We start from the raw sequence: 461,373 nt of genomic DNA, 5'->3' as shown, positions 1-461,373 counted from the left end.
AGGGGCAGGCCGCCCGGCGAAGGATCGCGAGCTTTCCGGCGGCGTGATGGCCGATGGTGTGGCCACTTCATTGGCAGCGGTTTTCAATACCCTGCCCAACACCGCTTACGCTCAAAATGTTGGTTTGATTACCCTCACCGGCGTGGTGAGTCGCCATGTGGTTACCATCGGTGGGTTGCTATTAATTGCCATGGGCCTATTTCCCAAGCTGGGAGGACTGGTGGCCGCCATGCCGCCTGCGGTTCTTGGCGGTGCGGGCGTCGTCATGTTCGGCATGATCGCATCGGCGGGTCTTAAAATTATCAAAGAGTGCGAGCTGGATCAGCGCAACATGCTGATAATTGCTGTCTCGCTAAGCCTGGGTATCGGTCTACCAGCCGTCGAGGCAATTTCAGAAACCATGCCGGGGCAGCTAGGGCTGCTGCTTAAGTCGGGCTTAGTGCCTGCCGCCCTCGCCGCTTTATTACTAGACGCCATTTTACCGGGCAAACCTGACAGGCGTGCCAAACTGGCCAAGGCCGAAGCGGAGTATCAAAACCGTTAATCATGCGGTGATAAGCGGGTGCAAATAAAAAACGCCGCACCCTCGGGGCGCGGCGTTTTAAAGCGGTGGTACAGTTAAATTACTGCTTGGCGGTCTCTACCGCTTTCTTAGTGGTCTCTTCTGCCATTTTTTGGCTGTCTTGAGCGAAGCTTTGGCCGATGGAAGTTACTTTTTCCGTGTCGCCCTTCACTCGTTCCATAAATTCGCCAGCCGTTTTTTGCTGGGTTTCCATGGCTTTTTTGAAGCTGTCGGGGTCTTTGACATCAAGCCAAGTGCGCGCTTGCGCAATCGCCATGTCCGAGTAGGCACGGGCTGCATCTAACTGTGCACTCACCAGCTGATCATAGTAATCGAGCGCTGTCAGCGTGTAAGAACGCATCGGTGAAACAAAAACGGACTCAAACTGCTGCGTGGTTTTCTCAGTCGCTTTGTTCATAATAGTACCTCCAAGAGTGAGCTAGCACATAAACACGCCTTGATTAGGCGGTTCTTAGCCAGGCTTTTGCCTCTGCTGTCCTTAAAGCTAGCAGTGCTTTTTGTGCAGCGCAACATGATTTTTCCTCATGCTGCGCCTGCTCACTCACAAATAGTTAGAACGGCTGACAGCAGCCTGCTACTAGCGGTTACCGAACAAGTGCTTACGCGCCTGCTCATCCATTTCCACGCCAGCTTGGGGATTGACGTCTTCGACCAATGCATAAGCTCGACGTACGGCCGGGCGTGCTTTGATCATGTCAAACCAGCGCTCCAAGTCGGGAAACTCGTCCAGGGTTTGACGCTGTTTTTCCCAGGGAACAATCCAGGGATAGATCGCCATGTCAGCAATCGAGTAGTCATCGCCACCGACATAAGTGTGATGCGCCAAGCGTTGGTCTAGCACGCTATAAAGCCGATTGGTTTCGCGCACGTAGCGCTCAATGGCGTAATCGATCTTTTGCGGCGCATAGTGGCAAAAGTGATGGTTTTGGCCTGCCATGGGCCCTAGCCCACCCATTTGCCAGTGCAACCACTGCAATACGATATAGCGCTCGCGGCCTGCAGAGGGTAAGAAGAGGCCACTCTTATCGGCCAGGTACTCGAGGATAGCGCCCGACTCAAACATCGATAGCGGCTGGCCACCATCCTGCGGGGAGTGATCGACAATGGCAGGAATTCGGTTATTGGGGGCGATAGTGAGAAATTCAGGATCAAACTGCTCGCCTCGGCCAATGTTAATCGGCTTCACTCGGTACGCCAGATTGGCTTCTTCGAGCATGATGGAGATTTTATGGCCGTTAGGTGTTGTCCAATAATACAGGTCAATCATTGCCATCTCCTTGATGAAAACCTTGATTCACTCGCAATGAGCCACCAAGATTTCAAAATTTATCGAGCGGTACTTTAGCGTACCGCCCTGTTAGCCATATCGCGCCGTTGGCGTTATATATCGCGTACGGTCAGGGCATTACTGGCAGCCCCATTGTGCACGTTGAGCATACGCTTGAACCACTCATCCACCGGGTCGCTAGGCTCTACTACCGCCTGTGTCGATACAACGTGAGCCCACATCATGCTGCCAAACAGCAGGTAATCTGAGCCGCTAGGTGCGTCACCGTCTAAAAAGGCGCTCTCCCGCAGCAGGTCACGCACCGGTGCCAGCGCCTGCTTGAGCTGCTGCTTACCCTGCTCGGGCTGATGGAACTCTTCCAGCGTGCAACCAAACCGCGCTTCGCGTGTTTCGCGGAAATAGCTACGGTCGTCTGGGTGGACGGCTGCAAATAAATCCATGGCGATAATGCGGAATAGCGCAGGGTTTATGCTGCGCTCAACAAAGTATTTGAACAGTAATACCCGCTGATAGCTGACGCCCTCACCCAACACGGGTGCCTCGGGATACGCCTTATCCAGGTAGCGCATAATCTCGAAACTGTCGGTAACGACCTGATCATCGTCGCAGAGCACCGGCACTTTGTCGTAGTCGGCAAACGCCAGCGCTTTCTTATCGAGGAATCGCCACGCTACGAAGGTGAACTCCAGCCCTTTGTGGGCGAGTGCCATACGTACGCGCCAGCAGTAAGGTGAGAAGCGGAGCCGTTCGTCCCGGCCGCACAGATCATAAAGAGTCATTGCCACTGCCATAACCTCCGTGTGGTTGATCATAGTGAGTACACAGCATTTCAGCCGATAACAATGAGCGTAAGACAACTACGACGCAACTAGCGAGTTCTGTACTCATCCTTTCGCTGGCAACTGTACTGTCTATTAGTCTAATGACTCAGCGCCTTTAGACTTACCCCCGACTACCAAAAAACCATTTAAAAACATATATATAAGAAAATAAAAGCCGTGCAAAACCAGCTATCAAACAAGCACTTAAGTGGTAAGACCAATTTTCCAATGTAGTCATATGATTAGCCTAATCGTATCTTTCACCTACACCCGACTGGCGGTACGACTGCCAGACGGTTATTGCGGAGCATACCAAATCAATAACAAGGGGCAGTTCCTTCCATGAATGAAACGATACTTGCACTTCTGGCCTTCCTGCCGCTGTTGCTGGCCGGTATTTTGCTCATAGGGTTTAAAATACCTGCCAAGATAGCGATGCCGATTGTTTTCCTGACCGCGGCCATCATTGGCTTAACCGCTTGGGATATGTCCTTTAGCCGCGTGGCGGCGTCGACCATTCAAGGCCTGATTCAAACTGCGGGTCTCCTATGGATCATCTTTGGCGCCATACTGCTGCTTAATACGCTTAAGCACTCCGGCGGTATTACGGCTATCCGTAATGGTTTTTCAGGCATTAGCCCTGACCGCCGCGTACAGGCGTTGATTGTTGCCTGGCTGTTCGGCTGCTTTATCGAAGGGGCTTCGGGCTTCGGTACGCCCGCCGCGGTAGCTGCACCGCTAATGGTCGCTCTTGGCTTCCCGGCGCTTGCTGCTGTGGTCGTGGGTATGATGATTCAATCAACGCCGGTCTCGTTTGGCGCGGTGGGCACGCCTATTGTGGTCGGCGTGGGCAGCGGCCTGGATCGTGCAGGTATTAGCGCCGAACTCGACTCGGTAGGCTCCAGCTGGGATGTGTTCTTCCAGCTAGTCACCAGCGAAGTGGCGATTACTCACGGTATCGTGGGCATTTTGATGCCGCTAATTCTCGTCACGGTGATGGTGCGCTTCTTCGGTGCCAACCGCTCCTGGAAAGAGGGGCTATCGATTACTCCTTTCGCCATCTTTACCGGCGTTTGCTTCGTGGTACCTTACATGCTGGTAGGCGTACTACTGGGCCCAGAGTTCCCGTCAATGATCGGCGCCATGGTCGGCTTGGCGATTGTGGTACCTGCCGCCAAACGTGGTTTCCTGTTGCCTAAAGACACCTGGGACTTCCCCGAGTCTTCATCTTGGCCAGACGAGTGGATCGGCAACCTGCAGATCAAGCTTGACGACGTTGTCGGCAGAGCGCCGATGTCCACCTTTAAAGGCTGGGTACCCTATGTGCTGCTCGCACTGTTTTTGGTGGCCTCTCGCATTATTGAGCCCCTCAAAACAGCACTTACCTCTATTAACCTCAGTTGGAACAATATTCTTGGTGAAGCGGGCATCAGCGGTGGGGTTCAGCCGCTCTACTTGCCCGGCGGTATTATAATTGCCGTGGTCATTGTGACCTATTTCCTGCACCGCATGAATCCGCAAAAGATTAGCGCTGCGGTGTCTGAATCTACCAAAACGATTTTTGGGGCGGGTTTCGTTTTGATCTTTACCGTGCCGATGGTGCGCATCTTGATCAACTCCGGCGTTAATGGCGCAGACCTTGTTTCAATGCCGGTAATGATGGCCCAGGCAGTGGCAAGTAGCGTAGGCGGCATTTATCCCTTCTTTGCCCCAGCGGTAGGGGCGCTGGGCGCCTTTATTGCAGGTTCCAACACGGTATCCAATCTAATGCTGGCGGAGTTCCAGTTTAGTGTTGCTGAAACCCTGGGCCTCTCTACGGCCATGATGGTAGCGCTGCAGGCCGTGGGTGCGGCGGCAGGTAATATGATTGCCATCCATAACGTGGTTGCGGCGTCAGCAACGGTCGGGCTGTTAGGCCGTGAAGGCGCCACGCTGCGTAAGACGATTCTGCCCACCATCTACTACCTCATCTTTGCCGGTACCATCGCACTGATTGCGTTCTACGTTATTGGCGTCACGGACCCATTGATGTGATGTAGTGGTCGTATACGCTACGCTAGAAACACAAACCCCCAGGCCTAAACCTGGGGGTTTTGTCGTTTTGGTGAGATCAATCTAGCCAGCTAGCGTCAGTCTATTCGCTTTAGCTCCTGGCTGTGGCGTTTACCGCGCTCGACATAGCCCTGGGCATTCTTTTTCATACCCGCAACGGCCTCATCAGAAAGCTCCCGCACCACCCTGGCAGGCGAGCCAACGATTAACGAGTTAGGCGGAAACACCGCGCCCTCCTTAATAAAGGCACCGGCACCCACCAGGCTATTCTCACCAATCACCGCGCCATTGAGTACTACCGCCTGTATACCGATTAAGCAGCCATCGCCTACAGTGCAGCCATGCAGCATAGCCTGATGCCCGACCGTCACCCCTTTGCCTACTTTAAGCGGAAAGCCTGGGTCAGCATGGAGAACCGCACCATCCTGAACATTGCTCTCTTCGCCTATCTCCAGATGGTCACTGTCGCCGCGCAATACGGCCTGATACCAGACGCTTGAATGTGCCTTTAAGGTCACTTGGCCGATAACATCGGCGGTTTCCGCAACATATACGTCGTCCTGAATATCAGGCCGATACTCACCGTATTGATAAATGGCCACATTGATCTCCTGGGTTGTTGTTGATGTATTAATGATTGAACTACTGCCAATCTTCAAGTCGCATGGAGGAGCGTTCTAGCCGTTCGTGCTCCTCTTCTAAATCACGCAGCAGTTGGCTAATGCTGGAGAGGTGCTCTAGCGCCACCTGTTCTGCCTGCTCCGCCTCGCCGTTGACTACGGCCTCATGCAACTGCGCATGCTGCTGATTGATCATCGTCCTGGGGGCTGGCAAGTGATAAAGGTGCTTGACCGAGGCAAACACCGAGCTGAGCAGTAAATCGGTCAGGCTCTGCAGTGTATGCACCAACACCGGGTTGTGGGACGCCTGGGAGACCGCCAGGTGAAAGGCGTGATCAAGTCGCGCTAGACGCTCGACATCAATGCTTTCTGCACTTTCCGCGTAGTCGGCCATTTCGCGATAGCGCCGAGTGATCAGCACCCGATCGGCGGATGTGCCGCGGCTCGCGGCTAACCGCGCCGACTCCCCTTCCAGCAGGGCGCGCACTTCTAACAGATCAAACAGCGTGCGCGGGTGATCTTTAAACAGATGCATCAATGGGCTTTGGTTACCCACTGGTAAAAGTGTGGCGACCGTAGAGCCATGGCCCTGGCGGGTATCGATAATTCCTTTACTGCGCAGAATTCTCAACCCCTCACGCAGCGAAGCACGTGAGACGCCCAGCCGATCACACAGCCGCCTCTCAGAAGGAAGCAGTTGGCCGGGCCGAAAAACGCCATCAAGAATTAAACGCTCAAGCCGGGTAGCCACCTGATCCGGCATTCGCAGCCCGGGTGACAAGGCTTGATTCTCCTCTGGCATGTTAGCTCTCCTGATGGGCTTTATGTCCAGCTTGCCAGTACTTAACCCAGTACTAAACAAAGAAGACAACACAGTCGACTAATTACTGGTCAGACCAATGCACCACAGCCTAGACAGGCGGGTAAAAAAAGCCCAAATTGAGGCCATGTTATCTACAGACCGTTTTAGCATTTACCTTTAACGATAATAAGCATGGGATGTCTTAATGAATATCCTCTTTGATGAGCGCCTGGACGGTGCACTGGTTCGGCGCGATAAAAGCGAAGTCTTAACCGACCTGCAGCAAGCCGTTCCTGATATGACGCTGCTGCATCGCGAAGAAGACCTGCGCCCCTTTGAGTGCGATGGGCTGGCGGCCTATCGCGTGCTGCCGATGCTGGTGGCGCTGCCTGAAACCTTTGATCAGGTGAAAGAGCTGCTCAAGCGCTGCCATGCGCTTGGCGTGCCTGTGGTCACTCGTGGCGCGGGTACTGGACTTTCCGGCGGTGCGCTGCCGCTGGAACAGGGCGTACTTTTAGTAATGTCGCGTTTTAACCAAATTCTCAAAGTCGACCCTGAGGCCCGCTTGGCGCGAGTTCAACCCGGTGTGCGCAACTTGGCGATTTCCGAAGCAGCTGCGCCTTATGGCCTTTACTACGCGCCGGATCCCTCCTCACAAATTGCCTGCTCTATCGGTGGTAACGTGGCCGAAAACGCCGGCGGCGTACACTGCTTAAAATATGGCCTAACGGTGCATAACGTGATGCGCGTCGATGTGCTCACGATCGAGGGCGAGCACATGACGCTGGGCGCTGAGTCTTTTGATGCGCCAGGCTTTGACCTACTGGCATTGATGAACGGCTCTGAGGGCATGCTCGGCGTGGTCACCGAAATTACCGTCAAGCTACTGCCCAAGCCGGAAACCGCCAAAGTACTGATGGCAAGCTTCGACGATGTCGAGAAAGCCGGTCGCGCCGTCGGCGATATCATTGCCGCAGGCATTATTCCTGGTGGCCTGGAGATGATGGACAAACTCGCCATCAAAGCCGCCGAGGATTTTGTCAAAGCTGGCTACCCCCTCGATGCCGAGGCGATTCTACTCTGCGAACTGGATGGCGTTGAAGCCGACGTGGACGACGACTGCGACACCGTTCGCCGCGTACTGGAAGCCGCCGGGGCCACCAATATCCAACAGGCCCGGGATGAAGCCGAGCGCGCCAAGTTCTGGGCTGGGCGTAAGAATGCCTTCCCTGCAGTGGGCCGTATGTCACCTGATTACTACTGCATGGATGGCACCATCCCCCGCCGAGAGCTCCCCCGCGTGCTGAAAGGCATTGCCGCACTTTCAGAAGAGAGTGGCCTGGCGGTGGCCAACGTGTTCCACGCCGGCGATGGCAATATGCACCCGCTGATCCTGTTTGATGCCAATAAAGAAGGCCAGTTGGCGCTTGCCGAAGAGGTGGGCGGCAAGATTCTTGAGCTATGCGTGGCCGCGGGCGGTTCGATCACTGGCGAACATGGCGTTGGGCGCGAAAAGATCAATCAAATGTGCAGCCAATTCCAGGCGGATGAAATCAGCGTTTTTCATGCCTTGAAGGCTGCCTTTGATCCACAGCGACTGCTTAACCCCGGCAAGAATATTCCGACGCTGGCCCGCTGCGCCGAGTTTGGTGCTATGCATGTGCATAACAACGAACTACCGCATCCGGAGCTACCGCGCTTCTAGCAGCGAGACAAGCCGAAGCTAAGACAATAATTAGCCAAAACGAATAATGGAAAAGACCAATAGTGGGAAAGACCATGACCGAACGAGCGATTGCTGACCGCGATATCGCTGATGCCCTGTGTGAACAGGTACGCAGCGCCTATGACGCACGCACACCGCTTCGCATTGTAGGCGGAGATACCCGCGCCTTTTATGGCCGACCGGTGGAAGGCCAAGCACTGCAGATGGCCGAACATAGTGGCATTGTGAGCTATGACCCAGTGGAACTGGTAGTGACCGTGCGCGCTGGCACTCGGCTTAGCGACCTGCAGGAAGTACTGGCAGAGAAACACCAAATGCTGGGCTTTGAGCCGCCCATGTTTGGTGAAGCGTCTACCATTGGTGGTGCCGTGGCCACCGGCCTCTCTGGCCCACGCCGTCCCTGGGCAGGCGCAGCCCGTGACTTTGTGCTGGGCACGCGAATAATCACCCAAGAGGGTAAACTCCTCCGCTTTGGCGGCGAAGTGATGAAAAATGTCGCCGGTTACGACCTGTCGCGCCTGATGGCAGGCGCTCAGGGCACGCTCGGCGTATTGACCGACATCTCCTTTAAAGTGCTGCCTATTCCCACCGCGACTCACAGCCTGCGCTTAACCATTGGGCTGGGAGAGGCGCTTAAAAAACTCGCCGAGCTGGGCCGAAAACCGCTACCGATTACCGCCGCCGCTTGGCATCACGGCGAGCTGTTTTTGCGCTTGGAAGGCGGCAAAAGCTCTGTGGCCGCAACCCAGGCAAGTCTAGGTGGCGAGCCACTTGATGCTGGCTTCTGGCAAGAGTTGCGCGACCATACTCACGCATTTTTCACCTGTAGCGCTGACCAATCGCTGTGGCGGCTGTCACTACCGCCCAACACCGCGCCGCTGGCGCTGGATATTCCCGAGGCCGACATTTTTTACGACTGGGCGGGCAGCCAGCGCTGGCTGAAAACCACCCTGGATGCCAGCACCCTGCGCGATGCCTGTCGCGCAGTAGGTGGCCACGCCACTTGCTACACACCTCAGCTCCAGGGCGGCGCCGCAGATCCATTCACACCGCTCAATGCAGTGGTGGAGAAATATCATCGCAATCTAAAGGCGGAGCTGGATGCCCATGGCATTTTTAACCCCGGTCGTCTTTATGCGGCGTTTTAATCAGGAGAGCTGACATGCAGACGCACTTTACCGATGCCGACCTTCAGAAGCCGCATATTCAAGAAGCAGATCGCATACTGCGCACCTGCGTGCACTGCGGTTTTTGTAACGCCACCTGCCCGACGTACCAGTTGTTAGGCGATGAGCGCGATGGCCCTCGTGGGCGTATCTATCTAATGAAAGAGCTGCTGGAGAGCCGCGACGATGACGATCAGGTAACCGATGAGACGCGCCTTCATCTTGATCGCTGCCTTACCTGTCTTAACTGTGAAACCACCTGCCCTTCCGGCGTGGAGTACCACAAGCTGCTCAACATTGGCCGTGCCGAAATTGAGCGGCGCGTTCCTCGCCCGGCAGGTGAGCGGGCCCAGCGCTATGCGCTGCGAAAAATGATGGTCGAGCCCAAACGTTTCCAAGCGCTGCTAAAGCTGGGGCAAACCTTTAAACCACTGGTGCCTAGCAAGCTGCGTAATAAAATGCCCGCAGCGCCGATAGATGCAGGCGCACGCCCGGATGCCAACCGCCATACCCGGCGGGTATTGATACTGGAAGGCTGCGTTCAGCCGGGGCTATCACCCAATACCAATGCTGCCACCACGCGGATTCTTGATCGGCTTGGTATAAGCGTAACGCCGGTGGCTGAAGCGGGCTGCTGTGGCGCCGTTGATTTCCACCTTAATGCCCAGGACGATGGCCGTGCACGCATGCGCGCCAATATTGATGCCTGGTGGCCGTACATTGAGCAAGGCACCGAAGCCATCGTTCAAACCGCCAGTGGCTGCGGCGCCTTTGTCAAAGAGTATGGTTACATGCTCAAGGATGACCCTGACTACGCCGTTAAAGCGCAAAAGGTGAGCACTCTAGCCAAAGATATTGTAGAAATCCTACGCGATGAGCCGCTGGACGCCTTGAACGTTAACGCATCGCAACGACTGGCGTTCCACTGCCCCTGTACGCTGCAGCATGCCCAAAAACTTAACGGTGCGGTCGAAGGCGTGCTGGGCAAGCTTGGCTTCGCGCTAACTCCGGTGCAGGATGCGCATCTTTGCTGCGGTTCGGCGGGTACCTATTCAATCACCCAACCCGAACTGGCCACCCAACTGCGCGACAATAAGCTCAATGCGCTGGAGGCCGGAGACCCAGAGATGATCGTGACGGCTAATATCGGTTGCCAAACCCACTTAGCGGGCGCCAATCGCACTCCGGTACGCCACTGGGTTGAGATCGTCGATGCAGCGCTCACTTAACGCTTCACCACTAACCCTTAACCCCAAGCCGCGCAGGTTTTAACAGCGCGGCTATTTTCACTCCTCCCTTAACAAGGATTTAAACATGCAAACAAAAGCCATTCTCGCTCAGAGCAATGTGATCAACGTACTCGACGCCGCTCAGAAAGAGGCTGACAGCAACAGCTGGCCGGTGACCATCGCTGTAACCGACGACGGCGGCCACCTGTTAGCGCTGCGGCGTTTGGATGGCGCAGCCCCTTTCAGCGCCGAAGTCGCTACGCAAAAAGCGCGCAGTGCGGCGTTAGGTCGTAAAGAGACCCAGGTGTTTGAAGAGATGATTAATGGCGGCCGCACTGCGTTCGTCACCGCACCGCTGCAAGGCCTGCTTTCAGGTGGGGTGCCGATTACTGTTGACGGTCATGTGGTAGGTGCCGTGGGCATTTCCGGCGTAAAACCCGACCAGGATGTGCAGGTTGCCAAAGCAGGCGTTGCCGCAATTACAGGCTAAAAAACTACAAATTAACACTCAGAAATGCAAAAAGCCCGGATCAATGATTCGGGCTTTTTTTGAATTCGTTCGGCAGATGCCGATAGGTTGCTAACAACACAAATGGCTAACAACAAAATGCTTAATGGCGGACCGGACGAGACTCGAACTCGCGACCTCCGGCGTGACAGGCCGGCATTCTAACCGACTGAACTACCGGTCCACGTTAAAGCACTTTTAAAACAACCATCGAAGCTAACATTTATAAGCGGTTCAGAGGCGCTTCCAAAGGGTAGACGATGGTGGGTGGTACTGGGTTCGAACCAGTGACCCCCAGCTTGTAAGGCTGGTGCTCTCCCAACTGAGCTAACCACCCAATCCATTGGTAAGTAATTGCTGTGCTTACCAACTTAGCTTAGCAGTTATCGTGGCGGACCGGACGAGACTCGAACTCGCGACCTCCGGCGTGACAGGCCGGCATTCTAACCGACTGAACTACCGGTCCGAATTGCGATAACAACTATTAGCAGACGTTGATTTGATGATGGCGGACCGGACGAGACTCGAACTCGCGACCTCCGGCGTGACAGGCCGGCATTCTAACCGACTGAACTACCGGTCCGTTATGCACATCAAATACAGGTCGTACTAGGTACTACTTTCACACTTCCAGACCATCTTTCAAAAACTTAAGATGGTGGGTGGTACTGGGTTCGAACCAGTGACCCCCAGCTTGTAAGGCTGGTGCTCTCCCAACTGAGCTAACCACCCGCTGGTCACGTGGCGCTGCATTCTACAGAAGGCTTACCGAATGTCAACATGCCGCGTTTAAAAATCGTATTCTAAACCAGCGCGTTACTCTCTTGCGTAAGGCCTGTGCCATGAGCGCGGACGAAGGATGCCGCAACTTGGGTAGCCTCGTCAATCAAAACCGTTTGGGTCAGGCCAGAAAATCGCCGCGGCTTAAAGTCATGGTCGCCATCCGTCAGCCAAGCAAGCTGCGCGTTTGGCGGCAGTGTATAGCCGGCTACCTCGTATCGAGTACCGAAAGGATCACGCTCACCCTGTAAAATCAGCATGGGGCAGGCAATCTTGGGCCAGTGATCCAAACGAAGCTTGTCAGGCGCTTTAGTAGGATGAAATGGGTAACCTGCTATCACTACACCCGGCGCAGTGCCCTTGCATGGCTGTTCACTGGCAAATAGGGTCGCCACTCGGCCGCCCATCGATTTGCCTCCAATCCATAGCGGTTCGTCAAATAGGTCAGCAAGTAGCGCATACCATTGGGCAAACTGATCAAGGGTCTGGGCGATAGGCGGCGGCGGTCGACGTTTGCCGGTTTCCTGCATCTGCTGCATATAGGGGAAATCAATACATAAAACCTGAACACCCTGAGCCGCCAGCGAGGTGACAAATTGACGCATGAAGGGTGACTGCTGACCAGCCCCTGCGCCATGGGCAAACAGCAACCGACCTAGCTTGGCGTGACCATGAACAGTTAACGGCCCCATGCCCTGCACCAGAAAGGCGCCATTTGGCTGGCGCTTAAGCGCCTCTTTTAACCCCTCGGGAGGCACCTCGATATACCCAGACAAAACGTAATGTGACACCTATCGCTCCTGATAATTCAGTCTTTAACCAATTGGTGTGTTCAGGTTAAGCCCTGGCTGCGCTAGAATCTTGGTCGGATCTTGACCTGCATCATCAAGCGGGTGGTCGCACCCGTGCAAAATGCCACGGGTTACCCCCTAACCGCGTTCGATGGGAACATGACATGAGCACAGCATTTGAACACCCGACCTACAACTACAAGGTGGTTCGGCAGTTCGCGATTATGACCGTTGTGTGGGGCATTGTGGGAATGACAGTGGGTGTCATCCTCGCCTCGCAACTGGTTTGGCCGCAACTGAACCTTGGCCTACCTTGGACTAGCTTTGGGCGCCTGCGTCCGTTACACACTAACGCCGTAATTTTCGCCTTTGGCGGTTCGGCGCTCTTTGCCACGTCGTACTACGTTGTCCAGCGTACCTGTCAGACACGGCTTTTCTCTGACAAGTTAGCGGCCTTTACCTTTTGGGGCTGGCAAGCGGTCATTATCTCAGCGATAGTGTCCCTGCCCATGGGCTACACCACGACCAAGGAGTACGCTGAGCTTGAGTGGCCGATCAATATTTTGATCGCGGTCGTATGGATCAGCTACGCCATTGTGTTCCTAATGACGATCAAAAAACGCACCACGTCGCACATTTATGTGGCGAACTGGTTCTTCGCGGCGTTTATTTTGACCGTTGCGGTGCTGCATATCGTCAACAACGCGGCCATCCCAGTGACCCCCATGTACTCCACCTCGATCTATGCCGGAGCAGTGGATGCGATGGTGCAGTGGTGGTATGGACACAATGCGGTAGGCTTCTTCCTGACTGCAGGCTTCCTGGGCATGATGTACTACTTCGTGCCGAAGCAGGCTGAGCGTCCGATCTACTCCTACCGCCTTTCAATCGTCCACTTTTGGGCATTGATCATGATCTACATGTGGGCAGGCCCTCACCACCTGCACTACACAGCGCTGCCGAACTGGGCACAGTCGCTGGGTATGATTATGTCGATCATCCTGTTGGCTCCCTCCTGGGGTGGCATGATCAACGGCATGATGACCCTATCAGGGGCTTGGCATAAGCTGCGCACGGATCCCACGCTACGCTTCTTGGTGGTTGCTCTGTCGTTCTACGGCATGTCTACCTTTGAAGGCCCGATGATGGCGATTAAGACCGTCAACGCGCTTTCGCACTACACTGATTGGACCATTGGTCACGTTCACTCCGGCGCGCTTGGCTGGGTAGCGATGATCACCATCGGCTCAATGTATCACCTGATTCCGCGCGTCTTTGGTCGCACTGAAATGTACTCGGTCAACCTGATCGCCGTGCACTTCTGGCTGGCCACGATCGGCACCGTGCTATACATCGCCTCCATGTGGGTTAACGGTATTCTGCAAGGCTTGATGTGGCGGGCGATCAACCCTGACGGCACCTTGATGTACACCTTTGTTGAAGCCGTTGAAGCCAGCGCGCCGGGCTACTTTGTTCGCTTAATCGGCGGCCTCTTCTGGGTCACCGGCATGCTGATCATGGCGTTCAACGTTTACATGACCGTTAAGCGTCGTGAGGCCATCAGCCATTCAGCGCCACAAGCTGCTTAAACCGGGGAAGTTGAGACCAATGAAACACGAGATTGTCGAAAAGAACGTTGGCCTGCTTGCCGTGTTGATCCTTGTCGTGATCAGTTTCGGCGGCTTGGCTGAGGTGGTTCCACTGTTTTTCCAGAAGCAGACCACCGAGCCGGTTGAAGGCCTGGAGCCGCTGTCAGCCCTGGAGCTGGAAGGCCGTGACATCTATCGCCGCGAAGGTTGTGTGGGCTGTCACTCGCAAATGGTGCGCCCGTTCCGTGCGGAAACCGAGCGCTATGGTCACTACAATGTGGCGGGCGAGCAGGTGTATGAGCACAACTTCCTATGGGGCTCCAAGCGCACCGGGCCAGACCTAGCGCGTGTTGGCGGCCGCTATAGCGACGACTGGCACCGCGCTCACCTCTACAACCCCCGGGATGTAGTCCCTGAATCGGTAATGCCGGCTTACCCCTGGCTGTTTGAAAACACCCTCGATGGTGATGCCACTCCCCAAAAGATGCGTACGCTGCGTCAACTGGGCGTGCCCTATACCGACGAAGATATCGCCAACGCTACTGACGACGTACGCGGCACCCAGGAAATCACGGCCCTGGTCGCGTACTTACAGCAGCTCGGAACCGTGCTCGAGGGCACTCGCTAAGTTATGGATACGGGAACTTTTCGCGGTCTCATCACGCTGATCTTGATTTTCGCGTTTATCGGCATTGCCCTCTGGGCGTACTCCAAGCGACGCAAGCCAGATTTCGACGAAGCGGCTAATTTGCCCTTTGCAGACGACGATGAGCAACCGACCAGTGACAAGCACGCTTCGCGTGAACGCGACAGCGAAGCGCATTCCCGCGACGACAGGGGAGATAAGAATATATGAGTAATCTATGGGGTGACTCCCTATCCGGCTTCTGGAGCGCCTGGATCATTATCATTACGCTGGGCACGATTGCGTTGAGCGTATGGATACTGCTGGCCAACCGCCGTACCGATAAAACGCCTGACGCGGACGGGAACGTTGAAACCACCGGCCACGCCGCCGATGGCATCGAAGAGTATGACAACCCGCTGCCAAAGTGGTGGTTCCAGCTATTCGTTTTAACGGTGGTCTTTGCACTGGGTTACTTGGTGCTTTATCCCGGCCTGGGCAACTACGCGGGGATATTGGGCTGGTCGCAAGAGGGGCAGTGGGAAGAGGAAGTGGCTCAAGCCGAAGAGCGCTTCACGCCGATTTTTGCCCAGTATCAGGAGGTGCCCATTCCTGAGCTTGCCGAAGATCCGGAGGCGATGCAGGTCGCTGAACGTATCTACCAAAACAACTGCGCAGTGTGTCACGGGTCAAACGCTCAGGGTGGCTACGGCTTCCCTAACCTGACCGACGACGATTGGCTATACGGTGGTGAGCCAGAAAATATTTTGGCCACTCTCAATAATGGCCGTAACGGCCTAATGCCCTCCTGGCAGCAACTGGGGCAGGAGAATATTGAGAACCTGACGCAATACGTACTTTCGCTGTCTAATGAAGAGCATGACGAGGCGCAGGCTGAACAGGGCGAAAGCACCTTTATGGCGGTGTGTGCTGCCTGCCACGGCCCCAGCGGCACGGGTAACACGGCTCTCGGCGCACCCAACCTGACCGATAACACTTGGCTTTATCTGGCACCCGGCCAGGAAGTCGGTGACTCTATCCGTCAAACGCTGCGTAACGGTCGTAACGGTCATATGCCTGCGCAAGCGGCCTATATTGGTGAAGAGCGTGTTCACCTGGTTGCCGCCTATGTGTATAGCCTGCGCTTAGCGGACTGATTGACCGCTGACAGATAGCAGTTACCGTCAGCAACGCTAGCCAAGCAAGGGTGCGGCCCCAAACCGCACCCTTTCTTTATACCCAACCCGATACAATATTAACGAAACACCTAGACCGCGACTAAGCATCATATTTAACAAAGCACATGATTTAACTGAGCATTTCGTTTAGTTGAAGAAAGGTGCCACCTCTCCTGCCTTCTGAGCCGGGAATATCGCCATGGAAAAGATACCAAGCCAAGACGTCACGCCGAATCCGGTGGGACATCACGTTCCCTCTGAAACGGTTACCCAAGAAATGTACGCCAAGCGGCGACACATTTACGTGCGCGAAATTAAAGGCGTTTTCCAAAAGCTACGGCGCAGTGCCAACTGGGCGTTAATGCTGGCATTTTTTCTTTTACCGTGGATTAACATTGGTGGTCGGCCGTTAATTCTATTCGACCTGCCTAACCGTGAATTCCATATTTTTAGCGCCACGTTTTACCCGCAGGAGTTCATCCTGCTGTCATGGCTGCTGATTATCTGCGCCTTTGGGCTATTTTTTATTACCGTTTTTGCGGGTCGGGTCTGGTGTGGCTACACCTGTCCGCAAAGCGTTTGGACATTTCTATTCATTTGGCTTGAACACCGTATCGAGGGCTCGCGCAATCGGCGCATCAAACTCGATAACCAACCGATGACCGCCGACAAAGCTTGGCGCAAGGGGGCTAAACACACGGCCTGGCTGCTCATTGCCCTCGCCACCGGCATTACCTTTGTGGGTTACTTCACGCCGATTCGTGATTTAGTGACAGAGCTCCCCACCCTTGAAGCTCACGGCTGGTCCTACTTCTGGGTTGGTTTTTTCCTGGTATTTACTTACCTCAACGCGGGCTGGCTGCGCGAACAGGTGTGCATCTACATGTGCCCCTATGCGCGTTTCCAATCGGTCATGTTTGACCGCGACACATTGATCGTCTCCTACGATGAATCACGTGGCGAACCCCGTGGTCATCGCAAAAAAAACCTAAGCCATTTAGAAGCCCGCGAGGCAGGCTATGGCGACTGTATCGATTGTGACCTTTGCGTGCAGGTCTGTCCTACCGGCATCGATATCCGCGATGGACTGCAGTACGAGTGTATTACCTGCGCCGCCTGTATCGATGCCTGCGATAGCGTGATGGATAAAATGGGCTACCCGCGGGGCTTGGTGCGCTACACCACCGAAAATGCTCTGGAAGGCAAAAAGAGCCATATCATGCGCCCGCGCCTGCTCGGCTACTTCGCCGCTCTGGTGCTGATGGTGGGCACCTTTGCCTGGGCCATTAACGACCGCATGCCGCTCAATTTTGACGCTGAACGCGAGCGTACCCAGCTCTACCAAATGACCCGCGACGGTCAGATTAGCAATGTATTTAGCCTGACCATTCGCAACCTGGATGATCAAGACCACACCTACCAGCTAAGCGTTGCTGGATTGCCCAGCCTCACTCTAGACAGCAGTACTATTAGCGTACCCGCGGGGGAGTCGCGCTTCGAAGCCGTCACCGTGACCGCCGATCCCGACGATTTACAGCAACCCAGCCACCCCATTGTATTCACGCTGCAGGCTAAACAGGATGCGGATATTCGTATCGAGCGCGAAACCAGCTTCCTGGGCAATATTAGGAGATAAGCAACTATGTCATCCCTACCCTCTGGCGATAAGGTGACGCCTTGGTATAAGCAGTTTTGGCCGTGGTTTTTAATCGGCATTCTGCTCTCATCCATTATGTTTAGTATTACCTTTGCCGTTATGTCGGTTAAAAGCTTCGATGGCATGGTTGTTCAGGAGGATTATTACAAGCATGGCAAAGCCATCAATATGGTGCTTGCCAAGCAAGACCGTGCCAGAGAGTTAAACCTAAGCGCAGATTTACGCCTTGATCCGCTTACCAGCGATATTGTGATTGATTTAAGCGGCGATGCGCGTCCCGACAAACTCTATTTGGATTTTATCTTCCCTACCGAAGATGATCGTGATCAATCCTTCGTACTTGAGCATGTCCGTGACGGCCGCTATATCACACAAGGCCCTGACAACCTGCGTTACCGCTGGTATCTGCAGATTCAGCCCGCGCTGGAAAATGCCGATTGGCGCCTTACCGGTGAAGCCACATTCCCCGATGAAGACAGCGTCACACTACTGCCGGGAGGACGCAAAGCAAGCGAATGAGCGACGTAACGACTGCCGCGCCCTGCTACCACTGTGGTAACCCGGTGCCCGCTGGGGCGCCCTGGTCGATTACCCTTGATGATCATGCCCATCCGCTCTGCTGCCCTGGCTGCGAAGCGGTGGCCCATGCCATCGTCGATGGGGGCCTTGAAAGCTACTACCGCTACCGTACCGAACTGCCCGAACGCCCTGATGAGCACCAGGCTGCCAAAGCCGATACCTGGTCGGTGTTTGACGACCCCGGACTTCAGGCACAGTTTGTTCACCCCGACGGCGATGAGGGCAACGTCAAAGCGACCCTCGCCATCGAAGGCATTACCTGTGCTGCCTGCGCCTGGCTGATCGAGCACCGCCTGAATGCCTTAACGGGAATTGCCACCAGCGCCGTGAACTTAACTCACCACCGCCTGCGGGTGAGCTGGGATCCTCAGCAGCTGAAGCTCTCGCAACTGCTGGCCGAACTGGCCGCGATTGGCTACGAGGCCCAGCCCTACGAGCCAGACCAGGCCCAGGCGCGCCTGCAGCATGAAGAGCGCATGAACGTACGTCGGCTGATTATTGCCGCCGTCGGCATGATGCAGGTGATGATGTTCTCGATCCCGATCTATGTCTCCGGCTCCGGTGAAATCAGCGAAGACTTCTACGCACTGTTCCACTGGCTCTCCTTTGCCCTGGCCACGCCAGTGGTGTTTTTCTCCGCCCAGCCGTTTTTCCGCAACGCCCTGCGCGACCTGCGCACCGGCGTACTGGGCATGGATGTGCCGGTGTCACTGGCAATCGGCGGGGCGTATCTTGCCAGCAGCTATGCGGTGCTGTTTGACGTGGGCGAGGTCTATTTTGACTCGGTGACCATGTTCACCTTCTTTTTGCTGTTTGGCCGCTACGTGGAGAGTCGCGCCAGGCGCCGCAGCGGGCATAGCGGCAATGCGCTGAGCGGCGTGCTGCCGATTTCGGCCACACGGCTGGACAGTGACGGCAGCGAGCGCATTTTGCCCGCCAGCGAACTCACTCCCGGCGATCGCGTATTGATCAAGCCCGGCCATGGCGTGCCTGCCGATGGCATCATCGAGGAGGGTGAATCGAGCCTGGACGAATCAATGCTGACCGGCGAATACCTACCAGTAACCCGCCGAGTGGGCGACCGCATTACCGGCGGTAGCCAAAACATGGAAAACCCGCTGGTGATAAGGGTTACCCACACAGGGCGCGATGCCCGTGTAGCGGGTATCGTCGATCTGACCGACCGTGCCTTTGCCAGCCGCCCACGGCTGGCCCAGATGGCTGCGCGCATGGCACACCTATTCGTGCTGCGCCTGCTGGTAGTAACGGCTTGCGTGACCCTCGCCTGGTGGTTTATCGACCCTTCACGGATGCTCTGGGTACTACTTTCGGTGCTAGTGGTGACCTGCCCCTGTGCCTTGGCGCTGGCCACTCCCGCGGCACTGGCAGCTGGTCATGGCCAACTGCGAAAGCGCGGCGTCTTGATCACCCGCGCCGATGCCATGGAGACGCTCTCTAACGTTACCCGGGTGATTTTTGATAAAACCGGCACCCTAACCCGCGGCGAAATGCACCTTACCCAAACCCAGCCCTTTGGTGAATTAACCGCCGAGCATGCACGGGCCATTGCCGCCGCCCTTGAAGCCCACTCGGAACACCCGATCGCCCGCGCCTTTCGGCCGTTCCGAGAGGCTACCCTGCAAGCCAAAGATATTCACAGCCACACCGGGCAAGGGCTCGAAGGGACCCTAAACGGCGCTCGTTGGCGGTTGGGCAAGCCCAGGTTTGCAATAAATGGCGCAATGGCTAGCTCAATAGATAGCGCCGTGGATAACGTCATGGCGGCGCCTGCCAAAGGCCAATGGCTGCTGCTTAGTGAAAACGGTGCACCCCGCGCCTGGTTTGGCCTGCACGATGGCGTTCGCGACGACGCTGCCGCCACGATCAAAGCCCTCCAGGCTCTGGGCTTAAGCGTGGAGCTGCTATCTGGTGACACCGAGGATGCAGTGGAAAGCCTGGCCGATCAGCTCAATATTGCCATCTGGCATGCGGGCACCAGCCCAGAAGGCAAGCTGGCCCGGATGAAAGAGCTTCAAGCCGCAGGCGAAACCGTGGCGATGATTGGTGACGGCATTAACGACGTGCCGGTGTTAGCCGGTGCCGATGTGGCGATTGCCATGAATGGCGCAACGGATCTAGCCCGCACCCGCGCCGACGCAGTGCTGCTCAGCCCACGTCTGATGCGGATTTTTGAGGCCATCGAGATTTCCCGCGCCACCCGGCGTATCATGCGCCAGAACATGATTTGGTCAGTGTGCTACAACGTTTCGGCGCTGCCGCTGGCGGCAATGGGTCTGGTGCCGCCCTGGCTAGCCGCAATTGGAATGTCGCTTAGCTCGCTAGTAGTGGTGGGTAATGCCCTGCGACTGTCGCGCTGGCGACCTCAGCCCGCGCCAACGCTAGACACTTCAACACCGGTGGCCGCATGACGATTCTTTATCTGCTGATCCCGCTTTCCCTGATTTTGCTGGGCCTCGCCGTCTGGGCGTTTTTCTGGGCGGTGAAAAATGATCAGTTCGATGACCTAGAAGGCCCAGCGCACCGCATTCTATTTGATGAGGATGAAAACGATCTTAGCCCTGAGCAGCGCCGCCAGCATCAGCAGGCAAAGCAAAAATCTTCCGAACCATCAGCGGCAGACACACCCGACGACCAAGAGCCTCGGCCATGAATCCAACGGGGCTTGATCTGCCGCCGCTAATGGCGGCGTTTGTGTTTGGCTTGATGGGCGGCGCCCACTGCATTGGTATGTGTGGCGGCATTATGAGCGCGCTCACCTTTGCAGTTCCCCCCAGCATGCGTCATCCGGCGCGCATGGGAGGCCTGCTGCTCAGCTACAACACAGGCCGCATTGTTAGCTATATGAGCGCAGGCGCGCTGGTGGCACTGCTAGGCACGCTGTTTTCGCTTTCCGCCACGGCACGAATGCTGCTTCAGGTGTTTGCCGCGCTGATGCTGATCCTGATGGCACTGTATATCGCCAACTGGTGGAAAGGGCTGCTCAAAGTGGAGGCGGTTGGCCGCCGTCTATGGCGCTTTATCGAGCCTGTGGGGCGGCGCTTAATGCCGGTGGTGTATATCCCTCAAGCCTTCGCGCTGGGCGCACTTTGGGGCTGGCTACCCTGTGGGCTGGTCTACTCCATGCTGGCCTGGAGCTTGGCGATTGCCGACCCGTTCCAGGGCGCGCTGCTAATGGGCGCATTTGGGCTAGGCACCCTGCCGGCGCTGCTCGCCACTGGCCTCGCTGCGCGCCAGCTAAACCACTTGATTCGCCACCCGGCGACGCGCAGCGTGGCGGCACTAACGATTATCGCGTTTGCGCTGTGGCAGCTCTGGACTCTTACGGCACACAACCTCTAATAGCATGACGTGGCTCAACATTTACCTCCTCACCACGGGTTAGGCTAGCGGCATATCCTAACGTCGGAGCGCCCCTTCATGCCCGTTCATACCCCTGCTGCCTTGCCTCTTGCACCCGCTGCTGCCGCAGCCCCTATGCAGCCGGTGTGGGACGAAGCGTTACTGCGTCGCTACGACACCAACGGCCCACGCTACACCTCCTACCCAACAGCGCTATCGTTTCACGACCAATTTACCCCTGGCGACCTGACCCAGGCGCTGGAGCGTAGCAATGCCAGTAAGCGTCCGCTCTCGCTGTACGTTCATGTGCCCTTCTGCCGCAAGATCTGCTTCTACTGCGCGTGTAATAAAATCGCTACCAAAAACACTGCCCTTGCCGAGCCCTATATAGCCCGGCTTGACCGTGAAATGGTGCTGACCGCACGCCATTTGGATACATCACGACCGGTGGAGCAGTTGCATTGGGGCGGCGGCACGCCGACATTTCTCAGTTTGAACCAAATGGGCGACCTGATTGATCGGCTGGATGCACGTTTTGGTCTTTCATCGTCTGCTGATCGCGATTACGCAATTGAAATAGATCCTCGCGAAGCGGATGTGTTTACGCTGCGCCATCTCGAATCCCTCGGCTTTAATCGCATCAGCTTGGGCGTTCAGGATTTAAGTCCACTGGTGCAAAAAGCGATTAATCGTATCCAGCCTCGGGTACTTACCGAAACGCTGATGGATGAGGCGCATCGCCTGGGCTTTCGCTCGCTCAATCTCGACCTAATTTATGGCTTGCCATTTCAGACTGAAAAGAGCTTTGCCAACACCCTACGCCAGGTGATTGAGCTCAACCCGGCGCGCCTTTCTGTGTTTAATTACGCGCATATGCCCGAGCGTTTTGCCCCGCAGCGGCGCATTAATGTCGATGACTTGCCAGGCGGAGAAGAGAAGCTAGCGATTCTGCGCACCACCATCGAAATGCTCACCGCAGCTGGCTATGTGCATATCGGTATGGATCACTTTGCCCGCCCTGACGATAGCCTGGCTATTGCCCAGCGCGAAGGCTCGCTGCAGCGCAACTTCCAGGGCTACTCCAGCCATGCTCAGTGCGACTTAATCGGGCTTGGCGTATCGGCGATTTCCCGTATTGATGACGTCTATGCGCAGAATCCTAGCGATCTGGCCCGCTACGAAGCGGCGCTGGATCAGGGGCAGCTTGCCACCGTGCGTGGCATACGCTTAAGTGATGACGACCTGATCCGCCGGGATGTAATTGAGCGGCTGATGTGCGATATGGGCATTGACCTGGCCGCCGTTAGTCAACGCTGGAACATCGATGCCCCCCGCTACTTTGCGCCAGCGCTTGAGCGCCTGCAGAGCGCCGAACAGGATGGCCTGCTGACCCGCAGCGCTGATCAGCTTAACGCCACGCCGATGGGGCGGCTGCTGATTCGCCATATAGCGATGGCGTTTGATACCCACCTTTCCGGGCAAACGGGACAACGGTATTCTAAGATTGTTTAATCACCTTATTGCAGGCATGCTAAAGCGACTATAATAAGTAAGGATTTTCTAATTGATAAGTGTGACCCACTCAAGGAGCAACGCATGTTGGAACCCATGAGCCGTCGTCGCTCACTACTCCACGAAACTCGCTGCCAAACCTGCAGCTTGAGTTCTCTGTGCTTGCCGCTTGCCCTTGAGCTGGACGATATGGGGCAGTTCGACGCTATTATTCGTCGCCGTGCACCACTCAAAAAAGGCGAGCCGCTGTTTCGTCAGGGCGACACCTTTACCAGCGTTTACGCAGTCCGTTCGGGCAGTTTGAAACAGGTCACCGCCGAAGGTAACGGCAGCGAGCAGCTAACCAATTTCTACCTGCCCAGTGAATTGGTGGGGTTGGATGGCATTGACGAAGAGCATTACCCCGGTAGCGTTATCGCCCTGGAAACGACCACCGTCTGCGAGATTCCTTTTGACCGCCTGGACTTACTCTCGGAGGAGCTACCCGAACTGCGTGGCCAGCTTTATCGTAGCATGAGCAAAGAGTTGCGCGATGACCGGCGTATGATGCGGCTACTTTCGCGTAAAACCGCCGATCAGCGGCTGGCAAGTTTTTTGATTACCCTCTCGGATCGTTTTCGTCGCCGGGGCTACTCGCCTTACAGCTTTCGCCTCTCAATGCCCAGGGCTGATATCGGCAACTACCTGGGCTTAGCGGTGGAAACGGTCAGCCGCATACTAAGCCGCTTTCAGCAGCAGAGTGTGGTGGCGGTCTCCGGGCGAGAGGTCAACATTCTCGATATGCCGCGCTTGATTACCCTCGCCGAAGAGGAAGAGCAAACAGTTAGCTGACGTTAAAGGCTTGGATACGCCCCGCCAGTAGCTCTGCTTGCTTGGCCTCAAGGCCTTCAAAATCGAACAGGCTGCGGTCGGCCAACTGGGAAGGGGCAATGTTGGTGACAGCCTTGAACATGCTCTCCAGGCGGCCAGGAAACTTTTTGTCCCACTCGGCGAGCATCTCTTTGACCACCTGACGCTGCATATTAGGCTGTGAACCGCACAGGTTGCAGGGAATAATCGGAAACGCCATCAGCCGCGAAAACTCGGCGATATCAGCCTCTTTGCAGTAGGCCAACGGCCGAATAACGATATTCTTCCCATCATCGGATAGCAGCTTTGGCGGCATCGCTTTCAGGTTGCCGCCAAAGAACATATTGAGAAACAGTGTTTCGAGAATATCTTCCCGGTGATGGCCCAGGGCTATCTTATTGGCGCCAATCTCTTCGGCAAAGCCATACAACGAGCCGCGCCGCAGCCGTGAACAAAGCGTGCAGGTGGTTTTACCTTCCGGGGTTTTCTCTTTTACCACCGAGTAAGTATCGCGCTCGACAATGTGGTACTCCACGCCCTGCTTATCCAGATACGCAGGCAATACGTGCTCGGGAAAACCCGGCTGTTTTTGATCCAGATTGACCGCTACCAGCGAAAAATTGACCGGCGCATTGCGCTGCAAATTGCGCAAAATCTCCAGCATCGTGTAGCTGTCCTTTCCACCGGAGAGGCAGACCATTACGCGATCACCTTCATTGATCATTTGATAATCAATGATCGCATTGCCCACTTCTCGGCGCAGACGCTTTTGCAGCTTGTTAAATTCACGCTTCTGCTTCGCATCAGCCAGCTCAGGCTGGTCGTGCTCAGCGTCAGCTGGGGTGGCTCCAACCGTATCAAGGTGAGCAGGATCAAAGTGATCAAGAGTTTGCATGGTATAAGCACTGCCGAGGGTAGAAGGCGTGAGAGAAAAAAGTAATAACTATTCTAACAACACTCACCGCCTGACCCAACTAATCAGACGTAGCCACACAAGATATCGCAATTGGAAGTGACTATTTTGACCGCTGCACCATACCTCGGTGCGAGGGCAGCTTGGAGCGAGGGTCTTTTGTCATGGATGACAAAAGTAGCGCCCAGGGAGGGGTTCACAGCGCCCTCGCGGAAAGCTGTCCTCGCCACGACGAAAGAGACTACTATGCCACCTGCGCCATAATACGCTGCAGGCGCATATACAGCAGTGCGCTGGCGGTGGCCTCTCCAAGCACACTCTGCATGCCCATGACGGGTACTTGCCAGCATGCCAACGCCTGGGCGAAGCTGCTGGGCGCTTCGACCTCCGGGTGCAAACGGCGCAGTTGGCGCTGATGCAGTTTTGCCACATCGACCTGGGCGTTGGGCAGGGCAAAATTCAGCCGCTTACTGAGTAGTGCATTCAATGCTCCAATGCGCCTCTCTAACTGCCAGCCAACGATGGGCCGATTGCCGATAAATTCTACTAGCGCGCTCAAGTTATCACTATTTGGTGGCAGTATCTCCCCCGCCTCGCACAGCAAGTGATGACGGCGCAGCGTTGCGCTCTCGGGCTGCTTTGCGCTACCAAGGGTGATCACAAAAGCACGACTGGTATGCACCTGCTGATGGCTCAGCACCACTGCCGCCACGCTGATCACAGGTGATGATTGCGTGGGCGTTGCTGTGCAGGCGAGCGCCACCAGCTCTTCGCCCATATAGGGCTGAAACAGCCAGGCATAGGGGGAGTCTGCACAACGACGCCGGTCACTTTCACGCCTTAACAAGGTGCGCAGCGAGCCGCTAAATAGCGTCACATGTCGATCTAACAGCCGCATTCCGCTCACGAATACTCCAAATGGTAACGGTGGGAAAGCCGCTGCTTAAAGTCTTTGACAATATGCATCGCTTCGCGCAGTAGGTCGCGCTCCAGGGAAGAGAGGTTCTGCACCACGACACGGTTAGCGCGTCTGCTGCTTTGGGCGTTAGTTTCTTTCGCATCCGCAGAAGTTTCCAGCGTACTTAGCTGCTGCTTGAGGCGCAGCTCAGAAAAGAGCGCCAACGCTTCGCCCAGGTCATCGGCAAAACGGCGATCCAACCGGCCGTCAGTAACCAGGGCATCCAAGCGATCAAACGTCGAGGTGGCTTTGATGCGCCGCTCAAGCGCCATGGTGCGGACACCGTGCACGATAGGGAAAATACCGCCTTTCTTGATATCGATACCGTGCTGAGGCTTTTTCAGCGAACCAAACAGCGTCAGCGGCGTCGAAAAGCGCAGCGCCGTGCGGGCAAAATAGGAAAGCAGCAGCTCATCGCCCGAGCAGCGTTCAAACAGCTCATCGCGCACGCTCTCAAGCAAGCTCGGGTTGCCCGCCACGCCATGAGCATCGAGCATAATGGCCAGCTTCATCAGGCTATCGCCATCACGCTCCCTGGCCCACTTGGCAATATTACCTTTCCATTGGGATACCGTGGCCACCCACTCGGGGTTAGACACCATAATGTTGCCGGGGCACGGCGGGTAACCAAGCTGAATCAGGGTATCGGTGAGCGTTTGCATATGGCTGGCAAGATCAGGCCACTGGGTTTCATCGGCAAGAATCAAGCCGTTATCCTGATCCGTTTTTAGAATCTGCTCACCGCGCCCTTCGCTGCCCATCACCATCATGCAGCTCTGCTCGTGATAGCGCTTATCGACAGTGAACTCCCAGGCCTTGCTAATAATACGGCCGTTTAGTGCCGCAAGCAGATCCATCGCAAAGCGCAGCTTAACGCCCTGGGCCATCAGCGCTTTGACCAGCTCCGGGGTGCGCTGACTGGCAGCTGAAAGCGACTCTAAGTTGGTCGCCTGCTCGATCTGCAGGCTCACCACATAGCTGCGGCTTGAGAAGTAGCTAAGCACGTCGGTGAGCTCTACAACGCCTTTCAAGACGTTTTGCTCCATCACTACCACCCGCGCCACTTTATGGCGGGTCATCAGCACCAATACTTCAAATAAGTACTGATCCGGTGCGACGGTCACCAAGTTAAAATGGGCGATCTTATCCACCGATGATGTTACCGCGCTGCCCTTTAGCACTAAGGCGTTGAGCAGATCGGTTTTGGTCACCATGCCGAGGGTGTCGTCCTGGGTCGACACCAGCAGGCTGTCGGCGTGACTTTCGTTGAGCTGTTTTACAGCGCTAGCGATATCGGTCGTCGCTGCCATCAGCAGTGGCGCACGCATGCACTCGCTTACCTTGGCCAGCATAAAGCCTGCCATGGTGACGCCACCTTCGGCGCGCTTTTCGGTCATCAGGCGCGCCTTATGGGTCAGCGATTGGCGAAAAAAACTGCTGAAATCAGGATAGTGGCGACACAGCTGCTGAAACAGTGCTTTAGGCATTAGGTAACACAGGCACTCCTGTTCAGCCTTAAAGCGGTAGCGGCTTTTACCGTTGAGAATACTGATCGCGCCAAACAGGTCCCCTGCCGTGTAGTGACCAATACGCGCGGTAGATGAGGGCAATGTAGGATCGATTTCCGCCACTTCGCCTTTATGGATCAGATAAACGAACTCACCCGCTTGGCCAGTCTCTAAAATGATTTCGTCACGATCAAAATAGGCCAGGTCAATGCCACGACGAATGTGGTCACGCCCCTCATCGTCAAGAAGCGTAAACGGCAGTTGGGATAGATCCACATCGACCATGGGGTATAACCTCATTAAACGGGCTGCGACTAACCGGGTTGTGTCTTAAGGCGCGCTAGCAGACATAAGCAAAAATAAATAAACGTCGTGACTCGATACTGGCCCACATAAATTGGCCCACACCAGCGCTTCAAAAAAAATGTTATCGATTATTATATGAAGGTGGCTGTACGGGTATAAAGGATTCACTTCCCAAGTAGCAAGTATAACCTTGTTATACCTTTAGCTATCACGCTAAAGTCGAAGCGACTTTTGATACACGACCAAAGTATCGACACTTACTAACCGTGCTTCCGGCAAAACCCAGGACATGTATTTAAAGTAGCCAATAACTGCTTTTATTTGCTCACTAGACTATCGTCCTATAGCTCTTCAAACGCCTACAAAATTCGCTTAAACAGCCTCTAAAAACTCGTATTTTCAATAACATGCATCTTACCAAAAGCCAATTCGTCGTTTATTGATACCAAAGTCTGGGATTTATTTTTTGACGTTTATTGCCCAGTATTAACAATGAGTCATGCAGGGTAATCGCACGTCACTAACTAACTCGACATTTCATATCGAATAATAAGGTGATGTACTAACAGAAGCTGACTCACCACTCCTATCGATAGGGTGGCTTTAGACGTGCGATTGCCCTGATGGGTCACACGCTATTCCTCGTGAACTTTCCCAACCTTAAAAATCACAAGTGGAGAGCAACACAATGGCAGATGACAAAACCAACGCTGCTGAATACTGGAAAGCAAACGTCCGCTTAATTTTCGGATGCTTGGCTGTTTGGGCATTTGTTTCTTACGGATGCGCTATCCTTTTTCGCCCGCTGCTCGCCGGTATTCCGGTTGGCGGTACCGATCTTGGCTTCTGGTTTGCACAACAGGGCTCAATCCTAACGTTTATCGTGCTGATCTTCTTCTATGCCTGGAAGATGAACAAGCTCGATCAAAAATTTGGCCTTGGGGAGTAAGCCGGTATGAGCCAGTTTGCAATTAACTTACTGTTCGTCGGCGCCTCTTTTGCCTTGTATATAGGCATTGCGATTTGGGCGCGCGCCGGCTCAACGAAAGACTTCTATGTCGCGGGGGGCGGGGTTCACCCGATCACCAATGGCATGGCCACCGCAGCGGACTGGATGTCAGCTGCATCGTTCATTTCCATGGCGGGCCTGCTAGCCTCAGGCGGCTACGCCAACTCTACTTTCCTGATGGGCTGGACTGGTGGCTACGTTATCCTCGCGATGCTGCTAGCACCTTACCTGCGTAAGTTTGGTAAGTTCACCGTGCCTGACTTTATCGGCGACCGCTTCTACAGCAACACCGCTCGCTTAGTGGCTATCGTCTGCTTGATTGTGGCGTCGGTTACCTACGTTATCGGTCAAATGACCGGTGCGGGCGTAGCGTTCTCTCGCTTCCTTGAAGTCAGCAACACCTGGGGTATTTGGTTAGCCGCGCTGATCGTTTTCCTCTACGCCGTATTTGGTGGTATGAAAGGCATTACCTATACCCAGGTAGCCCAGTACATCGTTCTAATCATCGCTTACACCATTCCTGCGGTGTTTATTGCCTTCCAACTAACCGGCAACCCGATTCCGATGTTCGGTATGTTCAGCACGCATACTGAATCCGGCATTCCGCTGCTGGCTAAATTGGATGACGTGGTTAGCGCACTTGGCTTCCGCGACTACACCGCCGATGTGGACAACAAACTCAACATGGTGCTGTTTACCCTGTCGCTGATGGTCGGTACTGCCGGTCTACCCCACGTTATCATTCGCTTCTTCACCGTCCCGAAAGTAGCCGATGCTCGCTGGTCTGCTGGCTGGGCGCTGGTGTTCATTGCCCTGCTTTACCTCACGGCTCCTGCGGTCGGTTCAATGGCACGTCTGAATCTGGCGACCACCGTGTACCCAGAGATGGCGGGGCAGGTTGAAAACTACGAAGAGGCTGCGCAAAACCCGATTCTGTACGAAGAACGCCCTGATTGGGTTCGTACATGGGAAGAAACAGGCCTTATCACCTTCAACGATCTCAACAATGACGGCCGTATCCAAATGTATAATGATGCTGCCGACTACTCTGATCGTGGCTGGGAAGGCAACGAGCTAACCGTCAATAATGACATACTGGTACTCGCCAACCCGGAAATTGCCAATCTTCCCGGCTGGGTTATTGGTTTGATTGCAGCGGGTGGTATCGCCGCAGCACTCTCGACAGCTGCAGGCTTGCTGCTGGCGATCTCGTCGGCGATCAGCCACGACTTGATCAAGACCATGATCAATCCCAAGATCACCGAGAAAGGCGAGATGTTGGCAGCGCGAATCTCCATGGGTGGTGCCATCCTGTTGGCCACTTACCTGGGGCTTAATCCGCCGGGGTTTGCAGCACAAACGGTGGCATTAGCCTTTGGTATCGCCGGTGCATCACTGTTCCCCGCGCTGATGATGGGTATCTTCTCCACGCGGATGAACAGCTCAGGCGCGGTCGCCGGTATGCTGGCGGGCTTGATTTGCACCCTGCTTTACATCTTTACCTACCTGGGCTGGTTCTTCGTGCCGGATACCAATATGCTGGCAAACACGCCGGATAACTGGATCTTTGGCATCTCGCCGCTCTCCTTCGGTGCCGTAGGCGCGATGATCAACTTCGCCGTTGCCTTTGCGGTTTCCAGAGTGACAGCTGCACCGCCGCAGGAAATTCAGGATCTGGTGGAAAGCGTTCGCTATCCGAAAGGTGCTGGCATGGCGATAGACCACTAAGTCATACTCCTTCCTGATGCGTTATCGCCATACGGCGATAACGCTTTGGAATCGACCTCATCATCGGGCTTCCTTAGGGAGGCCCGATGGCTTTTATAGATAGCTTTTATAGACGGCTTTTTGAAAGGATAAATTATGATTTGGCACTTGATCGCCGCCGTTTTTGCAGGCCTTGCGGCAGCCGGGATTGGCCTGATACTGCGCAATTTGAGCGGCAAACGTTTACCCAAATGGATAGTCCCGGTGTGTGGCGGACTGGGTATGCTGGGTTATCAAGTTCAGGTGGAGTACAGCTGGTTTGACCACAAGCAGGCACAACTGCCCGAGACCGCCACGGTCATTTCAACCGAAAGCAGCACGGCGGTATGGCGCCCATGGACTTTTGCCATTCCGATGATCACCAAATTCAGCATGGTGGATAGCGAGAACATCCGTATTACCGAGCAGGATGACACCCGTTTAGCGGAATTTATCCTTTATCAGTTTGAGCGCCATCACACCGATATTTTGATCACCCAGCCCTATCTACTCAACTGCGAGAGCCGTGAGCTAGTGCCCCTGGATAAAGACTCCCGCGACCCTATCCTCGAAGAGATACGCACGCTGCGCGAAACATCACCGCTACTCAACAACGTATGCGCCTAGACAAATAAACAGCCCGTGGTACAAACGGTCGTACACGACCCGTTGTTTCGCCTAGAATGAAGCCTTTTGACTGGCGCACGTTAAACACTCTGGCGGGGAGAAAGGCATGTTTCACGGCGGGCTACTGGTAGCGGTTTCGTTACTCTACATTGCCGTTCTATTTGGCATCGCTTGGTACGGTGATCGCCGCGCGCGTACCCACGGCGCCACCCGTCGGCGTCCGATCATCTATAGCTTGGCACTGGCCATTTACTGCACCTCGTGGACGTTTTACGGCGCGGTTGGCCAGGCAGCCACCGCGGGATGGTCGTTTGCGAGCATCTTCGTCGGACCGATTTTAACGTTTTTACTCTTCTGGCCGGTGCTGGCCAAAATGATCCGCGTTGCCAAACATCAAAACGTCACCTCGATTGCCGATTTTATTGCCTCCCGTTACGGCAAAACCCAGTCGCTGGCCGCCTTTGCCAGTCTGGTTGCCCTGGTCGGTACCCTGCCCTACATTGCCCTGCAGCTAAAAGCAGTTTCCACTACTTTTAGCGTGCTTACCGATGCCACCGATGTGACCCATACGCCGTTGTTTGGCGACACGGCCTTCTATGTGGCCATTGTGATGGCAATTTTCGCGATTCTATTCGGCACCCGCCACACCGATGCCACCGAACACCACGAAGGCTTAATCCACGCCGTGGCATTCGAATCGCTGGTCAAGCTGCTCGCCTTCGTGGTGCTTGGCGCCTTTGTTACCTGGGGTATGTTTGATGGCCTGGGTGAGCTGATGGGGCATGCCGAAAGCCAGCTCGAACTCCAGCGCCAGCTGGCCAACCAGGATTTTGGCCAAAGTTTCTGGGCCCAAACGCTGCTCGCGATGCTGGCGATTCTGTGTCTTCCCCGCCAGTTCCATGTGGCAGTGGTGGAAAACATTCACCCTGACGACGCCACGAAAGCGCGCTGGCTGTTTCCACTTTACCTGTTGGCCATTGCCTTTTTTGTGGTGCCCTTAGCCGCCGCTGGTCTGCTGCTGTTTTCCGAAAGCGGCGTAGAGCCCGATACCTACGTACTGGCTCTATCCATGGCCTCGGGCCACCAATGGTTAACGCTACTCACCTTTATCGGCGGTTTCTCGGCGGCCACGGGCATGGTAATTGTCGCCGCCGTGGCCGTGTCGATCATGATCTCCAACGAAATCGTTATCCCGGCGCTGTTCCGGCTGCGCTGGTTTGATACCAAGGCACGGGATTATGGGCGCTTGGTGCTACGTGCGCGGCGTTTAACCATTGTTGCCGTACTGGCCATGGCCTACGGCTTCTACCAGCTGATTGCCGAATTTACCTCGCTGGCCTCGATTGGCATGCTCTCGTTTGCCGCTGCCTCGCAATTTGCCCCAGCGCTGATTGGCGGCCTCTACTGGAAGCGCGGCAACCGGCTTGGGGTGATTGTCGGTATGAATGCGGGCTTCGCCATCTGGGCCTATAGCCTGCTTATGCCCGCGATGATCAATGCTGGTGTGCTGCCGACTGGCTGGCTTGACGGCGGCCCGTTGGGGCTCAATTGGCTATCGCCCACGACGCTATTCGGCCTCAACTTAGGTGACAGCTTTACCCACGGAGTGATGCTGTCACTCGGGGTAAACCTGTTCTGCTACATTTTCGTTTCCCAAGTTACCTCACAGCGAGTGGTCGAGCGTATTCAGGCCTCACTGTTCGTGGATAGCGTGGAAACACGCCAGACCTCGGTCAACCGCCCCTGGACCGGGGCGACCACCGTGGGCGATTTAAAAGTTCTGTGTGAACGTTTTCTAGGCGCGGGCCAGGTCGATCGCGCCTTTGAAGACTACGCCCGCCGGGTGGGTAAACCGCTGGACGACGGCACTCGCGCCTCAATCGATATTATTCAGTTCACTGAACGCTTTCTGGCTTCAGTGCTTGGCGCTTCATCGGCACGCATCGTGGTCAACTCGGCACTTCAGGGGCGCGGTATCGGCATCTCGGATGTGATTTCGATTGTCGATGAAGCCTCCCAAGTGCTGGAGTTCAACCGGGCGCTGCTCCAGGCCACCATTGAAAACATTAACCAGGGCATCAGCGTGGTCGATCAGAACCTTCGCCTGGTGGTGTGGAACCAGCGCTATCTTGAGCTTTTCCGCTTCCCTGACCACCTGATTCGCGTTGGCGCCCCCATAGACCGTATCTTTCGCTATAACGCCCACAACGGCGAGTATGGTCCGGGTGACCCGGAAGAGCACGTGCAGCTACTGCTCGACAATATTCGCGAAGGCCAACCCCACCGCTATGTGCGCTACCGCCAGGACGGCAGCGTGCTGGAAGTGCAGGGCAACCCAATGCCTGGCGGCGGTTTTGTGTATACCTACCAGGATATTACCCAACAAAAGCGCATCGAAGAGGCTTTGATTCGCTCGGAAAACAATATCCGTATCTATACCGATAACGTGCCCGCGTTGATTGCCTACTTCGACAAAGAGTGCCGCTACCTATTTACTAACCGAGCCTACGAGCAGGCGTTCAATATTGACCGCAACGCGGTCATTGGTCGCCGCTTTGAAGACGTGCTGCCAATTAAGCAGGCGGAGGAGCGCGCGCCATGGGTCGCACGCGCCTTGAACGGCGAACGGGTCAGCTTTGAAGTCTCGCTGCGGGTGAATGAGGCCATGCGCTATATGCTGGTCACTTACACGCCGCACTTTGGTGACAGCCAGGCGATCCTGGGCTTCTTTGCGCTCTATCAGGATATTACCGAACGCCGTCAGGCTGAAATTGCCCTTAAAGAGACCAATGAAACCCTGGAAGAGCGCGTGCGTGAGCGTACCCAGGCGCTCTCTGAAGCCAACGCGGCGTTGCGCCAGGAGAACCGGGTACGCGCCGAGGCAGAGCTCGCCCTGCGCCAGGCTAAGCAGCTCGCAGAAGATGCCAACGCTTCCAAAACGCGCTTTTTGGCCGCGGCCAGCCACGACTTGCTGCAGCCGCTTAACGCGGCACGGCTATTTACCTCTGCGCTGATGCAGAACGTGACCACTACCGACACCCAGCGCATCGTTGGCCATATCGATAACTCGCTGCAGGCCGCCGAGGAACTGCTAAGCACCCTGCTGGATATCTCCAAGCTGGACGCAGGCGCCCTAACGCCCCGCCGCAGTCACTTTGCCCTAGCGGATATCTTCCGCCCGTTACGCGCCGAATTTGAGGTGATGGCGGACGATCGCGGATTAGATTTGGAAGTCGTGCCTACCCAGCTTTGGGTGGACTCAGATCCTCAAATGCTGCGCCGTATCGTACAAAACTTCTTATCCAATGCGATTCGCTACACTCAAGAGGGGCGCGTGCTGTTGGGCTGCCGTCGCCAAAACGGTTGGCTCTCTATTGAAGTTTGGGACAGCGGCCCTGGCATTCCCGAGTCTAAATTGAGCGAAATTTTTCAGGAATTCCGCCGATTGGATCAGGTCTCCCGCCACAAAGAGAGCGAGAAAGGGCTGGGGCTAGGGCTCTCCATTGCCGACCGTATGAGCCGGGTGCTGGATCATCCTATCAAGGTACGCTCGACGGTAGGCAAAGGCGCGGTTTTCTCGGTTAGCGTACCGATTGTCACCGCCCACGAGTCAACCAGCACCGAGCTTGAGCCGCATGCACGGCGCGGCAGCCATAAGCTGAGCGGTACGCGGATTGTATGCATCGACAACGAGACGCTGATTCTGGAAGGCATGACCGCCATGCTTAGCGGCTGGGGCTGCGAGGTGTTTACCGCCACCAGTATCGGCGGGGCCAAATCGATCCTACGCAATATGGATGGCGACCCTGACGCTATTCTGGCGGACTACCACCTGGATAACGAAGTCACCGGCTTAATGGCGCTGGAAGCACTCAGCGAACGTTTTGAGGGGGCGGTACCGGGGATTGTGATTACCGCTGACCGTACCGAAGCGGTAGCTGAAGAGATCAAGCGGGCGGGCTATCAACTGCTGCTGAAGCCCGTTAAACCGGCGGCACTACGGGCGCTACTAACGCGCACGCTGCAGGCCAATCGTGCGGCGCGCTAAGCGCGCCGCGGTTAACACAGTCGTTGTTTGCTACTTGCTTAGGAAACGACTTTCGGCGGCTCGACTTCAAGCTTCTGAGCCGCGATAACCGCCTGGGTACGTGAGTGTACGCCCAGCTTGCGTAGAATCGCAGTCACGTGGGCTTTGATCGTGGCTTCAGAGACGCTCAGTTCATAAGCGATCTGTTTATTCAGCAGGCCTTCGGTCAGCATATTCAAGACGCGGAATTGCTGGGGCGTTAGCGAAGCAATCGCCTCGGCAAAACGCGACTCCTCTTCGCTGGTCTCTTCCAGCACGTTGGCCAACGCCTCAGGTAACCACACCTCGCCCTGCAGAATTTCGCCGACGGCTTCAGCAATTAGTTGTAGAGACGATGATTTAGGGATAAAACCCGACGCGCCGTAGTCAATAGCACGACGAACCACGTAGGGTTCATCACTACCAGACACTACCGCAACGGGGATATCAGGCATTTGACCACGCAGTTGGATCAAACCAGAGAAGCCATGGGCTCCCGGCATATGCAGATCCAGCAGAATCAAATCGGCATCTGGGTGGCGATTCACCACGTCAGTGGTGGCTTCCATGGTGTCCGCTTCGACAATTTCCGCCTGGGGGGCCAACTGGCGTAACGCTTGGGTCAGCGCTGCACGAAACAGCGGGTGATCGTCAGCGACGATAAACTTATGAGCTACTGCCATGGATATTCCTCCGGTTCCTCGAGCAGCGGGGTTGTCTGCCGCCGCGACGCTAGGCTCTTACGGTTGTGAAGCATGGTACCCCATGGGCTTCATCATGCCCAAGCATCACATGCACAATTTATAATAGATCGTTCACACAAGCGAAACATGTGTCTATAAACGCTTATCTATAAACGCGCCTCTATAAACACAACCGTGCCGACCTACTCAGGTCGGCACGGCTTTGAGTCGGCAAACAAGCTCTATTGGGCTAAACAGCCTATCGCGTTGTCGCCATTATTGGTTGGCGCGATGCTCAATCAGCTCATCGACCACCGACGGGTCGGCCAGCGTACTGGTATCACCCAAACCATCACACTCATTGGCGGCAATCTTGCGCAAAATGCGGCGCATGATTTTACCCGAGCGGGTTTTCGGCAAACCTGGCGCCCACTGGATGACATCCGGCGAAGCAATCGGGCCAATATCTTTGCGCACCCACTGGGTCAGCTCTTTTTTGAGTTCGTCTGTCGCCTCGATACCGTCACTCAGGGTGACATAGATATAGATGCCTTGTCCCTTAATATCGTGCGGGAAACCAACAACGGCTGCTTCTGCAACGGCGCTGTGCGCTACCAGAGAGGACTCTATCTCGGCGGTGCCCATGCGGTGACCCGAAACGTTCAGCACGTCGTCCACACGCCCGGTGATCCAGTAGTAGCCATCCTCATCGCGGCGACAGCCGTCACCCGTGAAGTACATACCGTCGTAGGTCGAGAAATAAGTCTGAACATAGCGCTCGTGGTCACCCCAAATAGAGCGCGCCTGTCCCGGCCAGGCGTCAAGGATCACCAGGTTGCCTTCAGTGGCGCCTTCCAGTTGATTGCCTTCGTTATCGACCAGCGCGGGCTTCACACCGAAGAACGGTACGGTCGCAGAGCCAGGTTTAAGCGGCGTAGCGCCCGGCAGCGGCGCAATCATGATGCCGCCGGTTTCGGTTTGCCACCAGGTATCCACAATCGGGCATTTTTCGTTGCCGATAACGCGGTAGAACCACTCCCAGGCTTCCGGGTTAATCGGTTCGCCCACGGAGCCCAACAGCCGCAGGCTATCGCGCTTGCTGGAGTCCATGACGTTTTCGCCATGGGCCATCAGAGCACGCACCGCGGTGGGCGCAGTATAGAGAATATTAACGTTGTGCTTATCAACGATATCACCCATACGGCCATGGGTGGGATAGCTGGGAACACCCTCAAACATCAGGGTAGTCGCACCGTTGGCCAAGGGGCCATAAACGATATAGCTGTGCCCGGTAACCCAGCCAACGTCCGCGGTGCACCAGTAGATTTCACCCTCTTGATAGTCAAACACGTACTGGTGGGTCATGGCGGCGTAGGTCAGGTAGCCGCCGGTGGTGTGCTTCAAGCCTTTAGGCGCACCGGTAGAACCCGAGGTGTAGAGAATGAATAGCGGGTCTTCGGCGCCCATGGCTTCCGGTTCACACTCGTTGGACTGCTTGTCGACCAGCTCGTCCAACCAGACATCGCGACCCTCTTTCCACTCGATCTCACCGCCGGTGCGCTTCACCACCAGGACGTTTTTGCACACATCAGTGCCGTCACGGGTCAGCGCGGCGTCCACGTTCTCTTTCAGCGGTACGTGCTTACCACCGCGCACCGACTCATCAGCGGTAATCACCAGCTTGGAGTCGGCGCCAATAACCCGCTGGGCAACGGCGTCCGGCGAGAAGCCACCAAAGACAACCGAGTGAACGGCCCCGATGCGCGAACAGGCCAACATAGCCATGGCGGCTTCGGGAATCATCGGCATATACAGCGTAACGGTATCGCCTTTACCGATACCCAGCTCTTTCAGCGCGTTGGCTAGCTGGTTCGTGCGTGCATAGAGTTCGCGATAAGTAATGTGTTTGGACTCATCGGGGTTGTCGCCTTCCCAAATGATCGCTGTCTGGTCACCGCGCTTATCCAGATGGCGGTCAAGGCAGTTGGCGCTGACGTTAAGCAGGCCATCCTCAAACCAACGAATATCGACATTGTCACGCGCAAAGGAGGTGTTTTTGATTTTGCTGGGCGCTTTAATCCAGTCGAGGCGTTTGGCTTGCTCAGCCCAGAAGCCTTCCGGGTCGTCTATCGACTGCTGATACATGGCCTCATATTTGGCTTTATCGGCCCAGGCATTGGCGGCGAAATCGTCGCGCACCGGATAGACCTTCTGTTGATCGCTCATAAAATTGCCTCTGTCCGTGAAAATGCACTCTCTAAGAAACTGTAGTCGATACGATTATTTATGGGCTTATTGACCATTATCGGGCGTATCGGCTGCCATTAATGTTCCCCTAGCATAAACCTCCTCGCGCAGGCTTCCCTTTAGACATTGGTATTATCATTTTTTATTTAAAAAACAAACATTTATAAACAAATCACGAGACGACTTCCGGCCTGTAGACCAAGGTCTTAGCGCAGTGTCGGCAACGATAATGACGCCCGTTTACCACTAAAGCATGACGTCTTGGGGTAAATTGATGAAAGCGGCAATCGCATTGGTAACGATAAGGTGCGGACTGCGCCTGCTTAATATCAAACCGATGGGTAACACTGGGAACTAAACCAAAAAGGTCGCGCATGACCGTTTTCCACTCGCGGCCGTGGGGTTTTAAACGCGGGCCGTTGTCCAAATGAAACACCAGCCAGTGAGCCATTTCGTGGGGAATCACCTCATCAAAAAACGCCGTGCGGTTCTCTCTCAGTAACACCGGGTTCAAGCGTAACCCGCCGTGGCCAAGATGCGCCTGGCCGGCCGAAGCGCCGCGCAGGTTAAACCACACATTTGGGGCTGGCAGCGCTGGGCACACTTCACAGCAGCGCTGCCACGCTTGTTCGACGCGAACTCGCGCGGCCTGATGCAACTCTGTTTCCGACATAGCCGCCAATTCAGTGGCAGGCCAAGGAGGCAGTGGTGACGTCTTCATTAGTGATAAACTAGCCGTTATAGGTAACCATTGATGAACGTTTGTATTAACGAGGCTTTACTCATGGCAGAGCGCAGCGATACGCCTGAAACGAACACGCCACCGCAGCCACTGCTCGAGGATGAGCAGTTGGATAGACTGGACGATTTCCTCGACTCGGATCAAGTCGATGAAGACGCCCTGGATCTTATTTCCGCCCATGGCTTTTTAGTGGCCCTTGCCGTGGCACCCAGCGAAGTACCGGCGACCCAGTGGCTGACTGAGCTGTTTCAGGGTGAGCCTCGCTACGCCGATGACGCCGAGCGTGATGAGATTATTACCCTGCTCACACTGTTACGCGACAACGCGGTGGCGATACTCGAGCAAGGCGGCTTACCGGAACTGCCGTTTGAGCTAACCCTGGGAGGAGAACCCGCCGAGGAAACCCCCATAGGCGACTGGTGTGCGGGCTTTATGGAAGGCGTCTTCAGCGACGAGAGCGCTTGGTTCCAGGACGATGAAGAGGCCGCCGCCGCCCTGCTGCTACCGTTTATGCTGCTCTCTGGACTGTTCGACGATGAGCCGGACTTGGCCGAGCTGGCTAAAGATCAAGAACGCCAGGAGTCGCTGGTAGTGCAGTTGCCGGAACTGGTTTTGGATCTTTACCTGCATTACCGCGTGCCACCGGAAACGCCCAAACCCAAACCGCGTAAAAAAACGCCTGCAAAAGGTAAAAAGCGCTAGGTGCTTAGGCTAAATACTTAGCGTAGACACTATTTAAGCCGCGTTACCATGGCATCCAGCACGCCATAGATCCACTCACGGGCGCGCTGCCTCCAGGGGCGCGCCGCCCAAGCCGCGGCGTCTACCTCCTGGCTGGCGGCAAAGTTTCGCTCGAACAGTTCGCGCACGTCCGCCGCGAGCTTCGGATCCATTGCTTCCTGGTTTGCCTCTAGGTTCCAGTGCAGATTCCAGTGGTCAAAGTTACACGAACCAATGCTCACCCACTCATCGGCGAGCACAAATTTGGCGTGGATAAAGGTCGGCTGAAACTCAAAAATGCGCACCCCAGCCTTGAGCATGGTGTGATAAAAGCGCTGACCGGCAAAGCGAACGCTGGGATGATCATGCTTTGCCCCCGGTAGCAGTAAGCGTACGTCTATCCCTCTGCGAGCCGCCCGAACCAAACGCCGACGCAAGGCAAAGGTGGGCACAAAATAGGGTGTGCATAACCAGAGTCGTTCATTTACCTGGCTGACCCGATAATGCAATGAGTGGCGAATCGCTTGATAACGATAGCCACGCGCCGACATCGCCCGCCCAGGCACGCCATTGGCAAGCGCCTGAGGCTCACGACGCTCAGGGAGAGCCGCCGCGCGTCTATCGCCCTTCTCGACGCGGGTCAGCCGCGAATGCCATAGGCGCCGAAACAGCAGTTCCCAATCGGCCACCACCGGCCCTTCAATACGCAGGGCAATTTCGTACCAGGCATTCAAAAACTCATCCACCGCGCCAAAGCCACCGGTGAACGCCAGCTCGCCGTCAATAACCATTATTTTGCGATGGTCACGGCTCAGGTTCAGCGCTAAAGAGTGGAAACCGATGGGGTTAAAAAAGCGCAGCTGAACATCGCCCTGCTTCAGGCGCTGGCGATCACTCCCGGAGAGGCCCATCGAGCCATAGCCATCCAGCAGTAAACAGACGCGAACACCGCGCTGCGCTGCATCAGTCAATACCTCAATAACTTGATCTGCAAGCTCCCCTGATTCCATCAAGTAGAGCTCTACCAGCACATAGTGCCGCGCATTATGCACCGCTTCAAACATAGCGGGCAGAAAGCGTGAGGCCTCCGGCAGCAGCGTAAATCGATTACCTTCTCGCCACGCGTTCTGCATGGGTGCTCCTTGCTTAGCCACTGATAAGTACACTAACGAGCTACCGTGCTAATGAGCGATGTACATACAGATCGTAGCGGCTGGTTTTACCCTCAAGGGTATGTTGCGGCACTGGCCCCGCAATAGGCGGCGCCTTACGGGGGCGCTTAACCACCACGCGATGAGTGGCCACATCCAACGCCGCTTCTAGTAATCGCGGGGCATCGTTATCATCACCAGCCAACTCGCGGAACAGACGCATCTCTTTTTTCACCAACGCTGATTTCTCACGATGGGGAAACATCGGATCCAGGTGTATCACCTGCGGTGAAAAGTGAGCACTGGCAACCAATTCAGCCAGGGATTGAGCCGCATCCCCATGACGCAGTGTCATGCGGGCAACAATATCCACTGTATCGCTATGCCTGGAGGCACGTTTCAGGCCATCCTCCAGCAGCGCTGCAATCGCTGCAACCCGCTCAATTAACAACACCTGGGCACCTAGGCTGGCCAATACAAACGCATCCCGCCCCAACCCTGCCGTAGCATCAACGATGCAGGGCGTCACGCCCTTGGAAAGCCCACAGGCCTTTGCGACCAGCTGACCACGCCCACCACCAAAGCGGCGCCGATGGGCCGCTTTGCCCGCCACAAAATCAACCCTGAGCGGCTTGCCGTAGCGTTTTTCATCACCGACCAGCGCCAACCCCTCATCGCCCTGCACCAAGCGCAGGCCGTCAGGCAGAACGATGCTCTCAACATCGGCCTCAACATCGCTCATGCGGGCTTTTTCCAGGCAACGTCGTTGCGCAGATAAACCGGCTGAACCAAGTGCGCGGCCTGCCCCAACCCAGCGGCAAAATCACGCGCCGCCAGCCACGCCATCTCTTCGGCGCGGGGCTCTAAATCATCCAAATGTTGGGGCATGCTGAGCTGTACATCGACAGTGAAGCGCTCCCACAGCGTAAAGCCGCTGCCTACACCTACCCAGTCGGTTTCGTCGCCTGGCAGGCGAAGTGCTTCAGGGGCCAGCACCGCCTCGGCGCTCATCGGTGTGATGGTATCTTTAAGGCAGTGCCACGTCGCGGCGTATACCTCGCCCATGCGGGCATCTAAGGCAGTCACCATGTGGCGGAGGTGATAGCGACGATGGGCCTGAAGGGCCAGCGCCTCCAAAGTAGACACCCCCAGCAACGGGCAATCCAAACCAAACGCCAACCCCTGGGCTGCCCCCGCCGCGATACGCAGTCCGGTAAACGAACCCGGCCCTCGGCCAAACGCTACGGCATCAAGCTGGGAAGGGGTTACCTGCGCTTCGGCAAGCACTTCGTCCACCATAGGTAACAACCGACGGGTATGGGCGCGAGGCGTCATCTCGAAGCGCGCCAGGCACTCAGTGCCCGAATCACCCTGGCGCAGTAAGGCTGCAGAGCAGGCGCTTGAAGAGGCGTCCAGGGCAAGCAGATGTAACGGCATAGCAAGTGGCCACTCGAAAGAAAGGTTGCGGCATTATACCTTTGTCACACCAATACGACGATGACCCGCATTAGGCGGGCCATCGGCAAAGGCGTAAAATCAGCTAAGGATTATTATCAGTTGGGGGCTCTTATCAGCTAAGGGCTTCTTTAACCTGGCGGGTAATATCCGTCACACTGCCAACGCCTTCAATGCGATGGTACTGGGGCGCGCTCTGGGGATCCTGTTTGGCCCACTGCTGATAGTAATCGACCAGCGGGGCCGTTTGATCGTGGTAAACGGATAGGCGATTACGCACCGTGGACTCTTGATCGTCTTCACGCTGAATAAGCGTTTCACCGGTCACATCATCTTTGCCTGGTTCTTTGGGCGGATTGTGCTCAACGTGATAAACCCGGCCCGATGCCTGATGCACACGGCGTCCCGCCAAGCGACTAACGATCTCTTCATCGGGTACGGCAATTTCCACCACGTGATCCAGCTTAACGCCGCCCTCTTTCATGGCGTCGGCCTGGGGGATCGTGCGTGGGAAACCATCGAACAGAAAGCCGTTCTCGCAGTCGGGCTGACTGATGCGCTCTTTGACCAAGTCAATGATGATGTCATCAGACACCAGGCCACCACTGTTCATGATCTCTTTTACTTTCAAGCCCAGCTCTGTGCCATCTTTAATGGCCGTGCGCAGCATATCCCCGGTGGAAATCTGAGGAATCTTAAATTGCTCACAAATAAACTGAGCTTGAGTCCCCTTCCCCGCGCCGGGGGCACCCAACAGGATTAAACGCATGGCACTGCTCCTTGAAGTTCTTGGTATGAAAAAAGAGTTCGAAAAATGAGTATGTGAATTCTGTTAACTGACAATAACCGCGCCTCTCAAGCGACACAACTCCCCAAAAGCCTGAGAAACCCGCTTTTATTTCAATTTTTTTAAATTAAAACAGCCAAATGCCCTAAATCTACCACTTTGGTCGCCCTGCTAGAGGTTTAGGCAGCATTTACGTTTAGGAAACCTCTGATTAACTAGAGCGCTCGACCATACGGCGTTAAAAATCGCCTCGTGCGCGAGTCCGATCAAAATGCTCATTTACACCCCGTAAATTCGCGCGCGAATCCGATCCTTTTTTCGTTGATTTTTGCCTTGCCTGACCTTCGCTCATTACGTTAATCAGAGGCTCCTAGTAAACACAAGCGGCGCCCCTAGGGGCGCCGCTTGTGAAAGCACATCGCTACCAATTACAGCAGTAAGCGACGAATGTCGGTCAGCACATCGGCCAGGAAGGCAGTAAAGCGTGCCGCATCAGCGCCGTTGATCGCACGGTGATCGTAGGAGAGCGACAGCGGCATCATCAGGCGCGGCTGGAAGGCGCTGCCATCCCAAACCGGCTTCATCTGCGCTTTGGACACGCCCAGAATAGCCACTTCCGGCGCGTTAACGATCGGTGTAAACGCCGTGCCACCAATCGAACCGAGGCTCGAAATGGTGAAGCAGCCACCGGTCATCTCGTCGCGCTTGAGCTTTTTGGTCTGGGCTTTCTTGCCTAGCTCCGCCATCTCCTTGGCAATCTCGATCAAGGATTTGTTATCGGCGTTGCGCACTACTGGCACCATCAGACCGTCAGGCGTATCCACGGCAATACCGATATGGACGTAGTTCTTCCATACCAGGGTTTCACCGTCACCCTTCAGACTGACATTGAACTGCGGGAATTTACGCAGCGCAAAGGCACAGGCTTTGACCATAAACGGCAGCGGCGTTAGCTTGGCGCCCTGGGCTTCCGCTTCCGCCTTCATCGCCTTGCGGAAAGCTTCCAGCTCGGTGATGTCCGCTTCGTCGAATTGCGTAACGTGGGGCACATTGAGCCAGCTACGATGCAGGTTGGTCGCGCCCATCTTGAGCAGACGCCCCATCGGCTTCTCTTCCACTTCACCAAACTGGCTGAAGTCGACTTCCGGAATGGGCGGAATACCCGCGCCGCCAGTAGCCGCGGCTGCCGCACCTGGCTGGGCTTTACCCTGATTGGCAATCGCCTGCTTCACGTAGGACTGTACGTCCTCTTTGAGCACGCGATCTTTCGGGCCGCTGGGTTTAACGAGTCCCAAGTCGACGCCTAGTTCACGAGCCAGCATGCGTACCGCAGGGCCGGCGTGCACCAGCTTGCCATCCCGGGGCTTATGGGCAGCCATCTGTGCTTCCGGGCTGGGGGTACCGGCCGGAGATTCAGACGGTTTAGCGCTGTCCTTGCTGTCACTGCTCTGCGAGGCTTTTTCTGGTGCGGCCTTTTTCGGTGCCGCTTTTTTGGCACCCGCCACTTCCATATAGCCGATCACATCGCCTTCAGAGACGGTGTCGCCCTCTTTAACGGTCAGCTCAAGAAGCTTGCCTTTGTAGGGGCTGGGCACGTCCATAGAGGCTTTATCAGACTCTAGGGTGATCAACGGGTCTTCTTCGTTGACTTCGTCACCTGCCGCTACGCCGATCTCGATAATCGGCACATCAGAGGAGCCAGAAAGATCCGGTACGCGAATTTCTTTGCGCTCCGGCTCGCCGCTAGCGGCCTCTTCCTGATCATCTTCAGCCGTTTCTTCCGGCTCGCTACTGGCTTGGCTAGAGGACGGTTCTGGAGAAGAGCTCTCTTCCGATGCGTCTTCGCTGTCGCCGCCTTCGCCGACGATCTCCATCTGACCGATCACATCGCCTTCCGAGACCGTGTCGCCCTCTTTCACGGTAAAACTGACGATCTTACCGCTGTGGGGGCTGGGCACGTCCATGGAGGCTTTGTCAGACTCCAACGTGATCAAGGTGTCTTCGGCCTCAACCTCATCGCCTTCGCTGACCGCGACTTCGATAATTTCGACGCTGTCCGAGCCGCCGAGATCGGGCACTTTGATATCCACCGTCTGCTTACCGCCGGCTGACTTTTTAGCCGCGGGCGTCTGCTCTTGAGACGGCTCTTTGGGTTTCTCTTGCTTCGCTGGGGCCTCTTCAGGCTGGCTGTCAGACGAGCTCTCTTGCTTCTTCTCTTGCTGCTCGTCGCCACCACCTTCGACTTCCAGCTCAACGATATCGTCCCCTTCCGAGACGCTATCGCCTTCTTTGACCAGCACTTTGAGTACCTTGCCGCCTTTCGGGGCCGGTACGTCCATGCTGGCTTTGTCGGATTCCAGCGTGATTAGGGTGTCTTCCGCTTCAATGACATCGCCTTCTGACACCGCAATCTCGATGATTTCGACATCGGTATCGCCACCGATATCGGGAACTTTGATGATTTCGCTACTCAAGGTCGCGCTCCTTCCAAATCGGATCGAGCCGGTGGGCCACCGCCCACCGGTCAGCGGTTTAGCTAGTCAGCGGGTTAGGCTTATGGGCATCAATGCCGTACTTCTTAAGCGCTTCACCAACCTGCTTGCGATCAATCTCGCCACGCTCAGCCAGCGCACGTAGCGCCGCCACGGTCACGAAGTAGCGATCTACTTCGAAGAAGTAGCGCAGCTTCTCGCGGGTGTCTGAACGGCCAAAGCCATCGGTACCCAGTACAGTGTAGTCACCCGGTACCCAGGCGCGCACTTGATCGGCATACAGCTTCATGTAGTCGGTCGACGCGATTACAGGGCCGTCGCGCCCTTCCAGGCACTGTGTGACGTGAGGCTTGTTGGCCTCGGCGTCTGGGTTCAGGAAGGCTTCACGATCCAGCAGCAGCGCTTCACGACGCAGCTCGTTAAAGCTGGTCACGCTCCAGATGTCGGCGCCGATGCCCCAATCGTTCTCAAGCAACTCAGCGGCAGCTTCCACTTCGCGCAGAATGGTGCCAGAGCCCAGCAGTTGAACGCGGCCCTTGTCACCCTTGGTTTCGCGCAGTAGGTACATGCCTTTAACGATATCGTCGGCGGGCACGTTTTCCAGCGCAGGGTGCTCGTAGTTCTCGTTCATCACCGTCAGGTAGTAGAAGCAGTTCTCCTTGTCGGTGAACATGCGCTTCAGGCCATCCTGCAGAATCACGGCGACTTCATGGGCGTAGGTCGGGTCGTAGCTGCGGCAGTTGGGGATGGTGGAGGCCTGAATCAGGCTGTGGCCATCCTGGTGCTGCAGGCCTTCGCCGTTGAGCGTGGTGCGCCCGGCGGTGCCGCCGACCATAAAGCCACGGGCTTGCAGGTCACCCGCCGCCCAGGCCAGATCGCCGATACGCTGGAAGCCAAACATCGAGTAGTAGATGTAGAACGGCAGCAGCGTGACGTTGTTGTTGCTGTAGGAGGTCGCCGCGGCGATCCAGGCCGACATGGCGCCTGCTTCGGTAATGCCCTCTTCGAGAATCTGACCTTTCTGATCCTCGCGGTAGAACATGATCTGGCCTTTATCCACCGGCTCGTACTTCTGACCTTCCGAGGTGTAGATACCCAACTGACGGAACATGCCTTCCATACCGAAGGTACGTGCTTCGTCAGGGATAATCGGCACCACCTTCTTGCCCAGCGTCTTATCTTTGACCAGGCCGTTAAGCACCCGCACAAACGCCATGGTGGTCGAGACTTCACGCCCTTTCGAGCCGCCCATTTGCGAGGCAAAGGTCTTGTCTTCGAGGCTGGGGATTTCCAGCGCCTCGAAGTCGCTTTGACGGCTGGGTAGGTAGCCGCCCAGACGCTCGCGCTGCAGGTGCATGTACTTGAGCTCGGGAGAGTCGTCTTCCGGCTTGTAGTACGGCACGTCTTTGAGCTGCTCGTCGGTTAACGGAATACCGAAGCGGTCGCGGAAGGTCTTGAGCGCTTCATACTCCATGCTCTTGACCTGGTGCGCTTCGTTGGCCGCTTCGCCATCACCGCTACCCATACCGTAACCTTTAACGGTGTGCGCCAGGATGACCGTGGGCTTGCCGTTGGAGGTGTTAACCGCCTCGTTATACGCCGCGTAAACCTTGAACGGATCGTGGCCACCGCGGTTGAGCTTCCAGATATCTTCGTCGGAGAGGTCTTTGACCATCGCCTCGGTTTCTGGATATTTGCCAAAGAAGTGCTCACGGGTGTAAGCGCCGCCGTTGGCTTTGTAGTTCTGGTACTCGCCGTCGACCGCTTCGTCCATGCGTTTCTGAAGGATGCCTTTCTTATCCTTCTCGAACAGCGGATCCCAGTGACGCCCCCAGACGACCTTGATCACGTTCCAGCCCGCACCACGGAAGACGCCTTCGAACTCGTCCATCACCCGCGAGTTGCCGCGCACAGGGCCGTCAAGGCGCTGCAGGTTACAGTTGATGACGAAGATCAGGTTGTCGAGGTTTTCGCGACCAGCCAGTGAAATGGCGCCCAGGGATTCCGGCTCGTCACACTCGCCGTCGCCCATGAAGCACCAGATCTTGCGGTCATACATATCCTTCAGCTCACGGTGATGCAGGTACTTCATCACGTGCGCTTGATAGATAGCCTGAATCGGGCCCAGCCCCATGGAGACCGTGGGGAACTGCCAGTAGTCCGGCATTAACCACGGGTGCGGGTAGGACGAGAGACCATCGCCATCGACTTCCTGGCGGAACCTGTCCATCTGCTCTTCCGATAGACGCCCTTCCAAATAGGAACGTGCGTAGATGCCCGGTGCTACGTGGCCCTGAATATAAATCAGGTCACCGGCAAAATCGCCCTGAGGCGCGCGGAAGAAGTGGTTAAAGCCCACGTCATACAGGGTAGCCGAGGACATAAAACTAGCAATGTGGCCACCCAGGCCCGGCTTGGCGCGGTTATTACGAATCACCTGGGCAATGGCGTTGTAACGGATCAAGGAGCGGATACGGCGCTCCATGAACAGGTCACCAGGCATCGGTGCTTCGCGGTGAACCGGGATCGTATTACGGTGCGGGGTCGTCACCGAGAAGGGCACCTTCATGCCGTCCCGGCGCAGGCGATCCGCCAGGCGGGTCATCAGGTAGCGGGCACGATCTTCGCCCTCACGATCCAATACCGATTCCAGGGAATCAATCCATTCCGTGGTTTCGATCGGATCGAGATCTTCTCTTGTCTCCAGACTCATAGAGGTCTCTCCGAATGACGATAAATGACAAAAATCCCCGCTACCCTGAAGGGCCTGGGGCGGCGGCGTGGCACTACACCACGCGCCAACATTCAGCCGGTGATTAAACGCCGGATAGGGGTTTTAGCTCTACATTCAACAAGCTACGTAACTATTGATGTAGTAAAGCTACACAATTCTCTTAGAAGTTAGCCTTTTGTATAGGCGAAGATACCTCAAAGTCGCCACGCTGCCAATTCCGTCGCAGCGGAAAAGCCTATCGAAAACAAACTATTGCACTGCAACATAAGCAATTCATAGAGCATTTGCCATTGCGACCAAATAGTCATCCGATGTAATTAAACTACCGTTTTATTGCGTTATTAGTGAAATACTTAGCACACGGGGGAAAACGTAATCGAACCGCTAACGCTCAACACGCGATGTCAGCAGTTGCTGGAAATACGCCCAATCAAACGCCGGACCAGGATCCGTTTTGCGCAGCGGCGCCACATGGGCATGGCTGGTAATACGACTGCTATCTAGCTGAGGGTTGCGCGCCATTAGCCACACCACTGCTTCCACCAGAGTGTCATACTGTGCTTTGCGATAGGGGGTAACGTCATCCCCTTCAAGTTCAATCCCCACCGAGAAATCGTTGAGCGCCTTTCGCCAGCTTAGCTGGCGAGCATCCCACCAGTTGGAGCGCCCAGCATGCCAAGCACGCTGATCTGTATCAACAAACTGCACGCACTCACCATCGCGACGGATAAGCAGGTGTGCGGAGACTCTTAAGTGGGCAATTTCGGCGAAAAATGGATGTTCGTCTACCGCCAATTGATTGGTAAATAGCGCTTCAATAGCATTACCACTAAACTGACCAGGCGGAAGACTGATCGCATGAATCACTAGCAACGACACCTCACCGGTGGGCCGAGGGTCACAGTTCGGTGAAACGACTTTACGCGCGCTTTCCCACCACCCGTCAAGGGGTTGTTTATTTTCCACTGGCAAGGGCTCCTTTACGTTAGCGCTTTCTTTCTCTGTTCTCTTTCACCTTCACCGCTGTTTTTCACTACAATGCCCGTCATCGAAGACGACGTTCAGGGAATCCACGGCCATGCATTATCAATCCGCTCTTGCTGAAGAAATCCGCGCCAGCGCCGCCCGCTTGCTGTCAGAAGACGTTGGCCCAGGTGATATTACCGCGCAATTGATCCCTGAACACCAGTGGGCCTGCGCCGACGTAATTACCCGTGAAACCGCAGTGCTGTGTGGCGCACCCTGGGTAGATGAGCTGTTTCGCCGCCTGGATAGTCGGGTAAGCCTGACCTGGCACGCCGCTGACGGCGATAAGCTAGAGGCTGAACAGTGTTTCTTAACCCTGGAGGGCCCCGCCCGTGTCCTGCTTACCGGCGAGCGGGCGGCGCTTAACGTATTGCAAACGCTGTCTGCCACCGCCACCGCCACCCGCGCATATGTCGACCTGATTGAAGACACCGGCGTTCGCCTGCTTGATACGCGTAAAACGCTGCCCGGCATGCGCTTGGCGCAGAAATATGCGGTCACCTGCGGCGGCGGCCACAACCACCGCATTGGCCTATGGGACGCGTTTTTGATCAAAGAGAACCATATTGCCGCCTGTGGAGGCATTCAAGCGGCGGTTGCGCAAGCGCGCAAGTTAGCCAACGACCTGCCCGTGGAAGTCGAGGTAGAAACCTTTGAAGAGCTGGATCAGGCATTGGCCGCGGGAGCTGATATTGTCATGCTCGACAATTTCGCCATCGAAGACCTGCACGTTGCCGTGGAAATTAACGGCGGCCGAGCCACCCTGGAAGCTTCAGGCAATGTGGATGCTGCCACCCTGCGGGCAATTGCCGATACCGGTGTTGACTGTATATCGAGCGGCGCACTGACCAAGGACATCGCCTCGATCGATCTTTCCATGCGCATTACCCGCAGCTATAGCGTTTGATGATTAGGTTTCGACAGCATTAAGCGATTTGGAAAGTTTATAACGCAGCAGTCGCTCCCCGCTTCGCTCGACCCACTCCTTGCCGTGGTTTTTCCAACCACGGCGCAGCAGGCGCTCATAGAGCATTGAACTCGCCTCTATCTCGATTTGCCCCTTTCCCTGCTCAAGCAGCAGCCGTTCGGCATGTACCAGCAGCGTGGTACCGATACCGCGACCGGCTAATGAGGGCCATACGTAGAGTGTTTCAACCCGCCCAGCGACTAAATCCAACTCCAGGAACCCCACGCAGCGACCATCACAGGTAGCCACTAGGGTTGTGTAGAGCGCTTGGCGCACTCCCCATGCACTGCCTTCGCGGGGCAACGCATTGGCCCACGCACGCCGCTCATCCAGCGTGTAATGCGTGGCCGCTCCCTGCATAACAGCGTGATAAAACACTTCCGCTTGGTCGGCGGCATCCCGTGCTAGCGCCGCGCGATAGGTTATTCGCGTACTGGTTGGCGCTTGCTGCTCCTCGGTATTGGTCATGCGTCACCTCTGAGCTGTTCAGCTATCATTTGATCAAGACACATTCGATCACGCCCCATTTGGTCACGCTTAAGCCATTGGCCTGCTTTATACTACTTGGATCAATTCTACGCGAATCAACCCCAGCAGAAGGCAGTGTGATGGACGATGCCCCTAACAGCGAGCACTTTACGCTGACGCCCATTGGTCATGTGGTTAGCGACTACCCCGATAAATTCGGTATTCCCCGCCAGCCGGGGCTCGCCCCCGCGGCCGATGCCCGGCTTGTACTCACTGCGCCCTACAACGACCCACTCGCGGTGCGCGGTTTGGAAGACTTCAGCCACCTGTGGCTGAGCTTTATTTTTCATCAAAGCCCTGAGCGCTGGTCGCCGCTGGTAAGGCCGCCGCGCTTGGGGGGCAATAAAAAGGTGGGGGTTTTTGCCAGTCGCAGCACCCACCGCCCTAACCGCCTGGGGCTCTCACTGGTGAGATTAGTCGGTATCGACACCCAGCACGGCGTTACGCTGCAGCTCCAGGGCTGCGATTTAGTCAGCGGCACCCCAGTGATTGATATCAAACCCTACCTGCCCTGGGCCGAATCCGAGCCTAACGCACTGGCCGGTTTCGCCCCTGAAACACCGCCACTCATGGACGTCACCTTTCATCAAGCGGCACTGGATACGCTTGCTCAGCGCCAGGACAGCGCCACACTGCTGGCATTAATTGAGCAGGTACTCAGCCAAGACCCCAGGCCCGCCTATAAACAAAAGGACAGGGATTCTGAGCGTCTTTACGGCGTACGCCTGCGCGACGTGGACGTTAAGTTTTGCCCTCGCCAAAATGGCGAAGCCACCACCTTGGAGGTGATGGCTATCGAACCTTACGCCGAGCAATAAATCTGACGCGCCGGCTTAAGCAGGAAAGGTAATGCCCAAACGGCGGCCAACTTCCTCATACGCTTCAATCACACCGCCCAACCCCTGACGGAAGCGGTCTTTATCGAGCTTCTCACGGGTGTTGGCGTCCCAAAGACGGCAACCATCCGGAGAGAACTCATCCCCCAGCACCACCTCGCCTTTGAATACACCAAACTCAAGTTTGTAATCCACCAGTAGCATATCGCCCTCAGCAAACAGCGCTTTGAGGATATGGTTAACCTTGAAGGTCAGCACCTTCATCTTGGCTAACTGCTCAGGCGTTGCCCAACCGAAAGTCTCCGCCAGCGACTCATTGATCATCGGGTCGCCCTTCTCGTCGTTCTTCAGAAACAACTCGAAGGTGGGTGGCGTCAGCGCAATCCCCTCTTCAACGCCGAGACGTTTTACCAACCCACCCGCAGCGATATTGCGCACCACACACTCCACCGGGATCATCTGCATCTTTTTGACCAGACTCTCAGTGTTGGAGAGCTGTTTTTCAAAGTGGGTGGGGATGCCCGCTTCCTGCAGCCGCTCCATAATGAAGGCGTTAAAGATGTTATTGACCATTCCCTTGCGGGCCAGCGACTCGACTTTTTTGCCATCGAAGGCGCTGGTGTCATCACGAAAATTGAGCACCAACAAATCCGGATCGTCGGTGGTGTACACAGATTTCGCCTTACCGGCGTAGAGTTCTTGGCGCTTTTCCATGGGGGCTCCGTAAGGGGTCAAGGATCAACAAATTAACGTAAATAGCCGGAGACACGCTCAAGCAGCTCGCGCTGATCATCGGCGCTGAATGCCCGCTCGCTGGCATTGATGGCACGCAGAATCGTCTGGTCGCCGTTAGGCTGCAGGGCAAGACGAATCTGCTGGGACATTTTGCGCACATCCGGGCTGAAGACGATTTGCAACGGGTTGCGGTTGCGCTCGGTTTCAGTCATGTACTCAACCATAAACTCATGACTGGCAGGGTCGACGGCCAGCAAATCACGCTGACCTTCCTGAGCAAAATCCAGCTCAAGATAGTGGTTCAACTCTGCCCATACCCGATCGACCGGCTGCGGGATCACCACTTCCCACTCGTCGTCCTGCTGGCGGATTTGCAGCGTTTGCTCACCGGTGAGGCGCTGAGCGGTCCAGGAAGAAGAGACACTGGCAGATGCACTGCGCGCGCTTAAATGGCTCTCTAACGCATCGAGGCAGCTCGCCATGGTTTGCCCGCCGCGTTCGCAGCGAACTTCGCTACTGCCTGCGCGTAGTGCACTTTGCAGGCGAATTTCCGCCTGGGGCGTGACGATAACGCCCTGAGAAGCACTGCTCTGCAGCACCTCCAACTGACGACTACGTACAAACTCTTCCAACTGCGGCCAGACCGTACCGGTGTCGGCGGCCACTACTAGCCAGGTTTGATCGCCCACTTCGCGACGCTCGACATACTCAGGTTCCATCCCACTGCCAATCGCCAATGACTGTGGCGGGCGAATCTCTGCTGCTTCGTCAAGCCGTGCACCTTGGGTGGCGGCTTGAGGAACCGGCAGCGCATCGCGATAGCGCTGGGTGTTGCGGGTCTCTGGCAGCACCAAAGGCGGCGCCGGAGCGGCCTCGGTGTAGTCCAAATTACGGTCGTGGTAAAAACCATCCCGCGCACAACCAGAGAGCGCGACAGCCGCTGCGAGTGCCAGCGGAACCCATTTAAGCGCACGTATTTCAAGCACAGAGCTCATCAAGCCACCTTAAGTCAACAATTCGGGTACCCAGCTCAACGGTAAGCGAGCTGGGTAGCAAAGAGTATTGCGTCGGACTACTCCTCTACGACACCCGCCAACTGCAGCGCTTCGCTCACCGTGGCGTGGTACTTTTCCGACAGCCAGGTTAGCGGTAAGCGAATACCCGCATCCGCGTACCCCATACGGTTCAGCGCCCACTTCACTGGAATAGGGTTCGACTCTATACCCAGGTTGGTATGCAGCGGCATCAAAAGCGTATTAATCTGATGCGCCTTATCGGAGTCGCCGGCCACCGCTGCCGAGCAAAGCTCATGCATCGCCCGGGGGGCAACGTTGGCGGTGACGGAGATATCCCCATGACCACCCATCAACATAAAGTCGCAGGCGGTCGCATCATCACCGGAGTAGAGCATAAAACCACTGCCCTTCAGGCGAGTGATTAGATCTTCCGCACGCTCCAGGTTCCCCGTGGCGTCTTTTAAACCGATAATATTATCGACTTCGGCCAGGCGTAATACGGTCTCGTTGTAGATATCCGAGCAGGTGCGACCGGGCACATTGTAAAGAATAACCGGCAGGTCGCTGGCCTCGGCTGTGGCCTTGAAGTGCTGAAACAGGCCTTCCTGAGTAGGCTTGTTGTAGTAGGGAGCCACCGTCAGACAGTAATCTGCACCCACCTCTTTCGCGTAGCGGGTCAACTCCACTGCTTCGGTGGTGTTGTTCGAGCCGGTACCGGCTATGACCGGTATACGGCCATTGACCTCTTCCACCACGCTGCGAATCACGTCAAAGTGCTCCGCAAACGACATGGTAGTCGGTTCGCCCGTGGTGCCAGCGGCGACAATGGCATCGGTGCCATTTTCGAGATGGAAGTTCACCAGACGACGAAGCGCCTCCCAGTCGATGTCGCCATTGACCTTCATAGGCGTCGCCAGGGCGACGATGCTGCCTGTGATCATCCGTTTATTCCTCACCAGCCAAATTGTGATATCAACTATCTGTGTTTTTGAATACGAGAGTTTTTTTCAAAACCGAGCGCGATCACGCTATTTTGCATCAAGCGCCGACACCGCACAGAGGCCAAATGGTACTCAGGCGATTCGAGCCTGTACAGCGTAAAGCGGTGTGAGTTTGTCGTCACCCTGTTTTGAGCTTTGACAACGGCCGCTGGCTTACGTGTAATCACGCGTAACAAGCAATATTAACACCCACCCTTAAAAGGATGCCTTATGCCTGTTGAAATTGGTCAACCCGTTGCTGACTTCTCCGCCACTGCCACGGGTGATACCACCGTGACACTGTCGGAAATGCGTGGCAAACAAGTGGTCATATACTTTTATCCCAAAGCCAGTACACCTGGCTGCACCACCGAGGGCGGTGACTTCCGTGACCGCAAACCCGCCTTCGATGCCGCTAATACGGTCATTCTTGGTGTTTCTCGAGATGGCTTGCGCGCCCAGGAGAATTTTAAGGCCAAACAGGATTTTAATTTCGACCTTATTTCAGATAAGGACGAAAACATCTGCACGCTATTTGATGTTATCAAGCTCAAGAAAATGTACGGCAAGGAGCACCTGGGCATCGAACGCAGCACCTTCCTGATTGATAAGGAGGGCAAGCTAGCCAACGAATGGCGCGGCGTTAAAGTACCTGGCCACGCGGAAGAAGTACTTGCTGCGGCTGAAAAGCTGAACGCTTCCAACTAACTCAACCAGAGCTCTATCTCAACCAGGGCTCTATTTCAGTTCAGCCCACTGCCCGTACTGATTCACTTGCGCGGGCAGTGGGTGAGCGCTATTCGGCTTCCTGGCTAGCCGTGGCTGGTATACTCCGACGCTCCTCCCGCTCATGCATGCTACGTGGCCAGGCGTAAATCAATGCCTTGAGCAGTGTTGCCAAGGGAATCGCAAAGAAGATCCCCCAGAAGCCCCAAATCCCACCGAAGAACAGTACCGCCACAATAATCGAAACCGGATGAATATTATTGGTCTCAGAGAACAATACCGGTGCCAATACGTTGCCATCCAGGGCTTGAATCACGCCATAAGCCACCAGCACATAGACAAAATCTTCACTAAGACCAAAATAGAACCCCGCTACCGCGGCGACCGGTAGTGTAGCCACCGCAGCGCCGATATAAGGCACTAACACAGAAAGGCCGACCAACACCGCTAGCAGCGCTGTATACGGTAAGCCAAAGAACGCAAAGGTAAAGAACGCCACGGTGCCAACGATGATGATTTCAATAAATTTGCCGCGGATATAGTTGGCAATCTGATCGTCCATTTCGCGCCAAATACGCGATAGCAGCGTACGCTTTTGGGGCAGCAGCGAAAGCATAAAACCGACCAACACGTCGCGATCCTTGAGCATAAAGAACACCAGAATCGGCACCAGTACCAGGTAGATAATCAGCGACATAATATTGCCGAGCGAAGCCAGCGAAAGCGTTAAGGCGCGCTGGCCTAGCTGGCTAATCTCACGGCTCGCCACGCCTATCCAGCTTTGCATCTGATCCGGCGTAATAATATTCGGGTAGCGCGCCTGCAGTTCATCCAACCAGCCCTGGCCACTGGCGAACATCCGCGGTGTCTCTTGCACCAGCCCCACTAGCTGATTCCAGATCAACGGCATCAGAATAAACGCCAGAGTGAGCAGCACGCTGATAAAGGCCAAAAAGACCAGGATGACCGCTAGTAGGTGCGGTACCCCTCGCCGGGTAAACGCACTCACTACGCCTTGCAAAAGAAACGCAATCACCAGTGCAGTAAAAAACGGCGCCAGCATGCGTCCAAACCAGATAATCGCGGCAAAGCCCGCCACCAGCACTATCAGCAGGATGAGCGCCTCCTCATCCGAGAAATAGCGTTCAACCCAGCTTTTTAAAATCGTGCGCAGGGTCATGAGTGCGCATCCCCAGCTTTTCTAATCCAATAAACATACACCTCGTCGCGCTGCTCACGACCTTCCAGCGTATGTGCACTTTGGTCGGTAAACGACGCCATATCACGCCACGAACCCGCATCGGTGGAACGCACTTCCAGTAACTGACCAGCCGCCAAACCTGCCAAGGCCTGCTTAGCCTTCAGCAAAGGCAGCGGGCAATGCAGCCCGCAAGCGTCAAGCACCGTGTCGGGTTGAAAGCCCTCGGATTGCTCAGACATATACACTCCCTCAAAATGACCTACATACTCACGGCATTGTTACATAAACTATCTTTTTAGCGATTGATTTCACTAGGCAGTCGATTTAACGGCACTTCCCTGTGTTTATCAATGTCACACTCTTCACCAATGCCATACCCTGACCACTGTACTTATTCATTATTTATGAGGATGCCATGCCAACCCTTCGTATCGCTTACCCAGGCTGGATATGTGCGTTTGCTTGTGCCTGTGGCAGCCTACTGTTTAGCCCACCAAGCATTGCCTCCAGCGATTACGGCTTGCCGAGCTTAGGGGCGGCGTCTACCTCTGTCAGCAACGAAGAGTACCGCTTGGGCCGCGCCTGGTTGCGCCAGTTTCGTGCCCAAGCCCCCCAGTGGCAAGACCCCATAACCAATGATTATTTGCAAAGCCTGATTGCCCGGCTGGCCCCGCATAGTGATATTAACGGTCTGCGCACGATCACCGTCATGGTCGATAACGCTTCATTGAACGCCTTTGCCGTCCCTGGCGGCGTAGTAGGGATCAATTCAGGACTTTTCGCGTTTGCCGAAGATGAAGGCGCTTTTGTCTCGGTGCTAGCTCACGAACTGGGCCACCTCTCTCAACGCCACTATGCCCGAGGCAGTGCCCGCGCGGCTCAGACCCAACTGCCCGCCATGGCAGCCATGCTGGCGGGTATGCTGATTGCCGCCAGTGGCGGCGGCGACGCTGGAATGGCGGCCGCCATGGGCTCACAGGCGGCGCTGATCCAGGATCAGCTCAGCTACTCACGGCTGTTTGAACAGGAAGCCGATAACATCGGCCTTCAGGCCATGGCCGATGCAGGCTATGACCCCGAGGCAATGGTGCGCATGTTCTCAGCCATGCAGCGTATGGCGCGCCTTCAGGGCGATACCCCACCCGAGTTCCTGCTGACCCACCCGGTCACCGACAATCGTTTAAGCGCCGCACAAGCCCGCGCTGCCCAGCTCAATGTTGCCGATGCATATACCAGCGACACCCTCTACGACATGATGCGCGCCCGGGCGCTGCTAAGCATTTACACTAATACGCCGCAGCAAGCTGCTTCGCGCCTTGCTCAGGAAGGCGCCGAACAAGCCGCTCAGGACTACTTAGCGGCACTGATCGATGCTCGCAACGGCCAAACCGATAGCGCCCTGGAGCAACTGGATAGGCTTGCCAACGAGCATCCCGACTTTGCCATGCTGCCCGCCTCTTCGGCTAGCGTCGCCCTGGAAGCTGGCCGCTACGATCAGGCCATTCAGCGCAGTCAGCAATTGCTACGTTTTATGCCCAACTACCTACCTGCCCAACTGATCTTGGCCGAAGCACAGCTGCAGCGCGACCCGCAGGCGGCCTATGACCTGCTGCGCGACATCACTTCCCAAAACCTGGAAAACCCGCAGGTCTTTAACCTGCTGGCCGAAGCCGCCGGGCGCAGTGGGCATGATAGCTGGGGGCACTTAGCCCGCGCAGAGTATCTTCAACTGACCGGCCGCGTCGATCGCGGCATTCGCCAACTTTCTATCGCTCGGGATGCCGCTGAGCGGGAAAATGATCAGCAGGCGCTGGCAAGAATCGAGCAGCGCCGCGAGGACTTCATTGAGTATCGCGAAGCGCTGGATGATTTTAACTAAACCTGTGTCATTGCGAGGAGCGCAGCGACGCGGCAATCTCAGCCAGCGGTGGCAGTAACCCCGAGATTACTTCACTTCGTTCGCAATGACACACCACATGTCATTGCTAGGAGCGCAGCGACGCGGCAATCTCAACCTGCGGTGGCAGTACCCCCGAGATTGCTTCACTTCGTTCGCAATGACACACCACATGTCATTGCGAGGAGCGCAGCGACGCGGCAATCTCAGCCAGCGGTGGCAGTACCCCCGAGATTGCTTCACTTCGTTCGCAATGACACACCACATGTCATTGCGAGGAGCGCAGCGACGCGGCAATCTTAACCAGCGGTGGCAGTCACCCCGAGATTGCTTCACTTTGTTCGCAATGACATTCGGTTAATCTTTTCTCGCTAAGCATTGAAGTTAAGCATGCGCTCAAGGGGCTTTAAAGCCTGCAGACGCAGCGCTTCATCCACCTGAATTTCTCCACTTCCCTCACGCAACGCACCGGCTAGATTATCCAGCGCGTTCATGGCCATCCAGGGGCAGTGTGCACAGCTACGACAAGTGGCGCCGTTGCCTGCCGTCGGCGCTTCAAACAGCGTTTTATCCGGCACTGCCTGCTGCATCTTGAAGAAGATGCCACGATCAGTTGCCACGATCAGCTTATCGTTGGGCAGCTCTTTCGCGGCCTTGATCAACTGCGAGGTGGAGCCTGCCACGTCCGCCAGCTTCACTACTGGCTCAGGCGATTCGGGATGCACCAGTACTGCGGCATCTGGATAGATGCGCTTCAGATCTTCAACGCCCTTGGCCTTAAACTCTTCATGAACGATACAGGCGCCGTCCCACATCAGCATATCGGCGCCGGTTTTGTTCTGGATATAGCCGCCCAAATGCTTATCGGGCGCCCAGAGAATTTTCTCGCCTTTGGCCTGCAGGTGCTCAATCACCTCGACTGCAATCGACGAAGTCACCACCCAGTCTGCCCGCGCCTTAACGGCTGCAGAGGTGTTGGCATACACCACTACGGTGCGGTCAGGATGGGCATCACAGAAGGCGCTGAACTCATCGGCGGGGCAGCCAATATCCAGCGAGCAGGTGGCTTCCAAGGTGGGCATCAGCACGCGTTTTTCAGGCGAAAGGATCTTGGCGGTTTCGCCCATAAAGCGGACACCGGCGACGACCAGCGTGGTGGCTTCGTGGCGAGCACCAAAGCGTGCCATCTCCAGCGAGTCAGCGACACAGCCACCGGTCTCTTCCGCCAGTTGCTGAATGGCATCATCGGTGTAGTAGTGTGCGACCAAAACGGCGTTATGGGCCTTCAACAGTCGTTTGATCTCTTCAACCCGTGCCTGATCTTCCGCCGGAATGCGGGTCGGGCAGTAGGCTGTGGGTAGCGGGGCCTCAAGCTTCGCTTGAGTAGTCATAATAGTCATTGTGTCTACCACTGTGACGAACAGGGAATCCCCCTGTTAAACACTGGGCTACGGCGCAGTGCGTCTTGCACATGCACCGCTCGTTGGAGCGATGAGCCGCTGCGTCTCTCGCGATGGCCATCGCTTAAAATCTATTCTAGACAGATTTATTCTAAACCATTTTGGCGGGAAATAGCGTTTGACTGCAAACAGATTGTCACACATAGAGTTCTTTCTAGACACATAGCAAAACGCCCCTGGCAGCTAAACTGCCAGGGGCGTTGAATTTGGTGGGTCGTGCAGGATTCGAACCTGCGACCAATTGATTAAAAGTCAACTGCTCTACCAACTGAGCTAACGACCCAAACTTGCTGTGCTGATCACTTTCCAGCGTTACTACACATACTGTTACTACACATACTTTAAACGTTCACCACTGCATTCAAACTGACTTTATTCAAACTGATCAGTCGTTTGAATGGTGGGTCGTGCAGGATTCGAACCTGCGACCAATTGATTAAAAGTCAACTGCTCTACCAACTGAGCTAACGACCCGCCTGAACGGATGCATATCCTACGCTTACACCTTATTGATAGCAAGCGTTTTTTCGCTTTCACTCTACAATAATGAACCATTTGCGTGCCCGCTGGCGTCACTCAATGCTGACAGGCACGCTTATCAGCCTAACCGCTAACGACTGAGCACCAAGAGGTTCAACGGGCTCTGCAAGCCGCGCTTAGCGAGCCTTGCTTTTCGGTTTGCGCAGTGCCTGTACCGGCTTACGCTTGTGCTTATCGCGGTTCCAGCGATTCTTCTCATCCGGTGTCAACGCGGGCACTTTACGTGTTTCCAAGTTAGCCAGCGTGGCTAAGTCATCCACCTCATCCTGGGTAAGTTCGACCCATTCGCCGGCTTTCGCCCGCTTATCGAGGAAGATATTGCCGTAGCGCACGCGTTTAAGACGACTAACCGTCAGCGCCTGGGATTCCCAAAGACGACGCACTTCACGGTTGCGCCCTTCGAGAATCACCACGTGGAACCAGGTGTTGATGCCTTCGCCACCAAACTCCTGAACATCGGTAAAGCGCGCCGGGCCATCTTCAAGCATGACCCCATCGACCATGGCCAGGATATGCTCGCGCTTCACTTCACCCATCACGCGAACCGCGTACTCGCGCTCCACCTGGGTAGAGGGGTGCATCAAACGGTTGGCCAGCTCACCGTCGGTAGTGAACAGCAGCAAACCACTGGTGTTGATATCCAGGCGACCGATCGCAATCCAACGTTCGCCTTTCAGGCGCGGCAAGCGGTCAAACACCGTGCGGCGACCTTCTGGATCCTTACGGGTGCATAGCTCGCCTTCCGGCTTGTTATACATAATCACCCGGCGTGGCACTTCTTCTTCTGGGCGCAATGCCACCGGACGGTCATCAAAACTGACTTTATCCCGCGCTTCAACGCGGTCGCCCAGCTTAGCCACCTGGCTATTCACTTTAACACGGCCGGCGGAAATCGCCGTTTCCATCTCACGACGCGAGCCAAGGCCTGCACGGGCCAAGACTTTTTGCAGCTTTTCGCTGGTGGGGGGCGTGGTGTTATTACTCTGACTCATGGTCGTCTGACCTCACATCGGTAGTCTCCGTGCTTTCGCGCTCATCTTGTTGGCGCTTGGCACGTGCCGCGAGCCGAGCCTGTAGGTCGGCAAAACTCAGCGGCTGGGTTAACGCCGTCTCGGCGTGCGTGTCGGCTATCTCAGCCGAGGTTATCTGTTCTTTCTGAGGTGGCGCATCCTGCACCGTTTTGATCGTTTCGTCCAGTGCTTCATGGTCTGTACCGGGGCCATTTTCTTCCTGAATGTCAGTATCCATCGTCATCCCCGGTTCTTCAGATATCTCGTTTTCATCCCAGCTTGCCAGGGTGTGCATGGGCGGCAATGCATCGAGGGTTTTTAACCCAAAATCGTCTAAAAAGCTGCGTGTGGTGGCGTATACCGCTGGTCGGCCAGGCACATCACGATGACCGACCACCCGAATCCAGCCGCGCTCAGCCAAGGTGCGCATAATGGAACTACTCACGCTGACACCGCGCACTTCCTCAATGTCCCCACGAGTAACCGGCTGCCGATAGGCAATTAATGCCAGTGTCTCCAGCAGCGCCCGCGAGTAGCGCTGGGGGCGTTCATCCCATAACCGCGACACCCACTGGGAAAGCCGCGGACGAATGCGCAGTTGGTAGCCTGAGACCGTTTCCAGGAGCTCCAGTGCACCGCCAGAATGTCGCTGCTGCAAACGTTCCAGGACGTCACGAAGCTCTTTGCGCGGGGGGCATTCGCCCTCAAGAAAGAGTGTCTCCAACCGCTCAAGGGGCAAGGGTTCGCCAGCGGCCAGCAGTGCGGCTTCAACAATATCATCTAAAACAATGTCATCTAACGCGGTGACGGTGTTACTCATGGCGTCTCCTCGTCAGGTTCAAAAGCGGACTCGCCATAGGCATCATCTTCTATCTCGCCCTCATCAAAAGCGCTCTCCTCGCCGTCAGCAAGGGCAGCGCGTCGCGCGCGCACGTGAATTGGCGACAGCGGCGCATTTTGGACAATTTCAATCATGGCTTCTTTGGCCAGCTCAAGAATCGCCATAAACGTGACCACCACGCCTGCGCGCCCCTCCTCTAAAGTAAATAGCGCTTCAAAGGGGGTATAGCGCTGATGGGCGTCGTCGTAACTTAGCTGCTCCATGATCTTGAGCATGCGCTCGCGGGTAGAGAGAACCTCGCGGCTGATCTGGTGGGCCTGCACCAGCTCGGCACGCTTGAGGATATCGGAGAGCGCGCTGAGCAATTCATCCAATTCCACCTCGGGGTGAATCACACGGGATTCCAGTGGCGGTAAGCCCGCCTGCACGCTGAACCAGTCACGCCCCATACGCGGTAATGTGTCCAGCGTCTCTGCTGCCTCTTTAAGGCGTTCGTACTCTTGCAGACGGCGGATAAGCTCAGCGCGGGGATCCTCCTCGTCATCGCCCTCAGCCTTCGGCGGGCGGGGCAACAAGGTGCGCGACTTGATCTCAGCCAGCATAGCGGCCATCAACAGGTATTCCCCCGCCAGCTCGATCTCCATGGCCTTCATCAGCTCCACGTACTCGATGTACTGGTGGGTGATGGTCGCCACGTTGATGGTCAGAATATCCAGGTTTTGGCGGCGAATCAGATAGAGCAGCAGATCCAGCGGGCCTTCAAAGGTCTCTAAAAAGACACGCAGTGCTTCCGGGGGAATATACAAATCCTCCGGCATTTGCGTAATCGGCTCATTAAACAGACGCCCAAGCGAAGCTGCCACTGGCTCGGTGGGTTCGGAATCAGGGCTTGCTAAATCAACAGTAACGCTTGGCGTCTCGCTCACGCGGGTCGGCTCTCTTGGAAAATGGAAATCGGCACAAGCGAACAGTTTAGCAAAGTCGTTAGCATTCGCGTTGCTCTATTAGAGAGTAAGCACAAGCGTACTACCCCGCCTCCACCGCTTTGCGGTAGCGGCCAGTATAGTCAAACAGCTTGTCACTGATTTGGAAATGGCGCCTCACTTTGCGGCCTACGACAAAATCCGGGTGGCGTAGGCGGCGCTGTTCGGCGACGACGTCCTCGGCGCTTAGCGGCTGCCATTTACCTCCCGGTGCGCGCAGATGGTAGCGCAGAAAGGCGGCATAAAAAGCGCGCCGTTGAGCGGGGGTTTCCAGCGCGTACCACTCGGAAAGATGGGTGCCATCTTCGTCATGATAGGTGACTTTTAAGCGCGGCAGGCCACGGCCGTTAGTGGTCGCTTCCAGCTGCATACCGCTTACCCGCAATACCTTGGCGTCTTTCAGCTTTAGGGCGTCCTTGAGTTTATCATCCGCGTCCACCAGTAGTTTTTCGCAGCCGTGGCAGCGGCGGGCGGCAATATCATTCTCGGCGCCACACTCCTCGCAAACTTTAAAACGGAACCGAAACTCACACTGGCGCCGCTTTCCTTCATCATCTTCAATTAGCCCCTGACAGCGGCGGCCAAAGTGCTCAATCACTAAATCACCGTCGCGCTTACCCCAGTAAAGATTGGCATGACCGCAGTCGGGGCACTCTATCTGAACCGGTTCGCTGTCACTATCGGGCTTCGGCTTCCCCACTTCCGGCGCGAAGATATCCCAGGGGTTGCCGGCATAATCCAGAATCAGGCAGTCGCTCTTGCCCGGCGACAGGCGCAGCCCTCTGCCCACCATCTGCTGGTAGAGGCTCACCGATTCGGTAGGCCGCAAAATAGCGATCAAATCCACGTGGGGAGCATCGAAACCGGTGGTCAGCACCGCGACGTTCACCAGGTATTTTAGTTTCCGCGCTTTAAAAGCATCGATCAGCGCAGTGCGCTCTTGGGAAGGTGTTGCACCGGTAATTAAAGCCGCCTCTGCTCGAGGTAAATAACCGATAATTTCTTCAGCGTGGGCCACGGTGGCGGCAAAAATCATCACGCCCTGGCGATCAACCGCACGTTCGACGATTTGCCCGATAATGCCCGGCGTCGCTCGACTGCCCGCCACCACGCGATTCAGCTCTTCCTCTTGGAACAGACCGTTTGAAGAGGGTTTGAGTGCGGAGAAGTCATAGCCCTCAATCGCCATATCCAGGCGCTTGGGCGCAGCCAGATAGCCCTGCTTCACCATCAGACGCAGCGGCTGCTCGAAGACGCAGTCACGAAAAAAACTCTCTTCACTGCCCCGCACCATGCCGTGATGGTGGCGGTAATAAATAAACCCCTGCCCCAAACGGTACGGCGTCGCGGTGAGGCCGAGTATTTTAAGCTGTGGATTGTGCTGGCGCAGGTGCTCAATCACCTGACGATAGCTAGCGTCTTCGTTGAGTGATACACGATGGCTCTCGTCGATGACCAGCAAGGTAAAATTAGCGTCGTTAAAGCTCTCCAGGTTACGCACCACCGACTGCACCGAGCCAAATACCACTTGGCGACTCGCCTCTTTGCGCTTTAAACCGGCGCTAAAAATATCCGCCTCAAGTCCATAAGCCTGGTACTTGGCATGGTTCTGCTCCACCAGCTCACGCACATGGGCCAGCACCAATACCCGCCCACGGGCCAAGCGCGCTAGCTCAGCTATCACCAGGGATTTACCACTGCCCGTGGGCAGCACCACCAGCGCAGGCTCGCTTGAGGCTCGGAAATGGCCCACCACGCGCTTGACCGCTTCCTGCTGATAGGGGCGAAGCTGGGGCGTTGGTGAGTTAGCTAGTGAGGAGCTAGGTATCGACAAATTAATTAGCCCGCTATTGAACTATTACGACTTTCGTCGCGTCGTAGTAGTGATGGTTTAAATAATCCCAGAAATCGCAACGTTTATCAGCGAGAAGATACTAGTGAGGTGAGCAATGACAACCAACCATTTCAGCCCAGAGTGCCCGGAATGCGGCAGTCGTTTAAAACGCCTTCCCGCCACGCGGCGTGGTAAAGCCCATGTGTTCTGCATGGATTGCGGACATGATTTTGGGCGCTTCGAATACCTCGTTGAGCGCTACCGGTTAGAGCTTGAAACGCTGGAGGCCAAACTAGGATTGCCACCCGAAGGGGCTGATAAAACACCGGCTAGCGCTCCCGAGCGGCACTCTTAATAACTGTTGTCACGACTCGCGTAACTGTTAACGGCGGAAAAAAATCCGCCGTTAACATGGGCGCTATGCCCAACGCACTATCTGGAGCATTACTGGAATCAGTTGAGCCAAACCCGAGCGTTGCGGAATAGTCGCAGCCAGGCGCCATCTTCAGTCCACTCTGCCGGGCGCCAGGAGTTGGTAACCGCCCGAGCAACGCGCTCAGGGTGGGGCATCATAATGGTCACCCGGCCATCCGGCGTGGTCAGACCGGTAATGCCCGCCGGTGAGCCGTTGGGATTTGCCGGGTAGCGCGTGGTCGCCTGGCCGTAGTTATCGATATAGCGCAGAGCAATTTGGTTGCTCGATTGCATGCTGCGCAGATGAGCGCTGTCTCGGAACTCCGCCTGCCCTTCACCATGAGCAACGGCGATGGGCAGTTTTGAGCCCTCCATACCGGCGAGCAGAATCGAGGGGCTCTTTTCAACCCGCACCATGGAAACGCGGGCCTCAAATTGCTCGGACTCATTGCGCACAAAGGTCGGCCAGTTTTCAGCGCCAGGAATCAGCGATTTCAACTGCGAGAGCATTTGGCAACCGTTACATACGCCCAGCGAGAAACTATCGTCGCGGGCGAAGAACGCCGCAAACTGCTCCTGGGCGCGCTCATTAAACAGCACCGACTTGGCCCAGCCACCGCCAGCACCAAGCACGTCGCCGTAGGAGAAGCCACCGCAGGCCACAAGCCCTTTGAACTCTTCCAGCGAAACACGCCCCGCCAGGATGTCGCTCATATGCACATCCACCGCCTCAAACCCGGCCTTATCGAAAGCCCAGGCCATTTCTACCTGGCCATTGACGCCCTGTTCACGCAGCACCGCCATGGCAGGCTTAGCTGTGTTGACATAAGGCGCGCTGATATCTTCATTAATATCAAAGGTGGGCGTGGCAGATAGCCCCGGGTCGCGGCCATCGAGCAGATTGTCGTATTCGTTCTTGGCGCATTCGGGGTTGTCGCGCAGCGCCTGCATACGGTAACTGGTTTCTGTCCAGGTACGCTGGGTAAGCTGACGAGTGGTTTCCAGCAAAGGCTCTTCAAACAGCGTGACGCGCACCTGGTCATCGTAACGCGGGCGGGCGATGACGCCACAGGTTTCGATACCCGCCACGGCAAACTGCGCCAGCACTTCTTCAGTGTGTTCACGATTGACCTGAATCACGGCACCCAGCTCTTCCGAGAACAGCGCGTTCAACGCCTCCACTGGCTCGTCGATCATCCAGTCGAGCTTGATCTCAAGCCCGGCATGGGCAGCAAAAGCCATTTCCAGCAGTGTGACCAGCAGACCACCATCGCTACGATCGTGATATGCCAGCAGCTTGCCGTCGCGGTTCAGGCCTTGAATCACTTCGAAGAACGCTTTGATATCTTCCGGGTCGTCCACATCGGGGCAGTCATTGCCCACCTGGCCATACACCTGCGCCAAAGCGGAGCCGCCCAACCGATTCTGACCGTTGCCCAGGTCGACCAAAATCAAATCCGACTCGTCTTGATCCAGATTGATCTGCGGCGTGAGCGTCGCCAGGGCGTTGGTCACCGGAGCAAAACCGGTCACCACCAGTGAAAGGGGCGACGTCACGCTCTTATCTTCGTATTCGCCCTGCTCGTTCTCATCCTGCCAGGCGGTACGCATCGACATCGAGTCTTTGCCCACCGGAATCGCAATGCCCAGCGCCGGGCACATTTCCATACCTACCGCATAAACCGCATCGTAAAGCGCCTGATTTTCACCTGGGTGATCCGCCGCGCTCATCCAGTTAGCGGAGAGCTTGATATCGCTCAGTTTGGCAATCGGTGCTGCCGCCAAATTGGTAATCGCTTCGGCCACCGCTAAGCGAGCACTAGCGGCAGGGTTGATTAGCGCCACCGGCGGACGCTCCCCCATGGCCATGGCTTCACCGGTGAGGGTATCAAAGCTTGCCGTGGTCACCGCTACATCGGCCACCGGCACTTGCCAGGGGCCGACCATCTGGTCGCGAGCCACCTGGCCGGTGATCGAGCGGTCACCAATGGTGATCAGGAAGCTTTTGGAGGCCACGGTAGGTAAGCGCAGTACGCGATCAAGTGCTTCGCGCAGGTCAAGATTATCCAGCATCATGCCGGAGAGCTCCGGATTGCGACGCTCAAATTCGCGCTGCATCTTGGGTGCTTTGCCGAATAGCACGCTCATCGGTAGGTCAACCGGCTTACTCTCAAAATGGCCGTCGCGCACTTCAAGATGGTGCTCTTCCAAGGCTTCGCCGACTACCGCATAGGGGCAGCGCTCGCGCTTGCACAGGGCATCAAATGTATCCAAATCCTCTGGTGCAACCGCAAGCACGTAACGCTCCTGGGCTTCATTACACCAAATCTCCAGCGGGCTCATACCCGGCTCGGCGTTGGGCACCGCGCGCAGATCAAAGCGGCCACCACGGTTGCCATCTTTTACCAGCTCGGGCAACGCATTGGAGAGCCCACCCGCGCCAACATCGTGGATAAAGCGAATCGGGTTGTGCTCCCCCAGCGCCCAGCAGCGGTCGATCACCTCTTGAGCACGGCGTTCAATCTCAGGGTTTTCACGCTGCACCGAAGCGAAATCCAAATCGGCGCTGGAAGTGCCGGAAGCCATGCTGGAGGCTGCGCCGCCACCCAGGCCAATCAACATCGCCGGGCCACCCATCACAATCAGCTTGCCGCCGACAGGGATATCACCCTTCTGAACATGGTGGGCACGGATATTGCCATAACCACCGGCGAGCATAATCGGCTTATGGAAACCGCGCCGCTCGATACCGCCGTCGTTAAGTGACTCCTGCTCGTAGGTGCGGAAATAGCCGGTTAGATTGGGGCGGCCAAATTCATTGTTGAACGCGGCGCCCCCAATGGGGCCCTCGAGCATAATGTTGAGCGCCGACTCCATACGCCCTGGCTTGCCGTAATCAAAGGCTTCCCAGGGCTGTACGAATTCTGGAATACGCAGGTTGGAAACCGTAAAACCTGAAAGCCCCGCTTTGGGCTTGCCACCAATGCCGGTAGCACCTTCGTCACGGATTTCTCCACCGGAGCCGGTCGCCGCGCCTGGGAAAGGGGCAATCGCGGTGGGGTGGTTATGGGTCTCTACCTTCATCAGGATATGAATGGGTTCCTGATGAGTGGCGTAGAGTGCGCGCTCGTCGTCAACGCCTGTCAGCGGCGTGGCAAAGAAGCGTCCAGCCTGACTGCCCTTGATCACAGCGGCATTGTCGCTGTAAGCCGAGAGAACATTGTCCGGCGACGACGCAAAGGTATTCTTGATCATCTTAAACAGCGAGTGGCTCTGCAGCTCGCCGTCGATCATCCAATCGGCGTTGAAGATTTTGTGACGGCAGTGCTCAGAGTTGGCCTGAGCAAACATCATCAGCTCAACGTCGCTGGGGTTACGCCCCAACTCATTGAAAGCATCGACAAGATAGTCGATTTCATCTTCTGCCAGCGCCAGCCCCAGCGCCTGGTTGGCCGTTGCCAACGCATCCCGGCCACCCTCAAGAATATCCACACTGCCCAGCGGTGCCGGGTCGTGTTGAGCAAACAGCTTAGCGGCGTCCGAGGCATCGGCTAGCACGGTTTCGGTCATACGGTCGTGTAGCAGTGCCGCCAGCGCGCTCAAACTCTCTTCGTCCGGCATCGCGGTGAAGCTGACCCGGTAATCGATGCCGCGCTCGATGCGGCTAATTTGGCGCAAGCCGCAGTTGTGGGCGATATCAGTCGCCTTGGATGACCAGGGCGACTGGGTGCCTAGGCGCGGCACCACCAAAAAGCGCTGGGCGCGCTCAGGAACCTCTACGCTCGAGTGAGTACCGTAATCAAGTAACTGCACCAAACGTTCGCGGGCAGCGTCATCCAGTTCCTCGCGGCGCTCATGGGAGTGAACATCGATAAAATGAACATAGTGGGCAGACAGCGCTTCCACCTCGGGAACACGTTCACGCAGCACCGTTAACAGCCGAGCATGACGGAAGGCAGAAAGGGCGGGCGCGCCTCGCAGTTCGAGCATATCCTGAAGCCTCTAGAGCAGGGAAATTCGAGCAGGGAAATCACCGGGCCGCTAGGCGGCCGTGCTTTTATGGTGCCGGAAAACACAGATAATGTGGTACCGGAAAACGCCTATGATACTGGAAACCAGCCGTCACACGAAATCAACAAGGTGACAGCCTGCCCCTGGCTGGGTATCGTGGCAGCTTGTTTCATGCCGACAAGACGCCATGCTGACGTTGATTTGCCGACATTTTGTAGCCCGTGCCAGCGCTTATTATGCGCTAATAGCGATTACGCTTCTGACTCTGGTGCCCACCCTCTCCCTGGTTCCTCCCGGCGAGCATCTGACTCAGATCACTGCAAAAGATTTTATTACCGTTCACACCCGTAATACACCCACCACTTATTACCAAGGTCGCCAGGGCCCTACCGGCTTTGAGTACGAGCTAATGCACCGCTTTGCCGACTATCTAGGGGTGAGTCTTAACCTTAACGCCCGCCATCACCCTGAAAGCGTGCTGCCGGCGGTACGTGAGAGCGGCGACCTGGGCGCGGCAGCGCTACCCCTGCTGCCTAATCCCTCTGGTGTTTACTACACCCGTCCGATTATCAAGATGCAGCCGCTGGTAGTATACCGGCGCGGGCTTAATGGTATTAGTGAACCAAGCGACCTTGTCGGCCTGGAGCTTGGTACGCTTAGCGAAGCGGGTACCAGCGAAGCACTGCGCGATCTCCAGAAACGCCACCCCACCCTAAGCTGGAAAGAGTCCCATGAGTTGGAGGTCGCCGAACTGCTGGCCCGGGTTGAAAACGGCACCCTGGACGCAGCGGTTATTTTTGAGCATCAATTTCGGTTAAACCGGCTGTTTTTCCCCAACGTTGAGCGTGGCTTTATCCTCGGCGACCCGCTCTCCATGGCATGGGCAGTGCCCAGCGGTCGCGGTTTGGGGTTACTCGAAGCTGCTAATCGCTTCCTCCAAGACCTGCAGGAGAGCGGCACGCTAGATCAGCTAGTCAGCCGCTACTTCGGTCATGACGACTACTTGGAGTATGTCGGTACCCGCACCTTTCTTGACCATCTGGATGCACGCCTGCCTCGCTATACTGAATTATTCCAGCAATCCGCCCAGGAAACAGGTTTTGATTGGAAGCTACTCGCGGCCGTGGGCTACCAGGAGTCGCACTGGGATCCAGATGCGGTCTCGCCGACCGGGGTGCGTGGTTTAATGATGCTAACCAACCCCACTGCCAGCGAGATGGGCATCAGCGACCGCACCGACCCGGCCCAAAGCATTGATGGCGGTGCCCGTTATTTGCGCAGCATCAAAGACCGCCTACCGGAAAGCATTACCGGTGATGACCGGCTTTTTATGGCCATGGCTGCCTATAATGTGGGGCTAGGGCATTTATACGACGCCCGTAAGATTGCCGAGATGCGAGGCGGTGACCCCGACAGCTGGACGGATGTACGCGCCGCACTGCCCCTGCTACAGCAGCGTGAATGGCACAGCCAAACGCGGCATGGCTACGCCCGTGGTGGCGAGCCAGTAATATACGTACGCAATATCCGTCGCTACTACGAAATGATTGAGTATGTTGAACGTAGCCGCCAGCAGTTTTTCCAACTAGAACAAACGTCAGTCAACGATGATCCACTGCTATTGTTCGAACTTGTGCCGCCGCTTGATTAACACTTCTTAACTATTTCTGGCTAAGTTGATCGCGTCGCGCGGTGAAAAAACGCTTCAGTAATTTTTGCGAGGGTGCTGCTAATACACCGCCAGTCACCGCGACCTGATGGTTGAACCACGGCTGCGCCAGTAGGTTAGCCTTTGATTCAACCATGCCAGCCCGAGGCTCAGCAGCACCGTAAACCAAACGGGCTAGGCGAGCATGTATCATCGCCCCTGCGCACATCATGCACGGCTCTAAGGTGACAAACAGCGTGCAGCCCTCAAGCCGATAGTTCCCCTGCTGCTGCCCCGCCTCGCGCAGCGCACGAACTTCCGCATGGCCGCTGGGGTCGCAACTGGCTACCGGGGCGTTGCAGCCAGCGCCTATGATCTCCCCCTGCGCATCGACGACAACCGCCCCCACGGGCACCTCACCTGCCGCAGCGGCCAAGTGTGCTTGGTCAAGCGCCCGGTGCATGTAAAATTCATCGCTGCGCATAAACGTAAACTCCGCTAAGGTAGCTAAACGATCGTATGAAAGGGTTGTCCCCCGTCGTAGCAACTCACTTTCATCGACAGCATTCGATTGAGACAGCCGCAAGGATACCGAGAATGACAGACGCGCTGAACAAACTGGTAGCGTTACTGGAGCTAGAAACGCTGGAAGAGACGCTATATCGTGGCCAGAGTCAGGATCTAGGCTTTCCTCAGCTCTATGGTGGTCAGGTACTCGGCCAAGCGCTTGCAGCCGCTGCGCGCACAGTGCCCATTGAGCGCCGCCCGCACTCTCAGCACGGCTACTTTCTGCGTCCTGGTGACCCACATCGCCCCGTTGTCTACCAAGTGGATACCATCCGCGATGGCGGCAGCTTCACGACCCGTCGTGTCACTGCCATTCAAAAAGGCCGGCCAATCTTCTTCTGCAGCGCCTCCTTTCAAAGCGCTGAGGCGAGCTTTAGCCATCAGCGCACCATGCCGGATGTGCCGACACCCGAAGCGTTAATCGAGAACGGCGAGGCCAAGCATGACCGCTTTCCCGGTCACCCGATTGAGTTTGTGCATCTACCCGGCAACCCCGACAACGGTACACCTGCTGGCCAATGCTTATGGTTTCGTCTTTCCGGCACGCTGCCAGACGACCCGGCGTTGCACCGCCACTTGCTCTCTTACGCCTCTGACTTCAATCTGCTGACCACCAGCCTGATTCCCCATGGCATTGAGTACCGAGACCCCAAGCTACGCATTGCCAGCCTTGACCATGCCCTGTGGCTCCACCAGGACACCCGCCTTGACGATTGGCTGTTATACGTCATCGACTCACCCTGGACAGGCGGCGCTCGCGGGCTGGCGCGGGGGCATATTTACAGCCGCGATGGCCGCTTAGTGGCCTCCACCGCTCAGGAAGGGTTAACACGCTATTCTCAAAGCTAAATAAATAATCTCTCAAAACATTTACGCCCGCTAAGCAGCGGGCGTAAATCGACTAACCAGGGCGCAGTGCCTTAGCCGCCATAAACATCATTAATTGACTGCAGCGGGTAGTGCGCCGGGAAAGGCTTACGGGCGACACCAGAATCAACCGCAGCTTGCGCCACCGCCGAGGAAACCCGCGCCAGCAGGCGAATATCGACCGGCGTGGGAATGATGTACTCGCGGCCAAAACTCATCTCGGTGCGCTCGTAGGCGTCCAGCACTTCCTGAGGAACCGGCTCGCGGGCCAAGTCTTTCAAGGCATGCACCGCGGCCAGCTTCATCTCTTCATTAATGCGCGTGGCGCGAACATCCAAAGCGCCGCGGAAGATAAACGGGAAGCCCAGCACGTTGTTGACCTGGTTCGGGAAGTCCGAACGGCCGGTGGCCATGATCACATCCGGGCGCGCTTCCCGGGCAACGTCAGGATGGATCTCCGGATCCGGATTGGTGCAGGCAAAAATCACCGGATCTGGCGCCATTTTCTTCACCTGATCAGCGGACAGCAGCCCCGGGCCTGACAGGCCGATAAAGACGTCAGCATTGTCGATGGCATCGTCCAAGGTGCGCATCTCGGTATCACGGGCGAATTCAGCCTTATATTCGTTGATACCTTCGCGATCAGTATGAATAACGCCACGCCGATCCAGCATTACCAAGTTCTCTTTACTCGCACCACAGGAGACCAGCAACCGCATGCAGGCAATCGCCGCCGCCCCTGCGCCCATGCAAACGATCTTGACGTTCTCAATTTTTTTGCCCGCGATATCCAAGGCATTAAGCATACCGGCCGCTGTCACAATTGCGGTGCCGTGCTGGTCATCGTGGAAGACCGGGATGCTGCAGCGCTCAACCAGTGCTTTCTCAATTTCAAAACACTCCGGCGCCTTGATGTCTTCAAGGTTAATCCCGCCCCAGGTATCGGCAATGCGCGCGACGGTATCGATAAACGCCTGGGGGCTTTCCGCATCCACTTCGATATCCACCGAATTGATGCCTGCAAAGCACTTAAACAGCACGCCCTTGCCTTCCATCACTGGCTTGCTCGCCAGCGGGCCCAGATTACCCAAACCCAGAATAGCGCTGCCATCGGTAATCACGGCGACCAGATTGCCCTTGCCGGTATAGCGGTAGGCATTTTCCGCATCCCGGGCAATTTCAAGTACTGGCTCAGCCACGCCTGGACTATACGCCAGTGCCAAATCCCGTGCTGTCGCGGTGGGTTTGGTCAACTCCACCGAAAGCTTACCGGGAATCGGTTTCGCGTGATAATCCAAAGCAGCCTGCTTATTTGCATCCGTCATGGTCAGAGTCCAGTTAACATAAAGTAGATAAGTCGTTTCAGAATATAGAAAAAACCATAGCGCCTCAAGCGCGCCGTCAACTTACGACAAAACGCTCGTTTAACCGAATTTTATCTTCACATTCGTCACTTTTAGCCACTATTTGCAGAAACTTATGCAAACAGGCTTTACTCATAATGCTTTACTTATTGCTGCATAACAGAATTTATGGAAATTTTTTTCACATAAAATTCATGCAGCAAGCATATCCAGCTCACAAAAAACCCACGCCGAGGCGTGGGTTTTGCGCGAGCATAGCCTTATAGGAATAGCCTGATATGAACAGGCATGCTGGCGATATGGCTATCCGACTGGGATTAGCCGCGCTTAACAGCAGCGCCGAAACGCTTGTTGAAACGCTCTACGCGGCCACCAGTGGTCGCTTGCTTCTGCTTACCAGTGTAGAACGGGTGGCAGTTAGAGCACACATCCAAGGAGAAGTCCTGACCAGAGGTCGTACCTACCTGGAAAGTGGCGCCGCAAGAACAGCTGGCGGTGACCGTGTTGTAATTCGGGTGAATACCTTGTCTCATTTCGAGCCTCACGAAGCTATATGCCGCCACCTGATCTCGTGCCAGGTACCGCATACGGGTTTGGAAAAAACGACTAACCGGTTAGCCGCTCTGTCGTTACGATAGGTCTTTACAAATAGATCGATAAAGATCGTTAGGATTCAGAGCGGTCGCATATTCTAGCAAAACTAACGCCGGAGGCCAATTGGCTGACTCTTTTTCTTCGCAGGCATATTCTCAAGGGCAGTCTCAAAGACCGTCCCAAAGATCTTCCCAAGCACTCGATCAAGTGCTCAAGGTAGCGCTGCCTTCGCCGCTGCGCCGCCTGTTCGACTACCTGCCTTCCAGGGAAACGCCTCCCTGCGGCTGGCAGCCGGGGCTGCGAGTGCGAGTGCCCTTTGGGCGCCGCGAAGTCGTCGGCGTGGTCGTCGAATTGGCTGACCACAGCGACCTTCCGCGCAGCCAACTGCGTAGCATCAGCGAAGCGCTGGATGATGCCCCGTTGCCGGAGGATTGGCTATGGCTATGCCGTTTTGCCGCCCGTTATTATCAGCACAGCCTAGGCGACACCCTGCACCACGCCATGCCTGCACGGCTACGCCAGGGGCACCCCATGGCTGGGCGCACCCAGACTCTCTGGCTTGCCCAAGGCGAAGGCGCAGAAGAAATACTCAGCCGAGCGCCCAAGCAAGCCGAGCTGCATGCGCTGCTGCGCCAACACCCTCATGGGTTGCCTGGCCGTGCGGTTAGCGCCCACGGCTTTGCCCGCGACCAGCTATTAGCGCTGGAGAAGAAAGGCCTCGCATCCAGCCAGGAACACATCCTCACTGCCCCAACGCCACCCAGCGGCAACTTACTGGCAACACCGGCCCTGCCGCTTAACCGTGAACAGGCGACGGCGCTAGCCACACTGCATGAAAAACTCGATGGCTATCACCCCTGCTTACTCGAGGGTGTCACCGGCAGCGGCAAAACAGAAGTCTACCTGCAGCTTATTGAAGCCGTCGCCGCCAAGGGGAAACAGTCGCTGGTACTGGTACCGGAAATTGGCTTAACCCCACAGACACTCGCCCGCTTTAGAAGCCGCTTTCGGGTACCCGTGGTGGCGCTGCATTCAGGCCTCACCGACCCCGAACGGCTAGATGTGTGGGAAGCCGCCGCCAGCGGCCGGGCGCTCATTATCATCGGTACCCGCTCGGCGATTTTCACCCCGCTGGCCAACCCCGGCGCGATTATTGTCGATGAAGAGCACGACGGCTCCTACAAGCAGCACGACGGTTTGCGCTACCACGCCCGCGACTTAGCCGTGGCTCGGGCCCACTACCATAAAATCCCGCTGCTGATGGGCAGTGCCACACCCTCCCTGGAGAGTCTGCACCAAGCACTTAGCGGCACCTACCGCCACCTACGCCTGACCCAGCGCCCCAGCCAGCACCCGCCAGCCAAGCTGGAGCTGATTGATCTACGCCACCAGCGCCGCCAGGGCGGCCTGCTGCCCGGTGCCATCAAAGCGATTAAAAGCACCTTGAGCACTGGCAAGCAGGTGCTGATTTTTATCAACCGGCGCGGCTTTGCACCAACACTTGCCTGCCACGCCTGCGGCTGGATGGCCGATTGCCACCAGTGCGATGCGCGCATGACGCTACACCGCCAGCCCCCCCTACTGGCTTGCCACCACTGCGATAGCCGCCGCGCCCTGCCGGACGCCTGCCCCGAGTGTGGCAGCGGCGACCTGCGCGCCTTGGGTAGCGGCACAGAACGCACTGAAGAAACGCTGCAAACGCTGTTCCCGAAAACCACTATCCACCGCATCGATCGCGACAGTACTAGGCGCAGGGACAGTTTTGAACAGGTACTAAAAGAGATTCAGCGCGGCGAACCCTGCGTGTTGGTCGGTACTCAAATGCTCGCCAAAGGGCACCACCTACCCCACGTCACACTTGTCGTGGTCGTCAATGCCGACGGCGGCCTCTACGCCGCTGATTTTCGCGCTCTGGAGCACAGCGCCCAACTACTTGAACAAGTAGCGGGCCGTGCCGGTCGCGCCGCCCACCCAGGCCGAGTGCTGGTGCAAACCCTCCACCCCGACGACCCACACTTGGGCCAATTGGCTGAACATGGCTACGGGGCCCTTGCGCGCAATATGTTGGAAGAAAGGCGCATTTCCCAGCTGCCCCCGTTCTGTTTTATGGCACTGCTACGCATCGAAAGCCCCAAAGAGGAGGCCGCTTTGGCCATGGCGCAACAGGCCGCTCAAGCCCTGCGCCAATGGTTAAAAGAGACCGGCGTAGCCACCCGCTGCCTGGGGCCTGTGCCCGCGCCGATGGAAAGACGCCAGAACCGCTACCATTTACACGTTATGCTGGCAGCCGATAAACGCAGCCAACTACACCCGGCCGTTAGCTGGCTGGTGCAGTGGCTTGAAGCCAATCGAGAGGCCCGCAAGGTACGCTGGTCGATTGATATCGACCCACAAACCCTCGCTTAGTACTTGTATATAACAGTTAAAACAGCGATTTACATAACTGGTGTCAGGGCAGGTTGTAGTGAGGGTCTTTTTCCATGGACGGAAAAAGTAGCGCCCAGGGAGGGGTCAACAGCGCCCTCGCGGAAACCTGTCCTCGACACCAATACATATACAGAACCGTTTGTTTAGCAACACGCCTTTGAAACTGCGGCTCAATTGCCGATAATAGCCGCTTTGCCGACGCACCTTTACTGCTGCGCGTTAGCACACGCCGCCACAGACGTAACCGGATACCCACATGAAAGATACGATAGTTTCTCTGCTCGAAGGCGCGATCACCGCGCTCAAGCACCAAGGCGTGCTGCCAAACGACCTTCAGCCCACCATCAAAGTGGATCCTACCAAAGACAAGGCCCACGGCGATTACGCCACCAACTTGGCGCTGATGTTAGCCAAGCCGGCAGGCAAAAATCCGCGTGAATTAGCCAACGCGCTGGTTGCAGCGCTACCCGAAAGCGACGCTATCCAAAAAACCGAGATTGCGGGCCCCGGCTTTATCAACTTTTTCGCCGCCGCCGATGCCGCAGCGCAAATCGTTGCCCAGGTACTCGACTGCGGCGACACCTTTGGCCGCAGCATGGTCGGCAAAGGCGAGAAAGTGCAGGTCGAGTTCGTTTCCGCCAACCCCACCGGCCCGCTGCACGTAGGTCACGGTCGGGGCGCAGCGATTGGCGACTGCCTATGCCGCCTTCTCGAAGCCACCGGTTTTGATGTCACCCGCGAGTTCTACTACAACGACGCTGGCGCCCAGATCGCCAACTTGGCGCGTTCGGTACAAGCGCGGGTGAAAGGCTTAGGCCCTGACGACGATAGCTGGCCCGAAGACGGCTATCGCGGCGAGTATATCGTCGATGTGGCCAACGACTACCTGGCAGGCAAAACGGTCAGTGCCGATGACCGCGAAGTCACTGCCAAAAAAGACCCGGATGATTTAGACGCCATTCAAGAGTTTGCCGTGGCGTGGCTGCGTCGCGAACAGGATCTGGATCTAAAAGCCTTCGGTGTGGAGTTTGACGTCTATTTCCTAGAGTCCTCACTCTATGAAGATGGCAAGGTGGACGCCACTGTTGAAAAACTGGTGAGCGCAGGCCACACCTATGAAGAAGATGGTGCCATGTGGCTACGCACCACCGACTTCGGTGATGACAAAGACCGCGTGATGCGCAAACGCGAGGGTGGCTACACCTACTTCCTGCCTGATGTGGCCTACCACCTGGACAAGTGGCAGCGCGGTTTCAAAACCGTGATCAACGAGCAGGGTGCCGACCACCACTCCACCGTCACCCGCGTACGCGCCGGTTTACAGGCACTGGAAGTAGGCATTCCCAAAGGCTGGCCCGACTACGTGCTCCACCAGATGGTCATGGTTACCCGCTCAGGCGTCGAGGTAAAACTCTCCAAGCGCGCCGGCAGCTATGTCACTGTGCGCGACTTGATCGACGAAGTGGGCCGCGACGCCACGCGCTTCTTCCTCGCCGCCCGCCGCGCCGACTCGCAGCTCACCTTTGATATCGACCTGGCCCGCTCCCAGTCGAATGACAACCCGGTCTACTACATCCAGTACGCCCACGCCCGGGTCTGCAGCATGCTGCGCAAAGCCCAGGATGCCGACCAGCCGTTTGATCACGCCTTGGCACTGGCCAACCTAGCGCTGCTGGACAGCGACCAGGAGAAAGCCGTACTTAACCGGCTAGCGCGCTTCCCTGAAGTAGTGGAAACCGCCGCCAGAAACCGCGAGCCACAGCAGGTTGCCCAGTATTTGCTCGACCTTTCCGGCGATTTCCACACCTGCTACAACGCCGTCAAAGTAATGGTCGAAGACGACACCCTGCGCAATACGCGCCTGGCACTAGGCCTCGCCACCCGTCAAGTGCTGCGCAACGGGCTTGACTTAATGGGGGTTAGCGCCCCAGAGGAGATGTAAGCAATGGCTAGCCCGCGCAAAAAGCCCGCCCCCCGCCGCGGAGCCACATCGCAGCGCAATTCCAAACGCAGCTCAGGCGGCGGCTTCCGCCTACCCGGCTGGCTGTGGGGCCTTGCCGGTATGGCGGCGGGCTTCTTTTTGGCTCAGCACCAGCACGGCACCGCCCCCTGGCAAGAGCAGAACGAAGCGCCTCAAGCCACGGTACTGCCCAAGCCCTCGGGTAGCGAAGAGCGCGCCGCCGCTCGGGAAACCGAGGAAGCCGCTGAACCGTCGATGCCGACGTTTGAATTTTATACCCTGCTGCCGGAAACCGAGGTCATTGCCCCCGGCGTCTCTCTGCCTTCAAGCGTTGTGCGCCCGGAGGCTCCCGAACCGACAGCCGATAGTGCTGCGGCCTCTGGCGCTGCAGGCGACGACCCCATCGCCCAGGTGATTGCCGCCAACACCCGACCTGAAGATCAGGTATCGGCGGCTCAGGAGAATGAAGCGGCCACCAATACCCCAGGGCGCTATATGCTTCAGGCGGCCTCGTTTCGTGAAGCCAGCGACGCCGAACAGTTGCGTGGCCGACTGCGCAATTTAAGCCTGCTGGCGGAAATCAGCGAAGTAAAGGCGGATGGCAATACCTGGCACCGGGTACAAGTGGGACCTTACGAGGACACCCGTGAGTTGAACCGGGCCCAGGATTTAATGAATACCCAAGGAATTGAGCCGCTGCTTATCCAACTGCAAAACTAATAATCCCTCCTGGATTACCCTGCGGGCGGTTGATTTTTTATCAGCCGCCCGCATTTTGTTGTGAACGCTTAAACAATGGTCGCTTATTGAGTGGCCTGCCAGTCATCGGGAGCTCGCCTCCCCCAAGGAGTTATCTCCATGACCACTATTGTCTCCGTTCGTCGTGGTAATCAGGTCGCCCTCGCTGGCGACGGCCAAGTATCGCTGGGCAATACCGTAATGAAAGGTAACGCCAGCAAAGTACGCCGCCTCTACCGCGGTAAGGTACTGGCCGGGTTTGCAGGTGGCACGGCGGATGCGTTCACGCTGTTTGAGCGCTTTGAAGCGCAGTTGGAAAAGTACCAGGGCCATTTGACCAAGGCAGCGGTTGAGCTTGCCAAAGATTGGCGCACTGACCGGGCGCTGCGCCGCCTGGAAGCGCTGCTCGCCGTTGCGGATCACAGCGCCTCGCTCATCATTACCGGTAACGGTGATGTAGTCGAACCCGAGCGCGGCATTATTGCCATTGGCTCTGGCGGCAACTTCGCCCAAGCCAGCGCCCGAGCGCTACTGGAAAATACCGAGCTGTCGGCGCGTGAAATCACCGAGAAGTCGCTTTCGATCGCTGGTGATATCTGTGTATTCACCAACCACCACGTGACCCTCGAAGAGCTGTCGATTGACGATCGCTAATCAACTCACGCGATCCCCAAGCGCCGCTCACTGCACACTAAGGTTACTTATATGACTCAGATGACACCCCGCGAAATTGTTCACGCTCTAGACCAGTACATTATTGGCCAGCAGGATGCCAAACGCGCCGTGGCAATTGCTTTGCGTAACCGCTGGCGCCGTATGCAGCTCGATGACGACCTGCGCCCAGAAGTCACTCCTAAAAATATTTTGATGATCGGCCCCACGGGTGTGGGTAAAACCGAGATTGCCCGCCGCCTGGCCAAACTGGCTAAAGCGCCGTTTATTAAAGTCGAGGCGACCAAGTTTACTGAAGTTGGTTATGTAGGCCGTGATGTAGAGTCGATTATCCGCGACTTAATGGAAGCGGCGATCAAGATGGTGCGCGAACAGGCCAAAGAAGAAGTTAGCCACCGCGCCGAAGATGCTGCAGAAGACCGCGTACTGGATGCCCTTCTGCCGCCGCCTCGAGGTCAGGAAGATAAACCCCGTGAAGACAGCGGCACCCGCCAGACCTTCCGCAAGAAGCTTCGCGAAGGGCAGTTGGACGATAAAGAGATCGATATCGAAATCTCTTCCCAGGGCCAAGGCATCGATATCATGACGCCACCAGGTATGGAAGAGATGACCAGCCAGCTGCAGAGCATGTTCTCCAACATGGGCCAGCAGAAGCGTGAAAACCGCCGCGTAACAGTCAAAGAGGCGCTGGTACTGCTGCGCGATGAAGAAGCGGGCAAGCTGGTCAACGAGGAAGAGATCAAATCCCGCGCGGTCTACTCGGTCGAGCAACACGGCATCGTATTCCTGGATGAGATCGATAAAGTCGCCAAGGGTAGCGGCCAGTCCAGCGGTGGCGAAGTCTCCCGTGAGGGCGTCCAACGAGACCTGCTGCCGCTGATAGAGGGTTCCACCGTCTCGACCAAGTACGGCATGGTTAAAACCGATCACATCCTGTTTATCGCCTCCGGTGCTTTCCACCTGTCGCGCCCATCGGATCTGATCCCTGAACTACAGGGCCGCTTGCCGATCCGGGTTGAGCTTGACGCGCTAACGCCCAACGACTTTAAGCGCATTCTCACCGAGCCCTCCGCCTCGCTGACCAAGCAGTACCAAGCGCTGCTGGCCACCGAAGGGCTGGACGTAGAGTTTACTCCCGACGGTATCGAGCGCATCGCTCAGATCTCCTGGCAGGTCAACGAAGGCACTGAAAATATCGGCGCCCGCCGCCTACACACAGTGATGGAGCGGCTATTGGAAGAAGCCTCTTTCCGAGGCGGCGATATGGAGAGCCCGCTGGTAATTGACGGCGACTATGTCAATGCTCAGCTTGGCGAACTGGCGGTCGACGAAGACCTGTCGCGGTATATTTTGTAAGCTGCGTCTGCTGTTATCATCAGCATTGGTATCGTCAGCAACAGCAAGCCCGCTCTTTGCGGGCTTGCTGCTATGTTCATAAGCCATGGACACTTAGCGATGAGGTTTCATCATGAATGCGCCCCCCCCCACTAGGGTTCACTACCATAAACAGGCCCGCGAGCTGGAGCTTGGCTACGCCAATGGGGAGAGTTTTCACCTCCCGGTTGAGTTTTTACGCGTCTATTCGCCTTCCGCCGAAGTGCGTGGCCACGGCGGCGACACCGCGGTACTGCAAGTGGGTAAAAAAGATGTCGGCCTGCAAAATATTACTCAGGCGGGCAACTATGCACTGAAACTGCACTTCGATGATGGCCATGACAGCGGGCTATTTAGCTGGAACTACCTGTATGACCTCGCGACCCACCAAGAAGCCTACTGGAACAACTACTTGCAGCGTTTAAAAGAGGCCGGTGCCTCGCGAGAGCCCGCCAGCATTCAATTCAAGCAACTGTGACTACCTGACTCATATCCTATACAAGAAGCCAGGCAGACAAGCCAGGGTGGACAAGGCTACAATGGCGTTAACTTTTAATCGCGTCGATCTCAGGGTCAAAAGACCTAAGGTCGATTTGCCATCGCCTCGAATTCGGGAGCTACTGCCCAATGAGCCCCACAGAAAAACGCACCACTGACTTTGGTTTTCAGGAAGTCCCAGTTGATGAAAAAGCTTCACGAGTGGCCGATGTTTTCCACTCCGTGGCTGCCCGCTACGATGTGATGAACGACCTGATGTCCATGGGCATCCACCGAGTCTGGAAGCGTCTTACCATTGAACGCGCAGGGGTTCGGCCTGGTCACCACGTGCTGGATATCGCGGGCGGCACAGGGGATTTAACGCTTAAGTTCTCCCGTTTGGTTGGCCCCCGGGGCAAAGTCGTACTTGCCGACATCAACGCCTCCATGCTCAAAGTGGGCCGCGACAAACTGATGGATAACGGTGTAGGCGGCAACGTCGAGTATGTTCAAGCCAATGCCGAAAGTCTGCCGTTTCCCGACAACAGCTTCGACTGCATCACCATTGCCTTTGGCCTACGTAACGTCACCGACAAAGACGCCGCGCTGCGCTCCATGGCCCGTGTGCTCAAGCCCGGTGGCCGTCTTTTGGTGCTGGAGTTCTCCAAACCCAACAACCCGCTGCTCTCCAAGGCCTACGATGAGTACTCTTTTCGCCTGCTGCCCAAAATGGGTGAACTGGTGGCGGGGGACGGCGACAGCTACCGCTACCTGGCGGAGTCGATTCGCATGCACCCAGATCAGGAAACGCTTAAAGCCATGATGGAAGAGGCGGGACTTGAGCGGGTTGAGTACACCAACCTGACCGGTGGTATCGTTGCGCTGCACCGCGGCATTAAGTTATGACATTTCAAAGCAGTACGACATTGCAAAACAGCATGACGTCCAAAAGCCAGACAACGTCCCTGCGGCCGATGACGCTATCTACCAAGAGGTCAGCATGCTGGTAACCCCGACCCTGCTGCTGGCCGGTTGTGAACGCACGCTCAACGCCCTGCTCGCCCGTGACCCGGCGGCCCCCGCACGGCTAGCGGCACTGGCGGGCAGCCGTCTACTGGTGCGCCTTGAGCAGCCTCACTTAGCGTTGGTCATTCACTACCATCACGCCGGGCTCGACCTGATGCGCGGCGATGACGTTGATGAAACCGACGTAGACGCAGTGGTAGAGCTCACTCCGGAAACGTTTTCCGAGTGGATCAGCGGCGCCTCGATTGAACGCCTTATGTTTGACGGCAAGCTGGCGGTGCGCGGGCGTATCCATCTGCTTGAAGCCACTCGAGACCTGCTCTTCGACCTGGACATCGACTGGGAGAGCGAGCTGGCCCGCTGGCTGGGCGATATGCCCGCCCACTCCCTGGCCGAGGGACTGCGCCGCGCTGCCCGCTGGGGGCTGCGTGCCAAAGACGAGCTGATGCAGGATGTTTCTGAATATGTCTTTGAAGAGGCACGCCTGCTGCCAGGGCGGCAGCAGCGTAGCCTACTGCGCGAGCATCTGACCGAGTTAGAGGTGGCGACCGATCGCCTGGAAGCGCGACTAAACCGCTTACAGCGACGTCTAGAACAGCTACAGCCTGCGCCACAGGAGTCGCGCCCATGAGCCTGCGTCTGCTGCGGATAAGCTGGGTGATCAGCCGCCACCGGCTTGACACACTGCTGCCGCTAGAGCGGCTGCCCTGGTGGCTCCGGGCACTGCTATGGTTTTCTCCGCTACGTTTGATCCCCGTTGGCAATCGCTCACGGGGCGAACGTCTGCGCTTGTCGCTGGAAGCACTGGGGCCGATTTTTATTAAGTTCGGCCAAATGCTCTCGACCCGTCGCGACCTGCTGCCAGCGGATATCGCCGATGAGCTGAAACGCCTGCAGGATCAAGTGCCGCCTTTTCCAGGTGATCAAGCCGCCGACCGGGTCGAGAAAGCGCTGGAAATGTCGTTGGAAGAGGCCTTTGCTGAGTTTGACCGAGTGCCATTGGCCTCGGCGTCGATTGCCCAGGTGCACGCGGCAAGACTGCACGGCGGTGAAGACGTGGTGGTGAAAATTATTCGCCCCGGCATTGATCGCGTGATGCGTCAGGATATGGCGCTGATGTACCAAGTCGCCAAGCTATTCTCCAAAATCCCCGAGGCGCGTCGCCTGCGTCCGGTGGAAGTCATTCGCGACTACGAAGCCACGCTGTTTGACGAGCTGGATCTCTACAAAGAGGCCGCCAACACCTCGCAGCTCAAGCGCAACTTCAAAGACTCACCGCTGCTGTTTGTGCCCACCATCTACTGGCCCTTCACTCGCCGCCATGTGATGGTACAGGAGCGCATTCGCGGCATTCCGGTCGCCGATTTAGATACCCTGGTTGCTCGTGGCACTAATTTGAAGAAGCTTGCAGAGCGCGGCGTCGAGCTGTTCTTTACTCAGGTATTCCGTGACAACTTCTTTCACGCGGATATGCACCCAGGCAATATTTTCGTCAACTGTGACAACCCCGAAGATCCCCAATACATTGCCATCGATTGCGGCATTGTCGGCAGCCTGACCCGGGAAGATCAGGACTACTTAGCGCGTAACCTACTGGCGTTTTTCCACCAGGACTATTATGAAGTCGCTGCGCTGCACATCGAATCCGGCTGGGTGGGCGAAAACACCCGCGCTAACGAATTCGCAGCGGCGATTCGCACCGTTTGTGAGCCCATTTTAGAGAAGCCGTTGAAAGATATCTCCTTCGGCCAGGTGCTATTGGGGCTGTTTCAAACCGCGCGGCGCTTTAATATGGAAGTACAGCCGCAGCTGGTACTGTTGCAGAAAACGCTGCTCAATATTGAAGGCCTGGGGCGCCAACTCTATCCGGATCTAGATCTGTGGAGTACCGCCAAGCCCTATTTAGAGCAGTGGATGAAAGAGCGTGCCGGGGTCAGCGGTTTATGGGAGTCGCTGAAGCGCCAGGCGCCGGAGCTTTCGCACCAGTTGCCCGAACTGCCCGTACTGGCTCACCAGGCGCTAAGCCGTATGGAGCACGAGCATCGCCAGCGCCACCAGCAAGTCGAATCGATCAACGACATGCGGGTGCAGATGGCGCGCCAGGGCAAACGCCTCTACCGCCTTCGGCTTGGCTTGATTCTGCTGGCGCTGGCACTGGCGTGGCAGCCATTAAGCGGTTGGATTGCACTTCAGGAGTGGCCGATACTAGCGGCCGCCGCCATTGGCCTACTGCTGCTGGTATGGCAATAGAGTGACGCACTAAACGTTTACGAGGATTCCCATGGACAGCAACGCATTATCGCCTAACAATTCGACTACCCATACTGATGTGCTGGATACGCTCAATGAGGTGCTAAAGCAGCGACGCCATGCAGCGGCAGAAGAATCTTATGTTGCCTCCTTGCATCATAAGGGTTTGAACAAGATACTCGAAAAGGTAGGCGAGGAAGCAACAGAAACAGTGCTTGCGGCAAAAGATGCCGAGCATGGTAGCGAGGCTGAACGCCAAGCATTGATTTCTGAAACCGCCGACCTGTGGTTTCATAGCCTGGTGATGCTGTCACACCTGGGGATGGATCATCAGGCCGTTTTAGACGAACTGGCACGGCGTTTCGGCATTTCCGGACACGAGGAAAAAGCCGCCCGCCAGCCATAGTTGCCACATAGGGCTGTCGCATAGTGGTAACGCGCGTACTGTAGTACTGCTCCTAGCCATAGGGCTCGTATTCATTGGCTCAGTGGTAAAAGAGATAGCGCTAAAATAGGTAGCACTCACTAAAATAGATAGCACTCAATCGATAGTTAACCTGCTCGCAAGAGGACACGCATATGTTAGGTGGTATTAGTATTTGGCAGTTGCTGATTGTGCTGGGCATCATCATTCTGGTTTTCGGCACCAAAAAACTGCGTAACGTGGGCACCGACCTAGGCGGGGCGGTCAAGGGCTTCAAGAAAGCCATGCACGACGAGGAGAAAAATAAAGAGGCGGACAAAGAGGACGCCGACCAACCCCATGCCAAAGTGAGCCATGAAGAGCCGGGCAACACTTACGACGTTCAAGCCGAAGAGAAACAGGCCGCCCACGACCGCAACGAAGAGCGCAAATAAACCATGCTGGATATCGGCTTTCTTGAACTGATGCTGATTGGCGTCGTCGGGCTGTTGGTGCTTGGCCCGGAGCGGCTGCCCCGCGCCGCCCGTACGACGGGCATGTGGATTGGTAAAATCAAGCGTACGGTATCCGGTATGCAGCGTGAAATCAGCGCCCAACTGGAAGCAGAAGAGCTGCGCCAAAAGCTCAATGAACAGCAAAAGAAGCTCGATGACAGCTTGAAGAAAGCGAAGCTGGACGTAGAGAGCATTGCCGATAGCCCGTCAGACGCTGCACCAGCGCAGCAGAGTGACACTGAGCAGCGCGTTGCCCAGGCCAGCTCTCGATTGGATGACGCCCTGCAAACGGTGCGAGAGGAAACGGTGCGTGAAGAAACACCTCCGTCATCATCTGCCTCGGCTGCGCCCACCCGCGAGGCCGAACCTGAAACGCCTAACCCTGAGTCGGCTGCACTTAATAAGGATCGTAATCACCAATGAGCATGTCTGGCGATTCAAAGGAGCCGCGGGAAGAGCAGAGCCAAGCCCCCCTGATTGAGCACCTGATCGAGCTGCGCTCACGGCTAATGCGCGCCGTGATCGTTATCCTGGTGGTCTTTTTGGGCCTCTACTCCTTTGCCAATGATATCTACACCTTTGTTGCCGAGCCGTTGATGGCGCTGCTGCCCGAAGGCTCGCAGATGATCGCTACGGAAGTCGCTTCGCCATTCTTAGCGCCGTTCAAGCTCACTCTGGTAGTCGCGGTATTTATCGCTATTCCGTTTGTGCTACACCAAGCCTGGGCGTTTATCGCCCCGGGGCTTTACGACAATGAGAAAGCGCTGGCGATTCCGATTCTGGTTTCGAGCATTGCGCTTTTCTACGGCGGCGCGGCGTTTGCCTATTACGTTGTTTTTCCGCTGCTGTTTGAGTTTTTCACCCAAACCGGGCCGGAAAACGTCGCCGTGATGACCGACATTAACCAATATCTGAACTTCGTTCTTAAGCTGTTCTTTGCCTTCGGTGTAGCGTTTGAGATTCCTATTGCGACCTTTTTGCTTATCTTATCTGGCGCTACGTCGGTGGAAAGCTTGTCTAAAAAGCGCCCGTATATCCTACTAGGCTGCTTTGTTGTCGGCATGCTGCTAACGCCCCCGGATGTGATTTCACAGAGCCTACTGGCGGTACCGATGTATCTGCTTTATGAAGTCGGGCTGTTGTTTGGTCGCCTGGTGCGCAAGCGCAAAGAGGAGAAAGAGACTGCCGAAGAGCAAGAAGCAGACCTCTAAGCACTGGGATCAACGTCCAGATATTTAAAAGCCGCCGCCATGATCAATGGCGGCGGCTTTTGTATCAGCACAGTGGCGAGCTTAATCCATCATTTCTGCAATGCGATCCACCAGTTTAAAAATACCAGTTGCGGCTTCGCTGATCCGCGTTGCCAGCATATAAGCGGGTGTGGTGACCACCCGGTGCTCAAAATCCACCACGATATCTTCTACGCTACAGGTGCGGTGTAGCCCACCCATGGCGCTTATCGCCCCGGAAACCGCCGGGTCATTGCCCACCGTTACCGCAATGCCCTCATCCAATAGGCGTGGCACAAGTACGGGGGAAATACACATCAAACCAATCGGCTTGGCCTCTTGGTGAAAGCCCGTCAGCGCCTCTTTTAGCGCTTCTAACACCTGCATATTGTCGCTGGCACTGGCAAAGTCCGAAAGGTTCTTGGCAACGCCAAAACCACCGGGCACAATCACTGCGTCAAAATCATTAGCCACTAATTCACTCAGTGGGCTGATCTCCCCTCGCGCCAAGCGAGCGGACTCCAGCAACACGTTACGCTGCTCGCCCTCCACTACTTCTTGGGTGAGGTGGTTAACCACATGGTGCTGCTCAATATCGGGGGCAAAACAGCGGTATCCAATGCCCAACTGATCCAAGCGCAGCAGGGTTAGCGTGGTCTCATATATTTCCGAGCCATCGTAAACGCCGCAGCCAGCTAAAATCACTGCCACCTGTTTGGTCATGCCTATCTCCTTATCCCAGGGTCTGCCGAACGCAATACAGCAAAGCTGTCGCTCACTTTAGTCAGTCTGCCGTGTCGCCACAAGACGGCTTTCGCCGCAGGGCATGGCTGATATACTGATTCCAGGCCTTCGGGCATGTTGATTTGCGATCCTTAATGTTCACGATCACTGATTTTTACGACCTCTAATGGAGAGCCCTCTTGAGTACACCCACTGCCCGCCACTTTCCCGCCACGCGCATGCGCCGTATGCGCCGCGACGATTTCTCACGCCGATTGATGCAGGAAAACAGCCTGAGTCCATCCGACCTGATTCTGCCCGTTTTTGTGTTGGAAGGTATCAATCAGCGCGAAGCCGTCGCCTCCATGCCCGGCGTTGAACGGCTGTCTATTGATCTGCTGATCGAGCAAGCTCGCGAAGCGTATGAACTGGGCATTCCAGCACTGGCACTCTTTCCTGTGGTTGGCTCCGAGCACAAGAGTGAGTTTGCTGAAGAGGCCTATAGCGCTAGCGGTTTAGTTCAGCGCAGCGTGCGTGCCCTTAAAGAAGCGCTACCCGAATTAGGCATTATCACGGACGTGGCGCTGGATCCTTATACCAGCCACGGTCAAGACGGCATTCTTGACGAACACGGCTATGTCCAGAATGACCGCACAGTGGATACCCTGCTCAAGCAGGCGCTCTCCCATGCCGAAGCGGGGGCCGATGTGGTCGCCCCTTCCGATATGATGGATGGCCGGATTGGTGCGATTCGCCAGGTGTTGGAGCAGGAACATTTACATAATGTGCGTATTATGGCCTACAGCGCCAAGTACGCCTCGCACTACTACGGGCCTTTTCGCGATGCGGTCGGTTCGGCTGCTAACTTGGGCAAAGCGGACAAGCGCACCTATCAAATGGATCCCGCTAACAGCGATGAAGCGCTCCACGAAGTGGCCATGGATATCGCCGAGGGCGCCGACATGGTGATGGTCAAGCCCGGCATGCCCTACCTAGATATCGTGCGGCGGGTAAAAAGCGAACTACAGGTACCCACCTTCGCCTACCAAGTCAGCGGCGAGTACGCCATGCACCGCGCGGCCTTCGACAACGGCTGGTTAGAAGCGGAGCCGGTAATACTGGAGTCGTTGATGTGTTTCAAACGGGCAGGCGCAGATGGCATTCTGACCTACTTCGCCCTAGATGCAGCGCGGTTACTTCAGCAACGCTAAGATGACAACCTGGTGACACCTTTTTGTCATCTTCTCCCCGCATACTGCACTGATATACAAGTATCAGGCTATGATACCTTCGAGCTATCAACGCGGGGAGATCCACTATGGACGAGCAAGCTTCAGATTCCTTACCACTGTCGTCTACCGATCACACCAGCAGCGACGGCGATACGCCGCTACGGATTAACCGTACCCCAACCGGCGTCCAGGCACGTGAAGCACAGCCTGAAACCGACCTCGACGATACCCAGCTCTACTTCAACCGCGAGCTGTCGCATCTACAGTTCAATATCCGCGTCTTGGAGCAGGCTTTAGATGACGCCCACCCACTGCTCAATCGGCTAATGTTCCTGCTGATCTTCTCCTCCAACATGGATGAGTTTTTCGAGATTCGAGTGGCGGGTTTGAAGCATCAAATTGCCCTGGGCGACGACACCACCGCCGCCGATGGCCGCCTGCCCAAAGCGGTGTTGGCGGAGATCTCGCAGCTTGCCCACGCGCAAATTGATCGCCAGTATCAGATACTCAACGACACTTTGTTACCCGCGCTGGAAACCCATGGGCTGCGTTTTCGTCGCCGCGATCAGTGGACTGATGAGCAGAAAGCCTGGGTTAAGGCGTTTTTCGATAATGAAATTATGCCGGTCATTAGCCCAATTGGGCTCGATCCCTCGCACCCCTTCCCGCGGTTAGTGAATAAAAGCCTCAACTTTATCGTTGAGCTGGAAGGCAAAGATGCGTTTGGTCGCGCCGGGGGGATGGCGATTCTTCCCGCGCCGCGCTCGCTACCGCGTCTGATGGCACTGCCCAAGGAGCTCTGCGAGGAGGGATTCTCGGAATATGTTTTCCTCTCTTCGATGATTCATGCCCATGCCGAGGAGCTGTTTCCTGGCATGAGCGTATGCGGCTGCTATCAATTCCGGCTGACCCGCAACGCGGATATGAGCGTTGACCCAGAGGAGGTTTCGGATCTCGCCTCTGCGCTGCGCGGTGAGCTGCTGGCACGCCGCTACGGCAGCGGTGTGCGCCTGGAAGTTGCCGACAGTTGCCCTGATGACTTGACCAACTTTTTACTGCGCCAGTTTGAACTGGAAAGTGACGACTTATATCGCGTCAAAGGGCCGGTTAATTTAACCCGTATGATGTCGGTACTGGGGGACGTGGATCGCCCCGAACTACTCTATCGGCCGTTTACCCCCAGCATTCCCAAAGCGCTCAAAGCGGGTAGCCTGTTTGAAGCCATCGCCAAGAACGACATTCTACTCCATCACCCTTTCCAGTCGTTTACGCCGATTGAAGACCTGCTGCGCGAAGCCGCCCGGGATCCAAATGTACTGGCAGTGAAGCAGACCCTTTACCGTACCGGCGCAGACTCGGCCATTGTTAACGCACTGGTGGAAGCGGCCAGCCAAGGCAAAGAAGTCACTGTGGTCATTGAACTGCGCGCGCGCTTTGATGAGGCCGACAACCTACAGCTGGCTTCACGCTTGCAAGAAGCGGGGGCAATCGTTGTCTACGGCATTATGGCGTACAAAACCCACGCCAAAATGCTGCACATCGTTCGTCGCGAAAAAGGTGAACTTTGCTACTACGCGCACCTGGGCACCGGTAACTATCACTCTAAAACCGCCAAGCTATATACCGACTACAGCCTGCTGACTGCCAACAAAGCGTTGTGTGCCGATGTTCATAAAGTGTTCCAACAGTTGTCTGGAATGGGCCGCGCACGCAAAATCGACACGCTGTTGCACGCGCCATTTACGCTGCATGAACGGTTGGTGGCAATGATCGATCGGGAAGCGCAGATAGCGCGTAAGGGTAAGCGCGGGCACATCATTATTAAGTGCAACTCGTTAACCGAGCCCAAGCTTATCAAAGCGCTCTACCGGGCCTCACAGGCGGGGGTAGAGTGCGATTTGATTATTCGCGGTATGTGCTGTTTGAAGCCAGGAGTACCGGGCGTTTCCGACAACATTCGCGTGCGCTCGATTATTGGCCGTCTGCTGGAGCATACCCGGGTATTCCACTTCCACAATGACGGCAAGTCGGAGACCTGGTGCTCAAGCGCGGACTTTATGGCGCGCAATATGTTCCACCGTGTAGAGACTTGCTTCCCGCTGCTGGATAAGAAGCTCGCCACCCGGGTACGCAAAGATCTGGAGACCTACCTGGTGGATAACTGCCAGAGCTGGCTGCTCCAGACCGACGGCAGCTACCTACTCCAGAATCCGGGCGACAGCGATGCCATTAGTGCCCAGGAAACCCTGCTCTACGCCTATGCATCAAAAAGCTAGGCATCGAAAAGTCAGCACTCCCCCGCTGCTTAGGGCAGCGGGAGGGATTCTGCCCTCTGCCCGTTTACGCATAGCGTTGGCGTAACACCTTAGCTGCTTCCACCATATTGGCCAGCGCTGGCTCTACTTCCGCCCAACCACGGGTTTTTAAGCCGCAGTCCGGGTTTACCCACAGCCGTTCGGCGGGGATTTTTTCCAGGGCTTTCTCCATCAAATCGACCATCCAGCTCACCTCGGGAATATTGGGGGTGTGGATATCGTAAACCCCTGGGCCGATTTCATTGGGATAAGCGAAGTCCTGGAAGGCATCCAGCAGGTGCATATCCGAACGCGACGTTTCAATGGTGATGACATCGGCATCAAGTGCTGCAATCGCGCCAATGATGTCGTTGAATTCCGAGTAGCACATATGGGTATGAATCTGGGTGGTGTTGGCCACACCTGCAGCGCTTAGCTGGAAGCTCTCTACCGCCCAATCAAGGTATGATTGCCACTCATCTTGGCGCAGCGGTAACCCTTCGCGTAGCGCTGGCTCATCGATTTGAATAATTTTGATCCCGGCTTTTTCCAGATCCAACACCTCATCGCGCAGTGCCAAAGCAATCTGGCGGCAGGTGGTTTCCCGCGGCTGGTCATCACGCACAAACGACCACTGTAAAATCGTCACCGGCCCTGTCAACATGCCCTTCATGGGCTTATCGGTCAGGGTTTGGGCGTACTCGCTCCAGCGCACCGTCATCGGGGCGGGGCGCGATACGTCACCGAAGATCACCGGCGGCTTCACGCAGCGTGAACCGTAACTTTGTACCCAGCCAAAACGGGTAAACGCAAAGCCTTCCAACTGCTCGCCGAAGTACTCCACCATATCGTTACGTTCGGCTTCGCCATGCACTGGCACATCGATCCCCAGCGCCTGCTGGCGTTCAACGGCGTAGGCAATTTCAACCTGCATACGGGCTTCGTAGTCGGCCAACGCCAGCTCACCAGCCTTAAAAGCGCGCCGGGCGGCACGAATCGCATCGGTTTGCGGGAAAGAACCAATCGTCGTGGTGGGGAATAGCGGCAGCTTAAGCGCGCGACGCTGAGCCTCAGAACGCACTCCATAAAGCGCCCGGCGCTGGCTATCGACGGGGCTAACCGCCGCCAAACGCTCACTGACCTCAGCTTGGTGGATACGCGTTGATTCACGCCGGGCATCCAGCGCCCGTGTGGCCTGATCCAGTCGCTGCTCATCGGCAGGCGTGGCGCGGTTATCGATCAAGCGCGCCAAGGTGACCACCTCGTCAAGTTTCTGCCGCGCGAAAGCCAGCCAGCTGATCAGCTCATCACCAAGCTCCGTCTCCTGGGCCAAATCCACCGGCACATGCAGCAGCGAGCAGCTGGGTGCCAACCAAAGCCGCTGCCCCAGGCGCACTTTCAACGGCAGCAGGCGTTCTCGCAAGGCAGCCAAATCGGCCCGCCAGATATTGCGACCATCGACAAACCCCACCGATAGCACCTGATGGGGGCCAAGGCGGTCAATCACACCCTCGACTTGCTGGGGGGCGCGCACGGCATCAATGTGCAACCCTGCCACGGGCAAACGGGTCGCCAATGATAGGTTATCGCCCAAGCCGCCGAAGTAAGTGGCTAGCAATAGTTTTAGCGGCGCAGACTGAAGGCGATGATAGGCACGCTCATAGGCCTGCTGCCATGCCAGCGGCAGATCCTGCACCAGCGCAGGCTCATCCAGTTGCACCCACTCAATGCCTTGGGTGGCAAGCCGCGCTAATATTTCGCTATACACGTCGAGTGCGCTGTCGAGCAGCGTCAGGCGGTCAAAATCACCGCCCTTGGTTTTGCCAAGCCATAGCCAAGTCAGCGGCCCCGTCAGCGTTACTTTCGGGGTAAAACCCGCACGTAACGCTTCATCCACTTCGTCAAACAGCCGGTTGGATGCCAGAGTAAAGGTTTGCCCTTCGTGCAGTTCGGGGACGAGGTAGTGGTAGTTGGTATCGAAGTATTTGGTCATTTCACAGGCTGCGGCGGGCTCACCGCTGGGGGCTCTACCGCGGGCCATACGAAAGGTGGTGTCGAGATCGATATCGCCACCTGCCACTTCATTATTGGCGTTAAAGCGGGCAGGCACCGCTCCCAGCGCCACTGAAACGTTCAACACTTGGTCGTAAAATGCGAAATCGCCCACGCTAACGAAATCCAAACCCACGTCCTGCTGCGCCTGCCAGTGACGTAAGCGCAACGCACGGCCGGTGCTTTCCAGCTCGCTACGCGTACACTCGCCTCTCCAGTATGCTTCAGTGGCTTTTTTTAGCTCGCGCTGAGCGCCGATGCGGGGATAGCCGAGAATATGAGAAACTGTCATGATGAACCCTACCAACGTGAAATAATTCACACAGTCTGGGCACCAGCCCTTGATGAATCAAACTAAAGTTTCTAATAGCAAAGATGAAAAACACTCACGATGATTGAGCCACTACATGATTGAGTTACGACACCTACGCACGCTGCTGGCTCTGCGCGAAACCGGCTCCCTGGTCGATGCTGCCGATCGCGTGCATTTGACCCAATCGGCGCTTTCGCACCAGCTTAAAGATCTTGAGAGCCGCGTGGACAGCGCGCTTTTTGTGCGTAAAACCCGCCCGGTGGAATTCACCCGCGCGGGGCTGCGGCTGCTCGCCCTAGCCGACCAGGTACTGCCTGAAGTACGCAAGGCGGAGCGTGATTTGGCGCGCCTGGCAGGCACCGAGCAGGGGCGTTTGCATATGGCCATTGAGTGCCACAGCTGCTTTCAGTGGCTAATGCCCACAGTGGACTATTTTCGCGATCACTGGCCGGAAGTGGAAATCGACATTCCCAGTGGACACCACTTTGACCCGCTTCCGGCGCTTGCCCGAGAGCAGCTGGATCTGGTGATCACCGCTGACCCCCAGCCCCTTGAGGGCATTCACTACGCCCCGCTGTTTCGCTATGAAGGGTTACTGGCCGTCGCCCGCCAGCACCCTTTTGCTGGCCGGGGGTTTATAGAGCCCCAGGCACTGGCTGAGGAAACGTTGATTACCTACCCCGTTGAGCAGTCGCGATTGGATATTTTCACCCAGTTTTTGCAACCGGCGAACGTGCGTCCTCAGGAGATTCGTACCGCCGAATTGACGATTATGATGATGCAGCTGGTGGCCAGCGGGCGTGGCGTGTGTGCACTACCCAACTGGGCACTCACCGAGTATTTAGAGCGCGATTACGTTAGCGCGGTGAAGCTAGGCGAGCATGGGGTATGGAGCACGCTGTATGCGGCGATTCGCGAAGAGACCCGCGAAGCGCCATGGATGCAGGATTTTTTACGCACGGCGCGGGAGACCTCCTTTGCAGTGCTATCCGGGGTCAAGCCTGCGGATCGCGACGCGGAACCAGCAGCGTAAAGCGCGCGCCGCCCAAAGAGGGACTGGTATCGATGGTCACGCTACCACCGTGCCCGGCCATGATTTTCTGCACAATCGAAAGCCCTAACCCGTAGCCACCAGAGCTGCGAGCACGGCTATCGTCCAGACGGGCAAACGGCTTGAAAATATCCGCCCGCGCTTCCGGCGGAATGCCGGGGCCGTCGTCTTCAACGTCAATACGCACCAGATTGGGTTCATCCCAGAGGTGAATCATCACCTGGGACTTAGCATGGCGGCAGGCGTTGCCGACTAAATTCTGCACCGCACGCTGAAGATAGCGCGGCTCCGCCAGCAGCTCGATTTCAGGACCAGGCGCAAGCGCCAACGCTAAGCCCCTATGCAGCGGCGACAGCGTATCAATCACCCGTTCCGCCATGGCCCGACACTCTACCAGCGCCGTTTCAAGCTCAGCGCCATTAACCGTTTCTCCACCCAGTCGTGCATAGGTGAGAATTTCATCAACTAACTCATCGAGCTCGGCAATGTCCGCATCGATCCCCTGAAGCTGGCGGCGAATGGCGGGTTGGTCGGTCATATCCTCGACCATCTGCACGGCAAAGCGAATACGCGCGACCGGGGTGCGCAGCTCGTGGGAAACCGCCCGAATCATCTCCTGTTGACCGCGCAGCAGGCTCTGCACCTGATTGGCCATGCCATTAAAGGCCATCCCCAGGCGGCCTAAAAAATCACCGCTCTCTACCTTTACCCGGGTTTCCAGGCGGCCACTGGCAATCCGCGTGGCAGCCAGCTCCAGCCGCGCCATGCGGGCTTCGATACTGCGCATAATCAAATAAATAATCAGGCTGAGAACGATCATCAGCCCCATCAAAAGGGGTAAGTGCAAATTCAGCGGTAAGGTGTCGCCGCGGGAAATAGGCCCCGCTTGCAGCCATTGTGACTCGCCTGGCAACTGATAGAGCAGTGTAATTGAAAGCTTATCAGAAACGAGTTGGGTGATGACGTTGCCCCTGGCCAGCTGAGCCTGCTGCGCCGCCGTTAGTCCCGCAGGCAACGAAGGCAAAAGCTGCAACGGCCAACTCCCTGGGCGCAATTGGGCAATGCGGCCATCACGCTCTTCCGCGGGCGCTGCCGCGAGCCACCCACCAAGCAACTCAATGCTGCCATGCCACTGGTGCTCACTCCAGTCATCGAGTCGTGCTTGCAGCAGCCAGGTGTCGCCGGGCAAACGCTGTTGCAGTAGCCAGGGGCTTTCAGCGACCAGTATTTTGCCCTGCTCCAGGCGCGACCGTTCGAAAAATCCCAAATCCGCATCGCCGATAGGCTGCAGGGTCAGCTGTAAATCAAGCTGTTCCGAAAAATGCTCAAGCAGAGCATTTCGCTGTTCAACCGGTGCGTCGGCGAGCTGTTGCGTCATCAACGACATAGGCAGCGCGGCGAGCTGCTCACGATAGTCTTCACGGCGCACCTGTTCGATAAAGGAGCGCCCCGCTAAGGCGATCACAAAAACCACTAATAGCGCGATGCCCAACAGCAAATAGAAGCGTAAAAACGAGCCGTTACTGAGCACCCGCCGCATGATGCCATCCCTCTGAATGATCAACTGTCTTTGACGAAAAGATAACCTTTGCTGCGCACGGTTTTGATCCGGTGAGGCTGATTCGGATCATCGCCAATTTTGGGTCGAATGCGCGATACGCGTACATCAATCGAGCGGTCTTGGCCGTCGTACTTAATGCCCCGTAAGTCGCTGAATATCTCTTCGCGGGTGAGTACTCGGCCAGCGTTACGGCCCAGTAACCAAAGTAGGTCAAACTCAGCGCTGGTTAAGTCAATTCGCTCGCCTGAAAGCCAGGCTTCACGAGTGGCGTTATCGATCTCCAGGTTTTCAAAACGCAGCCGCATTTCGCCGTCTGGTGCCGGCCCGTCGGCACGGCGCAGCAGCGCGCGCATACGCGCCAATAGCACCCGCGGTTGAACCGGCTTCGGCACGTAGTCGTCGGCGCCCATTTCGAGCCCCAAGACCTGATCAAGATCATCGGTGCGAGCGGTCAGCATCATGATCGGGCCGGCAAAATTGGGTCTAACACGACGACAAATCGCCAGGCCGTCCTCCCCCGGCAGCATTAAGTCTAAAATCACCAGATCGGGCTGTAGGGTTAAAATACGGTCGACCCCTTTCGCACCGTCAGCTTCCAGCGTTACTTGGAAGCCGTTCGCTTCCAAGTAATCACGGGTCAGCTCGGCTAAACGCTGGTCATCCTCAATGATCAGGACATGATCTTGATCAGGATAGTCAGGCATTACAGACTCTTGCGACTCAAGCGCCTGAAATTGCTGTTCCAAATGATCTACCATCCTCTTTATGCACTCCGCTTAGGCTGTTTATTTTTTCACCCGCTCACCCAATACCAACGCAGGCGCCCTATGATTGGCACTCAGGATAACTCAAAACTATCAAAACACCCGCTTCTGTCGTTACAATCATGCGCATTGATCGGTAGACAAGGCCCGATACTTGATTCTCGCACCTGCGGAAGCTACTGTTAAGGCGCGAACTGTCGACAATTTGACAGGAGGAACCTGCCATGGGAAGTAGCAAAACGAAAAGTGTCATTAAGCGTGTTTACGTTCCAGCCCAAGTGCGCGACCTGCCCAATGGGGAGAAGTTAAAAATCCCAGGGCATTACAAGGCGCCGCCAGGGGAAGAAAACGACACCATTGAGTAATGTTTGGTTAAGTACATCTATTGCTAAAGCATACTTAAAAAGGCAGACCACCAGTGGCCTGCCTTTTTTTACTTAGCTACTTTTTTACAACTACTTTTTTCGACTACACATTTTGACGCAATTGCACGAGGCGGGCTTTTCAACAACTTTGCTTTTCAGCGGCTACCCTTTGGGCCCAAACAGAAACCATGCAATTAAGCCGACTAACGGGAAAAACAGCAGCACCAGGATCCATATCAGCTTAGCAAGACCACCCGCGCCGCTTTTGGCTACTTTCACAATGGCCCAGATCACAATGATGAGCCAAATTAGCCCTAATAAACCACCTACTTCAATGCCCATAGCAACTCCTTAGCATGTTGGCACTCGTATTAATTTAGACAATCATATCAGTGGCACATTCACAAGCCGAACTCACTGCTCGGGAAGGCTCAACACCATCTCACCCGACTGTATTTCAATCGACAATAAATTTAAAAAGCTCATGCCGAGTAGAACGGTGTCACGCTCCATGCCGGGGCTGATAGACCCCTGCACATTCTGCACTTTTAGACCGCCCAGAGAAACCTCATCGAGTTCGGTTAAAGTACCTTCAACTCGACCATTGGCGGTATTGAACCAAGCGCGGCGTCCCGGTTTTAGGCCTAACTCGCTAGCCAAATCGACCGGTATGGCGACATAGGTGGCGCCAGTATCGAGCAAAAAGGTCACCGGCGTGCCGTTGATGCGTCCCGGCGCTTCAAAGTGCCCTGCCCGGTTACGTTTTAAGGTAACCGGCTCACCTGCAGGTAGCGTATGCACAATATTCGCGTTCGGGCGCATCATCTCTTCGAGACCACCGTGAATCCACCAAGTGCCCACCGCCATTAACAGCACCCAAAACAGCAGCATCATAACGATACCACCGCGTTGCGCTGTTTGACCTGCCAGGTGCGTTGCCATGCTCCACCTCACCGAGGTAAGGATGCCTCGTTAGCGTTATTAGTGTTGCTATAGCTGTTGGCTTCCCAGGCGAGCGCCGCCTCCCGACCACGGCGCTCGTTGACCCTGGCGCAAATCAGCATCGCGATAACGAACAGGGCAACACATAATAGAATAGACGCTTGCAAACCAACCAGCGTCTGCAACACCCCCAGCATGACGATCCCCAACACCCCTGCCAACTTATTCGCCAGCCCCCAGAAGCCGAAGAACTCGGCTGATTTCTCCAAGGGTGAAAATAGCCCCACCAGAGCCCTGCTGGCAGATTGGCTGGAACCCAGGCTAAGCCCCGCCAGGCAGCCGACTATCAAAAATACGTACTGTGCCTGCCACTGCAGGTCAAACTGCCCGTTTACCCACTGCGTCATCTCCGGCGTTGCCCAGATAGCAATAATCGCCAACACCCATAGCGCCAGGGTCATTTGGTACGTTCGCTTGGCACCTAGCTGATCCTGTATCCAGCCAAACCCCAGAGCCCCTGCTGCAGCGGTCACTTGGACAATAATAAACATGATATTACGTACGCTTTCATCCCAGCCGATCACTTGAGCACCATAAATAAAGGCGAACGCGATGATGATGTAGACGCCGGCCATCGAGAACAGCAGTGAAATCAAAAATACCGTCAGATCTTTAAAATAGCGCAGCTCGTGAAGGGTGGTGGTGACGCGGTTCAGGGCAATATGCCGATAAGAGACGCCACGGGGCTGAGGGGTGCCTCGCTCTTTTAGCCATAAAAACGTAGGAATAGCGGTAATCAGAAAAAAGCCGGCCGCAAAGGGCCCCACCCAGCGTATGCGCTCAAAGTTTTCCGCGCTGGCCTCGCCTAGCACCACCAGGGTAAAACCTGCCGCAAACAGTCCACCGATGTAGCCGAGCGCCCAACCAAAGCCAGAAATTTTGCCCAGCGACTGCGGCGGCCCAAGTTCAGGTAAAAATGCAGCAATAAATGACTCCCCCATGGAGTACGCGTAGTTAGACAGCACGATCAATAACAAGCCGATAACGACATAGCCCGGCTCAACGAAGTAGAGCATGCCCGTAGTGACCACGGTGGCGAGATAACTAATCAGCAGAAAGCGTTTTTTCTCCGCCCGGTAATCCATCACCGCTCCGCACAACGGCGCGGTAATCACCACCATTAGATAACTAATCGCCAGGGCCAGGCTCCACAAAAAGTTGGCCAACCGGAAATTATCGCCCCGATCCCCCACAATGACTGTGGTGAAAAGCTCGCCAAATACCACGGTAATAATCAAAAGCGTGTAGGCCTGGTTGGCAAAATCAAACATCGCCCAGCCGAAAATTTCTCGACGCGATGCGTAGCCATCCGTCGCCTTAGCAGTGTTAGCAGGCAGCATTAGTTTTCTCTCACAGGGGAAGCCGTAAGGCTAGCAGATAGAACCGCCAAGGCGCCACGGCTTGCGTTGGCAGATTAGAGATGACAGCCGACCAGCGTTGCTCTAAGTTTGATTGATTGATCAGTAATACGGATAGAACTGCGATGGGATTAGCCCAGCCATCTCTACGGCCAGTGTACCGACAACCCTTAACCAGGTTGATGGCCACGCTATGCCTCTGGCTGGCAATCGTCGCAAGCGGACAGGCTGATGAGCCCGACACCTTGGCGGCATTAACCTTTATTACTGAAGAGTACCCGCCCTATAACTATATCGATAATCAGCAATTAACCGGGATATCGATTGATTTGTTGGAGGCTATTTTTGCAGCGACAGAAACACCATTAAGCCGTAATGACGTCCGTCACTACCCTTGGATTCGCGGCTATGAGCTGGCGCGCAGCCAACCTAATACGGTGCTATTTTCCACTACGCGTACGCCCTCAAGAGAGGTCAATTTCCACTGGGTGGGGCCGATTGCTCAAGACCGGGTCGTACTGCTAGCCCACCGCGACGCACCGATTGTGGTTGATTCTTTGGCTCAAGCGATTGATCGCGGCCTGACCGTAGCGGTCATTCGGGAAGATATCGGTGCCCAGGCACTGTTGGAAGCTGGCTATCCTGAGCACTTACTCGTATCCGCTATTGATAACCGAAGCGCACTCAATATGCTAACCCGCGGGCGAGTTGACCTATGGGCTTACAGTCAGAATGTGGCTGGCTGGATAGCGGAGTCAGAAGGTTATCCTAAAGATATTTTAACCCCCACACACACCCTCAGCGAATCTTCGCTATACTTTGCCATCAACAAAGCCACGGATCCACGTCTGGTAGCGCTGATGCAGCAGGCCTTAAACAGGGTGCAAGCGGGACGAGTCGAGAGGTAGTTGACGATGGCTAACGACCTAACTCGCCGATGGCAATACTGCATGGGCGTTGCCCTGATCACCGTTATCGGTAGCTGCAGTCTGCCACTTCATGCGATGCCGCTGACGATCAATACCGAAGAGTATCCACCGTTCAATTATTCGGACGACCAAGGGCAAATAATCGGTAGTGCGACGCGACTGCTACGTGATGCGCTTCGCCAAGCTGACATAGAGGCTAATTTTCGGCTGCTGCCTTGGGCACGCGCTTACACCGAAGCACGCTTAAGGGAGAACCATTGCGTCTACTCCACCACCCGCACCCTTGAGCGTGAAGCGCTGTTTCACTGGGTGGGGCCACTGGTCGACAATGAATGGGCAGCGTTCAGTTTAGCCGAGCGTGGGCTCAATGTTGATTCACTTTCCGGGCTGAACGCTTGGCGAGTGGGCAGTTTTAGGGAAGATGCCATAGGCGATTACGTCGCTGATAGCGGCATTAATGTGCTACTTGCTCCTTCGGAGCGAGAAAATATCGCGCGTTTAAAGGCGGGGCTACTAGATGTGATTGTGACAGGCAAAGCAACCGGTGAATTTATGGCACATGAACAGGACATCGCGCTAGCGCATTTATTTACTTTTTATCGCGCACCGCTTTATCTCGCCTGCCACCTCAACGTTTCGAAAGCACTGCTGGAGCGACTGCAAGCCCAGCTGGATGCCCTGCAGGGGGAGAGCCAGTGATAAGTCCCCGCCCTCGCTTTCCTATGTTGACCACTGGCGTCGCGCCTAAAAAAGGCAGCCTGACCACTAAGCAAGCGCTACTCACCCTGCTCATTGCTATGCTGATTAGTGGTGTAGCAGGAAGTATTGAACTTCTCAGCCACGCTACCAATATGCGCCAGGAAACCGAGCAACGCATTACTCAACAGTTGGCGGTCGTTAACGGCGCCGCAGCAGAGGCCGCTTTCCAGCTTAACCCCGACCTCGCCCACCAAATCGCCTATGGGCTATTTAATGCTGACGAGGTCGCATGGGTGTCGATTCGTGACGATTTTGGGCGCGCTCTGGCTGAATTTGAGAGGCCAAAACAGGCTGATTCGACTTGGCTCAGCCAATATTTATTTGGCGATATACTGCACCACCAAACCGACCTCGCCTACTACATGGGCAGCGACATGCCGGAAGCGGTCGTCGGCGAGATTGAGCTGATGCTGGCAGAAGGCTACTTAACCCAGCAGTTCCTCGCGCGTATTTACACGGTGGTCGGGGTGAGTATTTTAGAGGCGTTTATTTTAAGCCTAGTGGTGATCGCTTTTTTTCATCTATTTATTACTCGCCCATTGCTCAAGGTACACGCAGCTATTGCCCAAACCGATCCCAATCGTCCCGGCCAGTGGCCCAAGCCAATGTTGCGAGGACATCAGCATGATGAGTTAGGGCATCTGGTGGATAGTTTGGATCATTTGTTAAACGCGTTTCAGCAAGGCTTGGAGCAGCGCGACCAGCTCCATCATCTCTCTAATATGGATGGCTTGACGGGCGTGGCGAACCGACGCCACTTCGATGAGTTTTATCAACAACACTGGCACTTGGCGCAGCAAACCCAGCAGCCGCTATCGGTGATTTTTATCGATATCGATAACTTTAAGGAGTTTAACGATCATTATGGGCACGCCATGGGCGACGACACCCTGCGCGCCGTAGCAAAAGCGCTCAATCAGTGCATTGCCCCCGCCAGGGATTTACTCGCCCGCTACGGCGGCGAAGAATTTGTCTGTGTACTGCCAGGTCAGGATCATGACGACGCTGTGGGCGTTGCCAACTGCTTGCGCGAAGCAGTGCTGTCACTGGCCATTCCTCATGCTTTTTCAAGCACCCATTCAGAGCTTACCGTTAGCATGGGTGTTGCCAGCATGTCGCCCGGCTTATCAATTAGTGCTGAAGCGCTGATTGAGCGTGCCGACCAGCACCTTTACCACGCCAAACGGCTGGGCCGAAACCGGGTCGAAACACGCAAACGCCCGGCATAAAGCCGGGCGTTAAGCCGGGCGTTAAGCACACATATTGCACAGAGCTGGTACTTTAAAGCAGCCAGTGAGCGGCCACAGCAGCCAGACCAATGATCATCGCCGTTAGCACCGCTACTGTGACTACCCTATCTAGCCAGCGATCGAAAGCAACTCCTTTAGCCTGCCGTCGTGTCGCTCCATGGCGCCCTTGCCGCGCCATCAGCATTTTCGCTTCATGTGTCGCTGCTCCCCAACTACCTTGCCCCGCAATCGAAAGCTTGGTTACTTTTTATTAGTGCTGATGACTGATGCTAACTATTAATGCGCCGATTGACCACACTCGGTGCACGGCGCAAGCGCTCTTCTTCACCTAACAGCTCGGCTTCAAAGGCGTCCGCACCCACCGGCGTTTCGCCATGGCGGCGATAAAGCTGCGTTAGCATCGCCTTGCGGTCGGCGCGTAGTTCCTGAACTAATACGAACACCATCATATACAAGATAAAGGTGAACGGCAGTGCCGACAGCACCGAAGCCGATTGCAGCCCCGTTAAGCCACCTGAGGCAATTAACGTCAGGCAAATAGCGGCGATCAGCACACCCCAAATGACGCGCTTATAGAGCGGCGGATTGATCGAACCATTATCGGTCATTTGCGCCACGATATACGAGGCCGAGTCAGCGGAGGTGACCAGGAAAATAAAGATCAGCAGCATCGCAACGACCGACAGCACGCCGGTAAAGGGCATCAACTCAAACATCTCGAACAGTGCGACGGTTATATTATCCTGGGTTGCGGCAGCAAGACCGATATCGGTACCGTTCAACTCCATGTGCAGCGCCGCGCCACCGAATACGCCAATCCATAAACAGGCCAGCAGCGGCGGTACGAACAGCACCCCAAACACATACTCTTTGATGGTACGACCCCTTGATACCCGGGCAATAAAGGTACCTACAAACGGCGACCAGGCAATCACCCAGGCCCAATAGAAAATCGTCCAGTTGCTTGCCCACTCATTATCACCATAGGGAGAAATGCGCAGGCTCATGCCGATAAAATTCTGCAGATAATCGCCAATCCCCACCGTGATGGTCTCTAATATCGCCACGGTGGGGCCAGTGAACAGCACATACAGCATCAACCCGATACATAAAATCATATTAAGGTTAGAGAGGCGTTTAATGCCTTTATCCAAACCCGACCAGGTAGAAGCCATATAGGCGCAGAACATCACGAAAAGAATCACAAACTGCCAGAAACCGTTCTCCGGCAGGCCAAACACAGCGTTTAAACCGCCATTCATCTGCAGCACGCCTAACCCTAACGAGGTAGCCACCCCCATTACGGTGGCGACCACGGCAAATACATCCAGCCAGGAAGCGTAAGGACGAATTTTAGGATTCTTAGCCGTTATCGATGACAGTACGGACGACACCAGTCCTGCCTGCCCTTTTCGGAACTGAAAATAGGCAATGATCAAACCGACAATCGAGAAAGCTGCCCACTGGTGTATCCCCCAGTTAAAGTAGCTGTATTGAATAGCGTAGCGGGCGGCCGCTTCGGTTTCGGCGGTTCTGTCGCCATAGGGCGGCTCAATGAAGTGAAACATGGGTTCCGCCATGCCATAGAAGACCAGTCCGACACCAAAGCCTGCGGCCAGCAGCATGCTGATCCACGAAAAGAATGTATAGTTGGGTCGACTGTCCTGGGGGCCTAAGCGCACCTTGCCATACTTGCTTAGCGCCAGACCAAACAGAAAAATGACAAAACCAAAAACCGAAAATAGATAAAACCACCCGAATAGCCCGGTAACAGTAGTCAGTGCGCCCTCTGCAACGTTGGCAAATCCTTCAGGAAATGACGCCCCCACAACTACCAAGCCAAAAATAATCACCACCGATGCGATGAATACCGACTTGCCTCCATGATTCGCCATATAACCGTCCTGTTAAATGAGCTCTGTTTAGGTAAGCACTGCGTATTAAGCGCATGCTTGTACAACTAAACTTGCCTTGTACAGCTTAATGGTAACAGTTGAAAAATCTAATCGCACTGTGGCCAAGCAGTGAACTTGCTAGAGCTACTGTGTTCCAATGGGTGCGAATAACCGATGGAGGCTCTCATGCCACAGATGAATCGCGACCAACGCAACGCTGCATGGCAAGCGGCTAACCAATGGCGCGCCCGTGCTGCGCAAACTCAACCCAGCGGAGTGGCGGGCAGCTTGAAGCTGCTGCTCACGTGGCTGGCGTTTGGCGCGTTAATGATAGTCGGCGTGGTACTCGGCCTGTTTTTCCTGCTGATTGGCTGGGCAATGATGCCGTTTATGCGCCATAAAATGAAAAAGCGTATGGAGCAGATGCGCGCCCAGCAGGCACAGGATATAGGTGGGGGATATTCTCAAGGGCATTCTCACGGACATGCTTCCCCGCATACGTCTGCGCAAAACCGTCCTGGTCATCAGGATGTCTTGGAAGGCAGCTATGAAGTTAAAGATGATCGTTAATTAACCCGTTAGTCACTTTTTCGCGCCACCTAGTGCCGTATACTTTGTTACAGCGGCGCGTAAACCCAGGTAAATGCCGCGGCCAAGGTCAGCGGCATAACGACCAGACTGCCCAGGTTACCAATCAGCACCAGCGAAGCCACTTTTTGTGGCGCCAGCTTATACTGCTCTGCGACCAAGTAATTCAACACCGCAGGCGGCAGTGCCGCAAATACCAGCAGCACCGCCGCCTGAAGCGCATTTAGTGGCAGTAGCCACATCAACGGCAAAGCAATTACTAATCCGGAAAGCGGACACAGCACCGCCCCCAGTATCCCCATACGCCAATCGCTAAAGTCGATCTCCAAGAGCCGCACCCCTAACGCAAACAGCATTAGCGGAATACATACCCCGCCTAGCATATGCATCGCCTCCAGCAGCCAGCCAGGCAGCGGCAGGCCACTGATATTCACCGCTAAACCCGCCAGACTCGCGAGTACAATTGGCATGCGCAGCATTCGCCATAGCGAAGTGCGCGGGTTAAGCATGTAAAGCCCCACCGAAAAGTGCAGCAGCATTTCAACGATAAACACCACCACCGCCGCAGGAAGCGCCTCAGCACCAAATGCCAACACCAGCAGCGGTACGCCCATATTGCCCGCATTGTTGAACATCATCGGCGGAAGGAAGATTTTGCTATCCAGCTTTAGCCACTTTGCCAGCGGCCAAAGTACAAGCCCCGACCCCAGCACTACTGCTATCGCTGCCGTGGCCAGCCAGGCGTACTCAGCTAACGGCGCTTGCCGGTCAGCCAGCACGGCGAACACCAATAGCGGAACGAACAGCTCCATGTTGAGGGTATTGAGACTGCGAATATCCGGTGTACGGTAGCGCCCATAGGCTGCGCCACAGCCAGCGATTAAAAATACTGGCAATAGCGTGGCCAGAATATGTCCAATCATACGGACCGCCCAGCCCTATTCCTTGTTATCACTGTTGCGTCCTGGTTACCGTCTGACTAGCGGTTATCGGCGGTGGAAGGTTCAAGAAAGCGCTGCCAGAGCGCGGTGACTATATCGCGATGCGCACGGAATTCCTCACCATCGCTGAGTGCTTTCTGACCGGTGAGCGCCGCTCGGTGCGTAGCGCTGCGATAAGCCAGATAAGCCTCGCGAAGACGCTCTGCCTCTTCAGCTGGTAAGTGCCCACTCTCGGTCAGGCTCTCTAGAATGCGGATATTATCGCTGTAGGTAAGTAACGCAGGCGTTTGGTGAGCAAGCGCTAACACCGCGTATTGGCAGAGAAACTCGATATCCACCATACCGCCCGCATCGTGTTTGACGTTAAAGGTATTGCTGGTGGTTTTACTGCCCAGATGGTCGCGCATTTTCTGACGCATCTTGACCACCTCTTCGCGCAGTGCAGCTTTATCTCGCTCACCACCTAGAATATCGCCCCGTAACTGACTGAATTTCTCGGCCAGCGAATCGCTACCCGCCACCACCCGGGCGCGCACCAATGCCTGGTGCTCCCAGGTCCAGGCATTCTGACGCTGATACTCGGCAAAGGCTTTAAGCGATGTCACCAATAGTCCTGAATTACCCGAAGGCCGCAGGCGCATATCCACTTCATACAGCGTGCCGGTGGGCGTTACCGCGGTGAGCAGGTGAATAATACGCTGTCCCAGACGGGTAAAAAACACTGGCGTATCAATGGGTCGTGGACCATCAGTTGTGCCCTGACCATCGCTATCGTGAAGGAAAACAAGATCTAAATCGGAGCTGTAGCCCAGCTCAATGCCGCCCAGTTTGCCGTAACCAACGATCAGAAAAGCCGCTTCCCCGGCATTCAGCCCCTCAGGAACACCGTGCTTGCGGGTAATATGCTTCCACGCCATCGCCAACACGGCATCGAGAATGACTTCGGCGATATAGGTTAAGTAATCGCTTACTTTCATTAGATGCCGAGTACCCACGATATCCGACGCCGCTACGTGCAGGGTTTGAGCGTGTTTAAAAACGCGCAATGCCTCTAGCTGGGCCTCTTCATCATCCTCTGGCAAACGATTCAGCGTTTGGCGCAGCTCATCGGCAAGGCGCGCTTTATCGGCGGGGGTATACAGCGTTTCTGGCGTCAGCAGCTCGTCGAGCAGAATGGGATAACGCGACAGCTGTTCAGCTATCCAGGGGCTCGCGGCGCACAAGCGCATCAGGTGTTCGAGCGCCTGGGGGTTTTCGCGCAGCAGCGCAAGGTAAGCTGTACGCCGCAGTACGGCCTCAATCAGCGGCTGTACCCGTTCAAGCGCGGTATCCGGTGCTTCATTGCCCGCCACCGCATCCAACAGCAGCGGCATTAACGCATCCAAGCGCTCGAAGCCAATCCGCTGCATGCTTTGCACTTGCCGAGAATGATAAAGGCTATGCAGCCGCTTCAAGGCTTTTTCTGGCTCGTTAAAACCCGCCTCGGCCAGGTACGCGCTGGCCTCCTGCACTTCTAACTCGCCGCGCCAAATAAGCCGCCACTGAGCCAAGCCAAGCTGGCTATCATCGTTGGCCTCATCGACATCCTCTTCGGGGTCGGCAATCACGGCATCAAAGTGTTGGCGCACCCGCTCGCGCACTTCGTCAAGCTGGGCTATCAACCCCGGCCAATCTTCATGCCCCATGGCGAAGGCTACCCGTTCACGATCAGCATCATCGCTGGGCAAGGTCTGTGTCTGACGGTCTTCCAGTGCTTGGAGAGCGTGTTCGACATCGCGCAGAAAAGCATAATCAGGCAGCAGCTCATCGACCACTTCCTGCGGCAACAGGCCCAGCTCGGGCAAACGATTGAGCGCCGTTTTTAGCGATGTCACCTGCAGCTCCGTATCGCGGCCGCCGCGAATCAGTTGGAACGCCTGCACGACGAACTCAACCTCACGAATGCCGCCGGAGCCAAGTTTGATATTGCTCTGCATGCCTTTGCGCTTCACTTCGCGGTTGATCATCGCTTTCAGTTCACGCAGCGACTCAATGGCGCCAAAATCCAGGTATTTGCGATACACAAAGGGGCGCAGCCCGGCCAACAGCTCATCGCCCGCGTCCAGATCCCCCGCGACCGGGCGCGCCTTGAGCATGGCGTAACGCTCCCATTCGCGGCCTTGATCCTGGTAGTAGCTAGAGAGCATGGCAAAACAGCCCACCAGCGGCCCGCCGTCGCCCAAAGGCCGCAAGCGCATATCGACACGGAAGGCGAAGCCATCGGCGGTCATGGCATCCAGGGCGGCAATCAGCTTTTGCCCCAGCTTGGTAAAGTATTCCTGGTGCTCTAACGGTTTGCGCCCACCTTGCGTCTCACCTTTTTCAGGGAAGGCAAAGATCAGATCGATATCGGAAGAGAGGTTCAGCTCCCCAGCACCTAGTTTGCCCATACCCAGAATCACCAGACGCTGGGGCGTGCCGTCTTTACGTGGGGCAGGTAAGCCCCAACGCGGCGCGTAAAAACGTTCAAGCCAGGTTAATGCCGCTTCCAAGCATATTTCGGCAAGCTCAGACACCGCCGTGGCGGTACTCCACATGCTATGGCCAGAGGCACGGTTAAGGTCACGCCAGATAATCCCCAGCATACGCTTGCGACGAAAACGGCGGATTACCCGCTGCATCGCCTCTTCGTCTTCGGCACTCTCAAGTGACTCACTCAGCCAGCTAGCCAGCTCATCTCGACCTGGGTTTACGTCCAACTCACCGGCAATATCCAACTCGGCCAACCACTGGGGGTAGCGAACCAAGGTATCCAGCGCGAAGGTCGAGATGGTCAATACTTTAGCAAGCGCCTCGCGACGCTGCTCCGAAAGCCCTTGCCAATTACTGGAAGGCAATTCCTGCTTGGTCATCTCGGCGACATTATCGGCTTGAGCAAGCGCCTCGCGTAGCCGCTTCCAGGCGGATTGGGTGGCGGTATGTAACGACGCTGGCAGCGTCGACAACGGTAAGAAATCGTCGTTCACTTGCATAACTACCTCGCTGACAGCGCGTCAAAAACGTTCGCTTTCAATTACCTGCTTAGCTAAAGAATTTTTCCCAGCCCAATAGCCCCCAGGTAAGCCCGGCCATGATCAGCGACAGCATCACCGCCGCCGAACCAATATCCTTGGCCCGCCCTGAAAGCTCATGGTGCTCGGTACCAATCCGATCCACCACGTTCTCAATCGCACTATTAAGCAGCTCCACTATCAGTACAAAAAACAGACTACCCACTAGCAGTAGCCAACTGATAGGTCCTTCACCGATCCACCAGGCAAGCGGCAGCAGTACTACCGTAATGCCGACCTCTTGACGGAAAGCCGCCTCGTTTCTGAACGCCGCTTTCAGGCCTTTCCACGAATAGCGTGTGGAGTGAACCAAATGTGTTAAACCGGTATGCCCAGGTTTCATGCAGATCGCCTCACCTTGTGAGCGTAGAGTTTGTTCAATTCGCTAACATCATTGCTTCTAGATCCTGTGACAACGGATCCAGCACTTCAGTCCAGCTTAAATAAGGCGTACTGCCGTTACCATTGACCATGACACTAAACACCCCCCAGCGCCCTTGCGCAGTGCGAAAATAGCCCGCCGCGGCGCGTACTGCAAAAGGTTGGTTAAGCGTGCCGGTTTTGATCATGACATTGTTTTGAAACGTGGAGGAACCTCGCCGAATGAAGCGCATTACCCCGTTAGCGGGTGACTGAAAGGCCGCCACAAAGCTGGGAAACAGGCTACTTTGACGAAACATGTCCTCCAGCATTACGTTAACGCCCTGGGCCGATGTGCGGTTTTCAGTGGTCAGTCCGCTACCACTATACAATGTTAACGGCCCGTGCCCGGGCAGGCTGTGGGCGTAAGTTTCAATCGCCTGGCCCGCCTGGCGTAGCTGTGCCTGGGGTGTCTCGACGAGATCCAGCGCCAGCACATCGGCCATATAGTTATTGGAGTAGTTCATGATGCGCAGCAATAGCTCTTGCAGTGGCTGGCTGTCCACCGCCGCCAGACGCTGGGCGCTGCTAGGCGGCTGAGACGAGCTAACGCGCCACGCTTCGCGCACCTGTATACCCGCCTGGTTCAACATGCCCATTAGGACTTGCGCGGTTGTTTCGGCGGCATCCCCTGCGCCACGGTAGACATCGCGTGCAGTGGCATTGGTGGAGATCTGCCCCGTCAAGCGCATCACGTCGCCACGCTCATCGGTAATTCGTTCAGCGCTAATCTCAGTACCGCTATTGGCGGGGCGGGTGATTACTTGGTTATCAATGGTGATCAGCGACGTCTGGCTATCGCATAGCCCCACTTGGGCGGGCTCACCCGCGTTCGTCGCTGGTGCGACATTAACGCACCAGCTACCAAAGTTAACGCCAGCTGAGGAGAGCGGCGCGCTATAGGCATTGGCAACCCGAGTCAGGGCATTACAGCGATCCGTGGTAATACAGTCCACTGACCCAAAGCGCCACTGGCTGACCACCAACGCCCCCTCTACCTCACGCACCCCGGCTAAGTGCAAACGCTGCACCAAGCGCCAAAGGTTCTCAGTGGTTAGGCCCGGGTCCCCGCCGCCCTCAAACACCAAGTCACCGCGTAACACCCCATTTTCAATGCTAGCGGAGCTGACCAGTTGGCTGGTAAAGCGGTGCTGGGGGCCAAAACGGTTTAGCGCCGCCGCCGACAAGTAGGCTTTAGTGACCGAAGCGGGCGACAGCTGTCGATCCGGGGTGATGCTGCCCAACAACGCATTGGCGCCTGCATCGGCATCCAAAAGGCGTGCTTCCGCGCTAATCGAAAAGCCTTTGCTCTGCAGTTGGCCCAGGCGATTGAAATCGGCGAACAGACTGGTGCTGGCACACAGCGCCAGTGTGGCTACACCTGTCACCAGCGACCAGCGCTGCATGCGCTTAACAGCAAAAAAACACCCCATTACAGCTCCTCAATGCACATTCATTTTTGAAAACATTTGCAGCATGACCACGCCTGCTACTATCAAACTAATTCCTATCACCGCCGGCAAATCAGGCTTTTCACCGAATACCACTATGCCGACCAAGGTGACCAGCACAATGCCCAGGCCTGCCCAAATCGCATAGGCAACCCCTACCGGCAGCGTGCGCAGCACCAGGCTGAGCAAATAAAAAGCTAACCCGTAACCCACTACCACCACCACGCTGGGTAGCGGGCGCGTGAAGCCCATGGAGGCTTTTAAGGCGCTCGTGGCGATCACTTCGGCCACAATCGCCAACACCAAATAGACAAACGTCATGTTCGCTCCAACTCAACGCATAAACGCCACAGAACCTGGCCACTCTGAGCATACTTAGCTTCGAAAGGGGTTAAATAGTCCCCTTTAGGCGCAATTTCAGTCACCGCTGCTTGTTTGCCGGTTACCTGTGCCACTGCCAAAGCAAACTCTTCAACGTAGAGGGACCAGTTGGAGCGCAACTCAAGATACCCGCCAAGCGCCAACAGTGTGGGTAAAACCGCATGGCCATGCCAGCGCATTTTTAGGTGCCCCGCCTTGGGATAAGGGTTCGGATAAAGGAGAAAGTGATACTCTGGCGCCCAGCCAGCCTGATAGGCCAAGCGCCAAAAGTCGACCAGATCCGCTCTTACCAGCAGCGCATTGTCAGGCAACTGGCCGTGGTCGCGCCCCAAACGATCCTCGCTGCGATCCACGCCGATTACCGCATGGGCAGGGAACTGCACCGCCAGTTGGCGGGTCGATATCCCCACGCCACAGCCCGAATCGAGTATCAACGGTGCCTGACGGCCCACGAACCACTCTGCCGCCAGGGCGAAACTGCGCTGCGTGTGTTCGGCGATTGGTTTACGTAGCGGATGCGTTAACGCTCGGCTCACTCGTCGGGCGAGATCCTGATGTGGGCCTGGCTGATTAGAAACCACTGGTCGAGAAGTATGCTGCATGCCATTACTCGGCTGAAAAGCGTGATTCTATCAGTCTCGAACGCTCGCGGCATGACGCCGTTGCTCAGCCGGTGCTATGATCACGCATAACGTGCTTCTTAGCGTACTTATTAAGCGCATGGTACTAGGCATCATATACCGAGTACTTTTGCCGATAATTGTTATTACCACCACCGCACCACGAGGAACCCGGCTTGTCACACTTACCGGTGATTGTCGGCATGGGCGGCATCAATCCCGCTGGCAGAACCTCTGGCCATCAGGCCTTCCGCCGCACCGTGCTTGATGCCCTTCCTGCTGACCAGCAACGCCAGACACTGGAAGGCTTGGCCGCGCTTATGCGTCTAGTCGAGCACTCCGAAGAGGGGTGGCACGATAGTCAAGGTCAGCCCGTAGAGGCCCCAGCGCAGTCGCTGCGCGATCAGGTGCTGAACCACACCCTGATCCGACGCAACGAAGACCCACGCTTTCTCGACCCTGGCATGCCGTCAAACCGGCAAGCCAGTATGCAGTTGGCCGAGCCGCTACGCTTTACCCTGCGCCGCCGCCAGTTACCCGAACACCTGCCGGAGGATTGGCAGGTGCGCGACATTGATGTCCGCGAGGTAGAGGTGAGCGTACCTGCAGGGGTGTTAGAGGTACTGCTTCCCGACGCGCAGTTACCCAAGGTACGCGCGGCGGCCCAGCTACCCAGCGGCTTTGACCCCGCAAACCTCTACCGCAGCGTGCACCACCCCCGCGGGCTATCGCTGGCGGTATTTGGTGCCAGCGACTGCCTGGGCGCCAGCGGTCTTTCTTGGGAGACGCTGCGCCAACAGTTAAATCCGGATCATATTGCCGTGTACGCCGGGAACTCCATTGGACAGCTAGACGATCAAGGCTGGGGCGGCTTACTGAAAAGCCTGGTGAGTGGTCAACGCGCCACCTCCAAGCAAATGCCTCTGGGCTATGGTCAGATGCCCGCCGACTTTTTGAATGCCTATGTACTGGGTAGCGTAGGTGGCACAGGCGCAGCGTTAGGCGCCTGTGCCAGCTTTCTCTATAACCTGCGCCTGGGTATTGATGACATTCGCGCCGGACGCCGTCGTGTGGTGATGGTGGGTACTGCAGACGCTCCCATCACCCCGGAAATCATCGAGGGTTTCCGGGCCATGGGTGCGCTAGCTGACGACGCTGGTCTGAAAGCCCTGGATGCTCTGGAGCTGCTCACCGACAGCGATTATCAGCGCGCCTGCCGTCCGTTTGCGCGCAACTGTGGCTTTACCATGGCGGAAGCCAGCCAGTTCGTGCTGCTGATGGACGATGCCCTAGCGTTGGAAGTCGGCGCGGATATTCTCGGAGCGGTGCCTGATGTGTTCGTTAATGCCGATGGCTACAAGCGCTCGATTTCGGCGCCGGGCATCGGCAACTACATCACCCTCGGCAAAGCGACTGCGTTGGTGCGCGATATGCTGGGAGAAAAATCCCTTAAAGAGCGCAGCTTTTTGCACGCTCACGGCACCAGCACACCCAAAAACCGCATTACCGAATCCCATGTGTTCGACGAAATTGCCCGCGCCAACGGCATTAGCGACTGGCCCGTAGTGGCGATTAAAGCCTTTATTGGCCACTCACAAGGCTCCGCGGCGGGCGACCAGTTGGCGAGCGCACTGGGTAGTTTTGCCCACGACTTGCTGCCGGGCATTCCCACGCTGGATACGGTGGCTGACGATGTCTATGCTGAGCGGCTGCGCTTTTCTCAAACGGCACAAACTTTTCGCGCGGACGCTGCTTTTATTAACGCCAAGGGCTTCGGCGGCAACAACGCCACCGGCGTGGTGCTTTCACCTGCGGTGACCGAACGCCTGCTGACGCAGCGCCACGGCGCGGCGGCGGTGAACTCCTGGAAAACCCGTCGCGAAACCACCCGCGAAGCGGCAGCGGCCTACTTGGCCCAGGCAGACCGTGGCCACTACGCTCCACGCTATCAGTTTGGTGAAGCGGTGCTGGAGGGCCCAGAGCTGGATATTCACGCTGACCGGATTCATATCCCCGGTTACGACCACGCCGTCTCCTTAACCAGCGATAACCCGTTTGGCTGCCTGGACGAGGAGAGCGAGGAATGACCACGCGCAAACTGAATATCGCCGTCTACCCCGGCACCTTCGACCCTATCACCAATGGCCATTTTGACCTGATCGAGCGCGGCGCACGGATGTTCGACAAAGTGGTCATCGCGGTGGCGGCAAGCCCTGGCAAAAGCCCCCACCTCGACTTGGAAACGCGCATGAGCTTAGTGAAAGCGGTCTGCGCGCCGCTGCCCAACGTTGAGGTGATCGGCTTCTCGACCCTGCTCACAACCATGATGCACGAACAGGGTGCGACAATCATTCTGCGCGGCCTGCGCGCGGTCTCTGACTTTGAGTACGAGCTGCAGTTGGCCAATATGAACCGCGCACAAAACCCGGAGCTGGAGAGCGTGTTTTTAACCCCCGCGGTAGAAAATTCGTATATCTCTTCAACCATCGTGCGCGAAATTGCCAAGCTTGGCGGCGATATTTCCCCCCTGGTGCATCCTCAGGTCGCCGAAGCGCTGCGTAACCACTACACTAGCTAACCAACGCCATTGTTGAGTAAAACACTCAGGTATTGCTATTGATACCTTAGGGGTTTGTACGAAAAGTCGCTGAGCGAAGGCCAGACTAGGCAAAAATCGGCGAAAAAACGGAGTTTACAGGGTGTAAATGAGTATTTTGAGCCGATTTTTAACAACGTATGGACGAGCGCAAGCAGTTTTCGTGCAAAGCCCGAGTGTTAATGCCATCTGCGAGGTATGCCCATGGCCCTGATGATTACCGACGAGTGCATTAACTGCGACGTCTGCGAGCCCGAATGCCCCAATGATGCGATCTCCCCCGGTGAGGAGATCTACGTCATTGACCCTAACCTATGCACCGAGTGCGTGGGTCACTATGACGAACCTCAATGCCAACAGGTCTGCCCGGTGGACTGCATTCCACTTGACCCTGAACGCCACGAAAGCCAAGAACAGTTGATGAAGAAGTACCGCATCATCACTGCCGCCTAAACCCAATGCGGATTTGGGCCCTTGCTTGGCCAATCATCCTCTCCAATATCACCGTCCCACTGCTCGGGTTGGTGGATACCGCTGTTGTCGGGCACTTGCCCGACTCCCGCTACTTAGCCGGCGTTACCCTCGGCGCCACACTGTTTAGCTTCCTCTATTGGGGGTTTGGCTTTTTGCGCATGGGTACTACGGGGCTAGTCGCCCAAGCCATGGGGCGCGAGAGCGATACAGACGTGCGCAACCTGCTGGGGCAGTCGCTGATCATGGCGCTGGTGATTGGTAGCCTGCTGATTGTGTTTGCCTCGCCGCTGATTACGCTCGGTTTATGGCTCTTAGATGGTAGTGAAGTAGCGACCGATTTAGCCCGCGAGTACGCCCATATACGCCTCTGGTCTGCACCGGCGGTGCTCGCCAACTACGCCATTCTGGGCTGGTTTTTGGGCCAACAGAACTCCCGCGTTACGCTAATGATTCTACTGCTCACCAACAGCGTTAATATCGTGCTGGATTTATGGTTTGTGGTGGGTCTGGGAATGACCAGCAACGGCGTGGCCTGGGCGAGCGTAATCGCTGACTACAGTGCCCTAGCGTTTGGCAGCTACCTGGTGCTTCGCCAGCTAACCCGACTGGATGGCCATTTTTTGCGCGAGCGTCTGCTGGCACTCGCAGCTTACACAGCCCTGTTTAACGTCAACGCCAACCTATTTGTGCGCACCCTCGGCCTGCTGTTTGCCATGGCGTTCTTTACCGCTCAAGGCGCTCGCCAGGGCGACACAGTGCTTGCTGCCAACGCTGTGCTGCTACAATTTATCATGCTCACCAGCTACGCCCTGGACGGCTTTGCCCACGCTGCCGAATCACTGATTGGGCGCGCCTATGGCCGTCAGGATTGGCAGGAATTTGCCGCCACTGTGCGCGCCGCCGCGCGATTTTCATTATGGACGGCTGGCGCTGCCGCCCTGCTGTTCGCGCTGGGCGGCAATGCGCTCATAGCGCTGCTCACCGGCCTTGAAGAGGTGCGTGCAACTGCGGCGCAGTACTTGCCCTGGATGGTCGTCATGCCGCTGATTGCGGTATGGAGCTACCTCCTTGATGGGGTGTTTATTGGCACCACTGCGGTACGTGAAATGCGTAACAGTATCTTTATTGGCCTAGCCGCCTACCTGCCCATTTGGTGGTTAACCCAGGGATTGGGCAATCATGGGCTCTGGCTGGCGTTTATGCTGTTCACGCTGGTGCGCTCGGCGGTGCTGATCGTCTACTACTATTTTCACTACCATCGCCCCTACCGGTTAAACCATTAGCGTTAAAACAGGCGCAATTAACCTCAACTACGCTAACGTAAGATTAAGCGGGCAGCTTCAACGTGAAAATTTCCGTACTCACCCGTATATTAGCTATGCCGTTACACTTCCAAGACCTTGCTTAGCCACTTCCTAATAATGAATAAAGAGAGCATCCCATGCTTAAAATGATCTCAAAACCGGCGGTAAAGCTGGTGGAGCGCTATCTCCCCGACCCGTATATTTTCGTACTATTGCTGACGTTAATTGCCTCGGCCGCCGCAATCGCCATTGAGCGGCAAACACCGCTGGCAGTACTGCGCTTCTGGGGTGATGGCTTCTGGGGCTTGCTGACGTTCTCTATGCAGATGCTGCTGGTGCTGGTCACCGGTTTTATGCTGGCAAGCTCACCGCCAGTAAAACGCATTCTGCAGAAAATAGCCGGTACTGCTAAATCCCCTGGCGGTGCAATCATCCTAGTGACGCTGGTCTCATTGGCGGCCAGCTGGATTAACTGGGGGTTTGGCCTTGTGGTCGGCGCGCTATTTGCCAAAGAGCTGGCTCGGCTGATCCGCGTTGACTATCGGCTATTAGTGGCCAGTGCTTACTCAGGCTTTGTGGTGTGGCACGGCGGTTTGGCAGGCTCAATACCGCTAACCATCGCTACCGAAGGGCATTTTTCCGCCGATCAAATTGGAGTGATTGGTACCGGCTCTACGATTTTCGCCTTCTTCAACCTCGCTATTGTGGCCTGCCTATTTATTGCCATCCCACTGGTAAACCGCATGATGCTGCCGGATGAGAAGGATAGTGTCTATGTCGACCCAAATGTTCTGAATGAAGAGCCAGAGCCGGTTGGCCGCATTACTCGTCCTGCTGAACGCCTGGAAAATAGCTTTACCCTCGCCCTGCTGGTCGGTGTGCCGGGGCTGCTGTTCTTGCTTGATCACTTCCTGCTAAGGGGTGGTGGCTTAAACCTTAACGTCGTTAACTTTATGTTTCTGTTCCTAGCCATTGTGTTGCACCGCACGCCGCGTAATCTGCTCAATAGCCTGCACGAAGCGATTAAAGGCGGCGCAGGGATTGTCATCCAATTCCCATTTTACGCTGGCATCATGGCCATTATGGTGCAGTCCGGGCTAGCAGAGAGCATGTCCGAGTGGCTGGTCTCCTTTGCCACCACCAATACACTGCCGTTCTGGTCGTTTATCAGCGCGGGTATTGTCAACCTATTCGTCCCTTCCGGCGGCGGCCAGTGGGCAGTTCAGGCACCGGTGATGCTACCGGCTGCTCAGGCCTTAGGAGCTGATATTCCGCGGGTTGCCATGGCGGTGGCTTGGGGCGATGCCTGGACTAACCTGCTACAGCCCTTCTGGGCACTCCCGGTGCTCGCCATTGCGGGCCTAAAGGCGAAAGATATTATGGGCTTCTGCCTGATTCAGCTTTTTATCACCGGCATTATTATTTCCGTCGGTCTGGTATGGTTTTAAACAACCGCCAATGACTGCCCGTCGCTCAGTTTGCCAAGCATATGAGTAACGGGCAGCCGTTATTGGTCTCACGTAGGAGCAGGAGCACCGAATGACAGACGCCGAAATCAGCGCTAACGCTGCCCTGCCTGGGCAGCATGAACTCTCCATGACCGTATTGATGACGCCCGATATGGCGAATTTCAGCGGCAAAGTCCATGGTGGTGCAATTCTTAAAAAGCTCGATGAAGTCGCTTTTGCTTGCGCCAGCCGCTATTCGGGCCACTATGTGGTGACGCTGTCAGTGGATCAGGTGTTGTTTAAGCAGCCGATTCATGTCGGTGAGCTGGTCACCTTTCTAGCCAGCGTTAATCATGTTGGTCGCTCGTCGATGGAAGTGGGCATCAAGGTCGTGGCTGAAGATATTCGTAATAAGCTGATCCGTCATACCAACAGTTGCTACCTCACCATGGTAGCAGTGGACGCTGATGGTAAACCCGCTAGCGTACCGCCGCTCAAGTTGGCCACACCGCTCCAGGAACTGCGTTTTGAAAAGGCGGCACTGCGCAAAAAATTACGCAAACAGGCAGAAAAAGAGGAACTGCTGACCCAGCAGCATTACCAGTCCCAGGCCCATTAAAGACCCAACGACAAGGAGTTCGTATGCCCGCCAGGGAACGCTATCCACACCTGCCTAAAGCGGTTGAATACGCCCATATTGGTTGGGATTTTTTTATCCTGACGCTAGTGGTGATTAATCTATCGCTACTGCTGTTTGATTCGCTGTTTCTGCTTGACCCTATTAACCAGGGCATCGCCAACCTCGCCCCCGGTTTTCACACCTTCTACGATGACGTGATTCATAGCCGTTTTATCACCATCGACCTGGTATTTGTCAGCTTTTTTATCGCCGACGTACTGCTGGGCTGGTCAATCGCGATTGCCGAGCGGCGCTACCACCGCTGGTTTTTCTACCCCTTCGTGCACTGGTACGATGTGCTGGGCTGCATTCCCCTCGCGGGCTTTCGACTACTGCGTATTTTACGCGTTATATCGTTAATCAATCGGCTGCATCGCCTCGGCCTTATTGATGTTACCCACTGGTACATCTATCAATTTGTGGCCAAGTATTACGACATTCTGCTTGAGGAGCTTTCCGACCGCATCGCCCTGCGTCTATTGGGCAATGTACAGCAGCAGATACGCGCCAGCGATTCGCTGACCGAGCGCGTGATTGAACGTGTGATCATGCCCCGCAAAGCTCAGCTGATTCATGAGATCGCTCAGCGGCTGGAGAGCACTATCGGCAAAGCCTACCAGCACAACCGCCAATCCATTATGGCGGCAATCAGTGATTTAGTTAGCCGCACGCTACGGGAAAGCCCCGAGATTCAGCGCCTTAATCGCCTGCCCATGGGGCAGCAGGCCACCAGCGCGATGGAAGCATCACTCAGCGGCGTTGCTCAACGGCTAGTCGATGAGCTGCTGCTAGGCATGCATTCGGATGAGTTTAGGCAGTTAGTGGAGCGCACCGCCGACAGCGGCTTCGACACCTGGCTGACGGTTGACGAAGGCAGCAATCGGGTCACCGAGCAGGTGCTGTACGACGTCCTCGAAATGCTTAAAGACCAGGTGCGCCACCAGGGCTGGAAAGACCGCTACGAGTAATTCACAAAGTGACAGGGGCTAATGGGCGCTCGGTTAAACAGGCGGCGACGATACTCAATGCCTGAATCAGTTCACTGCGATCCGCCGCGGCCCCAACACACAGCCGAATCGCTTGGGGCGCTGGCGTGCTCCCGACACAAAAGGGCTCTGCGCTGCTGACCTTAACGCCCCGCTGCAGTAGCCGTTCACACAGCTCTACGGCCCGGCTCCCCTCTGGCAGCGCAAGCCATACATTGCTGCTGTGCGAACGCCCGCTTAAGGAAAAATCTTTTAGCCATTCGGCAGCCAACTGCTGACGCTCCGCGAGCTCTTGAGTTTGCCAGGTAAGTAATTTTTCCGCCGCGGGCTGATTAATCCAATGGCAAACCACATCGACCATTAGCGGTGGCACCATCCAACTCTGAGCGCGAAGGCCTGTCGCTAACCGCTCGTGCAAGCTTTTAGGCGCACGCAGTACGCCAATTCGTAGCCCCCCCGCCAGCACTTTAGCGGTACTAAACACAAACAGCGTGCGCTCCGGCGCAAGCCTGTAAAGGGGTGTACCGCGCTGCTCAGCGGGTAGATACTGCACGCCATCTTCAATCAGCCAGATATCGTAGCGCCGTGCCAACGTTACCAGTCGCTCGCGGCGCGATTCGCTTAAACACGCGCCGGTGGGGTTGTTCTGTTCCGGCGTTAGATAAATCGCTCTAGGTGGCTGCCGGGCACACTGCGCCTCAAGCAGATCCATGCGCATCCCTTCACTGTCTTGACCAATGCCTACCAACTTTAGATGCCCCTGCTGCGCAGCGCTGATGGCACCGGGATAGGTCAAGGCATCAGCGGCCAACAGCTCGCCCGGCCTTAGCAAGGTGCTGAGCGCCAAACTAAGGCCATGCTGCCCACCCTGGGTAATGAGCAGCTCATCGGCCATCAGCGGCATACCCAAAGTATTTAACCAGCGAGCGAGTACTTCACGATGCTCATGACGCCCCTGGGCCTGTTGGTAAGTAACACCACGTGCTAATGCTGCCCCGGATTGACTTAAAGCGACCAGCGCTTCGCTCAACAGCGTCTGCCGCAACGGGTGGGGCGGTGGCAGGCTAAGGCTTAAATCGATCACACCGGCCGTTTCGTCAGCGGGAAACGTCAGGCTAAAAGCATTGTTTTGGTCTTGGCTCTTCACATAGGTGCCGCTACCCACCCGTGCCGACACCCAGCCATTGCGTTCAGCCTCAGCGTACCCCCGGGTTACCGTGCCAATGGTCACACCTAGCGCATCCGCCAAGCGGCGCTGGGGCGGCAATCGCTCCCCTGGCAGTAGTGTTCCCGCCTGGATAGCGGCTTCAATGGCACTGGCAATAGCGCGGTAACGTGAACCAGAAAATTCAGCTAGCGAAGGCACCCACATTGTCATGGTGACAATAAAACCTTTGACGTCAATTTAAACCCCATTATGCTAGCAAAAGCGGCAACAAAACAACCCTTATCACCAAATTGTATGGATACAATAAATGAATAGCGAATGGGTAATCCTCGGTCCGGCCGCGCTCTATATGATGTCGATGACGCTTACCCCAGGGCCGAACAACGTTATGCTTACCGCCTCTGGCGCTAACTTCGGCTTTAGGCGTACGCTGCCGCATATGTGGGGGATTTTAGGCGGCTGCTTTTTGTTGTTTGCAGGTATAGCACTGGGCTTGGGCGTGCTGTTTGAACGCTACCCGGCGATTCAAACGGCACTGCGCTGGATAGGCAGCGCGTATTTGCTCTATTTGGCTTGGAAAATTGCCAGCGCCCCGCCGCCCAATCTTAAGGCGCAGACCCATAGCGTACCCTTTACATTTTGGCAGGCAGCGGCGTTTCAGTTTGCCAATCCTAAAGCGTGGGTAATGGGGCTGGCGCTGATGGCGGGTTTTCTGCCCGAAAGCGGTCAGCCGATAGTCAACGCGCTAGTGCTGGCGGGCTTTGCTGAACTAGTGGGACTACCGTGCATCGCTTTGTGGGCCGCCTTTGGCACGGCGATTGGGCAGTGGATCAAAACGGAGGCCGCGTGGCGGGCGTTCAATATCACCATGGGGGCATTGACCGCCGCCTGCGTCGTGCTGATTTTAGGTTAGCCTGAAAACGAGCTGTGCTCGGCTACCGTTAGCCGCAGCGCAGCGCTTCAATGCCGTCTTGATCATCAAGATGGATATTTAAGCGATCCGGACGGTGATCCATGGTGGCCATACTACCAGGGCGCAGCACGCGTACTTGCCGAGCGCCGCTATCGCTTTGTAACTGCGCAACGTTAGCCTCGTCGAAGGGCTCACCGATAGCGGATTGGATAGCGTCTAGATCACAGCTGGCAGCCTGCTCACCACTGGAACCGTTCGGCGCTACCGTTGGCGGCGGTGGCGCTGCGTCTACGTCGTCGTTGGCAGGGGAAATCGGCATTTGGGAACTAACGCAGGCCGTTAACAACAGTGCACAAGCGCTAACAGCAGCGAACTTAGCCAGAGTAATACGGGGTTTCATCCTTGAATCTCCAAAAATAGGGGCATGGAAACCGGTTATAAAAACCAACGGGCCGGGCGTTAGCCTAGCCCGTAGGATACCACTTGCTTTAAAACACAGTCTTACTTAATTATTCAGCGGCATCTTGGACGGCTTTACCGCCCTCTTGCACATCCTGACCAGCGCCAGAGATGGTGTTACAACCAGTTAGAACACCCGCTGTCATCAGCAGCAAAAAGCTCATGGCCAATAATTTTTTCATTTTCCGTTCTCCTTAACGAGTCATTCAACATCGGGAAACTCCACTGGCAACGTCATTTGCCTCTTGGGAGTTTTTTCAGGGTAACAGCGTTTTGGCAATCGCGCTCGCTTTCCCTACGTCGCTTCGAGGCGACTATACTAGCAATTACCTAAACCCTTGCCCGGAGCCTATCCTTTGATCAAATTCGAGCTGGATGAACGCCTTGCCGCCGACACCTTCCCCATCGCAGACCTTCCGCTAAGCCGCGTGCTATTAATGAATGACGCACGCTATCCCTGGGTGATTCTAGTACCGCGCCACGCCTCTATTAGCGAAGTATTTGAGCTTCCTGCTGACGACCAGCAGCAGCTGTGGCGGGAAGCCACTCAGCTAGGTGAAGCAATGAAAACAGCGCTTGAGGGGGACAAAATCAATATTGCCTCGCTAGGCAATGTGGTTAGCCAACTGCATGTACACGTTGTGCTTAGACGGCACAGCGATGCGACCTGGCCGGCACCGGTATGGGGCAATGGCAGCCCCGAACCCTACGACCTGGATGGCCAGGCGCAGTTACGGGATCAGTTACTGGCACTTATCGACGGGCTTGATATATAGACGACTTTTACCCCGTTAATGGGTGGCCTTGACGAGCAGGTGGCTCATTGAGGAGCGGCCCACTGGCAGGCTGTGCGACGCCCGCAACACTAAGCGAAATCCCTAGTACTACTATCAGCGCACCACCGGCCAAGGCCACCCAGCCGGAGGCTTTTTGTACGCTGCGCTGGCTGTACTGCTGCTTGGATAAGCGCCGCTGCGCCCAGCCACGGGCAAAAATGCTCGCCAGGGCAAGCGCTGATACGGTTATCCCAGTGCCGATCGACATGGCCACTACCGATGCTACCCCCACCTCAAACTGACCCAGCAAGCTGGCTGCCCCCAGCATTAATACCGCCCCACTACAGGGACGCATACCAATGGCGCCGACCGTCATCATCGCCGTACGCCAATCTAACGTCTGATGCGGTTCAATATGGTGAGCACCACCGCAACAGTGGCTGTGGTCATGACCATGGCTATGTTCGTGGTTTGGATTATGTTCATGGTCTTGATTATGTTCATGGCCTGGGCTGTGCGAATGAGCCGCTCGCTCCGGCTGATAGGCTCGCCGCAACTGCTTGACGGCCCGCCAGCATAGCCACGCCCCTAACGCCGCCACCAGCAGAAAACTAGCCTGCTCGACCCAGGCAACGCTACCCATGGCCTGCCGGGTTATCCAGCCTAGGCCGTAAACCAGCACAACGACCAGCGCAATGGCGGTCACGCCTTGCAGTAAGGAGGCAGCAAAAGAGAGCCCCAAGGCGCGCTTTACCGCACCGCCGTGGGAGGCTAAGTAGGTCGCCAAGACGGCTTTACCGTGCCCCGGCCCGGCGGCATGAAAGACGCCATAAGCGAAGCTAATGCCTAGCAGGCTCACCCAGGTCGCCATGGTGGGGGTGCGCGACAGTTCGGTAATCGCCAGCGTTAGCGAACGGTGCAGATCACGCTGCCAACCAAGTAGCTGATAGCTCACGCTCTGAAACCCGCCTTGCCAAACGATGATGAGCACTGCTGCGGCTAGCAGCAGACCCAGCATTAACCCTAATTGACGTGTAAAGGGCCGTGTTAAAAACATTTAACCGCTCCACCGAAAAAGCTGTTATAAAGTAACAAGGCCATAAAATAGCACGGCTCTGCCTGTTTTCGAACAGCGCCTAGCGACAATCAACTTGGCCGGTTTCGGCAAAATAGCGCCCCAAGCCGGGCTCACCACTCTCATCTTTATCGAGCAGCGCTGCTTGCATCACCAACTCAGGGTCGGGATCAGCGGGGAGAATAGACAACTCACAGACAGGCTCACCGTGAAGTATCAGTGCATCATCCCGTGGCTGGCCACCCTCCTCCTCGTGCACCACTTCGATGTAGTAGGTGGGGTCAAACACTTGGTAGCTAAGCATGGCATCTGTCAGCGGTTGGGGCGCTTCCAGCGGCAGGATAAACATAAAGGTAAGCCGCCCATCCCGCTCCATGGCGGTATATTCGCTTACCTCACCCAACGCCTGGCGTTCACCATTAATACTCACTTCGGTTAAATAGTGCTGCGCGGCGAGATTATCGCGAATCTCTTTGCCAAGCTGATCCAGCCCCTCCTCTAGACTGGCGTTTTCCAACTGCTGTAGTTCTTCAAAAACGACCAGGCTGTAGAAGGGATCCATCCGCCAGGTTTGATGCAGGCCACTCACCATGCCTTGATCATCGGTGATGACCCGCACACTCAGGTCGATCCAGCCGTGAGGGTGGGCACGGGCATCGGGGCTGACCACAAAGCTACTCATACCCAAGCAAACGGCTACTGCGGTACCCGCCCACTTCATGGCGCGACACCTAATTTATGTTGCAAGGCGACAAGCCAAGGGTCGAGCAAATAGGGCGGCAAGGGCTGACTTCCCTTCAGCGCCGAAACACGTACGCGGCTGCCCCTGCCCTCTTCGCTTACCTGCAGTTGCAGGCGATACTCCGGCCAGCGGGCAAGGGATGCCTCGGCGCGCCCCAACGACAGATCCGCATGGCGTACCACATAGCCCTGCTCCACCATCAATTCCACGGCTTCGCGGAAGGTTTCCTCTGAAGAGGTAGCGTAAACCAGTTCACGGGGTTCCAAAGGCGTTGTCGTCGCGCAGCCAACCAATCCCCCCAGTAGCCCGATTAACAACCAGTGGCGCATTTTCATAACGGCCTCCCGGTCGCAGGGGCGGTTTGCGTAAAACTGGTTTGAAAGCGCTGACAGAAATCGTCGTTGCTAGCACTGTAGGATTCACGCAGATCACCCCAGTGATCGAAGCGGCGAATATCTCGGGATATACGTATATGCGCGTCATCCACCAGTAGCGACACACGCTCCACCTCCACCGGCTGCTGGCCCACGCCACCGCCATAACCAATCCCTCCGATGCCAAAACCGACACCGGAACCACCGCGCCCTATGCCCACACCACCAAACAGGCGCATTCCACGCCCATAGCTGTAGGCATCATCGTAAGGATCATAATAGCCGTGCAGTGGCCGTTCGCGGCTGGCGCTGATCAAGCCCAGGGAAGTATCGGTAGAGTTCAGGGTAAACCCCCACTCGGTGAGCACCTCAACGCTGGTTTCCAGCGCCTGCTCATGGATGGCGGGGAAATAGCACGAAGCCGCTGGCGCTGGTTCCGCTTGGGGCAGACGGTCAGGAACCACTTGGCAGCCAGCAAGTACCAGCAGACAGGTTAAGCTTATGGGTATCGACTTCATATTAGTCCCTCTAAATGGGCGAGGCCGCTGGTTTGGCGCAGGCTAGCGCGCTAAGCTCGCCAAAGGTGGTCATACTTAACTGACATTGTAGGGTAATGAAGACACCGTATTGAAGACACCGTTTTGCGGAGATCGTGCTAATGAATGTTTTGCTTTGCCCCGACAGCTTCAAAGATGCACTAAGCGCCCAAGACGCCGCAACTGCCATGGCGCGGGGCGTGCAGCGCGCTGCACCTGAGGCGCACATTCAAGTCTGCCCTTTAGCGGACGGCGGCGAAGGCAGTCTAGACGCACTCATCGCCGCGACTGGTGCCGAGCGGCGCCAGCTAAACGTTCAAGATGCCCTGGGTCGCCCTCGTCAAGCAGCCTGGGGATGGCTGAGCGACCAGCGTACCGCGTTTATTGAGCTGGCTGAAGCCAGCGGATTACAGCACTTAGCGGCCGACGAGCGTAATGCGCTACACACCTCTACCTTTGGGGTGGGTGAACTACTGCTGGCGGCACTGGATCAAGGTGCAGAAAAAGCGCTGCTGCTGCTTGGCGGCAGCGCCACCAATGACGGCGGCGCAGGCATGCTGCAGGCACTGGGCGCGCGCTTTTTAGATCAACACGGCGAACCGCTTCCCCCCGGCGGCGCGGCGCTTAACCAATTGGCTAGCTTAGAACTCGATGGGCTAGACCCGCGGTTAGCCAAGTTTAGCCTGGAAGCCGCCGTTGATGTGGACAACCCGCTGCTAGGCGAACGTGGTGCCAGCGCGGTATTTGGCCCGCAAAAAGGTGCATCACCTGAAGAAGTCGAGCAGTTGGATCGTGCGCTGGGTCACTTCGGCGATATCAGCGCTCATGCATTAGGCGATGATTATCGAACGCTGCCGGGTGCAGGGGCCGCGGGCGGCATGGGGTTTGCGGCCAAGGCTTTTTTAAATGCCACACTAAAGCCCGGCATTGAGATGATTATGCAGCAGGCCGACATGGCGATGCTCTTGGCCAAAGCAGATCTAGTGATTACCGGCGAAGGCCGTTTGGATGGGCAGAGCCTGGCGGGAAAAACGCCCATTGGCGTTTCCCGTGCCGCCAAACGTCTCCACAAACCCGTTATCGTGCTGGCGGGCAGCCTAGGCGATGGTTGGCAAGCCTGTTTTGATGAAGGCGTCACCGCCGCTTTCGCGTTAGCCGATGGCCCCATGACGTTAGCTGACGCACTACCGCGCACCGCTGAACTACTGGAAGCGCGCTGTGAAAGCCTGCTTCGGCTGTGGGCGCACAGACCTTGAAATGTATGTAGACCTTGAAAAAAGCGCTCAACGCCAGCATCTAATAAATCAGCAAAGGGTAACGGCAGTGGCTTAATGTCGAAGCATCAATGACAAAGCGCTAATTTCAAAGATCTAATGCCCAAGCTCTATGGCAGCGATGCAAAAAACTTGTTTTGCACCGCCCCAAAGACACCCTATTCTGGAAGCACGCATCAACCGCCGCCTACTGTGGCATAAAGAGGAAGCAGGATATGACTGACACCAACAGCATTGGCCTACACGAAGGTAGCGCTAGTCAACTCGCCGAAAAGCTAAACCACCTGCTGGCCAACTACCAAATTTTCTATATGAACGTGCGCGGCTACCACTGGAATGTTCGTGGTAACGATTTTTTTGAACTGCACGCCAAGTTTGAAGAGTTTTACACCGACCTGCTGACCAAAGTGGACGAGGTTGCCGAGCGCATCCTGACCCTGGGTCACAAGCCGGTACACGCCTACAGCGACTACGTAACGCTGTCGCGCATTCAGGAAGATAAAGACGTTCACGATGGCACCACCTGCGTCAAAGGTGTGCTGAAAGGCTACCAGACCATCATTGAGCTTCAGCGTGAACTGCTGGCACTCGCCTCTGACGCCGACGATGAAGGCACCGCGGCGCAAGCCGGTGACTACATTCGCGAGCAGGAAAAAACCATCTGGATGCTCAACGCCTATTTAAGCAAGTAAGCGTCATCTTTTGATGTAAGAACGGCACCGTCTATGAACTGCACCCCAAAAGTTGGACACTCATCCAACGATTGGGGTGTTTTTCATGACGAAACATAATGAAGCGTTCAAGTTACTAGTAGTGCAACGCTACGCAGAAGGACAGCAGGGTTACAAGAGTCTGGCCAGACAGTACGGTCTTGGCCCTACAACCGTCAGGCGTTGGGTTAAACACTTTGAACAGCATGGTCTAAGTGGCTTGCAGAAAAAGTTCACCCACTACAGCGCTGAGTTCAAATTAGCGGTGTTGCAACAGATGAGGCAAGAGGAGCTATCAGCCTTACAAGCGACGACTCTGTTCGATATTCGAGGTGGTACGAGCATCGTACGGCAGTGGGAAAGCCAGTATCATGAAGGAGGCTTCCAAGCGTTGGAGCCTAAAGCCCGAGGACGTCCGACGAAGATGCCTACAACAGAGCCCCCAAAGCCCCCACTTCCACTGACTGATAAGAGCTCGCTGGAGCAGCTGCTCCAAGAGAATGAGTACTTGCGTGCTGAGGTGACCTACCTAAAAAAGTTGAGGGCCTTGCGTCAGGCAAAAGAACAAGCCGCGCAGAAAAAGCGCAGATAGTCCTTGAGCTGAAGCAAGGCCACCCTTTGGCGGTGCTGCTAAAAGTAGCAGAATTGTCGCGTAGTACGTTCTATTATCAGGCAAGGGCTCAGCAGTTGGAAGATCGGCATGCTGGTCTGAAGCGACGCATTCACGTCCTCTACGAGCATCACAAAGGCCGCTACGGTTATCGCCGAATCACAGCAGCGTTGCGTCAGTCGGGCGAGCAGGTCAACCATAAGACAGTCCAGCGCCTAATGCAGCATCTAGGCTTGAAGTCGTTGGTACGCCCGAAGAAATACCGCTCCTATCGTGGACAACAGGCCAGTGTTCCCAATCTTCTTGCCCGCCAGTTTCATGCTGAACGACCCAACCAAAAGTGGGTAACCGACGTCACGGAGTTTAATATCCGAGGCGAAAAGCTGTACTTGTCGCCTGTGATGGATCTCTACAACGGGGAAATCGTGTCCTACTCAATGCAGAAACAGCCGCAGTACTCGCTGGTAGGGGGGATGCTCAAGAAAGCCTTGGCTAAGTTGGCCGACCAAGACGCGCCTTTACTGCATTCTGATCAAGGCTGGCAATATCAGATGTCAGCTTACCGGCGTAAGCTCAGCGAGCATGGCGTGATTCAGAGCATGTCACGCAAAGGCAATTGCCTGGATAATGCCGCAATGGAGAGCTTCTTTGGTACGCTGAAGTCAGAATATTTTTACCTGAACCGCTTTGACACCATTGAGCAATTACAGGCGGGCATTCGGCACTATATCCATTACTACAATCACGAGCGGATTAAGACCAAATTAAAAGGCCTGAGTCCGGTGCAGTACCGAAATCAGGCCTTGGCCGCTTAGTTTTTCACTGTCCAAGTTTATGGGGTCAGTTCATCTAGGTGCCGTTTTTGTATTTGCGTAGGAGAACTAGCGCTGTCCAGCAAGATCTTCGATCAGCGCCCGCAGCATTGACCAAAACTCCTCCACAGAGGCGATCTCCACCCGCTCATCCGGCGAATGGGCGCCGCGAATCAGCGGGCCAAAAGAGATCATATCCAAATGCGGGTATTTGCCGCCAAGAATGCCACACTCGAGCCCCGCATGAATCACCTTCACCTCCGGCTCACGGCCCAGCAGCGCCGCATGGCGGGCTTTAAAGGTCGCTAGAAGCTCGCCATTCGGATTCGGCGCCCAACCTGGGTAGCTGTTCTCAACTTTTACCCGTGCGCCAATCAATCCAAACAGCGCTTGAAAGCGATCCGCCATGGCCACCACCGCACTGTCGTGGAGTGAGCGTACCAGTGCGCAGAGATGTAACCGGCCATTTTCCAGGCTTAGCACGCCCAGGTTATTGGAGGTTTCCACTACGCCTGGCACATCCGCGCTCATCCGCTCGACGCCACAGGGGGCAGCGTGAAGCGCGGCCAGCAGCATAACGCTGGCGTCCAAGGTTAGCGGCTCCGCGTCGGGTATCTCAGTCAGACGTTGGGCGCTAATTTTAAGGCCGCTGTCGCCACTGCCTAACTCTCTTAACAGAATCGTTTCCAACCCGGCGATAGACACCATGGCCGCATCCACTTCATCGGCGGGCAGCGCCACCTGGGCAAAGGCTTCCCGGGGAATCGCATTGCGCAAGGTGCCGCCTTGGTAGCTAATCAAGCGCGCACCAAACGCCTCAAGGGAGCGCAGCACTCTAACCAACAACCGGTTGGCGTTACCCAGCGGCTTATGGATATCCGCGCCGGAGTGGCCACCCTTCAGGCCGGTCAAGACGATTTCGATCACCCGTTCGTGGTCACCAGCGGCGGCACTGGGCAGCTGGGCATCCACTTCAACGTCGGCCCCACCCGCGCAGCCAATATAGACCTGACCACGATCTTCGCTATCCAGGTTGAGCAGCAGCGAGCCTTCAAGCCAGTTCTCCGCTAGGTTCAGCGCACCGCCCATGGAGGTCTCTTCCTCCAGGGTAAACAGCGCCTCCAGTGGCCCGTGGCGAAGATCAGGGTCTTCCAGCACGGCGAGAATCGCCGCCACACCCAGCCCGTTATCAGCCCCTAGGGTGGTGCCATCGGCGTGCAGCCAGCCGTCGGCCACATAGGTGCTGATCGGGTCACGGGTGAAATCGTGGGCGTGACCGCTATTGGCTTGCGCAACCATATCCAGGTGCCCCTGGAGCACCACGCCGGGTGCCTGCTCGCAGCCGGGAGAGGCCGATTTACGAAGGCGTAAATTACCGAAGCTATCCCGGTCGTGGGCGAGGCCCTGGGCATCGGCCCAGCTTTCGAGGGTAGCCACCAGTGCCGCCTCATGCCCAGAGGGGCGCGGCGTATTACACAGCGTTCGAAAATGGCGCCAAACCAAGCAGGGTTCAAGCGCGTCAAGATGTGCGTTCATAAAGACTCTTCATTATCGGTAACCGAGCTACTTTACCTCAATGAGGCTATTCACAGCGAGGCGTAGGGCTTTTAAGGCGTCATTATGGGCATTCGCCAGGGCACTATTTTGAAACGCCCAGGCAGATAACTGTTGATGCGCCAGTTGCTGTGGCTCGGTTAAAGTGCGCTGGCTTGTTTCGCGGGCCAAGGCTTGCAGCGCCGTGCGAGCAAGCGCGGGGTCGCGATGGGCGGTGGCTACATCGTCAATATCCTGCCACTCGCGGTCACTCAGTGGCATGCTCGGCAGTTGAGCGAGCAGCAATACGAGCACTGGAGCGGGTAGCGCCTTGAGTTCAAACGCCAGCAGACTAGGCAAGCCTGCCTGGAAGCGCTCGCTAAGATCAGCAAGCACCGCCTCGCCTTCTGAATTCAGCGCTTTCGCCACCATTACAGCGAACTCACCGGTGGATACCTCCCGGGTAATGCCTAAGCGCACCGGGGTAAAACCCTGCGCCAGCCAAAAGCGTAGCAGTGACGCCTCAGCGCCAAAAGTCGCCCCATAGAGCGCAACACCCTGCTGCGTGGCGGCGGCCATATCCTCGTCCAACAACGCTTGCCCCAAACCTTGGCGACGCCGTTCAGGGTGGCTAGCAATACGCACCACCCGCCGCCAGCGCGCCGTTAGCGCCGCGCGACTACCGGCGTGGGTCGCCAGCGATTGGGCCAACAAATGCCCCTGGCGACGCCGCTTACCACGGGCCACCTGGTCGGCTAGGGCTGGCTCAAAGCCGCCCTCTTCCCGGGTGACCAACACCGCCTGAGGCTCACCGGCCTGCTCTATCGTGCGTAGCTGAGTGCCTGGACCGTCAAGTAGTTGGCGCAGGTCGTTGGGAGAGGTGCGGTAGTGGGACTGCACCAGCAGTCCAAACAGCTTTTCCAACCCCGCGTCTTGCTGGGCAAGCAAGCCCTGATCAACCACCTGCGCTGCCACTGCGCTGCCACCCGGCTGCGCGATGGGCAGCGGTGCTTTTAACAACAGCAGTTGATTGACCAGGGTTTCCAGCGGGTCGCCGCTATGCCAGCGGATGGGGGCGTTCAGCGTTAGCGCTTTCCATTGGGGCGTCAGCCGCTCCAGGGTCGCGCGAAAGCGCAGCGCAAACCCTCTTCCCGAGCCCTCATAGCCGTGCACCGTGGTGGCAAAAGCAATACGCGGAAAGACCGCGAGCCACTGGCCCAACAGTGCAGCGGGAATCGCCGCCGCCTCATCGACCATTAGATAACTGCCATCACCGCCCTGCTGCTGAGCGTTAACCTGCTCGGTGAGCACATCCGGGGGTAAAAAAATCAGTTCGCTGCCCTCGGCCAACACAAAGTGGCCGGTAGCGACACGACGGCCGTCCGGGCAGAGTGCCGCTACCCGCTCGAACACGCTCTCCACCGCACTCAGCCGCGGCGCGGTGAGCACTACTCGTTGGGCTTTGTGGGTCAGCAGCCGAGCACAAGCAATGCCCAGCGCGGCGCTTTTGCCGCGCCCACGATCAGCGGTTATTACCAACGGGCGGCGGCGCTTTAAGCCAACCAGCTGTGTCACTGCGTAGGCTTGGTCTGAGGTCAGGCAGTCGCTATCGCCACTTGCGGCTTCATCTGCTTTGCGCACAGGCAGTCGAGGTAGATACAGAGTCTGGTCAGCGCGCCAGCGCACTACCTGAGGCGAGGCCTGCAACTGACGCGCCAAGCGCGCCAGGTAGTGGCAGCTCAGCTCTGACCAGTGCCAGGGATGATCAGCAAAACGTGCGTAGTCTGGATCTGGTGACTCTCCCCACGGCTGCGGGGTGAGCAATACCAGCAAACCACCGGCGGTGAGCGTTCCCGCCAGCGCCCCCAAGGCTTCGGGATCAAACCCGGTGCTGTGGGTGTCGAGCACTACCAATTGGTGCTCTGCGCCCAGGCGCGTGCGCGCCTTGCGTGGCGAAAGGTGTTCGCTCCCCACCCATAACGGCGCACTCCAGGGGTGGGCTTGCCATAAAGCCTGCGCAAGGGATTGGCACTGCTCGGCATCGCCGCTTAGCCACACAAGCTGGCGCCAGCGGCGGCGGGCCAAACGCTGCGCATGATGAACCAACGCCGCCACCATCCGCGCTTGCGGTTTATTTTCTAGCACATGGATATTTAACAAATGATTTCCTGCTCCAGCGCGACTGCTTCCCATCACGTTATCCTATTAAGTGTGTAAGTGTGCCGCTAAGCCTCTTATGGAGCACCTTATGCTTACAACTTTGGTTGAACAATTTAACTCCTTTCAACGTTCTTGAGCGACGCAACTACTCGTCCCGACGCCGAAAAAACAACATAACTATTTGTTTTAATTAAACCAACAGGGTTTTCCCATAAAAACCAACGGCTGAAATCTCTTACATTACTGATATTGCACTGCAGCGGGGTTGTTGTGCTAATTTAGCTCTGCAGCGCTAAAACCCATGTTTACGTAAACGTAACCCAGCAGCGCTGCACTTTCCTGCATCCAGGTACCCAACACTAATAACGCCACGCGCCAAACCAGGAAATACATCATGAAAACAATGAACAAATTTGCCCTCACCGGCCTTGCCGCTGGTATTGCCTTCGCTGCCTTAACGACCACCGCCCAAGCACAAGAAGAGTGGACAATGACCAGCACCTGGCCGGAAAACCTTGACCTGATCAAGATTGACCAGCACTGGGTGGAACTGGTCAATCAATTGGCGGGAGAAGAGCTACAGATCAATTTCCGCGCAGGCGGTACGCTGATGCCCGGCACAGAAGTATTTGACGCCACCGAAACGGGCAGCATTGAAGCCGCAGGCGACTGGCCGGGCTATTGGGCCGGCTTGAACCCCGCTTTTTCACCACTGGCCACGACCACCAGCCTGTTTAATGGCGTTGATTACCTTAACTGGATTCAGCAGTGGGGCGGCCGCGAGCTGTACGAAGAGATCTACGGCCAGTTCAACATGGTTTATCTGCCTTACGGCATTACCAACAATGAGTCGGGCTTTATGGGCCGCACCCCGATTGAAAGCATTGCCGACCTGGAAGGCAAGCGTCTGCGCCTTTCGGGCCGCGACCAGGGCCGCGTACTCGAAGAGCTGGGCGGCTCGCAAGTCACTCTGGCGGGTGGTGAAGTCTACCAAGCCATTGAACGCGGCGTTATCGATGCGGGTGAATTCTCCACCCCTGGCGTTGATTTCAATGCCGGTTTTGCCGAAGTGGCGGACTACTGGGCAACCCCCGGTTGGCACCAGTCTGCCAGCGTATTTGGCGTAATGATCAATAAAGACGCCTGGGACGCCCTCTCAGAAGAGACCCAAGAGACTCTGCGTATTGCGGCGGATGCCACCATGGCATGGTCACTAGCCTGGTCTGAGCGCCAGTCGACCGAAGCCACACAGAAGTTCATCGACGCAGGCGTCACGATCAATCAGTTCTCTGAAGAAGATTTGGCGCGCATTCAGGAAGTCACCAACGAAGTGATTCTGCGCGGTGCTTGCGAATCTGCTGACCACGCTAAAGTCTACCAGTCGATGATTGCCTACCTTGAGCACTACGCAACCTGGCGCGATGTTTCCGCTCCTTTCAACATGAGTCGCGTGATGGATAACCTGCCCTCACTGGAAGAGATCGAAGCCTGCCTGTAAGGCGCTTCTGTGCCGCCTTGGTGTTTGCCAGGGCGGTTTTTTTGTGCTGACCGCGGAGATCTTCCATGAATGCGATTGCCAAGGCGATCGATGCCATCAATGAAGCTTTTGGGCGTGTCATCGCTCCATTGATTGCCATCATTACCCTGATTGTTCTTTATGACATTGCGTCACGTTTTCTGTTTGGGCGCCCTAGCGACTGGGCATTTGACGTGACCAAAATGCTGTTTGGCGCCCACTTTATGCTAATGGCGGCCTATGGGCTCAAACATCATGCCCACGTGGAAGTCGATATATTAAAACGTCTGCTGTCGCGCAAAAAGCAAGCGGTGCTTGAAGTGCTTGGTTACCTGATTTTCTTTGTCCCCTTTATCTGGATGCTGATCACCCTGGGCTGGAGCTTCTTTGAACGCGCCTGGAGCCGCGGTGAAACCACCTATGGCATGGTCTCAATCCCGGTCTACCCGATCAAAGGGGTGATTGTGGTCGCCGCTATCCTGATTCTGCTGCAGGCAATTGCCATTGTGCTGCGTGCCATCATGCAGCTTCGTGAGGAGGCATCAGCATGAACCTAAGTCCTGAAGTACTCACGCTGGTGATGTTTGGCGGCCTGATGGTGGGGCTGTTTATGGGCCACCCGTTGGCGTTTGTGCTAGGAGGTGTAGCCGTTATCGGTGCCTTTCTTGGCCCCGGCGAGCGCATTCTCGGCACCCTGATCAACAATATTTTCGGTAACGCCATGGATAACTATGTCCTGGTCGCGATACCGCTATTCATATTGATGGCGAGGTTCTTAAACGACTCTGGTGTTACTGAGAAGATGTTTGACGCCATGCGCCTATTGCTGGCCAACCTGCGCGGTGGCTTGGCGCTTACCGTGGTCATTGTGTCGGTGCTGCTAGCGGCTACCACCGGTATTGTTGGCGCTTCAATTGCGGTAATGGGCATGATTGCTCTGGTGCCGATGCTCAAGTATGGCTACAACAAAGAGCTGAGCGCAGGCGTTATTATGGCCAGCGGCTGCTTAGGCATCTTGATTCCGCCCAGCATCATGCTCATTCTGATGGCCAGCTACTCACCGGTTTCCGTGGGCGCACTGTTTGCTGGCGCGCTGATTCCCGGCCTGCTACTTGGGGTCATGTATGCACTCTACGTACTGATCATCTGCTACATCAAACCGCACTATGGCCCTAAGGTACCAGCCGAAGAACGCGCCGAAGTCAGCACTAAACAACTGCTGATCATGCTGGCCAAGTATGTGCTTCCCCCCATGTCGTTGATCCTGGGCGTGCTGGGCGCGTTATTTACCGGCGTCGCCACCGCCACTGAAGCATCCGCTATCGGCGTCTTTATCGCCTTTATCCTGTTTATGATCTTCGGCGACCGCAAAATCAGCACCTGCTTCTGGACGATGATAGAGGCGGGCAAGACCACCACCATGGTCATGCTGGTACTCGTCGGTGCCACGGCCTTTACCGGTGTGTTCTCGCGTGGTGGCGGCATGACCGTGATTAGCGACCTTGTGCTGGCAATGCCTGGCGGCACCATTGGGGCACTGATCCTGATGCTGTTCCTGGTATTTATCCTGGGCATGTTCCTGGATTGGACCGGCATCGTACTACTGAGCTTCCCGATCATGCTGCCCATCGTCGAAACCATGGGCGTGGATATGCTCTGGTTCGTGGTGATGGTGGCGGTAGTACTGCAGACATCGTTCCTGACCCCGCCCTTTGGCTATGCGCTGTTCTACTTAAAAGGCGTGGCACCACCTGGGGTCGAAATCGTCGATCTGTACAAAGCGGTCGTGCCTTTCGTCGCCTTGATTCTGCTGGCCTGTACGCTAATGGCGTTCTTCCCGTGGTTGATTACCGGCCTGCCTAGAATGCTGTTGGGCGGTTACTAGGCCCTCTGAACTTAAAGCTTAACGTCCAACCATTATGGCCCGCTTCGGCGGGCTTTTTTGCACCACCTACCCGCCTGCAAAGCTGCAGCAGCGCAGCGCCAGTGCTACTATTCACGCCCGTCACTATTTCGTATTGAGTTTCGCATTAAGTGTGCTGCGCTACTTTCCGGCTTTCTATTACTGCTTTTAGTCAAGGCAAGGAGTGTTCGCTTGCTCAGATCCAGCTATCGCGGGCTATTCGCCTTCTCCTCTTCACTTAGCCGTCGCGCTAGCCCCTGGTCGATTGCCCTGATAGCAGTGGCATTCGTAGTGGCGCTGCCTGTGCTGGTGGTATTTGCCCATATCGCAATGCCCACCGATGGCGTTTGGCAACACTTGGCCAGCACCGTACTTGGCCGTTATTTGAACAACACCTTCTGGCTCGTTGTGACCGTAGGACTCGGCACGCTTATCATCGGTACCGGGACGGCCTGGCTGGTGGTCATGTGCCGCTTTCCCGGCAAGCGGCTATTCGAGTGGGCGCTACTGCTGCCGTTAGCAGTACCCACCTACGTTATCGCCTACGCTTACACCGACTTTCTCCAATTTGCTGGGCCGTTACAAAGCCTACTACGCGAGACATTTGGCTGGGAGTATGGCGACTACTACTTTCCCAATATTCGCTCCCTTGGTGGCGCCGCGACGGTGATTACCCTGGTGCTTTACCCCTATGTCTACCTGCTGGCCCGCGCCTCGTTTTTAGAGCAGTCGGTCTGCGTGTTGGATGTGGGCCGCACTCTTGGCCGCGGCCCCTGGAAACTGTTTGCCAGTATCGCCGTACCGTTGGCACGCCCGGCGCTGGTGGGTGGGGTATCGCTGGTTCTGATGGAAACACTTAACGAGTTTGGGGCGGTTCAGTTCTTCGGCGTGGATACCTTTACCACCGGCATCTACCGCACCTGGTTTGGCATGGGTGAACAAGTAGCGGCGGCGCAGCTGGCGGCGTGCCTGCTCACCTTCGTGATTGTGCTAGTGCTGCTGGAACGCTGGTCACGGGGTAAGCGCCGCTACTTCCACACCACCAATCGCTATCAGCAGTTGCCCGAGTACGCGCTGCACGGCTGGCGCGCTGCTGCGGCGACACTAGCCTGCTTGGTGCCGGTGCTGGTGGGTTTTTTACTGCCCAGCGGCATTCTGCTCAATCTAGCCCTGCAAGGGGGCGATTCGCTCTGGGGCTCGCGATTTATTGGCTACGCCTGGAACAGTCTGGGGTTGGCAACAGTGGCTGCGCTAATCGCCGTGGGCTTGGCCGTTGTGCTGAGCTACGGCGTACGCATGCACGATACGACGTTTGCGCGGGTGGCTTCTCGCGTAGCCTCTATGGGCTACGCGATTCCCGGTTCAGTAGTCGCGGTGGGTATTCTGATTCCGTTTGCCTGGTTGGATAACGCCCTCAACACCTGGCTGAATAATCACTATGGCTACATCGTTGGCCTGGTCTTCAGTGGGTCGGCGTTTATTTTGCTATACGCCTACGTCGTGCGCTTTTTAGCTGTCTCGTTCAATGCCGTTGAGGCGAGCTTAGGCAAAGTGACCCCCAGCATGGATGCCGCCTCGCGCACCCTGGGTCAAACGGCGGGGGGCACGCTGCGCCATATTCATACACCAATGATGCGCAGCAGCCTGTTGGCGGCGGGAATTTTAGTCTTCGTTGACGTCATGAAGGAACTGCCCGCGACGATTATTCTGCGCCCCTTCAACTTCGACACCCTGGCCGTGCGGGCGCATAATCTCGCCTCTGACGAGCGATTGGCCGAAGCATCGACCTCGTCATTGGCAATTGTGGTAGTGGGCATCCTGCCGGTCATTCTGCTTAGCATGGCCATGCGCCGCTCACGTCCCGGCGCTCAGTCGTAAAAGCTAAATGCCAAGCACTAATTGCTAGGCCACAAGGGGAAAAACAAATACCTGTGAAAGGTCGAGGTGGATATCCACCGGCTGCCCCTCCGCGGGTAAAAACACCCCAGGTACGCGGGCGTGCAGGTGGGCCTCAAGGCCGTTTCCACCATGGGCACACAGGTGTAGCAGGCTGGTGCGCCCCAGCAGCTTCGCCATTACCACATGGCTATGGCGGTGCTCATCCGCAGGCAGTTCACGCTCAACAATACGCAGCGCCTCAGGGCGAATCATGACCTGGGCGTCGCTGCCTTCCGCTAGCCCACCGGCCGGCACCCGCCCCACGGGCGTGTTAACCGCGCCGTTATGCACCTTGCCCTGTAGTTCATTGACGTCGCCAAAAAAGGTCACGACAAAAGGGTCTTGAGGTGAGCAGTAAAGCTCTCGCGGCGTTCCCGTTTGCACGATCCGGCCATCCCGCATTAGCGCGATGCGATCGGCCATAAACATGGCCTCTTCGGGGTCATGGGTCACCAGCAACGTCGCCGCGCCGACTTTTTTAAGCACGTGCAGCGTATCGTCGCGGATTCGGTCTCGCAGCCGCGCATCAAGGCTTGAAAACGGTTCATCCAACAGCATTAAGCGCGGAGATGGCGCCAGCGCCCGTGCCAGGGCCACCCGCTGCTGCTGCCCCCCTGAAAGCATATGCGGGTAAACATCGATATACGCAGCCATACCCAACTGCTCAAGCAGTTTGGCCGCCCGCTCCCGACGCTCGCGAGAAGCTAAATGTTTAAGTCCAAAGGTGACATTTTCCAAAACGGTTAAGTGGGGGAAAAGTGCCGAGTCTTGAAACGCCAGCCCGACATTGCGTTTCTCAGGCGGCACGTGACGCTGGCCCGGGCCTGCAATATAAATATCCTCTAAGGAAACGCTGCCCTCTTGCAGCACTTCAAGGCCCGCAGCGATACGCAGCAGCGTTGTTTTGCCACAACCAGAGGGCCCCAATAGGCAGACCACCTCGCCTGGAGCAACGCTTAAATCCACCCCTTTTACAACCGTATGGCCATCATAAGCGTGGCGTACATTACGCAGGGTTAACGCCGAAGAGCCAGGCGCTGCCTCAGCAGCCCTTCTTTCAGTTACCTTTAGAGTTGCCGTCATAAATCACCGCTATTAATTAGCACTGTCTGAATAGCACTTTCCAGGTGAGCAAACCGCACCTCTAAAAGACTAAACGCGGATTCAGTACATTTGAAAGTTGTTTGCATTCTATTTTTAATTGCCCCGATATGCACGTACCACCTTTTGGGTAGGCATTTGCTCTTGACTGAAGGCATACGAAACGCTTCAATAAAAATGTTAATAATGTAACTTATTATCATTCAATAAATAAGGATGTGCTTGATGAAAACCGTACGCTTTGTTGCTCCGATGGCAGCGATGATGGTGGGCGCTACGTTTGCCGGTCAGGTCGTGGCAGACGAGCTCAACCTTTACTCCGCACGCCACTACGACTCTGACGAGCGCCTCTACGATGCGTTCACCGAAGAGACAGGCATCGAAGTCAACATCCTTGAAGGCGACTCCGATCAACTGATCGAGCGCATTCAGCGCGAAGGTGTGGCCAGCCCTGCAGACATCATGCTCACCGTCGATGCTGGCCGCCTCTGGCGCGCTGAAGATGAAGGCATCTTCCAAAGCGTCGAGTCGGACGTTCTCAACGAGCGCCTGCCCGAAGCCATGCGCCACCCTGACGGCCTGTGGTTCGGTTTTAGTCAGCGCGCACGGGTTATTTTCTATAACCGTGAAAACTTCGATCCGAGCCAGATCACTAGCTACGAAGACCTTGCCGACCCGCAGTTTGAAGGCAAGGTGTGCATTCGCTCTTCCAACAACATTTACAACCAGTCGCTGCTGGCCGCAATGATCGAGCACCACGGTGAAGAGGGTGCTGAAGAGTGGGCCCAGGGCGTGGTCAATAACATGGCGCGGGATCCGGAAGGTGGCGATACCGACCAGATTCTGGGCGTGGCCAGCGGCGAGTGTGACATCGCTGTGGCTAACCACTACTACTATGTTCGCCTGCTAAAATCCGACGACGACGCCGAGCGTGAAGCGGCTCGCAAAGTGGGTATTATTTTCCCCAACCAGGGTGACCGCGGCACTCACGTGAACGTTGGCGGTGCCGGTGTGGTGGAAGGTGCGCCTAACCGCGAAAACGCCATTCGCTTCCTCGAATACCTGTCTTCAGACACTGCTCAGGAAATTTTCGCCTCCGGCAACAATGAGTTCCCGGTAGTTGACGGCATCAAGAAAGACCCGGTGCTGGAATCCTGGGGCAACTTCAAAACGGATGACGTGAACATCAGCGTACTGGGTGAGAACAACCCTGAAGCGATCCGCATTTTTGATCGCGTCGGCTGGCGTTAAGCCCCCCTGCCCGCATTGAAGGAAGAACCTCGCTAGGCAAAAATCACCTAAGTAGAGGCTAGAAACACCCGCAACTGCGGGTGTTTTGCGTTATAGCGCTTCTAAACATGCTGGCACTGGCGGAAAGCGCCGGGGACGACCATCTTCCTGCATATAGAGGGTACGCACCTGACTTTCAGGCAGCTCTAATGGCACGTGGCTGGAAATAACCAGAATCCCATGCTGTGCGCGGCGCACAAGGCTGGTGACGACATGACGCCGAGTTACCGCGTCAAGCCCGGCTAACGGCTCGTCGAGCAGCAGAATGGGCCGTCGCGCCAGCAGCACGCGTCCCAGGGCGATACGTCTCGCCTGACCTCCAGAGACGGCTGCTCCATACTCGCCCAAAGGTGTCTCAAGCCCCAGGGGCAACCCTCGCGCCCAGGTGCCTAGCGCCAAATCATCAAGAACGCTCCACAGCTCACTATCACCGGCACGGCGGGCACCAAGGCGTAGATTTTCCGCCAGGCTCATGTCAAACAAATCCCACTGTTGGGGCAGATAGCCGACGGCGTTGTGCATTGACCACTGCTCAATGGGATAGCCGTTAAGACAACACTCCCCGGACAGCGGCAGCAACTCGCCGGCCAATACCTGCAACAAGGTCGATTTGCCACACCCCGAGGGGCCACGTAAACAGAGTATTTCACCGCTCTTCAACGCCAGGTTGATACGTTGCGGCCCCACCAATGCTCCAGGCAGGCGTGCTGTTAATTGGCTGACATTTAGCTGCCAGCTGGGCGGTGTGATTTCAACCTCCTCAATAGCGGCTTGCGCCCTCGGCGTCCCTTCCGACAGGGCATTGAGGCGATTCCGTGCGGCAAGGCTCGCGCCCAAGGCAAGAAAACTATGGGTCAGTGGTGCCAATATTTCCCCTAATGCCAGAATCGCCAAGACGGCGGCTAACAGCATTGGCACCGTCAAATAGCTGGCCGCTAACAGCGCTTCTGCCTGCCATAGCACACTAACGATGGCAGCTCCCAGCGCCACCTGCTGCAACGCGGTGGTCAGGCTGGCAAGCAGTTGCTGGCGCTCCTGATGCGCCAAGTAGTCGGCGTCCCATTGTTTCACTCGTTGGGCCATCTCTGGCCATCGCCCCCACAGCACTAATGAGGTAATGGCTGCCAAGGGCTCAATCAGTGCCACCCGACGACGCTCAGCAAGTTCGGCACTCTGGCGTGCCTGATCAATACCACGCCATAACGCCAGTAACGGCAACCCCAGCCAGGCTAACAGCACTCCCGGCAAAGCAGCCCACATCAGGGTGCCACTCAGCCAGTAAAGCCCTGCCATGACAACCACCACCATTAGCCCGGCCCAGCCCCAGGGCAGGAGCGCCCGTAATACCACCTGATCAAGCTGGTCTATATCGGTCACAAGGCGATGCATAGCGTTGGCCGTGCCGTGGTGAGAAGGACTGGAAGCCGCCTGCAGTAATGGCTTTTTCCCCAATGCCCTGAACAATCGACAACGCAGATCCTTCAGCAACCCTAGCGCGGCATCATGGGACGCTAGGCGTTCACCGTAGCGCCCGGCCGTGCGCACAATGGCGCACAGACGAATCAGCGCTGCGGGGCGAAAATAGTCGAAACCGAAGGCGGTCGCCGTCATCGTACCGGCAACCGCCGCCGCGGTAATAAACCAACCCGAGATAGCCAGCAAGCCAATCACAGCCAGCAGCGTGGCGGCGCCTAGCAAGAACGCCAGCGACCAGCCGCCACGCCGAAGCAACAGCAAATCACGCAGCCGGATAGTGGGAGGTTTTTCTACAGAGGGGGTCTTGTTTAATCGCAGCATGTCATGACCTCTTTCGATGACAGCTCAATTTGCCGATCGACCCACTCCAGCCCCGCCGACTCGTGACTGACGATAAGCACGCTACGCCCACGGCTAAGCTTTCCGATCAATGCATTGAGTTGCCAGGCGGCATCCGGATCAAGGTGGGCCGTGGGCTCATCGAATAGCCATAGCGCTGCATCGCGAAGCAGCAACTGCGCCAATCCCAAACGTTGCAGCTGGCCACCGGATAGCCCCTGTCCGCGCTCGCCCAGCTGCGTGGCAAGCCCATTACCGCGAAGCAGAATCGGCCACAGGCCAACCAGGGTCAGAACCTCAATAAGCTCTTGATCTGTTTTATCCGGGGCCGCCAAACGCAGGTTATCTGCAATGCTGCCGGACTGGATCGGTGGTTGCTGACTAAGGTAGCCAAGCTGGCGTTGCCAGGTGGCGCGGGACCACCGGGCAAGTTCGCAACCCTTCGCCTTCAGGCTGCCCTGGTAAGCGCTAAATCCCAACAACGCATGCAAAAGGCTCGACTTGCCCACTCCGCTTTCGCCCTGTACCAATACCCTTTCCCGCGCCGCCAGCGTGAGGTTAAGCGGCGCCAGGCGAAGCCGACCGCCTTCACCCCGAACACTCAGCTCGTTACACTCCACGGTGAAAGACTCGACGTTTCCCGCTACCGGGGGTAGCGGTGCCTCTTGAGGCTGCCAAGTGTCAGCTTCCAGCAGAGGCGTCAACGCCTGCATGGCACCGATTGCTTCCGCCCGGGCATGATAGTCTGTGCCCAATTGGCGAAGCGGCGCATAGAACTCGGGCGCCAGCAGTAAAATAAACAACGCCCCCTGATAGGGCACCGGCACCTCGGCTTTCGCCCAGGGCAAAAGGCCAAGCAGCCCTAAGCCGAGATAAAGCGCCACCAAGGCAATCGCCAGCGCGGCAAAAAACTCCAATACCGCGCTGGATAGAAAGGCAAGTCTGAGCACCCGCATGGTACGCACGCGGTAGGCGTCACTTGCCTGGGCGACCTTGGCCTCTGCTTGGTCAGTTGCTCCCATGCGCTGTAGCGTCGCCATCCCACGAACCAGGTCGAGGAAGCGGCCCCCCATACGCGCCAAGGCGACGAACTGCTGCTGACTGGCACCCGCAGCAGCACGTCCCACCAGGATCATAAATAGTGGCACCAACGGCGCGGTCATTAGCATCAATCCAGCGGCCAAGGGGCTGTGCAGCGCTACCACCGCCGCTATCAGGCAGGGCACTAGTACCGCCAGCAAGCTCTGTACCCGATAGCGGCTAACGTAGCCGTCCAAGGCATCCACCTGCTCCAGCACCTGAGTGGCCAAGGCGCCATCACTGCCAAATTGGCGCCTAACCGGCCCAAGGTGGCCAAGCTGCGTTAATAACTGGCTGCGTAAGGCGTCACGAGCACGCAGGCTGGCCTGACGAGACAGCCACTCCCGGCCAGCGTGGAGAAAAGGGCGTAGCACCATGCAAATGGCCAGCCCTGCTAGCCAAACCGTCGGATGGCCCGGCGACTCCCTACCCTGCCAAAGCAGTAACCAATGGTGAAAAATAGTGGCCAATAGCCAACTCTGGGCAATCAGCAATACCACGCCGATCATCGCTAGCAGCGTGGCGCCCCACAACCACCAGCGTTGTGGGGCAAGGCAGCGGTTCAGCCGCTGCCGCGGGTCATTGGCTTCAGTCGCTCCGCTCATGCTCGGATTCGCCTTCATAGCCATTCACTTCAAGCCACATGGCGTTAAGAATGCTGACGGCAGCCGCCAGCGTGACACCCAAAATCCAGGCGAAATACCACATACGATACCCTCCTCAGTAAAGCGCTTTGTCGTTATCACGAATAAATTGCTCGTTCAGGCGTCCGCGCATGACCCAGTAACTCCAGGCGGTATACAGCAGCACCAACGGCACGAAGATACACACCACCACAAACATGATCTTGAGCGTCAACTCGCTCGCCGTGGCATCCCACATGGTCAGGCTATGGTTGGGGTTCAGCGACGACGGCATCACGAAGGGAAACATCGTAATGCCCGTTGTGACCACCACCATGGCCATGGCGACAGCCGAACTGGTAAATGCCAGCGCATGGCGTCCCAGCTTCATGGTCAGCGCGCAGAGCACAAAACCTAAGACGCCCAGTACTGGCAGTAGCCACAACAGCGGGAAGCGGCTGTAGTTGGTCATCCAGCCGCCAGCACTGACCGCCACGATTTTACCGGTGGTATCGTTGTACCCCTGGGTGTCGATTACGCTAGTCACTTGGTAGCCATCAACGCCCAGGAGCAGCCACACCCCACCCAGTACGAACAGTGCCGCGCATATCAGTGCTGTCAGGCTGCCGATGGCCGCACTACGGCTGCGCAGTTCGCCCTCGGTTTTAAGCTGCAACCAAGCCGCTCCGTGGGTGACGAACATCAGCAGGCTCAACAGCCCGGCCAATAGCGCAAAGGGGTTCAATAGGCCCAGCAATCCGCCCTGATACTCCAGGCGCAGATAGTCATCGAACTGGAAGGGAACGCCTTGCAAGAGATTGCCAAAAGCGACACCAAAGATCAGCGCGGGAACGGCGGAGCCGATCGTCAACCCCCAATCCCAACGACGGCGCCATGTGGGGTTTTCCAACTTGGAGCGATAATCGAATGCCAAGGGGCGAAGAAAAAGCGCGAACAGTGTCAGCATCAAGGCGAGATAGAAGCCGTTGAAGGCCGTTGCGTAAACTGGAGGCCAAGCGGCAAACAGTGCGCCCCCTGCGGTGACCAGCCAGACCTGATTACCGTCCCAATGAGGCGCCATGGAGTTGATCATCACCCGGCGCTCCTCATCGCCGCGCCCGACAACGTTGAGCAAGGCGGCAACGCCCATATCAAAACCATCGGTGACCGCGAAGCCCACCAATAGCACGCCGATCAGCACCCACCAGACAAACCTAAGGGTTTCGTAGTCCATCATCATGCCTCCCGTGCTGGGGTTGAGATTGGATAGTCAGACTCAGCGTCATCATCCAGGTAACCGCTACCGGAGGGCCCTTTGCGGGCAAAGTGTTGCATCAGCCACATTTCGATGATGACGAAGGTGGTGTAGAGGACGCCAATAGAAATCAGGGTAAACAGCACCTGCTCAGCAGTCAGGCTGGAAATGGCCAAGTGCACCGGCAATATCTCGCCGATTGCCCACGGCTGACGCCCATATTCGGCCACGAACCAGCCCGCTTCACAGGCAATCCAAGGCAGCGGTAGGCTGAACAGCGCGAAGCGAAGTAGCCACCGGGACTTCTCTGGCTGACGACGTACGCTATGCCAGAAGGCCAGCGCAAACAGCAACAGCATGCTAAAGCCCGCGGCGACCATGGCCCGAAAAGACCAGAAAAGCGGCCAAACCTTAGGAATCGACGCTTCAACGGCTTGATCAATTTCGGCTGTGGTCGCATTGGCTACATCGTCGCTATAGGCACTGAGCAGTAGCCCATAACCAAGATCGCTGCGCACTTCCTCGAACCGAGCCATATCCCCTTCGCGCTCTTCATCACTGCGCAGGCGCTGCATGAGTGCGTAGGCTTCCTGGCCATTGACGATGCGCTCGCGGTGCTCTTCCTTAAGCTCCCGAATACCCATCACTTCGGTATTCAGCGAGCGCGTGGCGATCAAGCCCATCACACCAGGTATGCGGATGGCAAAGTCGGTGTGCTGTTCCGCCTCGTTGGGGAGCCCAAATAGCGTGAAAGCCGCAGGTGCGGGATGGGTTTGCCACTCTGCTTCGATGGCGGCCAGCTTGACCTTCTGCACATCCCCCAGCTCATAGCCAGACTCATCGCCCAGTACAATGACCGATAGCGCGCTGGCCAACCCGAAGGCAGAAGCAATCGCAAAGCTGCGCCGCGCAAAGGCAATCTCACGCCCCTTGAGCAGGTACCAGCTTGAAATCGCCAACACGAAAATCGCCCCGGTGACGTACCCCGCTGACACGGTATGCACAAATTTGACTTGGGCGACGGGGTTGAGCAGTACCTCTGTAAAGCTGACCAACTCCATACGCATGGTGGCTAGGTTGAGCTCCGACCCTACGGGGTGCTGCATCCAGCCATTGGCTACCAGAATCCACAGGGCTGACATATTGGTCGCCAAGGCCATGAACCAGGTAACCGCCAGGTGCTTCTCTTTTGACAGGCGATCCCAGCCGAAGAAGAATAGCCCGACCAGCGTCGACTCAAGGAAGAACGCCATCAAGGCTTCTATCGCCAGGGGCGCTCCGAAAATATCGCCGACATAGTGAGAGTAGTACGACCAGTTAGTGCCGAACTGGAACTCCATGGCGATACCGGTCGTTACCCCTAACGCAAAGTTAATACCAAACAGCTTGCCCCAGAATTTGGTCATCTGACGATAAATGGTTTTACCGGTCATGACATAGACCGACTCCATGATCGCCAGAAGTATCGACAGCCCTAGCGTTAAGGGTACAAACAGGAAATGCACCATCGCCGTAAAGGCGAACTGCAACCTGGATAATTCAACAATGTCCATGAGTGACTCCCGATGGATAGCTTAAACACACCTTTCGCCCCACCGGGAAACCACAGACAGGTGCTAACCCAGGCAAAGCGATGTGTATAGGCTATTCCTCCACCCGAGCCAACAATTTGATCTTGATCAATTCCTTACTTAAGCATTGCACTGTTGCGACAATATGCCATCCACCCCCTTCCTCATTCAGAGACGCAGGCGTAAACGAACGAGGCTTGCGGTGTTGGTAGTAGGCATTAGTGCGCTTCATCCCAATTGGCACCGCTCTCCGCTTCTACAATCAGCGGTACTTTCAGCTCAGCCGCGCCCTGCATGCGTTTTTGCACCTGCTCGATAAAGGCCTCGACCTGCTTCTCGGCGACTTCAAACACCAGTTCATCGTGCACCTGCATCACCATCAGCGCATCGAACTCGCCTTCCGCTAACCACGCATCCACATCGATCATCGCCTGCTTGATAATATCGGCGGCAGTGCCCTGCATCGGCGCGTTAATCGCGGTGCGCTCAGCGCCTTGGCGGCGGTTGCGGTTTTGCGACTGAATTTCCGGTAGGTAGAGCCGCCGACCCAGCACGGTTTCGACAAAGCCATCTTCAGCTGCCTGGGAGCGAATACGCTCCATATAACGGGCCACGCCAGGATAGCGGTCAAAGTAACGATCAATGTAGGTTTGCGCCTGGTTGCGCTCGATATGCAACTGACGCGACAACCCCCAGGCACTCATGCCGTAGATCAAGCCGAAGTTAATCGCTTTGGCGCTGCGGCGCTGATCGCCAGAGACCTTCTCAAGAGAGGTGCCGAAGACTTCTGCCGCCGTGGCGGTGTGAATATCACGCCCTTCGGCAAACGCTTCCAGCAGCCCTTTATCTTCAGATAAATGCGCCATAATGCGCAGCTCAATTTGCGAGTAATCGGCGGCAACAATACGGTAGCCAGGGCGGGCAATAAACGCCTGACGAATTTTGCGCCCCTCTTCGGTACGGATGGGAATGTTCTGTAAGTTGGGATCCGACGACGACAGCCGCCCGGTCGCAGTGACCGCCTGATGATAGCTGGTGTGTACCCGGCCAGTGGCTTTATTGAGCAAACGCGGTAGCTTATCGGTGTAGGTGGACTTCAGCTTGGCCAGCCCCCGGTGCTGCATAATCACCTTGGGCAGCGGGTAATCCAGCGCCAACTCTTCCAGCACACCTTCCGCGGTAGAAGGTGCGCCTTTAGGGGTTTTCTTGAGCACCGGAATTTTCTGCTCTTCAAACAGAATCTGCCCTAACTGCTTGGGTGAGCCGAGATTAAATTCGCGCCCGGCCAGTTCAAACGCCTCGCGTTCTAATTCGCCAATGCGCTGCTCTAACTGCTGGCTCTGTTTGTGCAGTAGCTCAGCATCCACGGCGACACCGTTGCGCTCGATGCGCGAGAGCACTTTGATCAGCGGCAGCTCAATATTATCCAGCACCTCCGCCAGACGCCCTTCGCTTTCGACCTGGGGACGCAGCGCTTGCTGCAGCCGCAGGGTGATATCGACATCTTCACAGGCGTATGGCGCCGCTTGCTCCAGGGCAATCTGGTTAAAGGTCAACTGCTTGGCGCCCTTACCGGCAATCTCTTCAAAGGAGATGGTCTTTTCACCCAAATACTTGAGCGCCAGCGAATCCATATCGTGCCGGGTAGCGGTGGAGTTGAGCACATACGACGCCAGCATGGTGTCAGCAAAAGGGCCTGCCACGGAAATCGCATAGTTGGCCAGCACGGAAATATCGTACTTGAGGTTTTGGCCAATCTTGGTTTTTGTCGGGTCTTCCAGCAGCGGTTTTAACGCCGCCAACACCGTTTTGCGGTCAAGCTGCTTAGGCGCATCCAGGTAGTCGTGGGCAAGCGGGATATAGGCCGCCTCCCCCGCTTCCAGCGAAAAGCCAACCCCGACGATTTCTGCGTCCATATAATTAAGGCTGGTGGTTTCCAGATCGAAACAGAAGCGCTCGGCGTTTTGCAGCCGATCCAGCCAGCGCTCGAAGTCTGCCTGTTCGAGGATGACCTGATCTTCACGAACAGAGGCTTGCACAGAAGTGCTCGCCCCCTCGGACTCGCTACCACCTTCTTCAGCGCTTGCGGGCGCAGGCTCGCCGCCCTTAACGTCATCCACGCCTTCGTCTTTGCCTTCCAGCAGCTCGCCCAGCCACTGGCGGAATTCCATCTCTTTATACAGGATGACCAGCGCTTCGCGGTCCGGATGAGCAATATCCAAATCATCCAAGCCCACCGGCAACTCGCAGTCGACTTTAATGGTGGCCAGCTGATAGGAGAGAAACGCCTGATCGCGATGCTCCTCAAGCTTCTTGGGCAGTGTTTTGGCGCCCCGGAAAGTGAGCGTTTTCACTCGCTCTAAGTCGCCATAAATGGTCTCCAGCCCGCCGCCCATGCCTTGCAGCAGGCCAATGGCGGTCTTCTCACCTACGCCGGGCACACCGGGAATGTTATCGACCTTGTCACCCATCAGAGCGAGAAAATCGATAATCAATGCGGGCGGCAGGCCGAATTTTTCTTCTACGCCCGCCTCATCCAGGGTTTCATCCTTCATGGTGTTCACCAGAGTGATATGGGCATTAACCAGTTGCGCCATATCCTTATCGCCGGTGGAGATCACTGCATCGCGTCCCGCCTGGGTGGCGTGATGGGCCAGGGTGCCAATCACATCGTCCGCCTCTACGCCGTCAACGCAAAGCAGCGGCAGGCCCAGCGCCTTCACGCAGGCGTGCAGCGGAGCGATCTGGCTGCGTAGGTCATCGGGCATCGGCGGGCGGTGCGCTTTATAGTCGCTGTACAGCTCATCACGGAAGGTTTTGCCCGGCGCGTCAAACACCACCGCCATGGGGCTTTCGGGATAATCCTTAATCAGCCGTTTGAGCATGTTTAACACGCCTTTCACCGCGCCCGTTGGCTGACCATTGGAGGTCGTTAGCGGCGGCAGCGCATGAAAGGCACGGTACAGATAAGAAGAGCCATCGACGAGGACGATCGGAGCGCGAGCCATAACCAAGTTCCATTGTTAAATAAGATTGCTTAAAAAGAATTGCCAATAAGAGTGCCTCACATGATACGCGTTGCACAGGCAGCCTGTAGAGCCAAACTCGACTCTCTTATCACAACAACGCTGCCAACTGAGCGACCAAGCCGCTACAATAATGGGCTTAGCAACCTGGGCGAGACTCTCATGGCTGTATTTACTCCGCTTAGCGACGCACAGGTCGCCGCGTTTTTAGAAAAATTTGATGTGGGCAGTTTTGTTTCCCTTAAGGGAGTCGCGAACGGCACCGAAAATTCGACTTTTTTTGTGACTACCGACCGCCGCGAACTGGTATTAACCCTGTTCGAACAGGGCGAACACGCAGAACTGCCGTTCTTTGTCGAACTGCTGGACTATTTGGACGAGCACCGCTTACCGGTGCCCGGCACCATTCATGACCGCGAAGGTATCGCGCTGCATAGCCTGGAGGGCAAGCCGGCGTTGCTATTCCCGCGCCTGCCTGGCCGCCATCCCGAGGCGCCCAATGTAGCCCAGTGCCATGCCTTAGGCGATACTTTGGGTCACCTGCACGTGGTGTCAAAGCGTTTCCCCGGCCACCGCCCCAACCCGCGGGATCTCAACTGGCTGCAGGTGATGCACCATAAAGTATTGAGTTACCTAAGCCCCGCGGATCAAACGTTGATGAAGGATGAAGTCGACGATTTCGAGAGCGCCTTTATGCGACACGGTGAGCTGCCCCAAGGCGCCCTGCACGGTGATCTGTTTCGTGACAACACCCTGTTTGAGGGTGACCAGCTTGGCGGTATTATCGACTTTTATAATGGCTGCACTGGGGATCTCCTGTTTGATCTGGCGATTGTGATCAACGACTGGGCCTCTAACGACGATGGCACGCTCAACGCTGAGCGCTACAATACGCTGTTGAGCGCCTATCTGGCGCGCCGGCCGTTAACGGCGGATGAACGGGAGCTGTGGCCCACCATGCTGCGCATGACGGCGCTGCGCTACTGGCTGTCACGCCTGCTGGTGGTCTATGTTGATCCCCCGGCCCACGATTTGACGCCTCACGACCCCGAACGTTTTCGAACCATATTAACTGCGCGCATTGCCCACGGTGCATTGCCGCTACCTGAGGTTTCTGCATGAGTGTGATGGCGACGACTAGCCCTGCCCTTCGCGCACGGCGCACCTGGAATATCGATCAATGGGGTAGCGGTTACTTCGACGTGGATGATCAAGGTCAGGCCCTGGTGCGGCCGCTGGGTAGTGATGCGGAAGGCCCGGCGCTACCGCTGAGCGGCTTGGTTCGCCAGTTGCAGAGCGCTGGGCTGCGGTTGCCTGTACTGGTACGCTTTAGCGATATTCTTCACGACCGGGTGGAGCAGCTGTGTGGTGCTTTTGATGCCGCCATGAGCGACTGCGACTACCAGGGCGGCTACACCGCCGTTTACCCGATTAAAGTGAACCAGCAGCGCAGAGTGGTGGAAGAGATTCTGGCCACCGCCGAGCGCGGCAACGGCCGTGTGGGTCTGGAAGCGGGCAGCAAGCCCGAGTTGCTGGCAGTGCTGGCTTTGTCTGACGGCGGCTCCTCGCTGATTGTCTGCAACGGTTACAAAGACCGCGAGTATGTGCGCTTGGCGCTGCTGGGTGAAAAACTCGGGCACAAGGTCTATTTAGTGGTCGAAAAGCTCTCCGAGCTGCAGTTGATTTTGGAAGAGGCGCGAGAACTGGACGTAACACCGCGTATTGGCCTGCGCGCTCGTCTTGCTTCAGTGGGTAAAGGCAAGTGGCAGAATACCGGCGGTGAGAAGTCTAAGTTCGGCCTCACCGCCAGCCAAATTCTCAAGGTGGTAGACACGCTGCGTCGCGAGGAGGCGCTGGAAAGCCTGCAGCTCGTGCACTTCCACCTGGGTTCCCAGATCGCCAATATTCGCGATATTCAGCGCGGTCTGCGTGAGTGCGCGCGCTTCTACCAGAACCTGATGCAGTTGGGTGCGCCAATTGACACCGTCGATGTAGGTGGCGGCCTGGGTATCGATTACGAAGGCACTCGCTCGCGCAGCTTCTGCTCAGCTAACTATTCGATGCGTGAATACGCCCGCAACGTCGTCAGCGCCTTTGCCCAGCTCTGCCAAGAGGCGAACCTGCCACAGCCTCATCTCATTAGCGAATCCGGCCGTGCGCTAACTGCCCACCACGCGGTGCTGATCACTAACGTGATTGGCGAAGAGCGCATCGACGACACGCCGCCTGAACGGCATTCGGCAGGCGAGAGCCAAGAAGATGCCCAAGTAGAGCTGCTGTGGCGGGTGTTCGAGCAGTTAGCGACCGCCCAAGAGCCGCGCATGCTGGTGGAAGCGTGGCACGATCTGCTTCAAGCGGTTAGCGAACTGCAGGAACGTTTTGTGATGGGTTTGAGTAACATTACCGCCCGCGCTGAAGGTGAGCGGGTGTATATGGCTGCCTGCACACGGCTGCGCACTCAGTTGGATACTCGTAACCGTGCCCATCGCGAAATCATGGATGAACTGGCGGAGAAACTCGCCGATAAACTGTTCGTCAACTTCTCGCTATTCCAGTCGGTGCCTGATGTTTGGGGCATCGAGCAGATATTTCCGGTACTGCCCCTTAGCGGGCTGGATCAAGCGCCCACCCGGCGGGCAGTGATTCAGGATATCACCTGCGACTCCGACGGCCGCATCGACAGCTACGTCGACGGCCAGGGGGTCGAGAGCACCCTACCGCTTCCCGAGTGGGCTTCAGACGATGAACGCTGGCTAGGGTTCTTTCTAGTGGGCGCCTATCAGGAAATTCTTGGCGATCTACACAACCTGTTTGGCGACACCGACTCCGTTGATGCTGCGCTCAATGCCGACGGCGAGTGGACACTATCTAACCCGCTGGCCGGGGACTCAGTGGCCCAGGTACTTGCCTACGTCAACTTCAATGCCAATGTGCTCAAGCAGAAGCTCACCGACCAGCTAGCCGCCAGCGGCTTTACTGCCGACGAGCAAGCGCGCTTTGCGGCGAGCTTAAGCGAAGGTCTGGAAGGCTATACCTATCTTGAATAACCGATCTTGAAAACCAATCTTGAATAGCCCGTACTGAATGGCACGTATTGGGTTACGCCAAACAGAAGCGCCACCCTGATTTTGGGGTGGCGCTTCTTCACAATCCAACACTGTCCAGCAATACTCTGCTTTTTTCGCTACTCGACTACGCTGGTTTCAACTACCAAACCACCGGTCAAGGTTAAACGCAGTGATGAACCGCGAACCAGCTCTCCAACGCCTGATGGCGTGCCGGTCAAAATTACATCGCCCGGCTCTAGAGTGAAGTGACGGCTCATTTCGGCTACCAAAGTCGGTATGGCGAAGATCATATCGGAGCCTTCACCGTGCTGGCGCTCTTCACCATCAATCTCAAGCGTGAAAGCCAGCGCGTTCCAGTTGGGAACACGGCTTAGCGGCAGAAACGACGAAAGCGGGCAAGCGCCATCAAAAGCTTTGGCGATTTCCCAGGGATGCCCTTTCTCTTTTAGCTTCGTCTGTACATCACGCAGCGTTAAATCCATCGCCAACCCGATACCGACAATCGCACGCTCGGCTTCATCCAGGGTGGCGTGGGTTAACGTTTCACCCACTAACAGCGCAAGCTCGGCTTCATAATGCACATCACCGCGTGAAAACGGCGGATCCAACGGTTTGGTTAGATCCACAACGCTGGTCGATGGCTTTATGAACAGCAGCGGCTCAGTGGGAACTGGATTATCCAGCTCTTTCGCATGGTCGGCATAATTACGGCCGATGCAGACAACCTTGCCCAGCGGGTGGGGAAACTCCTGGCCATCGGTAAACTGTGGAACAAAACGCATGGCGGGTATTCTCCTTCTCATTATGCGTGCCGCTTTCGCAACGACAGGCGCAACAGTTTACCCCACCTATACGAAGGTTCCACACCCTTCGGCCATGAATTTGTTTCCCCACTGCACGTTAGCGATATTGCTGGGCCTGTTGATCAGGGCTATGAGCCAGGAAATCAGGCCGTTGCTTAGCCGCGGCATAAGGCGCTTGGCAGCGATTATCCTGGCGGTTAAACACGAAGAACACGTTGCTACGCGGGTCAGGCGACAGGTTGGCGTTAGAAGCATGCAGCGTATTGCAATCGAACAGCAGCAAACCACCCGCCTTGCCTTTTGGCGCTTCAATACCGTGTTCCGCCACTAGCTCGGTAAGTGCCTCTGGGCTTGGCACGCCCACGTCCTGCGCTTTCAGCGAGCTTTTGTGGTTATCCTCCGGTGTTTCCCCCACGCACGGTACAAACTTTTTGTGCGAACCGGGGATCAGCATCAACGGACCATTGAACTCATGGTTGTCAGTTAAGATCAGCGATGCGCTAACCGCGTGCATCGCAGGCATGCCATCTTCCGCGTGCCACGTCTCAAAGTCGGAGTGCCAGTTAAAGCCCTTACCGGCAAATCCAGGCTTATAGTTAATACGCGACTGATGCACATAAGGGTCGTCGCCTATGATTTGACGAGCAGCGCCCGCGACACGCTCATCGCTGGCCAGCTTTCCCAACCGCTCAGAGAGGAAGTGCACCGCAAATAGCGAGCGGATTTCCTGGCTCTCTGGCTCAGTGACGCTGAAGTCTTGATTGAGGTACTTATCGTTACTCATCAACGCCTTCATTTCCTGACGCAGCCCCTCAAGCTCTGCGCCTTCAATGAGGTTAGGAATAAACAGAAACCCTTTACGTTCAAACTCATCAAGCTGCGCCTGGCTTAACGGGCCGGAAAGTTGACGGCCTTTGACAACCGCATCTTGGCGTGGCAGCCAGGTTTTCTCAGGAGGGGTGGTTAAGCGCGACGGGTAGGCATCCTGTACCTGTTGGCGCTGAACCTGAGTAGTGTGAACGTTAGGCGTATCGGCCATTTCGCTATATTGCTTATGGGCGGTTACAGCATTTAGTGGTGTGCTTTTGACTGTCATCTAATCCACTCCTTGTATGATTAGGTTTCAGATCGAACATATTGCACGTATAAAGATTAGCGTACATATAAATAAAACAGCACGATTCTAACATCGTGCAGGGAGTAGCCTAGACCACTAAAATTTCCTCGCAAGGCATGATTTCTGGTTTGATAACGTAGGTTACGTGAAAAAAATTGAACAGTGGCTTTTTAGGCAATAAGTCACCTAAAAAGCTCACTCCAAGCCACAATGTTTGCGGTTAATGTTGCTCATCTTTTTATCTAACTGAATGGGGAGTCATACTTTGAAAAGGCAGCTACCGATTTATGGATTTATCAGCGCGCTATTAATAACCGCTGGGTGTTCTTCAGCAACAATGGATACCCACGAGACAGCGCATCGCCCTAATGAAGCTTTGATCAACACCTACTGGAAGCTGGTGACGCTTGATGGCGCGCCGGTCGTCCCCCATGAGAATTTCCGTGAAGCACATTTGGTTCTTCATCAAGAGGCTTCTCGCTTAGCCGGCGCTACCGGCTGTAATACCCTGATGGGCAGCTACCGCGTGGAAAACGAGCGCATAGAGTTTGGGCAAATCGCCAGCACTAAAATAGCCTGCCCAAAACCCCAAATGAAAACTGAGCAAGATTTTCTAGCCGCACTCAAGCAGGTAACGGCATGGAGCGTGAATGGCGCGAGGCTTGTACTGCTGGGCGATAACAGTGAACCATTGGCGGTCTTCGAGGCGGTGCATCTTTATTAATCACAAAGAGCGCATCTAAAGGACGCATTTTAAACTCACCAAGCCTAGAAGAATCAGGCCGGGGAGCGCGAAATCAAGAGGCGACCGCCGATCAGAAGAAAGACTAAACCAGAGATGCCTTGGATCGACTTCCATACCCATGGTTTCCTTAACCACTCAGCGACTCTATGCAATGTGACGACAACCATACCGTAGAAGAACAGAGCGATCAGGGCATGGCTGGCTCCCAAACCGAGCCCTCCCAGCCAGTAGTCCGTTCCACCGGCACTCAGGAACTGGGGAAAGGCCGCAACGTAGAAGATAGCGGGCTTGGGGTTGAGAATATTGGTGAGATAGCCCCGCACAAAGGCCTGTTTTTGGCTTATCCTCGGCAATGTTTGACAATCTTTCGCCTGCGACGCGATGGGCGTTTTCGTTAGTGCTGCTCGAAATGCCTTAACGCCAAGCCAAATAAGATATGCAGCGCCCACACATTTTATAATAGTGAATAACGTGACAGAGGCTGCGACGAGTGCCCCAACACCAATGAGCGCCAACGTGGCATGAGATATGATCGCCGCACAGAAGCCCAGGGTCATCAACACCCCCGTAACACGGCCTTGCGCCGGCGTCGCCTGAAGCAGCAGGATCAGGTTGGCTCCTGGAGAGACTACGATGAGCGTAACGATGGAGAGAAATGCCAAGTAATCATGAAGTGGAATCATCGAGATTCACCCTGAAATGATAAGCCCTGAATTCAACTAATAAGTGCAGCATCTGCGGTTTCTAGTGCTCTTTGCCGAGACGGCCTTGGCAACCTTTCTGTGCTCGGCGAATTCCGATCCAGAATCCAGGGTGATGGCGTGCGCTGCCCCTCGGCGTGGCATCAATAACCGCGCCTGCTGAGCTAACTGATATGTTGGGTCTGAGCCAGTTACCAGTATTCCATGCTCTGCTTCACTCTGATAGGTAAGGCAGAAAGGGTACCAGCGCTGGCCCTACTGCCTCTACCTTGTGAACCAAAGTGCTGAGCTTATTCTATGAATCCAGGCCCGCTCGTCTTAAGTTTTATCGAAGATAATCGGGTTACTACTGCATCAATGCTCGCCGTATACCACTAGCCAATAGCGACCTGATAAGCATGGGCGACTTTAAGCACGGTCGCTTCATCCCAGCGTCTACCAACCAACTGCATACCTACGGGCAAGCCCTCCGAAAAGCCAACCGGGACGCTCATGGCTGGGTGACCACTGACATCAAACGGGGCCGTGTTGTGCAGGTTGCCAAGCGCACCGGCCAGTGTGCTATTGAGACTTTTATCAGCCGGCCTCTTTACCGCTTTCATGGCGGTGGTAGGCATGATTAACAAGTCATATTCCTGCAGAGCGTTGTCATAATCGCGCGCGAGACGCCTACCGATATTCTGGGCTTTACCATAGTAGTGGCGATTGTACTGCTCTGACATGTAGTGCCCGGCGAGCACCGTCATCTTCACCGTGTCGCTAAAGTCATGACCGCGAGCGCGGCGAGCCCGCCCATAAAAGTCCATAAGCTGCGTACTGTAATGGCCGCGCCAGTTTGTGCCGTAGCCATCGCCCCTAACCATCAGTTCGGTGGCCCCCTCAAAGGCGATCGCACTCCACAGTGCAAGCCCGTCGTTATGCATGGGCACCGACACCTCCGAAGCACGGGCGCCCACTTTTTCCAGCACGCTGATAGCCTCCCGTACAGCGGCATCCACATCGGGCTCACTGGCACCGGCAATACCAAACCCTTCACGTAGGATGCCAATGCGTATACCAGTAAGATCTTCACTTAGCGTTTCGGTGTATTTCGCCGTGCGTACGTCGTATTGGCGTGGATCTAAGCCATCCGAGCCCACCAGCACTTCCAGCATTCGGGCGCAATCTTCCGCGGTGCGCGCCATAGGGCCTACGTGGTCAAGAGTCAGCTCAATGGGAAAGATACCTGTGTAAGGCACAAGGCCATGCGTTCCTTTGATCCCGTAGCAACCGCTCCATGAGGCGGGTAGCCGAATGGAACCGCCCTGGTCGCCCCCTAGGGCCATATCGACTTCACCGTTGGTCACCACCACGGCGCTGCCGTTGGAGGATGCACCGGCCAGTCGATCATGATCGTGAGGATTGACCGGCTGGGGCTCGGGGTAGCCAGTACAGCCGCCACCGTCAAAGCAGAACGCAGTAACGGCCGTCTTGCCGATGATGTGCGCGCCAGCGTCGAGCAGCCGGGTGACAACGGTGGCGTCCTCGCGGGGCACAAAACCTTCCATGATCGGTGAGCCATTCATCATGGGAATGCCTGCCAGAGCGATATTGTCCTTTAGCGCGACCGTTCGACCCGCGAGCGGCCCCTCCTCGGCGCCAGGCACCGAACATTTCCAAGCCCAGCCATTAAGCGGATTGTCGTCACCTACGGGGCGATAGCCCAATTCCGCCCGTGGGTAATTGACAGGCAGCGATTCATCCGCCAGTTCGTCCAGGCGATCATAAATGGCCATTGAGCCAGCAACGGCGGACTGGAACTCACTCAGTTCATCAAAGGAAAGGTCAAAACCATAATAATCGGAAATGGCGGCCAACGTATCAATGTCAGGTCGTTTCACACTCATAGTCAACTACTCCTATACACAGACGATTGCCTGAAAAGGCATCTAGTGAGGGAAATACGAACTATCGCTCCAACAATTTTGGATAGTGGTGTGGCAGTCGCATCGCCACTAAGTCCTTGCGACGTACCGCGCTGTTTGGGTAAGACGATTGCAGATTGCTCGTGTCGACAGTAAGCCCAACGCAGCCAGTAGCGCTGGTTAATAGAGCCTCCTGGCGAGGAAAATAAAACGTATCCGGCCCGAATATACCGCTTAGCCCGGGTAATCCAGCCTCGGGCATATGCACGTTGGCGAAAGCGAAATAGCAGTTGTTCTCGCCACCACGTACTCGGTAATGGTGCCAATGGTGTTCGTCCGGGCCGGTGGGGATAGGCGCCGACTGATGAATACGAGTCCCCGGATGTGAACAATGAAAGGGGCCCGGTAAGGCAGCAGGGCAAGCGATGACGTCACAGCCCCGCAGGGCCAGGATGCGCCCTGCTTCGGGAAAATCGGCATCATGGCCAATCAGTATTCCAACGCGACCTAGCGGCAGGTCGCAGCTTACCCAACGCTCGCCAGGCGTCGCCCATTCGCGGTCAGCCTCGCTTAAGTGAATTTTACGATAAACCGCCATAACGCCCCGCGACCCAACCAGAGCAGCCGCATTGTAGAGATTGCCATCCGCCTGCTCCGCAAATCCGACCACGTAATACTGTTGACGCTCTTCAGCGACTCGACGCAGTGTGTCAAAAATAGCGTGATGTTGTGAAATGGGGTTGATAGCGCCAGCGTCCAGCCCCGTAAGGGCTAACTCGGGCAGAACAACCAGCTCGGCATTCTCTGCCTGGTCAATCAGCGCCATACAGTGGTCAAGGTTATCGTCGAGATTGTTCGATGGAGCAAAGTGAGCAACGGCGATGCGGCTTACTTTGCCCTTGGGCAGTGGCTGATGACCATAAAGCCGGAAAAAGTCCAGCGGATTCCAGGCGTAGGTTTGATGCAGAAGCTCATGATAGAGTTCTGGTTGACGCTCACTGCCCAACGGCCCCGTGACACGGTCAGTATCAATCTCACCCAGCACGATGCCATCCCCATCATCTCGGCGGGCTTGGACATGACCATCCGGTTCAATCACGCAGCTACCCCCACTGAATTGCACACCACGCTCACGTCCCCAGCGGTTACTTTCGATAAGATAGCAGCCATTTTCCCTGGCACGGCTCATCCAGTAAGGTGCCGGCGCACGCTCAGCGAGCCAGTTACTAAGATGGCAAATGACATCGGCGCCTTGCAACGCCACCAGTCGCGCGGTTTCGAGAAAATGAATATCCATACAGATGAGCAAAGCAATACGGCCCATCGATGTCTCGAACACTTGATGGCCGCTGTCGCCTGAAGCCGCCCATTTTGGCTCGGCAATATAAGGGTGGCTCTTGCGGTGCTTGCCCAGATAACCGTCAGGGCCAATCAATACCGCGGTGTTATAGTAAAGTCCATTGGCAGGCTCTACTTCTGGCAGGCCAATAACAATATAGCAGTCAAGCTTCGCCGCCAGAGCGGCGAAGCATTCGGTTGAAGGGCCAGGTACCGGTTCTACATAAGGAGCGACCTCCTCTCTGTCATGCCAGCAGTAACCGGTAAGCCCCATCTCCGGGGTGATGATTAGCCGCGCACCAGACGCGACCGCCTCTTCCACCAAACGCTTCAAAGCATCAATATTGCGCTCTTTGGCAAACATTTCAGGCTCAAACTGCACTGCGGCGGCAAAATATTTCATATTGTCCTCCCCGCTCGCTAGCGTGCCTGGCCAACGATGGACTTGAGAATGGAAGCACCCAAGGTATACTTTGGATCCACCATATTACCCAGCCGCACACGGCCTGCCTGGGTAAGCAGCATGTAAGCCTCGATTTCATCAAAATCGAACTCTGCCGCTAGCCAGCGAACCAGCTCTCGGTAGGCGATGCGCGTGGCATCTTCCATGGGGCGCGCGGAACCAATGGTCATATAAAACTGTTCGTTTTCCAGGCGCGGCCACTTGAACGTCCAATCTTTGATCAAGTCGACCTGTACAGTGGTCACGGTAGGATGCTCAATCGCCACGCCGCACAACTCACCATCACCCTGCGCCGCATGACAGTCGCCTAGATAAAGATAGGCGCCTTTGGTATGCACCGGCAGATAGATCACCGCGCCAGGCGCCACATCAGGCAAGTCCATATTGCCGCCGTAATAATCAGGCACCAGCGAGCTAATCGATTCAATCTCTGGCGACACCCCAATGGTGCCAATAAAAGGCTGATACGGAAGGGTAATTTTGTCAGTCCACTTCACGCCGGTTTCCGCATCAACGTCCACCTTCTTTACCCGTTCCGGTAGCGGTGTGTTGAGTAGCGCGGTATCACCGGTCGCCACCAAGCCACCAAATTCGGTAATCAGCGCCGTCGTGCCACAAGGCTGCGGGCCACGAGGTTTCATGTCACGGATATACACCGCCAGGCAATCACCCTTCTCCGCCCCCTCTACGTAAATCGGCCCGTTCTGCGGATTGAGATAAGGTAAATTAAGTAGCTCGCTTGGCTTATCGCTTTCCGAGCGCAGTTTTCCCTCGAAAGCATCATGGGTTTCCGCACTGACTACATCGCCAGGTTGGATATGCAGCACAGGCTTGGGGTTAGGTCCAAGCGTATAGTGGTATTGACCTTGAGCCACCTCAGTGAGTTGGTGGGTAGTACCCGGCTTACCCTTGGCGACGGCGCGACGGGCCATGATGGACTGATCAAACCAGTTCATTGTTCGACTCCTTTTTGAGTACTGTTTAAGTACGTTCAATCATCGCTCCGGCAACTACGGGCTGGAGCGTGCATCGCTGTTAAATGGCAAAACGTTTTCCGTGACCCCTTACGTGTCACGCCCTCAAACCGCCAGAATGCGCCGCATGGCGTCACGGTCACGAAGTTGTTCCGTCGCGAGCTCATGGGTAATCTGCCCCTTGTCCATGACGTAGCAGCGCTGCGCCATGGTCATGATCATGTCCAGGTTCTGTTCAACGAGAAGAACGGTCACGCCCAGCTCGCGATTGAGCTTTAGGATGTTGCGCGAGATGTCCTTGACGATGTTCGGCTGGATACCTTCCGAAGGTTCATCGAGCAGCATCAGCTTCGGCTTGCCTACCATGGCCCGGCCGATAGCAAGCTGTTGCTGCTGTCCGCCGCTGAAAGTGCCGGCCCGCTGATTGGCCCGCTCGCGCAAGATAGGGAAGAACTCGTAGACCCGCTCGTAGTCGACACCCTCGCCGGGCTGTTGGAGCATCTCGCCGACCTTGAGGTTTTCCCAGACGGTCATGCGCGAGAAGACCTCGCGCCCTTGCGGGATATAACCAATGCCCAAGCGCGCACGTTGGTGCGATTCGAGCGCGCCGATATCCTGACCGTCGAAGCGGATAGCGCCCTGTCGATGCTTAAGAAGACCGATTAGCGTCTTCATTAACGTTGTCTTGCCAACGCCATTTCGGCCGATGACGGCAACCACCTCGCCGCGGCCCACACTCAAGCTGACCTCTTGCAGAACGGCGGTGGTACCGTAGCCAGACGTAACGCCTTCCAAGCTCAACAGATGTGTATTATTCGTCGTCATCGGCTGTCCCCAGGTAAATGCGTGCGACCTCTTCGTTAGCCTCGATGTCGTTGATCGTGCCTTCCGCAAAGATCTCACCGAAGTTCAGTACGGTGACCTTATGGGCAATCTGGCGTACGAACTCCATGTCGTGTTCAACCGCCAAAATGGACATACCCTGGCGATTGAGCGCCTGGATCATCTCGCCGGTGCGCGCCGTTTCTTCCGGCGTCATGCCAGCCGTTGGCTCATCGAGCAGTAGCAAACGCGGCTCCGTGCTCACCGCCATGCCGATCTCAAGCCACTGTTGCTCGCCGTGGGAGAGTTCTCCGGCAAGCTCTTCGGCCTTGTCGGTAAGCCTTACGAAGGCGAGTGCCTTGTCGATCGCCGCCGTCATCGAATCGCCATGCAGATGGTTCTGAACCGCGATCTGCATGTTTTGCCAAACGGACAGCTCAGCGAAGATACCCGGCACCTGGAACTTGACAGCGATTCCCTGTTTCACGCGCTCAAAGGAACGCAGCTTGGTGATTTCCTTATCTGAGAAGTAGATCTTGCCAGCGCTGGGTTGATGCTCACCGAGCACAAGCTTGAAAAACGTGCTCTTCCCCGCGCCATTCGGGCCAATCAAGCAGCGGATTTCACCGGACGCCATTGAGAAGTTCACGTCCTGCGCCACTTTTACGCCGTCGAAATGCTTATATAAGTTCTCGGTTCGCAATATGGTCACGACATGCCCTCCTTACGCTTGCGGAGACGGCTTACAAGCCTGACCAGCCCCGGGATCAACCCTTCCGGCAAATAGACCACGATGACGACCAGCAGCAAGCCCATGATGACGAAGGCGTAGTAGCTGCCGTAGATCGTGAGATTCTGGAAAATGCCCAGCACCACCAAGGTGCCCACTAGCGTCGCGGTGAGGTCTTTACGCCCGCCCACCGCCACCCAGATAATGGGTAATGCGGCGGCCGCCAAATCCATGTTGGACGGGCTGATGTACTGCCCCCAGGCGGTATACAGCACACCAGACAGACCCGCTAAACCACTGCCAATCACAAAGGCAATTAACTGGTAGCGGCGAATGTCGTAACCGAGCATTTCAGCGCGGTGCGGGTTCTCACGAATCGCCACCAGCACATTGCCGAACCTCGAATTAACCAGCACCCGTAAGCCCAGATAGCAAAGCACCAGCATGGCGAGAAGCAGGTAATAAAGCGGCACGCCCGAGTACAGCGCTATATCGCCTCCCGCCCAGGGGATGGTCAGCGGCGGCATACCGGTCATGCCATTGTCACCACCCATCCGGGCATCGCCGATCGCCCACTGTGAGCCCGCCGTCTGCGCCATGAAAGTTGCAAAAACCAGCGTGGTCGACAGCGTGACAATCCCCAGGAAGACGCCGCTGATGCGTCCGTAAAAAAGCATGTAACCCAGCAGAGCCGCCCCCAGACACGACATCCCAACGCCGAGCAGCACTCCGACGATGGTCATACCGTAAGCCGCGCCAAAGTTGATCGTGACGACACCGTACGTATACCCGGCAAGCCCGAAGAAAGCGGTCTGGCCAAAGCTGAGCGCGCCCGTGTATCCCCAGATCAGCGATAGCCCAAGAGCCATAAACACCCAGCAAAAAAAGTAGGCCGTATTACCGACACTCCAGCCATCTGCAAAGGCGGGGTAAACGGCGGCCGCGCCAATCGCCAAGGCAAAGCCAACCCAAAACAGCGATCCGCGACCCAGTGTTTGCGGACCGTTAACGAGCCGCATCCAGTTTGGCACGCGAGACGCTGACCGCGCCGTCAGCGGGTCTTCTCGTTGCAACATAGCCATTTATGAACGCCCCTTGAGTAACCAGCCAGACAGGCCTTGCGGGAGAATGCGGATAACCACCATGACGGTTATTAACAGCCCCACCTGGCCCATGAGCTGCCCCTGCCACCCGGTCAGGAACGCCTTGATAACCGCGAGCGTGGCCGCGGCTGGCGCCGTACCCAGGAACACATCCGCCCCGCCCACAACCACCGTTACGAAGCTCTCGACCAGGAAGTTGGCGCCCAGCGTCGGGACGATGGAGATCGTGGGGGCATAAAGCGCGCCGGCCAAACCGGCCAGTGCAGCCCCGAGACCAAAGGTGAGGGAGTACATACGCCCGGTGTCGATCCCCGCGGCTTTAGCCATGTGCGGTGCTTGAATCGTTGCCCGCGAATGGATACCGAACGTCGTATGGTGAAACAGCACATACAAGCCAATAAGCAGTAGCACGGCGACCCCAAGCAGCACCATTCGATAGGTCGAGTAGGTGTAATCGCCCACCGAAAAGCTACCCAGCGGCGTGCTGATACCCGACATGCTGGAGCCAAACACGATCAGTGTGCCTTGAGTGAGAACCAGGCTGATCCCCCAGGTGGCCACAATGGAGTCCAATGGCCGGTGATAGAGGCGATGAATAATCGTGCGTTCAAGCACAATGCCAAGAATCCCGGCGGCAAGGCTGCCGCATAACATAGCGATGGGCAGTGGAACCCCCATGCGCGCCGTTGCCACCGTTACGTAGGCGCCGCACATGATAAATTCACCGTGAGCCAGGTTGATGATACCCATCATCCCGAAGATCACCGCAAGCCCCATGGCAGATAGCACCAGGAAGGCAAACGCATCCCCAAACTGATAAAACGCTGTAAACGCGAAATGTATATATTCCATATCCAGGCTCCTGGGCAGGAAACGCCAGCGAGGTTTCCCGCTTAATGCAAACTCACAGGTCAGGCAGGGTGAATTTCATCACCCTGCCGGGACGATGCGTGATATTTACTCGTTGGGAGGGCTAGAAGGGGTGTACTGGGCACTTGGGTCGTTCTGGGTCAGATCGCAACCATTTTCACCCAGCCAGTACGGCTCGATATTTTCCCAAGTTTCGGGGAAAGATATCTCGTGGTTCTCATCCACTTTCGCCAGAAAGATATTGTGAGACATATGCTGGCTCTTAGGGTCGAGACACACGGGGCCAGAAGGGCCATCGAAGCAGACATCGCCCTCGGCGATCACTTCGCGAAGGTCTTCTTTGTCGGTCGAACCGCCGGCACGCTCAACCATCTGCTTATAAAGGTACATAGCAATGTAAGAGTTCGCGGCTTCCTGATTCACATAGGGCGTATCAGGGAAGCGCTCATAGAACTTCTCAACAAACGCGTTAGCCTCAGGGGTATCCACTTCTTCGATAAAGTTCGTGGTAACAAACATGTTTGCAAGGCTTGGGGGCGCGAAGCGCTTATGCTCGTAGCCCTGTCCGACATTTACTGACGATGCCATGGGCAGCCCCAGATTTGCCGATGCCGCTTGCTCGTAGTAAGACGCCTGGTTGGAACCGACAAGTAGGGTTACTACAAAGTCTGGATCCTCACCCTGAATATCTTGAATTGTCTGTGAAAATTGTGAAACACTCAGTGGAATGAACGCCTCGCCTACAATTTTCCCGCCTTCCTCTTCCACAATCTGTCTAACCCACTCCGCCGAGATCTGGCCAAAGTTATAGTCCGCGGCGATCGTATAGACCTTAGGGCCATACTCTTCCATCATCCAGGGAATCAGCGTCGAGAACTGCTGCTCCGGAACAGCGCCAGTGACAATCATGTTGGCGTCACATACGCCGCCTTCATACTGATTGTTATAAAACGCCAACCCATCAAACTGGTTAACAATCGGTCGATATGCTTCCCTTGATGAAGAAGCAAACCCCGCAAAGACGGTATCCACTTGATCACGCTGGAGAACCCGCCGCATTAACTCTTGATAACGACGATCATCAGACTGAGTGTCGTAAACGACGAGTTCCACCTCGCGACCCGCGATACCGCCTGCGCCATTGATTTCCTCAGCCGCTAATTCAATGGCACTCACCTTCGCCTGAGTGACTGCCGCAAAGTTGCCGGACTGATCCTCTAACACACCGATCCGGATAGGATCATCTGCCGAAGCGCTGGCCACAAAAGCGCCAGCCATCAGAGTTGATAAGGTTATCGTTCTCTGAATTGTTGAGTATTTCATTTGTATACTCCCAGTTTAGTTTTTACTGTTTCCTGCAACGCTTTAACGCCTTCCTGCGGCAATACAGCTTCCTACATCGCCTCTACATGAAATGAGAAACGACGCTCTGCTCTTAAACGCAATGACGGCTAAAATCGTGTGGTTAGGTGTTAGAGTTCAATGATGTGCCCCACTTTTGCCTCGCTTGTTGTCTCGCTTATTGTTAGTTAGGCCACTACAAGTAGCGATTGAACCGGGCTTCCCCGAGACCATCGGTGACATCGAAATCTCCCTTCAGCGCTGCCATAGCAATCTCGCCGGAGACGATCATCGCCGAGAGGTCTTCCAGTGATAGACGTCGGTTCATGCTCGCCGAGCGCAACAGGGCAAAAGCGTCATTGACGGAAACGCCCATATCCTCAATGAGCTTGATCGCCGCCGTACAAACGACTCGGCGTGCACGCACCTGCTGTTCCAGACGTTGAAGTCTCTGCTCAGTCTCGTAGCGCTCATTAAACTTTTGGTTAGCGAGAATTAGGCTCGCGAGAATACCGGCCTTACGTAACGGCTTGGTGAGATAGCCGCAAACTCGGCGCTCGATGAACCAATTGACCGAGCTCGGCGCATCCGAACCGATCAGGGCAATCGCCGGCCCCTGGACACTGTCGATCATGCGAGTGATGCTGCCGAACTGGCGTCCCAATTCATCATCGAAGAACACCAAGTCAAACGGCCTATCAGCCCCCACTTCATCGTGGATTTCATAAACGACCGGGGTAACTCCCAGTTCTACAAGGAACTGGCTCAGCACCGCCCGATCCTTTTCGGCGGCACACACAACCAATGCACGGTGGCCCCTGAAGTTACGTCGTGTGGTAACAGTCATCGCACGATCCTCAAGCCAATATTGTTTTGAGCAATGGGCGTTTCCGTCTGAGCAGAGCTTCCACCACATGCTTCAGCCCAAACGAGATAAGGATCCGGGCGAACGGGGGCGTTTGCTTCTGAAATCACCTTGAACGTCGCGTCTTCGCGGGATATTCCTAGCCGGACGGTCAAGTAGCTGTGATTGCTCTCAGGATCGACATGAACCATGCCCTGCGGGGCTTGGAACGACGTTTTATGCAAGGCTTTTTTCACCCGTTCGATATCAACTGAATCGGCGCCAGCCAGCGCCAGGGCAAGAAGATGAACGGTGTTATAAGAAGCCTCTGCATCTGCACTCGGTAAAGCATTGTGGCCATATCGCTTGCGGTAACTTTTAACGAACTGCTTGTTAACATCCGTCTCAATGGTCGAGAAGTAGACACTCGATGCAAGATGCCCACTACATGCCTGCGAACCGATCTGGGCGAGTTCCGGCTCACAAAGTGTGCAGCTACCAATGACCGTTTCTTGTAGTGCCGCATTCTCAGCGCGAGCTTTTGCAAACGCCCGGTAGAACGCGTAGCTAGACTCACCGATCAGCATGTTCATGATGAAGGCGGGGCGCTTTTCGTGGATTTCTTCGATGATGCGTGCCACATCCAAATCACCTACCTGCAAGTACCGCTCGGCGATCATCTCTCCACCGTGTGCTTTGGTAAGTTCCCTAATGATGCGGCCGTTTTCCCAGGCCCATACATAGTTGGAGCCTACGAAGTACACATCTCGTGTGATATGGGCAAGCACATAGTCCATCAGCGGCAGAACATGTTGGTTCTGCACGGCGCCCGTATAAACGACGTTGTTATTGGTCTCGAACCCCTCGTAATGAGAGGGATACCACAACAAACCGTCGTATTTTTCGAAAATCGGGATAACTTCTTTTCGGCTGGAAGACGTATAGCAACCAATCACGTGCTTCACGCCCTCATGGCGAAGCAAACTCCTCACGAGTGTGCTGTAGGCAGCGATGTCACCGGCTGGCTCACACTCGATGGGCACAAGCTCAAAGGGATATCGTTTGTCCTGGTTGACCTCTTCCAGCGCCAGCATCGCCCCATCGCGCATTGAGCGGCCAACGGTGGCGTAGGGGCCTTGGGTGGAGAAGAGTATGCCAACCGGGATACGACTGTTCATTGACTGACCTTCCTATTTTCAGACATAAAAAAAGGGCTCACAACGCTACCTGACGGTAACGATGGGAGCCCTATTGCTCTGTGCCTTTTCGGTGTATGCCGACGCACAATATGTCAATTACTAAACTTAGTATTGTGACCCCTAATCGACTTTGTCAACTCATTGACGCTATTCTTAAGTCGAAGGCCATTACCACTAAACAACTATAAACAAACTAAAGCAACAAACGTGCCAATTAAACAACATGCCACAATAGCGGCTTTTGAACACCTTTAATGTAGGTGCTTCGCCTCTTTTTGATACACACATAAGAATTTATGCTGCACGAAGGTGCACTCAGGCTTCCCATGCTTGTATAGCCGTGAAAACCAGACAGTCGAGGATGAAGGATTTTATAGAATCTGCTGAAGGCCGCCAACAAATCAGGTCATTTCGACTACTCAGATACGATTTGCCAATCTGATAAGAACAGGCAGAAGTGGTCTTGAAAGAAACAGTACGCAGATGCAGAATTTGGGGAATAAAACAAAAAAGGCCACCTTTGAAGGTAGCCTTTTTGAGTCTCTAACATGTTGCTTTTAACCACTTTTCAGTGGTGCCGACACCAGGAGTCGAACCCGGGACCTACTGATTACAAGTCAGTTGCTCTACCAACTGAGCTATGTCGGCGCTTCACGTTTCCTTGAGAACTTGATTGCTTCGCTGTTAGGCTCTGCAATCAACAAGAAATCTTGTTGGCAATGGCTGGGGTACCAGGATTCGAACCTGGGAATGCCGCTACCAAAAAGCGGTGCCTTACCACTTGGCGATACCCCAGCAGTGTGGTGGCCAGAGACGGAATCGAACCGCCGACACGGGGATTTTCAATCCCCTGCTCTACCAACTGAGCTATCTGGCCGCTGCCAACGGTGCGTATTAAACTAAAAACGCCGCTTTCCGTCAACACCTTTGTGAAACTTTCTTGCGATACCGATGCTTAGAGGTCTTTTTTACTACGCCATCTCTGGCTCGGCCTTCGATACACCCATACCTAGAGCCACTGATTACAAGCCAGTTGCTCGACCAAACCACCCGCCACTAGAAGTAGCCTCCTCTCTCTTTATGCCAGCTATTCATGCCTGCGAGGGCGGTACATAGCCTTCGGCTTGGTCGGTTTCCTGGTTGTCCAGGAAGCGCTGCATCTGCTCCATTAGATACGCACGGGATTCGGGGTCGAGCATGTTGAGGTGCTTTTCATTGATCAGGCGGGTTTGCAACGCCTGCCAGGCTTCCCAAGCGGGCTTGGAAACGGTGGCCTGAATCTCCTGCCCCTGTTTACCCGGCAAAGGTGGGAATGGCAGTGCTTCCAACTCTTTTTGGTACTTGCGGCAAAAAACGGTATTGCTCATAACGTGCTCCTGGTTCTGCAACTTCATTCAATGATCTCATCCAATCAGCTAGCAAACGCTTAAGCGTGCCCTGGTGTCGGATTGAGGCTAAAGGGCGTTAGCTGGCTGAGCAGCGCTTTAACGGGAGCAGCAAGGCCCAGTTCAGGCGGATGGTTAACGTCGTACCATACGCCGCTTTCACGAACACCGCCCAGCCTATCGCAGCTCACCGGCTGCGGGGTAATCTCTAAGCGAAAATGGCTGAAGGTGTGGTAAAAGCTAGGCGATGTAGTTCCCCGCTTAGGGTTAACGGCGTTGTCTTCAAGCCAGTCATTGAGCTCGCTGTACTTCTCAAACTGCGGCAAACTCCATAACCCGCCCCACAGACCGCTGGGAGGGCGTTTCTCAAGCCATATCCGGCCTTCCGGGTCACGCAGCATCAGCATGATCGTTTGTCGTGTGGGCAGCGCCTTTTTGGGTTTGGATTCTGGGTAGCGCTTTGGTTCGCCTTGGGCGTAGGCCAAACAGACATCGTTAAATGGGCAGCTAAGGCAGTCCGGTTTGCTGCGTTTACATAGCGTGGCGCCAAAATCCATCATCGCCTGGGTGTAATCCGCCAGGCGCTCTGCTGGGGTGTAATACTCCGCCAGCGCCCACAGCTTTCTCTCCACATCGGGCTTGCCCGGCCAGCCGGGCAGCGCATGCAAACGAGTGAGCGAGCGCTTTACATTGCCATCTAAAATAGCCGCCCGCTGCCCTGTGCTTTGGGCAATGATAGCGCCAGCGGTGGAGCGGCCAATACCAGGCAAAGCGACTAATGCGTCGATACTCTCCGTCGGCAGCTCGCCATTGTGCTCCGCTAACGCAACCTGGGCAGCTTTATGCAAGTTGCGCGCACGGGCATAGTAACCAAGGCCCGTCCAGAGGTGCAGCACTTCATCCTGCGGGGCCTTAGCGAGACTCTCCAGGGTAGGAAAGCGCGCCATAAAACGCTCAAAATAGCCGATAACGGTGGCAACCTGGGTTTGCTGCAGCATGATTTCCGACACCCACACACGGTAGGCGCTACGCGGCGACTGCCACGGTAAGTCGTGACGGCCGTAGCGGTCAAACCAATCCAGTAAGCGTTGTTGGAATTCGTTTGCCGCTAGCCGCGGCGTGGGCATATCTGCCATGCACGCTCCTTAAACAGAAATGGGTATATGAAACAGAAATGGGCAGGCACCAGTGCCAATAAAAAAGCGCCGGCGTTTAGGCCGGCGCAGCACTTACTGTTTCGATAAATGCGTCACTTCACATCCTGCGTCGATGCTCAGTTAAACAGGCTGCGTAGACCATCACGAAGTTCTTGAGCAGCACCTTCGCCAAGGCGTTCATCTAGCTCATCTAAAGAGTCGCCTAGACGCTCCTCCAGCTCTTCATTAACACGATCACCCGCCTCGTTGCGCAGCAGGTCAACCACGGCGGTCTGGAACATCTCACGGTCGAACCGGCACCACTCGGTGCGTTCATCGCCAAGATTACCTTCACAGCGTACGGGCAGCGGCAGTTGTTCTAGGCGCGGGTTAACTTCACAGGCCGCGTCGGCGGTGTCGACCAAGCGGGCATTCGCACGGGTATCAAAGTTCAAGCTGGCAAGATCCAGTTCGCCTTCTCCACGCACATCGATGCCGGGCAGGGTGATCAGCAGGTCGTCACTCTCCACTAAGCCGTTACTGATTTGGAAGGTAGCATCAAAACGCTCAAAGCGAGTATCGGTGTGCCAATCCCGCAAAGTGCCCTGCCCCTCTAACTGGGCAACCAGTTCACACATTTGCTTGGAAATGTTGGTATTTAAAATGGCGCCTTCGTTTAGACGAGCATTAAGCGCGCCATTGAGGTTGCCGATAAGCGCTTCACGGGTATTGCCCTGACTGGTGACATCCCCGGTTAAATTAAAGCGACCGCGCAGTGGTGATGCCTCCTCTTTTTCACTGATCGCTTCAATCAACGGCGCCACCTGAACGTTGTTAATAGTCGGCGATAGCGCCCACTCAAGGATGGAATCCGTAGCATCAACCTGGCCGGTAGCGCTGAGTTCACCCTCATAGAAGCCTGACTCAAACGCCGTTAGCCGATGAACGCCGTCGTCGCCACGCAGTTGCAAGCGTGGATTGTTGAAGGTCAGGCCCGCAAAAATAAGCGTATCGACACTCAGGTCGCCCTCTAGCGCCAACCCGCTGAGTAATGATTGCGGCACTAGTGTGTTGTTTTCCTGAGCAAAAGCTTTACGCAGTAAACCGCGACTCGCCTGTTTGGCGGTGGCCTCACCGGGTAGATAGCGATCAAGGTCTAGTTGGTCACCGGCTAAATCAAACGCCAGGCGTGAGCCATTCAGCGCCGCCGTCAGCTCGCCGGTAAAGGTGCTGTCGTCGACGACCAACGAGAGGCTAGGCAAAGAGAATTGCTCGGCATCACCTTCGATAGGACTGGTCATGGCTACATCGCTGAGCGCAGCCTCGCCCGCGGTGGTTAGGGTAACGCCAGCACGGGCAAGCCAGGGGCGTAGCGTAAAGGGGGCAGCGGTTAGCTGACCACGATAACGGGGAGCATCGCGCAACTGCTCAATATTAAGGTGGCCGCTCACCCTTAAGCCATCCGGCCCGGTAAGCTGCAAGTCTTTCAACTGCGCCGTTTGTGCCTGCCAGTCGCCCTCCAGGCCAAAGGCGAGCGCCAACGCCAAGCTGCCCTGCCAGTTATCCGCCTTACGCAGGCCCGTTTCGAGCAGCCCCTCTTTAATGGTGAGCTGCTGCTCGCCCATACGGGCAACCAACTCGGCGGCCTTCAAACTCAGCTGCTGTGGCTCGCTCTCTGCCCCCTTGGTGGTTCGAGTGGTCAGTGCCATATTTTCCAGGGCGAAAAGCTTATCTGCCAACCCAAGCCGCACGCGTGTTTCAAGATTGATATCGCTGGTCAGATCAGGGGCACGCTCCAATACCTCGGCATCGAGCCGGTTATGCTTGGTCAGTGTGAACATAGCCTTCAGCGGAAAGGCGCGCAGCGGGTTAACGTTACTACCCGAGATATTCAGTTGCTGCATACGCCACAGTGCTTGGGTTTGCGCATCGCGGAAGCGAATGTCGGCGTTTTTCACTTCAACGCTGGCAATACTCAACACCACGGCTAAGCTACCGGCGTCCGCATTGGGGCCAGCACTGGCGGGCGCCAGCACCGTTTCAGCCGCGCTTTCATTGTGCTCAGAAAGGCGCTCTAACAAGGGCTCCCAGTTACCCTCACCCTGTTCATCGCGCTCTAAGTTAAGGCGCATACCGTCCAGGGTTAGGCCGTCAACGGCAATTTCCCCGCGCAGTAGCGGGCCGAATGCCACGCTCACCTCGGCGCGGTCAATAGCCGCAAAGGCAGCGCTCTCTTCAGCCTGCTCGGGCAACCAGGCGCGGGCTTTCTCTACACTGACGCCGATACGCGGGTAGAATGACCAGGTAATCGGGCCTTCCAACGCCAAGTTGAGTCCCGTTTGCTCCTCCACGACAGCAGTTAAACGGGGCTTGAAGTCTTCTGGATCCAGAAAGGTGGTCACGTAGACCACGGCGGCGACCGCAACGATGGCGAGAATGCCGACTGCTGCCAGCAAGATACGTAATAGCTGTTTCATTACCCTTTCCCTTGTGGGTCTAACTCAACAAAATCACTGGTGGCGGGCATACCCGCTGCCGGCGTTTCTGGATTGGCCATTGGCCGGTAACCTAGCTTGGAGAGCAGCACGCGGTCGGCCAGTGGTAAAGTGGACGTTTCAATGCGCAGGACACGGCCTTCCTGCTTGGCTTGCTCGCCAAGCAGCGCCATCAAGCGCGAACCGACGCCACGGCGACGGGTGGTTTTGCGCACGCAGAGCTCAGATAGCCACCACGCCCGGTCTGCGCCCTCCTGAACGGCGACGGCCCCCAGCAGCCGATCGTTGAAGAGTGCACAGGCAAAAAAGTGCTGGCCTGCAAAATGTTGCTCAATAAATGGCTCAACCGTTGGGGTGGGCATACGCTCTTGGGGCGCATCCTGATAGATGCGCATAAGATCAAGGCGCACCTGCTCATCGGCTTCCCAACGGGCCTGGTCGACATGGTGCAGTGTCACCGGCATGGTGAAATCCTCTTCGCCAAAGCAGCCTGGCTGCTATTTCTGCCGCAATTGATTGCGGCTACATTTCGCGCATTGTAGCGGATGAGGGCGCCGATTCACTATAATGGTCGCTTCGCCACAGGCCGATCAAATCAGTGGTAAGTTGATGATCGCCACCAGCCATCCCTCAGAGTGCGCTTCAGCGCAGGAGATGCAACATGTCAGCGCGTATTGCCACGGTTAGCCGTGACACCAACGAAACGCAGATCAAGGTCAGCGTCAATCTCGACGGCGAAGGCCATCTTAGCTGCCAAACCGGCGTTCCGTTTCTGGATCATATGCTTGATCAAGTTGCTCGCCACGGGATGATCGATCTCGACATCAATGCCACTGGCGACCTGCATATTGACGACCACCATACCGTAGAAGACCTGGGTATTACGCTAGGCCAAGCTTTTTTTGAAGCAATTGGCGATAAACGCGGCATTTACCGTTATGGTCACGCCTATGTTCCTCTTGATGAAGCACTCTCCCGGGTAGTGATCGACTTTTCCGGTCGGCCAGGTCTGTTTATGGATGTTGAATTCACCCGCGACACTATCGGTAGCCTGGACACTCAGTTGTTCTGGGAGTTTTTCCAGGGCTTTGTCAATCACGCCCGCGTGACGCTGCATATCGACAACATCAAAGGCTTTAATGCTCACCATCAGGCAGAAACGATCTTCAAGGCCTTTGGTAGAGCACTCCGCATGGCCGTGATGGAAGACCCGCGCATGGCAGGCCAAATGCCCTCCACCAAAGGGAGCTTATGATGCTGCGCTGTAGCCTGCGCGATGCCACGGGCTGTGCCGTTAGCCCTATTTTGTCCACTTCTCCAAGGAGCGCTTCATGACCATTGCTGTGATCGACTATGGAATGGGCAATCTTCATTCTGTAGCCAAAGCGCTGGAGCATGTGACCCATGAGAATGTCGTCATTACCCGCGACCCGCGCCGTATCCTCGGCGCAACACGTTTAGTGCTACCGGGCCAAGGGGCCATTCGTGACTGCGTTGGCGAACTTGAGCGCACCGAATTACGCGGGTTGGTGGAGGATATCTTAACCCGCCAGGCCAAACCGCTGCTGGGTATCTGCGTGGGCCAGCAGATGCTACTGGAGCGCAGCGAAGAGAATGGCGGCGTAGAGTGCCTGGGGTTCTTTAAAGGCAGTGTAGATCGTTTCCCTGGCGATATGCGCGACGCCCACGAGCAGCGCTTGAAAGTACCGCACATGGGCTGGAACGTGGTAGAGCAGCACCATGAACACCCACTCTGGGCAGGTATTGATAATCACGAACACTTCTACTTCGTGCATAGCTACTACGTTAATGCCGATGAAGATGCACAAGTATTTGGTACGACCCAATACGGCAAGGTAACCGCCCACGTGGCCATTGGCCGTGACGCGACCTTCGCGGTGCAGTTTCACCCCGAAAAAAGCTCCCGCGCGGGCCTTCGCCTGCTTGAAAACTTTGTCACCTGGACGCCCTGAGAGGATTTTGTATGTTGGTAATTCCCGCTATTGATCTCAAAGACGGCCAGTGTGTCCGATTGAAGCAGGGCCGCATGGAAGACGCGACGTCTTACGGCGATGACCCGGTGGCCATGGCGGCGCGCTGGGTAGAAGCAGGCGCCCGTCGCCTGCACCTGGTAGATTTGAACGGCGCCTTTGAAGGCAAACCGGTGAACGGTGACGCCGTGACGGCTATCGCCCGCGCTTACCCGGATCTGCCGATTCAAATTGGTGGCGGCATTCGCAGTGCGGAAACCATCGAGCACTACTTAAGCGCCGGTGTCTCTTATGTGATTATCGGCACCAAGGCAGTTAAAGAACCCGCTTTTGTGGGCGAGATGTGCCGCGCTTTTCCCGGCCATGTGATCGTTGGACTTGATGCCAAAGATGGCTATGTCGCCACCGACGGCTGGGCAGAGGTCTCCACGGTAAAAGCCACTGAGCTTGCCAAGCGTTTCGCCAACGACGGCGTCTCCAGCATTGTCTACACCGACATTGCCCGCGACGGCATGATGCAAGGCGTCAATGTGGAAGCCACCGCGGCGCTTGCCCGCGAAGGCGGTTTGCCGGTGATCGCCTCCGGTGGAGTGACCAACCTGGACGATATCAAAGCACTCTGCGAGGTTGCTGATAGCGGTATCCTGGGCGCTATTACCGGTCGGGCAATTTACGAAGGCAGCCTGGATGTTGCCGAAGCTCAGCGGCTGAGCGACCAACTGACGGGAGGCAGTTCATGAGCCTTACCAAACGCATTATCCCCTGCCTGGACGTAGACGCCGGGCGCGTGGTCAAAGGCGTTAATTTTGTCGGTATTCGCGATGCCGGTGATCCGGTGGAGATTGCCCAGCGCTATAACCAGCAGGGCGCCGATGAAATCACCTTTCTCGACATTACCGCTAGCCACGAAGACCGCGACACGACGGTGGAGATGGTTGAACGCATTGCTGGCGAAGTGTTTATTCCGCTAACCGTCGGCGGCGGCATTCGCAGCTGTGACGACATTCGCACTATGCTGAACGCCGGAGCGGACAAAGTATCGATCAACACCGCAGCGGTCACTAACCCTGAGTTTGTTCGCGAAGCCGCCGAGCGTTTTGGTAGCCAGTGCATTGTGGTGGCGATTGACGCTAAACGGGTCTCTAAAGAGGGAGAAACGCCCCGTTGGGAGATTTTCACTCACGGCGGCCGCCGCCCAACAGGCCTTGACGCCGTTGAATGGGCGAAGAAGATGGTTGAGTTCGGGGCGGGCGAACTACTGCTCACCAGCATGGATCGCGACGGCACCAAGATTGGCTTTGACCTGGGCGTGACCCACGCGATTTCCGAAGCGGTGAGCGTTCCGGTGATAGCCTCAGGGGGTGTGGGCAACCTGGATCACCTGGTGGATGGCGTACTCAAAGGTGGTGCCGATGCAGTGCTGGCCGCCAGTATTTTCCATTTTGGCGAATACACCATCCCTGAAGCTAAGCGCTATATGGCCGAACGCGGTATCGAAATGCGGCTTTAAAATGCCCTCTATCAACCAGGAGCTTCGAATGTTTCGTTTACACCCATGGATGGGATGGCTCGCAGGCCTGCTATTAAGCACGCCTGCTACTGCCTTCACGCTACCTGATTGGCCACCGTCGTTGGAGTGGGATCACACCCTGGTGCAAACCAGCCTTTATACCCGCCACTTCAGCCCCGACCCGGAACACACTAACCAACAAGACCTGGTTAGCATTGAACTGCATAATCCGAATCACTGGTTAGCGGGCGGGGCTTGGTTCAAAAACTCCTTCGATCAGCCCTCTTGGTACTTCTATGCGGGGCGGGAGTTCCCTCTTTGGCAAACCGATCAGGGGATAAACGTGCGCGCCAAACTCACTGGCGGACTCCTGCGCGGCTATAAAGGCGAGTATCGCGACAAAATTCCGCTCAATCACTTGGAAATCGCCCCGGCCGCACTCCCCAGTATCGGTGTGCAATGGGGCCGGTTTGAATCAGACCTGATCATTTTCGGCACCGCAGGCATGATGATAACCGCAGGGATGCGCTTTTAGTCGCTACTCCTCAACGTCGTCTAGCGATAAACCCAGATTGCTGATGCCACCATTGCGACCTAATTCACGCACCTCTTTCAGCGACGCCTTATCCAGCGGTTCGCTGACGGCTTCCAATACGGCATCCTGAAAATCGTTTTCGTCGTCCATCAACGGATGGTCGCGAATAATCAGCGCTAGCTTCTGCGCGTCAACCTCGCCTTCAGTAAGCTCTATAAAGGCGCGTACGCCCGCTCGGGATGTGCGGCTAACATCCAGCACGGCCTCTGGGGAGTCGCCTTGCAGGGTGTCCAGCAGCGCTGAGACCGACACTACTGCATCCAGGGCGCGCCGGGCACCAAAGCTGTCATCCTCTTCGGGCGGCTCACACTCGGCTAGCTTTTCCGCTTGGCGGGCAAAGTCGATACTGGCATTGGGCACATTAAGCCGCTCCCAGACCAAGCTCAGCACGGTGCCTAGCGTATGGCTATCGCCGTGGCCGGTGGTTTGCTGATAAAGCATATAGTTAGGCAGCAAACGTTCACACAACGCCGCCATGAAGGCTTGCTGGGCAGGTAGTGGGAGTTCTTGTAACCGTTTGTAAAAGCCCTGGGGTTTCGACACCATACTGATTTCCTGGATCGCCTGCTGTGGGATATTGGTGAAAGTTAGCGGGTACGTTATCGTCTCTCTACGCTTGGGGCGATCCCCAGCGCTTTGATGATTGTACGGCCGGCGAGGAGATTACCATGCATATTCATCTGCTACAGCACGGCCCTGACCATGGCCCCGCCCGATTAACCGATTGGCTAACCAGTATGGGCCATAGTTACACCGTTTTTCATCTCTACGCAGGCGAGCTAACGCCCCGCCCAAACGAGTCTGATGCACTGATTATACTTGATGGCCCAGAAGAGCTACTCAGCCATCCTCCGGCGTGGTTTAAAGCCGAAGATAAGCTCATCAACCGCTATTTGGATGGTCAAAAACCGCTGCTGGGTATTGGCGTAGGCGCCCACTGGATAGCCCAGGCACTGGGCTCGGTGGTAGCGCCTGGTACCTATACTGAAACAGGCTGGCATACAGTCACCCTAGCGCCGGAAAGCTTGCTGGATTTACCCGAAACATTCAGCGCTTTTATGTGGCATCGCTATGTCTTCAGTTTACCCGACGATGCGCTGCCCCTAGGCGGTAGCGAAGCTGCACCGCTGCAAGGGTTTGCATGGGACAGAGGTCGTGTCATCGGCCTGCTGTGCCACCTGGAAGCCACTGCGGCTAGCGTGAAACAGCTACTGGGCACAGCCGAGTGGCCTGGAGCGTCGCCTTCCACTACCCGCTATGTTCAGGATGCGGCCCAAATATTAGAAGACCCCAACCGCTTTATTCACCTCGCGCCACAGCTCGACCGACTGATGACCCAGTGGCTTAAAGCAGCGTAACAGTAGCAAGCGTCAGCGGTTCCACTGCCTGGCGGCCTCTAGGCAGCTATCCCAATCGCCCACATGAATCTCTGGCGGCGCAGCGTCGCGCTGCTTCTCTAAATGGTAGCGGTAGAGCGGGTCGTAGTACTCGGTGAGCAGCGGCGCAAGCCAGGCTTCATGGGCTTGGAGGTTGCCCTGGGCATGCTCTTTGAATGCCAGCGCCTGCAGCCGCTGTAAGCGCTGAAGGCGCGCGTTACCCAAGCGTTTTCCTAGTCGGATAAGGGAATTACTTAACTGCGCCTGCATTAATTGCCAGCCCTGGTAGGCCCCATGACGAGCGGCATAGGCCTGCTCCAGGTCGATAATATAGTCCTGCTGAATCTGAGCAAGGCGCCAATCCAGCGGCATTTCGATACGCACCCGCGGCGCTTGCTGCAGTGCTCGCCAGAAAGTCAGCGGAATATTGGCGTTGCCAATCTGACGGGACTCATCTTCGATGACCAGCCCTCCCGTCAGCCCGATTAGCCGCTTGGCCAGCGCATGCTCGAAGTTGATTTGAGTAGCAGGCTCTTCGGGCCTGCGCCCAAAGGCCGAGCCTTTGTGGTGCGCATAAGCTTCCAGGTCGACGCCATTATCGAGCTGATTAATCAGCGCTGTTTTTGCACACCCGGTGAGCCCAGCAACAACCAGCATTGGCTGAAGCGCGGCCGTATCAATGCGCTCACACAGCGCTTGGCGCATAGCTTTCCAGCCACCCTCCAGCCGTGGCCTTGAGATACCGGCCTCGTCCAGCCACTGCTGAGCAATTTGCGAGCGCAGTCCACCGCGAAAGCAGTAAATCAATGCATCTGGGTATTCGGCTAAGTACTTCTGCCACGCTGCGACCCGAGCCTGCTTGACCTCGCCGCTGACTAAACGCTCACCTAGCTCAATCGCCGCGGCTTGACCATGCTTCTTATAAGCGATGCCCACCTGATGACGCTCGTCATCGACCATTAAGGGCAGATTGACGGCACCGGGCAGCGCGCCCTGGGCAAACTCCACCGGGGCACGCACATCTATTAGCGGTCGCTCTTCTCTAATTAAACCCAATACCGCCGGTGTGGTGGCTGGAGTTGTGGCCAGTATCACCCGACCACCTCGATGGAGACTTTACCCTGGCGCGCCTTCATGACGCCGAATGACTGTAACGACAGGCCGAATTCGCGACCAATACGCTCAACGTCATCCTCCCAGGCGGGGTCAACGCTGAGCAGCAGGCCGCCGGAAGTCTGGGGGTCGCACAACCACTGCCAGTGGGCTTCATCCATGGCCGGCAGGCTTTCCCCCAGCGCATCACGATTGCGCAGCGTACCACCGGGCACAGCGCCTTGGCGGCGGTAGGACTCTGCCTCGGCCAGACGAGGCAACTTACGGAAATCAATCTGGGCCATGACGTTACTGGCCTGGCACATTTCAGCAAGGTGGCCCGCCAATCCAAAACCGGTGATATCAGTCATGGCATTCACCCCTTTTACATTGGCAAGCTTCACACCAATACTATTGGGCTTGAGCATCGTTTCACGGGCAAGACCATGGTGGCCCATTTCCAGCAAGCCACGTTTCTCTGCTGTGGTTAGCATGCCCACGCCTAACGGCTTGGTTAAAAACAGTAGATCACCCGGCTTGGCGGTGCTGTTTAGCTTGAGCTTATCCAGGTCGACTAAGCCGTTTACCGCGAGTCCGAAAATCGGCTCGGGCGCATCAATGGAGTGACCGCCCGCCAGGGCAACGCCTAATTCGCGACATACCGCCTGGGCGCCGGCCATTACGTCACCAGCCACTTCAGCGCTTAGCTTATCCAGCGGCCAACCAAGAATACCCAATGCCATCACCGGCGTGCCGCCCATGGCGTAAACATCGCTGATGGCATTGGTCGCCGCGATACGGCCAAAATCGAAGGGATCATCGACAATGGGCATAAAGAAGTCCGTGGTGGCAATCATGCCCCGCCCATCGCCCAGATCGTAGACAGCCGCATCTTCGCGTCCCTGATTGCCGACGATAAGCCGCTTATGGCCCGCCGCTGGCCCCGCCTTGGCAAGAATGCCATCCAGCACGTCTGGGGCGATTTTGCAGCCACAGCCCGCGCCGTGGCTATATTGGGTCAAGCGAATCGAACTCATCGTGTCTCTCCTTGGCACTTGGGGAATATCATCAGTTTAACCCAGTATCGTCCAGGCTACAGGGCGTCCAGCGCATCGCTGAGTTTATCAACAGCGATCACTTCCATACCCTTAGGCGCCTGCTTGGGTGCGTTAGCGCGCGGTACAATGGCGCGGAGAAAACCGTGCTTGGCCGCTTCGGCAATGCGTTCTTGACCACTGGGCACCGGGCGTATCTCGCCCGATAGCCCAACCTCACCAAACACCACTAGCTCTTTGGGTAGCGCGCGATTTTGCAGGCTAGAAACCACGGCTAGCAACACCGCCAAGTCGGCGCTGGTTTCGAGCACTTTGACACCGCCGACGACATTCAAGAACACATCCTGGTCACCGGTAAACAATCCACCGTGGCGATTAAGTACTGCCAGCAGCATAGCCAGGCGGTTTTGATCAACGCCGACGGCGACACGGCGAGGGTTACCCAGCGCGGACTCATCCACCAGCGCCTGTACCTCCACCAGAATCGGCCGTGTGCCTTCCCAGACCACCATGACTAAACTACCTGGCGCCTGCTCCTCCTGGCGAGAAAGAAAGATTGCGCTGGGGTTTTTAACTTCTTTAAGGCCCTGTTCAAGCATGGCGAAAACACCTAGCTCGTTGACGGCGCCAAAGCGGTTTTTCTGCCCTCGCAGGGTACGAAAGCGTGAGTCGGCGCCCCCCTCTAATAGCAGCGAGGCATCAATCATATGCTCAAGCACTTTAGGGCCCGCCAGCGAACCGTCCTTAGTGACGTGGCCTACCAGTAGCAAAACCGTATTAGTCTTTTTGGCGAAGCGCGTTAGCGCCGCGGCTGACTCGCGCACCTGGGCAACGCCACCGGGTGCAGAACTGATATCTTCCAGATGCATGGTTTGGATGGAGTCAATCACCAGAATCTCTGGCTTCTCCCGCTCAGACACCGCCAAGATGGTTTCCACGCTGGTCTCGGCCAACATTTTCAAGCCATTGGTAGGCAACTGTAGGCGGTGCGCACGCATCGCTACCTGGGAGAGCGACTCCTCACCGGTTACATAGAGGATACGCCGCTGCTGGGCCAACTTGCAGGCCGTTTGCAATAGCAGGGTCGATTTACCCGCGCCAGGATTGCCACCCAAAAGCACCGCCGAGCCGGGCACAAGCCCACCGCCCAGCACGCGATCAAACTCTGCGAAAGTGGAGCTCATGCGGGGTACTTCGCTAAGATCCACATTGCCCAGGTCGATCACTTCGCGTGACAGATCACCCGCGTAACCAGATCGACTGGGGGCTGCACCGCCGCCAGGGCGAGCGCTCGCCAAGTGCACTTCACTAAGCGTGTTCCACTCTTGGCAACTGCTACATTGCCCCTGCCACTTACGGTATTCGGCGCCGCACTCGGTACACACAAAGGCGCTTTTGGCTTTGGCCACTGCCATTACACTCCTACTGTTGCTGTCACTAAGTGGCAACTTACGCTTGGCTGCCGCTAGTATTCATCACTTACTGTCGCGTACTTTATATTCATGAGTGCCAGCAAACACAAAAGGCGGCCAGTGGCCGCCTTTTGTACTACTGGCTAACGTCTTATTGACGCTTTAGCTGCAGCATTTCACCATTTTCAAAGCGGCGACGCTCTGGGTCAATCAACTCCAACGTGCTCTCATCAATACGCATGAAGTAGTAGATTTGACCATCGCCATCTGGCGTCAGTTCGTAAACAGTGGCGTCAGGATCGGAAGGCGTACCGGTTAGCACTTCCCAGTTACCCGCGTAGTTTTCATCCGGCGGTGTTTGAGGGTGGTTACGGTAAGAAGCGTTCAGTGTGAAGGTACGCTCTTCAGCCGCGCTCATTTCTTCACCCACCATCGTGACATCCAGATCGATACCATCGCAATTGCGGCAAGGTAATGAACCTTGGTAATTTTGCTGTGCGGCAGCTGCCTCTTCTTGCTGCTGCTCCATGGGGCTGCTTGCACAGCCAGCCAGCAGTGCCAACATGGCCGAACCGGCCAGCAAACTCTTAAGTTGCATAGAGTGTCTCCTTAATCTCGTGTTGGACATCACATTTATTTACGCGCACTTATGACAGCATAACCGCTACAAGGTGCGACGCACACCCCTAGTGATGCGAATGCTTGCGCTTAGTTAGCCTTCAAGCGACCATGGTGTACCTTGCTAGGATAATCAGGTTACCCACATGAGCCAATACTGGAGTCCGGCCGTTCGCGAACTTACGCCTTACGTGCCCGGCGAGCAGCCACGCGAGCAGCTTGTAAAGCTCAATACCAATGAAAACCCTTACCCACCTGCGCCAGGTGTCGGTGAGGCACTGCGTGACTACGCGACCGATCATCTACGCCTCTACCCTGACCCAACCTCTGCAGCGCTGCGTGAAGCGTTAGCGGAGACGTTTCAGGTAGCGCGTAGCCAAGTGTTTGTCGGTAATGGTTCCGATGAGGTGCTAGCGTTTGCCTTTCAGGCATTTTTCCGCCATGGCGCACCACTAGACGTACCCACGATCACCTATAGCTTCTACCCCGTGTACGCCAATCTTTATGGCGTTGAGCTGCGAAAGCATCCGCTCAATAAGCAGTGGGAAGTCGATATTGATGCGCTTGGAGCGGATACTAGCCGCAGCGGCGTTATTTTCGCTAACCCCAACGCCCCTACTGGCCACGCGCATTCGCTTGCGACTATCGAGGCGCTGCTAAAGCGCGTCACTGATCGAGTAGTGCTTGTGGACGAGGCGTATGTCGATTTCGGCGCAGAGAGTGCTGTTTCGCTGATTGATCGCTACCCTAACCTTCTCGTCACCGGTACGTTTTCTAAATCACGCAGTTTGGCAGGCTTGCGGCTAGGCTATGCGGTGGGCTCAGAGGAGTTGATTGATGGCCTGCTGCGGGTAAAAGACTCCTTTAACTCCTTTCCAGTGGATAGTTTGGCAAGCTTAGTAGGCATCGCCGCACTCAAAGATGTCGAGCATTTTGAAGCCTGCCGCGAGCGTGTTATCACCACCCGTGAACGCACTCACCGGCGCCTTGAAGCGTTGGGATTTGAAGTATTGCCCTCTAAGGCTAACTTTGTGCTCGCCCAGCACCCTAACCACGAAGGTGCGCAGCTATTTGCTGGCCTACGCGAGCGGGGCATTCTGGTGCGCCATTTTAATACCTCAGACCTCAACAACTTCCTACGCATCACTATCGGCACCGATGATGAGATGGATAGTTTGATTGAAGCGTTAGAGATGCTTCTCTAGTAAAGGGTGAGGCGTGAGGCGTGAGGCGTGAGGCGTGAGGCGTGAGGCGTGAGGCGTGAGGCGTGAGGCGTGAGGCGTGAGGCGTGAGGCGTGAGGTGGAACAGGATATTCGTTAGATACCCCTACACCAACGTTTTCTACTCACTATTCCCCTCACTCCTCACTATTTACCCCTCACGACCATGCAAAAAAAATCCCCCAAGGCATCAGCCCTGGGGGATTTTTCATAATAAGTGCCTGACGATGACCTACTCTCGCATGGGGAGACCCCACACTACCATCGGCGCTAAGCGGTTTCACTTCTGAGTTCGGCAAGGGATCAGGTGGTTCACGCGTGCTATGGTCGTCAGGCGTAACTGTTAATGTACATCATGCTGACTCTAGCGTTGCTTGCTAATTGTGTGCGTCTCATCGCCTGTCGCCCTGGCGTTATGTCGCTTGGGCCACACGCTGCGTATCCGGTTTTCATTGACGTCATCATCGCGACCAGACCCCTTGGGTGTTATAGGGTCAAGCCTCACGGGCCATTAGTACACGTTAGCTCAACGCCTTGCAGCGCTTCCACACCGTGCCTATCAACCAGCTGGTCTCGCTGGGCCCTTCAGGAGGCTCTAGGCCTCAGGGATGTCTCATCTTGAAGGGGGCTTCCCGCTTAGATGCTTTCAGCGGTTATCCCGTCCGACCATAGCTACCCGGCAATGCCACTGGCGTGACAACCGGAACACCAGAGGGTCGTCCACTCCGGTCCTCTCGTACTAGGAGCAGCCCTTCTCAAACATCCAACGCCCACGGCAGATAGGGACCGAACTGTCTCACGACGTTCTAAACCCAGCTCGCGTACCACTTTAAATGGCGAACAGCCATACCCTTGGGACCGACTTCAGCCCCAGGATGTGATGAGCCGACATCGAGGTGCCAAACACCGCCGTCGATGTGAACTCTTGGGCGGTATCAGCCTGTTATCCCCGGAGTACCTTTTATCCGTTGAGCGATGGCCCTTCCATACAGAACCACCGGATCACTAGAACCTGCTTTCGCACCTGCTCGACGTGTCTGTCTCGCAGTCAAGCACCCTTATGCTCTTGCACTCATTGCACGATGTCCGACCGTGCTGAGGGTACCTTCGTGCTCCTCCGTTACTCTTTAGGAGGAGACCGCCCCAGTCAAACTACCCACCACACACTGTCCTCGATCCGGATAACGGACCTGAGTGAGAACGCCAATGATGCCAGGCTGGTATTTCAAGGTTGGCTCCCTCCGAACTGGCGTCCAGAGTTCTAAGCCTCCCAGCTATCCTACACAGGCAACATCAGCGTCCAGTGTGAAGCTATAGTAAAGGTTCACGGGGTCTTTCCGTCTAGCCGCGGGTACACCGCATCTTCACGGCGATTTCAATTTCACTGAGTCTCGGGTGGAGACAGCGTGGCCATCATTACGCCATTCGTGCAGGTCGGAACTTACCCGACAAGGAATTTCGCTACCTTAGGACCGTTATAGTTACGGCCGCCGTTTACCGGGGCTTCAATCAAGAGCTTCGCCTTGCGGCTAACACCATCATTTAACCTTCCGGCACCGGGCAGGCGTCACACCCTATACGTCCGCTTGCGCGTTAGCAGAGTGCTGTGTTTTTAATAAACAGTTGCAGCCACCTGGTATCTTCGACCGGTTCGGGCTAGGAGAGCAAGTCTCTTCACCCTACGCCGGCGTGCCTTCTCCCGAAGTTACGGCACCATTTTGCCTAGTTCCTTCACCCGAGTTCTCTCAAGCGCCTTGGGATTCTCACCCTGACCACCTGTGTCGGTTTGGGGTACGGTCGCACATGATCTGAAGCTTAGAGGCTTTTCCTGGAAGCGTGGCATCAGTGACTTCCTGACCGTGGTCAGTTCGTCTCGTGTCTCGGCTTTAAGACCCCGGATTTACCTAAGGTCTCGGCCTACTCACTTTCACCAGGACTACCAACGCCTGGCTCACCTAGCCTTCTTCGTCCCCCCATCGCAACCATGTCCGGTACGGGAATATTGACCCGTTTCCCATCGACTACGCCTTTCGGCCTCGCCTTAGGGGCCGACTCACTCTGCTCCGATTAGCGTCGAACAGAAACCCTTGGTCTTCCGGCGAGGGAGTTTTTCACTCCCTTTATCGTTACTCATGTCAGCATTCGCACTCGTGATACCTCCAGCGAACTTCTCAATTCACCTTCATTGGCTTACACGACGCTCCTCTACCGCGAATTCCTATCGAAATAGAAACTCACCCGTAGCTTCGGTACCTGGTTTAGCCCCGTTACATCTTCCGCGCAGGCCGACTCGACTAGTGAGCTATTACGCTTTCTTTAAAGGATGGCTGCTTCTAAGCCAACCTCCTAGCTGTCTGAGCCTTCCCACATCGTTTCCCACTTAACCAGGATTTCGGGACCTTAGCTGACGGTCTGGGTTGTTTCCCTTTTCACGACGGACGTTAGCACCCGCCGTGTGTCTCCCACGCTCTACTCACCGGTATTCGGAGTTTGCCTCGGGTTGGTAAGTCGGGATGACCCCCTAGCCGAAACAGTGCTCTACCCCCGGCGGTACTACGTGAGGCGCTACCTAAATAGCTTTCGAGGAGAACCAGCTATCTCCGAGCTTGATTAGCCTTTCACTCCGATCCACAAGTCATCCAAATCTTTTTCAACAGATCCTGGTTCGGGCCTCCAATTGATGTTACTCAATCTTCACCCTGCTCATGGATAGATCGCTCGGTTTCGGGTCTATATCCAGCGACTGTGTCGCCCAGTTAAGACTCGGTTTCCCTACGGCTCCCCTATACGGTTAACCTCGCCACTGAATATAAGTCGCTGACCCATTATACAAAAGGTACGCAGTCACAGAACAAGTCTGCTCCTACTGCTTGTACGCACACGGTTTCAGGATCTATTTCACTCCCCTCTCCGGGGTTCTTTTCGCCTTTCCCTCACGGTACTGGTTCACTATCGGTCAGCCAGGAGTATTTAGCCTTGGAGGATGGTCCCCCCGTCTTCAGTCAAGGTTTCTCGTGCCCCGACCTACTCGATTTCACATGATCAGATTTTCGACTACGGGGCTATCACCCGCTACGGCCACGCTTCCCAGCGTGTTCGCCTAATCAGTCTCATGCTTAAGGGCTGGTCCCCGTTCGCTCGCCGCTACTAGGGGAATCTCGGTTGATTTCTTTTCCTCAGGGTACTTAGATGTTTCAGTTCCCCTGGTTCGCCTCGTACACCTATGTATTCAGTGCACGATACTCATCTTGTGATGAGTGGGTTTCCCCATTCAGAAATGCCCGGGTCACAGGTTGTTGCCACCTCACCGAGCCTTATCGCAGGCTACCACGTCTTTCATCGCCTCTGGCTGCCTAGGCATCCACCGTGTGCGCTTCATTGCTTGACCCTATAACCCGAAGGAGTCTGGCATCTCGCAATGATCACGTTTCATTTTGCCGGATACGCTTGAGACGTATCACAATTTAAGACCACTTCTTACGAAGTGTTCTTGTCAGCATGATATACATTGTTAAAGAGCGACTGCTATAAGCAGTGATAAGCGTTCTTTCATATTAAAAAAGAAAAAGACCTTTAAGACCTTAAAAGCTATTTTTTCTTTTTAACGTGAAAAAAACAGAGCCACTTATCACTGCGTATCAACAGTATTCTGATCAGGTAATTCATTGTGGACGCTTACCGACTGTGACGCATCGTTTAAGGAGGTGATCCAGCCGCAGGTTCCCCTACGGCTACCTTGTTACGACTTCACCCCAGTCATGAACCACACCGTGGTGATCGCCCTCTTGCGTTAGGCTAACCACTTCTGGTGCAGTCCACTCCCATGGTGTGACGGGCGGTGTGTACAAGGCCCGGGAACGTATTCACCGTGACATTCTGATTCACGATTACTAGCGATTCCGACTTCACGGAGTCGAGTTGCAGACTCCGATCCGGACTGAGACCGGCTTTAAGGGATTCGCTGACTCTCGCGAGCTCGCAGCCCTTTGTACCGGCCATTGTAGCACGTGTGTAGCCCTACCCGTAAGGGCCATGATGACTTGACGTCGTCCCCACCTTCCTCCGGTTTGTCACCGGCAGTCTCCTTAGAGTTCCCGACATTACTCGCTGGCAAATAAGGACAAGGGTTGCGCTCGTTACGGGACTTAACCCAACATTTCACAACACGAGCTGACGACAGCCATGCAGCACCTGTCTTACAGTTCCCGAAGGCACACCAGAATCTCTTCCGGCTTCTGTAGATGTCAAGGGTAGGTAAGGTTCTTCGCGTTGCATCGAATTAAACCACATGCTCCACCGCTTGTGCGGGCCCCCGTCAATTCATTTGAGTTTTAACCTTGCGGCCGTACTCCCCAGGCGGTCGACTTATCGCGTTAACTTCGCCACAAAGTGCTCTAGGCACCCAACGGCTGGTCGACATCGTTTACGGCGTGGACTACCAGGGTATCTAATCCTGTTTGCTACCCACGCTTTCGCACCTCAGTGTCAGTGTCAGTCCAGAAGGCCGCCTTCGCCACTGGTATTCCTCCCGATCTCTACGCATTTCACCGCTACACCGGGAATTCTACCTTCCTCTCCTGCACTCTAGCCTGACAGTTCCGGATGCCGTTCCCAGGTTGAGCCCGGGGCTTTCACAACCGGCTTATCAAGCCACCTACGCGCGCTTTACGCCCAGTAATTCCGATTAACGCTTGCACCCTCCGTATTACCGCGGCTGCTGGCACGGAGTTAGCCGGTGCTTCTTCTGCGAGTGATGTCTTTCCTACCGGGTATTAACCGATAGGCGTTCTTCCTCGCTGAAAGTGCTTTACAACCCGAGGGCCTTCTTCACACACGCGGCATGGCTGGATCAGGGTTGCCCCCATTGTCCAATATTCCCCACTGCTGCCTCCCGTAGGAGTTCGGGCCGTGTCTCAGTCCCGATGTGGCTGATCATCCTCTCAGACCAGCTACGGATCGTTGCCTTGGTGAGCCATTACCTCACCAACTAGCTAATCCGACATAGGCTCATCCAATAGCGGGAGCCGAAGCCCCCTTTCTCCCGTAGGACGTATGCGGTATTAGCCTGGGTTTCCCCAGGTTATCCCCCACTATCGGGCAGATTCCTATGCATTACTCACCCGTCCGCCGCTCGTCAGCGGGTAGCAAGCTACCCCTGTTACCGCTCGACTTGCATGTGTTAGGCCTGCCGCCAGCGTTCAATCTGAGCCATGATCAAACTCTTCAGTTTAAGATCTATGTGATCCTTACATGTCACCCGAAGGCAACAAAAGCGGATCAAACTTGGCTCAAGGTTCAAACGAATTCATTCAAAACAGATCCCAAAGGACGAATCCTTTAAAACCTTATTGCTTGAGTCGCTTGCCTTGATATTGGGTGATTTGTCACCAACATCAGCAAGCGCCCACATGAATTACCTGATCAAATTGTTAAAGAGCTGTTTCGCTGTTAGGTTGCTGTGAAAGCAACCGGGCTGCCGTTGACTTGGCTTGCCTCAGCGAGGAAGGCGTATTCTACGCATTTCCTGGTGTTTGTCAATCGCTGTTTTTTTAGCGAGCGAGGCGAGCGATACAACCTGCTCTAACCTCCTGACAAACCGAAGGTTTTCACCTTCATTCACCGCTGGTAACGCTTGGCGTCCCCGGCAGCGGATGCGTACTTTACGGATTCGCTGACGGGTTGGCAAGGGCTGTTTTGAAATAACTGTCAAAAAAGTGGAGAAAAGTACTATCTACTCGCTTTAGCCTTACGCATAACGGCTAATACAGGGCCTGAAGCCACGTAGGTACCAAACAGCAATAACAGCATCACTGAAGGCTCGACCGAGATCAACACAAACGCCAGCACTATGGCTAGCAGCACAACAAAAGGTACCGGCTTTTTAAAATCGAGATCCTTGAAGCTGTAGTAACGGATATTACTCACCATCAACACACCCGCCGCAGCTACTACTACTAACATCAATAGTTTGAAACCAAAGGCATCAGCATCAAAGCTATGGAACGTCCATACACTGGCCGCCACTAGCGCGGCTGCAGAAGGGCTCGGCAAACCGATAAACCACTTTTTATCAACACTACCAATTTGTACGTTAAAGCGCGCAAGGCGAAGCGCCGCGCAGGCAACATAGAGAAAGGCCACTACCCACCCCGTCTTACCGATGTCCTGAAGAATCCAGGTAAAGGCAACTAAAGCGGGCGCCATACCAAAGGAGACCATGTCAGCCAAGCTGTCGTACTCAGCGCCGAATTCACTTTGCGTATTGGTCATACGGGCGACGCGGCCATCCAGGCCATCCAGTACCATGGCAATAAAGATCGCAACGGCAGCCGAGGTAAACTCACCATTAATGCCTGCCACTACTGCAAAAAAACCGGCAAAAAGCGCCGAAGTGGTAAATAGGTTGGGCAGCAAATAGATGCCTCGACGGCGAATCTTTTTACCGTCCTCTACGGCCTCTTCGACTACTTCGGTTTCACGCAAGAAGGCAGCCGCCAAATCTTCATTGTCGCCCACTTCTGACTGATGAGCACTGTCTGGCTGCTCAGCTTTATCAGACGGAGCCGAGTCTGGCTGGCCTGGGTTTGACTGATCAGAGTTTGAGTGCTTTTGGTCGCGAGCGTCCTGTGTCATAGTTTTCATCCATTAAAAGAGAAGTCACGGGAACCGTAGTCGCTTTCATTCTACACGGTGAGTGCCACTCAGCCAGCCAATTGCTGCATTGATACCCTGCGCGGTCTGCATCAGCGAGCGCTAACAGGTTAATAACTAAAAAGCGCCGCTCCGGGAAAGAAGCGACGCTTATGTTTACATTTAAGTGCTGACTGTAAAGGCTAAGTACTTTCGTGCTTAAAGCGACAACACCTTATCGCCCCGGGCAATACCCGAGACCCCAGTACGGGCGACCTCAAGAATACCCACCGGCGCCATGGCCTGAAGGAAAGCATCAAGCTTGCCCGCATCACCGGTGATCTGCACGGTATACAGGCTTGGCGTTACGTCGACGATCTGCGCGCGGAAGATATCCACCGTGCGCTTCACTTCATCGCGGGCCGCGCCTAGCGCTTTCACTTTAACCAACATCAGCTCGCGCTCGATATGGTTACCTTCGGTGAGATCCACCAGTTTAACCACATCGATCAGCTTATTGAGGTGCTTGGTGATCTGCTCGATGACCCGGTCATCGCCTATGGTGGTGACCGTTAAGCGCGACAGCGACGGGTCTTCAGTAGGCGCCACGTTAAGCGTTTCGATGTTGAAGTTACGCTGGGAGAACAACCCGACTACACGTGACAGCGCACCCGGTTCGTTTTCTAACAGAATCGAGATGATATGACGCATCAGGTACGCTCCGTTTTAGACAGCAGCATGTCGCGCATGGCACCTAACGGCACCTGCATCGGATAGACGTGCTCAAAAGGGTCGACCTTCACGTCAAGAAAGACCAGCTCGTGCTTATCAGCAAACGCACGCTCCAGTGCAGGCTCCAATTCATCAAGGGTATTGACGGTAATGGCGGTAAACCCATACGCCTCAATCAGCATATGGAAGTCCGGCAGCGACTCCATATAGGAGTGCGCGTGGCGTGACTTATAGTTCAAGTCCTGCCACTGACGTACCATACCCAACGACGCATTGTTAAGGTTGACGATCTTAACGCCCACCCCGTACTGCTTACAGGTGGAGAGCTCCTGCATCATCATCTGGAAGCTTCCTTCACCGGTGACGCACACTACGTCATCATCCGGGTAGTTCTGCTTGATACCCATGGCGGCGGGGAAACCAAAGCCCATGGTGCCCAAACCACCTGAGGTGATCAGTCGGTTGGGTTTATCAAACTTGTAGTACTGCGCTGCGAACATCTGGTGCTGACCAACATCGGTAGTCACGTAGGCTTCGCCTCGGGTTACCCGACAAAGCGCTTCAATAACTTCCTGTGGCTTAAGCGCTTCACCCACCTTGGAAGGCTCATAAAGCTTGCCTTCACGGTCGGCACGCCAGCCATCAATCTTTTCCCACCACTCAGTCAGTGCTTCAGGATGGGCAATTTTATGCCCCTGCACCAAACTGATCATCTCATTGATAACGCTGGAGGCCGGACCCACGATAGGTACATCGGCACGCACCGTTTTAGAGATCGAGCTCGGATCAACGTCGACGTGAATGATCTTTGCTGTGGGACAGAACTTCGATGTGCTGTTGGTCACGCGGTCGTCAAAGCGCGCCCCAATGGCAATGATCAGATCGGCGTGGTGCATGGCCATGTTCGACTCATAAGAGCCATGCATGCCCAGCCAACCCAAACACTGCCGGTCACTTTGCGGATACGCGCCAATGCCCATCAGCGTGGTGGTAATCGGGTAGCCCAACTGCTTGACCAGATCAGTCAAGCCTTCGCTGGCTTTGCCCGTGACCACGCCGCCACCGGTATAGAACACCGGGCGCTTGGCTTTGAGTATCATCTCAACGGCTTTTTTGATCTGCCCTGTGTGGCCACGCGTGACGGGGTTGTACGAGCGCATCTTGACCTTTTTCGGATAGATGTACTCATAACGCTCAGTGGGAGCCGTCATATCTTTTGGGATATCGACCACCACCGGGCCCGGACGCCCTGTAGCGGCTAAATAAAACGCCTTTTTGAGCACTTCCGGGATTTCAGACGGGTGACGAATCGAGAAGCTGTGCTTCACGATGGGCCGCGTCACGCCGACGATATCGGTTTCCTGGAAGGCGTCTTCACCGATCAGATGACTTGCCACCTGGCCACACAGCACTACCATGGGAATGGAGTCCATGTAGGCGGTGGCGATGCCGGTGACGGCGTTGGTGGCACCGGGGCCTGAGGTAACCAGTACGCAGCCGGGCTTGCCTGATGCACGGGCATAGCCATCGGCGGCGTGGGTAGCCGCTTGTTCGTGACGCACCAGAATGTGCTTCACTTTGTCCTGGCGGAAGAGTGCATCGTAAATATGCAGCGCTGCACCGCCGGGGTAACCATAAATGTATTCGATGCCCTCATCTTGCAAGAAGCGGGCGATCATATCTGCGCCGGAAAGCAGTTCCACTGTATTTCTCCCCTGGAGGTCTCGAGTGCGATCCGCAGGACATCCTGCGGTGTCGAGTGCGGCGGTATGCCGCTGCCGGCCCTTGCCGGCACCTGATGCCAAACCCTGGCAGATGGCCCGGTTAGGGCCTGCACTCTTGTCGGGAGAGGGTGCCTTATGTCGACATAAATCACCCGCTCCCTTACACGGCAGTTCGCCGTGTCGGGGCGTTGGCCAGGTTGGGCGGTTAGCCCAAGCCCGGAAGTCCTTCGGCGGGTAGAGGCTCTCGCCTACCCTTCGCGCGGGAATTAGGGGTTGCCCGTTGGATCCGCGCCCGCAAATCAGGAACTGACAAGATTCCATTAGCAGCCCCACCCTGTCAACCGCCATTACTCGCTGAATGCGCCCATGAGCCCCTTTTCGGCTCAGAGTTGCGGTAATCCAAATACGATTCTCGACGCACGAGACCAATGTCTAAGCCGAGAAATTCGCATATCGTCTGTGCGGCTGTGTAATATTTTAGGTGACACGATTCATCTAAAGTTTATTTCTGATACTCACAGCATTACCTGGAAGTGCAACTCCGAGGAAACATCGCCAGCATTTCCTTGCTTCTCATAGGCTTTCTAAATTCAGCCTATTTGGAGACAGTTAGCACTTATTAGGTGAATCGATTCATCAAACAACGAAGGGTCAGCCAACTGACCTACTACAGCAACAAGTAGCGCGAGGAAAAGCTCATGTCACGCATTGTGCAATGGTCCGTTACCGTGGCACTAGCCGGCTTCCTGTTCGGCTTTGATACGGCAGTAATTTCTGGGGCCGACAAGCCCATTCAAGCACTCTGGGGCCTCAGTGATCTGCAGCATGGTCTGTTGATCATGTCGATGGCTTTATGGGGCACTGTACTTGGCGCCATCTTCGGTAACTGGCCTACCGACCACCTTGGTCGACGCATGACTCTGCTGTTGATTGGTGTTCTGTACTTGGTATCGGCGATAGGATCCGCCGTGGCCACCGACCCCTGGGTCTTCGCCCTCTTCCGCCTCATCGGTGGCATTGGTGTGGGCGTCTCTTCAGTCGCCGCCCCGATTTATATTTCCGAGATTGCCCCACCTCGACATCGGGGTGTGCTGGTGGCCATGTACCAGTTCAATATCGTCTTCGGTATCCTCATGGCGTTCGTTTCCAACTATGTCATCGGCAGTATGATAGAGGGGGATATCGCCTGGCGCTGGATGCTCGGCATCGAGGCCATTCCGGCTCTGATTTACACTCTGATGATTACCCGTGTTCCGCGTAGCCCACGCTGGCTCATCCTCAAGCGCAATGACGTCAAAGAAGCAAGTCGCGTGCTGCGGATGATCGACCCAGACGTGGATGTTGATGCGGAAATTGCCACCATGCGAGCCGCCGAGAACGAGGAGCGCTCCGCTAATGCACGCTTCTTCTCTCGCCGCTATCGGCTGCCGATCCTACTTGCCTTTCTGATCGCCTTCTTCAATCAGTTGTCGGGTATCAACTTCATCATCTACTACGCGCCACGCGTGCTTGAGGCCGCTCAGCTCGGCAGCCAAGCGGCACTGCTGTCCACCGCGGGCATTGGTTTAGTCAATCTGGTCTTCACCATGATCGGGATGTCGCTGATCGACCGGTTCGGACGGCGCACACTCCTATTCATCGGTTCCGCAGGGTACCTGTTGTCATTAGTTCTGATCTCACGTGCCTTCTTTACCGATTCCCTGGGCGGTATCGAGGTGCCGCTGCTACTGGCCCTGTTTATTGCTGCCCATGCTATCAGTCAGGGGGCGGTGATCTGGGTCTTCATTGCAGAGGTGTTCCCCAACCATGTGCGTGCTCGCGGTCAATCCTTTGGCAGCTCAATCCACTGGGTCTTCGCAGCTTTGATTACCCTGGTCATGCCTTGGGTACTGGGCACTTTTAGTGGTGGCCCGGTGTTCGCCTTCTTCGCCATCATGATGTTGCTGCAATTAGTATTCGTGCTGATCCTGATGCCGGAAACACGCAATGTTTCTCTTGAAGAACTGCAAAAACACTTGGTAGGTAACGACGTCAAACTACGTAGGGTTCATCTATCAGGTGCCAGAGTTAAAGTCTGACCCACCCACAAGAAGCCAATAAAAAAGCCTCGCCAGCAAAGCTAGCGAGGCTTTTTACCTACTCAATTAGCCGAAGTGGCAGCTCAATTATGAGCTAAACACCAACTTACCCTCTTCTGCGTTGATATGGATAGTATCGCCAGGGGCAAATTTGCCACCCAGCAGGTCTTGCGCCAGCGGGTTCTCGATACGGCTCTGAATCGCCCGCTTGAGTGGCCGCGCCCCGTACACAGGGTCGAAGCCCACCACCGCCAGTTGCTCCATGGCCTCTGGGCTGACCTCAAGCTTCAGGTCGTGCTCGGCAAGGCGCACTTTCAAACGCTCCAACTGAATACCGGCAATGGCTTGAATCTGCTCTTGGCCCAGGGCGTGGAACACCACCACTTCATCGATGCGGTTGATGAGCTCAGGCCGGAAGTGGTTACCCACCACCTCCATGACCATGTTTTTCATCGACTCATAGTCGCTGTCTTTATCAGCACTGACGTCACCACCCATGCGCTGGATAATGTCAGAGGCCATGTTCGAGGTCATCACGATCACGGTGTTGCGGAAATCCACCGTGCGGCCCTGGCCGTCGGTTAAGCGGCCATCTTCCAATACCTGCAGCAGGATGTTGAAGACATCCGGGTGGGCTTTCTCCACCTCATCCAGCAGCAGCACCGAGTAAGGCTTGCGGCGCACGGCTTCGGTCAGGTAACCACCCTCTTCGTATCCGACGTAGCCAGGAGGCGCACCGATCAAGCGGGCCACGGAGTGCTTCTCCATAAACTCCGACATATCGATACGCACCATCGCCTCTTCGGTATCGAAGAGGAAGTTCGCCAGCGACTTACACAGTTCGGTTTTACCCACCCCGGTGGGGCCGAGGAACAGAAACGAACCGTTGGGGCGGTTAGGGTCAGAAAGCCCGGCCCTGGAGCGGCGTACCGCATTGGCCACTGCCTCGACGGCCTCATCCTGGCCAATCACCCGCTGGTGCAACGCTTCTTCCATACGCAGGAGCTTATCGCGCTCGCCTTCCAGCATTTTGGAGACCGGAATGCCCGTCCAGCGGGAAACCACCTCGGCGATCTCTTCTTCAGTGACGTTAGAACGCAGCAACTGATGGCTTGAGGTGTCCGCTTCACCTTCCCCGCTTTCGGCAATCTTCTTCTCCAGTTCTGGAATCTTACCGTACTGAATTTCCGACATCCGACCTAAGTCGCCCTGACGACGGGCCTGTTCAAGGTCAATGCGTGCCTGCTCAAGCTCAGCTTTAAACTGAGCAGCCCCTTGAATACTGGCTTTCTCAGCTTTCCAGATTTCATCAAGATCCGCGTATTCGCGCTCTAGCTCGTGAATCTGGGTATTGAGTGCCTCCAGGCGTTTTTTGGTGGCCTCGTCGGTCTCTTTCTTAAGCGCCTCACGCTCCATTTTGAGCTGGATCAGACGGCGATCAAGGCGATCCATCGCCTCTGGCTTGGAGTCCAGCTCCATACGAATCCGCGAGGCGGCTTCGTCGATCAGGTCAATGGCCTTATCGGGCAACTGACGATCAGTGATATAGCGGGTCGAGAGCTTGGCTGCGGCAATAATCGCCGAGTCGGTAATATCCACGCCGTGGTGCACTTCGTAGCGCTCTTTCAAGCCGCGCAGGATCGCCACGGTGTCCTCTTCAGAAGGCTCATCAACCAGCACTTTCTGGAAGCGGCGCTCCAAGGCGGCGTCTTTCTCAATGTACTTGCGGTACTCATCAAGGGTGGTCGCACCCACGCAGTGCAGCTCGCCGCGGGCCAAGGCGGGCTTGAGCATATTGCCCGCGTCCATCGCACCTTCGGCTTTGCCTGCGCCGACCATGGTGTGCAGCTCGTCAATAAACAGGATCACCCGGCCTTCTTCCTGGGAAAGCTCCTTAAGTACCGCTTTCAAGCGCTCTTCAAACTCGCCACGGAATTTGGCACCCGCCAATAGCGAGCCCATATCCAGCGAGAGCACGCGCTTCTCTTTTAAGCCTTCCGGCACTTCGCCGTTAACGATGCGCTGGGCCAACCCCTCGACAATGGCGGTTTTACCCACCCCCGGCTCACCGATTAACACCGGGTTGTTCTTGGTACGCCGCTGCAGCACTTGAATGGTACGGCGAATTTCGTCGTCGCGGCCGATCACCGGGTCGAGCTTGCCGTCCAGCGCGCGCTGGGTAAGATCCATGGTGTATTTATTGAGCGCTTCGCGCTGATCTTCGGCGTTGGCATCGTCGACGGTAGCACCGCCACGCAGGCTATTAATGGCGGCTTCAAGAGATTTACGGTTAATCCCCGCGTCTTTAAGCAGCTTGGTAATCGCTGAATTCATTTCCAGCGCTGCCAATAGAACGAGTTCACTGGCGATAAACTGATCACCGCGCTTCTGCGCTTCGCGATCGGTTAAGTTAAAAAGCTTGATGAAGTCCCGCGATGGCTGCACTTCGCCGTCGAACTGCCCCACCTTGGGTAGGTTATCCAACTGCTGCACCAACCCATCGCGCAGACGCGAAGGATTGCCCTCGGCTTTTTCAATCAGGGCTTTAATACCGGTGTCTTTGGTGTCAAGCAGGGCCAGCAGCAAGTGCGCTGGGTCTAGCTGATTATGACCGCGGCCAACGGCCAGCGACTGCGCTTCGGCAATCGCACTTTGAAGCTTGGCGGTAAATTTATCAAAACGCATGGAATTCCTCCTGGGGTAGCCGTGCGTTTGGACGCACCGCGTGACCCGATAACGTGTCATTAGACGTGCTAAATCACTATTAGCTTGACAAGTTAAATGGCGTCAGTTCCATGCTTTTCAAGAGGTGGCAGTGTAAACCGCTGACTTATGGAAGCTTTAATTCACATTAATTGATCCAGATCACGCTTGCCATTCGCCCGGTTTTGCCACCATCACGACGGAAGGAGTAGAAGCGCGACTCGCAGGCAGTACAGAAGTGGCCGCCGCTTATGTGATTGACGCCCAGTGCCTCTAACCGAAAGCGCGCCAGCCGGTATAAGTCGGCCATATAATGCCCCAACCGGTAAGGGCTATGGTCAAAGGCGTCAGCGGTATCCGGGTGAACGGCAACAAAGGCGCCGTAAACCTCAGGGCCAACCTCAAATTGAGCGTTGGAGATAGCAGGCCCTAACCACACCAGAATATCGTCTGGGTCAGTGTTCATCGCGGCAATGGTTGCTTCCAGCACACCGCCCGCCAAACCGCGCCAACCGGCATGAGCAACCGCCACCTGGGTACCCGCTCGATTGCAGAACATCACCGGCAGGCAGTCTGCCGTCAGTACGACGCATGCGTACTCATTGGAGGTCGCAAGGGCTGCATCCGCGTCGGCAGCCTCGGGCTGATAACACTGCTGCACACGGGCGCCGTGGGTCTGGTTCAGCCACAACAGAGGCCGCTCATCGCCAATTTCCTTTTGCAGCAAACGACGACACAACGCCACATGGTCAGCATTATCGCCGACATGGGAGGCGGGGTTAAAGGCAGCGAAATCACCCTGGCTAGGCCCCGATTCACGGGTCGTCACAAAGGCACGCACATTGGTCGGCGCTGGCCAGTCGGGCACTAAAAGCGTTGGCCGTAAATTAATGGCATCGCTCATCGCATAGTCTCATTATCTTCGCGCAGGTAATCCAACAACATTAACAAATCATCAGGGAGGTCTGCCTGAAACGTTAATGTTTCGCCGCTTACCGGATGTTTGAAAATCAACTTACGCGCGTGAAGGGCCTGACGAGGGAACTCACGCAGGATCTCTTTCAGCGGCTCAGCAGCCCCCGGTGGTAATTTGGCACGACCACCATACATGGGGTCACCAATTAACGGATAGCGAGCATGGGCCATGTGCACGCGAATTTGGTGGGTACGTCCCGTTTCCAACTTACAGCGCACATGAGTGTGAGCACGGAAGCGCTCAACCACGCGAAAATGGGTAATGGCAGGTTTACCCGAAGCCGTCACGGCCTGGCGTTTACGGTCTTTAGGGTGACGACCAATGGGTGCGTCAATGGTACTACCCGACACCGGCTTACCAATCACCACAGCATCGTACTGACGCGACACACTGCGCGCCTGCAACTGTTCAACCAGAGCCGTTTGGGCGGGCAGCGTTTTCGCTACCATCATCAAACCGGTCGTATCTTTATCCAAACGGTGAACAATGCCAGCCCGGGGCACTTCGGCAAGCGACGGCTGGTGATGCAGTAGTGCATTCAATAGTGTGCCATCCGGGTTGCCTGCGGCAGGATGCACCACCATACCGGCAGCTTTGTTGATGACCATCACCGTGTCGTCTTCGTAAACGATATCCAGCGCAATGTCCTGGGCTTCAAAGCGCGTATCGTCTTCGATGGTGGCCTGAAGCGCCAACACTTCATGGCCATGCAGCTTGGCTTTCGGCTTGGCTTGCGCGCCGTCCACCGTCAACTCACCAGCGTTAATCCACGCTTTTAAGCGTTCGCGGGAGTAATCGCTGAACAACTCAGCCGCCGCTTGGTCTAATCGCGCACCGGCCAACGTAGCGGGCACGCGCTGCGTGTCTTCAACTGTTCGAGACATGAAAAACCTCTTTTAGACGCAAAAACCCCCAGCCCCGACATGGAAAAATAAGCTGTGACGACACCCGACGAAACGTCGCTAAGCCTGCGTTTTGAGCCGAGGTGTTTTATAGTGGGCGGACTGCGACCTATTCTACCATTTCTACTTATGGCCATCGTCGCTTTTTGGTGATCGAGGCTTGTTTGCAACGAGGATGATGATGCGCGTTATTTCAGCTGCCAACCGCTTTGGTGCTCTAGCCCTAAGCCTTGCCCTTCTAGCGGGCTGTGCGAGTAACGATACAAGTGAAGAAGAGGACGATGAATTTGCTGGGGTTCAGGAGCGTGAGCTCTATGAGCTGGCCCGCACAGCCCTCGACAGCAACCGCTACCCGATTGCGATAGAGCGTTTAGAAGCACTCGATACCCGCTACCCGTTTGGTGTCCATGCTGAGCAAGCACAGCTCGAGCTGATCTATGCCTACTATGAAAACAGCGATTGGGAAGAAGCCCGGGCAGCGGCTAGCCGCTTTATTCGCCTTCATCCTGACCATCCCCAGGTGGATTACGCGTACTACCTGCGTGGTCTTTCCGCCTGGCAAGCAGGCCGCTTCAGCCTGGAGCGCCTACGCCTGATTGATATTTCCAAGCGTGATTTGGGCGCTTCCCGTGATGCCTACAATGACTTCCGCGAGCTGATTCAGCGTTATCCGCAGAGTGAATACGCTGCTGATGCCCAGCAACGTATCGTCTACTTACGTGAGTTGATGGCCCGCCATGAACTGCACGTTGCCGATTACTACCTGCGCCGCGGCGCTTATCTAGCAGCGGTTGAACGCGGCCGCTGGGTAATCGAAAACTACCCAGAGTCGAACGCTACCCGGGATGCCCTAGCCACCATGGTGGAAGGCTATCAAGGCCTAGACATGGATGACCGCGCCAATGAAGTCCTCGCAGTACTGCGCGAGAACGCGCCTGATCATGAGCAATTGCAGGGCAGCCGCTTTGTTCCCAAGCATTTAGGTCAAAATGATTAAACCATTGCGAGCTTTCAATCGCTAAAAGCTGTACAACACTTACCTACCAAACCACGCCTCGGCGTGGTTTTTTTATTCAAAAAGAACAGTAAGCGAATAACTTTAAAGGGGAAAATACAAACAGAATGGTAATATTATACAGATAACACTATTTTCTATACAAACATTGTACAACAGGGTATAATTAGCTCGTCTTACATGATAAAGCGTCTTAACGGCGCCTAAGGGAGCAATCAATGCCACTTCTTAACGCCGGTTCCAGCAACACCAAAATAAGCACGCGTTTAACGCTCGGTTTTTCTGCCTTACTCGGGCTGTTGGTTTTGCTAACAGCCGTAGGTATTTACCAAGTCAATCAAATTGATCGCGACTTAACGACCATTAATGATGTTAACGGTACCAAGCTTGGGTTTGCAGTAGATATGCGCGGCAGCGTGCATGATAGAGCCATTGCCCTGCGCGATGTGGTACTCACCCAAGACGATACTCGGTTAGATGCTTTACGCAGTGAAATGGAGCGCCTAAGCAGTGACTACGTGACGGCATCCGAAGGCGAACATCAAGTGTCTAGCGAGTACCCCAGCGGCCAAGAAGAGCGAAACATTCTAGACAGCATTGACGCCCAAGCCGCCACAACCCTGTCACTCACCCAGCAAGTCATGGAGTTTCGCCAAAAGGATCAATTTGCCGATGCACAGACACTGTTACTCGAAGAAGCGGGGCCTGCTTACGCCGAGTGGCTTAATCGCATTAATCAGTTTATCGAGCTTCAGCAAGCACTGAACGACACCACCACGGTAACAGCCCGCGATACCGCCTCCGGCTTCCAGATGCAGATGCTGGGGCTAACACTGTTCGCTTTACTGGTTGGCGGCTTGATTGCAGTGTTTTTATCCCGCCAGCTACTGCGTTAACTGGGCGCAGAGCCCCACGAAGTCAAAGCGTTTGCGGAAGCGATTGGCCGCGGCGAGCTAACCAGTCATGGGCAGCTTAAGAAGGGCGACACCCGCAGCATCATGGCGTCACAGGTCGCGATGGCGCATCAGCTACAAACCATTGTGACCCAGGTGCGCGCCTCAGCGGAGGCGGTGGCCAGCAACAGCGAGCAAATTGCTGAAGGCAATAACGACCTCTCTTCACGCACCGAGCAGCAGGCAAGTGCACTAGCGGAAACGGCCTCGGCAATGGAGCAACTCAACAGCACGGTAAAACTGAATGCTGATAATTCCGAGCAGGCCAGCCAACAGGCTACCAGCGCGTCCAGTACAGCCAAGCAAGGTGGTGAAGCGGTTAGTCAGGTCGTTGCTACCATGAATGATCTCAACAAAAGCTCACAGGAAATTGCCGGTATCATCTCCACTATCGATGCAATTGCTTTCCAAACCAACATTCTGGCGCTTAACGCCTCGGTCGAAGCCGCCCGTGCAGGCGAGCACGGCCGGGGGTTCGCAGTAGTCGCGGAAGAGGTACGCAGGCTCGCCCAGCGCAGTGCCGATGCGGCACGCGAAATTAACGCTCTGATTTCCAGCAACCTTGAGCGGGTAAACCACGGCAATGAGCGCGCTGAAGAAGCCAGTAAATCGACTGAAGAGATTGTCGCGGCTATCGAGCGGGTAACCAGTATCATGAAGGAGATTAGTTACGCCAGTGCTGAGCAGAGTACCGGTGTACAAGAAGTGGGCCGGGCGGTGACCGAGATGGATCAAGTCACTCAGCAGAACGCCGCACTCGTACAAGAGAGCGCCACCTCCGCCAATAACCTACGTCAGAATGCCCACTCTCTACTGCATGCCATGGAAGTCTTCAAGCTGCCGAAGACCCTTCAAAATGCACAGCCGCAGCACACTGCATTGGCACCTGCACCTGCACGCATTCCAGGCACTAACAAACCTACACTCGCGGCTGCGAAACCTCAGCCAAGCGAACCTAAGTGGGAAAACTTCTAAACTAATAACGATTTTGGCCGTTTATAGTGTAGAGAGAAATGGCTCCTAAGGGTTAGGAGCCGTTCTTTATTGCCTTGCCCGAGGTTGTAATGAAATCCACCCAAAGCCTTTTAATGGTTTTTTTGTTACCTATTTTAATGGTGGTACTACCTGCCCTGCTGATGCTGACAATCGCCATGAAGGTGCTGGAAGAACAGTCGCAGCAAAGCAACCTTTTACAGACCAATGATTTAGACACTTTGGTTCAAATGGCGACCTTTGATCGCCAGCTTAGCGACTTACACCAACGTATCACTGCTTTATTGATCGACACTGAAGTAACAAAGCTAAGTACTTCGCAACGCTATACGGCCTACAGTCAGATTGCGCAAGAGCTTAACCAGATCGGCCAAAGCGTGGACACCCTGGCGACCTCCCCCCTGCTTATCGACTTAAGCCAGGACAGTACCGCCGCCCTTCAAAGTGCGTTCCGGCAATATCAGCGTTTTGTCAGTATGGCCAATGAGTCAGCAGCACGAGAACTGGGCGACCCCGCCCTCTTCCTCAAAGAAGCGCAAAACCACTTCAACACCTTTACGCTATTCTCCCAGCAAATATTCGAAGCCTTAACCCTGCGTGCCAAGGAGCGTCATGACCTTTCATTTGATGCACTTACACGCTCTCATAGCACCACCATCTGGCTGGGCATTGCCATGATGGGTGTGCTTATCAGCGCAGCATTTTTTGCTTCCTGGCGCATCAATAAACGGTTGATGGTAGTGGGAGACGCTATTTTATCGCTTTCTAAGCGCCGACAGCCGTTGCCGGACTTCCACGCTATTGAGCAGATGAGACAGCAGCATAGCGGCCCCTTGAAGCGGATTGCCACCGCATTGATCGCGCTCAAGGATTCCGAGCAGCAGCGCCGTGAAGCCGAGCAAAAGATTCACCGGCTCGCCTATTACGATACGCTAACTAAACTACCTAACTGGCGCTTGATGAAAGAGCATCTACAGCATTCGTTGGATACCAACCAACAGGCCAGCACATTTGGCGCGCTAGTGTATCTGGGGATGGATAACTTCAAGCGCATCAACGATAGCAGCGGCCATCGCGTGGGCGATAACCTCCTCAAGCTTATTGCCCAGCGCCTTACCGACCTACAAGTCGAAGGCGCCACCATTGGCCGCCTTGGCGGCGATGAGTTCATGGTCATATTAGACGGCCTGGCTGGAGAACACCTAAAAGCGGCCGAAAAAGCCGAGGCATTGGCCGAACAGATACAGCACAAACTCAATCAGCCTTTCCAGCTAGAAGGGCAAGAACATTTTCTTAGTTTGAGCATGGGTATTGCATTGTTTAACGGGCCACAGCACACGGTCGACAACTTGTTTCAATATACCAACGCTGCCGTTCACTTAGCCCAAAAATCAGGCCCCAATAACATTCGTTTTTACGACCCAAAGGTACAAGCCGATTTAGAAGCCCGCATTGAGTTAGAGCATGATATGCGGCTGGCTATTGAGCGAGATGAATTTATACTCGTCTATCAAATGCAGGTAGACAGCCTTGGGCGGGCGATTGGCGCAGAAGCATTGATCCGCTGGCAACACCCGCGTCATGGGTTTGTCTCGCCGGGTACTTTTATCCCCCTAGCTGAGGAAACGGGTCTAATCATGCCGATTGGCAACTGGGTACTCGAAACAGCCTGTGAACAGTTAGTCATCTGGGCAAATGACGAAAACACGCAGCATCTAACATTAGCAGTCAACGTCAGCGCCAAACAGTTTCAACAGCCCGACTTCGTGGACACCGTTTGCGGCGTGCTAACCAAAAGCGGTGCTCCGGCCCACCGGCTAAAGCTGGAGCTGACAGAAAGTACTATGATTGGCGAAATAGATGACATCATTGCCCGCATGCACCAGCTCAAAGCGCTGGGAGTTAGCTTTTCCTTGGACGATTTCGGCACTGGCTACTCGTCGTTGCAGTACCTCAAACGGCTCCCTTTAGATCAAATCAAAATCGATCAATCGTTTGTGCGCAACCTGCATAAAGACACGGACGATAAGGCCATCGTACAAACCATTATTGCCATGGGGCGTTCGCTCGGGTTGCAGGTTATCGCCGAAGGTGTCGAAAACCAAGAGCACTGGCGCCACCTAAACGAACACCAGTGTCATGCCTTCCAAGGATATTATTTTTGCAAGCCGGTATCCGCTGCAGAGATGGTACAGCGCAGTTTGGCTGCACCACCAATGCTCGCCTAATACGGAGGTAGCCCCCGTCATAAAGGCTTACTCGCCGGGCTGCCAGCCGTTGACGATCGGATAGCGGCGGTCGCGACCAAAGCCCCGCGGCGTCACCCGGACACCAATGGGCGCCTGGCGGCGCTTATACTCGCAGCGGTCAACCAGCTTCACCACTTTATAGACGTCCTCAGCGTCAAAGCCACCAGCGATGATCGCTTCAGCGCTCATGTCGCCTTCGATATAGCTTAATAAGATAGCGTCGAGCACGTCGTAATCGGGTAAAGAGTCGCTATCCTGCTGATCCGGCGCCAGCTCCGCACTGGGTGGGCGCTCAATGACCCGCTCGGGGATCGCAGGTGATTGCGTATTGCGCCAGCGAGCCAAGCGATACACCCAGGTTTTATACACGTCTTTGATGGCATTAAAACCGCCCACCATATCGCCATACAGCGTGGCGTAGCCCACCGCCATTTCGCTCTTGTTACCAGTCGTCAGTACCATCAAGCCTTTTTTATTGGAGATCGCCATCAGCAGTACGCCGCGACAGCGGGACTGTAGGTTCTCTTCGGTGGTATCTCGCTCAGTTCCCGCGAAGCTCTCTGCCAGCGTGCCCATAAAGGCTTCTACCATGGGCTCGATCGGCATGATCTCATAGTGGACGCCGAGCATTTTGGCCTGTTCTGCAGCATCCTGCTTGGAGATATCCGCGGTGTAGTGGTACGGCATCATCACCGCCTGCACCCGTTGAGGGCCCAGTGCGTCAACCGCAATCGCCAGCGAAAGCGCTGAGTCGATACCGCCGGAAAGCCCCAACACCACGCCCTCAAAACCGCTCTTGTTGACGTAATCGCGCAGCCCGGTAACTAACGCACAGTAAAGGCTCTCTTCCGGTTCTACCTCGGGGTCAACCTCTCCGGCTTGGGGTTCCCAGACCGTCGCGCTAGTTTGCAAAAACTGAACCGGCATCAGGCCCGCCTGCCAATACGGTGCCAGCACCTGCAGCTCACCGCTGGCGTTAACGCAGCAAGAGCCGCCATCAAAGACCAGTTCATCTTGGCCACCGATGGTGTTCACATACACAATTGGAAGCTGCGTATCCTGAGCGTGTTTCTCCAACAGGCGCAGCCGTTCCGCGGGCTTGTCCTGGTGATAGGGAGAGGCGTGCAAGGAAACCAGTACCTCAGCACCCGCTTGTGCAGCGGCCTTAACCGGCGCGCCATCCCATAGGTCTTCGCAGATCACGATGCCCAGTTTGGCGCCTTTATGCTCATACACCAGCGTTTCAGTGCCGGGCGTGAAATAGCGCTGCTCATCGAACACTTGGTAGTTAGGCAGCGCCTGCTTGGCGTACTCAGCTTCCCACTGACCGTTGTAAAGCAGGCCCGCCAAGTTGTAACAGCGGCCTTCCCGCACGCCGGGATAGCCAATGATCACCAACACATCACTGGCAACCTTCGATGCCATTAGCGCACGAGCTTCACGCAGGCGGGTTTCCATTGAGGGGCGCAGCAGCAGGTCTTCCGGTGGGTAGCCTGACAAAAAAAGCTCTGGAAAGACAACAATATCCGCCCCATGCTCAATCCGCGCTTCGCGCACTGCTTCAATCGCGCGTGCGGCATTGCCGGGAATATCCCCGACCAGAGGATCGAGTTGGGCCATTACCAGCGTTAAGTCTTGCATGGGCGTCAAAATCTCTTGAGAATCTTTAAAATAGGGTTACACCAACATAGTCGTATTGTCCCGCAAGGGCCGCCAACTGGCAAAGGCTGCGGGTCTATCCTAACGCCTTGTGCCTAGATTCCCACTTTGGGAGACACAAAAGGATGAACCTCTTGATCATTCGGCTGATTATCTTCGCCGTTATATTCTATGCCGGTTTAAAGCTATACGGCATATACCGGCAACGTAAGCTTGAGCATGAAGCGCAGCATAAAAAAGTCAACCGCCACGAGGGTGGCAAAATGGTGCGCTGCCGCTGGTGTGAGGTCCACGTTCCTGAAGACGAAGCACTGCGTGACCAGGAGCAATGGTTCTGCTCCAGCGCCCATCGCGACCGCTACCTGCAGGAGCAGCAGGATAAAGACGGCACACCTTAAGCCTGTATTAGTCGCTCTGGCGTAAGTTGGTAAGGCGCGGGGTCAATTAGTGGCTCGCGCCCCAGCAGTTGATCCACCAGTAAATGGGTCGAGGCAGGCGCCAGCACCAAACCGTTGCGATAGTGCCCGGCATTGACGAAGACGTTACTCCATTCAGGCAGCGCGCCGATAAAGGGAATGCCCGTTGGGGATCCAGGCCGCAGGCCGGCCCACTGGTGCGCTACCGGGCACGTTGCCAAAACGGGCAGGATAGCTTCAGCACTCTGTTTTAGCGACGCCAATGCCGCCTCATCGGTGCTCTTGTCAAACCCCGCCTCTTCCAATGTAGAACCGACCAATAGCAAGCCATCTGCACGCGGAATAATATAGCGCCCATCTTTTAACACCACGCGCTGCACCAACCCTTTGGGTGCTTGGTAAGCGATCATCTGACCTTTAACGGGTCTTACCGGCAACTGCACATTCAACTGCGACAAGAGCTGCGCAGCCCAAGCGCCGCCGCAAACAATAATGCGTTCAGCCGTTATCAGCCCCTGAGACGTCACCACGCCTTCAACGATGCCCTCTACTTTGCCACCCTGTTGAATAAAACCACTAACCTCGCACTGCTCTTTCAGCGTTACCTGGGGCATCGCCGCTAACCGCGCCTTCAACGCCTTGGCTAAACGCGGATTGCGCACACTGCCCAGCGTCGGCATCCATAGCGCGCTATCGTCAGCCATTGCCACACCAGGTTCTTTAGCGTGAACAAAGTCTGCCCCTACCCGCTCTAGCGGTTTCCCCAGCTGGCGTGCCCATTGCAGCGCTTGGTCGGCATCGTCCACATTTAGGTAGAGCAGCCCTTTTTGACGATATTCGGGGTCAATACCGGTCTCTTCCAATAAGCGAAGGACCAAAGAGGGGTAAACGCCTTCCGACCAGCGGGAAAGTTGCGATACCGCAGAGTCGTAGCGCCAGGGATAGAGCGGCGAAACGATACCACCACCCGCCCAGGATGCCTCTTTACCGCACTCACCACGATCAACCAGTGTGACCTGGTGACCGGCATCGGCTAACTGCAGCGCTGTCATCATACCGATCACGCCGCCGCCAATAATTAAGAAATCGCTCACAAAATTGTCCGTTTTGGCTTACATAAAAAAAGCGTAGCGCCGCCTAGGATGACCTATTAACGACGATATGTTCGCTACTGGTAAAGGAGAGTGAGCATAGCGCGGGCGATAACAAGGTCAAGTGAGGAGAGGCGATGAGCAGTTTTTACGTCAAGACGCACACCACACCTGAAAGCGGGTTTACACTGATCGAGCTACTGATCACCCTGCTGTTGGTTGGAATCATCGCCGCCTGGGGGCTACCCAATTTTCAAGCATTGGGGGAGCGTACCGCACAGACTAGCGAGGTCAATCGATTCCAGAGTGCGTTTTCGTTCGCGCGTAATACAGCGATTAGCCAACGCCGCCAGCTGACGCTTTGCCCAGCCTCGCAGAACCGTGAGGCTTGCGCTAATGACTGGGGTGGAGAGCTTATGATTGTGTGGGGCAATAAAACCGATAGCATCACTGAAGAAGACATTTTGCGCATTGTGCCCGCGCAACAAGGCACACAAGTGACCTACAACCGGGGCTGGTCGCGTATCCGTTACAGCCCGCTGGGCTATACCAGCGGTTATAACGGCAGTTTTGCTATTTGCTCAACCAGCGGCGCCGTGGGCTCTAAGGGTAAAAAGCTGGTACTTAGCCAATTAGGGCGGCTAAGGATTGATGAAGCGCCTATCGACTGTTAATCATTAGGCGCTTCAACTCATTCACGGCGTTGTGACAATGGTTTTAAGCAATACCGTCTAAATAGCGCTCGGCATCCAGCGCTGCCATGCAGCCGCTGCCAGCTGAAGTGATTGCTTGACGATAAATGTGATCCATCACGTCGCCGCAGGCAAATACGCCCGGTACGCTAGTCGCGGTTGCATTCCCTTCAAGGCCTGAATGCACTTTGATATAGCCGCCGTTCATGTCCAGCTGGCCTTCAAAGATCCCTGTGTTGGGGCTATGGCCAATGGCAATAAACAGTCCAGGCGCATGAATCTCTTTGCTTGAACCATCTTTAGTGGATTTAACCCGAACGCCTGTAACACCGGAGTTATCGCCGAGCACTTCTTCGACTTCCTGGAACCACTCAAGAACGATTTTGCCCGCCTCAGCTTTCTCGAAAAGCTTATCTTGGAGGATTTTTTCCGCCCGCAGTGTGTCACGGCGGTGTACCAGGGTCACTTTGGAAGCGATGTTAGAGAGATAGAGCGCCTCTTCCACGGCGGTATTGCCGCCGCCAACCACAATGACTTCCTGATTGCGGTAGAAAAAACCGTCGCAGGTAGCGCAGGCCGACACCCCTTGGCCCATAAACTGCTGCTCAGTGGGCAGACCCAGGTAACGGGCACTGGCGCCGGTGGCCACGATCAGCGCATCGCAGGTATAAATGCCGCTATCGCCTTTTAAGGTAAACGGTTTTTCGCTTAAGCTAACCTCATTGATATGATCAAACAGCACCTCTGTATTGAAACGTTCGGCATGCTGCTTCATACGCTCCATCAATTCCGGCCCCTGCACGCCTTGAGCGTCGCCGGGCCAGTTATCCACATCGGTTGTGGTGGTCAGTTGGCCACCCGCCTGAATACCGGTAATTAGCAGCGGCTTCAGGTTGGCCCGAGCAGCATAGACGGCAGCCGTATAGCCTGCGGGACCGGATCCAAGAATAATCAAACGCTCATGACGAGTTTCCATGACACCACCTTGTAAATATCTGACTGATAGCTTTGTCGCTAGCTGTGTTAATAGCTTTGAAAAAATTAGCCACAGAGTCTGCCTGAAATGGTGCCAAGTACAAGCTATTGCAAGGTTTCATCTACGCTATTAGGCGAAGAAACCTTGAAAGCCTCTGTGCAAAGACCCATGTGTTATTACTAAATCAACGCCATACTGGGGGGAAATCTATACTAAAGAAAGATCGTGACCGTCATGCTGAGCGCTGCGCTCAGCAACCAGAGGAGAGAGATATGAGCAAGATACCCGATACGCTAAACACCCTAGAGGTTGGTAGTAAAACCTATCACTACTACAGCCTGCCCCACGCGGCCGAGACCCTGGGCAGCATTGACCGGCTACCCAAGACGCTCAAGATTCTACTCGAAAACCAGCTGCGCTTCGCCGACGACGAAAGCGTAGATCAGGAAGATATGCAGGCCCTGGTCGACTGGCAGGCCGAGGGCAAATCCAGCCGCGAAATCGGCTACCGCCCGGCGCGGGTACTCATGCAGGACTTTACCGGCGTGCCCGGCGTGGTGGATTTAGCCTCCATGCGCGCCGCAGTAGAAAAGCTGGGCGAAGACCCGGCGAAGATCAACCCGCTTTCCCCCGTCGATCTCGTTATCGACCACTCGGTAATGGTCGATAAGTTCGGCAACCCGGCTGCATTTCAAGAGAACGTCGATATCGAAATGCAGCGCAACCGCGAGCGCTATGAGTTTCTGCGCTGGGGCCAGCAGGCGTTTGATAACTTTAGCGTCGTTCCCCCCGGTACCGGTATTTGTCACCAGGTCAACCTGGAGTACCTAGGCAGAACGGTATGGACAAAGGACGAAGACGGCAAGACCTTTGCCTACCCCGACACCCTCGTGGGCACTGACTCTCACACCACCATGATCAACGGCCTGGGCGTGCTTGGCTGGGGCGTGGGCGGTATTGAAGCCGAAGCGGCCATGCTCGGTCAGCCGGTGTCGATGCTGATCCCCGAAGTGATTGGCTTTAAATTAACCGGCAAGCTACGCGAAGGTATTACCGCCACTGACCTGGTACTCACCGTTACCGAGATGCTGCGTAAAAAAGGCGTGGTGGGTAAATTTGTCGAGTTCTACGGCGATGGTTTGAAAGACCTGCCGCTGGCGGATCGTGCCACGATCGCCAATATGGCCCCCGAGTATGGTGCTACCTGTGGTTTCTTCCCAGTGGATGAAGAAACCCTGAACTATATGCGCCTGACGGGGCGTGAAGATGAGCAAGTCGCCCTGGTGGAAGCCTATAGCAAGGCCCAAGGGCTGTGGCGTGAACCTAATGACGAGCCGATCTTCACCGACGCCCTAGCACTGGACATGACCGAGGTAGAGGCCAGCCTGGCCGGCCCCAAACGTCCGCAGGATCGCGTGGCGCTGAAAGACATGGCGGCGGCCTTTGACAAGTTCATGCAGGAAGACGTCAACGCGGATGCCAACGCAAAGGGGGAACTCTCTTCTGAAGGCGGCCAAACCGCCGTGGGGGTGAGGCGCAGCTTCGAGCATGACACCAGCCAGGCCGTTACGCTTGATGACCATGATTTCAGCCTTGACCCCGGGGCGGTGGTGATTGCGGCGATTACCTCGTGCACCAACACCTCCAACCCCAGCGTGATGATGGCCGCTGGGCTGCTGGCACGTAAAGCGCGTGAAAAGGGGTTAACCACGAAGCCCTGGGTGAAAACCTCCTTAGCACCAGGTTCCAAAGTGGTCACCGATTATCTGGAAGCCGCTGAATTAAACGATGACTTGGATGCACTGGGCTTCAACCTCGTCGGCTACGGCTGCACCACCTGTATCGGTAACTCCGGCCCGCTGCCTGATGAGATCGAAAAAGCGATCAACAGCGGCGATCTTGCCGTGGCCTCGGTGCTCTCCGGTAACCGTAACTTTGAGGGCCGTGTACACCCGTTGGTCAAAACCAACTGGCTGGCCTCGCCGCCCCTGGTGGTGGCTTACGCCCTGGCGGGTAATGTCCAGCTTGACCTTACCCAGGCGCCGTTGGGCAAAGATAGCAACGGCGACCCGGTCTACCTCAAAGATATCTGGCCCAGTCAGGCCGAGATTGCCAGCGCCGTCGAGCAGGTCAACACCGCCATGTTCCGTAAAGAATACGGCGCAGTGTTTGAGGGTGACGATGTCTGGAAAGCCATCGACGTGTCAGAAAGCAAGGTCTATCAGTGGCCTGAATCCACCTACATTCAGCACCCGCCCTTCTTTGAAGGCATGGGCCGCGAGCCGGATGCCATCGAAGATGTGCACAGTGCCCGCGTGCTTGCCATGCTGGGTGATTCGGTGACCACCGACCATATCTCCCCTGCCGGTGCCATCAAGCCTGACAGCCCCGCCGGGCGCTATCTGCAAGAACACGGCGTCAGGCCGGTCGACTTCAACTCCTACGGCTCACGCCGGGGTAACCATGAAGTCATGATGCGCGGCACCTTCGCCAACGTGCGGATCAAAAACGAGATGCTCGACGGTGTGGTCGGCGGTGAAACACGCCACGTACCCAGCGGCGAGCAGATGGCCATTTACGATGCGGCCATGAAGTACAAAGAGGAAGGCAAACCGCTCGTCGTGATCGCCGGTAAAGAGTACGGCACCGGCTCCTCACGGGATTGGGCGGCCAAAGGCACCCGTTTGCTGGGCGTTCGCGCGGTGATTGCTGAATCCTTCGAGCGTATTCACCGCTCTAACCTGATCGGCATGGGCGTTGTACCGCTGCAGTTTGCCGAAGGCGAAAGCCGTACAACGCTGGGATTAACCGGCGATGAAGAGATTTCGATTGCCGGCTTAAGCGACCTGACGCCAGGTGGTACGGTCAACATCGTGATCAAAAATGCCGACGGGGAACGTAGCGTTGATGCCAAGTGCCGAATTGATACGGTAAACGAGCTGGCTTACTACCGCCACGGTGGTATCCTTCACTACGTGTTGCGCAAGATGATCGGCGCAGCCTAAAGGGTAAAACCTACCAATGCTTGCATGCCCCCACCTCGGTGGGGGCTTTTTTTTAGCCAAACGTTTAAAAAGCGCGGCGGCGATATGTGCGATAATCTGGCGACCAGGACGCCTTTTCAATCAGTTCCCGTAGCGTCGTACCACTGGTTTTCAGTGCCACGCCATTCTGCTGTGCCTGGGCAGCCACTTCAAAAGCAATCGACTTGCTGATATCGCGAATACGCGATAGCGGCGGCAGCAAAGCACCCTTGCCCTCTTTAACCAGCGGCGCTTCACGGGCCAGCGCCCGCGAGGCGCTCATCAGCATCTCGTCGGTGACTCGATTGGCACTGGCAGCAATCACGCCCAACCCAATGCCTGGGAAGATATAGGCATTGTTGCACTGGGCAATCGGATAAGTACGGCCGTTGTAAACCACCGGCGCAAAGGGGCTACCGGTGGCTACCAAGGCTTGGCCGTCGGTCCAGCGAATAACATCCTCTGGCACGGCCTCTGCCTGGGAAGTAGGGTTAGAGAGCGGCATGATGACCGGGTGCTCACAACCCGCGTGCATGGTGCGCACCACCTGCTCGGTGAAGATACCGCGCTGGCCGCAGACACCGATCAGCACTGTTGGTTTGATCTGAGCAATCGTCTCTTCCAGACCCTGGCCATTCCACTCGGCGACTAGCGAAGGGTCGTGGGCTAACCGGCGCTGGAAGTCGCGCTGCCACTCTTGATCGCTGGTCATCAAGCCGTCGCGATCGACAATGTAAATACGCGACCGTGCTTCGCTTTCGGTCAAGCCCTCCGCTTCCATCGCTACGACCACCTGCTCGGCGATTCCACACCCCGCGGAACCGCCACCTACAAACACCACACGCTGCTGGGCAATGGTCTCTTCCCGGGCCTGACAAGCCGCCATTAGCGTACCCACCACCACAGAGGCAGTCCCCTGCACATCGTCGTTGAAGCAGCAAAGCTCGTTGCGATAGCGCTCTAGCAGCGGCACCGCATTGGCCTGGGCAAAGTCCTCAAACTGCAGCAGCACGTTCGGCCAGCGGCGCTTCACAGCAGCGATAAATTCTGCCATGAAAGCATCGTACTCTTCCTGCCCTACCCGCTCGTGGCGCCAGCCCATGTACATGGGATCATCCAGCAGCGCTTTGTTGTTAGTGCCCACATCAATCATGATCGGCAGCGTGTAGGCGGGGCTAATACCGCCACAGGCGGTATACAACGCCAGTTTACCAATCGGGATACCCATGCCCCCGATGCCCTGGTCGCCGAGGCCTAGAATGCGCTCACCATCCGTCACTACGATCACTTTGACATTATCTTTGGTGGCGCTGCGCAGGATATCATCCATATGTTCGCGGTCAGGATAGCTAATAAACAGGCCGCGGTGGTTACGGTAAATGTTGGAAAATTCCTGACACGCCTGCCCTACCGTGGGGGTGTAAATAATCGGCAGCATCTCTTCAAGATGCTGGGAAACCATACGGAAATAGAGTGTTTCGTTGTCGTCTTGAATGGCGCGCAGGTGGATGTGCTTTTCGAGGTCGCTATGGCATTGTTGGTACTGGCGGTAGACCCGCTCTAGCTGATCCTCAATAGTTTCTACCTTCTGCGGCAGCAAACCAATCAGGTTAAACGCCAAGCGCTCCTGCTGAGTAAACGCGCTGCCTTTGTTCAATAGCGGCATTTCGAGCAAAGAAGGACCGGCGTAAGGAAGGTATAGGGGGCGTCTACTCTCGGTAGTCATAAGCACTCTCTTTTTTATGTCAATCACTGCTGCAATGCAGCAACATCGGGCGTTTGCGGCGTTTGAGCGTAATGTAACATGCTCCTGCGACAAAGGTGGAAGAGAGCGACCATGTTGATAAAAAAACGCCTCGGTTTAGGAAGCCTAAACCGAGGCGTGATGGCGCGATTAACTAGTGATCTAACGATGCCCTAGCAAGTTTTAGCGGTGGGTTTGCGCCCCTCCACGCCAGCGAAGAAGAACGGCCGCAGCTTAACGCCAAACATGTTGCCCGCAAACGCCGCTACCAGCCATACCCAACCGTGAAGGCTGCCAGAGGCAATGCCGCTGAAGTAAGCACCAATATTGCAACCAAACGCCAAACGCGCGCCATAACCTAGCAAGATGCCGCCGATGACCGCGGCCAAGATAGATTTCAACGGGATTCTGAAGTTAGGTGCAAAGCGACCCGCCAAGCTGGCGGCAGCCAGCGCGCCCAGCATAATACCGACATTCATTACCGTAGTGATGTCGCTCCATACGCTGGCTTTAAGGGCCGCTGCGTTGCCAGGGGACTGCCAATAGCCCCACTGGCTGACATCGCCGCCCACCAGTTCAAAGCCTTTAGCACCCCACAGCGCAAACGCAGAGGTAATTCCCCAAGGGCGGCCTGCCAGTGCCAAGGTGGCAAAGTTGAGCAGCGCCAACGCCACCGCGCCCGCCACTAACGGCCAAGGCCCAGTCAACCAACGCTCATAGCCATGCTTATCGACCATGGGCGCCTGTTCTAACTGACCATGACGACGCTTCTCCATCACCCAGGTAAACGCCGCAATAGCCGCAAACAGCACCAGGCTAATGGCGATCCCCCCACTGACCCCGGCGACGTTAACCAGCGATACCGGTTGAAAAGCCGGTAAGCTCTGCCACCAGGCAAAATGCGCCGAGCCAATCACCGAGCCGACAATAAAGAACACCAAAGTGATCAGCATGCGTGCGTTACCACCGCCCGCGGTAAACAGCGTGCCAGAGGCACAGCCGCCGCCTAACTGCATGCCCACACCGAACAGGAACGCCCCTACAAGCACGGAGATACCAATAGGCGCCACAAAGCCCGACACCTCGTTACCAAACAGCGTGCCCGCCCCCAGGGCAGGGAAAAACAGCACCACGGCAATGGCCAGCATCACCATTTGGGCACGCAGGCCACGCCCCCGCCGCTCAGTAATAAATACCCGCCACGCTGAGGTAAAACCAAACGCAGCGTGATACAGCACCATGCCAAATAGCCCGCCGACAATCATCAACAGGCCAATGTTGGCGTCAAAGACAACCCCAATAAGCAACGCACCCAGCACAATCGCCGCTGTGGCTATCAGCGGCACGCGATAGCTCTGCGGCGCAGCAACCGTCGTTGTAGACATACATTCACCTTTAGCAGCACCAAAAAGCGCCTGTTTACAAACAGGCGCTTTTTGGTAGACATGGACAATAGTTATAAGCCTAACGATAGCTGTAGAGTGCGGGAAATTCTTTGTTGAGAGGTGCTTATGTCTTTATGGAATATATGGATACTGGAGCCACACAGCAGCTTGGCACTATGTCCTACTCCACCTCTTAAACTGGTAAATCGGATGCCAGTGTGAGTTTTTTTGGCGCAAGCGGGTAAGACGGTGTATTGGACGCATGGTAGGTGCGCCCGCTGATCAGCGGCTGGCCCGGCCCAGCCTCCAAATGTGATATTATAACCTCATGACCAATCCTGTGGGTCGCCATGCTGCCATAGTCGCCGCTTAGGCAACCCTCACCCAGGGCGTATCGAACGAAAAAAGAACTACTCGAAGTTTTCCCTCTTAGAATAAAGTGCTTAACAATTTGTAGAAATCTCCCTTGTTTAATCTATATCGACCTTCACCCCGGAGAACGGGATCTCCGGCGGGGCCATCTGGCGCAGGATGGTCAGATGGATATCTAGGTTCAGTTTGGCCAGGTTGTTAACGGACCATTCACCGCCTGCAACTAGGGCAGGCTCAAAGCCATAAACTTCGTCCGGCCTCAGCGGGCCCAGCTTCTTCAGGGCCTGGGTGAACAGCGGCTTTTCGCTCATGTCGGTGAGGATCATCAGTTCGTCACCACGCAAGTAGTCGGGGGCGATCAGATCCGCCGGGGCGCTGTGGTGAAAGCGATAGTCGAAGTCTTCGGGCCAGTAGGGCAAACGCTGGGTTTTCCAGTGGTTGTCGAAGGTGCCTTGATAACTGACCCGGGGCTCCCACCAGGGGGCGATGGGGCCAAAACTCGCTGGAGGAAGACGGTCAAAGGGCGAAGTGACCAGGGCATCGGGATCTTCAAGCTGGGGAGCGGGTAGCCGCGTGACGTCGTTAAGGTCGGGTTTTAGGTATCGGGCGACCTCGCTGGACACCCGCTTATAGTCAGCGCGTGATGGCAACCAGCCCCGCCCAGCGGGGTTGTCGGGGTAGTAGAGCGTGTTGGTGAGGGTGTCCCCTTCGGGCAGGCTGTAATGCCCGCCGAAGGCGTAGCGGTAGTCCAGCGGCACTTCGCTCACCGGTGAGGGGTCAGTGACCCGCCAGCCACCGAGCAGTTGCCAGCGGAACTCCCGTGGCCCACGCACGATCAGGCGTTTATCTACCGGGCCTACCTGAACCCTGACTTGCCATTAGTTACGGTATAAAAAAGCTGTCACTCCCATACAGTTCCCACTTCTTCCTCAAGCTCAGCTTTTAGAGTTTCCCCTTCAACCGCTAGACCTGTTCGAAAATTATCATAAAATATTCCGAAATAAACTCCGTCCGAGACCATATCTGGAATACAGTTTCGAATAAAAGATTCTAAACCAATCGGTTGTGGTTTAGCTCCCATCTTTTTATGCTCGTCAAAACAGCAAGCTTCCGCCAAATCATGATGTGGCCATAGAGGAAAAATTTCATCTCCATCAGCATCCTTGAAAATCACCCAATTGTCGTCTCCTACAACCAAGCCCCATACTTGTTCGAAGTCTGAACAGTAGCGAATGAAGTAGTCATGACGTTGTTCCGGGGTCTGCTGAAGCAAATTCTCAATTTGCTTTCTGTGCATTTTTTTAATGTTTTTCATCTCAGTACCTATGCCTATGCAAGCGAGTCTCAACCTTGTGATCTGCGTGGTTCTTAAGTTTTGAGCCTGCATAATTATTACCTTTACTTGCTGGAGCATTATGCGGATGAGCAAGCTCATAACCTTTGTCTACAGCTTTACGACCAGGAGAGTTCCTTCCATTTCTCGGGATACGCAAACCGGATTTGTTTCCATACTCAATGTGACGAGCATCATTTTTTAACCAGCCTCTATCTGCGGATCCTACCTTAGGATCATTCATCATTTCCTTCAGTCTTGCTTGTTTTCCAGAGCGTCCACCAGATTTACGTACTCTCTTTGGAGCAGTTTTTCCTTGCATCGAAGTAGCATCAGAATTCTTGTTTCGAACTTCCGTACCACTGTTTTTACCTTCAATACTAGTGGAATTTTGCTCCACCCGCAGCCCTTCGTTGCTTCCTGACGTCCCGCCCCTATTAGCACTTCCCGCCGCATCTCCTGCCCTATCAGTATTCCGGGCAATGTCCACGACATCATCCGCCTTACGTAAAAGCCCTACCCCCGGAATAACCGATACAGCCGTCAGCAGGGTCATGCCCGACGCGGCGAGTACTCTACCTTCGCCCCACAATGCCATTGTGTCTTGTATATCCACAATGGTGCCATATGGCGTCGCGGCTTCGGCCATAAACACCCCTGCCGCTCGGATATTGCGACCACTTTCGGAGGTGTAGCGCACTTGGCGCTCGGCTTCTTGCTGCATACCGGCAGCACGATTAGCAGCCTCGTCAACCTCAAAACTACTCTCGATATAGTCGTTACCGCTGATACGCCCTTCCCTTAGCGCATCCATAAGGGCGTCTTGTTGAGCTCGGGTCTCGCTGGCTAATTGCTGAACCTCCGCATAGAGCGCTTCGGCCTCGGCAGCGGTTTTGCCGTTGGGGTTATCGTGCAGGGCGTCGCGTAGCTCGCCAACTCGCTCTAGGTTGGCTTCGCCTTGTTGCTGAAACAGTTCAGCCTCGGTGAGCGGTTCACTGCTCTCTTCGGGCTGGCTGTTGACGCTTTCGGTGTTGGTGTGGACGTAACCCTTGGCGCCGCCTGCCCCGGCGGCGTTGCAGTTGACCATGCATTCGCTGCCGTCGCGGACGACCGGTTGCCCGTTGGCTTTGACATTGTCGTGCCCGGTTAAAAACAACACGTGGCCGCTGCCCTGGGAGGTGCCGGAGCCCACCCCCGAACCGGCGTTGCTCTCGGTGCCTTGGCACAGGTCGCCGACCCGGTAGGTGCGCTGCCCGGCGGTGATCACGTTGGGGGAGTAGTTCACAGGGTTGCCAAGCGGCCCCGAGGAGTCGAAACCCACGATCTTGTCGCCCACTTGGCAAAAATCAGGGTAGCTGGTCAACGCTCTCCATCGGGTCTCCGCATTACCGGCATGGCGAGCCTGGCCGTTAAGGGCTTCGCCTTGGGGTGACTCACCCTGGGTATCGCGCGGGGTGCTGCTGTCAGCGCCGGGTGGGCCGTCGCCCTCTTCGCACCGTCCGTCAGGTGTCACACACATGGGGGGCAGTTCGTACGTATCATCCGACATGACGTGCCCCTCCGGTAGATGATAATGCCGCCAGCGGCGTGCGCCGGATGCGTACCTGCTTGAGCGGGTCATCCAGCGGGAACAGTGCCCGCCAGGTGAGGGTGACGTCTTCCCGATCCAGGTCGATCACCACGCTGTCGAGGGCCAGCGGGGTATTGCCACGCTGGCCACTGGCGTGTTCGGTAAGAGCTTGCAGGGCAATGCCGGGTAACCGAGTGCGGTGGCGAAAGCGTTGGCGGTCTCCCACCATAATCGCCCGGCTATTGGGTAGGCAGTTGGTGAGGATCATCAGTTCGTCGCCGCGCAAGTAGTCGGGGGCGATCAGATCCGCCGGGGCGCTGTGGTGAAAGCGATAGTCGAAGTCTTCGGGCCAGTAGGGCAACCGCTGGGTTTTCCAGTGGTCGTCGAAGGTGCCTTGATAACTCACCCGGGGCTCCCACCAGGGGGCGATGGGGCCAAAGCCTGCCGGGGCCGGGCGGTCGAAGGGTGAGGTGACCAGCCAATCCGGGTCTTCCAGTTGGGGGGCGGGTAGCCGTGTCACAGCGTTAAGGTCGGGTTTGAGGTACCGGATGACCTCGCTGGATACCCGTTTATAGTCAGCGCGGGAGGGCAACCAGCCCCGCCCAGCGGGGTTGTCGGGGTAGTAGAGCGTGTTAGCGAGGGCGTCCCCGTCGGGCAGGCTGTAGTGGCCGCCGAAGGCGTAGCGGTAGTCCAGCGGGACTTCGCTGACCGGTGTGGGGTCAGTGACCCGCCAGCCACCGAGCAGTTGCCAGCGGAACTCCCGTGGCCCACGCACGATCAGGCGTTTGTCCACCGGGCCTACCTGTACCCGCACCTGCCAGGTGCTGCGCGGTTGCCCGGTGGGCGAGCGCAGGGTGCCATGCACGTGCACTTCGGTGCTGAGTTTGCCGAGCAGCACGTCGCGGTCATCGGTGATGACCTGGGCATACAGGTTGTCGCTGTCGCCCTCAAGCGTGGGCTGCCAGCGAATCGGCTGCTGGTGGCTGGACTCGAACAGCGGCCAGTTGTCTTCGGTGAAGCGGTAGGTGGCGCGGACCACCACCACATCATACTCTTGGTCGCCCGGGCCGAGCTTGCGATACAGCGCATGGGGGAACGACGTTGGATTAATCACTTGCGCCATGTACTACCACCCCGGCGACTTAGCGTCGCTTGGTTCAGGGCCATCGCTTTCCTCGGCACTTCCCGGTGCGGGTTGGGCCGTGCCGGTGTTGAGCAGTACGTCATCGGGGCCGTCGACATGCACCTTGGTGCCCGCCTTGACGTGGATCTCACCCGCATCCAGGTAGATGGCGTCCTCAGTGAGCACCAGCCGGCTGTTGCCTACCTGCAGGGTGAGCTGGTTACCGGCCTTGAGGGTGATGTTGCGCCCGACATTGAGCGAGTGGTTAAGCCCCACCTGGGTGCTCTTGCTGAGCCCGACCAGGGTATTCATTATCGCCCCGACGTTGAGGCTGTAGCCCAGGCCGACGTTTTCCATGCGGCCCATGCCGACGTTCTGCAGGTACGCCTTGCCAACGGTTTCGGTTTTGTTCTTACCGACTTTGCTCGACCAGTTTTTGCCGATGCGGTCGGTTTCGTTGCCATCCACCGTTTTGCGACGGTTCTTGTGCACGGTAAAGGTTTCGTTACCGTCGACGGTATGGGTCTCGTTGCCATGCACCGTGTGGACTTCATGGCGGTGGACAGTGCGGGTTTCGTCGCGGTCGATGTCGGTGGTGCGATCACGAAAGACGTGCAGGGTGCTATCGCGCTTGATGTCCTCGGTGCGGTCGTTAAGGGTTAGCAGATCGAGGTCTTTCTGGGCGTGCACCCAAATTTGCTCTTCGCCCGCTTCGTCTTCAAAGCGCAGCTCGTTAAAGCCCTCCGCCTTGTGGCTTTGGGTGCGGATGACCGTGCGGGTTTTGTAGGCAGGGAGCGGATAAGGCGGCCGGTTAACCGCGTGGTAGGTGCGCCCCGTGATGAGCGGCTGATCTGGGTCTCCCTCCAAGAACGACAAAATGACCTCATGCCCGATCCTGGGGATCGCCATGCTGCCATAACCGCCGCCTGCCCAGCCCTGGGCAACGCGCACCCAGCAGCTGGCGGTTTCGTTAGAGGCGGAGTAGCGATCCCAAGGAAACTGTACTTTGACCCGGCCATATTTGTCGCAGTAGATCTCTTCGCCCGCTGGCCCGACTACAAAGGCCACCTGGGGGCCATCGACCCGGGGTTTGGGGTTGGGCACCGGGCGGAAGGTCTGGTCCCGGGGCATGATCACCACTTCATTGTGGTAGCGGGTCATCAGCTCGCCTGCTTGCGCAGCGCTGCTCCCCCCATTGTTACTGTCATAGCCACCCCGCGCCATGCCGTCCTCTTCTAATGCCTGGGGTTGCTCGCCGTGGTGCACCACCGATACCACCTGCCAAGCACGGTTGAGGCTATCGATATCGTGGTCGGTGAGAGTAAAGCAGGTGCCGGGGGCGAGTTCAGGCAGGTCACTTTCGGCTTCGGCGGTGGTGGCGTCAGCGCGCAGCGATTCTAGGCGATGGCGGGTGAAGGGCTTGCCGGAGGCATCCTTTTTATAGCGCCCTGGGTAGTCGTAGTGTTCGTAATCCTCTCGCTGAGCGTGCTCCCCTAGATTGGGCGCCTGGTGTTCGTGTAGCTGGGCGTAAGGCGGGTTCTTGAAGCTGTAATCCTTGAGTGTGGCCGAGGCGGGGCGTACCCGGCTGACCTGGCGTAACTTGCGCAAGTGACGTCGGGGCGGCGTGCCACCGGCGCGGCCGTGGTAGGTACGCTCGCCGATGTTAGGCAGTACCACCGTGGCATCGGCAAACACCAACTGATGGGCTCCGCCTTCGGCGTTCTCAAACTCATGGAAATAGAAGCAGCCCTCTTCGGCGGCCAGGCGCTCGATAAAGGCCAGATCGGTCTCGCGATATTGCACCAAGAACTCACGGTTGGGCGGAGTACGCGTAGTGGCAAACTCGATATCGGTGAGGCCGCGCTCGCTGGCTAACGTTTTGATTGCATCATGAGGGATGGTGTCTTGAAAGATACGCGAGTTATGCCGTAGCGATAGTCGCCACAGGGCGGGGCGAATTTCCACGCGGTAAAAGCTGCGCCGGTGCCCGCGATCGCCGCGATGCAGCTCAGCGATAATGCCATGCACCCGGCGCAGCGGCTCGCCATCCTGCCAAATGGTCAGCGTGGCATTTTGATCCAAACAGTCGCTGGGCGACAGGTCGTGGGTGCGGCTGGCGAACTCAACGGTGAGCGCAAACGTCTCCGACAGCGCTTCGCGGTGGGTAAAGCTCACCACCGCCGTGTCAGAAGCCCCGGGAAGGGTCAGGGTAAACTGAAGACCCGTATTATCAGCCATTGTAAGATCCCTCTCTGCTGCCACTGCTCGTTAAAAGATCACCGCAGACCGTTGCCTGATCGGTCAATACAACCGGCTTAGTGTCCCGGGTGATGATTAAGCGACTCTCCACTCCCCTATTTCGCCCCATTACTGTTCCTCCGCTGCTGTTTTATTCATCCCACTGCGCTGGCGCTTCGTAGCTCGCCACCTCAAAAGCATCGACGTACATGCGTTGAAACCCCGCCGCTTCCAGGCTTTGAATCGCCGTATGGCACACCAGTGGTAGCCGCGTTTGTAGCGGTACACCGCTTAGACTCAGCCGAGCAGCGGTCAGCAGGCGTGCACCATGGCCGCTGCCCTTCCACTCTTGGCTGATAAAGAAGAAACGCAGTTGCCAGGCGGCTTCGTCATCGGGTCGGCACGCCAGCACCATCCCCAGGGGCGGGCCATCCCCATGGCGCAGGGCGAGTAAACGCCCCTGCCAGTGTTCAACGTGCTCTTGCTCGCGCTGCAACCACACCTGGCGATGGAGGGTAAATTCCAGAGCACGGCGCAGCGTATCCAGGTAGGCCTTATCACGCAGTACCCAGGGCGAATGCCCTTTTGCATCGGCACGCTGGACGGCTTCGATAAAACTATCGATATCCCCTTCCCGGGCGTTCTCAAGCGCGCGCGAAGATGCTTGGCCATTAACATCAGGGCCACTATTCACATGGCCACCTGGGAGGCCATGGGTCGCGCTAGCTGAGGGGGAGAGCCACTGCTTAAGTTTCGTCAGCATAGGGCCCTCGTTCTGCATAGAGTGCCGACGGTAACTGGAAGCCTGCGGCGGGCGAACGGGTAAAGGGGTTGGGGGCGCTATCGGTAAATAGGCGATAACGCATAGCCCCACCGTCAACATTAAAACGTAGCTCTAACTCACGCTCATTAACGCTGGTGATGTTTGCCTCTTCCAACAGGCGGAACCAGGCCCAGGCGCCATCGCGGGTCATACTCCGCGGCGAGCGGTTTACCTGGCTGGGCACCATGGTGATGCGGCTATCAGTGCCGCCACGCAGCGTATTCGGCCAAATCATCGATACCCGGCTGCTGGCACTGTGTGTGTATTCGATGAGCTGGCCATCGGCGCTGATCACACTGCGCCGCTTGTCGGGGCTTAAGCTGATCGGCTCAAGAGAGAACTCGACGTCTAGTGCGCCATCAGGGCCAAAGTAGGCACGGCGAATTTGTTCCGCCTGTGACACGGCGGCAAACACGCTTTCACGCAGTAGCGAATTACCCTGGGTATCCACCAGTTGCTCAGGCGCACCTTCGATAAAGGGCTGCAAGTTATCCTGATAGAAGTTGTCGAGGATACCTTCAGGAGCAAAGAAGGCTTCAAAGTCGCTTAGCGAAGCATCCCGGCTTGCACTGGGCACCAGAGGATAGCGCCCGGCTAAACGCTCTTGATAGGGTGCCACTACCTCATCTATCCAGATATTTTCCAGGTGACTGATAGCGCTTGCCATGATGAGCTGCCAGCTTTGATCCGCCAGGCTTTTCAACATGCTTGCGACAGGCTCGGGCGAGCTGTCAGCAATACGCTGCAGGCGATAAATTGGGTCATCACCGCGCAGCGATAAGCGGTCACGCGCGCCGATGAAAGCGGCGCGCCCTGGGTCGCTGGCTTCTTCTATATCAAGCAGGTAATCGCGCAGCTCCGTTACCGCCGATTTGATCTCTTCCAGGGAGGAGGGATCCCCCTCTTGAGGATTGGAGAGCTTGTTAATCGCGGTAAACTGCTGCTCGATATCGTGAGCAAGCTGATAGCGCGGTGAGCGCTGTAGCGCTTCACGGGCTTCCTCGTCATCTTCAGGCAGTTCCGGATAGAGACGGGTATTCTGCTCGACCGCTGCTAACAGACGGTCTAACGGGCGCTCTGCGCTGACCAGCGCATCGGCGACCACCGCTGCCTGATGAATGTCCGGCAGGGGCACAAGCTGGGTGTTGCGCAGGGCATCACGCCAACTCACGCGATAATCATTGACATAATAGTCACGCAGGGCATTTTGCAGTTGCTGACGGTCAGCGTTGCTGAAGTTGATGTCTTCGCGCTGATCCAATACCCACAAGTCGATAAGCGCTAGCTCGGTTGCCCTATCAAGCTGTTGCAGGAAGTGATTTTCGAAGCCACCCCGGGTAACCAGATACGGCAGTTGCACATACGAGGGCTCATCGTTACGCGCCATAAACACCGTGTTGAACATCGACCCCACCTGACGGCGCAGGTCGAGAGGGTCTCCGCGACGGCTACTGTCAGCTTTCATGGTGGCGTAGACCCGCTCATCCATCGGCAGGCGTGATAGGTCGTCAATCGCGGCGACTAAGCTGCCGCGTAGTGGCGCCATGGCATATTCAGCGCGCCGATTACCAGCGGCAACCCGGCTTTCCAAATCGCTGTGCTGCAGGGCGTAATCTAAATGAGCCAGTAAGCGGTCTTGGATTTCACCACGCTGGGGGAAATCCGACTGCCAACGCTGCGCCATAAAGTCGTGTACGCGTTCGGGCTGGCGGCCACTGGCGTCAGACATCATGCGCAAAATGCGCAGCAGCGCCAGCTTGGCGTTACTGCCCTCTTCTTCGCGGTTCATGTCATCCATGATGCCCACCATCAACGCCGGCAGGAATTGGTACTCCAACATGGCGAGGTAAGCATTCTCTAACTGGCCACCAATAATGTGGCCTTGATAAAGTCCCATATCAGCAAGGAAAGGTGTGTGTGTACGGTAGCCCTCGAAGGTTTGCATCGCATCGCGTAGGCGATCCAACGGCGCCAGCATTTCGTAGCCCGTTGGGTCGTCGCTCTGAAACTCTTCGGGATGGGTGGCCAGGAAAGTTTCCGCCCGATGCTCGACGGTGGAAAGCGAGGTCGCGTTTTTCTGGTAGAAATGACTCCACCCACCGATCATTACCGCACTCACTAACATGCAACCGACGATGCACGCCTGGCGAGTGCGCTGGCGGCGGCGGGCTACTTTGGCGTTGTCACCGGCCAGGCCAGCTTCTGGATAAATGACTTTTTCAAACAGCTCTTCGGTGAAATACAGGGCGCTGCGCGTGGCACGGTGCGCTGGCTGAACACTTTCGGGCATGCCATAACGGCGGGCCGCGGCATCAACGAAAGGATCTTCAGGCACCCCCTGCTGATAAACCGAGGTGAAATAAGTGCCGCGTACAATCGCCGCGGTGGAAAAGCGGTCGCTGGAAAGCGCCTCGTTGAGGAAACCGAGCAGCACATCGCGCAGCCCTGCTAGCTGGCGCACAAAGCGAAATACCGATTCCCGTTCTTCCCGGTCGCGGCACTCTGCCAGCATGGTGGGCATTGCGCGGTTAAGGCGTTCCAGCATGTTGTCGTAAGCGGCGGCGAACTCTTCTTCCCACTGTCCCGGTGTATCAATGGATTTAGCCGAGAAGGTAAAGCCTAACGGCGCCCGCCGTGCAGCACGGGAGTAATGGCGGAAGAAATCGTCAAAACCGTGCAGCAAATCCATTTTGCTGAAGGTGACGTAAACCGGTAGTCGGCTGCCGTGGCGCTCCATCAACTCGCGCAGGCGGCTACGTAACAGCGTCGCGTACGCTTTACGAACGGCTACCTGGGCGTGGCTAAGACGGGCTAGATCCAACACCAGCACAACGCCGTCCAGCGGGCGGCGTGGGCGGTTACGCTCTAGCCACTCGGTGAAGTGATCCCATAGGCGGCTATTCAGTTCGTCAGGCTCGCCAGTTTCCAGTGCGCCTTGGGTCAATAACTCGCCATCAGGGTCGATGAGTATCGCTTTATCGCCAATCCACCAGTCAAAACCAAAGCGGTTTTTCTTGCTGCTGATGCCAGAGGCTTTCATGACATTGGACAACGCAAAATTTTGCCCCGAGCGATTGACCAAGCTGGTTTTGCCCGCATTTTCGACCCCCATGACCAAATACCAGGGAAGGCGATAGCGGCTGCTGTCCCCACCGCCAACACTATCAATAATTTCGGATAGCACGCTGTTCAGCGAAGTTTCCTGCTGGTCGATACTCTCCTGTATGGGGTCTGACTGCTGCGACTCCATATCCTGCGCGAGCTCATCGGCTTCGCGCAGTCGACGGGAAAGCCGAACGCCCCAAATCACCGCCACTAACGTTACCAGCGCCAAGGTGGCCAGTAACCGATTGACCCAGGGGCCTAATGGGTAGCTGTCTCGCACTTCCCAACTAGGTCCTAACCACCAGATAGCCACTAATAGGAGCACGATTAATACGCCCCACATGGCCATGGAAAGCCGCCCTAACCCCTTGACTCTGTTAGCTTGCGCTTTGGCGCGATTGTGAGTGCTCTGTGCACGTGAAAAGCCGGGCACCCAGCGGCTCAGCTTTGATTTCAATGTTCCCCACATGAGCCTTTAATCCTCGTCCCTAGTGATAAAGTCGATCATCGTTGTCATGTCCTAAGCGATGCCTGAAGCCGCGAAACCAGCGCTGGTTCCCACTGCTCTAAATCAAGTTCATTAACAGTTTGGTGCAGCGTGCTGTAGTGCTGCTGGGCGAGCGTTTCTAGCCCCGCCTCCTGCAGCAAATCAGCGCTGGCCAAGCGCCAGTACGTGCTCTCGCGCAAGGAGCGTGCCGACGCTAACCCCTGGTCAAGCACCTGCAAGGCAGGTCCTAACCCTTCACTCCCCATATAGCTACGCGCTTCCTCTAACCCCGCGTGCCATGCTTCACCGCCACCGGCGCCGTCATTTGCGCCGCTGCCCGCGCCGCTATACAGCCACTGCTGCGTTTCTTTATCTAAAAAAGGCGAGCCATCGTTAAACGTTAACGACTCAATACCGGGGAGCCTTTCCACGAACCGCACCGACTCATCACGAATAGCCTCAGCGCAGCGCGGCCGCCCTAGGCGCTTGGCCAGCTCGGCACTCAAGCGGTGTCCTTCTAGCCAGTAGGGGCTGACCGCAACGCTTTTCTCTATGCGCTGCCAAAGCGCTTCGTCACCGCCCCGGGAAAGCGCCTCTCGATAATCCGCCACACGGTCAGCAGCCACAGGGGCTAACTCGGTACGCCCCCCTTCCCTTGCAGCAGGTAACGCCTGGATGGCGCTCCAGATGGCATAGCGACGCAAGCGGTATGCCAGCGGCTCGCCCGGGTTTTGCTCGTTTAGAAAATCGGCCATTTTGAGCAGAGACTGGCGGTTGGCGCGCTCATTGCCCGCCTCCAGACGCAGTTCGGGGACTTTTGCCCCACCGGGCTGCTCAACCTTTTCAGCCCCGCTGGAGGAAGAAGACGCGGCCGTCCGTGCATCGCCACCGGACGCGTTGCCGCCTTGAGAGTCCGATGCAGCACGGTTTTGATTAGGCTGTTTTTCATCCAGCAGGCGCATCAGCTCGTCAAGTGAGTCAGCGGGCAACTGCTTGTCCGCGGCTAACGTTTGCAGGTTTTCCAACGAGTGGCGGCAGGCCAGAAACTCATCCTCGGCATTATGAAAGTCGAGGCCCGCGGCAAGCTTCAGCGTGCGTTGGGTAAATTGCTGGAACAGCCTGGGCCGCAACTTAGCCCCACGTGCGCCATTGAAGGGGTATGCCAACGCCCACCAGGCTTCAAGACAACCGGCCAGCAGCCTTAGGGAAAGCGCGAAACGCACGCCATTGCCTTCATGCTGCAGGCAGTGCAGCAAGTGTCCCAACACCTTTAGGTCTTTGCCCTTATGGCTAAGCATAGTGATTGCTAATGCTTCTGCCGTATCCCAATCAACGTCTTGGTGCTGCAATGAGCCGACCTTCATCATTTCAGCCTCAAGGCGCAGGTAGTCGGCGCTGTCCTCCAGCACAACGCCGATCTCCTCGCCCTGCTCATTGGCAGGCAGAGGCGCTAGCAGGGGTTCAAGGTGACTATCCGCCGTTATACGCATCACGAACTCCTATACCCACTACCAGCGACAGGCGCTGCGAAGCGGTTGAATTTGCTGACGCAGTCCTGATACATCAAAACGCAGCCCGTCCAGAGCCGCTGCGTCGCTACTCAACACAAGCTCGTTGGCGCTCAATAATTGCCGCAGCGTTTCAATGGCGGGCAGGCCGCGCCCACCGCTTACCACGTGGCCGTCATCGCGCACTCGCCATTGTTGAGAGACATCACGTCCATCCGCGACGACCCGCAACGACACGCGGGGGGTATCCAAGGCATTGGGCAGGTGCACCTGGAAGCGGGTAATTAACTTCTCGCAGGCCAGTACTAATACGGGCCGCGGAGGCGTTGTGCCCCGCGCGGGCACCGTCATTAATACTTGGCTTCCCTCGGCGCTGACTATCAGGCCAAAGTCATCGGGATTGCGTTTCTCCTCTTGGCTGACAACTGCGTGCCAAAGTGGCGGCAATTCAGCGCTATCACTTGGCGTGCTCTGCTCGTCCAGGAACAGACTGTCGTAGCACCCCAGGCGATCCAAACGGGAGCTTTCTTGGCCACACTGATGCGCCTGTTCCAATACCGCCGCGCTATCCTCTGCTTGTAGTGCGCTGCTCATGCTTAGTAGCCAGAGGCAAATCAATAGCCTGTGCTGCCATCGGCAACTTACGAATGTCACTTTCATTTAGCATCCAGTTCTAGCAATTGGCATTTGTGGGAGAGCGTTCGCTTGGGTATTCCCAGGCTCTCTGCTGCAAGGGCACGATTCCCGCCGTAGTAAAGCAATCGCTGGCTAATCAATTGCGCTTCATAATCGCGAACCGCTTGGCGCAGATCATGGATCTTATTCAGCGTGCCGCTGGCTTCTGATGTCGCTGAATCAGCGCCACTGGCGGTATCGCTGGGCAGGAGCAAGGCTTCAATATCGCCACCGGCGGGGGTCATGGCGCAGGCATAATCGATCAAGTTTTTGAGCTCACGCACGTTGCCGGGGTAATCACGCTCTTTTAGCTGCCGCAACGCGGCGGGTGTGATGCCCATCTCACTGCGTTCTTCCCGTGCACAGAAATCAGCAACAAAGTGCTCGGCCAGAAAACCGATGTCTTCACGCCGTGCCGACAGCGATGGCAGCGAAAGCGGGAATTGGCCTAAGCGATAGTAGAGGTCAGCGCGAAACCGCTGCTGTTTGATCTGCTCGCGTAGCGGCTGATGGGTAGCCGCAATAAGACGTAGGTCTGCACAGCGTTCTTCATTCGACCCTAGGGGCCGATAGCGGCCGCTCTCCAGCACCCTGAGCAGTTTGGCTTGCAGCGCTAGCGGCATATCGCCGATTTCATCCAGAAACAGCGTACCGCCGTCGGCTTGGGCGATGAGCCCTTCCCTGGCCTGGTCAGCGCCTGAAAACGCCCCTTTGGAGTGGCCGAACAGCTCCGACTCCAGCAGCGATTCGGGGATCGCGGCACAGTTAATCGCCATGAACGGCGCCTTGGCGCGCGCCGAGAAACGGTGAATCGCTCTCGCCACGAGGTCTTTGCCGGTACCGGTTTCGCCCTGGAGCAGCACCGCTAAATTGGTTTCGGCCGCACGAATCACCTGCTGCCGAAGCTCTTGCATGGCGATGGAGTTACCCAGCAAATCACTCGCAAGCTTGGCCGCTAACCCCTGCCGCCGAGTGTTGTCGTTGAGCTTGGCTAACGAGTCACGCAATACCGCTGATTTCTGACGCTCTCCCTGACTGCTTGCCAGGCGCGACCACAACCGACACAGCAGGGCCTCAAAAGCGACAAAATCGCTACACTCCATGAGGTTCGTCAAGGTTGCCGCTTCCGTGACGAAGGCCAGCACGCCTAGCCACTCCCGCGAACTGTCCTGGAGTCGTAACGGCCTCACGTGTAGCCGCAAGTCGCCACTGAGGGAGGCTATTTGGGCTTGAAAACCGGGATGATCAAGCCGGGTACGCGCTTCCCCCACGCCCAGTGTCACCGGTTTACCGCTGCGGATGGCATGGGCGTAGGGGTGACTAAACTCATCACAGTTGAAGCGCGCCTCACTATTATCACGGCCCACCCAGCGGCCGCTGCTGTCTAGATAGAGGCACTCCACCCACGCCAAGCCCAGGCTATTACCCAGCAGTTGCCGACTGCGTAAGCGCAGCTCCCGTGGTGTGGTACTTTCAACCAACGCAAGCGCCATGGGCATAGCCGCCAGCCCAGCTAAAGGCTGCGCTTCGCTAGCATTGCGCTGGTCAAGAGCCTTTACCTGCATGGCGCTATGCCACCTCCGCAGTAAAGACACCGCTGTCGGCATCCGTGCCCAACACTACCCGGCTAACGTTCTCGCGCCGTGCCATACGCTCAAGCAGGGCACGGGAAAGCGGCGGCAGCAGTTCACCGTCGATCACCGACTCCAGCATGCGTGCGCCGTTTTCACTCCGCGTCGCACGTTTACAAATTGCCTCGGCCAGGCTGTCATCCAGCACCACCTCGGCATGGCGATGGCGCTCACGGATGCGTGTTGCCAAGGTATCCAGCTTGGCCTTGACGATGTCACGCAGGGTATCGCCGTCCAGCGGCAAGTAAGGCACCACTTCCATACGCGCTAATAGCGCCGGTTTAAAGAACTCAGCCAGCACCGGGTAGAGCGCGGCATCCAGCGCTGCTGGGTCATCGCCATAGCTAACGATGGCTTCGTAGCCCAGGTTAGAGGTCAGGAAGAACAGCACGTTTTTGCAATCGATAACGCGCCCTTCCCCGTCGGCCAGTTCGCCTTTATCAAACGCCTGGTAGAAGAGGTTAAGCACATCGGGATGGGCTTTTTCGACTTCGTCCAGCAGCACCACCGAATAAGGGCGCTGACGGATCGCTTCGGTGAGTAGCCCGCCCTCGCCAAACCCGACATACCCCGGCGGCGAACCAATCAGACGTGAAACCGTGTGCTTCTCTTGGTATTCCGACATATTGATCGTGGTAAGAAACTGACGACCGCCATACAGCTGGTCGGCAATTTGCACCACGGTTTCGGTTTTACCCACGCCGCTGGGGCCTACCAGCAGAAATGCGCCCAATGGCCGCCCCGGGCGACGGAGATCCGCACGCGCGGTTAGCAAGTGGCGATGGATACGCTCAATCGCACTGCCCTGCCCCTGGATTAGCGCATCCAGATGGGTCGGCAGTTCGGTGAGGCGGGTTAGCTCGTCGCTGGTCATACGCTCGACCGGTACGCCGGTCCAGTCGCCAATCACCTGGGCAATTTGCGCCTCTTCAACGCTGGGATTAACCAGCGCAAACGTCTCTTGCAGTTGGGCCAGCTGCTGCTCCCGTTCGGCGAGTTCTTGATGCACGCCCTCGGGAAGTTGATCAACGGCATCATTATCCGTTGCCTCTAGCAGTTGGCGGTGTAGCGCCACAATGGCATCGACGCATTCGCGCTGCGCTTGCCAGGCAGTTTCCAGGCTTGCCAACTCCTCTTCCAGCTTGGCTAAGCGTTCGGTTAAGTCGTGGTGGCGTTCACTATCCGGTTCGCGCCCCAGCAGACGTTCACGCTCGACCTGATCGCGCTCACGTAGCGCGGCGATATGTTCACTCTGTAAGTGGCTTAGCTTGCGGGGCGGGGTATCCAGAGCCTGCGCCAATCGGGTACAGGCGGTATCCAGCACATCAATGGCTTTGTCAGGCAATTGCCGTCCGGCCAGGTAACGGGCAGAAAGCGCAGCGGCAGCACGCAGGCCGCTGTCGCCGATCAGCACGCCGTGGGCGCGCTCATACACATCCCGCAAACCGCGCAGGATGACCAGTGCCTGTTCTACGCTTGGCTCGGAAAGCGCAATGGGCTGGAAGCGCCGCGACAGCGCCGGATCTTTTTCAAAGTACTTTTTGTACTCACGCCAGGTAGTGGCGGCGATAGTACGCAACTCGCCCCGGGCCAGGGCGGGCTTGAGCAAGTTGGCCGCGTCACCGCCGCCTTCCTGGTTACCAGCACCGATCAGCGTGTGCGCTTCATCTATAAATAGCAGCGTGGGACGAGGGGCGTTTTTGACTTCGTCAATCACCGCTTTAAGGCGCTTTTCAAACTCGCCTTTCACCGCGGCACCGGCTTGTAGCGCACCTAGATCAAGGGTCAGCAACTCAACACCTGCCAGCGCAGCGGGTACTTGTCCCGCCACAATGCGTGCTGCTAAACCTTCTACCACAGCACTTTTACCCACCCCGGCATCGCCAATCACAATGGGGTTGTTTTTGCGCCGACGCCCCAGGATATCGAGCATTTGGTCGATTTCCGGGTCACGCCCCAGCACAGGGTCAAGCTCACCCTTGCGCGCCTGTTCGGTCAGCGAGGTAGCAAAACGGGCGAGTGCGCTGTCATCGCCAGCAGGATGAGCAGCCTGGCGTTGTTTAGCGTCGGCACCCTCCCGAGGTGCTTCGGCTGAATCGGCCGTAAGACGCTCCAAGTGGCGGCGTAGATTTTCGCGATTGATATCTTCCAGTAGCGCCGTGCTCTTCGGACCTAAATAGCGCGGGGCGTTGTGCAGTAGCGCCGTGAAAAGCACGCCGCTGCGAAGCGCTTGATGTCCATACTCGGTGGCTGCCAGTAACCACGCGTCCTGCAGCAGCTCTACCAATAACGGCGAAAAGCTGGGTGTCGACACCTCAAGATCACGAGGCGGACGGCTCTCCTCAGCCATTCGTGCGCGCAGCTCCTCGACATCAATATCAAGCGTTTCCAGCAGTAAGCGCACATCACATAGCGGCTGGTCGACCAGCGCCAGCAGCAGGTGCCCGGTGGTCACCTCCGGTGCTTGCTGCTCTGCGCACAGCACGGCGGCCTGCTCGAGGCCATGACGAGAAATTCCATTCAGTCGACTAATAAGCGCCGGTAGCTCTACCCTAAGCATGCTATCTCCTAACGATAAATCTGATCGAGTAAAGCTCTGACTTGCTCAGCCTGCTGATCCAGAGACCAAGAAAGCCCCAAATAAATACCCACCAACGTAACGCCGAACAGGGCAAAGATGGCCCACAGCGGTAACCCCTCGTGCATCCCTTTGCCACGCCCTTTCACCACATGCCTAAGTGGCTGGGTCAGCATCTCATCTGGCGGCTCATCAAGTGACGCCAGTTGATCGCCCAGCGCGCGTACAATCTGGTCGTACTCTTCACGACCATGGGTTTTCACCCGGTAACGCCCCTCAAACCCAAGGCACAGGCACAAATAGATAAAGGCCAGCATGTCGCGATAGCGATGAGGCTCTTGCTGCAGCCGCGCGAGGATAGAGAAAACTTTTTCGCCCCCCCAGGTCTCGTTATGAAACCTCGCTAGCAGCGAGTGCTCAGCCCACACGCTCTGGCGACCCCAGGGCATGCCCATCACGGTTTCATCGATAAACGAGCAGAGCACATACCGGTAGGCGAGCAGTGTCGGGCGGTCATACCCCTGCTCGGTTAGCTCAATTTCGATAGAGGCAATTTCGTCCACCACCTGACGATATAAGCGCTCGAGATCATCAGCGCCGTCCACCTGTCGGACGCGCACCGCCATGCCCAGCAGGCTGCTCGATGCATCGACCAGCGGGTTTAAGTTGTGCCCGCGCAGCCGAAACCAGTAGTCCTCGTCAGCATTGAGGTGTTGGGCATGGCTATGCACCAACTGCTCAACGCCGCTGTCTTTTATGTGGTCTTCATGGCGAACCGGCTCACCCATCGGGTAGTCGTTTTTGGCGTCATCTTGATGCGTGGCAATATCTTGCATGGCTTAACTCCTGATCGCCCAAAACTGCATCTCCAACCCGGGAAATTCGCCCGCCACGTGGAAGGCAAAACCGCTTGCGCCATCCAGCATTCCCCAGGCTTCGCTTTGTCGGCTGAGTTGGAAGTAGGTATAGCCCGCGTGATAAGGCAACTCGCGAGGGGCCACCGGTAACGGCTCCAAGGGCACACCCGGTAATTGCAGACTAATAAGGTCGCGAATACGCTCGACGCTGGCCACTTTGGTTTGCTGTAGAAACTGCTTACGCAGGCGCTCGTTGGGCATGTCGGCACGCACTGCCAAAATGAATTCGGCTGTTTCAAACAGGCTGGTATCCGAGAGCGGCGCCACCAGTAAGCCAAATTTCCGTGCCTGTATCTGAATGGCGATCGCGCGGGGTTCAAGCACGGTGGAGAGCGCTTGGCGCATCATCTGCATCAAGGGCCGGAATCCGCGTTCGGGATGCTCATGGTCATAAGCAGGGCACTCAGGCGGCAAACGCGACTCATCGGTAAACGTCACCAACTCACTAGCGATTTCATACATGGTGTCGTAGAGCCGCTCCGGGTGAACTTGCCCCAAGCGTGACAGATGCTGAAACCGTGGCTGGGCGCGGTTCAGTAGTTGTAACAGCATGAAATCGGTCACATCGGCAACACCTGCCTGATTAGGCGTCGACAGCCGCTGAGCAATATTGCGCGCCCGCTCTCGCATCAAACCGGCCATCTCACCCACAAACCGCTGCAGGCTTGGCGCTGCTTGCACGTTCATTAAGGTGGGAATAAATTGCTCATCCAGTACCAAGCTGCCGTCGGGGCGGCGCTCTAGAATGCGCGTAACGGCCAAGCAGGCATAACCACTGCGGTCTTCTTGCTCTAATAACAAGCGCGGTGAAACGCGCGCGACGTCCAGGTCGGCCATATCACCGTCGCGGGAGTGCAGGTCACGCACGCTGCGCGGCGAAAGGCGATAACGTGCGGGCAGTTCGTCATCGGGCCAGCGCACTTCCCCGACGCTATCCGTGGCCAATGGCAAGCCTAAGTACACCACTTGATTGGTAATGCCCGAGTCTGCAACTTCCAGCGCAGAAGGCTCTAAATCATCCTCAGGCAATTGGAAGGCAACGCCATCGGGCATGACGCCACTCGCCCGGCTAATCGCAATCCGGCCAAAGCTTAAAAACTCGTTGTTCAACTCCAGGGTTAAAAATCCGTATAGATAGTGACTAACCCCTTTAAGCCGCGTATCAATCAACCCTTCAAGGCTGCGCTGCTGCTGTTGAAAGTGCTGCGGCTTGATAAATAGCCCTTCACTCCATACCACGCGATTGCGACTGGCCATCACTCTTCCTTCCTTAGTTCTACTTCACTGTTGCGCAGATGAACCAGCAAGTGATAATTCTCTGAACTGGCCTTCACTTTGACGACTTTCTTCCACTCCGCCTCGTTTGGCTCAGCGTAGAACGCAATCAAACCGATATAGCGCGTGTCCTCTTCAATGGCGAAGGGTTCGTAGAATTTCCACTGGCCAGGTAGCAAGGTGAAGTCGTCATGGGCCAGATAGTTCGTGCCCAATGCCGCCTCCATATCCTCACTTAACTGATCCATGTCGGCCGCCATTAGCATGGAGTCATCTTTAAGCTGCAAAATTTGAAAGCGCAGCGGCGTCCCCTCGCCATCAATATTCGGGTTCACATCGGGCTCTGCGACCATGCTTAAATCGACCAGCGTGGGCTGATCTTCTGGATAGCCCACCGGTATCGAGGGGTCTAGCATGACTTCCCAGGCTTTACCGGCTGCCTCACGGGTCGAAGCACAGCCCGTGATTGACAGCAGCACGATAAGCACACCTACAAGCCCGAGGCTCTTGGTCTTGCTCATGCGTCCTCCCGCTGCTGGCGACGAACAGACTGGTCATACGCCTGCTCGAAAACCTCCCAGAACAGTTTTTGGAAGCCTAGCTGGCGGCCTGAGTTAAGCTCATGGTAGTAGTGGCGGTACATTTCCCAGGCCCAGCCGTTTTCATCTTCAATGCGGGTGCCTGCCCCCCGGTATGCATGGAAACGTTTGAGCAGCGCTTCCGGTGAAAAGGCATCCAAAATAGCGGTTAGTGCGTACTCAATGGCTTCTTCTACTGCCGCTTGGTGGTGGCCTTGATGACGCAGGCACTCCCCCACCGCTTCCGGCGCCGAAAGGTGAACCGGGCTACGTTGGGCCGAAAACATCGTCTCGACAGTGGCCTCGTAAGCTTGGCCAAGGCGCAGGGGGTTATCTTCGATAGGCTGTAAACGACGATCCCGGAGGGGGTATTTGCTATCGTTTTGGGTTTGCTGCAGAGCACGTAAGCCATTAATAGCAGCCCGTAACGTATGGCCCGCTTCTTCAAGAAACGCCTGCTGCTCTTCGCTATCACGGAAGGGTATGTCGATATCCAACCCCCTTAATAGCGGGTCGGCCCCCACATGGCCAAGGGAACGGCCACTAGGCTTTTGCCAGCGATCCTCTAACTGCTCGCCAACGGAACGTTCGAGGTCATCTATTGCCCGCTCATCCATGCTACTGCTCCTCTCTGTCTGGTTGCCTGCTGTATAGCCGTTTGGCGAATGACTGCTTGGTGAATAACCGCTTGGTGAATAGCTGTCCGGTGAATGGCTGCCTAGCTTGCGTTTGATCGCTGGCATGCGAACAGCGCCTTCGCGCCGCTCTTGCTGGTCACGCCCCACACTTCCTTCAACGCGCCGCTCGGAACCCAGCAACTCCGACATGTCTTCAACGGATTCGGAAAGCTGGGCATTGGCAGAACGGGGGTCGAGAGCAGCCATTGGGTCTTCATGCCCCACTCCACGCGCTACCCCGCCAAGAGCCTCCATGGGATCTTCTTTTTTTGCGGCTTCCGCACGTAGCGGCTGGTCTTCTTGAACCAACGGGCGGCCATACGCATCTACCGCCTCCTGCTCTTCATTGACTAACGAGGCCAGAGGTTGAGCACCGGGTTGAGTACTCTGCCGATCACCCAAATGCACTTTAAGACGGTACTCGCCGACTAGCACTTCATCGCCCTCGCTCAAAGCGACCTTACGGTTTCGCCCAATCGGCAGGGTGGCGCGATTGATAAAGGTGTGCCCGCTGCTATCAATCAGGCAGAACTTGCCGTCAATTTTGCTCACTTGGGCATGCTGCGGGCGAATTCGGCCGGCGTGATCGTGCAATAACCAGTCATCATCGGTTGAGCAGCCTAGGGTGCCGCCGACTTCATGAAAGACATGACTACTTGTCGAACGGCCTTCTAGGCGCTCACTATTGGCAATGACCAGCGTTACAGCGGAAATTGGGTTGGCGTTCATTGTTTAACCTGTCATCTGAATACGCACTCGGCGGCGTTTTGAGGCGCTGCCGGACTCGGGATTAACAAAGGTGGTCCAGCCGAGCTGGCAGGTGCCAGCATCGCCTAACCGCATCGGTTTTACGGCGCTGGGTAACAGCTCTAGCTCGAGGTCGTAGGCCAACGGCTCGCGTAGCACAAACTCAACCAAAGTGCGCAATGGGGCATGCTCCCTGCCGTCGGGTAGGAAGTCGCGAAAACGCTCCAAAGTAAGGCCAAATAGACCCAGCACAAATTTGCCGTTAACATCAGCAACGCGCTCACCGGCCACCACATCGCTGCCTAACGTCATTGCTGCCATACCGCTTCGGCTGCGTTGATCCATCGGAATCTGAACCCAGCGATGTACCCACTCTTCAATCTGCACATCATCAAGGTCAAAGCAGTGCCCTACGATGCTGCAGACGACCTCGGGTGAACGCGAACGGCCTGCCAGCAAACCGGCATAAGCCAGCATCTTGCTCCAGTTGATAGGCGTCTCAACGCGCAGGTCACTGTCCGCCAACCCCACCAAAGCAAAAATGGCCGCCGAGAACCCATCGCTAGCACCATCCTGATAGCGGATGTAGTGGCGATATTTACGCCAACTGCGGTGCACTAACGCCAGTAAGCGATTATTGAAAAAATCCAGGAAATCGCCTGCAACACCGTCGTGGTGGGCTGCCTCATGTGCCAATGTTTCAAGGTAATAGCTGGGCAGCGGCGACTGAGACCCCTGCAGACCCAAGAAGCTAACTTCCAGCTCATAATGGCCCTCAGGCTGAAAAGCCAGTGAGAGCACATCACTGCTGGGAAAGCCTAGTGACGCTGAAGCGCTATAGCGCACGCGCTCAAAAGCGGGCGCACCTCGCTGAGCGCACTCTAGGTCATCGCCATGATGACGATGCAGAAGCTCTACTAGCTGATAAAAATCGTAACGCCGCGCCTTTGCCATCAAAGGGGCAAGCGCTACATCAGAGGCTGTTGCCCCGACTGTAAGGTCCATTTGTAGCGCTCGTGATTTTGACGGTTAATAACATGCAGCTCATGAAACGAGTTGATGCTGGCGTACAAGGAGAAGAACCGCGCCAGCACACTGCCAAATAAATACAGACTCCCTTCGTCGCCAAAGGCATCTTGATCTAGCGTCATGACCGAACGCAGACCACGAATGGGCAGCCCTCTTTTCAGCCGATCAATGGGCTGGGTTTCAATGCTAACAATGCCTGCCAGCCGTTTTTGAGCCACTCGCTCGGCCTGCCTATCGACCAAGGCACGGAAATCGTAGGCACGCAGCACAGAACACAGCGCATCACGCTCCAGTAGCGATAAGTAGTTAAGCGATAGATTAGAAATCAGTGTCCATAGCAAGCTGCCATCCAGCGTGGGGCGCAACACTGGCGTGGGGCGGGTGATATTTTGAAACATGGCATACGAGGGGCTCTCTTCCGTTGAGTAGCAAATATCGCCTACCGTCAAACGCTCAGGCAGCTCTCGGTTACTACACGTCAATCCGAGCGAGACGGTTTCGGACATGCCTATGTAGCTGCGCTCATCGCCACGCACAAAGGAGATGTCGTGATCAAACCCATCCCCACGCAAGCTGTCGCGCACGCGTAGCCTGTAATAGGAGGCATCGTTACCACGGTCTCTCTTGACTTGGTGCTGAAAGCTTTCAAAAGGCACATATTCACGCGGCGTACCACGCCCCTTACCGTTCTCGCTCTCTAACCAGCCCTCCACTTTATCGACGCTAAAAATTTCATAGTGGCCGGGAGATCGACTATTGGGGTGAATGCGGTACTCACTGCGTTCACCGCTAACATCGACAGGCTCTGCATCATGAGAGAACAGGTTGATCGCCGGCGAGCAATACAGAGCAAAATGCTCGTCTTTCACCCTCGCGTCGGTCGGTAAGGTACGCTCAAATTCTAGGCGCAGAATAATTTTGTCTGCGGGAATAGCAGGCAAGTGTTGGCTCAGGGCTGTTACATCAAAGAAGTGGAAAGCCTCAGGAAAACACAAGTATTCCTGCAGTATCCGATACCCTTGATACACATTCCTCGGGTAGGGCAGTAGTGCATGATGGCGATCAAAACCAACCGGCTGCAGCAACTGCTTGGGCAGAGGCAGCCGTTTGCCATCAATTTCCAGCTCTACGCGCGCTAGGTAGTGGCTCATCCACAGGTAAAGCGTGCGCGCTGTATAAGCGTCTCCACCCAGGTGCAGACGCAATGTATCAATCCCCATCGCGCTGAGGGGCTGATCACTATGTACATCAAGCGCCAACTCAACAATGGAGGCATCACGTGTATGGCGTGCCTCAACCCCCGCATGCTCCAGCGGATAGAGCGTCACGTCATGACAAGTGCGGAACATGCAGGTAGTGCCGTCCACCGGCTTACTGGCTAATTCCGTACCCCGTTCTAGGAGCTGATGGGTACTCAGCGCATGCCACGTAGGGGTAAACTGCACCACGGTCATGCTAGGCACCGGGCGCAAGTAGTTCGGCCATAGCATGCTGATCAGCGAATGGGTAAGTTCAGGGAACTCATCCTCCACCTTTTCGCGCATACGGCCGGTTAGAAAGGCAAAGCCTTCTAATAGACGTTCAACATCAGGATCGGTACTGCGCTCTGACAAGAAGCGACTCAGGCCGGGGTTGCCCTCCGCAAATTCTCGCCCTTGGCGCTTCAGAAAATTGAGCTCGTCCCGGTAATAGCGATTTAGCATTCGGGCCTCGCAAGCCTATCAGTTAAGACACTGATAGCGCTTATTATTGAGCAATAAGTCGATCGTGGCGTGGGCGTTATCTCGCCCCAACGCCACGGTGGCATGTACTTGAAAATGCAGTTGTAAGGGATCGCCATTATTGGGTAATGACTCAACTTCAACGTGCTGAACCCGCGGCTCAAAGCGTTCGATGCATTGCCGAATGGCGCGCTGGATATTCAGCTCTAAATCCAGCACGCCGATCGTTGCATCATTGAAGTCCAGCAACCCCAACTCAGGCTCACAGGCGCTATTGCCCGGATGACTGTTGAGCAACTCCACTAAGTGTCGTTTGATCGACTCAACAGTTTCCGCCAGCCTCTCATCCTCCCCATGCGCTAACGGCTGTTCCGGCATCGCAAGACGCTCAAACAGACGGCTACCTAGCAGGCTGCCATGGTTAATAGCCATGATGGAGAGGTTCCCTTATTCCTTGTCGAGACGCCCGACTAACGACAGCTCAAAGTTGGCACCCATGTACTTAAAGTGCGGGCGCACCGACATAGACACCTGGTACCAACCCGGATCGCCTTCGACATCCGACACCTGAATAGAGGCGGCACGCAGCGGGCGGCGGCTGCGTACATCGGAGGGCGGGTTCTCTTGGTCGGCCACGTATTGGCGGATCCAGGTATTCAGCTCACGCTCAAGGTCTTGACGCTCTTTCCATGAACCGATCTGTTCACGCTGGAGCACTTTAATGTAGTGAGCCAGGCGGTTGATGATGAACATATACGGCAGTTGAGTACCCAGTTTGTAGTTGGTCTCAGCGTCTTTGCCTTCGGGCGTGTTCGGAAATACCTTGGGCTTTTGTACGGAGTTAGCCGAGAAGAAAGCAGCGTTATCGCTGCCCTTACGCATCGTTAACGAAATAAAGCCTTCTTCAGCCATTTCGAACTCGCGGCGATCCGTTACCAGCACCTCGGTGGGGATTTTAGCCTGCAACTGACCTAGCGCTTCGTAGGTGTGGACAGGCAAGTTTTCAACCGCACCGCCGCTTTGGGGGCCAATAATGTTCGGGCACCAGCGGTATTTTGCAAAGCTGTCGGTCAAGCGCTCGGCCAGCAGGTACGCCGTATTACCCCAAAGATAATGGTCGTGATCTTCGCTGACGGTTTCACGATAGTTAAATGTCTTGATGGGGTTTTCGACCGGGTCGTAGGGCATCCGCAGCAAGAAACGAGGCGCAGTCAGACCTAAATAGCGCGCGTCTTCTGACTCGCGCAGACTACGCCAGCGCGCGTACTTGGGCCCTTCAAAGATGGCTTTAAAATCTTTGATATTGGGTAGCTCTTCAAAGCTATCGATGCCGAAGAAGGAAGGCGCCACCGCTGACAGGAACGGCGCATGGGCCATCGCCCCTACAGCAGCCGTGTGCTGCAGTAGTTTCATATCAGGGGTCGAGGGGGTGAAATCATAATGCCCGATAATCCCTGCTACCGGCTCACCGCCAAACTGACCATACCCGCCAGCATAAACGTGTTGGTAGAGCCCGCTTTGGGTAATTTCCGGGGCAAACTCAAAGTCATCCAGCAGTTCTTCTTTGGTGGCGTGAAGCACATCAAGCTTAATATTTTCGCGGAAATCGGTGCGGTCGACCAACAGCTTCAAGCCACGCCACGCAGACTCCAGCTGCTGAAAGCTATTGTCGTGAAGAATCTCATCAACTTGCCGACTAATTTTCCGGTCAAGTTCAACGATCATGCTATCTACAACGGCTTTATTAACCTGCGGGGCAGCGTTCTCGCCGCTTAACAGTTCGGAAATAAAAGCGGCAACGCCTTGCTTGGCAACGTCGTAGCCCTCATCCGCTGGAGCCATACGCGTCTGCGCCATCACTTGGTCAAGTAAAGAAACCTCTTCCTGGGCTTCCACCGTTTGGCTTTTCTTTTGCGCCGTATCACTCATAGAGATGCCTCGAATACAATCCGGTTACTGGACTAGCACGAAAATAAGAATGCTTAATCGTTACGATTAGGGTCAGAATCAAGCAGCTCTAGCTCCGCCAACAGCTGCTGACGCGTTTCGTCACTTTCGAGTAGCTTCTGCAAACGATCACGAAAAGCAGGTACGTTGCCCAGCGGCCCCTTCAATGCCACCAACGCCTCCCTTAATTCGACTAGCTTACGCAGCTCCGGCACCTGCCGAGCGATACTGTCGGGCGCAAAATCATGGAGTGATTTAAACTCCAAATTGACGGCCAAGTCGCTTGCTTCACCCTCTTCTTGCAATCGATTGGGAACCGCAGCCTGCAAGCCAAGGTTCGCTTCGCGCATAACAGACTGGAAGTTATTCTTATCAACAGAAACAGCCTCACGCTCCTCAATGGAGGTATCTTCCTCGCCTCCCTTGAAGTCACCGACCACCAATAATTTCAACGGCAGTTCAGTCTCGGCCTGCTGATCACCTGTAGCGGGTACATACTTGATATTGATGCGCTCTTTCGGCGCGACCGTTCCTTGCTTAGCCATGGTTTTCGCCCGTAAAAATTAGAACATTTTCGATTCAAAGAAGAATGCTTATTAATTGCGGGAAAGTACCGGATTTACACCGAAAGTACCAAATGGCTCTAAGCAGGTATTGCGACAATCTGAGAGAAGAAGACTTTCAAGAAGACGTGTTTTACGACCTTTTTCGCGAATTTTAGCAGCACAATAAAAGAAGCTAATTAAAACTAATTCTTAAAAACCGCATTTGTAAGAGATCTCTTACAAAAACTGTCAGTGATTTCTTACAAAACGGAGAGCAAAATTCATACAAGAGAGGCGCTTAAATGGGCAGCGACGTCATTTTCTAGCGGTAAAAATATTGCTCCCATGGCCCTATTTCTGCTTAAAATCCCAAGAAATACTTTAGCCATAAAGCAAGGTAACGGTAGATGCAACCCAGCGTTACTAAGCGCTTGTAGATGTAACGAGCAAGCAAGCAAGTTCTTGCCCTGCCAGGCAATATCTTGCCCAGCACAGGCAACTTTTTGCCCCGCAGAAAGAAGCGTCCTACACAACAAAAACATAAAATATTGATATATAACAAATTTAAAAACTTGGCCCTGAAGTTGCTCTATTGTCTGAGTCCACGTGACATTTCTTTAATTTTTCAGTCAAGGAGCAGACCATGCCAACACCATGTTATATCAGCATCGAAGGCCAAACTCAGGGCAACATCACAGCAGGCGCTTTTACCCCTGACTCCGTAGGCAACATCTACGTTGAGGGCCATGAAGACCAAATGCTGGTACAAGAATTTAAGCATGTCGTTACCGTACCCACTGATCCGCAGTCTGGTCAGCCATCCGGTCAGCGTGCACACAAGCCCTTTATCTTTACCGTTGCCCTGAACAAATCAGTACCGCTGATGTACAACGCACTAGCGTCTGGTGAAATGCTGCCCAACGTTGAGCTGAAGTGGTACCGCACCTCTGTTGAAGGTAAGCAGGAGCACTTCTTCACGACCACGCTGACCGATGCCACTATCGTTGACATCAACCTGCGTATGCCACACGCCCAAGACATCACCAAGTCTGAATTCACCCAGTTGATGGACGTGTCACTGGCTTACCGTAAAATTGATTGGGAACACACTGTTGCTGGCACCTCTGGTTCCGACGACTGGCGCGCCCCGATCGAAGGTTAAGCTGTTGCTAATAGCCTAGCCCTGGCCTGAAAAACAAGGCCTGAAACAAGCGAAGCCCCTTCCACTTGGAAGGGGCTTCATCGTTTCTGCTCTATTGCTGCAGGTGTTTCGCTATTGGTATTGCGCCAAGGCTCTGGGATTAAACAAACCGCCCCAAACCTACCGTTGAACGGAGACGATCCATCGTTACAACAGCTTCTTCCCGCGCCCGTTCGGCGCCTTTTTGCAACACAGCCTCAATGTGGGCCGGGTCTTCCATCAGCGCATTATAGCGTTCACGCGGCGCGCTCAAGTGTGCATTCAAGTACTCAAACACTTGATCCTTAGCCGCGCCCCAGCCAATACCGTTCACGTACTGCTCACGTAGACTAGCGGTCTCTTCAGGTGTCGCAAAAGCGGAGTAGATTTGAAACAGCGTGCAGGTGTCTGGATCTTTCGGCTCACCGGGCTCCAGCGAGTTGGTCTTAATCTTACGTACCAGCTTCTGCAGTTTTTTCTCAGCGGAAAAGAGCGGGATCGTATTATCGTAGCTTTTGGACATCTTGCGCCCATCCAAGCCATTCAACAGCTGTACTTTGTCGTCTACCACGGCCTCAGGGAGGGTAAAGTGCTGCCCTTTATAAAGATGGTTAAAGCGCCCGGCGATATCGCGCGCCATTTCAATATGCTGAATCTGATCGCGCCCTACCGGCACCTTGTTGGCGTTAAACATTAAAATATCCGCCGCCATCAGCACAGGGTAACCAAAAAGGCCCATCGTAATGCCTTTATCAGGATCCTGGTTTTCTGCCTCTTCGTTTTCAGCCACCGCTGCTTTGTAAGCATGGGCGCGATTCATCAAACCTTTGGCACATACGCAGGAGAGCATCCACATCAGCTCGGGAATTTCGCCAATATCAGACTGGCGATAGAAAATGGCGTTATCGGTATCCAGCCCTAGCGCAAGCCAAGTCGCGGCAATCTCCAGGCGAGACTGCTGCACCCGCTTAGGGTCTTGGCACTTGATGAGGGAGTGATAGTCAGCCAGAAAATAGAACGACTGCACGTTGGGATCCTGGCTTGCCTCAATGGCGGGCTTGATCGCTCCAACATAGTTGCCCAAATGGGGCGTGCCGGTGGTGTTGATACCGGTGAGGACGCGGGTTTTTGCGGTCTGGCTCATGGTTTTTAGGCTCATCATTGAACGTACATTGTCGTATGATACTTGTATGAACCTGGGGATGCGACAGGCAGAATTTGGTTTTACAATATCCGCAGAGAGTGGTGAGGATTTACAAGAGCATTATGCCGTTATCATTCTGAAAGAAATGCTCAATCGATGAAAAGAAAATAGGGGTCACTAAAGGCAAGCGGCTCTTCCTGATCATCATATACAGCTCCAAACGCGACGAAGCACTTTTCTCCATCAACAAGCAAAGGAAAATAAAAACACAGGAAGGCCTCCCCCTCACACTGATCTACGACCTGCCCAAGCCCTTTGATACTCTCCCAATTCATCTTTTCAATATAATTTTGGTCATAAGACTCACTACCCCAGTTTATTGTTTCGAGATTCTCCTCAACCGCTTTTGCGTAAGCCGACTCTGCATTCATATTGGCTTGCGCCACTATCCGGTAGTTACCTGCCAAATGCTCATTTATGATTGCTGACTGCATGCCGGCAGTCCCCAGTAGCAGTGCCCCGGCTAGTAGCGCCATGACGATGACCAATGCAGCGCCTTTCTGACGATTTTGCAGAGTCATCAGTCGTCACCAAAATCGATATTTTCTGACAAACCCTCTAATGCTTGACGCATAGAGAACTCATAATCATATACTGACAGTAACTCCCAAACACTCAGGTCAGCATTAATACTATTGACATTATTGAATACAACAGAGCCATTGGAGATAACACTACCAACAAACTCAACGCCAGACATGCTTAAATTGACACTACCCGCTCCCCAGATAAGTCCTCGAAACAGTGCATTGGTATTATTGCCATTAAAATTAATTTCGCCACCAGCGACAATGGCGACATCAGTGACTGAGGAGTTATCATTCTGCTGTATTGAAATGTCTTGCTCTACTACGACCACCTTTCCACTAAATTCAGTCACGTTTAACTTATTTATATTTCCATCGCAATAAAAGACCTTGCCCGATGAAAACATGATTTCGTTTTCGGTACAGGTAGCAATCACGCCGTCCAGATTTTTAATGTTATTGATATAGCCTGTGTAGTAATCATGCGAGTCGCTTGATTGCGGAGAAGGGATAATCGATGGATCTAAATTTGAGTTAACCATTGATTCACTTACCAGGATATTTTCCGCACCGCTCACGGCACTTCCCGCAATCACTGCATCGCCCTTCCCCTTCTGACTGGTAGGAGTATCAAAGAAGCTGGCATATATGCCCTGTCGCTCCATGACATGAAATACAATCGCCTCACCATTGTTCTCTAAGGGCAGTTCCACCCGGTAAAGCGGCGCATCACCCGGCACAAGTTCGCCTAACACGTGCTCGTCCTCATTACACTGGCTTGGCGAATCATGATTCGGTACATCTTTCAGAAAACTTACCAGCGGCTGCCCATTCTCTTCCTGATCCGCCACCGTACAGCTACAGGCATCCTGATTCCGTTCACACCGTAACGTATAGCGACCCGGCCCACTTTGACGAATTTCACTGGTAAGCCTCTGGGCAATAAAAATCAGGTTCTCTTGCTTACGGCTTACCTTGTCAACATTTTGAAAGGTCTGAAAGGTCGTTAGAAACAGTTGGCCAGCCCCAAGGATAATGACCGTGCCGATCGCCAACGCCACCATCAACTCCACCAGTGTAAAGCCCTGCTGACGCTGCCTCATGGTGAGCTCTCGACCTTGGGAAGAAGAAAGAAGTAGCTAAATTGATCGTCATTGTTCTCGCCCAAGGCCACAGTCACGTCAATGCGACAATCACTTCCACTGTCATCTTTTGCAATATAGCTGTGGGAAGAAGAGGCTCCCCGTAGCGGTGTCGCATCACTATTTTGAAACCAATGTTCCTTCCATGCACTCTGCACGCCGGAGATGTAGACATCCTCGCAGGTCTGGCCTGTTTCGAGCGTGGCTAGCTGAGCCCAAAGCCGCTCCTGAGCATCCACAGCCGCAACACTTGCCACCGAACGCTGATAGCCTGCATTGGCACTTTGCAGTGCTTTAAGCTGCATGGCGGCAACGCCGATCAGGCCAATCGAGAGAACCACCAGTGCGATTAGCGCTTCCAATAAGCTAAAGCCGCGCTGAGAATTCATGATTCACTCTCCTTCCTGCGAAGGCTGTCCGATGTGCTAATCACCAGCGTTACAGAAGGAGCTGAAGCACTTTGATGGGTGGGGTTTAACGTCATTTCGCAGGGAGAGTCAGGACAGTTGGAAGTGGCAGCGTTGCCCACACTTTGAAAGCGTTGTCGCCTTAACTCACCAACAGGCATTGGGTAACCTTTCGCCACTCGAACTTAAGGTTATATCCTCTTCACAGCCATCATCTTGAACGGTGCTCGCAGTCAGTAGGTAGCCGTCACCGTTAATACTCTCAGCAATCTCATAATTTTTTTCGGGGGATAACTCGCTGATGGTGCAATCGCTATAGCTGTAAGAGCGCGTGTAACAGCGCTCAAGCTCTGAAGCGGCTTGCATAAGGCCTGCGTGGGCGTCGGTTCGCACTGATTTTTGCACGTAGCGGGTATAGCTGGGGTAGGCAATGGAGGCGACGATGCCGATGATCACCAGCACAATCATCAATTCAATGAGGGTGAAGCCGCGCTGGCCATTCAGTAAAGAACGGCCAGTCGAAAGATGAGAGGTATAAGACACGCGGCTTCGCTCCTGTATTAGTGGGCTCATACCGTTTTAGTATGTCGCAAACCAATACGCATTGCATTGCGAGGCCTATGGTTAGCTGCTGGCGATCACCTTTTCACGCAACTCCTTTGGCATAGAGAAAGTAATGGTCTCCTCGCGGCCCTGTAGCTCTTCAGGTAATGCAGCCCCCATAGTCTGCAACTTGGCAATCACACCTTTCACCAATACTTCAGGGGCACTGGCGCCTGCGGTGACGCCTACACGCGCTACGTTCTCAAGCCACTTGGGGTCGATCTGGTCAGCGTTATCGATCAAGTAGGCGGGCGTGCCCATGCGCTCAGAAAGTTCTCGCAAGCGGTTAGAGTTGGAGCTATTGGGGCTGCCCACCACCAGCAATAGATCGCTCTGGGACGCTAGCTCACGTACTGCATCCTGACGGTTCTGCGTGGCGTAGCAAATATCGTCATTGCGTGGCCCCTGAATCTCGGCAAACTTATCGCGCAGCGCGTCGATCACCTTAGCGGTATCATCCATCGACAGCGTAGTTTGAGTCACGAAGGCCAGCTTTGAGGGATCATTCACCTCCAGCTTAGCGACGTCTTCTTCATCCTCTACCAAGTAGATACGCCCACCGTGGGAGGTGTCATAACGCCCCATAGTGCCTTCAACTTCCGGATGGCCTTCATGACCAATGAGAATGCACTCTTGACCACGCTTGGCGTAGCGCAATACTTCCAAGTGCACTTTGGTGACCAGCGGGCAGGTGGCGTCGAATACCTTCAAGCCCCGCCGCTCAGCATCGGCTTGCACCGCACGGGAAACGCCATGGGCAGAGAAAATGACGATGACATCGTCCGGCACTTCATCCAGTTCTTCAACAAACACTGCCCCACGAGCGCGCAGCGTTTCGACCACAAAGCGGTTATGCACAACCTCATGGCGCACGTAAATCGGCGGGCCAAACACATCCAACGCGCGATTAACGATATCAATCGCGCGATCCACACCGGCACAAAAACCACGCGGATTGGCTAACTTGATCTGTATGGGCTGTGCTTGCGTCGTTTGCATAGTAGCGCCTTGATGCGTAAGCGGCATCGCTTAGTGAATTAATGCGTTGTCACCGGTTTGACGTCGAGCACTTCGACCTCAAAGGTGAGCGTGCGGCCTGCTAACGGGTGATTGAAATCCACCTCGATACGATCACCGTCAATGGTTTTGACCACACCTGGCAATTCCGTTCCCGCTTTATCGGCAAACGACATTACCATACCAATTTCCGGGGCTTCATCGCCAAAATCTGCCCGCTTCAGGGTTTGAATATTTTGCGGGTTGTGCTGGCCGAATGCATGCTCAGGGGTTATCTGAAAGGTACCCTCCTGCCCCGCAGCCAAGCCTTTAATCGGATGCTCAAAACCGGGCGGCAAATTTCCGTCGCCAAACTCGAAGGTAGCCGGTGCTTTGTCTTTGGTGGAGTCCACCAAAGTGCCATCTTCCAGCTTTAAGGTGAAGTGTAGCGTCACCTCCATGCCTTCATCGATCAGATAGTCGCTCATAGCAGTTCTCAATATACGTTGTTCTCAACGTTCAATTAATGGGAAGTCTTGGCCGCTTTTTTGCGCCGCCGCTCGCCCATAATGGATTCCCAGATTAAAGCGACCGCCCCCAGGGTAATCGCTATATCCGCCACGTTAAACGCCGGGTAGTACCACCCAGCGACGTGAAACGATAAAAAGTCGACCACATAGCCATGCACCAGGCGGTCGTAGAGATTCCCCAGCGCCCCGCCAATAATCAGCGGCAGCGCTATCGCCAGTAACTTTTCATCGTGTTTGATGCGTGAAAGCCACACCGTCAACGCCACGCTGGCTCCCACAGCAATCAACGCAAAGAACCAGCGCTGCCAGCCAGGATGCGTGGCTAAAAAGCTGAACGCTGCGCCAGTATTGTGCAGCAGCGTCAGGTTAAAGAACGGCAGTATTTCGACCGGCTGGGCATAGCCCAACTGACTACTGGCCACGTATTTGGTGACCAAATCCAAGGCAATTACTGCCACAGCTAGCCACAGCCAGCGCAGCGGCCGCTGCATTGGCGGCCGTGTGTCGACATCGTCAGACGGTGTTTTAGTTTCTTTAGCTATGTTTTTATCAAGCATAGTAACGAATCTCACCGCTACCTTCGGGAAGATTGCTGATACAGCGTCCACACAGATCCGGGTGGTCCGCATAGGTGCCTACATCGGGACGATGGTGCCAGCAACGTTCGCACTTGGTGTTGTCGCTGGCTTTAACCGCGACTTTCAAGCTATCCAGCTCGGTCGCTTCTGCATCACTCGCAGCAGACAAGGGCTTAAGCGTCACTTCACTGGTTAGCATCACAAAGCGCAGTTCATCACCCAGTTTAGCCAGAGTCGCCTGCAGGTCATCGCTGACATACAGCGTGACTTCAGCTGCCAAGCTGCCTTTAATGACTTTGGCATTACGGGCATCTTCAAGACACTTGTTGACCGAGTGCTTGACTTCCAGCACTTGCTCCCAGAAAGCACGACCCAGTTCAGCATTTTCTTCCAGGCTGCCAAGGTTAGTGTAGTAAGTCTCCAGCAGCACGCTGTCGCCTCGCTTACCGGGGATGTTTTCGTGAATCTCCTCAGCGGTAAAGGAGAGAATCGGCGCAATCCAACGACTCAGCGCTTCCACCACGTGATAGAGCGCGGTTTGTGCACTGCGCCGCGCCAGCGAATCGGTTTGCGTGGTGTACTGGCGGTCTTTAATCACATCCAGATAGAAGCCACCCAGTTCCCGGGCGCAGAAACCATGCACCTGTTGGTAAACATCCAGGAAGCGGTACTCTTCGTAGGCTTTTTCGATCCGCGCCTGCAATTGGTGCGCTCGATCCACCACCCACTGATCCAGTGCCAGCATATCGTCAAACGCTACCTGGTTTTTCTCTGGATCAAACCCGTTAAGGTTCGACAGCAGGAAGCGAGCGGTGTTACGAATCCGCCGATACACATCAGAGGTGCGTTTCAAAATTTCGTCAGAAACGGCCATTTCGCCAGAGTAGTCGGTGGAGGCGACCCACAGGCGCAGAATATCGCCGCCCAGCTTGTCCATCACTTCCTGGGGCGCGACCACATTGCCCAGCGACTTGGACTGCTTGCGGCCCTGGGAATCGACGGTAAAGCCGTGGGTCAGCAGCTGACGATACGGCGGATGGCCATCAATCGCTGAACCGGTGAGCAGCGATGAGTGGAACCAACCACGGTGCTGGTCGGAGCCTTCCAGGTAGAGATCCGCCCGCGGGCCGCTTTCGTGGCCATGGGGGTGCGAGCCGCGAAGTACGTGGCGGTGGGTGGTGCCAGAGTCGAACCAGACATCCAGGGTATCGGTGACTTTATCGTAATCCGCCGCTTCAGCACCCAGCAGCTCTGCCGGGTCGAGTTTGAACCAGGCATCGATGCCTTCCAGCTCAACGCGCTTGGCCGCCTCTTCCATCAACCCAACGGTGCGCGGATGCAGCTCACCGGTTTGCTTGTGTAGGAAGAACGGGATCGGCACGCCCCAGTTACGCTGGCGCGAGATACACCAATCCGGGCGGTTGGCGATCATGCTGTGCAGGCGCGCCTGGCCCCAGGCAGGCGTAAACGCCGTGGCTTCAATACCTTCAAGGGCACGTTCACGCAGGGTTTTGCCATCTTTGCCTTTGATGTCCATTCCCACAAACCACTGCGCCGTGGCACGGTAGATCACCGGCGTTTTATGGCGCCAGCAATGCATGTAGCTATGCTTGATCGGGATATACGCCATTAGCGCACCCACTTCGCGCAGTTTTTCGACGATATGCGGGTTGGCCTTCCAAATCATCTGGCCGCCGAAGAACGGCAGGTCGTCAACGTAAACGCCATTTCCCTGCACCGGGTTGAGCATGTCATCAAACTCCATGCCATGCTCGCGGCAGGTGATAAAGTCATCCATACCGTAAGAGGGCGCGGAGTGAACGATACCGGTGCTACCCACCTCAGACTCGACGTACTCTGCCAGGTAGACTGGCGAGAGCCGATCGTAGAATGGGTGACGGAAATTGATCAGGTCGAGGTTTTTGCCCTGGGTCGTAGCAATTACCTCGCCTTGCAGGCCAAAGCGCTCCAGGCAGCTCTCCACCAACTCTTCCGCCAGCAGCAGCAAACGCTCGCCAGTATCGACCAGTGCATAGGTGAACTCAGGGTGAACGTTGAGCGCCTGGTTGGCCGGAATGGTCCACGGCGTGGTAGTCCAGATCACCACTGCCGCAGGCTTGGCCAGTTCGCTTAAGCCAAAGGCGGCGGCGAGCTTGTCGGCATCTTCTACCGGGAAAGCGACGTCGATGGCGTCGGATTTCTTATCAGCGTACTCGACTTCGGCTTCCGCCAGCGCCGAACCACAGTCAAAGCACCAGTTGACCGGCTTCAAACCTTTAAACACGTAACCCGCGTCGACCATCTCGGCCAAAGCACGAATCTCGCTCGCTTCGTTGGCGAAATCCATAGTGCGGTATGGGTGATCCCAATCGCCAATAATGCCCAAACGAACAAAGTCGGCCAGTTGTGTTTCAACTTGGGCGCCAGCGTATTCACGGCAAAGCTCACGGGCATGTTCCGGCGCCAGGTTCTTGCCGTGAGTGGTTTCTACTTTGTGCTCAATGGGCAAGCCGTGGCAGTCCCAGCCGGGCACATAAGGCGCATCAAAGCCGGCTAAATTCTTCGATTTAACGATAATATCTTTAAGGATCTTATTAACGGCGTGACCAATATGAATACTGCCGTTGGCGTAGGGAGGGCCATCGTGCAGCACAAACAGCGGCGCGCCCGCGCGCGCTTCCCGCAGGCGCTGGTAAATGTTCATATCCTGCCACTGGGAAACCCGCCCTGGTTCCTGCTTTGGCAGCATGCCGCGCATGGGGAAATCAGTTTCAGGCAAATTCAGCGTGTGCTTATAATCCATGGTCTGGTCAGCCGTTGTTAGCATCGGCGGCATCATCCGCCGAAGAAGAATCAGAAGGAATCGTGTTTGAAGACACCGCATTTGAAGACATTGCACTTGAAGACATGGCCTCACGCCCAAGCGGGGCCGAGGCCAGCGGAAGCGAATAGTCCTGTTCAGCGTTCTCTTGGTCAGCGCTGTTTTGCCCACCTATTGCCGCCATTAAATAGTGGCGAGCGCGGGCCTGGTCACGTTCAATTTGCGCTTTAAGTGCCTCAAGGTTGTCAAACTTCACCTCGCCCCGCAGGCGCGCGCAGGGAAACACCGTCATGCGTTGGCCGTAGAGATCACCTTTAAAATCCAGCAGGTGCACTTCCAGCGTTGGCCGTTCCGAACCCACCGTAGGGCGGAAGCCCACATTCGCCACTGCTGGGTAGCGCTCGCCATTTTCAAGCTCAGCCACCACCGCATAAACCCCACGCAGCGTTAATGGCTGGGGCATCAGCGGCAAATTGGCAGTCGGTACACCAATGGTGCGCCCCAACTGCTGGTCGCGCACCACTCGGCCATGTAACGAATAGGCGCGGCCCAGCAAACGCGCAGCAGCAGAAAAATTGCCGCTGGCAAGCAGCGTACGCACCCGAGAACTGGAAACCCGCTCGTCATCCACGGTAAAAGTACGCGTGTGCTCTACGCCAAACCCCTGTTCGCTCCCGACCTCCGCCAGCAGAGCAAAATCACCGCGGCGGTCGCAGCCGAAGCGAAAATCATCGCCCACGACCAAGTGCTTAACGCCTAGCCCATCAATCAACACCTGATCGATAAACTCACGCCCGGTAAGGCTGCGCAGCGCATCGTTAAACGGCAAGCAGAGAACCTGTTCAGCGCCAAAATCGCGGAGCAGCCGGACTTTCTCGCGCAACCGGGTTAAACGCGGTGGTGCTTGATCACCGGCAAAAAATTCACGCGGCTGGGGCTCGAACACCACCACTGTTAACGGCACACTCCAGCGCGCCGCATGCTCTCGGCACTGCTGCAGGATGGCTTGATGGCCGCGATGCACCCCATCAAAATTACCGATGGTGGCAACGCAGCCACGATGAGCCGCTCTCAAGTTGTGCAGACCTCGAATGACGCGCATGGCACCTCAGCCGTTGGAGGACATAAAGCCTCTGATTATAACGAACCCACACCCCAGGATGCAGTGTTATGAGTGCATTTTTAAATGACGAACGCGCAAACCCAGTGCCGCCAGCCACGCAAAGTACAGCGAGCCGCCCAGTATCACTAGCCCAGTGACCCAGCTTATCCGTTGCCAAAGGCCAAACGCGAGCCAAGCCTGCCAGTCGGGCGCAATAAAATAGAGGGCCGCGCACATTAGCCCGCTGCCACCTAGTAACTGCACCGAATAGCGCTTCCAGCCCGGCTGAAAGACCAACACTCCCTGCTTATGCAGTAAGTAACCCAGCAGGCCCGCGTTCAAGAACGCAGAAAGCGCGGTGGCTAACGCCAATCCGGCATGGGCCAGCGGCCAAATCAGCAGTAGGTTAAACACCATATTAGCGACCATGGCGATAATGCCTACCTTCACCGGGGTTTTGGTGTCTTGGCGAGCAAAAAATCCCGGTGCCAATACTTTGATCAGCATAAAGGCTACCAAGCCAAAGGCATAAGCACGCAGACTCATGGCCGCCATCTGGATGTCGTTGTCGGTCATCGCTCCGTAATGAAACAGCGTGATTAACAGCGGCTCGGCCAGCACCGCCAGCGCCAGTGCCGCAGGCAAGCCTAACAGCAATACAATGCGGATCGCCCAATCAAGCATCGCAGCAAAGTGCTCCTTGGACTGGTCAGCATGGCGTTTAGAAAGTGCCGGTAAAATCACGGTACCAATGGCCACCCCAAACACGCCCAGCGGCAGTTCCACTAAACGATCCGAGTAGTAAAGCCACGACACGCTGCCCGCCGCCAGCAATGACGCCAAAACGGTATCCAACAGCAGGTTAATTTGCGACACAGATACCCCAAACAGCGCAGGCCCCATGAGTTTCAGTATGCGTCGCACGCCCTCATGAGCAAAATTAGGCCAGGGAGTAGGCATCAATCCCAATCGCAGCAAAAACGGCACCTGAAAAACCAACTGGGCCGCTCCGGCGATCAACACGCCCCAGGCGAGCGCCATGGCGGGCTCTTCCATTAGCGGCATTAAAAACAGCGCCGCACCAATCAGCGAAAGGTTAAGCAGCACCGGGGTAAACGCGGGAACCGCAAAGCGGTTCCAGGTATTCAGTACGCTACCGGAAAACGCGGTGAGCGAAATCAGCAGTAAATAGGGAAAGGTTAAGCGCAGCATATCCGCGGTCAGCGCCAGCTTGTCCGGCTCACTGCCAAACCCAGGGGCAAATACCCAAATCAGCCACGGCGCACAGAGCATCGCCACGGCGGTAATTAGCGCCAGCACCGCCGTTAAGCTACCGGCAGTGGCATTCAGCAGCGCGCGTATCTCCTCCCGACTACGCTGGGTGGAGTACTCTGAGAGCACGGGTACGAAAGCCTGGTTGAAAGCCCCTTCGGCAAATAGACGGCGCAGAAAGTTAGGGATCTTAAACGCCACGAAAAACGCATCAGCGCCATCCCCTGCCCCTAAGTAGGTAGCGATAACCACATCACGCGCCAGCCCCATCACTCTCGACAGCATGGTCATGGCACTGACTACAAGCCCCGAGCGCATTAGCCCGCGACGCACGACTGTGGTGCCTGGGGATGTGTTGGGTGCTTTCTTCGCTGTCATAAGCTATCCAGAAAAATCATCTAGAAAAATCATCCAGACACAAAAAAACCGGCCGCAGCCGGTTTTTTTATGGCGCCTGCCGGCTTACGCCGCCAGTGCCTTAATACGCTTGTTCAAACGGCTCTTCAGGCGAGCTGCTTTCTTCTTAGACAGCACGTCTTTGTCTGCAATACGGTCAACGACCGGTTGCATTGCCTTGAACTCTTCCATTGCCTTAGCGTGGTCGCCGGTGCCGATCGCTTTCACTACACGCTTGATGTAGGTGCGGACCATGCTGCGCTGGCTGGATTTCAGGACGCGACGGTTCTCGGCCTGGCGGGCGCGCTTGCGAGCTTGCTTGCTGTTCGCCACAGGGTATCTCCTTGGAGAATAAAGGTTGCCGGTAAAACGGCAACGAAATTAAATATGTGTTCGTCTGCTGTGCTGCCACAGCACGACGTTTCCGCAACAACCAATTGATTTGGCAGGCGTATCACCCTACCAAAGTGTGTAGCAGGCAGTCGAAATAAGCTGCCCGCTCACGGGACTTGTCTGAGAGGATGGCGTAGTCTATCACGCGCTTGGCGAGCTTGCTAGCTACGCCTTTACAAGTACAACGTATAACTTTAAAAGCAGGCTGCCCGGCGCAGACCTACTCAAAGGAAACATGTCAGTGTCATTGCGACGTTTACACACTCGCTTACTACTAGCCATTTGCATACCGTTGATCCTCGTATCGACAACGTTGCTGCCTGTGCTCCATGTCCATATGGAGTCCCGACTAGATAGCCTGCATACCGAAGCAGATGCCTTATTGAAAGCTGGCCAGGAGGCACTAACCCGCGATATTAATGAAAGCCTAAATTACGCGCTGGCGATTGCCGAAATGCCTGCGTTAAGGCGGTACCTGGCAGCACAGGACAACTCGTCGATATCAGCCCAGCCTTATTCGCTTAGCGACTTATCGCAACTTTCAACCTTTCTAAACACGTTGATCAGCCACAACCCTCGCTATACCAAGCTGGTACTCATTGATAATCATGGCAGCGAAGTACTCCGTGCACCTAAAAGTATTCAAACGGGGCCCCGCGTGAATGCCAATCATCATGCCTATACCGACTATTTCAAAGGAGCCTGTTCACTACAGCCACGCGATCTTTATATCTCGCCACCGGGCCGTAACCTCCACTTTGAGCTAATGGGTCGCGACGTGATTCCTGTGGTCAATGTATCTACCCCTGTTTTTGATGCAGCAGGGGAACGCCGCGGCGTGGTGCTTTTGAGCCTCAATTGGGATTACCTTACCAGCGCCCTACATCAGGCCATGTTGCTTGACCAAGATGCCAATGCGATTTTAATCGACGCCCAAGGACGATGGCTGCTCGATGAAGGCTTCCCGCCATTAAATACGACGAGCTTTGGCAGCGACTTTGCCGCCCTTTCACCTCTCTATTGGCAAGCCATGCAGCAGCGCAACACAGGTCATGCCAAGGTCGATGGTCAGCTATTACGCTTTCAGACTGAAGATATACGCACTCAGCGCTACCGTAGCCTAGCGGGTACTGTTTTCAGCGAAAACGCTTACTACCCTTGGAAGCTGGGCGTGACATTACCACTGCCTACTTGGCGATCCTTAATAGAAGAAGAGACCACCGTGCTCTGGTTTCTACTGTTGACCTACGGTGTCGCCGTCGCCTTTGGAATATTCTGGGCTCTCAGCAGCCAGCGTCAGCGCCAACTACGTAGGGCGGCTCAGCGCCACGCTCATGAAGTCAGCGATCTTTATGAAAACGCCCCCTGCGGCTACCACTCGCTCGATGCCACAGGGCGAGTGATCAAAATGAACCGCACCGAGCTCGCTTGGCTAGGCTACACCGACGAAGAAGTTATTGGTCACATCACTTATCGAGAATTGATCACGCCAGAAACCCGTGATCAGTTTGATAAAGCTTTCGCAAACGTAAAACAAAATCAACCCAGTAGCGCTGAATGCAGCCTGCTAACCCGAAACGGCGAGCAGCGTCACGTCATGATTCAAGCCTCAGCCTTCTGCCGCAATGGTCAGTTTGTGCATTCGCGCGCTACCGTCTTTGACCTTACCGAGCGCAAAGAGCTGGAAGAGAAACTACGCGCCCAAGCCATGACCGACCCCTTAACGGGGGTCTTCAATCGGCGCTATTTACAGGCCCAAGCAACGACTGAAATATCCCGGGCGCGAAGGCAAAATCTCCCAATCGCGCTCATCGCCATTGATATTGACCACTTTAAGCACATTAACGATACGTACGGACATGATGCAGGCGATGACGTACTGAAAAACTTCACCAAAATAGTAACCAAACTGCTTCGACAGGAAGACTTGCTATGCCGAGTGGGCGGCGAAGAGTTTGCTATTTTGCTTCCCAACACCTCACTTTCTCAAGCGGAACAGGTGGCCGAGCGAATACGCAGAACAACGGCAGCTACCCCCATTAACGTCACAGCTGAGCACGCCGAACAGGCACTTTGGCTGACTGCTTCGCTAGGGGTAACGACTATTCTAGACAACGAAAAAGCACTTAAGCCTGCCCTAAAACGTGCTGATATAGGGTTATATCAGGCTAAAGAAAACGGCCGTAATCAAGTAGTCGTTAACGCGGCGTAGCAGGATTACGTGCTCGAAGGTACAGCTTACACAGCCAAAACACTGCTGTAATTGCCAATTATGGGTACTTCGATATAGTGCGCAGAATAAACATGACCACTAGCGCTTACTATCCAGTGCTTGAACTATAATATGATAGCAAGATACAAGCAACGAGGTGAGCCCATGGCGATTAAACCTGATTAAGAACAACGACTTGCAGCCCAATCGACGCGTCACACGCGACGCGCTTATCAGGTCTCGTTGAGCAGCGGTCAACACATAGTGGAAATCATCGACGGTGAACTTGTTGAAACACGTCCCGATGGCAGCACGCAGGTTCTGAAGAAAGCGCCTGCTAAGCATAAAGCTCCCATAGGAATGAAGCTCAAGGTTACCTAATGGATGAGACATCCCCGCTTGCGGATGTTTGCTGGGCCCAATGGCCTGAACTCAACCAACAAGTGCAGCACGGGCGTGCCACCAGTCCAAAATCGCCAGCGCGTATTGCAAATCGACCCAGCATGTTCGTCGTCCAGAGTGCCTGATAGCAGCTCAAGCCCGGCTCGTAGATAGGCGCAACTCCACACCCAACCATTGACATCTACAATCAACCCTACTATATTTCATCTATGAAATAGGGAAGGAGCGTATGGATGATCAAGGGCTAGATACTTTATTAGCGCTCGATGGAACTCAGTACGGCATCCAAGGTGATTTTTGGGTCAAGTTTGAGGTGCGGCGAGTCGAGGCAACACCGAACATCCCCCATGGAATAAAATATAGCTTGACCTTGCATCATAAGAGCGGGACACAGCTACTTGGCTTTGACAACGCACATGCTCCAAAAATCAAACGCAGAAAGTTTGCGGGACGACGCGAAGAGTGGGATCACCGCCATTATCGCAGCGTTGTCAGTGATTACTTCTTTGATTCTGCGGCTCACTTGATTGAAGACTTTTGGAAGCATGTCGACGAAATACTCCGAGAGGAAGGAATATGACAACCGTCAAGATCGGCATCATGAACCGTGATGAATTCCGTGAGCGCACAATCTCAATTGCCAAAGGTTTCTATAAACCTGCTCCTGATGAGCCTAAGGTATGGTTTGATAGTGTCGAGTCCATGTCTCGTCTGTTAAACACGAAAAACCTTGAACTTCTCAAAACGATTCGGCGCTGCAAGCCGCAATCATTAGGGGAGCTTGCTGAGATAACCGGGCGTCGAAAAGAAAGTTTGAGTCGCACCATTAAAAAGATGGGCGATTATGGCTTAGTGGAAATCCAAGAAGGCCCACGACATGCCAAGACCCCTGTGGTTACTGCCGATAGCTTTGAAGTCACGTTAATGTAAAAAGTGCAAAACAGGCATTTTTCTTAGCGGTGCACCGCGGATAGTAACTGTATTCAGCATTTAAGGCACGGCCTGCCCGGTAGGCGCTAAAATTTTGCGCAAGAAATGGCGCGTTCGCTCATCTTTGGGTGCAGTGAACAACTCTTCAGGAGGCGCTTCCTCGACGATGCCGCCCTCGTCCATGAAGACAACCCGATCCGCTACTTCCCGGGCGAACTGCATCTCGTGGGTGACCACGATCATCGTCTGGCGCTCTACCGCTAACTGTTTCATCAGGCTCAATACTTCCTCTACCCATTGAGGGTCAAGTGAAGAGGTGGGCTCGTCAAAAAGAATCACGTCGGCGTTGGCGGCCATGGCACGGCCAATACCCACCCGCTGCTGCTGACCGCCGGAGAGAGAAGCGGGATAAGCATCTGCTTTGTCTGCCAGACCGATGCGCTCAAGGATCTCTCTTGCCCGTGCATGGGCCTTCGCTTTCGGCAACTTATCCACCACGATCATCCCCTCGCTGATATTCTCCAGCGCGGTTTTGTTGGCGAACAGGCCGTAGTTCTGAAATACAAAGGCGGTACGCCGGCGCAATGCCAGGATATCTGCCCGGCTGGCACGCTGGGTATCAACGCTCAAATCACCCACCTGCAAACGGCCTGCATCAGGGCGTTCAAGAAAGTTGATACAGCGCAGCAACGTCGATTTACCTGTACCCGAAGGCCCAATGATCACAATGATCTCGCCCTGAGCAAGACTCAAGTCGATATCTTTAAACACCGTATGGCCACTAAAACGCTTGGTAATGCCTTGCAGCGAAATCATCGTTGGTAGGCCTTATTCAAGTAAATTTCTAACCGACGCTGCCCCCAGGAAAGCACTTCCACAATCGTCCAATAAATCAGCGCCACCAGCAGGAATGCTTCTAAATAGAGGAAGCTGCCCGCAGCTTCTTTTTGGGTAGCGCCCATCAACTCGGTCACCCCCAGCGTAAAGGCCAACGAGGTCGCTTTAATCATATCGATGAAATAGTTCATCAGCGTCGGCGTTGCCACGCGGGTTGCCTGGGGCAGAATGATGCGGCGCATCAATTGCGACTGGGTCATCCCGATGGAAAGCGCGGCTTCAGTCTGGCTGCGATCAATCCCGACAATCGCCGCACGAATAGATTCGGCCATATAGGCAGAGAAGTGTAGCGTTAGCCCTAGCACGGCGGCGGTAACGCCGGTAATCGAGATCAGTGCGCTGATGAGTTGCGGCAGTCCATAATAGAAAAGGAACAGCTGAACCAGCAGCGGCGTACCTCGAAAAAACGAGATAAACAGCAGCGAGAAGCCGTTCAAGAATGGCACTTTTGATACGCGAACTACCGCCAGCAGGCACGCCAGAATCAGCGCAAAGAACATGGCGATCGTTGCCATTTGAAGGGTGAGCGGCAAGTAGCGCAACAGAACCGGCAACAGCCCCCACATATATTCGAGGTTAAGCATGATAATTAAACATAGGCCAAATCGCTTATAAGCAAACGGCCGTGGCAATGCCACGGCCGCGTTGAACGGATCAGTTCAGCGTTTAGGGCTGGGTGATATCAGTATTGAACCACTTTTCCGATATCTCACGCAGCTCACCATTCTCACGCAGCTCACTCAGCGCTGCATCGACACGGTCGCGCTGCTCACGGCCCGCTTCATCATCACGGAACGGCAATGCGTTCTCAATGGTCGAGAACGGCTGCCCCGCCAGCTCTAACGGTAGGCCTTTCTCTTTAATGACCTGCGTAGCACTCACGCGATCCATCACAAAGGCTTCTACCCGGCCCAGCGCCACATCCTGTTCGATATTGGACTCATAGGTGCGAATGTCGATTTCATCGGCATTGGGCTGCTCACGCAATAACTGCTCGTAGTTCGAGCCCAGGTTGACGGCCACGCTTTTACCGGACAAATCTTCAACACCTTCAATGGTGTCATTGCCTGCCCGCACCACGACCTGCGCGCCGTCATACACGTAAGGCGAAGTGAACACATACTTCGCTTCACGCTCTGGGGTAATGGTGATCTGATTGGCAATGGTGTCGATACGGCCAGATTCAAGCATCCCCGCCAAGCCCGAGAAGCTCGCCGTGACGAACTCGATATCATCACCGGTGATCTCACCCACGGCATTCATGACATCAACTTCAAAGCCTTTGAGCTCGTCTTGCTCAACGAAGGTAAAGGGGAAATAACCGCCGGACATGCCCACCCGGAGCGTATCGGCTTGGGCAGAAGCGGCGAAAAACCCACTGGCAACACTCAACGAAAGCGCCGCAAGGGTAGTAGTTAACTTAGCTGGTAGTGGCATGAGTCTGTTTCCTCGTTAGTCGATATCCCGACGATCCGAATAGCCACACAAATAATCATGAGGCATTGATGGCTGCTAGTTTACCTCTACGACAAAAGCATACAAAAGAATATTAAAGATAATTTTTATTCTTTTATTGAATATGCAGTCACACCGTGATGTATGGCTATTTGTGGCGAATGGCCTGAAACGTTTTAAAGGTAGCGGCTTGGCGATCGGCATCTAGCACGCCTCCACCCAGCGCTGCCAACTCCTGAGCAAACGTAACCAGTTTTTCCAACTGTACCTTATCAAACCCGCGCCTGCGCTTTGGCTTTTTGAGGATGACACTTACGCCACCGATCAAATGTTCTTCTTGCTGAAAGGCTTCTGGAGATGGCATCAATCCAGGCGGGTAGGCATTGGTAACCCGCAATGGGTTTTGCGGGGTAACGCCTGGCACGCTATAAACCTGAAAGGCCTCATCGTAGTGGGCCTCCCACTTTTGCAGGCTCGAGAACAGCTTTTTGTTGAGTGCGATATCCGGTTGATCAAACATCACAAACAGTACATGAGTGCTCTCTTCTGCCTCTACAGGTGCCACCTCCTCTACGCTATCTTCATTCTCGGGTAACGTAGAGGAGGTATTCACCTGTTTAGCAACAGCAGGGGGCTGAGCGGCCAGTTCATTGCTCTCATCGGCTGACACTGACTGCCCGAGCCTTAGCCACTCTCCGCCTCGCCACATTCCCCCTTCCAGCACGCCTCTGCCACTCAATAGGAAATACATGCAAATGATAAGGCTGTTAAAACTTAACCAACCTGCAGCAATCGCTAAGGTTACCGCCAGTTTTTGCGGATCCATGGGGTGTTTTCCTGCCCGGTTAGGAACGTACAATTTGAGCACCCACAAGGTGACGAGTGCCGAAGATAACTACTCATTATCGAGCAAACGCCAGGAAGATCAATTTTGAAGGCTAAGTAATTAGTGGCAGAGGTTTTAGAAGAAGCAAGCTGGTCGGTGAGGCACTTAGATACACTCAAGAAAAATATAGCGACTATTGAGCAACCGGCAATACACTATTTTTGGTGCGCTGTCGCTTTAAAAGACGTATTGAACGCCAGCTTCACTTATCGATAGAGGAGCGGACCCTTGCCGATATCGCCCGCGAAGACGTTGCACGAGGCTGATTGAAACGAATCTATTTACAGATGCTCAAATCGCTAGCGCAACGGTTGAAACAGGAAATGCTATCAAAAACTCTAGCTGACAAAACATACAACAAAGCAGCTCATCACCAAGACCCCAATACACTGCTACTCACTGGCGTGTTGGCTTTCACATCTACCACAACCTTTCTACCCAAAATATCTTTCAGCATCTTGGGCGGCAGTCCATACCCTGGCCTAACACTCCTGACGACATCTTCCATAATGATGTCGCCCGCTTTTAAGTCCTTGACGAAGTATAGAGAACGGCGAAACTGCACATTACTCTGCTCGCTGGATTTTCTACCATAGTCTACTCTGCCTAGCGCCTGCCAAGCAGTTTTGGTATCACGACATAATGCTGCTAGTTCACGGGGTTCAAGTGAGAAGCTATCATCAGGCCCTCCACCACTTCGATTAAGGGTGAAATGCTTTTCGACGATTGAAGCACCAAGCGCCACACTAGTGATCGCAGTAGTATTGTCGAGGGTATGGTCAGACAACCCCGTTACTAAACCGTGGTGCGAGATCATATCGGGGATGGTACGCAGATTGTAGTCCGAGGCGGGAGCTGGGTAGCCACTGACGCAGTGCAATACCGCCAACTCTTTACAGCCACCATCTCGGGCAGCTTCGATGGCCTCAGCAATCTCATCTACATTGGCCATGCCAGTAGAAATAATCATCGGCTTGCCGGTGCTGGCCACGTATTTGATTAGAGGCAAATCCACTGCTTCGAACGAAGCAATTTTGTAGGCTGGTGCGTTGAGACTCTCTAGAAGATCGACCGCTGTATTGTCGAAAGGGGAGCTGAAGATAGTTATCCCTAGCTTGCGAGCATGCTCAAAGAGAGTAGCATGCCATTCCCAGGGCATGTGCGCCTCCTGGTAGAGTTCATAAAGTGTACGGCCGTCCCAAAGGCCACCTTTGATCTTGAACTCTTCGTTATCACAATCCAGCGTGATGGTGTCAGGTCGATAAGTCTGTATTTTAACCGCATCAGCACCCGCCTTCATTGCCTCTTCAATTATTCTCTTGGCATTCTCAATGCTACCGTTATGGTTGGCTGACAACTCGGCGATAATATAAGGAAAACAAGAGGGGCCAATTACACGTCCAGCAATCTTTATCGTCATCTAAAAGTGAACTCCTTAAAATGCTTGCCATTCCCTGTAGAGAAGTGCATAGCCAATGACATCATGATAGGCCTGACCATCAAAGTGATGATCGCGTAGATAAGACTCTTGTTTAAAACCTAAACGTTCATGAAATTTTCTTGAGCGCGTGTTATTTGCAAGCGCTTCGCCACATAGCTTATGCAACTTCAGCTCAATGAAGGCGTATTTTAAGGCGGCGATACCTAATGAATGGCCTCTGCCTTTTGGTATCTTTGGGGAAAGGTAAAAGCCCCACTCTCCTCTCTTCGCCATTGGGTCTATAAGTTGGATATTGACGAAGCCAAACGGTTGACCATCTTGCTCAGCCATCAGTAAGTGGCGTTGAGGGTTTTGTTGTGCACGCTGAAACCACTGACGGTGCTCACTCTCACTGATTTTGTGTTGCGTATACATATTGCAGCGCACTTCAGGTGCGTTGCGCCACTGCAACAACATGGCAAGATCCGCTTCTGTCAGGGGACGTAAGCTCACTGAGTAAGTCATGCATTTTCACTTTGTTGTAACAGGACATGGCAAAGCAAATCAACCCCTTGACCTGTAGTGAGACTGGCAGCAGCCTTGCTCATTTTCCACACTCCCCCCCTCTCTAATAGGGCATTCACGTTCCTCGAAATGTCTCTTGTATTTACACTATCAAGAAAAACCGCCGCCCCAGCTCTATTAAGAGCCTCAGCAATCGCTCTCTGGTTATCCGCTAATACCAGCATTAGGGTAGGCAACCCCAGACAGCAGCGCTCCCAGGAGGTGCTACCCGCTGCACCGATAGCTAGATCCGCCTCCGACATACGTCGCGCCATATCACTGACGTTAACCACCACCTCAGTCGGCCAAGGCAATGTGCTTGCCTGTACTTTGACCTCATTCAACCAGGGAGCCGTTGCGCCCATAATTACGCTGATCTTGCAACCGTCAGGCAGGTCACAATGCTTGAGAGCTTCCAATACCTGCCCCGTTACGTTGTCTTTATCGACACCGCCCAGACTAATCAGCAACTTTCGTAGCTCCATTGACTGACAACGACGAGCAAGACTTACATCGCGCCATTGGGCAAACTCTGGCCGTAACAAAGCAAATTCAGAGCCGATAAAAGAGCGGCAGCACATGGGCACCAAAGCCATATAGTCCTCCGCCTCTCGTCCAAGATTCTGATCTAGCAACATATCTGAAAGATGCTTCCGGTCAGCTAGATCATCAATAACAAGCAGTCGAGTATTATGGGGGCAAACAAAAGCTTCCCAACGAGAATCTATCGCGTAGTGATCAACCACCAACCAGTCAGGTGAAAGGGCTTCAATATACGCTCTGCATGCCTCAGCGTCTGTTTGCCAAGAAACACCTAACCAATGAGCGTGAGACGGCTCATTTATTTCCTCAGACGATAAGGATTTACTTCCATCATCAGGCATTGGCAAACGGTGGACAATAAAATCTTGTGTCTTTATAAAATCAATCAGATTCCCACGATGCTCTCGACAGACAAAGTGGCATTCCGCACCAATGTGTCGAAGTGCTTGAGCAAGCGTAAGACACCGCATCACATGCCCAGTGCCTATCTCTAAGGAAGCATCAACTCTGAATACAATGCAACTCATTAGCTTTTTTGCAAAAGAAACCATGTGATGTCATCTTGAGGAAAGTTTGGATCTTTATGATAGACAAATCCATAGTCAATCAATTTCATTTCAGGATACTGGTTCATAATTTCACCTACAAAATCACGCTTGAATAACTTTTCTTTATGTCCACGGTAATCTATAACCACCGGCGTTGGGTTATAATATTCAGCCACAAGCAGATAGTTTCTTGTCGAACTGACAAGCTTTTCATATACCAAACCAAGCTCTGTAGGATTAATGTGTATCAACACTCCTTTAATTAATGAAAGGTCACATTGTTTTTGAGGTGAAAAATTCAAAATACTTGTATTTGATATATTTCCTTCAGGAATAATTTTTTTTAATTCCTTAGCTGCACTACTATTTATTTCAACTGCAAACATATCACTTTCCGGCAGTAGTAGGCTGAGAGCTTTCAGGTTCATCCCAATATTTGCACCGAACTCAATGACACTTTTCACCCCAGAGGTCTGCGCTATAGCCCTTGAGAAAAAATTTATATTACTCGCAAGCAGCTGCTCACTTTGATTACGCTGAATGTATTGATCACCAAAGGTTCCAGCCCAGAATTTTTCTTGATCAGTTTTAAATTCCATAGAATACTCTTAATATTTTAATGAGTTAAATAACGACTGCGCTCTCTCCCAATCTTCTGGAGTGTCGATATCTTGAACTCGATAACGGGGTAGTTGGAGAGGTATAGCTCCGTCGCTGAAAATCGCTCTCTCCTCTCGCCAAGCCTGTGCTGTGCCCCAATAGAATTGCCCGGCATCGTGCCAAGCTTCTTCCAAATCTTGAGAGCGAGTGTTGAAATACTCTGGACTGAACATGGCTACGCGACCATTTTCAGTAATCCGTATTGCCCGCTGTATTGGGAACGCATAACTGGTGACAGAGAAGACATAACTACAAGACTGCTGTTGAATTATTTCCCAGCCTTTTCGAAGGTCATTAGGGCAAACAAAAGGAGCAGTAGCATACAAGCAACAGGCATAACCCACTTGAGCCTGATACTCGCTGACCCACTCCACTGCATGGCGAATAACCGGTAAGGTTCCAGTGTAATCGTCGGAGAGCTCTGCCGGGCGTATGAAAGGAACATTTGCGCCATACTCTTTAGCAACCTCAGCAATTTCAGCGTCATCGGTTGAAACAATGACTTGATCAAAACATTGGCTTTCTAGCGCAGCTTCAATTGACCATGCAATCATCGGCTTGCCACAAAAAAGTTTGATGTTCTTACGTGGAATACGTTTGCTTCCGCCTCGAGCAGGTATAATAGCTACTCTCATGATTGCAAGGCTCGTTCAATAGACGCGACAACCTTCTCCTGCTGATCTAGCGTCATGTTCGGAAACATCGGCAGGCTGATGGCCTCGGCATAGTAACCTTCAGCCTCAGGAAAATCGCCTTTGGCAAACCCCATCTGCTGATAATAAGGCTGCATATGAACCGGAATGTAATGCAGGTTAACGCCTATATCCTGTTTCCGCAGCAACTCAAATACTTCTCTATGGCTAACACCAAGCTTACCTAGCTGAAGGCGAATTACATACAGATGTAATCCAGAATAGCTATCTTTATGCTGCCAAGGCGTGATTAACGGCAGGCCAGCCAGTAATTGATCATAGCGTGCAGCTAACTCATGGCGACGGGCAACATACTGATTCAGGCGCTCTAATTGGCTAAGCCCTAGCGCAGCCTGAAGCTCGGTCATCCGATAATTAAAACCTAGCTCAATCTGCTGGTAATACCAGGGGCCATCGGCCTCGTGAGTCATTTGTGCGGGGTCTCGGGTAACGCCGTGACTACGCAGCAATGCCATCTTATGAGCTAATTCATCATTGTTAGTCACCGCCATGCCGCCTTCAGCAGTAGTGATGATCTTCACCGGGTGAAAACTAAACACCGTAATATCGCTGTAGCGGCCATTGCCAATGAACTCATCTTGGTATTTCCCGCCAATTGCGTGGGAGGCGTCTTCAATTAGGTGAAAGCCGTAGTGCTGGCTTAGCGCGCTAATCGCCTGCATATCGCAGGGTTGGCCGCATAGATGCACAGCAACAACTATCTTTGGCAAGCGTCCTTCTTTCCCCGCTTTCTCTAACTTATCTGCTAGCGCTTCCGGGCATAAATTGTAAGTACGTGGATCGATATCAACAAAATCGACCTGTGCACCGCAATACAGCCCGCAATTGGCTGAAGCAACAAAAGTGATTGGTGAAGTCCACAGCCAATCGCCTTTGCCAAGCCCTAGCGCCAAGCAGGCAATATGTAACGCAGAGGTAGCACTACTGACTGCCAAGGCGTGTTTTGCCCCTACATGTGCGGCTACTGCCTGCTCAAAACGTGGAACTTGCGGGCCCTGGGTGAGGAAGTCAGACTCAAGCACTGCTACTACAGCATCAATATCTGCCTGAGTAATTTCTTGACGGCCATAAGGAATCATTGTTTTATTCATGGAACATCAAAATGGCGTCTTTACTTCTCAAAAGAGAAATATTGTTAATTTTGGGGTACGCATGTGCTCCCTCCTTGCTCCACAAATAGCTTCCGCGATCTTTTAATTCAGCATTAGAGAGTGGACATCTGAAATTGACCTCGCTTAGCTCAAAAGAAGAGCTTACATCTTTTTTCTCTACTACATAACAATAAGTGGGATTAAGTTTATTAGCCACACAATTAAGAGGAAACTTATCAACAAGCTCTCCTCCCGCCATCTCTATCCATTTGGGAAGATTTCTAACATATCCTAGCTTTTTCATGCGCGACTGCCCTTCTTCAGAATTATCTTCGAAAGAAGGTTCAAAAAGCAGCATTTTTTTTCGACTTACTCTTAAAAGCTCTTTCAATATTGGTAATTCGCGACCATAGTTTGGCTCAATAGCATGATTGGTAAAAACAACATCAATTGAATTGTCATGTAGTGGAACATTATCCATAGATGCTGAAAACGACACTAAACTATTAAACAAATCATATCGCATAGCACGCGAAGCGAACCTTAGACCTGCATTTAATCTACTTATCGATAAGTCAAAAGCAAACATTTTAATATTCACAGGAAGATAATGACTAACACCAGATAGTGTTGTCAGCTCTCCGGCACCACAATCTAAGAACGTATCTAAGGACGATACATGCGAAGCCAGTATCTCTCCAATCTCACCAGCCCTTTTTTCAAAGACACTTTTATCTTTAAGAAGCCCATTTACATACGTTCCAGCTTGGAGATCATATGCCACCTCAATGACTTCAATTGAATTATAACTAGCATCTTTATCTCTAAGTAGCTCGGTTATATTTTCCCCACGATCATACGCGGCTCGTATAGCATCAAGGTTCAACGTTTTCATTTAAAAATTCCCGATATTCTTATGAGCATCGAGCCAATGCTTTAACTCACTATCGCTCATCCATTCGCTATTATTATCACTAGAATATATAAAGCCCTCTACAACCTTTTTGCCATCTTTAATACGATTAGCATCTTTATCCCAAAAATTTATTTGAGGTAATATCTTAAAATGCTCAGCGTACTCATAGGTGCAATATGAGTCTTCAGCACTGATCATCTGTTCATGAAGTTTTTCACCAGGACGAATGCCTACTATTTCATGCTTGGCGCCAGGTGCTACAACCCTTGCCAAGTCGGTTACCTTCATGGAAGGGATTTTCTTAACATAAATCTCTCCCCCTTCCATGTCTTCAAAAGCATGCCAAACCAACTCCACCCCCTCTTCAAGCGAGATCATAAAACGCGTCATACGTTCATCGGTAATTGGCAACACGCCTTTATCACGTAATGACATGAAAAAGGGTATAACTGATCCACGGGATCCCATGACATTGCCATAACGAACCACGGCAAATCGGGTATGGGTATGGCTAGCATAATGATTGCCCGCCACAAAAAGCTTGTCAGAGGTAAGCTTAGTAGCGCCATACAGATTAACAGGACTGCTGGCTTTATCGGTGGAAAGCGCTACCAGTTTTTTGACTCCCTTATCAATACAGGCATCGACAAGATTCATAGCTCCCATGACATTCGTTTTGACGCACTCAAACGGATTGTACTCTGCCGTTGGAACAATTTTAGTTGCTGCAGCATGGACGACATAGTCAACACCATCCAAAGCACGGTAAAGACGATCACGGTCACGAACGTCACCAATAAAGAACCGTACTCGTGGATCGTCGTGGAATTTTTTCGCCATTTCCCACTGCTTCATTTCATCACGAGAGAATATAATGACTTTCTTGGGGTCATAGCGAGCCAGCAGCATGGGGATAAAAGTGTGGCCGAAAGAGCCTGTGCCACCAGTGATGAGTATTGTTGCTTGATTAAACATCATTCGTATGTCTCAGGAATAAATGGGGGAATTTGCATTAACTCGTCACTTGGCTGAATCAACACACGATAAGGGATACCAAGATACTCGCATTCGGAAGCTGAAGTGCTATAAGGCATCACTATGACCACTTCCTTTGCATTAGCATAAGCATGCTCAATAGAACGCTGCTGGTTATCTACTCTAACGCCGGGCATCAAGTCCAATAGCTTTTTCTCTACTTCTTCACTGTAACCATGCTGACGCCTCAACCTTACTACAACACGCTTTTTCTCTTCACTACTTAGCGAATCATAATAAAACTTTAATGCATTATCATTATAGCAATCCAAATCCGTTCCAGAAAAAAAATCAGGCACGATAGTTTTATGAGGCAATATAACCAATATCTCTTCCTTTGACTTTTCTAACTTAACAAATCGTTTTTTAAGATCAATTAAACGATGTGGCTTTTCTGGAACTGCTTTGCCAGCTTCATCTTTCCAACCCCACGTAAAAAAGATATCTGAAATTCTTTTTTCAAACGAGACTGCAAAATATAAAGGATACTCACCATACGCCGGGCCATGCTGATGCAGATATAACGGCACATTTCTCTCAGTGAAAATAGCCGCTATTAGTCGAGAAGTAATCGTGGGTAGCATCGATGAAAAAACAAACTCAGGTTTCCGACCTTCTAAAACTTTTTCAATCATTTGGTAAAGAGACTTAAAATCTTCTAGCAACTCTGTAGGCAAACATAGCGCTAAGCTAGCCCAAAATCCCTCATAACCTTCGGCTGGCTTAACTTCATCTAACCTAGCAAGCCTATAGCGAGTTTCCCAATCAACTTCATCTGCCAAGAAAGTATCAAAAGCGGGAACGTCTACAAAATCAACACCATTTGACTTATACTTAGCCTTCCAATATTTCGGATTATGCACACCTAGATTATAAGCTATGGTTTTATTTTTCACCTCATAGCTATCTAGTAACTCATTAACTTTAACTTCCCTAATTTTTATAGATTCAGAGCTATCTGCACCCTTTAATTTTCTACTTTTCGCATCAAAAGGGATAACATTACTCACTACATAAGGAGACTCAGTCCCTACAAGGGTCTCTGTTTTATTCATGTAGTCCCTAAACGTTCTACAAGGAAAATTCGTTAATATAGCCTCTGAATCTGGAGCGGAATTCAGTAATCCATTATTCCAGCGGGCAATATATCTTGAGACAAAACGTTGTCCCAAGAAATAATGCAATACAATCTCCCAGAATCTCTCACTTTTATCTAAACCATGAATAGCATTTAGTTCTTCTGTTAACACCTTACGAGAAAATTCGTAAAGCTTACCTAATTCCTGTGTAATTTGATAAGTTGATTTCACCCTTGGGCTTCCCAGTTCCTTCGGGCGGGACACATCGTTAACTACAACTTCACCTTTATCAGTAGACAGGGAAGCTTTTTTCACTGCCAAAGTATCCAGAACACTGTAGTTATATAATTCGTAATTCAGACCTGAAAGATAAACACACAAGTCTCTGTATGCTTGTTGCGACAAATGAGCTCTTTCAAAGTTTATCAGCTTTGGCTGAGTCACTTCGATATTACAGGAATAAATGACTTTATCGTCCATACCTTCAGCATCAACCTGCAAAATGTCTATTTTTTGCTCTTCCCAAGATGTGGTATCTAGAATAGTCAAAAGATCCCGTGAAGGTACTTCAAGCTTTTCTATAGCATTATCTATTTTAGTATTTTTAGGAAAATTTCCTTGTGCATGCTTTATAACATGTTTTTTATCAAATGAAGAAAAACCGCTAGGCACTCGGTAATTAGGAGAATCGTGTAGATATCTCTTTGTGAACAAACCATAATAAGCTGGTTTAATACGATAAAGGGTCAGCAGTGAATCCGGGCCAACAGCATAATTAGCGATGTGTGCTTCGGGATGAAAAGCATAATTCTTCTCTAAATGCTCGAGGATATTACTTTGTGGCTCAATGAGAAGAACTTTGGTTTTATCTTTGTTACGCATAACAACTTCATAGATCGGGTCATTAATGCACCCATCATTTGCACCAACCTGAACCACTTTTGTGTAGTTTTTATTATCAATAATAGCTTGCATACTCCGTACATACAGACCTGCATCGCTCACTTCTTTAACATTAACTTTGACATCATTATTATTGCCCGGGTACTGAGATAACAACTGGCTTTGACCGTCACTATCCTGCTGCTGCTTTGAGATACGCGGGAGTAAACCTTGTGCTTCTAGAAACTCCAGTGCCTTCTCCTGACTAACATCGGCTATCAGTTCAAAAGCAACATCATGCGCAGCAAAGCCTGCACTCAGTATAAAAGCAAGTTTGGTCTTATTTTCATCGTTTAGAACGCCCATACGCTCATGGCTGGGGAGAAATAGCACATCGGCACTTTCTTGCTCAGTGGCACAAGGTGTGCGGGCGTTCAGTTCTTTTGGCAAATGGCTGTAATGGCGAATATTATGGAAGCGATAAAAGCGAAAGCCATTTCGGCTGGCCCAGTGCTGTAGTTCAGCCAAACTGGGTTGCTTTTCATGTGTAAGCTGGAAGGGGACACGCGCCTGAATCAGCAGGGTGCCCGTAAGCGACTTTTTACCATTCTCCAGTACAGCCATGGCATCGCTTAGCTCATCAAGAATAAGCCAATCCAGGCTTCCCAGTCCTTCAATACTATCAAGCGCCACAGTATTAATGGGAAGCTCAGCCAAAGGCCTTGCAGCTAGATGGTGGCGCTTTGGAAGCTTCTCGGCTGGTAGCGGTGTAAGCGTGCTGGTCATTTCTGGGGCGACACAGGCATGCAGCGCTGTCGCCTTACCATCGCCGAGCAGGGCGTGCTGGAATAACTGAATATAGTCGCTGCCTTCGTACTGCTTGGCATCTTTTATTTCGCTGGCGGGATCAAAAGCGACAATGCCAAAGGCTTTCGTCGCCGCCATCTGGTCGGCAAGGCCACTTTTGATCAAGCTGGCGCGGTTGTCGAGCACCATGATTTTACCTTTAATTTGCCAAGTAAAATCATCGGTAAGCCACAAACGATTAGCCTGTGACTTGCTGTTCTTGGTTCCAGCTTTAGGGCTAATCAACTGCTGTAGAGAGTTATCGACCTTAAATTCCGGCTTGGTTGCTCGGCTGGCTAAGCGCTGGCGGTGGCGCTTCTTCTGGGTAATGGCGAAGTCCTTGTTGCCAGAGCGTAACCCTACTAAAGGCGCCAAAGCGTTCAGTAATCGATCAGTAGCGCGATCAAGGTGATGCTTTTCTTTGCCTACCTGCCAGGCGCGATCTACGTAATCTTGATAAAGCACTTCGTCATCAAACAAGCTAATAACTGCATCCACCAGCGGCTGAAGCTCATCGTCGCTGAGCAAATGTTGGTAGGGTTCTTCATAGCAGGCATCTGGGAAGTCAAAGGCGACACCGGCGTTGCCAATCATCTCGGGCATGCCGCCGCGGTTAGTAATCAGTGCCGGAATGCCGTTTAGCATAGCCTCGGCCAGCATACGCCCGGAGCTTTCCCACCATAGGCTAGGAGCTACTACCACGCGGGCCCGACTGTAAGGGCCGCGCATATCGCTGGTATTGGGGGTCACCACAACATTACTTAACGCGCTACGCTGTTCCCCCATTTTGCGGGTGGTTTCCCGCAGCACGGCTGGCCAGTCGGCTCGGGCTTCCACTACCTCAAGCTTAATATCGGGCCTTTCGCGCTCCAGCTTCTCTGCCAACTGCACAAATACGCTGGCGCCCTTTTGCAAACTAGGGTTAACAAACAGTAAACGCTTACGTTCATGATGTTCAGCAACAAAGTTCCCCGGGGCTATAAACTTGCCCACGGGCTTGGCGGTATAGCCGACCTCTTTGCGGTACATATCCGCTGTGGCCTGGCTGTCGGTAAGGATTAAATCCACATCACGGCACCAGCGCGGTGCCTTGTAACTGCCGTTTGCCAGATAGAAAGCGACAGGGATGCCGCGATCACGGGCTTCATCGGCAATTAGCAAGTCCAGCGTTTGGCCGCCATAGAACCACACTACATCCGGCTTAAAGGAATCCAGCATATAAAGGTACTGGCTATACCAAAGCCCTTCTTCATGCGTAGTAAAGTGATTACGGTTGTGGCTAAAACTGACCACCAATTGATGCGATAGCGGTCCATCTTCGGCTTGAATCAATTGGTGCTGATGAGCACTTAAGTCGGGAAATTGCTCCTTGAGCCGCCCCATCCCCTTAGGATTATCAAATACAGTGGCACCCAACACCTGCACGTCATAGCCGTGGGCCGCTAGCTGCAACAGCATTTGCCGCACAGTCATGCTGGCCCCACTGGAAGTATCAAGCAGGCAGTAAGGATTGGCCCAAAGCAAACGGGGTTTGCGCTTTTGAGTAGCAGATAAGGAGGTGTTCTTAACCATGAAGCGGCTCACAGGGAAAAATGGCAATATGCCTAGCTTACTGTGCTAGTGCGGCAATCAAAGGCGCGAATGCGCCGGTATTTAAGTAGGTGTTCACGCGATCAAGCTCGACAAGAGGCTGGAACATGCTTAAGAAGCTAATTTTTAACGAAACACTTAACGACAAAAAACGGGGCCAATTGGCCCCGTCGTTACTTTCATGTGAAGCTTAGCGGCTAAGCTATTAGCCCAGCAGAGACAGTACAGACTGTGGCGTCTGGTTAGCCTGTGCCAGCATGGAAGTACCCGCCTGCTGTAGAATATTCGCACGCGTCATATTCGACACTTCCACCGCGTAATCGGCATCTTCGATACGTGAACGAGCTTCGGAGAGGTTGGTAGACGTCGTTGCCAGGTTATCGATCACCGAATCGAAGCGATTAAGCGTAGCACCTAAAGTCGCGCGGCTGGTATCCAGTGACTCTGTAGATGCATCGACGGCATCAATTATGTTCTGGAAATCATCATGCGTAACTGCACCAGAAGCTCCAGAACCGTCAATTACTGTAGCACCACCAGAGACCGCAAGAGAGCCGCTTGATCCCGATACTAGGCCAAGACCCACTGTAGTCGCATTAACTGTGTCCACGGTAATAACATCTTCAGCGTTAGTATTAGAACCAACCTGAATACTTAAGCTAGCGCCACCAGAGTTCAGCAGGCTAGTGCCGTTGAAGTTATTGCTACCAGCCACACGATCGATTTCAGCTAAACGCTCATTGATTTCGGTTTCAATGGCTGCGCGATCATCTGCAGTGTTGGTGTCGTTGGCACCCTGTACCGCTAGCTCACGAATACGCTGCATATTGTCGTTGACTTGGTCAAGGCCGCCTTCCATGGTCTGTACCAGAGAGATACCGTCGCTTGCATTACGGCTAGCCTGATCCATGCCTTTAATCTGAGCAGTCATTTTGTTGGCGATGGCCTGGCCAGCAGCATCGTCAGCGGCGCTGTTAATACGCAAGCCTGAAGACAAACGCTCTTGCGCTTTAGCCAGCATAGACTGAGAGTTGGAAAGGTTGTTCTGGCCAATCAGGGCCGTAATGTTAGTGTTGATTACAGACATGTGAGTGCTCCTCGAAGATTAACTGGCCTTGTGGCCTGCTTAGCGGCGCTTGCGTCGCCGTTATATTAATTAACGGCAGGCCCGCCAAATTCTTTAGAAAAAATACGCTTTTTTATGTAATTCACTGTAACTATTTCAACTGCCCTTTCAACTGCGCTCTGAACTACTCTCTTAATTGCTGTTCTGCATATTACCCAGCATGCTGAACTGCTGGGAGAGGTAGCTGCTCATTGAGTTCATTTGGGCGATCAAGCCATCCAATTGCCCAAACTGCTTGCGGTAACGCTCTGTGCTTCGCTCGATACTTGCCTCCATACGCAGCTTGCGCACATCTAGGCTGTCAACCCGCTGCTCAGCACTAGTCACTGAGCTTTGAATGATGCCGTTTTCTGCCGTAATGCCTTCAAGCGTGGCGTTTAAGCGCCCCGCAAAGCCGCCTTCTTCGGTTTCGCCCGCAAAGAAGGCAGATAGCCCCTCTGGGTTGTTGGCCACCGCATCGTCCAACTTATCCTCATCGACCTTTAATCGCCCCTTCTCATCAATGGCGATGCCCAGTTGTGAAAGGCGTGAAATATCGCCGGTGCCGAGGTTGTCAGTAATATCCCGGCGTAGTCGGTCTTCAATGGTACGCACGGTGCGGTCGCCAATTAGTTCGCCAGACGTTTCGCCTTCGCCGTTGTAGGCGGTCATTCGACCAACGGTGGATTTCATTTCGTTGTAGTTACTAACGAAGTCGTCAATAGCTTCTCTCAGCGATGCTTCATCACGCTCGATTACCAGCGTAACGGGGTCTCCAGAGGCCTCTGTGAGATCAAGCGTTACGCCCTGAATGGCCTCTTCAACCCGGTTGGTTTTACTGGTGATAGCAATGCCATTAACATTCAGCTCAGCGTCCTGACCTGAACGCTGGGTGGCTGCATCCATGGTCAGCGATGCTAAGCCTGAGAAACCCTCCAGTGAAGCATTTTGGCCCGTCTCTTTTGAGCTCAGCGCTAAGCGGTATCCAGTGCCATCATTAACGATAGAAGCAGTGACACCAGACTCTTTATCCGCATTGATCTGGTCACGGACATCCGCCAGCGTACTGCCCGCTGAAATAGCAACATCGTAGCTTGTTTGTGTTCCGCCAGCACCAAAGTTAAGCGTTAGTGTCGCATCGGCGGCTGTTAGCTCTTGGTCTAGCGCTACACTGTTGGAAGCAGCGCTGCCTGCGCGTGCCAATTGGGTAACGGTGACTTCATAGCGCCCTGCGTTAGCGGTTTCGCCTGTGGTCGCCAATACGCCATCGCCCATCACGGTGCTTTTTTGCTGCTTAAATGTAGCGGCATCGTTCAGCGCAGCAATAGAGGTTTGCACCCTATCCATTGCTGACTCTAGGCGCCCATAGGCAGAAATCTTGGTTTGCTGAGCGCTTTTCTGCTCTAGAATAGGCACAAGCTTTTGCTGTTCGGCCGCTTTTAGCTGATCCACCAAACCTGAAAGATCCAATCCAGAACCTACACCGAGTGCTGTGATCGATGCCATGGGGCTCATTCCTTATAAGAAGTAGAGAAAGGTGTCTAGGTAATCTATCGGCTGCGGAGGAACAAACTTTAGAGGTAATGCCTTTTTTTAAGCTGTTTTTAAAGCATTGCAAAGAAAAATGCCCAGCACATAGTGCAGGGCATCTTGTAATCTATTAATTTAGCTGGTTTATCAGGCTAATTTTAACTTTGCTGATCAAGCGCTGCAAACTGCTGGGTCAGATAAGCACTGGTTGAGTTCATTTGAGCTACCATGCTGTCCATCGCTTGAAACTGCGTGCGATAACGCTCAACGGTTTGTTCGATACGGCTTTCCGTTGTCGCATATCGGTCTTCTAACGAAGCAAAGCGACTCTCAGACGAATCAACGGCACTTTCAAGACGGCCACCTGTTCCAACCAAGCTTTCAAGCGATGAGGCTATTTGCCCTGCCATGCCACCCTCTTCGCTATCGCCTGCAAAAAAATTGGCTAGCTGATCTGGCTGATTAGCAACAATGCTATCTAATTTATCTTCGTCAATCTCCAGCTTGCCGTCTACTTGAAGCGAAATTCCTACATCCGACAACACGCTAAAGCCATCGCCGCCGACAACACTGCTAATTGTTTGACGAAGCTCTCGTTCAACCGCACGAGTCGTGGCATCGGCGTTCAACCCCGCCGCCTGCCCAGTCTCTTCGTCAAACGCTGTCAAGCTGGTAATGGTGTCCTTGAGCGTGTTGAAGTCATCAACAAAGGCCGTGACCTGCTCGCGGATAGCTTCACTATCTTGCTCAACGCTGACTGTGCTTGTTGCACCCGCCTCAGATAAGTTCAGGGTAATGCCTTGAATAGCGCCTTCCACTTGATTGGTAGGGCTGACAATGTCAATTCCATTGACGTTAAACTCTGCATCCTGACCCGCTTGAACTACCTGGGCATCAGTCGTTTGTACATCGCCAGCAAGAATGTCTGAAAAGTTTGTGCTTTCAATACTCGCGTCCGCACCCGTTTCCGTCGAATTTACTGCAAGACGATACCCTTCACCGTCGTTGATAATAGAGGCGCTTAAGCGGCCATCACTCTGTTGATTGATAGCATCACGCATATCTTCAAGGGAACTGCCATCGGCAATGGTAATGGGATCCATAGCTCCGTCAGCAAGAGTAAAGGTTAATGACTGCTCCCCAGTCACTATGCTTTCGTCTGCTGTTTCCAAACGCTCTGTTACTAGGCTACTGGCTGTAGCTAACTGGCCGACCTGTACTTCGTACTGACCTGGCTGGGCCTCATTGCTGCTAACAGCGCCAACAGCACTGCCTTCTACATTGGTTGTTAGGCTCTCGAATGACGCCCCATCATTGAGTGCTTCGGCTGAGCTTTGAAACTGCTCAAGCGCGCTTTGCAACTTACCATAGGCAGATATTTTCGTATCTTCAGACTGGAGCTGTTCCGCAATAGGCTCAAGCTTTGCTTGTTCTGCCGTTTTTAATTGCTCCAGCAAGCCATTCAGATCCAAACCAGAACCGATGCCTAGTGATGTAATAGCAGCCATAAACCAATGCCTTTTTTGAATACATGTAGCTACGATTCGCGTTCCTTCATTAAGCAATACGTAGCACTGTTTTTAATACGATTACCTTAAAACCTCGGCTAGGTGAAGAATAACTTAAATATTCTTCTTCTTTTTTCGTGTCAAGACGTTATTAAAAGTAATGAAACGTAACAGCCATCGCCAATTAATAAGAAAAATCAAAATAATAGATTCCCCTTTTAGCTGTTCTTCCGCCCAACCCCAATGTAACGCAGCCCCGCTTCTTTAACGGCGCTTGGCGCATACAAATTACGTCCATCGATGACGACTTTTTCAGCCAACTGGTCGGCTAGCCAATCAAAATCGACACTGCGAAACTCTTTCCATTCGGTGCAGATAACCAAAGCATCGGCACCTTTCACTGCCTGAATCCGGTCGCCTGCTAGCATCAGGTCATCCCGCTCCCCGTAAATGCGTCGGCATTCTGCTATGGCTTCGGGATCAAACGCCTGCACCTTAGCGCCCGCTTGCCAGAGTGCTTCCATTAACGTGCGGCTTGGGGCTTCACGCATATCATCCGTGTTGGGTTTAAAGGCCAAGCCCCATACTGCAATGGTCTTACCGCTTAGATTGCCTAAACTATCTTGCAGTTTTGTGAACAGGGTTTGCTTTTGGCGTAAATTCACTGACTCGACAGCGCTGAGCAGTTCCGGCGTATAGCCTAATTGGCGCGCGGCACGCTCTAACGCCTGGACATCTTTGGGGAAGCAGGAGCCGCCGTAGCCGCAGCCAGGGTATATAAAGTGGTAGCCAATGCGTGGGTCGCTGCCAATCCCTCGGCGCACGTCTTCAACGTCCACTTCGAGTCGTTCAGCAAGATTGGCGATCTCGTTCATAAAGCTGATTTTGGTGGCGAGCATGGCATTGGCGGCGTATTTGGTCAGCTCTGCGGCCCGCACGCTCATAAACATCAGCTTTTCGTGGTTGCGGTTATAGGGGGCGTAGCACTCTTGCATATGCGCTTTTACCCGCTCGCTTTCCGTGCCAACGATAATCCGCGCGCCACGGGTAAAGTCTTCGATCGCCGCCCCCTCCTTCATAAACTCAGGGTTCGAACACACATCGAATTCGAGTGATGCACCGCGCTGTTCGAGCACATCGCTGATAACGGCGTGGACTTTTTCCGCGGTGCCCACCGGCACGGTAGATTTATCAATCACCAGCTTATAGCTATCCATATGCTGGCCGATCGTGCGCGCCACCTCTAGCACATAGCGCAAGTCGGCACTGCCATCTTCATCGGGCGGCGTTCCCACGGCGATAAACAGCAATTCGCCATCGGTTACCGCTTGGGCAGCGTCGGTAGTAAAGCGTAAACGGCCAGCTGCCACGTTGTGGGCAACGATAGTGCTTAGCCCTGGCTCAAAAATCGGCACCTCTCCGCCATTAAGCTGATCAATCCGATCAGCGTTAACATCCATACAGGTGACTTGATGCCCAACATCGGCTAAACAGGCGCCTGCGACAAGGCCGACATAACCGGTTCCGAATACACTGATATGCATGACTTATTAACTCGCTAAAATACGTGGTAGCGAGCGTAGCACATTGACCTACCGTTGATGAGTTCAATAGCGGGAGATCTTCTCTAAATTATAGACCTTGGTCTAACATCGACCTTGGTTTATAATGCGCTGCAACAAGCCCGACTTGGTGCTGACCGCAGGAGAACACACGATGCCTCCAGAAACTACACATCCAGACACTACGCCTCCGGGCTTTATGACGCCCGAGCTGACTAAAGAACGCCCTTTAAAAGCGCCTTATGGGCCATCGACCGCTGCAAACGTTCAACGTAGCCTTCGCCAGTGTTTATCGATTGCCGCTGAGCTGCTCTACGACAATGGTCATGTGCTCGAAACCATTACCCTTCCCCAGCGTGGCTTAGCCCGCCGTGAATTATCGGCACTTAGTTCTACCGCGCCCACCTGGGCATCCTGCCAACAGGTGATGGAAGCCAGTGAAGCAGCAACCTTTAATGAGTATGGTCGTTTCGTATTAACCTGCCTTGGCCGCGAATTGATGTTTGATATGTTTGGTCAAGGGGCCGCTGACTGCGCCTAATCCCTTAGTCGCCAAGCATTACCGCCCTAAACAGCTGGTCAAAAAAAAACGCCCATAAGCGAAAGCTTTGGGCGTTTTTTGCTTGGTCTTATGTTCCTCAGGCTCATTTTTAAAGCCTGGCCCTATAAGACCTAGTTCTATGTAGCTTAGCGTAGGCCTAGCATTGACAGAATGAACAGCACAACCACGATAAGGCCAATAATGTAGATAATATTACGCATAGGGCACTCCTTGCTTATTGCGTTTTAGGGAAATCAAAGGCTTGCTTACCCATTAGCCAACACCTCCAGCCTAGCAGGCTTTTCCTGCTTTTGCGTAATGTCGCTGCATTTCCCTCTTAGAAAGTGGCTGTGCTTATGCTGTGGAACCTCTGCTACTTCTAAACCTCGAACCTTTGCCACTTATACCGAAGGTGTTGCGATGCGCGCTACTGCTTTGCTTGTTTCGTTTGCTGTTACTTCGTTGTTACCCACCGCCTATGCAGCCGCTAATGAACCTTCTGCAAACACACTCCAAACGCTAGAGCGGCAAACCCGCCAGCTTAACCGCGTGCACAGCGTGGTAGTGGCCTACGACGGTGAGATTATCCACGAGCTTCACCAAGGTGGGCCAGGGGTGGCGTCGCCTGCCAATATTAAGTCGCTGTCCAAAACGGTGCTGGCTGCCATTACGGGTGCGGCGATTGAAGCAGGCATCATTGAATCAACTGATCAACCCATGATGGAGCTGTTTGGCGAACATCTACCTAGCGGTATTGATCCACAAGTTGGTGACATTACCGTGGCGCACCTGCTCGCCCAGCAGGCGGGGCTTGAGCGCACTTCTGGCAGCAACTATGGCGCCTGGGTGGCCAGCGCCAACTGGGTGAACGATGCGATGACGCGCCCATTCGTGGATGAGCCGGGTGGGCAGATGCTCTACTCCACCGGCACCAGCCATCTACTTTCCGCCGCACTCACCCACGCCAGCGGCGAGACGACCCATTCCCTTGCCCAGCGCCTATTGGGTGATCCGCTTAATATCACCATTCGCCCCTGGCTACGCGACCCCCAAGGGATCTACTTTGGCGGCAATGATATGCAGCTCTCGCCACGAGCACTGATAGAGGTGGGCGAGCTGTATCGAAATGATGGCATCGTGGTTAATGAGGCAGGAGACAAGCACCGCGTTCTGCCGGAAGGTTGGGTGGAAGAATCATGGCAGCCGCGCGGTACATCGCGCTGGACTGGCGACGGATACGGCTATGGTTGGTTTATTACGCAGTTGGCAGGCGAAGACGTGTACTACGGGCGTGGCTATGGCGGTCAGGCGCTTTACGTTATTCCAGAACGTGAGATGACTGTAGTGATCACCTCAGACCCTAACCCACCCTCGCCGGGCGGGCAGTTCCAGCAGCGGTTAAACAGGCTGGTAGAAGGTTTGTTAGCTGAAAATGACGAGTAGCACAGCCAAGTCGCGGGTGCGCTTACTCGCCTTTATGGCCTAGGCTCATCAAGTAGAGCGCGGCGGCCAGCGCCAGCACTGAAAGCGCTAAGTAGATGGCTTCCAGGGGCGTGGCAAAACGGATATCCACCACGGCGCGGAAAAACTCAATGATCACCGCTAGAATCACCACCCGGGCGATTTTATCTTTCAGTTGGTCTAATGAAGCGACGTTAAACGGGTGGCGCAGATTACTCGCTTCGGCTTGGTCAATACGGGAGACAAACAGTCGGTAAACGCCTAAGCCGAAAATCAGCAATACGATGGCAATCAGATAGATGTCCACCGCAATGATGATATCGGGCACCAGGCTGTCGTGAATGTCCTGGGTGCCACCCAATAGGTAGTAACCCATCACGTCGGCGACTACCTTGAAAATATCCACGGTACCGACGATAAACAGCATCAATGAACCCAATAAGCTGGGCACGACCGCCAGCATGACCAAAAAGCGCGAATTCCACAGCGCCGTTTCAATGCGTCGCTCCCAGCGATTCTGGCTCTCGGGGGGGTTAGGCGGCGGCGTTGAAACCGGATCAGTCATGGCATACTCCTGTTGTTATATAAAAGTTGTTATATAACGCTGCTATATCAGACTCATCGTGATCAATACGCAGGTGGCGACGAACAGCACGAACCCCAGCAGTAGCACGATACCATCACGGGCAACCAAGCCTAACCCCAGCAGGGTAAGCGCAAGCCCCGCCCCATTGGCCGAAAAGGGGATAAACTCCATCGGCGGCATGGCCAAGGCAATCAATAAGCACATCAAGGCAGTTACCCGGATACCGATGTAGCCCGTCAGCCAAGGTAACCGCACCCGCAATAGTCCATCTATCCAGCGGGCAGGCTTTTTCATCAGCTGAATGCCTTTATCAAACTTTTGACGGGAGAGAGAGCGTTTTAGCAACCAACGGGGCAGCCAAAACGCCTCACTTCCCGCTAGTAACTGTACGGAAACCAGCAATACCAATGCGGCCATTAAGGTCGGCATGCCGGGTATATCGCCAATGATCGGGGTGAGCGTAATCAGCCCGGCAACTAACAGCAGCGGCCCAAACGAGCGCCGCCCAACGGCGTGAACAACATCGTCAACGCTGACCCGCGAAGCATCCTGCTCCATACGCTCAATCGAGCTGATTAGATCCATTAAATTCGAGTCTTCGTTGCGGTTATGCATCGGGTTTATTGCGCTCCTCTACGTGCAGTTTGGTACGGATAAAATCGCTATGGCTAACATACAGTAAATCCGCCAAGCGACGAATACGGTGCTCTTCAAGCGGGTCAACGCTGCCATCGGCCCAGGCCAGCTGCCACATTTGCGCGACCAGCTCACAGCGCTGGTCGTAGTTATAGTGCTCTTTGATCAGGCTAACAAACTGGTAATGATCGACGGCCTCATCCACTTCTGCTTGTGCCAACGCCATCAGCTCTTCCACATCGCTTGCGCTTAGCCGGTAGCGCTCGGTAAGCATAAGGCGCAGCGCGGCAAGCTCTTCATTGGTGGTGTCGTAATCGGCGCGGACGATTTCACACAGCAGTGCTGCGGTGGCCAGTTCCAGGGTAAGCGTTTGATTTTCGCGCTGCTCGGGTTGCGCCAGCGAGCGCTGGAAGAAATCACTAATGGCGTTCAGCATAGGGGGCTCCTAGGTAGCTACAGCGTCGTCCTTACCTCAATCCTTCTTGGTAAGCTGCTCTCTTAACTGCTTGGGCACTTGCTTGATAATCAGGCGATCCTGAGTGGCATCGTACTCGATGCTTGAGCCCAGCAGGTGCGAATCAAAGCTAATCGAAACGCCACCCGCTCGGCCGGTAAAGCGGCGGAACTGGCTCAAGGTGCGCTTATCGGGAGGGATCTCCGGCGAGAGCCCGTAATCGGCGTTGCGAATATGGTCGTAAAAGGCTTTCGGCTGCTGTTCGTCCACCAGCCCAGAAAGCTCTTCCAAGGTCATTGGCTCGCCACGGCGAAGCTGTTCATTGGCGTAGTCCACCAGCGTGTCGGTTTTTTCTCGGCTCACCTCGTCGTCGTAATCCTCTTTCTCGACGTAGTCGCTAAACGCTTTTAGCAGCGTGCGGGTTTCGGCCGGGGCATCGACGCCCTCTTCCATACCCAGCAATGCGACCAAACCCTCAGCGAGTTTTTTACCGCCGCGATCTTTGAGGAACGAGACATACTGGGCATTCGGTGCCTCGCTCTGCCATTGGGTAAGATTGATACGCGCCGCCAGGGTAAGCTGGCTGGTGTTGAGCTGGGCAGCAGGCACCGCGTGGTGGTCATCATTAATGCCAATCCCTTCGCGCTGGTGCACCAATGCCATCAGCAGCGTTTCAGTATCACCTTGGCGCTGGTGGCTGAACACTAAGTAACCACTTACTGACAACTGCTCCTGAAGCTGCTTGGCGAGCCGTTCAGCCAGTGCAACAGAAAGCTCAGCAAAGCTTTTATCGCCAGCAAAATAGTCGCGCAGCCACATGGCAAGCGGCCCTGCCTGTTCGCCCTCTTCGACAAAGCGCCCCCAGCCTTTGGGCTTGGTGTTGTAGGTGTCATTGAGCGCACCCACCAGGCTCGCCATCACCGAATCGTCACTGGGCGCTGCCTGCTCTGATTGAGGCGCAGCGGTTAGGGTTAGGCGCTCACCGTCAAGCGTCGGATCGAGGCGGTGCACAATACTTTGCAGTAGTGGCATAAAGGTCTACTAGCTTCCAGGGTTTAAAAAAAGAGTCAGGGTTTGAGGCGGTAACCGGTACGGAAAATCCAGCCAATGGCGACCAGGCAGGCCGCGAGAAAGAGGGCAATCATGCCCACACTCGCGGCAAGGCTTACATCGCTGATACCGTAAAAGCTCCAGCGAAAGCCGCTCACCAGATACACCACGGGGTTTGCCAGGGTAATGGTTTGCCAAAACGGCGGCAGCATATCAATGGAGTAGAAGCTGCCGCCCAAAAAGGTCAGCGGGGTGATCACTAACAGCGGCACCAGCTGCAGTCGGTCAAAGCCATCGGCCCAAATGCCGATGATAAAACCCAGCAGGCTAAAGGTGACAGCCGTCAGCACCAGAAAGAACAACATCCAAAACGGGTGGGCGATTTCCAACGGTACAAACAAGCCCGAGGTCGCCAAAATAATCGCCCCCAGCAGAATCGATTTCGAGGCCGCCGCCCCCACGTAGCCAATGACAATCTCTAAATGCGAGATAGGCGCCGAAAGCAGCTCGTAAATACTCCCGGAAAACTTGGGAAAAAAGATGCCGAAAGAGGCGTTTGAGACGCTTTGGGTCAACAGCATCAACATAATCAGACCCGGTACAATAAAAGCGCCGTAACTAACGCCGTTGACCTCGCTGATGCGTGAGCCGATCGCGGCACCAAACACCACAAAATAGAGTGATGTGGAGATCACCGGCGAGACGATGCTTTGCAGCAACGTGCGGCGCGTGCGGGCCATTTCCGCCATGTAGATAGCGCGAACAGGGTGAAGGTTCATGCACGCTCCTTTGGGTTAACCAGGTCGACAAAAATATCTTCAAGCGAACTCTGCCGGGTATTCAGGTCTTTAAAGGTGATACCTTCCCGCTCTAAGACAGTTAACAGTTCTGAAATCGCGTGGCCGTCTTCCTCCTGGCTGCCGTCGTAGGTATAAATCAACTCATACCCCTCCGCCGCAAGACTAAGCTCAAAGCGCTGCAGTGTGGCGGGCATCTCGGTTAACGGGCTGTGCAGATTAAGCGTCAGCTGTTTACTGCCCAGCTTACTCATCAGGGCGGCTTTCTCTTCCACCAGCACCAGCTCACCACGATTGATAACGCCGATGCGATCAGCCATCTCTTCGGCTTCTTCGATGTAGTGGGTGGTCAAGATAATGGTGACACCGTTATCGCGCAGCTGACGCACTACCTCCCACATCTCGCGGCGCAGTTCTACATCAACCCCAGCGGTGGGCTCATCAAGAAACAGAATGCGCGGTTCGTGGGAGAGCGCTTTGGCGATCAGCACGCGCCGCTTCATACCGCCCGAGAGCGTCATTAAGCGATTGTTGCGCTTATCCCAAAGCGTTAACGACTTGAGCACTTTTTCGATATGCGCTGGGTTAGGGGCTTTGCCAAACAAGCCACGGCTGAAACTAACGGTATTCCAGACAGTTTCAAACGCTTCATTGGTTAGCTCTTGAGGCACTAAACCAATAAGCTCCCGGGCCTGGCGGTAGTGGGTAATATTGTCGAAACCATCTACCAGCACATGGCCAGCGGTGGGATTGACCAAACCGCATACCACACTAATGAGCGTGGTTTTGCCCGCCCCGTTGGGGCCAAGCAGAGCAAATATCTCGCCGCGCTGAATCGTTAAATCAACATGGGTTAACGCCTGAAAGCCACCTTCGTAGGTTTTATTCAGGCCGTTAATGGTAATAATCGGGTCGTTCAAGGCGTACTCCTCACGCCGCGGTCTAACAACCGCGACGCTTGACGGCCTTCTTAGGCAGAATTAAGAGCGTTTTGTTAGGAAAAGTTAAGAGCGTTCGGTAACTTCCAGTAGATGGTAACCAAACTGGGTTTTCACCGGGCCGTGTACCTGACCTACTTCGTCGTTGAAGACAACCTTATCGAACTCGGGCACCATCTGGCCGGGGCCAAAACTACCGAGATCGCCACCTTGACGACTAGAGGGGCAGCTGGAGTGCTCTTTAGCGACTTCGGCAAAGTCGCGGCCATTTTGAATCTCTTCTTTGAGTGCTAGGCACTGCTCTTCACTGCTGACCAGAATGTGGCGGGCGCTGGCGCGTGTCATAGGTTACTCCTAACTAATGATGTTCTGAGGGGTCATTCGGGGCGATAGTTTACCACGGCTTACCCAGGGCTCCGCTATAACGCAACGCTTCGCCCACACGGGCCAAGGTACGTTCGTGAGCGCTTACCGCCTCTGGCCCGCGAGTACAGGTGACAATCACCCAGGGCCCTTGTGTTGCAGTATCCGCGTTAGTGCGCTGGGCTATACCGGCATCGCAGCTGCGCCGCTGCTGAGTGCCGGTTTTGTGGGCGAAGCTTATGCCGCTCCCCATACCTGCCTTAAGGCGCTGTTTGCCGGAACGGGTTCGCTGCATAAGCGCCAGCAACGTTTGCCGCTGCTCGTCATTTAAATCATCCATGGCACTTCCTTGTTGAACAGGGTGCAGGCTGGCGAGCAGGTCGCCAAAGGCGCTTAGGGTGCCCACGTTTTCACCACTGGCTTCGTAAGCATCAAACGCATGGTCGTAATCAGGCTGGGTGAAGGACGCCGTACTAACGTCTAGAACGCGGGCTAACGCCTGCCCACGCTGGCTCACCGAGTGCTGACGCAGGGCGATAAAGTCCATTCCGCCAAGCTCTCGCGCATCAGGGTGGAGTTCACCGTAAACGCCTTGGCGTACGCCGACCAGTTTAGATATAGGGCCTATCTCATCGGGGTTACCGCCGCTTGCGGCGATCATCGCACGGGCGCGTGCGTTAACTGCCGCCAGCCCCACACGGTCAATCAGCATATCGGTGGCGGTGTTATCGCTGACGGTAAGCATCTGCTCCATCAAGTAACGGATAGAGATAGGCGTGCCGGGGTCGTGCCAATTAGTGGGGCCCGCGCCATCGACAAAGTCACTACGCGCAAGCGTTAACCGATCATCCAACGTCAGCGTACCCATCTGGCGCTCTGCAAGCACCTGCGCTGCCACCGGTATTTTAATCAGCGAGGCTAAATACCAAGAGTCATCGGCGCGCCATGAAAACGCTTCACCACTGGCGAGGTTTTGTACATAAACACCCAGCCGTCCCTCAAAGATGTCTTCGATAGCCTTCAAGCGCGCGATTAAATCGCCCTGCCAGGCGCTCTTTTTATCGACTTCATAGTACCAATGAGCATCGTACCAATTTGTATCGTACTCATCTGCATGAGCAGGGAGCGCTATAATCAGCGCTACTGCCACCAGCCCACGTTGTATCCAGTGTCGCAATTCGTCACTCCAGCAGTTATTGATCGTTTTTAACGGTATTTAGCCATCCAACGGGGCAACCAAATCCACGCTGCAGCGCCAAGTATCAACAGGCCGCCCACGCCAAGCGCCTGTGGATAGGTGTACATTCCCTCGCCTTCCCACAAAAAGCGCAGCACTAAGAAAATCATCACAATGTGGAAAATAAACGCTTTAAGGGCATTTGAACCGACCATCGTCAGCGGCAAAAGTGCCTTGGCGGCTTTGGCGCCACCGGCTAAAGCGAGGGCTAACAGCACCAGCGCACCGCCCAGGCTAAACAGCATAAACTCAAGGCCTGGGGGGTGTTTGCCGACATTGTTGGCCACCGCCAGCATTGCCGCTTGTACATCGCCACTAATAAACGCCAGCGCATAAAAACTCGCCACCATTAGCGCTCCCAGGCTTAACAGAGTGAGCACTAAGCGGTGCCGTTTGGCGGAGTCGAAGTAGCAGCGCAGCAACGCTTCGCCGATGAGTAGGCCCACCAAAATCAACGGCGCGCGACTGATCTGCCCCCAGGTGTAATGGTCTTCATGATCCACCAGCAGCGCCTTCAGAATATCGTTGCCACCAAACGTAAGGCTTTGCAGCCAAATAGTGAGTGCGGTTAATGCACCAATGGTGGCGAGTCGACTCCAGAGCGGCGCCCGCGCCCAGAGCGGCAGAATCAGCGGCACCCAAAGCAGCGCGATGGCGTAGAAGCCTAAGATTTCGACCCAAATGGCAAATCGGCCATAGAGCAACGCATCGACGATCTCGCTGGGCGAGTAGAACGGCAGCATCTCAATGACAAGGAGCGCTTTGTACCAGAACCACACTTCTACAGCGCGCAGCCATAGCTTTAACCGGCGCTTAGGCCAGTCATCGCTTTGAGTGTGGGAAAGAAACGCCACCGCCAGGGCAATACCAAACACCACAATAAACAGCGAAGAGGAGAATTTAGTCAGCAAATGAACCGGCACCATCCCCCAATCAGGTACATTGCGAATGCCGACTAACCCACTGACTGAGTGGCTAATAATCATCAAGCCGATGGCGATACCACGAGCCAGGTCAATCGCCGCTATACGGCCCTCGGCCTTGGGCAGTTGGGGCTTGTCTGTCCATTTTAGGGGCGACCAGTTCAGGGGCATCGAGACATCCTTGTGGGTAGCGTTCTCAAATTGTTAAGCGCGCCGATGCTTAACACCTTAGCGCGAAATTATATCGTGCGCTTTGGTTGATACTGTTAACGGCCACACACAAAGATGCCCCGCAGTTGGCGGGGCATCTGTCGACTCATCCTTGAGCCCGAGAAAAGTTATTCCTTAAAGATTGCAATTACCAGCCGGAATCATCCTCCTCTTCATCGGTGGCGGGTACTTCTTGCTCCTCTTCCTCTTCTTCGTAAGTGAATTCTTGCTCTTCCTCTTCATACTCAGTGCCTACATCCGAACCTTTATCTTGCTCAGTGTCGTAGCTGTTGTAGGTACCTTGATCATCCTGCGTCGTTTCTTCTTGCGGGGTCGGTTCTTCGTACTCGTCACTGCTGTCCACTTGAGCAAACGCAAGTGGGCTGGCCATCAGGCCAAATGATACACCTAGGATGCCAAGTTTCTTGAGAGATTCCGTCTTCATCATGATACTGCTCCTATCAAACGTTGCTACTTAAACATCTGTGCGAGCATCGCACTGGGTTTAATGAGTAAGAGCGTCAGATCGTCCTACCTGTTCCACTCTTACCTACTGCATTGCAGTGCACGTGCCAGCCTGTGCCAATAGTTAACAAAAAGCATTGTTAAACAATTGCTTATATGTTTTAAACACACACCAACCCTTTGATTTTATTAATAAAAACTAGCCTTATACTGTTTAAAATAGACACATGATCCCCGGTTAATCATGCAATCGGGGCAACAAAGTGAAAGTGACTTACTCGTAAGCCATCTCTTCGAGCTCTTTCCCCCGTGTCTCTTTGACGAAGTAGATAACGAAAAAGACCGAGGCAACGGCACTGATCGCATAGAAGCCGTAAGCCCCGAACAGCCCGATAGAGGCCAGTATGATAGGAAACGTCATGGTGATACCGAAGTTGGCCAGCCACTGGAAAAGGCCTGCAATCGCCAGCCCCGAGCCGCGCATTTGATTGGGGAACATTTCACCCAGCATGACCCACATCACCGGCCCCCAAGAGGCGTTAAAAAACAGCACATAAAGGTTGGCGCACAGCAGCGCAAATACGCCCATGTCACTCGATAACTGTAAGCTGCCATCCACCATCGCCGCCGTAGAAAACGCATAGGAAAGGCACGCCAGTGTCCCCGCCATGCCAACCGAACCACCCCAAAGCAGCGGCTTGCGACCAATTTTGTCGATCAGCGCAATGGCGAGCAGGCAGGCACCAATACTCACGGCGCCAGAGATCACATTGATGAGTAGCGCATCGCCTTCGGAGAAACCCACTGACTGCCATAGCACTGCGCCATAGTAGAAAACGACGTTAATGCCCACCAACTGCTGGAAAACCGCCAAGCCAATACCCACCCAGACGATGCCATGTATCTTGCCCGTGGAACGGTTGATTACATCTTTCAACCGTGGCTTGTGATCTTGATCCAGGGTGGTATTAATTTCATCAATTTTGCTGCTGACATCACGCTCAGGCATTACTAACCCAAGCACACGGCGGGCTTCGCCCTGCTTACCGGTGCTGATCAGGTAGCGCGGGCTTTCAGGAATAAACAGCAATGCCACCAGGAAAACAGAAGCCGGTATCAATTCAATCCAGAACATCCAGCGCCAGGTTGCGAAGCCAAACCATAGCTCTGACATGGCCGAGCCCGCCACATAGGCCAAGACGTAATTACTCAGAAAGGCCATAAACAGGCCAGAGATAATCGCCACCTGCTGAATGGTTGCTAGTCGCCCACGGTAAGCAGACGGCGCTACTTCACTGATATAAGCCGGGGTCATCACGCTGGCGGCGCCTACGGCAAGCCCACCGAGGATGCGATACAACACAAACTCCATAGAACTACCGGCAACGCCTGAGCCCCAGGCACTAATCAGGAAGAACACCGCCGCCACGATCAGTAGCGTGCGACGGCCAAAGCGATCCGCCAGACGACCAGCAAAAAAAGCACCGATCGCGCAGCCCAGCAGCATCGACGCCACATTGAAACCAGTGCCTGCGCTATCGGAGTTAAAAGAGGCCTGTAGGCCATCCACCGTGCCATTGATCACGCCACTGTCGAAACCAAACAGGAAACCGCCGATGGCGGCAATACAACAGATCACCAAGATATACGATGAGCGGCTTAGCGTTCTTTGTGTTGTCATTGTCTAGCTCCTTGGCTTTGTTATTGAGCGTTTTTGTGCCTATTGATGGCTGGAAAATTGGTAGTAGCTAATGGTGTAGCGTGCTCTCGCGACTGGTTGAGCGTTGGTGAACCGCGTCGTCAGGCAGCCGCTGTCCGCCGGCATCGAACGCGTGAAGCTGGGTCTGTTGCGGAGTAATGAACAGCGTGTCGCCATTACTCAGTTCGACATCGCCGGAGAGACGCACGGTGAGCGGGCCGGCCTGCTCGCTGTCCACATAGGCAAAGGCGTCAGCGCCGAGCTTCTCGATGAACCGCACACGCCCTTTCCACTCACCCTGATCACGGCTTACCTCTAGATGCTCGGGCCGTATGCCTAGCGTGGTGGCACCGTAAGCCGCCGCTAGGGAACCTTCGATCAAATTCATTTTCGGTGAGCCAATAAAACCCGCCACAAACAGCGTTTCGGGGCGTTGATAAAGCGCCATGGGCTTGCCCATTTGCTCAATCTGCCCGGCGTTCATTACCACGATGCAGTCGGCCAGGGTCATCGCCTCGACCTGATCGTGGGTGACATACATCATGGTGGTATCGAGCCGTTGATGCAGTTCGGCCAACTCGACCCGCATGCGGTTGCGTAACGAAGCGTCCAGATTAGAGAGCGGCTCGTCGAACAGAAATACGCCGGGGCTGCGCACAATGGCACGGCCAATGGCCACCCGCTGGCGCTGCCCCCCAGAGAGCTCAGCAGGTTTACGCTCGAGCAGATCCTCAAGATTGAGCAAGCGCGCGGCCTCGGCCACTTTGGCTTCCCGTTCTTTGCTGGGCACTTTTGCCAGCCGCATGCCGAAGTCGATATTGCGAGCAACCGTCATGTGCGGGTAAAGCGCGTAGGACTGGAAAACCATGGCAATGTCCCGGTCACTCGGTTCGGCGGTGGTAACGTCTTCCCCGCCGATAGTGATCGTGCCCTGAGTCACGGTCTCCAGGCCCGCAATCATGCGCAGCAAAGTGGATTTTCCGCAGCCAGAAGGCCCAACCAGCACAGTGAAAGAGCCATCTTCGATATGCAGATTTAAATCAGGGATTACCGTGGTTTTGCCATGAAACGTCTTTTCGATGTCGCGTAGTGTTACTTCAGCCATGAGCTTATCTCGTCTCTGAAAGAGGGGCGCGGCGATAGCAAAACGCCTGGAAATCGGCGGGGGTGCCGCGTCCACTAATATCGTGGGCGGCCATGCCTAGAAAATTGCCGGTGAAATAGCCGTGGGCACGACCACTGCCTTCGTCGGAAAGCAGGCCAGCATCTAACGCAGGACCAATCGATTGCCAGGGCTGATCTCCCTGGGCATAGCGAAAGCGCAGCTCCCGGGCGTGGATATCCAGCCCAAGCCGAATCGTGGCATCAGGTTCAATGCGGATGCCTTGTTCGGCGATACTCAAGTTGCCGTTCGGCCAATCATCCAGGCAACTGATAATGCTGAGCACCTTGTCGCCTGCACCGTTCAAGGTCACCGCTAAATAATGGAACTTGAAGCGGTTGTAGTAGGCGATAAGCCCGGCAAACTGCTGAATATCCTCGGGTTCAAAGGTGAGTGTCGTTTCGGCACTGCAGTGGATGCTGTCCTGACGGCGCGCCACTAGCGCCTGCTCAAACCAGGAACCTACCGATTCACGGCCAAAAAGACGTAAGTAGCCAGGCCGTTCAGTGAGCGAAAACAGCCGTTCCGGGTAGGGGGTACGCAGCCACTGAAACACATCGGGCAGCGTTGCTGGTTTGAAATCGTAATGCTCCGTATGAGCAGGTGGCTTCTGCATCACCCCACTCATCGCCACCTCTAACGCGGGTGCACTGTCCTCATCAGCGAGCCGTAGCCAGCCATCTTCACCCCACTCCACGCGCTGAATAGCGGTCTCGCGCCCCATCGGCGATAGCCGGGTGCCTGTCAGAGGTCTACTGCATAAATGCACCAGATAAGTGTCACCTTCAGGGGAGTCGACCAAATCTGCATGGCCAGCCCGCTGTAGCGGGTTTTCAGGATCATGTTGACTCGTCAGAAGTGGATTGTTGGGATGTACCTCGTAAGGGCCTGTCAGTGTTTTTGAACGCGCCATGGTCACCGCATGCTGGTAGCCGGTGCCGCCCTCGGCCACCAAGAGGTGGTACCAACCATCGCGCCGGTAGAGATGCGAACCTTCTGTGAGCTTCAGTTCGGTACCGGCGAAAATATTGGTGATGTCGCCCACCAAGCGGCGTTGCTCAGGATCGTACTGTTGCAGCACTATTCCGCCGAAACGATCCCGCCCTTCGTGCTGGCGATAATCCCACTGCAGGTTGATCAACCACTTTCGACCATCGGTATCGTGAAACAGAGAAGGGTCAAAGCCACTTGAATTCAGGTAGACCGGATCGCTCCAGGGCCCCTCGATACGCGGCGCTGTCACCACGTAATTATGTCCATCCTTGAAGTTCCCCTCATAACGCTTCATGTCGGTATAGACCAGCCAGAACAGCCCGTCGGCGTAGCTTAAGCAGGGCGCCCAGATGCCGCATGAGTCTGGATTACCGCGCATATCTAGTTGGCTGGCACGGTTCAAGGGCCTCGTCACCAGCGCCCAGTTAGCCAAATCGCGGGAGTGATGAATCTGAACGCCTGGGTACCACTCAAAGGTCGATGTGGCCAAGTAATAGTCGTCGCCTACCCGACAAATAGAGGGGTCAGGATTAAACCCGGCCAGAATCGGGTTATGAATAACATCGTTCATTATGGATTCTCCTTTATCCCTTAACCGAGCCGCCGGTCAGGCCAGCCACGATGTACTTCTGGGCGGCGAGAAAGAAAATAACCGCCGGTATGATGGTCAAGGTCACGAAGGCTAAAATCATGTTCCACTGGGTCAGGTACTCCCCTTGGAACTGCATCATGCCCAGCGGCCAGGTGTAGATAGAGCGGTCGTTGAGCACCACTAACGGCAGTAGAAAGTTGTTCCAGCTCTGCACAAAGACAAACACGCCCACCGTGGCCAGAATGGGGGTCGAGAGGGGCAGCGTGAACGACCAGAAGAAGCGTAAATAGCTACAACCATCGACGTAGGCCGCTTCAAAAAGCTCTTTGGGCAGTTGGTCGAAGAAAGCCTTAAAGAGCAGGATGGCTAACGACAAACCAAAAGCCGTCTGGGGCAGGATCACCGCCCAGTAGGTATCCAGCAGGCCCAAATCCCGCACCTTGATAAACAGCGGCAGAATGGCCGCCGCAAAGGGAAACATCAGGCCGAGCAGCAGATAGGAGAGGATCATCTTGGCGCCGAAGAAGCGGATCTGCGAAAACACATAAGCCGCTGCGGCCCCCACCACCAGGGTTAAAAACACCGTCATTAACGAGATGAAAAAAGAGTTACCCAAATAGCGCCAGAAATTGCCGTCCAGCAGGATGCCGATGTAATTGCCGGCATCCCAACTATCAGGCAGCCACAGCGGATTGGTACGCAGCTCTGAATTCCCCTTGAAGCCACCGAAAAACGCCGCTAACAGGGGGCCGATCACCACGCTGGCTACCACGATCAGAATGATCACGCGCAGGGTGTTACGGGTAGTGATACTTTTCATGCCTTACTCCCCTTGCCGGTGGTGCGTTGGTAGAAGAAAGCAATTCCGATAGCGAGCACAAACAGCACAACCGCAGCGGCGCTACCAAAGCCAATATTGAGCCGTGAGAGACCGAAGCTGTACAGGTAGGTAACGATGGTGTGGGTCGAGTTAGAGGGGCCGCCGTTGGTCATCGGGATGATAATGTCGAAGATCTGTAGCGAACCGATAATGGCAAAGAAACCACTCACCACGATGGCATGCTTAATCAGCGGGATTTGTACAAAAAGCGCCACTTGGCGGGGTTTAGCCCCTTCAAGCTTGGCGGCTTCAACCAGATCCTTGGGCACGCCCTGCAGGGCGGCAATGTAGATCATCATATGGAAGCCAAAGTACTTCCAAACGATCACGGTCATAATCGCCGGAAACGCCCACTGGTGATCGGCCAACACATACACCGACTCCTGGCCCATAGCATGCAACAGCGAACTGGTAATGCCGTAGTCGCCGTCAAAAACAAAGCTCCAAATGAGCCCCGCGGCCACCTCCGCCAAGATGTAGGGCAGGAAAAATACCAGCCTAAACAGGGTGTTGGTGGGCGTTTTACGGTACACCAACAGTGCTAACCCCAGCGCCAGGGGCATCTGAATCAGTAGCGATACCAGTATCAGTTTGGCGGTATTCCATAGCGCGGTATGAAACACCGAGTGATCGAGCAGGCGCTGATAATTTTGCGCGCCGACAAAGTCACTGGGCGCACCGTAGCCATTCCAGGAGAAACCGCTGTAATAGACGGCATCCGCTAGCGGCAGAATGACGAACAGCGAAAAAAGGATTAACGCCGGTGGAAGCAGGATTAATAGCGCGGTGAATTTACCGCTCACCAAGCCTTTCTTCACCCGGTCAGCATTCCCTCTCCGCGGCACGGCGGTTCGGTCAAGCGTGGTCATGGCAAACTCCGAGCCAGAGCGTGGACGAGCACGGGCGGTATCGCGCGTGCTCTTTTAGCGGGCGGATCATCTAAACTGCCAGGCTTCTTCGACCCGGGCAGCGGCCTCTTCGGGCGTCACGACGCCTTGCGCTAAATCTCCGCTGATATCATTAATCGTCGCACCGACAGACGTACCCAGCGCTTGATCCAGAAACACCTGATGAAACTCGGATTCATCAAGAATTTCTGCAACGCGGCGAGCATAGGGCGTTTCAAGGGCTTCCGCTGAGCCCTCGGCAACCGGTACAAAGATGCCTGTTGCGGCAGCTTTACGCTGGTTGTCGGCATTGAGCAGAAAACGCAGGAAGTCGACCGCTTCATCGGGCGCATCACGGGTGACAGCAAAACCGTTCATCCCGCCAAAACTCTGTGCGTTGCCCTCACCACCTTCGACCTCTGGAAAAGGGACAAACAGCAAGTCGTCATCCGGGACACCCTCTCCACTCACTGAGCGCTGCTTGGAAGGAAGATAATCCCAGTCGCCCATCACGTGGAAGGCGGCCTCGCCATCGCCAAACATGCCGCTGGCACGCTCGTAGGAAGTGGCCATAAAGCCGGGTTGAAATGGGTCAAGCTCAACCAGCGACTGCAGCATCTCGCCAGCGCGTACAAAGGGCTCGCCTTCAAAGCCGCCGTTTTCACCACTTTTGGCCGCTTCAATGCCCTCGCCACCGGCTAGGCGGGTGACTAAAGAGCCCCAATAGAAGTGCAGCGGCCAACCATCCTGGCCACCGACCACCAGCGGCGTTATGCCCTCTTCCCGTAGCGCCACCACGGCGTTTTCAAAATCCTCCCAGGTCTTGATCGCTTGCGCATCAACTCCCGCCTTTTCTGTCAGGGCAGTGTTCGCCCAGATACCCACCACCGTGGCGTAGAGCGGCGCGCCATAGACGCGATCATCCAGGGTGAAGGCGCGCACTGCAGATTCTGGGTAGATATCCTGCCAGCCATCGCGCATCGGCTCGCTCAGGTCGCGGACAAACCCCGCGTCCACCTGATCGCGCAACCCCTCACCGCCCCAGGTGTAATAGATATCCGGGCGCTGGCTGGACTGCAGCATGGTGGGCAGGCGCGTTTTGTACGCCTCGTTGGCAAGGTATTCGAATTCGACATTAACGTCGGGGTGCTCCGACTCATAGGCGGCAACCACTTCCTCGTAGTAACGCTTTTCAGCGCTACTGCTCTCAATCCTTAGCACCGTCACCGTGGTATCAGCGGCTGCGGTTACTGACCCCAAAGCAGCAACAGCGGCAACAACCAGCGCTAAGTGACGAGGGCGTGAACAGGGCACGTTGTATTTGTTAGATACGTGCATGAAATTCTCCTAATGTTATTTTAAAGCTTGCTGTTGAATCATCCATCAAGCCCAGCCCGCGTCCACCGCCAACTCCTGAGCGGTGATGGCCTGGCTTTCGGCACTGGCTAAAAACAGCACCGCGGGGGCGACATGCTGGGGTTCAAGGCGCATTTTTAGGCACTGGCGTTGTTGAATGGCGACTTCGTCGCCGGGGCTAATCCACTTTTCGAGCTGCCGCTCGGTCATCACCGAGCCGGGCACCAGTGTATTAACGCGAATATTGTGCTCACCCAACTCCCGGGCCAGGCTGCGGGTCAAACCGTGCACGGCCGCTTTGGCAGTCACATAAGCGGGCAAACCGCCTAACGCCATCTGCACGCTGACCGAGCCAAAATTAATGATCGAGCCACCGCCCGCTTGCATCATCTGTTCAGCCGCTGCCTGGGCAGCAAAGAACATCGGCCGCAGGTTGAGCGACATACGTTCATCCCAATAAGCAACATCCACATCCTGCCAGGCGTGACGATCATCGCTGGCAGCATTGTTGACCAGGGTATGGATTGGCCCGAGATGCTGGCCGGTCTCGGCGATAACCTGCTGTAGGCTGGCCACATCGCGAATGTCGCAGTGGTGGTAGTGCGGTGCCTCGCCGGTCTCGGCGCGGAGCTCTTCGACCAGCGCTTCGCTGGCCTCATCGTTAATATCGACGAACACCACCCGCGCGCCCTGAAGGTGAAAGGCTCGGGTAAGCGAGGCGCCAATGCCGCTGCCGCCGCCGGTAATAAAGACCACACGCTGTTCAAGGCTTGTATAGCGCGCTGAGTGCTGATTCATATTGTTTCCCACCTTTCTCTTTTAGGCGTGCTTTAACCGCGTTTTAAATATCCACCCACTGCCCACCGGCAGCGGACGAGGCCAGCGCGCGGGTAATAAACGTAAGACCATCGACACCGTCGGCGACTCCCGGGGTTTGCAACGCCAGCCCATCGGCGCGCTCACCCCGTTGATGAGCGTGAATTTGCACAGCGAAATCGCGATAGAGCTGGGCAAAGGCTTCGAGATAGCCTTCCGGATGCCCCGGTGGAATGCGTGCAGCCGCCATGGCAGCTTCGCCCAGGCCAGGGCCGTTGCGGGTCAATATCCGTGGCGGCTCTCCCAGTGGCGAATGCACTAGCTGATTGGGCGTTTCCTGGCGCCAGACAAGGCCACCCTTGCTGCCATAAACGCGTAGCTGCAGACCGTTTTCGTTGCCCGGCGCGACTTGGCTAGACCACAGCATGCCCCGCGCGCCGCCCTTGAAGCGCAGCAGCATATGTACGTTGTCATCCAACGCTCGCCCTTCGACAAAGGTGTGCATATCGGCGGCGAGTGACTCCAGTTCCAGGCCGGTCACATAGCGCGCCAGGTGGTAGGCGTGAGTGCCGATATCACCCAAACAACCTGCCGGGCCGCTGCGTTTGGGATCGGTGCGCCACTCAGCTTGCTTGACGCCGCTCTCTTCCAGGCGGGTGGAGAGCCAATCTTGCGGGTACTCCACCTGGACGACGCGAAGATCACCCAGCTCACCGTTGGCCACCATCTCTCGCGCCTGGCGAACCAGCGAGTAGCCGGAATAGTTATGGGTTAAGCCGAAAAACAGCCCCGCCCGTTCCACCAGCTCGGCGAGGGTTTGCGCCTCGTCCAGGGTGATCGTCATCGGCTTGTCGCAGATGACGTGAAAACCCGCTTCTAAAAAGGTGCGCGCTACGTCGAAGTGAACATGGTTGGGGGTCACAATGGCGACCACATCGATGCCATCCGGCCGCTGCTGCTCCGCTTCGGCCATGGTCTGGTAGTCGGGGTAAGCGCGTTCGGCGTCAACGTGCAGCTCCGCGGCGGCGGCCCGGCTGCGATCAGGGTCAGAGGCAAAGGCCCCGGCAACCAGTTCGAAATGGTCATCCAACCGCGCGGCGATGCGGTGCACCCCGCCGATAAACGCTCCTTGGCCACCGCCGACCATGCCCAGGCGCAGCCGACGCGGCGTGTCGTGTTGATTGCTCATGTCGTATTGCCCTCCCCTTTGGTTAATTAAGACCCAAAATGCGGCGATTGGCGGCCTCGTCGGAGCCGCCGTCAGCGAAGTCATCAAACGCCCGCTCGGTGACCTCAATAATGTGGTCGCAAATAAAGGCTGCGCCTTCACGGGCGCCGACTTCCGGATGCTTCAAGCAGCACTCCCACTCCAGCACCGCCCAGCCGTGATAGTCGTTGGCCGCCATCCAGGAAAAGATCGACTTGAAGTCGATTTGGCCATCGCCCAGGGAGCGAAAGCGCCCCGCGCGCTCTGTCCATGACTGATAGCCGGAATAAACGCCCTGCTTGGGGCTGGGGTTAAACTCGGCGTCCTTAACGTGAAACATCTGAATATGGTCGCGATACACGTCCAGAAAGCCGCGGTAGTCGAGCTGCTGCAGGATCAGGTGGCTGGGATCGTAAAGGATGTGGCAGCGGGGGTGGTTACCGACCCGCTCAAGGAACATCTCAAAGGTGATGCCGTCGTGCAGGTCTTCGCCGGGATGAATCTCGTAGCAGAGGTTCACGCCCGCTTCATCAAATGCATCCAGAATCGGCCGCCAGCGATTCGCCAACTCGTCGAACGCCGTCTCGACCAAACCCGCCGGACGCTGGGGCCAGGGATAGATGAACGGCCACGCCAGCGACCCGGAAAAGGTGCCGTGGTCGGTGAGTCCCAGATTTTGCGATGCCTTGGCGGCCAGCTTTAGTTGATCAACCGCCCAGGCCTGGCGCGCCTTGGGATTTCCGCGCACTTCGGGCACCGCGAAGCCGTCGAACATCTCGTCATAAACGGGATGCACGGCGACCAACTGGCCCTGAAGATGGGTGGAGAGTTCGGTGAGCGCCAAGCCGTGTTCGGCCAGTGTGCCTTTGATCTCATCGCAGTAGGTGCGGCTCTCGGCAGCACGTTTGAGATCGATCATGCGTGCATCCCAGCTGGGAATCTGCACGCCCTGATACCCAAGCCCCGCCGCCCAAGCAGCAATGCTGTCGAGGCTATTAAAGGGGGCTTCATCACCGGCGAACTGGGCGAGAAAGAGCGCTGGCCCTTTGATTGTTTTCATAGGACTCTCTCAATATCGTTTGGATTAAGTGCTTGGGTAGGCGCGGGAAGGAGTGGTGCTTTTACCCGCGCCTATTAATCACTACGCAATCAATACGCGGTCAGAACGGCGAATCGGGGAAGTAGTACTGCTCGGCATTCTCCTGGGTAATCAGCGGCGAGCCTAGAATGTACTCACCCAACACCGGGCCATTGGAGACAAAGTGCTGTACGGTCAGGTCCATGGCGGTGGCGATCATGGCAGGTGGGTACAACACGTCCACTGGCACCAGCTCATCACCATCCATCACCCGTTTAATAATGTCCTTCATGCCCGCCCCGCCGACGATAAACAGCTCGTCTTCACGATCCGCTTGGCGCACTGCTTCAATTACCCCTAGCGCGATATCGTCATCCTGGGCCCAGACGGCGTCGATATTGTCGAAGCGCGATAGGTAGTCCTGCATCACTTCAAAGCCATCATCACGGTTCCAGTTGGCATGCTGCATATCGAGGATGTTGACCTCGGAGCCTTCGATCGCTTCCTGGAAGCCCTGCACCCGCTCATCGTCGATCACCGTGGGAATACCGCGCAGCACCACAATGTCGCCCTGATCATCAAGGCGTTCGCGGATGTACTCACCGGAAACGCGGCCTAGTTCATGGTTATTCCCCGCTACATAGAGATCCTGGATCCCCTCTTCCGTCAGGCCTCGATCTACCACGGTGACGAACACCCCAGACTCTTTAACCCGGCGCACCGGATCGGTCAGTGGCCCAGACTCAAACGGCAGCACCACCAGCGCGTCGATGTTGCGCAGCGACACCAAGTCTTCTAGATCATTGGCCTGCTCTCCCGCCGTGCCCGCTGTGGAGATGGTGATCTCAATGTCAGGATAGAGCGCCTCGAGGCGTTTTTTGGCCTCTTCGGCATGGTAGTTAACGCCCCCCGTCCAACCATGGGTGGCGGCGGGAATGGAGACACCGATGGTGTACTCCTGGGCAACCGCGGCGCCGGAGAGCCCTATTGCTGAAGTGAGTGCTGCAGTAGTGACGCAGGCCTTCACTGCTGTCTTGATGGTTCGCATAGTGATGCTCCTTTCGTGTTTGTAATTGTTTTGCTGTTTTTACTTGCTGTTTTTACTTGCTGCGTTGCGAGCTGCTAAGGGTTGATGTTGCGAACGTTTTTCTGGTTTTTACATTCGTTTCAGTGCCTTAAGGCGCTGCTTTTCTCCACGAGGCACGCTGCAGGTAGACCGCCACAATGATGATGATCCCCTGCACCGTCCCGTTGAGATAGTTAGAAATGGCATCGGTCAAGTTGAGAATATTGCCAATCATGGTGAGCATGATGGCGCCCACCACCGTGCCCCAGATACGCCCATGCCCGCCCTTGAGCATGGTGCCGCCGATGATCACCGCGGCAATCGCCTCCAGCTCCCAGAGTACCCCGGTGGCACCCGATGCAGAGCCCAGCCGGGGCACATAGATAATTGTCGCCAAGGCCACGCACACACCCTGCAGCATGTAGGTCATGGTTTTGATGCGATCGACGTGAATAGCGCTGTATTCGGCCACTTTTTCATTGGAGCCGATGGCAAAGCAGTAGCGCCCGAAGCGGGTGTAGTTGAGCAGGATGTAGCCAACAATGGCGACAAATAGAAACACCCAGACCGGAATGGTGATGCCCAGGAAGCTGCCGTAATACATCGGCCGATAGATATCACGCACTGCCCAGTCCAGGGTGAGGGTGCCGCCATCGGCGAGGTACGTGACCAGTGAGCGGTAAATCCCCATGGTGCCGAGGGTGACAATAAACGCCTCAATTTTGCCTTTGGTAGTCACCATGCCGTTGATAAAGCCAGCGCACAGCCCCAGCAGCAGCGAGGCACCCACGCCGAACAGCACGGTGGTCAGCCCGGCGCCAAACTGCTCGACGAGGCTGTTCATCAAAATAATCATCACCCCGGCAATAAAGGCCGCCATCGCCCCTACCGAAAGATCCAACCCGCCGGCGGTAATCACGAAGGTGGCGCCGATGGCAATAATGCCGATAAAGGCACTGCGGGTGAGCATGTTCGAGAGATTATCCAGCCCCAAAAAAGCCGGATTAATCAGCACGCCCAGTAGCGCCAGAACCACCAGTGCTACAAAGGGCCCCCAGGTTTTCAGGTCTATGGCGAAGCCTTTTTGCTTGATCATTTGGTTAGCTGCTTTATTAGTCGTTTTGTTATTAGCCATGACGCTGCTCATCGACCTCTGCTCCCTTAATGCCGGATGCGTACTGCATGATTTCGTGTTCGTTTATTTGCTCGCCTTCAAGCACCCCGGTAAGTACCCCGGCGCACATTACCGCCACCCGGTGGGAAAGGCCGATCAGCTCGCCCATTTCTGAAGAGATCAATATCACCGAGCAGCCCGCCTCGGTTAATTCATGGATAAAGTGATAGATCTGGTGCTTGGTTCCTACATCGATGCCCCGGGTCGGTTCGTTGATAATCACGACTTCAGGGGCAATGGACATCACCTTGGCGAGCAGCAGCTTCTGCTGGTTACCGCCGGAGAGTTCGGCAGCGGTGCGCGCTGCCGTCCGCAGGCGGATATCAAAGCGCTGGATGGCCTGCTGGAAGGCTTGCTCCTCGCGGCGGCGGTCGATCAAGGGGTGACAGTGAGCGCGCAAATTGAGCAGCGTAACGTTGGAACGCAAATCCATATTGAGCACCAGGCCTTTGCCTTTTCGATCCTCAGTCAAATAGGCAATCCGCTGATGCACCGCATCACGCAGGTGGCGCAACACCACCGGCTGGCCGTTGCGCAGCACTTGGCCTGCACTTTTGCCGCGTAGGCCCAGCACCGCTTCGATCAGCGCAGTGCGTCCGGCGCCCACGATGCCACCAAACCCCAACACTTCCCCCTGGCGCAGGGTAAAGCTGGCCTGTTTAACGGCCCCGGGCACCACCATATCCCGCGCTTCCAGCACCACCGGCGCATCGGAGGGGAGATGCGTACGCGGTGGGTACATTTCAGTGATCTCACGCCCCACCATCAGCCGTGCCAACTCCTCCTTGCTGCGTCCAGTCATGGAGCCGCTATCGACCAAATGTCCGTCGCGCAATACCGTCACGCGGTCGGCAATCTGCTCAATTTCACGCAGCTTGTGGGAGATATACAGAATCGCCACACCACGTTGGCGCAAACGGTCGATGAGTGCGAATAGCACCGATACTTCGTTTTCCGTCAGTGTGGCGGTGGGCTCGTCCATAATCAGCACGCGCACATCCCGGGTGATCGCCTTGGCGATCTCCACCATCTGCTGATCAGAGGTGCTAAGGTCTTTCACTCGAGCACGTGGATCAACGTCGGTTTCGAGCTCCAACAGTGCCGTCCGGCTGCGTTCCCGCATGGCTCGTCGATCCAGAAACACTCCACGGCGCAGTTCGCGGCCCAAGAAGATGTTCTCCTCTACGCTGAGCTGTTCCGCCAGTGCCAACTCCTGGTGAATCATCACCACGCCGTCGGCCTCTGCCTCACCGCTGGAGCGATAGTGCCGTTGGCTGCCGTCCACCAGGACCTCACCGGAGGTGGGGCGAAGGTAACCGGCCAGGATTTTTACCAGGGTCGATTTACCGGCGCCGTTCTCACCCAGCAAGGCGTGCACTTCGCCCGCCTGCAGGTCGAGATCAACGTCGAATAACACTTGGTTTTCGCCAAACGAGCGGCAGAGTTTGCGCGCTGATAACAGCATGAGGCCACCTGATGAAGTCTGTTGTTATTGTGTTGGGGGCTTATCAACATCGATTGATTTAGGTTGATGCTTGATTTACTTTAGGTGCTAAAATAAATATTTGCATATGCAACTTAGGTCGTATTTTGACAATTGCGCTCACACCCCACGATGAGAGCGCTCAGCAATGTGCAGCACTGCTTTTTTTCAACACGAACTATAACGGCGACCCTATGGCCCTTCCGTCGACTGATACTAGCCGCCTCGACAACACCCTGGCGGTGATACGCACTCTGCGTGACCAAGGATCGGTGGCACGCATCGACCTAGGCGCACTCAATGGCATTAGCTCTGCCACCGTCACCTCGATCAGCGCCGAACTACTCCAGCAGGGGTTGATCACGGAACGGCCACCCGAAACACCCCGCCCCACCGGGCGTGGCCGACCAAAAACCTTGATTGAACTCGACCCTAATGCCGCCTGCGTGGTGTGTATCAAGCTATCGATCAATGAGATCCAGTTGGTGGTGGGCGATTTTTCGGGTCAGGTACGCCAAAGCGAACACCACGCAGTGCCCACCCTGACGCTGAGCGCCGACGACCTGGAAGCGCTGCTGGAAGAGAAGATCAGCACTGTTTGCGCGCAACAGCTAAAGGGATTTCAACGCTTGGCGGGGATCTGTTTGGCAGTGCAGGGGGTAGTCTCGTCGCAAAGCGGTACGATTATCTGGTCCCCCGCTTTAAGCTTTCGTAACGCACCGATATCGACGCGATTAGCGGAGCGTTTTCACTGCAGCGTACTGCTGGAAAACGATGCCAACTGCATCGCCAGCGTTCTAGCGGCACAGCCCGCCTATGCAGACTGCCCCAACTTGGTGGTCATTATGCTGGGCTACGGTATCGGTATGTCGGTATTGATTAACGGCGTGCCCTTTCTAGGTGCCAATGGCTCAGCGGCGGAGTTTGGGCACAGCAAATACCAACCCGATGGCGCCCTGTGCGCCTGCGGGCGACGGGGCTGCATTGAAGCTTACACTAGCGATTATGCGCTCTATCGCGCCGCCGCGGATCATTTAGCGCTTCCCTCCGGCGACAGCGCACACCCCTCAGAGCAGCAGATGCAGGCGCTGACACAGTTAGCATTAAAAGGCGACCCGACAGCCCAGCGTATTTACGCCGAGGCTGGGCGGGCGCTGGGGTTCGGCATTGCCAATGTGCTGGCGCTCTTCAACCCCGATCTAGTGCTGATTACCGGCTCCGGCGTGCGCGGCTTTGACGCCATGCAAGCCGCCATGCACACCGCCATTGACGATGCCCTAGTGGCCGAACTGATGGGCACCACCCGCATCGAACACTGCGCCTGGGATCGCGACATGACCTGCATGGGAGGCATCACCATGGCGCTAAATGCCACCGATGGCGAGACGCTGTTAGATAGCCAGGCTAAGTCTGGATCAGCTACTTGCCTGTAGCCAAAAGGTCGATTAGCATGAAAATGTACAAGGGAGTATTTTATGTCTATTCATCAATTGACACAAAAAGTTAAGGCAGCTGGGCAGAACCGCACTCATGAGCAAAGAATGAAATTGCTTAAAGATGCGCACATCCTTGATTCACAAGGACGTCTTGATAAGCGTTTTTTCAGTCCATCTAAGTCTAAAGGCAACCATACGGCACACGTTAAGACCTAATGTATTCATCAAAACCGACAATTGTTTATGGTTTTCATGGGTTAGATAAAGATATTGCCATCAGTATCCTGAACCAAAAATCTGAATTCAAACACAGTAATAATAAGTATGATTGGCTGGGCAATGGCGTTTACTTTTGGGAAAATAATCTTGAAAGAGCGCATCAGTATGCCCTTCAAGATAGCCAGCGGGCTGCTTCTAATGTTAAAGATCCCTTTGTACTGGGCGCAGTAATTGAGCTCGGCAACTGTCTGGATTTGCTTGACCAAAAATATAATGATTTTCTTAAAGAAGCTTATCAGCAGCTAAAAGACGATTTAGAGGCAGAAGGTACACCACTGCCTGAGAATAGATCGTTTGGAAAAACAGATTTTGATTTTAAAGCCCGTGAGCTTGACTGTGCTGTAATCCGTTATGCATGTGCATTAGCCAAGGAACAGGGTGAACCCTTTGACTCTGTTAGAGCCGCGTTTATCGAAGGCGATCCACTATACGATGGAGCCAAGTTTTTTTCTGAAAACCATATTCAACTTGCCATCATTAATCCAGATTGTATAAAAGGAATATTTCTTCCAAGACAATCTACTCAAGAGATTGAGCTCGCTGAAGGAAAATTAAGCACTAACGTTTAAACCCGTGGATACAGCCTAAACTCTATTCACGCCACTAATATCCAGATATTCCTTGCAAGCACTCAACGACCATAACAACTGTCAGTCGTGATAAACCACGCTGCGGCCTCCGTCGATAGTCAGGCAACTGGCGTTGATAAAGGGGGCCTCATCTGAAGCCAGGAAGACCACCGTCATGGCGACTTCCTCGGGTTGCCCTAACCGCCCTGGTGGCAGCAAGGCTTCGATGCGTGCCTTAGCCGCGACGGGGTCATCGAAGGACTGCCAATGCGCCTCTACCGCCGAGGTGGCAATATAGCCCGGCGCGATGGCATTGACCCGCACGCCCCGCGGTGCGTATTCAATGCCGAGCGATCGGGTTAAGCCAATCAAGCCGTGCTTGGCTACCGAGTAGGGAAAACAACCGGGAATAATCGAGAAGCTGTGGGTGGAGGCGATGTTGATAATGGCACCGTCGCCCTGCGCCAACATGTCCGGCAACACCGCCCGGCTACAGAACCAGGCACCTTCCAGATCGACCGCTAGGCAAAGTTGCCAGGCGTCATCCGGCATGGCGAGTGGATCATGGAAGACATTCATTCCGGCGTTATTAACCAAGGTGGTCAAGGGCCCGTTAATCTCCCGTGCCTTCGCCACGGCGGCGTCCACCATTGCGCGATCAGCAATATCTGCCACCAACGCCTGAGCATTGTGTCCTTCGCTGCGCAGTTGCGCTGCCAGCCTCTCGACGTTATCACCGTCTCTATCCAGCAAGGCGACCGTGGCACCCTCGCGGACGCAGGCCTCGGCAATGGCGCGGCCGATGCCGGTGGCAGCACCGGTTACCAGAATATGCTTGTCGGTCAACCTGGCGGTCATTGCGCGTCCTCTTTTTTAAGCTCTTCGTCACTCTGCGTGGAGCTATCTCTGCCAGGCTGATAATTGCCCCCGAGGGAGGTAGCTTTAGCTCGCGACCCTTTTGGCGCTACCTCAGGATCTTCGAATGACCATCAATGCGAGTGCCGCGGCACATCAGCCCCCCGACAGCCGACCAGGAAGTCGAAGTCGCAGCCTTCGTCGGCTTGAAGCACCCGCTCGATATACAGCTGGCGGTAGCCGCCCTGGCTGGCAATCAGCGTTGAGGCGGCAGTGGGGTCACTTTCGGCCAGGCGCGAGGCCAGTTCTTCGTCGCTGAGTTCCAGATGCAGCCGGCCACTTTCGCAGTCGAGCTCGATCCAGTCACCGTTGCGTACCGCGGCCAACGGGCCACCGGCAGCGGCTTCGGGCGCTACGTGCAGTACCACGGTGCCGTAGGCGGTGCCGCTCATGCGGGCGTCGGAGATGCGCACCATGTCGGTAATGCCCTGGGCGAGGATCTTGGGCGGCAGGCCCATATTGCCCACCTCCGCCATGCCGTGATAACCACGTGGGCCGCAGTGCTTCATGACCAGTATGTCGTTGGCTTCCACGTCCAAGTCCGGGTCGTTGATGCGCGCCTTGTAGTCGTCGAAGTCCTCGAACACCACCGCACGACCTCGGTGCTGCATGAGTTCGGCCGTGGCTGCCGAGGGCTTTAACACCGCGCCATTAGGGGCGAGGTTGCCGCGCACCACGCAGATGCCGCCGTCCGCGGTGAGCGGATTATCCAGCGGGCGAATCACTTCGTCGTTGTACAGCGGGGCGTCCTGGACGTTTTCCCACAGGGTTTTGCCGTTGACGGTCAAGGCGTCTTTGAAGGGCAGCCGGTCGGCCTCACCCAGACGCCTGAGCACCGCGGGCAGGCCACCGGCGTAGTAGAACTCTTCCATCAGAAAACGCCCCGAGGGCTGCAGGTCGACCACCGTGGGCGTGCCGCGCCCCACTCGGCTCCAGTCGTCCAGGGTCAAATCCACACCAATCCGCCCAGCAATGGCCTTGAGATGAATCACTGCGTTGGTGGAGCCGCCGATGGCGGCGTTGGTACGGATGGCGTTATCGAAGGCTTCCTTGGTGAGGATTTTGGAGAGCCGCAGGTCTTCGTTGACCATCTCGACAATCCGGTTACCCGAAAGGTGCGCCAGCACGTAGCGGCGGGAGTCCACCGCAGGGATGGCGGCATTATGGGGTAGCGAGGTGCCCAGCGACTCGGCCATGCAGGCCATGGTGGAGGCGGTGCCCATGGTGTTGCAGGTGCCTGCAGAACGGGACATGCCCGCCTCGGCGGCCATAAAGTCGTGAAGTGAAATCTCACCCGCCTTGACCTGCTCGGAGAGCTTCCAGACCACGGTGCCGGAGCCGATATCCTTACCTTTGTGCTTACCGTTGAGCATCGGCCCGCCAGTGACCACGATGGTGGGAATATCGCAGCTCGCCGCGCCCATCAGTAGCGCCGGGGTAGTTTTGTCGCAGCCCACCAGCAGCACCACCGCATCGATGGGGTTGCCGCGAATCGCTTCTTCCACGTCCATGCTAGCCAGGTTGCGGGTAAACATCGCCGTGGGGCGCAGGTTGGATTCGCCGTTGGAGAACACCGGGAACTCCACCGGGTAGCCCCCCGCCTCCAGCACGCCCTGCTTCACGTGCTCCGCCAACTTACGAAAGTGCGCATTGCAAGGTGTGAGCTCCGACCAGGTGTTGCAGATACCGATGATCGGTTTGCCCTGAAACTCATGGTCGGGAATGCCCTGGTTTTTCATCCAACTGCGGTACATAAAGCCGTTCTTGTCGGCGGTGCCGAACCACTGGGCAGAGCGTAATGGGCGCTGACGATCAGACATAACAAAGCCTCCGTACAAACCGGAAAGAAAGTGACCAACTAATAAAGGGGTAACGGCTTAAGCGTCAGGCCCGCTGACGACGGGTCTGTTTCCAGCGGTCAAACATCACCGCCAGCAGCAGAATCGCGCCACGCACCAGGTACTGGTAAAAGGTGGGGACGTTGAGCAGCCCCATGGCGTTCTGGACGCAGCCCATAATCAGCACACCGACCACCACACCGGTAATGGTGGCAACGCCACCGGATAGCGCCACACCGCCCAGCACACAGGCGGAAATCACCGCCAGTTCCAGGCCCATGGAGGTATTGGGGTCGCCCAGCCCCATGCGTGAAGCTAGCAGTACACCGACGACACCCGCCACTACGCCCTGGAGGCCGAAAACAATAATCTTGAGGCGGCGAACATTAACCCCGGCAAGCGCGGCGGCTTCCGAGTTCCCCCCAGTGGCCAGCACATTGCGCCCGAAAGCGGTCATGTTGAGCACCACACCAAAGATCACGAAACAGGCCAGCATGGTCCAGACCGGCAGGGTTAGGCCGAGGAACGAGGCACTGCCCAGGTCAAAGAAACCCGGCACGGTGATCATTACCGCGTCGCCGCCGGAGGTGATATAGGCCAGCCCGCGTACAAACTCCATTGCTGCCAGGGTGGCAATCAGCGAGTTAATACCGAACTTGGCAATTACCAGGCCGTTAAAAGCGCCCACCGCGCCCCCAGCGACAATGCCACCGATCACGCCGATAAACACGCTACCGGTACTGGAGGTCACCACCGCTGCGACTACCCCCGCAAAGGCCACCGTAGAGGCCACGGAGAGATCCACCTCACCCAGTGCCAGCACCAGCATCATGGTGGTGGCCAAACTGCCGATCAGGGTGATCGAAAGCAGTAGCCCGACCATGTTGCGGCCGGTCAGAAAATCAGGGATGAGTACCGCTAGAGCGATAAACAGGAGCAGAAAAATCGCGATCAATCCCGAGGTATCCAGCAGCGTGCGCAGCGGTTTGATCAGCCCCTGGCGCCCCGCTGGGCGGGCAGGTGTCGTCTCACCTTGGGTTGCGTTGTTCGTTGTCATGATGTTTGTCCTGAATTTGTTCTCTAAGAACGAAATATCTTGGAAACCTTAAAAAAGCTGACACTTAGGCGGGTAGCGCCAAGCCCAACAGACGTTCCGGCGTAGCCGATTCCCGCGGCACTACTTCCACCAGCTCACCATCGCGCATCACGGCGATGCGGTCGCAAATCGAGCTGACTTCCGCCAGGTCACTGGAGATCACCACCACGCTTTTGCCCTGTTCGGCCAGGTCGTAGAGCAGCGAGTAAATATCCCGCCGCGCGCCGACGTCGATGCCGCGGGTTGGCTCGTCCATCACAAATAGATCGATCTCCTCGGCGAGCCAGCGGGCCAGAATCACCTTCTGCTGGTTACCGCCGGAAAGTTTGCCGATCGGCGTACGTGGGCCCGGTGTCTTGACGCTGAGTTGCTGGATATACGACTCGGCATTGCGCCGTTCACGACCGGGGTGGCGGAACATACCCCAGCGTTTGAAAAAGCGCCGACAGCTGATATTGAGGTTGTCGGCCACACTCGCCACCGGAAAGATACCCTGGGACTTACGATCCTCCGGGCACATGGCGATACCAGCGCGAATGGCATCTTGCGGGCTTTTGAAACGTCGCGATTCGCCGTTGAACTGCACGCTGCCAGCCTTGGGAGACTCGACCCCACAGACCAGCCGCAGTAGTTCACTACGCCCGGCGCCCACCAGGCCGAACAACCCGAACACTTCACCGCGCTTGACGGAAAAGCTCACCGGCGCATTGAGACCGCGCCCCTGTATGTTCTCGACGTTTAGGATCAAATCGCCATGCTCGCGGGGTCGATAGCCATAAACATCGTCGATATCCCGGCCCACCATTTCACTCACTAACAGGTCGTGATTGAGCGCCGACATATCCTCATGGGTGCGTATATGCTGGCCATCGCGGAAGATGGTGACCGCATCGCACATCTCAAACACCTCCTCCATGCGATGCGTCACGTAGAGCACCACCCGCCCTTCATCACGCAGTCGTTGGACGATACGTTTTAGCTGGCGAATCTCCTGAATAGAGAGACTACTGGTGGGCTCATCGAACGCGATAACCTTGGCGTCTCGCAGCAGCGCACGGCCAATCTCGATCATCTGCTGCTGGCCGATGGAGAGCTCGCGCACCTTGGTCGAGGGGTGGATCTCCCCCTCGCCAAGATCAGCCAGTATCGCCAACGCTTTTTCCTTCAACCGGCGACGGTCAACAAACCCCTGCCGCGTGGGCAGTTGACCCAGCAGCAGGTTTTCGGCCACCGACATATTGGGTGAGAGCGTCAACTCCTGGTAAATAATCGCAATGCCTTCCCGCAGCGCCTCTCGGGCATTGTTGAATACATAGCGCTGGCCATCGATCCACAGTGCCCCTTCGGCCACCCGGTTAACGCCGCTTAGCACCTTGAGCAAGGTGGATTTACCCGCGCCGTTCTCGCCCATTAAGGCATGCACTTGACCGGCGTGGGCGGAGAAACTCACCCCATCCAGCGCGCGCACGCCAGGGAAAACGACACTAATCGCGTCGAACCGTAGATAAGCATCAGACATGCTTCATTACTCCCGCAGAGACTTACCGTTACAGACCAAGCGCGGCGCGCACTTCCTGCCAGTTTTCCCGCGTCATTAGCGTGCCGGAGGTTTCGGTATTGGCCGGTGGTTCTTGATCCTCGCTAATCCAGCGGTAGAGATCTTCAGCAGTCTGACGGCCGTGCATGGTGGAGCTCACCGCTACCGTACCGTGGAAACCGGTGGGGTTATCCCGGGAGAATTCCGCAAAGGCGGCGCCGGAGCCATTGATACCCACGCCGATCACATCTTCAGGCGCTAAGCCATACTGCTCGGTAGCCCTAACACCACCCAGCACGCTCTCTTCGTTAAGGGCATAGATCACCCAGTGCTCATAATCGCCGCGCTGGGAAAGCACCGGAGAGGCGGCAGAGAAAGCCCCACTGGTGTCGGTGCTCTGCTGAGGCGCGTCGAAAATATTATCTTCTGGGAATCCCGCGGCTATCAGCGCCTCGGTGGCGCCGTCGGTACGCTCAACGGCGGTCGGTAGTTCATTGTTGGTGATCCGCAGCGCGGCTACCTCTTCGGGGTTCCAGCCGCGCGCTTCCATTTCGGCATTAATGGCTTCGCCCACCTGACGCCCAATTTTGGTGCCCGACATACCCAGGTGCGGCACGCCCTCCATGGGCTCACCGCTTGAGTTAACAAACTGGTCATCCACAGTGACTACTTTCATGCCGTACTGGTTAGCACGGTTCATAATCGCTGGCCCCAAGCGTACGTCTGGCGGGCAGATTACGAACCCTTCAGCGCCTTGGGAGTAGAGGTTATCAATAGCGCTAAGCACCTCTTGGCCATCTTCGCCGCCAAGGCGTACCACTTCGAAGCCGAGCTCTTCGCCTACTTCAGTAGCCGCCTCCTGTTCGTTAATGAACCACGCCTGCTCCGGCTTTTTAACGATAAAGCCAATCTTCACCTCGTCTTCCTGGGCCTGTACTGACCCTAGTGAGGCCAGCATAATCGCGCTACCAAGTGCTAAACGGGTAAATGTTGTCGTCAATTTCATTGTTGTACTCCTGCTATTTTGAGAGTTGTTTTTATTGATATTTTTGATTACTAACCACTGACGGTTGGTAATAGTAATGATGAATCGAGATTACGAGCCCAGGTCTTGCTGCGCGGAAAAGCGATAGACCGTGCGTGAGCGATAAGTCTCGCCCGGCTCTAGGATCGTGCTGGGAAACGCCTCTTGATTGGGAGAGTCAGGGTAGTGCTGAGTTTCCAGCGCAAAGCCGGAGCGGTGCCCGTAGGCCTGGCCCTGCTTGCCGGTCAGGTCGCCGTTAAGGAAGTTGCCGGAATAGAATTGGATCGCGGGTTCGGTGGTGGTGATTTCCACCAGGCGTCCGCTTTGGGGCTCCCATACTTTGGCAGCCAAGACCAGCTCATCTGATGCAGCGTTATCGCGGGCAAGCACAAAGTTGTGGTCATAACCGCCACCAAAGGCAAGCTGCTCGTTCTCCTGCTCGATCCGTTCGCCAATGGGCGTCGCCTGGGTGAAGTCAAACGGCGTGCCCTCCACCGAGCGGATCTCACCGGTTGGAATCAAGGTGTCATTGACCGGGGTAAACTCAGGGGCATTGATCATCAGCTGATGATCGAGAATGGTGTCGCTACCCTCACCCTTTAGGTTGAAGTAGCTGTGCTGGGTTAGGTTAATCGGGGTGGCTTTATCGGTTACCGCCCGATAATCCACCATCAGCTCGTCATTATCGGTCAGCGTATAGGTAACTTCGCTCTCCAACTTACCGGGGTAGCCCTCTTCGCCATCCTCACTGGTATAGCGCAGTACCAATCCATTGCCTGCGTCACTCTCGAATGGTTCGGCCTGCCATAGCACTTTATCGAATCCCTGGTCGCCGCCATGCAGGTGGTTGCTGCCATCGTTGGTAGCCAATGAATAGGTTTCTCCATCGAGGGAGAATTGCCCACCCGCAATACGGTTGCCGTAACGACCAATAATGGCACCGAAGTAAGGATTGGCCTGACGGTACTCATCGGAGAGGTAGGCTTCCAAAGAGTCAAAGCCCAGCGCTATATCGTCAAACTTACCGTCCATATCAGGGGTTTTCAGCGACAGAATGATGCCACCGTAATTGGTCACCCGCAGCTCGATACCATTGGCGTTGGTAAGTTGATAGACATCCACCTGGCGACCATCGGGTAGATGACCAAACACCGACGTTTGGATACCACTGCTGACGCTGCTGCTCGCGCTGGCTTCAGAACTGCTCTGGGCTTGTGCAGTGTTTGCCAACAGTACCGCGGCAATTGCACCGAGCAGAAAAGGTGAACCATTTCTTAATCGTTGGCTGTACATGAGAGGCATGAGCTTCCTCCTGGAGGCATACTTTGTTGCTAAATTATTGTTGTTAGGCTTGGTCAGAAAACTCAGTGAGTTACCACAGTTCATCATGACCGATACAGACACTACAGTAGCCATGTCTGGCATAACCAACCAATATACAAATGCCTCACTATCGATATACTTCTAAGTATCAATAACAACACGAGGCTTATGCCATGGGCATTCTCGGCGAAAACTGGTTTTTAGACGTGCGACTAAAGTTGCGTCATTTTCAGCTATTTTTAGCCCTGGACGAGCAGCGCAACCTGCACCGCGCGGCGGCTCAGCTCAATATGAGCCAACCCGCCGCCTCAAAACTGCTCAGCGACCTGGAAGCCAACCTGGGTATTCGGCTGTTCGATCGCCACCCCCGTGGGCTAACGCCTAACTGGTATGGCGAAATTATGATTCGCCACGCCCACAGCATGCTCTCAGCGCTACGCCACACCGGTGAGGAGCTAAACGCTCTCGGCGAGGGCAGTGCCGGCACGGTAGCCGTCGGCACGGTAATGGCGCCAGCGGTTACGCTGCTCACCAGCGCCATCGAACGGGTGCACCGCGACCGGCCAGGGCTAAAAATCAGCGTAGATGTGGATGTCAGCAAAGTGCTGGTACCACGCCTACTGGAAGGCGAACTGGATTTCGCGATTACTCGCATACCCGCAGGCGTCGATGCCGAGCGCTTTGTCTTCGAGGAGATTGGCGAGGAGGAACTCTGCTTTGTGTGCCGCCAAGGGCATCCATTAGCCGATAAACAAACGCTGAGCCTTGCTGATATGGCGTGCTTCCCTTGGTCGCTGCAGCCCGCTGGCGCGTTGATGCGCCAGCGGGTGGATAGCCTATTTCTGCACCATCAGGTCGCGCCGCCCCGCCAGATCGTCGATACCGCTGACCTGCTGCTGTCGCTGGCCCTCGTCGACAAATCCGATACCATCACGGTGACTACACGGGAAGCCGCTGACCTGCTCTGCCCACCGCAGCGTTTTCATCTACTGCCATTTAGCGAGGCGCTAAGCGTTCAGCCCTATGGGCTGGTGAGCTTACGCCACCAGCGACTCTCCCCCGGTGCCGCCGCATTAATGAGCACTCTGCGGGAAGTGATTGCTCAGTCCAGTTAATGCGAGTGCCGCGGCACATCAGCCCCCCGACAGCCGACCAGGAAGTCGAAGTCGCAGCCTTCGTCGGCTTGAAGCACCCGCTCGATATACAGCTGGCGGTAGCCGCCCTGGCTGGCAATCAGCGTTGAGGCGGCAGTGGGGTCACTTTCGGCCAGGCGCGAGGCCAGTTCTTCGTCGCTGAGTTCCAGATGCAGCCGGCCACTTTCGCAGTCGAGCTCGATCCAGTCACCGTTACGCACGGCGGCTAGCGGGCCACCGGCAGCGGCTTCGGGGGCGACGTGTAGTACCACAGTGCCGTAGGCGGTACCGCTCATGCGGGCGTCGGAGATGCGCACCATGTCGGTAATGCCCTGGGCGAGGATCTTGGGCGGCAGGCCCATATTGCCCACCTCGGCCATGCCGTGATAACCACGTGGGCCGCAGTGCTTCATGACCAGTATGTCGTTGGCTTCCACGTCCAAGTCCGGGTCGTTGATGCGCGCCTTGTAGTCGTCGAAGTCCTCGAACACCACCGCACGACCTCGGTGCTGCATGAGTTCGGCCGTGGCTGCCGAGGGCTTTAACACCGCGCCATTAGGGGCGAGGTTGCCGCGCACCACGCAGATGCCGCCGTCCGCGGTGAGCGGATTATCCAGCGGGCGAATCACTTCGTCGTTATACAGTGGCGCGTCTTGGACGTTTTCCCACAGGGTTTTGCCGTTGACGGTCAAGGCGTCTTTGAAGGGCAGCCGGTCGGCCTCACCCAGGCGTCTAAGCACCGCGGGCAGGCCACCGGCGTAGTAGAACTCCTCCATCAAGAACCGCCCCGAGGGCTGTAGATCGACCACCGTGGGCGTGCCGCGCCCCACTCGGCTCCAGTCGTCCAGGGTCAGATCCACACCAATCCGTCCGGCAATCGCCTTGAGGTGAATCACCGCATTGGTGGAGCCGCCAATGGCGGCGTTGGTACGGATGGCGTTGTCGAAAGCTTCCTTGGTAAGGATCTTGGAGAGCCGCAGGTCTTCGTTGACCATCTCGACAATCCGGTTACCCGAAAGGTGCGCCAGCACGTAGCGGCGGGAGTCCACCGCCGGAATCGCTGCATTGTGCGGCAGCGAGGTGCCCAGCGACTCGGCCATGCAGGCCATGGTGGAGGCGGTGCCCATGGTGTTGCAGGTACCGGCGGAGCGGGACATGCCGGCTTCCGCGGCCATAAAGTCGTGCAGCGAAATCTCACCCGCCTTGACCTGCTCGGAGAGCTTCCAGACCACGGTGCCGGAACCAATGTCCTTGCCCTTGTGCTTGCCGTTGAGCATTGGTCCGCCGGTGACCACGATGGTGGGAATATCGCAGCTCGCCGCACCCATCAGTAGCGCCGGGGTAGTTTTGTCGCAGCCCACCAGCAGCACCACCGCATCGATGGGGTTGCCGCGAATCGCTTCCTCCACGTCCATGCTGGCCAGGTTGCGGGTAAACATCGCGGTGGGGCGCAGGTTGGATTCGCCGTTGGAGAACACCGGGAACTCCACCGGGTAGCCCCCCGCTTCCAGCACGCCCTGCTTCACGTGCTCCGCCAACTTACGAAAGTGCGCATTGCAAGGTGTGAGCTCCGACCAGGTGTTGCAGATACCGATGATCGGTTTGCCCTGAAACTCATGGTCGGGAATGCCCTGGTTTTTCATCCAACTGCGGTACATAAAACCGTTCTTATCAGCCGTGCCAAACCATTCAGCACTGCGCAGCGGACGTTGACGTTGGCCCATGAGGTTAACTCCTTGTTTTAGTTCGGTGACGGCTGACGACCTGAGAGTTGGCGTCGAGAGTGGGTGCCGAATGCGCAAGACACTAAACTACCCCGTCAATCTAGTCGACCATACAAAAGTATATGTTGAACAATTGCTCTTAATGTTCAACATTACCCTCCCACGTGGGTCATTGGCCCGTTGCATTACAGCGTTAACCACCACGCTCTCCACAACAAAAAACTTGAGGAATAGTGCTATGCTCAAATCGAAATACAGCTCGCTACTCACTGGTTCCGTGCTACTGCTGGGCCTCTCTGCGGCCCAGGCAGCCGAGTACGAATGGAAATTTCAGGCGTCAGAAACCTCGGGCGAACCCAGCTTTAAGATCAAACAAGAGTGGGCCGAGCGCATTACGGCAATGACTGATGGCCGTGTTGAAATCGAGGTAATGCCGATTAATTCCGTGGTTGGCCCTACTGAGACATTGACCGCCGTTAGCTCAGGGATTCTGCAGGGTCATATGACCGACCCAAGCTACTTCTCTGGCCAGGATCCGGCTTTTGGTATGCTCGGCAACCTTGTCGGTGCCTGGCAGAACCCCTACGATTTCCTGGAGTACATGAAATACGGCGGCGGTGAAGAGCTTTACAACGAACTGGTCGAACCCTATGGCGCCCATTTGATCAGCGCAGCGACCTTTCCGCTGGAGTCGGTACCCTCCACGGTGCCCATCGAATCCATCGCCGACTTTGAAGGGTTAAAAATCCGTGCCCCTCAAGGCATGGTGTACAACATCTTCGAGCGCATTGGCGCCACGCCCGTCAACCTGCCGGGCTCTGAGGTGTATACCGGTCTGGAAAAAGGCGTGATCGACGCCGCGGACTCCACGGTGCTCTCGAATAACGACGCCATGGGTCTGCACGCTTTCGCCCCCTACCCGCTCTACCCTGGCTTTCACTCCATGCCCATGATCGCTGTGTCGATCAATAAAGACATCTGGGATGGCTTGCCCGAGGAGCTACAGACGACCCTCAATACCGCCTTTGATGGCATGGCCTACGACCTGATTGCCCGCCTCAAGGAGCAGGATATTGAGACCCTGCAGCGGCTTCAGGATGACCCAGACGTTCACCCCTTCAACTTGCCCGAAGAAGAGCGTCAGAAATTCCGCACCGCGGCTGAGCAGGAGTGGCAAGAGTGGGCGGGTGAAAATGAGATGACTCAGAAGATTTATGACTCGGCGACCGCCTTTTTGCGCTCGCGCAATCTGCTCTAACTCTGTGCTCTCAACTCTCTGCTCACAACCGGCCTCATTAATCTAACCAACGCAGCGCTCGGGCAAACACCCCGAGCGTTGCGCGTAGAGTCGCGCCATGTCCCAAAAAACGCCTGACAATCAAACCCCTGCGCCGAATACCCAGGATCTCCCCGAGATCCTCGAAACGGTGGAGGAGGTGTCTCCCGAACGTAATGCTTTAGACCGCTTAATTGCACGGGGCGGCCGTGCCGTTTCCTGGCTCGTGCTGGTCGCGATGGGCATCAGCGTCGTCGAAGTCTTTATGCGCTACGGTTTCAACAACCCCACCTCCTGGGTACACGAAACCGTCGTGTTTCTGATCGCCGTTATCTTTGTATTGGGCGGTCCAGCGGCCATGGCGCGCAATAGCCATATCCGCGTCAAGGTGCTTTACGACAGCGCCGGGCCCAGGTTGAAATGCTGGATGGACCGTTTCAACGACCTGCTCACCCTGATTTTCTGCCTGACAATGAGCTATGCCGCCTTTCATATGTTCTGGGGAGCTTCGCATAACCCGCTCGGTGAGTGGTCGCTGGAGCGCTCCGGCACCTCTTGGAATCCGCCCTTTCCCGCCATGGTCAAGGGCATGATTCTGTTTGCCCTGGTGTTGATGACGCTACAGGCCTGCCTGCATCTGTGGGAATCGATTAAAGCGAAACCCGCTGCCAACATCGAGGAGGCGCGCTGATGGATATTTCAACCGCAACGATCCTCATGGTCGGGGCCATTTTCGCGCTACTGGTCACCGGTCTGCCGCTGGCGTTTATCACCGGCCTGGTAGCGATGGCGTTCACCTTCGGCTGGTTCGGTGAGGCGGCGCTACCCCTGGTCACCAGCCGCGTTTATGGGTTTATCACCGAGTATTCGCTGGTGGCGGTGCCCATGTTCGTGTTGATGGCATCACTGCTGGATCGCTCCGGAATCGCCAAAGACCTGTTCAACGCCATGCGCGTCTTCGCCGGCCGCCTGCCGGGTGGCGTGGCGGTGCAGACCATCGTGGTAGCGTTCTTCCTGGCCGCTCTTTCGGGCATTATCGGTGGTGAGATCGTGCTGCTGGGGATTCTGGCGCTGCCCCAAATGCTCCGCCTGGGCTACGACAAACACCTCTCTATTGGGGTGGTGTGTGCCGGGGGCGCCCTGGGCACCATGATGCCGCCCTCAATCGTGCTGATTATCTACGGTCTGATCGCCAGCGTATCGATTGCCGACCTGTTCGCCGCAGCCGTGACGCCAGCGGTGATTTTGATGGGTTGCTACATTGCCTATGTGCTGGTGCGCTGCCTGAGAAATCCCGCACTGGGCCCGCCGTTAGATAGAGATACCCAAGATAACCCTTTCGCCACTAAGCTGGACGCGGTTAAGGCCATTCTGTTGCCAGGGCTGATCGCTTTTTTAGTGCTGGGCACTATCTACGGTGGTATCGCCTCGGTCACCGAAGCCGCGGCCATGGGTGTTTTCGGTGTACTCCTCGCCACTATTGTTCGCGGCGAATTCACCCCGGGCATGTTGCACCATAGCCTTGGGCAGACCATGAATACCTGCGGCATGATCATCTGGATCGGCATCGGCGCCGCCGCCCTGGTGGGCGTCTATAATTTAATGGGCGGCAACCGCTTTGTTTCGAGCTTGATCCTGGGACTCGATGTAGCGCCCATTGTGATCATTCTGGTGATGATGGCGATTATGCTCGTGCTGGGGCTATTCCTAGACTGGATCGGGATCGCCATGCTGGCTCTGCCGATCTTTCTACCCATCGTTATTCAGCTCGGTTTCGATCCGATCTGGTTCGGCATTCTATTCGCCGTGAATATGCAGGTATCGTTCCTGTCGCCACCCTTTGGGCCCGCCGCCTTCTACCTTAAAAGCGTGGCACCGCCGGATATCAGCCTCAAGGATATTTACCTGTCCGTACTACCCTTTATGGCCATTCAGCTGTGCGTACTCGCGGCGCTATTGATGTGGCCGCAACTGGCCATTTGGCCACTATGATGACCGCTACACTATTGACTGACTCTGCATAAGGAGACCGCCATGCGACTGATTCAGTGTGACCACCAGGGCCAGGTTCGCGCCGCCCTGGTCGAAAGCGAAGAGCAGGTCAGACTGCTCGACTGCGACACCTACACCCTGGCCAATCGGGCCATTGCCGCCGGCAAGCCACTTAGCGACATGCTGACGGAAGCATTGACCGACACACGCCTGGATTATCAAGCGCTGGTCGACACTAAACAGTTGCTACCCCCGCTGACCCATACCGACCCGGCCCACTGCCTGGTCACCGGCACCGGCCTTACCCACCTGGGCAGTGCCGACACCCGCTCGGCGATGCACGCTAAAGCCCAAGCTGCTGAAGAAGATATGACCGACTCCATGCGCATGTTCAAGCTGGGTGTGGAGGGCGGCAAACCCGATGCAGGCCAGGTAGGTGCACAGCCGGAGTGGTTCTACAAAGGCGATGGCCAGTGTGTGGTGGCGCCAGAAGCAGAGATTCCATCCCCCGCCTTCGCCGAAGATGCGGGCGAGGAGCCTGAGTTGGCGGGCCTCTATGTGATTGGTGATGACGGCCAGCCCTGGCGGGTCGGCTACGCTCTCGGCAACGAATTTTCTGATCACGTGACCGAGCGCTTCAACTACTTGTGGTTAGCTCACTCCAAGCTACGCGCCTGCAGCTTTGGTCCCGAACTGTTGATCGGCGAACTGCCTGCTCATCTGGAAGGCACCAGCGCTATTCATCGCAGTGGTGAAACAGTGTGGGAGAAGCCCTTTCTCACCGGCGAGGCCAACATGGCCCATAGCCTGGCCAACCTGGAGTATCACCACTTTAAATACCCGGGCTTCCGCCGCCCCGGCGATGTGCATGTGCACTTTTTCGGTACCGCGACACTGAGCTTCGCCGACGGCATCAAGGTGCGCGAGGGTGATCGCTTTGAAATCAAAATCAATGAGTTTGGTCGCGCCCTGCGCAACCCTCTACGGGTGGAAGCAGACGCACCGCCCATCAGCGTAAAGTCGCTTTAACGTACTCTAACCACCCCAGCAGGAGGAAGTATGACTCTGGAAGGTAAACTACTGATCGGTCAGCAGGCCATTAGCGGCCAACAGGCTGACATTCATGCGGTAAATCCCGCCACCGGCGAAACGCTGGCGCCCGCCTACCCCGGCGGCAGCAAGACTGAGGTCGAACAGGCCTGTGCATTAGCCGAGGCGGCTTTTGATAGCTATCGCGAGACCTCCTTAGAGGCGCGGGCCAGCTTTCTTGAAGCCATTGCCGCCGAGATCGAAGGGATCGGCGATGAGCTGATCGAGCGTGCCATGGCCGAAACCGGCCTGCCCCGCCCGCGTTTAGAGGGCGAACGTGGACGTACCTGCGGCCAGTTGCGGCTGTTCGCCTCGGTAGTGCGCGCAGGTGAATGGCTGGATGTACGTATCGATCCGGCCATGCCCGATCGTCAGCCGCTGCCCCGCGCCGACCTGCGTCAGCGCCATATCGGCCTGGGCCCGGTGGCGGTGTTTGGTGCCAGCAACTTCCCGCTCGCCTTTAGCGTTGCCGGTGGCGATACCGCCTCCGCACTGGCCGCCGGCTGCCCGGTAGTGGTCAAGGGCCACTCTGCCCACCCCGGCACTTCTGAGCTGGTGGGGCGCGCCATTCAACGCGCGGTTGCCAAGTGCGAACTCCCTGAGGGCGTTTTCTCGCTGCTGTTTGGCTCGGGCCGCGAAATCGGTCAGGCGCTGGTTGCCGACCCTCGCATCCAGGCAGTAGGCTTTACCGGTTCACGTAACGGCGGCACGGCGCTCATGGCTACCGCCCAGGCGCGGCCGCAGCCGATCCCGGTTTACGCCGAGATGAGCTCCATTAACCCGGTGTTTCTACTTCCGGAAGCCCTCAAGGCACGCGGTAAAGCGATTGCGGAGGGATTTGTCGGTTCACTCAACATGGGTGCCGGGCAGTTCTGCACCAACCCGGGGCTAGTCATTGCGGTTCAGGGCCCTGAACTGGACGCCTTTGTTGCGGCGGCCGGTGAAGCAGTTAAGGGCAGTGCTGCCCAGACCATGCTGACGCCGGGTATCCATGATGCCTACCAACAGGGCGTAGGCCGACTCGCCAGCCACGCCAAGGTGACCGAGGTGGCACGCGGCCAGGCAGGTGAGACAGCTCACCCCTGCCAGGCCGGGCTGTTCGTTACCCAAGCCGAGGCATTTCTGAGTGACCCCGCGTTACAGGAAGAGGTGTTCGGTTCGACTTCATTGGTGATCGCCTGTGCTGACACCCAGGAAGTGGCCCGCGTTGCGGCTCAGTTGGAAGGCCAGCTCACCATTACGCTGCAGATGGATGACGGTGACTTGGCGACTGCCAAGCAACTGCTGCCGACGCTGGAGCGCAAGGCTGGACGTATCCTGGCCAACGGCTGGCCAACGGGTGTAGAAGTGTGCCACGCCATGGTTCATGGCGGCCCTTATCCTGCCACCTCGGATTCACGCACGACCTCAGTAGGTAGCGCTGCGATTTTCCGCTTCCTGCGCCCAGTGTGCTATCAGGCGCTGCCGGAAGGGCTACTGCCCGACGCTATTCGTGATGGCAATCCTGCAGGAGTATCGCGCCTGGTCGATGGCAAGCGTGAATAACGTAATAAAGCCAGCGATGGCTTCACGATAGTCTTCTAAAACAGACTTACGATCTAGCGCAGCGAGGCCATATTTGCCTCGCTGCGCTTATTTCATAGTAACTGACAGGCTATCCTAATTTATGCTGCTGATAGCGATAAGCTTTAATCAAAAGCGGCGAGCACCATAGTAGAATCACCGCAATGCCAAGCCCCGCACTGATTGGTCTTGCAAAGAAGCTCGTTAAGTCACCACCGGTACGCAACATTGCGCTCATGAAATTATTTTCAACAACGGAACCCAACACTAACCCAAGAATGGCTGGTGCCATTGGAAAGTCATTCACAGCCAATACATAAGCCACTAGCCCTACAATAAGCATTAACCAAATATCCACAACGCTATTATTGATAGCGAAAGCCCCTACAATGCAAAAGCATAATATTATGGGCATCAGTACCCGGCTGGGTGTTAGGATGAAAAACTTTGAAAGTCGGATAGCCATATAGCCAATAGGTAGCATCATCAAGTTAGCTAAAATAAACACCATAAACAGCGCATAGATCAACCCACTCCCATCCATAAAAATAGTGGGCCCAGGATTCATCCCTTTCATGTATAAAACGCCAATGACGATGGCCGTAATAGAGTCACCAGGAATCCCAAAGACTAAAGCGGGCACCCACGCACCACTGATGCCGGAATTATTAGCGGAGCTTGCATCCATGATGCCTTCTATATTACCGGTGCCATATTTGGCACTCTCTTTTGACCTACCCTTTCCCACACCATACGAGATCCAGGCCGCAATATCTGCACCCGCGCCCGGCAGTGCACCAATCAACGTGCCGATTGAGCTACCACGGATCATGTTACGCCAGTAACGTTTAATATGCCCAGTTACATTGTGGAAGACACTATCGTTATCGACGATACTGATTGTTTTCTTCTCAGATTTTGAAGCGTAGTAGCTCATCAGTTCATTTAGAGCAAACATACCGATCATAACGGGTATAAAGTTAATACCGGCCATAAGGTCGGGCACTCCAAATGTAAAACGTGGAGCACCACTCATCATATCAAGCCCGACGGTTGAAAGCAGAATGCCAAAAAGAAGTGAGAGGAATGCTTTTGTTCTAGAACCAACTGAAATAAAAATTGAACAGCTTAACCCAAGCACCGCAAGCCAAAAGTACTCAAATGCACTGAACTGCAGCGCTACCTCAGCAAGGGATTGAGCCACAACAATTAAAACGATGGTGCCAAAAATACCGCCAAAAACGGAACAGACTAAATTAATACCTAAGGCCTCTCTTGCCCTGCCTTTTTTCGCTAATGCGTAGGACTCCCCTACATAAGCAGCCGATGCAGGCGTGCCCGGTATATTTAGATAGGTGCCCGGGATATCACCCGCAAAGATCGCCATCGCCGATGTCGTTACAATGGCAGCAATAGCCGGGATGGTATCCATGTAGAAAGTCAAAGGTACTAATAGTGCTACTGCCATTGTCGCAGTAAGACCGGGGACTGCACCTACAAATATACCAAACAGTGACGCCGCTAAAATAACCAGCAAGGTTTCAAAATTTAAAACCAGCCCAACCCCATTCATTAAGATATCCATGGCAGGCTACCCCCTAATAGAAGACCTTGCGGCAATGGAACGAGCAAGTAGCGCGAGAAGATAAAATAAATAGCCGACGACACTGCCAGAGACGTTGCCAATGCTATGTAGGGTGATGTTTTTCTTAATAACATCAGCAAAAACATAATGATCATTATCGTCAACATTGCACCAAGGTAGTCGCTTGCCAGGATATAAAAGACAATAGATATTGGTGGCAACAACATTGCCCAATTCTTTTTCTCAGGCAGTGAGCCAGCTAGGGATGGATTACCGTGTGCTTCTTGCGCGACAGCTTTTTTTCTAAGCCATAATGCATTTAAGGCAAGTACAGCCCCACCGAGGCAAAATCCCCCCCCTATGAGGGAGGGGAAAAGCGAAGGTCCATACTGCAGGCTTGGTAGAGTAGGAAACTGCTGGGCAGTAATGATCGTAACAATCCCAGCAATAACGAACGCTATTCCGGCGAAAAAATCCCGCATTGTCATTCCTCAGTTAGCTAAGCCAACTTGTTCAACAATTTCACCGAATACGCTATCCATATCTTCCATGAGTTGGCCGAACTCTTCCGCGTTACGCCACTCGGTACCAAACCCTTGCTGACTCATAAACCCTTGATAGGTATCGCTGTTGTAAGCAGCCTCTAGTGCTGATTCAAGTGTTGCTACTACCTCTGGATCCATGCCTTTAGGCCCTGCAATTCCACGCCACTCGCCCACTTGATAGCTACTACCGATTAATTCATTAGTGGTGGGAACATCAGGGAAGCTGGGTATACGCTCTGGAGACATTACCGCAAAGCTCTTAACGCGGCCGGCCTCGATCATTGAGCGGGCTTCAGGCACCGAGCTTGGTACGATATCAATCCCCCCAGACACCAGCTCAGTCATCGCTGGTGCAGCTCCTTCACTAGGAATCCAAATCACTTGGTCGGCGGGAATACCTTGATCCATCAAAAAGCCAGCAAAGGCTAGATGCCACACACCGCCTTGGCCAGTACCCGAAGCGGTAAACGTGCCTTTAGGTTCAGAGCGTATCGCTTCAAGGAGCTCTTCAAGGGTTTCATAAGGAGAGTCGGCTGCTACCTGTATGCCTGGAAAGTCGTAGTTGATTTGAGCAATAGGCGTAAAATCTTCATACGTAAGGTTAGTTAAACCCAACCAATGCATCATGTTAACTTCGCCAGTAGCCAAGCCAATCGTATAACCATCCGGCTCAGCATTAATCATGGCGGTATGACCAACAACGCCACTGCCCCCTGTTCGGTTGACAACATTGACGTTCTGCCCCAGCTCTTCTTCCAGAGCACGGGCGATAGTTCGCGCCGTCGCATCAGTGCCACCACCAGCAGCCCAAGGCACAATCAACGTAAGGGGGCGTTCGGGGTAATCCGCAAGGGCAGAGCCAGACGCTGTCATAACAGCTGCGGCTATACTTGAAGCAAAAATAGTTTTAAGGGAATGGTTTGTAATTATCATATTCATTTTCCTTTAGTAATGTATTGCTTACAATTAATTATCATTTTTGGAACTGCATGCTTTATTACTTTACGTTTTTCTTGTCAAAGACCTCCTTTACGGACTATTAAGTGGACAGAACTCTATTTATCAGAAAGCTTCTTTGAGCATGTCATAAAAGTCTGCCTTAGAGGGCGCGCGCGGATTGGTCGCCGTGGAATGATCTTCCAATGCCCACTGAGCCAGTTGATCCAAGTGCTCTTCCATGACGCCCATTTCGCTCAAGCTAGCAGGCATCCCCAATTTCACATTGAGCTTTTCAAATGCTTCAGCTAAATCGTCGTTAGGATTGAGACCCATCGCGTCTTTGAGGCAAGCATATTTTTCCTCACAGCCGGGCTGGTTAAATCTAAGCACAGTCGGCATCAACACAGCATTGAGCGTACCGTGATGAAGTTTTAACTCGTGCAGGCCGCCTAATGCATGGGATAAGGAGTGCACCGCTCCCAGCCCCTTCTGAAAAGCCATGGCGCCTTCAAGGGCCGCCATCATCATTTCATTTCTAGCCGTTAAGTTTTCGCCGTTTTCAACTGCCTCTACTAGATATTTGCTAGCGCGCGTCAGCCCATCTAAAGCAATCGCTTCAGCCGGAGGATTCACTTTGGGGCTTAAAAAGGTTTCAACGCAGTGAGCAATCGCATCCATACCCGTGGCGGCGGTCAAAAAAGGTGGTAGACCTAGCGTCAAACGAGGGTCACAAATAGCGACCGAAGGAATCAGGTAAGGAGAGAGAAAGCCAAGTTTGCGGTTGTCTTTCATGGTAATCAATGAGGCTCTTCCCACCTCACTACCGGTTCCTGCCGTTGTCGGTATTGCTATTAATGGCAGCACATCGGCTTTAATTTTTGTTACGCCGCCTTCAATCGCAGCGTATTGGCGTAACGGCCCAGGATGATTAAAAAGTAAGGCGACCGCTTTAGCTAAATCAATGCTGGAACCACCGCCAACGGCAATAATGCCGTCACATTTGCTTTCACGCAGGTAAGTAAGCGCTTGCTCTACCGCTACTTCCGTAGGGTTGGACGGCGTATCATCGAAAACACATGCGCCATCATCAAGCTGAGCAGACTCAATAACGTGTGTGATAAGAGGGGTAGCACTGAGCCCCTTATCAGTCACAAACAACGGTCGTTTTATCTTCAGCAATTGCAGCTCATTGGCTAATTCAGCAATAGCGCTTTCACCGAACTGAATTTTTGTTAAATAATTGATTATGTGGGGCATTGTCATTTCTCATTATTGTTTTGCTCGTGAACCCAGCAATCTCTTCACTCAAGGTGTCATACAGTATGACTGCGTGATAACAGTCTAGTAATGTATTTTGCAGCTGCCAAGGCCTTTACAAAAAACGCCTAGCAAAACTGTGAACGGCGGCTCAAATATGGGCATGTTCACGCTGCCCATCCACCAAGCGGATTACCTTCAGGGGATTGCTCTCCTTCAGCGCCTCCGGCAGCAAGGCCATGGGGAGATCTTGGTAACACACAGGCCGTAAGAAGCGATGGATGGCCGCGCCGTATCCAAATCACATCATCCATCTGCGGCGTAATCGTGAGCTGGCCTTCCAACTGAGCCGCAATCGGCAATTAGCTTTGTGCGCCGCGTGTATGAAAGCAATCTAGACTAGATGACCATTGCGCTCAATGAACATTATATAGAACAATAGTCTAATCGACGTACGCGGCCGGCTTGCTAGAGTGCACCCACAATGATCGCTTTTAAGCTTGCGCCTGACCCTTGCAACAAAAGCCCAATAATCAGCTTGAGGTAAACGATGAATCTCATTAATTCCCCGTCAGTTATTATTCATCTCAATCCGCGGGATAACGTAGGCGTTGCCTCAAAAGCAGTTCCAAAAGATCTTCCCATTGATAAAAAGGGCACGCTTGCTCAAGAAAATATTGATGCGGGACATAAAGTTGCGCTCACGCATATCAAAAATGGTGAGGCCGTTTTTAAATATGGCCAACTGATTGGGCTGGCTGCACGGGATATTGATCCTGGTGAGCATGTGCACACCCACAACCTCACCATGATTGAACTCAGCTCTTCTTTAGAAGATTTTCAGCCCCATCAAAAAACCGTCACCGTTAGCCATTCACGGACGTTTCAGGGCTACCAACGGGCTGATGGTAGCGTGGGAACGCGTAACTATATTGGTATTCTCTCTACCGTGAACTGTTCTGCCACGGTGGCTAAAGCCGCTGCGGACGCGCTCAATCAGTCTGGGGAATTAAGCCAAATGGGGTTCGATGGTGTAGTGGCCATTACCCATGGTTCTGGTTGCGCCATGAATACTGACTCAGAAGGTTTTGCCTTTCTTGAGCGTGTTATCGCAGGATATGCCCAGCACCCCAACTTTGCCTTTGTACTCATCATTGGCCTGGGCTGTGAGACCAACCAGGTCAAAACATTAGTCAAAAGAAAGGGGTTGGAAGATGCCTCGCGGCTGGCTTACTTTAATATTCAAGACGCGGGAGGGACACGCACTAGTATCAAAACGGCCTGTGATCACATCATGCAAATGGCCACCCAACACGGCCAACAGCAGCGTGCACCTGCGCCCCTTGAGCACTTAGTGGTTGCATTGCAGTGTGGCGGGTCAGACGGCTACTCAGGTATTACCGCAAACCCAGCTTTGGGCCATGCCGCCGACCTTATCGTGCAACATGGTGGCAGCGTTATACTCGCCGAAACCCCCGAAATCTATGGCGCTGAAAACCTCCTGATAGACCGCTCCATTAATGAGAACGTCGCCCAGAAACTACTCGACCGGATTACCTGGTGGAAACATTACACTGAGATAAATGGTGCTGAGCTAAACAACAACCCTTCCCCAGGCAATAAAGCGGGTGGGCTATCAACTATCCTTGAGAAATCATTGGGCGCAGTAGCTAAAGGCGGAACGTCGAGCCTTAACGACGTGCTGCTGTATGCTGAGAAGATGACCACGCGCGGTTTTAACTTTATGGATAGCCCTGGCTATGACCCGATTTCGGTCACGGGTCAAATCGCCTCCGGTTCTAACGTAGTTTGCTTTACCACTGGACGAGGTTCAGTCTCAGGCTTCAAACCCGCCCCCTGCCTTAAGCTCGCAACGAATACCTCCATGTATGAGAAAATGCATGAAGACATGGATATAAACTGTGGCGTTATTGTTGATGGCACTGACAGTGTAGAAAGTGTTGGAAAGCAGATTTTTGAGCGCATTATTGCCATCGCTTCGGGCGATATGAGCGCCAGCGAATCACTGGGTTACGGTAATAATGAATTCGTTCCCTGGCTGGTAGGTGCCGTCACCTAAATTTCCATTAGAGAGCCATTAACTGACTATGACAAAAACGCTGCGCGACCAACTCTACACGGCTCTTAAGCAGAGTATTGTTGGGAAACGTCTTGAACCCGGTTTAGTACTGCTTGAGGGAAATATAGCGGAGCTGTTTGGTATTAGTCGCTCGCCCGTTCGGCAAACATTAAGCCGGTTGCACGAAGAGCAGTATATCTGCCGTTTCGAGGGGCGCGGCTATTTAGTAGGCTCATCGCCAGGTGAGGTAGTGCGACGTGCGCTCAGTGAGCATGATTTCAAACAACTTGGCCATGCCCCAAAAGTAGATCGTATCGTTTCTTGGCGGGCGCATATCGACAGCGTTGAACATGACATCGTTTTATGTTCGATTAAGGGTGCGTTTGAACTCAATGAGCTGCAGCTTTCCAAAACGCTCAATGTCAGCCGTACGGTCACTCACCAAATCTTGCTCTATTTACAGTCTATCGGTTTAGTCGAGAAGATTAAATATAATAGCTGGAGCGTGGTGCCCCTGAATGATCAGCGGTTACATAATCTTTATGAAGCACGTCGCCAATTAGAACCTTATATGATTGCGCGAGCTACAGAACATATGCCAGAAAGTGCCATTAAAGGCTATATAACCAAACTCAAACACGCTGCTGAGAGCTATCCTGATATAAAGGGGGAGCTACTGGATGAGTTAGAAAATGATCTCCATCATACCGCCGTTAGTTTAGGTGATAACCAGGAGGTCATGAATATGCTCCGGCGCACGCATCCTATCTTATTAGTCAGTAAACACCTGCTTGGACGAGTACTAAAGCTTCCCGATCAAGATCCTTTCTTCGATGAACATTTATGGATATTTGAAAAAATGCGCCTGCAACAACCTGCACAAGCAGGCAAAGCCTTGGCAACCCATTTAGAGCGTTCAGAATCCAAGGTGCTCGACCGGCTAATTAACTTCCGAGAATCAGGTGATATCGATATACCGCTTTACCTACGCTAATAATCAAATAACGAACGTGGATGCCCCATCTCTCAATTGAAGCAATGTATCGACCTGCTAAACAAGGATTACGGGAAGCCTTGACGGGCTCATCTAGATAGAGGAACGAATAATGACAACGTCACGTACTATCGGATTTATTGGCACGGGCATTATGGGTGCGCCGATGGCAGCACGCTTGGCACATGCAGGACACCAAGTGCTTGTCTGGAATCGAACAAAAAGCAAAGCCAACCGTTTAGAGTCGGTGGGTGCCACCATCGTAGAAAAGCCCGAAGAAGCCGTTGCCGAAAGCGATGTCGTTATCGTTATGCTTAGCTCTGGGCCTGTGTGTGATGAAATGCTGTTGGGCCCTAGCGGCCTACTCAATGCCATGCAGCGTGACGCCACACTTATTGTCATGAGTTCAATACCTGTCGAAACCGCTCGCCGTCAAGCAGAAGAAGCCGCCAAGAGCCAGATTAATTACCTTGATGCGCCGGTTTCCGGTGGTGAGCAGGGAGCGATCGACGGCACGCTGGCCATTATGGTGGGTGGCGATGCCGTAAGTTTTAAAGCAGTAGAACCCATTCTCTTATCTCTCGGCAGGCCCGTCCATGTTGGCCCTGCAGGTAGCGGGGAACTTGCTAAGCTCGCCAATCAAATGATTGTGGCCAACACCATTGCTACCGTGGCAGAAGCCATACTATTGGCAGAACAGGGCGGGGCAAACCCCGAGCGAATGCTCAGTGCGCTTGAAGGTGGGTTTGCTGACTCGACCATTTTGCGTATACACGGGCAGCGTATGATTCAGGAAAACTTTACCCCGGGTGGGCCAGCGAAATGGCAATTGAAAGATACTCAGACCGCGATGGCTTTTGCCGACACGCTACATCTTAAGCTACCGGTTTCGTCATTGGTCAACACACTTTTTGAAGAGCTCGTCGATCAAGGGGATGGCGAGTTAGACCATAGCGCCTTAATCAATCAACTCAGACGGCGTAATGATTAAGAGAGCCTGACAACAACAAATTTAGGAGAATAAATACAATGAGCCACCATTACGACGTTCAGGAAATGACTCAATTCAGCACCGCTTTACTTGTGGCAGCCGGGCTCGATGAAGAAAAGGCTCAAGCAGTTGCCGAGATACTCGTCGAAGGCGATTTGATGGGACACACGACTCACGGGCTTCAGCTACTATCCCCTTACCTTGGCGAGATTCAGTCTGGCCGGATGCCTGTGTCAGGTGAGTATGAGGTAATCTCCAAACGCGCTGCCGTGCAGACATGGGATGGTCGTTATCTTCCCGGCCCCTGGTTGATCATTAAAGCAATGGAAACCGCCGAATTGATGGCTCGCTCCTGCGGCACGGGGACAGTCGTGATTCGATGCTCAAATCATATCGCCTGCTTGGCGGCCTATCTGAAACGTGCCACTGATCAAGACCTCGTGGTGGTGATCGAATCATCCGATCCGGCGACTAAGTCGGTTGCCCCGTATGGCGGTTTGCAAGCGACCCACACCCCTAACCCTATCGCTGTGGGCTATCCGACGGCTTCGGGCCCGGTTCTGTTAGATGTCAGCACATCCATTACCACTAATGGCATGGTCGGCCGACTTCACAAACAAAACAGCCAACTGCCGTATCCGTGGCTTAAGGATCACCAGGGCAACGCGACCGATCAACCTAGCGTGCTGTTCGATGAGCCTAAGGGGAGCATCATGCCAATTGGTGGGCTTGACCACGGCCACAAGGGATATGCGCTGGGGCTAATGGTGGAAGCCTTAACGTCTGGGCTCGCTGGATTTGGCCGTGTGCAGGCGCCTGCACAATGGGGTGCCTCGGTCATGGTGCAGATCATGGATCCCGAAGCCTTTGGTGGGCTTGACGCCTTCAAACGCGAAACCGGCGCTTTGGTGGATGCTTGCCATAACAATCCTGTTGCGGAAGGTAGCCCTCCAGTACGAATTCCTGGCGAGCGCGGGCTTGCCCTCCATAAGCGTTATGCGCAGGAGGGCGTGCCTCTTCCAGACGGTGTTCCCGAAGCTCTAGCCGATTGGTCGGAACGTCTGGGGGTTACTTTCCCTCAGGCGCTGCAATAACAGCCGCTCATGCATAGGTCTAGTGGGCGATATTTCAGGTGTGGTGAACCAACTCATCAGAGGCGACTATGAAACAAGAACGCATCGGATTCATTGGGCTCGGCTTAATGGGCAAGGAAATGGCCAGACATATCGTACGAAACGATTATCCGCTAACGGTTATGGCCCATAGGAATCGATCCCCCCTTGAAGCGCTATGCAAGGAAGGCGCGACGGAAGTTAGCACTCCCGCAGAGATGGCAAGAAATAGTGATATTGTTTTTATCTGCGTAAAGACATCCGAACAGGTCAACGAAATCGTCAGCGGGGCTGACGGTTTAATGGCCGGAAGCCACGAAGGGCTTATTATCGTCGACTGCTCTACAGCTCATCCCGAATCAACTGAGCGCCTTGCGAAAAACGTAGAACATCAAGGGGGGGTACTCGTTGACGCGCCTTTAGCACGCACGCCTCGTGAAGCCAGAGATGGACGACTAAATGTCATGGTGGGTGGCGATGCCTCCACAGTGGCGCGTATTACGCCGGTCATGGAAAGTTTCGCGGAAAACATCTTTCATGTGGGTCAGGTTGGTTCAGCGCATAAACTGAAACTGATTAATAATTTTCTCTCGTTAGGGGCTGCTGCCCTAGTCAGTGAGGCGGCCACTATGGCGGCCGGCATGGACGTTTCACAAGACAAACTCCTGGAAATTTGCTCACAAGGGGGAGCCAACAGCGCGATGCTCGCTCCCGTTATGGAATGGGTACTGCAGAAGGAGTGCACAAAGTTACAGTTCAGTCTTGGTAATGCTGAAAAAGATATGCGCTACCTGACTGAAACGTTAAACGCCTATCAGCTAGCCCCCCATATGCTGCCACCGCTTTGCGAGTTTCTTACGTTAGCTCGAGACGACGTGGGGGAAGATAGTTTCGTTCCCCAAGCGTATGACAGCTGTATAAAACGCAATAAGATCGTATCCGATTAAGGCCACTTAGATAGCTTCTTGGCTACCTCATATTTCCATATAAAGCCTTCACTCGATAAACGCTTCGGTAGGCTCACGATGGCCGTATAGAAACGCATCGGCGACCTGGCGCAGCGGGGCAACATCCACCTCGCTGCGCTTGTTTGCGATCAGCTCGGCAAAGCGCGCATATAAACCTTGATACTCGCGCTCCTCCTCTTCAATGATCAGTTCATCGTCGATGACCAATCGACAGCCGCCTTGGGTGAGACTCAAGCGGCTGCCATCGCTGTGGATATGCATATTCCAGGTGGGCGGGCCGCTCTGGCGAAAATCAAACGCCGCCTCAATGGACGCGCCTTGTGGGTCGGTAAAGGTGAGATCCGCTGCAATCGGAGTTTGCGCATTGCTCGGCACCAGCAGTCGCGCCTGTTGCAGAAAAAACGGCTGGGGCAAGATGGCGGTCGCAATCGACAGCGCATTAATACCGGGATCAAACACTCCCATGCCACCCGGCTGCCAGATCCACGCTTGGCCTGGGTGCCATACCCGCACGTCCTCTTTCCACTCGATCTCTACCCGCTGCACCTGCCGTTCGGCTAACCACTGCTGGGCCTGGGCAACGCCAGGGGCAAACCGCGAGTGCCAGGCGGCAAACAGGCTAACGCCCTGTTCTTTGGCACAGGCAATCAAGTCCTCCACTTCGCTTAACGTTGCCCCCGGTGGCTTCTCAAGCAGCACGTGCTTGCCACGCATCAGTGCGGCCCGCGCCTGGGAGTAGCGCAGATGGGTCGGCGTGCAGATTGAGACAGCGGTAATTTCAGGGTGGGCGTCTAGCATCGCTTCCAGGTTTTGATAGGCGGGTAGTTCCGGCAGCGAGGCGTGAGGATCCGCCGTAGCGACAAGATGGCAGTTTGGAGTAGCGGCGATTGCCGGTAGGTGCTGGTCGCGGACAATTTTACCCACGCCCACTAGGCCTAACTTAAAGCCAGAGCTAAAGCCAGAGTTGAAGTCAGACATACGCTTGCCTTTGTTTTTAACCATTGAAAATGGGTTCAGGGGGTGGTGTGGGGCAGCTCAACGCTGCGCCCTAATGAGCTAACGCTGTGCTCAAGCCCTAGCGCTGCGGCGGTACCTGCCAACACCGCTTGGGACGCTAAAAACGCCTCCCGGGGGCGGCGCAGCCGGATGCTCTCCATCAGTTGACGGTGACGCTCCAGGCTCTCTTCAGGATCTGGGGCGTTCTCGTTGGACATGGAGATCAGCATGTAGATGGAGGGTCGCAGGATATGTGATAGCTGCGCCCAGACAATATTGTGGGTCGCCTTGAAAATCGCTTCGTGAAAAGCGACATCACACTCGCTGTGCAGCCGCCGCTCCTCTTCGCAGGTGGCATTGCGTAGATTCTGTCCCAGCCCTTCAAACGCCTCTTCGATAGCAACCAGATCCCGCGCCTTGGCCCGCTTGGCGGCGGTCATCGCCACATAGGGTTCAACGTCTAATCGAAAGGCAAGAATTTCACGTTGAATATCCGGGTTGGGTGCGGCGTAGCGGGTTAACCAGTCGGTCACCTGGGCATCGAGAATATGCCACTCTGAGTATTCGCGCACCTTGGAACCATGACCAGAAATCCGCTCAATAATCCCGGCATCGACCAGTTGGCGAAGATCGCTACGCACCGCTGAGCGATTGATCGCAAAGCGTTCGCATAGATCCATTTCTCGGGGTACTAAGTCACCGGGGTGATAGTGCCCACCAAAGATCTCCTCGGCGAGATGTTCGGCAATACTGGGGCGAGCTACTGGCTTACTAGGAGATGACGTCACTGCGATAAGGCCCTATTTCGATTCCTGTCAATCATACCGTACTTGACCGGTCGACTGTTATCGACGGCGTAGCATCGAGCCCCGCCCGCTGTTTCAGTTCCAGCCGCCGTTCATAGAGGCCTTTAGCACCCAGTGTGCCCAGCACCAGAACGCCGCCAACCATGGCCATTGGCGCGGGCTGTTCGGCCAGAATCCACCAGGCCAACAGCGTGCCTATCACCACTTCCAGCAGTATTAGCAGGCCCACTTCGGCAGAGGGCAGATAGAGCGGCCCACGCTGCAGTAGCGTCACGCCGCAAGGCACAATAATCAGGCAGAGCAGGATAACGACAGCAAGCTGGTTGGCTGCAGGCAGGGTTGGTTCGCTGCCCGCCAGCCAAAACAGCCCTGCAGTGCTACCCACAATAAGGCCGTTGAACACCAGCATCGGGCTCATATCCACCCCCGGCCGCGTACGGCAGAGGGTAAAGTTAATCGCCAGGGTCGTTGCCGCCATCAAAGCGAAAGCGTTTCCGACCCAAGAACCTGCGCCCGCGTCATCGAGGGCGATCATGGCGACACCCACCATGCACAGCAATATCGCTAACCAGGTACGCCTTGGCAGACGCTCCTTGAGGATGATCCAGGAGAGCACGGCAGCGATTAACGGCGAACTGGCCAGTATCATCAGTACGTTGCCCGCCTTGGTGTACTGGTTGCCCAGCACGAAACCGCAGGTGGTCAGGCTGAACAGCAGCGCCACGGCGATACCCGTCCAGCCGCAGCGACGGTAGGCTGCCAGCGTGCCACGGCCATAGCGCATCAGGGCGATCAGTAGAAAACCTAAGCCCGAAAGAAAGCCACGCCACATCAATATCTCGGCATCGGGCAGATCGGCCACTTTAATCAGCAGGGCATCCGGGGCCATGATCAGCGCCCCGCCAGCGGTTAATAGTAGTCCCTGCTGGCGATGCGATAAGGTACTCCAACGACTCATCTTTAGTATTCGCCTCTTCAGTGATTATCCCTGGGCGGATGCTGGCGAGCCACATCGCGGTACTTGGTGGCGGGTTCCAATGTCATACCGCGATCCAGCGGTTCGACCATGCTGCGCTGGATCTCCTGCCAAGGCGTCTGGTGGCCAGGGTAGCGGTAACCGCCCTGCTGGGCTAAACGCTCCCGGCGGGCTTCCAGTTCACTGGGTTCGATCAGCAGCTGCACCTCACCGCGCTTGAGATCGACCCGCAGACGGTCGCCACTCTCCAGCAGCGCCAAGCCACCCCCGGTAGCGGCTTCCGGGGAAGCATTGAGAATCGACGGTGAGCCGGAAGTGCCCGACTGGCGGCCGTCGCCCAAGCAGGGCAGTGATTCGATGCCCTGCTTGATCAGCGCCTCCGGCGGCTGCATATTAACCACTTCGGCACCACCGGGATGCCCTACCGGCCCTGCACCGCGCATTACCAGAATGGTGCGTGCATCAATGTTGAGCGCTGGGTCATCAATACGGGCGTGATAATCCTCGGAGCCATCGAATACCACCACCTTGCCTTCAAAGGCTTCCGGGTCGCTGGGGTCATTCAGAAAGCGCTCGCGGAAATCCCGGGAAATCACGCTGGTTTTCATCAGTGCCGAATCAAAAAGATTGCCCTTGAGATTGAGGAAGCCCGCATGATCCACCAAGGGGTCGTTATAGCGACAGATCACATCGGGGTCTTGGGTTTCGCGGCCCTGCAGATTATCGCCGATGGAGCGGCCATTGACCGTCAGCGCATCGCCGTGCAGCTTACCGGCAGTGTGTAGCTCATGAAGGATCGCGGGCACACCACCGGCGCGGTAGAACTCTTCGCACAGGAAAGCACCGGCAGGCATTACGTTGGCCAGCAGTGGAATTTCATGGCCCAGGCGCTGCCAGTCATCGTTATCCAGCTCGATGCCTGCATGGCGGGCAATCGCATTGATATGTACCGGCGCATTGGATGAACCGCCCAGTGCCGAGCATGCCACGATGGCGTTCTCAAACGCTTCCCGGGTCAGAATATCCAGCGGGCGCAGGTCTTCCCACACCATATCGACAATCCGCGTACCCGTGTCGTAGGCCACCATTGCGCGCTCTTTATAGGGCGCAGGAATCACCGCCGACCCCGGCAGGCTCATGCCCAGGACTTCCGCCATGGAATTCATGGTAGAGGCGGTGCCCATGGTGTTGCAGTGGCCTATCGAAGGCGCTGAATCGCTGGCGCGGGAAAGGAACTCTGCGTAGTCGATATCCCCAGCTGCCAGCCGCTTGCGAAGCTCCCAGATAATCGTGCCTGAGCCCACCCGCTCGGCACCGCGCCAGCCGTTTAGCATCGGACCACCGGAGAGCACAATGGCCGGAATATTCACCGTTGCTGCGGCCATCAGCGCAGCCGGGGTGGTTTTATCACAGCCGGTGGTCAATACCACGCCATCTAGCGGGTAGCCATGGAGCACTTCCACGATGCCCAAGTAAGCAAGGTTCCGATCCAGCGCAGCAGTGGGTCGGCGCACGTTCTCATGAATAGGATGCATGGGAAATTCAAACGGCACGCCACCTGCGGCGCGAATACCGTCTTTAACCCGCTTGACCAAGTCAATGTGGTGGCGGTTGCACGGGGTTAAATCAGAGCCCGACTGGCAAATACCAATGATCGGCTTACCGCTGGTCAGCTCATCCAGAGTAATACCGTAATTGAGGTAGCGCTCAATACATAGCGCCGTGGTTCCGGGGTGATCAGGGTTATCGAACCAGTAGCGTGAACGCAACTGCTCAGGAGTTATTCGCTGAAAATTGGCCATGGTTCCGCTCCACGCCTAAAGTAAATATACAAGTCGGCAGGCGCGCTTTAGGCACTCAAACTGCCCACCAACACTAACGATGAAGAAAGCTTCCTAAAATGTAGGGAAGAGTTGCCATGACGGTACGCGTTCTTACCCGCGGCGTCGATACATACAAAAGTATATGTTGAACATATACTAAAAACGTTAGACATTCACCTAAGGGAGCGGCACTTACACCTCTATAAGCGAGTGCCGCTTACACACAACAACAATCAACCACGCTGCAGCTCGCTAGGAATATCCCCCTTAGCGTAGCGACCTGCAGCACGCCAGGAGAGTGACGACTATGCACCATCTTTGGAAACGCACCCTATTAATGACCGGCGCTACACTGCTCAGCTCAGGCATTGCCTACGCGCAAACGCCTGACCTTTCCGATCCGCCAGAGATAGAGGGTGGCACCGTGGGTGACCACGGCAGCGTCACTCTGCGCATGGGATTGGGCTTGGCGGAAAGCTCGCCTCAATATATCTCTAGCCAATACTTTGCGGATATTCTCGACCAGCGCAGCGAAGGGCGTATCAGCGTTAATATCTTTCCCAACAGCCAGCTTGGCGATGACGTGCAGATGATGGAAATGCTGCAAACCGGTACGCTGGATATGACCTACCCTTCCTCTTCACCCGCCACAGGTTATGTCGAGGAGCTGGCAGTCTTTGACCTTCCTTTCCTACTGCCTACTCGGGAAGCGGCTATAAAGGCCATGCGTAGCGATGCTGCCCAGGAGATGCTTGATGCCTTCGATGGCACTGGTCTAAAAGCCCTGGCATTCTCTGAAAACGGCTTCCGCCAGCTCTCCAATAGTGCTCGTGAAGTCGCTTCACCAGAAGATGTGGCGGGCCTGGACGTTCGTGGCTTGTCTATTCGCACCATGGAGAACCCAGTGCACCTGGCTATTTGGGAAGCGCTGGGCGCCAACCCGACCCCGATGGCATTTGGTGAACTCTTCTCCGCCATGGAACAAGGCGTTGTCGATGGCCAGGAAAACCCTTGGAGCACCATCCTGACCTCCAACTTCTATGAGGTGCAGGATTACGGCTCCGAAACCCGTCACGTTTATACACCCTTCATCAAGATGATCTCTCAGCGTACCTGGGATCGCCTCGATCCAGAGTATCAGGAACTTGTTCAGGAAGCCGCGCTGCAAGCAGCGGATTACGAAATCCAGCTTTCCAGCGAGTACGACGACTGGGCACGAGATCAGCTTGAAGAGCGCGGCATGCAAATTACCCGTCTTAATGACGAGCAGATTGCCGCTTTCCAGGAAGCCGTGCAGCCGGTTTACGAAGAGTGGGCACCACGCATCGGCGAAGATCTCGTGACTGAATTCCAAGAGATTGCTGAATCGACAATGGCCGAGTGATCCCATCCCTGCCGCCGAATAAAAAAGGCGGCAGGATTAATTGGGTAGCATGAGAATTAAGAAGCGTCCGAGAGGCGCTTTTTAAGCTGCATATAGGTGCCGTAGTGACGGTCTAGGTGGCGCCGCATGGCTGCTTCGGCCGCATCTGGGTCACGAGACTCTATCGCTGCGATGATTTCGGTATGCGCAGCGGTAGCCGCTTTGTCTTCGTCCTTCTGTTGCAGTACCAGCGCGCGGCGATCGTCCAACCACTCAGAGAGCGCCACATGGATAGCATCGAAAATGGGGTTACGGCCAATGCTGGCCAACACGCCATGGAAGTCATTATCAGAGCGTTTAAAGCGTGCTTCATCACCTATTGCATCGCGATTATCCGCTAATGCATCGCGCAGCCTCGCTAGATCCTCTTCACTGGCATTACGCGCCGCGTAGCGAGCCAAAGATATCTCGAACATGGCCCGCGCTTCCTGGAAATACTGTTGACCATCGGGCTTAGAAAGTAGCTGTCGGGTTACCCCAGAAAGCCTGGCCATCACCGCCTCAGCGGTGGGACGAATTACCCTGGCACGGGTACCACTGTTGATGGCGATAAGTCCTAGCTGTTGCAGGTGGAACAATGCTTCACGCACCGCGGGTCTGCCAACACCAAACTGCTCCATCAACTCCCTCTCTGAAGGCAGTTGATCGTTTTCACTCAGCCGCCCCTCGAGAATCTCCGCCTCAAGCTGCTCAGCGACCTGTTCCGATAGCGTTTTACGCTCGATCCGGTATCTGCTCATAGGCAGTCACCCCTGGTTAACCTGGAATTTTCCGCCATTTTACTGCATTTCTGGTCATTATCCTTCAAACCAGCCGAGAGAGCGGCGCTATTTGGTACTGCTCGGCGATCTCGGCATAGGCTACTTGATTGGCAGAATCAAGCGGAATGCCTTCGGCGTCGCGCTGGGCCTGGCAGCGCCATTCGCGATCACCTGGTGCCATTACCTGGGCATTGGGTGCAGCAGGCTGGGCGCGCAGGTCGGCTAGATACTCGGCCATTCCTTGCGCAAAAGTGCCTGCATCCACAAACGCATCCGGTTGCATGACCAGAAAGAAGTGCCCTACCCCGCGTGGCGTCGCCATGTCTGGCCCACCCATGGGCAGCAGCTTAAAGCCATGCTGCATGCCCGACAGCATCGAACTCAGAACCTCAACCATGCCACCCAATCCCGCGCCCTTGAAGCCGAAGCCGCTACCACCCAGCGGTAACAGTGCGGCCACTTCACCAGGAACGCGGCTTACCTGCCCGGCAGCATCCGCCGCGACCTGGTCAGGCAGTTCACGCCCAATCGCCCCGTACTGCTGCACGCGATTCCAGGGCACCGAGCTGGTCGCCATATCCAGCAGGTATGGCGCCTCACCCTCTACAGGTGCCGCAAAGGCGATGGGATTAGTACCGTGAAAGGGCTTGGCGCCCTCATGCAACAGCACGAAAGGATCCGAATTGCAGAACGCCATGCCGAGATAACCGCGCTCAGCCGCTGCCAACGCATAGCACCCCGCCGCACCGAAGTGCGACGAGTTGCCCACCGCAACGGCGCCCATCCCCACCGTTTCGGCCATCGCCATGGCGTGCTCCATGGCGGTATAACCCGCGAGGTGCCCCAACCCGTCGTCAGCATCCAGAAAACCGGTCGCCGCCAGGCGCTGGTGGAACTGCATGTCGGGCGCGCCGTTGATCCGCCCGCCCTTGAGCGCCTGCAGATAGTGGGGCAGCAGACGCAGGCCATGGCTGTCGGTGCCCATACGTGAGGCGGTAATCAGCGCGCGAGTGACCGCGTTTGCTGATGCCTGATCAGCACCTGCCGCCTTCAGAACGGCTTGCATGAAGCGGGCAAGGTCTTCGCGAGCGACGCGAAAATTTGACGACGTATCTCTCATTAATCGATAGCTCCTGGTTTCAGTCGGGCTACTGGCTGACCATTGGCCAGCCCCGGTAATGCTTAACGATAAATCAGTGTTGGCAGCCACAGCGAGATAGCTGGAATGAAGGTAACCAATAGCAATGCGATGACCAGCGGCACCAGGAACGGCAGCGTGCCACGCATGCATTTCTCGAAGGAAATTCCGGACACTCGCGACAGTACATACAGCACCATGCCTACCGGCGGCGTTAACAAGCCGATCATCAGGTTTAGCACCATGATCACGCCAAAGTGCACCGGATCGACACCCGCAGTAATGGCCACCGGCAACAATACCGGCACCAGGATGGTGATCGCCGCGATGGTCTCCATAAAACAGCCCACCAGAATCAGCACCAGGTTGATGATGATCAGCGTGGCTATGGGGTTATCGGCAAATGGCCCGAGCAGGGTCACGACATGCTGCGTGACTTGGTTGCTGGTCAGGATCCAGGCAAATATCGAGGCACCAGCGACGATCAGCAGGATCACGGCAGTGGTTTCAATAGTTTCCATGCTCACCTTGAGCAGGCGGCGCCAGGTCAGGCTACGATAAACCACTCCCCCCAGCACCAAGGCGTAGACCACCGCAGCAATCGCCGCTTCGGTAGGCGTGAAGGCCCCCGACATTATGCCGCCGACGATGATGACCGGTGTTAATAGTGACAGGAAGGCGCGCTTGAACGTATGACCAAGCACCGGAAGCGAGAACACCGCATCGCGGGTATAGCCGCGCCGCCGTGAAATGATCGTGATCATGGTCATGAGTACCAGCCCCATTAACAGGCCCGGTACCAGGCCGGCGACGAACAACTGGCCGACCGACACCGAGGCCATTACACCATAGATAACCATCGGCAGACTCGGCGGAATAATCGGGCCAATGGTCGAAGATGCCGCGGTGATACCCACCGAGAACTCCTCGTCGTAACCGGCATCTTTCATGGCCTTGATTTCAATGGTACCTAGCCCCCCAGCATCGGCGACTGCGGCTCCTGACATGCCGGAAAAAACAATGCTGGCGCCTACATTGACGTGCCCCAGACCGCCACGCATCCAGCCCATCAATGCCTTGGCAAAGTCAAATATCCGCACGGTAATGCCACCATTGTTCATTAGGTTACCGGCGAGTATAAAAAACGGAATCGCCAACAGGGGAAAGCTGTCGACGCCGTTGATCATGCGATGCATCACGACAACATCGGGGACTCTGCCGGTCAGCAGCACATACAGCAGGCACGAGCCGGCAAGACTAATGGCGATCGGCACCCCCATCACCAGCAGGGTAAAGAGCGCCGCAAACAGGAACAGTAAATAGTGCTGGGTGGCGGCCAATGCGATACAGCCGAGTATCGCGACAGCCGCAACCAATGGCGGTACTATCGCACCGCCGCGCCTCACAGCCAGAATGTTGGGCATTGGGGTGATCTCCGAGAGAGTAGCGTGTTGGCGTGTTGTTATTGGGTATTGAGCAGTTCACTGGTGCCCGAGCGCCAGTGACGAATAGCCACCTCCACCCCTCTCACCAGCATGATGATAAAGCCCACCATCACCAAGTAGTAAAGCCAGCTTTTAGGAATATCCACAGAGGTCATCATGGCACTGGTACGATCAGCCAGTTTGAAGGTGATCCAGGCCATGCTGGCGAAGAAGGCAATATTGATCAGGTCTACCAGCGTCGACATCACGCGCCCCAGCCACCCCGGCATGTAGCGATAGAAAAATTCCACTGCGATATGCGATCCCTTTCGCACGGCCATGGTGCTGCCCATAAAGCCCACCATAACCAATAGATAGCGCGCCATCTCCTCCGTCCAGGCGATGGAATTACCCAGCACATAGCGGCTGAAAAACTGCATAAAGACATCCAGTGCCAGTAGCCAGAAGATCCCAAGCGTCAGGAAATCCTCCAGGGCATAGTCGTGAATGTTGAAGGAATCATCGTCGAGACCTGCAAGGCTGGTCTCGTCAGTAGAGTCAGTTTGGCTCATGGAAGGCTCCCGCTTCGCCCCACCCGAGGCTTGGGCGGGGCGAGTCTTGGTCTACGAAAAAAACGATCCCGGAAACGTACGGATTCTGGAAAACTCAGGCCTCACGGCATTACCGTCCGATAGTCTGATTACTGGCCGATAGCCTGCAGACGATCATAGGTTTCCTGATCCCAAGTCGCCGCTTCACCGTTATGGGCAGGAATCGTGGCTTCGCGGAAGGGTTCTATATCGACTTCGTTGACGGTCACACCCTGCTCTTCGAACCAAGCCACCAGCTCTTCCTCGGATTTCAAGATATCTTGAGTGATGCGCTCGCCGGCTTCGGTGTAGACCTCACGGAAAACCTCACGATCCTCCTCGGAGAGGCGATTCCACAATGGGCCACCGGCGATGGTGATTAGCGAATCGGTGATATGCCCGGTCAGATTGATATAGTCCTGCACCTCATGAAACGCTTTGGCGCGAATGGTCGGCAGTGGGTTTTCTTGAGCATCCACCACACCTTGCTGCAGCGCCAGATAAACCTCGGAGAAAGCGATCGGAGTGGGGTTGGCGCCCACCGCTTCGGGGAACATCATGTACATTGGCGCATTGGGCGTACGAATTTTCAGGTCTTGCATGTCCTCCGGCGTATTGATCGGTTCGTTGGAGGTTACATGGCGACGCCCGTAGTAGTTCATGGCCAGCGGTACGTTACCGGTTTCATCCTGGTAGCCCTGGGCGATTTCCTTGAACAGGTCGCTATCAGCATAGGCCTGCCAATGGTCAAAATCGCGGAACATATAGGGCGCGCCAGCGATCCCCACCGGGCCATAGAAACGACCGGCAAATTGGTTGCCGGTGTAGATCAGATCAACCGTGCCAAGCTGTAGGCCTTCGTTGATGTCCGACTCCTTACCCAGTGATGACGCCGGGTGGACACTGATCGAATAACGGCCATCAGTACGCTCCTCGATTTCATCTGCCGCCCACAGTGCCCACTCGTGGTAGGGCTCGGATGTCTCATAGACGTGAGCAAAGGTGAGTTCTTCTTGCGCATGCACAGCACCGGTCACTGAGAGACCACCGGCGATAAGCGTAGCGGTCAGCAGGCGGGCCATCTTAAGCGAGTGTTGGCGTTTGTGACTCATCGTGTACTCCTCACAACCATTGGATTTGTTGTTGGATAGTGTGATTTGCTGCTATTTATTGTGATGTATTGGTTATTTTTTAAGCGGCGGCAACCAACGTAACCGATCACAGTACTGTATACGTGTCATACCACCAGCTTCAAACTTAGTTGGCTGCCCGCAATCGCGCAACTATCCAGGTAACGATTTTAGTAGTGCCTATGATGTTACAAGCCGTGGAGCAAACTGATGGTGTAAGCGCACAAGCAACTGAGGATCGCCAAAGCCACCTGCTTTAGTCATCACTCGCTTTCGCCTATCGCCATCCATACTCCCTAGCGCCACCCCGGGTGACCACTCCGTTTCGACACAGATATAACTCACCCCCAGTTGAGTCAGCACGGCCATGGCGATATCCCCACCGGTTAAGAATAGCAAACACGGATCATCGTCCCGCCAGGCAGACGTAAGGTCGGCCACTTTGGAAGCCATCGACTCGGCGACTTGGTTTGCCGTGCGTTCCTCACTCTCTCCGGGCACGACCACATAGGCCCCTAAGACAGGGCTACTATTACAGGGTGTAGCAGAGGGCTCGGTACACGCTTTAATCACGGCCAAACCGGGCACGTATTGTCGCAACTGTTGGAGCTGTTCGGCAGCACGAGAGCTTCTAGAACCGATGGCATAAAGCACTGCATTGACGCTATTCAACGCTCGAAATGGTGCATCAGGCCGCCCGAAAAAGCGCTGGGCGATAGCCGTTGCCAGCCCCGCAGCCCCGCCATTGCTCGGCGGCAGCCAGCACTCGACACGAGCTGATAGAGCGCAGCAAGCTCCTCGTCGCTTTGGGCATCGGCGATACAGTCCCCGTTAGGGAGTTGAGCGCCCTGACCAGAGCGATAGCGCTGCAGCGGTTGTCCGCTGACGGCAAATGCCTGATCAATGGGGCCGATCAGAGGTGTTGAGAGGGCATCCTGTTGGTAGGTGGTATCAGCCAGTGGAATGCCGTCCACCCACACTTCGGCATTACGCACTGCTCGCCCCTGGGCCGGTACCGCGGGAGCCAACAGCAGGGGAAAGCCAAGCGCTTCCCGCAGTGCTGTGCACTCTGCGACTACTTGGCCACGCAGGGTTGAATCGACTTTCTTGAACCACTCCTGCGGCGCGACTCGCGTGAGCAAACGCACTGCTTCGCTTACCCGAAGCGCCGCCTCCTCAGATTGCAGATGGCGGGACTGGGTATTCACGGCGATGACCTCTGGCCACTGGCCTTGCCATGCCTCTAGCGTTGTCGCTAATGCCTCCAGGCTAATCACCACGCGGACATCTGCGCCTCGCGCGGCAAAGGGTGCTGAAGTGTCCAGCGCGCCCGAAAGATCATCGGCAATAATCGCCAATCGGCAGCCGCTCATGCCTTGGCGCCACTGGCTAACCGTCGCGCATAGGCAATCGCTGACCCCATGTTGGTGGCATCGGCTTTGCCCTGCCAGGCAATATCAAAGGCGGTGCCGTGATCCACCGAGGTACGCTGCAGCGGCAAGCCAAGGCTGACATTGACCGTGGTATCAAAAGCAATCAGTTTGACGGGAATATGGCCCTGGTCGTGATACTGGGCGATGACCAAATCGAACTCGCCTTTCGAAGCGCGGTAAAACACCGTATCCGCAGAGATCGGCCCGCTCACATCAAAACCCCGTTCCCGCAAGCGTTCCACCGCTGGGGCGATACAGCGACTATCTTCGTCGCCAAAAATCCCCCCTTCACCGCAGTGCGGGTTGAGGCCTGCCACGGCAATGCGCGGGGCATTCATACCCAACGCGAGCAAGTGCGCGTGTCCTGCTTCAACGGTGGCAATGATGCGTTCAGGGGTCACCCGGTCGATCGCATCACGTAGCGACACGTGAGTGGAAACATGCAGCGTCGAAAGCGTCTCAGATGCCAGCAGCATAAACGACGAGGGCGCACCGGTCAGCGATGCCAGCATCCCGGTGTGGCCATCGTAATGGTGCCCAGATTCATGCAACGCCGCCTTGTTCAGCGGGGCGGTGACAATCACCTGCGCCCGCCCCGCCTGCACCAATTCCACGGCTTTATGAACGCAGCGAAACGCCATATCACCCGCACCGGCGCTAATTTGACCATCAGCAATCTCAACGCCTTTCGGCACCTCGACCACACCGACCGCCACACAATCCTTATCGCTCTCTGCCTGCTCCAATGGCACGAACTCAAGCACAACACCAACACTTGCCGCCGCACGGCGATAAATAGCCGGGTCACCGATGACCATCGCCGTGGCACGTTCGGTGGCGGACATAGCACTCAGCGCGCGGCAAATAATCTCAGGGCCGATGCCAGCAGGGTCGCCCATGGTGATAGCAATTTCATAACAGCGTGGGGAGCTATTCATGGCATTAACTGCCCGCCGTTGACCTCAATGATTTGACCAGTGACATAGCCACTGAGCGTATCGGTCGCCAGAAAAACGTACGCGCCCACGCACTCTTCCGCCGTGCCCAAACGCCCCATGGGAATCGATGCCCGAGCTGCGTTTAGATGAGCATCGCTTGAGTGGCGCTCATGAAAATCGGTCGCAATCGTACCGGGGGCCACAGCATTCACGCGGATATTATCCCCGGCAAGTTCCTTGGCCATATTTCGCGTTATCGTGCTCACAAAGCCTTTTGCTGAGGCGTATAGGCCAGCGCCTCCCCCGCCGCCATTACGTGCGGCAATCGAGGTAGTGTGAATAATATTGCCGCCACCTGCGCGACGAAAATGCGGTAGCGCCGCCCGACTAGCCATAATCACTGAACGGACATTGAGATCCATGACCCGGTCATATTGGTCATCGTCCATCTCACCTAAGCCAACCCGGCCCAGCATGTCCCCCGCGTTATTGATCAACAGGTCTAAACCGCCCAGACGCTCGGCGGCATCGTCGACGAGTTTTTGGGTCTCGCTGGTGTGGCTGACGTCTGCTTTAACGGTAAAGGCTTCCCCACCCGCATCGCGAATCGCCTTAGCCACTGCTTCAGCGGGCGCTTCACTGTTGTGATAGTGCACCGCTACATGCGCTCCCAGCGCCCCCAATTGCTTCGCCACAGCCGCGCCAATGCCACGGCTAGCACCGGTGATAAGTGCTCGCTTACCGTTCCACTCGTCTAACATGAAATTCTCCTTAACACTTTTGCTTTTATTGTGAGAGCCACACTTAGCGAAACCGTCGTCCTCTAGATAGATTTAACTATCGACCCGAAATGGAGCGGTGCGCTAAAGTAAGCAATGAACTGGCATACCTGTCATACAAAGCGACATCTATAACATGATAGGCGATGGCGTGTTTAGCGCCAGTCTCCTACCACTGCCAACGATTAAAACTAATTCTAAGAGCGAATGGAGAAGTACATGAATCCACTTTCATCGACGGACACACTTCCCGCCGACCTGGGTAACGCGCTGCTGGTTGGCCGCGTTTGGCTGGAGGGCAGTCATCCTGGCCCCGCGCTAGTGACCGTCAACAACGGTCAGGTGATCGACATTACCGCCTATGGGCCCACCATGGCTGACCTGCTGGAACGCGACGACCTACAAGCGGTAGTGCAGCGAGCGGAAGGCCCCAACCTAGGTAGTGTCGAGGCACTGCTGGAAAACTCTCAGTTACCCCTACCACAAGCGCCCTACCTGCTAGCCCCCTGCGATGTTCAGGCCGTTAAAGCCTGCGGCGTCACCTTCGCTGTGAGTTTGTTAGAGCGAGTGATCGAAGAGCAAGCGGGCGGCGACCCTGCACGAGCGGTGGAGCTGCGCAACGACCTGCAGGCACTGATCGGCACCGACCTTTCCAAGATTGCGCCGGGTTCTGAAGAGGCGATGTCGCTTAAAAAAGCGCTACAGGCCCGCGGCGGCTGGTCGCAATATATGGAAGTTGGCATCGGCCCCGACGCGGAGGTATTTACCAAAGCCCAGCCGCTCTCCTCGGTAGGTTTTGGCACCCCGGTAGGTTTACACCCATCATCTCAATGGAATAATCCCGAGCCGGAAATTGTCCTGGCAGTAGATAGCCGCGGCCAAGTGCGCGGCGCGACTCTGGGTAACGACGTTAATCTGCGCGATGTGGAAGGTCGCAGCGCTTTGCTGTTAGGTAAGGCAAAAGATAACAACGCCTCCTGCTCCATTGGCCCCTTCATTCGCCTGTTTGATGACCACTTCGATATCGACAGCGTGCGCAACTGCCAGGTATCGCTGCGTATTGAGGGTGAAGATGATGACTTTCTACTCCAGGGTGAGAGCGATATGCGCGAAATCAGCCGCGACCCGCTGGACTTGGTAAGCCAAACCATCGGCGACCACCACCAATATCCGGATGGTTTTATGCTGTTCCTCGGTACCATGTTTTCGCCCATTCAGGATCGCGACGGGGAAGGCCAGGGCTTTACCCATCACCTGGGTGATCGCGTCACCATCACCACCCCGGCCCTGGGCGCCCTGGTCAACCGGGTAGGCAGAAGCGATCAATTGCCGCCCTGGACCTACGGTATTCGCGAACTGATGCGCCACTTAGCGCGCCGCTGATTCTAACAATCAATACGCCACTCATATCACAGCCTAGGAGCGCACAATGACAACCATCACTCGCGTCGAGATCCAGGATATTCGTTTTCCCACCTCGCGTTCTCTGGATGGCTCGGATGCCATGAATGCCGCGCCGGACTACTCCGCCGCCTACGTCATCCTGCACACCGATGACAGCAGCCCCGAGGGGCACGGCTTAACTTTTACCATTGGCCGCGGCAACGAGATTGTGGTGACCGCTTTGCACTCCCTAGCGCCGCTGATCGAGGGACGAACGCTTGAGTCGATAACCGACAACATGGGCACGTTCTGGCGAGAAATTACTGGCGACAGCCAGCTGCGTTGGATCGGCCCCGATAAAGGCGCAATTCACCTAGCCACCGCCGCTATCGTTAACGCCGTGTGGGATATGTGGGCGAAAAACGAAGGTAAGCCGGTCTGGAAGTTGCTGGTGGACATGACGCCGGAACAGCTGGTTCGCTGTCTCGACTTCCGCTTTGTGGCTGATGCACTAACGCCGGAAGAAGCGATCTGCCTGCTACGCCGCCAAGCCCCCGGCAAGGCCGCACGGGAAGCCGAAATGCGCAGTGACGGCTACCCCGGCTACACCACATCAGCGGGCTGGCTGGGTTACAGCGACGAGAAAGTGCGCGGTCTGGCGCGTGAAGCGCTGGCCGAAGGCTGGACTCACTTCAAACAGAAGATTGGCGGCGACATCGAAGAGGATGCCCGCCGAGCGGCGCTGCTGCGCGAAGAGATCGGCTGGGACAACGTGCTGATGATGGACGCCAACCAGGTGTGGGAAGTCGACGAGACGATCACCAAGATGCGTCGGCTGGCCGAATTTGACCCGCTATGGATAGAAGAGCCCACTAGCCCTGACGACATTCTCGGCCACGCCGAAATCCGCCACCGGGTTGCGCCTATCGGCGTCGCCACTGGCGAGCACTGTCACAATAAAGTGATGTTCAAGCAGTTCTTCCAGGCGGATGCCATCGACTATTGCCAGCTCGATGCGGCACGTTTGGGCGGGCTTAACGAAGTGATTTTAGTAACGCTGATGGCCGCCAAGTTCGGCGTGCCAATTTGCCCCCACGGCGGTGGCGTCGGGCTGTGTGAGTACACCCAGCATATCTCCCTGTTCGACTATATCGCGGTATCCGGCAGCCTTGAAGGTCGCGTGCTTGAATATGTGGATCACCTGCACGAACACTTTATTGACCCGGTAGTAATCAACCGTGGCCGCTACCAAGTGCCTGAAGCGCCAGGTTACAGTATCGCCATGCACGCAGAATCCCAAGCACAGCACCGCTTCCCCGAGGGCGCGGCCTGGAAGGAAGAGAAGTAATGACAGACACCACCTCCTTTCTAAATGAGCTAACCAGCCTGCTCGGCGAGCGAGGCTTGCTGCGCGAGCCAGACGCCATAGCGCGCTACATTAGCGACTGGGCGGGAGATACGCTGGGCACACCACTGGCGGTGGCTCGTCCGGCTAACACGGAAGAAGTCGCCGAGGTGGTAAAGCGCTGCTATGCCCAAGGAATCGCGATGACGCCCCAGGGCGGCCATAGCGGCCTGGTGGCAGGCGCCTTGCCCGCCGCCAATGGTCAGGAGTTGGTGATCAGTCTTGAGCGCTTAAATAGCGTGCGTGCCATTGATCCGATTAACTTCACCATTACCGTAGACGCTGGCTGCATCCTTGAGAACGTCAAGCTGGCGGCTTTTGATCATGACTGTGACTTTCCGCTCTCGCTGGGCGCCCAAGGCAGTTGTCAGATTGGTGGAAATATTGCCACCAATGCGGGCGGGCTTAACGTACTCCGCTACGGCATGATGCGCGAGCTGGTGCTGGGGCTTGAAGTGGTGCTGCCCGATGGGCGCGTCTGGGAAAGCCTGAATGCGCTGCACAAAGACAACCGCGGTTACGACCTTCAGCAATTGTTTCTGGGTAGTGAAGGTACGCTGGGTATTGTTACGGGCGCAGTGTTAAAGCTTTCACCACGCACTACCCAGAACCGGACTGCTCTACTGGGCCTACCCTCCATCCAGGCGGTCATCGACCTGTATGGTCTGGCGCGCCGGGAGTGCTGCGACCTGATGACGGCTTTTGAGCTGATTCCTCGCCGCTGTATCGAGCTGGCGATTGAAGCAACGCCAGAGCTGCGTGACCCGCTTGAAGACGCGTACCCCTGGTACGTGCTGATGGAAGTCGCGGCCACGGGACCAGTGGATCTGGGTTCGATGCTGGAAGCGCTGCTGGAAACCGGCATAGAGCGCGAGCTGGTGCAGGATGGCGCATTGGCATCCAGCGACACCCAATCCGCCCAGCTATGGCAGTTCCGTGAAAGCATGCTGGAAGGCCAGCGGCGACGCGGTGAGCACCTGCGCACCGATATCTCGGTGCCTATCTCGGCGATACCCGACTTCGTTACCCGGGCAAGCGAGGTGGTGATGGCGGCGTCGCCTGAGTGCGAAATTATTGCCTACGGGCATGTGGGCGACGGCAATCTGCACTTCAACATTCTACCGCCCACGGCAATGGCGGATAGCGATAAGAAAGCCCACCTGCACGACCTGGAAGAGCGGCTGTTTGAGGTACTTGACGGTTTCAACGGCAGCATCAGCGCCGAGCACGGCATTGGCCGCACCAAGCAGGCACCCTACCTGGCACGGCTATCGCCTGTTGAGCGGGAACTGGTCAGCGGCGTTAAGGCGCTGTTCGACCCCAAGGGGCTGATGAATCCAGGCAGGATCTTGCCTGCCGTAGAGTAACCCCGACGCTTTGTTCATTCGTGCCTGAACCGCTCCGCCAGACCGCGCAGGGCATTGGCATAGAGCAGGGCATCGATACCCACCCCAATAAAGGTGCAGCCCGCTGCAAGATAGCCGCGGGCTGCCTGCTCATCCACCGTCACGATACCTGCGGCCTTTCCTGCCGCACGTATTGTGGTGATGGCATCGTTGATCGCCGCAGTGACGTCAGGATGACTGGCGTTGCCCAGGTGCCCCATTGAGGCCGATAAATCCGCCGGGCCAATGAACACCCCATCGACACCTTCTACTGCGGCGATTGCCTCCAGATTGGCAAGTGCTTGGGGGCTCTCTACCTGCAGCATTAGGCAGATTTCGTCATCGGCGCGGGAGAGGTAGTCTTCTGCCTGCCCCCAGCGCGAGGCGCGTGCCAGCACATGACCAACACCGCGACTACCGCGGGGTGGATAGCGTGTGGCCGCCACCAGCTGGGCAGCCTGCTCAGCCGTTTCCACCATGGGGATTAACAGGTTCTGAACGCCAATATCCAGGTAGCGCTTGATCAGCACCGTATCCCCGGTGGGCGGGCGCACCACCGGGTGGCTGCCATAGGGGGCCAGTGCCTGTAGTTGGGCAAGCAGGCTCGATACATCGTTGGGAGCATGCTCGGCATCAAGCAGCAGCCAATCAAAGCCTGCCGTGGCGGCAATCTCCGCGGTGTAGGCGCTCGCCAAGCCGAGCCAAATCCCCGTTTGGGGCTGTCCCGCCAGCAGTTGCTGCTTAAACGTGTTGTGCGGCATTTTCATTCGCTTTCCTTTTACATCAATACCCCATAACGTCTGGCAGCCAAGTAGCCAGCCCCGGCACAGCGATGAGCAGTAGAATGGTGGCGATAATCGGCAGTAAGAACGGCATGATCGCCATGACGACCTGGCCGTAGCGTAATCGCGTGATCCCGACCATCAGGAACAGCACCGTGCCAAAGGGCGGGGTGATAACCCCTACTGAAAGCGTGATCACCATCACAATACCGAAATGAACGGGATCTAATCCGGCGCTTAGCGCTGCGGGAACCACAATCGGGGTGAAAATCAGGATGCTTTCAATCACCGACATAAAGCAGCCGATAAGCAGGAAGAACAGCGCAAAGCAGAGCAACAGCAGGATCGTTGGCATATCGATGCTGGCCACCTGCCCCGCCAACGCCTGAGGGATCCCCATACGCACCAGGATCCAGCCATAAAAGCTGGAGACCGCAATAATCAGCAGGATCACTGCACTGAACATCAGGGTACGGCGGAAAGCGTTATAGAGGTCTCGCCAGCTCAAGTCCCGATAGACCAGGCCACCCAAGATCACCGCGTAAAGCGACGCAATCGCGCCAGCCTCGGTAGGCGTGAAGAAACCGCCCCAGATACCGCCCACAATTATTGCCGGCATCATTAACGGCAAAATAGCGCGCTTGCCGGTACGTACCACTTCGCAGGCATCAAAGGGTGTGGGCTTGGGCATCACCACCTTGCCACTGGCAGCCAGTAGCATGGTCATCCCCATCAGCAGCAGTGCCATCAAAATACCCGGTAGCAGTCCCGCCATAAACAGCCCGCCGATGCTCACATTGGCCAGCCAGCCGTAAACCACCAGCGCAATACTCGGCGGCAGAATGGGGCCGATAACGCTGGAAGCAGCGGTAACACCGGTGGAGTAATCCAGCGCATAGCCACGCTCTTTCATGGCTTTGATTTCAATGCTGCCAAGCCCTGCGGCATCGGCAACGGCAGTGCCTGACATAGTGGCAAAAATGGAGCTGGCCACCACATTCGCGTGACCCAGGCCGCCCTTGGTAAAGCCCACCAGCGCGGTGGCGAAGTCGAAAATACGCGTGGTAGTGGAGCCAATATTCATGATGTTGGCGGCCAGAATAAACAACGGTATCGCCAGCAGGGTAAAGTTATTGAGCGTTTGCACCATGCGCAGCGGCAGTAACTCAACGGGCAGCCCACCGGTACCAGTAGCCACCAGGGCGATAAAGGAGGTCACGCCAATGGCGACCACCACAGGCAAACCAATGGCCATCAGTACTAACAGGCCACCGACGAAAATCAGTAGTTCGGTCATGGTTGAGAAGCCTCCTCTTCATGGGACGTTTCCAACCACGCCACCGGGCCGCGCAAAGTTTGCCAAAGGGCAATCAGCGCCATGCCCACAAAGCTGAAAAAGATGCCGTAATATAGATAGCTGAAGCTGATACTTAACGAGACGGTTTTATTGTTGGCGCTCATGTCCGACATGATCCATGCACCCCAAGCAGCAAGCGCAAAAAAACCGCAGGAAACCAGTGCAGTAAACCGATACTGAATATTCTTACCCAGCCCGGAAAGCTTGTGGCTAAACAGATCGACCACCAGGTGTTCACTGCGCACCCACGCCGATAGCGAGCCAAAGCCAATCGCGTAGATGGCCAACATAGACGCTACTTCTTCGGTCCAGGGCATGCCCAGCCCCAACAAGTCGCGGGCAATGACCGCCGCCACGATCAATAGCAGGATGGCCGCCATTAACGCCACGCCTACCCCATCGCACAGGCGGGTGACGCCGCGCAGCGTATAGAAAGCGATTCGATCCGGCCCTTGGCTGGGCGCTACAGCGTCTTCCACAGCAGAACTCCTTACCCTGACGTCTTTTTTTTGGTTATGAAAACTTATTTGTCATGAAAAACTGGCTTGTCTTGTAAAACAGCGACGGCCCAATGGGCCGCCGCTGTTTTTGCCAAAGGTGTGTTACTCGCTCTGGTTACCCAGGGCATCTTCACGAACACCGTCGGCCATTTCGGCCATGACACGATCAATCGCCGGTAACGCGGCTTCGCGGAAAGCGGCAATATCAGGCTCAATAACCGTCATGCCTTCATCCTGCAGCGCTTCCAGGTAGTACTCATCGAGTTCGCGCTCACGCTCGGTACCGTGCTGACGCGCCACATGAATGGCCTCTTCGATCAGTTCCTGATCCTCGGCTTCAAGACCTTCCCACCAGCGCGCACTCGCCACCCAGTTCCACGGGAACTGCACATGGCTGGTCATAATGATGTGATCCTGCACTTCCCACAGGCGGCGGGTATAGGGCGATGAGAGCGAGTTCTCATGGCCGTCAACCTGACCGGTCTGCATGGCAAGGTAAATTTCGGGAGCGGGCACATTGACGACCTGGGCGCCGATCTCTTCCCACACTTCCATCCATACTGGCAGCGCAGGAAGGCGCATGCGGAAACCATCAAGATCTTCCGGGGTTTCGATGGCTTTATTGGCGGTCATGTGGCGCGGGCCGCGGTGCTGGGTGCCGAAGTATTTAAGGCCGCCCTGACTCTCCGCCTTTTCAATCAGTGCCTGGCCAGAGGGGCTCTCCATATAGGCATCGACTTCGTCCCAGGTTGAGAACACAAAGGGCACAGTAATGGCATCGTATTCAGGCGCGTACTGCTGGCGCCAGTTACCGCCAGTGATAGAGATCTGGGTTTGACCAAGGTTCAGTAGTTCCAAAACGGCATTTTCGCCGCCCAATGAACCCGCCAGGAAGGGACGAACATCGAAACGACCCGGTGCCTGTTCTTCTAAGTACTCAGCAAAGCGCTCCACCGCTGCGCTTTCCGAACCGCCCTCACTCATGGTGTTGTTAACTTGGATTTCGATAGGATTCGCCAAGACGAACGGCGCCGTCGTTAGCATGCCTAGGGTAGCCAGCGTGGCAAGCAGTTGTTTCCGCATGGGATAGACTCTCTACGGTTGTCGTTATTGGGTGTGGTTCTTGTAACTTTCAGGTAACGCTTACGTGATCTTGAAACATGCATCCCAAGGGCTCAAATCGACGTTCAAGAAGGCTGACTTCGTAAAACACGATGGCTAGAAACGCTGCTATAACGGGCTTTTAAATCCATTCCATCACGGCCGTACGACCAAAGATGAATACCTAGCTCCTTTAATCAACCACTGTTTAGCTTGCTTTAGGCCACTGAAAGGGTAGCTATTGGTGCTTTGCTTTCTCAAACCACGAAGCCATAAGGAGCATTTATTGAGCTATTGCTCATCCTCTTTCTGGGTAAGGTGATCCACCAAATGCCGGGCAGTCACATGCAACGAGGCATAGCGACGCATGCCAATCACCAGTTCGCGCTGAGCCCATGGATCGCTAAGCGGGATACTTTTAAGCTGTAAGTCTCCCAGATCACGATAGATGGTTTGCTCAGGCAGTACGCCAACACCCATACCATGGTGGATCATGCGGCAAATGGCATCGAAGCTGCGTACCTGAATACGCATTCGCAGCGCTTTACCCGCTAGGTTAGCCTGCTCGTTCAACAGCGACTGCAGCGAGGCATCCTGCTGCAAGCCGATAAAATCGAAAGCTAGCGCTTCATTAAAGGCGATGCTTTCACGCCCAGCCAAAGGATGATCGATAGGAGTCATTAACACGAGTCGATCTTGTCGATAGGAGAGCTGTTGAAGGTCGGGCGCCGCGACATGTCCAGCAAAGATACCGATATCGGTCAGTCCGTCGCGAACGGCAGCGATAATTTCGCTGCTGACCCGCTCCTGAAGATCAATTTTGATTTCCGGGTAGAGGCGTGAGAAGGCGCTGAGATCCTGGGGAAGAAAGGCAATGATCGCCGAAGTATTGGAGTGGATACGCACATGGCCGCGGACGCCTTCGCCATACTCGCTGAGCTCGGCCTGCAGGCGTTCAATGTTATCCATAATACGTCGGGCATGATGCAAAAACGCCTGACCTGCGGGAGTCAGTTCTACACCTCTGGGGCGACGATAGAGCAGCGTGGTGCCGACCAACGTTTCCAGGTCACTTATGCGTTTGCTCACCGCGGCGAGAGCTAAGTGTTCACGCTCCGCCGCCGCCGTCAGTCGACCTTCATCCGCCACGGAGATAAACAGTTTAAGGGTGACAAAATCAAAGCGGCGCATCCTACGAACTCCTTGAAAGCAAGCTCCCTATGGTAGCCCACACCTTCGCCAGCCACGAACCCTTTGTTACCCATTGCCTAATTGTCGCCCCTGATTAGCTCACGCATGCTGGCTAATAGTGAACACTCAATGATAAGAGAGAGCCTTAATGAATGCTTCCGAAGCGCGCCAGCTTCCGCTACAGGGCTTAAAAGTACTTGAGCTTGGCCAACTGATTGCAGGGCCTTTCGCCACCAAACTGCTGGGCGAATTCGGTGCCGACGTGATTAAAATCGAGCCCCCCGGCACCGGCGACCCACTTCGCAAATGGCGAATGATTGAAGACGGCACCTCGCTGTGGTGGCACGTCCAAACCCGCAACAAGCGCTCGGTCGCGTTAGATTTACGCAGCGAAGAGGGGCAAGGCCTGGTGCGCCAGCTCGCAGCCGAGGCCGATGTAGTGGTGGAAAACTTCCGCCCCGGCACCTTAGACAACTGGGGGCTAGGCTGGGAAGCGCTCTCCCAACTCAACCCACGCTTAATCATGGTGCATATTTCCGGCTACGGGCAAACGGGGCCTTACCGCGATAAGCCCGGCTTTGGGGTGATTGGCGAAGCCATGGGCGGGCTGCGTTACCTCACCGGCCAGCCGGGAGAACCCTCGGTACGCGTGGGGGTGAGCATCGGCGACTCGCTTTCCGCGCTCTACGCGGTGATTGGCACGCTACTGGCGCTCCAGGAGCGCAACCGCAGCGGCCTGGGCCAAGAGATCGACGTCGCGCTATATGAGTCGGTATTTGCAATGATGGAGAGCCTACTGCCGGAGTTCGATGCCAGCGGCCAGGTTCGCGAACCCAGCGGCAGCGCCCTGCCCGGCATTACCCCCTCAAACGCCTACCGCTGCCAGGGCGGCGATTACGTGCTGATTGCTGGTAACGGCGACAGCATCTTCAAACGCTTAATGGGCGTGATTGGTCGTGATGATCTCGCCAACGACCCGGCACTGGCCCACAACGATGGGCGCAGCCAGCAAGCCGAGGTGATTGATACCGCGATTCAGTCCTGGACAGAAGAGCGCCCACGGGATGCCATTTTACAGGCGCTGGATGAAGCCCGTGTGCCCGCAGGCTACCCCTACACGGCGGAAGATATCGCCTTTGATCCCCACTATTTGGCGCGGGAGATGATTCAAACCTTTACTCGCCCCAACGGTAAACCGCTAAAAGTACCCGGCGTACTGCCCAAGCTAAGCGCTACCCCTGGGCGAATCGGCGACGGCGGCCCCACGCTTGGCCAACATACCGACGACGTATTGGATGAGCTGGGCATTGATCACGAAACCCGCGCCAAGCTTCGCCAAGCGGGCATTATTTAAGGAACGCATCATGAACCAGCCAACCCCATGCCCCACTAAGATCGAAATCAACGAAGTCGCCCCCCGGGACGGCCTGCAGATTGAGGCACGCTTTGTGCCCACCGAAGAGAAAATCCGCTGGATCGATGCACTCTCCACCACTGGCCTACGACGCATCGAAGCAACCTCGTTCACTTCACCTAAAGCGATTCCCAATCTACGCGATGCCGCCGACGTAGTAACCGGCATTCAGCGTCGGGAAGGGGTCGATATCACCGTGCTGGTGCCCAATGTAAAGGGCACCGAGCGGGCGCTTGCCTGCCAGGTGGATGAAATCAATCTGGTGATGTCCGCTAGCAACAGCCACGGGCTGGCCAACCTGCGCATGACGCCGAAACAATCCCTTGAGCAGTTCGCGGCTATCTTAGAAGCGACACAGGGTAGCGGCGTGTTTATCAACGCTTCTCTATCCACGGCCTTTGGCTGCCCGTTTGAGGGCGACATCCCCGCAGCGCGGGTGCTGGAACTGGTTGAGAAGCTTATTGGCCTTGGCATTCAGGGCGTCACGCTCTGCGATACCACCGGCATGGCCAACCCCGCCCAGGTCAAATACCTATGCGAAGCAGCACTGGAGCGCTGGCCGGAAACGCCGTTCACGCTGCACTTCCACGACACTCGCGGCATGGGGCTGGCCAACGCCCTGGCGGCGTGGCAAGCAGGTATTAGCCGCTTTGATGCCTCACTAGGTGGGCTGGGCGGCTGCCCCTTCGCCCCCGGCGCCAGCGGCAATGTATGCACCGAAGATTTGGTGCATATGTTTGAAGCCATGGGCGTGGATACCGGCGTCAATTTGGATACCCTACTTGAGGTCGCCGCCACCCTCCCCAACCTCATCGGCCACGATGTGCCAGGGCAGGTGGTAAAAGCCGGGAAATCGACGCGGCGTTATGCGATGCCATAAGTTCATGCCAAAAGCACATGCCTTAACGTCAATCAGCAGGCCCAATCACGTGTTTCACTTCGAGATAAGCGCTTAGCCCCCATGGGCCCAATTCCCGGCCAATACCACTGCGCTTGAAGCCGCCCCAACCGGTTTCGGGTAGTACTAGCTGCTCGCTGTTGTACCAGATGCTTCCGGCTTTGAGCTGGCGGCCTATGCGCTTGGCCCGCTCGGGGTCGCCGCTGATCACCGTGGCTGCCAGACCAAAGACGCTGTCGTTGGCAAGCTGAACCGCCTCAGCTTCGCTGCCCACGCTGTGTCCGCAGAGCACCGGGCCAAAAATCTCTTCCTGCCACAGGCGGCTTTCCACCGGCACATCGCGGTAAAGCGTGGGCGCCAGGAAGTAGCCTTTTTCGGGCAGCGTGCAGTGTTTGCCATCGCGCACGGCTGTGAGCCCTTCCTGCTCGGCCAGATCCAGATAGCGCTGAACGGCGTCGCGCTGCTTGGCGCTGGTCAGCGGCCCTAAATCCGTACCTTCGGCGAGCGGGTCGCCCAGCGTCAGCGCATCCATACGTTCGGCAAGCGCGGAATAAAGGGCTTCGGCTACGTCTTCATGCACCAATAAACGCGAGGTCGCCGAGCAGATCTGGCCGGCATTGAAGTAGATACCCGCCATTACCCAGTCAGCGGCCTGGCCGGGATCGGCATCTTCCATCACCAGAATCGGCGACTTTCCGCCCAGTTCCAGAGAAACGCTGGCGGTACGGGCGCTTGCCGCCTGCATCACCGCTTCACCGACGCGATTGCTGCCGGTAAAGGAAATTTTATCCACATCAGGATGATGGGACAGCGGTGCACCGATACCCTCACCGTCGCCGTTTAGAAGGTTAAGCACCCCCGCGGGCAGGCCAATCTCCAGCGCGATCTCCGCCAGCACCCGTTCGGGGAGCGGCGTGACTTCCGACGGTTTGAGCACCGCGGTACAACCCGCCGCCAAGGCGGGCGCCAGCTTCCAGGCGCTGGTTACCAGCGGAAAATTCCACGGCGCAATCAGCCCTACCACGCCCACGGGGTCGTGATAAGTGCGCGCTTCAACGCCCGCCATCTCCACACTGACCAACTCGCCCTGGCGAGCATCCAGCGCCCTGGCCTGCCCGGCGTAGTAGCGATAGCAGGCAATCGCGTCGTCGAGGTCAATACCCGCTTCCGCCAGCGGCTTGCCGTTGTTGGTCGCCGAAAGCGTGATAATCGAGTCTCGGTGGGCTACCAGTGCATCGGCGAACCCGTCAAGGTATTTTGCCCGTGCACTGCCGCCCAGCGCCTGCCAGGCGGGCTGCGCCTGCTTGGCGGCTTTGACGGCAGTATCGACATCCGCCGCATCCCCGGCGGTTACCTGGGCAATCCGCACTTCGCGGTAGGGGTTCATCACATCGAGCAGGCGAGTGCCCGCCGAGGGCACCCACTGGTTGTTGATAAATTGTTGATTGATAAGTTGCTGGCTGAATGACTGCATGGAAATATCCTAGTCAGAAAATGCGCACGCACGCTGCCAGGCAGCAGCGTCAATTTCGATCAGTAGAGGCCCGGTGGCTTCATGGTTGGCGAGCGCTCTGGCAAGTTCGGCGGGGCTTTCTACCAGCACACCGGGGCAACCAAAGCCTTCGGCCAGGGTGAGGAAGTTGGGCGCCTGAATATCCACGCCCAGGCGCGCCACACCGTTGGCATCCATATAGCGACGGATCTCTTCGTAACCGGCGTTGTGCCACAGCACAATCACCACGGGCAGGCGCTCTTCTACGGCGGTTGCGATTTCCGAGAGCGTAAGCATCACCCCGCCATCGCCCACCAGTGCCACCACCGGCAGATCCGCTCGCGCCAACTGTGCGCCCAGTGCCGCCGGTAGCCCATAGCCCAGGGTGCCGTAGCCGGTAGAGGCATTGAAATAACGCCTCGGGGCCGGCTGGCTGACCAAGTGGTTACCGGCATACACCGGCGCGGTGGAATCGCCTACCAAAATGGCCTCGGGTAGATGCTCGGCAAGCGTTGCATACAGAGGCACAAAGTCGCTAAAGGCCGAGTCGTTGTGAAGGTTCAGCGCGCTCAATACGGCAGCGGTTCGCTCCGCGCCGTGGTGGTTTAGTGGCTCGGGGAAGTGATTAAGCAGAAGTCCAAGGCTACGCCCAGCATCGCCCACCAGTCCAAGCGTGGTGCGCTGGTTGCGCACCAGTTGCTCTGGATCGAGATCGATACGAATCAGCGTGCCGTCGAGGTGAAAGCCGCCATCAAACACCACATCATAATCGGTCTCACCTAGCTCGGTGCCTATGGCCAGAATCACATCGGCATTGGCCGCCAATTCACGCACTTCGGGCAGGGCTGCATTAGCCCCCAAATCCAGCGGATGGTCGCGGCCTAGCAGCCCTTTGGCGTTAATGGTCGTTACCGTGGGAGCATCGAGCTTTTCTACCAGCGCTCGGGCCGCCTCTGGTGATCCCACACAGCCACCGCCTAATAGCACCAGAGGCTGCTTCGCCGCGTGTAACAAGCGGGCGGCTTCGGCAAGCCCTTCTGGATCAGGCGCGGCGCGGTAAAGCCTAGGCGCCTGCCAACTCACCGGCACGTTCACTGGAGCATTGAACAGATCGATGGGGATTTCGATATGCACCGGGCCCGGGCGCGCGCCTTTGAACACGGCAAAGGCCCGGGCCAGCACCTCGGGTAGCGTATTGGCGTCCAACAGCGTGTGGCTGAATCGCGCTACGCCGCTGATCATCTGCTGCTGGCTGGGCAGCTCATGCAGCCGCCCTTGGCCCATGCCCAGCGTATCGCGACGGTTAACGCTGGAGATCACCAGCATAGGGATCGAGTCCGCCAGGGCCTGGCCCATGGCGGTCGCTATATTGGTCATCCCCGGGCCGGTGATAATCAGGCACACCCCCGGCTGGCCGCTTGCCCGGGCATAGCCGTCGGCCATAAACCCGGCGCCCTGCTCATGGCGTGGCGTAACGTGTCTCACATTGCTGCCTTCCAGCCCGCGATAAAGCTCCACCGTATGCACACCGGGGATGCCGAACAGGGCACGTACCCCGTAAGTATCGCGCAGTAGGCGGATCAATAACTCGGCACAGGTCATCGCCGCTTGATTGCTCGTTGCATCAGTATTCGTTGCATCAGCGTTCATTGAAGGCCCCTTAGAAGAAAAACGTATGGGCCATAAAGGCAATGATCGGCAGCGTAATGGCGGTACGCAGCAGGAAGATGGCGACCAGCTCCCAGAGTCTGATGGGGATTTTCGACTTGAGCAGCAACGCGCCGATTTCCGACATGTAGATCAACTGGGTGAGCGACAGGCAGGCAATCACAAAGCGGGTGAGTTCGCTTTCGATATTGGTCGCCAGCACCGCAGGCAGGAACATATCTGCAAAGCCCACCAGGGTGGCAGGCGCCGCCGCTTCTGCCTCGGGAATCCGTAGCAGCTCAAGCACCGGCACCATGGGGTAGGAAAGCCAGGTAAATAGCGGGGTAAATTCCGCCAGAATCAGCGCCACCGTGCCAATGGCAAATACCAGAGGAAGCAAACCGAGGAAAATATCCATTACGTTGAGGAGCGCCAAACGTGCCAGCTCACGGGGCCCAGGAGCGCCAGCGGCACGATTGGTGGCCTGAATCAAGCTATAACGGAACAGACCCACTTTTTCAGTGCGCTCCTCGTTCAGTTGGCAGCCCACTGGCTCATAGTAGTCATTGGATTTGCGCGACAGGGGCGGCAGGCGTGGCACGATGACCGCGGCGATCAAGCCGGACACCACCACCGTGAAGTAGAACTGCACAAACAGGTGGTTGATATCGACAAAGCTGGCGACCAATAGCGCAAACGCGATCGACACCACGGAAAAGTTGGTGGCAATCACCGAAGCTTCACGACCATTATAATAGCCCTGCTCGTACTGCTGCGTGGTGATAAGCACACCGACGGTACCCGATCCCATCCATGAGGCGGTGGCGTCGATAGCGCTGCGTCCCGGCAAATTAAAAATCACCCGAAACGGCTTACGTACCATACTGCCGATAAACTCCATAAAGCCAAACTCGACCAGAAATGGCAGTAGGAGTGCGGCAAAGAAGAAGAATGTTAATAGTACCGGCGCCAGATCATTGAGCATCACTCCACCGGTAAAGGACGCAGTGACGAACTCAGGCCCAAACTGAAAATAGGTCATCACAGCAAACAGTGCGCCTAAAACGCGCATCACCAACCACACTGAACCGACATGAAACATTTCATGTAGCATGCCTTTTTTGGCCCAGGCAGGGTTAGCTAGCTTGGCGTAAATCGTCGCTACCACCGACAGGCAGAGTACGACTACCGCAATAGCTGGCAGCGCCGAGCCCAGCAGAGTTTGCAGGCTATCGGCCATTAGGCCCATGCCGATGTTAATGGTATCGCCGACTTGAAAAGGGACGAGAAACAGCAGCACCCCAATTAGCGATGGAATGATAAATTTCAGTAAGTGCGCGCGGGGTATCGGTGCCGACGAAGTCGGCTGTTCCGATTTAACGTTGCTATACGACATAGGGTTCACCCATTGGAAGTGATTATTGGAGGTGGACTGGCGGCGTGGCTAGGTCAGTACTTTTTTATTTAGTCGCTATTTCTTTGATATCTATTCGGTCGGCGTCACTCGCTGTGTTTAACGCCCGGTAGTACGCAAAGCATTTCATACAGCAGTGTGGCGCCCATCAGCGCGGTGTTGCCGCTGGGGTCATAAGGTGGAGATACTTCCACCAGGTCGCCGCCGACAATATTCAGCCCGGCGGCACCGCGAACCAGCTCCAATCCTTGGCTAGAGGTCAGTCCACCCATCTCCACCGTGCCGGTACCGGGGGCAACAGAAGGATCCAGGCCGTCGATGTCGAAACTGATGTACACCGGGATATCGCCCATCTGCTCGCGCACTTCCTGCATCAACGGCGCTAGAGAGCGATACCAGCACTCTTCGGCGGGAACGACGCGAAAACCCTGACCACGGCACCAGTCAAAATCTTCAGCGGCATAGCCGGTACCACGCAGGCCGATTTGCACTACCTTGCCATGGGCCAATAAGCCCTCCTCCTGGGCGCGGCGAAACGGCGTGCCGTGGGCAATTGGCTCACCGAACATGTGCTCATTGACATCGGCGTGAGCATCGATATGAATCAATCCCACCGGGCCGTGCTTTTTGGCCATGGCGCGAAGGATAGGCAGCGTGAGCGTATGTTCCCCCCCCAGAGTCAGCGGAATGCAGTTATGTTTCAGCACGTCATCGTAAAAGGCGGTGATGATGTCGACGCTTTTCGGCAGGTGGAACGTATTGATGGGTACGTCACCGATATCGGCCACTTGCAAGCTTTCAAAGGGCGCGGCACGGGTCGCCATATTGTAGGGGCGCAGCATGCGCGACTCATCACGAATCTGGCGTGGTCCAAGCCGCGTGCCGGGGCGGTTTGAAGTGCCGATATCCATGGGAATTCCAATAAATGCCGCATCCAAACCCTCGGCTGTCTCTTGGGTGGGCAGGCGCATCATGGTGGCAGGGCCTGCAAAGCGCGGCATGGTGTTTCCGCCCAAGGGCTGATTAAACTCCGACATACACATCTCCTTATATTTTTTGGCGGTGAGCACGGTGTAGGTATTGGCCTAGCTCTTTTCACTACTCTTCTAAAGTCATTGCACAGACCATGCCAAGTCGTAGATGCCTATAAAGTGGTGGGATTAGCGACCAAACGATGCAAAAATGAATCAACTAGAGGCTTTTTTAATTCATTTTTGTATCAAAGATTCATAAATGAATCACTCAGAGGAGTTGGCTGCGATGAGTGAAATAGACAGGCGTGTGCTGCGAACCATTGTGGAGACCGCAAACGACCACTTCTTTATCGTCAGTGGCGATGGGCAAATAGTGGATATTAGCCCAGGAGCAGAAGCGGTTTACGGGGTATCCAGAGAAGAGCTGCTCTCCAGCAGTGTGCAGCAACTGCAAGCGGCCGGGGTGCTCAAACCCTCCATCACCATGGAAGTGATGCGCACCCGTCGGCCTGCGCAGATTATGCAAGTCACCGGAACAGGCCGCCGGGTGATTGCCGAAGCCTACCCAGTGTTCGTCGACGGCAAGCTGGAGCGCATTATCAGCCGCTCGCGGGATTTAACCGACTTGCAGTTACTGCAGGACGAATATGCGCTGCTGCAAAAACGCTTTAGCGAACACTTAAAGCGCAGTCAGGCAGCGCCAGACGCGGAAGAGCAGGCGTTGGATGACGCCCTGGACAATTTGCAGGTGCGTAGCAGCGTGATGCGTGAAATTGCGCTGCTGCTTAAGCGGGTCGCCCCTTCGGATGCCAATGTGCTGATGCTGGGTGAATCAGGTGTGGGTAAAACCGCCTTTGCCAAGCAGCTACACCGCTGGAGCCAGCGCTGTGACGGCCCCTTTATCGACGTTAACTGCGCGGCGATTCCAGAGAATCTGTTTGAGTCCGAGATGTTTGGCTACCAGCCCGGCGCTTTCAGCGGTGCCGCCCGCCAGGGCAAAGCCGGGCTGTTAGAGCAGGCCGAGGGCGGTACGCTGTTTTTGGATGAAATAGGCGAGCTGCCGCTGCTAATGCAAACCAAACTGCTCAAGGTGATTCAGGACGGTAGCTTGACCCGACTGGGTGACACCCGCTCTCGCAAGGTCAATTTTCGCTTGGTCGTGGCGACCAACCAGGATTTGGGCAAGCAAGTAGAAGCAGGACTTTTTCGTCTGGATCTTTACTACCGCCTCAATGTGATCCCGGTCACCCTGCCGCCACTGCGTGACCGCCGGGAGGATATCCCCGACCTGGTTGAAGCGTGTTTAAACCGGCTCAACCAGCGCTACGGGCGGCAAAAAATTCTTGATACCCGCGTTTGGTCGACACTGATGGGCAGCGAATGGCCGGGTAACGTCCGCGAGCTGGAGAACTGGCTAGAGAGAGCTTGGCTTTCCAGCCCCACCGATCAAATCGAGGAGCCCACCGCACTCCCTCACGCCGAACAGTTCCCGGCCAACTTGCCGAGCGCCTCGCCAGCAAGGTCGGCAGTAGCACTCGAGCCCCAGGAAACCCTCAAGCAGTACCTAGCGCGGCTGGAGCGTGAAACGCTTGAAGAGCTGTGCAACACACTCCCCAGCACCTATGCCATTGCCGAGCGGCTGGGCATCAGCCAATCCAGCGTGGTGCGCAGGCTTCAGCGCTATGGCATTACAGTGACCAAGTGAATTTTTATCTTGACACAGCGGGTGTCATCAACCATCCATGTAAGTGTCATGAAACGGCAACACCTTCAACACAAGCTGAACCAATAACAACCAACAGCCGGTGATGTGTGTGCTATGTCAAACCAATCGCGTATTCGCCTGGAGCGCGTCACTAAACGTTGGGACGCGACCACTGCCGTCGATGAAATCTCCTTCGATGTCACGCCTGGGCAATTTGTTATTCTGCTGGGCCCTTCAGGCTGCGGTAAATCCACCACGCTACGTATGATCGCGGGCCTGGAAGAGGCCAGCAACGGACGTATACATATCGGCGAGCGCGACGTCACACACCTGCCGCCCGGCGACCGTGGGCTGAGCATGGTGTTTCAGTCCTACGCGCTGTTTCCGCATTTGAGTGTGGCTGACAATATCGTGTTTGGCCTGCGCAGCCGCAAGGTACCCAAAGCCGAGCAGCGCCAGCGGCTGGCCAAGGTGGCCGAACTGGTCGATTTAACCGATTACCTATACCGCAAACCCGCCCAACTTTCCGGCGGCCAACGCCAGCGGGTTGCTTTGGCGCGCTCGGTTATTTCCGAACACCCGATCTGCCTGATGGATGAACCGCTATCCAACCTGGACGCCCGGCTGCGCAGCGACATGCGCCGGGAAATCAAAGCACTACAAAGTCGCCTGGATATGACGGTTATCTACGTCACCCACGATCAGGTGGAAGCCATGAGCATGGGTGATCGTGTGATTCTGATGCAGCACGGCAAAATCGTGCAGGACGGCACCCCGGACGAGCTTTATAACCGCCCCGCTAGCGCTTTTGCCGCCAGTTTTATTGGCAGCCCCGCCATGAACCTGCTGCCCCTAGTGGCCGGAGAGAATGGCGCCGTTATCGAAGGCGAACCAAGTACCCCCGTAGCCCCCCTGGGTGCCATTGGTGGGCACTTGGGCATCCGCCCGGAAGATATCGAACTGCGAATCGCAACCGGTTCCGGCGTGCCCGCTAACGTATTAAGTGAAGAGTATCTGGGAGCGGACACCATTGCTTATGTCGCGGTGGGGTCGCACACCCTACGCGTGCGGCTTAGCGGCAAGCAAGCACTGACAGGCCAGCCATGCAGCCTCTATTGGACTCCACAGAATACACACCTTTTCGATGCCGAAGGCCTGCGGCGTGATGACCTGACGCCGCCCCCATTTCCCAACTCATCTCGAAGCGTTCCTCGTCCACCGGCAGTGGGCTCTTTCCAACACTGACAGCAGTATTGACACTTGCGGAGTCTCTTATGCGTTTGCGTACCCCTTTTGCAATGACCGCCCTGGCAGCGGGCTTGTTAAGCGCCGCCCAGGTAAACGCGGATAGCGTCGATCTGACCATGTACTACCCGGTCGCGGTGGGCGGTGCACTCACCGATGTCGTTGACACTCTGGTGGAAGAGTTTGAGAGCGAATACCCCGATATCAATGTGGAAGCAATCTACGCCGGTAACTACGACGACACCCGCGTGCGCGCCATGTCGGCGATGGAAGCGGGTGAAACGCCACAACTGTCGGTCATGTTCTCCATCGATCTGTACGAGCTGATTGAGCAGAACGCCATCGTCGCATTTGACGACCTGGTCGAAACCGATGAAGAGCGCGAATGGCTCGATGGCTTCTATCCAGGACTGATGGAAAATGGCCAACTGGATGGCAAAACCTACGGCATCCCCTTCCAGCGCTCCACCATCGTACTGTTCTGGAACAAAGACGCCTTTGAAGCCGCCGGCCTAGACCCCGAAACACCCCCAGAAAACTGGGAAGAGATGGCCGAGATGGCGGCGACCGTGCGCGAAGCCTCCAACGGCGAGCAGTGGGGCGTGATGGTGCCGTCGACTGGCTACCCCTACTGGATGTTCCAAGCCTTCGCCTTTCAGAACGGCCACCGGCTAATGAGCGAAGATGGCACCGAGGTCTACTTCGACGACCCCGCAGCGGTTGAAGCGCTGGAGTACTGGGTATCACTGGCCACCGAGCACAATGCCATGCCCGACGGCACCATTGAGTGGGGCACCCTGCGCCAGAACTTCCTGGAAGAGTCCACAGCGATGATGTGGCACACCACGGGCAACCTGACCGCCGTACGCAGCGAAGCCAATTTTGATTTTGGCGTCGCCATGCTGCCGATGAAAACCCAGCGCGGCAGCCCTACCGGCGGCGGCAACTTCTACATTTTTGAAGACGCCACTGAAGAAGAGCAGCGCGCGGCGATGACCTTTATTCGCTGGATGACCGCTCCCGAGAGAGCCGCTGCCTGGTCGATTGAGACCGGCTACATGGGCGTTAGCCCCGCTGCCTACGAAACCGACGCGCTACAAGGCTATGTGGAAGAGTTCCCACCCGCCGCGGTTGCCCGCGACCAGCTCGAACACGGCACGGCGGAGCTTTCCACTTACCAGGGTGGCCGCATTCGCCGCGCTTTGGATAACGCCGTGCAAGCGGCGCTGACCGGTCAAATGACGCCGCAAGAAGCGCTTAGCCAGGCGCAGCAAGAAGCCGACAGCGTGTTGCGCCGCTACGCCCGCTAATCGTTAGCCATTTCACTGTTCGCCGGGGCATGCCCCGGCTTTTCCAACTTGCGGTACGTCTCTATGTCATTCACCAACCACCGCAAAATGCAGCTCTATGGCGCGCTTCTGCTGCTGCCCGCTGCGCTACTGCTGACGACTTTTGCTTATTTACCAACCGTGACAACGGTCATTAACAGCCTGTTTTTACCCGGCTTTCGCGGTGCACCCACTGAATTCGTAGGCCTTGAAAATTATCAGGTGTTGTTCGATGACCCGACTTTTTGGAAAGTAGCTCTTAACAACTTAATCTATGCCGTCGGTACGATTCCTACGTCTATCGCGCTGGCCTTGGGTATGGCGCTATTCGTCAATAGAAAGCTTCGCGGGCGGGGCTTTGTGCGCATGGCCTACTTTACGCCGACGATTCTACCCATGATCGCCGCGGCCAATATCTGGATGTTTTTCTACGCGCCGCAGATTGGCCTATTCAATAAACTGCTCGGCATGCTGGGCTTTTCCGGGGTGAACTGGCTGGGCGATCCAAGCGTTGCGTTAAGCTCGGTGATCGTGATGTCGGTGTGGAAAGAAGCCGGTTTTTTTATGATCTTCTACTTGGCGGCGCTACAGAGCATGCCACCCGAGTTAAAAGAGGCAGCTGACTTAGAAGGCACTAGCCGCTGGAGCTTCTTTTGGCGAGTCACCTTTCCGCTACTCATGCCCACCACACTGTTTGTGCTCATCAATGCGCTGATTAACTCGGTGCGGGTCGTGGATCACCTGTTTATCTTGACCAAGGGCGGGCCCAATAACGCCACCAACCTGCTGCTCTACTACGTTTACGAGAATGCATTCTCGTTCTTTGACCGCACCACGGCAGCCACCATTACGGTGGTTATTCTGCTGGTGCTTGCGGTAGTGGCCACGCTTAAGTTCACGATTTTAGATCGCAGGACGCACTATCAATGAATACGAACACTACCTATGCGCCCCGCTCCCGTTTCGTCTCAATTCCAGCGCTGGAAACAGTGGCCGCGTGGCTACTGGCGATTATTTGGATTTTTCCGCTGCTGTATGCCTTTTGGGCCGCCTTCCACCCCAGCGAGTTTATGGTGAACTTTGAGCTCTTCGCCCCGCTGACGTTGGAGAACTTCACTAACGCCTGGTCTCAAGCGCCCTTTGCCCGCTACTACCTGAACACCTTTGCGCTGGTGACAGGGGTGGTGATCGGTCAGTTTGTGGTCTGTACCCTGGCGGCGTTTGCCTTTGCGCGCTTTCCGATTCCCGGCAAAAACGTTCTGTTTATGCTGGTGCTGATTCAGCTGTTTGTGTTTCCCGAAGTGCTGATTGTCGAGAACTACCGTATTGCAAGCGAGTTGGGGTTGATCAACACAATCACCGGTATTGGCCTCCCCTATGTGGCCAGCGCCCTGGGTATTTTTCTGCTCCGCCAAACGTTCAAAACCATTCCCCGTGAGTTGGAAGACGCCGCCCGCATCGAAGGCTGCAACTGGCTGGAAATTTTGTGGAAAGTGTATGTACCGCTCGCCAAGCCTACCTACCTTGCTTACGGGCTGGTCTCGATTAGCCACCACTGGAACAACTTTATCTGGCCACTGGTGGTTACCAACTCGGTAGAGAGCCGCCCGTTAACGGTCGGCCTTGGGGTTTTCTCCGCCCCGGAAACCGGCGTTAACTGGGCCACCGTCAGCGCCGCAACACTGCTCAGTATCGCCCCGCTGCTGGTCGCCTTCCTGCTGTTCCAGCGCCAGTTTGTGCAGTCGTTTTTACGGGCGGGGATTAGGTAAACCTACTTTATTCACGGCGGCAAGCTAGCAACGAAGCAGGTGAGCATTTTTAACCTTTATAATCAGCAAGTACCACTACAGCTTGGCTCAAAAGAACCACTTACACTGGGTTAAAGCGCATCTCCCTGCCCCCTCCTCTGCAACGACCCCATCAACGCCCCGTTCAACGGCCATGTTACGACCAACGATGGGGGCGCCTTACCCAGTAAGGCGGCCTGTCTCATTCGACCAAGGTCTCGCCACTAATGTCGCATTGCCTCCTGCGGGGATATCTTGTGCTATTAAAACACTCGAATGATACGAGTGTTTTAATCAGTCATTTCATACCTCGAGTTGCCCTTGGCACACTCGTAGATGCAGTGACTTCAGCATCATGGATCAACAATAACAACCATATAGCACGAGATACGGAGGTATCTTAATGGCAATGCTCGACTACAAAAACTATACCAGTGAAGCATCCATCGAATTGCTGCTGACATCCCACAAGCTCGCCACCTACGCCAGCCTGTCGGGCGCCCTTGGCATTCCGCAGACTCGGGAAATAGTACAAGGATTCACAGACCTGTTCCCCGATGGTGCCTACCCCAATGAGATAGATACCGGACTGCCCGGGGGATGGCGGGAACTGACGCCGACCGAGCTTGGCCTACCCGCGAGCGCCCTCGATGGGGCCGGCCACTACATCATCGAGAGCCCGATTACCGGCACCCTGCCGACTGGCCCCCAAGCCAAGCTGCTGGGTGAGTTCGATGAACAGGGACAACTGACCCGGGTATCGCTGACCTACACCGGCACCAACTCTCCGGTGGATATTGTCGACTACCTGCAACTCAATGCTGGCACCATAGCACCCAACCTTGAGCCGCTGCTCGTTGCGCTCAAGAATTACAGCCAGGCCAACGGCCTGGAGGCTGAGGACGCACTGATCACCGGCTACAGCCTGGGGGGCGGGATGGTGAACATTATGGCGCGCTTTCGCGAGGAGTTGGCCGACGGCTTCTTCGCTGAGGCCAACTATATCGGTCACGAGTCGCCACTGATCTATGACGACCCCGAGGTGGTGTACAACTACGGCTACGAGAATGATGCGGTGTATCGTGTGGCAGGAGACGCAGATACCTTCCTCGAGGCGCTGCAGGAACAAGGGCCACTGCTGACCCACCCCAACACCTCTTACGAGTCGAGCGGGGACAATGTCGTACTGTTCAACGATATGTATGGTTCACCATTGTGGCCATTACCAGCTTTCTCACTGCTGAACATTCCGGTGAGCTGGTATGCCCATGTCGATGGCATAATCACGGATGCCATTCAGCGTATCGCTGATTCGCCCTTCTATGAATACACCGACCGTGACAGCGCGGTGGTTGTTTCCAGTCTTTCCTCTCTATCACGCTCGTCGGTCTGGGTAGAGGACAAGCAGACCTCAAGCTCGAACCATTTCGGCCAACCCGCGTTTCTAATTGGCACCGAACATGCTGACAAGGTTCGCAGCGGTGAGAATAGCGACTACATCTACACTGGTGGGGGAGATGACTTGATTCGGCTATCCAGCGGTGCCGATCGCGTCGATGGCGGCTCGGGAGTCAACACTCTGCGCCTCAAAGGCGATGGGGCGGATTGGGATGCCTATCAACTCTCGGACGGCACGCTGTTCCTCAATTCCAAGCAGGATCTTGGATTGAAGCAAGTGGAAAATGTCAGTTACGTGGAGTTCGAGGGCCTGTCGCTACTCGACATTTCACTGACCCAGCAACGCTACAGTGTCGGCGAGCGCGGACTCGAGGACGAACGCTTCGACCCATTCGGTCTATTCAGCCAAGACCTGGAGTATGGCGAACATATAGAAGGCAGCGCTGGCGACGACGAACTCACTGGAACAGTGGCCTTCGGCGGTGTAGGAAACGACACCCTGACGGCGCTGGAGAGCGGTAGCTTGCTACATGGCGGCGAGGGAGATGACACGCTGGTAGGCGGCCTGGGCGATGATCAACTCTATGGTGGTGAGGGCGACGATACCTTGATTGTGCGTGGCGGCAACGATGTACTCTATGGAGGAGTGGGCGACGACCTGTTCATGTTCGACGAGGGGTATCAAGGCAGTGCCGTGATCAAGGACTTCAACCAGCATGCGGGGGATCAGGACTGGTTGGTGTTCATGGGTGAGTTGTTCGCGGATCAGGAAGATCTGCTCGGCAGCGCCAATCAGATGGACAATGACGTGGTCATCGCCCGGGACGGCCTCTATGTCACGGTGGAGAGCATTGGCATCGCCGAACTGGTCGAGAGCAGCCAGTTCCTGGCCTGAGTCTTGGCTATCCGCGCGCTCGCCTGCTGGCGAGCGCGGTTCCCTCTCGTACTGGCTGGAAATTTTGTGGAAGGTGTATGTACCGCTCGCCAAGCCCACCTACCTTGCTTACGGGCTGGTCTCGATTAGTCACCACTGGAACAACTTTATCCGGCCATTATAGGTCACCAACTCGGTAGAGATTTTGCTCTTCCAGCGCCAGTTTGTGCAGTCGTTATCTGCGCGCAGGGATTCGCTAGGCAAAATCCCTTGAGTTTTCGTGCGACAATTCTTCCTCAAGCACGAGATAAGGAGAGCATTGATGCACGGCGACCCTCACCCGGCAGCCCTCAAGGTGTTGCAGGAAGTATTTGGTTACGACAGCTTTCGCGGCCCACAGCAGGCCATCATCGAGCATGTAATGGCCGGTGGCGATGCGCTGGTGCTGATGCCTACCGGCGGAGGCAAGTCGCTGTGCTATCAGATCCCTGCACTGCTGCGCGAAGGCACCGCGATTGTGGTCTCGCCGCTGATCGCGCTGATGCAGGATCAGGTGGCGGCGCTTGAGCAGAACGGGGTCAGGGCGGCTTACCTGAACTCCAGCCTCGATTATCACGAGGCGGTCGAGGTGGAGAACCGCCTGCGGTCGGGCGAGCTGGATCTGTTATATGTCGCGCCCGAGCGACTGGCCACTGCGCGTATGCAGATGCTGCTGGAGCAGACTAAGATTGCGCTGTTCGCCATTGATGAAGCCCACTGCGTCTCCCAGTGGGGCCACGATTTTCGCCCCGAGTATCGCCAGCTCTCCCAGCTTCATCAGCGCTTTCCCCAGGTGCCCCGCATCGCCCTCACTGCCACTGCCGATGTGCCCACCCGGGGCGATATCATGGAGCATCTGCAGCTCCAGGAGGCGGCGCTTTACAACAGCGGCTTTGACCGGCCCAACATTCGCTACCATATCGCCGAAAATCAGGGTAACGCCAAGGAACAGCTGCTGCGCTTTATTCGCGAGCACCACGACGGCGAGGCGGGTATCGTCTACTGCCTTTCCCGGCGCAAGGTGGAGGAGACCGCCGCCTGGCTGGAGCGCCAGGGGCTGACGGCACTGCCCTACCACGCGGGGCTTCCCCCAGAGCAGCGCCAGCAGCACCAGACCCGCTTTTTGCGTGAAGATGGCGTGGTCGTCGTGGCCACCATCGCCTTTGGCATGGGCATCGACAAGCCGGACGTGCGCTTTGTGGCCCACCTCAACCTGCCCAAGAGTATCGAAGCCTACTACCAAGAGACCGGCCGCGCCGGGCGTGACGGCCTGCCCGCCGATGCCTGGATGGCGTTTGGTCTTCAGGATGTGATCACGCTGCGCCAGATGCAGCAGGACTCCAGCGCCGCCGACCATCAAAAGCGCATCGAACAGCAGAAGCTCGACGCCATGCTCGGGCTGTGTGAAATCATCAGCTGCCGCCGCCAGGCGCTGTTGCACTATTTTGGCGATCATCTGGACGCCCCCTGCGGCAACTGCGACAACTGCCTGACCCCGCCCGAGACCTGGGAGGCCACCGTGGCGGCACAAAAGGCGCTCTCCTGTGTTTACCGCACTGAGCAGCGCTTCGGCGTGACCTACCTTGTGGATGTGCTGCTAGGTAAAAGCAACGAGCGCATCACCCGCTTTGGTCACGACAGGCTCAGCACCTACGGCATAGGCAAAGACCTCTCCGCCAACGAATGGAAGGCGCTCTTTCGCCAGATGATTGCCAGCGGCTTTTTGAGTGTGGATATGGAGGGCCACGGCGGCATCAAGCTCACTGCCAATGCCAAACCGGTGCTGCGCGGCGAGCAGAACCTCACTCTGCGCAAGCCAAGCAACAAACCCAGCAAAGCCAAAACCGCTCGACGAGGAAGCAAAAGAGCCTCTGCTCCGCAGGGCCACGGCCCGCTGTGGGAAGCCCTGCGACAGCACCGTCGGGAACTGGCCGAAGCACAGGGCGTGCCTGCCTATGTGATCTTCCACGACGCCACCCTGGCTGAAATGATCGAGCAGAAACCCCAAAGCCTAGCGGCACTAGGCGCGATCTCCGGCATCGGCGCGCGCAAATTGGCGGATTACGGCGAGGGCTTTCTGGACGTCATTCTGGCGCATCAGGAAACCGAGTAAAACAGTTAAGCCCGCGTAATCGCGCCATGGAGTCCACCGACCTGCTTTTCCAGCGCCCGCTTGTGTAGTCATTTTTACGAACCGGGCTTCATTAAGCTCAAATGGCCAATATTTTCAAAAATCGCTCACTTGGCGTAATCTATACATAAGTGAGGAGGAAAATAGATGGCTATTCAGCACAAAACCGCCGACAAGCGCCGCGAAATAGGGGCCGCTGCGATGCGCACCTACCCCAACATTTCACACGCATGGGGTTTGAAAGAGAGTGAAGCTGCCCTTCTGCTCGGGGTGCCTGATTCCACCTATCGGCGTTGGAAGCAGGCACCAGGGAATGCCCGCCTGGATGCTAACCACCTGGAGCGGATGTCGTTGATTCTCGGCATCTACAAAGCACTGCATATACTATTGCCCAACAAAGAAGCGGCTAACAGTTGGTTGCAGCGAGCCAACCGCAACCCTCTTTTTGCCGGTCATACACCAATGGAGCGTCTGTTGAATGGACAAGTCTCCGACCTCTACGTTGTTCGCCAGCATTTAGATGCAGCGCGTGGTGGGGGGCATGCGTGACATTCCCGTTGAGCAATGTCACTTGGCGGCCCAGTTACCGCGTTATCCCCTCGCGTTTCCCTCCCATTGATTTATTCGAAGGCGTCAATAGCAACGCTGATGATTGGGACTTACTTAATGAGCTGGAGGGTGAAACCTCCGCAAGGCTGCGTGAGGAAGCGGGCGCCATTCACTTGGTTCGTGACGACGACCGTCGTTACGGCCCCGGCTGGACGCCCGTCATGGCGGCCTTCTGCCACTTCCCCGCGACCGGTTCGCGTTTTAGCGATGGCACCTTTGGGGCCTACTACTGCGCACTGACCGAAGCCACCGCCATTGCCGAAACCGTGTACCACACAGAACGCTTTATGGGAGAGTCAAACGAACCGCCCGTGATGCTTCAGCAGCGTGTTTATCTGTCGGATTTAACGGGCCAACTCATTGATTTACGTCAACAGGATGCAGCCCAAACGCTTCTCAGACCGGATTGCTGGGCGTCCGGGCAAATCTTGGGGAGAAAAGCCTGGGAGGAGCAAACCGATGGCATCGTCTACCCCAGCGTTCGAGATCCGGAAGGCGAATGTGCCGCGGTGCTTCGCCCGCCCGTGCTATCTACCACAAGGCAAGGGCGGCATCTTGGCTACGACTGGGATGGTCAGCACATCCGCCATGTCTATGAGCTAACGCTATTGGGTTAGCGATTAACTTTCGCCCCGCCCCAGGCAGTGTTCGCCGCGTGCGATCGCGGCGGCATCAAATACGCCGGTGTCCAATACCCAAGCCGTCACGAGCTTGGCGGGAGTGACGTCAAAGGCGGGGTTCCATACCGGTGCATTATCGGGTGCCCAGGTCACCTCACCAAAGGCACCGGCGACGCCGCGGATCTCGGCGGGATCACGCTGCTCAATAGGAATCTCGGCACCCGTGGCACAAGCGGGATCAACAGTAGTGTAGGGAGCCACCACATAGAACGGCACCTGGTGGTAGTGAGCGATCACCGCCAGCATGTAAGTACCCACTTTATTGGCAAAGTCGCCGTTGGCGCAGATACGGTCGGCGCCCACCATCACTTTATCCACCTTGCCTAAAGCCATCAGGCTCGCGGCCATGCTGTCGGTAATTAGCTGGTAGGGAATGCCCAGGTCGGCCATTTCCCAGGCGGTTAAGCGGCCGCCTTGCAGCAGCGGGCGGGTTTCATCCACAAACACATGCAGCTCTACACCGCGCTGCTTGGCCACTGCCAGCGCACCAATGGCCGTACCCACCCCGGCGGTGGCCAGGGCGCCAGTGTTGCAGTGGGTCAGCACACGGTCACCCGTTTTCAGCAAGTCAGCCCCCCGCTCAGCCATGCGTTGGCACAGCGCACGGTCTTCTGCAAACAGTTCAGCGGCACGTTCGGCCAGGGCGCTGACGCCTTGCTCAAAGCAGGCTTCCATGGCATCCAGGCAGTACATTAAGTTAACTGCAGTGGGACGCGTGGCGCGTAAGCGATCACTTACCAACTGCCAATCATTTTGTGGATGGCGAGCGGCGTATTGGGCCAGCACGAAAGCGGCGCTCAAACCAATCAACGGCGCGCCGCGAATCGCTAGGGTTTTCACCGCATGCTGCCACTCTTCTGGCGAGTCACAGCGCACCCACTGCTCCACCTGGGGCAGTTGGGTTTGATCCAAATACTCAAGGTGGTCGGCATAGATCCGCAAACTGCGTGATTGAAGATGAGGCATCGATGGACTCCTTGAGCACTTGATCGGAACAGCTACACGGCTTATCAGCCGCGAAGCTTATCATATAGAATGGCTGCCACTAGAAGAGGCGACGCAGATCCTATGATGACGCTACAAACTGAACTGCTGGACGCCATTTCATGGGCGGCGCAGCAAGGCTGGACGCCAGCCACTGGCGGTAACTTTTCCGCCCGTACCGAGGCGGGCTATCTTGTCACCGCTTCTGGCCGGGATAAAACCCGCATTCAGGCCGATGACCTCTTGCTCTGCAACCTGGATGGCAAGGTGCTATCCGGCGATGGTAAGCCTAGCGCGGAAAGCGATCTACATGCCGCGCTCTATCGCCTGGATGCGTCGATTAACTGCGTGCTGCACACTCACACCGTGGCCAGCACGGTGCTGTCGCGACGATTTCCTAAGGGCATAGAGCTCAGCGGCCTTGAAATGCAAAAAGCCTTAGCAGGCAACGAGACCCACGAGGCTACCATCTGGTTACCGGTGGTGCCCAACTCCCAGGATATGGAAGAACTGGCCGAGTACGTACGCAGCGGCTGGCCGATGCCCTGGGGCTTTTTGGTCGCAGGGCATGGCATTTATGCCGTGGGCGATAGCATTGCCAGCTGTCGCCGCCACCTGGAAGCGATTGAGTTTTTACTTGCCTGTGTTCTTGAAGAGAGTCGCTGGTCTTAAATGAGTAGCCTTAAATGAGTAATTCAACTGTTCGCGCCATTGTGACCGATATTGAAGGCACCACCACGGACATTAACTTCGTCCATAAGGTGCTTTTTCCCTACGCCCACGCCAAGTTGCCCGACTTTCTACGTGCGAATGCAGACACACCTGCAGTTGCCGAGCAAATTGATGCCGTACGCAGCGAAATGGGCTCCCCTAACGCCCCACTTGAGGCAGTGATCGACCAGTTGCTGCACTGGATCGAGACTGACCAAAAAGTTACTCCGCTGAAAGCACTGCAAGGTATGGTGTGGGCCGATGGCTACCAGCGCGGCGACTTTAAAGGCCATCTCTATAGCGATGTAGCCCCTGCCCTGCGTCAGTGGAAGGACTCGGGCAAGGCGCTGTACGTTTATTCGTCGGGCTCAGTACAGGCCCAAAAACTGCTGTTTGGTTACAGCGATGAGGGTGATTTAACGCCGCTGTTTAGCGGCTACTTTGATACCCATATTGGCCATAAACGTGAGGCTGCCGCTTACCATCGCATTGTCGCCGAGCTTGACCTGCCGCCGGCAGCGGTGCTGTTCTTGTCTGACGTGGTCGAAGAACTGGACGCCGCCAAACAGGCAGGCATGCAAACCCTGCAGTTGGTGCGCGAAGGCACACAGGCGGGCAACACCCATGCCTGCGTTACTCGCTTTGATGAAATTGCGCTTTAGGAGACCCTACGATGTCGCAACTAAAAGTATTTGCTGATCAGAACCCTAACGATGCCCTGATCGACACCACCGACGGCGAGCAGATTAGCGCTGAGCTAAACAAGGTGGGCGTGCTGTTTGAGCGGTGGGCAGCGCCGGGCGAAATTGCCGACGACGCCACCCAGGAAGATATTTTGGCGCTTTATCAAGACGACATCGACCGCGTCAAAGCCATAGGCGGCTATCAAACCGTTGATGTGTTGCATATGGTACCCACGCACCCAGACAAAGACGCCATGCGGCAGAAGTTCCTAAACGAGCACCGCCACCATGAAGATGAAGTGCGTTTCTTCGTCAAAGGACAAGGGCTATTTTGTCTGCACATCGATGACAAGGTGTATCAGGTGCTGTGCACCCGCAATGACCTGATCAGCGTACCCGCCAACACGCCCCATTGGTTCGATATGGGCCCAGCGCCAGAATTCACCGCGCTGCGCTTCTTCGATAATGTGGAAGGCTGGGTGCCCCACTGGACCGAAAGCGATATCGCCGGGAAGTTTGATCGCCTGGATCAGTTGTAAATGGTGAGGAGTGAGGGGTAAATCGTAAGGTGAAAGGTGGGAAGCAGCTGTAGCGCGTATATGGACTCCTCCTCGTCTGCAAGCACAAAAGGTCATAGCGGCACGGTCGACTGCTAGCGTATATCCGGTCTCGTAAAAGATGCCTAACGTGTGGGCATCGGACCTTAATGGGCTATTCGCACGTCGGGTACCCTCAGCGTAAACGAGCTCTATGGCTCTACGCGCTACACGGTATGGCCCGACGTCGGTTCGACCTGTTCGCCATCTCTCTTTTGGTGGTGCAGTCGGGGCGGTAGGAACACCGGTTAAAGGTTCAACATTGATGGTCGCGTCGCCTGCTTAAGCGGCGGCGGACAACTCAGGGTTATACGGGACCTCGTAACGTGTGACGGCCCACGCCATACGCGCTGTCTTATTGGCGAGAGCCACGATCGCCACGTTGCGATGTTTGCGCACGGCAAGGTGCTTGATCCACTGGCTGAGTCCGTCGTCTTTTTTCACCGCATAACGAAGGACGGCGCGGGCGCCATGTACCAGCAGCTTGCGTAAGTAACTATTGCCACGTTTACTGATCCCCAACAGGCGCTCTCGTCCGCCCGTGCTATGTTGACGCGGGGTCAGCCCTAACGAGGCGGCAAAGTCGCGTCCACGCTTGTATATAGCGCCGTCACCCAGCACACCCGATAAGGCACTGGCGGTGATGGGGCCAATGCCGCGGAGGGTCATCAAGCGCTTGGCAACCGGGTCGGTGTTGGCATGCGTTTCAATGGCGGACGTTAACTGCGCAACACGCTCGTCTAAATAACGTAAGTCATCCGCTAAGTCGGCCAATAGGCGGCGAAAGCGGTCACTGAGCCCGTTGGTGGCATCCTCCAGCCAAAGAGGCAGCGCCCGCCGTAACTGCTGAATACCGGTGGGGGCAATAAACCCATACTCACTGATGAGGCCACGGATTTGATTGGCCTTCGCTGTGCGCTGGCTAATCAGCTCTTCACGGATCCGGTGGGTGGCCTGGCTGTCCTGTTGATCAACGGTTTTTACGGCCACGAAGCGCATCGTGGGACGGCCTAATGCTTCACAAATCGCTTCAGCATCTGCCCGATCATTTTTATTCGTTTTAACGTAAGGCTTCACGAATTGGGCCGCAATGAGCTTCACATGGTAGCCACGCGCTTGAAGTTCGCGCGCCCAATAATGCGCCGCTGCACATGCTTCCATGCCGATGGTGGCGCCTTGAGGAACGCGCCGACAGACAGCCTCCAGCCACTTGGCCCGGGTATATTTACCTCGCCATTGAGGCTTCTCATGCCGGTCAACGCCATGTACGTGAAAGACAGACTTTGCGATATCCACACCAACTCGGCTAATGTTCATATGGGCTTCTCCTGACTCTCAAGCTGATAGTTTTCCAACCACCTACCAGTATGGCGCACTGACGCCGGAGTAGGGTGAGGAGGAGTCCATCCCATTGCGTAAGCGCCAGCGCACCCGCGAAGCAACGCGCGAGCGTTACCGAAGATGACACCCAGGCCGGATGAAGCCCGGTGGCATCATCCAGGCGGCTGGGCCGCCGTCGCGGGTGCCTCATACGCTCGTTCCTCGCGAGATTCGTTACGCCGCGCTACGGGGCAGGCGTTTACAACACCTCTTGCTGGTTATACGCCCTGGCTAAATCCGCCAGCGCGGTAAGGTCACTATAGGCTTCCGGCTCCATAATCAGCGTTTGGCCCATCAGCACATTGCGCGCTTCAAGCTTGGCGCGCAGCGCGGTGTCTTCAATCTCTTCGAAATCGGCGTTGTGGGCCAGTGATAAAACACGGCGATGCATTTCGATGCCGCAGTAGGCCAGCGCATCCAGGCGTATCTCTTCAAGCAGTGCATCACAGGCATCATCTGCGCTGTTGCCCTGCTCTTCAAATAGCGACTTGGGAAACAGAATGCCCGTCCGCTCGGTTTGCCACAGGTGGCGGAACTCGGCATCAAAGTGGCTAAAGCACGCATCGACCACATCAAGGATCCACGCCTGATACTCATCAAGCTCACCTTCTTGACGGTGAGCGGGCTGGCTGAAGTAGGCCATCAGGAAGTTGGCCACCGCCATTCCCAGGTCAAAAGCCATCGGCCCGTACTGGGAAAACTCGGGGTCAATGACCCGCACGTCGGTATCCGTGGCCATGATCGAGCCGGAGTGCAGATCACCGTGCAGCATGGTTTCGGTGTTCGCGGTGAACTTCATCAACAGCCGCTGTACTTTGGCCTTTAAACGCGCGTTACGACGCAATTTGTCCACCACCGGTGAAAGCTCCGGGGTGTGGTGATTCATTTCAGCGCCGTAATAAGGGTCGGTAAATACCAGTGATTCGGTAATGGCAGGAATCGCCACATTGCCGGAAAACAGCCCCACATCCGCCTTTTTCTCTGGGCTACTCAGCGAAAGCTCTGAGCCACGAAACGCCGTGCGGGCGCAAAACTTGCCGATGGTTTCGCCAAGTCGAGCGACTCGCTCACCGTTGATCAACTTACGGCGCAAGATAGTGTGGGGGTGCAGATACTCCATCACAAACAGCGCCTGGGGCTTGTCGAAGTAGTAGACTTCAGGGGCAATGCCCGGTGCACGCTTGGCCTGACGCACCAAGGCGTAGTACTCAAAGTGGGCACGATAGACCGGCAACGGCCAACTCTCGCCGACCATACGTACATAGGGAAGCGCCTGCTTAACCACTACACTGCCCGCGTCACCGGAGACGATAAACACTAGGTTGAGGTTGCCGTCACCCACCTCGCGAATGTCCCAGCTCGCGGGTTCTTCGCCCACGCGCCTAACTACCGCCTCAACATCACCAAGCCGCTGGGATAGAGTGTCAACGCTTAGCGCGCGGTAATGTTGATCAATCTCCACAGTTCTCTCCTCACAAACGTTTACGTGTTTGGCTAGCCGCCAGTTGGCCCGTTAATCTCCGCGACTAGGCTGATACGCTTAAGCCATCAATAGCATTATCGCCAGATGATGAATCAATCGCACTAGCCACCCATACACGGTTGCGGCCTTGCCGCTTGGCTTCATAAAGCGCGTCATCTGCCTGGGATAATAGTTCGGCTGGGGCAAGGCTAACTTTCGGGTAGAGTACTGCAACGCCAACGCTAACGGTAACAACGCTTTGCGCCGAGACACCGTGATTAGGAATTTCCAAGGCCTCCACGTTGCACCGGATACGCTCGGCCGCCGGTTTTGCCGCCTCAGGCGATGCATTGGCTATTAGCACTACAAACTCTTCACCGCCAAAACGCACCACTAAATCGGCATCACGGCTATTGGCCTGCATGGCAGTAGCGACTTGGCGCAAGCACTCGTCACCCTGAGGATGCCCATAGTAGTCGTTGTAAGCTTTGAAATGGTCGATATCGATCACCATCAGCCCTAAACAAAGGCCTTTATCGGTAGCCTCCTGCCAGCGCACAGGAAAAACCGTATCGAACTGGCGCCGGTTGGCAAGATTGGTTAAAGGATCAGTCACCGACATGCGCGACAGTTCCTGGTTATCTTTTAAGTAATAGCCAGCGCGGAGCTTTTCTTTCAATACATGCAAGTAGGAGGTTCGCTCGCTCTGCTCGAAACGATAGTTGGCCACTAACGTAAACAGCGTCTGAGCGATAATAGTAAATATTGCTAGCCGCTTCGCCTCTGGCGGCATGGGGTCATAAGATAGAACAAAAAGCAGTATTATAAATATACAAATGGCAGATGAGACGCAGGCATAGTTAAACCGCAGTGAGTAAACAATATTACCCACCAGCAAAATAAGGCCGAAAGAGAAAACATCCAGGTAAGAGTAAGGAACGGTGGATTCCACCAAAATCAAACATGAAATCACCGTAGCAACGATCACCGTACTCGCCATTAACGTTTCACGTTGGGCTGGAGACACGCCACGGTAAACCCACCACAGAATTGGCATACCAAAAGGCAGCATTACCCCCACCCTTAACGCCAGCGCGGTGGTGAAAGTATCCGGTCGAAAGCTGTGGTCGTTGATCAAAAACAAGCAGTAGATGATCGCCGATATCAACCCTGCCATGACCATGCTACGGCTACGTTGGCGCTGAGTATCTTCTTCAAACCTTGCTTCCACTTCATCAGCAAAACGTAACCGCCAAGGCCCTCTACGCAACTCATCTTCCACCGCTGTCAGCAGCGTGTCATTGATCATTACTCGCCCTCAATGCCTCACCCGGTTACTTGTGGCTTTCATGTATCATCAATGAACATCAGAAGCCTAATACTACCTTTGAGTACGACGATAGTGTGCCACAATAGCGTTTAGTTAAAATGAATATTGGTACACATGTTAAACGAAACTCATCCCAATTTTCATTAATTGAACATTCAACCAGGAGACTAATGATGCAGCGCCAACAGGATCCGGTGACTAACGACTGGACTTTCATCATTGGGCATCGCGAACTCGTTGTGCACCAACGCTATGAGGTGCTTAGCATGATCAACGACTTTATGCTGGGCATTTGGTTTACGATCGGCAGTGTCTGCTTTTTTTACCAGGGTGCGGTTCAAACTGTCGGCGTGTGGCTGTTTGTGATAGGTAGCATCCAACTGCTGATTCGCCCAGCGATTCGCCTTCACCGCTATGTCTATTTTAAGCAGTTGCCGGACACCGACCAGGACGCTTAGACACAAGCCCGTTCAACGCAGTTGGCTATCTTTACTACCACGACGGTTGTAGCCACTATAGGCCGACTGCTTTTTGTCCAATTCACCCTGACACACCACACACAGTCTAACGCCCGGAATCGCTTTACGGCGCGGTTCAGGAATGGGATTGCCACACTCTTCGCAAACCTCAAGACTTTCGCCGCGGGGCAACTGGCTACGCGCACGCTGCACCGCATCCTCTAGCGTGCTTTCCATCTGCTCTTGTTCGGCGCCATCTTTTGCCCATCCACCTGCCATAATCGCACTCCTCGCTTCGGCACTAGCAATCTATCAGCATAGCAGTAACGAGAAGCGTGCACCGTTAGCCCAAAAACCGAACGCCTTGGGCAGCCAAGGGGCTGCGTAGTTTGTCTGGCAGCGGTACATCGGTCACTACGGCATCATAATCACCCAGTTGACCCGCGGCGCAGCGTAGTGGCAGGTCGAACTTGGTTTTATCCAGCACTAACACGCGATAACCGGCATGGGCCAACAGCGCCTCACGGGCCATCACTTCGTCGTCGTTGTAGTCATAAAGCTGGCCATGGCTATCCATTCCCCCCACCGACACAATCCCCACATCGGCACGGTAGCGTTGAAAAAAGCGCCAGGCATCGCCGCCAATCACATCCTGGTCGCGACGACGCACTCGCCCACCGGCTACTACTAACTCACACTTCAACTGGCACAGCTTAATCAGCGCATGCAGGTTATTGGTCATGATATGCAGGCCTTGCTTATCACTCAGCGCATCGGCCAACTGCTCAACCGTGGTGCCCGTGCCTAAGAACAGTGCTTGATGATCCTGTACCAAGCTCGCTGCCCGCGCCGCGATCTGCCGTTTACCCGCCACGTTAACGATCTGACGCTGGTCGTAGCCGATATTTTCCTGCTCGGGAAACGGCAGCACCTCCCCTTGGCGGCGCAGCACCAGGCCTTTATCGGCTAGGTGGCGAATATCCCCACGCAGGGTTTGCACAGAAACCCCAAACTCGCCTGCCAGGCTGTCTACCGACTGGCGCCCTTGTGAGTGGATTCGCTGTAACAGCTGTTGTCGACGTTCGAACTGGCGCATAACCCCTCTCGGCACAACGAAAGCAAAAAGTGCAGCAAACGAAAGCCACAAAATGTTGAACGAAAGCATAGTGTCACTTTGTTGTAAGCAGATGACAGTAGCTTAGGTGGGGTTCACTCACTGGAGGTTTACCCATGTTGAAGCGCCCCCTGTTATCTATTCCGACATCTGCCCTTACTACTGCCATCGCGGTAGCCAGCTTTTCCCTTTCGGCTCAGGTAGCGGCGAACGAAACGCTAACGCTCTACACCAGCCAGCCCAATAGCGATGCACAGCAAACCGTTGACGCCTTTGAAGCAGCCTATCCCGATATTGAAGTGGAGTGGGTACGCGACGGTACCACACGCTTGATGACCCGGCTGCGCTCGGAGCTTTCAGCCGGGGTGAGCAACCCTGACGTGCTGCTGATTGCCGACAGCATGACCATGGAATCACTTAAGCAAGAGGGCCATTTACAGCCTTACCTAAGCGATGAGCGCCAGGCCTATGACGCCGACCTGTATGACCCAGAAGGCTATTACTACGGCACCAAGCTGATCACCACCGGGATTGTCTATAACACCGGCGCCGAGCATCAGCCGCAGAGCTGGCAAGACCTGCTGGGGCCTGACTACGAAGGGTTGGTCACCATGCCTAGTCCGCTTTACTCCGGCGCGGCACTGATCCATATGGCGGCGATCACTGCCAACCCTGACCTTGGCATGGCGTATTACGAAGCGCTTCATGAAAACCGCACCGAAGCCCAGGGCGGCAATGGCGGCGTATTTAACGCCGTGGCCGCGGGCACCAAGCCCTACGGCATCGTGGTGGATTTCCTGCCAATTCGTGAAGCAGCCAAAGGCTCGCCGGTCGAATTCGTGTTCCCGGAAGAGGGCGTAAGCGCGGTGACCGAGCCGGTCGCCATTATGCAAGGCGCAGAGAATGTCGATGCCGCGCAAAAGTTTGTTGATTTTGTGCTTTCCCAGCAGGGTCAGGAGCTGGTCAGCCAGCAAGGCTATCTGCCTGCTCACAACGACGTTACCCCACCGGAAGGCTTCCCCGAGCGCGATAGTATTACCCTGATGCCGGTTGATACCGAGCAGGCATTGGCGCAGGAAGAAGAGCTTAAACAGCGTTTTAGTGACCTCTTCGGCGGGTAATCATGACGTCCGCTCTCAACTATGACAATAAGTACGGCAGCGACAACAAGTACGGCAGCCAGCACCGCTGGCTGCTTTCAAGCCTGCTGATCGCCATTGTACTGTTGAGCCTGGCACCCAGCCTGCGTCTGCTGATGGAGGCGTTGAGCGATCTTGCTCAGGGCCGCCAGTCACCGCTGTGGCAGGTGCTCAGCAGTGCCAGCACTTGGCGAGCACTCTGGCATAGCCTGTATACATCGGGGCTCGGCATGCTGATCGCCCTGATCCTGGGTAGCCTGTTCGCCTTTGCCATCACGCTCACCAATGTGCGCGGAAAATCGTGGCTGGTGTTCTGCTTTATGCTGCCAATGATGATTCCGCCCCAGGTTACCGCCTTGAGCTGGCTGCAGCTCTTTGGTCCGGCCAGCCCGCTACTGAAAAGCATAGGCTTGGCGCCCCCACTGGGCAGCCCGCAACCACTCTACTCCGCTGAAGGTATCGCCTTACTGCTGGGCATCCAGAGCGCACCGCTGGTGTTTTTAGCCCTGCGCACCAGCCTGCTTTCGCTACCCCGAGAGCTTATTGAAGCCGCTCGCATTAGCGGCGCCAAACAAACCCAAGTGTGGGGTCATATTATTCTACCCGTGACCCGTAGCGGCTTGATCGCCGGGGGCGCGATGGCGTTTATCTCGAGTCTCGGCAACTTCGGCATCCCCGCCATGCTGGGTATTCCCGCAGGCTATTACGTGCTGCCCACACTGATCTACCAGCGTATGGCCAACTTTGGCACCGGGGTGTTGGCAGAGATGGCTGCGCTCTCCTTGCTGATTGGTTTACTGGCATTGGCCGGGGTGGCGTTGCAGCAGCAATTGATGAATCGCAGCCGCTTCGGGCTGGGCGGCCATAGTGGGCGCTCCCATGATTTCACCCTGGGAAGCTGGCGCTCGCTGGTGACCGCCACGCTCGTCGGGATCTTACTGATTATTCTGGTCGCGCCGCTGCTTGCCCTGATCATCAGCTCGCTGGTACCCGCCATGGGCGTGCCATTAAACGCCGAGACCGCCACCCTGAACGCTTACGCCGAAGTGGTGGGTCGCCAAGGCGCCACATGGCGAGCGGTGAACAACAGTCTGTGGCTGGCGGGCAGCGCGGCTGTGGTGCTGATGCTGCTCAGTCTGCCATTGGCTTACCGGCTACAGCGCCTGCCGGAACGTTGGCGGGGTGTGGTACTCAGTGCCATTGAGATTCCCTATGCGCTTCCCGGCGTGGTATTGGCCATTGCCTGCATCCTGCTCTTTGTTCGCCCGCTGCCGATTATCAATGTGGCGCTCTACGGCACCCTGGGGCTGATTTTTATCGCTTACCTGGCGCGCTTTCTGGTGGTCTGCGTTAAGCCCGTCGCCGCCAGCCTGGCGCAGCTGGATCCTTCCCTTGAAGAGGCGGCACAGCTCGCGGGTGCAGGCCCCTGGCGGCGCCTGGGCAGCATTATTTTACCCCTGGTCGCACCCGCGCTGTTTGCAGGCGGCCTGCTGGTGTTTCTGCTGGCGGTCAACGAACTGACCGTGTCAGCCCTGCTATGGAGCGCCGGTAACGAAACCCTCGGCGTGCTGATTTTCAACCTCGACGAAGGCGGCGAAAGCGTGCTGGCCTCTGCGGTGTCAGTGCTGGTGGTGATCATGGTCGCCTCGCTGATGCTGACACTCAGTTTACTGGCGCCGCGTTTACCCAAAGGAGTCATTCCATGGCAGAGCTAGACACATCAGGGTTAAACACAGCAGGGCTAACGATCGACCGTGTCACCAAGCGCTTTGGCGAGCAGACGGCAGTTGATGCGCTGTCGCTGACGATCAATCCAGGCGAGTTTGTCGCTCTGCTCGGCCCCAGTGGCTGTGGCAAAACCACCATGCTACGCATGCTGGCAGGCTTTGAAACGATCAACGATGGTACGATTCAATTAGCCAATCGCACCCTGGCCAGCGCCGATACCCATGTGCCGCCTGAACAGCGCAATATGGCCATGGTGTTCCAATCCTATGCGCTATGGCCGCATATGAGCGTGGCTGACAACGTCGGCTACCCGGTCAAGCTACGCGGCCTGCGCGGGGCAGCGTACCACCACAGGGTGCAGCAGGCCCTGGCCCTGGTGGAGCTCGATGCCTACGCCGATCGCATGCCCCAGGCCCTCAGTGGAGGCCAGCGCCAACGCGTCGCTCTCGCGCGCTGCCTGGTCAGCGACCCTTCGGTGGTGCTGCTGGATGAGCCGCTGGCCAACCTTGACCGGCACCTGCGCGCCACCATGGAGCACAGCTTCCGCGATTTTCATCAGCGCACTGGCGCCACGCTGGTCTATGTCACCCACGACCAAACCGAAGCCATGGCGCTGGCAGACAAAATCGCCGTGATGAAAGCGGGCAAGCTGGTTCAATGGGGCGCCCCTGAAACCCTTTACAGGCAGCCGAGAACCGCCTGGGTAGCAGGCTTTATCGGCCAGGGCAGCCAATTAAAGGTCGCCGCCGGTCACCCTGGAAAGCGCCTTGAGAGCGCGGCCCTAATGCGCGGGCTCAACGCCATCGAGCCCGAGCGCACCCAAACGGTACTGGTTCGCCCGGAACATATTCAGATCAGCGCGGCACTCGCATCCTCCGCAGCTCCCACTCATAACCAGCTTGCCGCACGGGTGGAAAGCGTGATTTTCCGCGGCGAGCGCTATGAGCTCGCACTGCGCCTGCCCAGCGGGGAAACACTGCTGGCCTACCACCACACCGCGCCTGACCTGGGTAGCCAGGTTGTCGTCGACCTTCAGCAGGGTTGGTGCCTGGAGCCCGACCAATGAGTGTCAATATCGAGATTCTCAGTGGTTTAGGCGCCAAAGGGCCTGCTGCGATAGTGGTAGAAGCCCAGGGAAAACGCCTACTGCTAGATGCAGGCGGTGCACTCCACTCGGATGACACCATTACTTGGACGAACAACCTGGATGTGGATGCCGTACTGATCAGCCATGACCATATCGACCATATCGGCGGCGTGGCCGAGCTAGCGGAGAACGTGCCACTTTATTGCACACCACTGGTAGCCAATGCCTTGCCTCACAACCGCCCCTGGCACCCACTGCCCGAACGCGGCACGCTAGAGGTGGAAGGCATCATTGTTACCACCGGCCAAGCGGGGCACTCGCTAGGCGGTGTGTGGCTACATTTAGCGGTAGGGGGCGGTGTTTACTATAGCGGCGACGCCTGTTTTGAGTCGCGACTGTTTCCTTTTGATACTCCGCCGAAAGCGGTTATTGCGCTACTGGATGCCTCCTACGGCAGCTACGACCAACCCCAAGCACATTGTGTACAGGCCATTAGTGAGTATCTTTATCAGCCGCTGGCATTTCCAGTGCCGGAAACCGGCCGTGCCCTGGAAATGGCACTATGGCTGGCGGAAGAAGCTGACCAGCGGCAGTTAACGCTCTCCATCGACCCGGTGATTCGCGACAACCTGGCCGCGCTATTGGCACTGCCTGCAACACTGCGTCGACCTGGGCTCGACCACTCGATTCGCTCGCTTTTAGCGCGGCAAAACGCTTGCCCGCCAACCCTTATGTTGATGTGCGATCGGAGCGATACGCCGGAACAGTGGCCCGACCACCACCTGCTCCACACCGGTTATCTGACCCCTGATCGCCGCGCCGAGCTAGCGGCAGACCAAATCAGCTGGCAGCGCTGGAATGTTCACCTACGCGCGTCGCACCTGGTGGCGCTTGCCGATCAGTTGGGCGCCACTCAAGTGGTGCCGCTATTTACCCAGCTGGCCAATAACGAATTGAATGCCTGGCATGGACTACTAGGCGAGCGCCTCTGCACTGCCCAGCGTTTATCTGCTCATTCACGTCTAGTCACCCTTTCCAGCTTAGGGAGTTTTGCATGTCCGCAGTAATTGTTGATGTTGACGGCACCTTAGCCGAGTTTCACCCCCACCAGGTCAGTGACTGGGTGCTGGGAAGCCAAAAACAGTGGGAGCCCTTCTTTGCCCATATGGCCGAAGCGCCGGTGATCGAAGCGGTGGCCAAGCTGGTCAAGATACTGAAAGCCCAAGGCCAGCAGATCGTGATTTGTAGCGGTCGCCCCGACAGCCATCGTGAGCATACCCAACGCTGGCTAGAGCACCACACTATCCCCTTTGATGCCATGTACCTGCGCCCTGAGGGCGATGACCATGTAGATGATGAAGAAGTAAAAGCCGCGCTACTCAATCAAATGCGCAGCGACGGCTTTACTCCTTGGCTGGTGCTGGATGACCGTGATGCCGTGGTCGCCCAGTGGCGCGCGCTCGGGCTTACTTGCCTGCAGTGCGCGCCGGGGGATTTTTAAGCGTTTGCCAGCTTGGTTCGGTGCTGCCACACCAGCACCGCCAAGGGCACCAGCGAGATAGGGATCAACAGTAGGTTAAGTGTCGCCCAGCCTAAGCCGCTGACCAAGGGCCCAGCGAGCAACGCAGTGATCGCAGCGGTGCCAAAGACTAAAAACTCGTTGGCGGCCTGGGTGCGCGCTTTATCCACCGGGCGGTAGCTCTCAGTGAGCAGCCCGGTAGCGGGCAGAAAGGTAAAATTCCAGCCCAAGCCCAGCAAAATCAGCGCCACGTTGAAACCGGCTAAACCGATACCCAACTGAGCGACCAAGGCACTTGCCACCAGCAGCAGGCAGCCTGCCACAATGACTTGTTTGGCACCGAAGCGGGTGACCAAATGGCCAGTAAAGAACGAGGGTAAAAACATCGCTACCACGTGCCACTGAATGGTCATTGAAACATGGTTAAAGTGGTGTCCAGCCCCCGCCATGGCGAGCGGCGTGGCGGTCATAGCCAGATTCATCACGCCGTATCCGACCATCGCCGCGCTCACCGCCACAATAAATCCAGGCTGGCGGAGTATCTTACCCAGCGGCAGTGCATTGCCTTCGCCGTGGGTGCGGGAAGCAGGCGGTAGTTGCGTCAGCATCAGCACCACTAACGCCAGTGCGTAGAGCGCTGCCAAGCCCACAAAGCTGCCCAGAAACGGCACCTCACCCAGCTCACGGCTCACCCTGGCCAGCCATGGCCCGGCAAACGCGGCTAACACACCGCCACCCATCACCAAACCAATCGCCCGGTCACGCATCGGCGTGGGGGCGGCTTCCACCGCGGCAAAGCGATAGAGCTGGCCAAAGCCAATGCCGATTCCGATTAGCCAGGTCGACAGCAAGAACAGCCCAAAGCGCTCGCCAATCAGCGCCTGCACGGCAACCAGTGCGCCCACCAATCCCAAAATATTGCCCAGTATAAAGCCGCGCTTTCGGCCCAGCCTGGCCATAATTAACGAGGCGGGAATGGTGGCACACATCAGCCCCAGCCACTGGGTGGCGACCGGCGCGGTCGACCATGACGCACTTGGCGCCAAAGACGCCCCAATCAGCGGCGAGACGGCAATCAGCAAAACATTACCGGTAACCAGTAGCGCCTGGCAGAGCGACAATAGGGTGACGGTTAAAGGCATGAAACTCTCTCCTGAATAGAATCATCTGTATGGGTAGACGCAAAGCGCTGGCGATATACCGAGGGTGATACGCCGTAGTAGCGCTGAAACTGGCGGCGCAGTTGCTCCGCGCCGCCCAGCCGCCAGCGTTGTGCCAGGCGCTCGAGGGATACGTTTTCGCGCCCGTTGAGCAGCGCCAAGCGCGCTTGCTCGAGGCGTAGTTGGGTTAGATAAGCAGCGGGGGTGGTATTTAAGTAGCGCCTAAATAACCGGGTTAAATGGCGCGGGGAGACCGCCATCAGATCGGCCATGCTCTCAAGCCCGTGATCTACGCTGGGGTCGGCGTGGAGCTGATCCAGCAGGCGGCGGAGCGGCCCCGCCTCTTGTTGGTGTCGCAGTATCTCGCTGAACTGCGACTGCCCACCAGGGCGCTGCAAAAACACCACTAGCTCACGGGCCACTCGACCGGCCAGATCAGCACCGTGATCGGCTTCTACCAGCGAAAGCGCCAAATCAATCCCCGCCGTTACACCGGCGCTGGTGTAGCGGCCGTTACTTTCGATATAGAGTGCATCGGGCTCGACGCTTAGTGCGGGGTACTCATCTGCCAGTTGAGGTGCATGGCGCCAATGAGTGGTGACGCGGCAGCCATCCAGCAACCCTGCAGCGGCTAACAAAAATGCCCCGGAGCAGATAGAGCCGAGCCTCCTCACCTCTGGGGCGACCTCACAAAGCACCCGCATTACTGCGGCTATTTCACGCTGCTGCATCACGCCACTGCCGCCCGCCACCAACAGCGTATCCAGGGGCAGTAAATGAGTAAGTTGATGGTAGGTGTGCGTAGCATGTACGGCTAGGCCGCCGTTGGTGACAACCGGGCCGACGGCATCGGCGACCAGGGTCAACTGATACAACGGCTGGGGGCTTAGCGCATTGGCGCTGGCGAACACCTGCCAGGGGCCGCTGACATCCAGCAGTTGGCAGTCGGGGTAGGCAAATAGAGCAACATGGCGAGTCACAGTCTCTCTCCGCTAACGGGGAATCGAAGCATTAGAGAGAGTGTCAGCGCTGCACCCAATGTCGGCAAGGACTATTACCCCACCGATATGGACATCTTTATAAAAATCTATAAAAGCTGACGGATCCCCACGAACTCTGTGCTGTTCATCGCATAACGCCTGCTATCAGGCCTCTTCACTAAGACATGCTTGAAGAAAACTCCAAGATAGTCAGGGCACAACGCCGGCCAGGTGACGTATTCAATAGCCCCAACCTTATAACTCAAAGGTTAACTAACAAGCTAACTATTCACCAACCTGAAAGTCCAAAGCCAAAAATCAATAACTTAATACCATGCAGATAAAATCCCATACCGAAAAAATATTAAGTTGTTGATTATCACGATCTTTCAATCACCAGCATGTTTCACTTATTATTAACAAAAACAAAATTCAAACAAAATTCAAACAAAATCAACAGCATATATGAAAAAACCAAATAAAATAGTAAAAAATAATACTTTTTAATTGGATTGACGTTGACACTTTTCATCCCATGAACCAATACTTACTTAGACCACTAAAGTAGTGCGTCGCCCTGCATATAAATGATCTTTAACTTATGCCTATATTAGGGAGAAAATACCATGAGCGATACTCTGACAGCTGAACTGATGACAAGCGCGCCGCTGAAATTCAGCTATTCAATCACCCCAGAAGTATCTATCGACACCACCGTGAGCGGTGATTCCCGTCAGAACGCAACAGTATCGATTATTTATGGATCGATGACGCTATGGTCGGGCACCATGACTCAGTTTGCTCCAGAGATTACAACCCCTTTCGAAATTAAGGCAGGCTCTATCACCATCGAAGAAGGCGGCACCTTTACGCTGACGATACCAACATCAATGCAGAACGGGGCGGTAGCGGCAAACTTAAAGATCAAGACGGCCACGAGTACAGTGCCTTTCAACGCCCTTGTTGCGAGCTGGCCGCTTTCCTCAGCGAATTAATCCTAACCACAACGCCTACGCTTTGGCTCAAATGCCAGAGCGTAGTCTTTGCGCAGTCTCTGCGTAGCGCTGTCGTCACCTTGGCGCACGGACTGGGTTTATCGACCTATGATCGGATCTGCAGTCATGACGCAAGCCGAAAAACTGCTGAATGGGCGTCCTCGTGCACTCAGCACAGATGAGGTGATTGAATTTTTCAACGCCCTAGCCCCGTATCAAGCCACCGCGGGGCCTCTCACCATTGAAGCAAAAGTCGCCCCTGGTATGGGCCAGGTCGTTGTTAAGCTAGCACTGGCTGGCCGAGAAATGGGCAAGCGCCTGCTCGGTTATACGGAGCCGGAGCTGATCCTGAATCTCGCCAACGATGAAGCCACTGCAACGGGAAAAATCAAGCTTGAGCTTAAGGCCGCGCCGCATTTCTCTTCTTTGGAGGCCGACGTCAGCGCCACGCAGTCGGGGCAAACTTTTTGCTTTAAAGGCGATATCGCTTCTTGGCAGGCCAAAGGTCTGCCGGTAGTCGGCCACTATGTTACCCAGCTCGACGCTACTCTCACCGCCAATACCACTGTGCGGGGAGTCTCCGCCAACACGGCAAATTTCGAACTCCTCTTCCAAGGCAGCGCGGTTGCCGCCATGACGACAACCCAACTCGCACCGGTGCAGGTCTACCCGGATGAGATCAGCGCCGGCAACCTGCACATAGCCAAGGGCGCGAAGATCACCCTGGCTGTGCCAACCGAGATAGGGCCCGGCATGCTGTTCCTGCAATGTTTCTTTAAGACCGCCACCACCCCGGAAACACAGGTCTCAGCCTCGGTGGCTAACATCGCCTGGCCTCAAGTCGCCGCCCCTCAAAGGGTGTCCGATGAAGCGCGCGAAGGAGATCCGCATGACTGATGAGCCATTTTTTGCCCAAGACTTCACTAGCGCGCTCTATACGCTAAAACCAACTAGAGAGACAGTTGGATGGGTTGGCTTTATTTACCGCGGCGATAGCAGTCCCCCTGCCACCTTGGGCTTGCCGGAAGCCTTCAACGCGGGCTATTTCCTATTTTCGACCGACTCGCCACCGCTAAAAAACAAAGCTGAAGCTGAGACCTTTATCACTGCCGTACAGGAGTGGCTGAATGACAAGTTCGGCATCGGTAATCCGCAACGCTTTACCGGATCAGCGGTGTTGTGGATGCCCGACACGGCAACGCCGACATTTGGAGCGCCAAACGAGACCACAATCACATTTTTCCAGGGCCTCAGCACCACTTCCACAGCCAGCAATTACAATTTACATTTCGGCCAACTTACCCTATCGATCCCTCGCCAAGTCACGCTAACGATGCGAGACGAAGGGCTGCTATTCCGGCAATCCGGAGCGCAGCAGATTGCATTTAACACAGACGATGGCTTCGGCGCACCGGAGGCCGAGAGCGATCTGGTCATTCCATTTCAGGGAGATCTCGCTGGCTGTCTAACCGTTAAGGGATTAATGACACGGACAAATAAGTGGAGTCCGATCAGCTATTTCGAGACGGGCTTTCACTATCTCTATGCTGATGGCAAGGGCGCTGAACAGCGGCAAATATATCCATTATTCGAGGTTACCAAGGAACTGCCCGCGCTCAGCTTTTCCGCCGCACTCGACCCCCTGGATAAGCTAAATACTGGCGCACTCTCTGACCCCAGCATTGGCCTTTACCGTAGCCTGTTTGGCTTTGCCGACGGTACCGATATCGCCAGCTGGTTTCGTGATAAACATGGCAACCCGGTCGGGCTGGTGGCACAAGGTGGTTACGGTGAAGATGACTTACCCGTGAGAAACTGCGGGGCGCTGGTATTCCAAACGCGGGATAGAGCTAATGGCCCATTTGCAAAGGTCTATTTCGCGCCAGCCGGCGACTATGCTCTCAGCACTAACGGAAGTGGCCTGGTACTGCCTGGACTGTTCGGTTCGGAGCTGCTCCAAATCACCCCCTACAAGGCCGGAGCCTCCTACGACCGGGTACAGTTCCAACCCAATTGCTCAGCCTACGCGCCGGTTTTCCCCTTCCCCAGTGCCAGTCTCGACGATCCGGGCGCGGCCGTTCCCAAGCAGCGGCTCATCACAGACTACACCACTAGCCATGGCGCTATTATCAATGGCCCGAGAGGTGCAGCAGCCTATCTAGCGCAGCCACAAGGCAGCCCGCTATATGCTCCGGGTGCAAGTGCTAAAGCAGGCACCCTTGCGGTACTTCCACCGCTGCCAACCCCGTCGCCAATCGCTCAGCCAGCGAATGCAAAGTTACTGCTGCCCTTCGCACCTTATGCCGGGCTGACCAAGGACAACGACGGTTTCCCTGACGACCTGGTCGGTACTTTCGAAAGCCAGATTCTGAGTGCAGAGCGCAAAGCCCTACTAGGGGTGTCCAGTATCCGCGCCGTGGTCGAGCTTAGGGCGGCGAAGGACAACAGCGCAATACCGAACACCCACGATGTGACACATCAATCGACTACCCCCCAGGGGCTTTACGCCGAGATCGCCACAGCCTCAGCGGGAGGGGCCGAGGCGCTCTACCAGAAGATATTTTTGGCCAAGTCGAACGCGAAGAAGCCAGCAACCGACGAAGTAGATTTTGGCTTTATCGAGCCCGATGCCGATTTACAGAACCTTTTCCAAACCAACCAACTGTTGGCCGTCATCGTCAATCCAAAGCACCTTGGTGAACCTTCTCCAGCCAATGCCACCGCTATCTTTGAGCGTGATGTGGTCATCGCAGATTGGGGCATGACGGCAGCGGTTGGCGATAGCCTCAATACTACCGCCTACAGCAATATCCTGATTCTAAAATACTGCGATGGGGCATTGACCGAAAGGGTCAAAAATCCTAATCAGTGGGTCGGAGTGGATGACTTCTCGCTAACTGGACAGGGGGATGCCGCTACTGCACTGGCTGGGCTTTCGTCCTATCTGCAAACCTATCTAAACGAAGGAATCAAAGAGGCAGAAGAAAGGAGCAACACGCTTTACGCTAACTTCGCCCGGATTGTGCAGGATCCAAACTGGCAAGGCTTTATCGTCCTCAAGGCAAAGGTGGATCCATCAGGCTTTCCCGACCAAATCAAGGGACTAACGGCAGGCATCGATTTTTCTCGCTTCGAAGCGCATCACTTCGGCGCAACTGCCAGCCGGGTGAGCGTCGACGGCACCCAGGTGACCATGCAGGTGCCAAGCAGCCTGTTCGGCCTGATCGATTATCAACTGCCCCAGTACCAAGCTTATGTTGCTGCGGGTGGCAATCCGGAGATGCCCCAGGCGCTCGCTACCCAAGGTGACTTTGGCTTCACCGTGCTGCAGCTGCAGACGCTGTTCGAGAATGCCGCGCAGACTGACTTTCGTAGCCGTATTCAGCTCACCATGAATCAGTTGTTTATGTCGCCGGTTACCAAAGGTTACGGCTCAATTGGTAAACTGCCTGCGACGGCGGTGGTGCTACGTGGCAGCTACCAGCGCCAAGGGGCAACTCCCGTCTATGTGTTCGAACAAAACAACACCAATGTGTTCGAGCTGAACAACAGCGCATTGCCAAGCCTGGCGCTACAGCGGGTGGTATTCAATACTTTATCGACGGATAAAAGCGGCACTATCCGCAGCCGCTTTATAATGAACGGTATTTTCGAGTTCGCCCAGCTTTCAGTGGCCGACAACGATACCACTCGTCACGTCGACCTCCTCTCCTTCGGCCTGCCTGAGGGTGCCAAGGTCAACGACCCACCGAGCGGCCTCGCCTTCTCGGGCCTGGAAATCGCTATGAGCTCGCCGATTGATGCGCCCAATGCGGTGACCTTTACCTTTGAGACCGAACGGCTCGGGTTGGATGCGGGTGCTAGCAAGGCGCGCGACCATAGCCTGTTCAAGGATCTTGCCCTCAGCGTCTCAGGCTTTATCGCCGGTGCGGAAGACAAGCGGCCAATCGACTTTGGCTACCTTCCCGTGGGCATTGAGCCGAAAGTTCAGGCAATCTCCGGCCCCTGGTACGGCATCAGCTATACGGTAAGTATGGGTACGCCGGGAGCTCTAGTCTCCGCTGCCGGTTTCTCCTCAAAGATGCTACTGGCCTGGGCGCCGAGCTCGGGCAAGGGTGCGGCGGCCCCTGCGGTCTTCGTCGGTCTGCAACTGCCGGGCGCAGCGCCCGGTGCCAAGCTTCTCTCCATTCAGGGAGTCATGAAGCTTTCCATCGATAGCTTACTGCTGCGTCAGGAGGCCATAACCGCTGACCAACGGGCTTTCGTATTGCGGCTCAACAATATCGCACTCTCCTTCCTCGGGTTGGCGAAGTTGCCCTCCAGCCCAATTAACTTCTTCCTATTCGGTGACCCAACAGGCAGCGGTGCCTTGGGGTGGTACGCCGCCTATATCGACAAGGATGCGGCTCAGAAAAAATTGTTGGCTCCAGCAAAGCAAATAGGTCACGCACCTGATCAGCCGCAGGACAAGGAGACATCGTCATGACCCGGGTAATGGTCTGGAATATCGACAAGTTTGATATTCACAAAATCAACCAGTTAAGCTTAAGTGCAAACCCGGCGTTCGGGCTGAGCGAGTGGGAAGTTTCCACGGGGATATTCGGCTACATTATCGACAACCTGTCGCTGACACTTCCCGATGGAAGCCGCATCTTTCCCGACATCTTCGTTGTCATTGAAGTGTCGACTGAGTTCAACGCAAACAACCTGACACCAGGCCTTCTCGACACTGGGCTCGGTGGCGAAGGTTGCCTCTATTTACTGGAGGGCCTGCGCGAGGCCAGTGGCAATCCGAACTGGATGTTGGTACCTCCCCTCCAGACTGGTGCCTTCGATTCCGTCGCTGTGTTCTACGACAGCAGTAATCTCGTCTTCACAGGCCCTAGGGTCTGGCCCGGAGCTCAGGGCCCTGCCACAGATCCAAACCAAGTACCGGCTCCAGCCACTGCAGCCTACCCAGGTATGTTTGCTGGTGTGTTACCCAGCCGGCAAGTCCCCGCAGGATTGCCAAACGCAGGTACTCAGGAAGACATCTGTGCTGCGAACACTGTCTTTCACATGAAGGTTGGAGCTCCCTATGCAGGGCACGAAATGGATTTCGACAGTCAGCGAACACCCTATCAAGTGACCTTTGGCGAGATAGATGGCAGTGGCGCGGTTGTGCGCATGCTTAACTTCTTCATCGTGCATTCTCCAGCCAATACGAACGATGCCATTCAGTTCATGAGGACTATGGCTGGAACTGAGGAAATTTCTTCCGCTCCCGCTATAAACGAAGTCAAAGCGGTGCTGGGGGACTTCAACCTGAATCTGACCGATTATGATCAGACCAGGGATCCTGCTGTGCTGGTGCAAACCGACGCCTATGAGCCGTTGACTGATCTAGGCTACGACATGGCGCTCACCTCGCCAACTCCGGTTCCGTTTGGCTCTCTTAATCCGGCAACATTTAACGGCTATACCGGTTATCTGGCGACACACCTCAAACCGGTGAGAAGAGCCACCTATCGCTATGCGGGAACAATCGCTGATTACTACCCCTGCTTCGGTATAACCGGGTCCTCCCAGTCCTCGGTCAAGAACTACAGTCTCGACAATATCCTGGCTCGCTATGGCACCGCTGCTAATGGTCCAATGGCCGAAATCAGCATCATGAACGGTACAGTTCCCCAGCCCTATGATGTGGTTCCGGCACCACCGTACAATCCGCCCAAAGGTTTCTACACCTGGCCGATGCAGATGGCAGCGCCAGAATATCAGGCACCACCGCCGCAAATCACGAATACCAATCGAAATGGAAACGATGCTCCACTGCCAGCATTGGATGTGTTTCGCCAGTGGAACAACTACGGCCGCATCTTCACCACCTCCGACCACATGGCGCTGATCGCGACGATTTAGGAGCTCCCCCATGGCTGATCCAACTCCGATCCAAAAGCTGCGCGACGCCTTCGCCAATGCGCCAGACGGCCCAGTGATTCTCAACGACACCTTCTGGGTCAACGCCGGATTGGTGCCACCGGAGAACTTTACGGCTGACATAAAAGCTGCCTTCCGACTTAGCGACGATACCAACGGGTTGGAGATCACCTACAGCCGCGCCTCGGTCAGCGAAGTAACCAGCGGGAGCTTCTCTATCCCGGAGGTCTCCCTGACTTTCCTTAACGCGCCGACCAGTCAGACTTATATCATAGGCAAGGATAACGACAGCGATACACCGATTCTCGGTATCGATGTCGCGCCACAAGAATGGCAGTTGAAGGATTTCTTCACCGCTATGAGTGGCTACCCCTACAGCGTATTGGAGCAGATCGAACAACGGTTTTTCTATACCACGGCGGAACAGTCCTTAGACTTCAACGGGGCATCGGTACCCATGGCCACGGGCCAGAACCTGTATGGCAACTTTGTGGTGCCCAGCACGGTCAAGCTTATCCTCAACCTGATCCAGGGCCTGCCGAACCCGTCCGACCTAGTGCTATCGGGACCAGTCAGGCTTAGTTCGGCTGATCTTAAAAACACCTTCGTTCCAGAAATGGATGTCTCAGCTGGCATTCCTTCGGCAGGCGACCTCAAGCTGTTTTTCATTGATGTGTCACTGCCCCGCATCGGCTTTGTCGTCAAAACAGTGGAAGGCGAGCTGCCGGCAGAAGAAGGGGAAGCTGCCGAAAAGACCTACAACCAGAATCCGCAATATTTTGTCGAAGCCGTCGTCACGCTGCAGTCCGTCGACGAGGGGACAGAGATTCCTGTGCTGCTGCGTAGCCTGATTCCCAAAGCCGCCGAATCACCGTCAGGAACCAGCGCCCGTTACAGTTACGCCTTCTCGATTGCGGCTGCCGACAGTGACAAGCCGATTACGCCGAGCGCAGTCATCGCGCTGATGGCCGGCCAGAGCTATTTCCGCTCGGTGCCGCCGGTACTGCAGGAATATCTCGCCAGCGTGCAAATGCAGGGCTTTCAGATTGCCGGACCAGCCAGCCCGACAATGGGGGTGACGAGCCTCGCCGCCCAGCTTGGTTCGGTACAGGGCAAACCGATTCCGCTGTTCATTGATCCAACATCCGGCGAGCAATTCGAGATCCAAGCATTCTCGTTCAACTGGCGTATGCAGATGGCGGGCGATAAACCCAGCAAGACCTTCGCCAATTTTTCCGCCCTCTTTACGTTATTCCCCGACATTTTCCGCCAGAAGGATGGCTCGCCGGGTGGTGAATTCCGCATTCAGATCGACCAGGATCTTAATTTTAACGGCAACTTCGATGGCAAGGCGTCCATGAATGACGTCCTGATGGGTGTCACCGGCGGCGCCATCGGTATGCCACAAGGCGTAGAAGTAGAATTTTCCGATATTATTATCGCCGTTCAGACCAGTGAAAAAGCCTACCAGTTAGGCTTTACCGTAGATGCCTCGCTGGACGTGCCTTTTATCCAGACACCGGATGGGCAGAAGCTGGTCGAAATCAGCAACATGGCCTTTAAACTCGGCGCCAGCACACCGAACCGCACGGATAATCAAAAGGGGGCGACCGTCTACACCGGTTCCATCGACGGCCAGGTTAAGGTTGGGCCGCTCTCTGCTTCTATGCGCGTCGACTACGACGGTACTGCACAACCGCCGGTCTGGAGTCTCGACACTGCTCTTTTGGAGCCGGTCTCAATCAGCGATTTGCTGAGGCAATTTTTTGATGCCTACCAACTGCCAGATTTTATCCCCGGTGATCTGACCGTCGAGGCATTTGCACTGAATGCAGAAATCCCAGTGGTCTCTTCCAATCCCAAAGACAACAAGGCTAGCACTGCGCTTATTCGTCCAGCCAGGCATGTGGCGGGCCGCCACCTGGGCGCTGGCTGGACAAGCCCCGTGCGCCCGGTCGGGGCACTGACCAATGCCCAGTATCGTGCAGCGCTTCCCATACTTGCCGAAAAGCAGCAGCAATCGTCTTACAAAATCTCTGGAAAACTTAGCTGGAACTTCCAACTGACCCCAGACTTCCCGGTGGCAACGCTGGCAGACATCGGCTTGCAATATGATGGCAACCGTCAGGCGGGAACGGAGTTTTCCGGCCAGATCATTGGCACCATTACCCTCGACACCATCGGCGCCACGGTCGAGATCGGCTACCGTTTCGGCCCAGCCAAAAATGATGTCCAGAGCCTTGTGATGCCAATGACCCAGGCAATGCGTGACACCGTCGCGGCCGAACAGTACAGTCAAGTACTGTGGATGGCTTGGAAGGGCTTTCGCGCCGAATATTCATTCACTGAAGAGACCATCACCTTCTCGATGAACGGCTGGACCGTCGGCGGTCTCGTTACGGCGCTGATGGAGATGTTGGGCGATCCCTATTTCACCCTGTCGAGCCCCTGGGATATGCTCAATACGATCTCACTCGATGGGCTGTCGATCAGCTTTGATCTGAAGAGTGGCGTCAAAAACCGGATTAGCGCTCATTATAAGCTACCATCATCGATCAACCTGGGCTTCCTTACTGTCCATGGTCTCGTCTTCCGCCAGGTCGACGGCAAGACCACACTGGTGATCGATGGTAAGACGCAGATCCCCGGTCTTGAGAATGAACCGCTGTTTAACAAAGAGAGCGAAGGACAGGACGTCAAGAACATGCCGGATGTTCCCGGGCGCGGGAACAGCTACTTCCATCTTTACATGATGGCACTCGGTCAGCGGGTGGCCATCTATGACCCGGGTGCTTTCGATTCCACCAAAGCCGTGATTAAAGCACTGGCAGATATTCCGCCCTCCGACGGCCCTGGTATACCGTTCGATCCGAGCCAGCAAAAGAGTGGACAGCCCTACTACAACCCCTCCTCTAACTGGTTGGCAGCGCTGCATTTCGGTGTGCTTAAGATTCCGGCCACGAACACCTATTCGGTTGATATGCAGATCGTCTTTAACGATCCCAATCTTTACGGCCTGCGCATTGCTCTCAACGGGGAAAAGGTCAAGGTCTTAGATGGTCTTGAGATCGACGTTCTCTACAAACGTATCACCGACGATATCGGGCTTTATCAAATTGAGTTCACGCTGCCAGGGGTTCTGCGTAACCTCGATTTTGGCGCCTTTAAGGTCACCCTGCCAGTTATCGGCATCCAGATCTACACCAATGGTGATTTCCTAATCGACTTCGGTTTCCCGAAAAATATGGACTTCAGCCGATCTTTCAGAGTTGAAGCAATCATCTATGGTGTTCCGGTGTTGGGTTCTGCTGGCTTTTATTTCGGCAAGCTGTCCAACGCTACCGCACCGAACCTACCGGTAACGACGAGAGGTACCTTCCACCCGGTCATCGTCTTCGGCTTCGGTGCAGAAATTGGTCTCGGGCGCTCGGTTGAGTACGGCATTCTGAAGGCCGGTTTCTCAATCACTATCTTCGGCATCATTGAGGGCACGCTTGCGGCCTGGCACCCCTATCAACTAACCCACCCCTATCAACTAACCCGCTCCAGCAGCTCAAACGAGGTGCAGGGTGACTATTATTTCAAGCTGACAGGCACCTTCGGATTAATCGGCCGGCTCTATGGGTCGATCAACTTTGCAATTATCAAGGCTGATTTGGATATCACGGTGAAAGTGTATATCCAGATCACCTACGAAAGCTTCCGTAAGATCCCCTTGATGTTGGCCGCCGAGGTTAACGTCTCGGTCAAAGTTAAAATCGACCTCGGGCTCTTCTCTATCTCTATCAGCCTGTCATTTGCGGCTACGATTCGCGAAGAGCTGACAATTGGCAGTGATAGCCAGGCGCCATGGGACGATCCATCACGCCAACTGCCCGAGGCAGTGTTTATTGGCGTGACTGCAGATGGCGCTTATCAGCGCCAGCGTTGTTTGCCTGTGCCCCGCACGCTATTCGACTACGGCATTTATCACCGAGCTTTCCGCCTCGATGCCACGCAAGGGTTGGCGCGTATGAAGCGCCAGCAAAGCCTCACCGCAAGCCCGGACACTCTGGAGATCACCCTAGCGACCCAGATGACGGTTCTCGGTGCGGAAAATGCTGGCTACGCTCAGCAAGAAGGTGCCCTTGTAGTACTGTTCTCAATGGATGCACCAGAGCAACCCACTGAAGGTACATCCCCAGCGGGAGATGGCGCCGACACCTCCTTTGGTAAGCTCTGTGCCCAACTATTGCCATGGATCCTGCATAGCGTAACGCATGAGACCGGACTGCCACTGCCGAGCACGGCCACCGGCACCCTGTCACGTGCGGCGGTTGAGGGTATCCTGCAAACCCTGTCAGATCCTGACATTGAACCCTTCACTCCTGCACAGATTGAGGCCTTTCTGGCAGAAAACTTCACCGTGAAGATCAGTTTGCCCGACGCCAATCTAAGCGAGGAGCGACGAGCGGCACTCAATGCTGGCGCTACGCTGTTCCCGGCGTTGCCATTTTTGCGCCTCAGCGTGCCGGATCCTACCCAGGACACTGGCGAAGTAACGATCGACCTAAGTGCCTATGTTAGTGCTGACACCGATTATCAGATGTTAGTACGCCAAATTTTTGCCGAAACGGCCGCCAATGTTGATAGCGAGACCGATGGCGATGGCACACAAACACTCGACCAGAGCGCTAGCCCTTCAGTGCCGATGGCAGCCACGATACTCACCGACTACATTGTCTTGCTGGCCAGGCAGCTGGTTCAGCGGGCACTCGACGTCTTCGATGACTACCCCTATCCGCTGACCGACGAGACCTCGATCAATACAATTGTAAACTGGGCGAATAATATGCTGGCTGATCAACTCAATGCCGCAGACTTGATCGCGTCCAATATGACCTATCCACTGACGGCGGGACTGACACTTAAGCTGGCGAGTATCCCATATATGGTGCAGTCGGGTGACACGCTGCAAGCCATTGCTGGCCGTTATGGCATTGAGCCGGCGAGCCTGATCACTAAGAACCGGAGCCAAAATAACCTGATCGCCTCCGGAATCACTGTCGAGCTCAACGATAAGGTCTATAACACTCAGCCCGGCGACGACTTCAATACTATCGCTGCTGGCGTGAATCTAACTCTTGAGGCACTTGCTCAGGAGACGCAGCTTTACACCCAAGCAGGACTGCTCGCCGCAGCCGTACAGACTTGTGTTCCCGATGTTGCCTATACGACCAGGGATGAAGATACCATCGCGACGATCCTGGCACGCTACCATGTGCCGAAGGAAAGCTTCTTGACCGCCAGTACCATGGCCAAAGCGAATCTGTTCCGAACCGACACGGATCTAGCCTTCTCCGTACCGCGGCTCTCTGTGCTCCCCGAGGACAGCCTTTGGCCGTCCATCGTCGCCACCGGCTCACTCGGCCAAACCGCCGGCATGGCTGCGCGCTATATGTTGCACGGTATGCGGCTTCCGGTGGCACCAGGACTCACGTTACCAAAAGATTTTCTCTACGGCGCACCCTATTGGGATACTCAAACCGCTTACAGCCTCTATCAGTTGACCGGCCAGCAGGTACCACTGGCGAACCGCAGTGACGACTATACGATCACCCTTAGCCGCCCCGATACGCCAGATTACGATTGGATCAGTATTGGCAGCAGCACGTCAGCAAGTTTCGATAACATTTCCCAAGCCGGTTTGCTAACCCAGGTAGTCGATACCGCCCGCACCAATGGCTACAAGCCACGCGTCGAGGCGCTGATGATAACACCGGAGACAGAACTGGAACCGCGCAGCTATGGTATGGCGACCTATGTACCATGGAAGACCGCCGATAGCGCGGGGCTTGCAGCGGTTTGTGCGCCTCCGGCGGGACAAAGCAAAGTCGCCGACCAAGCCAGTGCGCCCCAGGCAAGCCCGATCCTTTTCGAACTGTCACCAGCGCTACAACAGATCATTGAGGCAAACCAGGCCGCGCTCGCAGCCCAGGGCTTGTCCTTCAGCGAGATGCAACCTTATCTGCCGCCGCTGATTCCGGAAGTCGGCACCACAGACCCGGCCACGCAGAAGACCGCCTTCCAACCGATTGATGACTACAGTTTCGCGACACGGATCGACTTCCGCATCAAGGCATTAGCACAAACAGCTGATCAGGCACCGCAGCGGCCTGACGCCAATGACATCGTACCGCCGGGGCCGGGGAATAGCGGCTCGCCAGCACAGGACTTCGCGCCTTATGCCTATGAGATTATTGGCCCCAACCCAGGGGAGTCGGTACTGCTGGAGCGATTGCTGACCTCCATGGCAAGCATCGGCGAAGACCTTGTCAGTGGCTTGTTCCTGACCTATGCCGACATCAATAACGGCGTACCGGGGCTAACCAGCCAGGCGCCGTCTGACTTCCTGTCTTACATCGTACAGTCGAACCTTTCCACCGAGACCAACCCTCCGGCAGGTGCATTTCGTGCCAATGCCCAGTTGGCCGAGGAACCACCGACGGGGATCGCTATGGCCCCAGCGGAGTTCATCAAGCTGCTGTGGGAACTAAGTACCGTCAATTCAGGTGGTAGTTTCCTGTTCTATCAAAACCTCGTCACCGGCTCTGGCCTGCCAACGGGCTTATTCGATAACGACGGTACAGCAACGCTGACACTGGTGATCACCTTGCGCCGTGACGCTGCGTTGCAATCGGCGACAAGGGTCTTCAACGCAGTGAACGCCCTAGTCACCTCGGCACCAATCGATCCAAAATCCTCGGTGGTGCAGCTAACCGGCACTTCGGCACCAGCCCCCAGCGGCGATGTCTCCGGCCTGACACCCTCCGAGATTACTGCGGCCTATGGGCTCGACTTGGCGGGTCTGGCTAAGGCCAACCCCAGGGAGACGCTCACCGCAGGTGCTCATGTCCCTATCTCCGGCCTCATTGCCCAATTGACACCGCAACAGGCGTCCACAGCCGACCCGCTACAGACGCTTGCCGACTATTACTCTGCTGGCTGCGTACCAGGCCAAGGCGTGACCAAGGCCGACATTACGGCCTGGAATCCAGGCGTTCCGGTAGCCCCCCTTTCGATTTTCCGCATTCCGCCTTTCACTTACCAGATTGGTGGTGCCCCAGGGTCAACGCTCACCGACATAGCGCGCTATTTCAACACTTCATTGGCCTTATTGATTTACGGCGCGCGCAATACGGCGGGGCTCTTTGGAAATGTGGTTAACATCGACCCTCTAGCCTTAGCGGCCAAACCCAACCTTGGTCTCGGTAATGCTGGCTTCAGTCTACAACGCGAGCGCGGTGCGATACCGCAACTGCCGGAAAACCCTACAACAGCAGACTTGAAAACCTATACCCAAGACACGTTGCTGCAACTTTATCAGTTGCTCAGTGCGCAGATCGTCGCTACGCCCTATTTCGATGCCAGTCAGATGGGAGCCTCCTTCGGCCCGAAGGATCCACCGGCCGAACCGAGTTCTACGCCACGCTCGCGGATTTTAAAGCGACAAGCGCTGGCAGAGGATACGCCTTATCACTACAGCCAGACCCTCGGCTTCACCGGTAAGGCATTGACCAATGCCGTACCGGTCGACACCAGCCTGCTTGACCCCACTGGCAATCCCTACCTTGGCGTCGGAACGCCGCTAACGTTGGCGTTAGACTGGCTGGATCTGTTCGGCAACCGGATTCCCAATCCCTTCAGCACGGTTGAGCAAACAACGCTACCACCTTATGGAACACTGGGGACAATGCTGACCTGCTCCGATGCGCTGATCCCTATCGATGCCTGGCCCTCGACTACCCGGGCCTATACTTACTCCGGCGACGCTGGAGCGCCCCAACTTAGCGTCGAACTGGTATTCGACCCGACGCCTTATGAGCCAGATACCCAACTCAGCCGCGCAAGTGACCTGCATATAGTCCGTGCTGGAGACACACTACCAGTATGGCAACGTACCGCTCGCTGTGATCTCTCCCAACTGACGCGGGTCTACTTTCAACTTATCCAGGACTATACATCACTCGGGATGATGGGGTTGGACGGCCCGGTGGTCACCATGGCCTTCGAAAATTCGCTGATGGCCGAGAAGACGCAACCGCTGACGTCAGCCGAACGTGAACAGATCCTAGCCTATCTGAGCGCGGCGATTACCTATCTGACCGCACGTGCGGATGGTCACACGGCAACGCCACCTGACAAAACGACGATTACCCGCAGCATCGACCTCAACGAGATCGACACCACGGCAGACATTCATCAGCTTGAACTCGGCCTCAGCTTTACCCGACAGGCCGAATGGGTAGCACCTAACCTGCGCACCGTGCGTGGAGGATTGCGAGCGGTCTCCAACATTCCCGCCAATGGGCTTATCGAACTGCCGCAGCCAAACCTCAAGGCAACGGACGAGACTCAAACCTATCCAGTGGCACTGACCGAGTTCGCACTGCGTTTTGAAAAGACCTTCCAGACTGAGAACTGGCAGATGCGAGTCGGTACAGGTTCACCTGACCCAAGTACGTCCAGCACCAGTAACGGCTCGACCGTCTGGGCGGTGCGCATGGCCAAGCCAGATGCAGCAACGCCGGCAGGTATCGGCTACAAGATTGGCAACACGGCGAGCTATTTTGCACCGTTACCTATCGCGTCGAACTTGGTCACCATCGAGGTCGACTTGCGCCCTTACGAAACAGGCACGCCCTATCCAGCTTCCGATTCAGGCACACTCACCACCTTCACCAGCGTTGATCCAAATGTTTGGCTGGAGGAGGTGTTAACAGCGGTCGATGATGTACTGGCAGCGTCCTTTTCAACGCCGCTCTACCAGCTCGACCGGCTACTCGGTTTGACCGACGAGCCCGAGACCAAGCAAGATGGCCTGCCCATCGAGCCCGAAAAAACGGGGTATCTGTGGCGCCTGCTTGAGCACAAGAAGGCCCTTGCTCACGCCATTTCATCAACCGCCACCTCGGTACTTGTTGGCGGTGACGACAGCTTGCAACCGGCTGCAATTGAGAAACTAAAACAGGCTCTTTTGAACCGGCTCAGCAGCGCAAACTCGCTGACGGCAGTGGCGGTTCTACCAGTAACGGGTACTTCATACGCCCCTCCGCTGGGACGCGCCGATGTGCCACCGCGCTTGTTCGGCCAACCCAGTGCAACACTGACAGGAGCCAGCACAGAGCTACCTAACGACAACTTCTCCCTAACCACCGGCAAGATCCCGCTGACCCAGGGTGAAGACACCAGCACTCTGGCCTTTCTTGCCACCTCCCGGTCAGCCGACTCAGAGAGCTATGTAGAGTTGAAACTCGATTACACCCTCACTCACATTGAGTATGACATCCGCGGCGTCGCAGGGATCGAAAACTACGAACAGTCGAACTGGATCTCTCTGCTCACCGGGCCGATCACCACACCCATTAAACCTGCCAAGGGCGATAGCTTTTCCATTCCAGTAGCGTTACGTGCCTTGCCACAACCCGCTACGGTTGAAGCGCAGACCGGCATCCCGAGTATGGCTACGCCGCAAAGCCCAGCCGAACTCAAATCCTGGCGCTACGATTTCACGTATTTGCTACAGCAGGCGGCCCAGGATTCAGTCATGGCCGATGTCGTCTTTAACCAAGATGCCAGCATCTCCGACGATGATCTGGTAGGCGCAAGCAAGGATAAGGCACTTTTCGATGCCCTGGCCCAATTTGTAGCGATTTATCCAGCGGTAGCGCGCGATCTGGAGTCCTACCTGCGGCCAGTCAGCGGCAAGACTTCTGCCGCGGATCCATCGGTCGCCTTAGCCAAGGACGCCATTGCGGCCTTCGAAGCCGTGACGTCGAATGTCGCCACGGCCTACGATGAGTGGGCCAGGGACAAACTGACCGCCCAGTTCGCCAAGGCCGCACCGCGCGTTGAATACACCTTCGAGATACTGCTGACACCTTCCGACGAAGGCCACGCCCAGGTCGAGATCATTCCGCAGCGTTTTGAGATCAGCCAGGAGAGCAAAGACAATTTCCTCTCCCTGGCCCAAGTACTTATCAACTCGCAGAGCTACGAGCCACACGAAATCCACAGCACGCCCGCAACGGGAGCCGTAGTGTGGCAGTACAAGCGACGCGAAGGGGCAAACCCAGACCTGCCCGAATGGCTTGCCTACGAAACCGCCCGCACCGACTCCGAACGTCAGGTCGGCTTCAACGACCTCGACCTGTTCGCATTGCAAAGCGGGTGGGCTTCAATCCAAGTCATGCGCAACCGACATCTGTCACCAGACCTTGATGTTAAAACCACGCCAGCGTTCGAATTCACCACAGCACCGGCGAAATTCGCCAACCCTCTGGTACCACTGATCAGTATTCCGAACTACACCCTGGACGGGGATACTCCGCGCACAGTGACCCAATGGCTTGAGCCTTTTTTCAATCAACTGCTCGCGCCGCTACCCCAAGTACCTATTCAGGAGCCGTTACTGGTACGGATTGAGACCACCTACCGCTACAATCTGGTTGGCGAACAACATATCCCAGACACGGTCTTGCCGCTGTCGCTTTTGGCGCCAACCTCGACCGAAGGAAAGACCGACCCGAGTTTCATCGCTACGGTCGGAGACTATGCTCAAAGCTGGTTCAACGACACAAAGCCACTAGTCAACGCAAGCGCTGGTTTCAGCTTCGATATTACCGTTTTCTCAGCGGCCAGCAGCGCTAGCCTGCCATTGTTGAGAATTTCTAACCTATCGCTGGCAGCAAGCCTCGTGAAACCCAACAAATGATTAACGGCACACAGATAAAAGTTGGCTAGCCCTTGCGCAAGCAGGAGAGCTACTGCCGAGGCTGGTTAGCAACCCAAATCAGCCCGTTCTCTCTAACGGTGACTCCATCCTGCGTACGCTGGAAACGAAATCGCTAAAGCGCTCGCCTTGAATCAATACATGGTCGCTCAGTGCTTGCTGGGCCGCCACAGAGTCACCCCGCTCAATAGCCTCGACGATGGTTTGGTGCTCGCTAAGGGAATTATTGACCCGCTGGCGCACTTGGAGCTGCAGGCGCCGGTAAGGCTTTAAACGTTGTTTAAGTTGGCGCGCTTCGCTGGCCAAAAAAGTGTTGTGGCTAGCGGTGTAGATACAGTCGTGAAAGCCTTCGTTTTCGTAGTAATACTCGTCGCTGTCGCCGGCCAGGGCCGCTGCTTCGCAGCGCTGATGCGCTTCGCGTAACGCGGCCAGCTCTGATTCGGTAATCCGGCGCGCCGCCAAGCGGCCACACATGCCTTCAAGCTCCGCCATCACCTCAAACATCTCGATCAGTTGATCAATCCCCACTTTCGCAACGAAGGTGCCCTTCTTCGGGGAAACGGTGACCAAGCCGCTGGCGACCAACTGTTGAAAGGCTTCGCGCACAGGCGTTCGCGAAACCTGAAACTCGCGCCCCAAGGCCTCTGGATCCAGGCGCTCTCCCGGTAAACGGCGGCCATTGATGATGTCATCCTCAAGAGAATCTCTTAATCGCTGAGCATTGGATCGCTTGGTGCCGGTCATCTTTTACCTCCTTGGATCGCGGCTCGTCTTAGCCGTTTTAATGCTGTCATACAGTTGACATTAGCATACATAGCGCCTATTGATATATATATCAGCTCGACTGATAGATACATATAGCCCATCCAAACACACAACAACAACTGTTGGAGACGCCTCATGCAACGCTATTTGATCTCAACTGCTGCCGCTCTCGGTCTCGCCATTGCCGCTTCCCACGCCTCTGCCGATACCGTGCTACGCGCGTCGCATCAATTCCCCGGGGGGCAGGGAGATGTTCGCGACGAAATGGTGCAAATGATGGCCCGCAAAGTAGCCGATGCGGATGTAGGGCTGACCATAGAAGTTTATCCGGGCCAATCGCTGTTCAAAGCGCGTGAACAGTGGGGCGCTATCGCTCGTGGTCGCCTCGATATCACCTCTCTACCGCTGGACTACGCCAGTGGTCGGCATCCGGAATTTTCAGCTACGCTGATGCCGGGCTTAGTGCGTAATCAGGCCCATGCCCAACGTCTGAATGACTCTGAATATATGGACATGATTAAAGAAGTCATTCGCGAAGGCGGCGCTCGAGTACTTGCAGATGCCTGGTTATCCGGTGGCTTTGCATCTAGCGAACAGTGCGTTACCTCCCCGGATACCGTCGAGGGCCAAAATTTCCGTGCTGCAGGACCTGCGTTTGAACAAATGCTTGAGGCCGCTGGCGCCTCCATTGCCTCCATGCCCTCTTCCGAGGTGTATACCGCCATGCAAACAGGTGTGCTGGATGCCGCCAATACCTCGTCGATGTCGTTTATCTCTTTCCGGCTTTATGAACAGGTTGAATGCTTGACCGAGCCGGGTGACTTCGCGCTCTGGTACATGTACGAACCCATTCTTATTTCTGAGCAGGTATGGCAAGAGCTTAACGAGGAACAGCAAGCAGCGCTGATAGAAGCCGGTGAAGCCGCAGAAGCCTTCTTTGCTGAAGAGGCCGCCGCCATTGATCAAGAAATGGTCGATCTTTACGAGGAGAACGGCGTTGAGGTGGTCAGCATGAGCGAAGACGACTACAACGCCTGGCTCGATATCGCCAAGGAAACCTCCTACAAAAACTTTGCCGACAATGTTCCCAATGGCCAGGCCATTATCGATGCAGCGCTGGCCGTCGAGTAAGCAACCTATAAACGCCTAACGGCTCGGCTGCCCTTCGGGGTGGCCGTTTTCAACTGATGCTTGCTTAGCTTGGCGAAATAACCAGCTTGACGAGGGAAATATGGCACCTGCAACGACTCACAATGCCCTGACGCGTGGGGGCATCATCGGCGGCTACATTCGCGTCATGGATAAGCTTTCGCGGCTTTCCGCCTATTTAGCCTGCGCCATGTTTATCGCTGGCGTATTAGTGATTTGCCAGATGGTATTTATTCGTTACTTGCTTGGAATGAGCACCAGTTGGCAGACCGAATTCACCATCTTTTCAGTAACGGCAGCGATGTTGATGGGTAGCCCTTATGTACTGATGACCGGCGGGCACGTGGCTATCACTATTGTGCCCGATGCGCTGGGTGGTATTACCCGCACCATCATGCGTTTGATCGCTTCGCTGTTTGGATTAGGTTTCTGTGCCGCCCTGGCGTATGCCAGCTGGGTCTATGTTTTTGAGGCACTTCACGGTGAGTGGACGACGGGTTCCGTCTGGAATCCACCGCTGTGGCCCGCCCTGCTGCCCATGGCCGTCGGCGCTACCCTGCTGTCGCTGCAGTATGTGGCTGAAATTTTGCGTGGGGAGAACTAAGCATGGATCCCATTACCTTAGGCATTATTGTCGCCATCGCGCTGATTGCGCTGATGGCCATTGGCACCCCTATCGCTTTCGCCCTGGGCGGTGTATCGCTGCTGGCGCTGATCTACGACCGCGGCCTTGCTGAGCTCACCTACTTCGGGGAAACCTTTTTTGACCGCATCGCCGAGTTTGGTTTTGTCGCCATTCCGATGTTTATTCTGATGGGCGCCGCGGTGGCCTCCTCCCCCACCGGGCGCGATCTGTATCGCTCGCTGGATCTATGGATGGGCAAGCTGCCCGGCGGCTTGGCGGTTTCCAATATCGGCGCCTGCTCTATCTTTGCTGCGCTCTCGGGATCGTCACCAGCCACCTGTGCGGCAATTGGTAAAATGGGCATTCCCGAAATGCGCATGCGCGGCTACCCGGATGGCGTGGCGGCGGGCTGTATTGCCGCGGGTGGCACCCTGGGCATCCTGATTCCGCCGTCGGTCACCATGATTATCTACGGCATCTCCACCGAGACCTCTATTGGTCGACTGTTTATTGCCGGGGTGGTGCCAGGCTTTATGCTTGCAGGCCTGTTTATGATCTGGACGATGATCGCCTGCAAGATGGCCGGTGGCTATAACAACCCGATGGCGGAGTCCGTCGAACGGCTAAAGCAGAATGTTAAGCAGAATGTTGATACCAACCTGAAAGCGCTAGTGCGTGTTCTGCCTTTCCTGGGCGTGGTCGCGGGTATCCTGTTTGCCTTGTACGGTGGGGTGGCAACACCGTCAGAGGCGGCGGGTGTGGGTGCATTTCTGTGTTTGGCGCTGGCTATTTTGATCTACCGCATGTGGCAGTTGGGCCCGATAAAACTGATTATGCGCGACTCGCTGCGCGAAAGCGTGATGATCATGCTGGTGATCGCCACCGCCGAAGTGTTCGCCTATGCGCTCTCCTCGATGTTTATCACCCAAACCGTCGCCGCCGCGATTGCTGATCTGGAGATCAACCGCTGGGCGCTGATGGGGGTGATTAACCTCTTTCTGCTGGTGGCGGGTTTCTTCCTGCCCCCCGTGGCCGTGATCGTGATGACCGCGCCCATTCTGTTACCTATCATCCTGGCGGCTAATTTCGACCCCTACTGGTTTGCGGTGATTTTGACCATCAACCTGGAGATAGGTCTGATCACACCGCCAGTGGGTCTCAATTTGTTCATTATTAAAGGTATCGCACCGGATATTTCGCTGCGCGACATTCTGATGGGAAGCTTGCCCTACGCGCTATGTATGGTGCTGGGTATCTTGCTGCTGTGTCTCTTCCCAGGCATCGCGCTTTGGCTACCTAACTTGATCATGGGTTAAGGAGTTCGACCATGAACATGCTGTTTTTGCAGGAGCTGTTCAACAACATCACTCAGCGCGATGCACTGTTGCGGCGCCGCCATCCCGAGACTTTAACGCCCGACCATGGGCAGTTGGTTAACGCCTGCCACAAGCTGTTGGAAAGCGATGGCGAAGCCTCCAGCATCGCGCTGGCAAGCCGCGCCTTGGCGATTTATCAGCGCCTTTCGGCAGCTGAAAAAAGCAGCTTTTTTGCCCGCCTAATGGCTGACTTTGCGGCTGAACCTGGCCCCATTGACGCGGCCTACCTGGCATATCAAGAGGTTCGCGACAACCAATCGCTACAGCGCCTGTTTGAAGCCTGCGAGCCCCGGCGCCAAGAGCTTTTTCGGCGTTTAAACCTGGCCAGCGACGGCACCTATGAGCTGGTTAAAATGCGTGAAGACCTGCTGGGGCTACTACGCGAACAGCCGGAATTAGCGCCCATCGACGACGATTTCGCCCATCTGTTCGGCTCCTGGTTCAACCGCGGCTTTTTGATGCTCAAGCGCATTGACTGGAACACTCCCGCTTCGATTCTAGAGAAGATCATCCGCTACGAAGCGGTACACGAAATACAGGATTGGGATGATCTGCGCCGGCGCCTGGATGCCCGCGATCGCCGCTGTTTCGCCTTCTTCCACCCCGCCATTGGCGACGAGCCGCTGATCTTTGTGGAAGTGGCCCTCCACAAGGGCTTGCCAAGCCGTATACAGCCCATCTTATCGGGGGAAAGTTCTGGAGAGGGTTCTGGAGAGAGTCGTCATACTAAAAAAGCCATCGATGAGCCCGAGGATGCCGATACTGCGGCGTTCTTTGGTATCAGCAACTGCCAGACCGGCCTGCGCGGCATCTCCTTCGGTAATTTTTTGATCAAGCAGGTGGTGCAAGAGCTCTCCCAGGAGCTGCCGCAGCTTAAATACTTCGTCACCCTCTCGCCGGTACCTGGCTTCGCCCAGTGGCTGCAGGAGCAGCGTGAGGATGAGCAGCTTCCCTCGTCGCTGCGTAAATCACTCAAAGGGCTTGAAACCCCAGGATGGCATCAGGACAAAGCGCTTGAAGAGCAGCTTAAAGCCGCGATTCGCCCACTGGCCGCCCGTTACTTGGTCGAAGAGAAGAACCGCCACGGCCTGCCGCTCAACCCGGTGGCCCGCTTTCACCTCGGCAACGGCGCTGAACTCCACCGTATTAATTGGTTGGGCGATATCTCCGAGAAGGGCTTTAAACAAGCCGCTGGACTGATGGTTAACTATCTGTATGTGCTGGACGATATCGAGCGCAATCACGAAAACTATACCGCCAAGGCGACCGTTGCTTGCTCGAATGAGGTGCGCGACCTCGCCAAACGCGCTCGCAAGCTGGCCAAAGGAGAGACCACCAAATGAGCCACAACCTATTTGAAACCTTTGCTGCCAAAATGCGCGAGCGCGCAGAGGCCGATTTTATTACTACCCGCGATGGCCGCCGCTATCGCTACACCGATGCGCTGACCATCAGTGCACAGCTTGCCGGCGCACTAACCGAGCTAGGCGTTAAGCAAGGCGACCGCGTTGCCGTGCAGGTGGATAAAAGTCCTGAGGCGATACTGCTTTACCTGGCCTGCCTGCGCATCGGCGGCGTCTATTTGCCCCTCAATACGGGCTATACCGGCGATGAGATTCGCTACTTTTTAAATGACGCCGAGCCCGCGCTGTTCGTTTGTCGCCCCAAGATAGAAGAGCAAGCACTGTCGCTTGCTGCTGAAACCGGCTGTCCGGCGGTGGTCACCCTGGGCAGCGCCGCCGATGGTAGCCTGATGGAAACCGCCCAAGCGGCAGTACCAAGAGAAGACATCGTGGCACTTGGCGAACGCGACCTGGCCGCGATTCTCTATACCTCAGGCACCACTGGGCGCTCCAAAGGCGCCATGCTAACGCACAAAAACCTCGCCTCTAACGCCAAGACCCTGGCCAGAGCGTGGCACTTCAGCGCTGATGACCGGCTGATTCATGCGCTGCCGATCTTCCACACCCACGGCTTATTCGTCGCCTGCAACGTCACTTTGATGGCGGGCGCCAGCATGCTCTTCCTGCCTAAGTTCGATGCCGATGTCATTTTTGAAGAGTTGCCCCGTGGCACTGTGATGATGGGCGTTCCTACCTTCTATACGCGCTTGGTTCAGGACGAACGACTGACCCCAGAAGCTACCGCCAACATGCGGCTGTTCGTTTCCGGCTCCGCTCCGCTCACCGCCGAGACCCACGAGGCATTTGAAGCCAAAACGGGGCATGCGATTCTTGAGCGCTACGGCATGACTGAAACCAATATGAACCTCTCCAACCCCTATGACGGTGCCCGCCGAGCAGGCACTGTGGGCATGCCACTACCCGGTGTGGAGATGCGCATTACCAACCGAGAAACTGGCGCGGAGGTACCGTTTGGTGAGATTGGCATGCTGCAGATTCGCGGCCCGAATGTCTTTATCGGCTACTGGCGAATGCCCGAAAAGACCCGCGAAGAGCTGTTAGACGACGGCTTTTTCATTACCGGCGATCTCGCCATGGTCGACGAGCAGGGCTATGTGCATATTGTTGGCCGTGACAAGGATCTGGTGATTTCCGGCGGCTACAACGTTTACCCCAAAGAGGTGGAGCAGGTGATCGACGAGCTTGATCAAGTCGCCGAATCCGCAGTGATCGGTCTACCGCACCCTGACTTTGGCGAGGGCGTTACCGCAGTGGTGGTTCGCCAGCAAGGCGCTGATCTTGGAGAAAACCAGCTTGAAGAGGAGAAAGTAATCACCCATTTAGATGGGCGACTAGCTAAGTATAAGCAGCCCAAGCGGGTCTTCTTTGTCGATGAACTGCCGCGCAATACGATGGGCAAAGTACAGAAAAATGAACTGCGCAAACGGTTCAACGACACCTACCAAACGCCTTAGTCGCCATTCCTAAGCGTTACCCACCCCTAAATGTTTGCCCCAACTCTTTCACCTGACACGATAAGGGAAAGAGGCGGGGCGTTTTTTTGCGAAAAGGAACCATTTGCTCTACTAAATGTTAAGGTAAGGTCACTTAACAAACGATGGAGCAGATCGCCTTGACTACGCCTACCGTTACCAACGGCATCACCGCCAGCGAGCTATATAAATTAGTCCGCCAGCCGGCATCCAACAACGCTACAGAGGCCCCCCTTGAGTGGCCCGAGGGCACGATCAGCCTGGATGAGACGAATCAGACCCTGATCTGGGAGCTTAACGACTACGGCAACTTGCCGATTACCCTCTCGCGCAGCGAAAATGAGTGGGTCGCCATGGCACCTATCGTTGCCGTGGAGAGCGTTAAAAACACCGCTGAGCTCAACGAAGTACTGCTGCGCCAAGGCATTGCGTTACCGCTGGCCTCCGTGGGGATTGTCGAGATCGACGGTCACGACTTTTATGTGGCTTACGGACAGCTGTTTGGCGACTCAAAGCTTGAATCGATTTGTGCCGAGCTACACGCCACGGCCAGCGCGGCCATGGACGTCGCCGAACTGATTCAAACGCACTTTGCCTAAGCCTAACAGGGGTTATCGAAAACAGAGTTAATCGGTCATCGCCACTGACATGCACACTGAAACAGTGGCGCTTTATTTAAAGATATTCTTAAAGAAGAGACACTTATATGTTAAGCAAAATTATGACTGCCCTGCGTGGCAAAGCGAATGAAACCGGTCAAGCCGTGGTGGATTCCCAAGCACTGCGCATTTTAGACCAGGAAATCCGCGACTCGGAAAATCACCTGAGCCAATCTAAAACCGAACTCACCCGCCTGATGGGCCAGCGCCAGCTAAACAGCAATAAAGCTGACGCCCTGGAAAGCAAAATCGCCGAACTGGAAAAAAGCGCTGAGGCCGCGCTGGATAAAGGTGAAGAAGCGCTAGCCGTGGAAGTGGCTGAACGCATGGTGGCGCTGCAGGATGACCTGGAAGCGGAGCGCGCTATTGTCAGCGAGTACGACGCCAGCATCGAAAAACTACGCGGCGCGATTCGCGGCACCGACAATCAGCTTCGCCAACTCAAGCAGCAGGTGAGCGTCGTTAAGGCGACTGAGTCAGCACAAAAAGCCCAATCTGCCGTTGCGGCTCGCCACTCAGGCCAGAACAGCGCCATGAGCAGCGCCATGGAGTCACTGGAGCGCATCAAAGAGCGCCAGCAGCTTAATTCAGCGCAAATGCAAGCCGCTGACGACATGGCCGCAGAAGAGAGCGGCAGCTCGCTGGAAGCCCGCCTGAAAGCAGCCGGGGTGGGTGGCCAGAATCGCAAAGCTGACGACGTGTTAGCGCGCCTGAAAGCGAAGAAAAACGCCGCACAGGAATAAGCGTTAAGAGCAAATCAGCGTTTAAATTTATTAGGGAGCCAGGCCATGTTTAACACCCTCAAGGCACTTTTTCGCGCTACTACGGAGAAGCCACCCGAGCCTAACGAAGGCCGCCCGGTGGCCGCTGGCCTGCCTATGAGTATCAGCCAGGAAGACCTTGAGGGCCTACGCCTGGATGGGCGCGTCAATATTAAGCTGATCGGCCTGCGCGCCCACCCCGATGCACTGTTTCGCTGGAACGACGATGCCTACCATCATATAGCTGCCGTGGGGCACGTCGATCTTGGTCAAGGAGCGCACTTGGTGCGCTTCTATCTGGATAACGACACCTGGCTGCAGGCCAATATTGAGAACGGTCAGGTGCTTGAATATAAGCTGTTCGACTTTTACCGTGTTGCCCATCTCTCGGATGCCGAATTTGATAATTTGATAAACGGTGAAGATAAACAGCCCGACAGCATCGGCGCCCAAACCATCGCGCTCACCTCAACCACTGAGGAGGCGCGCAGTTGCACCTATCAGCGAGTGTGGGGGAATGGTGACAGCCTGTGGTCGCCGCCGGTGGTTTTCGAAGAGCAGGTAATGACCACCGAGAGCGTGTCGGCGCGCCATGTGACCCACCATGCCATGCTCTATGAGCGTACCATCGAAGGCGCTGAGCGTATGGAGTACTTACTGCTGAGCGCAGAAAGCGATGGCGAAGGCAGCTTTATGGTGGTGCACAACGTGGGGGTAGATGTGGCCTCCGTCGATATCGACGCTGTTTGACCCGCAAGTCTATTTTTAAGCTACTGAAAAGGAAGCAACCACCATGGTGAATTACCTCTACGGCCTGCCATCATTTATCGCCTATCTAGTCACGGCGATTATCCTGCTCGCCGCCTTTATGTACTGCTACAGCCGGATTACCCCGCACCACGAGTGGACGCTGATTCGCGAAGGTAATGCGGCCGCTGCTTCTGCCTATGGCGGCTCCATTTTAGGCTTCACCATTCCGCTGTACAGCGCGATGGCAAACTCCATTAGCTTCATCGATTTTGTGCTCTGGGGCATTGTCGCCTTTATCGTTCAGCTGGCCACCTTCTTTGGCGTTAAGTTGTTTCTGCGCAAGCAGGGCGAAAGCCTGTCTCAGCACATTACCGAAGGCCACCAGGCCTACGGCATTTTAATGGCCAGCGTGGCCGTGGCAGTCGGCTTACTCAACGCCGCTTCGATGACTTGGTAACGACGTGGTAAAGGAGAGCCTGCATGTCAAAACACGATAGTACCCCTCATTTGCCGCGCCGCAAGCGCAGCGGGCGCTTGTCACTGGCAATGATGGGCGCCAGCGCCTTTGGTCTTACCGCCTGTGGCCAACCGCCCCAGGAAGAGCAAATCACCGATATAGAGTTCGACCAGCCGCGCAGCTTTCAAAGCGTTGAGGATTGTGTTGCAGAGAATGTCTATACCCGTAGCGCCTGTGAAGATGCTTACGAAGCCTCATTAAAAGAGGTGCCGCGCTATAGCACGCTGGAGGAGTGCGAAGCGGAGAATGGTGAAGGCGCTTGTACCGCGCCGACCGAAGAGCAGTCTCAAGCGGCTACGGGTAACACCGGCGGCAGCTGGTTCATGCCTGCCATGATGGGTTATATGGTCGGCAGCATGATGTCCAACACCAATCGTGGACGCTCCTTCGAGCGGGTGTATCAGGAGCCGGTGTACCGCAATCGCCAGAACCAGGGCAACTGGAACACGGCCTCTAGCCAGGCGACTCAGCGCGTCACTCAGCGTAACGATGCCATGCGTAGCTCAGTGGCTCAGAACCGCCAAGCCGCGTCTCAGCGCCGAGGCTTTGGCTCACGCTCTTCTGCCCGCGGCGGCTGGGGCTCATAACCCCCAGGCAAACATTACTATGCTGCGAATCGATATCCCTGAAAGGAAAGAGTGGAAAGCCCTGGCCCACGAGCTGGGCTTTCATTTTCATACCATCGACGGGGAGCCTTACTGGAAAGAGGATGCCTACTACCAGTTCAGCCTAGAGCAGGTAGAGCGAGATATCGAAGCACCTACCGAGGAAGTGCATGAAATGTGCATGGAGCTGGTGGACAAGGTTTGCCACTCCAATGCGCTTATGCAGCGTCTGGCGTTGCCTGAACACATGTGGGACAGCATCCACAACTCCTGGAAGTCGGGTCAGCCGCACCTCTACGGGCGGATGGATTTTGCCTATTCAGGCGATGGTCCGGCGAAACTGCTGGAACTCAACTACGACACCCCTACCTCACTCTACGAAGCAGGCTTCTTTCAGTGGGTGTGGCTTGAGCAAGCTATCCAACAAGGCATTCTGCCGCGCCATGCGGATCAGTACAACTCGATTCAAGAGCGCTTGATCAATGCTATGGCGCACCTTGGCGATCGCATTGAAGCGCGTACGCTCTACTTCTCCTGTATCAAAGATAATGCCGAAGAGCGCGCCACCGTGCATTATTTACAAGACGTGGCGGTGCAGGCAGGCCTCAATGCGCCCTTTATCTTCACCGAAGATATTGGTCTACGCCCAGGGACGGAACACTTTGTTGACCTTGATGACCAGCCTATCCACGCCCTGTTCAAACTCTACCCCTGGGAAGAGATGGCCGACGATGCGTTTGGCGAATATATCCCGCAGCTAAACACCCACTGGTTTGAGCCGCCCTGGAAAGCCATTCTCTCCAACAAGGGGATTCTGCCCCTTTTATGGGAGCACTTTAAGGGCCACCCCAATCTGTTACCGGCGTTTTTTGAGGATGCCAATAGCCCACCACTGCCTGCGGGCTGGGTGCGTAAACCGTTCTTCTCCCGGGAAGGCAGCAATGTGGAGCTAATCACTCCAACTGGCCAGCGGGAGGCCGTGGACGGCCCCTATACCGACAGCCCATGGATTCGGCAGGCTTACCACCCGATGCCGCGCTTTGGTAATAACCACGCCTTAATTGGCAGTTGGGTAGTGGGCGACCGTGCCTGCGGCATGGGCATTCGTGAAGACGTTGGTCGCATCACCAAAGACTCCTCCTGCTTTGTGCCCCACGCGATCGTGTAAGCGCAAGTACCAAAATACACTTATTACAGGCTAGCCAGTCCTCACAAAAAAAGCTGAAATCGTTGCCACTACCCTAAGTAGAATGGTAAGTATCACTCTACTTCTAACCCTGAGCGCTATTGAGCAGCGCCGTTAGGGCCACCGTTTACTTTGGAGCAACGGCGAACATGATGGCGCGCTGGAAATCCCTACCTTTACGGCTTCGTCTATTTCTCTCTTTTGGGACAGTCTTAGCATTCGCGATGCTTTTGGCGCTCTATCTTCAAGCGCGTTCACACAGCCAAGCGCGGCTGGATAACCTGCTTAATCAAGAGCTACCGGCACAGGTCAAAGGGCTGGCAGCGCATATAAACCTCAGCCTTAGCCAGGATCTTGCCATTTCCGAAAGCTTGGCCAATAGCTACTTTATTGAGCAGTGGGTTCGCGAAGGCCTACCGGAAGAGCGACAAAACGACATTGCGGCGTATCTAGCGCGTCTTATGGAGCAGTTAGACACCGAGCTGCTGTTTATCGCCGCTCAACACCAGGGTCGGGGCTACTATTTCCAGCTGCGCAACGGTGAATTTCTGCAGCGCATTATCCAGCCCCCCGGCAGCGAAGATGACTGGTACTACCACTTTACTGACAGCGACAACGCTTACGAGCTAAATTTAGATAGCGACACCTTTTCACCCGACGATGCCTTTGTGTACGTCAATTATCGCAGCACGGTAAATGCCGCCAACGGTCGACCGCTGGTCGTGGCCGGTGCAGGGCTTGATCTCTCCCAAATGGCCAGTTTGATTGATGACTTTCGCTTAGGCGGTAGCGGACACGCCTCGCTGCTCAGCGCCGAGGGTGAGCCGCTTGTTCGCAGCGGCGAAGCCAATCGTAGTGATGAATCAGCTCCTACTGTCGCAACAGCCACCGAGGCCTCACCAGAGCAAGCGTCGCAGCGTTTGCTGCAAAACGAGCAGCTACAGGTGCATGAAGCGACCCGTGACGGTCAAGAAGTGTTGGTCAGCACGATCTGGCTCCCCGAGCTGCAGCGCTACCTGATGGTGGAAGTCGATAAAAAGGCGTACCTGGCATCCACCCACGAGCGCTTCCTGGAATCCAGCGGTATCGGACTGCTCATTCTGCTCGTTGGGCTGCTGGTACTCTACCCGCTGACTGGCAGCCTCATCCGCCCGCTGATTGATTTCCAGCGCCAGTTGAAAGACATCACCCACAGCCTGGATCTTTCGCGGCGGGTCAACACCGATGACAAAGCCGAACTTGGCGACTTAGCCAACCAAACCAACGAGCTCCTTGAGCGCCTCTCCCGCGCTATTGCGGCAGTGGCCAAAAACGCTCAGGCACTAACGCAAGTCGCTGACCGGCTGGCGAAAACCGCCGGGCTTTCCGGTGTGCACGGCAGCGATATCGATCATGAAGCAAGCCAAACCATGGCCGCAGCGGTCGAGGAGATGGCCTCTTCGGTAGCGGAAATCACTTCCACCATGGAGGAGCTCTCTACCTCATCAACCCAAATCGCCGACCACTCTCAATCGGTGGTCGATGTTGCCAATCAGACCCTGGAGCGCAGCCGGAAAGGCAGTTCGGCCATGCAGCTGCTACAGTCCAAAATGCAGGATATCCGTAGCGACAGCGAGCAGAGCCTGACAGAGATCATGACGCTGGGAGCGAAATCCAAACAGATCAACAAGGTTATGGAGCTGATCAACACCCTAGCCGCTCAGACCAAACTGATCGCATTTAATGCCGCCTTGGAAGCTTCAAGCGCAGGGGAATCGGGCCGACGCTTTTCGGTTGTCGCCAGCGAGATACGCCGCTTGGCTGACAGCGTGACCGACTCAACTCAAGAGATTGAAGCGCATACCGATGATATTCAGACGGCGATTAATCGCTTGGTGGTGGCCTCTGAAAAAGGCGCCTCCTCAATCGAGCAGGGCGTTGAGGCAAGCATGAGTACCGCCCAGGATCTGGAGGCGCTGCTCAAGGCGGCGAGTCAAACCAGCAGCGCGGCCCAGCAGATATCGCTCTCCACACAGCAGCAAAAAACCGCCAGCAGCCAGGTGGTGATGGCGCTACGCGATATCGATACGGCCAGTTCTCGCAACGCACACTCAGTGCGCAGTATTACCGATATTAGCCAGGACATGATCCATATGTCGGCTGAGCTTAACGCGCTGGTGCAGGAGTTCACCCTAACAAATAAAGATCGCTGATAAGGATACCGGATGAGTGTAATTCGGGTAGTCATTGCCGACGACAGCCAAGTAGCCCGCGACGTGCTACGCGATATCCTCAGCCGGGACGATGATATTGAGATCGTGGGTGAAGCCACGAATGGCCGCGAAGCGGTGGAACTGGCCAAGCGCCTTGCGCCGCAGCTGATCACCATGGATCTCAACATGCCGGTGATGGACGGCTTGTCCGCGATCGAAGAGATCATGTACAGCAAAGGAGTGCCCATTCTGGTAGTCAGCGACCGCTCCGATGCGCAAACGGCTTATCAAGCCCTTGAGGTAGGCGCGTTGGAGGTCATGCCTAAACCCACTCTGGAAGGAGCCGATGCCGAACGCTTGCTGGAGCGTGTACGCCTGCTTTCCGGCGTGGCAGTCATCACTCGTCTACGTCGACGCGGCTTAGCACCTCCCCCCACTCCTCCAATAGCGACGTTTACTGTAACGCCACGGGGGGTGCCGCGTAACTTCCAGCACGTGGTCGCGATCGCCTGCTCAACCGGTGGCCCGCAAGCCTTAGTGCGGGTGCTGCGGAGGCTACCCAGCGGGTTTCCAGCCCCCATTGTGATCGCCCAGCACATCAGTCATGGATTTATTGATGGCATGGCGCAATGGCTGGCATCCCTTTGCACTATGCCGGTTAGCGTGGGCCAAGAGGGCGAACGGCTACGCCCTGGGCATATTTACCTATCACCTTCCGAGCGTGATTTATGCGTATCCTCCCGCCACCGCTTCCAGCTTCAACCCAGTCCTGAATGCTCCCTGTACCACCCCAGTTGCGATGTGCTGCTGCAAAGTGTCGCGGCGGTCTACGGCAGCGATGCGATTGGTATTATTTTGACCGGCATGGGCCGCGATGGAGTGAATGGCATGCGAGCGATACATCGCGCAGGCGGAACCACTTTCGCGCAAGATGAAGCCAGCTCGGTGATTTATGGCATGAATCAGGAAGCCGTCAAAGCAGGCGTCATACAGTATGAATTACCGCTCGATAGCCTTCCGGATCGACTGCTACGCGATGTCCATGGCTGCATGGATAGCCGACCGGAGCCTCTGGCATGAGTGCGTTTGCTCCCTTCAAAGCTCTGGTGCATCAACGCTGCGGTTTACACCTAGATGGCTTGGCCGAAGCCCGGCTATTCCGAGCAGTAGCCAGCTTACAGGCCTCCACGGGGCTAACCGACATCACTCAGCTCCTCAAGCAATTAAGCTGTGACACGGCGCTATTCGATCAATTTGTCAGCCAGTTAACGGTCAACGAAACCTATTTTTTTCGCGAACCTGACGCCCTGGACTGGCTGGTCAACACCTATTTACCGCAACGCCTAACAACAGAGCAGCCGCCGCTCTCTATCTTCAGCGCGGGCTGCTCTTCCGGTGAAGAGCCCTATAGCGTAGCGATGATGCTATTTGAGTGCTTTGGCGAGCGGGCCAAAGCACTGTTTACTATTACCGGCGGCGACCTGGATCACCAAGTCCTCGCCAAGGCACGCCAGGCAGTTTATGGCGGCATGGCGTTTCGCGCCCTCTCCCCCGCCTTCAAAAAGCGTTACTTCAGCCCCCACAAGGGGCGTTACAAGCTTCACGAACCGCTGCGCCAATGGGTAACCTTTCGGCCGTTTAACCTGTTAAACGCCAACGAAGACAGCCCCGTCGGCCCCTTTGATGTAATTCTGTTTCGCAATGTCTCGATCTACTTTGACCAGCAGACGCGGCGCCATATCCATCAGCAACTTAGCCAGTTGCTGGCCCCCAATGGCATTTTACTCTGCGGCGTCACCGAAACCCTGGGTAACGATCTCGGCGTGTTTGAATTGACCGAAGCTCAGGGCGTATTTTACTTTCGCCATGTAGAGCAACCCGCGATAGTGCCAGAGACGCCCCTTCAGCCCTCATTACTTGCGATGGACAACATGGCTGAAGACAGTATTACTGAAGACAGTCTTAGCGTTGCTGAGAGCGCAAATAAACAGCTAGCGTTAGACAACTGCACTGACGTGGCACCCCAGGCGCCACGTCAGCATGCAACGGAAAAAGAGCCAACGGACAGCATTAGCCACCAACTGCACACCGCCCATCGGTTGCTCAACCAAAATGCGTTTGACGACGCCGCTACGCTGCTTGAGGCGCTACTTGAGCAACAGCCGTGGTCGATCGATGCGCTGGTGCTGGCCGGGTTGGTCGCCCGCTGGCAGCAGCGGCCCCAGCTCGCCTACGAGCATTTTAAGCGGGCCATTTACGCTGCCCCGGAGTGTTGGCCGGCCCATTTCTATTTAGCTGAACTTTATCGCCAAGGTGAACTGGCCGACAAGCCATTACAGCGCAAGCAGCGCTATGCTGCGGTGGTTCGTTTGCTGACCACCGCGCCCACCTCTGATGGAGGGCTAGACACCATCACCCCACCACTACCGCCAGGCGATGCGCGCTTTCTAGCCGAACGTTATTTAGACGCGGTGAACCTAACACTGGCATCAACCAGTACCACCCAGGGAGTGGGTTAATTATGGCGCTGGATATTCGCCGCTTTATACAACGCTTTGTGGAAGAGGCAGCCGACCACCTGCCCCGCTTGCGAGAAGGAATTAGCGCACTGGAGCAGGGCCATGCTGATCGCGAACAGATCAACGACCTGTTCCGCGCAGCGCATACGCTGAAAGGCTCGTCGCGAATGCTTAAACTGGTGCCAATTACGGCGCTGGCACATAGCACTGAAGAGCTGCTCAGCGCTCTGCGCGACGGCACCCTAACCGCAACGCCAACGGTGACCAGCCTGCTCAGCCAGGCGGTTGACGGTCTTTCTGACTTAGTCAGTCGACTCGCCGAAGGAGCGACAGGTAACGACCTACCCGCGGCTGATGAGGCGCTATGTAGCGCCCTGGAAGCAGCTGCCCTCGGTCAGGCCCCACCCCCGCCCATTACTCTCGCTGAGGCGGCGCCATCCTCTGTGCCTGCGCTACCGTCCTCCTCAACACCGCCTTCCTCCGCTGCGCTGGTGGCGGAGAGCGAACTGCGGCTCAGCGATACTGTGCGGGTTCGCTTGGATCGACTGGACGATGTTATTCGTTTGATGGGCGAAGTGCTTTCCGGCCATCATCATTTACATACCCTGGTTGACCAAGCCCGTGAGCTAAGCATCACACCTCCTGCCGAACAGCAGGGGCCTTTTCACGCCTTTCACCGTGAGCTGAAAGATAGCGTGTTAAGCCACGATTCGCTGATGAGCGACCTACACGACCGCGCACTGCAAATGCGCATGCTGCCGCTAAGCGTGGTGTTTGATCCACTCGCGCATATGTCCCGGGAATTGGCCCAGTCACTCGGCAAACAGGTCGACTGCCGGGTGCGAGGCAGCGAAATCGAACTTGATCGCCAGATGATTGATCGCCTGTCGGATCCGCTTATTCACCTGCTGCGCAATGCCTTGGATCACGGCTTAGAGCTGCCTGCCGAGCGCCAGGTAGCGGGTAAACCTCCCCGTGGGCAGTTGATTATCGAAGCCTGGCAGGATGCTGGCTGGGTGGTGGTAGAGATGCGTGACGACGGCGCGGGTATTTCGCTTGAAGCGGTACGTCAAAAAGCGCTCGCCAAGCAGTTGGTGAGCGAAGAGCAGCTCCATGCACTGAGCGTACAGGAAACGCTAGAGCTTATATTCCTGCCGGGCTTCTCTACCAAGAGCATGATTACCGACTTTTCTGGCCGCGGTGTGGGCATGGATGTAGTCAAGCGCACCGTGGTGGATGAGCTTAACGGCGACCTGCAGCTTGCCAGCGAACGCGGTAGCGGCACCCGCTTTACTCTGCGCCTGCCACTCTCGTTGGCGATGATGCGGGTACTGCTGGTCAGCGTCGGCGGCGTCAACCTAGGGGTAACGGCGCCTTACGTATCAGAGTTGGTAGAGTGCTCATCACAATCATTTATTGATGCTGCGGGTCAGCGCACGCTGATTTTACGCAATGAATTTGTGCCGGTGGTATCGCTAGCCCAACTGCTTGAGCTACCAGAGACGGCGTCCGGTACTGATACTACCCTACTGCTGGTCGTCCACCAGCGGCACCAGAAGCTTGCTCTGATTATTGACTCCCTGATTGATGAACGCGATATGATCATCAAGCCACTGCCCGTACATCTGCGTTATTTACCGCTGGTCTCGGGCATGGTTTCCATGGGACGCAATGCGCTGGTAAGCCTACTCCACGTACCCGCTTTACTGGAAGTCACCCGACACAGTGCCCAACGTGCTAACGAAGAGCGTGCATCCTCCGCTCTCGCGAAACGCATTTTGGTGGTCGACGACTCACTGAATACCCGCGAAATAGAGAAAGATGTACTCGAAGCGTGGGGCTACCACGTTACCCTGGCCGAAAATGGTCGCGACGGATTAGCCAAAGCACTGGCAGAGCCGTTTGATGCCGTACTTACCGACGTTGAGATGCCGGTAATGGATGGCTTTGCGCTGACTGCCCGACTGCGCGAAAATGAGGTTTATCGTTATCGGCCAATTATTATTATCACCTCGCGGGAAAAGGAGGCTGATCGGCGACGCGGTATTGAAGTCGGTGCTGACGCTTATATCGTCAAAGGTAGCTTTGACCAAAACAATTTAGTTGAGACACTCCAGGCCCTACTGGGTTAATCACGAGTGATACTGACACGACTGTTAATGACATAGCCATCAAAGACACAACTACCATGAGGTCATGGAATGCCTATCCTGGTCGTAGACGACGATCCGCTTGCCGGGGAAATGACGGCGGCACTGCTTGAGCATCAGGGCCATGAGACGCTGCTGGCCATTGACGCGATGGAAGCCGTCGAGCAGCTAGATAATCGCAGCGATATCAAGCTGATTGTCAGCGATATGCATATGCCCCTCATCAGTGGGGTAGCACTGCTGGCGATGCTGCGCGAGCAGGCTAATCACCTACCGTTTATTTTACTCACCGGAGACACGCCGGACACAACGCTTCAGCAAACACCAGGCCTGCATGCCTGTTTGCGTAAAGATGCCGAGCTGGCATCCAACCTAGAGGCCGCAGTAAAACAGGCGCTTGATGAGTAACCATCGCTAGAGGGAATGGATCACTGATGGAATGGATCGCCGCTTTCGTTCACTTACGTAGGTAGTTTGATGTCTAAGCCCGCCCCTTCGCTGCACGATAAGCTGAACCAGCTGCGTGAGCGTTTTATTGAGCAGCTTCCGTCCCGCTTAGCGCAAACCGCCGAGCTGTGGCAGCAGAGTCGCACGACGAGCGAAGAACAGGCGCGGCTCGCGCCAGAGCTGCACCGTTTCTTTCATAGTTTGAAAGGAACCGGGAGGTCGCTGGGGTTTGAGCGGCTTGCCCTGCTGGCGGATCAGGCGCAGGAGGCGCTCACTACCTCCCCCGCCCGCGCCGATATCGATACGTTTATCAGTCAATTGCTTCTCCAGATGGGTCACGAGCAGCAGCACCTGCGCTCCCACCACGGTCAACAGCAAGCGCTGGCGGCCGTAAACAGCTTCGAGCTTTCCAGCCAGGTTGAGCCACTGCGCAATAAGCGCCAGCGGTTAATTTATCTGTGCGACGATGAACCCGAGCAGGTCGATCAATTAATCCATCACCTACGCTGCTTTGGTCACGAAGTCGTTCAGTTTATCGATACAGACACATTCTTTAACGCCGTGCTCACTCGTCGCCCTGACGCGGTCATCATGGATGTGCAGTTCCCCCAAGGCCAGACGGCAGGCACTGAAACCCTGACCAGCTTGAACAAACTGACAGGCCAACCGCTTCCCGCCATCGTTTTGTCGGCCCACAGCGACTTTCATTCGCGCCTGAGTGCCGTTCGTGCAGGCTGCGGCGGCTACTTTACCAAACCGGTAAAACCGCTGGATCTGATGCTGGCAGTGGATGAACTGACCGCTCCGGCGGCAGAAGAGCCACTCAAGGTGCTAGTGGTGGATGATGAGCTCGAAGCAGCCGCTTACCACGCTCTGTTGCTTGAAGAGAGCGGAATGCTGACTCATCAGGTTCACCATCCCGCCGATGCGCTCACGGTAATGGAGCGCTTTAGCCCCGATTTACTGTTGGTCGATGTGTATATGCCGGTGTGTTCTGGGGAAGAGCTGGCATCGATTATTCGCCAGCAGCCGGAACACCTGGGTCTACCGATTATCTATCTCTCCAGTGAAACCGACAGCCAAAAGCAGATATCCGCTATGTCTGCGGGGGTTGAAGCCTTTCTCACCAAACCCGTTCAGCCCGAAGAGCTGGTCTCTGCCGTGCAACTGCGCGCCGAACGCCTGCGTCTGCTGCGCTCATTAATGACCCGCGACAGCATGACCGGGCTGTATAACCACAGCACCACCACTGAACTGATCAATAAAAACCTCGCTCAGGCGCACCGTGATAATAGCCAGCACGCCATGGCGATGATCGACATTGATCACTTCAAGCATGTCAACGACACCCACGGTCATTTGGCGGGTGACCAGGTAATTATCACCCTGGCAAGACTATTAAAGAGTCGCCTGCGTCTCTCCGATATTATCGGCCGCTACGGCGGAGAAGAGTTTGTTGTGCTGTTAAAGGGCATTAATGCCGAGAAAGCCGCCACATTAATCGATAGCCTGCGCGAGGATTTTGCACTGGTCGATTTTCACGCCGGTGAGGTTCGCTTTCGCTGCACCTTCAGTGCAGGCATTAGCAGCTTCCCCGCACAACCTTCTACCGAGCCGCTGCGTTTAAGCGCCGACCAAGCGCTCTATCGCGCCAAACACCAAGGTCGCAATCAGGTAGTGATATCGCCGGAGCTGGCCGATGACCGCTGAATTTCCCCGCAACGGCGAGGCAAATGACCAGCCGCCCGCTACCCAAACCCTTGACGAGGCATTAGCAGCACACGGCGATGCTGAGGCGGTGGTAGATATTGATGAGCCTACCCAACAGCTAGTGCTCTTCCGGCTCAACGGCCAGCCTTTTGCACTACCCGGCAGCGCGGTGAGTGAAATTCTATCCAGCGACCAACCCGTCTATTACGTGCCGGGACTGCCTTTCTCTACCGAAGGTGTGCTGCACCTGCGGGGCACTATCGAGTCCGTCATTAGCCTGCATCAACTACTCGGTTTACCTGCACCGGAAGGTAACAGTAAGGGGATGATTCTGTTAGTGAGCGCGGCAGGGATTACTAGCGGTGTGCGTATTGAACAGCTTGATGATGTGTGCGAGGTCACTCAAAGTATGCTGCAAGCGCCGCCAGAGACGCTTTCCGGCACGTTGCGCCCTTATGTCAGCGCGCTATGGCAGATAGATGAGCAAGAAGCGCTTGCCCTGCTTGACCCAGAGGCGCTCTTCGACGCCTACCAGCAGGGGCTTGGTTAAAGTGCCCTTGCATCGCGGCCATCATGAACAGGCCCAGGTTGCCTTGGTGCTGTTTTGCGTAGGGCCTTACCGTACCGCCTTGGAAGCGCGCCATGTGCTGGCCATGACCGATCATCCCATGGCACCGCGCACTGCCAATGCTCAAACGCTGCTCTATGAAGGTGGAGACCATGACTCCCCACCTAACCGCTGGCTCACCCTGCGCGACGCTCAAGCAGCCAGCGACAACAACAGCACTTGGCAACTGGGCGTGAGCGGTGACATAACGCTTCAGCAACTGCCGGCCAACACGCTCTACCCGCTGCCTAAACTGCTGCTTTCCCGCCGATTTTCCACGGCGCTATGCGGGTTAACCTTCGTCCAGCAACAGCTAGTACTGCTACTGGATGCCCGCAAGCTTAATCCTTAGCTTTCTCAGCCCCTGCTCTTAGCCAGCCAACCACAAACAGCTAATGGCATCGCCCTCGGCTATGTCGCTATTGGCCGGAATCACTGCAAAAGCATCGGCGTTAATACAGGATGAAAGCACCCCGGAATTCTGATCCTCAAAGGCCGTCGCCGTCACCCCGCTTGGCGTGAACTCAAGCGTTACACGCATATAGTGTTCACGTGGGCCGGTGGAGGTAGCAAACCCCGCTTTCGCGGTCACCGCTGGCAGCGATGTTAGCGCTGGACAACCAAGCATTGCGCCCAGTAAGGGACGTAAAAACAGCCAAGCACCCACAAACCCCGAGACCGGATTGCCTGGCAAACCGACAAACCGCGCCTGGCTGCCGTCATCGCGAGGCAAACGACCCAGTGCTAGCGGCTTACCGGGGCGGATCGCCAGCTTCCACATATCGAGCTGGCCAATCGCTTCCAGCGCAGCTTTGACATGATCCTCTTCGCCGACGCTGACGCCGCCAGTGGTGACCACCAGGTCTGCCTCAGCAGCGGCGGCCGTTAACAGTGCCACGGTGCGGGCATAGTCATCCGGCACACTAACGGTACTCACCACCTCGGCGCCAAAGTTCTCTAACAGGCGCCTAAGCATCGGCCGGTTGGAGTTGTAGAGTTGACCTGGCTTTAGCGGCGTTCCCGGATCAATAATCTCATCGCCCGTCGAAAGCAGCGCCACACGGGGGCGCCGGCGCACGCTGACCTGAGTAATTCCCTGACCTGCCAAGTGGCCAAGGGCCGCTGCTTCGAGCCGCTCACCAGCATCTAATAGTATGCTGCCCTGGTGCACGTCACGCCCTTGGCGGCGGACATTATCACCTGCGGGAATGTCCGCAGGCATCAGCGCACGATCACCGTCAACTTGTACGCGCTCCTGCATCACCACGCAGTCGGCACCGGGAGGAATCTCACCGCCGGTAAAAATACGTGCGCAGCTTCCAGGTGCAAGCGCTTTCGCCTGCGTGCCGGCAGCAATGCGTTGGCTCACCGGCAGCCACTGCCCCGCATCGGCAGCGCGCAAAACGTATCCGTCCATTGCGCTGTTATCGAACGGCGGCACATCCAGCTGTGCGGTGACGGCTTCGGCCAACACACGCCCGGCAGCGGCTTCCAGCGGAACACTCTCTACGTCTATTACGTTGATGTCTGCCAGTAGCGCTTCAAGCGCGGCTGATATCGGCTGCAAGTCACTCATGCTGACCTCGGCCAGGGATGACCAGGTTGGCGAGCATGAACCGGGTATTATGAAGTGATGGCATAGTCGTCTCTAAAACAGAAAAACCGGAGTCGTTAACCCCAACGAGTAGATTACCGATGTAGATAGAATGCCACGATCAAAGGTCAGAAACAGCCCGTAGTGGTGGTTACATCTAGCTAGACGACTAGTCAGTTTTATATAAGCTGGTTAAGGCGTTACTGTCGCACCTCGTTGAGAATTTCTTCTGCTACATCGACCCTTACCTTACCAAGCTTTACCAACGCGTCGGCTACTTTCTCAATCTCGTCACCAACCGCACCTGCCATGACCGCAATATTTTTCGCATGGAGTGCCATATGACCCTTTTGGATGCCCGTCGTCGCTAGTGCTTTGAGTGCAGCGAAGTTCTGAGCCAAACCGACTGCAGCAATAGTGCAGGCAAGCCGTTCGGCAGTCGTTATGTTCATTATATCCAGCGCAATACGCGCTGTAGGGTGAGAGCGCGTGGCTCCACCAATTAAGCCTACCGCCAAAGGCATTTCAATAGTGCCGGTCAGGTTTCCGTCAGCATCGGCTTCCCATCGTGTTAATGAGCTGTACTGCCCTGTACGGGCAGCATAAGCATGGGCTCCCGCCTCTACGGCCCGACAATCATTTCCAGTTGCCAGTACCACAGCACTTACCCCATTCATGATGCCTTTGTTATGCGTGGCTGCGCGATAAGGGTCAATATCGGCGAAGTCATAGGCGGCCAATATGCCATCACGAACCTCTGCACCACCAATTTCGTCCAAAGCCCAAGTAGCCCGTGCTCTCGCTAACCGACGATCCGCCAAGTTGGACAAAATACGCAGATAGGTCTTCCCTCCCGTCCATTTTGCAATATGGGGGGCTACGGCTTCCGCCATGGAATTCACTGCGTTAGCGCCCATTGCATCACGAGTATCGACAATCAGATGGGTGACCACCATTGGCCCAGTGCGTCCTTTCAGAACACGCACCTCCATATCACGGAACCCGCCGCCGTGTTTAAGCAAGACCGGATCTGTTTCATCACATATCAACTGAACGTGCGACTTATGCTCTAGTATCTGCAAACGAGCGAATTCAGGATTCGGAACACCCAGCAACTGAACCTGGGCAATCATGTGAGAATTCGACATGTCTGTCTTAAAACCGCCGGTTGAACGGCACTGACGGGCTGCGTTACAGACAGCAGCTACCACCGAAGACTCCTCTGTCGCCATGGGCACTAGGACATCATGCCCATCTACCAGCATATTGGTCGCCACCCCCAAAGGAATGTTCATGGTGCCAATGACATTCTCGATCATGGAGTCGGCTGTGGCTGAATCCAGGTTGCCCGTGTTACCCAGGTGCCTGACAACATCCTCGCTCAACCCAGTGACTTCCACTACCTTTTGTAGCCGCTCTTCAGGTGACATTTTGTGCAACCCTGGAATACGAGAAGTCGTTGTAGTCATTGTTTTTATCTCCTTTTTTAAGAGCGTACTTTCTGTGAAAGTTGTTCAGGCAGCCAAGTAACGATTTCGGGAAAAAGCATAAATAAAATTAATGCAATGAGCTGCAAAACCAAGAAGGGTACGATGGCCCGGTATACAGTTCCCATACCAATATCAGGTGGCAGTACTCCCTTTATGTAAAAAAGCGTGTAGCCAAAAGGAGGGGTGATATAACCCATCTGAGCAGTAATAAGGAAAAGCACTCCGAACCAGACCGGATCAAATTGAAAGGCGTTTATGATAGGTAAGAAGACAGGCACACATAAAAGGATGATGCCAATTTCATCCAGGAATAACCCAAGGAAGACTAAAACCAGCATCATGGAAAGCAGTACTAACCAGCGATTCATTTCAAGGTCTTGAATGAATTGTAGAAGCGAGTCCGCCCCGCCAGTGCCGGTGAAGATGGATACAAATATCTTCGCCCCAATCGTGATCCACATAATCATAGTGGTCACACGCAAGGTATCCATAGATGCAGCAGATAAGTTTTTAAATGTCAGCTGCTTCTGAAAGGCCGCTGAAATCAACGCCCCAACAACACCCACTGCTGCTGCCTCGGTGGGCGTGGCAATACCTGCATAGATACTACCCAGCACGGATAAAACAATCAGTACTGGTAGTATCAGAGCTTTAAGAGAACTCAACATCTCCCCTAGGTTTGTCTGCTCTCCAGACTGCCGAGGAGCTAGGTTTGGCTGGATAATTGCTCTCAGAATAATATAAAAAATATACAGTCCTGCCAGTATTATTCCTGGAACAATACCGGCAGCAAACATTTTGCCAACTGATATCTGGGCAGTAGAAGCATATACTATCGTAATAATTGAGGGAGGAATCAGAATGCCTAATGTACCTCCTGCACAGATTGTGCCCAGTGCTAATCGCTGGTCATAACCGCGCTGTAGCATAGATGGCAATGCGAGGATGCCCATTGCCGCAACAGCCGCCCCAACAATGCCGGTCATCGCCGCCATCACCGTACAGATCGCCACGGTACCGACGGCCAATCCTCCCGGCAAACGTCGGAACCAGAGCTCCATTGCACGATATAACGCTTCAATAATACCTGAGCGCTGAAGCACGCTTGCCATCAGCACATAGAGTGGGATAGCCAGCAAGATGTCTGATGTCATTGCATCAAAGGTTTGGAGAACGGTCAGCACTAGTGCATCAGCTCCCCACAGTATGACTGTGAATAAAATTGCCAAAAATGCCAGTACAAATGCTAAAGGCATCCCGCTGAGCAACAATACCAACAGTGAGACAAACATCATTGAAAGGACAAGAGTAGAACTCATGCTTTCACCTCTTGACCTTGAAAACGCTTAACTGCCCAAATAATTTCAGCCAGCGCTTGCATGAGAAGCAATAAAAAAGCGATCGGAATAAGCGCTTTCACCGGCCAGACGGGGGGATTCCAAGAGGTAAATGAAGTTTCACCACTTGCGTAGGCATTCAGCGCTATAGGTAGGCTCTGATCTATAAAAATCACCGTTACTACAACAATCAGCGCATATGTTAGACAGTCTACTAAGCCTGCCAACTTAAACGGCAGTTTACGGTAAAGTATGTCAACGTTGACGTGTCCAGCAGTATGTAGAATATAAGGGCCAGCCAGTAAGAAGTAAGGGCCAAATAATAGTGTCGCAAGCTCCATAGCCCAGGTAGTGGGTGCATTGAAAAAATAGCGGGACACTACTTCGTAGCTGATGACGGCCACCATAATGAAGACAAAAGCCGATACAACCGTGGCCACCCAACGGTTAAGAGCCGTTATAAGGCGGCAGTAGCCAAGAAGAACAGCCATAATTGAACCTCGATGGGAAGGCAATCCGGCCTATTACCGGATTGCCAGCGCGCGGAACCGTAAGGTAGGAACTCAGTCAATCAAGCCAAGTTCTTGCATGAATTCGATTTGGCTATTGAGAATTTCGTTAGCCAATTCGTCATCTCCAGCCGCTCTCCTCCATGCATTCATCGCGGTCGGGCGCCCTTCTGCAATGAGGTCGGGGCTCAAATGGGTGATCTGTACGCCTTGCGCTTCGAACTCTTCGAGAGCAACAGTATCCTGGGCAAGGATGTGCTGCCGTAAAGAAGACGAAATCTCACGGGCAGCCACTTCCAAGGCCGCTTTGTAAGAGTCAGGTAAACTATCGTAAGCCGCTTGGTTCGCTACATAACTGGTAGCTGTCGTGGGTTGGTGAAAGCCAGGTACAGCTATATATCCGGCCACTTCTCCCAAGCCTGCTTCAAAATTAGCGGTCAGGTCGCCGCGATCGGCAAGATCAATGACCCCTTTTTCAAGTGCTTGATACACCTCTGCCGTAGGCAATCCTGTCGTAGACACACCAAATTCGCTCATCACCGTGCTGGCCAAGCCAACGAAACGGCCTTTTTTGCCATCCAGATCATCCAGAGATTCGATAGGAAATTTAGAATGGATGGGTTCTTGCCCATAAACCGTAGGTGCAATGTAGTAGAGACCAGCTGACGCATAGGCCTGACGAGCCAGCTCAATTCCCCCTTTCTCATAGAACCAAGCTTCGTACTGGTCAGACTCAGGAAAACCAAACGGTACTGTGCTGGTGAACGCGAAAGCAGGTATAGAACCTGCTTCATAGCCGTCAAATGTCTTCATCATCTGGAAGGCACCTGCACGTACAGCTTCAAATGCTTGGGCCGCTGGCACTAATTGTCCACCGGCAAACAATCGAATTTCAAACTTCCCATCAGTTAATTCGGACACCCTCTCTACAAATTTTTCTTCGTATTCATAGGGCGTCGTCCCCGCATCCCAAAGCGCCTGCATTCGCCAGTTTACGCTGGGCAGATCCTCGGCAATAGCAATAGAAGGAGCCACACAGGCTGTCACAGTGGACACAGCTGCGACCGTTTTTAAAAAGAACCAGCTTTTATTTATGGTTGTTAAGTTCACGATGCTCTCCATGGTGAATGGCAGTGCTATTAGCGCGAACTAGAGACCGCTGCATCACCGATTATTGTTAGAAATAAAACATACTCTTATCTTAAGTTAGGGTGATAGAGAAAGCTGGACAAGGTACAATATTCAAAATTGACCCATGTACTGTACCCTTTCCTTAATGGGTACAATTGAGCCTTTTATGAAGCAAAAACCACCTCGAGCACAACAAGTCGCCAATACAGTTATTGAGCGCATTGAGCAGGGACAGCTAACGGCGGGGACAAGATTACCCTCCATTCGCAATGCAACCCTGAGCTTTGGGGTTTCAAAAAATACTATAATTGATGCTTATGACCGCTTAGTCGCGACTGGATATATCAGCCCTCGGCGCGGTTCTGGCTTTTATGTGGAAGCAACCAGACCAGCTCACCCAGCTATCAAGCCTGAACATTTTACTGAAGCGGTCGACTTGGTTTCTCTATTAAGAGAACAATTGAATCAGCATTATGAAGTCAGAGCCGGAGATGGACGCCTGCCGGCAAGTTGGATGGAAAGCTCGGACATACGCCGCTATTTCAAACGCAGCAATCAGGATAATGACGCCAGAGATGAGTTCGAATACGGCAACCCTCAGGGATTGATCGGCCTGCGAGAAGATATCGCCAGAACGCTAAACGATCGTGCAATTAGCGTTCATCCAAATCAAATCTTGATGACGTTCGGCGCCAACCATGCACTCGACCTGATTGTTAGGCATTTTGTAGAGCCCGGTGAAGTGGTGCTAGTTGAAAGCCCTGGTTATTACCCAATGTTTGGTAAATTACGCCTACAGCGTGCCAAAACCATCGGCATCACTAGAGGACCTCAAGGGCTGGATCTCGATATGCTGGAACAGAGTATCCGGGAATACCGGCCAAGGCTTTTGTTTGTTCAGCCTATGGCTCACAACCCTACCGGCACATCCATGTCTCTCCAGAATATGCATGCCTTATTACGTATCGCTGAACAGCATGATTTAACCATCATTGAAGACGATCCTTTTGGTGATATTCTCCCCCGATCAACGCCTCACCTTGCTTCGCTCGATGGCCTTAACCGAGTCATATACGTTGGCACTTTTTCCAAAACGCTATCTGCCAGTATGCGTTGTGGCTACATTGCAGCTAATCAGACGCTGGTTCGGTCACTGATTGATATTAAAATGCTCACGGTGGTTACCAGTTCAAGCATTATTGAAAGGATGATCCATGAAATGATCATTCATGGTCGCTATCGTCGCCAAATGACTCGTTTACGCGAGAGAGTGGCCAAGGCTAGCGCAGCAGCGATCTCCTCGTTGAAAAATATTGGTTTCAAGCAAATTCAGCCACCCACCGGGAGTTACTACATTTGGTGCCCTTTACCAAAAAGCGTAGACGGCCTTGAGCTAGCAAAAAAAGCCTCTGCACAGGGGATTTTCCTAGCACCTGGAAATTTGTTTACTTTAGGCAATGACGAGTCAGGGTCAGCTCTTCGAATCAATATTGCTCTAGCGAATCACCCTTTATTACTAAACTTTCTAAAGGAAGAAGCACTGAGCTAGCCGGTTAAAACCAATGCAGCTATTGCATTGACACTAACTTTCAAGAGCGCGACGACAGCGCAACCCCAATACAAGTCGCCACGCAAACTTGTTGCTACAGCAAGCGGCAGCCTGGAAAATATGCCACTCATTCAACCATGCTGGCCTCGACCTGGGATGACCAGATTAGCGAAGTTGCAGGGTTTGTGGCGGCTATCCAATTGCTCTGCCAGAATGCCGTCCCAGCCGGTGCGGCAGGCGCCGGTTGAGCCAGGCAGGCAGAACACTACCGTGGCGTTGGCTAAGCCGCCGAGGCAGCGGCTCTGGATGGTGGAACTGCCAATTTCCTCACCACTTAGCTGACGAAAGCGTTCTCCAAAGCCTTCGATGCGCTTATCCAGCAGCACCGAGATGGCTTCAGGGGTAGAGTCACGCCCAGTGAAGCCAGTGCCTCCGGTGGTGATGACTACCTGCACATCCGCCTCGGCGATCCAGTTCGCGACCACCGCACGAATACGATAGACATCGTCAGGCACTATGCGCTTTTCAACGAGAGTATGACCGGCGTTGGTTAGCCGCTCGACCAAGGCTTGACCGCTCCGATCCGTCTCTTCCGTGCGGGTATCCGAGACCGTGAGTACGGCTATGTTGAGGGGCACCATTGGCTCACTCATTGACGTCACCCTTGTTTGGCTGCTTTCTTTTTGGCGTGGTGAGCTTCCCAGGCCGCCATTTGCTCAGGCGTAGCGGGCGGCTGGTAAAGCTCCTTCCACTCGCTGTAAGGCATACCGTAAACGTACTCGCGGGCCTCTTCGTAGTTGAGGCTTTCATCCCGCGCTTCAGCAGCGCTAACCAGCCATTTCGATAAGCAGTTGCGGCAAAAGTCCGCCAGAATCATCAGATCGATATTCTGGACATCTTTGTTATCGTCCAGATGCTGTAGCAAACGCCGAAACGCGGCGGCTTCAAGCTCGGTGCGCGTGGTTGGGTCTAACTCATCAAACGCTGACATAACCGTTCCTCTCATACATGGCTTGGGTTATTTAATAACTTAAGGTGAAGCATAACAAAAGACACCGCCGAAAGGCGGTGTCTTAGCGACCATTAAATGCTTATTAACTGGTTCGCGTTGCCGACGGTTCACTGCTGCCGCCAGATGACTTGCGGGCCGCCACCTCTTGTTCCGATAGCGTTTGGTCTTTGACCTCTTCGTACCAAAGATTATGGTGCTCTTTGGCCCAGGTCTCATCCACATAGCCCGTGGTCATACCTTCTAGCGCGCCTTCGGTACCCAACGTGCCGATATAGATATGGCCGAGGGAAACCGCCGTAAGCCCCAATGCGCCCACTGCGTGGATAATATTGGCCCACTGCATGGTGTCACGGCCCTGGTCGAAGTTGGGGAAGTCGAGCACGAAGCCACTGGCAACCACTAAGATTCCCACCGTCGCTAACAGCCAGTACCAGGCTTTTTCACCACCGTTGGCAAAACCAGCATCCACATGCTTTTTGCCAATCATACCGCCGCCTTTCTTGAACCATACCCAGTCGTGCTTTTTGGGAATATTGTCTTTGATCAAGCTGACCAGCAGGATCACCAGCAGAATGCCAAAGATCGGCCCCAGGTAGTTATGCAGCACTTTTGTCGCCGCAATCATCCAGGCCCAAATCCCATCGCCAAACAGTGGGCGGAACACGAATTTACCGAACAGCAGCGTCATCCCGGTCAGCGCCAGAATGATAAACAGCGTTGCTACCGTCCAGTGCAGCGCGCGTTTCATCAGCGTCCAACGCAAAAGTAGACGCCCCGTGCGCGGCGCCTCAAGCTCTTTACGCCCGACAATGAAGTAGAACAGCGCGATCAGCGCCGCCATGCCAAATACCGCAATCAAACCAAACGGCGACACCCAGCGGTTGCGAATCTGCCGCCAGGTTTCACCGCTTGCATTGATCAAGCTGTAGTCGCTTTCATAACGCGAGTCACGGTAGTTAGGCCCGGTCTCTCCACTGCGTACCTGACGCCACTGGTCGGCGGTAATGCCGGGGGCAGCGGTGTTCATTTCACGGTCAGGATCCGCTTGAGCCAACGCCACTTGCGTGAAGCCGAGGCTAAGCACCAGAGCAAACGCCACCAACATAAAGCGCCAAATACCCAGGGCGAGCCCTTTACCTGAGCGTGGCACCCCACCGGATGCCTGTGCAGTCAACAGGTTCATGACACGCCTCCTTACCCTTTATGGGCAGCATCATAGGCTAGGTTGTCGGCACTGGCCTGAGGGTTATTAGACCAGGCGCCATCTTTGTGCCCGCGATGGACAACACGCTGACGGAAGATATCGGCCACGTCTTGGGCATCACCGGCAAGCAGCGCTTTGGTGGAGCACATCTCAGCACACAGCGGCAGTTTACCTTCGGCAATACGGTTGGAACCGTACTTCTCGTACTCCTCTTCTTTGCTTTCGGCCGGGCCGCCCGCGCAGAAGGTACATTTGTCCATCTTGCCGCGCTCACCAAAGGCATCCTGCTGGGGAAACTGCGGGGCGCCAAACGGGCAGGCGTAAAGGCAGTAACCACAGCCGATGCAGAGGTCTTTGTCGTGCAGCACGATGCCGTCATCGGTTTTGTAGAAGCAGTCGGTGGGGCACACCGCCATGCAAGGGGCGTCGTCACAGTGCATGCAGGCGACGGAGATGGACATTTCATCCGCTTCACCGTCGTTGAGCGTGACCACGCGACGGCGCTGAATGCCCCACTCGACATCGTTGGCATTTTTACAGGCGGTGACGCAGCCGTTGCACTCAATGCAGCGTTCGGCGTCACACATAAATTTCATTTGAGCCATGGTGTTCTCCTCATGCCGGTGCGGGATGGCTCCCGCACCGCCGTGCTGTCAGGTCGGTCGAAGCTTAAGCCCGCTCAATGCGGCAGATGGTGCACTTGGTCTCTTGCATCAGTGTCACCGGGTCATAGCCGTAGGTGGTGGCGGTATTGGCCGCCTCACCAATGATGTACGGATCAGACCCATCCGGGTAACGGTCACGCAGGCTTTCGCCCTGGAACATGCCGCCAAAGTGGAACGGCATAAACGCTACGTTACGATCGACGCGAGGAGTGACCAGGGCTTTGACCTTCACACGGCCCCCTTCTGCCCCTTCTACCCAAACATCGTCACCATCTTTGATGCTGAGGTCGTTGGCGTCCGCCGGGTTAATTTCGACAAACATCTCCTGCTGCAGCTCGGCAAGCCACGACATGGAGCGCGTCTCTTCACCGCCACCTTCATACTCAACCAGGCGCCCAGAGGTGAGAATCATTGGATACTCGCCAGTGTTGTCGCGATCCTGAATGGTTTTGTACATGGTCGGCAGGCGCATGATGGAGTCGAAGTCGTCCCAAGTAGGGAAGCGTTCAACCAAATCGCGACGCGTGGTGTAGAGCGGCTCACGGTGCTTCGGCACTTGGTCGGGGAAAGTCCAGACCACAGCGCGTGCCTTGGCGTTGCCGTAAGGCGCGCAGCCATGCTCAATGGTGACACGCTGGATACCGCCAGAGAGGTCGGTTTTCCAGTTTTTGCCTTCCGCCGCCTGTTTCTCTTCGGCGGTCAGGTCGTCCCACCAGCCTAGGTCTTTGAGCAGTTGGTCGTTGAACTCTGGATAGCCGTCGTCGATATCGCCACCTACCGGCGCTGACCCTTCCGCCAGAAGGTTGACGCCGTCACGCTCGATACCAAAACGGGCACGGAAGCCCATGCCACCTTCCATCACCGGCACGCTGGTGTCGTAAAGGTTAGGCGAGCCTGGGTGGCCGAACTCTGGCGTGCCCCAGCAGGGCCACGGCAAGCCGTAGTAATCACCGTCCGCCGGGCCGCCCTCTGCGCGCAGATTCTCGAAGCTGAACGTGTGCCAGTTTTTCTGGTGCTCTTTGAGGCGTTCGGGGCTTTGCCCGGTGTAACCGACCGTCCACATACCGCTGTTGATTTCGCGCAGAATGTCATCGATGAGCGGCTCGTCGCCGTTCATCTGGTAGTTCTTGACCAACTCATTACCGAAGCCCAGCTTACGAGCAAACAGGTACATGATTTCGTGGTCGGGCTTGGACTCAAACAGCGGCTCAATCACGCGGTCACGCCACTGAATCGAGCGGTTAGTCGCGGTGACACTGCCTGTGGTTTCGAACTGGGTGGCCGCTGGCAGCAGATACACGCCGTCGCTGCGGTCATGCATAACCGAAGCAACGGTAGGATAAGGGTCAACGATGACCATCATCTCAAGCTTCTGCATCGCTTTTTGCATCTCGACGCCGCGAGTCTGGGAGTTAACCGCGTGGCCCCAGTAGAACATTGCTTTCAGCGCGGTACGCTGGGAGATATTCTCGTCCTCTTCGAGCACGCCATCGACCCAGCGCGATACGGTAATACCGGCAGTGTACATGGGCTTACCATCGGCATACTCGGTATCGTCATAGCGGCCTTTAAGCCACTCGTAGTCGAGATCCCACACCTGCGCCCAGTGCTGCCAGGCACCTTCCGCCAAACCGTAGTAACCCGGCAATGAATCGCAGCCAAGGCCCAGGTCGGTCGCCCCCTGTACGTTATCATGGCCACGCAGGATGTTAGCGCCGCCGCCCGCCACACCGATATTCCCCAGCGCTAGCTCAAGAATGCAGTAAGCGCGGGTATTGTTGTTGCCGGTGGTGTGCTGGGTGCCGCCCATACACCAGACCACACAGCCAGGCCGGTTGTCGGAGAGGCGTTTAGCGACATCGTACATCTCGGCTTCGGGGACACCGGTGACTTCTTCTACAACGCTGGGCGGGAAGTTGGCGACTTCAGCGCGCACTTCATCCATACCGTAAACGCGCTGATTGATGTACTCGTTGTCTTCCCAGCCATTTTCAAAAATGTGCCATAACAAGCCCCAAATATAGGCGACGTCCGAACCGGGACGTAGACGCACGTATTTGTTGGCCTTGGCGGCAGTACGGGTAAAGCGAGGGTCAGCGACGATAATGTCGCAATTGTTGCGCTCTTTAGCGATCAGGATATGCTGCATCGCCACCGGGTGCGCTTCACTGGGGTTGGAGCCAATGAACAGAATCGCCTTGCTGTTATGCATGTCGTTGAGCGAGTTGGTCATCGCTCCATAACCCCAGGTATTCGCCACGCCGGCCACGGTGGTGGAGTGGCAGATACGCGCCTGGTGGTCGGTATTGTTGGTGCCCCACAGCGAGGCAAGCTTGCGCATTAAATACGCCTGCTCGTTGCTGAACTTAGCCGAGCCCAACCAGTAAACGCTGTCCGGGCCGTGCTCTTCGCGCAGCTCAAGCAGTTTGTCGCCAATCTCGTTAATGGCGTCATCCCAGCTCATACGCTCCCACTCACCCGCGACTAACTTCATTGGGTACTTGAGACGCCGCGTGGAGTGGCCGTGCTGCCGCAGCGAAGCACCTTTCGCACAGTGCGCGCCACGGTTGATAGGGTGATCAAAAGCGGGTTCCTGCTTAGTCCAAATGCCCTCTTGAACTTCGGCATACACGCCACAACCTACTGAACAGTGGGAGCAGATGGTGCGTTTGGTCTCGACCGGCGAGTCCAGCACGGGGGTTTTATCGGCTGCTTCTGAGCGCTGCATCATGGGCGCACTCATAAAGCCAACGGCGGCCATACCGCCAGTGGCTGCACCGCTGCGTTTGAGGAACTGGCGACGGGAAATACCCAGCCCTGAGGCCTTGGGGGTGTCTGTTTTGCGAGTTAAGCGCATGGCAAATCTCCTGGCATTCCGCCGTCAGTCACGCAGCGAGGCGTAATAAGCACGGACGTGATCAGTCTCACGGTAGTTAACCGTTGGTTTTTCGTTTTTCACCGGGGCAGTGTCAGCCTGTGCCAGAGTGACATGACCGACTGCCGCCGCGGCGCCAGCAGCGGCGGTTCCCAACCCAACGGTTTTCATAAACCGACGGCGCTCAGCGTTGTGTGACGGTTGCATGGGTTTCTCCTCTTGCATGCTTTTTTATGCGGGTCTTTTTTTGCTGTTTCTTTTATGAAGCCTGCGTTAAGGCTCAAGAATACGCACTGGCGTATGGCCCGCATCAACCCTCAAGCGAGCCTGTTCGCTCTCCATAAAAGCGCTACCCAACTGCCCCAGCGCTGCATAGAAAGCGGTGTCTACCTGCCCCAGGTCGGCAAAACAGCTGGCCGCCCAGGGGGCTAAATGTTGGCTAAAGAAATAACCCTGCTCAGAGCTTTCGGCGTCGATCAGCATCGCCATCACTTCACACAGAGCCGCCAGATGATCTTCCGGATCCCGGGTATGCTCACTGCGTTCAAAGCCAAGCACTTTTAGGTCTTGGCGCAGCGCCACCAGCGCCGCCTCCATCAATTCGCCGTTGCGGTACCAGGAGGCGTAGGGCACCACCTCACCTTGAATCACACCGACCAAGTGGCGAAAGTGAGCTCGCTGCAGTCTCTCAGCATCCGCACCGTTGGCCGCTACCGCCAACGACTGCCAGCACTCTGCCAGGCGGCTACCATCTTGCTCGATAGTTAGCTCAGCCAACCAGTCGAGTAGTTCTGGATCTGGCGCTTGGCGCAGTAGCGTGGCTAACAGCCGGTAGATATCGGCGCGTAGCGCATCCGCTTCTTTGAGCGTGGGCAGTGCATCCGTCATCGGCTTATACCTTCAGTTGCGCGTCAGGGTCGCGAATCATGGTTTTCCAGACATCTTTTACCCGGCAGTCTTCGCACATTTCCAGGCGGATCATCGCCTCGCCGGCGAAGTAGGGGTGGTTAGCCAATTTCTGTTTAATAGTAGCGACCGTGCTGACAGTGGCAAACGGCTTACCGCAGTTGATGCACTCAAAGGCCGCTTCTTCGTGACAGATGTGGCGCGTTTCTCGGGCATTGGATGCCAGAAAGCCTGGCATCAGAGTAATCGCATTTTCCGGGCAAGCCTGCTCACACAAACCACACTGCACACAGTCCGCTTCAAGGAAGCTCAGCGCGGGCGTTTTGCCGCCTGATTTTAATGCCGGGGTCGGGCAGTTGCTGACACAGGCGTGGCAGAGCGTGCAGGCATCGCTATCGACTTGAATGGCGCCGTAGGCAGCGCCTGCTGGCATAGCAGCCCGCTCGCCGTTGGGGTTGCCCAATTCAGCCAACCGCGCTAGCACACGGTTAAAGCGCGCACGCTTTTCTGGCTCAGGCAGGCTTAGCGGTGACTCTGTCAACGGCGTGAGTGCCGGTAGCGCATCCCTGCCTGCATCATCGGCTATCTCGATCAGCTTTATGCGAGCACGGTCATGGCCTAGGGCGTCCAATAGGGCATGCGCTTGAGTGAGCTGATCGGTCAAAAAGGCGCTTAAGCGGGCGGGCATATTGGGGTGCAGTTGGATACGCACTTCGGCGGCACCGGCGGCCAGAGCGGTTAGCCACTGGTCATGGCCCGCTGCGCCCAGCTCTTCTAGCGGTGCGTCGATGACATGACCTGCGGGCACTACGCCCGCTGCGCGCTCAGCGTCTTGGGAATCATGGGTAATAAAACGCAGCACCGGCGCTTGACCACCCGCTTCGCGGTAGGCGCCCAGCCAAGCAGAGAGCGTATCCTGCTGACGGCGCGTTTCCGGTAGGCGAAATTCGATAGCGCCAGTGGGACAGGCACTGGTGCAACTGCCCACGCCTTGGCAGAGAAAGGGATCAATCTCGATGTGAGATTCAATCCGCCCCTGAATGCTGGAGATGGCATCCGCAGGGCAAACATCCAAACAGCGGGTACAGCCAATGTTGCCGCTGGTAGAGTGGGCACATAAGTCGCTATTGACCTGAAAATAACGCGGCTTGTCGAATTCGCCCACCAGCCCCACAAAATCGTCGAGGATGTCGTTGCGCTGCTCGACATTCTGCCACTGCATTACCACATAGCCAGGCGGTGGTAATTCCACCGGTAGGCAAGGAGAGGCATTTAAATCCAGGACTAGGTCAAACGCCTCTCGCTCGATCAGCGCACGGGCAAGATCAAGCGGCTCATCGCCATCAAGCAGCGTTTTGAACATGCCCAAATGGCCGCTAATGCGCAGCTTTTCTGCCTGGGCGCGGGTTAGCGCCTGGGTGGTGAGGATCTCGGTGGCAGCGAGCAAGTCACTATCATTAACTCCGTCGTCAACGCCTTCGGCGTTGGGCGCGGTAAAAACCAGCGTCAATGAAGCCAAACCACGCCCTTGCAGAATACGCGCGGCTTGTCGGGTATCGCGCTCACTGCCGAGCAGCAGCGCATGACCACGGCTGTGATAGGTCACATTGGCAGGCGTTAGGTTAGCGGGCCACGAGATACGCTGGCGTACCGTCTCCCGAGCCTCGGCATTGCGCTGGTCGTCTAGCGACGCCAGTTGGATTCGTTGATTCATGCGCTCTCACGGTCAGTGAATAATTCTTATTATAATTTTGAGTTATACTATCTAACTATTGTGGCATAACAATGCATAGAAGCTAAGTTCAGCCTATGGCGAAATACGTATTTTGCCAAATTAATTACCGTCAACGCTGGCGACTGTTAACACACCCAATAATTTGATTTTTATAATTTTATCACTAATCTCATGTTTTCGTCTTAGGATCAGATAAATAATCAGACTGGTCGTCTAGTAAGGTGTTTTCTACAGTTTTGACACCATCATCGCGAGGTGTTGAGGAGTCGTCCTCTAGCGCGACCGGTTTCTCACTTGTTTGCTCGTTCTCTGCCAACTCTTTTGGGGACTCGGGCTCGTCTAGCGACTTATCAACCGCCTCTTCCACTTTATGCGTCCAGCGGCGCAGTTTGCTGGCGAGCTCGGAGTCCATGGGCTTTAACAGCTGATTGTAGTCGGCATCATAGTCATCCAGGCCGTCGCGAACGTTGTAGTTGCCGGTGGCCCACAGGCGCTTCAAAGCACGCCGCCGCAGGGCTCCGCTTACTCCTGGCACCATAAAGGCGCTGAAGTCGCTGCCCGCTTCCAGCGTTTCAGGGTCGGGCAAGGTGTGGTCTAAGCTGCCGGGCTTAGGTGCTGGTTCTGAAGGCGATTGTTCTGCAGGAGACTGTTCTAGTGATGTCTGCTCTGGCGCTTCCTGCGCGGCATCAGGTGAAATATCCGATTTGGCCGCCAGTTCCTCAACGGGCTCTGTAACCGGCGGCGCATCTTGCTCTTGGGGAACGTTGCGTTTTAGGCGCGACCAGCGCTCTAGGCGGCTCATTGCGGCTGCTCCTTGGTGGGGGTCTCTTTGGCGCGCCCCGCTCCTTTGCGTTTTTTCTTGCGCATCTCCATCGGCGCTTCGCCGTGGCGTGCGAGGTAGCTCTCAATCCAGACCTGAATGGCCATGGGCATTGGTGCTTCGAGCACCTGCTGCTCACCGTCCATCCAACCGGCTGCCACGTCCTGACTAGCGGTAATCGCATCAGGTTTGGGTGTTTGCCCAGTAAAACCCGCTCGCACAAATAGCCGTGGGGTGGCAGACGTCAGGTTGAAACGGTAGGCAGCACGCTCGGTCATCGACAACTGCAGGTTAAGCACATTGGGGCCCTGATCACTCAGGGTAAGCTCTGCAATACGCCACTGGGTTAGCGTAAAGCTTTTCACCTGCTTAGCCTCGGCGACCAGGGTGATACTCAGTGAACGTAAATTATCAGACATCGCGTTAAACCCCTTAGCGAAGTATCTAAGCACAGCACTTGAGCACAGTACTTAAGCGAAGCACCTAGACTTTGAACGGATAGCAGTCGAACAGGTAGACAAGTAAGCCTCTCCAGCGCCATCATCGTCAACTCTGACCTTTTTACTCAGGTATTTTATCAGGCTCAGATGCTTTCATATCAGCAGCGAGGATTGCGGATGCACGCCCTTCAGTTAAGCCGAGCCCGCTTACCGGCCACTACCGAGATCAGCATCGTTGACGAGTATGGCGATGCACGCCAGCAGGCGATTGCCGCTGAAAGAGCGTTGACGGTCTACCTCAACAAGCGTGAAATTGTCACTTTGATGACCTTGGGTGACGACCCGGAGGCTCTGGTGGTCGGCTATCTGCGCAATCAGGGGCTGCTGAACGCCGCGGCTGATTTAGAGGCCGTGCAAGTCGATTGGGAAGTAGAAGCCGCGGTAGTGATTACTCGCCATCTGCCCGAGGATTTAGAAATACGCTTAAGCACCCGTACGGTCACCACCGGCTGCGGCCAGGGCACGGTATTTGGTAAACTGCTCGACCAAACCGCTCTCACGGCGCTGCCCGATACTCAATTGGCACAATCCACGCTTTATCAGCTGCTGCAAAACCTTAACGCCTACAACGAGACCTACCGCAGCGCTGGCGCCGTTCATGGCTGCGCGCTGTGCCAGCAAACCGACGTACTCGACTTTGTTGAAGACGTAGGACGGCATAACGCGGTGGATACCTTGGCGGGGCGCCAATGGCTACAACAGGCCGACAGCGCCAATGCGGATATTTTCTACACCACCGGGAGACTGACTTCCGAAATGGTACTCAAAGTGGCACAAATGGGCATTAGCGTGCTGGTTTCTCGCTCAGGCGTCACCCAAAAAGGCGTCGAACTGGCCGAACGCTTCGGCGTGATGTTAATTGCCCGCGCCAAAGGGCGCCATTTCCAAGCGATCAACACCCAAAACCGTTTAGCCCTGGACGCTATTCCACCGCGCCCATCCCATGCCCGTTCATCGCAAGAATACCGCTCATCAAAAAAGGCAAGCTCATGATCCCTACTCACGACCTCACTGGCATGGTTCTCGCGGGCGGCGAAGGGCGCCGAATGGGCGGTCGTGACAAAGGGCTGGAGCCTTTTGCGGGCCTGCCACTCGTCGGCCATGTGGTGAAGCGCCTTGAAGGTCAGGTGGCCGAGCTACTGATTAACGCCAACCGCAATGCTGACGCCTATCGCTTTTTCGCCGATCGCGTTATAGCGGATGTTGTAATGGACGGTGCCGAAGGCGGCTTTAAAGGCCCTTTGATGGGGATCTATAGCGGCCTGCAGGCGGCAAAAACGCCGTGGCTACTGGTCGTTCCCTGCGACTCCCCCGCCCTACCTGACGATTTAGTGGCGCGCATGGTACAAGGTATTGGCCAGCATGATATCGCTGTGGCTTTTGATGGCGAACGGCTGCACCCGGTAGTTGCACTACTGCGTACCTCGCTGGCCGATGATTTGGCCGCCACCTTGGCCGAGGGCGAGCGTAAGATCGATCGTTGGTATGCTCGCCATGCTTGGTGCAAGGTTGATATGTCGGACTGCCCTGATGCCTTTGCTAACCTTAATACTGAGGAAGAGAAGCTGCACCTGGAAAAAGTACTCATGGGTTCTTCGAGCAAGGAGGTGAAATGACCCTCTCCTGCTTTGATCTTGGCGAGCAGATGCTCAGCGTGGACGAAGCGCGTCAGGCGCTCGCCACCTTGATTGAACGCCCGCTGGGCAGCGAACGGATTCCGCTGGCGCAGGCTCATGGTCGCCGATTGGCCACAACCGTGAAAGCCCCCATTAACGTGCCGCAAAATACCAATGCGGCCATGGACGGCGTAGCGCTAGCCTTGCCCAGAGAAGGTGTTGGAGCCAAGCAGACCCGCTGGCCGTTGGCTGGAGAGGTGTTGGCCGGTCAGTATCGCCGCGAATTAGTACCTGCCGGTCACTGTGTACGCATCACCACCGGTGCCCCACTGCCGCCGGGCACCGATACCGTGGTGATGAGTGAACAGCTCCGCGAACCGTTAGATGAGCAGCCTGGGCATGTGATCATCGCGTCGCCAGAACTCCTCAAACACGGCCAACATGTTCGCCAGGCCGGTGAGGATATTGGTCTCGGCGACACGGCACTGCCTGCGGGAGCACGGCTCGATGCGGCGGCCCTAGGGCTTTTAGCGTCGTTAGGTTACGCAGATGTTGCCGTATGTCAGCGCCCAAGGGTGGCGATCTTTTCCACTGGCAATGAAGTCGCTGCTCCCGGTGAGCCGCTGCCTAAAGCAGGTATATACGATGCCAATCGCTTCACCCTGATGGGCTTGCTTGCCGAACACGGCGCCGATGTCATTGACCTGGGCATTCTCCCAGACGATTTAAACGCCATTAAAACGGCCCTTGAAGACGCTGCAGAGCAGAGCGATTTGGTAATCACCAGCGGCGGTGTTTCCGTTGGCCAGGCTGACTTTACCCGTGAGGCTCTGGAACAGTTAGGCCGCCTAGCCTTCTGGCGGGTAGCGCTGCGACCTGGGCGCCCCATGGCTTGCGGCTGGCTGGGTGAAAAGCGCACGCCGTTTGTTGGCTTGCCCGGCAATCCGGTGGCGGTCATGGTAACCTTTCTACAGTTTGTCTCGCCGCTGCTGGATCGGCTGTATGGGCAGCCGACATCAACACCCCATCGCCTTACTGCGATTGCCGACACCGCCATAAAAAGTCGCTTGAAGCGCACTGACTTTATCCGTGGCGTTTACCATACTGATAGCGAAGGACGGTTACTCGTGCGTAGTACCGGCGCCCAGGGTTCGGGCATTTTAACCTCGATGGTGGCTGCTAACTGCTTGATTGAGCTTGCCGACGACCAGGCAGGCGCCCAGCCAGGCGAGGTAGTCAGCATACAACCACTAACGGGATGGCTATGACCGAGCAACGACCCGCACAACCACAAGCTAATCAGCAGCGATCTGTCCAGCCAGACGCTGACCAGCAACTGATCGACGACTTTGGTCGGCGCATTAGCTACGTGCGCATCTCGGTCACCGATCGCTGCGATTTCCGCTGCGTGTACTGCATGAGCGAGGAGATGACGTTTCTGCCCCGCGCCCAGGTACTGACGCTGGAAGAGATCGCTATGGTGGCGCGCGCTTTCACTGAGTTGGGGGTCGAGAAAATTCGCCTTACCGGCGGCGAACCGCTGGTACGCCGCGGCATTGAGCAACTGGTCGATGAGATCGGCGCCATGCCAGGCCTTAACGACTTCACCATGACCACTAACGGCGCCAGCCTACGCAAGCACGCCAAGCAGCTTTACTCAAGCGGTCTGCGGCGGCTGAACATTAGTCTGGACTCGCTAAATGCGGAGCGCTTTAAGCAGCTCACCCGCACCGGCGATTTAGCCAAAGTGATCGACGGCATTCATGCCGCCCAGGAAGCGGGCTTTAAACGCATCAAGCTCAACGCGGTGATCTTAAAAGGTCGCAATGACGACGAAGTAATAGACCTGGTCACCTTTGCACGCCAGGAAAACCTCGATATTAGCTTTATCGAAGAGATGCCGCTGGGCGATGTTTCTGACCACTCACGGGCGGAAACCTTCTACTCCAGCGATGACGTTCAAGACTTGATCGAAACGCGCTATCCGCTGATCCCCACGACCGAAACCACACCCGGCCCATCGCGCTACTTCAAGATGGCCGATAGCGACAGCCGGGTTGGGTTTATTTCCCCCCATAGCCACAACTTTTGCGATACCTGTAACCGGGTGCGCGTGACCGTGGAAGGCCGTTTGCTGCTGTGCTTAGGCAACGAACACTCGGTCGATCTTCGCGCCGTGCTGCGCCGCCACCCCGGCAATATGCAGGCGCTAAAAGAGGCGATCATCAACGCCCTGCCGCTTAAACCGGAACGCCATCACTTCACCACCGATGGCGATGTGCAGGTAGTACGCTTTATGAATATGACAGGGGGCTAGGCGTTGGCAGCGTCAGAGCGGTTGGCAAAAGTGCCGGTGCATATCATTACCGGCTTTCTAGGCAGCGGTAAAACAACGCTTATACACAGCCTCATCGAACAGAAGCCTGTGGATGAAACCTGGGCCATTTTGGTCAACGAGTTTGGCCAAATCGGCATCGACCAGGCGATGTTTGATGCCCGTGACGATGTGGTGGTGAAAGGCCTTCCCGGCGGCTGCCTTTGCTGCCAGCTCGCCTTTGTACTGCAAGCGGCGCTGGTGAATTTACTCGCACGCAGCAAGCCTGATCGCGTCATCATCGAGCCTTCAGGCCTTGGCCACCCGGCAGGTCTGTTGGATCTACTGCGAGGGGAAGCCTTCCAGGAAGTGGTCGAGGTACGCGATATTATTGCTACTCTCGACCCACGCCGATTAGATGACGCCCGCTCCCGAACGCACGACACCTTCCGCGACCAGCTCGATATGGCCGATGCCGTGGCACTCACCATGCTCGACCAGAGCACGCCCGAGCAGCTCGGCGCCGCTCATGCGTTTGTGGCACAGCGCTGGCCGCCGCGTAAATGGGTGCAGGAAGCTCCCCAAGGCGAACTACCCATAGGACTGTTGACCCAGAGCGGACGCGCCGAAGGGAGCGATATCAGCGTACCCGCCAACCATCAACAGTTGGCGGCAACACCCAGCTTAGCCGGGTCTTTTTTTGATTTTCCGCCCCCGCCCGGCAAGCCCCAGCGTGAAACCGGCACTTCGCTGGGCTACACCAGTACGGGGTTACGTTGGCACCCAAGCGAGCGCTTCGACCTGGATAGCTTGGCCACCTGTTTGGGAGAACTCCCCAGAGAGGCACGCATTAAAGGCGTGTTTCATACCGATAGCGGCTGGAAACGCTTTAACCGCGCCGGAGGTACGCTGAGCGTTGAAAGCAGCGCGTGGCGGCAAGACTCCCGGCTGGAAGTTATTCTTCCCGATACGAGCCCCGCTCTCGATATCGAAGGCCAACTCCGCTTACTGACGCTGGGTTAAGCGCCCGTAATCAATCTCTCGATGGCCTCTGCAGTAACCGGCCGCCCAAACAGATAGCCTTGATAAGCGTGACAGTCGTGCGCCAGTAGCCACGCCTGCTGCGCTTTGGTCTCTACGCCTTCTGCAATGACCTCTAGATTGAGGCTCTCTGCCAGGGCAATGGTACTCTCGACAATCGCTGCGTTGGCTTGGCTTTCGAGCACCTGCTGCACAAAGGATTGGTCGATTTTTAGTTGATCCAGCGGCAGTTGCGCTAAATAGGCCAGGGACGAGTAGCCGGTACCAAAATCATCCAGAGAGAAGCGTACACCGCGCGCTTTAAGGGCAAGCATTTTATCTCTGGCGTCGTCTCGCGCTTCCACAAACAGTGACTCGGTCACCTCCAGTTTTAGCCGCTGAAGCGGCGCCTGAGTGCGCGCAAACACCCCCTCTACACGAGCCAGAAACTGCTCATCGCGAAACTGAAGCGGACTAATATTCACCGATATGGTCAGTTTGCTTAGCCGTGGATGCTGCGCCCAACGCGCTAATTGATAGCAGGCATCTTCCAATACCCATTCGCCTACATCATTTATCAGCTCATTGCTTTCCAGCAGCGGAATGAAATCGCCTGGTGAAACAATGCCGCGTTCAGGATGATGCCAGCGCAGCAGCGCCTCAACGCCAGTGATCACGCCATGGTGATCCACTTGGGGCTGATAATAGAGCTGCCACTGCTGGCTGGCCTGCGCTTGGCGCAGATCCGCTTCTAATTTCACATGGGCCAGAAGCGCAGCCTGCATCGAGGGGTCAAAAAAGCACACGCCATGGCGGCCGTTGTTCTTAGCCTGAAAGAGCGCCATATCTACCTGCTGCAGGTAGTCATCCACGCCGTACTCATTGCTGGCCATGATCGCAATACCAATACTCCCCGTCACCGTGATGCTCTCTTCGGCCAGAGTGATTGATTCGTTAAGAGTTGCCAGCAGCTTGTGCGCAATACGCTCTGCCAGCCGGGTGGTTTGAGCGTAATTGCTATCCACGCCTTCGATTAATACCGCAAATTCATCGCTTCCCAGCCGCGCCAAGGTATCGGTATCGCGCAACATCTGCCCCATTCGCCGAGCAACGCTCTGCAATACTTGATCCCCCGCATAGTGCCCCAGAGTGTCATTGATTTGCTTAAAGTTATCGATATCGATAAATAGCAGTGCGCCGCAACGCTGATGGCGCTGAAGCTCTTTAAGGGCATTACCTATGCGATCCATAAACAGCCGCCGGTTGGCCAACCCGGTTAAGGTGTCATAAAATGCTAGCTGATGAATCTCTTGTTCAGCGGCTTTACGCTCGCTGATATCGCTCATGGTGGCCACGTAGTGAGTTAAGGTGCCCTCAACGCTGTAGACAGCGCTAATGGTTAGCCACTCGGGAAACAGTTCACCATTCTTACGCTGGTTCCATATCTCGCCTTCCCAGTTGCCGGTTTTGATAACACGCTTCCATAAACGGCGGTAAAAGGCGGCGTTTTGTAGCCCAGAGCTAAACATGCGCGGATTGTTACCCACTATCTCCGCTTCGCTATAGCCGGTAATGCGGCTGAAGGTCTCATTCACCTTAAGAATGATGCCCTGTGGATCGGTAATAAGGATGCCTAAGTGCGTCTGGAAGGCGGCAGCGGCGATTTGGGCCTCGGCACGGGCCTGTTCACGCTCCTCAATACGCTGACGTAGTTGATGCGACAACGCTAAACGATTCAGGTAGTGGCGCGCCCCCCAAGCACCCAGCAGGGCAATCACTGCCGTCACCAACATTAAAATCAAAGCACGCTGCCGCCAGGCCGAGAGCAATTCGTGAAGATCAACGCCAACCACAGCCAGCATCGGATACTCGCCTACTCTCAGCATGCGAAACAGCCGTTTGCGGCCATCAATAGGTGAGTCAATGTTGATTGACCATGTGGACTCACCACGGGTAAGCCACTCGGCCGTTTCTGGGCTCTCAATTTGACTGCCAATCGAAAATGGCTTTTCGGGGGTCGGGTAGCGAGCAATAAATTTTAATCCGGGGTCGACCAGGGCAATGCTCTCGCCGTCATAGACACTCATCTGCTCCAGGGCGTCGGCAAACACTTCAGGTACAATGCTAGAGATGACCACCCCAGCAAACTCGCCGGACGAGGTTTCTAATCGTCGACCATGGTACAAATAGTAGCGTTGGTCACTGATAGACCAGTAAAGCGGGGTAATCAGTTCTTCTTGTCCTGCTTGCTTAAAGGCATTAAACAACGTCGTATCGCTGATATCAGCACCTGCTCTTCGGCTGCTGCGGCCACTCGCCATTACTCGACCTTCAGCGCTCAACACAGCGATTTCGTCCACCATGGGCACATACAGGGTCAGGTTTTCTAGCGAGCGCTGAAGGGCCTGGGCATTATCGCTATCTGGCATGCCTTGCAGGGTTAGCATCTCAGCAAGCCCAAAAAGCGCTTGCCCGCTTTGTGCAAATACGCCTTTTGCCCACTCAGCAACCACATTAGCGCGGGCGGTAATCCGCGACTCGGCGGCCTCAATTTCTTGCCGATACTGTTCACTCAGCAGCCAGCCGAAAAGCACCATCATGACAAGCAGTGCTAGCAGATATAGCGCAATCACATGGCGGCGCTGTTGGCGATAAGTCTTGGTGGCTTTCAATACATCATCATTTACATCATTGGAGGTAGCGGACATCGCGCAGAAGCCTTATTCAGGTAACCCAGGGGGACACCTGATACAGTGTAAAAAGTAACTAAAAATGATACATAACACGCGCTGACACGTGGCTTTATCCGATAGTGCCGCGGTGCTTTTAGGATGTATATCAGTTTTTATCACCGTTAATGCCCTGAAAAGCGTGACGTTATGCATGGATAGCCAATCTACCAGGAAATTGTTATGGCATCGCTGGGCCAAATGAGCGACTACGAGATACGCCTAATCCGTATTTTTAAGACGGTCGTTGAGTGCGGTGGCTTTACCGCGGCGGAAACCACGCTGGGCATTAGTCGTTCGGCGATTAGCCAACACATGAACGACTTGGAGGGGAGGCTGGGGTTTTCGCTCTGCCAGCGGGGGCGTGGCGGGTTTAGTTTAACCGAAGAGGGTAAAGAGATTTATCAGGCAGGGTTAACGCTACTGACCGCGCTTGAAACGTTTAAAAGCGACGTTAACGCGCTGCATCAAACGATCAAAGGCGAGCTGAATATCGGCATCACCGACAACCTGGTAACGCTACCCGCCATGCACGTGACCAACGCCCTGGCAGAGCTTAGCGCGCCGGAGCATGAGGTAACGCTGCACATTCATATGGAGCCTTCTGACGCGGTCATTAGAGGCGTCATGGATGGCCACTTGCACGTCGGCGTAGTGCCTGCAGTGAACCTGCCCACCAGCTTAGAAGCGCGGCACCTTTACGACGAGCCATCGTATCTTTACTGCGCGGCTGGCCATCCGCTGTTTACTGAGGATGATGATACGCTTAGCTGTGCAGATATCGCCCAACACTCGGCTATTTCACCCCGCTATCCGCTACCGATTGAGGCCCGGCAGGCGCATGACGCGCTAAGCCTGCGAGCTTCGGCATCCGACCGCGAAGGCGCAGCCTTTTTGATTCTTACCGGGCGCTTTATCGGCTTTCTGCCTGAACACGTCGCAGCACAGTGGGTGGCAGCGGGCAAGATGCGAGCGTTGCATGCCAACACGCAGCACTACCGCATCCCCTTTGTGCTGATCACCCGCCACGACCGCCGCCCCAACCGAGTGGTCGATGCGTTTCTACGCTTAATCAAAAGCAGCTAAACCCGGCAGTATGTTTAACGCTGCTCGGTTGCCTCATTGGCCATTATCGGCGCTGGCCCCGCCTGGGGCGATGACGCCAACACTTGGCTTGCCACATAGTAAACAATTGCCCCCAGCGCCGAGCCGGTAAACCAGCCGTAGTCGTAGAACCAATTCATGGTGCCAGTTAACAGCGATAGCAACGTAAGCGCCACCGGCACGCCAAAGGCGATAAAACCCGCGATGTTCACCGCAGGATAAGCATGGTTATCCATATACAGGCTGGGCACATCCAAACGCTGCTTTTTGATCAGGAAGTAGTCCACCGCCATGATGCCCGCGATGGGCCCCAGCAGGCTGGAGTAACCCAGCAGCCAGTTGGAGTACATCTGCTCCAGAGAAACCCCTGGCGGAATAACGCCCGCTTTTTGCAGCAGATCGTAGCCCATCAACAACACGCCCACCGCGCCAGTCATCAGCACGCCGCGCGTCTGGTTAATCAATTTGGGCGCAATGTTCTGAAAATCGTTGGTAGGCGACACGATGTTAGAAGCCGTATTGGTAGAGATCGTGGCGATAATGATCAACAGCATCGCCAGTACCACCCAGAAGGGGCTGTCGATATAGCCAATCAAACGTACCGGGTCGGCAACGGTTTCCCCTACCAGCGTTTCGGAAGCAGCGGTTAACACGACACCGAGTGCGGCAAAGAAAAACATCGTTAGCGGCAGCCCAATCACCTGACCAACGATCTGATCTTTTTGGCTTTTGGCAAAGCGACTGAAATCGGGAATATTCAGCGACAGCGTGGCCCAAAAACCCACCATGGCGGTTAAGCCCGCGAAGAAGTAGCCGTATACCGATGCCCCTTCAGGCCGCGACGGCGGCTGTGCCAGTAGTTCGGACATCGACATATTTGGCCACGCCCATATCATCAGCCCAACACCAACGGCTAACAGCAGCGGTGCGGCGAAGGTTTCCAACCATTTAATCGACTCTGCACCACGAATCACCACATAGAGATTCATCGCACCAAAGACAAAAAAGCCGATGACTTCACCAACACCGCCCATCGCAGCCCAAGCGGGAATCAACTCGGAGAGCAACAGATGAATGGCCAAACCGCCAAACATGGTTTGAATACCAAACCAGCCGCAGCCGACCAGGGCGCGCACCAGACAGGGTACGTTGGAACCTAAAATACCGAACGAAGAGCGTAAAACCACCGGAAAAGGAATACCAAACTTCGTACCGGGAAAGGCGTTTAAGGTAAGAGGAATCAGCACGATCACGTTGGCCAACAAAATGGCAAACAACGCCTCCCCCACGCTCAGCCCGAAGTAGGCGGTTAATACCCCGCCTAGGGTGTAGGTGGGCACGCAGATCGACATGCCTACCCAGAGTGCCGCAATATTCCACTTACTCCAGGTGCGCTCGCTGGCCTGGGTAGGCGCAATATCCTCATTAAAGCGCGAACTACTGCGTACATCGTCCCCTACATCTAGCTCTATCAGCCCACCTCGATCCACCATCTGAGAGGTTGTTTCGGTCATTTTTTATCTCCTCAGCATTGCGTTATTGCGCTGCCTAGCTCCCACGGCCAGTGGAGCTTTTCAAAAAGGCGCTTAGAAATCATGGCTTTTAGAAACCATTGTTTTTCAAAACCATCGTTCTTAGAAACCATAGCTTTTAGAAAACAAGCAATAAGCATGCCTACTTGAAAAAGCAGGTCAATTAACTCATTGATTAAAAAGCTGCCTTCCTGGACAACATTATTATTGTTAGCTTGTTATCTTTATATTTTCCCCACCTAAAACAAAAACCAACTAAACAAAGCTAGATCAAAAAAAATATTTGCACCAATTTCAAACAGAAAAAAACCAAACACACTCGCTAGAAACATACCAAACCAATGATTTTAAAAGAATAAAAAAACCATCCAAAACAGTGCAAGACCTCACCAAAAAAGTGAATATCACCAAATGGAACAATAAAAATAAGCAAACTCAATGAGTTAAAGACGATTTAACAAATCTCCTTTAAAGACTTGCTAAAACCACCTACCCAGCGCTACTTTCAACAAAAGCTGTCTATTTCGTCAGCTTTACAAAACTAGTTTCAAGAACACTACAAACATACGCTACACATCAACAATCAGAGGGAGCGTCTCATGCAGAAGATGAAAATCGGGTTGATTCAGATGGGCCTGAAAACCAGCACCGATCTTGAACCAGAAGCTATTCGCGACGCCATGAACGAGGCACATCTGCCAATGATTCAGCAAGCGGCTGACCAGGGCGTGCAGGTGCTTTGCTTCCAGGAAGTGTTTAACCAGCCCTACTTTTGCCCCAGCCAGGACGGCAAGTGGTACGCCGCCGCCGAGCGGGTACCGGAAGGCCCTACCTGCCAGATGATGCAGAAGCTCGCCGCCGAGCACCGCATGGTGATCATCGTGCCGGTGTATGAAGAGACTGAAACCGGTGTTTACTACAACACCGCAGCGGTATTCGACGCTGACGGCAGTTACTTAGGCAAGTACCACAAAACCCATATTCCCCAAGTAGCCGGTTTTTGGGAAAAATTCTTCTTCAAGCCGGGAAAATCCAACTGGCCAGTGTTCGATACTGCCTACGGCAAAATCGGCGTGTATATCTGCTACGACCGTCACTTCCCCGAAGGCTGGCGGGCGCTTGCTCTCAACGGCGCTGAGGTGATTTTCAACCCTTCCGCCACCGTGGCCGGTCTTTCCCAATACCTGTGGGAGTTAGAGCAACCTGCCTCTGCCGCCGCCAATGGCTGCTTTATCGCTGCGATCAATCGAGTTGGAACCGAGGCGCCGTGGAACATCGGCGACTTTTACGGCTCCAGCTATATCGTTAACCCCCGCGGCAAAATCGAAGCTCAGGCCAGCGAAACAGAAGACGAGCTGCTGGTGCACGAGATCGATTTGGACATGGTGCGGGAGGTACGCAACAACTGGCAGTTCTTCCGCGACCGTCGCCCGGAAACCTATACCCGCCTGACCGACGGTGAATGATTCTGCTGGTAAAAAACAGGTTGCTGGTTAAGTTTTCTATTTAAAAATAACAGGAGCGAACGATGAGCTTATTAATCAAGGGCGGCACCGTGGTCACCCACGCCGATACCTACCGCGCAGACGTACTGTGTGTCGACGGTAAAATCCATGCGATTGGCACCGATCTAGATGTCCCTGAAAGGTGTGAAATTGTCGATGCCAGCGATCAACTGGTGATGCCCGGCGGTATCGATCCCCATACGCACATGCAACTGCCGTTCATGGGCACCGTGGCCAGCGAAGATTTCTATACCGGCACCGCCGCGGCCTTGGCCGGGGGCACCACTTCGATCATCGACTTCGTGATCCCACAGCCAGGTCAGTCGCTCCTTGAGGCCTTCGAAACCTGGCAAGGCTGGGCGGAAAAAGCCGCCACCGATTTTGCCTTCCACGTGGCGATTACCTGGTGGGACGATAGCGTGCGAGAGGAAATGGGCACCCTGGTTCATGAACACGGGGTGAACAGCTTCAAACACTTTATGGCCTACAAGGGCGCGATCATGGCCACTGATGACATTCTGGTGGAAAGCTTCTCGCGCTGTCTGGAGCTAGGCGCGGTGCCTACGGTTCACGCCGAAAACGGTGAGCTGGTCTACCACATGCAGCAAAAACTGCTCGCCCAGGGCATGACCGGGCCGGAAGCCCATCCGCTTTCGCGCCCACCCCAGGTGGAAGGCGAAGCGGCCAGCCGGGCGATTCGCATTGCCAGCACCCTGGGCGCACCGATCTATCTGGTTCACGTGTCCACCAAAGATGCCGTGGATGAAATTGCCTACGCCCGCCAGCAGGGTCATCCGGTTTATGGCGAATGCTTAGCCGGGCACCTGCTCATCGACGATAGCGTCTACCAGGATACCGACTGGGGCCGCGCCGCTGCCCACGTGATGAGCCCGCCCTTCCGGCCCAAGGGCCACCAGGAAGCGCTCTGGCACGGCTTGCAGTCGGGCAATCTGCAAACCACCGCCACCGACCACTGCTGTTTCTGTGCCGATCAGAAAGCCGCGGGCA

General features: G+C 55.5%; 389 protein-coding genes, 10 tRNA genes, 3 rRNA genes and 3 pseudogenes (2 of these 405 cut by a window edge). 163 read left to right on the top strand and 242 right to left on the bottom strand.

Going from position 1 to position 461,373, the window contains the following annotated elements:
• Window positions 1-544, top strand: partial view of a uracil-xanthine permease family protein gene (locus tag HZS52_RS10545; protein ID WP_027958118.1) — the final stretch only. It extends 824 nt beyond the left edge of the window; 544 of the gene's 1,368 nt are visible here — the last part of the coding sequence; the start codon falls outside the window, past its left edge; its stop codon occupies window positions 542-544.
• Between the two features lie 79 nt (window positions 545-623).
• On the opposite strand, the gene HZS52_RS10540 is transcribed toward HZS52_RS10545, so the two are convergent.
• The 3 genes from HZS52_RS10540 to HZS52_RS10530 form a co-directional block, all read right to left on the bottom strand.
• The gene (locus HZS52_RS10540) at window positions 624-980 is read right to left on the bottom strand and encodes a phasin family protein (protein ID WP_027958119.1); all 357 of its coding nucleotides are present in this window, start codon (window positions 978-980) and stop codon (window positions 624-626) included.
• A 180-nt stretch (window positions 981-1,160) separates the two neighbouring features.
• A complete protein-coding gene (locus HZS52_RS10535; RefSeq protein ID WP_027958120.1) occupies window positions 1,161-1,850 on the bottom strand; it encodes a glutathione binding-like protein in 690 nt (229 codons plus the stop codon).
• 113 nt (window positions 1,851-1,963) lie between these two features.
• The gene (locus tag HZS52_RS10530) at window positions 1,964-2,656 is read right to left on the bottom strand and encodes a glutathione S-transferase family protein (RefSeq protein ID WP_190374703.1); all 693 of its coding nucleotides are present in this window, start codon (window positions 2,654-2,656) and stop codon (window positions 1,964-1,966) included.
• 378 nt (window positions 2,657-3,034) lie between these two features.
• On the opposite strand from HZS52_RS10530, the gene HZS52_RS10525 reads away from it, so the two are divergent.
• Window positions 3,035-4,726, top strand: coding sequence for an L-lactate permease (locus HZS52_RS10525; protein ID WP_190374702.1), 1,692 nt, complete (start codon window positions 3,035-3,037; stop codon window positions 4,724-4,726).
• 95 nt (window positions 4,727-4,821) lie between these two features.
• Here the strand turns inward: HZS52_RS10525 and HZS52_RS10520 are convergent, their stop codons facing one another.
• On the bottom strand, window positions 4,822-5,346 hold the full coding sequence (locus HZS52_RS10520; protein ID WP_190374701.1) for a gamma carbonic anhydrase family protein: 525 nt from the start codon (window positions 5,344-5,346) through the stop codon (window positions 4,822-4,824).
• Between the two features lie 40 nt (window positions 5,347-5,386).
• Complete coding sequence (gene glcC / locus HZS52_RS10515) at window positions 5,387-6,166, bottom strand: transcriptional regulator GlcC (RefSeq protein ID WP_159177278.1); 780 nt, start codon at window positions 6,164-6,166, stop codon at window positions 5,387-5,389.
• 205 nt (window positions 6,167-6,371) lie between these two features.
• Between glcC and glcD the strand changes: the two genes are divergently transcribed.
• The 4 genes from glcD (at window position 6,372) to HZS52_RS10495 (ending at window position 10,777) form a co-directional block, all read left to right on the top strand.
• Window positions 6,372-7,871 (top strand): glycolate oxidase subunit GlcD, encoded by a 1,500-nt coding sequence (glcD, locus tag HZS52_RS10510; RefSeq protein WP_027958133.1) that lies wholly within the window; start codon window positions 6,372-6,374, stop codon window positions 7,869-7,871.
• A 74-nt stretch (window positions 7,872-7,945) separates the two neighbouring features.
• Window positions 7,946-9,040 (top strand): glycolate oxidase subunit GlcE, encoded by a 1,095-nt coding sequence (gene glcE, locus HZS52_RS10505; RefSeq protein ID WP_190374700.1) that lies wholly within the window; start codon window positions 7,946-7,948, stop codon window positions 9,038-9,040.
• Window positions 9,041-9,054: 14 nt separating this feature from the next.
• Window positions 9,055-10,287: a glycolate oxidase subunit GlcF gene (gene glcF, locus HZS52_RS10500; RefSeq protein ID WP_041158886.1), complete on the top strand. Its 1,233-nt coding sequence runs from the start codon at window positions 9,055-9,057 to the stop codon at window positions 10,285-10,287.
• Between the two features lie 85 nt (window positions 10,288-10,372).
• Entirely contained in the window at window positions 10,373-10,777 is a 405-nt protein-coding gene (locus HZS52_RS10495) for a heme-binding protein (RefSeq protein WP_190374699.1), read from the top strand.
• 125 nt (window positions 10,778-10,902) lie between these two features.
• Here HZS52_RS10495 and HZS52_RS10490 read toward each other — a convergent pair.
• From HZS52_RS10490 to HZS52_RS10465, 6 genes are all read right to left on the bottom strand, one after another.
• A tRNA-Asp gene (locus HZS52_RS10490) sits at window positions 10,903-10,979 on the bottom strand.
• 77 nt (window positions 10,980-11,056) lie between these two features.
• Window positions 11,057-11,132: transfer RNA gene (locus tag HZS52_RS10485), tRNA-Val, on the bottom strand.
• Between the two features lie 52 nt (window positions 11,133-11,184).
• Window positions 11,185-11,261 (bottom strand) — tRNA-Asp (locus HZS52_RS10480).
• A 40-nt stretch (window positions 11,262-11,301) separates the two neighbouring features.
• A tRNA-Asp gene (locus HZS52_RS10475) sits at window positions 11,302-11,378 on the bottom strand.
• Between the two features lie 73 nt (window positions 11,379-11,451).
• Window positions 11,452-11,527 (bottom strand) — tRNA-Val (locus tag HZS52_RS10470).
• Between the two features lie 71 nt (window positions 11,528-11,598).
• The gene (locus HZS52_RS10465) at window positions 11,599-12,366 is read right to left on the bottom strand and encodes an alpha/beta fold hydrolase (protein ID WP_190374698.1); all 768 of its coding nucleotides are present in this window, start codon (window positions 12,364-12,366) and stop codon (window positions 11,599-11,601) included.
• 164 nt (window positions 12,367-12,530) lie between these two features.
• On the opposite strand from HZS52_RS10465, the gene ccoN reads away from it, so the two are divergent.
• The 11 genes from ccoN to fnr all read left to right on the top strand — a co-directional run bounded on the left by ccoN (window position 12,531) and on the right by fnr (window position 23,697).
• Window positions 12,531-13,955 (top strand): cytochrome-c oxidase, cbb3-type subunit I, encoded by a 1,425-nt coding sequence (gene ccoN, locus HZS52_RS10460; protein WP_159177281.1) that lies wholly within the window; start codon window positions 12,531-12,533, stop codon window positions 13,953-13,955.
• A gap of 19 nt (window positions 13,956-13,974) precedes the next feature.
• Complete coding sequence (ccoO, locus tag HZS52_RS10455) at window positions 13,975-14,583, top strand: cytochrome-c oxidase, cbb3-type subunit II (RefSeq protein ID WP_022522228.1); 609 nt, start codon at window positions 13,975-13,977, stop codon at window positions 14,581-14,583.
• Window positions 14,584-14,586: 3 nt separating this feature from the next.
• Complete coding sequence (locus HZS52_RS10450) at window positions 14,587-14,811, top strand: CcoQ/FixQ family Cbb3-type cytochrome c oxidase assembly chaperone (protein ID WP_022522227.1); 225 nt, start codon at window positions 14,587-14,589, stop codon at window positions 14,809-14,811.
• Window positions 14,808-15,737: a cytochrome-c oxidase, cbb3-type subunit III gene (gene ccoP, locus HZS52_RS10445; RefSeq protein ID WP_159177282.1), complete on the top strand. Its 930-nt coding sequence runs from the start codon at window positions 14,808-14,810 to the stop codon at window positions 15,735-15,737. Before HZS52_RS10450 ends, ccoP begins: the two co-directional genes overlap by 4 nt.
• 220 nt (window positions 15,738-15,957) lie before the next feature.
• Window positions 15,958-17,394: a cytochrome c oxidase accessory protein CcoG gene (gene ccoG, locus HZS52_RS10440; RefSeq protein WP_159177283.1), complete on the top strand. Its 1,437-nt coding sequence runs from the start codon at window positions 15,958-15,960 to the stop codon at window positions 17,392-17,394.
• 6 nt (window positions 17,395-17,400) lie between these two features.
• Window positions 17,401-17,934, top strand: a complete 534-nt coding sequence (locus HZS52_RS10435) for a FixH family protein (protein WP_009287410.1) — start codon at window positions 17,401-17,403, stop codon at window positions 17,932-17,934.
• The gene (locus tag HZS52_RS10430) at window positions 17,931-20,423 is read left to right on the top strand and encodes a heavy metal translocating P-type ATPase (protein WP_190374697.1); all 2,493 of its coding nucleotides are present in this window, start codon (window positions 17,931-17,933) and stop codon (window positions 20,421-20,423) included. Before HZS52_RS10435 ends, HZS52_RS10430 begins: the two co-directional genes overlap by 4 nt.
• On the top strand, window positions 20,420-20,665 hold the full coding sequence (gene ccoS, locus HZS52_RS10425; protein WP_022522224.1) for a cbb3-type cytochrome oxidase assembly protein CcoS: 246 nt from the start codon (window positions 20,420-20,422) through the stop codon (window positions 20,663-20,665). The genes HZS52_RS10430 and ccoS overlap by 4 nt, the downstream gene beginning before the upstream one ends.
• Window positions 20,662-21,354 (top strand): sulfite exporter TauE/SafE family protein, encoded by a 693-nt coding sequence (locus HZS52_RS10420; RefSeq protein WP_190374696.1) that lies wholly within the window; start codon window positions 20,662-20,664, stop codon window positions 21,352-21,354. The genes ccoS and HZS52_RS10420 overlap by 4 nt, the downstream gene beginning before the upstream one ends.
• Window positions 21,355-21,432: 78 nt before the next feature.
• A complete protein-coding gene (hemN, locus tag HZS52_RS10415) occupies window positions 21,433-22,866 on the top strand; it encodes an oxygen-independent coproporphyrinogen III oxidase (RefSeq protein WP_190374695.1) in 1,434 nt (477 codons plus the stop codon).
• 84 nt (window positions 22,867-22,950) lie between these two features.
• Window positions 22,951-23,697, top strand: coding sequence for a fumarate/nitrate reduction transcriptional regulator Fnr (fnr, locus tag HZS52_RS10410; RefSeq protein ID WP_190374694.1), 747 nt, complete (start codon window positions 22,951-22,953; stop codon window positions 23,695-23,697).
• Here the strand turns inward: fnr and ttcA are convergent.
• The 3 genes from ttcA to HZS52_RS10395 form a co-directional block, all read right to left on the bottom strand.
• Window positions 23,690-24,610 (bottom strand): tRNA 2-thiocytidine(32) synthetase TtcA, encoded by a 921-nt coding sequence (ttcA, locus tag HZS52_RS10405; protein ID WP_190374693.1) that lies wholly within the window; start codon window positions 24,608-24,610, stop codon window positions 23,690-23,692. The two genes, fnr and ttcA, sit on opposite strands and share 8 nt — an antisense overlap.
• A gap of 262 nt (window positions 24,611-24,872) precedes the next feature.
• Window positions 24,873-25,526 carry a 3'-5' exonuclease family protein gene (locus tag HZS52_RS10400; protein WP_190374905.1) on the bottom strand — a complete coding sequence of 218 codons (654 nt, stop codon included), beginning with the start codon at window positions 25,524-25,526 and terminating at the stop codon, window positions 24,873-24,875.
• A 5-nt stretch (window positions 25,527-25,531) separates the two neighbouring features.
• On the bottom strand, window positions 25,532-27,379 hold the full coding sequence (locus HZS52_RS10395) for a DUF294 nucleotidyltransferase-like domain-containing protein (protein ID WP_190374692.1): 1,848 nt from the start codon (window positions 27,377-27,379) through the stop codon (window positions 25,532-25,534).
• Between the two features lie 709 nt (window positions 27,380-28,088).
• Between HZS52_RS10395 and HZS52_RS10390 the strand changes: the two genes are divergently transcribed.
• The 4 genes from HZS52_RS10390 (at window position 28,089) to HZS52_RS10375 (ending at window position 34,830) form a co-directional block, all read left to right on the top strand.
• The gene (locus HZS52_RS10390; protein WP_007113808.1) at window positions 28,089-28,349 is read left to right on the top strand and encodes a DUF4212 domain-containing protein; all 261 of its coding nucleotides are present in this window, start codon (window positions 28,089-28,091) and stop codon (window positions 28,347-28,349) included.
• Between the two features lie 6 nt (window positions 28,350-28,355).
• On the top strand, window positions 28,356-30,137 hold the full coding sequence (locus HZS52_RS10385; protein WP_009287414.1) for a sodium:solute symporter family protein: 1,782 nt from the start codon (window positions 28,356-28,358) through the stop codon (window positions 30,135-30,137).
• Between the two features lie 135 nt (window positions 30,138-30,272).
• Entirely contained in the window at window positions 30,273-30,782 is a 510-nt protein-coding gene (locus tag HZS52_RS10380) for a hypothetical protein (protein WP_022522135.1), read from the top strand.
• Between the two features lie 106 nt (window positions 30,783-30,888).
• Window positions 30,889-34,830 carry a hybrid sensor histidine kinase/response regulator gene (locus HZS52_RS10375; protein ID WP_027958145.1) on the top strand — a complete coding sequence of 1,314 codons (3,942 nt, stop codon included), beginning with the start codon at window positions 30,889-30,891 and terminating at the stop codon, window positions 34,828-34,830.
• 38 nt (window positions 34,831-34,868) lie between these two features.
• Here the strand turns inward: HZS52_RS10375 and HZS52_RS10370 are convergent, their stop codons facing one another.
• The 3 genes from HZS52_RS10370 to HZS52_RS10360 all read right to left on the bottom strand — a co-directional run bounded on the left by HZS52_RS10370 (window position 34,869) and on the right by HZS52_RS10360 (window position 38,499).
• A complete protein-coding gene (locus HZS52_RS10370) occupies window positions 34,869-35,531 on the bottom strand; it encodes a response regulator (RefSeq protein WP_007113812.1) in 663 nt (220 codons plus the stop codon).
• A 276-nt stretch (window positions 35,532-35,807) separates the two neighbouring features.
• Window positions 35,808-37,757 carry an acetate--CoA ligase gene (gene acs, locus HZS52_RS10365; RefSeq protein ID WP_190374691.1) on the bottom strand — a complete coding sequence of 650 codons (1,950 nt, stop codon included), beginning with the start codon at window positions 37,755-37,757 and terminating at the stop codon, window positions 35,808-35,810.
• A gap of 193 nt (window positions 37,758-37,950) precedes the next feature.
• Window positions 37,951-38,499 carry a SprT family zinc-dependent metalloprotease gene (locus tag HZS52_RS10360; RefSeq protein WP_027958146.1) on the bottom strand — a complete coding sequence of 183 codons (549 nt, stop codon included), beginning with the start codon at window positions 38,497-38,499 and terminating at the stop codon, window positions 37,951-37,953.
• Between the two features lie 63 nt (window positions 38,500-38,562).
• On the opposite strand from HZS52_RS10360, the gene HZS52_RS10355 reads away from it, so the two are divergent.
• Window positions 38,563-39,222, top strand: coding sequence for a YecA/YgfB family protein (locus HZS52_RS10355; protein WP_190374690.1), 660 nt, complete (start codon window positions 38,563-38,565; stop codon window positions 39,220-39,222).
• Window positions 39,223-39,251: 29 nt separating this feature from the next.
• On the opposite strand, the gene HZS52_RS10350 is transcribed toward HZS52_RS10355, so the two are convergent.
• The 7 genes from HZS52_RS10350 to ampD all read right to left on the bottom strand — a co-directional run bounded on the left by HZS52_RS10350 (window position 39,252) and on the right by ampD (window position 48,825).
• Window positions 39,252-40,373: a phospholipase D-like domain-containing protein gene (locus HZS52_RS10350; protein ID WP_027958147.1), complete on the bottom strand. Its 1,122-nt coding sequence runs from the start codon at window positions 40,371-40,373 to the stop codon at window positions 39,252-39,254.
• 40 nt (window positions 40,374-40,413) lie between these two features.
• The gene (locus tag HZS52_RS10345) at window positions 40,414-41,133 is read right to left on the bottom strand and encodes a class I SAM-dependent methyltransferase (RefSeq protein ID WP_190374689.1); all 720 of its coding nucleotides are present in this window, start codon (window positions 41,131-41,133) and stop codon (window positions 40,414-40,416) included.
• Window positions 41,130-41,828: a tRNA (adenosine(37)-N6)-threonylcarbamoyltransferase complex dimerization subunit type 1 TsaB gene (tsaB, locus tag HZS52_RS10340; protein ID WP_190374688.1), complete on the bottom strand. Its 699-nt coding sequence runs from the start codon at window positions 41,826-41,828 to the stop codon at window positions 41,130-41,132. Before tsaB ends, HZS52_RS10345 begins: the two co-directional genes overlap by 4 nt.
• A 133-nt stretch (window positions 41,829-41,961) precedes the next feature.
• Complete coding sequence (gene adk, locus HZS52_RS10335) at window positions 41,962-42,615, bottom strand: adenylate kinase (protein WP_009287421.1); 654 nt, start codon at window positions 42,613-42,615, stop codon at window positions 41,962-41,964.
• Window positions 42,616-43,061: 446 nt separating this feature from the next.
• Window positions 43,062-45,107, bottom strand: coding sequence for a pyruvate dehydrogenase complex dihydrolipoyllysine-residue acetyltransferase (aceF, locus tag HZS52_RS10330; protein ID WP_190374687.1), 2,046 nt, complete (start codon window positions 45,105-45,107; stop codon window positions 43,062-43,064).
• A 58-nt stretch (window positions 45,108-45,165) separates the two neighbouring features.
• On the bottom strand, window positions 45,166-47,838 hold the full coding sequence (aceE, locus tag HZS52_RS10325) for a pyruvate dehydrogenase (acetyl-transferring), homodimeric type (protein WP_009287423.1): 2,673 nt from the start codon (window positions 47,836-47,838) through the stop codon (window positions 45,166-45,168).
• Window positions 47,839-48,243: 405 nt separating this feature from the next.
• On the bottom strand, window positions 48,244-48,825 hold the full coding sequence (gene ampD, locus HZS52_RS10320; RefSeq protein WP_022522123.1) for a 1,6-anhydro-N-acetylmuramyl-L-alanine amidase AmpD: 582 nt from the start codon (window positions 48,823-48,825) through the stop codon (window positions 48,244-48,246).
• Between the two features lie 112 nt (window positions 48,826-48,937).
• Here ampD and nadC point away from each other — a divergent pair, with 112 nt between their 5' ends.
• Window positions 48,938-49,792, top strand: coding sequence for a carboxylating nicotinate-nucleotide diphosphorylase (gene nadC / locus HZS52_RS10315; protein WP_041159389.1), 855 nt, complete (start codon window positions 48,938-48,940; stop codon window positions 49,790-49,792).
• A 3-nt stretch (window positions 49,793-49,795) separates the two neighbouring features.
• On the opposite strand, the gene HZS52_RS10310 is transcribed toward nadC, so the two are convergent.
• Window positions 49,796-50,320, bottom strand: a complete 525-nt coding sequence (locus HZS52_RS10310; protein WP_190374686.1) for a GNAT family N-acetyltransferase — start codon at window positions 50,318-50,320, stop codon at window positions 49,796-49,798.
• 140 nt (window positions 50,321-50,460) lie between these two features.
• On the opposite strand from HZS52_RS10310, the gene tsaA reads away from it, so the two are divergent.
• Window positions 50,461-51,198: a tRNA (N6-threonylcarbamoyladenosine(37)-N6)-methyltransferase TrmO gene (tsaA, locus tag HZS52_RS10305; RefSeq protein WP_190374685.1), complete on the top strand. Its 738-nt coding sequence runs from the start codon at window positions 50,461-50,463 to the stop codon at window positions 51,196-51,198.
• A 15-nt stretch (window positions 51,199-51,213) separates the two neighbouring features.
• Here tsaA and purC read toward each other — a convergent pair whose 3' ends face one another.
• From purC to dapA, 3 genes are all read right to left on the bottom strand, one after another.
• Complete coding sequence (gene purC / locus HZS52_RS10300) at window positions 51,214-51,930, bottom strand: phosphoribosylaminoimidazolesuccinocarboxamide synthase (protein ID WP_022522119.1); 717 nt, start codon at window positions 51,928-51,930, stop codon at window positions 51,214-51,216.
• Window positions 51,931-51,962: 32 nt separating this feature from the next.
• Window positions 51,963-52,946 (bottom strand): outer membrane protein assembly factor BamC, encoded by a 984-nt coding sequence (gene bamC / locus HZS52_RS10295; RefSeq protein ID WP_027958659.1) that lies wholly within the window; start codon window positions 52,944-52,946, stop codon window positions 51,963-51,965.
• A gap of 77 nt (window positions 52,947-53,023) precedes the next feature.
• Window positions 53,024-53,908 (bottom strand): 4-hydroxy-tetrahydrodipicolinate synthase, encoded by an 885-nt coding sequence (gene dapA / locus HZS52_RS10290; RefSeq protein ID WP_022522117.1) that lies wholly within the window; start codon window positions 53,906-53,908, stop codon window positions 53,024-53,026.
• A 270-nt stretch (window positions 53,909-54,178) separates the two neighbouring features.
• Here dapA and HZS52_RS10285 point away from each other — a divergent pair, with 270 nt between their 5' ends.
• The gene (locus tag HZS52_RS10285; RefSeq protein ID WP_022522116.1) at window positions 54,179-54,655 is read left to right on the top strand and encodes a peroxiredoxin; all 477 of its coding nucleotides are present in this window, start codon (window positions 54,179-54,181) and stop codon (window positions 54,653-54,655) included.
• 88 nt (window positions 54,656-54,743) lie between these two features.
• Here HZS52_RS10285 and HZS52_RS10280 read toward each other — a convergent pair whose 3' ends face one another.
• Both HZS52_RS10280 and HZS52_RS10275 read right to left on the bottom strand, forming a co-directional pair.
• Window positions 54,744-55,853 (bottom strand): AI-2E family transporter, encoded by a 1,110-nt coding sequence (locus tag HZS52_RS10280; protein WP_022522115.1) that lies wholly within the window; start codon window positions 55,851-55,853, stop codon window positions 54,744-54,746.
• Entirely contained in the window at window positions 55,850-56,113 is a 264-nt protein-coding gene (locus tag HZS52_RS10275; protein ID WP_022522114.1) for a sulfurtransferase TusA family protein, read from the bottom strand. The genes HZS52_RS10280 and HZS52_RS10275 overlap by 4 nt, the downstream gene beginning before the upstream one ends.
• Before the next feature lie 176 nt (window positions 56,114-56,289).
• Between HZS52_RS10275 and HZS52_RS10270 the strand changes: the two genes are divergently transcribed.
• Complete coding sequence (locus HZS52_RS10270) at window positions 56,290-57,753, top strand: M48 family metalloprotease (RefSeq protein ID WP_022522113.1); 1,464 nt, start codon at window positions 56,290-56,292, stop codon at window positions 57,751-57,753.
• 389 nt (window positions 57,754-58,142) lie between these two features.
• Here the strand turns inward: HZS52_RS10270 and nadA are convergent, their stop codons facing one another.
• The 7 genes from nadA to radD all read right to left on the bottom strand — a co-directional run bounded on the left by nadA (window position 58,143) and on the right by radD (window position 64,439).
• Entirely contained in the window at window positions 58,143-59,171 is a 1,029-nt protein-coding gene (nadA, locus tag HZS52_RS10265) for a quinolinate synthase NadA (protein WP_027958657.1), read from the bottom strand.
• A gap of 267 nt (window positions 59,172-59,438) precedes the next feature.
• Window positions 59,439-59,514: transfer RNA gene (locus HZS52_RS10260), tRNA-Lys, on the bottom strand.
• Window positions 59,515-59,629: 115 nt separating this feature from the next.
• Window positions 59,630-59,705 (bottom strand) — tRNA-Lys (locus HZS52_RS10255).
• 182 nt (window positions 59,706-59,887) lie between these two features.
• Window positions 59,888-60,763 carry a 23S rRNA pseudouridine(2605) synthase RluB gene (gene rluB, locus HZS52_RS10250; protein ID WP_009287431.1) on the bottom strand — a complete coding sequence of 292 codons (876 nt, stop codon included), beginning with the start codon at window positions 60,761-60,763 and terminating at the stop codon, window positions 59,888-59,890.
• Window positions 60,750-61,601, bottom strand: coding sequence for an SMC-Scp complex subunit ScpB (gene scpB, locus HZS52_RS10245; RefSeq protein WP_009287432.1), 852 nt, complete (start codon window positions 61,599-61,601; stop codon window positions 60,750-60,752). The genes rluB and scpB overlap by 14 nt, the downstream gene beginning before the upstream one ends.
• The gene (locus tag HZS52_RS10240; RefSeq protein WP_009287433.1) at window positions 61,598-62,548 is read right to left on the bottom strand and encodes a segregation and condensation protein A; all 951 of its coding nucleotides are present in this window, start codon (window positions 62,546-62,548) and stop codon (window positions 61,598-61,600) included. Before HZS52_RS10240 ends, scpB begins: the two co-directional genes overlap by 4 nt.
• A gap of 100 nt (window positions 62,549-62,648) precedes the next feature.
• Window positions 62,649-64,439 carry a DNA repair helicase RadD gene (gene radD / locus HZS52_RS10235; protein WP_190374684.1) on the bottom strand — a complete coding sequence of 597 codons (1,791 nt, stop codon included), beginning with the start codon at window positions 64,437-64,439 and terminating at the stop codon, window positions 62,649-62,651.
• 115 nt (window positions 64,440-64,554) lie between these two features.
• Here radD and HZS52_RS10230 point away from each other — a divergent pair, with 115 nt between their 5' ends.
• Window positions 64,555-64,794: a hypothetical protein gene (locus HZS52_RS10230; protein WP_022522110.1), complete on the top strand. Its 240-nt coding sequence runs from the start codon at window positions 64,555-64,557 to the stop codon at window positions 64,792-64,794.
• A gap of 98 nt (window positions 64,795-64,892) precedes the next feature.
• Here HZS52_RS10230 and purL read toward each other — a convergent pair whose 3' ends face one another.
• Window positions 64,893-68,843, bottom strand: a complete 3,951-nt coding sequence (gene purL, locus HZS52_RS10225; RefSeq protein ID WP_190374683.1) for a phosphoribosylformylglycinamidine synthase — start codon at window positions 68,841-68,843, stop codon at window positions 64,893-64,895.
• A gap of 208 nt (window positions 68,844-69,051) precedes the next feature.
• On the opposite strand from purL, the gene mltF reads away from it, so the two are divergent.
• Window positions 69,052-70,515, top strand: coding sequence for a membrane-bound lytic murein transglycosylase MltF (gene mltF, locus HZS52_RS10220; RefSeq protein WP_009287436.1), 1,464 nt, complete (start codon window positions 69,052-69,054; stop codon window positions 70,513-70,515).
• Between the two features lie 10 nt (window positions 70,516-70,525).
• Here mltF and tadA read toward each other — a convergent pair whose 3' ends face one another.
• On the bottom strand, window positions 70,526-70,996 hold the full coding sequence (gene tadA, locus HZS52_RS10215) for a tRNA adenosine(34) deaminase TadA (protein WP_022522109.1): 471 nt from the start codon (window positions 70,994-70,996) through the stop codon (window positions 70,526-70,528).
• 113 nt (window positions 70,997-71,109) lie between these two features.
• On the opposite strand from tadA, the gene HZS52_RS10210 reads away from it, so the two are divergent.
• Window positions 71,110-71,928 carry an acyl-CoA thioesterase gene (locus HZS52_RS10210; RefSeq protein WP_022522108.1) on the top strand — a complete coding sequence of 273 codons (819 nt, stop codon included), beginning with the start codon at window positions 71,110-71,112 and terminating at the stop codon, window positions 71,926-71,928.
• Window positions 71,929-71,999: 71 nt separating this feature from the next.
• Here HZS52_RS10210 and HZS52_RS10205 read toward each other — a convergent pair whose 3' ends face one another.
• Both HZS52_RS10205 and rpmE read right to left on the bottom strand, forming a co-directional pair.
• On the bottom strand, window positions 72,000-73,271 hold the full coding sequence (locus HZS52_RS10205; protein ID WP_022522107.1) for a malic enzyme-like NAD(P)-binding protein: 1,272 nt from the start codon (window positions 73,269-73,271) through the stop codon (window positions 72,000-72,002).
• A 356-nt stretch (window positions 73,272-73,627) separates the two neighbouring features.
• Complete coding sequence (gene rpmE, locus HZS52_RS10200) at window positions 73,628-73,843, bottom strand: 50S ribosomal protein L31 (protein ID WP_081742600.1); 216 nt, start codon at window positions 73,841-73,843, stop codon at window positions 73,628-73,630.
• Between the two features lie 268 nt (window positions 73,844-74,111).
• Between rpmE and HZS52_RS10195 the strand changes: the two genes are divergently transcribed.
• The 13 genes from HZS52_RS10195 (at window position 74,112) to tatC (ending at window position 86,957) form a co-directional block, all read left to right on the top strand.
• Window positions 74,112-76,310: a primosomal protein N' gene (locus HZS52_RS10195; RefSeq protein WP_053856988.1), complete on the top strand. Its 2,199-nt coding sequence runs from the start codon at window positions 74,112-74,114 to the stop codon at window positions 76,308-76,310.
• Window positions 76,311-76,587: 277 nt separating this feature from the next.
• Complete coding sequence (gene argS, locus HZS52_RS10190) at window positions 76,588-78,273, top strand: arginine--tRNA ligase (RefSeq protein ID WP_009287439.1); 1,686 nt, start codon at window positions 76,588-76,590, stop codon at window positions 78,271-78,273.
• 3 nt (window positions 78,274-78,276) lie between these two features.
• The gene (locus HZS52_RS10185) at window positions 78,277-79,011 is read left to right on the top strand and encodes an SPOR domain-containing protein (RefSeq protein WP_190374682.1); all 735 of its coding nucleotides are present in this window, start codon (window positions 78,277-78,279) and stop codon (window positions 79,009-79,011) included.
• Window positions 79,012-79,149: 138 nt separating this feature from the next.
• Window positions 79,150-79,683 (top strand): ATP-dependent protease subunit HslV, encoded by a 534-nt coding sequence (gene hslV / locus HZS52_RS10180; protein ID WP_007113850.1) that lies wholly within the window; start codon window positions 79,150-79,152, stop codon window positions 79,681-79,683.
• Between the two features lie 51 nt (window positions 79,684-79,734).
• Window positions 79,735-81,057, top strand: a complete 1,323-nt coding sequence (gene hslU / locus HZS52_RS10175) for an ATP-dependent protease ATPase subunit HslU (protein ID WP_009287441.1) — start codon at window positions 79,735-79,737, stop codon at window positions 81,055-81,057.
• A gap of 112 nt (window positions 81,058-81,169) precedes the next feature.
• On the top strand, window positions 81,170-81,553 hold the full coding sequence (locus tag HZS52_RS10170; protein ID WP_190374681.1) for a gamma-butyrobetaine hydroxylase family protein: 384 nt from the start codon (window positions 81,170-81,172) through the stop codon (window positions 81,551-81,553).
• 149 nt (window positions 81,554-81,702) lie between these two features.
• Complete coding sequence (gene ubiE, locus HZS52_RS10165) at window positions 81,703-82,458, top strand: bifunctional demethylmenaquinone methyltransferase/2-methoxy-6-polyprenyl-1,4-benzoquinol methylase UbiE (RefSeq protein WP_009287442.1); 756 nt, start codon at window positions 81,703-81,705, stop codon at window positions 82,456-82,458.
• 94 nt (window positions 82,459-82,552) lie between these two features.
• Window positions 82,553-83,209: a ubiquinone biosynthesis accessory factor UbiJ gene (locus HZS52_RS10160; RefSeq protein ID WP_190374680.1), complete on the top strand. Its 657-nt coding sequence runs from the start codon at window positions 82,553-82,555 to the stop codon at window positions 83,207-83,209.
• Window positions 83,206-84,828, top strand: coding sequence for a ubiquinone biosynthesis regulatory protein kinase UbiB (gene ubiB, locus HZS52_RS10155; RefSeq protein ID WP_190374679.1), 1,623 nt, complete (start codon window positions 83,206-83,208; stop codon window positions 84,826-84,828). Before HZS52_RS10160 ends, ubiB begins: the two co-directional genes overlap by 4 nt.
• A gap of 31 nt (window positions 84,829-84,859) precedes the next feature.
• A complete protein-coding gene (locus HZS52_RS10150; RefSeq protein ID WP_022522100.1) occupies window positions 84,860-85,234 on the top strand; it encodes a phosphoribosyl-ATP diphosphatase in 375 nt (124 codons plus the stop codon).
• A gap of 173 nt (window positions 85,235-85,407) precedes the next feature.
• Window positions 85,408-85,686, top strand: coding sequence for a Sec-independent protein translocase subunit TatA (gene tatA / locus HZS52_RS10145; protein WP_022522099.1), 279 nt, complete (start codon window positions 85,408-85,410; stop codon window positions 85,684-85,686).
• A 3-nt stretch (window positions 85,687-85,689) separates the two neighbouring features.
• Window positions 85,690-86,169, top strand: coding sequence for a Sec-independent protein translocase protein TatB (gene tatB / locus HZS52_RS10140; protein WP_190374678.1), 480 nt, complete (start codon window positions 85,690-85,692; stop codon window positions 86,167-86,169).
• Window positions 86,166-86,957 carry a twin-arginine translocase subunit TatC gene (tatC, locus tag HZS52_RS10135; protein ID WP_009287443.1) on the top strand — a complete coding sequence of 264 codons (792 nt, stop codon included), beginning with the start codon at window positions 86,166-86,168 and terminating at the stop codon, window positions 86,955-86,957. The genes tatB and tatC overlap by 4 nt, the downstream gene beginning before the upstream one ends.
• 81 nt (window positions 86,958-87,038) lie before the next feature.
• Here tatC and elbB read toward each other — a convergent pair whose 3' ends face one another.
• Window positions 87,039-87,698, bottom strand: a complete 660-nt coding sequence (gene elbB / locus HZS52_RS10130; RefSeq protein ID WP_009287444.1) for an isoprenoid biosynthesis glyoxalase ElbB — start codon at window positions 87,696-87,698, stop codon at window positions 87,039-87,041.
• A gap of 200 nt (window positions 87,699-87,898) precedes the next feature.
• Here elbB and hemB point away from each other — a divergent pair, with 200 nt between their 5' ends.
• Both hemB and ppk1 read left to right on the top strand, forming a co-directional pair.
• Complete coding sequence (gene hemB / locus HZS52_RS10125) at window positions 87,899-88,909, top strand: porphobilinogen synthase (protein WP_022522097.1); 1,011 nt, start codon at window positions 87,899-87,901, stop codon at window positions 88,907-88,909.
• A gap of 107 nt (window positions 88,910-89,016) precedes the next feature.
• On the top strand, window positions 89,017-91,206 hold the full coding sequence (gene ppk1, locus HZS52_RS10120) for a polyphosphate kinase 1 (protein ID WP_190374677.1): 2,190 nt from the start codon (window positions 89,017-89,019) through the stop codon (window positions 91,204-91,206).
• A gap of 64 nt (window positions 91,207-91,270) precedes the next feature.
• Here ppk1 and metE read toward each other — a convergent pair whose 3' ends face one another.
• Window positions 91,271-93,568, bottom strand: a complete 2,298-nt coding sequence (metE, locus tag HZS52_RS10115; RefSeq protein WP_159177299.1) for a 5-methyltetrahydropteroyltriglutamate--homocysteine S-methyltransferase — start codon at window positions 93,566-93,568, stop codon at window positions 91,271-91,273.
• 115 nt (window positions 93,569-93,683) lie between these two features.
• On the opposite strand from metE, the gene HZS52_RS10110 reads away from it, so the two are divergent.
• On the top strand, window positions 93,684-94,622 hold the full coding sequence (locus tag HZS52_RS10110; RefSeq protein ID WP_022522094.1) for a LysR family transcriptional regulator: 939 nt from the start codon (window positions 93,684-93,686) through the stop codon (window positions 94,620-94,622).
• On the opposite strand, the gene HZS52_RS10105 is transcribed toward HZS52_RS10110, so the two are convergent.
• Both HZS52_RS10105 and HZS52_RS10100 read right to left on the bottom strand, forming a co-directional pair.
• Window positions 94,585-96,180 carry an ATP-binding protein gene (locus HZS52_RS10105; protein WP_027958637.1) on the bottom strand — a complete coding sequence of 532 codons (1,596 nt, stop codon included), beginning with the start codon at window positions 96,178-96,180 and terminating at the stop codon, window positions 94,585-94,587. The genes HZS52_RS10110 and HZS52_RS10105 overlap by 38 nt on opposite strands.
• A gap of 20 nt (window positions 96,181-96,200) precedes the next feature.
• Window positions 96,201-96,959 carry a winged helix-turn-helix domain-containing protein gene (locus tag HZS52_RS10100; RefSeq protein ID WP_007113866.1) on the bottom strand — a complete coding sequence of 253 codons (759 nt, stop codon included), beginning with the start codon at window positions 96,957-96,959 and terminating at the stop codon, window positions 96,201-96,203.
• Between the two features lie 230 nt (window positions 96,960-97,189).
• Between HZS52_RS10100 and HZS52_RS10095 the strand changes: the two genes are divergently transcribed.
• Window positions 97,190-97,330, top strand: coding sequence for a hypothetical protein (locus tag HZS52_RS10095; protein WP_162836279.1), 141 nt, complete (start codon window positions 97,190-97,192; stop codon window positions 97,328-97,330).
• A gap of 162 nt (window positions 97,331-97,492) precedes the next feature.
• Here the strand turns inward: HZS52_RS10095 and HZS52_RS10090 are convergent, their stop codons facing one another.
• The 3 genes from HZS52_RS10090 to HZS52_RS10080 all read right to left on the bottom strand — a co-directional run bounded on the left by HZS52_RS10090 (window position 97,493) and on the right by HZS52_RS10080 (window position 99,672).
• Window positions 97,493-97,672: a PLDc N-terminal domain-containing protein gene (locus HZS52_RS10090; RefSeq protein WP_022522092.1), complete on the bottom strand. Its 180-nt coding sequence runs from the start codon at window positions 97,670-97,672 to the stop codon at window positions 97,493-97,495.
• Between the two features lie 72 nt (window positions 97,673-97,744).
• Entirely contained in the window at window positions 97,745-98,272 is a 528-nt protein-coding gene (locus HZS52_RS10085) for a retropepsin-like aspartic protease family protein (protein ID WP_022522091.1), read from the bottom strand.
• Window positions 98,273-98,280: 8 nt separating this feature from the next.
• Complete coding sequence (locus HZS52_RS10080; protein ID WP_190374676.1) at window positions 98,281-99,672, bottom strand: MFS transporter; 1,392 nt, start codon at window positions 99,670-99,672, stop codon at window positions 98,281-98,283.
• 200 nt (window positions 99,673-99,872) lie between these two features.
• Between HZS52_RS10080 and HZS52_RS10075 the strand changes: the two genes are divergently transcribed.
• From HZS52_RS10075 to HZS52_RS10065, 3 genes are read left to right on the top strand one after another with little or no spacing between them, the layout of a single operon-like run.
• Complete coding sequence (locus HZS52_RS10075) at window positions 99,873-100,598, top strand: substrate-binding periplasmic protein (RefSeq protein ID WP_223828111.1); 726 nt, start codon at window positions 99,873-99,875, stop codon at window positions 100,596-100,598.
• A 6-nt stretch (window positions 100,599-100,604) separates the two neighbouring features.
• Entirely contained in the window at window positions 100,605-101,318 is a 714-nt protein-coding gene (locus tag HZS52_RS10070; RefSeq protein WP_022522088.1) for a substrate-binding periplasmic protein, read from the top strand.
• Entirely contained in the window at window positions 101,315-102,607 is a 1,293-nt protein-coding gene (locus HZS52_RS10065; RefSeq protein ID WP_022522087.1) for a GGDEF domain-containing protein, read from the top strand. The genes HZS52_RS10070 and HZS52_RS10065 overlap by 4 nt, the downstream gene beginning before the upstream one ends.
• Window positions 102,608-102,897: 290 nt before the next feature.
• On the opposite strand, the gene HZS52_RS10060 is transcribed toward HZS52_RS10065, so the two are convergent.
• Window positions 102,898-104,523, bottom strand: a complete 1,626-nt coding sequence (locus tag HZS52_RS10060; protein ID WP_009287453.1) for a BCCT family transporter — start codon at window positions 104,521-104,523, stop codon at window positions 102,898-102,900.
• Between the two features lie 186 nt (window positions 104,524-104,709).
• On the opposite strand from HZS52_RS10060, the gene HZS52_RS10055 reads away from it, so the two are divergent.
• Entirely contained in the window at window positions 104,710-105,093 is a 384-nt protein-coding gene (locus HZS52_RS10055; RefSeq protein ID WP_041159402.1) for a hypothetical protein, read from the top strand.
• Window positions 105,094-105,140: 47 nt separating this feature from the next.
• On the opposite strand, the gene HZS52_RS10050 is transcribed toward HZS52_RS10055, so the two are convergent.
• The 6 genes from HZS52_RS10050 to trmB are packed head-to-tail and all read right to left on the bottom strand — an operon-like array spanning window position 105,141 to window position 111,995.
• Window positions 105,141-106,034, bottom strand: coding sequence for an AEC family transporter (locus tag HZS52_RS10050; protein WP_190374675.1), 894 nt, complete (start codon window positions 106,032-106,034; stop codon window positions 105,141-105,143).
• A 56-nt stretch (window positions 106,035-106,090) separates the two neighbouring features.
• Complete coding sequence (glnE, locus tag HZS52_RS10045; protein ID WP_009287455.1) at window positions 106,091-109,063, bottom strand: bifunctional [glutamate--ammonia ligase]-adenylyl-L-tyrosine phosphorylase/[glutamate--ammonia-ligase] adenylyltransferase; 2,973 nt, start codon at window positions 109,061-109,063, stop codon at window positions 106,091-106,093.
• Between the two features lie 49 nt (window positions 109,064-109,112).
• Entirely contained in the window at window positions 109,113-109,484 is a 372-nt protein-coding gene (locus tag HZS52_RS10040) for a diacylglycerol kinase (RefSeq protein ID WP_022522083.1), read from the bottom strand.
• Between the two features lie 34 nt (window positions 109,485-109,518).
• Window positions 109,519-110,994 (bottom strand): D-alanyl-D-alanine carboxypeptidase/D-alanyl-D-alanine endopeptidase, encoded by a 1,476-nt coding sequence (dacB, locus tag HZS52_RS10035; protein WP_027958632.1) that lies wholly within the window; start codon window positions 110,992-110,994, stop codon window positions 109,519-109,521.
• 9 nt (window positions 110,995-111,003) lie between these two features.
• Complete coding sequence (locus HZS52_RS10030) at window positions 111,004-111,333, bottom strand: DMT family transporter (RefSeq protein WP_022522081.1); 330 nt, start codon at window positions 111,331-111,333, stop codon at window positions 111,004-111,006.
• Complete coding sequence (trmB, locus tag HZS52_RS10025) at window positions 111,330-111,995, bottom strand: tRNA (guanine(46)-N(7))-methyltransferase TrmB (RefSeq protein WP_009287456.1); 666 nt, start codon at window positions 111,993-111,995, stop codon at window positions 111,330-111,332. The genes HZS52_RS10030 and trmB overlap by 4 nt, the downstream gene beginning before the upstream one ends.
• Window positions 111,996-112,216: 221 nt before the next feature.
• Between trmB and HZS52_RS10020 the strand changes: the two genes are divergently transcribed.
• The 7 genes from HZS52_RS10020 to HZS52_RS09990 all read left to right on the top strand — a co-directional run bounded on the left by HZS52_RS10020 (window position 112,217) and on the right by HZS52_RS09990 (window position 119,482).
• A complete protein-coding gene (locus HZS52_RS10020; protein WP_190374904.1) occupies window positions 112,217-114,100 on the top strand; it encodes a beta-ketoacyl synthase in 1,884 nt (627 codons plus the stop codon).
• On the top strand, window positions 114,097-114,591 hold the full coding sequence (gene coaD / locus HZS52_RS10015; protein ID WP_022522078.1) for a pantetheine-phosphate adenylyltransferase: 495 nt from the start codon (window positions 114,097-114,099) through the stop codon (window positions 114,589-114,591). Before HZS52_RS10020 ends, coaD begins: the two co-directional genes overlap by 4 nt.
• 222 nt (window positions 114,592-114,813) lie before the next feature.
• The gene (locus HZS52_RS10010) at window positions 114,814-115,062 is read left to right on the top strand and encodes a YfhL family 4Fe-4S dicluster ferredoxin (RefSeq protein WP_008957577.1); all 249 of its coding nucleotides are present in this window, start codon (window positions 114,814-114,816) and stop codon (window positions 115,060-115,062) included.
• 5 nt (window positions 115,063-115,067) lie between these two features.
• Window positions 115,068-116,366: an MATE family efflux transporter gene (locus HZS52_RS10005; protein WP_022522077.1), complete on the top strand. Its 1,299-nt coding sequence runs from the start codon at window positions 115,068-115,070 to the stop codon at window positions 116,364-116,366.
• 158 nt (window positions 116,367-116,524) lie between these two features.
• Window positions 116,525-117,835, top strand: coding sequence for a short-chain fatty acid transporter (locus HZS52_RS10000; RefSeq protein ID WP_022522076.1), 1,311 nt, complete (start codon window positions 116,525-116,527; stop codon window positions 117,833-117,835).
• Window positions 117,836-117,926: 91 nt separating this feature from the next.
• On the top strand, window positions 117,927-118,454 hold the full coding sequence (locus HZS52_RS09995; RefSeq protein ID WP_009287460.1) for an acyl-CoA thioesterase: 528 nt from the start codon (window positions 117,927-117,929) through the stop codon (window positions 118,452-118,454).
• Between the two features lie 23 nt (window positions 118,455-118,477).
• Entirely contained in the window at window positions 118,478-119,482 is a 1,005-nt protein-coding gene (locus HZS52_RS09990; RefSeq protein WP_190374674.1) for an ion transporter, read from the top strand.
• A gap of 1 nt (window position 119,483) precedes the next feature.
• Here HZS52_RS09990 and HZS52_RS09985 read toward each other — a convergent pair whose 3' ends face one another.
• The gene (locus HZS52_RS09985; protein WP_009287462.1) at window positions 119,484-120,878 is read right to left on the bottom strand and encodes an aminotransferase-like domain-containing protein; all 1,395 of its coding nucleotides are present in this window, start codon (window positions 120,876-120,878) and stop codon (window positions 119,484-119,486) included.
• Between the two features lie 97 nt (window positions 120,879-120,975).
• Between HZS52_RS09985 and HZS52_RS09980 the strand changes: the two genes are divergently transcribed.
• Complete coding sequence (locus HZS52_RS09980) at window positions 120,976-121,581, top strand: LysE family translocator (RefSeq protein WP_009287463.1); 606 nt, start codon at window positions 120,976-120,978, stop codon at window positions 121,579-121,581.
• A 28-nt stretch (window positions 121,582-121,609) separates the two neighbouring features.
• Here the strand turns inward: HZS52_RS09980 and HZS52_RS09975 are convergent, their stop codons facing one another.
• Window positions 121,610-121,981, bottom strand: coding sequence for an I78 family peptidase inhibitor (locus HZS52_RS09975; protein WP_027958627.1), 372 nt, complete (start codon window positions 121,979-121,981; stop codon window positions 121,610-121,612).
• Window positions 121,982-122,090: 109 nt separating this feature from the next.
• Window positions 122,091-122,222, bottom strand: a complete 132-nt coding sequence (locus tag HZS52_RS09970; protein ID WP_190374673.1) for an entericidin A/B family lipoprotein — start codon at window positions 122,220-122,222, stop codon at window positions 122,091-122,093.
• A 174-nt stretch (window positions 122,223-122,396) separates the two neighbouring features.
• Here HZS52_RS09970 and HZS52_RS09965 point away from each other — a divergent pair, with 174 nt between their 5' ends.
• Window positions 122,397-122,816, top strand: a complete 420-nt coding sequence (locus HZS52_RS09965) for an HIT domain-containing protein (protein WP_027958625.1) — start codon at window positions 122,397-122,399, stop codon at window positions 122,814-122,816.
• A 7-nt stretch (window positions 122,817-122,823) separates the two neighbouring features.
• Here HZS52_RS09965 and HZS52_RS09960 read toward each other — a convergent pair whose 3' ends face one another.
• From HZS52_RS09960 to HZS52_RS09945, 4 genes are all read right to left on the bottom strand, one after another.
• Window positions 122,824-123,873, bottom strand: coding sequence for a nickel/cobalt transporter (locus HZS52_RS09960; RefSeq protein ID WP_190374672.1), 1,050 nt, complete (start codon window positions 123,871-123,873; stop codon window positions 122,824-122,826).
• A 79-nt stretch (window positions 123,874-123,952) separates the two neighbouring features.
• Window positions 123,953-124,612, bottom strand: a complete 660-nt coding sequence (locus HZS52_RS09955; RefSeq protein WP_190374671.1) for a DUF1007 family protein — start codon at window positions 124,610-124,612, stop codon at window positions 123,953-123,955.
• Window positions 124,609-124,968 (bottom strand): hypothetical protein, encoded by a 360-nt coding sequence (locus HZS52_RS09950; protein WP_027958624.1) that lies wholly within the window; start codon window positions 124,966-124,968, stop codon window positions 124,609-124,611. Before HZS52_RS09950 ends, HZS52_RS09955 begins: the two co-directional genes overlap by 4 nt.
• A complete protein-coding gene (locus HZS52_RS09945; protein ID WP_009287466.1) occupies window positions 124,965-125,525 on the bottom strand; it encodes a hypothetical protein in 561 nt (186 codons plus the stop codon). Before HZS52_RS09945 ends, HZS52_RS09950 begins: the two co-directional genes overlap by 4 nt.
• 140 nt (window positions 125,526-125,665) lie before the next feature.
• Here HZS52_RS09945 and HZS52_RS09940 point away from each other — a divergent pair, with 140 nt between their 5' ends.
• From HZS52_RS09940 to HZS52_RS09930, 3 genes are all read left to right on the top strand, one after another.
• Window positions 125,666-126,799 carry a glycerate kinase gene (locus HZS52_RS09940; RefSeq protein ID WP_190374670.1) on the top strand — a complete coding sequence of 378 codons (1,134 nt, stop codon included), beginning with the start codon at window positions 125,666-125,668 and terminating at the stop codon, window positions 126,797-126,799.
• 233 nt (window positions 126,800-127,032) lie between these two features.
• Window positions 127,033-127,509, top strand: coding sequence for a Dps family protein (locus HZS52_RS09935; RefSeq protein WP_113268956.1), 477 nt, complete (start codon window positions 127,033-127,035; stop codon window positions 127,507-127,509).
• Between the two features lie 85 nt (window positions 127,510-127,594).
• Window positions 127,595-128,952, top strand: a protein-coding gene (locus tag HZS52_RS09930) for an IS3 family transposase (protein WP_223828035.1) whose coding sequence is annotated in 2 segments (ribosomal slippage) — window positions 127,595-128,074 and window positions 128,077-128,952 — 1,356 coding nt in all. Because the reading frame shifts where the segments join, the coding sequence is not laid out codon by codon here.
• Window positions 128,953-129,018: 66 nt separating this feature from the next.
• Here the strand turns inward: HZS52_RS09930 and HZS52_RS09925 are convergent.
• Together HZS52_RS09925 and HZS52_RS09920 are read right to left on the bottom strand one after the other, a co-directional pair.
• Window positions 129,019-130,485, bottom strand: coding sequence for an aminoacyl-histidine dipeptidase (locus tag HZS52_RS09925; RefSeq protein ID WP_190374669.1), 1,467 nt, complete (start codon window positions 130,483-130,485; stop codon window positions 129,019-129,021).
• A gap of 27 nt (window positions 130,486-130,512) precedes the next feature.
• Window positions 130,513-132,675 (bottom strand): tRNA(Met) cytidine acetyltransferase TmcA, encoded by a 2,163-nt coding sequence (locus tag HZS52_RS09920; RefSeq protein ID WP_223828110.1) that lies wholly within the window; start codon window positions 132,673-132,675, stop codon window positions 130,513-130,515.
• Window positions 132,676-133,036: 361 nt separating this feature from the next.
• On the opposite strand from HZS52_RS09920, the gene dctP (HZS52_RS09915) reads away from it, so the two are divergent.
• From dctP (HZS52_RS09915) to HZS52_RS09900, 4 genes are all read left to right on the top strand, one after another.
• On the top strand, window positions 133,037-134,140 hold the full coding sequence (dctP, locus tag HZS52_RS09915; protein WP_009288576.1) for a TRAP transporter substrate-binding protein DctP: 1,104 nt from the start codon (window positions 133,037-133,039) through the stop codon (window positions 134,138-134,140).
• 65 nt (window positions 134,141-134,205) lie between these two features.
• Entirely contained in the window at window positions 134,206-134,709 is a 504-nt protein-coding gene (locus HZS52_RS09910) for a TRAP transporter small permease subunit (protein WP_138799844.1), read from the top strand.
• On the top strand, window positions 134,706-136,043 hold the full coding sequence (locus HZS52_RS09905) for a TRAP transporter large permease (protein ID WP_009288578.1): 1,338 nt from the start codon (window positions 134,706-134,708) through the stop codon (window positions 136,041-136,043). The genes HZS52_RS09910 and HZS52_RS09905 overlap by 4 nt, the downstream gene beginning before the upstream one ends.
• A 210-nt stretch (window positions 136,044-136,253) precedes the next feature.
• A complete protein-coding gene (locus HZS52_RS09900; protein WP_022522063.1) occupies window positions 136,254-137,939 on the top strand; it encodes an ABC transporter permease in 1,686 nt (561 codons plus the stop codon).
• Window positions 137,940-137,963: 24 nt separating this feature from the next.
• Here HZS52_RS09900 and HZS52_RS09895 read toward each other — a convergent pair whose 3' ends face one another.
• Complete coding sequence (locus HZS52_RS09895; RefSeq protein WP_022522062.1) at window positions 137,964-139,082, bottom strand: ABC transporter ATP-binding protein; 1,119 nt, start codon at window positions 139,080-139,082, stop codon at window positions 137,964-137,966.
• Between the two features lie 243 nt (window positions 139,083-139,325).
• Between HZS52_RS09895 and HZS52_RS09890 the strand changes: the two genes are divergently transcribed.
• Window positions 139,326-140,351: a Fe(3+) ABC transporter substrate-binding protein gene (locus HZS52_RS09890; RefSeq protein WP_190374668.1), complete on the top strand. Its 1,026-nt coding sequence runs from the start codon at window positions 139,326-139,328 to the stop codon at window positions 140,349-140,351.
• Between the two features lie 90 nt (window positions 140,352-140,441).
• Here the strand turns inward: HZS52_RS09890 and cydC are convergent, their stop codons facing one another.
• From cydC to polA, 6 genes are all read right to left on the bottom strand, one after another.
• Complete coding sequence (cydC, locus tag HZS52_RS09885; RefSeq protein WP_190374667.1) at window positions 140,442-142,187, bottom strand: thiol reductant ABC exporter subunit CydC; 1,746 nt, start codon at window positions 142,185-142,187, stop codon at window positions 140,442-140,444.
• Entirely contained in the window at window positions 142,175-143,890 is a 1,716-nt protein-coding gene (cydD, locus tag HZS52_RS09880; RefSeq protein WP_223828109.1) for a thiol reductant ABC exporter subunit CydD, read from the bottom strand. Before cydD ends, cydC begins: the two co-directional genes overlap by 13 nt.
• Complete coding sequence (gene cydX / locus HZS52_RS09875) at window positions 143,874-143,993, bottom strand: cytochrome bd-I oxidase subunit CydX (RefSeq protein WP_053856982.1); 120 nt, start codon at window positions 143,991-143,993, stop codon at window positions 143,874-143,876. Before cydX ends, cydD begins: the two co-directional genes overlap by 17 nt.
• A gap of 12 nt (window positions 143,994-144,005) precedes the next feature.
• Window positions 144,006-145,148 carry a cytochrome d ubiquinol oxidase subunit II gene (gene cydB / locus HZS52_RS09870; RefSeq protein ID WP_317890284.1) on the bottom strand — a complete coding sequence of 381 codons (1,143 nt, stop codon included), beginning with the start codon at window positions 145,146-145,148 and terminating at the stop codon, window positions 144,006-144,008.
• Window positions 145,145-146,716: a cytochrome ubiquinol oxidase subunit I gene (locus HZS52_RS09865; RefSeq protein WP_190374664.1), complete on the bottom strand. Its 1,572-nt coding sequence runs from the start codon at window positions 146,714-146,716 to the stop codon at window positions 145,145-145,147. Before HZS52_RS09865 ends, cydB begins: the two co-directional genes overlap by 4 nt.
• Before the next feature lie 236 nt (window positions 146,717-146,952).
• Window positions 146,953-149,742 carry a DNA polymerase I gene (gene polA / locus HZS52_RS09860; protein ID WP_190374663.1) on the bottom strand — a complete coding sequence of 930 codons (2,790 nt, stop codon included), beginning with the start codon at window positions 149,740-149,742 and terminating at the stop codon, window positions 146,953-146,955.
• A gap of 180 nt (window positions 149,743-149,922) precedes the next feature.
• On the opposite strand from polA, the gene HZS52_RS09855 reads away from it, so the two are divergent.
• Together HZS52_RS09855 and speA are read left to right on the top strand one after the other, a co-directional pair.
• Window positions 149,923-150,882 (top strand): homoserine kinase, encoded by a 960-nt coding sequence (locus HZS52_RS09855; protein ID WP_039860825.1) that lies wholly within the window; start codon window positions 149,923-149,925, stop codon window positions 150,880-150,882.
• Window positions 150,879-152,807 carry a biosynthetic arginine decarboxylase gene (gene speA, locus HZS52_RS09850; protein WP_190374662.1) on the top strand — a complete coding sequence of 643 codons (1,929 nt, stop codon included), beginning with the start codon at window positions 150,879-150,881 and terminating at the stop codon, window positions 152,805-152,807. Before HZS52_RS09855 ends, speA begins: the two co-directional genes overlap by 4 nt.
• Before the next feature lie 137 nt (window positions 152,808-152,944).
• On the opposite strand, the gene HZS52_RS09845 is transcribed toward speA, so the two are convergent.
• Both HZS52_RS09845 and thpD read right to left on the bottom strand, forming a co-directional pair.
• Window positions 152,945-153,610 carry a fumarylacetoacetate hydrolase family protein gene (locus HZS52_RS09845; protein WP_022522053.1) on the bottom strand — a complete coding sequence of 222 codons (666 nt, stop codon included), beginning with the start codon at window positions 153,608-153,610 and terminating at the stop codon, window positions 152,945-152,947.
• Window positions 153,611-153,728: 118 nt separating this feature from the next.
• On the bottom strand, window positions 153,729-154,727 hold the full coding sequence (gene thpD / locus HZS52_RS09840) for an ectoine hydroxylase (protein ID WP_190374661.1): 999 nt from the start codon (window positions 154,725-154,727) through the stop codon (window positions 153,729-153,731).
• A gap of 358 nt (window positions 154,728-155,085) precedes the next feature.
• Between thpD and HZS52_RS09835 the strand changes: the two genes are divergently transcribed.
• Window positions 155,086-155,472, top strand: coding sequence for an META domain-containing protein (locus tag HZS52_RS09835; RefSeq protein ID WP_053856980.1), 387 nt, complete (start codon window positions 155,086-155,088; stop codon window positions 155,470-155,472).
• Between the two features lie 53 nt (window positions 155,473-155,525).
• On the opposite strand, the gene HZS52_RS09830 is transcribed toward HZS52_RS09835, so the two are convergent.
• The 19 genes and pseudogenes from HZS52_RS09830 to HZS52_RS09745 all read right to left on the bottom strand — a co-directional run bounded on the left by HZS52_RS09830 (window position 155,526) and on the right by HZS52_RS09745 (window position 173,262).
• Complete coding sequence (locus tag HZS52_RS09830) at window positions 155,526-156,176, bottom strand: LysE family translocator (protein ID WP_190374660.1); 651 nt, start codon at window positions 156,174-156,176, stop codon at window positions 155,526-155,528.
• Window positions 156,177-156,242: 66 nt separating this feature from the next.
• A pseudogene (locus tag HZS52_RS24750) lies at window positions 156,243-156,365 on the bottom strand (IS30 family transposase); the annotation flags it as partial.
• Window positions 156,366-156,568: 203 nt separating this feature from the next.
• Complete coding sequence (locus HZS52_RS09825) at window positions 156,569-158,080, bottom strand: amidase (RefSeq protein ID WP_190374659.1); 1,512 nt, start codon at window positions 158,078-158,080, stop codon at window positions 156,569-156,571.
• A gap of 61 nt (window positions 158,081-158,141) precedes the next feature.
• On the bottom strand, window positions 158,142-159,839 hold the full coding sequence (locus HZS52_RS09820) for a nitrilase-related carbon-nitrogen hydrolase (protein ID WP_022522049.1): 1,698 nt from the start codon (window positions 159,837-159,839) through the stop codon (window positions 158,142-158,144).
• A gap of 17 nt (window positions 159,840-159,856) precedes the next feature.
• Entirely contained in the window at window positions 159,857-160,855 is a 999-nt protein-coding gene (locus HZS52_RS09815) for an acetamidase/formamidase family protein (protein ID WP_022522048.1), read from the bottom strand.
• 123 nt (window positions 160,856-160,978) lie between these two features.
• On the bottom strand, window positions 160,979-161,698 hold the full coding sequence (gene urtE / locus HZS52_RS09810; protein WP_022522047.1) for an urea ABC transporter ATP-binding subunit UrtE: 720 nt from the start codon (window positions 161,696-161,698) through the stop codon (window positions 160,979-160,981).
• Window positions 161,685-162,407 carry an ABC transporter ATP-binding protein gene (locus tag HZS52_RS09805; RefSeq protein WP_022522046.1) on the bottom strand — a complete coding sequence of 241 codons (723 nt, stop codon included), beginning with the start codon at window positions 162,405-162,407 and terminating at the stop codon, window positions 161,685-161,687. The genes urtE and HZS52_RS09805 overlap by 14 nt, the downstream gene beginning before the upstream one ends.
• Complete coding sequence (locus HZS52_RS09800; RefSeq protein ID WP_022522045.1) at window positions 162,404-163,507, bottom strand: ABC transporter permease subunit; 1,104 nt, start codon at window positions 163,505-163,507, stop codon at window positions 162,404-162,406. The genes HZS52_RS09805 and HZS52_RS09800 overlap by 4 nt, the downstream gene beginning before the upstream one ends.
• Window positions 163,508-164,380, bottom strand: coding sequence for an ABC transporter permease subunit (locus HZS52_RS09795; RefSeq protein ID WP_041159527.1), 873 nt, complete (start codon window positions 164,378-164,380; stop codon window positions 163,508-163,510).
• Between the two features lie 105 nt (window positions 164,381-164,485).
• The gene (locus HZS52_RS09790; protein WP_223828108.1) at window positions 164,486-165,721 is read right to left on the bottom strand and encodes an urea ABC transporter substrate-binding protein; all 1,236 of its coding nucleotides are present in this window, start codon (window positions 165,719-165,721) and stop codon (window positions 164,486-164,488) included.
• A gap of 214 nt (window positions 165,722-165,935) precedes the next feature.
• Window positions 165,936-166,586: an ANTAR domain-containing response regulator gene (locus tag HZS52_RS09785; protein WP_022522042.1), complete on the bottom strand. Its 651-nt coding sequence runs from the start codon at window positions 166,584-166,586 to the stop codon at window positions 165,936-165,938.
• Window positions 166,583-167,761, bottom strand: a complete 1,179-nt coding sequence (locus HZS52_RS09780) for a transporter substrate-binding domain-containing protein (RefSeq protein ID WP_022522041.1) — start codon at window positions 167,759-167,761, stop codon at window positions 166,583-166,585. The genes HZS52_RS09785 and HZS52_RS09780 overlap by 4 nt, the downstream gene beginning before the upstream one ends.
• Window positions 167,762-168,354: 593 nt before the next feature.
• A tRNA-Thr gene (locus HZS52_RS09775) sits at window positions 168,355-168,430 on the bottom strand.
• A 72-nt stretch (window positions 168,431-168,502) separates the two neighbouring features.
• Window positions 168,503-168,577 (bottom strand) — tRNA-Gln (locus HZS52_RS09770).
• Window positions 168,578-168,583: 6 nt separating this feature from the next.
• Window positions 168,584-168,659, bottom strand: a tRNA-Phe gene (locus HZS52_RS09765).
• Between the two features lie 214 nt (window positions 168,660-168,873).
• Window positions 168,874-169,149 (bottom strand): oxidative damage protection protein, encoded by a 276-nt coding sequence (locus HZS52_RS09760; protein ID WP_022522039.1) that lies wholly within the window; start codon window positions 169,147-169,149, stop codon window positions 168,874-168,876.
• Between the two features lie 59 nt (window positions 169,150-169,208).
• Window positions 169,209-170,303, bottom strand: coding sequence for an A/G-specific adenine glycosylase (mutY, locus tag HZS52_RS09755; RefSeq protein ID WP_022522038.1), 1,095 nt, complete (start codon window positions 170,301-170,303; stop codon window positions 169,209-169,211).
• 137 nt (window positions 170,304-170,440) lie between these two features.
• Window positions 170,441-172,780, bottom strand: a complete 2,340-nt coding sequence (locus tag HZS52_RS09750; protein ID WP_190374658.1) for an AsmA family protein — start codon at window positions 172,778-172,780, stop codon at window positions 170,441-170,443.
• On the bottom strand, window positions 172,780-173,262 hold the full coding sequence (locus tag HZS52_RS09745; RefSeq protein ID WP_009288590.1) for a GNAT family N-acetyltransferase: 483 nt from the start codon (window positions 173,260-173,262) through the stop codon (window positions 172,780-172,782). Before HZS52_RS09745 ends, HZS52_RS09750 begins: the two co-directional genes overlap by 1 nt.
• Before the next feature lie 197 nt (window positions 173,263-173,459).
• Here HZS52_RS09745 and hisB point away from each other — a divergent pair, with 197 nt between their 5' ends.
• The 5 genes from hisB to HZS52_RS09720 all read left to right on the top strand — a co-directional run bounded on the left by hisB (window position 173,460) and on the right by HZS52_RS09720 (window position 176,834).
• Complete coding sequence (hisB, locus tag HZS52_RS09740) at window positions 173,460-174,053, top strand: imidazoleglycerol-phosphate dehydratase HisB (protein WP_027958866.1); 594 nt, start codon at window positions 173,460-173,462, stop codon at window positions 174,051-174,053.
• Between the two features lie 76 nt (window positions 174,054-174,129).
• The gene (gene hisH / locus HZS52_RS09735; RefSeq protein ID WP_022522036.1) at window positions 174,130-174,771 is read left to right on the top strand and encodes an imidazole glycerol phosphate synthase subunit HisH; all 642 of its coding nucleotides are present in this window, start codon (window positions 174,130-174,132) and stop codon (window positions 174,769-174,771) included.
• An 11-nt stretch (window positions 174,772-174,782) separates the two neighbouring features.
• On the top strand, window positions 174,783-175,529 hold the full coding sequence (gene hisA, locus HZS52_RS09730; protein WP_022522035.1) for a 1-(5-phosphoribosyl)-5-[(5-phosphoribosylamino)methylideneamino]imidazole-4-carboxamide isomerase: 747 nt from the start codon (window positions 174,783-174,785) through the stop codon (window positions 175,527-175,529).
• The gene (gene hisF, locus HZS52_RS09725; RefSeq protein WP_008957631.1) at window positions 175,526-176,299 is read left to right on the top strand and encodes an imidazole glycerol phosphate synthase subunit HisF; all 774 of its coding nucleotides are present in this window, start codon (window positions 175,526-175,528) and stop codon (window positions 176,297-176,299) included. The genes hisA and hisF overlap by 4 nt, the downstream gene beginning before the upstream one ends.
• Window positions 176,300-176,327: 28 nt before the next feature.
• The gene (locus HZS52_RS09720) at window positions 176,328-176,834 is read left to right on the top strand and encodes a hypothetical protein (protein ID WP_041159532.1); all 507 of its coding nucleotides are present in this window, start codon (window positions 176,328-176,330) and stop codon (window positions 176,832-176,834) included.
• Window positions 176,835-176,837: 3 nt separating this feature from the next.
• On the opposite strand, the gene HZS52_RS09715 is transcribed toward HZS52_RS09720, so the two are convergent.
• Window positions 176,838-177,440, bottom strand: a complete 603-nt coding sequence (locus HZS52_RS09715) for a YjaG family protein (RefSeq protein ID WP_190374657.1) — start codon at window positions 177,438-177,440, stop codon at window positions 176,838-176,840.
• A gap of 122 nt (window positions 177,441-177,562) precedes the next feature.
• Here HZS52_RS09715 and HZS52_RS09710 point away from each other — a divergent pair, with 122 nt between their 5' ends.
• Window positions 177,563-178,252: a type 1 glutamine amidotransferase gene (locus tag HZS52_RS09710; protein ID WP_009288593.1), complete on the top strand. Its 690-nt coding sequence runs from the start codon at window positions 177,563-177,565 to the stop codon at window positions 178,250-178,252.
• A 12-nt stretch (window positions 178,253-178,264) separates the two neighbouring features.
• Here the strand turns inward: HZS52_RS09710 and mnmH are convergent, their stop codons facing one another.
• From mnmH to HZS52_RS09690, 4 genes are all read right to left on the bottom strand, one after another.
• Complete coding sequence (gene mnmH / locus HZS52_RS09705; protein ID WP_223828107.1) at window positions 178,265-179,365, bottom strand: tRNA 2-selenouridine(34) synthase MnmH; 1,101 nt, start codon at window positions 179,363-179,365, stop codon at window positions 178,265-178,267.
• Window positions 179,362-180,399 (bottom strand): selenide, water dikinase SelD, encoded by a 1,038-nt coding sequence (gene selD / locus HZS52_RS09700; RefSeq protein WP_190374656.1) that lies wholly within the window; start codon window positions 180,397-180,399, stop codon window positions 179,362-179,364. Before selD ends, mnmH begins: the two co-directional genes overlap by 4 nt.
• Window positions 180,400-180,455: 56 nt before the next feature.
• The gene (gene radA / locus HZS52_RS09695) at window positions 180,456-181,826 is read right to left on the bottom strand and encodes a DNA repair protein RadA (RefSeq protein ID WP_190374900.1); all 1,371 of its coding nucleotides are present in this window, start codon (window positions 181,824-181,826) and stop codon (window positions 180,456-180,458) included.
• Window positions 181,827-181,980: 154 nt separating this feature from the next.
• The gene (locus HZS52_RS09690) at window positions 181,981-182,427 is read right to left on the bottom strand and encodes a copper resistance protein NlpE N-terminal domain-containing protein (protein WP_022522027.1); all 447 of its coding nucleotides are present in this window, start codon (window positions 182,425-182,427) and stop codon (window positions 181,981-181,983) included.
• A 166-nt stretch (window positions 182,428-182,593) separates the two neighbouring features.
• On the opposite strand from HZS52_RS09690, the gene hisC reads away from it, so the two are divergent.
• Window positions 182,594-183,652 carry a histidinol-phosphate transaminase gene (gene hisC, locus HZS52_RS09685; protein WP_022522026.1) on the top strand — a complete coding sequence of 353 codons (1,059 nt, stop codon included), beginning with the start codon at window positions 182,594-182,596 and terminating at the stop codon, window positions 183,650-183,652.
• 235 nt (window positions 183,653-183,887) lie between these two features.
• Here hisC and rrf read toward each other — a convergent pair.
• The 6 genes from rrf to HZS52_RS09655 form a co-directional block, all read right to left on the bottom strand.
• Window positions 183,888-184,003: ribosomal RNA gene (rrf, locus tag HZS52_RS09680) — 5S ribosomal RNA — on the bottom strand.
• A 155-nt stretch (window positions 184,004-184,158) separates the two neighbouring features.
• Window positions 184,159-187,056: ribosomal RNA gene (locus HZS52_RS09675) — 23S ribosomal RNA — on the bottom strand.
• Window positions 187,057-187,365: 309 nt separating this feature from the next.
• Window positions 187,366-188,898: ribosomal RNA gene (locus HZS52_RS09670) — 16S ribosomal RNA — on the bottom strand.
• The 16S, 23S and 5S rRNA genes sit together here, the layout of an rRNA operon.
• A 497-nt stretch (window positions 188,899-189,395) precedes the next feature.
• Window positions 189,396-190,301, bottom strand: a complete 906-nt coding sequence (pssA, locus tag HZS52_RS09665; protein WP_190374655.1) for a CDP-diacylglycerol--serine O-phosphatidyltransferase — start codon at window positions 190,299-190,301, stop codon at window positions 189,396-189,398.
• A gap of 216 nt (window positions 190,302-190,517) precedes the next feature.
• Window positions 190,518-191,009 carry an acetolactate synthase small subunit gene (ilvN, locus tag HZS52_RS09660; protein WP_009287561.1) on the bottom strand — a complete coding sequence of 164 codons (492 nt, stop codon included), beginning with the start codon at window positions 191,007-191,009 and terminating at the stop codon, window positions 190,518-190,520.
• Window positions 191,009-192,733 (bottom strand): acetolactate synthase 3 large subunit, encoded by a 1,725-nt coding sequence (locus HZS52_RS09655; RefSeq protein ID WP_027956886.1) that lies wholly within the window; start codon window positions 192,731-192,733, stop codon window positions 191,009-191,011. The genes ilvN and HZS52_RS09655 overlap by 1 nt, the downstream gene beginning before the upstream one ends.
• A 719-nt stretch (window positions 192,734-193,452) precedes the next feature.
• Here HZS52_RS09655 and HZS52_RS09650 point away from each other — a divergent pair.
• Entirely contained in the window at window positions 193,453-194,832 is a 1,380-nt protein-coding gene (locus HZS52_RS09650) for a sugar porter family MFS transporter (protein ID WP_190374654.1), read from the top strand.
• Window positions 194,833-194,919: 87 nt separating this feature from the next.
• On the opposite strand, the gene clpB is transcribed toward HZS52_RS09650, so the two are convergent.
• The 3 genes from clpB to rluD form a co-directional block, all read right to left on the bottom strand.
• A complete protein-coding gene (gene clpB, locus HZS52_RS09645; RefSeq protein WP_190374653.1) occupies window positions 194,920-197,517 on the bottom strand; it encodes an ATP-dependent chaperone ClpB in 2,598 nt (865 codons plus the stop codon).
• A gap of 166 nt (window positions 197,518-197,683) precedes the next feature.
• Window positions 197,684-198,439 (bottom strand): peptidoglycan editing factor PgeF, encoded by a 756-nt coding sequence (gene pgeF, locus HZS52_RS09640; RefSeq protein ID WP_041159232.1) that lies wholly within the window; start codon window positions 198,437-198,439, stop codon window positions 197,684-197,686.
• Window positions 198,436-199,395, bottom strand: coding sequence for a 23S rRNA pseudouridine(1911/1915/1917) synthase RluD (gene rluD, locus HZS52_RS09635; RefSeq protein ID WP_009287556.1), 960 nt, complete (start codon window positions 199,393-199,395; stop codon window positions 198,436-198,438). Before rluD ends, pgeF begins: the two co-directional genes overlap by 4 nt.
• A 199-nt stretch (window positions 199,396-199,594) precedes the next feature.
• Between rluD and HZS52_RS09630 the strand changes: the two genes are divergently transcribed.
• From HZS52_RS09630 to HZS52_RS09620, 4 genes are all read left to right on the top strand, one after another.
• Complete coding sequence (locus HZS52_RS09630) at window positions 199,595-200,410, top strand: outer membrane protein assembly factor BamD (protein WP_022522020.1); 816 nt, start codon at window positions 199,595-199,597, stop codon at window positions 200,408-200,410.
• Window positions 200,411-200,646: 236 nt separating this feature from the next.
• Window positions 200,647-201,324, top strand: coding sequence for an MCP four helix bundle domain-containing protein (locus tag HZS52_RS24715; protein ID WP_317890283.1), 678 nt, complete (start codon window positions 200,647-200,649; stop codon window positions 201,322-201,324).
• A gap of 102 nt (window positions 201,325-201,426) precedes the next feature.
• Window positions 201,427-202,356: a methyl-accepting chemotaxis protein gene (locus tag HZS52_RS24710; RefSeq protein WP_317890282.1), complete on the top strand. Its 930-nt coding sequence runs from the start codon at window positions 201,427-201,429 to the stop codon at window positions 202,354-202,356.
• A gap of 89 nt (window positions 202,357-202,445) precedes the next feature.
• Entirely contained in the window at window positions 202,446-204,602 is a 2,157-nt protein-coding gene (locus HZS52_RS09620; protein ID WP_223828106.1) for a putative bifunctional diguanylate cyclase/phosphodiesterase, read from the top strand.
• A 27-nt stretch (window positions 204,603-204,629) separates the two neighbouring features.
• Here the strand turns inward: HZS52_RS09620 and HZS52_RS09615 are convergent, their stop codons facing one another.
• On the bottom strand, window positions 204,630-206,264 hold the full coding sequence (locus tag HZS52_RS09615) for an NAD+ synthase (RefSeq protein ID WP_190374651.1): 1,635 nt from the start codon (window positions 206,262-206,264) through the stop codon (window positions 204,630-204,632).
• A gap of 143 nt (window positions 206,265-206,407) precedes the next feature.
• On the opposite strand from HZS52_RS09615, the gene HZS52_RS09610 reads away from it, so the two are divergent.
• Window positions 206,408-206,680, top strand: coding sequence for a PP0621 family protein (locus HZS52_RS09610; RefSeq protein WP_022522015.1), 273 nt, complete (start codon window positions 206,408-206,410; stop codon window positions 206,678-206,680).
• Here HZS52_RS09610 and thiO read toward each other — a convergent pair.
• Window positions 206,677-207,792: a glycine oxidase ThiO gene (thiO, locus tag HZS52_RS09605; RefSeq protein ID WP_190374650.1), complete on the bottom strand. Its 1,116-nt coding sequence runs from the start codon at window positions 207,790-207,792 to the stop codon at window positions 206,677-206,679. The two genes, HZS52_RS09610 and thiO, sit on opposite strands and share 4 nt — an antisense overlap.
• Before the next feature lie 134 nt (window positions 207,793-207,926).
• On the opposite strand from thiO, the gene HZS52_RS09600 reads away from it, so the two are divergent.
• Window positions 207,927-208,463: a GspH/FimT family pseudopilin gene (locus tag HZS52_RS09600; RefSeq protein ID WP_141440680.1), complete on the top strand. Its 537-nt coding sequence runs from the start codon at window positions 207,927-207,929 to the stop codon at window positions 208,461-208,463.
• 43 nt (window positions 208,464-208,506) lie between these two features.
• Here HZS52_RS09600 and trxB read toward each other — a convergent pair whose 3' ends face one another.
• The gene (trxB, locus tag HZS52_RS09595) at window positions 208,507-209,457 is read right to left on the bottom strand and encodes a thioredoxin-disulfide reductase (RefSeq protein WP_022522012.1); all 951 of its coding nucleotides are present in this window, start codon (window positions 209,455-209,457) and stop codon (window positions 208,507-208,509) included.
• A gap of 272 nt (window positions 209,458-209,729) precedes the next feature.
• On the opposite strand from trxB, the gene acnA reads away from it, so the two are divergent.
• Complete coding sequence (gene acnA / locus HZS52_RS09590) at window positions 209,730-212,462, top strand: aconitate hydratase AcnA (RefSeq protein WP_141440679.1); 2,733 nt, start codon at window positions 209,730-209,732, stop codon at window positions 212,460-212,462.
• A gap of 64 nt (window positions 212,463-212,526) precedes the next feature.
• Here the strand turns inward: acnA and HZS52_RS09585 are convergent, their stop codons facing one another.
• From HZS52_RS09585 to tssB, 23 genes and pseudogenes are all read right to left on the bottom strand, one after another.
• A complete protein-coding gene (locus HZS52_RS09585) occupies window positions 212,527-214,206 on the bottom strand; it encodes an NAD-dependent malic enzyme (protein WP_039859571.1) in 1,680 nt (559 codons plus the stop codon).
• A 191-nt stretch (window positions 214,207-214,397) separates the two neighbouring features.
• Entirely contained in the window at window positions 214,398-215,609 is a 1,212-nt protein-coding gene (locus HZS52_RS09580; protein ID WP_022522009.1) for a YeeE/YedE family protein, read from the bottom strand.
• 470 nt (window positions 215,610-216,079) lie between these two features.
• Window positions 216,080-216,292: a T6SS immunity protein Tdi1 domain-containing protein gene (locus HZS52_RS24815; RefSeq protein WP_479715075.1), complete on the bottom strand. Its 213-nt coding sequence runs from the start codon at window positions 216,290-216,292 to the stop codon at window positions 216,080-216,082.
• Window positions 216,290-216,847, bottom strand: a pseudogene (locus HZS52_RS24395) (DUF2169 domain-containing protein); the annotation flags it as partial. The pseudogene HZS52_RS24395 and the gene HZS52_RS24815, both read right to left, overlap by 3 nt.
• Before the next feature lie 35 nt (window positions 216,848-216,882).
• Window positions 216,883-217,296, bottom strand: coding sequence for a DUF2750 domain-containing protein (locus HZS52_RS09565; RefSeq protein WP_161463703.1), 414 nt, complete (start codon window positions 217,294-217,296; stop codon window positions 216,883-216,885).
• Between the two features lies 1 nt (window position 217,297).
• On the bottom strand, window positions 217,298-218,863 hold the full coding sequence (locus tag HZS52_RS09560) for a hypothetical protein (RefSeq protein WP_190374649.1): 1,566 nt from the start codon (window positions 218,861-218,863) through the stop codon (window positions 217,298-217,300).
• Entirely contained in the window at window positions 218,853-220,007 is a 1,155-nt protein-coding gene (locus tag HZS52_RS09555) for a DUF2169 family type VI secretion system accessory protein (RefSeq protein ID WP_190374648.1), read from the bottom strand. Before HZS52_RS09555 ends, HZS52_RS09560 begins: the two co-directional genes overlap by 11 nt.
• 3 nt (window positions 220,008-220,010) lie before the next feature.
• Window positions 220,011-222,245: a type VI secretion system Vgr family protein gene (locus HZS52_RS09550; RefSeq protein ID WP_190374647.1), complete on the bottom strand. Its 2,235-nt coding sequence runs from the start codon at window positions 222,243-222,245 to the stop codon at window positions 220,011-220,013.
• A 151-nt stretch (window positions 222,246-222,396) separates the two neighbouring features.
• Window positions 222,397-223,008: a GNAT family N-acetyltransferase gene (locus tag HZS52_RS09545; protein ID WP_190374646.1), complete on the bottom strand. Its 612-nt coding sequence runs from the start codon at window positions 223,006-223,008 to the stop codon at window positions 222,397-222,399.
• Window positions 222,992-226,642: a type VI secretion system membrane subunit TssM gene (gene tssM, locus HZS52_RS09540; RefSeq protein ID WP_190374645.1), complete on the bottom strand. Its 3,651-nt coding sequence runs from the start codon at window positions 226,640-226,642 to the stop codon at window positions 222,992-222,994. The genes HZS52_RS09545 and tssM overlap by 17 nt, the downstream gene beginning before the upstream one ends.
• Before the next feature lie 44 nt (window positions 226,643-226,686).
• The gene (tssA, locus tag HZS52_RS09535) at window positions 226,687-228,150 is read right to left on the bottom strand and encodes a type VI secretion system protein TssA (protein ID WP_190374644.1); all 1,464 of its coding nucleotides are present in this window, start codon (window positions 228,148-228,150) and stop codon (window positions 226,687-226,689) included.
• Window positions 228,151-228,168: 18 nt separating this feature from the next.
• The gene (gene vasI, locus HZS52_RS09530) at window positions 228,169-228,762 is read right to left on the bottom strand and encodes a type VI secretion system-associated protein VasI (protein WP_223828105.1); all 594 of its coding nucleotides are present in this window, start codon (window positions 228,760-228,762) and stop codon (window positions 228,169-228,171) included.
• Between the two features lie 62 nt (window positions 228,763-228,824).
• A complete protein-coding gene (locus tag HZS52_RS09525; RefSeq protein WP_138799431.1) occupies window positions 228,825-230,408 on the bottom strand; it encodes a sigma-54 interaction domain-containing protein in 1,584 nt (527 codons plus the stop codon).
• A gap of 4 nt (window positions 230,409-230,412) precedes the next feature.
• Window positions 230,413-233,034 carry a type VI secretion system ATPase TssH gene (gene tssH / locus HZS52_RS09520; protein ID WP_190374643.1) on the bottom strand — a complete coding sequence of 874 codons (2,622 nt, stop codon included), beginning with the start codon at window positions 233,032-233,034 and terminating at the stop codon, window positions 230,413-230,415.
• Window positions 233,035-233,042: 8 nt separating this feature from the next.
• Window positions 233,043-233,888, bottom strand: a complete 846-nt coding sequence (gene icmH, locus HZS52_RS09515; RefSeq protein ID WP_022521997.1) for a type IVB secretion system protein IcmH/DotU — start codon at window positions 233,886-233,888, stop codon at window positions 233,043-233,045.
• Window positions 233,889-233,891: 3 nt separating this feature from the next.
• On the bottom strand, window positions 233,892-235,226 hold the full coding sequence (gene tssK, locus HZS52_RS09510; RefSeq protein ID WP_027956914.1) for a type VI secretion system baseplate subunit TssK: 1,335 nt from the start codon (window positions 235,224-235,226) through the stop codon (window positions 233,892-233,894).
• Entirely contained in the window at window positions 235,226-235,765 is a 540-nt protein-coding gene (gene tssJ / locus HZS52_RS09505; RefSeq protein ID WP_190374642.1) for a type VI secretion system lipoprotein TssJ, read from the bottom strand. Before tssJ ends, tssK begins: the two co-directional genes overlap by 1 nt.
• The gene (tagH, locus tag HZS52_RS09500) at window positions 235,762-237,228 is read right to left on the bottom strand and encodes a type VI secretion system-associated FHA domain protein TagH (protein WP_027956915.1); all 1,467 of its coding nucleotides are present in this window, start codon (window positions 237,226-237,228) and stop codon (window positions 235,762-235,764) included. Before tagH ends, tssJ begins: the two co-directional genes overlap by 4 nt.
• Window positions 237,229-237,231: 3 nt before the next feature.
• Entirely contained in the window at window positions 237,232-238,251 is a 1,020-nt protein-coding gene (tssG, locus tag HZS52_RS09495; protein WP_027956916.1) for a type VI secretion system baseplate subunit TssG, read from the bottom strand.
• The gene (gene tssF / locus HZS52_RS09490) at window positions 238,215-239,978 is read right to left on the bottom strand and encodes a type VI secretion system baseplate subunit TssF (protein WP_190374641.1); all 1,764 of its coding nucleotides are present in this window, start codon (window positions 239,976-239,978) and stop codon (window positions 238,215-238,217) included. Before tssF ends, tssG begins: the two co-directional genes overlap by 37 nt.
• Window positions 239,979-239,996: 18 nt before the next feature.
• Window positions 239,997-240,428, bottom strand: coding sequence for a type VI secretion system baseplate subunit TssE (gene tssE, locus HZS52_RS09485; RefSeq protein ID WP_022521991.1), 432 nt, complete (start codon window positions 240,426-240,428; stop codon window positions 239,997-239,999).
• A 15-nt stretch (window positions 240,429-240,443) separates the two neighbouring features.
• On the bottom strand, window positions 240,444-241,925 hold the full coding sequence (tssC, locus tag HZS52_RS09480) for a type VI secretion system contractile sheath large subunit (protein ID WP_009287536.1): 1,482 nt from the start codon (window positions 241,923-241,925) through the stop codon (window positions 240,444-240,446).
• 53 nt (window positions 241,926-241,978) lie between these two features.
• Window positions 241,979-242,488 (bottom strand): type VI secretion system contractile sheath small subunit, encoded by a 510-nt coding sequence (gene tssB, locus HZS52_RS09475; RefSeq protein ID WP_009287535.1) that lies wholly within the window; start codon window positions 242,486-242,488, stop codon window positions 241,979-241,981.
• Between the two features lie 643 nt (window positions 242,489-243,131).
• Between tssB and HZS52_RS09470 the strand changes: the two genes are divergently transcribed.
• A complete protein-coding gene (locus tag HZS52_RS09470; RefSeq protein WP_009287534.1) occupies window positions 243,132-243,650 on the top strand; it encodes an Hcp family type VI secretion system effector in 519 nt (172 codons plus the stop codon).
• A 139-nt stretch (window positions 243,651-243,789) separates the two neighbouring features.
• Here the strand turns inward: HZS52_RS09470 and HZS52_RS09465 are convergent, their stop codons facing one another.
• The 12 genes from HZS52_RS09465 to rpsT all read right to left on the bottom strand — a co-directional run bounded on the left by HZS52_RS09465 (window position 243,790) and on the right by rpsT (window position 255,579).
• Window positions 243,790-244,812, bottom strand: a complete 1,023-nt coding sequence (locus tag HZS52_RS09465) for a tryptophan--tRNA ligase (RefSeq protein WP_022521989.1) — start codon at window positions 244,810-244,812, stop codon at window positions 243,790-243,792.
• Between the two features lie 149 nt (window positions 244,813-244,961).
• The gene (locus tag HZS52_RS09460; protein ID WP_022521987.1) at window positions 244,962-245,393 is read right to left on the bottom strand and encodes a hypothetical protein; all 432 of its coding nucleotides are present in this window, start codon (window positions 245,391-245,393) and stop codon (window positions 244,962-244,964) included.
• Entirely contained in the window at window positions 245,393-246,502 is a 1,110-nt protein-coding gene (locus tag HZS52_RS09455) for a PilW family protein (RefSeq protein WP_190374640.1), read from the bottom strand. The genes HZS52_RS09460 and HZS52_RS09455 overlap by 1 nt, the downstream gene beginning before the upstream one ends.
• Complete coding sequence (pilV, locus tag HZS52_RS09450; protein ID WP_159177957.1) at window positions 246,499-246,930, bottom strand: type IV pilus modification protein PilV; 432 nt, start codon at window positions 246,928-246,930, stop codon at window positions 246,499-246,501. Before pilV ends, HZS52_RS09455 begins: the two co-directional genes overlap by 4 nt.
• A 165-nt stretch (window positions 246,931-247,095) precedes the next feature.
• Window positions 247,096-247,491, bottom strand: coding sequence for a type IV pilin protein (locus HZS52_RS09445; RefSeq protein ID WP_317890281.1), 396 nt, complete (start codon window positions 247,489-247,491; stop codon window positions 247,096-247,098).
• Between the two features lie 81 nt (window positions 247,492-247,572).
• The gene (ispH, locus tag HZS52_RS09440) at window positions 247,573-248,577 is read right to left on the bottom strand and encodes a 4-hydroxy-3-methylbut-2-enyl diphosphate reductase (protein ID WP_089691641.1); all 1,005 of its coding nucleotides are present in this window, start codon (window positions 248,575-248,577) and stop codon (window positions 247,573-247,575) included.
• A gap of 11 nt (window positions 248,578-248,588) precedes the next feature.
• On the bottom strand, window positions 248,589-249,035 hold the full coding sequence (gene fkpB, locus HZS52_RS09435; RefSeq protein WP_022521982.1) for an FKBP-type peptidyl-prolyl cis-trans isomerase: 447 nt from the start codon (window positions 249,033-249,035) through the stop codon (window positions 248,589-248,591).
• 35 nt (window positions 249,036-249,070) lie between these two features.
• Window positions 249,071-249,568 carry a signal peptidase II gene (gene lspA / locus HZS52_RS09430; RefSeq protein ID WP_053857186.1) on the bottom strand — a complete coding sequence of 166 codons (498 nt, stop codon included), beginning with the start codon at window positions 249,566-249,568 and terminating at the stop codon, window positions 249,071-249,073.
• A 58-nt stretch (window positions 249,569-249,626) separates the two neighbouring features.
• A complete protein-coding gene (gene ileS / locus HZS52_RS09425; RefSeq protein ID WP_022521980.1) occupies window positions 249,627-252,482 on the bottom strand; it encodes an isoleucine--tRNA ligase in 2,856 nt (951 codons plus the stop codon).
• Window positions 252,466-253,578 (bottom strand): bifunctional riboflavin kinase/FAD synthetase, encoded by a 1,113-nt coding sequence (gene ribF / locus HZS52_RS09420; RefSeq protein WP_190374639.1) that lies wholly within the window; start codon window positions 253,576-253,578, stop codon window positions 252,466-252,468. Before ribF ends, ileS begins: the two co-directional genes overlap by 17 nt.
• A 66-nt stretch (window positions 253,579-253,644) precedes the next feature.
• On the bottom strand, window positions 253,645-255,228 hold the full coding sequence (gene murJ, locus HZS52_RS09415) for a murein biosynthesis integral membrane protein MurJ (protein WP_190374638.1): 1,584 nt from the start codon (window positions 255,226-255,228) through the stop codon (window positions 253,645-253,647).
• A gap of 84 nt (window positions 255,229-255,312) precedes the next feature.
• Window positions 255,313-255,579 (bottom strand): 30S ribosomal protein S20, encoded by a 267-nt coding sequence (gene rpsT / locus HZS52_RS09410; RefSeq protein ID WP_022521977.1) that lies wholly within the window; start codon window positions 255,577-255,579, stop codon window positions 255,313-255,315.
• 295 nt (window positions 255,580-255,874) lie between these two features.
• Between rpsT and HZS52_RS09405 the strand changes: the two genes are divergently transcribed.
• From HZS52_RS09405 to HZS52_RS09395, 3 genes are all read left to right on the top strand, one after another.
• Window positions 255,875-257,851, top strand: coding sequence for a sensor domain-containing diguanylate cyclase (locus tag HZS52_RS09405; RefSeq protein WP_190374637.1), 1,977 nt, complete (start codon window positions 255,875-255,877; stop codon window positions 257,849-257,851).
• Between the two features lie 631 nt (window positions 257,852-258,482).
• Window positions 258,483-258,833, top strand: coding sequence for a toxin-antitoxin system TumE family protein (locus tag HZS52_RS09400; RefSeq protein WP_190374636.1), 351 nt, complete (start codon window positions 258,483-258,485; stop codon window positions 258,831-258,833).
• A complete protein-coding gene (locus HZS52_RS09395; RefSeq protein WP_022521973.1) occupies window positions 258,830-259,183 on the top strand; it encodes an HVO_A0114 family putative DNA-binding protein in 354 nt (117 codons plus the stop codon). The genes HZS52_RS09400 and HZS52_RS09395 overlap by 4 nt, the downstream gene beginning before the upstream one ends.
• A gap of 60 nt (window positions 259,184-259,243) precedes the next feature.
• Here HZS52_RS09395 and HZS52_RS09390 read toward each other — a convergent pair whose 3' ends face one another.
• From HZS52_RS09390 to HZS52_RS09310, 17 genes are all read right to left on the bottom strand, one after another.
• The gene (locus HZS52_RS09390; protein ID WP_027956927.1) at window positions 259,244-259,999 is read right to left on the bottom strand and encodes an amino acid ABC transporter ATP-binding protein; all 756 of its coding nucleotides are present in this window, start codon (window positions 259,997-259,999) and stop codon (window positions 259,244-259,246) included.
• Window positions 259,996-260,664, bottom strand: coding sequence for an amino acid ABC transporter permease (locus HZS52_RS09385; RefSeq protein WP_223828104.1), 669 nt, complete (start codon window positions 260,662-260,664; stop codon window positions 259,996-259,998). The genes HZS52_RS09390 and HZS52_RS09385 overlap by 4 nt, the downstream gene beginning before the upstream one ends.
• 82 nt (window positions 260,665-260,746) lie before the next feature.
• A complete protein-coding gene (locus tag HZS52_RS09380) occupies window positions 260,747-261,517 on the bottom strand; it encodes an amino acid ABC transporter substrate-binding protein (RefSeq protein ID WP_041159255.1) in 771 nt (256 codons plus the stop codon).
• 166 nt (window positions 261,518-261,683) lie between these two features.
• The gene (locus HZS52_RS09375; RefSeq protein ID WP_190374635.1) at window positions 261,684-262,361 is read right to left on the bottom strand and encodes a hypothetical protein; all 678 of its coding nucleotides are present in this window, start codon (window positions 262,359-262,361) and stop codon (window positions 261,684-261,686) included.
• Between the two features lie 430 nt (window positions 262,362-262,791).
• Entirely contained in the window at window positions 262,792-263,841 is a 1,050-nt protein-coding gene (gene pseI / locus HZS52_RS09370) for a pseudaminic acid synthase (RefSeq protein ID WP_190374634.1), read from the bottom strand.
• Between the two features lie 15 nt (window positions 263,842-263,856).
• A complete protein-coding gene (pseH, locus tag HZS52_RS09365; protein ID WP_190374633.1) occupies window positions 263,857-264,366 on the bottom strand; it encodes a UDP-4-amino-4,6-dideoxy-N-acetyl-beta-L-altrosamine N-acetyltransferase in 510 nt (169 codons plus the stop codon).
• The gene (gene pseG, locus HZS52_RS09360; RefSeq protein WP_190374632.1) at window positions 264,363-265,499 is read right to left on the bottom strand and encodes a UDP-2,4-diacetamido-2,4,6-trideoxy-beta-L-altropyranose hydrolase; all 1,137 of its coding nucleotides are present in this window, start codon (window positions 265,497-265,499) and stop codon (window positions 264,363-264,365) included. Before pseG ends, pseH begins: the two co-directional genes overlap by 4 nt.
• Window positions 265,475-266,095 carry a pseudaminic acid biosynthesis-associated methylase gene (locus HZS52_RS09355; RefSeq protein ID WP_190374631.1) on the bottom strand — a complete coding sequence of 207 codons (621 nt, stop codon included), beginning with the start codon at window positions 266,093-266,095 and terminating at the stop codon, window positions 265,475-265,477. Before HZS52_RS09355 ends, pseG begins: the two co-directional genes overlap by 25 nt.
• A 9-nt stretch (window positions 266,096-266,104) precedes the next feature.
• Entirely contained in the window at window positions 266,105-266,791 is a 687-nt protein-coding gene (gene pseF, locus HZS52_RS09350; RefSeq protein WP_190374630.1) for a pseudaminic acid cytidylyltransferase, read from the bottom strand.
• A complete protein-coding gene (gene pseC, locus HZS52_RS09345) occupies window positions 266,788-267,960 on the bottom strand; it encodes a UDP-4-amino-4,6-dideoxy-N-acetyl-beta-L-altrosamine transaminase (protein ID WP_223828103.1) in 1,173 nt (390 codons plus the stop codon). Before pseC ends, pseF begins: the two co-directional genes overlap by 4 nt.
• On the bottom strand, window positions 267,953-268,855 hold the full coding sequence (locus tag HZS52_RS09340; protein WP_190374629.1) for a class I SAM-dependent methyltransferase: 903 nt from the start codon (window positions 268,853-268,855) through the stop codon (window positions 267,953-267,955). Before HZS52_RS09340 ends, pseC begins: the two co-directional genes overlap by 8 nt.
• The gene (gene pseB, locus HZS52_RS09335) at window positions 268,856-269,851 is read right to left on the bottom strand and encodes a UDP-N-acetylglucosamine 4,6-dehydratase (inverting) (RefSeq protein ID WP_190374895.1); all 996 of its coding nucleotides are present in this window, start codon (window positions 269,849-269,851) and stop codon (window positions 268,856-268,858) included. It abuts the gene before it with no gap.
• Window positions 269,851-274,290 (bottom strand): glycosyltransferase, encoded by a 4,440-nt coding sequence (locus tag HZS52_RS09330; protein ID WP_190374628.1) that lies wholly within the window; start codon window positions 274,288-274,290, stop codon window positions 269,851-269,853. Before HZS52_RS09330 ends, pseB begins: the two co-directional genes overlap by 1 nt.
• Before the next feature lie 223 nt (window positions 274,291-274,513).
• On the bottom strand, window positions 274,514-275,395 hold the full coding sequence (locus tag HZS52_RS09325) for a flagellin N-terminal helical domain-containing protein (protein ID WP_190374627.1): 882 nt from the start codon (window positions 275,393-275,395) through the stop codon (window positions 274,514-274,516).
• 171 nt (window positions 275,396-275,566) lie between these two features.
• Complete coding sequence (gene fliD, locus HZS52_RS09320; protein WP_190374626.1) at window positions 275,567-276,919, bottom strand: flagellar filament capping protein FliD; 1,353 nt, start codon at window positions 276,917-276,919, stop codon at window positions 275,567-275,569.
• A gap of 182 nt (window positions 276,920-277,101) precedes the next feature.
• A complete protein-coding gene (gene fliD, locus HZS52_RS09315) occupies window positions 277,102-278,508 on the bottom strand; it encodes a flagellar filament capping protein FliD (protein WP_317890280.1) in 1,407 nt (468 codons plus the stop codon).
• Between the two features lie 161 nt (window positions 278,509-278,669).
• Window positions 278,670-279,995 (bottom strand): UDP-glucose dehydrogenase family protein, encoded by a 1,326-nt coding sequence (locus HZS52_RS09310; protein WP_190374625.1) that lies wholly within the window; start codon window positions 279,993-279,995, stop codon window positions 278,670-278,672.
• A 172-nt stretch (window positions 279,996-280,167) separates the two neighbouring features.
• On the opposite strand from HZS52_RS09310, the gene HZS52_RS09305 reads away from it, so the two are divergent.
• Both HZS52_RS09305 and HZS52_RS09300 read left to right on the top strand, forming a co-directional pair.
• Entirely contained in the window at window positions 280,168-280,554 is a 387-nt protein-coding gene (locus HZS52_RS09305) for a hypothetical protein (RefSeq protein WP_423250064.1), read from the top strand.
• A 420-nt stretch (window positions 280,555-280,974) separates the two neighbouring features.
• Window positions 280,975-281,997, top strand: coding sequence for a serine hydrolase domain-containing protein (locus HZS52_RS09300; protein ID WP_041159263.1), 1,023 nt, complete (start codon window positions 280,975-280,977; stop codon window positions 281,995-281,997).
• A gap of 22 nt (window positions 281,998-282,019) precedes the next feature.
• On the opposite strand, the gene HZS52_RS09295 is transcribed toward HZS52_RS09300, so the two are convergent.
• The 22 genes from HZS52_RS09295 to HZS52_RS09190 all read right to left on the bottom strand — a co-directional run bounded on the left by HZS52_RS09295 (window position 282,020) and on the right by HZS52_RS09190 (window position 304,049).
• A complete protein-coding gene (locus HZS52_RS09295) occupies window positions 282,020-282,580 on the bottom strand; it encodes a YqhA family protein (protein WP_009287524.1) in 561 nt (186 codons plus the stop codon).
• A gap of 42 nt (window positions 282,581-282,622) precedes the next feature.
• Window positions 282,623-283,216, bottom strand: coding sequence for an exopolysaccharide biosynthesis protein (locus HZS52_RS09290; RefSeq protein ID WP_009287523.1), 594 nt, complete (start codon window positions 283,214-283,216; stop codon window positions 282,623-282,625).
• Window positions 283,209-283,673, bottom strand: coding sequence for a tellurite resistance TerB family protein (locus HZS52_RS09285; protein ID WP_190374624.1), 465 nt, complete (start codon window positions 283,671-283,673; stop codon window positions 283,209-283,211). Before HZS52_RS09285 ends, HZS52_RS09290 begins: the two co-directional genes overlap by 8 nt.
• 36 nt (window positions 283,674-283,709) lie before the next feature.
• On the bottom strand, window positions 283,710-284,723 hold the full coding sequence (locus tag HZS52_RS09280) for a nucleoid-associated protein (RefSeq protein WP_009287522.1): 1,014 nt from the start codon (window positions 284,721-284,723) through the stop codon (window positions 283,710-283,712).
• A gap of 35 nt (window positions 284,724-284,758) precedes the next feature.
• A complete protein-coding gene (locus HZS52_RS09275; RefSeq protein WP_009287521.1) occupies window positions 284,759-285,520 on the bottom strand; it encodes an ABC transporter permease in 762 nt (253 codons plus the stop codon).
• Entirely contained in the window at window positions 285,517-286,458 is a 942-nt protein-coding gene (locus tag HZS52_RS09270) for an ABC transporter ATP-binding protein (protein WP_035580547.1), read from the bottom strand. The genes HZS52_RS09275 and HZS52_RS09270 overlap by 4 nt, the downstream gene beginning before the upstream one ends.
• Window positions 286,459-286,542: 84 nt before the next feature.
• Window positions 286,543-286,821, bottom strand: coding sequence for a peptidylprolyl isomerase (locus HZS52_RS09265; protein ID WP_027956943.1), 279 nt, complete (start codon window positions 286,819-286,821; stop codon window positions 286,543-286,545).
• A 49-nt stretch (window positions 286,822-286,870) separates the two neighbouring features.
• Entirely contained in the window at window positions 286,871-288,016 is a 1,146-nt protein-coding gene (locus HZS52_RS09260) for a serine hydrolase (RefSeq protein WP_190374623.1), read from the bottom strand.
• A 29-nt stretch (window positions 288,017-288,045) separates the two neighbouring features.
• On the bottom strand, window positions 288,046-289,170 hold the full coding sequence (locus HZS52_RS09255; RefSeq protein ID WP_190374622.1) for a heparan-alpha-glucosaminide N-acetyltransferase domain-containing protein: 1,125 nt from the start codon (window positions 289,168-289,170) through the stop codon (window positions 288,046-288,048).
• Window positions 289,171-289,357: 187 nt separating this feature from the next.
• Window positions 289,358-289,657 carry a hypothetical protein gene (locus tag HZS52_RS09250; RefSeq protein WP_414727629.1) on the bottom strand — a complete coding sequence of 100 codons (300 nt, stop codon included), beginning with the start codon at window positions 289,655-289,657 and terminating at the stop codon, window positions 289,358-289,360.
• Between the two features lie 291 nt (window positions 289,658-289,948).
• Window positions 289,949-291,355: a sugar porter family MFS transporter gene (locus HZS52_RS09245; protein ID WP_190374621.1), complete on the bottom strand. Its 1,407-nt coding sequence runs from the start codon at window positions 291,353-291,355 to the stop codon at window positions 289,949-289,951.
• Window positions 291,356-291,422: 67 nt separating this feature from the next.
• The gene (locus HZS52_RS09240) at window positions 291,423-292,478 is read right to left on the bottom strand and encodes an ABC transporter ATP-binding protein (protein WP_190374620.1); all 1,056 of its coding nucleotides are present in this window, start codon (window positions 292,476-292,478) and stop codon (window positions 291,423-291,425) included.
• A 4-nt stretch (window positions 292,479-292,482) separates the two neighbouring features.
• A complete protein-coding gene (locus tag HZS52_RS09235; RefSeq protein ID WP_190374619.1) occupies window positions 292,483-294,099 on the bottom strand; it encodes a glycoside hydrolase family 43 protein in 1,617 nt (538 codons plus the stop codon).
• A gap of 13 nt (window positions 294,100-294,112) precedes the next feature.
• Complete coding sequence (locus HZS52_RS09230; protein WP_008959441.1) at window positions 294,113-294,940, bottom strand: carbohydrate ABC transporter permease; 828 nt, start codon at window positions 294,938-294,940, stop codon at window positions 294,113-294,115.
• On the bottom strand, window positions 294,937-295,869 hold the full coding sequence (locus HZS52_RS09225) for a carbohydrate ABC transporter permease (RefSeq protein WP_022521947.1): 933 nt from the start codon (window positions 295,867-295,869) through the stop codon (window positions 294,937-294,939). The genes HZS52_RS09230 and HZS52_RS09225 overlap by 4 nt, the downstream gene beginning before the upstream one ends.
• Before the next feature lie 66 nt (window positions 295,870-295,935).
• Window positions 295,936-297,225: an ABC transporter substrate-binding protein gene (locus HZS52_RS09220; RefSeq protein WP_190374618.1), complete on the bottom strand. Its 1,290-nt coding sequence runs from the start codon at window positions 297,223-297,225 to the stop codon at window positions 295,936-295,938.
• A 45-nt stretch (window positions 297,226-297,270) separates the two neighbouring features.
• Window positions 297,271-298,041, bottom strand: a complete 771-nt coding sequence (locus HZS52_RS09215; RefSeq protein ID WP_190374617.1) for an SDR family NAD(P)-dependent oxidoreductase — start codon at window positions 298,039-298,041, stop codon at window positions 297,271-297,273.
• A 43-nt stretch (window positions 298,042-298,084) separates the two neighbouring features.
• Window positions 298,085-299,248 (bottom strand): Gfo/Idh/MocA family protein, encoded by a 1,164-nt coding sequence (locus tag HZS52_RS09210; protein ID WP_190374616.1) that lies wholly within the window; start codon window positions 299,246-299,248, stop codon window positions 298,085-298,087.
• Window positions 299,249-299,270: 22 nt separating this feature from the next.
• Window positions 299,271-300,326 carry a sugar phosphate isomerase/epimerase family protein gene (locus HZS52_RS09205; protein ID WP_190374615.1) on the bottom strand — a complete coding sequence of 352 codons (1,056 nt, stop codon included), beginning with the start codon at window positions 300,324-300,326 and terminating at the stop codon, window positions 299,271-299,273.
• Window positions 300,327-300,426: 100 nt separating this feature from the next.
• A complete protein-coding gene (locus tag HZS52_RS09200; RefSeq protein WP_009287515.1) occupies window positions 300,427-301,392 on the bottom strand; it encodes an ABC transporter substrate-binding protein in 966 nt (321 codons plus the stop codon).
• Between the two features lie 127 nt (window positions 301,393-301,519).
• Window positions 301,520-302,545, bottom strand: a complete 1,026-nt coding sequence (locus HZS52_RS09195; protein WP_223828102.1) for an ABC transporter permease — start codon at window positions 302,543-302,545, stop codon at window positions 301,520-301,522.
• Window positions 302,538-304,049: a sugar ABC transporter ATP-binding protein gene (locus HZS52_RS09190; protein ID WP_190374614.1), complete on the bottom strand. Its 1,512-nt coding sequence runs from the start codon at window positions 304,047-304,049 to the stop codon at window positions 302,538-302,540. The genes HZS52_RS09195 and HZS52_RS09190 overlap by 8 nt, the downstream gene beginning before the upstream one ends.
• Before the next feature lie 212 nt (window positions 304,050-304,261).
• Here HZS52_RS09190 and HZS52_RS09185 point away from each other — a divergent pair, with 212 nt between their 5' ends.
• From HZS52_RS09185 to HZS52_RS09175, 3 genes are read left to right on the top strand one after another with little or no spacing between them, the layout of a single operon-like run.
• The gene (locus HZS52_RS09185) at window positions 304,262-305,500 is read left to right on the top strand and encodes an ROK family transcriptional regulator (RefSeq protein ID WP_053856972.1); all 1,239 of its coding nucleotides are present in this window, start codon (window positions 304,262-304,264) and stop codon (window positions 305,498-305,500) included.
• Window positions 305,501-305,542: 42 nt separating this feature from the next.
• Window positions 305,543-305,719 carry a hypothetical protein gene (locus HZS52_RS09180; RefSeq protein WP_022521938.1) on the top strand — a complete coding sequence of 59 codons (177 nt, stop codon included), beginning with the start codon at window positions 305,543-305,545 and terminating at the stop codon, window positions 305,717-305,719.
• The gene (locus tag HZS52_RS09175) at window positions 305,719-306,351 is read left to right on the top strand and encodes a hypothetical protein (protein ID WP_022521937.1); all 633 of its coding nucleotides are present in this window, start codon (window positions 305,719-305,721) and stop codon (window positions 306,349-306,351) included. Before HZS52_RS09180 ends, HZS52_RS09175 begins: the two co-directional genes overlap by 1 nt.
• A gap of 81 nt (window positions 306,352-306,432) precedes the next feature.
• On the opposite strand, the gene HZS52_RS09170 is transcribed toward HZS52_RS09175, so the two are convergent.
• The 6 genes from HZS52_RS09170 to HZS52_RS09145 all read right to left on the bottom strand — a co-directional run bounded on the left by HZS52_RS09170 (window position 306,433) and on the right by HZS52_RS09145 (window position 314,054).
• Window positions 306,433-307,209: an SDR family oxidoreductase gene (locus tag HZS52_RS09170; protein WP_159177364.1), complete on the bottom strand. Its 777-nt coding sequence runs from the start codon at window positions 307,207-307,209 to the stop codon at window positions 306,433-306,435.
• 131 nt (window positions 307,210-307,340) lie between these two features.
• Window positions 307,341-309,086 (bottom strand): IlvD/Edd family dehydratase, encoded by a 1,746-nt coding sequence (locus HZS52_RS09165; RefSeq protein ID WP_190374613.1) that lies wholly within the window; start codon window positions 309,084-309,086, stop codon window positions 307,341-307,343.
• 64 nt (window positions 309,087-309,150) lie between these two features.
• The gene (araH, locus tag HZS52_RS09160) at window positions 309,151-310,161 is read right to left on the bottom strand and encodes an L-arabinose ABC transporter permease AraH (RefSeq protein WP_088701796.1); all 1,011 of its coding nucleotides are present in this window, start codon (window positions 310,159-310,161) and stop codon (window positions 309,151-309,153) included.
• 64 nt (window positions 310,162-310,225) lie between these two features.
• Window positions 310,226-311,719, bottom strand: coding sequence for an L-arabinose ABC transporter ATP-binding protein AraG (araG, locus tag HZS52_RS09155; protein ID WP_190374612.1), 1,494 nt, complete (start codon window positions 311,717-311,719; stop codon window positions 310,226-310,228).
• A 28-nt stretch (window positions 311,720-311,747) separates the two neighbouring features.
• Window positions 311,748-312,743, bottom strand: a complete 996-nt coding sequence (locus tag HZS52_RS09150) for an arabinose ABC transporter substrate-binding protein (RefSeq protein ID WP_022521932.1) — start codon at window positions 312,741-312,743, stop codon at window positions 311,748-311,750.
• A 90-nt stretch (window positions 312,744-312,833) separates the two neighbouring features.
• On the bottom strand, window positions 312,834-314,054 hold the full coding sequence (locus HZS52_RS09145; RefSeq protein WP_423250071.1) for an aldose epimerase family protein: 1,221 nt from the start codon (window positions 314,052-314,054) through the stop codon (window positions 312,834-312,836).
• Between the two features lie 203 nt (window positions 314,055-314,257).
• On the opposite strand from HZS52_RS09145, the gene HZS52_RS09140 reads away from it, so the two are divergent.
• A complete protein-coding gene (locus HZS52_RS09140) occupies window positions 314,258-315,199 on the top strand; it encodes a LysR substrate-binding domain-containing protein (RefSeq protein ID WP_138799392.1) in 942 nt (313 codons plus the stop codon).
• Here the strand turns inward: HZS52_RS09140 and HZS52_RS09135 are convergent.
• A complete protein-coding gene (locus HZS52_RS09135) occupies window positions 315,196-316,941 on the bottom strand; it encodes an IlvD/Edd family dehydratase (RefSeq protein ID WP_190374610.1) in 1,746 nt (581 codons plus the stop codon). The two genes, HZS52_RS09140 and HZS52_RS09135, sit on opposite strands and share 4 nt — an antisense overlap.
• 238 nt (window positions 316,942-317,179) lie before the next feature.
• Between HZS52_RS09135 and HZS52_RS09130 the strand changes: the two genes are divergently transcribed.
• The 5 genes from HZS52_RS09130 (at window position 317,180) to HZS52_RS09110 (ending at window position 322,843) form a co-directional block, all read left to right on the top strand.
• Entirely contained in the window at window positions 317,180-318,199 is a 1,020-nt protein-coding gene (locus HZS52_RS09130; RefSeq protein ID WP_022521929.1) for a TRAP transporter substrate-binding protein, read from the top strand.
• 97 nt (window positions 318,200-318,296) lie between these two features.
• A complete protein-coding gene (locus tag HZS52_RS09125) occupies window positions 318,297-318,908 on the top strand; it encodes a TRAP transporter small permease subunit (protein WP_159177370.1) in 612 nt (203 codons plus the stop codon).
• Window positions 318,908-320,209, top strand: a complete 1,302-nt coding sequence (locus tag HZS52_RS09120; protein ID WP_009287507.1) for a TRAP transporter large permease — start codon at window positions 318,908-318,910, stop codon at window positions 320,207-320,209. The genes HZS52_RS09125 and HZS52_RS09120 overlap by 1 nt, the downstream gene beginning before the upstream one ends.
• Before the next feature lie 42 nt (window positions 320,210-320,251).
• A complete protein-coding gene (gene araD1, locus HZS52_RS09115) occupies window positions 320,252-321,238 on the top strand; it encodes an AraD1 family protein (RefSeq protein WP_138799390.1) in 987 nt (328 codons plus the stop codon).
• Between the two features lie 30 nt (window positions 321,239-321,268).
• Window positions 321,269-322,843, top strand: a complete 1,575-nt coding sequence (locus HZS52_RS09110; RefSeq protein WP_022521927.1) for an aldehyde dehydrogenase (NADP(+)) — start codon at window positions 321,269-321,271, stop codon at window positions 322,841-322,843.
• Window positions 322,844-322,952: 109 nt separating this feature from the next.
• On the opposite strand, the gene HZS52_RS09105 is transcribed toward HZS52_RS09110, so the two are convergent.
• The 4 genes from HZS52_RS09105 to HZS52_RS09090 form a co-directional block, all read right to left on the bottom strand.
• Window positions 322,953-324,446 (bottom strand): tripartite tricarboxylate transporter permease, encoded by a 1,494-nt coding sequence (locus HZS52_RS09105; protein ID WP_190374609.1) that lies wholly within the window; start codon window positions 324,444-324,446, stop codon window positions 322,953-322,955.
• Window positions 324,434-324,928 (bottom strand): tripartite tricarboxylate transporter TctB family protein, encoded by a 495-nt coding sequence (locus HZS52_RS09100; RefSeq protein WP_022521926.1) that lies wholly within the window; start codon window positions 324,926-324,928, stop codon window positions 324,434-324,436. Before HZS52_RS09100 ends, HZS52_RS09105 begins: the two co-directional genes overlap by 13 nt.
• Window positions 324,929-324,937: 9 nt before the next feature.
• The gene (locus HZS52_RS09095; protein ID WP_223828101.1) at window positions 324,938-325,864 is read right to left on the bottom strand and encodes a tripartite tricarboxylate transporter substrate binding protein; all 927 of its coding nucleotides are present in this window, start codon (window positions 325,862-325,864) and stop codon (window positions 324,938-324,940) included.
• A gap of 189 nt (window positions 325,865-326,053) precedes the next feature.
• Window positions 326,054-327,187 (bottom strand): iron-containing alcohol dehydrogenase, encoded by a 1,134-nt coding sequence (locus tag HZS52_RS09090; protein WP_190374608.1) that lies wholly within the window; start codon window positions 327,185-327,187, stop codon window positions 326,054-326,056.
• A gap of 550 nt (window positions 327,188-327,737) precedes the next feature.
• Here HZS52_RS09090 and HZS52_RS09085 point away from each other — a divergent pair.
• The 5 genes from HZS52_RS09085 to HZS52_RS09065 all read left to right on the top strand — a co-directional run bounded on the left by HZS52_RS09085 (window position 327,738) and on the right by HZS52_RS09065 (window position 333,311).
• Window positions 327,738-329,267, top strand: a complete 1,530-nt coding sequence (locus tag HZS52_RS09085) for a UxaA family hydrolase (protein WP_190374607.1) — start codon at window positions 327,738-327,740, stop codon at window positions 329,265-329,267.
• 28 nt (window positions 329,268-329,295) lie between these two features.
• On the top strand, window positions 329,296-330,261 hold the full coding sequence (locus HZS52_RS09080; protein ID WP_190374606.1) for a GntR family transcriptional regulator: 966 nt from the start codon (window positions 329,296-329,298) through the stop codon (window positions 330,259-330,261).
• 112 nt (window positions 330,262-330,373) lie between these two features.
• On the top strand, window positions 330,374-331,252 hold the full coding sequence (locus HZS52_RS09075) for an NAD(P)-dependent oxidoreductase (protein WP_138799387.1): 879 nt from the start codon (window positions 330,374-330,376) through the stop codon (window positions 331,250-331,252).
• A 38-nt stretch (window positions 331,253-331,290) separates the two neighbouring features.
• On the top strand, window positions 331,291-332,346 hold the full coding sequence (locus tag HZS52_RS09070) for an Ldh family oxidoreductase (RefSeq protein WP_190374605.1): 1,056 nt from the start codon (window positions 331,291-331,293) through the stop codon (window positions 332,344-332,346).
• A 68-nt stretch (window positions 332,347-332,414) separates the two neighbouring features.
• Window positions 332,415-333,311 carry an NAD(P)-dependent oxidoreductase gene (locus HZS52_RS09065; RefSeq protein ID WP_190374604.1) on the top strand — a complete coding sequence of 299 codons (897 nt, stop codon included), beginning with the start codon at window positions 332,415-332,417 and terminating at the stop codon, window positions 333,309-333,311.
• 48 nt (window positions 333,312-333,359) lie between these two features.
• On the opposite strand, the gene HZS52_RS09060 is transcribed toward HZS52_RS09065, so the two are convergent.
• Genes HZS52_RS09060 through HZS52_RS09045 form a run of 4 tightly spaced genes read right to left on the bottom strand, consistent with a single transcriptional unit; the run spans window position 333,360 to window position 337,912 of the window.
• Window positions 333,360-334,310, bottom strand: coding sequence for a Gfo/Idh/MocA family protein (locus tag HZS52_RS09060; protein WP_190374603.1), 951 nt, complete (start codon window positions 334,308-334,310; stop codon window positions 333,360-333,362).
• Window positions 334,311-334,345: 35 nt separating this feature from the next.
• The gene (locus tag HZS52_RS09055) at window positions 334,346-335,116 is read right to left on the bottom strand and encodes a FadR/GntR family transcriptional regulator (RefSeq protein ID WP_190374602.1); all 771 of its coding nucleotides are present in this window, start codon (window positions 335,114-335,116) and stop codon (window positions 334,346-334,348) included.
• Between the two features lie 31 nt (window positions 335,117-335,147).
• The gene (locus tag HZS52_RS09050; RefSeq protein ID WP_009287497.1) at window positions 335,148-336,092 is read right to left on the bottom strand and encodes a DMT family transporter; all 945 of its coding nucleotides are present in this window, start codon (window positions 336,090-336,092) and stop codon (window positions 335,148-335,150) included.
• A 17-nt stretch (window positions 336,093-336,109) separates the two neighbouring features.
• The gene (locus HZS52_RS09045; RefSeq protein ID WP_190374601.1) at window positions 336,110-337,912 is read right to left on the bottom strand and encodes an IlvD/Edd family dehydratase; all 1,803 of its coding nucleotides are present in this window, start codon (window positions 337,910-337,912) and stop codon (window positions 336,110-336,112) included.
• Window positions 337,913-338,240: 328 nt separating this feature from the next.
• Here HZS52_RS09045 and HZS52_RS09040 point away from each other — a divergent pair, with 328 nt between their 5' ends.
• Complete coding sequence (locus tag HZS52_RS09040) at window positions 338,241-339,317, top strand: TRAP transporter substrate-binding protein (RefSeq protein WP_138799382.1); 1,077 nt, start codon at window positions 338,241-338,243, stop codon at window positions 339,315-339,317.
• Between the two features lie 56 nt (window positions 339,318-339,373).
• On the opposite strand, the gene nanR is transcribed toward HZS52_RS09040, so the two are convergent.
• From nanR to HZS52_RS09000, 9 genes are all read right to left on the bottom strand, one after another.
• Entirely contained in the window at window positions 339,374-340,096 is a 723-nt protein-coding gene (gene nanR / locus HZS52_RS09035) for a transcriptional regulator NanR (RefSeq protein ID WP_022521913.1), read from the bottom strand.
• Window positions 340,097-340,160: 64 nt separating this feature from the next.
• On the bottom strand, window positions 340,161-341,237 hold the full coding sequence (locus HZS52_RS09030) for an Ldh family oxidoreductase (RefSeq protein WP_190374600.1): 1,077 nt from the start codon (window positions 341,235-341,237) through the stop codon (window positions 340,161-340,163).
• Between the two features lie 62 nt (window positions 341,238-341,299).
• On the bottom strand, window positions 341,300-342,679 hold the full coding sequence (locus HZS52_RS09025; RefSeq protein WP_190374599.1) for a TRAP transporter large permease: 1,380 nt from the start codon (window positions 342,677-342,679) through the stop codon (window positions 341,300-341,302).
• A 38-nt stretch (window positions 342,680-342,717) separates the two neighbouring features.
• On the bottom strand, window positions 342,718-343,251 hold the full coding sequence (locus HZS52_RS09020) for a TRAP transporter small permease (RefSeq protein WP_009287494.1): 534 nt from the start codon (window positions 343,249-343,251) through the stop codon (window positions 342,718-342,720).
• Between the two features lie 128 nt (window positions 343,252-343,379).
• A complete protein-coding gene (locus HZS52_RS09015; protein ID WP_190374598.1) occupies window positions 343,380-344,381 on the bottom strand; it encodes a sialic acid TRAP transporter substrate-binding protein SiaP in 1,002 nt (333 codons plus the stop codon).
• Between the two features lie 198 nt (window positions 344,382-344,579).
• The gene (locus tag HZS52_RS24390; RefSeq protein WP_223828100.1) at window positions 344,580-345,071 is read right to left on the bottom strand and encodes a nucleotide-binding domain containing protein; all 492 of its coding nucleotides are present in this window, start codon (window positions 345,069-345,071) and stop codon (window positions 344,580-344,582) included.
• Window positions 345,068-345,772 carry a four-carbon acid sugar kinase family protein gene (locus HZS52_RS24385; protein ID WP_223828099.1) on the bottom strand — a complete coding sequence of 235 codons (705 nt, stop codon included), beginning with the start codon at window positions 345,770-345,772 and terminating at the stop codon, window positions 345,068-345,070. The genes HZS52_RS24390 and HZS52_RS24385 overlap by 4 nt, the downstream gene beginning before the upstream one ends.
• Window positions 345,769-346,770 carry a 4-hydroxythreonine-4-phosphate dehydrogenase PdxA gene (gene pdxA, locus HZS52_RS09005; protein WP_159177380.1) on the bottom strand — a complete coding sequence of 334 codons (1,002 nt, stop codon included), beginning with the start codon at window positions 346,768-346,770 and terminating at the stop codon, window positions 345,769-345,771. The genes HZS52_RS24385 and pdxA overlap by 4 nt, the downstream gene beginning before the upstream one ends.
• Entirely contained in the window at window positions 346,767-347,531 is a 765-nt protein-coding gene (locus tag HZS52_RS09000; RefSeq protein WP_159177381.1) for an SDR family NAD(P)-dependent oxidoreductase, read from the bottom strand. Before HZS52_RS09000 ends, pdxA begins: the two co-directional genes overlap by 4 nt.
• 237 nt (window positions 347,532-347,768) lie before the next feature.
• On the opposite strand from HZS52_RS09000, the gene HZS52_RS08995 reads away from it, so the two are divergent.
• Genes HZS52_RS08995 through HZS52_RS08985 form a run of 3 tightly spaced genes read left to right on the top strand, consistent with a single transcriptional unit; the run spans window position 347,769 to window position 351,704 of the window.
• Window positions 347,769-348,932: a fumarylacetoacetate hydrolase family protein gene (locus HZS52_RS08995; protein ID WP_190374597.1), complete on the top strand. Its 1,164-nt coding sequence runs from the start codon at window positions 347,769-347,771 to the stop codon at window positions 348,930-348,932.
• Between the two features lie 46 nt (window positions 348,933-348,978).
• Window positions 348,979-350,280: an L-fuconate dehydratase gene (locus HZS52_RS08990; protein ID WP_190374596.1), complete on the top strand. Its 1,302-nt coding sequence runs from the start codon at window positions 348,979-348,981 to the stop codon at window positions 350,278-350,280.
• On the top strand, window positions 350,280-351,704 hold the full coding sequence (locus HZS52_RS08985; RefSeq protein ID WP_190374595.1) for an FAD-binding oxidoreductase: 1,425 nt from the start codon (window positions 350,280-350,282) through the stop codon (window positions 351,702-351,704). The genes HZS52_RS08990 and HZS52_RS08985 overlap by 1 nt, the downstream gene beginning before the upstream one ends.
• A gap of 14 nt (window positions 351,705-351,718) precedes the next feature.
• Here HZS52_RS08985 and hpaI read toward each other — a convergent pair whose 3' ends face one another.
• The 5 genes from hpaI to HZS52_RS08960 all read right to left on the bottom strand — a co-directional run bounded on the left by hpaI (window position 351,719) and on the right by HZS52_RS08960 (window position 356,653).
• Window positions 351,719-352,489: a 4-hydroxy-2-oxoheptanedioate aldolase gene (gene hpaI, locus HZS52_RS08980; RefSeq protein ID WP_190374594.1), complete on the bottom strand. Its 771-nt coding sequence runs from the start codon at window positions 352,487-352,489 to the stop codon at window positions 351,719-351,721.
• A gap of 16 nt (window positions 352,490-352,505) precedes the next feature.
• Window positions 352,506-353,801 carry a TRAP transporter large permease gene (locus HZS52_RS08975; protein WP_190374593.1) on the bottom strand — a complete coding sequence of 432 codons (1,296 nt, stop codon included), beginning with the start codon at window positions 353,799-353,801 and terminating at the stop codon, window positions 352,506-352,508.
• Window positions 353,798-354,340, bottom strand: coding sequence for a TRAP transporter small permease (locus HZS52_RS08970; protein WP_141440630.1), 543 nt, complete (start codon window positions 354,338-354,340; stop codon window positions 353,798-353,800). Before HZS52_RS08970 ends, HZS52_RS08975 begins: the two co-directional genes overlap by 4 nt.
• A gap of 123 nt (window positions 354,341-354,463) precedes the next feature.
• Window positions 354,464-355,444, bottom strand: a complete 981-nt coding sequence (locus HZS52_RS08965) for a TRAP transporter substrate-binding protein (protein ID WP_138799375.1) — start codon at window positions 355,442-355,444, stop codon at window positions 354,464-354,466.
• A gap of 309 nt (window positions 355,445-355,753) precedes the next feature.
• Window positions 355,754-356,653, bottom strand: coding sequence for a LysR family transcriptional regulator (locus tag HZS52_RS08960; RefSeq protein ID WP_022521899.1), 900 nt, complete (start codon window positions 356,651-356,653; stop codon window positions 355,754-355,756).
• Between the two features lie 148 nt (window positions 356,654-356,801).
• Here HZS52_RS08960 and HZS52_RS08955 point away from each other — a divergent pair, with 148 nt between their 5' ends.
• Window positions 356,802-358,007, top strand: a complete 1,206-nt coding sequence (locus HZS52_RS08955) for a CaiB/BaiF CoA transferase family protein (RefSeq protein WP_022521898.1) — start codon at window positions 356,802-356,804, stop codon at window positions 358,005-358,007.
• A 10-nt stretch (window positions 358,008-358,017) separates the two neighbouring features.
• Entirely contained in the window at window positions 358,018-358,947 is a 930-nt protein-coding gene (locus HZS52_RS08950) for a hydroxymethylglutaryl-CoA lyase (RefSeq protein WP_190374592.1), read from the top strand.
• A 28-nt stretch (window positions 358,948-358,975) separates the two neighbouring features.
• Here HZS52_RS08950 and HZS52_RS08945 read toward each other — a convergent pair whose 3' ends face one another.
• From HZS52_RS08945 to speB, 4 genes are all read right to left on the bottom strand, one after another.
• On the bottom strand, window positions 358,976-360,439 hold the full coding sequence (locus tag HZS52_RS08945; RefSeq protein ID WP_190374591.1) for an aldehyde dehydrogenase family protein: 1,464 nt from the start codon (window positions 360,437-360,439) through the stop codon (window positions 358,976-358,978).
• A 9-nt stretch (window positions 360,440-360,448) separates the two neighbouring features.
• Window positions 360,449-362,107: a 5-guanidino-2-oxopentanoate decarboxylase gene (locus HZS52_RS08940; protein ID WP_223828098.1), complete on the bottom strand. Its 1,659-nt coding sequence runs from the start codon at window positions 362,105-362,107 to the stop codon at window positions 360,449-360,451.
• Between the two features lie 10 nt (window positions 362,108-362,117).
• Window positions 362,118-363,500, bottom strand: coding sequence for a YjiH family protein (locus tag HZS52_RS08935; RefSeq protein WP_190374590.1), 1,383 nt, complete (start codon window positions 363,498-363,500; stop codon window positions 362,118-362,120).
• 104 nt (window positions 363,501-363,604) lie between these two features.
• Window positions 363,605-364,555 (bottom strand): agmatinase, encoded by a 951-nt coding sequence (gene speB, locus HZS52_RS08930; RefSeq protein ID WP_022521893.1) that lies wholly within the window; start codon window positions 364,553-364,555, stop codon window positions 363,605-363,607.
• Between the two features lie 223 nt (window positions 364,556-364,778).
• Here speB and HZS52_RS08925 point away from each other — a divergent pair, with 223 nt between their 5' ends.
• The 10 genes and pseudogenes from HZS52_RS08925 to HZS52_RS08885 all read left to right on the top strand — a co-directional run bounded on the left by HZS52_RS08925 (window position 364,779) and on the right by HZS52_RS08885 (window position 376,225).
• Window positions 364,779-366,197, top strand: a complete 1,419-nt coding sequence (locus HZS52_RS08925; RefSeq protein ID WP_022521892.1) for a sigma-54 interaction domain-containing protein — start codon at window positions 364,779-364,781, stop codon at window positions 366,195-366,197.
• Between the two features lie 114 nt (window positions 366,198-366,311).
• Window positions 366,312-367,442, top strand: coding sequence for an ABC transporter ATP-binding protein (locus HZS52_RS08920; RefSeq protein WP_190374589.1), 1,131 nt, complete (start codon window positions 366,312-366,314; stop codon window positions 367,440-367,442).
• A 29-nt stretch (window positions 367,443-367,471) separates the two neighbouring features.
• Window positions 367,472-368,752, top strand: coding sequence for an ABC transporter substrate-binding protein (locus HZS52_RS08915; RefSeq protein ID WP_190374588.1), 1,281 nt, complete (start codon window positions 367,472-367,474; stop codon window positions 368,750-368,752).
• Between the two features lie 63 nt (window positions 368,753-368,815).
• On the top strand, window positions 368,816-369,700 hold the full coding sequence (locus HZS52_RS08910; RefSeq protein ID WP_190374587.1) for a carbohydrate ABC transporter permease: 885 nt from the start codon (window positions 368,816-368,818) through the stop codon (window positions 369,698-369,700).
• Window positions 369,697-370,539 (top strand): carbohydrate ABC transporter permease, encoded by an 843-nt coding sequence (locus HZS52_RS08905; RefSeq protein WP_190374586.1) that lies wholly within the window; start codon window positions 369,697-369,699, stop codon window positions 370,537-370,539. The genes HZS52_RS08910 and HZS52_RS08905 overlap by 4 nt, the downstream gene beginning before the upstream one ends.
• 421 nt (window positions 370,540-370,960) lie before the next feature.
• Window positions 370,961-372,850, top strand: coding sequence for a calcium-binding protein (locus HZS52_RS08900; RefSeq protein ID WP_190374585.1), 1,890 nt, complete (start codon window positions 370,961-370,963; stop codon window positions 372,848-372,850).
• A 52-nt stretch (window positions 372,851-372,902) separates the two neighbouring features.
• A pseudogene (locus HZS52_RS24380) lies at window positions 372,903-373,089 on the top strand (carbohydrate ABC transporter permease); the annotation flags it as partial.
• A 62-nt stretch (window positions 373,090-373,151) separates the two neighbouring features.
• On the top strand, window positions 373,152-374,981 hold the full coding sequence (gene recQ / locus HZS52_RS08895; protein WP_190374584.1) for a DNA helicase RecQ: 1,830 nt from the start codon (window positions 373,152-373,154) through the stop codon (window positions 374,979-374,981).
• Window positions 374,982-375,146: 165 nt separating this feature from the next.
• Window positions 375,147-375,548 carry an MbcA/ParS/Xre antitoxin family protein gene (locus HZS52_RS08890; RefSeq protein WP_190374583.1) on the top strand — a complete coding sequence of 134 codons (402 nt, stop codon included), beginning with the start codon at window positions 375,147-375,149 and terminating at the stop codon, window positions 375,546-375,548.
• Window positions 375,545-376,225 (top strand): RES family NAD+ phosphorylase, encoded by a 681-nt coding sequence (locus HZS52_RS08885; protein ID WP_190374582.1) that lies wholly within the window; start codon window positions 375,545-375,547, stop codon window positions 376,223-376,225. The genes HZS52_RS08890 and HZS52_RS08885 overlap by 4 nt, the downstream gene beginning before the upstream one ends.
• Before the next feature lie 3 nt (window positions 376,226-376,228).
• On the opposite strand, the gene mtnA is transcribed toward HZS52_RS08885, so the two are convergent.
• Window positions 376,229-377,254, bottom strand: coding sequence for an S-methyl-5-thioribose-1-phosphate isomerase (gene mtnA / locus HZS52_RS08880; RefSeq protein ID WP_190374581.1), 1,026 nt, complete (start codon window positions 377,252-377,254; stop codon window positions 376,229-376,231).
• A gap of 102 nt (window positions 377,255-377,356) precedes the next feature.
• Between mtnA and mtnB the strand changes: the two genes are divergently transcribed.
• From mtnB to HZS52_RS08865, 3 genes are read left to right on the top strand one after another with little or no spacing between them, the layout of a single operon-like run.
• On the top strand, window positions 377,357-377,944 hold the full coding sequence (gene mtnB, locus HZS52_RS08875) for a methylthioribulose 1-phosphate dehydratase (protein ID WP_190374580.1): 588 nt from the start codon (window positions 377,357-377,359) through the stop codon (window positions 377,942-377,944).
• Between the two features lie 14 nt (window positions 377,945-377,958).
• On the top strand, window positions 377,959-378,645 hold the full coding sequence (gene mtnC, locus HZS52_RS08870; RefSeq protein WP_190374579.1) for an acireductone synthase: 687 nt from the start codon (window positions 377,959-377,961) through the stop codon (window positions 378,643-378,645).
• An 11-nt stretch (window positions 378,646-378,656) separates the two neighbouring features.
• Window positions 378,657-379,205, top strand: a complete 549-nt coding sequence (locus HZS52_RS08865; RefSeq protein ID WP_190374578.1) for a 1,2-dihydroxy-3-keto-5-methylthiopentene dioxygenase — start codon at window positions 378,657-378,659, stop codon at window positions 379,203-379,205.
• Window positions 379,206-379,544: 339 nt separating this feature from the next.
• On the opposite strand, the gene HZS52_RS08860 is transcribed toward HZS52_RS08865, so the two are convergent.
• The 3 genes from HZS52_RS08860 to HZS52_RS08850 form a co-directional block, all read right to left on the bottom strand.
• On the bottom strand, window positions 379,545-380,579 hold the full coding sequence (locus tag HZS52_RS08860; protein WP_041157957.1) for an IS110 family RNA-guided transposase: 1,035 nt from the start codon (window positions 380,577-380,579) through the stop codon (window positions 379,545-379,547).
• A gap of 262 nt (window positions 380,580-380,841) precedes the next feature.
• Window positions 380,842-382,104, bottom strand: a complete 1,263-nt coding sequence (gene mtnK / locus HZS52_RS08855; protein WP_190374577.1) for an S-methyl-5-thioribose kinase — start codon at window positions 382,102-382,104, stop codon at window positions 380,842-380,844.
• Between the two features lie 64 nt (window positions 382,105-382,168).
• On the bottom strand, window positions 382,169-383,413 hold the full coding sequence (locus tag HZS52_RS08850) for a GGDEF domain-containing protein (protein ID WP_022521875.1): 1,245 nt from the start codon (window positions 383,411-383,413) through the stop codon (window positions 382,169-382,171).
• 194 nt (window positions 383,414-383,607) lie between these two features.
• On the opposite strand from HZS52_RS08850, the gene HZS52_RS08845 reads away from it, so the two are divergent.
• Window positions 383,608-383,892, top strand: a complete 285-nt coding sequence (locus tag HZS52_RS08845) for a YrhK family protein (RefSeq protein WP_022521874.1) — start codon at window positions 383,608-383,610, stop codon at window positions 383,890-383,892.
• Between the two features lie 12 nt (window positions 383,893-383,904).
• On the opposite strand, the gene HZS52_RS08840 is transcribed toward HZS52_RS08845, so the two are convergent.
• The gene (locus HZS52_RS08840; RefSeq protein ID WP_022521873.1) at window positions 383,905-384,171 is read right to left on the bottom strand and encodes a DksA/TraR family C4-type zinc finger protein; all 267 of its coding nucleotides are present in this window, start codon (window positions 384,169-384,171) and stop codon (window positions 383,905-383,907) included.
• 64 nt (window positions 384,172-384,235) lie between these two features.
• Window positions 384,236-384,988, bottom strand: coding sequence for a DeoR/GlpR family DNA-binding transcription regulator (locus HZS52_RS08835; RefSeq protein WP_035538847.1), 753 nt, complete (start codon window positions 384,986-384,988; stop codon window positions 384,236-384,238).
• Between the two features lie 134 nt (window positions 384,989-385,122).
• On the opposite strand from HZS52_RS08835, the gene HZS52_RS08830 reads away from it, so the two are divergent.
• Genes HZS52_RS08830 through HZS52_RS08810 form a run of 5 tightly spaced genes read left to right on the top strand, consistent with a single transcriptional unit; the run spans window position 385,123 to window position 390,461 of the window.
• Entirely contained in the window at window positions 385,123-386,127 is a 1,005-nt protein-coding gene (locus HZS52_RS08830; protein WP_041159324.1) for an ABC transporter substrate-binding protein, read from the top strand.
• A gap of 2 nt (window positions 386,128-386,129) precedes the next feature.
• Window positions 386,130-387,860 (top strand): ABC transporter permease, encoded by a 1,731-nt coding sequence (locus HZS52_RS08825; protein WP_022521870.1) that lies wholly within the window; start codon window positions 386,130-386,132, stop codon window positions 387,858-387,860.
• On the top strand, window positions 387,848-388,939 hold the full coding sequence (locus HZS52_RS08820; RefSeq protein ID WP_190374576.1) for an ABC transporter ATP-binding protein: 1,092 nt from the start codon (window positions 387,848-387,850) through the stop codon (window positions 388,937-388,939). Before HZS52_RS08825 ends, HZS52_RS08820 begins: the two co-directional genes overlap by 13 nt.
• A complete protein-coding gene (locus tag HZS52_RS08815) occupies window positions 388,936-390,027 on the top strand; it encodes an MBL fold metallo-hydrolase (RefSeq protein ID WP_190374575.1) in 1,092 nt (363 codons plus the stop codon). The genes HZS52_RS08820 and HZS52_RS08815 overlap by 4 nt, the downstream gene beginning before the upstream one ends.
• A complete protein-coding gene (locus tag HZS52_RS08810) occupies window positions 390,015-390,461 on the top strand; it encodes a phosphatase domain-containing protein (RefSeq protein ID WP_190374574.1) in 447 nt (148 codons plus the stop codon). Before HZS52_RS08815 ends, HZS52_RS08810 begins: the two co-directional genes overlap by 13 nt.
• Here the strand turns inward: HZS52_RS08810 and HZS52_RS08805 are convergent.
• Window positions 390,458-391,621 carry an MFS transporter gene (locus HZS52_RS08805; RefSeq protein ID WP_022521866.1) on the bottom strand — a complete coding sequence of 388 codons (1,164 nt, stop codon included), beginning with the start codon at window positions 391,619-391,621 and terminating at the stop codon, window positions 390,458-390,460. The two genes, HZS52_RS08810 and HZS52_RS08805, sit on opposite strands and share 4 nt — an antisense overlap.
• On the bottom strand, window positions 391,612-392,619 hold the full coding sequence (locus HZS52_RS08800) for a GlxA family transcriptional regulator (RefSeq protein ID WP_190374573.1): 1,008 nt from the start codon (window positions 392,617-392,619) through the stop codon (window positions 391,612-391,614). The genes HZS52_RS08805 and HZS52_RS08800 overlap by 10 nt, the downstream gene beginning before the upstream one ends.
• A 626-nt stretch (window positions 392,620-393,245) precedes the next feature.
• Between HZS52_RS08800 and HZS52_RS08795 the strand changes: the two genes are divergently transcribed.
• From HZS52_RS08795 to HZS52_RS08775, 5 genes are all read left to right on the top strand, one after another.
• On the top strand, window positions 393,246-393,614 hold the full coding sequence (locus HZS52_RS08795; protein ID WP_022521864.1) for a hypothetical protein: 369 nt from the start codon (window positions 393,246-393,248) through the stop codon (window positions 393,612-393,614).
• 126 nt (window positions 393,615-393,740) lie between these two features.
• Window positions 393,741-394,511 (top strand): hypothetical protein, encoded by a 771-nt coding sequence (locus HZS52_RS08790; protein ID WP_190374572.1) that lies wholly within the window; start codon window positions 393,741-393,743, stop codon window positions 394,509-394,511.
• Entirely contained in the window at window positions 394,504-398,100 is a 3,597-nt protein-coding gene (locus tag HZS52_RS08785; protein ID WP_138799354.1) for a hypothetical protein, read from the top strand. Before HZS52_RS08790 ends, HZS52_RS08785 begins: the two co-directional genes overlap by 8 nt.
• Window positions 398,097-399,515 carry a hypothetical protein gene (locus HZS52_RS08780; protein WP_190374571.1) on the top strand — a complete coding sequence of 473 codons (1,419 nt, stop codon included), beginning with the start codon at window positions 398,097-398,099 and terminating at the stop codon, window positions 399,513-399,515. Before HZS52_RS08785 ends, HZS52_RS08780 begins: the two co-directional genes overlap by 4 nt.
• A 10-nt stretch (window positions 399,516-399,525) precedes the next feature.
• The gene (locus HZS52_RS08775; protein ID WP_190374570.1) at window positions 399,526-410,286 is read left to right on the top strand and encodes a LysM peptidoglycan-binding domain-containing protein; all 10,761 of its coding nucleotides are present in this window, start codon (window positions 399,526-399,528) and stop codon (window positions 410,284-410,286) included.
• Between the two features lie 78 nt (window positions 410,287-410,364).
• On the opposite strand, the gene HZS52_RS08770 is transcribed toward HZS52_RS08775, so the two are convergent.
• Complete coding sequence (locus HZS52_RS08770; protein WP_022521859.1) at window positions 410,365-411,048, bottom strand: GntR family transcriptional regulator; 684 nt, start codon at window positions 411,046-411,048, stop codon at window positions 410,365-410,367.
• Between the two features lie 156 nt (window positions 411,049-411,204).
• On the opposite strand from HZS52_RS08770, the gene dctP (HZS52_RS08765) reads away from it, so the two are divergent.
• The 19 genes from dctP (HZS52_RS08765) (at window position 411,205) to HZS52_RS08675 (ending at window position 431,570) form a co-directional block, all read left to right on the top strand.
• Complete coding sequence (gene dctP / locus HZS52_RS08765; RefSeq protein WP_009285859.1) at window positions 411,205-412,200, top strand: TRAP transporter substrate-binding protein DctP; 996 nt, start codon at window positions 411,205-411,207, stop codon at window positions 412,198-412,200.
• A 100-nt stretch (window positions 412,201-412,300) separates the two neighbouring features.
• The gene (locus tag HZS52_RS08760; RefSeq protein ID WP_022521857.1) at window positions 412,301-412,822 is read left to right on the top strand and encodes a TRAP transporter small permease subunit; all 522 of its coding nucleotides are present in this window, start codon (window positions 412,301-412,303) and stop codon (window positions 412,820-412,822) included.
• A gap of 2 nt (window positions 412,823-412,824) precedes the next feature.
• A complete protein-coding gene (locus HZS52_RS08755; protein ID WP_009285860.1) occupies window positions 412,825-414,159 on the top strand; it encodes a TRAP transporter large permease in 1,335 nt (444 codons plus the stop codon).
• 11 nt (window positions 414,160-414,170) lie between these two features.
• Window positions 414,171-415,562 (top strand): malonyl-CoA decarboxylase, encoded by a 1,392-nt coding sequence (locus HZS52_RS08750; RefSeq protein ID WP_022521856.1) that lies wholly within the window; start codon window positions 414,171-414,173, stop codon window positions 415,560-415,562.
• Window positions 415,559-417,097 (top strand): malonate--CoA ligase, encoded by a 1,539-nt coding sequence (locus tag HZS52_RS08745; RefSeq protein WP_138799352.1) that lies wholly within the window; start codon window positions 415,559-415,561, stop codon window positions 417,095-417,097. Before HZS52_RS08750 ends, HZS52_RS08745 begins: the two co-directional genes overlap by 4 nt.
• Window positions 417,098-417,255: 158 nt before the next feature.
• Window positions 417,256-417,714 carry a DUF2170 family protein gene (locus tag HZS52_RS08740; protein ID WP_223828097.1) on the top strand — a complete coding sequence of 153 codons (459 nt, stop codon included), beginning with the start codon at window positions 417,256-417,258 and terminating at the stop codon, window positions 417,712-417,714.
• A 107-nt stretch (window positions 417,715-417,821) separates the two neighbouring features.
• Window positions 417,822-418,517, top strand: coding sequence for a PspA/IM30 family protein (locus HZS52_RS08735; protein ID WP_009285863.1), 696 nt, complete (start codon window positions 417,822-417,824; stop codon window positions 418,515-418,517).
• A 45-nt stretch (window positions 418,518-418,562) separates the two neighbouring features.
• A complete protein-coding gene (locus HZS52_RS08730) occupies window positions 418,563-419,285 on the top strand; it encodes a DUF2491 family protein (RefSeq protein ID WP_022521853.1) in 723 nt (240 codons plus the stop codon).
• A gap of 43 nt (window positions 419,286-419,328) precedes the next feature.
• The gene (locus HZS52_RS08725) at window positions 419,329-419,742 is read left to right on the top strand and encodes a DUF350 domain-containing protein (protein WP_022521852.1); all 414 of its coding nucleotides are present in this window, start codon (window positions 419,329-419,331) and stop codon (window positions 419,740-419,742) included.
• Between the two features lie 23 nt (window positions 419,743-419,765).
• Window positions 419,766-420,389 (top strand): DUF1190 domain-containing protein, encoded by a 624-nt coding sequence (locus tag HZS52_RS08720; protein WP_022521851.1) that lies wholly within the window; start codon window positions 419,766-419,768, stop codon window positions 420,387-420,389.
• Window positions 420,390-420,408: 19 nt separating this feature from the next.
• Complete coding sequence (locus HZS52_RS08715; protein ID WP_022521850.1) at window positions 420,409-421,575, top strand: glutathionylspermidine synthase family protein; 1,167 nt, start codon at window positions 420,409-420,411, stop codon at window positions 421,573-421,575.
• Between the two features lie 167 nt (window positions 421,576-421,742).
• On the top strand, window positions 421,743-423,785 hold the full coding sequence (locus tag HZS52_RS08710; RefSeq protein ID WP_190374568.1) for a methyl-accepting chemotaxis protein: 2,043 nt from the start codon (window positions 421,743-421,745) through the stop codon (window positions 423,783-423,785).
• A gap of 12 nt (window positions 423,786-423,797) precedes the next feature.
• On the top strand, window positions 423,798-424,865 hold the full coding sequence (gene cheB / locus HZS52_RS08705; protein WP_041159339.1) for a chemotaxis-specific protein-glutamate methyltransferase CheB: 1,068 nt from the start codon (window positions 423,798-423,800) through the stop codon (window positions 424,863-424,865).
• Window positions 424,862-426,304 (top strand): CheR family methyltransferase, encoded by a 1,443-nt coding sequence (locus tag HZS52_RS08700; protein ID WP_138799349.1) that lies wholly within the window; start codon window positions 424,862-424,864, stop codon window positions 426,302-426,304. Before cheB ends, HZS52_RS08700 begins: the two co-directional genes overlap by 4 nt.
• Window positions 426,305-426,306: 2 nt before the next feature.
• Window positions 426,307-428,436: a hybrid sensor histidine kinase/response regulator gene (locus tag HZS52_RS08695; RefSeq protein ID WP_190374567.1), complete on the top strand. Its 2,130-nt coding sequence runs from the start codon at window positions 426,307-426,309 to the stop codon at window positions 428,434-428,436.
• Between the two features lie 69 nt (window positions 428,437-428,505).
• Entirely contained in the window at window positions 428,506-428,862 is a 357-nt protein-coding gene (locus tag HZS52_RS08690) for a response regulator (protein WP_022521845.1), read from the top strand.
• Window positions 428,863-428,931: 69 nt separating this feature from the next.
• Window positions 428,932-430,611: a diguanylate cyclase gene (locus HZS52_RS08685; protein ID WP_190374566.1), complete on the top strand. Its 1,680-nt coding sequence runs from the start codon at window positions 428,932-428,934 to the stop codon at window positions 430,609-430,611.
• Window positions 430,601-431,161: a chemotaxis protein CheW gene (locus HZS52_RS08680; RefSeq protein WP_190374565.1), complete on the top strand. Its 561-nt coding sequence runs from the start codon at window positions 430,601-430,603 to the stop codon at window positions 431,159-431,161. Before HZS52_RS08685 ends, HZS52_RS08680 begins: the two co-directional genes overlap by 11 nt.
• A 1-nt stretch (window position 431,162) precedes the next feature.
• Window positions 431,163-431,570 (top strand): hypothetical protein, encoded by a 408-nt coding sequence (locus HZS52_RS08675; protein ID WP_022521842.1) that lies wholly within the window; start codon window positions 431,163-431,165, stop codon window positions 431,568-431,570.
• A gap of 18 nt (window positions 431,571-431,588) precedes the next feature.
• On the opposite strand, the gene HZS52_RS08670 is transcribed toward HZS52_RS08675, so the two are convergent.
• From HZS52_RS08670 to dctP (HZS52_RS08650), 5 genes are all read right to left on the bottom strand, one after another.
• On the bottom strand, window positions 431,589-432,794 hold the full coding sequence (locus tag HZS52_RS08670; protein WP_190374564.1) for a molybdopterin molybdotransferase MoeA: 1,206 nt from the start codon (window positions 432,792-432,794) through the stop codon (window positions 431,589-431,591).
• A gap of 218 nt (window positions 432,795-433,012) precedes the next feature.
• On the bottom strand, window positions 433,013-434,290 hold the full coding sequence (locus HZS52_RS08665) for a hydroxymethylglutaryl-CoA reductase, degradative (protein ID WP_258955994.1): 1,278 nt from the start codon (window positions 434,288-434,290) through the stop codon (window positions 433,013-433,015).
• A gap of 8 nt (window positions 434,291-434,298) precedes the next feature.
• Window positions 434,299-435,621 carry a TRAP transporter large permease gene (locus HZS52_RS08660; RefSeq protein WP_009285872.1) on the bottom strand — a complete coding sequence of 441 codons (1,323 nt, stop codon included), beginning with the start codon at window positions 435,619-435,621 and terminating at the stop codon, window positions 434,299-434,301.
• Complete coding sequence (locus HZS52_RS08655; protein ID WP_022521838.1) at window positions 435,618-436,130, bottom strand: TRAP transporter small permease subunit; 513 nt, start codon at window positions 436,128-436,130, stop codon at window positions 435,618-435,620. The genes HZS52_RS08660 and HZS52_RS08655 overlap by 4 nt, the downstream gene beginning before the upstream one ends.
• A gap of 72 nt (window positions 436,131-436,202) precedes the next feature.
• Window positions 436,203-437,258, bottom strand: coding sequence for a TRAP transporter substrate-binding protein DctP (dctP, locus tag HZS52_RS08650; protein WP_022521837.1), 1,056 nt, complete (start codon window positions 437,256-437,258; stop codon window positions 436,203-436,205).
• Window positions 437,259-437,445: 187 nt separating this feature from the next.
• On the opposite strand from dctP (HZS52_RS08650), the gene HZS52_RS08645 reads away from it, so the two are divergent.
• Window positions 437,446-438,828 (top strand): aminotransferase-like domain-containing protein, encoded by a 1,383-nt coding sequence (locus HZS52_RS08645; protein ID WP_022521836.1) that lies wholly within the window; start codon window positions 437,446-437,448, stop codon window positions 438,826-438,828.
• Window positions 438,829-438,959: 131 nt separating this feature from the next.
• On the opposite strand, the gene moaB is transcribed toward HZS52_RS08645, so the two are convergent.
• From moaB to HZS52_RS08595, 10 genes are all read right to left on the bottom strand, one after another.
• Entirely contained in the window at window positions 438,960-439,481 is a 522-nt protein-coding gene (gene moaB, locus HZS52_RS08640; RefSeq protein ID WP_022521835.1) for a molybdenum cofactor biosynthesis protein B, read from the bottom strand.
• A 5-nt stretch (window positions 439,482-439,486) separates the two neighbouring features.
• On the bottom strand, window positions 439,487-439,819 hold the full coding sequence (locus HZS52_RS08635; RefSeq protein WP_088701875.1) for a DUF1244 domain-containing protein: 333 nt from the start codon (window positions 439,817-439,819) through the stop codon (window positions 439,487-439,489).
• Between the two features lie 103 nt (window positions 439,820-439,922).
• Entirely contained in the window at window positions 439,923-441,023 is a 1,101-nt protein-coding gene (locus tag HZS52_RS08630; RefSeq protein WP_009285875.1) for a formate dehydrogenase subunit gamma, read from the bottom strand.
• 11 nt (window positions 441,024-441,034) lie between these two features.
• The gene (gene fdh3B, locus HZS52_RS08625) at window positions 441,035-441,649 is read right to left on the bottom strand and encodes a formate dehydrogenase FDH3 subunit beta (RefSeq protein WP_022521832.1); all 615 of its coding nucleotides are present in this window, start codon (window positions 441,647-441,649) and stop codon (window positions 441,035-441,037) included.
• A 64-nt stretch (window positions 441,650-441,713) separates the two neighbouring features.
• Complete coding sequence (locus HZS52_RS08620; RefSeq protein WP_009285876.1) at window positions 441,714-444,566, bottom strand: molybdopterin-dependent oxidoreductase; 2,853 nt, start codon at window positions 444,564-444,566, stop codon at window positions 441,714-441,716.
• Between the two features lie 24 nt (window positions 444,567-444,590).
• Window positions 444,591-444,791, bottom strand: a complete 201-nt coding sequence (locus HZS52_RS08615; protein WP_022521831.1) for a twin-arginine translocation signal domain-containing protein — start codon at window positions 444,789-444,791, stop codon at window positions 444,591-444,593.
• 66 nt (window positions 444,792-444,857) lie between these two features.
• The gene (locus tag HZS52_RS08610; protein WP_041159346.1) at window positions 444,858-445,472 is read right to left on the bottom strand and encodes a TorD/DmsD family molecular chaperone; all 615 of its coding nucleotides are present in this window, start codon (window positions 445,470-445,472) and stop codon (window positions 444,858-444,860) included.
• A gap of 4 nt (window positions 445,473-445,476) precedes the next feature.
• Window positions 445,477-447,204, bottom strand: a complete 1,728-nt coding sequence (locus HZS52_RS08605; RefSeq protein WP_190374563.1) for a 4Fe-4S dicluster domain-containing protein — start codon at window positions 447,202-447,204, stop codon at window positions 445,477-445,479.
• A 190-nt stretch (window positions 447,205-447,394) separates the two neighbouring features.
• On the bottom strand, window positions 447,395-448,027 hold the full coding sequence (locus HZS52_RS08600) for a DUF3306 domain-containing protein (protein ID WP_041159348.1): 633 nt from the start codon (window positions 448,025-448,027) through the stop codon (window positions 447,395-447,397).
• On the bottom strand, window positions 448,024-448,464 hold the full coding sequence (locus HZS52_RS08595; protein ID WP_022521827.1) for a DUF3305 domain-containing protein: 441 nt from the start codon (window positions 448,462-448,464) through the stop codon (window positions 448,024-448,026). The genes HZS52_RS08600 and HZS52_RS08595 overlap by 4 nt, the downstream gene beginning before the upstream one ends.
• Before the next feature lie 198 nt (window positions 448,465-448,662).
• Between HZS52_RS08595 and HZS52_RS08590 the strand changes: the two genes are divergently transcribed.
• Genes HZS52_RS08590 through HZS52_RS08570 form a run of 5 tightly spaced genes read left to right on the top strand, consistent with a single transcriptional unit; the run spans window position 448,663 to window position 453,498 of the window.
• Complete coding sequence (locus HZS52_RS08590; protein ID WP_022521826.1) at window positions 448,663-449,538, top strand: formate dehydrogenase accessory sulfurtransferase FdhD; 876 nt, start codon at window positions 448,663-448,665, stop codon at window positions 449,536-449,538.
• Window positions 449,535-450,161 (top strand): molybdenum cofactor guanylyltransferase MobA, encoded by a 627-nt coding sequence (gene mobA / locus HZS52_RS08585; RefSeq protein ID WP_009285880.1) that lies wholly within the window; start codon window positions 449,535-449,537, stop codon window positions 450,159-450,161. The genes HZS52_RS08590 and mobA overlap by 4 nt, the downstream gene beginning before the upstream one ends.
• Entirely contained in the window at window positions 450,158-451,429 is a 1,272-nt protein-coding gene (gene moeA, locus HZS52_RS08580) for a molybdopterin molybdotransferase MoeA (RefSeq protein WP_039857293.1), read from the top strand. The genes mobA and moeA overlap by 4 nt, the downstream gene beginning before the upstream one ends.
• Entirely contained in the window at window positions 451,426-452,478 is a 1,053-nt protein-coding gene (gene moaA, locus HZS52_RS08575) for a GTP 3',8-cyclase MoaA (protein ID WP_022521823.1), read from the top strand. The genes moeA and moaA overlap by 4 nt, the downstream gene beginning before the upstream one ends.
• 3 nt (window positions 452,479-452,481) lie before the next feature.
• On the top strand, window positions 452,482-453,498 hold the full coding sequence (locus tag HZS52_RS08570) for a CobW family GTP-binding protein (RefSeq protein ID WP_141440604.1): 1,017 nt from the start codon (window positions 452,482-452,484) through the stop codon (window positions 453,496-453,498).
• Here the strand turns inward: HZS52_RS08570 and HZS52_RS08565 are convergent.
• Window positions 453,495-456,203, bottom strand: a complete 2,709-nt coding sequence (locus HZS52_RS08565; RefSeq protein ID WP_027957025.1) for a bifunctional diguanylate cyclase/phosphodiesterase — start codon at window positions 456,201-456,203, stop codon at window positions 453,495-453,497. The two genes, HZS52_RS08570 and HZS52_RS08565, sit on opposite strands and share 4 nt — an antisense overlap.
• 204 nt (window positions 456,204-456,407) lie before the next feature.
• On the opposite strand from HZS52_RS08565, the gene HZS52_RS08560 reads away from it, so the two are divergent.
• Entirely contained in the window at window positions 456,408-457,310 is a 903-nt protein-coding gene (locus HZS52_RS08560) for a LysR family transcriptional regulator (RefSeq protein WP_009285883.1), read from the top strand.
• Window positions 457,311-457,324: 14 nt separating this feature from the next.
• On the opposite strand, the gene HZS52_RS08555 is transcribed toward HZS52_RS08560, so the two are convergent.
• Window positions 457,325-458,842 carry an NCS1 family nucleobase:cation symporter-1 gene (locus tag HZS52_RS08555; RefSeq protein WP_009285884.1) on the bottom strand — a complete coding sequence of 506 codons (1,518 nt, stop codon included), beginning with the start codon at window positions 458,840-458,842 and terminating at the stop codon, window positions 457,325-457,327.
• 617 nt (window positions 458,843-459,459) lie between these two features.
• On the opposite strand from HZS52_RS08555, the gene HZS52_RS08550 reads away from it, so the two are divergent.
• On the top strand, window positions 459,460-460,326 hold the full coding sequence (locus HZS52_RS08550; protein WP_138799335.1) for a nitrilase-related carbon-nitrogen hydrolase: 867 nt from the start codon (window positions 459,460-459,462) through the stop codon (window positions 460,324-460,326).
• Between the two features lie 62 nt (window positions 460,327-460,388).
• A protein-coding gene (gene hydA / locus HZS52_RS08545) for a dihydropyrimidinase (protein ID WP_190374562.1) crosses the window boundary here: on the top strand, window positions 460,389-461,373 show its 5' portion. 455 nt of this gene lie beyond the right edge of the window; the window shows 985 of its 1,440 coding nt (coding positions 1-985); it begins with the start codon at window positions 460,389-460,391; its stop codon lies off the right edge, out of view.

The sequence above is a fragment of the Vreelandella titanicae genome (assembly GCF_014697095.1).
In the GTDB taxonomy this organism is placed as follows: Bacteria; Pseudomonadota; Gammaproteobacteria; order Pseudomonadales; family Halomonadaceae; genus Vreelandella; species Vreelandella titanicae.
The sequence above is the reverse complement of the archived record's forward strand: the minus strand, read 5'-3'. Positions and strand labels throughout refer to the sequence as shown.

What these genes read in the sequence shown, in the direction of transcription:
- HZS52_RS10540 (WP_027958119.1), bottom strand. Translation starts at nt 980, where the DNA reads ATGAACAAAGCGACTGAGAAAACCACGCAGCAGTTTGAGTCCGTTTTT.
- HZS52_RS10535 (WP_027958120.1), bottom strand. Translation starts at nt 1,850, where the DNA reads ATGATTGACCTGTATTATTGGACAACACCTAACGGCCATAAAATCTCC.
- HZS52_RS10525 (WP_190374702.1), top strand. Translation starts at nt 3,035, where the DNA reads ATGAATGAAACGATACTTGCACTTCTGGCCTTCCTGCCGCTGTTGCTG.
- glcC (WP_159177278.1), bottom strand. Translation starts at nt 6,166, where the DNA reads ATGCCAGAGGAGAATCAAGCCTTGTCACCCGGGCTGCGAATGCCGGAT.
- glcD (WP_027958133.1), top strand. Translation starts at nt 6,372, where the DNA reads ATGAATATCCTCTTTGATGAGCGCCTGGACGGTGCACTGGTTCGGCGC.
- glcE (WP_190374700.1), top strand. Translation starts at nt 7,946, where the DNA reads ATGACCGAACGAGCGATTGCTGACCGCGATATCGCTGATGCCCTGTGT.
- glcF (WP_041158886.1), top strand. Translation starts at nt 9,055, where the DNA reads ATGCAGACGCACTTTACCGATGCCGACCTTCAGAAGCCGCATATTCAA.
- HZS52_RS10495 (WP_190374699.1), top strand. Translation starts at nt 10,373, where the DNA reads ATGCAAACAAAAGCCATTCTCGCTCAGAGCAATGTGATCAACGTACTC.
- ccoN (WP_159177281.1), top strand. Translation starts at nt 12,531, where the DNA reads ATGAGCACAGCATTTGAACACCCGACCTACAACTACAAGGTGGTTCGG.
- ccoO (WP_022522228.1), top strand. Translation starts at nt 13,975, where the DNA reads ATGAAACACGAGATTGTCGAAAAGAACGTTGGCCTGCTTGCCGTGTTG.
- HZS52_RS10450 (WP_022522227.1), top strand. Translation starts at nt 14,587, where the DNA reads ATGGATACGGGAACTTTTCGCGGTCTCATCACGCTGATCTTGATTTTC.
- ccoP (WP_159177282.1), top strand. Translation starts at nt 14,808, where the DNA reads ATGAGTAATCTATGGGGTGACTCCCTATCCGGCTTCTGGAGCGCCTGG.
- ccoG (WP_159177283.1), top strand. Translation starts at nt 15,958, where the DNA reads ATGGAAAAGATACCAAGCCAAGACGTCACGCCGAATCCGGTGGGACAT.
- HZS52_RS10435 (WP_009287410.1), top strand. Translation starts at nt 17,401, where the DNA reads ATGTCATCCCTACCCTCTGGCGATAAGGTGACGCCTTGGTATAAGCAG.
- HZS52_RS10430 (WP_190374697.1), top strand. Translation starts at nt 17,931, where the DNA reads ATGAGCGACGTAACGACTGCCGCGCCCTGCTACCACTGTGGTAACCCG.
- ccoS (WP_022522224.1), top strand. Translation starts at nt 20,420, where the DNA reads ATGACGATTCTTTATCTGCTGATCCCGCTTTCCCTGATTTTGCTGGGC.
- HZS52_RS10420 (WP_190374696.1), top strand. Translation starts at nt 20,662, where the DNA reads ATGAATCCAACGGGGCTTGATCTGCCGCCGCTAATGGCGGCGTTTGTG.
- hemN (WP_190374695.1), top strand. Translation starts at nt 21,433, where the DNA reads ATGCCCGTTCATACCCCTGCTGCCTTGCCTCTTGCACCCGCTGCTGCC.
- fnr (WP_190374694.1), top strand. Translation starts at nt 22,951, where the DNA reads ATGTTGGAACCCATGAGCCGTCGTCGCTCACTACTCCACGAAACTCGC.
- ttcA (WP_190374693.1), bottom strand. Translation starts at nt 24,610, where the DNA reads ATGCAAACTCTTGATCACTTTGATCCTGCTCACCTTGATACGGTTGGA.
- HZS52_RS10400 (WP_190374905.1), bottom strand. Translation starts at nt 25,526, where the DNA reads ATGCGGCTGTTAGATCGACATGTGACGCTATTTAGCGGCTCGCTGCGC.
- HZS52_RS10395 (WP_190374692.1), bottom strand. Translation starts at nt 27,379, where the DNA reads ATGGTCGATGTGGATCTATCCCAACTGCCGTTTACGCTTCTTGACGAT.
- HZS52_RS10390 (WP_007113808.1), top strand. Translation starts at nt 28,089, where the DNA reads ATGGCAGATGACAAAACCAACGCTGCTGAATACTGGAAAGCAAACGTC.
- HZS52_RS10385 (WP_009287414.1), top strand. Translation starts at nt 28,356, where the DNA reads ATGAGCCAGTTTGCAATTAACTTACTGTTCGTCGGCGCCTCTTTTGCC.
- HZS52_RS10380 (WP_022522135.1), top strand. Translation starts at nt 30,273, where the DNA reads ATGATTTGGCACTTGATCGCCGCCGTTTTTGCAGGCCTTGCGGCAGCC.
- HZS52_RS10375 (WP_027958145.1), top strand. Translation starts at nt 30,889, where the DNA reads ATGTTTCACGGCGGGCTACTGGTAGCGGTTTCGTTACTCTACATTGCC.
- HZS52_RS10370 (WP_007113812.1), bottom strand. Translation starts at nt 35,531, where the DNA reads ATGGCAGTAGCTCATAAGTTTATCGTCGCTGACGATCACCCGCTGTTT.
- acs (WP_190374691.1), bottom strand. Translation starts at nt 37,757, where the DNA reads ATGAGCGATCAACAGAAGGTCTATCCGGTGCGCGACGATTTCGCCGCC.
- HZS52_RS10360 (WP_027958146.1), bottom strand. Translation starts at nt 38,499, where the DNA reads ATGAAGACGTCACCACTGCCTCCTTGGCCTGCCACTGAATTGGCGGCT.
- HZS52_RS10355 (WP_190374690.1), top strand. Translation starts at nt 38,563, where the DNA reads ATGGCAGAGCGCAGCGATACGCCTGAAACGAACACGCCACCGCAGCCA.
- HZS52_RS10350 (WP_027958147.1), bottom strand. Translation starts at nt 40,373, where the DNA reads ATGCAGAACGCGTGGCGAGAAGGTAATCGATTTACGCTGCTGCCGGAG.
- HZS52_RS10345 (WP_190374689.1), bottom strand. Translation starts at nt 41,133, where the DNA reads ATGAGCGATGTTGAGGCCGATGTTGAGAGCATCGTTCTGCCTGACGGC.
- tsaB (WP_190374688.1), bottom strand. Translation starts at nt 41,828, where the DNA reads ATGCCGTTACATCTGCTTGCCCTGGACGCCTCTTCAAGCGCCTGCTCT.
- adk (WP_009287421.1), bottom strand. Translation starts at nt 42,615, where the DNA reads ATGCGTTTAATCCTGTTGGGTGCCCCCGGCGCGGGGAAGGGGACTCAA.
- aceE (WP_009287423.1), bottom strand. Translation starts at nt 47,838, where the DNA reads ATGAGTCTGGAGACAAGAGAAGATCTCGATCCGATCGAAACCACGGAA.
- nadC (WP_041159389.1), top strand. Translation starts at nt 48,938, where the DNA reads ATGCATTATCAATCCGCTCTTGCTGAAGAAATCCGCGCCAGCGCCGCC.
- HZS52_RS10310 (WP_190374686.1), bottom strand. Translation starts at nt 50,320, where the DNA reads ATGACCAATACCGAGGAGCAGCAAGCGCCAACCAGTACGCGAATAACC.
- tsaA (WP_190374685.1), top strand. Translation starts at nt 50,461, where the DNA reads ATGGACGATGCCCCTAACAGCGAGCACTTTACGCTGACGCCCATTGGT.
- purC (WP_022522119.1), bottom strand. Translation starts at nt 51,930, where the DNA reads ATGGAAAAGCGCCAAGAACTCTACGCCGGTAAGGCGAAATCTGTGTAC.
- bamC (WP_027958659.1), bottom strand. Translation starts at nt 52,946, where the DNA reads ATGAGCTCTGTGCTTGAAATACGTGCGCTTAAATGGGTTCCGCTGGCA.
- dapA (WP_022522117.1), bottom strand. Translation starts at nt 53,908, where the DNA reads ATGATCACAGGCAGCATCGTCGCCCTGGCGACGCCTATGAAGGTCAAT.
- HZS52_RS10285 (WP_022522116.1), top strand. Translation starts at nt 54,179, where the DNA reads ATGCCTGTTGAAATTGGTCAACCCGTTGCTGACTTCTCCGCCACTGCC.
- HZS52_RS10280 (WP_022522115.1), bottom strand. Translation starts at nt 55,853, where the DNA reads ATGACCCTGCGCACGATTTTAAAAAGCTGGGTTGAACGCTATTTCTCG.
- HZS52_RS10275 (WP_022522114.1), bottom strand. Translation starts at nt 56,113, where the DNA reads ATGTCTGAGCAATCCGAGGGCTTTCAACCCGACACGGTGCTTGACGCT.
- HZS52_RS10270 (WP_022522113.1), top strand. Translation starts at nt 56,290, where the DNA reads ATGCCAACCCTTCGTATCGCTTACCCAGGCTGGATATGTGCGTTTGCT.
- nadA (WP_027958657.1), bottom strand. Translation starts at nt 59,171, where the DNA reads ATGACTATTATGACTACTCAAGCGAAGCTTGAGGCCCCGCTACCCACA.
- rluB (WP_009287431.1), bottom strand. Translation starts at nt 60,763, where the DNA reads ATGAGTCAGAGTAATAACACCACGCCCCCCACCAGCGAAAAGCTGCAA.
- scpB (WP_009287432.1), bottom strand. Translation starts at nt 61,601, where the DNA reads ATGAGTAACACCGTCACCGCGTTAGATGACATTGTTTTAGATGATATT.
- HZS52_RS10230 (WP_022522110.1), top strand. Translation starts at nt 64,555, where the DNA reads ATGACAACCAACCATTTCAGCCCAGAGTGCCCGGAATGCGGCAGTCGT.
- purL (WP_190374683.1), bottom strand. Translation starts at nt 68,843, where the DNA reads ATGCTCGAACTGCGAGGCGCGCCCGCCCTTTCTGCCTTCCGTCATGCT.
- mltF (WP_009287436.1), top strand. Translation starts at nt 69,052, where the DNA reads ATGCTGACGTTGATTTGCCGACATTTTGTAGCCCGTGCCAGCGCTTAT.
- tadA (WP_022522109.1), bottom strand. Translation starts at nt 70,996, where the DNA reads ATGCGCAGCGATGAATTTTACATGCACCGGGCGCTTGACCAAGCACAC.
- HZS52_RS10210 (WP_022522108.1), top strand. Translation starts at nt 71,110, where the DNA reads ATGACAGACGCGCTGAACAAACTGGTAGCGTTACTGGAGCTAGAAACG.
- HZS52_RS10205 (WP_022522107.1), bottom strand. Translation starts at nt 73,271, where the DNA reads ATGACGGATGCAAATAAGCAGGCTGCTTTGGATTATCACGCGAAACCG.
- rpmE (WP_081742600.1), bottom strand. Translation starts at nt 73,843, where the DNA reads ATGAGACAAGGTATTCACCCGAATTACAACACGGTCACCGCCAGCTGT.
- argS (WP_009287439.1), top strand. Translation starts at nt 76,588, where the DNA reads ATGAAAGATACGATAGTTTCTCTGCTCGAAGGCGCGATCACCGCGCTC.
- HZS52_RS10185 (WP_190374682.1), top strand. Translation starts at nt 78,277, where the DNA reads ATGGCTAGCCCGCGCAAAAAGCCCGCCCCCCGCCGCGGAGCCACATCG.
- hslV (WP_007113850.1), top strand. Translation starts at nt 79,150, where the DNA reads ATGACCACTATTGTCTCCGTTCGTCGTGGTAATCAGGTCGCCCTCGCT.
- hslU (WP_009287441.1), top strand. Translation starts at nt 79,735, where the DNA reads ATGACTCAGATGACACCCCGCGAAATTGTTCACGCTCTAGACCAGTAC.
- HZS52_RS10170 (WP_190374681.1), top strand. Translation starts at nt 81,170, where the DNA reads ATGAATGCGCCCCCCCCCACTAGGGTTCACTACCATAAACAGGCCCGC.
- ubiE (WP_009287442.1), top strand. Translation starts at nt 81,703, where the DNA reads ATGAGCCCCACAGAAAAACGCACCACTGACTTTGGTTTTCAGGAAGTC.
- HZS52_RS10160 (WP_190374680.1), top strand. Translation starts at nt 82,553, where the DNA reads ATGCTGGTAACCCCGACCCTGCTGCTGGCCGGTTGTGAACGCACGCTC.
- ubiB (WP_190374679.1), top strand. Translation starts at nt 83,206, where the DNA reads ATGAGCCTGCGTCTGCTGCGGATAAGCTGGGTGATCAGCCGCCACCGG.
- HZS52_RS10150 (WP_022522100.1), top strand. Translation starts at nt 84,860, where the DNA reads ATGGACAGCAACGCATTATCGCCTAACAATTCGACTACCCATACTGAT.
- tatA (WP_022522099.1), top strand. Translation starts at nt 85,408, where the DNA reads ATGTTAGGTGGTATTAGTATTTGGCAGTTGCTGATTGTGCTGGGCATC.
- tatB (WP_190374678.1), top strand. Translation starts at nt 85,690, where the DNA reads ATGCTGGATATCGGCTTTCTTGAACTGATGCTGATTGGCGTCGTCGGG.
- tatC (WP_009287443.1), top strand. Translation starts at nt 86,166, where the DNA reads ATGAGCATGTCTGGCGATTCAAAGGAGCCGCGGGAAGAGCAGAGCCAA.
- elbB (WP_009287444.1), bottom strand. Translation starts at nt 87,698, where the DNA reads ATGACCAAACAGGTGGCAGTGATTTTAGCTGGCTGCGGCGTTTACGAT.
- ppk1 (WP_190374677.1), top strand. Translation starts at nt 89,017, where the DNA reads ATGGACGAGCAAGCTTCAGATTCCTTACCACTGTCGTCTACCGATCAC.
- metE (WP_159177299.1), bottom strand. Translation starts at nt 93,568, where the DNA reads ATGACAGTTTCTCATATTCTCGGCTATCCCCGCATCGGCGCTCAGCGC.
- HZS52_RS10110 (WP_022522094.1), top strand. Translation starts at nt 93,684, where the DNA reads ATGATTGAGTTACGACACCTACGCACGCTGCTGGCTCTGCGCGAAACC.
- HZS52_RS10105 (WP_027958637.1), bottom strand. Translation starts at nt 96,180, where the DNA reads ATGCGGCGGGTGCTCAGTAACGGCTCGTTTTTACGCTTCTATTTGCTG.
- HZS52_RS10100 (WP_007113866.1), bottom strand. Translation starts at nt 96,959, where the DNA reads ATGGTAGATCATTTGGAACAGCAATTTCAGGCGCTTGAGTCGCAAGAG.
- HZS52_RS10095 (WP_162836279.1), top strand. Translation starts at nt 97,190, where the DNA reads ATGGGAAGTAGCAAAACGAAAAGTGTCATTAAGCGTGTTTACGTTCCA.
- HZS52_RS10090 (WP_022522092.1), bottom strand. Translation starts at nt 97,672, where the DNA reads ATGGGCATTGAAGTAGGTGGTTTATTAGGGCTAATTTGGCTCATCATT.
- HZS52_RS10085 (WP_022522091.1), bottom strand. Translation starts at nt 98,272, where the DNA reads ATGGCAACGCACCTGGCAGGTCAAACAGCGCAACGCGGTGGTATCGTT.
- HZS52_RS10080 (WP_190374676.1), bottom strand. Translation starts at nt 99,672, where the DNA reads ATGCTGCCTGCTAACACTGCTAAGGCGACGGATGGCTACGCATCGCGT.
- HZS52_RS10075 (WP_223828111.1), top strand. Translation starts at nt 99,873, where the DNA reads ATGGCCACGCTATGCCTCTGGCTGGCAATCGTCGCAAGCGGACAGGCT.
- HZS52_RS10070 (WP_022522088.1), top strand. Translation starts at nt 100,605, where the DNA reads ATGGCTAACGACCTAACTCGCCGATGGCAATACTGCATGGGCGTTGCC.
- HZS52_RS10060 (WP_009287453.1), bottom strand. Translation starts at nt 104,523, where the DNA reads ATGGCGAATCATGGAGGCAAGTCGGTATTCATCGCATCGGTGGTGATT.
- HZS52_RS10055 (WP_041159402.1), top strand. Translation starts at nt 104,710, where the DNA reads ATGCCACAGATGAATCGCGACCAACGCAACGCTGCATGGCAAGCGGCT.
- HZS52_RS10050 (WP_190374675.1), bottom strand. Translation starts at nt 106,034, where the DNA reads ATGATTGGACATATTCTGGCCACGCTATTGCCAGTATTTTTAATCGCT.
- glnE (WP_009287455.1), bottom strand. Translation starts at nt 109,063, where the DNA reads ATGCAAGTGAACGACGATTTCTTACCGTTGTCGACGCTGCCAGCGTCG.
- HZS52_RS10040 (WP_022522083.1), bottom strand. Translation starts at nt 109,484, where the DNA reads ATGAAACCTGGGCATACCGGTTTAACACATTTGGTTCACTCCACACGC.
- dacB (WP_027958632.1), bottom strand. Translation starts at nt 110,994, where the DNA reads ATGGGGTGTTTTTTTGCTGTTAAGCGCATGCAGCGCTGGTCGCTGGTG.
- HZS52_RS10030 (WP_022522081.1), bottom strand. Translation starts at nt 111,333, where the DNA reads ATGACGTTTGTCTATTTGGTGTTGGCGATTGTGGCCGAAGTGATCGCC.
- trmB (WP_009287456.1), bottom strand. Translation starts at nt 111,995, where the DNA reads ATGCAGCATACTTCTCGACCAGTGGTTTCTAATCAGCCAGGCCCACAT.
- HZS52_RS10020 (WP_190374904.1), top strand. Translation starts at nt 112,217, where the DNA reads ATGGGCGGCATCAATCCCGCTGGCAGAACCTCTGGCCATCAGGCCTTC.
- coaD (WP_022522078.1), top strand. Translation starts at nt 114,097, where the DNA reads ATGACCACGCGCAAACTGAATATCGCCGTCTACCCCGGCACCTTCGAC.
- HZS52_RS10010 (WP_008957577.1), top strand. Translation starts at nt 114,814, where the DNA reads ATGGCCCTGATGATTACCGACGAGTGCATTAACTGCGACGTCTGCGAG.
- HZS52_RS10005 (WP_022522077.1), top strand. Translation starts at nt 115,068, where the DNA reads ATGCGGATTTGGGCCCTTGCTTGGCCAATCATCCTCTCCAATATCACC.
- HZS52_RS10000 (WP_022522076.1), top strand. Translation starts at nt 116,525, where the DNA reads ATGCTTAAAATGATCTCAAAACCGGCGGTAAAGCTGGTGGAGCGCTAT.
- HZS52_RS09995 (WP_009287460.1), top strand. Translation starts at nt 117,927, where the DNA reads ATGACAGACGCCGAAATCAGCGCTAACGCTGCCCTGCCTGGGCAGCAT.
- HZS52_RS09990 (WP_190374674.1), top strand. Translation starts at nt 118,478, where the DNA reads ATGCCCGCCAGGGAACGCTATCCACACCTGCCTAAAGCGGTTGAATAC.
- HZS52_RS09985 (WP_009287462.1), bottom strand. Translation starts at nt 120,878, where the DNA reads ATGACAATGTGGGTGCCTTCGCTAGCTGAATTTTCTGGTTCACGTTAC.
- HZS52_RS09980 (WP_009287463.1), top strand. Translation starts at nt 120,976, where the DNA reads ATGAATAGCGAATGGGTAATCCTCGGTCCGGCCGCGCTCTATATGATG.
- HZS52_RS09975 (WP_027958627.1), bottom strand. Translation starts at nt 121,981, where the DNA reads ATGAAACCCCGTATTACTCTGGCTAAGTTCGCTGCTGTTAGCGCTTGT.
- HZS52_RS09970 (WP_190374673.1), bottom strand. Translation starts at nt 122,222, where the DNA reads ATGAAAAAATTATTGGCCATGAGCTTTTTGCTGCTGATGACAGCGGGT.
- HZS52_RS09960 (WP_190374672.1), bottom strand. Translation starts at nt 123,873, where the DNA reads ATGTTTTTAACACGGCCCTTTACACGTCAATTAGGGTTAATGCTGGGT.
- HZS52_RS09955 (WP_190374671.1), bottom strand. Translation starts at nt 124,612, where the DNA reads ATGAAGTGGGCGGGTACCGCAGTAGCCGTTTGCTTGGGTATGAGTAGC.
- HZS52_RS09950 (WP_027958624.1), bottom strand. Translation starts at nt 124,968, where the DNA reads ATGAAAATGCGCCACTGGTTGTTAATCGGGCTACTGGGGGGATTGGTT.
- HZS52_RS09945 (WP_009287466.1), bottom strand. Translation starts at nt 125,525, where the DNA reads ATGAAGTCGATACCCATAAGCTTAACCTGTCTGCTGGTACTTGCTGGC.
- HZS52_RS09940 (WP_190374670.1), top strand. Translation starts at nt 125,666, where the DNA reads ATGAATGTTTTGCTTTGCCCCGACAGCTTCAAAGATGCACTAAGCGCC.
- HZS52_RS09935 (WP_113268956.1), top strand. Translation starts at nt 127,033, where the DNA reads ATGACTGACACCAACAGCATTGGCCTACACGAAGGTAGCGCTAGTCAA.
- HZS52_RS09925 (WP_190374669.1), bottom strand. Translation starts at nt 130,485, where the DNA reads ATGAACGCACATCTTGACGCGCTTGAACCCTGCTTGGTTTGGCGCCAT.
- HZS52_RS09920 (WP_223828110.1), bottom strand. Translation starts at nt 132,675, where the DNA reads ATGGGAAGCAGTCGCGCTGGAGCAGGAAATCATTTGTTAAATATCCAT.
- dctP (WP_009288576.1), top strand. Translation starts at nt 133,037, where the DNA reads ATGAAAACAATGAACAAATTTGCCCTCACCGGCCTTGCCGCTGGTATT.
- HZS52_RS09910 (WP_138799844.1), top strand. Translation starts at nt 134,206, where the DNA reads ATGAATGCGATTGCCAAGGCGATCGATGCCATCAATGAAGCTTTTGGG.
- HZS52_RS09905 (WP_009288578.1), top strand. Translation starts at nt 134,706, where the DNA reads ATGAACCTAAGTCCTGAAGTACTCACGCTGGTGATGTTTGGCGGCCTG.
- HZS52_RS09895 (WP_022522062.1), bottom strand. Translation starts at nt 139,082, where the DNA reads ATGACGGCAACTCTAAAGGTAACTGAAAGAAGGGCTGCTGAGGCAGCG.
- HZS52_RS09890 (WP_190374668.1), top strand. Translation starts at nt 139,326, where the DNA reads ATGAAAACCGTACGCTTTGTTGCTCCGATGGCAGCGATGATGGTGGGC.
- cydC (WP_190374667.1), bottom strand. Translation starts at nt 142,187, where the DNA reads ATGCTGCGATTAAACAAGACCCCCTCTGTAGAAAAACCTCCCACTATC.
- cydD (WP_223828109.1), bottom strand. Translation starts at nt 143,890, where the DNA reads ATGAGCGGAGCGACTGAAGCCAATGACCCGCGGCAGCGGCTGAACCGC.
- cydX (WP_053856982.1), bottom strand. Translation starts at nt 143,993, where the DNA reads ATGTGGTATTTCGCCTGGATTTTGGGTGTCACGCTGGCGGCTGCCGTC.
- cydB (WP_317890284.1), bottom strand. Translation starts at nt 145,148, where the DNA reads ATGATGATGGACTACGAAACCCTTAGGTTTGTCTGGTGGGTGCTGATC.
- HZS52_RS09865 (WP_190374664.1), bottom strand. Translation starts at nt 146,716, where the DNA reads ATGGACATTGTTGAATTATCCAGGTTGCAGTTCGCCTTTACGGCGATG.
- polA (WP_190374663.1), bottom strand. Translation starts at nt 149,742, where the DNA reads ATGGCTCGCGCTCCGATCGTCCTCGTCGATGGCTCTTCTTATCTGTAC.
- HZS52_RS09855 (WP_039860825.1), top strand. Translation starts at nt 149,923, where the DNA reads ATGGCTGTATTTACTCCGCTTAGCGACGCACAGGTCGCCGCGTTTTTA.
- speA (WP_190374662.1), top strand. Translation starts at nt 150,879, where the DNA reads ATGAGTGTGATGGCGACGACTAGCCCTGCCCTTCGCGCACGGCGCACC.
- HZS52_RS09845 (WP_022522053.1), bottom strand. Translation starts at nt 153,610, where the DNA reads ATGCGTTTTGTTCCACAGTTTACCGATGGCCAGGAGTTTCCCCACCCG.
- thpD (WP_190374661.1), bottom strand. Translation starts at nt 154,727, where the DNA reads ATGACAGTCAAAAGCACACCACTAAATGCTGTAACCGCCCATAAGCAA.
- HZS52_RS09835 (WP_053856980.1), top strand. Translation starts at nt 155,086, where the DNA reads ATGGATACCCACGAGACAGCGCATCGCCCTAATGAAGCTTTGATCAAC.
- HZS52_RS09830 (WP_190374660.1), bottom strand. Translation starts at nt 156,176, where the DNA reads ATGATTCCACTTCATGATTACTTGGCATTTCTCTCCATCGTTACGCTC.
- HZS52_RS09825 (WP_190374659.1), bottom strand. Translation starts at nt 158,080, where the DNA reads ATGAGTGTGAAACGACCTGACATTGATACGTTGGCCGCCATTTCCGAT.
- HZS52_RS09820 (WP_022522049.1), bottom strand. Translation starts at nt 159,839, where the DNA reads ATGAAATATTTTGCCGCCGCAGTGCAGTTTGAGCCTGAAATGTTTGCC.
- HZS52_RS09815 (WP_022522048.1), bottom strand. Translation starts at nt 160,855, where the DNA reads ATGAACTGGTTTGATCAGTCCATCATGGCCCGTCGCGCCGTCGCCAAG.
- urtE (WP_022522047.1), bottom strand. Translation starts at nt 161,698, where the DNA reads ATGACGACGAATAATACACATCTGTTGAGCTTGGAAGGCGTTACGTCT.
- HZS52_RS09800 (WP_022522045.1), bottom strand. Translation starts at nt 163,507, where the DNA reads ATGGCTATGTTGCAACGAGAAGACCCGCTGACGGCGCGGTCAGCGTCT.
- HZS52_RS09795 (WP_041159527.1), bottom strand. Translation starts at nt 164,380, where the DNA reads ATGGAATATATACATTTCGCGTTTACAGCGTTTTATCAGTTTGGGGAT.
- HZS52_RS09790 (WP_223828108.1), bottom strand. Translation starts at nt 165,721, where the DNA reads ATGAAATACTCAACAATTCAGAGAACGATAACCTTATCAACTCTGATG.
- HZS52_RS09785 (WP_022522042.1), bottom strand. Translation starts at nt 166,586, where the DNA reads ATGACTGTTACCACACGACGTAACTTCAGGGGCCACCGTGCATTGGTT.
- HZS52_RS09780 (WP_022522041.1), bottom strand. Translation starts at nt 167,761, where the DNA reads ATGAACAGTCGTATCCCGGTTGGCATACTCTTCTCCACCCAAGGCCCC.
- HZS52_RS09760 (WP_022522039.1), bottom strand. Translation starts at nt 169,149, where the DNA reads ATGAGCAATACCGTTTTTTGCCGCAAGTACCAAAAAGAGTTGGAAGCA.
- mutY (WP_022522038.1), bottom strand. Translation starts at nt 170,303, where the DNA reads ATGGCAGATATGCCCACGCCGCGGCTAGCGGCAAACGAATTCCAACAA.
- HZS52_RS09750 (WP_190374658.1), bottom strand. Translation starts at nt 172,780, where the DNA reads ATGAAACAGCTATTACGTATCTTGCTGGCAGCAGTCGGCATTCTCGCC.
- HZS52_RS09745 (WP_009288590.1), bottom strand. Translation starts at nt 173,262, where the DNA reads ATGCCGGTGACACTGCACCATGTCGACCAGGCCCGTTGGGAAGCCGAT.
- hisB (WP_027958866.1), top strand. Translation starts at nt 173,460, where the DNA reads ATGTCAGCGCGTATTGCCACGGTTAGCCGTGACACCAACGAAACGCAG.
- hisH (WP_022522036.1), top strand. Translation starts at nt 174,130, where the DNA reads ATGACCATTGCTGTGATCGACTATGGAATGGGCAATCTTCATTCTGTA.
- hisA (WP_022522035.1), top strand. Translation starts at nt 174,783, where the DNA reads ATGTTGGTAATTCCCGCTATTGATCTCAAAGACGGCCAGTGTGTCCGA.
- hisF (WP_008957631.1), top strand. Translation starts at nt 175,526, where the DNA reads ATGAGCCTTACCAAACGCATTATCCCCTGCCTGGACGTAGACGCCGGG.
- HZS52_RS09720 (WP_041159532.1), top strand. Translation starts at nt 176,328, where the DNA reads ATGTTTCGTTTACACCCATGGATGGGATGGCTCGCAGGCCTGCTATTA.
- HZS52_RS09715 (WP_190374657.1), bottom strand. Translation starts at nt 177,440, where the DNA reads ATGGTGTCGAAACCCCAGGGCTTTTACAAACGGTTACAAGAACTCCCA.
- HZS52_RS09710 (WP_009288593.1), top strand. Translation starts at nt 177,563, where the DNA reads ATGCATATTCATCTGCTACAGCACGGCCCTGACCATGGCCCCGCCCGA.
- selD (WP_190374656.1), bottom strand. Translation starts at nt 180,399, where the DNA reads ATGAGTTCGATTCGCTTGACCCAATATAGCCACGGCGCGGGCTGTGGC.
- HZS52_RS09690 (WP_022522027.1), bottom strand. Translation starts at nt 182,427, where the DNA reads ATGCAACTTAAGAGTTTGCTGGCCGGTTCGGCCATGTTGGCACTGCTG.
- hisC (WP_022522026.1), top strand. Translation starts at nt 182,594, where the DNA reads ATGAGCCAATACTGGAGTCCGGCCGTTCGCGAACTTACGCCTTACGTG.
- pssA (WP_190374655.1), bottom strand. Translation starts at nt 190,301, where the DNA reads ATGACACAGGACGCTCGCGACCAAAAGCACTCAAACTCTGATCAGTCA.
- ilvN (WP_009287561.1), bottom strand. Translation starts at nt 191,009, where the DNA reads ATGCGTCATATCATCTCGATTCTGTTAGAAAACGAACCGGGTGCGCTG.
- HZS52_RS09650 (WP_190374654.1), top strand. Translation starts at nt 193,453, where the DNA reads ATGTCACGCATTGTGCAATGGTCCGTTACCGTGGCACTAGCCGGCTTC.
- clpB (WP_190374653.1), bottom strand. Translation starts at nt 197,517, where the DNA reads ATGCGTTTTGATAAATTTACCGCCAAGCTTCAAAGTGCGATTGCCGAA.
- pgeF (WP_041159232.1), bottom strand. Translation starts at nt 198,439, where the DNA reads ATGAGCGATGCCATTAATTTACGGCCAACGCTTTTAGTGCCCGACTGG.
- rluD (WP_009287556.1), bottom strand. Translation starts at nt 199,395, where the DNA reads ATGTCTCGAACAGTTGAAGACACGCAGCGCGTGCCCGCTACGTTGGCC.
- HZS52_RS09630 (WP_022522020.1), top strand. Translation starts at nt 199,595, where the DNA reads ATGCGCGTTATTTCAGCTGCCAACCGCTTTGGTGCTCTAGCCCTAAGC.
- HZS52_RS24715 (WP_317890283.1), top strand. Translation starts at nt 200,647, where the DNA reads ATGCCACTTCTTAACGCCGGTTCCAGCAACACCAAAATAAGCACGCGT.
- HZS52_RS24710 (WP_317890282.1), top strand. Translation starts at nt 201,427, where the DNA reads ATGGCGTCACAGGTCGCGATGGCGCATCAGCTACAAACCATTGTGACC.
- HZS52_RS09620 (WP_223828106.1), top strand. Translation starts at nt 202,446, where the DNA reads ATGAAATCCACCCAAAGCCTTTTAATGGTTTTTTTGTTACCTATTTTA.
- HZS52_RS09615 (WP_190374651.1), bottom strand. Translation starts at nt 206,264, where the DNA reads ATGCAAGACTTAACGCTGGTAATGGCCCAACTCGATCCTCTGGTCGGG.
- HZS52_RS09610 (WP_022522015.1), top strand. Translation starts at nt 206,408, where the DNA reads ATGAACCTCTTGATCATTCGGCTGATTATCTTCGCCGTTATATTCTAT.
- HZS52_RS09600 (WP_141440680.1), top strand. Translation starts at nt 207,927, where the DNA reads ATGAGCAGTTTTTACGTCAAGACGCACACCACACCTGAAAGCGGGTTT.
- trxB (WP_022522012.1), bottom strand. Translation starts at nt 209,457, where the DNA reads ATGGAAACTCGTCATGAGCGTTTGATTATTCTTGGATCCGGTCCCGCA.
- acnA (WP_141440679.1), top strand. Translation starts at nt 209,730, where the DNA reads ATGAGCAAGATACCCGATACGCTAAACACCCTAGAGGTTGGTAGTAAA.
- HZS52_RS09585 (WP_039859571.1), bottom strand. Translation starts at nt 214,206, where the DNA reads ATGACTACCGAGAGTAGACGCCCCCTATACCTTCCTTACGCCGGTCCT.
- HZS52_RS09580 (WP_022522009.1), bottom strand. Translation starts at nt 215,609, where the DNA reads ATGTCTACAACGACGGTTGCTGCGCCGCAGAGCTATCGCGTGCCGCTG.
- HZS52_RS24815 (WP_479715075.1), bottom strand. Translation starts at nt 216,292, where the DNA reads ATGAGCGAAAAGCCGCTGTTCACCCAGGCCCTGAAGAAGCTGGGCCCG.
- HZS52_RS09565 (WP_161463703.1), bottom strand. Translation starts at nt 217,296, where the DNA reads ATGAAAAACATTAAAAAAATGCACAGAAAGCAAATTGAGAATTTGCTT.
- HZS52_RS09560 (WP_190374649.1), bottom strand. Translation starts at nt 218,863, where the DNA reads ATGTCGGATGATACGTACGAACTGCCCCCCATGTGTGTGACACCTGAC.
- HZS52_RS09555 (WP_190374648.1), bottom strand. Translation starts at nt 220,007, where the DNA reads ATGGCGCAAGTGATTAATCCAACGTCGTTCCCCCATGCGCTGTATCGC.
- HZS52_RS09550 (WP_190374647.1), bottom strand. Translation starts at nt 222,245, where the DNA reads ATGGCTGATAATACGGGTCTTCAGTTTACCCTGACCCTTCCCGGGGCT.
- HZS52_RS09545 (WP_190374646.1), bottom strand. Translation starts at nt 223,008, where the DNA reads ATGCTGACGAAACTTAAGCAGTGGCTCTCCCCCTCAGCTAGCGCGACC.
- tssM (WP_190374645.1), bottom strand. Translation starts at nt 226,642, where the DNA reads ATGTGGGGAACATTGAAATCAAAGCTGAGCCGCTGGGTGCCCGGCTTT.
- tssA (WP_190374644.1), bottom strand. Translation starts at nt 228,150, where the DNA reads ATGCGTATAACGGCGGATAGTCACCTTGAACCCCTGCTAGCGCCTCTG.
- vasI (WP_223828105.1), bottom strand. Translation starts at nt 228,762, where the DNA reads ATGAGCAGCGCACTACAAGCAGAGGATAGCGCGGCGGTATTGGAACAG.
- HZS52_RS09525 (WP_138799431.1), bottom strand. Translation starts at nt 230,408, where the DNA reads ATGCAGGTAAAGGCTCTTGACCAGCGCAATGCTAGCGAAGCGCAGCCT.
- tssH (WP_190374643.1), bottom strand. Translation starts at nt 233,034, where the DNA reads ATGCTTAGGGTAGAGCTACCGGCGCTTATTAGTCGACTGAATGGAATT.
- icmH (WP_022521997.1), bottom strand. Translation starts at nt 233,888, where the DNA reads ATGCAAGATATTGCCACGCATCAAGATGACGCCAAAAACGACTACCCG.
- tssK (WP_027956914.1), bottom strand. Translation starts at nt 235,226, where the DNA reads ATGGCCAGTCGCAATCGCGTGGTATGGAGTGAAGGGCTATTTATCAAG.
- tssJ (WP_190374642.1), bottom strand. Translation starts at nt 235,765, where the DNA reads ATGAGCAAGACCAAGAGCCTCGGGCTTGTAGGTGTGCTTATCGTGCTG.
- tagH (WP_027956915.1), bottom strand. Translation starts at nt 237,228, where the DNA reads ATGAACGCCAACCCAATTTCCGCTGTAACGCTGGTCATTGCCAATAGT.
- tssG (WP_027956916.1), bottom strand. Translation starts at nt 238,251, where the DNA reads ATGGACCTTACAGTCGGGGCAACAGCCTCTGATGTAGCGCTTGCCCCT.
- tssF (WP_190374641.1), bottom strand. Translation starts at nt 239,978, where the DNA reads ATGCTAAATCGCTATTACCGGGACGAGCTCAATTTTCTGAAGCGCCAA.
- tssE (WP_022521991.1), bottom strand. Translation starts at nt 240,428, where the DNA reads ATGGCTATTAACCATGGCAGCCTGCTAGGTAGCCGTCTGTTTGAGCGT.
- tssC (WP_009287536.1), bottom strand. Translation starts at nt 241,925, where the DNA reads ATGAGTGATACGGCGCAAAAGAAAAGCCAAACGGTGGAAGCCCAGGAA.
- tssB (WP_009287535.1), bottom strand. Translation starts at nt 242,488, where the DNA reads ATGGCTAAGCAAGGAACGGTCGCGCCGAAAGAGCGCATCAATATCAAG.
- HZS52_RS09470 (WP_009287534.1), top strand. Translation starts at nt 243,132, where the DNA reads ATGCCAACACCATGTTATATCAGCATCGAAGGCCAAACTCAGGGCAAC.
- HZS52_RS09465 (WP_022521989.1), bottom strand. Translation starts at nt 244,812, where the DNA reads ATGAGCCAGACCGCAAAAACCCGCGTCCTCACCGGTATCAACACCACC.
- HZS52_RS09460 (WP_022521987.1), bottom strand. Translation starts at nt 245,393, where the DNA reads ATGACTCTGCAAAATCGTCAGAAAGGCGCTGCATTGGTCATCGTCATG.
- HZS52_RS09455 (WP_190374640.1), bottom strand. Translation starts at nt 246,502, where the DNA reads ATGAGGCAGCGTCAGCAGGGCTTTACACTGGTGGAGTTGATGGTGGCG.
- pilV (WP_159177957.1), bottom strand. Translation starts at nt 246,930, where the DNA reads ATGAATTCTCAGCGCGGCTTTAGCTTATTGGAAGCGCTAATCGCACTG.
- ispH (WP_089691641.1), bottom strand. Translation starts at nt 248,577, where the DNA reads ATGCCGCTTACGCATCAAGGCGCTACTATGCAAACGACGCAAGCACAG.
- fkpB (WP_022521982.1), bottom strand. Translation starts at nt 249,035, where the DNA reads ATGAGCGACTATCTGATCGATGAAGGCATGGAGGTGACGCTACACTTC.
- lspA (WP_053857186.1), bottom strand. Translation starts at nt 249,568, where the DNA reads ATGCAGCGGCCGCTGCGCTGGCTGTGGCTAGCTGTGGCAGTAATTGCC.
- ileS (WP_022521980.1), bottom strand. Translation starts at nt 252,482, where the DNA reads ATGCTAACAACGGCTGACCAGACCATGGATTATAAGCACACGCTGAAT.
- ribF (WP_190374639.1), bottom strand. Translation starts at nt 253,578, where the DNA reads ATGCGCGTCATTCGAGGTCTGCACAACTTGAGAGCGGCTCATCGTGGC.
- murJ (WP_190374638.1), bottom strand. Translation starts at nt 255,228, where the DNA reads ATGACAGCGAAGAAAGCACCCAACACATCCCCAGGCACCACAGTCGTG.
- HZS52_RS09405 (WP_190374637.1), top strand. Translation starts at nt 255,875, where the DNA reads ATGTCAGTGTCATTGCGACGTTTACACACTCGCTTACTACTAGCCATT.
- HZS52_RS09400 (WP_190374636.1), top strand. Translation starts at nt 258,483, where the DNA reads ATGGATGATCAAGGGCTAGATACTTTATTAGCGCTCGATGGAACTCAG.
- HZS52_RS09395 (WP_022521973.1), top strand. Translation starts at nt 258,830, where the DNA reads ATGACAACCGTCAAGATCGGCATCATGAACCGTGATGAATTCCGTGAG.
- HZS52_RS09390 (WP_027956927.1), bottom strand. Translation starts at nt 259,999, where the DNA reads ATGATTTCGCTGCAAGGCATTACCAAGCGTTTTAGTGGCCATACGGTG.
- HZS52_RS09385 (WP_223828104.1), bottom strand. Translation starts at nt 260,664, where the DNA reads ATGCTTAACCTCGAATATATGTGGGGGCTGTTGCCGGTTCTGTTGCGC.
- HZS52_RS09380 (WP_041159255.1), bottom strand. Translation starts at nt 261,517, where the DNA reads ATGCCACTACCAGCTAAGTTAACTACTACCCTTGCGGCGCTTTCGTTG.
- HZS52_RS09375 (WP_190374635.1), bottom strand. Translation starts at nt 262,361, where the DNA reads ATGGATCCGCAAAAACTGGCGGTAACCTTAGCGATTGCTGCAGGTTGG.
- pseI (WP_190374634.1), bottom strand. Translation starts at nt 263,841, where the DNA reads ATGACGATAAAGATTGCTGGACGTGTAATTGGCCCCTCTTGTTTTCCT.
- pseH (WP_190374633.1), bottom strand. Translation starts at nt 264,366, where the DNA reads ATGACTTACTCAGTGAGCTTACGTCCCCTGACAGAAGCGGATCTTGCC.
- pseG (WP_190374632.1), bottom strand. Translation starts at nt 265,499, where the DNA reads ATGGTTTCTTTTGCAAAAAAGCTAATGAGTTGCATTGTATTCAGAGTT.
- HZS52_RS09355 (WP_190374631.1), bottom strand. Translation starts at nt 266,095, where the DNA reads ATGGAATTTAAAACTGATCAAGAAAAATTCTGGGCTGGAACCTTTGGT.
- pseF (WP_190374630.1), bottom strand. Translation starts at nt 266,791, where the DNA reads ATGAGAGTAGCTATTATACCTGCTCGAGGCGGAAGCAAACGTATTCCA.
- pseC (WP_223828103.1), bottom strand. Translation starts at nt 267,960, where the DNA reads ATGAATAAAACAATGATTCCTTATGGCCGTCAAGAAATTACTCAGGCA.
- HZS52_RS09340 (WP_190374629.1), bottom strand. Translation starts at nt 268,855, where the DNA reads ATGAAAACGTTGAACCTTGATGCTATACGAGCCGCGTATGATCGTGGG.
- pseB (WP_190374895.1), bottom strand. Translation starts at nt 269,851, where the DNA reads ATGTTTAATCAAGCAACAATACTCATCACTGGTGGCACAGGCTCTTTC.
- HZS52_RS09330 (WP_190374628.1), bottom strand. Translation starts at nt 274,290, where the DNA reads ATGGTTAAGAACACCTCCTTATCTGCTACTCAAAAGCGCAAACCCCGT.
- HZS52_RS09325 (WP_190374627.1), bottom strand. Translation starts at nt 275,395, where the DNA reads ATGTCTGTAATCAACACTAACATTACGGCCCTGATTGGCCAGAACAAC.
- fliD (WP_190374626.1), bottom strand. Translation starts at nt 276,919, where the DNA reads ATGGCATCGATCACAGCACTCGGTGTAGGTTCTGGATTGGATCTTTCA.
- HZS52_RS09310 (WP_190374625.1), bottom strand. Translation starts at nt 279,995, where the DNA reads ATGCATATCAGTGTATTCGGAACCGGTTATGTCGGCCTTGTCGCAGGC.
- HZS52_RS09305 (WP_423250064.1), top strand. Translation starts at nt 280,168, where the DNA reads ATGCCTCCAGAAACTACACATCCAGACACTACGCCTCCGGGCTTTATG.
- HZS52_RS09300 (WP_041159263.1), top strand. Translation starts at nt 280,975, where the DNA reads ATGCGCGCTACTGCTTTGCTTGTTTCGTTTGCTGTTACTTCGTTGTTA.
- HZS52_RS09295 (WP_009287524.1), bottom strand. Translation starts at nt 282,580, where the DNA reads ATGACTGATCCGGTTTCAACGCCGCCGCCTAACCCCCCCGAGAGCCAG.
- HZS52_RS09290 (WP_009287523.1), bottom strand. Translation starts at nt 283,216, where the DNA reads ATGCATAACCGCAACGAAGACTCGAATTTAATGGATCTAATCAGCTCG.
- HZS52_RS09285 (WP_190374624.1), bottom strand. Translation starts at nt 283,673, where the DNA reads ATGCTGAACGCCATTAGTGATTTCTTCCAGCGCTCGCTGGCGCAACCC.
- HZS52_RS09280 (WP_009287522.1), bottom strand. Translation starts at nt 284,723, where the DNA reads ATGCCACTACTGCAAAGTATTGTGCACCGCCTCGATCCGACGCTTGAC.
- HZS52_RS09275 (WP_009287521.1), bottom strand. Translation starts at nt 285,520, where the DNA reads ATGAACCTTCACCCTGTTCGCGCTATCTACATGGCGGAAATGGCCCGC.
- HZS52_RS09265 (WP_027956943.1), bottom strand. Translation starts at nt 286,821, where the DNA reads ATGACACGCGCCAGCGCCCGCCACATTCTGGTCAGCAGTGAAGAGCAG.
- HZS52_RS09255 (WP_190374622.1), bottom strand. Translation starts at nt 289,170, where the DNA reads ATGCCCCTGAACTGGTCGCCCCTAAAATGGACAGACAAGCCCCAACTG.
- HZS52_RS09250 (WP_414727629.1), bottom strand. Translation starts at nt 289,657, where the DNA reads ATGATGAAGACGGAATCTCTCAAGAAACTTGGCATCCTAGGTGTATCA.
- HZS52_RS09245 (WP_190374621.1), bottom strand. Translation starts at nt 291,355, where the DNA reads ATGACAACACAAAGAACGCTAAGCCGCTCATCGTATATCTTGGTGATC.
- HZS52_RS09240 (WP_190374620.1), bottom strand. Translation starts at nt 292,478, where the DNA reads ATGGCTGAAGTAACACTACGCGACATCGAAAAGACGTTTCATGGCAAA.
- HZS52_RS09235 (WP_190374619.1), bottom strand. Translation starts at nt 294,099, where the DNA reads ATGAACGATGTTATTCATAACCCGATTCTGGCCGGGTTTAATCCTGAC.
- HZS52_RS09230 (WP_008959441.1), bottom strand. Translation starts at nt 294,940, where the DNA reads ATGAAAAGTATCACTACCCGTAACACCCTGCGCGTGATCATTCTGATC.
- HZS52_RS09225 (WP_022521947.1), bottom strand. Translation starts at nt 295,869, where the DNA reads ATGACCACGCTTGACCGAACCGCCGTGCCGCGGAGAGGGAATGCTGAC.
- HZS52_RS09220 (WP_190374618.1), bottom strand. Translation starts at nt 297,225, where the DNA reads ATGCACGTATCTAACAAATACAACGTGCCCTGTTCACGCCCTCGTCAC.
- HZS52_RS09215 (WP_190374617.1), bottom strand. Translation starts at nt 298,041, where the DNA reads ATGAATCAGCACTCAGCGCGCTATACAAGCCTTGAACAGCGTGTGGTC.
- HZS52_RS09210 (WP_190374616.1), bottom strand. Translation starts at nt 299,248, where the DNA reads ATGAGCAATCAACACGACACGCCGCGTCGGCTGCGCCTGGGCATGGTC.
- HZS52_RS09205 (WP_190374615.1), bottom strand. Translation starts at nt 300,326, where the DNA reads ATGAAAACAATCAAAGGGCCAGCGCTCTTTCTCGCCCAGTTCGCCGGT.
- HZS52_RS09200 (WP_009287515.1), bottom strand. Translation starts at nt 301,392, where the DNA reads ATGCGAACCATCAAGACAGCAGTGAAGGCCTGCGTCACTACTGCAGCA.
- HZS52_RS09195 (WP_223828102.1), bottom strand. Translation starts at nt 302,545, where the DNA reads ATGGCTAATAACAAAACGACTAATAAAGCAGCTAACCAAATGATCAAG.
- HZS52_RS09190 (WP_190374614.1), bottom strand. Translation starts at nt 304,049, where the DNA reads ATGCTGTTATCAGCGCGCAAACTCTGCCGCTCGTTTGGCGAAAACCAA.
- HZS52_RS09185 (WP_053856972.1), top strand. Translation starts at nt 304,262, where the DNA reads ATGGCCCTTCCGTCGACTGATACTAGCCGCCTCGACAACACCCTGGCG.
- HZS52_RS09180 (WP_022521938.1), top strand. Translation starts at nt 305,543, where the DNA reads ATGTCTATTCATCAATTGACACAAAAAGTTAAGGCAGCTGGGCAGAAC.
- HZS52_RS09175 (WP_022521937.1), top strand. Translation starts at nt 305,719, where the DNA reads ATGTATTCATCAAAACCGACAATTGTTTATGGTTTTCATGGGTTAGAT.
- HZS52_RS09170 (WP_159177364.1), bottom strand. Translation starts at nt 307,209, where the DNA reads ATGACCGCCAGGTTGACCGACAAGCATATTCTGGTAACCGGTGCTGCC.
- HZS52_RS09165 (WP_190374613.1), bottom strand. Translation starts at nt 309,086, where the DNA reads ATGTCTGATCGTCAGCGCCCATTACGCTCTGCCCAGTGGTTCGGCACC.
- araH (WP_088701796.1), bottom strand. Translation starts at nt 310,161, where the DNA reads ATGACAACGAACAACGCAACCCAAGGTGAGACGACACCTGCCCGCCCA.
- araG (WP_190374612.1), bottom strand. Translation starts at nt 311,719, where the DNA reads ATGTCTGATGCTTATCTACGGTTCGACGCGATTAGTGTCGTTTTCCCT.
- HZS52_RS09150 (WP_022521932.1), bottom strand. Translation starts at nt 312,743, where the DNA reads ATGAAATTGACGACAACATTTACCCGTTTAGCACTTGGTAGCGCGATT.
- HZS52_RS09145 (WP_423250071.1), bottom strand. Translation starts at nt 314,054, where the DNA reads ATGTACAGCCAACGATTAAGAAATGGTTCACCTTTTCTGCTCGGTGCA.
- HZS52_RS09140 (WP_138799392.1), top strand. Translation starts at nt 314,258, where the DNA reads ATGGGCATTCTCGGCGAAAACTGGTTTTTAGACGTGCGACTAAAGTTG.
- HZS52_RS09135 (WP_190374610.1), bottom strand. Translation starts at nt 316,941, where the DNA reads ATGGGCCAACGTCAACGTCCGCTGCGCAGTGCTGAATGGTTTGGCACG.
- HZS52_RS09130 (WP_022521929.1), top strand. Translation starts at nt 317,180, where the DNA reads ATGCTCAAATCGAAATACAGCTCGCTACTCACTGGTTCCGTGCTACTG.
- HZS52_RS09125 (WP_159177370.1), top strand. Translation starts at nt 318,297, where the DNA reads ATGTCCCAAAAAACGCCTGACAATCAAACCCCTGCGCCGAATACCCAG.
- HZS52_RS09120 (WP_009287507.1), top strand. Translation starts at nt 318,908, where the DNA reads ATGGATATTTCAACCGCAACGATCCTCATGGTCGGGGCCATTTTCGCG.
- araD1 (WP_138799390.1), top strand. Translation starts at nt 320,252, where the DNA reads ATGCGACTGATTCAGTGTGACCACCAGGGCCAGGTTCGCGCCGCCCTG.
- HZS52_RS09110 (WP_022521927.1), top strand. Translation starts at nt 321,269, where the DNA reads ATGACTCTGGAAGGTAAACTACTGATCGGTCAGCAGGCCATTAGCGGC.
- HZS52_RS09105 (WP_190374609.1), bottom strand. Translation starts at nt 324,446, where the DNA reads ATGGATATCTTAATGAATGGGGTTGGGCTGGTTTTAAATTTTGAAACC.
- HZS52_RS09100 (WP_022521926.1), bottom strand. Translation starts at nt 324,928, where the DNA reads ATGCGGGATTTTTTCGCCGGAATAGCGTTCGTTATTGCTGGGATTGTT.
- HZS52_RS09095 (WP_223828101.1), bottom strand. Translation starts at nt 325,864, where the DNA reads ATGACAGCGTCTGGCTCTGCCCTTGCGGATTACCCCGAACGCCCCCTT.
- HZS52_RS09090 (WP_190374608.1), bottom strand. Translation starts at nt 327,187, where the DNA reads ATGCCCCACATAATCAATTATTTAACAAAAATTCAGTTCGGTGAAAGC.
- HZS52_RS09085 (WP_190374607.1), top strand. Translation starts at nt 327,738, where the DNA reads ATGAATCTCATTAATTCCCCGTCAGTTATTATTCATCTCAATCCGCGG.
- HZS52_RS09080 (WP_190374606.1), top strand. Translation starts at nt 329,296, where the DNA reads ATGACAAAAACGCTGCGCGACCAACTCTACACGGCTCTTAAGCAGAGT.
- HZS52_RS09075 (WP_138799387.1), top strand. Translation starts at nt 330,374, where the DNA reads ATGACAACGTCACGTACTATCGGATTTATTGGCACGGGCATTATGGGT.
- HZS52_RS09070 (WP_190374605.1), top strand. Translation starts at nt 331,291, where the DNA reads ATGAGCCACCATTACGACGTTCAGGAAATGACTCAATTCAGCACCGCT.
- HZS52_RS09065 (WP_190374604.1), top strand. Translation starts at nt 332,415, where the DNA reads ATGAAACAAGAACGCATCGGATTCATTGGGCTCGGCTTAATGGGCAAG.
- HZS52_RS09060 (WP_190374603.1), bottom strand. Translation starts at nt 334,310, where the DNA reads ATGTCTGACTTCAACTCTGGCTTTAGCTCTGGCTTTAAGTTAGGCCTA.
- HZS52_RS09050 (WP_009287497.1), bottom strand. Translation starts at nt 336,092, where the DNA reads ATGAGTCGTTGGAGTACCTTATCGCATCGCCAGCAGGGACTACTATTA.
- HZS52_RS09045 (WP_190374601.1), bottom strand. Translation starts at nt 337,912, where the DNA reads ATGGCCAATTTTCAGCGAATAACTCCTGAGCAGTTGCGTTCACGCTAC.
- HZS52_RS09040 (WP_138799382.1), top strand. Translation starts at nt 338,241, where the DNA reads ATGCACCATCTTTGGAAACGCACCCTATTAATGACCGGCGCTACACTG.
- nanR (WP_022521913.1), bottom strand. Translation starts at nt 340,096, where the DNA reads ATGAGCAGATACCGGATCGAGCGTAAAACGCTATCGGAACAGGTCGCT.
- HZS52_RS09030 (WP_190374600.1), bottom strand. Translation starts at nt 341,237, where the DNA reads ATGAGAGATACGTCGTCAAATTTTCGCGTCGCTCGCGAAGACCTTGCC.
- HZS52_RS09025 (WP_190374599.1), bottom strand. Translation starts at nt 342,679, where the DNA reads ATGCCCAACATTCTGGCTGTGAGGCGCGGCGGTGCGATAGTACCGCCA.
- HZS52_RS09020 (WP_009287494.1), bottom strand. Translation starts at nt 343,251, where the DNA reads ATGAGCCAAACTGACTCTACTGACGAGACCAGCCTTGCAGGTCTCGAC.
- HZS52_RS09015 (WP_190374598.1), bottom strand. Translation starts at nt 344,381, where the DNA reads ATGAGTCACAAACGCCAACACTCGCTTAAGATGGCCCGCCTGCTGACC.
- HZS52_RS24385 (WP_223828099.1), bottom strand. Translation starts at nt 345,772, where the DNA reads ATGAGCGGCTGCCGATTGGCGATTATTGCCGATGATCTTTCGGGCGCG.
- pdxA (WP_159177380.1), bottom strand. Translation starts at nt 346,770, where the DNA reads ATGAATAGCTCCCCACGCTGTTATGAAATTGCTATCACCATGGGCGAC.
- HZS52_RS09000 (WP_159177381.1), bottom strand. Translation starts at nt 347,531, where the DNA reads ATGTTAGACGAGTGGAACGGTAAGCGAGCACTTATCACCGGTGCTAGC.
- HZS52_RS08995 (WP_190374597.1), top strand. Translation starts at nt 347,769, where the DNA reads ATGAATCCACTTTCATCGACGGACACACTTCCCGCCGACCTGGGTAAC.
- HZS52_RS08990 (WP_190374596.1), top strand. Translation starts at nt 348,979, where the DNA reads ATGACAACCATCACTCGCGTCGAGATCCAGGATATTCGTTTTCCCACC.
- HZS52_RS08985 (WP_190374595.1), top strand. Translation starts at nt 350,280, where the DNA reads ATGACAGACACCACCTCCTTTCTAAATGAGCTAACCAGCCTGCTCGGC.
- hpaI (WP_190374594.1), bottom strand. Translation starts at nt 352,489, where the DNA reads ATGAAAATGCCGCACAACACGTTTAAGCAGCAACTGCTGGCGGGACAG.
- HZS52_RS08975 (WP_190374593.1), bottom strand. Translation starts at nt 353,801, where the DNA reads ATGACCGAACTACTGATTTTCGTCGGTGGCCTGTTAGTACTGATGGCC.
- HZS52_RS08965 (WP_138799375.1), bottom strand. Translation starts at nt 355,444, where the DNA reads ATGCGGAAACAACTGCTTGCCACGCTGGCTACCCTAGGCATGCTAACG.
- HZS52_RS08960 (WP_022521899.1), bottom strand. Translation starts at nt 356,653, where the DNA reads ATGCGCCGCTTTGATTTTGTCACCCTTAAACTGTTTATCTCCGTGGCG.
- HZS52_RS08955 (WP_022521898.1), top strand. Translation starts at nt 356,802, where the DNA reads ATGAATGCTTCCGAAGCGCGCCAGCTTCCGCTACAGGGCTTAAAAGTA.
- HZS52_RS08950 (WP_190374592.1), top strand. Translation starts at nt 358,018, where the DNA reads ATGAACCAGCCAACCCCATGCCCCACTAAGATCGAAATCAACGAAGTC.
- HZS52_RS08945 (WP_190374591.1), bottom strand. Translation starts at nt 360,439, where the DNA reads ATGCAGTCATTCAGCCAGCAACTTATCAATCAACAATTTATCAACAAC.
- HZS52_RS08940 (WP_223828098.1), bottom strand. Translation starts at nt 362,107, where the DNA reads ATGAACGCTGATGCAACGAATACTGATGCAACGAGCAATCAAGCGGCG.
- HZS52_RS08935 (WP_190374590.1), bottom strand. Translation starts at nt 363,500, where the DNA reads ATGTCGTATAGCAACGTTAAATCGGAACAGCCGACTTCGTCGGCACCG.
- speB (WP_022521893.1), bottom strand. Translation starts at nt 364,555, where the DNA reads ATGTCGGAGTTTAATCAGCCCTTGGGCGGAAACACCATGCCGCGCTTT.
- HZS52_RS08925 (WP_022521892.1), top strand. Translation starts at nt 364,779, where the DNA reads ATGAGTGAAATAGACAGGCGTGTGCTGCGAACCATTGTGGAGACCGCA.
- HZS52_RS08920 (WP_190374589.1), top strand. Translation starts at nt 366,312, where the DNA reads ATGTCAAACCAATCGCGTATTCGCCTGGAGCGCGTCACTAAACGTTGG.
- HZS52_RS08915 (WP_190374588.1), top strand. Translation starts at nt 367,472, where the DNA reads ATGCGTTTGCGTACCCCTTTTGCAATGACCGCCCTGGCAGCGGGCTTG.
- HZS52_RS08910 (WP_190374587.1), top strand. Translation starts at nt 368,816, where the DNA reads ATGTCATTCACCAACCACCGCAAAATGCAGCTCTATGGCGCGCTTCTG.
- HZS52_RS08905 (WP_190374586.1), top strand. Translation starts at nt 369,697, where the DNA reads ATGAATACGAACACTACCTATGCGCCCCGCTCCCGTTTCGTCTCAATT.
- HZS52_RS08900 (WP_190374585.1), top strand. Translation starts at nt 370,961, where the DNA reads ATGGCAATGCTCGACTACAAAAACTATACCAGTGAAGCATCCATCGAA.
- recQ (WP_190374584.1), top strand. Translation starts at nt 373,152, where the DNA reads ATGCACGGCGACCCTCACCCGGCAGCCCTCAAGGTGTTGCAGGAAGTA.
- HZS52_RS08890 (WP_190374583.1), top strand. Translation starts at nt 375,147, where the DNA reads ATGGCTATTCAGCACAAAACCGCCGACAAGCGCCGCGAAATAGGGGCC.
- mtnA (WP_190374581.1), bottom strand. Translation starts at nt 377,254, where the DNA reads ATGCCTCATCTTCAATCACGCAGTTTGCGGATCTATGCCGACCACCTT.
- mtnB (WP_190374580.1), top strand. Translation starts at nt 377,357, where the DNA reads ATGATGACGCTACAAACTGAACTGCTGGACGCCATTTCATGGGCGGCG.
- mtnC (WP_190374579.1), top strand. Translation starts at nt 377,959, where the DNA reads ATGAGTAATTCAACTGTTCGCGCCATTGTGACCGATATTGAAGGCACC.
- HZS52_RS08865 (WP_190374578.1), top strand. Translation starts at nt 378,657, where the DNA reads ATGTCGCAACTAAAAGTATTTGCTGATCAGAACCCTAACGATGCCCTG.
- HZS52_RS08860 (WP_041157957.1), bottom strand. Translation starts at nt 380,579, where the DNA reads ATGAACATTAGCCGAGTTGGTGTGGATATCGCAAAGTCTGTCTTTCAC.
- HZS52_RS08850 (WP_022521875.1), bottom strand. Translation starts at nt 383,413, where the DNA reads ATGATCAATGACACGCTGCTGACAGCGGTGGAAGATGAGTTGCGTAGA.
- HZS52_RS08845 (WP_022521874.1), top strand. Translation starts at nt 383,608, where the DNA reads ATGCAGCGCCAACAGGATCCGGTGACTAACGACTGGACTTTCATCATT.
- HZS52_RS08840 (WP_022521873.1), bottom strand. Translation starts at nt 384,171, where the DNA reads ATGGCAGGTGGATGGGCAAAAGATGGCGCCGAACAAGAGCAGATGGAA.
- HZS52_RS08835 (WP_035538847.1), bottom strand. Translation starts at nt 384,988, where the DNA reads ATGCGCCAGTTCGAACGTCGACAACAGCTGTTACAGCGAATCCACTCA.
- HZS52_RS08830 (WP_041159324.1), top strand. Translation starts at nt 385,123, where the DNA reads ATGTTGAAGCGCCCCCTGTTATCTATTCCGACATCTGCCCTTACTACT.
- HZS52_RS08825 (WP_022521870.1), top strand. Translation starts at nt 386,130, where the DNA reads ATGACGTCCGCTCTCAACTATGACAATAAGTACGGCAGCGACAACAAG.
- HZS52_RS08820 (WP_190374576.1), top strand. Translation starts at nt 387,848, where the DNA reads ATGGCAGAGCTAGACACATCAGGGTTAAACACAGCAGGGCTAACGATC.
- HZS52_RS08815 (WP_190374575.1), top strand. Translation starts at nt 388,936, where the DNA reads ATGAGTGTCAATATCGAGATTCTCAGTGGTTTAGGCGCCAAAGGGCCT.
- HZS52_RS08810 (WP_190374574.1), top strand. Translation starts at nt 390,015, where the DNA reads ATGTCCGCAGTAATTGTTGATGTTGACGGCACCTTAGCCGAGTTTCAC.
- HZS52_RS08805 (WP_022521866.1), bottom strand. Translation starts at nt 391,621, where the DNA reads ATGCCTTTAACCGTCACCCTATTGTCGCTCTGCCAGGCGCTACTGGTT.
- HZS52_RS08795 (WP_022521864.1), top strand. Translation starts at nt 393,246, where the DNA reads ATGAGCGATACTCTGACAGCTGAACTGATGACAAGCGCGCCGCTGAAA.
- HZS52_RS08790 (WP_190374572.1), top strand. Translation starts at nt 393,741, where the DNA reads ATGACGCAAGCCGAAAAACTGCTGAATGGGCGTCCTCGTGCACTCAGC.
- HZS52_RS08785 (WP_138799354.1), top strand. Translation starts at nt 394,504, where the DNA reads ATGACTGATGAGCCATTTTTTGCCCAAGACTTCACTAGCGCGCTCTAT.
- HZS52_RS08780 (WP_190374571.1), top strand. Translation starts at nt 398,097, where the DNA reads ATGACCCGGGTAATGGTCTGGAATATCGACAAGTTTGATATTCACAAA.
- HZS52_RS08775 (WP_190374570.1), top strand. Translation starts at nt 399,526, where the DNA reads ATGGCTGATCCAACTCCGATCCAAAAGCTGCGCGACGCCTTCGCCAAT.
- HZS52_RS08770 (WP_022521859.1), bottom strand. Translation starts at nt 411,048, where the DNA reads ATGACCGGCACCAAGCGATCCAATGCTCAGCGATTAAGAGATTCTCTT.
- dctP (WP_009285859.1), top strand. Translation starts at nt 411,205, where the DNA reads ATGCAACGCTATTTGATCTCAACTGCTGCCGCTCTCGGTCTCGCCATT.
- HZS52_RS08760 (WP_022521857.1), top strand. Translation starts at nt 412,301, where the DNA reads ATGGCACCTGCAACGACTCACAATGCCCTGACGCGTGGGGGCATCATC.
- HZS52_RS08755 (WP_009285860.1), top strand. Translation starts at nt 412,825, where the DNA reads ATGGATCCCATTACCTTAGGCATTATTGTCGCCATCGCGCTGATTGCG.
- HZS52_RS08750 (WP_022521856.1), top strand. Translation starts at nt 414,171, where the DNA reads ATGAACATGCTGTTTTTGCAGGAGCTGTTCAACAACATCACTCAGCGC.
- HZS52_RS08745 (WP_138799352.1), top strand. Translation starts at nt 415,559, where the DNA reads ATGAGCCACAACCTATTTGAAACCTTTGCTGCCAAAATGCGCGAGCGC.
- HZS52_RS08735 (WP_009285863.1), top strand. Translation starts at nt 417,822, where the DNA reads ATGTTAAGCAAAATTATGACTGCCCTGCGTGGCAAAGCGAATGAAACC.
- HZS52_RS08730 (WP_022521853.1), top strand. Translation starts at nt 418,563, where the DNA reads ATGTTTAACACCCTCAAGGCACTTTTTCGCGCTACTACGGAGAAGCCA.
- HZS52_RS08725 (WP_022521852.1), top strand. Translation starts at nt 419,329, where the DNA reads ATGGTGAATTACCTCTACGGCCTGCCATCATTTATCGCCTATCTAGTC.
- HZS52_RS08720 (WP_022521851.1), top strand. Translation starts at nt 419,766, where the DNA reads ATGTCAAAACACGATAGTACCCCTCATTTGCCGCGCCGCAAGCGCAGC.
- HZS52_RS08715 (WP_022521850.1), top strand. Translation starts at nt 420,409, where the DNA reads ATGCTGCGAATCGATATCCCTGAAAGGAAAGAGTGGAAAGCCCTGGCC.
- HZS52_RS08710 (WP_190374568.1), top strand. Translation starts at nt 421,743, where the DNA reads ATGATGGCGCGCTGGAAATCCCTACCTTTACGGCTTCGTCTATTTCTC.
- cheB (WP_041159339.1), top strand. Translation starts at nt 423,798, where the DNA reads ATGAGTGTAATTCGGGTAGTCATTGCCGACGACAGCCAAGTAGCCCGC.
- HZS52_RS08700 (WP_138799349.1), top strand. Translation starts at nt 424,862, where the DNA reads ATGAGTGCGTTTGCTCCCTTCAAAGCTCTGGTGCATCAACGCTGCGGT.
- HZS52_RS08695 (WP_190374567.1), top strand. Translation starts at nt 426,307, where the DNA reads ATGGCGCTGGATATTCGCCGCTTTATACAACGCTTTGTGGAAGAGGCA.
- HZS52_RS08690 (WP_022521845.1), top strand. Translation starts at nt 428,506, where the DNA reads ATGCCTATCCTGGTCGTAGACGACGATCCGCTTGCCGGGGAAATGACG.
- HZS52_RS08685 (WP_190374566.1), top strand. Translation starts at nt 428,932, where the DNA reads ATGTCTAAGCCCGCCCCTTCGCTGCACGATAAGCTGAACCAGCTGCGT.
- HZS52_RS08680 (WP_190374565.1), top strand. Translation starts at nt 430,601, where the DNA reads ATGACCGCTGAATTTCCCCGCAACGGCGAGGCAAATGACCAGCCGCCC.
- HZS52_RS08670 (WP_190374564.1), bottom strand. Translation starts at nt 432,794, where the DNA reads ATGAGTGACTTGCAGCCGATATCAGCCGCGCTTGAAGCGCTACTGGCA.
- HZS52_RS08660 (WP_009285872.1), bottom strand. Translation starts at nt 435,621, where the DNA reads ATGAGTTCTACTCTTGTCCTTTCAATGATGTTTGTCTCACTGTTGGTA.
- HZS52_RS08655 (WP_022521838.1), bottom strand. Translation starts at nt 436,130, where the DNA reads ATGGCTGTTCTTCTTGGCTACTGCCGCCTTATAACGGCTCTTAACCGT.
- HZS52_RS08645 (WP_022521836.1), top strand. Translation starts at nt 437,446, where the DNA reads ATGAAGCAAAAACCACCTCGAGCACAACAAGTCGCCAATACAGTTATT.
- moaB (WP_022521835.1), bottom strand. Translation starts at nt 439,481, where the DNA reads ATGAGTGAGCCAATGGTGCCCCTCAACATAGCCGTACTCACGGTCTCG.
- HZS52_RS08635 (WP_088701875.1), bottom strand. Translation starts at nt 439,819, where the DNA reads ATGTCAGCGTTTGATGAGTTAGACCCAACCACGCGCACCGAGCTTGAA.
- HZS52_RS08630 (WP_009285875.1), bottom strand. Translation starts at nt 441,023, where the DNA reads ATGAACCTGTTGACTGCACAGGCATCCGGTGGGGTGCCACGCTCAGGT.
- fdh3B (WP_022521832.1), bottom strand. Translation starts at nt 441,649, where the DNA reads ATGGCTCAAATGAAATTTATGTGTGACGCCGAACGCTGCATTGAGTGC.
- HZS52_RS08620 (WP_009285876.1), bottom strand. Translation starts at nt 444,566, where the DNA reads ATGCGCTTAACTCGCAAAACAGACACCCCCAAGGCCTCAGGGCTGGGT.
- HZS52_RS08615 (WP_022521831.1), bottom strand. Translation starts at nt 444,791, where the DNA reads ATGCAACCGTCACACAACGCTGAGCGCCGTCGGTTTATGAAAACCGTT.
- HZS52_RS08610 (WP_041159346.1), bottom strand. Translation starts at nt 445,472, where the DNA reads ATGACGGATGCACTGCCCACGCTCAAAGAAGCGGATGCGCTACGCGCC.
- HZS52_RS08605 (WP_190374563.1), bottom strand. Translation starts at nt 447,204, where the DNA reads ATGAATCAACGAATCCAACTGGCGTCGCTAGACGACCAGCGCAATGCC.
- HZS52_RS08600 (WP_041159348.1), bottom strand. Translation starts at nt 448,027, where the DNA reads ATGAGCCGCCTAGAGCGCTGGTCGCGCCTAAAACGCAACGTTCCCCAA.
- HZS52_RS08595 (WP_022521827.1), bottom strand. Translation starts at nt 448,464, where the DNA reads ATGTCTGATAATTTACGTTCACTGAGTATCACCCTGGTCGCCGAGGCT.
- HZS52_RS08590 (WP_022521826.1), top strand. Translation starts at nt 448,663, where the DNA reads ATGCACGCCCTTCAGTTAAGCCGAGCCCGCTTACCGGCCACTACCGAG.
- mobA (WP_009285880.1), top strand. Translation starts at nt 449,535, where the DNA reads ATGATCCCTACTCACGACCTCACTGGCATGGTTCTCGCGGGCGGCGAA.
- moeA (WP_039857293.1), top strand. Translation starts at nt 450,158, where the DNA reads ATGACCCTCTCCTGCTTTGATCTTGGCGAGCAGATGCTCAGCGTGGAC.
- moaA (WP_022521823.1), top strand. Translation starts at nt 451,426, where the DNA reads ATGACCGAGCAACGACCCGCACAACCACAAGCTAATCAGCAGCGATCT.
- HZS52_RS08565 (WP_027957025.1), bottom strand. Translation starts at nt 456,203, where the DNA reads ATGTCCGCTACCTCCAATGATGTAAATGATGATGTATTGAAAGCCACC.
- HZS52_RS08560 (WP_009285883.1), top strand. Translation starts at nt 456,408, where the DNA reads ATGGCATCGCTGGGCCAAATGAGCGACTACGAGATACGCCTAATCCGT.
- HZS52_RS08555 (WP_009285884.1), bottom strand. Translation starts at nt 458,842, where the DNA reads ATGACCGAAACAACCTCTCAGATGGTGGATCGAGGTGGGCTGATAGAG.
- HZS52_RS08550 (WP_138799335.1), top strand. Translation starts at nt 459,460, where the DNA reads ATGCAGAAGATGAAAATCGGGTTGATTCAGATGGGCCTGAAAACCAGC.